The sequence below is a fragment of the Chryseobacterium sp. JJR-5R genome, assembly GCF_034047335.1.
Classification (GTDB): domain Bacteria; phylum Bacteroidota; class Bacteroidia; order Flavobacteriales; family Weeksellaceae; genus Chryseobacterium.
Genome location: NZ_CP139137.1, coordinates 3171082 through 3632454 on the forward strand (window position 1 = coordinate 3171082; position 461373 = coordinate 3632454).

The window sequence follows — 461373 nt, forward strand, 5'->3', positions numbered from 1 at the left end:
GTGATTAGATTAACATTGACCGGTGTAGAAACGACTTTGTGTGATAAATCTGTGAGAAAAACCGTAATGGAAACTTTAATCAAACCTTACAGGTTTTCAAAACCTGCAAGGTTTGGTTTCCTATACTCCGGACGGTAGGTAATATTGAGCATACATTATATAAGAGTATATTATATATAAGAGTGTAATGTATAAAAGCATAATGTCAAACCACCCCGTCAAAAATCCTCTGGATTTTTGACACCCCTCCAAAGGAGGGGAATTTTTATAGCAGGATTATTAACACTGACTCATTAAAATTAAACTGGAATGATAACTCCTGATAACTAAGGATGATTCAATAATAATCCGGTAATAGCTAATGGTAATGGTAATGGCAGATGAGAAGTGTGATAATGAGAGATAAGAAGTGGCGGTTAAGTAATAGCGCGCAGTAAGCAGATTTATAAACTGTTATTCTTGGACAGCCCAAGACCCTAGCCCCGATAGAAACGGCTACCCCGAAACAGCAAACAGGTAAGCGAAGGAAATGCCGTGGCAAGACAAGGCGTGAGGAGTAATAATGGATAGCGGGATATAGCTCCTAAAAAAATCAGAGCTATGTAAAGGGTTTGTTTTGTATCCTTATATATAAGGTATTACTGCTTTATATATGCTCTTATTGTGTAAAAGGTAACCTGACTTTCTTTGTAGAATTGCTTAAGAGCGATTATAATGAATAGTACAATAAAAAAGGATGAAGCAAAAGCCTCATCCTGTTATCTTTATATCTGAATCAATTTTAAGCATATTCAAACTTTCTTACTGCTTCCAGCGTCATATCAATTTCTCTGTCTTTAATCGCATCACTGATGAAATAGGTTTCGTAGCCGCTTGGCGGAAGATAAATTCCGTTTTGCAGCAACTGGTGGAAAAAGTTATTGAATAAGGCATGGTTGGCTTCCTGGGCTTCATCAAAGTTGGAAACCCGGTTGATGTGGAAGAAGACTGACATCATAGAACCTTTTCTGTTGATCTTATGGGCAATGCCTTTTTCATTGAGGAGTTTCCCGATTTCAAAATCCAGAGTTTCTGTGGTTTTTGCAAGCCTGCTGAAGAATTCAGGATCATTTTTAATAAGCTGCAGTGTTTTTAAGCCTGCCCTCATCGCCAGAGGGTTTCCGCTTAATGTTCCGGCCTGATAAACCGCGCCTTTCGGAGCCAGATAATCCATAATTTCGTTTCTTCCTGCAAAAGCGCCTACCGGAAGCCCGCCTCCGATTACTTTTCCGTAGGTCACCAGATCTGCTTTCACGTTGTAAAGTTCCTGGGCACCGCCGAAAGCCAGCCTAAAACCGGTCATTACCTCATCGAATACCAGTAAAGCCCCGTTTTCATCACAGATCTTTCTCAGTTTCTGAAGGAATTCATTTTCGGGGAGCACGCAGCCCATATTTCCGGCGACAGGCTCGATAATAACTGCAGCAATTTCGCCCTGGTTATGCCTGAACAGGTCTTCAACCTGCTCAAAATCATTGTATTTCGCCAGTAAAGTATCTTTTGCCGTTCCCTGGGTCACACCCGGAGAGTTCGGATTCCCGAAGGTTGCGGCACCGCTTCCCGCTTTAATCAGAAATGAGTCCGAATGTCCGTGATAGCAGCCTTCAAATTTTATAATTTTATCTCTTCCCGTAAATCCTCTGGCCAGCCTGATGGCACTCATGCAGGCTTCCGTACCTGAAGAAACCATTCTGATCTGATCGATATTAGGAACATTTTCAACAATGAATTTGGCAATCTCCGTTTCCAGTTCAGTTGGTGCCCCAAAGGAAAACCCTTTTTCTGCCTGAATTTTCAGTTCCTCCAACACTTCAGGATGGGTATGGCCTAAAATAGCCGGACCCCAGGAATTGATGTAATCGATATACGTATTATCATCGGCATCGGTAAGATAGGCTCCTTTTGCAGATTTCATAAAAATCGGTACTCCTCCTACGGATTTGAAGGCACGGACGGGAGAGTTAACCCCTCCAGGAATGTATTGGTAAGCTTCATCAAATAAAGCTGAACTTCTTTGGTATTTCATATGTAATTATTGGTTGACCTCCCGTAACTGATATAAAAGGAACGGTCAACAAAGATTAATTTCTTGGTTTTTTATCAATCAGATAAATCAATTGGCCGGCAGAAGGTTTCTGCCCTTCATCCATCCTGTTTTTTGCGTATAATTTATTTAATCTGATTCCGAACTTCTGGGCGATATCATGCATATCTTCACCAAATTCGGCTTTATAGGTAGGTGTATTGCCGTCAGAATTTTTAGATTCCAGAAAAACGATGTCATTTTTATGCAGCATATCATTTTCAAGTTCGTTCCATTTGATCAGTTTGCTTTCGCTGATCTTGAATTTTTTGGCAATGTACTGGATATTGGTATCTTCAGGAATAATAATGTATTTTAATCCGTCATTCGGATGGCTTTTAATCAGGATGGTATTGAGGACTTCCGCTTTGCTCTTAATCCTTTCTACCCTTTTCTGTTGCTGGGCATAGGAAGTCTGCTTGTAAGGAACTTCAACAGTTACCGGAGTTTTTACTTTCCTGGTGTATTTTTCAGGCTCCAGCTGTGCCATAAATGCCCTGTCCTCCTTAAGATTGGGATACATTTTCAAAACGGCATACATGACCTCTCGGGAACTGGTATTGTCGAATTCATATAATTTATACTTTTCAATTTTACCGATCAGGATGGAAGCATACCGGGGATTGGTAGCATAGCCCGCTTTTTTAAGGCCGTTTGCCCATGCGCGGTAATCTTTCATATCCAGATTAAATAGGTTGGCGTAATACTTTCTTGTCGAAAGAAACACAGAATGGTCTTCATAAGACTGTCTGGGATCATCATATACGCGGAAACACTCATTGGGAGCATCATCTGTGTGCTTCATGGTTTTTCCGGTCCAGTCTTCCTTGCATTTGATCCCGAAATGATTTTTACCTTCCAGTGCCAGACGGCTCTGCCCGCCTCCGGTTTCCAGAAGCCCCTGAGCAAGGGTTATAGAAGCCGGAATCTTATATTTTTCCATCTCTTCTACAGCATACCTTGCAAATTTCTGGATGTACTGATCTTCAGTGGCCCAGTTCTGAGCAGAGAATTTTGATAAAACTAAAAGGCTTAATAATGAGAAAAGTCTTTTCATGTTTTTACTTATATAATTAAACTTCTGTTTTGTTTTTCCAACAGCAGGTTGGCACCTTCAATCCCCTGTAACCCTCCGGTATGGAAGCACAGCACTTTGCTGTTCTCAGGAAAATAGCCATTCTCTATCAGATCAAAAACCTTCTGCATCATCTTTCCTGTATATACCGGTTCCAGCGGAATCCCATAGTGCTTTTTAAAATCATTGATAAAACGGATGTTTTCATCTTTTATTTTACCGTAACCTCCGAAAGCTGAATCTATTAAACTGATATTCTTCCGTGGTGTCAATTCAGATATTCTGTTATCCAGAGCATCATCCTTAACGACTTTAAAGCCTATGACATGCTGGCCTTCCCCGCAATATTTTGAGATTCCGGCCACCGTTCCTCCTGTCCCGACTGCAGTGCAAAGATAATCAAAATCTTTTGTATGCTCATCCAGCATCATTTTTATGCCTGCTACGGCGTCTTCATTGGTTCCGCCTTCGGGAATGATCAAAGCTTCAGGAAATTCCTGCTGCAGAAAAGCGGCTAATTTTTCTTTGTGCCGGTATTCCGTACGGGTAACGAATTTTAAGTTCATCCCGTTTCTTTTTGCGAAAACCAAAGTCGGGTTCTCACGCCATTTTTCCTGCAGCTCCTCTCCTCTTATAATGCCTAAAGTTGGAATCCCGGCTAAGCTGCCGACAGCAGAAACGGCAGCAATATGATTGGAAAATGCACCGCCAAAAGTAATGATGTACGGTTTTGCAGGATTTAAGGCTACATACTGATTAATGTTAAAAAACAGTTTCCAGTATTTGTTACCGGAAATCTGCGGATGGACGAGATCTTCCCTCTTCATAAACAACTGTATGTTGTGATGGACGGGAATTTCCTGGACAGGGATTTTTTGTATCGGAATCGGTAACAGCATTTTTAATTGATTATAAATATTTCCTGAAACTCCATAACTTTCTTTTTTTAAGATAATCAAGGTTATGCTCATTTGCATAAGCTTCCCTTTCAAAGGAAATCCTCCGGTAAGCCTTATCGCTGTCCTTCAGTTTGAAAACCCAGTAATAATATTCCACCACATAAAAAATATAAAAGAAAATAATAAGCATTTCGAGCTGCTGCCTTAAATGTATTTTTTCATGATTGACCAATACCTTATTTTTCTTATCTTCGGGGTTGCAGATCAGGATAAAAGGAAAAAGGGCAATGCCGTTGATTTTTAATCTTTTCAGCGATTTTTGGCATACAATTATCATACTAACAAATATAAAGTTTTTTTGACTTAGCGATTTAACTTATGGCACTTTTTGACATCAAAGAAGGCGAAGACTTTTACTACAATGAGCAGGGATATAAGGTTTTTACGGAAAAGTTTCATCTGAAAAGAGGCCATTGCTGTAAAAGCGGCTGTAAACACTGCCCTTACGGATACGATAAAAAGACTGATACATTCATTAAAAACGATAAAAAAATTAGATAAAATGAAAAAATATATTTTTCTCCTGTTAGCTTCGGCTACCCTGACCCTTACTTCCTGCAGCCCGTTCAATGTACGTTCTGATTATGCGGAGACGGCAAATTTTAATACATACAAAACCTATAAGTTAAGAATTGACGATCTTAAGCTGAACGATATTGATAAAGACCGGGTATTAAATGAACTGTCCAGACAGCTCCAGACAAAAGGACTTCAGCCGGGAGAAAATCCGGATCTGATTGCCAATGTTAAAGCAAACCACAAAAAAGTAACCGATATCAATTCTACTTCCCCTTACGGTATGTGGGGATGGGGCGGATCATTCGGATGGGGAATCGGCATGAACAGAACCTGGACGAGCAATTATAATGAAGGTGCCATTATTGTTGACCTGGTAGATGCAAGAACCAATAAACTGGTATGGCAGGGAATCGGAAGCGGGATTTCCGTGGATTCCCCGAAAGCCAAACAGAGGCAGATTCCTGAGATTGTAGCGGAAATTATGAAAAATTATCCTCCGCAAAGAAAATAAAATGTAATCCGATTAATCACAAGATATAAAGTCAATACAGTTTGTATTGGCTTTTTTATTTAGATACTGTCAATAAATTCAAGTCATTTATACTATTATTTATGAAACTGTAAAATTTAATAATTCCGTAATTTCTTATTCATAAATTTATATTAATCTTACCAGACATATATATTAACATGAAAAAACCATTACTTATCTTAACGTTTGCTTCAATGCTGGCCAATGCACAAGCCCCGGCAGGATATTACAATGCGGCGAACGGATTATCAGGAGCTCCTTTAAAAACCGCCTTAAGCAATATTATCACCAACGGCCATCTCGACAAAGGGTACAACGGACTCTGGACTGCTTATAAAACCACGGATGTTGATAAAAATTATGAAAATGACGGTTCTGTCTTAGACATCTATTCTGAAAAGCCAGCCGGAACAGACCCTTATAAATTTACGTTGATAAACAACCAATGCGGAACGTATTCCGTAGAAGGCAACTGCTACAACCGTGAACATATTGTACCGCAGAGCTTATTCAATGAATCCTCGCCTATGGTTTCTGATATTCATTTTATAAGGGCTACCGACGGGAAAGTGAACGGAATGAGATCCAATTACCCTTTCGGGAAAGTAGCCACCGCTACATTTACGTCCAAGAACGGATCAAAATTGGGGAACTCGGCTTCTTCGGGATATGCGGGAACGGTTTTTGAACCCATTGATGAGTTTAAAGGCGATGTCGCCAGAATGATTTTTTATTTTGTAACACGATACCAGAGTAAACTGTCCGGTTTTTCTTCCGGAAATATGCTCGGAGGCTCGGCATTCCCGGGGTTACAGACCTGGGAGCTGAATGTCCTGCTGTCCTGGCACAATCAGGACCCGGTTTCACAGGCAGAGGTCAACCGGAACAATGCGTCATATGCCTACCAGAAAAACAGGAATCCTTTTATTGACAACCCGAATTACGCCAGTTTAATCTGGGGCTCCGGCTCTTCCACAGGCGGCGGAACAACAACACCTCCTTCTCCTCCGGCTTCAGGCTCGTGTATCAACGAGAATTTTGAAACCATCCCTGCTACAAGCCCGGCATCTTATATGACAAGAACCTGGACAAATAATTCGGTTTCATGGACGGCAACGGATGCCAGAACGGATCAGACGGTTTCGGGGAAAGCCGTTACAGTGAGGGCGGGTTCACTTACGTCAGGGAATTCAGGCAACGGCATCGGATCATTAACGGTAACCACACAGCTTAAGTTTTCAGGAAGCAACGGCACTTTTAATGTTAAAGTAAACGGCACTACGGTAGGAACGGTCCCTTATTCTGCAAATGCAGTGACAACAACCATCAGCAATATCAATATTTCCGGAAATATATCCGTAACCCTTGAAAATACTTCAACAGGCAACAGAGTGGCCCTGGATAATCTGAGCTGGACCTGTTATACGGGAACTTCAAAAACGAACCGGCAGGCCGTTAACGGCTTAAACACGATCCAAAAAGACCTGCAGATCTATCCGAACCCGGTTTCCGGTCAGGAGATTTTTATAAAAGGTAATGTTCAGGATATTAAAAAAGCTGAAATTTATGATCTTCAGGGAAAGGTAATTCAAACCATTGACCAGCCTTTTAAAAATACCGGGAACCTGATCAGGACTAATAACCTTGAGCAGGGAGTTTATATTTTAAAACTGGATGACCAAGCTTTGAAATTTATTGTTAAGTAAATCATCAGTTCTGAACTGCAACAAAAATCCTTCTTTCAATATGAAAGAAGGATTTTTAATTGTAAGGAAATGAAGGAATTACTGTCCCTGCATATCTCTTAATCTTTCCTGAAGCAGCTCAGGGTTTAAAAGTGCATCTGTACCAATGGCAGAAATGATGTAGATGTAATAAATAACCGACAGGATGTTCAGCACAATCCCTATGATACATAAGATCCGTCCTGTCTTCAGGTTACTGTAATTATCATACTGTCCGGGATTCTGGTTATAAAGGGCCATATCCTTATTAGCCAAAACCAAACCGATGATGGCAGCAATAAGGCCTACAATCCCGTAACAGCAGCATGTTACAAGAGAGACAATTCCTAAAATTAAAACGCCTGTTGCGTTAGGTAACTTTTGATTCATAGTTTAATATTTTAAATGTTGTGTTGTGTTGTTTTGTTTTGAATTTAATTATATCAGAGGATGTTTATAAAAATAAGAAACGACCATAATTACCGCATTGATACCGGCAAGCATAACCAGTACATTACCGTAATTCCTTTTTGTATCCACAAAATTTAATACCACAGCTGCAAAAAACAGCAATAAGGTATATATGGCGGGAAACATGTGAAAAGCATCACCAAACCTGCCTTCGAATACCATGACAAGGGCCCTTTGGGTACCGCAGCCGAAACATTCAATTCCTAAGAATTTTTTACTCGGGCAGGTCAGCATGAAATCTTCTATTTTCATTATACTATTTTCCTTTCCAAATATAACAAATTAAGAGGAAATTTTTGCTCTTAAATACTGGTGTGGAAAAAAGCAGTCTTCTTTCATTTCAAATGATCCCTGAATAGCCATATAAGGATTCCGTAAAATCTCCCTTGCGATAAAAATCAAATCAGCATCGCCTTTCTGAAGAATTTCTTCTGCCTGCTCTGTCTTTGTGATCAATCCTACTGCACCGGTTTTTACCTGCACCTCATTTTTCACCTGTGCAGAAAACGGAACCTGGTATCCCTCATATACAGGAATTTTAGCACCGTGGATATTGCCTCCGCTGGAAACATCCACCAGGTCAACCGCATGGTTTTTCAATATTCTTGCCAGTTCTCCACTGTCTTTGATATCCCAGCCATTTTCAGCATATTCGGTTCCGGAAATCCTTACAAATAACGCTGTATTTTCATCCAGCTCTTCATTAACAGCATCTACAATTTCTATCAGAAACCGGATCCTGTTTTCAAAGCTTCCGCCGTATTCATCTGTCCTGATATTGGAAAGCGGCGACAGGAACTGGTGGATCAGGTAACCATGTGCCGCATGGATTTCAATAACATCAAACCCTGCATTTACAGCCCTTGCCGCTGCTGCTCTGAAATACTGAACCTGTTCCTTGATTTCTCCGGATGTTAAAACATGAGGAACCCTTTCATCCGGATGATACGGAACCGGGCTTGGCGCAACGGTTTCCCAGCCTTCTTCAACAGGAATCTGGACGTTGTTCCAGGTAGAGCCTTTTCTTCCGGCATGGGAAAGCTGGATCCCTATTTTACTTTCAGAATTCTGATGCACGAACTGCACAATGCGCTGCAGCTTTTCTGCCTGCTCGTCATTCCAGATTCCCATACAGTGGTTGGTGATTCTTCCGCGCGGCTCCACACCGGAGGCTTCTACAATCAAAAGGCCTGTCCCGCCCTGGGACCTGCTGCCGTAGTGTACAAAATGAAAATCATCGGCAAGACCGTTTTCACAGGAATACATGCACATCGGGGACATGACCCAACGGTTTTTCAGTTCAACGTTTCTGAACTTAATCGGAGTGTATAACATTTTAAATTGAATATTTTAAAAGTGAAATTTTCAAAGACGGGGCCATATTGCCCACCTCATCAAAAAGAAGTAAATTTATCCCCCTTTTTTATTCTACAATATATGAAAAAAGAAACTCAGATCAGTTACGAATATTTTAAGAATAGCAGTGAACTGAACGATATAGAGAAAAAATTATTTGAAAAAGCGAAGGAAGCCCGCGAAAATGCTTACGCTCCTTACTCAAACTTTTTGGTAGGCTGTGCCGTGATGCTGGAAAATAATGAAATCTATTCCGGAAATAACCAGGAAAACGCAGCTTATCCTTCCGGCCTCTGTGCGGAGCGGACTGCACTGTTCTGGATTGCGGCCAATTTCCCGGACGTGAAAATCAAAAAGATTTTTGTAGTCGGAGGCCCGAAAGAACCTCACGGAAAAAACCCTCCCATTCCTCCCTGCGGAGCATGCAGGCAGAGCTTAATGGAATATGAAACGAAACAGAACGAAAATATCGACCTTTATTTTTCCAGTATGAATGAGGAAGTGGTTAAAGTTCATGCCATCAAGGATCTGCTTCCGTTTTATTTTGATGCCACATTCCTTTAGGAAAACTAAACCCTGCTTTTACATTTAAAATCTTAAACCGTTTTAGGATTTTTACGAATTCTGCTTATGCTGATTTCCAGTCTCAGCATGCCTCATGCAAATGAAAATCATATGGCGGATACAATGCATACTTACTGTCTTTTTTAACGATCTGTAAAAAACCCACCTGAAAATTATATAGTTCCCATTGTCCAATCCTAATTAAAACCTTAAATTTGCAGCTGTTCAACAATGGGAATTTGGTGAAAATCCAGAACAGACCCGCTACTGTAAGTAATTCCGCCAAAAGAATTTACAAGTCAGATACCATGTTGAATATACATATTGATGAAGCTTTCGTGGAGTGAAGCACAGTCGGTAACTAACCTCTTTGTAATCAACAAAGTCAGGGGATTTCCTTCTATGTATCATTCAGCAAGCTTTTTTATGGCTGAGTAAAATTGAATGAGAAAATATCTGCCTTTTTTTACAGTTTTCCTGATCAGTGTACCCGCATCCGTTTTTTCACAGAAACGGGAAAAGGACAGCATCGGTACCCGGATGATCCAGGATATTATCATCAACAGGAAGCGCCAGGAAACCGGGGTCATCTCTTCCCAGAAACTTTCCGGAACAGAGCTGGAAAAACTGAACAGTACTTCCGTGGCAGATGCCGTACGGTACTTCTCAGGCGTACAGATCAAGGACTACGGCGGGATCGGCGGGATGAAGACGGTAAATATCCGTGCCATGGGGACCCAGCATGTAGGCGTATTCTATGACGGAATCCCTATTGGCAATGCCCAGAACGGAACCGTGGACCTGGGAAGGTTTTCACTTGACAACCTGGAAGCCATTTCGCTGTACAACGGACAGAAAAGCGAGATTTTCCAGTCGGCACGGGACTTCGGCTCTTCCGGATCCATTTATCTTCAGAGCCGCACACCGATTTTCACTGGAACGAAAAAAAACAATATAAATATCAATTACCGCTCCGGGTCTTTCGGAGTGATCAATCCATCCGTCCTGTTTGAACAGAAAATCAGCAATGCGGTAAGCCTTTCTTTAAATACGGAATACCTTACCGGAAACGGAGAATACAAATACCGACAGAAGGTAGCACTGCCGGACGGCTCTCCGGGCTGGGAAAGCTACGGTACCAGAAAGGGCGGCGATATTGAAGCCCTGCGTGCAGAGGCCGGAATTTCCGGAAAAATAACCAACGGATCGTGGAAACTAAAAACCTACTACTACGATTCGGAAAGGGGAATTCCCGGAGCGGTCGTAAAGAACAGGAATATCGAATCCAGCAGGCAGTGGGACAAAAACTTTTTCGTCCAGGGAAGTTTTCAGAAAGAGATCTCCCCGAAATACCAGTTCCTGGTGAATGCTAAATTTGCTGATGATTACATACACTATTTCAATGACAATCCGGAAGGCACGCCTATTTTCATAGACAATACCTACAAACAGCAGGAAGTTTATGTTTCTACGGCGCACCAGTACTCCCCCTACAAATTCTGGAAGATCAGCCTTTCGGCAGATTACCAGTACAATACACTCGATGCGAACTTGCGGCAGTTTGCCTATCCGCAGCGGAATACGGAGCTTATTGCACTGGCTACCCAGCTCGATCTGAAAAAATTTAAGCTGCAGGGAAGCATTCTCGGAACTTTTGTGCAGGAAAAGATAGAGAACACCACTTTTTCGGTGCCTCAGAACCGTTCTGAGTTTACGCCTACGGTATTTGCATCTTACCAGCCTTTTCAATCAGACTTTAAAATCCATGGTTTTTACAAAAGGATTTTCAGGATGCCTACTTTCAATGATCTTTATTATACGGAACTCGGAAGTTCGCAGCTGAGACCTGAATTCACCAATCAGTATGACCTGGGCTTTACCTTTAATAAAGATTTCGGTTCCGGAATCCTGAAGAACATCAACCTGATTGCGGATGCCTATTACAATAAGGTCCATGATAAGATTATCGCTTACCCTAAAGGACAGCAATTCCGATGGACAATGGAAAACCTGGGCGAAGTGGAAATTAAAGGCGCCGATGTATCCGCGCAGGCCATCTGGCTGATTGCGGAAAACCTGTTATTGAGCAGCCGCTTTACCTACACTTATACACAGGCACTGAATATTACGCAGGCTAACGGCATTACATCCTATTACAGGAACCAGATCCCTTACATAGCAAAAAACAGCGGCAGCATGCTGCTGGGGCTTACTTATAAAGAATGGCAGCTGAACTACAGCTTCATTTATGTAGGCGAACGGTACAACATGTCTGAAAATATTCCAAAAAATTACGAACAGCCCTGGTACACCAGCGATATTTCCGGAACCAGGGAGTTTAACCTGAAAACCTGGAAATTCAGGCTAGGCCTTGAAGTGAATAACCTTCTGAACCAGCATTACAGTGTCATCCAGAATTATCCTATGCCGGGAAGAAATTACCGTGTAAGCCTGAGAATAATGCTTTAACCAAATGAAAAAAATGAAGAAGTTCTGTCTGTTTCTGGTTTTTTCTATAATTCTTACCGTTCAGTCGTGTAGGGAAGATTATGACTACATCAATTACGGCGCTACCAATACCGGCGTACAGGAGCCGGAAGACATTGATATCAAAGGGCTCTACGTACTGAACGAAGGAAATATGGGCAGCAATAAAGCCTCTATTGACTTTTTTGATTATTCCACGGGGGTCTTTACCGAAAACTACTATAACGCACAGAATCCCAATGTGGCCGGAAGCCTTGGCGACGTGGGAAATGATATCAACACCTACAGGGACAAGCTGTATGCCGTGATCAACCTTTCCAATTATGTGGAAGTAATGGATGCCAAAACCGCAAAGCACATCGGTGAAATCAGTGTACAGAACTGCAGGTATATCAGTTTCCATAAAGATTATGCCTACATTACCTCTTATGGAGGTGCCGTAGGAAGCTCACAGCCGGGCTACGTAGTGAAGGTTGATGTCAATACCCTCCAGGTTGTCGGGAAAGTCTTCGTAGGAAAACAGCCCGATCAGATGGAAGTGGTGGGCGACAGACTGTATGTGGCCAATTCCGGCGCCTACAGCGCTCCTGATTATGACAATACGGTTTCTGTCATTGATCTGAACACTTTTACTGAGATAAAGAAGATTGCGGTAGCCGTTAACCTCAGCAAAATCAAGAAAGACGATACCGGGAAACTCTGGATTACCTCCCGCGGGAATTATGGCAGCATTCCTCCCAAAACCTACGTACTGGACCCTGCCACCGACCAGATAATCAAAGAAATCAATATGCCGCTGAGCGATTTCGATATGGTGGAAAACAGGCTGTATTATTTCAGTTATGCATGGACTTCCACAGGAACCGCCAGCAGCTACGGAATCCTGGATACAGATACTTATCAGGTGATCAGCAGCAGCTTCATTACAGACGGCACACAGACCGGGATTGTTATTCCTTACAGCATTGCAGTAAATCCTGTAAACAGTGATGTTTTTATCTGTGATGCCAAAGATTATACTTCTTCCGGAGAACTTTTCTGTTACAGTAAATTCGGGAAGCTGAAATGGAAAGTAAAAACAGGTGATATACCGGGACACCTTACTTTTTTGCGTAAATAAATCAAAACAATAAATTTAAATATATGAAACAGTTTTATTCCAACATGTTAAAAGCAACTTTTGTTGCCGCAGGGTTTGTACTTACATCCGCCCAGTACTCCAACGGATACATCGTATCGAATGAGGGCAATTACGGAAGTCCGACTTCAGAGATTTCCTACATTGACGCCAACAATAACGTCACCAATAACGTTTACGGCTTGGCCAATAACGGTGAGCCTCTGGGGGATATTTTACAGTCCATTTATTTCAATGGGGACAAATCTTATCTGGTTATAAACAACTCCAACAAGGTTGTGGTAGCTAACAGGTCAAGCTTTGTAAAATCAGCTGTCATTACCAGTAATGTCGTTCAGCCAAGGTATACCACTATAGCAAACGGAAAGATATATACAAGCAACTGGGGAACCTCTGCCACACAATACGTTTCGGTACACAATGCAGCTACTCTGGCCTATATTACCAGCATCCCTCTGAATGCAGACCCTGAGGAAATCATCACGGTAAACGGAAAGGTGTATGTAAACAAATCCTCCTACCGTGCAGGAAATAGCATAGAAGTGATTGATCCTGCTACCGATACCATTATTAAAACCATCACTTTAACTGACGGGCTGCAATCTTTAACGGTAAGCGGAAATGATATTTTTGCTTTATGTACAGGGAGCACAGGATCTACGGTTTACAGAATCAGCACTGCTACCGATGCGGTAACAGGAAGCGTATTTAATGCTTCGGTAGTCCCTCCATCCTCTTATGACGCTCTTAAGTTTACATCAGACGGAAATCAGCTTTTTATTGCCGGGTCTACCAGCGTGTATTCTTTGAATACGGATTTGGCTTCATTCAGCAGCACTCCGATCTTTACGACACCTGCAAGTGGAACCTATGGTGATTTTTACGGTTTTGCCACTATCGACGGAAAAATTTTCCAGGGCAATGCCAATGGCTTCACGGCCAATTCCACAGTGAAGGTCTATAACCAAACCGGAACGCTTTTGAACAGTTTTACGACCACCATCGGCGCAAACAATGTATATAAAAATGTTTATTCTTCAGGAGTCCTGGCCGTAGCTGAAAACAGGCAGAGCAAAGGCAAAGATGTTTCTATCTATCCGAATCCGGTATCCGATATCCTTTACGTGAAAAATGCAGATGCATCGCAGTATACAATTTCAGATAGCTCCGGAAGGATTTTAAAATCCGGGGTTTACCAGAATGGCATTATAGTATCTGATCTTCAGAAAGGAACTTACCTGATCCATATTTCGGATAAAAACAGTCAGAAAACCGAAAAATTTATCATTAAATAAGTACTGACAGAAAATCAACTGAATTTATTATGAAAAAATTATCAATAGCTGCTTTTTGTCTGTCCGCCTCTTTTTTAATGGCCCAGAGCTATGCACCGCAGGTTGGAACAGCCGGTACAACTGCCATTTCCAAGGACAGTCCGCTGTTCAAATCGTGGGCCAGCGGCTGTACTGTGGTACGCGGTCTTCAGCAGATCAACGGAACTGCCGGGACCTACGCCAATGCCGGGACCGATGCAAACGGAACAGGAATTGCGAACGGATCTGTGGTGAGCCTCGGAGACGGGGGCACGGGGACCGTTACCTTCTCCAAAGCCATTGTCAACGGCAGCGGGTTCGATTTTGCGATCTTTGAGAACGGTTTTGTTTCCGGTTCTTCAGGCAAAGCCTATCTGGAACTGGCTTTCGTAGAGGTAAGCTCAGACGGAGTGAATTTTTTCCGTTTCCCTTCCCATAACGAATACCCTGCTGATTATATCCAGAATTCCACAGATGCCGGAGGACCCGGATTTGCTACGATGGATGCAAGATACCTGAATAATTTTGCCGGAAAGTACATCGGGAGCTACGGAACCCCTTTTGACCTGAGCGACCTTCCTGACAATCCGCTGCTGGATAAATCGAAAATCACGCATATAAAAATCATTGATGTGGTGGGCACCAATGCTGACGGCTATAAGACCTTTGACAGCTTCGGAAACGTTGCGGTAGATCCTTTCCCTACGCCTTTTGGTTCATCAGGGTTTGACCTTGATGCCGTAGGCGTGATTAACGAAGCTGCGGTATTATCAGCTGCTGAATCTACAGTTTCAGACCGGAAAATAAGTATCTATCCTAATCCGGCTTCCGATTTCATCATTATCAATGCGAAGAAGGAGGTTGCCGTAAAAATTTACAGCATCAGCGGTGCACTGGTAAAACAGGGTAAAACGGTAAATCAGAGAATGAACATTTCCGATCTGCAGAACGGAAACTATATTGTACAGATCGGGTCTGATGGTGAACAGCAGAACCTGAAGCTGATCATAGCGAAATAAGGTGACGTGACGTGACGTATGGCCTGCCGGATTATCTCCGGGGCATCATCCTACAGTCACCGTTTTACATCATTTTTTTTTCATCATTTGTGTTTTTTTCCGGGCGGTTTCGAAGAAACCGCCCGGATTTATTTCAACAAAAAAAGCAACAGATCAATCCATTGCTTTATTATTTATTTTAAACTGTAATTTTATGCTAAAGTCAACCCTAACTTTTCAGCTTCTGCAATTACAAAATGCCTGGCTTTTTCACTGTCGTTTTCTATTTCGCCTTCCAGAATAGCTTCTTTCACTTTTTCCTTTAAAATCCCGATTTCGCGTCCCGGCTTAAGGTTAAACATGGCCATGATTTCCTCTCCGGAAATCGGCGGCTGGAAATTCCTTACCTGGTCTTTTTCTTCAACTTCCTTAATTTTAACGGCCACATATTCAAAGTTCTTCTTGAATTTTTCCTGTTTCCTTGAGTTTTTTGTGGTGATATCTGCTTTGCAGAGCGTAAAGAGGTCTTCCAGGTTTTCACCGGCGTCAAACAGCAGCCTTCTTAATGCGGAATCCGAAGCATCATCGGTAACCAGAGCAATAGGCCGGGAAGACAGCTTCACCATTTTCTGGACATATTTCATATCAGGTCCTAAGGGAAGTTTCAATCTCTGGAAAAGGGTCCTGACCATTTTGGAGCCTAAAAATTCATGTCCGTGGAACGTCCAGCCCGTTCCTTCAACAAATTTTTTCGTCGGGGCTTTTCCGATGTCATGCAGCAGAGCCGACCAGCGCAGCCACAGTTGGTCCGTGTGTTCAGAAATATTATCCACCACTTCTAATGTATGATAGAAATTATCTTTATGCGTCTGCCCTTCTACTTCTTCCACGCCTTTCAGATCAATAAGCTCGGGAATGATCAATTTCATCAGCCCGGTTTCCTCCATCAGTTTTAATCCGGCTGAAGGTTTCTCCGAAAGCATGATTTTATTAAACTCCACCATCACCCGTTCCATGGAAACAATTTTGATCCTTTCCGCTTCCTGTTTAATGGCTTCCAGTGAATTTTCCTCAATCTCAAACTGTAATGTAGAAGCGAAACGTACGGCTCTCATCATTCTCAGAGGATCATCAGAATACGTCCGGGCAGGTTCTAGCGGCGTCTTCAAAATTCCTTTTTCCAAATCATCCATCCCGTTAAAAGGGTCAATCAGTTCTCCGAAATTAACCTGGTTCAAGGAAATAGCCATTGCATTGATCGTGAAATCCCTTCTTTTCTGATCGTCTTCAATGGTTCCGCCCTCCACTTCCGGCTTCCGGCTGTTTTCGGTATAGCTTTCCTTCCGGGCCCCTACAAATTCCAGCTCAAGGTCTTTGTACCTGATCATAGCCGTTCCATAGGTTTTGAAAACGGAAACTTTCATACCGGGATCAATTTCTCTTCCCACATGCTGGGCAAGCTCAATTCCGCTCTGCTCCGTAACAAAATCAATATCGGTGGAAGCTTTCCTTTTCATCAGCAGATCCCTGACATACCCGCCGACAATATATACAGACTGGCTGTTCCGGCCTGCCACTTCAGAAATAAGTTTGAAAAGTTTAAGATTTTTATTCTGATTAAGATTAATGAACATTTTTTTAAAGATGTTAGATATTAGATACCAGATATTAGATTACAATCAGGATTAAATTTATTCCATTGTTAAATATTATCTAATGCAAAACCACTAAGAAATCAGGTGATGGATAGTTTAAAACTAAAAATTCCCGGCTTCTTAATGGTCAATTGATCTGCAAAGATAATTAAAATCTTTTTCTTTACTCCCGGAGAACCTTTATTCTGTTATCGCTCCAGATTTTTATAACGGAAGACCCTGAATACTCAGAAACTTTCTCACGGCCTTCTTCTACGGCATAATCTACCAGCTTGATGATTTCAGACGAAATATCCGAGAACTTTAAAGGGCTTTTATCGCCGCTGAAATTCGCCGAAGTGGAAACCAAGGGCTTATTGAGCTTGGTAATTAACTTTTTACAGAAATCATTTTTTACCAGGCGGATCCCGATGCTCCCGTCTTCTGCCAGCAATTCCTTGGGAAGCCCCCTGGGGTTTTCATAGACAATGGTTACCGGCTTTTCGCTCAGGTCAATAATTTCCCAAGCCATTTCCGGCACATCCACCAGATCCTGCAACCGTTTTTCAGTTTCAACCAAAATGATCATGGATTTATTTTTCTCCCTTTTTTTGATGTCAAATATTTTATTGACGGCTTCAATATTCGTGGCATCGCAGCCAATTCCCCAGATTGTGTCTGTCGGGTAAAGGATGGTTCCTCCGGATTTTAATATGCTAATGATGTTTTCCATGTAATAATGTATGTTTTGATTAAAGTCTTTTAATATTCATTTCTTTACTTCAATGCTTATCTTAATATTCTTTTCAAATCTCTTGCTTTAAAATATTGTGCAAATAAAACAGGCGTATTGAATCTTGTCGTTTCCTTAAGCAAAGTATATAAAACTTTCCCTTCATTGATAAAAATGTAAGTAGTCTGGTCATAGCCGGAAAATCCTTTGAAAGCAGGTTCATTCAAAAAAAACAAATGTTCTGTTGCCTGGTAAAAGGTGTACTTTTTTCTTTTGCTGTAGTTGATCAGCCTTCTTTTAATTTCCTCCGGCCGAATATCTGTAGTGATTTCCTTAAGATTTATCTCAGTAAACTGACAGTATACTCCGCGCAATCCTATAATCATAATTAAAAAGGGGGAAATAAGAGAAAAGGAAACCTCATTAGATACTATATTATCCAGTATCAGAAATAAAGATACAAGAACAAAGCCTGAAAATATAAGATAACTCAATATCCGGTCTGATACATCAGAATTATTTTCATCAAAAATCAGATTTCTGAACTGAATGCTTTTCCGGGAATCTAAATTATTCAGAGTGCGCATCTTTTTTATTTACTATGCGTAAATAACCTGCAGAAAGAGTGATGAACAGGATAGAAGCCAGCCATAAGAAATATCCGGCATCCAAACTGTAAATCCTCGCTATCCGCCCGTTTTCAGCCGCTAAAATTTCTTCAAGAAAGATAAATGACCCTGAAATAACAAAGGCAACTGTCCCTGTTATGAATGAAGCCAAATGGTATTTTTTAAAAACGCAGAAAAGAGAGATCAGGAACCATATGTTTGCCGTCCATACCAAAAATTCTTTTCCCGCGCCTCCTAAAAAGCTGACCGGACCGATTAAAAAAACTTCGAAAGACGTATAATTTTTAATTTTCCCCATATCCTCCACCGTAAAAGCATTAAAGAAGAGAGAAAGTATAAAAATTGACAAACCGACAATAGTTACTTTGTTTTTTGACTGGTTCCTCATAATTGTGGCAGATATCTTTCATTAATCATATTCAAATGATGTTCATTATGCCCCACAATGAGTTTCCCGATGGTTTCAACAGACAGTGGGTTTCCGTTGGCCGTCCCTACATTGTTTGCTACAGAAGGATGTAATGTTTCCAATAAAATCTGAGAGGATTTTCTGACCAGCCGGTATTCTTCTACTAATGATCCTAAGCTTCTTTCGTTGGCAAAGGAATTTTCAGCATAGATTTCCTCGTCAAAACCCGGCAGTTCATTCTGATCACCTCTTGCAAAGGCTAAAATCCTGTACTGGAAAACTCTTTCCGTATCTGATAAATGAAGGAGCAGCTCTTTCAATGTCCATTTTCCTTCCGCATAAGCAAAAAGAGACTGTTCTTCAGTAAGACCGGAATAAAGTTCAATGGTCTTTTCTCCGGTATTCTTCAGTTCCTGCAGCCAGTCTGCTGACGGAATAAGGTCTAAATACCGCTGTATGTATTTTTCAAAATCAGTCATTCTAGAATGGTATTATAAATAATGTGGTATGATGTGATGAGCCATGATGCATTAATGACTGTGAAAATGATCATGAGAAAATGGATATTAAAGATCCATTTTTCTCATGATTTTTATTTTAATTAAATTAAGAAAATGCTTTTTCCAGATCTGCAATCAGATCTTCCGCATCTTCGATCCCTACGCTTAAACGTACGAGATCATCCGTAATCCCAAGTTCAGCACGTTTTTCAGCAGGGATAGAAGCGTGGGTCATCAGCGCCGGGTGATTGGCCAGGGATTCTACGCCTCCCAGTGATTCGGCTAAAGTAAATACTTTTACCTGTTCCAGAAATTTAACGGCATCTTCCTGCTTGCCGGATTTGAACGTGAAGGAAACCATGCCTCCGAAATCTTTCATCTGGGCTTTTGCCAGTTCATATTGCGGATGGGATTCCAGGCCCGGATAAATTACTTTATCAACGGACGGGTGAGATTCCAGGTATCTGGCAACAGCCATTCCGTTTTCAGAATGCCTCTGGACCCTCAGTGCCAACGTTTTGATTCCCCTCAATACCAGATAAGAATCATGAGGCCCTAGAATACCGCCGCTTGCAAACTGGATGAAGTGAAGCTTTTCTCCTAATTCCGCGTCTTTAGCAATTAAAGCACCGGCAATTACATCAGAGTGGCCCCCCAAATATTTCGTGGCAGAATGCATCACGATGTCAGCACCCATATCAATCGGTCTCTGAAGATACGGTGTGGCAAAAGTATTGTCAACGGCAACCAGGATATCTTTTCCTTTGGCAATTTCAACAACTGCTTTGATATCCACCAGTTTCATCAGCGGGTTGGTTGGTGTTTCTACCCAGATCAGCTTAGTTTTATCGGTAATGACATCAGCAATTTTAGAAACATCATCAAAATTCACGAATGTGAATTTCAGCTGGTATTTTTCGAAAAGCCTGGTAAACATCCTGTAGGTTCCTCCGTATAAATCATCAACGGCCACTACTTCATCACCCGGATTAAGTAATTTCAGGACACAGTCGATGGCAGCAAGCCCGGATCCGAATGCCAGTCCTCTCGCTCCGTTTTCAATGCTTGCCAGAGAATCTTCCAGCGCCTGTCTTGTAGGGTTTGCAGCTCTTGAATATTCGTAACCGGAATGAACGCCCGGGCTTGTCTGTGCAAATGTAGAGGTTAAAAATACAGGCACATTTACAGAACCGGTTGCCGGTTCGTGGTGCTGTCCTCCGTGTATCACTTTTGTATTAAAATTCATAATTGTATGCTTTTAGCTTATTGCTTTTGGCATTTAGCCTTACAGCTGGTTCCAAAAGATTTATTATATATGTCTGTTTTTAGCAAAAGCCAATTTTCCGTTGCTAAGTACCAGACGCATCTTACATTTTTATTGCCGACTTAACAGCAAATTCTTCCGCAATTTCTTCCATCCACTGCGCTACATCTTCCTCTCCTGTTGCTCTCTGATAGGTGTTGCCAAGAGAAACCATGATCTGGTGGATAAACATTTTCATCTGGTCAACCGGCATTTCCTTGGTCCAGAGATCAATTCTTAAAGCTTCCATGGCTTTATCATCCCAAACGGAAATCATGGTGGCTTTTGTTTCTTCCTTTTCAATCCCGCCGTCCTGCGCATTCCAGCTGATATGTTCCGGGATATGGTTCTCATCAAGCTCTACATCTATGGTAATCTGAGTTTTTCTCATAACGTTTCTATTTATTTCTAATTTATTTTTTCGGTTAATCCTCACTTTTAACCTTATCTTACTTACACCTTTAACCCTTCCTTTCCTGATCTGTTTATTTCAGTTTCGGCTTATATCCGGACTGGTTAAAGATTATCGTGGCATCCATCTTCAGGAAATCCTGCAGCTTAGTATCCGGTTTTTCATTAAGATAGGCTTTACAGATCTGCCATCCGGTAAAGATCCCGACCTGCGGTGAAGATTCATTGTCTATATCGGTATAAAATTTTGAAAACGGGCCGGGGGCGATAAACCGGTCTTCCAGCCTGTGGTCATCCCCGAAAATGATGTTGTTTTCCACAAAATAGTTCCAGATGTTGGCTTCGTTGGAAGCTGCCCATTCATACTGCTTTCGGGTATAATTCATTTTCAGATATTCAGGATAAGCAGGCAGAAAAGCATCCTTAAGAACCATGATCTTCCCGTTGAGGATCATCATATCAATAAATTTCTGGTGGTCCGGGGATTCCTTTACGAAGCCTTCCGCAAAAATCTGGGCTACTTTCGGGACGATGTTGTTCGGGTTCATGGATTTCTGGAAGTACATTTCCAGCCCTTTATAATTTGGGTTTCCATCTCCCATGAAACCTGTAATATCGATGAACAGAAGATTTCCTTTGGCATCATAGAAAATAGGGTCCTGAACCATCTGTAAAGCTGAAGAAAACAAATATACCTTCGGGCTCTTAAACTGCGGAAAGTAATATTTGATATGCGAAAACAGATCATGAAGATCAGTCTGAAGCCTTTTCTGGTCTATTTTCCCGATGGCTTCCTTATAAATTTTAATTTCCTCGTTATTGGTTCTCCGCTTTCCGAAATCAGCATCGCTCACGGTTCCCTGAAACCACGGAAATTCAGCTTTAAACTGCTCAATCGGAATGTTTTGGTCATAAAATTTGCCTGAAATATCGGTGACTGCCACTTTTTCGGCAGGGGTTTTTATTTCCACGTTCCATTGGTCTCGGGATTCTTCTTTGCAGGCGTTCAAACTCAAAACTAATCCTGAAGAAAGTGCAATAATTCTGAAAATCTTCATATTTTTACATGGAATTTAAGGGTACAAAAATAATGATTTAAAAATAATGTATTGATGAAAAACAAAATATTTCCTACCCTCCTCTTTCTCTCTGCCGTTTCGTATGGCACTGCCCAGAAACTCACTTTTTCAGACAAAATTTTCGAAAAGACTGTTGTAGAAAAATTTGATCTTAATAAAAACGGGGCCATCGACCAGCCTGAAGCGGATAAAGTCATCAACCTTTTTGTCTCCAATAAAATAAAGGTGCGGTCGGCAGATGACATTAATCTGTTTAAAAATGTACAGACGGTTATCCTGGATGGTGCAATCATTATTTCGGTTAACCTGAAAAACCTGGATAAACTCAGCCTGTTTTCCTGTGAAGCCTGCAATATGATAGCTTTTCAGGCAGAAAACCTGAAAAGCTTAACCTCACTGTATCTTAACGGAAATAAACTTTCCCAGGTTTCCCTGAAAAACACTCCCGAAATCTATGAACTGGCGGTTTCATCGAACGGTCTTACTTCTATTGACGTACGTCCGCTGAAAAAACTTATTATACTGAATGTAGAGAACAACCGCATTGCAACCCTGGATGTTTCACAGAATCCTGAACTCCGTACACTGGTTACCAAAAACAATCCTCTGCAGGAAGCCGATATCAAAAGAGCAAAAACCCCTGTCGCTGCCCCTGCAGGATCTTCTGCTCCTATAAAGCCAGGCTATGGAAATTAAAATCGAACGACTGATCTTAAGAGAATCCGGAGAAACCGGTGCTGAACGGCGAAACAAACTTCTCATTGGCTGGAGCAGACTTAAATTCTGTACAGAAGCGAACAGATACAAAAATTTCTGTAATGAAGCTATCGGTTCCTGCCGGAATACGGGCTGAAGGATATGCTGCAGAAGCCTCAAAAGCGTCTGATGAATATAGGATTCAAAGAACTGAACCTGGATATTGTCTATGCAGATTTACGCTATGAAAATATGGCTTCCCATAAGCTAAAGACTTTCGTTTCCGGTACGAAAAACGATGTGAAAATTATCTCTGAAGATTTTTGGAATGTAAATTGGAACTTTATAAAAAGATTAAAATATAAACAATGCAGACACAGAAAATAACAGACCATATTGTCAACTGGCTGAAAAATTATGCCACAAAAGCCAATGCAAAAGGATATGTATTGGGCGTTTCGGGAGGAGTGGATTCCGGAGTGGTTTCTACGCTTTGCGCTATGACAGGCCTTGACGTGCTTCTTCTGGAAATGCCGATCCGCCAGAAAGCAGACCAGATCAGCCGGGCACAGGACCACATAGAAGATCTGAAAAAGAGATTCCCGAATGTAAAAGGGCAAACCGTTAACCTTACTCCGGTTTTCGAAAGCTTTGAAAACATTGTTGCAGAACATTCAGAAGACAATCCCAACAAAAACCTGGCAATGGCCAATACAAGGTCCCGTTTCAGAATGCTGAACCTGTACTATTTCGGACAGCTTCACGGGCTTCTGGTCTGTGGTACAGGAAATAAAGTAGAGGATTTCGGAATCGGGTTTTACACGAAATACGGTGACGGCGGTGTTGATGTTTCGCCTATTGCCGATCTTTATAAAACAGAAGTATATGAACTGGCAAGATCACTGAACCTGATTGAAAGCATACAGAAAGCCATTCCGACAGACGGTCTTTGGGATGCCGAACGGACAGATGAAGACCAGATCGGTGCCACTTATCCTGAACTGGAAAAAATCCAAAAAGAATACGGAACGAAAGCAGCTGCTGATTATGAAGGCCGGGATAAAGAGGTGTTCATGATTTTCGACAGGATGCACAAAGCTGCAAAACATAAGATGGTTCCGATTCCGATCTGTGATGTTCCCGAAGAATGGAGAAAAGGATAAAATTAATATAACAATTTGTCAGTTTAACACTGTAACGATGCGTTGTAAACAATAGAATCGCCATACCAATTAAATTTTAAAATAATGACCGGTAAGACAAGATCTGTATTTTTCATCTGTTTAGGACTTCTTTTCGGGATGTCTGTGATGTATATTTATAAAAATTTCATTGCGGATACACCTTCGGTTTCAAAAGCAAATCCTATTTTTGAATACGGAGCGTCAGGTAAAGATTACGGTCATGGTGTGCAACAGCCGATTGACCGGTTAACGGAAGAAAAAACCGTGATTCGTTATGTAAAGGAAAACCATAAGCTGCCCGGGTATTACATGACGAAAAATGAAGCCGGAAGCCGGGGCTGGGATCCTGCAAAAGGTAACCTTTGTGAGGTACTGCCCGGAAGAGCCATCGGCGGAGACCGTTTCGGCAACAGGGAGAGCAGCCTTCCAAAAGATGAACTGTATTATGAGGCTGATATCAATTACCACTGCGGAAACCGGAACGGTGACCGGATTGTTTTCACAGATAAAGGTGAAGTGTACCTGACCAAAGATCATTACAGGACTTTTGAAAAGCAATAGATTCTTTGTAATTGAACCAAGATATCCGGGCTTTAAATCAGATTTTTCTGAATGTTTTTCCGGACCTGTTAATAAACAAAATAAGAATAAGATTATGAAAACAATATATATAGATTTTACTGATATTGGGGATGATGAAGACTTTTATGCCCGGTTAAAAGAAAAAATTACACTTCCCGCCCATTTCGGAGACAACCTGGATGCTTTATCCGATGTTATTACAGGTGCATTGGAAATGCCGCTCCACCTTGAGTTCGTAAACATGACGGTTGACCAGCTTGAAACTTTTGAGGACCTGCTTACGACACTGGAAGATGCGGAAGAAGAAACGGAAGATTTCACTTTTACTTATTTCCTTGAGCAGTATGATGACGGTGATAATGATGAAGACGATGCAGAAGACAGCAGCAGTGAAGAATAATCCTAAGAGATATGAAGAAGACTGATGTCCGCAGAGAAATCTGCGGATTTTTTTATTCTGTTTTACCTGTGGCTTTGTAAAAAACTCATTAAAACAGGGAGAACTTATCATCGTATTCCCATAACAGCCAATCGCTTTGCTACAGCAGTTTTAAGGCATGTATGTGGTATTTTTTAATTTTTAAACAAGGCGTTATTTTGTTAATTTTAACAAAAATCAATAACTGTTAGCTTATGATCATTTGCGAAAACCTTTTGTTTTCCCATGGCGCTGAACTGCAAAACTATACTTCCGGTGAATATATCTTTGAAGAAGAAAGCACTCCAAAGTATTATTTACAAATAAAATCCGGGACCGTTAAGCTGAGCAGCTTTCTGGAAGATGGTAAAGAGTTTATCCACGGAATACCATTTGATGGTCACTGCATAGCAGAAACCTATCTTTTTCATGACAAAAAATATGCTGTTAACGCGATAGCGATTACGGATTGTGAGATTATAAGACTGGAAAAAAACAAGCTGATAAAGATGCTCCAGAAGAAGCCTGATCTCTTTTTTAATATCTACTCCTATACGGCAGACCGGATGCATTACAGATATATAATTGCCGCTCCGTTTTCTTTTCAGGATCCGCTTGCCAAGCTTAATCTCCTTCTTAATCATATCAAGAATTACTTCGGTTTTAAAGAGAAGTTTTCCTATCCCATTCCTTATACCAGGCAACAGCTGGCTTCGCTTACCGGAATGAGGATAGAAACGGTAATCCGGACCATTAAAAAGATGGAAAAGCAGGATATGCTGAAAATTGACGGCACTAAAATATTTATTTAAATGAAAAACCCTCAACTTATGTCAAGGATTTTTATTCTATTATTCTGAATTGTTTTATTTTTCCGTTACTTCAGTAATCGGGTTTCCGACATTCCCGCTGGGAAACTGGATCTTTAACAAGGATGAAACTGTAGGTGCAATATCGGTCATGTGATAAGGTTTATCGCTTGCGCCGTGCCGAATTCCCCAGCCCATGAAAATCAAGGGAATATGAGAGTCATAAGAGTTCCAGACACTGTGCGTAGTCCCTGTTTTTGCATACGGCGGAAGCATGGAATCATGAGAAATAAGCTGGATATCCCCGCTTCTCTGCCTGTTGATCCCATTGATAATCCGCTGCTTGAGCGGCTCTGGAATTGTAGCTTCCTGCACTTTCGTCACAGAAACGGCATACAGGTCATTGGGGTCATTTTCAATTTCCTGAACGGTAAAATCCCTTACCTCGTCCAATACTAATTTATTTTCTTTCAATAATTTCCTGTCGAAATAAATCTGGTAATTGTCAACGCCGTTAATCAGTTTATCCACCCCGAACTTCTCTTTCAGCTTCAGATTCATAGCAGCTTCTATCCCATCCCCGAAAAAACCGGTTGTTATTTTATGTTCCTGCAGAAATCCTACGGAATGGGCTCCTCCATGGTCTGCCGAAAGGAAAACGGTATATTTGCCCTTCCCCACTTTAGTATCCAGGTAACTGAAAAACTGTGCTAAATCCTGGTCCAGCCTCAGATAAACATCTTCTACCTCAATAGAATTAGGCCCGAATTTATGGCCTGCATAATCTGTGGAAGCCAGGTTGACTGCCAGCATATCCACAACGTCATCGCCTCCCAGCTTTTCACCTTCTACAGCAGCCTCAGCTAATTTCAAAGTCAGTGTATTTCCAAACGGCGTATAACGGATATTGTCTTTTTTTGCCTGATAGTCGGCGGCTAAGTTGCTGTAAGGAAATGTAGGTGTTTTTGCGCTTCCCAGCAATCCTTCCCAAGAAGAATTGTCCGGTGCGCTCTCGGTATACTGACTGATCGGAAGCAGCGTGTTCCAGCCGTTGGCCACTAATTTATCCGGCAGGTTAAGCGCATTGAATGATTTCAGCCACTGCGGGAGGTCGTTCATATACCAGGTGCTGGTAATAAAGTTCCCTGAAGAATCATCAAACCAGTAAGCCCCGTTCGGGGTGTGCCCTGCCGGAAGGATGGATGCCCGGTCTTTCAGGGAAACACCAACCACTTTGCCCTGGAAATTGGTTGCCAGCCTCAGTTCATCCGTAACGGTGGTAGACCATAGATTTTTCGGAGAATGGCTCCCCACTTTTACATTTTGGGTGCCTACCGGCCGTACGCTTTCATCCGTTGTGCAGTATACGTTTTTCCCGGTCTCTTTATCAGTCCAGTCATTTCCCGCAATACCGTGGATTGCCGGTACTGATCCCGTATAGATACAGGCATGCCCCAGAGCCGTAACAGTAGGAATGTAAGGAATATGGACATTATTTAAAGAATAACCCGTATTTAACAATCTTTTGAAACCCTCATTACCGTATTTGTTGTAAAAACGGTACAGGTAATCCCATCTCATCTGATCTACCACTAGACCTACCACTAATTTAGGCCTCTCCAACTGAGAATTTCTGTTCTTCTGCGCATGGGTTGTAATAACGGACAAAAAAGCAGCCGCCACAACCGAAATTTTCCTAAGCATTCCGTAAAATTTTGTTGAAAGCAAATTTACGGGTTTTGGAATTTTCAGGATGTGAAATTTTAATTAATTTACACTTCCGTTTCATTACAAAAAGATAATATTTGCTTCAGTATTTGACATAAAGGTACTCCTCAGCTATTATTTAGGATTTTTTTGACCTATTTTTATCTTACCGGGTTATAATAAGTCTCTTTTTATTACTTTTTTCCGGATGTATTTTTTTACATTTGAAAGAACCGGAATCCGTTTAAATCACGTCTTAATGAAACTTGTCAGACCTTTTCTTTTATTTGTCTCCATTCTGTTGTTCGGATGGCTTTTCATGAGTAATATCAACCTGGTCAATGTAGCCGTAACACCGAATGAAGCTGAAATCAATTCTGAAATCGCCAGCGTAAACGGGTCTACGGACATGAACCAGCTTAAAAAATTCACCATAGGGAAGATCAGCTCTATGGAGGTGATCAGGAAAAGGTTTTCGGAAAATGTAATGATCAGGATGGCCGTTATTTCAATGCTGGTTTTCATACAGATTATCCTGTACAGTACCAAAAGTAATATACTGAATTCAAAATTCACAGATTTTTAACATGATTTTAGGCGTATACTGGTATTACAGGTTTCCTGATAGGCTGTATGATTTTAAATTTTTCAGATTTCTGAAAGGTTTTGGTGGGCATGCCGATAATCCTGCGCGGCTTCAGGCAAGCGTGTATTTAGAAGATGCAGGACATTTTTTATCCAAAATAAAAGAACTGAAATCTGAATATAAAAGAGCCTATTTAAAAGTAAAGACAGACGGAAATCATCTCTTTATAGAAACCGGCGATTATACTTTATTCGATTATCATTTCCAGATGGTTTCAGAGATTGAAGAAGTTTTAAAAGATGAAAACGCTGTCCCCACAGAATATAAAGTTTCCCCTGAAACGGAAACTGCTTATAAGTTTGATGCAGACCATGAAGGAATTTACGGTCAAAGAAAACACGATTTCATACAGTTGACAGGTTCTGACTTCAAAAAACATGATGCGGAAAATTTCTCGATGCGGATCGACTGTCATCTGCCTTTACCCATGAAAACAGCATTCCTGAATGAGCTTACCAAAGTATGCCGTGAGGAAAACATCTCTGTTTTTTATTATTTTGACTTTAAAACAGATGATTTTGTTAACCTGATGCTTTTTTTCACCAACGGTCGTCAGACCAAAGACCATATCCAAATTACTGATCTCATTTCTTTTGGAAACAAAATCCAGAATACTGCTGAAAAATATACTGTACAGTTCGGTCTTAAAAACGGACCGGAGTCCTATCCTGCAAACGGCCCGCATATTGAGCTAATGGCTGATGAAGAATTTATTATCCGTAAAAAACTTTCGTAAAATTATATATTCAATGGAGATCAGAAAACTGCAGAAGTTCACCGATAACTCAATTTTAAACCGCAGCTTAAACGGCTATGAAACCGATACCATCTATGTGGTGTCTGCTATTGAAATGGGAAACGCTTTTGAATTTAGCTTAAGAGAGAAAAAACAGCCGTATATAAAAGCCTGGGCAACTGGGCCGGACGATGTGGACCTACTCAATACAATAATTGAACAGGGACATTCTTTCGGTGCTTTTCATAAAGAGGAACTGATCGGCTGGGTCATCTGCAATTTCAGGACATGGAACAACAGCCTTATCATTGAACATATTGTGGTGAGCGAAGCCTACAGACGACAGAATACAGGAAGGCTGCTCATAAAAGCAGTCAACCGCAAAGCCCGTGAGCTGAACTGCAGGATCGTAGAGCTGGAAACACAGAATACCAATTATTCTGCGATTCAGTTTTACCTGAAATGCGGTTTTATGTTTACCGGTATCCATACAAAAAGGTATGCGGATTCTGTTGAGACTGCTGTGTTTATGAGCTTTGACCTGATGATTTAAGGTAATGCCAAGCAGAGCTTAGCAGAATCAGAATCAGAATTAAAATCAAGCCACACCATGGGATATACAATCTGTATTTTTGAAGACTGTGATCTGGAGTTGACAGGGTTTTGAATGCATTTAAACAGCCGGTTATTCCACAAACTCTCCTTTCCTTTCTACGATCTGATTTCCCCACTTTGTAATAGCTTCAAGAACAGGAATGACGGTCTTACCGAACTCCGTGAGGGCATAGACTACTTTTATAGGTGGCTTTTCTCCGAAAATCGTTCTTGATACCAGACCGTCTTTTTCCAGTTGCCTGAGCTGGATGCTTAAAGTCATTTCCGTAACGGAAAAAAGCTCCTTCCGCAGTTCGCTGTACCTTTTCTCGCTATCTTTCAGATGATAAAGAATAACGGTTTTCCATTTCCCGCCTAACAGATCCATCGCAACACTTACGGAGCAGGGATATACTTTTTCACCGATTTTTACATGGCTGCCTGTGCATTCCTTTTTCATTTTTTATACCTATCCAATTGGATAGGTATTGCAAATGTACACGACTAAAAATAAATTTGCAACTCTAATTTTTATAGTATAAAACATGACATTAATTATTCTCGCACATCCGGACATCGAAAAATCACTGGCGAACAAAACCATTATTGAAAAATTAAAAGACAGCAGCTTAACTGTGGAAATCAGAAATATTTCACAATTGTATCCTGATTTCAACATTAATGTCCGGGATGAACAGGAAGCTCTGCTCAGACACCAGACCATCATATTCCAGTATCCTCTGTACTGGTATAACATGCCTGCCATTTTAAAACACTGGTTCGATCTCGTTTTTGAATACCGGTTTGCTTATGGTTCCCAGGGCGATAAATTAAAAGGAAAGCATTTCATCCCGAGTTTTACCGTCGGCGCACCTGAAAGTGAATACCATACGCTGGGGGAACATCACTTTAAAGTGTATGAATTCTGCAAAAATATGGAACAGACTGCCTATTATGCCCAAATGAAATATGTTGATCCGGTTTATTTTCACGGACTTCCGTTAATGCGGGATATACCAAAGAGGATATTGAAAGAAAAGCATCAGGACAGGCAGAACGCTTAATACAACTGCTGTCAGAATAGTAGTAAATTAATCAGCTGTGGCGAAAACTAACATCTGAAACCTATATTTAAAATTCTTTGTTAAACTACAATATAAGAATTGAAAATTGTTTGGAGTCAGGAAGAATTAGATTGTGGATACTTACAATTAGCGTATAATAAACGAAAATTAAAGAATAAACTACATCAATAAAATGTGATTATGGTTTACCGTAATTAAAAAGTATAAATATTATTTAGTTTTGAGGTATAAATATAATCATGAACATAAAACTAAATCTTCTTGCTTTAACAATTTCATTGATTACTCTAAGCTGTAATAATAAAGAGTCAACAATGAAGTCCAAAGAACTGGACAGCATTTCCTTGTTAAATCCAGAAAATCAACTTACTGAAGGTACCAATGTACAAACAAAAGCAGAATCCGGACATAATAATATTAAATTAATTGACAGTAAAAAAGAGATCAGAGAACTGGATGATAATTTTAATCAAATGACAATTTTTGAGATCGATAAAAATACAGAGTTAAATCAGTTAAAACATTACTGCTCGGCTAATAAGTCTGATTACACTGATGGATATTTTCAGATCTTAGTATTCTTTAATAAGCCCAATAGTGCCAGATTTCCGGATAATCCAATTACGGCCCTGCATAATGAAGAAAAGGACCTAAAAAATATAAAAGCGGTTTATACCATAAACAACATGAATGGATATAGTAAGCTAAGTTACTATGAGAAAAACAAATGGGAAAGTTTAGTGCAAATAGTTGATGTAAATTAATATGAAAAAGTTATTGATTTTAGTGGTTTCGATATATATTTCAAGTTCCTGCAGCCAAAAAAATAATCCAGATTTAGAATGGATGAAAAATGGCACCTTGCATAAGAAATTAATTTTTGAATGGAAAACAGCATCTGATGAAAATAAATTAGCTACATGCGCAGATTTCATAGCCAATCTAAAAAAAGCGGATCATGAAAAATATAAATCAATTGAAGAAATGAAATCCGATGCAGATAATCTAAAAATATGCATAGATGAAGGTATAGCAAATAATAATTATGCTGACAATATGAAAACATCAGAAGTAGCAGTATTATGTTATGTATTAATGAAACCCCATTAATTGCATATGAAACAAATTGTACTTCTACTTATAGCATCTGTATCATTACAATGTACAGATCGTAATAAATCTGAATCAGGCAAAAAGAAAGAAATTGACCTTGCACCGCAACAAAAATCAGATTCATTATTGCTTAATCATAATATAGATTCTGAAACAGATCCTGATCAATTAAAAAGTGAAGTTTCCAGATTAAACGGAGCTACCTCAATAAAGAAAATTAAATCAGAAAACGGAAAATTTATAATTACTTATGTGAAAAATTATAAAGAGTACAAAGAACTGAATCCTCAATCCGGATTGAAAGAAAATGATTTAAAATTATACTGGTCAACAGGCAGTACAATTCAGAAAACACTTGTTGGAAGCCCTGCAAGGTTAATGAAAAAGTTCAATTTTATAAATGAAATAGAAATTATTTTACCTTTCCAAAATAAAATTTATCAAATTGATGTTAAAAGAGCAGAATTAGAAAAGTTTGTCGGTAAAAGTATTTCAGAAATTGAAAATGATTGGATAAACAGTTTTGCTGACCCTTATATTTATGATCAAAAGGGAAGAGAACAGTTTTTGAGAAAATTCGGAACAATTAAAAATAGAAATTAGTTTCTTTGAAAAACATAAATAAGAAAACCGCGTCCTCCGGGCGCGGTTTTCATAATATAAAGTCTGATCAGTTAAAACTTAAGATCGCTGTTTACTTCTCTTACAGCATGGGCTGCTTCAGCGAATTTCAGCTGTTCGTCAGCCGTAAGGGTAACATTTACAATCTGCTCCACTCCGTTTTTCCCGATGATGGCAGGAACACCCAGGCAGATATCATTTTGACCGTATTCGCCTTCCAGCATCAAAGAACAAGGAATCATTTTCTTCTGGTCGCAAGCGATGGCCTGAACCATTACAGAAACCGCTGCACCCGGCGCGTACCAGGCTGAAGTTCCCAACAGTTTGGTAAGCGTTGCCCCGCCTACTTTTGTTTCCTCGATAACATATTTCTGCTTTTCATCATCCAGGAATTCTGTTACAGGAACACCGTTTCTTGTTGCTTTGCTTAGTAAAGGAAGCATTCCGGTATCACTGTGGGCAGCAATGACCATCCCGTCAACGTCAGAAATTGGCGCTTCCAGGGCTTCAGCTAACCTGTACTTGAATCTTGCAGAGTCTAAAGCGCCTCCCATTCCGATGATTTTGTGCTTAGGAAGACCTGAAGTCTTATGTACCAGGTAAGCCATGGTATCCATCGGGTTAGAAACCACAATGATGATTACTTCCGGAGAATTTTTCACTAAGTTTTCAGTTACTTCCTTTACAATACCGGCGTTGATCCCGATCAGCTCTTCTCTGGTCATTCCCGGTTTTCTCGGGATTCCTGATGTGATCACGGCTACATGTGAGCCTGCAGTTTTGCTGTAGTCTCCTGTTGTCCCGGTAATTTTCGTATCGAAACCGTTCAAAGATGCCGTCTGCATCAGATCCATGGCTTTCCCTTCTGCAAAACCTTCTTTAATGTCTACCAAAACCACTTCTGAACAGAAGTTTTTCATAGCGATGTATTCTGCACAGCTTGCGCCTACAGCGCCTGCACCTACTACAGTTACTTTCATAATGTATACTTTTTATTGTTTATTAATGCGTCATCACAGAACCCTGCGGTTTCATGCTGAATTATTTTCTAATTTGAAATTGGAAACGCCCAAATTTAACAATTCCTGAAAAATTGAGCAATTTTTCAGGAATTTTAATTATACTTATTTACATTTATTTGAAAACGACACTTAGAATCTTTTAAAATGGCAAAAATCAACGCCTGCTTTGAAAACAAATTATCAAAAGCCTCACTTTATGGGAATGAAAAAGCCGCCGGAATTTCTTACGGCAGCTTTTGTTATCTGGAGTTGGGATAAATTAATAAATTCCAACCGTTTGTTTAATTAACGTTCAAGAGGAAGGTATATAATTTTCTGGCCCCTGACAGAACCTCATCATACTTTTCTTCGGTTACTTCCCCGTCCAGTACTTCTTTGAAGTTTTTCCACATCGGGCCTGTATTTTCCCGGTAACAGCCGAAAAAGTTAAAGGTTACCTGATCGAAGCCTTCGGTTCTGGAAAGCTGTTTGGCAATCACGTTTCCTCCCAAAGTTGAGCCTTCAATCACATACATGGCTCCCAGCGCTTCATATTCACTGGAAAATTCCAGTTCTTCAGAGGCTGAACGCGGTTTTATGGCCAGGCCGGCCAGGTCTTTTTCAATCAGGGGAAGCTTTCTCCTGCTGCCCAGCTGAAGTTTTTCAGAAAAATTACCGGAAAGGCTCCGGAAAATTTCAGCTTCGGAATTAAGGAGCATCAGGTAATTGGTGCCGATAATTTTTTTATAATCTTCCAGCGTAAAGGTCTTATTAAAAATTTTCCCGGAGTTAAAAAGATTTTCAGCAGCATCATGATATTCTGCCGTATGTTGTTTTAGATATTCAGATACCATCATAAGAATTTAAAATGTTACTCAAGGTGAGGCTTTTTGAATGTTAGAATAAAAGATGTACCTTCCTCGCTGCTTTCATAGCTTACCTCCCCGCCGATTCTTTTCATGATCCGGTACACGATAGACAGCCCCACGCCGTTCCCTTTGAACTTTTTGGCATTGTCCATCCTGTTGAAGATCTTAAACATCTTGTGTTTATTTTCTGCCGGAATCCCGATCCCGTTATCTGAAATTCTGTAGATAACCTGATCTTCCGCTTCAATCCCTTCAATTTCTACTTTAGGGTTTTCCTGTTGGGAAGAATATTTAATGGCGTTATTGATGATATTTAAGAACGCCTGATGCAGCATAGTCTTATCAGCAAGTACCCGCGGGCAGCCTTTAATAATAACTTCAGTCTGCGGACTGTCAAACGTGATCTTTGCATTCTCGGAAATCTTCTCGATGGTACGCTGTGTTTCAAGGTCTTCCAGCTGGATTTCGCTGTGTTTTGCACGGCTCAGCTGTAAGACATCATTCATCATTTCAGCCATACTGTCAATTTCTTCAATAATGGAATTGATCTTGTTCCGGCTTTTCTCAGAGGTATCGGTAACCGTTTTCAGAAGCATCTGGGCATTGAGCTTCATCACCGTTAGAGGCGTCCCGAGATCATGGGAAATGGTGTAGGAAAAGCTGTCCAGCTCCTCATTTACTTTTTTAAGCTCATCATTAAGCCTTTTGATTGTGATATAATTTTTGTGTGAGGTCTCCAAAATCAGGTCGCGTACGGATTGCAGGGCAACCATATTCCTGGAATCCCATCTTCTTGAACTTCCCTTAATATTCTCGGTAAAAAGCTGGAAGGAAGTTCTCGGGGAAACTACTTTCTTTTCTTCCCCGTCCCGGAAAACCACATCCACTTTTTTCTCCGGATTTCCTGCCCAGTTGATATGCTCATCAAATTCTTTACGGAACCAGACCAGAACATTGTTCTTGCTTCTTTCCATAAAATAGATAACGACCCCTGCCGACTTTTCATCCAGCCCCAGTTCTTTACCGTGATCCTTCAGAAAACTCCTGCTCAGGTAAATATTGTCATCCGTATTTTCATGTGCCCACTGAACAATGGCTTGTATGGTATCTACGTCAGGCGCACTTCCTTCGGTAATGATTTTATCCTCTGCTAAAATGGCCAGACCGTCCGCTTCCAGGATATTTTTAATCTCGTCCTTATTTTCAATCAGGGAATTGAAAAGACTGTTATGCTTTAAAAATTCCGATTTTAACCTCGATGTTTTCTCGTTAAGTTCCAGCCGGTAATTCAGTTCATTTTTAGATTTGAAAGATGAATAAGCATTGGAAGCAAGGGCCGTGAAAATCCCTGCCTGTACCCTGTCCTCAAGGTCAATATGCTTGGGTTCGGAATTCTGGCAGGTAACCAGCCCCCAAAGATGATCATCGATAATGATTGAAACACTGAAGCTTGATGAAGCGCCGGAATTTTTAATATACTGCCCGTGGATCGGTGACATGCCGCGTGAGGCAGCATAGGTAAGATCGATTTCACCAGGTTTTTTACTCAGGATAGGAACGGTTTCAGCGTGTACATTGCTGAAGATTCTTTTCCTTTTCTTCATGTAAAGCTCGCGTGCCTGTACCGGGATATCGGATTCGGGATAATGAAGCCCAAGATAGCTCTCCAGATTGTCATTGGTTTTTTCCGCCACTACTTTTCCGGATCCGTCCATCATGAACTTATACACCATCATCCGGTCATAATTCACAATTCTGGACAGCGTATTCAGAAGCTGGTTCCAGATCTCCTGTTCATCATCAATAATATAGAAATTATCATATTTATTGGTAATCCTTTTATTGGGATTAAGTGAAACTTTTTCAAACTCAAGGAAAATATTGCCCTTGCTCCTGAAAGCGGATAAATGGTATTCTTTACCGTCAGTAAAAATTTTATCGAAAAAGGTTTCATTGTCTCTTTTTGTAAAATCAGGAAGCGAAGTATAAATATCAGATTCTATGATGCTTCCAAAAACATCCGGAAAATCAGTTAATTTCCTGTCGAAAAGCTGTTCAGGGTTTTCAACAGGAAAAATATCCTTTATATTTTTGCTAAAAAAAGTGATGGAATGAGACTCTGCATCGATGCCAATCAGATAGCCAAAACTTTGTATGTAGCCCGGAATGTGGATGGGCTCTTCATGACACTCTACAAAATTCATATAATACTTTGATCAATCAAATATAAGTTTTTTTTTACAGATGTGGTATTTTTTGCAAATAAACACATACCACATAAATAACGTCGTTTCAATATCATAAACAGTACATTTACGGTAATAAAACGGATCAATATAAAATCCGCCCGTCACTGTCTGCACCCAGAAACGGCCTATAGCTTAAACTTCCTTCTCGAAATAAAGCATATAATATTTCCCTTTCTCATCCTCTCCCTGGGCCAGTTTCTGCCGGTCTCCATGGATATAGATGTGGAAATTTTTATCCAGTTTGATAATGCTCTTGAAGTGGCGCTGCGTTTTTTTTACGGCCGCTTCGCTGATGGGGAATTCCTCGGCAATATTAATCTGCATGTCCTGTTCGTAATCCGTTTTGAAATTAACGAAGCTTTCAATCACATGCTCGTCCCCCAATACTTCACTGGCAAAATCATCCAGCTTAAACTCTTCTTTCTCCTTGAAGAAATTGATGGATTTATTTAAAAAATCCGCCTGGTCTGCCTTGGATACTTCAAATTCCTGCGGCAGCTGTTTGGTGATATAATCTTTGTATACCATCAAGGCTTCCTGGGTATGGAAATAATCGTCGTCCCGCTGTTTCACCTTCAGGAAATCTTCAAACCAGTAATACATGTCTCCATTCTTGTTATTATCCACCACAGAAAGTACATATCCGGTTTCTTTGTCGTTATTATAAATCAAAGCGGCTTTATCAATTTTAGACAAACCGATTCCCTGGTCTTTTTCAAGGTCAAAATTATCTTCCCGGGAAGAAATTTTCAAGAACGATTCTCTTTTTTCCGTTTTAAAGATCCCTATTTTGTCTACTCTTTCTGTACCTTCCCTTTCGTCTTCAAAATAAACGATGAAAAGTTCCCCGCCCTGGACTCTCGGGTTTTCGGCAGCTTCAAAAAGATGCTTTGCGATATTCTCAGACTCCCAAATGAATTTAGCTTTGTCTTCAAAAATTTCAGATACGGAACTGTATACCGGATTGTTGACCAGATAGGAATCGCTGTAAAAATGAAAAGTCTCCTCAGATTTAAAAGAACCTAAAAAGTAATTTTCAAGCAGCTCTGCCATTCCTTCTTCCAGCTGCAATTCTTCCTGGGAAAGCATCAGAGATTCTCCGTTGATTTTATTTCCTACTCTGTGTACTACGATTTTTGAAAACATGGTCCTGAATATTTTGGAGTGCAAAGATATTAATTAAATCAGACAATCCGCAGAATTTCATTCTGATAAACACCATATCATTTTGAAATGCTATTTTAAGAAAATTTATGGCTGATTTAAAATATATAACTGATTACGAAGCCATTATACCGAGGGCTCTACACAAGGTATAGAATTTGGCATGATGATTATCAATACATCATGTAGCAGTAATGAAATCAGGACATTAACCGCACAATTAACATCCTGGGAATTGATTAGCAAATATCGTATTCCCTGCATCACGATTATGATGAACTTTAATCAATAGTCAAACTTCACAACCAAATACTATTTATATGGATTATTTACAGACTGCCCGGGAAATTACCAATGTAATACCTGAAATAAGGGATGAAATCAAGGAAGTAAGAATACAGAATTCTTATCAGGTGATTGAACTCTTTACGGATAAAATGAAAAAGATGATCCGGCAAAATGAAAGGAACAAACTGTTCAAATGCCTTGAAAAAATGGGAGAAATGTACAGAACCGGAGATACGATGGTAAAAAATGCCATTGAAAATTCCTTCATCTATTCTCTGGACAATTGTACGGCTTTCTGCAGCAAAGAGTACCGGGACTTTATTTTCAGCCATCTTTCACACGACCTGCAGTCAGTTTACACAAAACAGATCTACAGCCACAACATCTAGTTCATTACATATTTAAACCGTTTTATTACATATTTTAAAATTATGAGAAAGAAAATCAGAAAGGAGTATGACTGGAAAGAATGGGAACAGTCCAATTCCAGGGATCAGATCAGGATATGGGCTACCCATATTGCCGTAATTGCAGGGGTATTTGTTTTCGCCGCATGCCTGTGATTTGGTATAGTTTTGGATATAATCAGAGACAATTGAAAAATATTAATATGATGAACGTACCGATGCAAACTATTAATCAGACAATAGCTGTTGAGTATTTAAAATTTTTCTACCCACCGATCCGAAATGAGATTAACCAACTGTCTGTACAGGAAAATTTCCCAGGCGTTATACAGGCCATCGTGAATTACCTGAAAAGGCTGCTGCAGGAATCAAAGATAAACATCATTGCACACCACATTAAATTAATGGACTGGATCTACAGAAAGAGCAATTCTTACGTAAGAACAATGATTGAAAATCTTTTCATCCGTTCTTTTGAGAGTTTTAAGAAACTGACCAAAATCCAAAACTGGAAGCTTCTGTATCAGCATATGTCGATCGAGTTTCAGCAAATTTACCTCAATCAGAATAAACTTGATGAAATCATGTTCAGGAAATAATTCAAGTAAAATAAATAAGACCGCCGGACTTTAGCCCGGCGGTCTTATTTTATACCTAATTGACAAATCATAATCTTTTTTTCGTTCAATGAAATGATGAGATCACGCAAGATGATAAGATCTCCTAATTCTTTTCCTTACCGGGTTTTTGTATAACGTGTGTAATCCTTTCCGTTTTATTTACAGGTTTTGCCCTGTTGGGCTTAAAATAAGTTTCGTAGAGCTTTTTGGGCTTTATAAGATTTATTTTTTCACGGTCCTGCTCCCAAACCCTTACTTTATAATCTTTCCCATTTCCTGAAGCATTAAATAAAGGCGTAAATATCAGATCTCTTTCCCGAATGGTATATTTTTTACTGAGTGCATAGAGGTTATTGATGTCATTGATGTCAGAATAGATGATCTTATCTTTGTACTCCTGAAACTTCCGGGACTTCCAGGATAAGGTATCATTTTTAAACAGGCTCAGGTCCTGCGATATGTCCGGCACTATGGATGACTGGTAACTGAATTTGGCATCAACAATCAGAAGATCCATTTCCGCCATGATCTGGTTGATCAGATTTTTATTTTTGGCAATTTCACCTTTGAATTCAGCGGATTTCTTTATTTCAATTTTTATAAAGCTCCTGAATGATTCCTGAATCCCGGAAAAAACCCGGATCACATCACTTACGGAAGCAGAATGCCCCACAGTTCCTGCAGGCTCTATTTTGAAATGAATCGCTATTTTCCTTAGTTCTTCTAAAATTGGATTTTCCATAGTAAAGGCCAAATATATTACTATTTTTGATTACAAAAAAATCCCCTTGCTTACGCTTGGGGATTTCTGTTTATCAGTTATACCTGATTATTTTTATTTCACTTCTTCAACTTTAAAACAGACCTGAAAGAAGTTTCCATCTTCCATCTTATCTGATATCATAAAATTTCAATACCGGTAAATTATATTATTCAAAATATTGTTCCAGATATTGAATATCTTCAGCATTATTAAGACTACACTCAAGAATAATCATATTTTTATTTTCTAAGCAATCTAGGTTTTTAAATATTTTCTTAAAATTATCAATTAAAAATTCGAAAGATGTTATACTGAAGGCAATGGTACCAATAACAATATTATTTTTTTCTCCGTCTACTAATAATTTGAGGAGAATTATATGCAGTTTACCTAAATTGTCATCAACTCTAATCTCAACCTGATAATTGATTAAATAATTTCATCAATTTATCTCTTTCGTTTTTTCAAATCCTTTATCTAAATTTATGGACATTTGCATAAATCTATTAACAATATTTGGTTTTTTTATACCCTTTAATGTAATCTCTTCTATTAATTTACCACCTTTAGGTCCATATATCTTATTAATACTAGGTCCACCCGGATCACCAATCCTCTCACCGATCATTCCTGTAGGATCTGCATAATTAACCGGGTCATTCCAGGTATAAGCATAAGGGGACATGGTAATTTCTACTAAAGGATCAACAGACAGCCAGAAGCTTCTCTGCGGATCGTAATATCGGGCTCCGTAATAGTAGAGCCCGGTCTGGGAATCCAGTTTTTTACCATCGTATTTGATTTATCTGATTCTCTCTGTTAGAGTTCTACTAAAGGTTCTCCAAAAAGCATATATTCATACTAATTGATGATGCTCTAATCCTGCTACACGATGTAATTTTACAGAAGTTGTAAAAATAAAAGTTTAAACAAGTTTTTAATTGAATCCAGATTGGAGAAGCATTTCCTTCAAAAACTGTTATTGCTTTTCCGTTTTCTAATTTATCAACAACGACACTAATTTTTGTCTTATGTTGTTGTCTTTAAGCTGAAGAACGCCTGCGCTGTTTCTGGCGAAACTTATTTAAATTAGAACAGGAGATTGAAATTGATATCCTAATTATTAATATTATCCAAATTAAGAAGCATTAAGGGTTTGTCCTAGAAAGGTAAAAACCCTATTCAAAGCTTACTTTAAATTTTGGATTTCAAAACCACTCTTGGCAAATTCTTGATAAAAATCATCATAAAAAATATCATTTTCAAAATATTTTTTAAAATTTGAATACCCTTTTATTTTTAAAATAGGCATTTTTTCTCTTTTTTTCATTGACTTATCAATACTACATAAACAATCTATAAATGAATTTATTTCAGTCCCAAAATAGCCATATGAATTAAAAAAAGCTTTTCCGATTTCATAATATACATCCAGATCTGTTTTAGCTTTTGATAAATCAATTGTTATAAAAGAATTCATATTGTCTATGTTTTCCCTAACTCCACTTAACAACATGCATCCTCTTAAATAATAATACTTTTGTTCATTATCTAAATCATACCATTTTATTTTTTCTTTTTTGTCCGTAAGAAGTTTAAAATTATCTATATATCCCTGATTATAAATCCCCAAAGGATCATCAATAATTCCTTTTAAAAGAATTTCCCGAGTTTGGAGTAAGACATCTGAAACATTAAAGAAATAATCATTTTTAAAATCTTTACGTCCTTTAAAATTGACTCTAATTATTAAATCCTGCTTGGAAATTTCAGTAAATAGTAGATTTGCATATCTAATATCATCCCTTTTGATAATAATTTTATCAAAAGCTTTTTTACTTATAAGTTTTATATATTTTGTTCTGAGTAATATTTTTTCTTGTAATACAAATTCTATTTTCATTACTTTAAAAAACGTTATTTTTAATTTTCAATCTTAAAACCAATATTTGTAAATTTTTCGTAAAAAATTTCTGAAAGAATATTATCTGAAAAATTTTTCTTAAAATTCTCATAACCTTTGATTTTTAAAATAAAAATAGTTTTTTCATCTTTAATTGATGTACTAATATTTATTAAACAATCAACGAAAGAATCTAATTCAGTCCCAAAATATCCATATGATTTAAAAAAGGCTTTCCCGAGTTCATAATAAACATCTAAATCTGTTTTGACTTTAGATAAATCGACGGTTATTATAGGTTTTCTATTTTCTATTGTTTTTTTTAATCCTCCTAAAAAATAACATCCTCTTAAGTAATAATATTTCTGTTTTTTATTTAATTCATACCAATTTATTTTTTCTTTATTATCAGTAAGCAATTTGAAATTATCAATATATCCTTGATCATATAGATATGAAGCATCAACAAGTACTCCTATTAAAATAATTTCGTTGGTTTTAAATAGTATATCTGAAATATTAAAAATATAGTTACTTTTAAAACTCTTAAAAGAAATTGTGACATCTAAATCTTTATCTAAAATGTTCCCAAATTGAAAATTGACAGATTTAATATCTTCTTTTTTAACAACTATTCTGACAAAATCTTCTTTAGTAATTAGTTTTATATATTTTGCTGACAATAAAGTCTTTTCTTCAAATAAAAATTCTATTTTCATTTTAATGCTGAGTTTGTAGGTAAGTTTATAATTTTTTTGTAATCGTGGTTAATAATTAATCCCCATCTTCCATCCGGATGCTGAACAATCCGACTGTTATTTAATCCAATACTGCCTGGTATATCTTTTATTTCCCATTCTAATGCTCCTCTCCATTTGAAATTAAATTGTACCGTTTTTTGTATTCCAAGTTCATCAAGTCGTGGTGTTCCTCCTCCCGCCAAAATTTCTATAAAGTCACTTGTAACGGTTTTTGGTGGATTTTGTGGATCAATTCTTAAGGGCCCCGCTCCCCAAATATTAGACATTTCTTCGGCAGAAAGTATATTGAGTTTACCTGATGATGAACTCCCTATATTAGCCACTCCTGCTGTCATTAATCCATCGGCAAACATAACAGCGTTAAATTTAGCATTTAGGCTTTCATCAGCGCCCATGGTATTGCCGTCCCATTTGGTCATTCTAGGTCCCAATCCGGAATAATCCATTCCGCCACCAAAACTATTTCTAATAAAGTTACCAAAGTCCAGTATCTGATTGGAAACTTCTTTTCCAATCAGATTCAGGCCAACAAGTATTATGTGCCAAAATCCCTTTCTCAGAAACATAATAATTATGGTTGCCTTCTACCTCAAAGTTATAGACTTTTACTTTTTCATCCAAGAAATTAATAGATTCTACAAGAGAAATTATTCCTTTTAAAACTATAAAAAGAGTAGCTAATAGCTACTCTTTTTTGTTTATGATTCTATTAATGGAATATCTTCGTAATTGTCGACTTTAAGATTAAGAATGTATTCTATAATATTATCAACATCTCTTTTAGGACATATTTTTTCTTCGTTCCATGCTGGTTCTTCCGGATAAAAAGAAAATCTACATGATCCATCATTATTAAAAAGAATTAGACAGTTGTATTTTACTTTTCTATTCTTAATAGTTAAACCTCCTATGTCACAACGAATACTTAATTTTTCTTCGGAGTAATTTGGATAGCTCCCAGCAAGCACAAATGAGAGAGACTTATAATCTATTTCTGATTCATTTGATTTGAATAAAAAATAATGATATAATGTATATCTGATATCTAATGTCACTAATGAAAGATAACTCATATAATCAATTGCAGAAGGAATATCAGTAAAAAGTTTTAGTGTATTATTTTTATCTAAATATTTTAGTCCTTTAGTTACAAAATGCTCATCAGAATCATAGAATATTGAAATTTCATCATTTGTTGCCTTAATAATAACATTCTTATAATAAATTGTTATACTATCATCAGTTTGAAAGTATCTTCTATAAATATCATAATCGGGAATACTGAATAATGCATACTTTAATTTTTCTATCATCTTATTTCATTTTATTTATTATGACTTTACCATTTCTAATTATTTGAAAACCTCCATCCGCAAACACTTCGGTATAATTCTTTCCTATCTCTCCTGCTTGGTGTATAATTTTAGAATTATTGATTCCTCGTTCAGCATTCTTAGCACCTTCTCCAATTAATTTAATTACTCTATCATCTGTTCTTGTTTTGTCTAAAGCCTTAAAAACACTTTCTAAGTGACTGATTGTTGCATCTTGTGAAGTAAGAGATTTAGTTTCAATATTTGCTGCATATTCCATAAATTTTGCAAGTCTTTCCGGCCAACAAGTATTATGTGCCAAAATCCCTTTCTCAGAAACATAATAATTATGGTTGCCTTCAACCTCAAGTATAGACTTTTACTTTTCTGATTTAATAAAATATTCCCTTATTAAAATAATAAAGGAATATATATTAATGAAATTTTATTGAATAATATTTTCAGATGATTTTAAATCAGGAAGATAAAATGAAAAACCACTTTCATCAGTTTTAATTATTAATTCCTTACTCACAAGGTTATTTATGATCTCTATGAATTTTTCTTGTTCAATATTTTTATATATAATTTTTATGTACTCGTAAATTGTAGAAATAGAAAAAATAGGAATACTTTTATCATCTATTCGAGGAAAATATTCAAAAGAATAATTTATATTATTAAATATAAAAGTTATTCCTGTTCCATGTATTTGATATTCTAATTGCTCACCATTGCCTACTTTTATTTTTTTTTTATTCTCAATAATCCTTAATTTATACGCTCGAAGTGGCAAAACAAAATAATCAGTATTTTCTAATTCATTTTTATTATTTAGGTTAAATTGTGATATTAAAAGATCATTAAACCTAATACAGTTTAAAGCATATTCTTTAATAAGATTATGTAATTTTAAATTTATCATTCTAAAAATTTTATTTACCAAATAAATATATTATTTCTTCAATATTTGAAAAACCAGAATGCAGATGAACATCACTTGCAGGAACTTTCATATATGGAATTACACCCTTGTAACCAGCTTCAATAGCAGCTTTAATTCTATGATGACCATTTAAAATAAATGTTTGTCCTTTGCCCTCAACTACTTTTATTGGCTGTCCGAAAACAAATGGATCATTTTTTGCTAATTTTTCAGTTATTTCCTTTAAAGCTTTCGTTCCTTGCATTCCTGGTTCCGTTGAAGTCCAATTTTTAATCTGGCCTAAATTACCTTCAAGCCATTCACAATTATTATGCACCAAAACCCCTTTCTCGGAAACATAATAGTTATGGTTGCCTTCTACTTCAAAGTTATACACTTTTACCTTTTCATCCAAGAAATTAACAGATTCCACAGGAGAAGCGGTTCCGTCTAAAGTGGTTAAAAGTGCTCCTGGGGTAAGGTCTTTGGCTTCTATCCATTTTCCGTTCACGTAGAACGGGTGTTCCGGGGTACAGGTAATTTCTGTACCGTTGAAAGAGATCTTCACTAATGAAGAAGAAATATTATGAGAAAGGACTACTACTTTTTTCAGTTCTTTTTGACCTGTTTCTTCGTTGTAACTCCATACAAGATCGCCTTCCCGAATGTCTTCAATTTTCTTTTTACCATTTTCTACTTGTATTAATGTTCCTTTGGTAAAACAGATCTCTATCAGCCCTTTTGTCAGCCGCCTAACAGGAGCGCAAACAATTCCTCTAGCGGCACTCAGATATTTGGCAGGTATAAGCTCCGGAATAATAACAAAAGGAGCTTCCTGCATAGCTATTAATGTGGTATAGGCAAGCTGAGATGAAGGATTTGAATACGGATTATCTGCAGGAGAGCCAATGGTAGGTGAATTAAAACCTGCAGCAGAATAATTGGTAATTGTATTAGAAACTTCATTTTGACCTTGCATATCTCCACTGTAAAGACCCCAATTTTGATTATGGCTCATCCCTCCATTTGAAAATGTGGCTTTACTCCCTGTACCATTCCCATAGTTTGTATCTACTGACCAATCACCGTCATTGTGCTTATACATGCTTACATCGTTGCCTCCATATCGCATAGTATTAGCATAACGCTCAGCATTCCTGTGGGCCTTTGTCCATGTCAGTTTATGCCAAAGGCTATCAGGATTTCTTCCACCCGGATCACCAATCCTCTCACCGATCATACCCGTAGGATCTGCATAATTAACCGGGTCATTCCAGGTATAAGCATAAGGGGACATGGTAATTTCTACCAAAGGATCAACAGACAGCCAGAAGCTTCTCTGCGGATCGTAATATCGGGCTCCGTAATAGTAGAGCCCGGTCTGGGAGTCCAGTTCCTTGCCGTTATATTTATACGGATTGTCATAATCTCTGGTTGATAATTCCATTAAAGATTCACCGAAAGGCATATATTCGTACTAATTGATGATACTCCAATCCTGCTACACGATGTAATTTTACAGAAGTTGTAGAAATCAAAGTTTAAACAAGTTTATTAATAGCGAATCCAATCTACATCTTGCTGCTGAAATTTAACTTTTTCTAGTATTTTATAATTATTTGTTAATATTAGATCATACCACTCTACAGGCAAAACAACATTATGATTCAAAACATATTCAGCCAAGTCTTCCGGCCATACCCAAAAACCATCTGTTAATAATAAAAACTCACCTAATTTTTGCTCATTTCTAAATAAATGAGGGAAATTAATTTTACTTGAAACGGCAACGATTCCTCCAGAATTTAAGTAGGGAACCAATTTATTTTTATCGTATAGATTATTAACAACATTATCAATATATAGATTTATTGAAGGATAATCCTCATACTTTTTTCCATATTCTTTCCAAAATCCAAATTCTTTATACATATCTATTTTTTTATTGGCATAAATTTAATCATTTTTCCAGTATTGGCTGAAGATGTTGTCCCAACACTAAATCTTCCGCTTGGGTGAGCCCATAATATATTATTTGGTGCAAATACATTTGTTTTTAATTTATTGGCTAAATTTTGAGCAAACTCTGCTTCTCCAGTACTACAAGAAAGCAATCTGATATCTTGTCCTATAAACTGAGGATTTTGTCTTATTAATTTTGCTAAAACTCTATGGTTGATTAGTTGTTCACCTCCCTCCACTGTAATATTATTAACTTGAAATATATTAGGTCCTCCATGTCCTATTACATCTAATGCGCCTGCTTGAGGTGTCGCTCGAGCAGCAAACCGAGCAAAATTATCTGTTGATTTCATATAATTTATACTACCAGCTTCTGCTCTTGTAGAAATAGCTCCCATTCCGGCTGTCATTAAACCATCAGCAAACATAACAGCGTTAAATTTAGCATTTAGGCTTTCTGTGGCTGACATGGTATTGCCGTCCCATTTGGTCATTCTAGGTCCCAATCCGGAATAATCCATTCCGCCACCAAAACTGTTTCTGATAAAGTTACCAAAGTCCAGTATCTGATTGGAAACTTCTTTTCCAATCATATTCAGGCCAACAGAAGTTCCGTAACCGGGCGTAGGTCCGGAATCTCTATAGTCCTGTATAGCTCCACCAACGGTACCTGGCATTCTATGATCAGGTGCTTGTGAAAATGTTGGCAAATCAGGCTCACGGCTGGAGGTTATAGTTCCAACGGTAACACCATTTTTAGGTTTATGTCCAAATATCCAGTCATATACTCTCTTAAAGATATTAGGTCCACCCGGATCACCAATCCTCTCACCGATCATACCCGTAGGATCTGCATAATTAACCGGGTCATTCCAGGTATAAGCATAAGGCGACATGGTAATTTCTACCAAAGGATCAACAGACAGCCAGAAGCTTCTCTGCGGATCGTAATATCGGGCTCCGTAATAGTAGAGCCCGGTCTGGGAGTCCAGTTCCTTGCCGTTATATTTATACGGATTGTCATAATCCCTGGTTGATAATTCCATTAAAGATTCCCCGAAAGGCATATATTCGTACCAGTTGGTCACTTTAGAGTTGCTGTTGGTGAGTACAGATGAACTTCCCAGGTGATCAGGATGGATCCAATACATTTCAGAATCTGTTATTTCAGGAAGAACCTGGCCGTCCATACAATTCTGAGGATTATTCAAAGTAATATTATCAAGCAGGGAACAAAAACTTGTGCCGCCTGAAAGTGTACTTTCATACATGCTTAAAAACATTTCGTAACAACTTTCTTTGTCCGGGTCTTGCGAAAGGCTTATAAGCAATTGCTCCATTGCATACTCGCAATCTGGTTCATTGCTCAATGTATTGGCAGGTGGTACATAGGTGCCCTGGGAATCTTCATTTTGGAACCATATCACGGGGGGATACTGCGCCTGATCTGAGATATCCATTATCTCTTCTTCAAGTACCGAACGCAGTTCATTGTAGGGTTTGATCTCATTAATTTTAAATCTATGGGAGGGAACCCTGCCGACCCGTGTTGCAATTCTCTGATCCCCTATGTAATAATGCTTACTCATTGTTTTGGCTCCAAGTACCATATACCCGCTTGGATAGTATGTATACGCTCCCATCTGAGTCGTATTGTTAGGATCATTTCCATTAATATACATTTTCTTAGAAATACCGTCACTTTTCAGTACACGCTCACCACCCGCATCATAGACATAATGACTTAATACGCCACGTTCTCCAAGAGCTTTCAAATTATTTCTTTCGGACCAGAACAATTGTCTGTAAAGATCTGGTTTCTCGCCATTAATCAGATAAAATAATTTCAGGTTTCCATTCGGGTCATACGTAAACTGTTCAGAATTGTCTGTAGGAGAGTTGAGCACTGCATTACCACAATCCATAGGGGCATTAAACGGGTAATTTCTTTTGTATTCAATTTTAGAAACGGCATTTGGATGTCCCGGAACAGCATAATAGTATCTGGCTTCATTACCGTGATTTCCGGGATTCTGGCACATCATGCTATTCTGATAAGATTTCAGCCTGTAATTTTTTCTTTCAATATTCCCTGCATTATTATAAGTCATATCCAGCTCATAATATTGGGAATACTCATTCCCTACTGTGTTTATTTTTGAGTTTTTAAGTCTGTTAAACATGTCGTACTGATATGTTTTATGGCTGTAAGCAGTCATAGGATCAAGTGGTAAACTATGTGCCATCGGTGTTGTTCCAAGCGCATTCAGTATGTTACCGTTTCTATCAAATATATACTGATTGTTACGTATTGTGGAACCAGTAGCTATATTGAATAAAGTCAATTCTGATAATTTTCCCCAAGGATCATAATTATAATTACTTTGTGTCTGGTTACCGGCAGTAAAAGAAACCATTTGATCTCTGTTGTCATATTCAATATTACTAACTATCGGAACCAATGGCTGGTTGACAGGAGCTTTGCTGTACATATTATTTAACAGCCCGGTCTCATTATAATTATAAAATACCTCTTCTGAATCCGGATACGTTATTTTATTAATTCTGTTATATACATCATAGACAAAAGAAGTCTTAAATTGTTTAGGTGTGTTGTTAGGAGCCACTAAAATTCTAGTATGTTCCTTTACCTGACCTAATGATGTATACTTAAAGGTCTGCAAGCCTGTCCTATCCGTCTGACTCGTAAGCCGGCCTGCAGAATAATCTGTCGCTCCGGAATCTCCATACTTATATTCTACAAAATCGTCAGGTGCAAACTTAATCGCTGAAATTCTGTTATATTCATATTCATAGGTAACAGACTGGCCTGCTGCTATAAGTTTTGCATTATTTGAACTGACCACTCTGCCGGCTGCATCATATTCATAATTCATTTCCCCTGCATCCGGCTGTACCGTTTTGATATTCCTTCCCCAATCATCATACTGGTAGGTGGTGATATTATTATTGGCATCTTTTACCTGGGTTACCTGGCTAAAAATATCGTATTTATTACTTGTCCATAAATTCTGGGATCCGTCGGTTTGCCTTCCGGATGTAATGCGTCCCCTTTCGTCAGTATAAGAAATTGAAGTATTGCCTAATGGACTTATCGTTGTTGTCATAAACTGTGTAATTCCATCTCTGTCAGGTCCAAATCCATATTTATTTTCAGTAACAAGATTTTCTACTCCGTTATTTGTCTGGGCATTATACTGAGTGGATAATCTTGGGCGGTCAAGTTCATCATAAGTTGTCGTTAGATATACCTGAGCTGACAGGTTTTCGCCGACCGTATATTTATCATAAGTTTTTAATGCATTAATTATGTTTGCTGCTGTTGTTACTGTTGTTACTTTATCTCTTATGATCGTTTTAACCGGGCGCCCTAAGTAATCCTTAACCTGAAAAATATTACTGGCAAAAGAATATTTGTTAAGTTTACGCTTGAACAATTTTTTCGCAGCCAGCTCCTGCCCCCATCGGTTGGTGAATAAACTGCTGAAATAGTTAACGCTTGGTGCATTACCATTAATAACAGGAGCTTTCCTTTCCGTTACAGCCACGGGAACCAGTTCATTAGGATAATAATAGAATTTGATTGTCCAATCGGTATCTACCGGAGATCTGTATTGCGTTACCCTTCCGAAAGAATCATAAGAATAATAAGAACTTACTCCATTCGGATCCGTAATAACAGTTGGTACTCCCAACAAATAGTTAGCGTCATATTGTGTAAAGCTTGCAAGATCATAAGAATCTCTGATTTCCACCGGATAAGTATTATACGTCGATTCATATGTATAGGCTTTTGAAAATCGCTGTCCATTATTAGATGCAGGTTCTGTTATTTTTGTAAGATTTCCATAAATGTCATATTCCATATCCGTTTCTGCAGTCTGCCCACTAATTATTCTTGAGATTTTTGTTATATTGCGGTTTGCATTTACTGTTGAAATTGTTGTTCTTGTAATACTTCCCGCAAGGATATTATGCTCGCTGGGAATACCTACTACATTCTTAGCTCCGGGATCATGATAACCTATTCTCACAATAATATCATCACCCGTATTAGTAAGGGTTGAACCCTTATCTGTATACTTTGAGGGATTCCCATATTGATCATACTGATCTACCGTAGATATTAAAGTTTTACTATGGCTGGTGTTCCCTGCGAATTCAGTAATTGTACTCTCGGTTTTATATAATAATGGAATAATCCTACCAATATCCCTATATTGCGGCTGGGATTGCCCTTCAGATAATTCATAACCAATATTTGATAATTGATCAAAATATCTATAAGTATATTTGGTTTCAGAACGTTTTTTCCCGTTACCATCAATAAGATAAGTCGACCTTATTAACCCTTTTTTATAAAAGTACTGCCGTACTCTTGTATCATTGTAATTTACATAAAAATCACTATCATTAAAATTGGTTTCATATTCGGTAACATGTGTCTGATGTTGAGTAAACGGCTGACCTTCTTCTCCACCATATGTTATCGTCTTAACCAAACCAAATCCTAAAAACGCTCTCTCTCTTCTGTCTTGAACACCGTTTTCGTATTCAAATGTTACTTGTGATTTATTAATCGGTATAGGGATTCCCGGACCATCCGTGCTAATATTTGCCAGATCCGAAATAATGACTTTTGTTAATGCCATTTTAGAAAAAGGCATTTGATATGTACCTCCAATAAGATTTCCAGAATTACTACCATTATGAATATCATATTCAAGCGAGATATTACCCTGAAGCGGATTAGTGATGGTTGAAAGTAAATTTGCCTTTCCTAAATTATTATGATAAACTTTCAAGCTGGCCTCATTGTCAGACATCAGTAAATCAGGCAAACCATCTCCATCAAAATCTCTTAAATCTACGGTTTGCTTACTAACAGATTTATCTTTATTATATCCGAAGCTAACGCAAAGTTTGATTCCAAGACAGGCACAAATTGTAAAATTAAAATTGAATCCAGACGAATTTTGTTTATTTTCCAATTCAAAATCGTGATTCATTATATTATTTTGGAATGCTGTCCCGGTATTGATCAGCATATCATAAGTATTTGCAGATCTTATAATCTTATCTTCCAATCCGTCTCCATTGATATCTAAAAATGCAGTACTTGTATTAGACTTAGACTTAGACAAACCGACTCCTAAAGCAAAACTTCCATTAGGCCAACTAATCCCTCCCCCACCGGACAATGATGAGGAACTATTATTTGAAAGATCGGAAATATCCCAGTTATGGGATTCACTTATAAAAGTATGTCCATTATTAATATATAATGTTCCTTCTGATACAAAATCCAATAACCCATCTCCGTTAATATCGAACCAAACAGCTTTACTTTTTGATCTGGCCGTACCTAATTGGACATTTAATCCAATTCCTACTGCATTAGCTGATGTAGTTGTCTGAGTATTTTTCTCTCCACCCGTTTGAAATCCTCCGTTTGCTGTATTACTAAATTTAGTAGGAACAGGAAGGCCCAGACTTAAACCGTAATTTGTCGTGGTATTATACATTTCTCTTTCAAATGTGTTGGCAGGAATACTCAATTGTCCTAAAAGGTTAGTCTGTTGTATTGAGTGGCTCGAAACCACATCAGGATAACGGTCTCCGTTAAAATCTACAAAATGATCTTTTGTATAATCTCTTGAGCTGCCCGCATTACCTCCAACAATAAATGCACTCCCATAGACATTAAATCCATTCCCTTTGTAATACTTGATAATACCTCTCGGGCTTGGCACAGAATATCCCGGATACTGAGATTCACTGTCGGGATCAGTATAAGTCCCCAAAAGGGCTGGCTGCATATGATATTGATCTATTTCTGCAGATTCTAAAGGTGATGTATAAGTCTCAGCATCAGTTTTTAAATCAATTGGAGTAAAATATCTTGAATTCATCATTTGACTTACATAATTAAACACACAGTCCTGATAGGCTTGTGAATTCGGATCTCCTGAACAAGGTAAAGTCGGATTCAGCAAGCTCATATTAAAACCGCTTAAGCTTGAGTTGAATTCGCCTTCCCTAATTGTTTGCCCCTTATACTTAGAACCATTGTAAGAGAAACCTCCCCAACCTTGATATACTAAACCAGTATTAACATTATAATGAACGTTACCTGATCTCGCTGCAAAATAATCTGCTTTATGCTCTGTATTTGCTAGTGGTCCGGATCCTGAAGTAGGCCCTTGTGATTCATAATTATAATTATAAATATAAGGATCTAATTCTGCTAACTTTTTTGTGACTTCATAATCTGATGAGGTGATCTCAAAATAGAATAAGTGTTGCCATAATTGAGAATATGGTATACCGGGAATACCGGTTACACCAAATATATCACAGAAATTAAATTTTGGAATTTCCATAACATTATCAACTACATTAACTTTATTTTTGAGCAAATAAGCGATATTTCCGCTACCATCTTTCATTTTCAAGGAAAAAGTGACTGTAGTATTATGTAATGTGGGAAGATTTATTGTAAGAGGTTGATAAGGACTGCTGGTAAACTTTGGATATAATAAAAATCTACATTCAGAATACTGGCTGTATTTACTGAAATTTTTAGGAAGATTATCACTGAGTCTTTCACCATAAGGATGATACTCTACCAAAGCATTAATCTGCTGAACCTCAGTCTCAGTAGTAACCTCCATTTTAGGCTTCCATTTGATTTTCTCCCATGAAACGTTTGTATCTGAAGACACATCAAAATTCAATATTGTAATAGTGGAATCGGATACCGCTTGATTAACCAATATATCTGAAATATCAACTCCAGAGATTAGATTACCTGCTGGTGTTAATGTACTTAATGAATTTCCCTTTATTAACTTATGATGATAAATCAAATTTGATGACGACGGCTGTATTACTCCGGTAGTATCTGATTTCGGAACAACAATTTTATAGATTTTAAAGTCAACATCATCAGTAAAATATTGACTGCCCATATTTGCCCAGGAAATGTTGACATGTGCTTTTTCTCCCAGTGGATTCCCTTTTTTGCTAGATGCTAAATAAGAATTGGGTGCATTAAAATGATAATAAAAATTTCCATTTGCATCTTTTGCAGTATCAATTGAATTATCGACAATATAAGCAATCCCAACTTCAGATACAATTTTGTCCTTGATTGGATTTTCCTTAGCACTTGCCACTACAAAAATTCTTTGTCCTTTTTGTACTTCAACAGTTTCATGAATGCTAACCTGCTGCCCTGGAATTGTTAGGGTGACAGGAGATCCGATTACTGCGGAGTTTGCAGGTACATATGACGGATTATCTTCGTTTGCTTTGGTCATTGCCCCTAATTCAAGCCAAAAATCTACACCATCTACTGACTGCTGCTCTAAAGTAGCATTAGCATGGACTATGATTCTACCTGATACAGGTGCTTCCCACATTCTTACAATATTGCCTAAAAGTTGTGGACCTGTTTGTCCTGGCTCAATGATCTGTACTGCAGGAGCACCGTTTAAAATAACATTAGGAGTTGTTTCCGTAACATTAGGCTCATTATCTTTTTGTGATTCAAATTCCGGAACTCCATTTCTAATTCTGCTGTAATATACATCACCATAACTAATCAAGTCTGCTAAACCATCACCATTTACATCTGAAAAGTATACAGGAGTATTATTATTTGACCAGTTAACATTTGCTCCGGCTGCATAATTTTTATACACAAATTCTAATCCCGCAGAACCAATATAAGAACTTGTTTTTGAAAGCGGTGTTCCTGTTGGCCAGTTCACCGAGCTGTTAACACCTCCGAAGCCGGATCCGTAGTTTTTTCTAAACCATAAATTTCCATTCCCTCCGTAAAAAACTTTATCCGGCAAGCCGTTTCCATCAATATCCATCAATTGGCTTTTACCGTATGTCTTATTCTCGCTGTAAGACATATTAAACCCAACTGTATTTTTCTTATTAAAACTTACAAAAAAACATCCGGCACCACTTCCTATATTTAGGGAACCTCTAATTTTATTGATATTATCACTAAAATCTCCATTAATAGCAGAAGGATTTGCACCGTTAAAGGGCCCAACATTACCAACGTCAGTCCCAGTATTATATGTCTGAGGCTGGTCTTCAAAAATTCTTGCCGTTTTATAAGAGAACTTATGCCTGTTAAACTCATTACCGCTGCCATCCTTTTGTATAATTGCGGTTAAAAGCCTTTTATTGAACTGCCCAGCTGTTGTATTGATAAACTGATACTCTCTAATTTTTATATTAGCTCTGTAAACGGCAATTTTATTTAATATTTTAGCATCAGTAAGCTTAACTCCTGATTTATAGCTAAAAGTTCTATCAGCTCTAACCCCAGGTTCATTTTCGAAAGTGACAAATGTATTATTGCTATAGGCAATTCTTGATAAATACTTACCTTTCCCGCCCCCTTCAAAAGAGTCTGTATATTGATAAACTATTGTATTATTATAACGGTCTGTAACTTTTGTTAAATACCATCTGATTCTGTTCCCAGTAGAGTTTGAAGAAGAATTGTCCGTCAGAACTTCATTATATTCTTTCTTTATACCATCTCTATCTAATATTTCCCAGGTATAAGATGAGGGCGTATTACCTTTTCTTGTAATATACAGACCTTCAGTGACCCCTGTTCTGTAGTAAAATCTTGTATCAGAATTACTTCTATTTTCTTGAATTTGAATTTTATTAGGTAAATAATTATCTTTAAATACCAATTGCTCGCCACCTATAGTATAAATTTCACTCTCTTTTGTAGGGTCAAAAACAGGAACTCCCCAACGGGTATCAATTTCTATCGTTCCTACAGAAATGTCCCAGCCAGTTCCAGCCCAGCCGGATTTATTATCACTGTTATAAGTGACAGAAATGCTGGGTTGAAGCCCGCTGATTCCTTTAGGGATTTCTATAGGATATTGCACAACAGCAGATCCTTGTTGATTAGCACTCGGTGGTGAAATCATATTGATTTTAGATGCAGGATTGGCGATTGGGGCGTCATTTAATGCTGTGGGAGCAGAAGCACTGTTTTCAGGACTCTCGGGCTGTTTCATTACGCCGTTTATATAATCGGTTGTATTCCCAAATAATGTCTTAAAAACAACATATTTTTTTTTGGTATTGATACTATCTACAGCTATCGATACCCAAGATTTTTTAGTATAATCAAATTTAAATGCAGTAATATCATTTTCAGTATAACTGTTTGGAAGTTTAGTTTCATCATAGGGAAGATGTACAATCGTTTCTTCCGTAGCTTTTCCTTTAAACCTGAAACCATAATAATCTGCACTCACATTACTGATTGATTGCTCTATAGGAGGAAGGTCAATATTTCTCAGTCCTAATACAATCCCTGTCTCAGATCTATAAACAATATTGTTATTTAATTCTTTATAAGAATTAATTTCAGAAAATGGCTTTTGATTATCTTTTGAAATTAATTCTTCATATGTACTTTTATCTTTATTTGTGAATTTTATACTTATTTCTTTTTTATTCTCTGCCAATGATAAAAATTCAAATTCATTCCCATGCATTTTAATATTTTGTTCTCCAATTTCTATAGATTCTATTGATGGAGAATCAATAAATCCGCGAATATAAAATACTTTGTCTTTGTAAATTTTTGATACGATTTTATATGGCTTTATATTTTTTACTTTATTCTCAGTAATACGTACATTTTTTATAGTATAATAATCCCCTTTATTTAATGCATTAAAAAGCACAAAGTTATTACCCTCTTTTAAAATTGCAGGATCAATTTCCTCACTAACTTCTGTCCATCCTGAATTTTTTTCCTTAATGTAACCGCCTATTGCATAACTTCCATTTATACTTCTGGTAACTGAATTAATATCAGAATAACCATCTATATCATATGATAATTTATAAGAACCGATCTTATTAACATTTGATAATGGAATATTGAATATATTATCTGATGGGTCAGAATCCCACTGTTTTGCATCTCGATCACCAATCTCACCAATGTACCCTGAATTTACCAAAGCTTTATCATTAAAAAACAAATTTACAGGTCGAGCCGATAGTGTTGTATTTCTTATTTTATCATTATCTATGATTGTAGCAGATTTAGAATCTATCGGTAAAGTAGATGTTTCTAATGTGGATCCATACCTTTTTTGTATCGTGGAATTGTAAACTGGCTTTAAAAAGTCACAATTGATTTTAAAAGGATTTGAGTATTGGCTTACAGAAGGACCTTTTTCTGTGTCTTTATGCATAACTTTATACATAGTCCAGCTACACAAAGAAAGGATGATAGGTATAAACACCGGTAATAAATCAATATATTTAATATTGAATAAAATTCTTTTTCTCATGATAAATTATAGGTAATTAGCTTTTTAATAAATAATGAAATTGACTCCTTTTCCTTCTTCAGGAATAAATATTTTTATATTATAATATCCTACAACAGGTGGGATAGACATAGGAATTGTAAATTCTGAAGCAGAATTATACTCACCTTGTTTAACGAGTACACCAAGCCCATTAAATATTTTAATGGTTAAAGGTTTAGAAGACTTTAATTCCACTCTAATACTAATATTTCCATCTCGTGACGGGTTAGGCGACACTGTAATTTTTTTAAATAAAGAATTGTTTTGAAGAGATACATAATCCGTAGAGTTAAGTACTGATAAATTCTTAATAATCTCACATCCTAATTTATTTTTAACTTTCAATTGATAATTACCTATTCCGGTAAGCATGTAAGGAGCAGTGTTTGTTGTCTGTCCATTTGCTGCTATCAAAGTGTAATTGAAGGAGCTGGTATTAAGATCCAACTCAATTGGCATCCCCTGCCAAAGATAATCAGAATCAATATTTTGATTAATAATACCCTGTAAATCGAATGTTCTTACAATACTGTCATAGCCTGGTTTGTTGATGATTACCTTATAGTTGTCTGGAACTAAACTATTGAGTATAATAGGACTAGATGTAGACTGTGTATTATTTACTACTATTTGGTTTGTTGTTAAACTTTGGAGTGAATACTCGAAAGGCAGAAGATTGCTTGGAACAGAAATTTTTACCAAATTATTTCCTAATTCTTCACAGTTACTAATTAATTGAATATTAGCATCACTTTGATCATTATTTAAACTGAAAGTAAAATAATCAATTTCATCATTATCAATATTCCATACAATGTCCTTAAATACATATAGTGTATCACTAATTTTTTTACCCGTAATATCTGTAGATATATCATTTTGAAAATTATTTTCATTTTGAAACAATCGTAATTTAATAGATGTACCTACAGGCTGTACTGGTAAAATAGCATATACATTAGTTTTTAAATATTGATTATTCTCCCTCTTATTTTGAACTTTCCACATTCGGTGCATATCTCGCCTTGGATGCTGTGAAAGCAGATCAACTTCCTTAAACTCCAATCCTTGGTTGTTATCTCCCCATAATAAAAAGTTCTGATTCTCTATTGATCCTGTGTTAAAATTGTTTGTTAACTTCAGACTGTCAATAGAAATAGCAACATTGCCTTTATTAGAATTTTTTGACTGCTTCTGATAAAGTTCAAAGGCATCATCTCTACCAATTCCCGTAATGCGATTATTATAATTTTTATTTTTCTTGGAATCCCATAAGATTTGATCAGTTGAAGAAATATAATTTTTCTCGGAAATATTATTGATCATAATACCATATTTAATAGATAAGAATGTCTCAATTTTTTTTATTTCTATGTCAGAAAGATTTCTATCAAATACTAAAACTTCAGGAATCAGTATTTTTTTATCGGATCTTTTGTTAAAAAACACCATAGAACTAATCTTTTTATTAACATCTTTCTTTGTAAAAGTCAATATTTTAGCATTGATTTCCTGATTGGTAATTTTCAAAGAGTCCATAAAATCAGTAATACCCAATGTACCAATTACAGAGCTTCCAATTTTAGCATATATTTTATTTTCCGTACCTCCAAATTTGTTTCCAACCATGAAAAAGGTAGGCTGGTTTAGACCAATATTTAATTTTTTTAAAACATTTTTATAATTGTCTTTTATTAAATGATAATTCATCAATCTCCCTTCCAGCGTATCTGATACTAAAACAGGGTGCTGTACACTATTCTTTCTGAATGCAAGCCCAGAAATACCTCCTATCATTGATGTTTGCGAAAATAGAAGTAGCTGTAAAAAAACAAAAGATAGAGTTAATATTTTTCTTATAATTTTCATGGAATCGTTTTAAATAAAAAGAAGATATTGCCACATCTTATAAGATATGGTATTGATTAATGATTGGAAAATGGTGTTAGGATATCACAACAGTTACTGTGAGAGAAAAGCTTTTATTATTAGTTTTAGTCTATAGGGTAAAATTTGGCACAAAACTAAACATTTAATATTATACTGCAATACATTTTTTACAAAAATTTAAGATTTATTAACAATGATACTGTAATGATAGTTTTATAAATTGCAAATGAATTGTATTATGTGCACCCTTAAAATACACTCTAAATTATAAACTAGTCTGCTTTTTATATTCATGATCTACAAACAACTTTTGATATCTAATAATAACTTCTTCTTAACTATTTCTTAAAACTATTAGAATAGTCATATCTTAAGAAATCAGCATCTTTCTATGGTATAACAAATTTCTTCACCTAATTTCAGTATATAATTGTAAGTTTTCCACGAACCCTATCATCTTAAAAATTTCATCCTAACGCGTCTGATTTTACTTTATACTTCGGTACTAAACTTAACTAGTTCCATCTAAAAAATCAATAGCTGAATTTTTTTCTTCTCTACAGAAATTATCGATATTAGTATTATAATGTTTATTTTCTTAATAAAAGTATACTATTTGCTAAGCCGGCCGATAATGATTGAATAAGATTGTGTGGTATATTTCCTATTTTCATCAGTAATAACCTAACTTAGATTTAATTTTTCTATGCCGAATTTCAGACTTAACTATAATTTTTTATTCGCTTTCATAAAATGTTACTAAACTGATTTTACAATGATTTTACATATTGTTATCTCAGGATTTGACCATTGCAGAATAAATAAACCGTCTTAGACTAATGCCTAAGACGGTTTATAATATTTAGCTGTTATTACTGTTAATCAGTAATTATTTTACTTCTTCAAAATCTGCATCCTGTACATCATCTGCACCTCCTGCATTATTTCCTCCCGGGTTCTGAGCACCGGCTGCATCTGCACCCGGCTGTTGGCCTGCTGCATACAATTCTTCTGAAGCGGCCATCCATGCTGCATCCAAAGCTTCAGTCTTGGCTTTTACATCATCTCCGTTCTTCGCTTCGAAAGCGGTTTTCAGTTCTGCATGAGCTGATTCAATGGCTGCTTTTTTATCCGCAGACAATTTATCACCAAATTCTTTCAGCTGCTTTTCAGTCTGGAAGATCAGTCCGTCTGCTTTGTTGAAGATTTCAACTTCTTCTTTTTTCTTGGCATCCGCTGCAGAGTTTTCCTGAGCTTCTTTTTTCATTCTTTCGATTTCTTCGTCAGAAAGACCTGAAGATGCCTGAATTTTAATGGTCTGTTCTTTACCGGTTCCTTTATCTTTAGCAGAAACGTTCAGGATACCGTTGGCATCGATATCGAAAGTTACTTCGATCTGAGGAACGCCTCTTGGTGCCGGCGGAATGTCAGCAAGATCAAATCTTCCGATCTCTTTATTGTCATTGAACATCGGTCTTTCTCCCTGTCCTACTCTGATGCTTACTGCAGGCTGGTTATCAGAGGCGGTAGAGAATACTTCAGATTTTTTAGTCGGGATCGTCGTGTTTGCTTCAATCAGTTTAGTGAACACAGAACCCATGGTTTCAATTCCTAAAGAAAGCGGCGTAACGTCAAGAAGCAATACATCTTTCACATCACCTGTCAATACACCTCCCTGGATTGCTGCACCGATGGCTACAACCTCATCCGGGTTAACTCCTTTAGACGGTTTTTTACCGAAGAATTTTTCCACTTCTTCCTGGATGATCGGGATTCTTGTAGAACCTCCCACTAAGATAACTTCGTCAATATCGGAAGTTGACAACCCTGCGTCCTTCAACGCTTTTGCAACAGGGTCCATGGATCTTTTTACCAATTCTGCAGACAACTGCTCGAATTTGGCTTTTGTTAACGTCTTAACGAGGTGCTTAGGGCCTGTAGCCGTAGCGGTAATATAAGGAAGGTTGATTTCAGTCTGCGGGGAAGAAGACAACTCGATTTTTGCTTTTTCAGCAGCTTCTTTCAGCCTCTGTAATGCAATGGCATCGGTTTTAAGCTCTACTCCTTCTTCAGCTTTGAATTCGTCAGCCATCCAGTTGATGATCACATCATCAAAGTCATCACCTCCTAAATGCGTATCTCCGTTGGTAGACAATACTTCAAATACACCGTCTCCCAAATCAAGGATAGAAATATCGAAAGTACCTCCACCAAGGTCATATACTGCAATTTTCTGATCTTTATGAGACTTGTCCAAACCGTAAGCTAAAGCGGCAGCCGTTGGTTCGTTGATAATCCTTTCTACTTTAAGACCGGCGATTTCTCCCGCCTCTTTGGTAGCCTGTCTCTGTGCATCGTTAAAGTAAGCCGGCACTGTAATTACTGCTCTTGTTACTTCCTGGCCAAGGTAATCTTCAGCCGTTTTCTTCATTTTCTGAAGGGTCATGGCAGAAATTTCCTGCGGCGTATATTCTCGGTCGTCAATTTTTACTTTTACCGTATCGTTCGGTCCGGATACTACTTCATAAGGTACTCTGGAGATTTCCTTCGCATCCTCTTTAAAGTGGGTACCGATAAATCTTTTGATAGAATATACGGTTTTCTTAGGGTTGGTTACGGCCTGTCTTTTGGCAGGATCCCCTACTTTTCTTTCTCCGTCTTCTGTAAAGGCTACGATGGAAGGCGTTGTTCTCTTGCCTTCTGCATTAGGGATTACAACAGGGTCTTTTCCCTCCATTACAGCAACGCAAGAGTTGGTTGTTCCTAAGTCAATTCCAATTATTTTACTCATAATATTTTTATTTTTTCTGTTTTAAAATTAATTACATTCTCAATTTCTCAATATTTGTACCATTTAAAAATTTATGACAAAATGACACAATGTCTGGCACCAGGCTTGTATTTCAGATAAAAACAGTCTTATCAGATACCATTAAGACAGTTCTGCATATCCAGGAAGGAATTGAAGAATTAATCAAAGTTTAACCTGGAACATAGGGGCGGAAATGCACCGAATCATTATTTTTGAGAAAATTATAAACTTAAAAATGTCATTACACTTTAATCCGAGAGATATTACATGGCTGGCCTTTAATGAAAGGGTTTTACAGGAAGCAATGGACGAAAAAGTACCTTTGCACCTGAGAATCCGCTTTCTGGGAATTTTCTCCAATAATTTAGATGAATTTTTCAGGGTACGGGTTGCCGGACTGAAAAGGGCGATGGATTTTAAGGAGAAAGTAATTGCAGAATCCTTTTATCAGCCGCCGTCCAAAATCCTTCAGAAAATCAATGATATTGTAATGACCCATCAGGAGAATTTTGACCGTACCTGGCAAAAGATCCAGGATGAAATGGCTGAACAGAAAGTTTTTATCAAAACATCAAAAAACCTGAGCGCAAAACAGAAGGATTTCGTAAGAAGGTATTTTGATGAAGTGGTGGAATCCAATGTGATCCCTATCCTTCTCCATGAAAACACACCAATGCCGTACATGCGGGACAAAAGCCTGTACCTGGGCGTGTCCATGAGAAAAAAAGAATGGCTGTATTCAAGCAATTATGCCATTATTGAAATTCCATCACGGTTTGTGGGACGGTTTGTCCTGATCCCGGCAGAAGACCCGGAAGAAAAAAATGTTATGCTGCTTGAAGACGTGATCACCTTTAATCTGCCGCATATTTTTTCTTACTTCGGATATGACGAATTTTCTGCCAATGCCTTCAAAGTAACCAAAGACGCCGAGCTGGATCTGGACAATGACATCAAGACCAACTTTGCGGAAAAAATAGAGAAGGGATTAAAAAACCGTAGGAAAGGAAAGCCTACCCGTTTTGTTTTTGATAAAGATATGGATAAAGCGCTGCTTGAAATGCTGATCCGGAAATTAAACCTCACCAAGAAAGACAGCATTATCCCGGGAGGGAAGATTCATAATTTTAAGCATTTCATGGATTTTCCTGATGTATTTGAAAAATACGAAAGGCCTGCCGAAAGAAAGTCTTTTACGCATCAGGCTTTTGAGCACGGCGAGCGGGTAACGGATGTTATCCTGAAACAGGATGTCCTGCTGAGCTTTCCGTATCATAAATACAACCCGGTTATTGACCTGCTCCGTGAAGCAGCGATGGATCCGGATGTAAAATCCATTCAGATTACAGCGTACCGTCTGGCAAACAGCTCAAAGATCATCAATGCATTGATTTATGCAGCCAGGAATGGAAAAGAGGTGACTGTGATGCTTGAGCTTCAGGCCAGATTTGATGAAGAATCCAATCTGAATTGGAAAGAAATGCTGGAGCCGGAAGGAATTACTGTATTGATAGGCATTCCCAATAAGAAAGTGCATGCCAAATTGTGCATCATTAAAAAACGGGCCCACAACAAAACATTCCAGTACGGATTTATCAGTACAGGAAACTTCAACGAAAAAACGGCACGGATTTACGGTGACCATCTGATCATGACCGCAGACCGAGGGGTAATGGCAGACATCAATAAAGTATTTAACGTCCTTAAAAAACCGAAAGAAGATTTTCTGTCCGTTTTAAAGACCTGTAAAAACCTGCTGGTGTGCCCGCAGTTCATGCGTGAGAAAATTGTTTACCACATCGATAAGGAAATTGAAGAGGCAAAAGCAGGAAGGCGAGCCGAAATGATCATCAAAGCCAATTCCATGAGTGACCGGGCACTGATAGAGAAACTGTACGAAGCCGCCACAGCGGGTGTTACGATAAGGATGATTGTAAGAGGTATTTACTGCGCCATCAACCAGAAGGAGTTCAAGGAAAAGATAAAAGCCATCAGTATTGTTGATGAATACCTGGAACATGCCCGGGTAATGTATTTTTACCACAAGGGAGCGGAAGATCTTTATATTTCATCCGCAGACTGGATGACGAGGAACCTGGATTACAGGATTGAAGCTGCCGTAAAAATTACGGACAAGGGTTTGAAGAAGGAATTGAAGGATATTCTGGACATACAGTTAAAAGATAACGTAAAAGCCCGTATTTTAGACAAAAAATTGAGCAACGAGTACATCAGCAATGATAAAGAGGAATGCCGTTCTCAGATTGAAACATACCGATATTTAAAAGCCAAAACGAACAAAAAATGAAGATTGCAGCGATAGACATAGGAAGTAATGCCGCCAGACTTTTAATCAACGAAGTAAAAATCAATAATAATAAGCCGGAATTTATCAAACTTAATCTCCTGAGGATCCCTTTACGTTTGGGGATGGACGTTTTTACCCTGGGCAAAATCGGGGAAGAACGGGAAAAAATGGTGATCGATTCCATGAGGATTTTCAGCGACCTGATGAAAATGTACCGCGTAGAACATTACAGGGCGTGTGCCACCAGCGCGATGCGCGATGCGGAAAACGGACGGGACATCATCAACGAGGTAAAGAAAACATCAGGCATCGATATTGAAATTATTTCCGGTGACGAAGAAGCTGCGCTGGTATTTGAAAATCATATTGCAGAAGGCCTGGACAAAGAGTTTGCCTATTTATATATTGACGTGGGAGGCGGTTCTACCGAGCTTACTTTCTATGAGAACAATACGATGATCTACGAAAAGTCGTTCAACATCGGGACCATCCGCCTGCTGAACAATCTGGTAACGCCGGACAACTGGAAGGACATGAAAGAGGAAATCCGGAAAAACATCAACAGCAAGAAACCGATTGTTGCCATCGGCTCGGGAGGGAACATCAATAAGGTTTTTTCCATGAGCAAGACCAAAGACGGCAAACCGATGTCCATTACCCATCTTAAAAAAGTACACCGCGAACTGGACGAGCTCACGGTTGAGGAACGGATGACCAACTACAACCTTCGTGAAGACCGGGCGGATGTTCTGGTGCATGCCCTTAAGATTTTCAACAATATTATGTCCTGGTCAGAGATCAACAGGATTTTTGTCCCGAAAATATCGGTGGCAGATGGGCTGATCCACAATATCTACAATCAGCTTCAGGATAAGAAATAACAAAATATACTGGAAACCGGTCATTGTGATCGGTTTCGTTTTTTTATATCGAAGTCGACTATTCTTTAGCCTGGATTGCAGCGGAAATCCTTTTTGAAAAAAAGATTGCAGCGGAAAGCCGGAAACAGCTCCAAAAAAATATAAATTAATAATGCCATGAAGTTTATCAGCAGGTAGAAAGATGATTCATCATAACCCTGAATACCGAAAGACCTAGTTCACATAAAAATAAGCATAATTTTTGCTTCTGTGTAAAGTAAAAACAGCTCTTGAACGTCAATAGGCATATAATTAAAAAATGAACTCAATTAAAATAATCCTTACAGGAGCAACAGGCATGGTAGGAGAAGGCGTTCTGATGGAATGCCTCGAGAATCCTGATATCTTCCAGGTGATGAGCGTCAGCAGGAAACCTTCCGGGAAAAAACATGCCAAGCTGAAGGAATATATTGTTTCTGATTTCCTGAATATTGACCTGAATGACGAAAATTTCAAAGGCTACGATGCCGTTTTCTTCTGTGCCGGAACCAGCAGTATAGGAATGAGTGAAGAAGACTATACCAAAATTACCTATGATACGACCATGCATTTTGCCAGAGCCGTGCTCAGCCAAAACCCGGATATGGTTTTCAACTACGTTTCCGGGGCATATACCGATAAAACCGAAAGCGGAAAACAGATGTGGGCAAGGGTAAAAGGCAGAACGGAAAATGAATTAAAAAAACTGGGGTTCAGGGCAACATACAGTTTCCGCCCGGGCTTTATGAAACCTGTGGAGGGCCAGGAAAACGTAAAATGGTTTTTCAGACCTTTTATCTGGCTCGTTCCCATAATATTACCGTCAAAATCATTAACTTTACAACAAGTGGGTAAAGCAATGATTAATGCCGTACAGAAAGGATACCCCGTATCAACACTTGAAATCAACGACATTAAAAACCTGGCAATATGAAAGAAATGTTAAAAAGAATTTTTATGGTTGCTTTTATCCTGTTAGTCCTTACGGCAGTTTCAGGATTCTTTTACCTGCAGAAGCATCCGCTGGACGGCAAGAAAGCAACGGGCAAAAACCTGAATTTTTCAGGGCGGGTATCAAAATAACCGGTACTTATCCGCTTGCATACCGTAATTTTCGGCTGCAGGTTTTGTCTTACCGTTATTAATAATACCTATTTATTAATCATTTATTAAGATTACCTTAAAATATTTACAGAGCAGAAGGCTCATTTTTGCATAAACTTAATGTAAGTAAAATGATTAATAACTACTTGTTAAAAGGGTCTGTTGCTGCAGCCTTCCTGCTTCAGGGCGCTTTATCCGCACAGACGTCCCTTGTCCATTACTGGAACTTTAATAACAATGCTTCGGCAGCGGCCATCATTACGCCCACATCAACCTTAACAGGCGGATCGCTGACAGCGGTAACCAGCGGAACCACTGATATCGATTTCACAGGCGGAACAGGGCAAAATTTTAACATCGAAAACCTGAATGCAAGAAACGGTGATGCTTCCGGAACCCATTTAAGATATAATTTCCCGGTTAACGGGAATCTGCAGTTCAACCTGCCGACTACCGGCTATAATAATATCGTGGTGAAATTTACCACCAGAAGATCAGGCTCGGGAGCGGGAACGCAAACATGGTCCTATTCTACGGACGGAACTACTTTCCAGACCTATCAGACGGTAACCCCGCAGGATGCCAATCCGCAGCTGGTTACCTTTGATTTTTCTGCCGTACCCGGTGTTGCCAATAATCCGAATTTTAAGCTGAAAGTACAGTTCGCGGCAGGTTCAGGAGGAAGCGTGGGAAATAACCGTTTCGATAATTTTACTGTTGACGCCACACCTGCGGGCGGTGCAGATACTACTCCACCTACCGTAACATATCTGCCTGTAGACAACACCAGTAATGCTTCCACTTCAATAAACCCTACCCTTTCATTTAATGAAAATGTAAGGCTGGCAGACAATTCTCCGATCAACGATTCCAATGCACAAATGCTTGTTGATTTCCGTCTCGGAAACGCAGCCGGAACACAAATTCCCTTCACGACAACTTTCAGCAGCAATAAAATCACGGTCATCCCTGCTTCAGCACTGGTTCCCGGCCAGACCTATTATCTGGCCTTAAGACCGAATATGGTGGAAGATGCAAGTGATAATGCGGTAACAGCCTCCACCTCTACCGTCTTTACGACTGCCGGGACTTCGGTTTCCTTGGAAAAAAATTTCATCAAAGTAAATGAAAACGCAGGAACGCTGTCATTTAAGATCAATGTCAGCAATCCTTCTGCTTCATCCGTGAATCTAGTTGTAAAACAGGCACCGTTCAGTACTGCGGACAGCAACGATTTCACATTGGCCAGCCAGACCATAAATATTACGCCGTCAGCAACAAGCTATACCGTAAACATCCCGATCACTGATGATACGGTGCAAGAACAGCAGGCAGAATATTTTGTCGTGAGCCTTGAGAATCCTTCCGGGACTGTTATTTCAGGGGACAGCAATGCCACTGTTTATATTGTTGACAACGATACTCCGGCTCCGGTACCTTCCAATCAGATCCAGTTAAACTACATCGGGAGCTTTGATCCTTCGGGAAATAACAACAGCTCTACGGAAATTGTGGTTCATGATCCTTCCACGCAGCGGTTATTTACCATCAGTTCGCTTACGGATGTGTTTGACATCATCAACTTCAGCAATCCGAATGCCCCGACTGTCATCAATACCATCAATATGGCGCCTTACGGAGGAATTACAAGCATCGCCGTAAAAAACGGGATCATTGCAGCAGCTTCCCCCAATACCAATCCTCAACAGAACGGATCGGTAGTTTTCTTCGATATCAACGGAAACTTTTTAAAACAGGTGACGGTAGGCGCATTACCGGATATGATCACGTTCTCTCCGGACGGAACGAAAGTAATGACGGCCAACGAAGGCGAGCCTAATGATGCATATACCGTAGATCCTGAGGGAACGGTGAGCATTATCGATATTTCCGGAGGCATCAATACCCTTACCCAAAGCAATGTAACCACCCTTAATTTTAATGCGTTCGATTCCCAGGTTGCCGCGCTGGCTGCAACGGGCTTAAGAAAAGTAAGAACCAACAATACTCTTTCCCAGGACCTGGAGCCGGAATACATCACCATCAGTCCGGACAGCCAGAAAGCATGGGTAACGCTTCAGGAAAACAATGCGGTGGCAGAGATAAACCTTGTAAGCAAATCCGTTACAAGCATCTGGGGATTAGGTAAAAAAGACATGAGCATTCCCGGGAACGGTTTTGATGCTTCAGACAACAACGGGGAAATTTTAATCGCCAACTGGCCGGTAAAGGCTTATTTTCTGCCGGACGGCACCCAGAACTTCAAAGTGGGAGGAACCAATTATCTGGTAACCGCGAATGAAGGGGATGAAAAAGACCTGTCAGGATTCAGTGAACGCACAACTGTCGGAGCCGCAACATATACTTTGGACCCGACCCTGTTTCTGAACGCATCCATCCTTAAGGCTTCTTATAATTTAGGAAGGCTCAGGGTTTCCAACGCTACGGGAAATACGGACGGAGATGCAGATTTTGAAGAAATTGCAGCCTTGGGCGCACGTTCGTTCTCTATTTTTAATGCTGACACAAAACAGATCGTCTATGACAGCGGTGACCGTTTTGAAAGGTATATCGCCGCCAATTACCCGTTGATTTTTAATGCAGACAACGAATCAAATACCGTAAAAAACAGGAGCCGCGCAAAAGGGCCTGAACCTGAAGGCGTTACTCTGGGCACAGTTAACGGCCAGACCTATGCTTTTATAACCGTGGAAAGAACCGGAGGAGTAATGGTATACAATATCACAGATCCGAATAATCCGACTTTTACCGACTATAAAAATTCCCGTACGACTTCAGCTTACGGTGGCGACAACGGACCGGAAGGGATTATCTATATTGATGCATCGAATACCACCACAGGAAAAGGTTACGTGGTGATTGCCAATGAGATCAGCGGTACTTTATCAATGTATGAAGTAGCGCAGTCCCCGACTTTAGCTACAGGTGAAGTAAAGACTGAAAAAGCGACGTTCAATGTATTCCCTAATCCTGTAATGAAAGGAAGTACGCTTTATTTCAACAGGGCCCAGGATTACGAACTGTATGATATGTCCGGAAAACTGCTTGGAAAAGAGAAAACAGCTTTAACAATAAATACTTCAAAACTTTCTACCGGTATCTATCTTGTGAAGACTTCCGAAGGACACGTGAAGAGGGTTATTGTAAAATAGAATATACTCTATTCAGTTAATTAACAACACAACCCCGGAAAAATTCCGGGGTTGTGTTGTTAATATAGCAATTTCTGCCTGAGAATCACTTATCGTAAAAGAATTTTAAATTACAGATTCTGATAACAGCACTGTAGATTTTACCGTTCAGCTGCTCTGCAAAACTGTTTGAAAAAAATAGGGTTCAACCAATTATCAAACTTATACTAAATAAAAACCGGTAAATTTTGCCGGTTTTTATTTAATGCATATCATCATAAATCCTTACAAGATCCACTACATTTTTCACCTGCAGTTTCTCAAAGATTTTCTTTTTATAGGTACTTATAGTAGACATCTTCAGATTCAGGCTGTTTGAGATTTCAATATTTCCGTTTCCTTCTGCCAAAAGCTTAAAAATCTGGAATTCCCTTTTGGAGAGCCGTTCCACGGAATGACTTTCGGAAGACTGTGAAACCAGTTTTTTCATCATATCTACCGTATAATAGTAGCCTTCTTCAAATATTCCCATTACCGCCGTCAGAATTTCAGATTCCGAAGCACCTTTATTCAGGTAGCCTGCCGCACCTTCCTCTATGTATTGTATTCCGACATTTTCGTCGTAAGTGGCAAAAATTAAAATTTTAAGATGCTTCTGTTTTTTCTTAAGTTCTTTTACCATTGCCTTAAAAATACTATCCGGGATATCAATATCAATGATTAGAAGATCATATATTTTTTCAGAAACTTTTTTCTTTGCTTCAATATAGGTCTCGGCAAAATCTATGCTGCACGGATATTGAAGTTTTGATTCCAGCACCATAGACGTACCTGTGCGTACAACATAATGACCATCTGCAATGAGTATGTTTTTCATAGTATTTAGTTTACATAAAATCTTTCACAAATAAATTAAGATCGGTTTTTTCTCATTTTATTTACACGTTCAATACAAGTTACAGACCAAATTCTGAGCTGTTATATCATAATTCCTTTTATAACAGGGAAGTCCCGGGATTATATGGTATGACATTACAGCTACGGATATCCTAATAAATTATTTCTGTTGCTGCCTGAAATTAGCTTATATGACAGCCTTACACGGACCCTATAAATAATCTTCACAAAAATAACACATATAAAGATTACCGGCATGTAGAATTATGACTATAAAAAAATCATAACTCCCTGATATTGAATACACACTAAATTAATGACAATTGTTGAAATACAATTTATCGTATGATTTCATCTTATTGTGACATTTTAATATTGCAATTAAGATTCAATATCATGAAATTCTCTGAAGGGACCTAATATGATCATTTATTTTAATGCAATTTTAAGGTAATGGTTTGGCAGGCTGCAATTCAGCCGTGAAACCGGTCTGATTTATTTCACAAAACAATCCTTACAGATGGTAGTGATGGTGCAGGTTTCATGTATATATAGAAATATTGAATTTAAAAACCGGCGGAAATAATCCTGAATCAGTTTTCAGAAATTTTCACAGAGTCCAGGACTGAAATTTAAACAGGCACTCATAAAAAAAGACAGGCTTTTAAAATAAAACCTGTCTCAAAAAATATATTTTTTAATCTCTATTCTACGCTTATTACTTTTTCAATTTCCGGCGCATGCTGTTTAATGGTATTCTCTACTCCTAATTTTAAAGTGGAGAAATTCAGGGAGCATCCGGAACAGTTTCCCAAAAGCTTTACATAGACCAGGTTGTCTTTTACATCGATAAGCTCAATATCGCCCCCGTCTTTATTTAAAAACGGACGGATGCTTTCCAGGGCTTCCATTACTCTTGTCACGGTATCTTCGTGAATTATATTTGTTTCCATATTATTCTGTTCTGTTCAATTCGGTTTTTTTCAAATGCTGAAAATAATTACTTTGCTTTCGGCGAGCATCCTGCCATCGTGGTGATTTTTACCGCTTCGGTGGGAGGAAGGCTTTTATTCCGCTCCACTAAGCTTTCTATCATCTTCCGGGCAGTTTCCGTATAGATCTCTGCAATCTCGGATCCTTCCTGTAAAGCAGCCGGCCTTCCGACATCGCCTGCTTCCCTAATGCTCTGGATGAGGGGGATTTCTCCCAATACCGGAATTCCTAAATCTTCTGCCAGATATTGCGCTCCCTGCTTGCCAAAGATATAATATTTATTGCCGGGCAGTTCTTCAGGAGTAAAATAGGCCATATTTTCAATAAGCCCGAGAACCGGAATGCTGATGCTTTCCATCTGGAACATGGCAATCCCTTTTCGCACGTCTGCCAGTGCCACATGCTGAGGCGTACTTACAATTACCGCACCCGTTACCGGAACTTCCTGGATGATGGACAGATGGATATCCCCTGTTCCCGGCGGCAGGTCGATTAGTAAAAAGTCCAGTTCTCCCCAGGCTGCATCCCGGATCATCTGGTTCAATGCTTTGGATGCCATCGGGCCTCTCCAGACTACCGCCTGGTTGGCTCCTGAAAAATATCCTATAGACAGCATTTTCACTCCGTAATTTTCAACAGGCTTCATCAGGCTTTTCCCGTTCACTTCTACAGAAATCGGTTTCTCGCCTTCCGTATCAAACATGGTGGGCACCGAAGGCCCATAAATATCGGCATCCAGCAAACCTACTTTAAAACCCATTTTTGCTAATGTCACTGCTAAATTAGCCGCAACCGTAGACTTACCAACACCTCCTTTCCCGGAAGCAACGGCAATAATATTCTGAATCCCTGCGATCTGTTTCCCCTTAATCTGGCTCTGCTGAATTTCAGCAGGCTCAGGAGAAACTATTTTCAGCTTTAAATGGACTTCTTCCCCGAATTCACTGGCAAAAGCCTGTTTCATGGCAGCTTCCAGCTTCTTCTTCTCGTGCATGGCCGGTGAATGGGCCGTCATATCAATATACACATCATTGCCCATGATCTGAAGGTTGTTCACCAAATCATCAACTTCTATTTCTTTAAGGAAACTATGAACCTTTTCTTTCGTCAACATAAACTAAATAAATTGTTTACAAATTTACGAAAAATTAAGCTATTCAGAATAAGTAAAAGCACTGATAGATACTTTCTTTCACATAAAAATATTCTGAAGTAAAAAGGGAAATTATTGGAGCAATGACTCTTTGCTGTAACAAAATGAATTCAGCCGGCACCTTTGAAAATACACGGTTAACCTATTTTAATGTGCCCTACATGAGGATTTTTCCAATTGATTTCCATTATGCTTTCAGGTACTTTATACCGCTTCAGTCAGTGAAAAATGATTTGTCACTGTAATTACCGGAATTTTGTTAGATTTGTCAGCATCTATATCAAGTAAAAATCACATTAAATAAACTAATGAACGCTAAAAAATTCATCCTGCTTTTATTTTTAACTTCTTTTTTTGCACAGGCCCAGAATTATTCGCAATACGTCAATCCGTTTATCGGGACAGGCGGCCACGGCCATACTTTTCCGGGAGCTATTGTTCCGTTCGGGATGGTACAGCTTTCCCCCGATACCCGTATTGACGGGAGCTGGGACGGCTGCAGCGGCTATCACTATTCAGATTCCGTGATCTACGGTTTTTCACATACCCACCTCAACGGTACAGGCGTTTCAGATTACGGCGATATCATGCTGATGCCCACCATGGGAAATCCAAGCCTGGATAGTAAGGAATATTCTTCAAAATTTTCCCATAAAAATGAAAAAGCATCAGCAGGATTCTATGCGGTGAAACTGGATAAAAACAACATTGATGTGCGGCTGACCACCACCAAAAGAGTCGGCTATCATGAATATACTTTTAATAATGCCGGAAATGCCAATATCATTTTAGACCTCAATCACAGGGATAAACTTCTGGAAGGTGAAGTAAAAATTATTGATGACAAAACCATTGAAGTTTTCAGAAGAAGCGAAGCCTGGGCAACCAACCAGTATATTTATGCCAGGATTGAGTTTTCAAAACCGATGAAAATATCCAGGAAAGTGGCAAAGGGAAAACAGGAAAACAACCTTTTCACAGGCACAAAATTAGCACTGGCATTTTCTGCAAAGATAAAAAAGGGGGAGAAAATCAGTGTCAAAGTTTCAATTTCACCAACCGGTTATGAAGGAGCAGGAAAAAATATGCTTGCTGAAGGCAAATCCAATGATTTTGAATCCATCCGGAAGCAAGCGGCTACAGAATGGGACAATGAACTGTCAAAAATTGAAGTCAGATCTTCTGATAAAGATAAGCTAACTGTTTTCTACACCGCAATGTACCATGTGTTTACACAGCCCAACATCAATATGGATACCGACGGGAAATACAGGGGCCGCGACAATAAATTTTACATGGCAAAAGGCTTTGATTATTATTCGGTTTTTTCGCTTTGGGATACCTTCCGTGGAGCGCACCCTCTGATGACCCTTATTGACAGGAAAAGGACTGCTGATTTCATCAATACCTTCATTAAACAATATGAACAGGGCGGAAAGCTTCCGGTCTGGGAACTGGCTTCCAATGAAACGGAATGCATGATCGGCTATCACTCGGTATCTGTTATAGCAGATGCCATGGCAAAAGGAATTTCAGGATTTGATTACGAAAAAGCGTTTGAAGCATCCAAGCATTCCGCCATGCTGGATATTTTCGGGCTGAATGCTTACAAACAGAATAATTTCATCAGTATTGATGATGAGCACGAAAGTGTTTCTAAAACAGTGGAATATGCATATGATGACTGGTGCATTGCCCAGATGGCAAAAATTTTAGGCAAGAAGGAGGATTACCGGTATTTCATGAAACGCTCCCAGAACTGGAAAAACCTGTACAACCCGAAGAACGGATTCATGCAGCCGAGGAAAAACGGAAACTGGTATGAGCCTTTCGAACCGAGAGAGGTAAACAATAATTATACGGAAGGGAATTCATGGCATTATTCGTATTCTGTACAGCAGGACATCCCGGGCCTGATTGCTGCCCATGGCGGAAAAGAGAAGTTTGAACAGTTTATTGATGCTATTTTTTCTGCTCCTGACACTACAACGGGAAGGGAACAGGTAGACATCACCGGGCTTATGGGGCAATATGCCCAGGGAAATGAGCCGAGCCACCATATCGCCTATCTGTACAACTACGTAGATAAGCCGGAAAAAACAGATGCTAAAATCAAATACATCCTTGACAATTACTATAAAAATGCACCGGACGGACTGATTGGGAACGAAGACTGCGGGCAGATGAGCGCCTGGTATATTTTAAGTTCAATGGGCATCTATTCCGTAACGCCGGGATTGCCGGAATGGCAGACTACAACGCCTTATTTTGATGAGGTTAAAATCCATCTGGAAGACGGGACCACAAGAACCATCACAAAAAATACCGGTCGTGAAGAACTTAAAAAGCTTGGATTTGAAAATGCAAAACCGTTTAAGGATTTTAAATATGATGAATTGACGGCCTCTCCGGTAATTGCCGCAGCCCGGATTTTTGACCTGAATACAAAAGTTGAGATCACAGCCCTGAACCCTGATGATAAAATCTATTACATGACACTGGATGAAGGCGATGCCAATGTAAGAAAGATGTTTGTGCCTTACAAAGGTCCTTTTACCGTCACAAAAACAACGCAGGTTTCTGCCTATGCAGAAAGAAAAGGAGAAAAAAGCTCAGTGGTAACCGCAAATTTTAACAGAAGGCCCAACAATTGGGATATTACAGTCGGTTCAACACCTACCCCACAATATACAGCGAGCGGCAAACTGTCTCTGATTGACGGGATCAACGGGGATGCCAACTGGAGGAAAGGGGAATGGCTGGGCTATCAGGGGCAGACCTTTGAAGCGGTAATCGATATGAAGTCGCCGCAGGACATCACCCGTATTTCATCAACCTATCTCCAGGACAGCAGGGCATGGATCCTGATGCCGAGAAGAGTGGAATATTATGCTTCCAATAACGGAAAAGACTTCATCCTGCTGAAAACAGTCGACAATACGCTTGACCCTAAAAATGAAACCATCCAGGTGAAGGAATTCCAGGCAGAAGTATTGCCTACCCAGGCCCGTTACATTAAAGTAAAAGCCTACCACTTTGGAAAACTTCCGGAATGGCACCAGGGAGCCGGCGGTGAGGCATATATTTTTATAGATGAGATTTCTGTGAAATAAAAATCAATATTCAGGAAATAACAAAACCTCTTTCAATGTGGAAGAGGTTTTGTTATTATGAGTATTTTTAAACATGACTAATTAAGTAATTCTTCACTAGGAACTAGTTAACTTCTAGGCTTAATACTAATAAATACTAAAATTTATTAGTATCAATTCATTCTCTCTGACCAATTCAGTCCTTCAGGCAGTTCCCTGTCAGAGAATTCAATATGGATCACCCTTCTTCGGTTTCCGTTGGTGGTTCTGTTGGACCCATGAAGCAGCAAAGGTTTCATGATCATGATCCCGCCCTTTTGTACGCTGCACATTTCTTCTGTTTCAATGGTCCAGTCGATGGTTTCCGGCCTGTAGATCCCTTTAGCGTGGGATCCCGGCACTACTTTCAAAGCACCGTTATGTTTATCCGTGTCATCCAGATGGATCCGTATCGTATAGATATTCTCGAGAATATCCAATGGCGGCCGAACGGCAAACTGGTTCTGTTTGGTTGTCCAGGGCCCGAAACCTGGCAGTTCAAGCTTCTTATCAACAGAAACAGTCAGGTCCTGATGATAGGCAACATACCAGTTGGAGGTTTCAGGTTTATCAAAATAAATACTTTTTACGGCAGCATATTGTCCCCCGAAAATCTCTTTAATAATAGCTTTTATATGATCATTAAAGATCAAATCCTTAATATCCGGGATTTCCTTTAAAAACTGCCGTATGGCAAACAGGTCTTCCGATTTTCTGAAGGTTTCTTTTGAGGTATCTATATCCTGAATAATTTTACGGATACTTTCAATTTCTTCATCAGAAAAAACAGAATTTATCACCGTGAAGCCGTTTTCCGCAATTGTCTTTTTATAATGTTGTAAATTCAGTAGATCTCCGTTTGATGCTGCCTTATTCATCTTTATCTTTTTATAGCATTGATAATTTCATCAATTTCCTCTTCCGTAAAATTACCGCTGATTTCTACCTTTCCGTCAGGAATCGGATTCATAACGAGAGGTGCTGAAATTAATTTTCTGTTCAGTACAATAGCAATAGGCCTGGCAATATTTTTTTTGGTTAACTTTTTAAATTTCCCGGCACCGGCTTCTGTCAGGACAATATCAATAACATACAGATCAATCTCATTTTTCCTTTTTTTTATGGTTGAAATTTCTCTTGTTGAAATTCCGATATCGGTTGATAAGTTCAAATCTTTTAATGCACTTTTCTGTACATCATAATCAACGACTTCATAAAATCCGTCTTCTCTGTCAGCAAATACAGGTTTTTCTTTAACCTGCGAAAACAGATTCACCGATGTGATAAGAAGTACCATTCGAAGTAATGCTTTCATACAGGATATCTAAAGATTTCCGCCATGGTTGTCCAGCTGCCCTTCCCATTTTGAAACGGCAGACGTGGCGAGGGCATTCCCAAGTACATTGGTCATGCTTCTTCCCATATCACAGAAATGGTCAATCGGTAAAATTAAGGCAATCCCTTCAGGCGGAATCCCGAACATGGAACAGGTGGCTACAATAATCACCAAAGAAGCCCTTGGCACTCCGGCAATCCCTTTTGACGTCAGCATCAATACCAGAAGCATGGTAATCTGCTGTCCTACGGTCATTTCAATGCCGTAAATCTGGGCAATAAATATGGAGGCAAAAGTCATGTACATCATGCTTCCGTCCAGATTGAAAGAATACCCTAAAGGCAAAATGAAAGACACCACCCTGTTATTGCACCCGAACCGCTCCAGTTCTTCAACAAGTTTCGGGAATACCGCTTCGGAACTTGTGGTTGAAAATGCGATCAGTAATGGTTCTTTGATTCTCCTCAACAATTCAAAAAGACGGTTTCCGAGAATAAGATACCCGACCACCAGAAGCACCAGCCACAGCATTGCCAATGCGAAGAAAAAATCCCTGAGGTAAATGGCGTAGACCTTGAAGATCTCAAAACCATTGGTTGCAACAACAGCTGCAATCGCTCCCAAAACACCCAGCGGTGCAAACCACATGATGTATCCTACCATTTTAAGGATTCCGTGTGCAATAATATCAAATAACTTAACCACAGGCTGCGCATATTCGTCTCCCAGATTGGCCAGGGCAATCCCGAACATTATAGAAAACACCACAATCTGAAGCACTTCATTGGTGGCAAAAGCTTCAAAAACACTTTTAGGAATGATATGTTTTACAAAATCTTCCATGGAAAATCCTTTGCTGCTTTTCAGCAGTTCTTCCGCAGTAGCTGCATCCTGGATCGGGAGTTTGGTGACATGCCCCGGTTCAAGCCAGTTTACCAGGATCAGACCGATAAAAAGAGAGACCAGGGAAGCTGAAATAAACCACAGCATAGCTTTTGTCCCTACCCTTCCGATCATTTTGATATCACTCATTTTGGCAATCCCCACCACTAAAGTAGTAAAAACAAGCGGAGCAATGATCATCTGTACCAGACGGATGAAAACCGTTCCTAGCAGTTTTATGTTGTCAGAAAAGGGTGCCGCACTTTCCGGATACTTCACATGTACCAGTCCGCCGATTCCCACTCCCAGGATCAATGCGATGATAATGGCTATAAATAGTTTATTCTGTCCTTTCATATCGTTAATTCAAGTTTCGCAAATATAATATTTTTACAATTGGCGGAGGATTTAGTTTAAAGCTGATGGATGCCATTTTTATCAAAAAGCTAATTTAAAATTAAAGTTCTGATTTTTAAAGTATTGTAATCACTTTTCTAAAGATAAATTCAGTTTTTATTTATTTGGTACGTATTTTATTGTTACATTTACCTGTATTAACAACATTGACAAAATATACGATTATGAAAAAAACGATCGCAATGGCTGCACTGGCTGTAGCCGTATCCTTCGGTTCTGTTTCTTGTAAAAAGAAAGTTTCAGATGCTGACCTTCAGACACAGGCTACCACGGTAGTTACTTCCAATCCGGGTGCTTCCGTAGAAGTGAAAGAAGGTGTAGCCCACCTGAGCGGAACTTTTGAAACCCAGGAAGCAAAAGATGCCATGATCAAACAGCTGAAAGCCATCAACGGTATCAAAGACGTTCACGATATGTCTACCGTAGCTCCTGCAGCAGCTTCAATGCCTGCACCGGTCGAAACACAGTCTGCGGTAGATCCTGCCGTACAGCAAAAAGTGAAGGACGCGGTAAAAGATATCCCGGGAGTAAAAGTGGAAACGGTAAACGGTGAGCTGACGCTTACAGGAAACATATCTTCTTCTGATGCCAGAAAAGTAAAAGAATCGGTAGATGCTTTGAAAGTAGGAAAAGTAAATTATAATTATACCGTAAACACCAAATAATCTAACATGAGTACATTACAGGATAAATATTCAGGTGTGGTTTCTGCCGCACAGTCTGCAGGAATCTCCGGTCTTCAGGTTCAGGAACAGGACGGAATTCTTTATGTTTCAGGAAGCGCTTCCAATACGGCTGCCAAAGATGCAGTCTGGAATGCCCTTGGAGCTATTGATTCTTCATACTCTGCTTCCGACATCAATATTGATGTGCAGGTTTCAGGCCTTACTGCTGGTGCAGCCCTTACCGTAGCCACTGATGAATCCAATCTGAACATCAGACAGGAACCTTCCACAGATGCCGCTGTTGTAGGCAAAGTTGAAAAAGGATCTTCCGTGACGCTGGTAGAACAGACTTCAGACGACTGGTGGAAAGTAAAAACCGACAAAGGCCAGGAAGGATATGCCTACTCAAGGTATCTGAAGGCATAACCAGATTAATATTACATTATTTATATACAGCATCCTGTTTTGGGATGCTTTTTTTGCTCCAGTAGTGGGGGAAAATTAGTAAAATACTCATCAATTAAAGATGTATCCCTCCGGTTTTGAAATAGAATACATTCAATATAAAATACCCCAGAATTAACTGAGGCAGATTGATGTTTTAATGAGAAGTTTAACTGAATTTCTTAATAGCTTCTTCACTTACCGGCGTGAAAAAATTAATTAAATTTCCATCAGGATCGCAAAAGAGAAGCGACCGGTTGCCCCAGGGCATCGTAACAGGTGTCTGGACAATATCATTCGTAATTGTTTTGATCCTCTCGTATTCCTGATCGACATCATCCACAAGAAATTCTATGATGGCACTTTTATAACCGGGCATCTCGGTAAGATTTTCGCTGAACATTTTCATGGTACGGGTGCTTCCTATGGCCAATATAACAGAACCTGCCGGGATCTCAGCAAAATCTTCTGTATACCATTGGGCTTTTATTCCAATGGCCTTCTCGTAAAACTGGACGGACTGCCGGATGTTCCGGGTGATAATTCTTAATGAGGTTAGTTTCATACTGTCTTAATTTAAATAGATCTACAAAAATAAGATGCTGCTGCGACAACAGCATGTCAGTAGCATCAGTGTAGTCACGACTCATTTTTCTGGTGCAGGAAGAGACGGAAGAAAGATTATTTTATATTTTAACACCTATCAGGATATCTGCTTTAAAAATATAATCTGATTTTTTACTTTGTTTTTTCAACAGTACGGGCTCAGCCGCTTAACTTTTGTTAAATTAGCGGTAAATTTTAAATTAATGAAGATTCATTTTTCAATTTTACTGATTCTATGTTTCATTTTTGGGAATTCGCAGGATAAGCAGCAGCCCGATACCTTCGTAAAAGACAATTTTATCAAGAAAGAATTTTATATCCCGATGCGTGACGGCGTAAAACTGTTTACTTCCGTTTATATTCCGAAAGATATTTCCAAAAAGCAGAAATACCCGTTCCTGATGCAGAGAACCTGCTACAGCATTGCGCCGTATGGTGAAAATGAATACAGGACGAAGCTGGGCCCGAACCCGTACCTGATGCAGGATAAATATATTTTCGTATTCCAGGATGTCCGCGGAAGATACATGAGCGAGGGTACTTTTACCAACATGACGCCACAGGTCAACCGTAAAACCAAAAAAGATGTGGATGAAAGTACGGATACCTATGACACGATTGAATATCTTCTGAAAAATATCAAAGACAATAACGGAAAAGTCGGGCAGTACGGTACTTCTTATCCCGGATTTTACACGGCTGTAGGAGTCCTGTCACAGCATCCCGCTTTGGTAGCCTCTTCCCCGCAAGCCCCGATTTCAGATTTCTGGAATGATGACTTCCTTCATAACGGAAAGTTTATGTTAGGCTATTTCAGGACATTTCCGGTTTTCGGGGTTCAGAAGACAAAGCCGGAGAATAAAGCCTGGTACTCAGATTCTATGATCAAAACGACTTCCGAAGACGGCCTGAAATTTTACAGGGACATGGGCACACTGAAAGACGGCTATGAGAAATATTACAAGGATAATTTTTTCATGACCGAGATGATGAACCACACCAATTACGATGAATTCTGGCAGCAGAGAAGCCTTCTTCCCCACCTGAAGAACGTGAACCACGCGGTAATGACAGTTGGAGGATGGTTTGATGCGGAAGATTTATCAGGGCCGTTAAATATTTATAAAGCCATTGAAAAAACAAGCCCCAAAGCTAAAAACACTATTGTTATGGGGCCTTTCTCCCACGGGGCGTGGGCCTATGAGCAGGGAAAACATTTCCATAACCAGATTTATTTCGGGGACAGCATCGCAACTTATTACCAGAAAAATATTGAAACGAAATTTTTTAATCATTATCTGAAAGGAAATACCAGACAGGATGCAGGCTTACCGGAAGCTTTGATGTATGATACCGGTGCCAAACAATGGCGGGAATTTGCCACATACCCTCCGAAGGAAGCTAAAAAAATGAACTTTTATCTATCTGGAAAAACATTGAAAAATTCTGCCGGGCAGGGCTTTTCTGAATATTACAGCGACCCGGACAATCCCGTGTTAAGTTCTGATAACCTGAAAGATTTCAACGGGTTCACGCCCCGAAATTATATGTCCGAAGACCAGAGGTTTGCGGAAGGCCGGCCAGACGTCTTAACGTTTACCACCGATGTCCTGACAGAAGATATGACTTTCGCGGGAGAAATCATGGCTAAGTTAAATATCGCTTCCACTTCCACCGATGCCGATTTTGCCGTAAAATTAATCGATGTTTATCCTGAGGATTTTAAACCTGTTGAGAAAAAAGAAGGCGTTGTGTACGGAAATTACCACCAGATGGTCAGAAGCGAAATCATGCCTGCAAGGTTCAGGAATTCCAGGGAAAAAGCTGAAGCATTGGTCCCGAACCAAAAAACAGCGGTGAACTTCAGGCTACAGGATGTTATGCATACATTTAAAAAAGGACATAAAATCCAGATCCAGATTTCTTCAACCTGGTTTCCGCTTTTCACGATCAATCCGCAGAAATTCATGGACAATCCCAATTTTGCCGCCAAGGAAGATTATACAAAAGCATTCATCAGGATTTTTGAAGACAGTACGATTGAAGCTGAGGTTTTGAAATAAAATAAAAAAGCTGTTCAGATTAACTGAACAGCTTTTTTATTTGCAAGACTTGAGATGTGCGGTCTCTTATTCCGTATGAACCTCAGCAAAATTTTCTAATTTCTAGTAATAAATTCCTACAGAATGACAGGCAGAGCGGTAATCGTTATCCTGAACACGATTCCTCAATTGTTCTGAACGTCAGGTTGATCCTCGGCGTTTTTATCTTTGCCGTGGGTGGAAGCCGGTGCAGCCAATGGTCCTGGGTAATTCCCTTCATCACCAGCAGGCTTCCGTTTTCCAGGAATATTTCTGCTTTTTCCCGGGTTGCTTTATGTTTGAACAAAAATTTCCTTTCCGCCCCGAAGCTCAGGGAAGCAATAGCACCATGTTTTTTCAGGTCCTTTTCAGCATCGCTGTGATAGGCCATTCCCTCGCTGCCGTCATGGTACAAATTCAAAAGGCAGGAATTGTAGGTTTCACCGGTAAGCACTTCGCACTTCTGCTTGAGTTCCAGTAATTCAGAGGTCCAGATTTTGGCCTGTTTCGTCCTTTTGGAATAGGTATATTCAAAGGGTTTTTCCCCGAACCATGCGACTTTTCTTTTGGTTAAAATCAGTTTCCCGAAAATCAGAGCTTCATCATGTTCCCACGGAATCTGATTTAATAGATAATCATAGTACATGCCCAGCTTTTCTTTGGTGAAAACTTTTCCGTAATACAAAGCGGTTCCGTCTTTGGGCAGAATATTTAGAGGGTAATCTGATATATCTTCGAATAAATTTAACATTGCATTATATATTTGAGTCCTAAAAATCAGATTCTGTCTGTATCTTCCCGGAAAGAATCAACGAATTTCATTTCTTTTATTATTTCAAGAAATTTTTTATTTATCATATTATTTAACGGATGTACTTTAATCTCACCGCGATAATGAAGATAAAAAATAATATTTTGTTTTTTATCCATAAAATAATAATCCAAGAATCCTCCGTCACATTTTGTTATCGTATAAAAATGAGGTAAGAATTCTTTCAGATCTTTTAAATCCATTAAAACACCACCATTAAACTTGTTATTTATCTTATGAGATTTAAAATATTCAATGGTTTTTAGTAAGGGTTTTTTATTTCTGTTTGAAATAAATTTCGAAATCCAAGGTTTATTATCGGCACCAAGGAATATCAGATTTTCTAATCTGAGTTTTTCCAAAAGTTTAATCAACTCTGAAATTAGTCTTTTAGAAGATTGTTTTTCAGGCTTTATCCAATAAAAATAGTCATATTCAGGATAATAATATACTTCTGTATCTGTTTCCTTATCATAGGCAATTAATGGAAACTTTCGGTATTCGATAATACAAATATCCCTTTGTATCTTTGTAAGCATATTATTTATTGACCAGTTAAAATAAAAGAGAATTTTCAGAATAAACTTGTGAACTTTCCCATCCGATCATCATCTGTTTCCTTTCGTTTCCCCACCTATATCCCCCAAGATTTCCCGAAGACTGTATTACCCGGTGGCACGGAATCAAAAAGGCTATAGGATTGCTGCCGATGGCTGTTCCGACAGCTCTGGAGGCTTTGGAGTGCCCTATTTTCCCGGCTAAATTACCATAGGTTGACAATTTTCCCATCGGAATGGCCAGCAGGCTTTCCCAGACCTTCAATTGAAAAGCCGTGCCTTTTAAATGGAGCCTGACCGTATTCAGTTCCGTCCAGTCTTTATTAAAAATGGACAGTGCATTTTGCTGAAGATCATCCTGTCCCTCAAAAAAAGAAGCATTGGGAAATCTAAGTTTTAAATTTCCCAATGCCGTTTCCTTATCATCTTCAAAAGCCATGTAACAGATCCCTTTTTCAGTGGAAGCCGTGATTACGTTTCCAAAAGGGCTTTCTGAAAAGCTGTATTGAATACGGAGGTTCTTGCCTCCGTTTTTATATTCTGCCGGAGACATGCCTTCGATTTTGACAAACAGATCATACAGTCTGCTGGTACTCGACAGGCCTGTTTCATAAGCGGCATCAAACAAGCTTGCTTTTTCTTCTTTTAACAAACCCTTCGCATGTTCAATGCTGATGAACTGCAGGAATTTCTTAGGGCTGGTTCCTGCCCAGTCAGAAAACATCTTCTGGAAATGGGCCGGGCTCAGATTAATCTGTTCCGCCACTTCATCCAGGCCCGGCTGCATTTTAAAATTGCTTTGGATATAGGCTATTGCCCTGGAAATTCTGTGATAATCTATCTGGCTCTGTGTAGACATGGGATACGTTTTTGTTTCACAAATTTCCAAAGAATATACGGCAGAAAAAATCCGGATCCTGCGGAATTTTAATTATTGTTATAGATATGATAATAGGCAAGCATTTTATAATACAGCTTTGCCGCCAGGAATGCACTTGGTTTTGCCATTGGCGAATCCATCAGTTCAACAATGTCAAATGCGACTACATTACATTTTTCAAATACTTTCCTTAACAGTTCCAAGGTCGGGTACCATTGTAAACCGCCCGGCTCAGGAGTTCCGGTTGACGGCGCAATGGAAGGGTCAAAAGCATCCAGGTCAATGGTAATATACACGTTTCCTGAAACTTTTTCCAGCACATCATTTACCCAGTTTTCATTATTGGCGATCTCATGGGCGAAAAATACCCTTCCTTCCGGCAGATATTCAGCTTCTTCAACATCCATGGAACGGATTCCCACCTGCACCAGGTTATGTTTCTGATTGGCTTCAAAAACCGCACACGCATGGTTGGAGGTCGACCCGTGGAATTCAGGGCGCAAATCAGTATGGGCATCCAACTGAAGAACCGTCAGGTTATCATATTTCTCCCCTACCGCACGGATGGAACCGATAGATACGGAGTGCTCACCTCCGAAAAGGGTAAACAGTTTGCCGTCATTATCTAAAAGCTCTTTTGTTTTCCGATACACCGCTTCAGTCATGGCTTCAGGCGTCTCATTTTCAGAAATTTCGCCCGCCAGATATACGCCTTCAAGATAAGGCTCAGTCTGGGTCTCGATATCATAAAGCTCCATGTTTTCAGAGGCATCCAGGAAAAGCTGCGGACCTTTGTCTGCTCCTTTTCCCCAGGTTGAGGTTCCGTCATAAGGAACGGTTACCAGCATTACCTTTGCGTTTTCCAATGATGCATTTTCTTCAGGAATTCCTGCGTATGTTTTCATGTTGTATTTAAAATTAAATGATTTCGGCAAAGATACGAAGAAGTTGGGAAAAAGAGGACGGGCAGAAAAACAGAAGCGGTAAGTTCTTTACAACGAGGCATCATTATTTGAACTTCCATAATCCGGCTCTTACGCTGCCCAAAAGGTTATCGTTCTTACCATTGGAAAAAGTCAGGCGGGATCATTTTAACCTCCGGCCTGTTTCTGTGCTTCCATCCAAAATTATTACCTTTGTAAAAAAATCAAAATATGTCATTAAAAGCTGTGCTGTTCGATATGGATGGCGTTATTGTAGATACAGAACCTTTGCACAGAAAAGCTTATTTTAAAACATTTGAGAAACTGGAAATTGCCGTTTCCGAAGGGATGTACACTTCTTTCACCGGTGCTTCCACAAAAAGGGTCTGTGAAACCCTGATTGCTGAATTCAATCTCCACCAGACCTATGAAGATATTGCCGAAATCAAAAGGAATTATTTCAAGGATTATTTTTATAACGATGATGAATTCGATCTGATCCCGGGCGTTAAGGAACTTATTGAACATTACTACGAAAACGGAATTACGCTGATCCTGGCTTCTTCAGCCACCATGACCACCATCAATATGGTTTTTGAAAAATTCGGACTGGAAAAATATTTCAGCGGAAAAATAAGCGGTGCCGATTTAAAGGAATCCAAACCCCATCCTGAGGTTTTCCTGCTGGCGGCTGAAATGGCCGGACAGCCTGTTGAAAACTGTATGGTAATTGAAGATTCTACCAACGGAATCCTGGCAGCGCACCGGGCAAAGATCTTCTGCGCGGCATACCGGAGCCCGCATTCCAAAAACCAGGATTACACGCTGGCGGATACAGTGGTTTCGGATTACCCCGAACTTGAACTCGATAAAATTTCAAAATATTTTTAAAGGCAAAGCTCTCAGAATCTGAAAGCTTTTGCTTTGTATGTTTTGGTTAAAAACCGATTAATCTGATTTTTGTTATTGATGAGATTGCTTCGTCCCTCTCGCTCCTCGCTATGACAATAACCAATATTTATTAATACCCAAGAAGCTTCAATACGTCTTCCGGCTCCTGTTTCTCACGGAAAATTTCATACTGCAGATCCCCGTTTTCATCTTTCTGGATCAGGATGTGCCTCGGCTGAGGCATCAGGCAGTGATGGACCCCGCCGTAACCGCCGATGGTTTCCTGATAGGCTCCGGTATGGAAAAACCCGATATACAAGGGCTTGGTATCACTGAAAACCGGCAGGTAAATCGCATTGGTATGCTGTTCGGAGTTATAATAATCATCGGAATCACACGTCAGACCGCCCAGGAATACCCTTTCATAGGTATCCTCCCAACGGTTCAGCGGAAGCATAATGAAGTGCCTGGAAATCGCCCAGGTATCCGGAAGCGTGGTCATGAAAGAGGAATCGATCATATTCCATTTTTCCCTGTCGTTCTGGCGTTTCTGGGAGATAATCTTATAAATGTTAGCCCCGCTTTCCCCTACTGTAAAACTCCCGAATTCAGTATAGATATTCGGTTCTTCCACCCCTTCTTCCTCACAGAATTTCTTGATCTGGGAAACGATTTCCTCTACCATGTACTGGTAGTCGTAATCAAACTGCAGTGAAGTCTTGATCGGGAAACCGCCGCCGATATTCAGGGAATTGACTTCAGGGGCAATTTTCTTAAGGCGTGCATACACCCGGAGGCATTTGTACAGTTCATTCCAGTAGTAAGCCGTGTCTTTGATCCCGGTATTAATGAAGAAATGGAGCATTTTCAGCCTTGCATTCGGGTGCTCCGCAATCTTCTGGCTGTAATACGGGATGATATCCTTATACCCGATCCCCAGTCTTGAGGTATAAAACTCGAATTTCGGTTCTTCTTCCGAAGCAATCCGGATGCCGATATCGAAAGTGGTGTCGATGCTTTCCGTAAGCTTGTCCAGCTCGCGGTAGTTATCCAGGATCGGCGTGATATTTTCAAAGCCGCTATTGATCATATCTGAAATTTTCGCCAGATAATCATCGGTTTTGAATCCGTTGCAGATCACTTCAATGTTTTTGTCTACTTTCCCTTTCTTATAAAGCGCTTTTACAATATCCATGTCGTACGCAGAAGATGTCTCCATGGAAATATCATTCTTCAGCGCTTCTTCAATAACAAAATTGAAATGGCTGGATTTTGTACAATAGCAGTATGTGTAGTTCTTTTTATATTCGGTCTTTTCAAAAGCTTCTTTAAACCAGCTTTTTGCTTTTTGAATATTCTGAGAAATTTTCGGGAGGTAACTTACCTTTAAAGGGGTTCCAAACTTTTCAACAACATCCATCAGGGGAATATCGTGAAACAACAAATTGTTTTCAGAAACATTGAATTCTTCTGTTGGAAAATACAATGTCTGATCAATAAGTTCCGAGTATTTTATTTTCATTTCTAAACAAGTGAATTAAGAATGCAAAATTGCTAAAAAAGTTTGATTTTTTAGTTTTAAATTTTCTTAAAGTTTTCACAGATTTGAAATTACTCAAATTGTTGCCGTCTATGGAATTTCCGGACTTATTTCCTGCCTATGAATAGAATCAGATCGCCTTTTTCATATTCAATGGATACCTCATCTTCCACAGCAAAATTCCGGGTCCCGATTCTTGAGGTAATGCTCAGATTCCCATGGGTTAGCCCCCAGTTCAGCCCCTGTGTGGTGATGCTTTCAGCGATGGGAAAAGGGTATAAAGAGACGAGTTTACCTTTTGTATTTTTAACCGTAATTTTTCTGGGAAGAAAGTAATATTCAGAAAACTCATCATAAAATTTGATGTCTAAATTTTCCTTAAATACATAAGCCACCGTCAGATTTCCCAAAAAATGATCCTGTTCTCCCCCGCTTCCGCCCAATACATCCACCTGTACAAAACCTTTTTCAGCGATAATTTCCAGGGCTTTCTGGAAATCTGTTTTATCCTGGTCCGGCGTATAGATGAATTTTTCGGCATACACATCTTCATCTTTCCCGGAATGCGAATCAAAATCCCCGGAAATGAAATCAAGCTTATCCAAAGGAAATCCTAAGTTTTTCAGGTAGTGAAAAGCACCGTCCGTACAGGCAATCAAGCCGTAATGTTCCACATCAGGAAAGGATTTCGGAGGATCTCCGTTGATGAACAGCAGTACTTTATCTTTATCTTTCATTCGGGTTCCAGTATTCTTCCGGTTCGCTGTTGATTTTTGAAATGTACCTTGCCAGGACAAACAGATAGTCTGACAGTCGGTTTAAATATTTAATCAGCTCAGGACGCACTTCTTCTGATTCATTTAAGAAGACCAGCGATCGCTCCGCCCTTCTGCAGATGGTTCTGGCAGCGTGTAAAAACGTTGCCGCTTTTCCTCCGCCCGGCAAAATAAAATACTGCAACGGCTCCAGCTGTTCTTCAAAAGCGTCCATCCAGTTTTCCAGTGCTTCAATTTCGGTATCGGAAATGATCAGCGGGAGGCGGGATTTCCCATTGGCCAGCATCAGTTTATCAACGGGTGTGGCAGCCTCGGACCCTACGGTAAATAAATCGAACTGGATTTTCTTAAGTTGTTTCAGTACTTCTTCATCTTCGATGTGGCTTTTGGCAATTCCGATAAATGAATTTAACTCGTCTATATTGCCGTAGCTGTCTACCCTTGCGCTGGCTTTTGAAACCCTCGTCCCGCCATACAGGGCAGTCTGGCCTTTATCTCCTGTCTTTGTATAAATTTTCATACGACTAAAATACTTTTTTATCATAAGGCTGACAAATTATTTTGTTAAAGCCACTTTCATCTGACATTCAGAATAAATCCGTTAATCTTCAAATATCTCTGTGACAATCCACTGCCTGTAAATTATGAGCCTTTCTATTTAGATATTCGGATGAACTGGATAAGAATTATATTGAAATGATTGCTGAATCTGTAAGCCAGGCCGTGAATATTTTTTCATTGCCAGATTTTAACAGCCATCATGTTGTTTTTTGAAAAATACAGAATGAATGACCATCATCTTTTTTTTAGCTGACTGCCTCTTAAATTGAAAAGAGCGGCAAAATCATCAGATCCACCAAACCATTGTGTTTGTTTTTGAATGATTATGTGAAAAGACAATCTGCCTCAGAATTGTAAGCCAAGACGATATGATGTGTCCATAGCTCCGTTTATCGAAGCATGAGCAGATTCCGTATTCATTGCTTCTCCAATAAAAAAGACGGTGTCCTGAACAGGTTCTGAAGCAATTTCACGCGCAGAGCCGATACCTGCAACCGGATAACTGTAGGTCCCTTCAATAAAAGGTTCTTCGGTCCAGTCATAAAAAATCGAGTTCTCCAAAAACAAATCCACCTCCTTGCCGCTGATTTCAGAAAGTTCCCTTAGAATACATTTTGTGTGCTCCTCCTTATTTTTGGTGTAAGAATTCATAAATTCACCCATGATAAGCGATATGACAACATATTGAGCACCCATCTTCTTCTGAATATAATAGGGTGCAAACTTTCGATTGAAAGTGACCTCAGGAAGGATGCTGCTTTTGAAAAACAAAAACATTTTAACTCCATAGCCCATGCCGATTTTTTGAAATGCACTTAATTTTCTCTCCGGCAGCGGAGGATTAAATCTGATTTTATTATTCTTAAGCTGAGAGATCGGAACGCTTATAATAACCTTATTGAACTGGAGTTCCGTAGTTTCTGTTATTACACTAACTTTATTATGCTCATACTCCACTGCAAGCACAGGTGTGGAAAGTAATATGGATTCCCTGGGAATTACGGAAAAGTACTCATGAATAAATTCTGACATTGTTTTGTTTTCAAGTTCATGATGTTCGGTGCTTTCAGAAGAAATCAATTCTTTAAATTTCACCGTTGAAAAAACATGGCATGAAGACCCGTGGTCTGCTATGGAAGAATTTATAAAGTCAAGAAGTACACTGCTTCGGGAAAATTCCGTGACGGTTTTTATAAGAGGCTGATCCGCTTTAAAGTCATTCTCTTTTACATGTTGAATAAACTGTTCAACAATGAAGGGCCTGCCTAGAACCTTTCTGTCTCCGGCTCCCATTTTTGTTATATAAGTATCATCATCATCTATCGAATAAGGTTCTTGGGATTGGTCTATGACCGAAAGCAGAGCGTTTGATGATTCACCTGTTTTATGTATCCAGTGCCCTCCAAGATCTATAACCTGATCTTCCATTATGCCCGTTTTGATTCTGCCGCCGATGCAGTTTTTAGCTTCAAAAACTGTTACCGCATAACCTTTATCCAGTAACAGCTTAGCCATATAAAGGCCTGACACGCCTGCACCTACAACTGCAATTCTTATATTTTTATTCATATTTATGCATTGTTTGGCTGCATCTTAATAGATAAGACAAAATAGGGGCCATGCCTTTGAGAATTATATGATGGCAAATGCCCAGTGATTAAAAATATCTTACATAAACGGAAAATATTATTCAGGTTTTGAACAAAATATTCTGCGGAAACTCTGTGTTCAAATAAAATGCCACTTATTCTACCTATATCTTCATCGTACAGGATGAAAAGCAAGACAACCTCATATGGCTATGCAGATTTTTTCATCATTCAGCGTATAATGAATAAGAACACCAAAGTTCTGATCTGTCTATTTTGCTTTTTTTTTCTTCTTAAAAATTACCATCAGATAATAAGTATAAGGAAAAGCCGGTGAAGCATTTGCTGCAGATCAATAAGAACACCCGGCCGGAACTGAATCAAGCAGGTCAGGCACTGAAACCACCTCAATATCTGTAAACATCCTTAAGTAAGCTTCAATAAATGGTTTATGAGCTGCACCCACTACCAGTAAAGCACGGCCTCCCGCAATCGGAGCGGTTGCTTCCCGTATCGCTACTGCCATTTGTAAATTCTGAGCTTCCCATGCCGCAACACGCTGACGGCCGACACGGCCCATCCTGACGCTTCGAAGCATTGAAAACCACTGCGCATCGGCATCCAGCTCGGCAAAACGGGATGAATTCTTCCATTTGAGCACAGGCATCACCTGGGAAGCGGACCCAAGTTTCATAGTGTCTTCCGGCATGGCGTGAAAGGCCGCTGTATTATGGTTGAATAAGTCTTTAAGACCCGGTTCTGCATTTACGGCATTTTGCATGTCGGTATGATCAGGCAGCACTACATCGCTGGCATGGTCACCTGCTCCATATACACGCTCCAGACGAATATCGGCAGCCAGGCGGGCCGCAATGGATGACAATTCACTGCGAAGCTCGGCAAATCGATTCAGACGCTTAACCAGCGAGGGTGAAATACCGTCCTGGGCTATCCGGTCAGCGGTACCCAGACGCATCCACTGGACAGTGGCAGAGAAAGGTTCGGCAGCAGCTACAAACAAAGCCGCTAAGTATCTCCGCTGAATCGGGTTCAGCTCTTTTTTTTGGGCTAAGCTGTCGGCTTTTACTAACGCCTGAGCTGCACTCATACAAAGTTCTGTCTGGGCTGTCTTTGCCATTTCCAGGGTGGGACCTGCATACTTGCCTGCATCACCGTGGTAGGCTGCATACGCATCAAGTCCCATCACTTGTTCGCCGGGCAATGCTTCAGTGAGAATAACCTGGGGATTATAAGCGCGCAGGCGGCATAAGAGAGGTTCCAGCCAGGCTACCTGGAATTTGCCGGAAGCGGCATCAAGATGAGAAATTCCCAGCACCATCACTTTGGTTTGTGGTAAGCCTAACTGCGGTTTGGCAGCCGCCGGGTTAAATAATTTGTTTTCCTGGGCATACACAAATTCTATGCTGGTGAACATCAAAAAAGCGAATAGGCATAGTTGAAGAATTGCTTTCCTGTAGGGTATAATCGGTTTCGTGTAAAATTTCATTGATAGTAGTATTGGTAATGGATACGGAAGCATGGCTGTTCTATTAAACTCAGGATGTAAATATAAGATAATTTGCCGGTACATGATCCTCTGTTGCAGATCTGCCGAAATTTATCATAGTATCATGCAATCTTCTGAATGAAACCATTCAATATATTAATCAATTGTAATATTAAGCAGCATTTTCCTTTAAGGTCATTTAAAGGATATATCATTTAATTCAGGTTTAAAGAAAGCTGCTTCATTTGAAACGGCTTTGGCTTTTGTTATCTATCATAGTTGATCGTGGATACAGGAACTGAAAATATGTATATAATTTTTTTTCAATCTATCTTTTACTCACCGCCTCTTTTAAAGTATTGATTTATCGTTTTTTGAGATTGTTATTTATTCCAGGCTATCTCTTCTTAAATGAGTGGCTCGTGTATTTTTTCCTTAAATTTTACAGTACAGAATGTTTATTTTTGATTTGCAAATAAATTAAGGCTGTTATAATTACAATTCCACTGAATAACCCCAACCAATAGACTTTTACAAAAGTCTGTGCCCAGCCTATGGCATACCCTCCCACAATGCCGCTGAAATTAATTAATGCCATATAGGCTGTAAATTGTGAGCCCTGCACCTTAAGCCGGCACATATTCATTAATAAAGGAAATGTAGCTACGCTGAACAGGGGATCCGCAAAATTCCACAGTATGAGACCGGAAGTTGTTAAAGCTTTACTATGCCAGAAAGAAAAAAGGCTGTTCATGATAATCAGGTAGCAGCCGATGCCCAACATTACCATGCGCATTAATTTTGAAGATCCTATATAATCAGAAAGGACACCTCCTATAAATATGATCAGCAATGTTAAGATGCTGCCCCAAGCTCCTTGTAATATAGAAACTTCTTTATCTGACCAATGGAGGTCGTGAATAATGTAATATGAATATCCTCCGATAAAAAAACTGATCAGCATATACACTAAAAGAATTATACAGAAAAGGGAGAAATTTTGCCTGGCCGTAACGCCTTTATATAATTCCGTAAACAACAGGCGTAATGACGGATTTGATTCAGAATCTTTAGTACCGATCATTGTATCGCTTTCTTTTTTCTTAAAAGAGGGTAATAACGAATCTTTTTTATCAAGTTTTATTATGTAGGTAACGACAGTTAATACGATTAAAATAAAAGACTGCAGCCCAACTGCTGCATGGTAACCATGCGTATGCATCATCCATGACAGGGCAGCCGATCCCACGGCATAACCTATTAAAAAACCTCCCCTCATAAAAGCATTCACTCTTCCGCGTTCATTCTCAGGGGTAACATCAATTGCGATCGCATCTGCGCTGGCATCCTGTATTGAAGCGAAAACGCTGTGAATAAAAAAAACAATGGTCAGTAAACTTATTTCTTTTATCGGATCATCCACCAACAGAAGAGATAATGATGCCATACCTGCCACTGCCTGCGTAAGGACGAGCCATTGCTTCCGATGTCCAATAACAGAATATTGGTAACGGTCTATAATCGGGCCCCAAATAATCTGAATAATCCAGGGTATCCCCACTATCGCTGCAAAAGTTCCGATAATCTGGGACTGTATTCCTTGTCCGGCAAGATAATTGCAAATTGCCGTTGTCGCAAAACCTGCAGGAATGCCCTGCATCACATACAGATAGAAAAAACTAAAATAGCGCAGCCTGCGGCTCTCATTCAATGGTTTCAAAAACATAAAATATAGTGATGGTTATTACAGCTCAGTATTCATTTTAATTCATGATGAAAAATAATTAAGTCAAACTTATCGAAAATAAAATATTTTACTGCAAATATTATTACTTTATTATGATCTCTGATCCTGAAATAAAAGGCTCAGGCAAATGTACAGATGGTGGCTTATGATTTTTACTAAACTGATCATTGCCCTGGATGAAGGAAAAATTCTTTTGAAATCGATAAAGACACGGAATCCAATACAGCATGCTGACCGCTTCAAAATCGGAAGAAAATAAAAAAACACCTGACTGATCTGCTTAGCAGCCAAAGGATGGGCATTGAGAGATTAAAATCATAAGGTAGTACCGAAAAAAGAAGATTATCGGAAAGCAGTCAGCTTACCTAAAATGAATGTACAGTCGATTGAGAACAGACTATTGGCCAGTGCTTAAAATATTAGAAGATCAGTTTGTAACCGGCTCCTCTGATGCTCATCAGCTCTACCTTCGGGTCATCCTTAAGCATTTTTCGCAGGTGGGACATGAAGACATCCATGCTCCGGGCATTATAGTAGCTGTCATCTCCCCAGATTTTAATCAGGGTTTCCTGTTTGTATAATAAAGTGTTGCGGTGTTCCAGCAGCATTTCCAGAATTGCTGTTTCCTTGTATGAAATCCTGTACTGCCCCTCGGGCGTGATTAATTCCTGGCTTACCGTATCCAGGGTACAGTTCCCGAATATCTTCCGGTTGGATGATGGTGCATACTGTAATGAAGGATTTCCGAAACGCGTCAGTAAAGCTTCCATACGCACCAGTAATTCTCCCATATTAAATGGTTTTTTAAGGTAATCGTTACCTCCGCTTCCAAATCCTTTTATCACATCTTCACTCAAGGATTTTGCGCTCAGAAAAATAATAGGGACTGTACTGTTCAGCCTGCGGATATCTTCTGCAAGGGTGTACCCGTCTTTTACGGGCATCATAATGTCCAGGACACATATATCCGGTGTTCCGGATTCAAAAAGCTGCAGGGCCGTCTGCCCGTCTGAGGCCACTTCAACATCATAGCCGCTGCTTTTAAGGCCGTCGCTGATAATTTCCGCCAGGGTAGGTTCATCCTCGGCATAAAGTACTTTATATTTCATGGTATGCAGGCAAATTAATAATAAATAAACTTCCGGTTCCCGGCTCCCCGGACACCGTGATATTACCCCCGTGTTTCATAATGATCTGTTTCACATAATGAAGACCCAGTCCCGTGCCCTTCACCGTATGGATATCCAGATTTTCGGGAATCCTGAAAAAGCGTTCAAAAATACGGTTATGATACATTTTAGGAATCCCGGGCCCGTTATCCTGAACCGTGACAATGATACGGTCATCGGCCGGCTCGCAGGTAAGTGTGATCAATGCTTCAGGGCCGCTGTATTTGATTCCGTTATCGATCAGATTATAAAAGACATTCGTTAGATGCATAGGGTCTCCATCCACAAAACAGGGTTCTTCAGACGGGAAATAATGAATGATAACATTTTTCGCGGTATTGCGAAGACGCATAGAGGATACTACGCTTTCAAGTCCCTGCTGTACGTCATAGAGCTCAGGCCGCAGGTTAATTTCCCCGTTGTCCAGCTGTTCCAGGTTCAGGACTTTATCAATCATCAGGTTCAGTCGTTTGATTTCAGACTTGCTGATGGTGATGTAATTTTCCAGTTTTACCGGGTCATTCATCAGCTGGTACCGGGTAATGGCATCCAATGCTGCTTCAATGACCGCTACAGGGGTTTTCAACTCATGGGTCATGTTACCGGTAAAGGCGAGCCGTGCATCCGTATACAGCCGCTGGCTCCGCATTACTTTGAAGAGGAACCAAAAGGCCAGCCCTGTAAGCAGGATCATCAGCAGCGAAGAAACCAGATAATACCGCATCCGGTAAAGGACCACTTCGGTAATGGAGGGCACCACGAACTGATACGTATGGATGAAAAAATTAAGGTTATACCCGAAATGCCTGCTTTGATAATCCGCAGTCCGGGCGCGGGCCCAGATTTCCTTAGATTCAGGCTTGCCGGTTTTATAATCGTACAAAAGATGAAAACCTTTTACCTGAATGTTTTGGCGCCGGCATTCCAGCCTGACCAAGCTGTCCATCCGCCGGAGATCTTTTTTGTCAGCCGCCTTGATGGATTCTATGGTTTCCCCATCGTCAAACATGGAGATCACCCTGGCTTTGCTTCGTCCGGACCTTTGATTGGCGATGCGCAAAGTGATACTGATCCGGGTGCTGTCATCCTTAATATCAGATTCAAAACGGCTGGAGATGCCCAGATGATGCATCCCGGTATACGCCTGCTTGAACTGCAGCCATTCCGTTGACAGGAAAAAATTCCGGAAGTTATTCTTGTTTTCGTGCCCGGGGGCGATGCTGAGGTATTCGCTCATCCGCGCAGCATTCTCCACGGCCTGGTCCAGATCCCGTTTTACCTGAACCTGCTGGGCACGGAACAGCTGGATCAGCCATGCCGACTGAAGGCCGATGCTGGCGATGATCGCAAGCGCTACGAGCGGATAGGTATACCGGTTTGAAAGCCATTTCATGATGCTAATTTCATCATAATTATGCATTTAAAATAATTCTGTTTTAAGATTTAACCTTAATTAACCTTGGTTTATGATATTTAACCTCGCTTAACCGGCCTTAACATAGGCTTGCAGTAGGTTTGCGGTATGAAAAATACCATTTTATTTATCCTGATGCTTGTTTCAGGAATTACACAGGCGCAGATCTTATTGAAAGGGAAAGTAAAAGATGCCGAAGGCCACCTGCTGGATGCCGTAACGGTAACTTTATTAAAGGATCATAAACAAGTGGCGTCTGCCTTTTCCGATCTGGGAAATTTCAGTATGAGCCTGCCGGATCCCGGAAGCTATACACTGACAGCAACACTAACGGGATACCAGCCTGTAGAAATGGCTGTACAGGTTCCGGAAGAACAGTTGGTGTTGGTGATCACCATGAAGAAAAGCGAGCATGTATTGCAGGAAGTTACCATCACACAACGAAAACCGCTGATTGAAAGGAAGATCGACCGCGTCAGCTTTAATGTGGAAAACAGCATTACGGCTTCCGGCGGAAGTGCCTGGGAAGCCCTGACCAAAACACCTGGCGTTCAGGTGGGCACGGACAATTCGGTGACTGCCAACCGTAAAAATGTCCGGATTTATCTGGATGGCAAACCGTTACAGCTATCCGGGGACGACCTGTCTCATTATCTCCAGGGAATGCCGTCTGACCAGGTAGCCCAAATTGAGATTTTCTCTAATCCGCCTGCCCGGTTTGATGCGGAAGGGGCTTCGGTAATTAATATCTTAACTAAAAAATCCAAAAAACAAGGCTTTAACCTAAGCCTGAACAGCGGCCTGACTCAGGGCACCTACACCGGCTATACCGGGAATGCCACCTTTAACTATCGCAAAAACAGATGGAATGTTTACGGAAGCTATGGCTTTATCCACCGCCATAATTTTCAGGACCACAATATTTTCATCAATTACGGGAACTCGTTATGGAGCGGCATGAACCGCACTGCTGTTGACTCTGACAACCATGCATACCGTCTGGGTATAGATTATCAGGTTGCCGATAACCAGGTCTTAGGGTTCCTTATCACCGGAAACAACAGGAAAGGCGGATCTGAAGGGCATCCCGTAACCCGGATTACCGATCAGGCCATGAAGCTGGATTCTATTCTGAATACAGACAATTATGCTTCCACATTCGGGAATCAGTATACTTATAATCTCAATTATAACCTGAAGCTTGATTCCGCAAAAAGCAGCCTGAATATCGATGTGGATTACTCACCTTACCGGACCGGCATCAAATCTTTTGCGGATAATGCTTCATTTCTCCCTGACGGAACCCGGACTGCCAATGCCTTCCATATCTATACACCCAGTTCACAGCAGATCGGGATTTTTTCGGGAAAAGCCGATTATCATTTTAAAACCGGCAAAGGCATGGATGTAAGCTCGGGCATCAGGTACAGCAGCACCCAAAGCACCAATATATTTGACTATTTTAACCGTGACGGATCAGTATTCACCGCTGTGGAAGCCAATAATAATCATTTTAAATACCGGGAACATACCGCAGCGGTCTATACCAGCGTATCGGGAACTCTGGGAAAATGGATTCTGCAGGGAGGCCTGCGTGGTGAGCTGACCCGTACCAACGGTTATTCCATCACCCTTAATCAGATGAACAAAAGGAATTATTTTAAACTGTTCCCTACTTTATTCGTTCAGTACAAACTGAATGACGATCATGAGTTCCAGCTTAATTATGCCTACCGTATCGAGCGCCCGGAATACAGCCGCCTGAATCCGGCAAAACGGTTTTCGTCGCCTTACAGTGTGTATGTCGGCAACCCTGCGCTGCAGCCGGCTTTTGTCCACAATGTTGAATTAGGCTATACGTATAAACAGAAATATAATGTGACGGCTTATTATACCCTTACCCATGATGTTTTCACCAATATCAATGTGCAGGATAACCAGACCAAGATCTATTACGGCACGCAGGCCAATCTGGGATTAAGCGTAATCGCAGGCCTCCGTTTATCAGCACCTTTCCAGCCTGCATCGTGGTGGGACATCAATGTATTGGCAGATTTCTATCTGCAAAGGGAAAAGTCTGCATATTTATCCGGATCTTATGATTATCACCTTCCTTCATTTTCCGGTACGCTGAGCCAGTCTTTTACCATTAATAAAGAAAAAGGATTAAAAGCGGAAATCAACGGAACCTACAACGGGCCCGGAATTCAGGGGATTTACAGAGCCCGTTCCAATTCGCAGGTGGATGCAGGGATCAGGATGAATGCTTTCGGCGGAAAGGGTACCCTTCGGCTGGCCGTAAGCGATATCTTCAACACCAATAATAATTTTGTGAAGATCAATTACCAGGACCAGCAAAGCAGCTTCTTCCACCAAGTGGAAAGCCGGTTTGTCACCTTCAGCCTGCTGTACCGCTTGGGTAAAAATGTGGCGGCTTCCAGAACCCGTACCACTGCCAGTGAAGAGGAAAGAAAACGGGCACAATAGTTCGTTTTTATAATCTGAATAAGAAACTCTGGATATTGATGACCTCCAGAGTTGACTGCTTAAGTAAGCGTTGAAATGTTTACATTTTTCGGCGCTTGCTTTTACAAAACGGACATCTGATGAAAATTTGCTGTGTAAATCTCTGTACCTTTTGCAGCCTAAAAATTTATGACAGCCCGGTTAATCTGAACTGACAGAAACTTCATTCTTCCCATTGTTTTAGCAGGGTTTTAAAAGTTGTTCTTGATTTGTGAAATCATCTGTTTGAAGAATTTTACCATCATTATTAAAGGTTACGATTTCATCAAATCTGTAATTTACGTCATTTATATTTTGAGTTCCTATCAATCTGTATCAAACCATGATTATATTCAGGAAAATAGTGGATCTACTAATTTAGCGTCCAGTAAAAGTTAAGCATAAAACCTTAATTTTACTTTATGAAACGAGAGCGAAAAACCTACGATCCTGCTTTTGAGACCAAAGCCGTTCACTTGAGCAATGAGCGGAGTAATATCTCAGAACTCGCACGAGAACTGGGAATCGCAGTCACACTACTTTACAAATGGCGCAAAGAGTACGAAGAATTTGGGGAAGGTAGCTTTCCAGGGAATGTCAATTTAAAACTTACACCCGAACAGGAAAAAATCCACGAACCAGAGATTACATCTTTCATCACCACATTTTCAAGAGTAAGTTCCGCTACGTTTTTTTTGTGTTGAGAAAGTTCCTTTTTAAGTTCTTTCATCTTCGAGAGTTGCCCAACATCCAAACCGCCATATTTGCTCTTCCATTTATAAAATGTGGGTTAGCTGATACCGTGTTCCCGGCAAATCTCGTTCACCGTTTTCCCTTGATTTTGATCAGATAAAATCTTAATGATCTGAACTTCTGAAAATTTACTGTTTTTCATTGTCTTCCAAATTTAAAAACTATATTTTTAAATGATCCGGTTTTTAGGAAAGATTACACTGTACGTGGCGGTATAATATTTTGACAACTGCGTTTTTTATACAGTATTTACTGCATTTTTAGTATAGGGATAATTAGTAATCTATAACCATTTTTATAAAACTTCAATCCTCTATTTTTATTATTTAACGTTGCACTCAGATTGTCTAAATATGGGTCATCCGTCATGACGAAAGAATAAAACGCAGTAATATCAATGAGATCATAAGTACTGTTATCAATACAGGAAGTGGGTTGTGAGAAGTTCGCACAATTTAAAAACATGATGACAAAAATACTTATTGTTATCAGCTTTAACATCCATTATGGGATTTGATTATTTTGATGAATATCAACAAAAGGCGAAACACCTTGATTTTGATTACTTTTGAGGATATTTTTTAAGCCATTCCAGATATTTTTCCTTTAAAAATATATTTCCGTCTTTTCTGTATTCCGGAGTAGATGCTGTAAAATGATCTCCGGGATAGTAAGCAAATTTAAAATTTGAATTCAGTTTTTTCATTTCCGTTTCTAAAGCGTAAACAGATTTATCTAAAAAGAAATTGTCTTGATTACCCACTGCAACCCTTACTTTACCGTCTAAATCATTCTTTAAAGATGTCCAGTTTTCCTTTAAAAAGGCAGCAATATCATATTTTTTCCAGTTTGCAAATACAGACTTATCAATATTTCCTGTGATTGGATCACACAATCTTTCAGGCGATCCATCTCTCCCTTTCTTACTAAAAACAGAATTAAAAGAATTGAGTTGCTCGCCGCGATAAATTACATTTTCGATTTGAAAAATATCTTTCATTTTCATCCAGGGAATATTTCCTGCAACTGAAGATAATAACCTCGGGGTGAGATCATTTTCATAAAACATATTTACATCACTGTATAAATTTATTTTTTGAAAATTTTCGAAATTTACAGGATCTGGCGAACTGGCGAAACAAGCAGCAAATATCTTTGGGTAATGGGTCTGAAGCCATAAGGAAGACCAACCGCCACTGCTATGACCGGTAAGCAGTCTTGCACCATTACATCTATAGCTCTTTTCCAAAATGGGTATAAATTCTTTTACTAAAGCTTCTCCCCAAGGTCCGTTATTATCGCTGTTAGCATACACAGAATGTCCTAATTTGCAATTGCCATCCAGAAAAACTTTTATAACAGGAATATTTTCAAGTGGGGTCGTTGGTAGATTACTTCCGGAAAAGTAATGATAATCTGCTCCATAGCCAAAAATTGTAAATAAAACAGGGAACTTGCTGTTTGGTTCTGTAAAATATTCTACAGGTAAAACCACCGCGGCATCTACTGTCATTGGTGTTCTTTGAAAATTGCTCAGTAAAACAGATGGCACTTTCAGTTCTTTCACATACTGGGTACTGGTAAAAGTTTTTGCCGGAACAATTTCTGTAGCGCTAATTTTAATGATTTCAGAATAATTTTTGGTCAATATTATCTTTCTACTTTTACTAAATAAATTCCCGGCACTTTCTGAAATCTGCCTTCCACCAAGATTTCTGTCCCAAACAATTTGTACATAATACTCTCCGCGCTCAATGTCTGAAAGAGTTTTAGGGTAAGAAACTGCATCATCGCCGATTAGAAAAGAATCTCCAGCTTTTAGATTTTTAACTGATTTTCGAAAACAGGGAAATAGATCAACTCCAATAGCGCCATTTTTTGGTTCTTGATTATATTTCGAGAGGTAAACAATTACATTTCCCGTAAAGTTATCATCATATACTGACGGGGAATAACTTACTTCAAATGTTTGCGCAAAACTTTGTGCGAAGGAAAAGCTAAATAGAAAAATTAGTAATAATTTTTCTTTAGATCCTAGTTTAAAAATTAATTTGATTTTTGGCATAAAACATACATTTTAGTTTATATGATTTAAATTTAAGACAATTATCAAACAGGGATTATTACATCTTATCTATAAAAATTGACTGCAATCTCTCCATTTAGTCTAAATATTTCGCCACGAAATTCGATACCGCTTTTCAATTGAATAAATTATCGTTTTGTGAGATTTTATTTCTTATACCTGGAATGAAAGTCAGGTCTGTCACAATTTCTATACTTTTTTTTTCAGCACATAATTAGCCGGATGCAGTGAGAGTTTTGACAGATCAATATTCCACAAAGGATTACTCTGATTTACAATCATCAAATTTCTATCTGATAAATCAAACTTTTCTACAAAACAGAAATAGAGCAATTTACTCATTACAACCTTAACATATTTTCCTTCATTACTTAATGTACAGGATAGAGAATACGTTCTTTCATTATTTATAATCAATTTTTGGGATAATACTTTTTCCTGCAAAAACATAACCCTTCCTTTTGTAATCCACCCACTTAAGCGTTTTACCCTGCCTTTATTAGATATGACGAATCGAGATTCAAAACCGGGAATTGGAACTGGAACCCAGTACTCTCCAAGAATATCCTTAACTGATAAATTAAAACAAGGCGGTGGATTCTTTTTATCAATCTTGGGCCTGCCGAGCTTCTCCCAAAGATATTTATTAAGTAAACCATTTGAGATATCTGAAGTCCTGACCATGTAAAAATCCTCTTTTCCCGGTAGATTATCACGTAAAAACCATCGAAATGTTCCTGCTGTCAGGTTTTTTTTATTGATAACATCCATAATGCTTTCGCAAGCAATTCCCAATTTTTCTTCTATTGCATATATGCTTTCAAAACTAGCAACAAACGCTCCTTCTACAGTATATTGACTAACGGGCTTCAAGTAATCAATATGCGAGTTTTTTGATCGATCCGTACGAAAGGTAATATGACGTTTCTCTTTGACTGAAATTTTATCCAGATTACTACTATGCTTATTGAATACGTTATTATCTTTATATGAAATCACATAAGAACGATCCTCAATATCAAACTTTTCAACAAAATGATAATAGACCAACCGAGCAACAGATCTTGTATATTTTCGACCATCCAAATATAATCCACAGTTCACATTGTAGACATTCTTTTTAAGATAATTATTATACTGTTTGGTAAAAAGTAACTTCCGGATCTTTTCCGTGACCCAATGTTCTTTTCCTAATGAGATATGAGAAAGACGACTCAAGCTTTTCACCCTTCCATAGTTGGATATTTCGTAATTTTCAAAACCGTCAATCTGCTCCCATTTTTCATCAGGAAGATTTTCTAAGGAATAGTTGTAGAGAACTTCTTTTACATATTCATCCTCCAGTTCATGTGTCAGTTTCATAAAATAAAATTTATAGAGTATCCCGAGATCTTTTCAGGTCATCGTTTTTTGAGATTATTTATGTAGAAAATTCTGCTAAACGCAATAAATATTTATGATTGTTAATTATAAAGTAACATATCTTAAAATGCCCGCTTTTAAAACAATCAATAAAAAATAACCTCTTAAGAGAGGTTTAATTATTATGACATTAACAACAGGTTTTTTAGAAATCATATCCTATTTTAATACTTAAATCAAAAACTGCCCCGGAAGTATTGTAATCATTTCCGAAAGTTGCACCGTATCCTAAACCGGCTTTAAATTAATAATTAAATTTTTCAGCAAAATTTCTTCTAAATCCATAAGTAGGAATAATGTTGATTTGATTTTGATTAGAAAAGTTTTCGTCTTCCGTTTCAGAAATAATAAACCAATTGGGAACATAGCGAACCTGTAATCCAAAATAATTTGCAGAATTATTCTTTATATTTTTTCCCTTTTCGCTTCTCTTCTTAATATTGTAATAATATTTTAGTTGCAAAGTTAAGGCCGGATACAATGCAAATCCTGTTTTTCCGTACGTATCGCCTCCCCAAATTGCAGGAAATAAACTTGCTTCTGCTCTTAAGATTGTTTTTCAGCGAACCTTATTTCATTATAAAGGTCAAGACCAAAAAGTCCTATTTGTACACCGGAAATATTTTTTCAACATTTGTGCTTTGAGCTTTTCCTAAAAATGTTAATAGAGAAAACGCACCTAGTAAAAATTGTTTTTCCATAAAGATTATTACCATATTCTAGTTATTATTTGGTCCAACTCATTACGTTTAATGTCTGTAATAGTAATGCAAATAATTAACTAGTTAGTGAAACAAATATAAAGATTAAAATAAGAGGTATAACTATTTTTCACACTCAATAATTAGACTATCAATTACAATAGGTTATTATGATCATTAAACTGCTTTTAAATAAATAGCTACACTTATTATTAGCGTTTCGGAACTTTGGACTGAAGGGCTTTTATAAAGAAAAAATAGAATATGAATTTCGCCCAATTAATTTTTCATAAAATTAAAATTAAACAGTTAAATTTAACGAAAAAGTTTGACCGGCAAAAAGGAAAGCTTTTTATAATGTTTTTTTTGAGAGTTAAAATCGTCATGCATATTGTTATGGAAATGTTACGGATAGTATCATGACTGTACAATACAATTGTAAATTATTAAAAATGAAATATATTAAAATTCTTTTGTTATTTGTCGTTGTCTCTTCAGTTTCCAGTTCATGCGAGCACGTTTTGGAAGATGTTCGATTAAAAGAAGAGCAGGCAGCACAAACATCATCCTATATGGGAAGATGGATTGGAAGCTATTCGGGAAGTGAAAACGGAAGTCTTATTCTCGATATAAAGAAGAGCGGTTCTGTAGAAGTTATTAGATCGGGAAGTGCTACGCAGGATATTTATTACACCAATGTTTATGGAGGAAATATTCAGAATACTTCATCTCCAAATTCAGGATTCACATTATACGGAAATATGGAAACCCATTCCGGAACCTGGAAAATGGGAAGCAGCAGTGGAACCTGGAGTGTAACTAAACAATAGAAATTATTTAATTTGGAAATAATACCAAGATGTATTAACACTTTACCTACTTAATGAATTAAAGGAAAATATACTATCCATCATATAAGTAATGAGTTTCAATTAATTACAGCAGGATATATTTTCAATAAATTCCGACTCTCACTATAAACAAAATAATACATAAAATTTTATAGCACTATGGAATTTATATCTTCTCAAATGGTAAAACCTCTCCCCTAAAACAGGAAGGATTTATATTTCTGCCTGAACCTGATTAATCGTTTTTTGAGATTTTGCCTGTAGATTCTCCAATATTAATAACATATTTAGAGATTGATTTTTAATTTTTATGCTCTGCAGCTAAGTCTCGTTAGGAACTCCGGAACCGGTGACAATTCCTGGTCTGGCCATCGTCCTGGATATCCCAGGATCCAATCTCCCGGAACTGATCAGCTGGACGCTCTCAAGTCGTACCCCTTTAGGAAATTCTCAGGAATCGATAGTGACAGTGACCCCTGATGCGTCTAGTGTCAAGGGTATCTCTGTAGCAAATATCCGGTCCTAATCAGTTGATTATTTTTGCCTTGGTTAATTTTTACAAGATGTACGTTTTGGAACGATCATTCTTTTCTCAATCCATCCTGATATTCTGATACCTGGCGGTATTAGGGAAGTGCCTCCAGAAGGTTGGAAGAAGCTTCCAGAGAGGCCACGAAACAATAAAATGAGGCTGTCTGAAAATTTCAGACAGCCTCATTTTTATCGATGTTGTTTATGCCGTATACAAAGCATGATTAAATATTCAATGATAAAAAGGTATGTATTAATGAATACTCCTGATTATACGAGGGCAGCCCTTCTAAATAAAGTACCAAAATAGAAAAGCAGAAAAGAAGCGGTTTATTTTTTTATAAGTTTTTTGATACTGATTCCGTCTTTTGTTTTAATGTGCACAAAATAAACGCCCGGAATTAAATTTCCGGTTTTGATAAGCTTATCTGCAGGTGAATCAGCTGAAATTAATTTTCCTGAAGCAGTATAAATACTGACTTGCTTAACTGGACTTTTACTGTTAACATAAAAATGGTCGGTAGCTGGATTAGGATAAATATGCACTTGATCATTTGGGATTGCAGAAACCTCTGAAGTCTCTAAAACACCTGCATTTAATTTGATCAGCCATAAATCATTAACCTGATAAGGGTTGCCGATTACATCTCCGTCGCCGTTAAGGGAAGCTGTAGTCCCAAACGATACAAAGCCTCCGTCATTCGCTTCAACGATTCCTGCCCCGCTGTCTTTTTGAGAACCTCCGAAAGCCCTGTCCCATTCCCGCATACCATTGTTATTAATTTTTAAAACCCACATGTCACCCGGAAGTCCGTTGTGGTAACCCGTCACATATGTACCATTACCGTAGGTCACCCCTGTCATTATATATCCGCCATCCGAGGTCTGTCTGATCTCTTTAGGTACATCCTGATTATTTCCGCCATAGGATTTTTGCCATTGCATATTGCCATTGGTATCCAGTTTTACAACCCAGAAACCTGCATGTATGTTATCCAGCGTAATATCTCCTCCTTTTGACTGTACATAGCCGGCAACAATACATCCGCCATCTGCAGTTTTTGCAACCGAGTTTGCAAAGTCTTCAGCAGGACCTCCATAATATTTGCTCCAGATCATATTTCCTGAAAAATCAATTTTAAAAACCCAATAATCGGAATAAAGAACTCCGCTGCCATTCAAATGATAATTGGCGTTTAAAAGATCTCCGTCTACGGATGAAGAGCGTCCTGCTACAATAAATCCATTATCATCGGCCATGACAGAAGCGGCGTAATCATATAGTGCACCACCGTAATTTTTTACCCATTGAAGATTTCCCTGTTGATCATAAAATACGGCAAAAGCATCGGTAGCGCCCTTATTGGCAGGTATATTTTCATCGGATGAATATGTATAACCCACCATTAAAAATCCTTGCGGCGTTTCAACAACAGAGGAAACGGAATCTTCTGAAGTCCCGCCAAAATGATGTTGCCATTGAATATTACCGGAAGAGTCAAGCTTAACAATCCACGCATCTTTAACCGATACATTTCCGTAATGCCCAGTAAGGTCTCCATTATTGGAGTAGGTATCTGCCACAAAAATGTAACCTCCGTCACTGGTAGACTTTACTGATTTTGCCGACTCCGTTCCTGTGCCGCCAAAACACTTTTTCCATTGTATATTTCCTGTACTGTTGGTTTTAACAACCCATACATCATAAAGGTTGCCATGCAGACCCGTTACATCTCGGTCCAGAGATCTCGTGGTTCCCAACAGAATATACCCTCCATCCGGAGTTTTGTCTATAGAATTCCCGGAGTCTTCATAGCTTCCACCATAGTTCTTCTGCCATTGGATAGAGGCTGTCTGTGCTGAAATTCCCTTTGCGAATAAGATGAAAGCGAATAGCAGAAATGCAGTACATTTTTTCATAATTATAAATTTTCAACAAATATAGCCATTTATAATTTTTAATTTACAAAATCCTTCTGTTTCAGGAAGATAGCAGGTGATGACCAGACATGAATAATATCTGAAAAAATATGCTGTCAATAGCAGGCTGTTGGTTATTGAGTGTATTTTGAATGTGAAAAGTAATTGGTTATATTTATTATATAATCAATATATTTAGTTTTTATAAATTTTAGTTTGATACGGATTATCAAATCTCAAAAACGATTCTAAATGAGTTTTTAGATTTTAATTTGTAAACCTGTTCGCAGATGAAATTCATATTTTCTTTTTTATTTTTATTAAATTGTCTGTGCTTTCAAGCACAGGAAAAAGATTCTGTAGTTAATTCTGAAATTGAGGATGTTGTAATTTTGAAAAATACAAAAATTGAATGTCACAAAATTTATGAGAGAGAAAAAGCTAATTATGAAGTACAGTCCAAAGAGCTAAATAAATTAAATTTTGAAACACTTTTTTACGAAATTTTTAAACTAAAAGAATTACAAATATTAAAGTCTAACAATCGGAAAATACTAATTTTCAACCCCGATTTTAGGACGGTAAATTCTGTATGTGGAAATGATTTTCATTTTAAGTGCAAACACTACGAGAAGGATATTCAAAACAAAGTTTTTAAAAAGGTTTGGAAAAAATTTAACTATCTAATAATTGAAAAATTCTTTGATGATAAAGTAATTATTCCTTTAATGGGACAGCCATTTCTGTCTTTTGAGCAAAATATGAGTGATGAGAATAATTATTTAAAAAGATTTGATATTAAACCTTCCTTTATTGGAATTTATCAGGATTTAAATAATATTAAAAAAGAGTTTCATTACTCTTCTCATCGAAAACATACTGAAAATTTAAAAATTCATCTTCAAAAAGATAGAATGATTGCCGAAGATTTTCTTCAATTGGATATGAGTATATTTCCTGTTGTGAGTGGATATTCTAATGTTTATAATGTGAAAATTATTATCGGGATTGACGGGGAAGAGCTTAATAGAATAGATATTCTATATCAATACAAATATGGTAAATGGAATCTGTTAAAAGAAAATTATCCATAATCTTTAAAATCTCATAAAACCACCAATTAATCTAAAAATTCATCATCTCAAACATTAAATACTTTTAGCAGAAGATGACGAAAGAATCCGCAAATTTCTCTTGAAAAGACTTAACGAAGACGGGGATCAGGTGAGCTTGTCAGAAAAATATTTTTTATATAATTATAACCATGTGTGATATTTTTTGCTATTTTTATAGCAATCAAAAATTTTTATGAAAAAAGCTTTATTGTTTTCATTATTAGGAATGATTTCCTTCACGAATGCCCAAGTAGGGATTAATAATAACATCCCCTCAAGTACGCTCGACATTTCAGGGTCACTGGAAGGCAGCTACCGCGAAATTACTGCCAACAGTTCTTTGTCTGCTGCAGATTACCATGTTTCATTCGCCGGAACATCTGCCTCAACGGTAACTTTGCCGCAAATGTCTACTGCGGATGGTTCTGCATCAGATTTCAGGGGAAGAAAATATTTTGTAAAAAACAACAGCTCTGTTGCCAATCTTACTTTGGCGGCGGCTTCCGGGCAGACCATACGGACTGGAGGAAGCAATGCGGCAAACAATACATATATTTTATCTCCCGGTGTACTGGGGATATTTACCGCCAACGCAACCAACGGCTGGGATCTTGACCTTGCGGTAAATACGATTCCGGATACCAGCTGGAAGATTACGAATAATGCTTTCAACGGCACCCTGAATTCAGCGCAGCCTATAGCCACCGGCAGTACCTACCAGGTCATCAACGGGAGCAGTGTCACGGTTACTGTACCCGCAGGATACAACCAGTCTATTGTAACGCTTAATTTTAACGGATGGGGCCATACCTTCTATTCAGGCGTTTCAATGGGTTCATTGAGATTCCAAATCGCTCAGACCGGAACTTCCTCTGCCACCTATACTTCAACCACGATGACTTCCTGGTTATCCCCTATTAATTCCGGAGGCTACTACCGATATACTTTTCCGGCCGCCTACTCTATTTCCAATTTAGCCCCGGGAACGTATACCTTCAATTTACAGGTTGTAAGAGAAGGGGAAGCGGGTGCCGCTCCGAATGAAGTTGTTGTCTGGGGAATCCGAAGCACCGCGGAAGTATACAGCAGAAATTAAATTTTGCCCTTTGCTATAACCGAACTGTTTCATAAAATAGACAGATTGCCTTATAACCAATCTTTAAAACAATAATTAAAATGAGAAAAAAATTACTACTCCTGCCGTTCTTGGGTATTATTTCCATCACAAATGCACAAGTTGGAATAAATACCAATACCCCTTCAAGCACGCTGGACTTCAGAGGATCATTGGAAGGAAGCTACCGTGAAATCACAGCCAATACCTCTTTGTCCTCTGCAGACTACCATGTGTCATTTGCAGGAACCTCCTCATCAACGCTGAGCCTGCCTCAAATGTCTACTGCGGATGGCTCTGCATCAGATTTCAGGGGAAGAAAATACTTTGTAAAGAACAACAGTTCCACGTCCAATCTTACTTTATCAGCAGCCATCGGCCAGACCATACGGCTGGGGGGAAGCAATACGGCCAACAATACATATATTTTATCTCCCGGCGTACTGGGGATATTTACCGCCAACGCAACCAACGGCTGGGATCTTGATCTTGCGGTAAATACGATTCCGGATACCAGCTGGAAGATTACCAACAATGCTTTTAACGGCACGTTGAATTCTGCGCAGGCCTTAACAGCAGGCACTGCGTATCAGACGGTGAATGGGACCAGCTTAACGGTGACAGTACCTCCGGGATACAATCAGTCTATCGTGACGTTAAATTTTAACGGCTGGGGAGATGTTGACCCAACCGGCGTATCCTTAGGCTCACTAAGATTTCAGATTACACAAAGCGGGACATCGGCCAACACTTACGGTTCTACAACAATGACCTCCTGGTCGGTTCCGGTCAATGGAGGAAGGCCCAGATATACTTTCCCGGCCGCTTATTCTATTTCCAATTTAGCTCCGGGTACGTATACCTTCAATTTACAGGTAGTAAGAGAAGAGGAAGCGGGTTCTGCACCTAACGGAGTAAATATCTGGGGTGTCCAGAGTACGGCGAAAGTATATAATAGAAATTAAAATCTATTACAGCCGGTACGAAAGTTAAAAACGGTTTGTAATATCGTATCATATCATCAAATGAAATTATGACGGATAATTTCATTTGATCGATTCCTGAGTTTTAAATTCTTTCTTGTGCGGATAAGCAGCTGTTATGCTTCTTTGCTTATATCCGGATAATCCACTGCTGCAGTTTAAATCATTGCACGTGCCTTCAGAGGGTTTTAAATGGTTCATCTTACAGATCTGCTTTATTCCGATGATCGTTTATCATTCTTATTTTAAACTGATCAATGAAAATAAAAATTTGAAATCTTATTTTATTATAATATTAAATGTATTAAGCTGGTACACCCTAAACCAGCCATGGCCAGATAACAGAATGTTGTAAACTTCATTTATCCACATCAATGCCCAAAATGCAATTGTCCTTCAATTAATAAGAGGTTTAAACACAACAATTATTTTCATATCTTTAAACATTCCAAATACTCCCGGATTATTTGATTTATAGTACACCAGATCAACTTATTATATGAGCGAAGTTAACAAAGCACAAAATTTTCAAACCGATATAGACCAAATTAACCAGATCCCTGCTGTGGCTAAAATACTTGAAGTTATCTGCAGCACTACAGGAATGGGATTTGCAGCAGTTGTCAGAGTTACAGAAGACCGTTGGATCGCCTGTGCTGTCAATGATAAAATCAATTTCGGACTGGCAGTTGGAGAAGAACTGAAAGTTGAGACCACTTTATGCCAACAGGTGATGAATGAGCGGAAAGAAGTTGCCATCGATCATGTAGCAGAGGACCCGGTTTATGCAGAGCACCATACGCCCAGAATATATGGTCTTCAAAGTTATATTTCAGTCCCTCTTTTTCTGACCAACGGGGATTTTTTCGGAACTTTATGTGCAATCGATCCAAATCCTGCACGGTTAAATAACGAGAAGACAATTGGTATGTTCAGACTGTTTGCTGAATTAATTGCCTTTCATCTGGAATCCCTCCAAAACCTAAGCGAAACCCAGGCGCAGCTGATGGAAGAACAGACAAATGCAGAAATAAGAGAACAGTTTATAGCCATCTTAGGGCATGACCTTCGTAATCCGGTCGGTGCCATCTCAAGCGCAGCGCAGCTTATGTTCCGAACTTCCTTAGATGAAAAAAATTTAAAATTAGCCAAAATTATACAAGATTCCACCATACGTATAAGAGGATTGATTGACAATATGCTTGATTTTGCCAGCGGGCGTTTAGGAGGTGGTATTGTGCTGAATTATGACAACGACAAGGATCTTGAAGAAACGCTTCATCAAATCATTACCGAACTCCGGACGGTTTATCCTGAACGGGAAATTTCAGTCGATTTAAATTTAAATGATCCGGTTGAAGGAGATTATAAACGTATAGCGCAATTGTTTTCAAACCTTCTGGCAAACGCAATTACCCATGGGTCAAAAGGGTCTCCCATCATAGTCAGGGCAAAAAGCGAACCGGCTTTTTTTGAATTAAGTGTAATTAATAAAGGAAATAAAATTTCTCCTGAAACAGAAAAACATTTGTTTAAGCCCTTTTCCAGAGGTAAAATACATCAGGGACAGGAGGGGCTTGGGTTAGGTTTATATATTGCAAGCGAAATAGCAAATGCACACAAAGGCCAGATTTTAGTTAGTTCCAAGGATGAGGAAACTTGTTTCACATTTCAGTTTAATCGATAATTTTGATATTCTTTGCAGTTCTATATTTATAATTGTTTAAGATATATTAATTTTTCGGTCCAAAATTAAGATTCAGTCAAGTTCCCGGTCATCCCAACAATATCATACTCGTCCCTGTGGATTTTCTTCCCCGTCAGATGGCTGTTTGACCTTTGTTTTTTTTGAGACTGATCAATCTTTCCAAGTGATCTGAATGAAGATATCCGCAAGCTGCCATATCAGCAGATACTATGGCAGATCTGATTTTTCCAGCACTTACGGGTTATCAGTAATAGTAAAAGTTATTTTGGGTTGTCTAAATAATAAATCAAACGGCATTCTTTTCTTACAGGTATCGTTTTCGTAACCGGAAACGGTATAATTAATGATCCCGCCTTCTTTTGTAAAGGAAAGTAATCCATCGGCATGATTTCTTTTTTCATGACTGCTGTCACTGGGGAAATCAATGGCAAAGTGGCCATTTTCATTGTTCATAAAAAGGGCTATTTTGCTGAAAGGTTTATTCGTCATGAATAGTCGTAACGCAGGAGCCAAATCTGTTGTATACGTATAATCAGCATGATCATCGATTTCAATATTCAGCTGCGGCCAGTTCACAATAATTTCTGAGTGGAGCAACAATCCTGAATATTCTTTCTTAAAATCAAAAAATTCGGCGAATGAAGAATCATTTAATACGTAACTTTTAAATTCGTCCAGAGAAAAAGCGTTTCCAACGCTAAAAACCCCGAATAACATCGAGATCATCCAGGCATTATCCAGTTTGAAATACCTCAAAGATTCTTCAGGTAAAATATTTTTATGCGGAAACAGATAAAAATACGGAAAATCAATCAGTTTCACCAGGTTTATGATGAAAGCTTTAATCAGTTCCGGGAGTTTTCGTACGCTAAAATCCAATGCGAGATTCAGCGGGCTGTATTCTTCATTCTGCTCTGACATCAACTGACTCAATTTCAACTGGTCTTTCCACTTTTTGATCTCCTGTAAAACTTTGGCATTGGTGGTTACCAATATCCTCCCCAGCTGCCACGCTGCAGCATAGCCCATATCGAGCATTTTCGTTTCTTCGTTATAAAGGATTAATCTTTCAGAATGATCCGGAATAAAATCTCCCAGATCAAAACCTGTCTCAGGAGCAATGCTTAAGCCTTTAAAAGTCATGATATGCTGTCTCCGTACAAAGGGACCCTGATACCAGGAAACCATTTTTCCTCCTGATTTCAAAGTATGCCGCAGAGGGATTTTCCCCATACCGATCAGGCTATTCACCGCAGTATTCCTGGATGCTGCCGGTAAAATGTAATTTATTTCTGAAAATTTCAGCTCCTGAAGCATTCCTTTCAGGGTCTTTCCTTCGTATTTCAGAAGAGAGAGAATTTCATTCTTTTCATCACCATTATCTCCTTTTTCCAATATATCCAGGATTGGCGCATATTGTTTTCTGCTTCGTTTCAGATAGTTTATTAATTTTTCTTCTCCTTCCAGAACAGGATGTTTTGATGTATGTGTTTTAATTGCATGTAAAGATGACAGTCCTCTAAATTTATCTTCATTGTATTGGTATGAGTCATGCTTAAATGATTCAAACGCCCATTGATAAAGAACAATCAGATTGTTTGGCGCATTTTCTTTCTTTGTGCCTGAAAGATTGAATTTTCCTGATTCTTCAACCATATAAGAACAGATGAAAGCATGGTATTTTTTATCCGGGCATACCATTCTTTTTGAAACTACAATAGCTGTTTCATCAGAAATAAATGCCTGATTTCTTTCTTCTCCCTGCTGGATCCTGACATGGGATAAGTATTTCATTTCTAAGTTGTCCGGCAGATTTACTGCAAATTTCTCCGGAATTTCCAGGTATGTGAAGGCCTTGTTTTTTTCATAACACTGTTCTAAGAGCCGTGTATCTGCCTTTTGAACAGACACCTGTGAATCGTCTTTTAAATTGCCGTCAAAATCTATTTCAGATTCTTCAAAAAGGGCAACAAATAAATACGGAGACCTCTCGCCACCGGCCGTTTCATTCAAAAAATCCCAGGGAAGAGAACTTCTTTTAAACTGCACATTCGGGAAAGCCCCGGCGTAATTTCCTCCCCCTGATTTAGGAGGATAAACCGACAGAATTTCATTATCAGGAATCTGATGCATAAAGCCGGAAACCATAAACTCCACTTCCGAAGTGCTGGAAAGCAGGTAATTGACTGATGTTACTTTGATTTTGTATCTGCCAGCCGGTACAGATGAAGCATGTGCCGATTCAATAAAAACAGTATTCTGAGACATGGGTGGTTACGTAATTGAATAGTTAAAAATAGTAAAATCCTTATGGTAGGAATAGGCTTCTACATCGTTCAGAAGGTCGGTATAATCAATTTCCTCATGAGGCAGTATGAAATCAAAATCATTCAGTTCCGATTGTAAATCAATGGTCAGTATGTTTTCTTTTTTGTCATTATTTTTGGGTATCCGCTCCTCTTTTTTACCTGTCTGAAGGTATCGGTAGTCAGTCTCATCGAATATCGCTGCCTTTTCTCCGCCCATCCTGCCTTCCTTCGCCGGTTCAGGAAACCTGATTCTGGCCCCGGTGGTAAGATTTTTAATAAGGCCGTCACCGGCAAGTACGGATGACTGGGTTAATTTTTCCCTGCTCCAGAGTGCTTTTGGTATGTTCTGGTATATGGGTTCTATCTGCCATTCCTGATGCAAACAATCTCCGTTGGTAATCTCTACCTGTATGCTGTGCAGAAAAGGGGTTTCATCATATCCTTCACAGTTTATCCCGAATAATTCATGGGTTGCGATATGGCTTCCGCCACTAAGTTTAATGTCCGATACGGGAACCTGGCTGCTGAATTCAAAAACAAAGCCTACCGGATTTACGATGGGTATTTCTTCATTATATTCCTGACCGGTATTTTTACCTTCCTTGGAAATTTTACCTTCTGTAATGCTCAGCTTCAAATGATCCTGTGGAATAAATTCTTTTCTGAATTCATCTTTGGTCAACTGCCGGCTTCTTGAGCCGGCTTCGCCGAAACGGACGGTAAAATAATATCCTGCCACATCCAAAGAAGCAAGCCCCGCCAGATCAGGTCCCCAAATGCTTAATTTAGCATGTAAACTTACGTTGATGTTGATGGAAAAGAACCAAAAATCTGCAAACAGTTTTACATGAAACAACAATTCCAGATCTGCACTGTAGCTGAAGGGTTTCCAAAACATGATAAAATGAGCCTCCAGCTTAATTTCTACCTCTATGCCGATTTTAAATGTAAATGTTTCGGATCCGATCCAGTAATCAATGGTGGTATTTTCCGACAGATCCATACTGTAATACAGTTTCCCGATAAGGCCCATCATAATGGACTGAGGAGTAATTGTAAAATACATGCCCATACTGGCGGATAAATTTCCTCTCCGCAACGAAAAACCTAGTCTGTTAAGCTCAGCCGCTTCAGGATAGTGTTTCGGAACCTTAAAGTTGGGATGGTAGCCGCCTATCGTAAAAAGAAAATCTCCGCGGCTGTTTCCTGAAAACCATAGGGCGAATACAAAACTTCCCTGAAGCTGAACTTCAGGAAACAGCAGATAACTTTCATCCGCAAGCTCTCCCCGTGCGATGACGGCTCCGGAATTGAAATCAGCCTGCAGGGAAAAAGCAAATTTTATTCTGTAGACATCAGGAAGCTCCATAGTGCTTAATCCTAACATGTTAAATACCAGTCCGTTTTCAATATCCAATGCAACGAGCGCGATGGTATCAATGATTTTGAAAGACTGAAACCTCAACCCGATGATGATCATGTACGAGCCTTCTTTGGCAGGAATGTATTTATTGAGTTTTGAAAAAACATCTTTTAAACTTTCATCAGGCCTCAGCCCGTTGTTCAACACGATCCGGATGAGCGGAAAGTTCCCAACTTCTTTTACCGGAGGCAGAATGAAAGTCCTGTTCAGCCCAAAACCTATGGCCATTCCTTTGATTTCAAAAGCCGGATGCAGCGGAATTGTAATTCCCAGGTAGCCGAATGCAAAGAGCGACGAATAACTGTTCTCTTTTACATAAGATGCCAGGGCGATGATCTCTATTTTTTTTAATTTGATCGTTACAAGACCGTTATATTCTTCGCGGCTGCCGGAAATATCTCTGTAAAACCCTCCATACAGGGAAAAAGCCGGAGAATTGTATTGTAACGAAAGACCCTGTATGGAAAAACCGATCCCTTTCAACAGTTCACCGGCTAATTTTTCTTTATCCCAGCCTTCACCCTTTCTAAAGGCTTTCAGGGTATTCAGGGAATGATTAATATCCAGTGCGATGTGTAAGCCGATGACCTCAAACGAAAATTTGGAAATGGTTAGTTTTGCTGAAAGCAGGATGTATATGAGCTTTTTCCCGTCTTTAAAGTCTGCCCCTACTGAAATTTCACGTATTGAAAAAGATGATTTTGTCTCATCTGCCGACGGAGGGTTTACTGCCTGCTGATTGCCGTCCTGTGTTTTTTGATTTTCCAATATCAGTAAATCATCAGGAAAAGAAATCAGAGTATTCCCGCTTCCCATACTGTATGTGATAAAAACATTTTCTCCTTCCTTTAATTCGATGGAGTTTTGGTTTGCCCGGAATTGTCCTGAATAAGGTAATGAAAGTCCTGAAAAATCCCCGGCAGATAGCGGCAATCCCTCCTTTTTCCTGCTTACATAGACAAATCCTGTTTTACTGACTGCATATTGCCGTGGAATGTATTCGCCAACCAAAGGTAAACCGGCAAAACTAAATGAATTATTCAGCCATAAGCTGAACAGGGTGAATTTTTCAGTTCTGACAATGCTGATATCAGCTGCTCCGCCCCCAAAAGAAGCGGATATGGAAAACAGCGTTTTTTTACCTTCCGGCATGATAAGGCTAAACTCCACATTGTCCGGCAAAATATTTTCAACCAAAGAGAAAACAGCAGCATCTCCAATGATTTCCCTGATGACCGGTTTAACTTCACTGGCTTCTACTGTCAGGATGGTCTTTTTCTGATCTGCAATACCGGTGAATGTAAAGTTTCTCTGACAGATTTCCACATCAAGGGATAAGGATAAGTAAACCGCTCCACGTTCCATATTTATTTTGCCTTTATAATGTAGGTTACCGCATGATACGGAGGCCTGTTTTCATGTGGTTTTCCACCGCCCTCAGACTGCACGGGAGAATTAGAGATTGTCATAAAATATTTCTCTGAGCCGTTATTCCTGTCACTCCCATAGATGCCCCCGATTAAGGATTCCGACCTTGCCCAGCCCATGCCTTTGTCGCTAAATGGTGAATCGTAGCTTTTGACGGCTTTTAGCTGGTGATTATGGGCGGGCATCTGGTCTTTGCCTAAAACCACTTCATCTGCACCGCCTGTCTCACCAAGACTGTATCTGCCTCCTGCACCTGGTAAAAAACGGTTCCTTAAATCCGGAACTTTTTTATTCATATAGGGAAGCAGGTTGTATAATTCAGGGTAAAGTGCTGCATTGATGCTGCTGCCATCACAAAGCAGCCAGCCTTCCGGTATTTTGCTGCTGTAGAAAGCGATAATGCTTCCAACAGGCAGTTCAGGAATCTTAGGAGCCGGAGGGGCTTTTAAATTCAGGCGGAACGGGATAACACCATCGTTATAGTTCTGTACGTTTTCAAACTTAATGAAGAACGGATATTTTCCGGCCGGGAATGATGGTGTTAATTCATTAAATTTCAGCCCTGAAATGCATAATCTGATGATCCCGTCAGGTTTGATCATACTTTTTCCGGTGGCTGAAACAGCTACTTCCTTTGCAGCGGTTTTGTACTGGTAGGCAAATTCAGCCGCCGGCACAAAAATTTTTCTGGATTCATCGAATTTCTGAATGTCAATCTTTATTTTGTCCGAAGAATTCTCTTTAATAAGCTGATTCCAGAAACGGGAATTAAGCTTTAACCTGGATTGGCTGTTCAGCGAAGGGTCATTACTGAAGATAATATCGTTATCTGACGTGTTGATTATATTAATCATGAAAGAATTCGTGTTTTCTGCACCACAGATCATGCCCTGTTCTTCCAGCACCATGATCTCAAACGGAACTGATGATTTCCGGGACAAGTCTGTTGCTGGGATCAGATGATCAACAGTCAGATAATCACAAACCTCAACCGGGTTATTATTTTCAAAGATGGTAACGCCTGATATTTCACACTGGACAAATACCTGAGCCGTGTTGGTTACATTGGTTATTCTAAGGTCAGGCAGCCTGTACTCCAGCTGCCCGTCCGTCATATTCAGCAGTATGTGGATTTCCTCATGGTCTTCCTTTATATTCCAGCTTTCAGAAAAGGGATCAGCCTTATTTAAAAATCCTTTTTTAAACTTTAATGTAATTTTGGAATCTGCATTTCGTTTTGTAAAAGAATAATGGTCGAGGGACAGCCTTAAAACATACCTTTCCCCGTTTCTGTCTATGATATGAATGCCCTTGTATTCCTTATCTTTGTGAAGGGTAAAAATATCAAATCCGATTTTGGCCCTATACGAATACTTTGAAGAAATATTAATTCCTCTTTCAATATAAGGGTTAATTTCTTCCGCATTCATCCCCTCAAAAATATAAAGGTCCGAAATACCCAATTCACCATTATTTTTCTCTTCCCCAAAGGTCAGCGATTGTACTTTAGCCAGTTGAATCGGGGTGTTCAGTTTTTCAGAAAGAAGAAAGCTGTGCTTCCCGCTGGAATCCGTCCCGGGGTCATGAGAATTAAGTATGGCGTGTGTATGAATTACGCTTAATTCGATCTTCCCGGAAGGGCTGATTTCAAGATTGAAATTGTACCAGGAGTCATAACCGGTTTCTATTTCCGTATCCAGAAAGACCGGGCCGGAAACAGCTGAATTGCTTTCCTGTATCGTATATTCCACCCCTATTTTTGCCATTGAACCCTGCTCCGCAGCTTTGAGATGGTACTTTATGACATATTCATCTGCCTGAAATCCGAATAAAATAAATCCGTCCTTGCTTTTATATTTAATAAGATTTGTATTCAGGAAGAAATTGAACGTAAAATTTTTATTCCTGAAAATGAGGTCATTTTCACCTGTTTCCACATTCATCGTGGCAGTATCCTTTATCCTTAAAAATGAACCTTTGAAACGGTCAAAATTAATTAAAGGCAGAACAGGATGACTGATCTTAAGCCTGATATTGCAATTGTTCTTATGATCTGTCCAAGTATTAATGATCTGATCAGAATGGTCAGACTGATCTAATGAGCAGTAAAAAATTTCTTTATTCATGGTTAATTATTAGTAGATTTGATCGATAGCCATCCTTCTCTCATTTCAACTTCAGGTACTTCTGTGGTATAGGTGCTAAAGTCGTTTATAAATGATATTGCATGCTTGTTTTCAACAATGAACTTAAACGTATTATAATGAATATGAAACTTTTGCATAAAATTGCTGTCTTTTGAACCCATAATTTCGTGAAGCTTTGTTCGGACTGACTCTGATCTGATAAGATTTTGATCAGCATTAAAAACCAGGTTTTCAACCCTTTCAAAAAAATCAAGTAAAATCTCCGTCGTTTCTTTACCCTCTGCTGTCATTTCCTTTCTCACAGATTGCAGGTGTCTGATGGTAATGTCCTTAACAGAACCGGCTTCGAAAGCTTTTGAGAAAGTTTCAATTTTGAGCAATTGCCCCCTGCATACCTCATCCGCGTTTGGCAATCTGCCTGTCTGTTCAAGGTTTTCCACGGAAAAGGCATCATTCAGGTAATGCAGATGGTTATATACGGTCTCGAATTCGGAATATTTTTTTTCATTGAGAAAATAGATGTACTCCCCTGTAAAAAAGTCGTCGGTTTCCAGCAGCTCAGATTGCAGATATTCATCAGCACAGAGCGATAAATTTAAATAAGTGAGAAGCTCATCCTCCACATTTACAAGCTTTACATTCTGAATTTTAACTTCTTTCCGTTCTTCGGGATTAACAGGAACCAGATTATTCAACAGAAGGCTATTTTCAGAATCCTGCTGAGCCATGAAATATTTTCCGGTGACAACAACGTATCGGGCATCCTCAAAAATAGGGGTATTGTAGATAAATCCCTGTTCGATAAGCTCTTTTTTAAATCCTGAAATTTTAGATCCTTTGATCCTGCAGATGGGATATTCCGCTCCGAAATTTACATGGAATTTTTGCCAGCGCTTCTCATAGGATTTTAACTCTACATATTCATAAATCATCTTATCGAAAGGATGCTGCAGGTGAACTGTTTCCGGCAGCAGATAGGTTTCCGGATTATTTTTAAGGGAGGGTTTAACATCGGTGATTATTTTTCTTTGTAATAGAAAACTTTTTAAATGATCCGTGGATTCGAAAAAAAACTTAATATTACATTTTTTAAGATCGATGGATTTTGCCTGTGTCAACCTTAATTTGCTGAGAGGGTTTTTTGCGCTGACCGGCTCTTTAGCCTTCTTTTTTTTAAGCTCTATCCAGCTCCACTGATAGCGGCTGTCTTTCAAGAGGGTTATTTCAAAATGATTTACCGGGGTTACAACAGGTCCCGTGTACAGGGTGAGTGCGATCCGCTTCAAAGATTCCTTAATTTCTTTGTACGGGATTTCAAACTTTCTGACCGGCAGGATACCGGATTTAATGAAAAGGTCACCTTCAGGATGCATAAGCATCAAATAGGATTTTGATCTTAACCCGTGCGAAACCGACAAAAAACTATTGCGGTCTTCATGTTTTAATTTTAATCCTTCAGAAAGGGTTACCTCAGATTTCTTTAAATCGTTGGACTTTAACCTGAATGAAGATTCGTAAGGCATAAGAACACCGTTCTCCAGCAGTTTTTTCCAGACTATATTCCCTTCAGTGATGTAATATTTCAGAAATTCATTTTTACTTATAAAAGGTTTATTATGGTCTGAAGCAAGCTTTTCTAGAAATTCGTCCAACATTACAGAAGCTGCATTTACCCTGTAGGTACAGTCTGTCCCGGCAATCAGCTCGTCAATTTTTTTAAGGTTCCTGATTACTGCTTTTTCGGAATAATTAAAATACAGGTTGTCGGAAAGAACAGCGTCTTCACGGTCTTCCGTAGTATCACAATACCAGTAGGCTACACAGCCGTCATTATACTGGCTGTGGTCCCCGACGCTTATCGGGATCCTGACTTCCGAATGTTTAAGATCGTTTCTCTGTCCGCCGCTGTCTGCAAATTTCTTCTGGCTTTCTTTGCTTAAGTCATGAAATACCCTTCCCTTTATAAGGATCTCAACATGAATCATGGTGATTGCCAGCGGCATTGCAGATATGCTTTCCGCCAAAGATGCATTACGGGTGGTCTCCGGCTCAATGTGGTCCAATGTCAGAATAACCTGACGGATGATATCTTCTACCGCTTTTGGGCTGTTGTTCAATTTTGAATACAGCCAGCTCAAGGTTTTCCTCAGGTATATGTTTTCATCTAAAAAATCAAAGTCTTCATCAAAGACGCTGCTGGCCACATGGTATTCAAACGGAGAAAATTCCCATTTTCCTTTATTGTTAAAAGCCCCCAAATAACTTCCCCTGTAGTTGAAAAACTCCAATCTGTTGCTGATTTTATTAATAACCAGCCAGCCTAAGACCGGTGAATCTGTTTTCGGGAGTTTTTCCCATTTACCGGAAATGGCTGCAGGCTGTGCCCATCTGGGCGGTAAGGAAATCCAGTTTTTTTTATCCTGAATTTGCTGGTGGTATCCCGTAGATATCTTATCAATACGGATAATTTTGTCCCTTCCGAAAGTATCGATGAGCCGTAATCGGTCTATTTTAAAAGCACCGTTTCTGAAGGGATTGAACTGGGCGCCTGAATTGGGCGTCAACAGGTTTAATTTCCCCTCATACCTTTTAATCAGCCGTGAAATGGCAGATGCAAGTTCCTTATGGTCTGAAAATCCGTTAGGAATAAGCGGCATGATATTAAGTGCACTTGTTCTTTGGGTGAAGATATAATTAAAGTCACTCAGCGTGATCTCCAATAAGCTGATCCCGTTAAGGTCAGCTTTTATTTTCTCAATATATTCTTTGTTTCCTGAAGCTGATTTTCTGCTGTTTACGGTCTCATTTGTGTTGCCTGTAATCTGGACTTTTGCAATATCCTGGCTCTTTAAAAATGCATTCAGTTTGTTTTCAATGAATCCTTTAACCGTGTCATTGACAAAGGAAGAGCCATAGTACAGGTTCGGGTTTCTGGAATAGGTTAAATTCTGCAGGCGGTCATTTTTTACCAGATCTGCATTCTGGTCATCCAGCATATAGCTGGACGTTAAAAAATCAGGAAGGAAATCAGGGGATGCTTCTGTATTTTTATTTGACAGAAAGAAAGCTTCCCAATCTATTTTATAGGTATTCCAGGAATTTAAGGTACTTTGTTTTTCAAACGGATTTTTAACCGAACGGTATTCGCAGTTGAAAAGGCCATGTTCCACATAAACCTCTTTCTGCGCTTCTTTATAAGAATTCCTCAGGTAATCTATGGAACTGCCCGATGATCTTCTGTTATTATTATTTTCGTAAACAATAACGGAAGGAGCAATCGGTTCGTGATAATGCAGATTATCTTTCAATTCTAAAACAAATTCTTTTTGCAATGAACCGGAAATACTCTTTTTCAGATTTTCAACGCTCCGCTCTAAGATCTTAATTTTACTTTCTGTCTTTGTGATAAAAGGCAATAGCTTTCTCTCAATGATGAGCCTGATGTCTGCACTTGAAACATCTTCTTTTTTATAAACAAGCAGGCTCATAAGATAGGTATGCCAATCTATATAGATACATTCCAGGTCATGGTATAGAATATTTTTTTCGGAATCAAGCTGATCCTGATCGACATTCAGTAATTTCAGTTTTTTTTCAACAGATTGGGATACGGCAGGCTTTTCAGGCTGGCTTTTGTGAGGGTCTGCTGCAACAATTTCCCATCTGCCGGTTGCCCGTATTGACCTGAATTGGTTTTCATGTCTCAGATGGCGTAAGCGGCTCACCCAGTCCAGGTTTTTATCATTGAGTTCACCCCAGTTTAATATGGCTTCGAGCCGTTCTTCCTGAACGAGTTTTTCAACGTTGCCATAGTCTTTCAGAAGAACTGCCGTTAATGCTTCCGGGAGCGTATTGGCAATTGAAACATTAAGAGACTCAGATTTTTCTTCTCTCAGGCTGTTTTCACTGGGTTTATACTCCCATGTGCCGCAGCAGATGGTTTCGATGTCTTTCTCCTGCCTGTACCGGGCATCGAATCCTTTTATTTCACATTCCCGGATACTGACCGTGGATTCCGAAAGATGGACCGCATATTTTTCCGCATGGAAAAAACCGGTATCCATCAGATACCGGAAGGCATGGTCCGTATCGAAAATGAGGGCTTTATCTATTTCGCGGAGGATTTCAAGAGGATCAAAAGTATTTGGAAATTCCTGACTGGTCACAGCCTGCCCGGAAATCTGCCCTTTTCTGAAGAGGTCATCCCGATGCATCTGATCCAAATCCAAACCTTTTGCCCTTTCCTTTAATTTTTTCCGGTTGATCTCCATTAACTTTTTGAAATAGTTATGGTCCTTTTTGTTCCTGCTGTAAAAACCTGTAATGGAATACCTAGCATCCGCCGTTTCATCAAAATTCAGGTCATGGAAGCCAAAGATACTTCTGCAGTTGCCGTAATGCATATCAAATGAAAGGCTACCCCAGCCTAATGCCGTAAGATGGTCAAGATAATTTCCCTGATCCTGCTTTTCTTTTGTCCCGGGATATTTTCTGCCTACATAATCAAATGTAAAACCCTCTTTAAGATTCGAAGCAGCAGGTTCATTTACATTGGGATTGGGATAGGTACAGATTCCGGTACCCGGCAATGCGGGATCATTGATGTCCCAGATATAATCGCTTTCTATGATCCATTCTTCCTTTTTATTTCGCTGCTCCTTAACAATGAGCCATCTGTTGGGTACTTCCGGCAATTGTCCGTTTTCATCAAATGTTTTCAGAAGGGAAGGAAGATTCCAGTGCAGATGCAGTCCTTTGTCCAGCAGGATCATATTGTCATTTGAAAAAGGCCGTGGAATAACCGATTGAGTAACAAACGGCGCAAGCGCATTGATAAAAGCCTCTTTCTCTTTATTGAACCAGGGGATGTTTTCAAATACAATGTCCTGACCGATTACCTGGGTAGGTTCAGTAAGCAAAAGAGATCGGATATTCAAAGGAAGTTTAAATAGCATTTTTAGCAATGATATTAATAAAAGATAGCAGATAGAATGAATCTATCTGCCTGTATAAGTGTAAGGAACTGAATGATGATTGATCTTCAGGTCTATTGTTTTTCAGGATCAGGATTAGGATTAGGATCAGTTGCCACTACTTTCTCTTTCTTAGGGTCAGTTGCTGCTACTTCTTCTTTCTTAAGATCAGCTGCAACTACTTCCTCTTTCTCAGGGTCAGTTGCCACTACTTCCTTTTTCTCATTCTCCAGCCATTTTCTAAAATCAGAGCCGGTTACTTTTGAATCTTTTCCGTATTTCAGATATCCTATTGCAAGCTTCTTAAGTGTAATGTCAAAAGGGACCTCTTCTCCGATTTTAGCATTTTTTAATTTTTCTGCATCTGCCTCAATGTCAATAAAAGCTCTGATGTAACTATTGTTTTCACCATCTGCGGTAAGTGTATTTCCTTTGTACTCCAACCCTATTTTTGCCGTTGTGTCAGGAGAAATAAATTTTTTAAAGAAATCACTCTTTTCCAATAAGCCTTGGGAGCTTGTATCGAATTTAATTTTATTAACTTTAATTCCAGCACCTAAGGTTCTGAGCGCATATAATTTCTCATCTGTATTAATAATCCCTTCGAGTTCCCCTTCCCAAAGGTCAACTTTTGCGTAGGCTATCAGGCTTGAGCCTCCTGTGTTTTCTGTAGTTTCTGGCATTTTTGCTTATTTTTATTATAATTATAAAATGTTAGAGTTATATCACCTTTTATTTAGCTTCTTTATTAATTCGAAGAGTTTGTCAAATTTTTCTGAGTTTTGCATTAAGATTTGTTGGAAGATTTGTCAATTGGTCTGGATCATCTATACATTTTTTTAAATCATCTATAATTTTAGGATCAAATTCTAATTCATTGAAATAATTTTCAAGGTTCTCTAAGGATCGTGTTAGATATCCAATATTTTTATTTTCTGATGAAGTTATTACATGTTCTATCTGTTTAGAACCGACATTCAGTACAACATCAAAACCCCAATGCCAATAATCATTGAAAAAAAATTTATTGTTAATTAGTAAAAAAACAAAAAAATCTATTTTATGTTGTACATCTGTTACAATTTGTGGACAAACTGTACGCTCTTTATCATCCCATCGACCTTTCGGAACAGGATTTATTTCTTCTAAATAAATACCGTAATTAAAACTTGGACTATCATTTATAAATATATTTTTATTTTCATTGTCCGAAGTATAGGAAGATTTACTGTAATATGGAGGGGTTTGACCTTCTCCTCCTTCCCCATCCAAATAAAGTTGTTTTTTAATCTCACACGTTATTTCAACTTCGCCAGTTCCCTTACATTTAATACTTTGACTTGGAACAAATAATTGTACGAGGCCAATTTGTGTTACTGCTTCACCATTTATTTTTGTTTCTTTAATTTTCTTTATAATGTCTGAGGAAATAGTAAATATATAATCTCTATTTTGTTTAATTTCTTTACTTTTAGGTGTATTAGAAAAATAATTATCAGAAGCAATAATATTTTCCGGTTTTACTTCAAAGCCGGATTTGATAATTTTTGTCATATTTTTATTATTTAAGTTTCACAATAGTTATATTACTGCTTCCATCTGTAGATGTCCTTGCTGGGGCATTATTAGATTCACTGCATGCTTTGAAATTAATAAAATCTCCGGCATTAAGGTAGATTATCGTATTGATCTGTGCCAAACCCTTAAGCCAGAAATTAGAAGAACCGGCAGTAATAAAGTTGCTCCATGTATAAGGAAAAACCGTATTGTTGGTCGTACTGTTTATATACGCAGGTGCTGTATTATTACCCGGTGTATTGCCGAAAATATTATTTTTATCTAAAAACATATGGACCAAAATATTATTTGCTGCATTGGTATTGCTGCCAGAAATACCCGCAGCTACCATTTGCACAGCAACCTGATACCATCCTGCACCACTTGTACCTACAGTAAAGGTATTTCCGTTCCAGGCATTTCCTCCGGTAAGAGAGGCATTTGCATCATTACTGCTGGAAAAATTCAACGTTGTAAATGTCGGGGGACTAGCATTTTCGAGATCATTAATCGTTTGGCTGGTTGCGACTTTGGAAAATAACTCTACATTTAGAGTAGTCGCAGTGGAAGTTGGCGCAGACCAGCTCCCATCACCTCTGAGGTATGTCGTGGCACTCGCTGTTCCTGTGGCAGAAATTTTTGCTGTGGTAACTGAGGCATTTGCCAGCTTTCCTGTTGTAACCGCAAGATCATTGATTTTATTGGTGGTGACTGCATTATTGGCAATGGAAGAGATGGCATTGCCTGTTAATGTTACATCACCTGTAACAGTCTGTGGGTTTTGCGGAGCATAGGGAGATGCTGAGCCGGTAAGATAAACCTGCCCGCCGGCTGTTCCGTTGGAAAACCCCTGGCCGTTGCTTCCGTTGCATACATATCTCGTCGCAGTAATTTCGGAAGCATCCAGTGTTCCGTTGCTGTTATTATCCAAACCGGATTCTATTTTGATTCCGCCGCCTGCACAATTAGATCCGGCAGCTTCAGTTGTTGTTTTCACCAAAGCATTCTTACCGTTTGTTGCGCTGCCGCTTCCCCCGAGATTAGAAACTGACGATCCTGAGACCGTACCGTCGTCATTAACGGTAAACAGATTGGTTCCGTCTGAATTTTCAAGTCTGAAACTTTGTGTTGATGATGTATTCCCTTTACTTTTAACATGGAGGGTAGAAGTGGGAGAAGTGGTATTAATCCCAACATTTCCACTTTGTGCCGTCATATAGTGGCAGGTAAATACAATAGCAGCAGCTATAAAGTACTTTTCAGGAAATTTCGATTGCTTTTTCATATGCTTTTATATCAATAATCATTTTAAGTTTTTAAAACATAAAACTTCTTATTCTTTTAAGGCAGGATAAAATATAAAGCAGCTTATGCTATTTTAATTTTTCTATATCCTGATCCTGCCTGTAAAGAAATTTCAATTATTTATTCATCTTGTGTCTTCAGAATCATTTTCTGATGTTTTACCTAAAGAATTATATAATTCTGCTATGCCGTTCCGGGAATGCTGTAGATAAGTTTATCGGGATTTTATTTATTTGGAAAAACTGATTTAAGGTACTGTTTCCATCACTGATCTGATATCCTCTATTTTAAGCGGAAGTCCATTCAGGAAGCAAATCTTAATTGCTTTCCAGAATTTTATTTTAAAAATCAGCATTAATATGTTGTTTTATTCTCTCTGCAAAACAACTTATTTTATTTAAGAATTAAAGCGGCAGCAGGTACGAAAAAAGTACAGTCCTGACATCATACAGGTATGAAAAAAGGATAGTTCAGAAAACTATCCTTTAGGAGGCGTGACATAATAAAAGAAGAAAAAAAACACTAAACACCTATAAATCAAGTATGCTTTTTTGTAAAACTCAATTTATATCTTTTAAATCTTTCCTTGTTTTAATATTCAGGGCTTCATATATGCTTTTTATATGGTATTTGACTGTACTTTCGGTAATATTAAATTCGCACCCGATTTCCTTATTGCTTTTTCCATCCTTCATCATCTCTAACATCAAAAGCTGTTTTTTATTTAATTTTTTGTTTAATTCGATTCCGCGGTTTTTTTCTGCCTGATGATTGACTAATATTTGCTTCATTGACTCGATTTCGTTAAGATATACCATATTATTTTTTTTAGCGGCCAAAGCGTACTTAACAATAAAATATATGATAATACAGAGAACCAAGATGGCTAATAAATAGGATATCGTTATAACGGAAACAGACTTCCTGGCCTCCCTCTCAATCTGCCGTGCTTTAAGATCGCGGTTGAGATGTAGAGACTGAAGGTTTTCCGAAGGTTTATACAGTTTATTTAATGAATCAAACTTCTTAGTGAATTTCAGCACCTTATAAGGATCATTCTTTTCTTTATAAAAATTCATCATTACTTCAGCAAGGTAAATTTCATACTTCAGGATTTTACATTGTTTAGCATTGCCTACTCCCATATGATAATACTGCAGTGCCTTAGCTTCGTCATGTAAAGAAAAGTAAAGCTGTATCTGCTTTCCGTAAACTATAGGTAAATCACAGATACTGTTTTTTTTCATCAATAATGCTGTCCTTCTGTAATAATCTTCGGCTTTTTTAAAATTTTTATCCCTGTAATGGATATATCCCTCCTGCATCAGGATTTTTGCTTTATCGTCAGGAGACAGGTTGCTGTAATTATGACTGGAAATTAACTGCATAATTTTTTCGGCCTTTTTATAATCCTGGGTATCAAAATATGCAAACGCGAACTGTGCATTAATTTCATTATAGGCTTCTGCCAATTTATTTTCTTTTGCTATGGTATTGGCGTTTGACAGATAATATTTCACAGAAGTGTAATCCTGCAGCCGTTTGTAGGTTTGCGAAAGCAAAATATTGATTTCTATTTTATCTCCGGGAGACACCTGGTTATTTTCAAGCAGATTTAAAAGAGTATCCTGTGATTTTTTATATTGAAGATTATTATTGTAATCATAAATCTGTTCGGATAATTTATCAATTTTCAATTCCTGAGCATACATTGACTGGATGAAAAATATTAAAATTGAGAACGAATACAGATTCATTATAGATATTTATTTTTTGCAAAAATAGTGATAAGCAATCACAAATGATCATTGATATAACTTTATTGCTATGATAAAATTAAGGGTATTTTACTGTAAATATATTTAATTATTGCCAGGCTTTATATAGACAGTGAAGAAGCACATCAGTAATTCTAAAGCAACCGTTTTTTTAATCCTTCACTATTTAGAAAAAGTGACCTTATAAAAATCGCTTTTATTAATAAACTCTTTGAGCAAAATAGAAAACAGCCTAAAAGGCTGTCAACACTAAGATGAAAATACTCTATGAATAAAGTGAACTTATTTAAACTTTTTGCCTTTCCTCAATTTGATCACAATGAATGCGATGTAATTTAAAGCTTTCCAACTCATTACTGTAGTGTCATGCCTGTTAAGGATTGATTTGAAGCTATCAAGCCAGGCAGTGGTTCTTTCAATAGAATATCTTTCTTTATAAAGTTGCTGATCGAAATAAATATCATCATCCATTGTTTTGTTCCTTTTATTTCTGGCAAAGTTCGGGATAATGCCGTATTGAAAGCATAATGCTCTGAGCTGACGGCAATCAAAACCCGAATCTGCATTCATAAATAAACCATCTACATTAATTTCTGAATCCTTAAGCACAGAAATCACTTCGTTAAAATGAGTATTGATATCATAAGTATCATGATGACTGCCAGCTTCAGGCCCGCTCATAGCCATGGGAATACCGTTTTGTCTGTCAGGTATAATGAATTCGTTGTTTTTCTTTTTTCCCTGCCCTGATAACTCACTTTTTCTCCGCCTTTAGTGCAGGGCGTATGGCTGCCATCAAAATTAACATGAGACAAATCCATCTTTATCCTCCTGGATTTCATCAGTTCGGTCCATATTTTTTCCCAGACACTCATTTTACTCCATTTTCTGAAATGATAATACACACTACACTGCTCCAGCTGTAATCCAAGTCAGGAATAAGACTTCTTACAGGAAGCATATACCACTGAAGACCGGTTTTAAGTTTATACAGAATAGTATTAACGATCGCAAGAGTAGAGACCCTGGGTTCAAAACCTCTCTTATTTTTCGGAATATATTTTACTATTTCAAATTCTATTATATCTTTGTCAAGTACTTCGTACACAGACTGGGAAATTTAAGTTGTTTTGCAATTACAATATCTTAAATCCCAGCCTTTTTTCCCAATAAAAAGTTTAAATGACTTCATTGTTCTTAATAAGTAAAATCAAATTGTTTTTTCTGAATGTATTAGTTTTTGAACACAAGAAACGTGGATTTGAACACGTGCTATGAATGAAATTCACTGAAATTTGCTTCATCATTAAATGGTAAATTAAGATGAAAATAATTGTGACAGGTTCCTTAGGAAATATCAGCAGGCCGTTGGTGATGCAATTGGTTAACCAAGGACATCAGGTTACCGTGATCAGCAGTTCGGCCGCTAGGAAGGCAGAAATAGAGCAGTTGGGAGCACAAGCTGCTATCGGGGAAGTAGAGGATGGTATTTTTCTAACCAAAATTTTTGAAGGTCATGATGCTGCCTACTGTATGATGCCGCCCTTTAACTTTTTTGGGAAACAGAATCTTGATTATCAGGAACAGGCATTCAACATCAGTACGAATTACGTTCAGGCGATTCAAAAAGCAGGTATCAAAAAAGTAATTCACCTGAGTAGTGTTGGTGCCAAAAAACCAGCCGGGGCAGGGGTCTTGGTTTTTCACTATATTGCAGAAAGTGTTTTTAAACAACTTCCTCCGGACGTAGCGGTTACCCATCTTCGTCCTGGATCTTTCGATTATAATTTGTACGCCTTTATGGAGATGATCAAGGGCAAAGGATTTTTGGAAGGGGTAATCGGTAAATTACTCTACCTTAAGCATTATGGTCTCAAAGGTCTTCTGAAAGGATATTCCGGAATTATATTATCAAATTATGGGGCAACCGATAAAATCGCCTGGGTATCGCCCATAGATATTGCATCCGCCATCGCAGAGGAATTTAATGCTCAACACAAAGGCAAAAGAATAAGATATGTTGCCAGTGAAGAACTCACATGCCAGGAAATAGCCGCTGTTTTGGGAAACGCTATCGGAAAGCCATACCTGAAATGGGTGCTGATCAGCGATGTCCAAATGAAGGACGCCTTTATAAAAATAGGGGCATCAGAAAAAATCGCGATAGAATTTACGGAAATGAATGTGGCGATGCATGATGGTAGTCTTTTTCAGGATTACTTTAAAAACAGACCAGCCCTGTTGGGCAGGGTGAAAATTAAAGATTTTGCGAAAGAATTCGCCTTAAAATATAAAGAGCAATGAGATATCTATTTCTAACCATTCTATTTCTTAATTTTTCAACAATGTTATTTTCACAATCAAAAGCCGATGATATTGTAGGTACTTGGTACAGTCCGGTAAAAGAAGGCAATGTGCAGATATTTAAAAATGGTAAAAACTATTCCGGCAAACTAACCTATTTGAAACATTCTACTGATCATGAAGGAGAACCTCTTTTAGACGTAAATAATCCTGACAAAGAAAAACGGAAAATGCCCCTGGTAGGAATTCTTTTATTAAAAGATATTACATTCGATGATAAAAAGAACAACTGGAAGGGAAAACTTTATGATTACGATGGGAACAAGGGCAATACCTACGATTCTTATCTTACCATTACCAAAAACGGCAGCCTGAATATTAAAGGCTTTTGGGGATTTTCTTTCTTCGGATTAAATCCCGGACTTACTTTAGACAAAGTTGATATGGAATAATCTTATATTTAAATCTTATAAGCAAATAGAATGAATGTGCAGCAGCCCTACAGGATAAAAACCATCAAAGAATATCATAACATACTGGGGATGGGTAATCCCGAACATCCAATGATAAGTGTGGTAGACCTTGCCGGAATAATACCTTACAAAAGTAAGGAAAGGATCAGGGTGATCTTTGATTTTTACATTATTTCACTCAAAAAGGTGGAGGCCGGTCATGTACAATACGGCTATGGGCAGCAAAAATATGATTTCGATGACGGTATTTTGTTCTTTATTTCACCCAAACAGATATTTTCATTTAAGGCGGATGATGATTTTAAGAGTTCAGGAAGTATGTTGCTCATCCATCCGGACTTTTTATGGGGAAATCCATTAGCTAAAACCATTAAAAAATATGAGTTTTTCAATTATGCGATAAACGAAGCGCTGTTTGTTTCCGAAAAAGAACAACTTGTATTGAACAGTTTTATCAAAAATATTGAGCAGGAATATCATTCACACATCGATAAATTCAGTGAGTCGATCATTATTTCTCAGATTGAATCATTCCTTAATTATTCCAATCGGTTTTATACGCGTCAGTTTCTTACACGTAAAATATGGGGAAGTCAGATCCTGGATAAGCTGGAAAAAATCCTTGACGACTATTTTGATGATGAAGACATGATCAATAAAGGATTGCCAACCGTACAATATATTGCCGGGCTTCTCAATTGTTCTCCCAACTATCTGAGTGGTACTTTAAAAACCCTGACCGGTCAGAATACCCAACAGCATATTCACGAGAAGATCATTGAAAAGGCAAAGGAAAAACTTTCGACCACTACGCTTACCATAGGCGAAATTGCTTTTGAACTTGGATTCGAGTATTCACAGTCTTTTAGTAAGTTGTTTAAAAGCAAGACAAATCTTTCCCCAGTTCAATTCCGGGAATCCTTCAATTAATTTTAAATTACTGCTTACCTGATGACCGCTTTTGTAGCATTATTGAAATCAAGAAATGAACACTTATTTTATTTTGGACTCCTGTGTCTATTAAGTGCAGTTTTACTATTGACAATATCAAAATTCAGCGATATACAGATCAATGGTGTGAACGTCTGGTACAAACCATTTAAATTTGCTCTGTCAATGGGAATATTTAGCTTGACTATGGGCTGGTATACAGGTTATCTTTCTTACAAATATATCCACATATACAATTGGTCATTGATTATCTTTCTGGGATTCGAGGTTTTTTACGTTGCACTTCAGGCTTCGCGAGGTCAGTTGTCCCATTATAATGTAAGTTCCACTTTATATACTTCATTGACTGTAGCAATGGCTATTGCAGCAATAGCGGCCACATTATATACAGGCTATATCGGCATCCTGTTTTGTACGGAAAGTTTTACCGGACTTCCAGATTACTATATTTGGGCTATTCGCTTAGGCATTTTTTTATTTGTAACATTTGCTTTGGAAGGAGCCATTATCGGTGCAAACGGTTCGCCCAGAGTTGGTGCCACGGATGGCGGAACAATACCTTTTCTAAACTGGAGTCTTAAATATGGCGATCTGCGTATCGCACACTTCGTAGGGATGCACGCTCTGCAGATATTACCATTGCTTGCTTTTTATTTGCTTAAAGATGTTAGGCTGGTTGTTTTGACAGGAATAATATACGGTTTACTGGCTTTGTTTTGTCTGATACAAGCTCTTAATTCTAAGGCATTATTATCGTTTTTTGAGAATTAAGCTTCAAATAAGTCATGCAATTTTTGTTGCAATAAATTTTTATCCGGAAGTTGAGTTCTATATTCTGAAACCATAGTAGGAGACAATCTTTGAATTGTTTTGAAAAATTTTCAGAATTTTTAATAGTAATTTTTCTTCTAAAATGATCTCCCCGAACCCTGATGAATTTAAAGTATAGGGTATGATTTCCATTTTTGCTCCGGAATTATTCTTGATGCTGTAATTCTACTCAATTGGCTGAACGAACGGCACAGTGATCGCATTTACTGCAGCTGTTCAGTAGTAAGATAGAAAAAAATAGTGCTGTTTTAATTTGATTTGATCTGATAATCATAGGATATGCCGGGTAATAAGTTAATTGACTTGTATAAACACGTCTCCTTCCCTTAGATTTGACATGGGGTTACTGTTTCCACAGGCTTCCCATACCATAGAATTAGCTCCTGAAATTGGATAATTCTGAAGTAAATTTTGTTTTTTTATTATATTTTGAAGTAAAAAAGTGTTACCAAAATAGATTGAAAAATCACCCGTCTCCTGAGGGATGAGCTTAACTTCATAACGAAACAGTTTTGATGTCTCATCTTCCGTTGCTGATGCGTATAAGTAAGAGTTAGGGCAATTTACGTAATTATCAATCTGAAAATCTTTGGATATTACTTTGAACATATTCAGCGCATACTGAAAATTATGAGTTGTTTTATCTTTTACTAATTTAGATACAGAAATCATAAATAGCGGGTTTCCCTGCAATCTGACCGAATCTTGTGAGGCCAAGTTCAGTCCGTTTATAGAAACTCGACCTCGAATTGTTATCGTATCGTTAATATGATATACTTTCGAATTATCTAAATACACTTTTATTTTATTTGGAATTTCCTCAACTTCATTATGAAAACCTGAACAGTCTGTAGACATGAGAAGGTGAAGACTGAAAATAAAAACCAGAACAGAATATATTTTTTTCATTTTTTTTGTTAAAAAACTATAAAAATTAATATGTCGTAATTATTTTTACGCATCTGTTTATTTTTAATGATTGCTAAATCATTGACTGCCTTTGATTCAAATAATTCCAAATAAAGGACTTATTAGCTTTATATTAGGAGACCTAATATGCCATATTTTTTGAATCATCGTTTTTTGAGACCTTACCATCAGGAATCGTTTGATGTTAAATGTAAATTTTCCTTTCCCTGATTTCAAGTTTATTTTGCTTTCAGAGTTTTTTAACGATTCTTATTACTGTTTCTATCCTCAATCCTGTCATAGAAACCAGTTGCTGTCTGGTGAGCAAACCTCCGTAACCTTTTCGGACTTGGCTTCCTGGCCTATATAGGGTTTATCATGTCTCTATTCATTATCTCTCTGGCATTTACACTATACATGAGGAATACCAGACACAGGCAAAAATCGGCATCTTCGTCGCCTCCATTGTGGGTGGTATAGTCGGATATATGATACTCAATAAAAAATCCCTCAAAAATGAGGGATAATTATTAGTTGACTCTAACGTCGCAAGATCTGCTCGTACAATAGCTTCCTGTTTGATGATAGCAGCAAATGTAATCGTTACTGGGACAATGCGATCCTCCACAAGCTGGTCCTGTTGGATCTGTTGGATTTGTTGGCTCTAAACCTACACCTCCCGCTGCAAAAGTTGATTTTAATTTTTCTCTCGTTAATTTTTTCATAGTAATTGTTTTAAATTCGATTTAAAGATAAGAACAATTCTCTAATTAATTATTTAAAATAAAATAAAAACTAAAATATAGTTTTGGATTATCGCCATACGTTCTCCAGATCGTTGTGCTTTTTCAGTACCTTTCTTTTATCCCGTTTCGACTTTATGAAAGTATCTTTTTGTGAGATTATATTAGCTATAAAATCTAAACAACAAGTATAATTAATTTATTTGTTAATTATTGTGATAGTAAGGCATCCTAAACATTCAGTAAATAATTTCTTAGAAATTCAGCACTTTAGCTCTTTCCAATTATCGCTTAATTAATTTTTTTGTGAAAACTTGATTATTTGATGTGTAACCTTTTAATAGATATTCTCCGTGAGCCATTAGTGACAAATCAATAGTTTTTGCTGATGCGATTTTCATGAGTAACTTTCCGTCCACCGAATACACCTCTATCTCTTTAAGTTGTTCAGAGAAATAAACAATATCTCTACTCGGATTGGGATAAACAGAAACTGAGTGAACAACTGCAGATTCTCCAATACTAAGCACTACATTGCTTAATTTATACAGAAGCAGATCATACACATTTTGGCTGTTAGAGGTTGAACTTCCGGCAACAACATACCCATTGCTGACCTCATAGATGTCTGTTGCATTATCTGAATTGATTCCTCCTAGTGATTTTTGCCAGATGATATTCCCAGTTGCATTTACTTTCAGTGTCCAGTAATCATAACCATCACCCCCAAAGTGTTCTGTTACATCGCCATCTGTAGAAGAGCTGTCCCCGGCAATGATATAACCACCATCCAAAGCAGGCTTTGCTGACATGGCAATATCAGATCCAGTTCCGCCATAACTTTTTTCCCATTGAATATTTCCTGAAACATCGGTTTTTACCAACCAAAAATCCGGTGCCGGATAAGGTTGAGTTACCCCAAAGTGAAAACTCACATCACCATCTCCAGAACTGCTTTCTCCGGCTAGAATAAGGCCTCCATCAGGAGTAATTTCTACCGAACCGGCTTTTTCATTATTACTGCCACCTACACTTTTTTGCCATTGAATATTGCCATTTATGTCCGTTTTGACGATCCATATATCTGAAGTGTATATGTCGCCGTGGTGACCGCTTGGTATATCTCCATCATTTGAATAGGAGTCTGCCGCAATAATATATCCTCCATCGGAGGTATGTTTTACATCTTTAATCATGTCATGGCTTCCGCCTCCATAAGACCTGCTCCACAAAACATTTCCGTTTGTATCGATTTTCATCAGCCAACCATCTGTGTAAGATAAGGAACCATGATGTCCACTGAGATCTCCGTCATTAGAATATGAGCTTCCGGCAATCAGATAATTACCGTCTGCTGTAAGAATTACAGCAGAGGTATAATCACTCAGTACACCGCCAAAACTCTTCTTCCACTGTACATTTCCTGAGCTGTCTAATTTTAACACCCAAGAATCCGAGCTGCCCGAAAATCCTTTGTGGTCTGTTACATCCCCATTATTTGACTCCGAGGTGCCTGCCAATATAAAACCGCCGTCAGGTGTCTGCTGTACACTGTAAGCGATATCATGCTCACTTCCTCCGAAACTTTTGGTCCATTGTATGTTTCCGGAACTGTCCGTTTTTAAAATCCAGAAATCAGCACGCGTCGTATTACCGTGATGGTTCATAAAAATGTTGCCGATGTAAAGAGAATATGTCTTTCCTGCAAAAACATATCCTCCGTCGCTGGTTATTTTCATATCATGGATCACTTCATGCTGTGTACCGCCGATATATTTGCTCCACTGGATAGACGGAACTTGACTTTTGTATACTGTAAAACTGATAAATAGGATAAGAATATAGATATGTCTCATAATTAACGACCGGATATTTGCAACCGTAAAAATAATCATTTTCCAACAATTCGAATTTAATTCGTAATATTAATTATTTTCTGCAGATTGTAATTGAATGTTGCTGCTTTGGCAATCTTAAACGTGTTTAGAGATTCGCTTTTAATTTTTATCTGGATCTACTTATTTAGCTTCCAGTAAAAGTTAAGCATAAAACCTTAATTTTACTTTATGAAACGAGAGCGAAAAACTACAATCCTGCTTTTAAGACCAAAGCCGTTCAATTGAGCAATGAGCGGAGTAATATCTCAGAACTCGCACGAGAACTGGGAATCGCAGTCACACTACTTTACAAATGGCGCAAAGAGTACGAAGAATTTGGGGAAGGTAGCTTTCCAGGGAATGGCAATTTAAAACTTACACCCGAACAGGAAAAAATCCACGAACTGGAGAAAAGACTCAAAGATGCAGAGCTGGAGCGTGATATATTAAAAAAAGCAATCGGCATCTTCTCCAAGAGCGGTCGATGAAATATAAATTCATAAAAGATAATGAATGTATATTCCCGATTGAAAAGATGTGCAATGTTTTAAAATTAAGTTCCAGCGGTTATTATAAATGGAAAAACAGACGCAGTAGCAGTAGACTGCTTTTGAAAGAAAAAATAAAAGATCAAATAACTTCAATTTATTTTTCATCAAAACAACGTTATGGAAGCCCTAGAATTACATTTGAGTTGAATTCTTTAGGATACAAAACATCCCGAATTACGGTGGCAAAATATATGAAGGAGTTAGGCTTAAGAAGTAAATTGAGCAGGAAATTTAAAGTTACCACCAACTCAAAACACAATTATCTGTTGGTGGAAAATGTTTTGGATAGGAACTTTACCGTTGCTGCGCCTTCTGAAGTTTGGGTTTCTGACATCACTTATATTCATACCAAAGAAGGATTTTTGTATTTGACAGCAGTTATTGATTTATACGACAGAAAGGTAATCGGATGGAGTTTGAGTGGCGGAATGAGTACCGAGGACACAAGCCTTGCAGCTTGGAAAATGGCTGTCAAAACTAGGAAAATAGTTGATGGATAATTTTTCATAGCGATAGAGGCGTTCAATATGCAAGCAAGAAATTTACAAATACTTTGGAATTTTATGGAATTACAAGAAGTATGAGCCGCAAAGGAAATTGTTGGGATAATGCAGTGGCGGAGAGTTTTTTTAAATCTTTGAAAGCGGAACTCATTTATGACAACAAACTTATTACAAAAGAACAAATGGAGTTGGAAGTTTTCGAATACATCGAAGTCTGGTACAACAAAAAAAAGACGACATGGTATCCTGAATTACCAAACAATAGAAGAATTTAACAATCAAAACAAAATTTATCAAAATGTAGCTTAACTGATACTGGAATTTTTATTAGCATATCCAATCATCCAAATACCGATGAATGGTATAGCTATGGTCAACGCTGAAAACCGATTTCAAACCCAATTCTTTTACAGATAAATACATTTCATCTATTGGATCACTTTCTGTAAGATAATCCCTTCCAATTTCTTCCATCACAGAATTAAAAACACACTCCCAATGTATTTTATTTATCTCATACTTTTCGACGATAAGACTTTTCGGATAGTTTTTAAATCCAGATAATTCTGATGCAAAACTCTTAACTTGTTCTAATTTTTCTAAATCATCGAAAAAGCCGAGAAGTTTACAACCCGTATGTGATTCATCTGTGTATATATGTTCTAAAGTGTATATAAAATACTTCATAATATCAATCTTTCTTTATAAGAGAAAGCCAATCTATAAATCACTTAATAAATAATTCAAGCTTTTTAGCAAGGATAAAGTCAGAATCGTCATCTGACTTTTTGTCGTCAGAAATATCAGGATCAAAACTTAAATAAATACAATCATCAATATGCAACAATTTAACATTTTCAACATTATAAAAATTATAAATATGAGTATAGTAAAATTTGAATTCTATAATATCGCTGAACAATAAGTTTATTTTTGAATAGTCACTCTTTCTAGAAAAGCCGCTAATGGTAATACTTATTTTTAACTCTCCTAACTCATCTTTATTGAGATTTATTTCTTCTATCTTTGTGCTTACTAATGAGTTTTCTTTGATAAAAACATTGCAAGCCGTAGTTGTTATTTCCATTGTATTTATTTTCTTATTCCGAAATCTCTAATTAATTCTCCTTTTTTAGGCGGTCTTCCTGGTTATCTCTCTCCTCTTCCAGTAGGATTATGAGGATTTGGTTTATAATCATGAATATGGTCATCCTGTTCATTTTTAGGATAGTTTTGACCATGTCCTTTATTAAATTCTTTTTGAACATTTCAGGCCCATATTTTTTAGATATTGTGCCTGGATCATTAGTCTCAACAGTATTCAGCTCCCCTTTATCTGGTATTCTATTTTTTCTCATTTTCCCTTCTTCTGGAACCTCCACATCATTTGCATCTGAATCCTCTTCTGCAGCATCCTCAGTTTTCAGATTCCTCATACCAACACCAGGATCAGCAATCGTTGTATGTTCCGGCAAAGGAGTATACCATTCTATTTTGGGTTGGGTAGCCAGTCTATATATTACATAAATACCAATAGCAGCCAAAAAAGCCCATCCGGCAGGATTTTTAGCATTAGCAAAACCTGCTGTAGCCGCAGCTGCCACTGTACCTGGGCTGCTGTTTTTTGACTGTACAAGTATTGAAACTTGAGTAATAACCGAACTGCCATCTTTGAAATCTCGCCACAAACCTCTCTTTGCGTCCCAATAAAACATCCCATCCGTATCTTCCCAAACCTGTCCGTCTTTTGTACCATCATTAATCGGAAAGGCAAACATCTCTCCAAACATGCCTATAGGATCATTATAAGAAATCGGATTATTCCAGACATAACTGTATAATTCATGGGTATACTGGCTTTTGGGGTCTATTGCATTCCATCGCGCAATATCAGGCATATACATCCTCGCTCCATAATCATACATACCGCTTTCAGTCTGCAGTTCCTTTCCGCTGTACTTGTACTGATATGAAGGATTTCCTGCCAGAGAGTTATAGCCTTCATGCTTCAAGCCAAACGGATAATAATTATTTTCTTCAAGAACTTCTGTGCTGTTGCCATTATTGAAATAACTTAACCTAACATTTCCCAGATGGTCCACATACTTGTAAATATACACCAGCGGGGGGATTTTAATGCAAGAAAATCGTATAAGTAAGTTTTGCTTTACTATATAACACAAAACTCACCGAAATTGCGGTGGGTTTTTTATTATTCCTCACGGATTACAAATCCGCGAGATTGAAGTGATTTCTATCTTATTTTATTTCTTTTTCAAACAAAATAGGAGGATCAAATTTTACTTCTTTTATAATTTTATTTTTAACCGTATCAAAAATAACTTCATCTTGTATATACTCATTTTTCCCATCGTGACCAAATGTATATATCGAATAAGGTTCTCCGGTATTATTATAAAAAATCCATGTTCCTCTTCTTAGATATAAATTCTTGTCTTTAAAATAATCACCTTCTCCTTCACTTGCTGTCTTTTTATTTTTATGATAAAATTTTGTTACATAATGATTAGGTTTTTTTGTTAGATAAGAATAAGACCGTGTTTTTCTGTCAGAATAATATTGGTACATTTTAACAATTACACCATTGTCATAAATTAATTCTGTATTCAATATTCCAGATTCGTATGTTTTTGATACAGTTATTTTTCCATGATTGTATATTATTTTTTGTACAATATTTCCTTGCTTCTTCTCTTCTGTAGTATATTCCTCTTTCTTGCAAGAATTTAGAAAAACAATTAAAATTAATAATATTGATATCCTCATTTTATTTTTTTGATTTCATGATACTATCTCGTTTTTCAATCATATTTGGATTGAAATTTTGATTGTAAAAAGATCCATTACGAGGATCATAGTACGTTGCTTTTTCAGATGCCTTCGGAATTTTAACATTTATCATTCTATCTTTACCATCAAGAGGGACTGATAGAGGAACTATAGTATCAGTTGATTTTTTTGAAGAATTTCCGAAAGGATTACCAATACCTTCTACATCAAGACCAAATTGGATAAAAGCATCCATAAAATTTTTATGGTCAAGTTTTGTATTTCTTCCGTAAAAACTAAATATTGTTGCAAACATATCGTTAGTTTCAATCTTATCTCCAGGCAAAACTTTTTTCATAGTATCGGGATCTGTCTCATTTACTCCACCGGTAAAAATTTGGAATGTTTCCTGGGTCCAAGTTGTCCAGGAACCTCCTAAAGACATTGGCAGTGCATCTACATTGCATTCATGGAAGATAGATCATCCGCAGCAAGCTTTGCTATAGAACCACCTTCATTTAATTGTGCATAAGCAGATTCTGCTCCTCCGTCTACACTTACATTTGCAAGAACTGTCCCATTCTTAGCAAACCCGTCTACACCTTTAATTTTTTGAGCTTGTTCAACCGTAGTAACATTGGCATCATATTGCCACTTTCCATCTTTCCTGATCCAATCACTTTCTGATCTTCCATCAGGATCAATAAATCTTATTGGATTATTTATAGCATAATTATAAGGTGTAAACCTTCTATTAATTTCAGCTAAAGGATCCACCACGCCCCATCTTCCAATATCCGGCATATACATCCTTGCCCCATAATCATACATTCCCTTCTCTTGCAGCTCCTTTCCATTGTACTTGTAATTCTTATAAGCCGATGGGCTGAAGAAAGAATTCCCGCTTTTCAGATGGTTCATCCCGAAAGGATAATAATCATTGGCATCTGTAATCTCAAGAACGCCTGCGCTGTTTCTTCCGAAACTAATCCTTGCTGAACTTCGTTCGTAGCCTTCGTAAAAGCTTCTCTTTTACTTGTATATCTAAATGGTCTTTGTATTGATAAATGTAATGATCTTTTTTGTAATCGTAATAGCCTTCTGCCGTCGGGAAAAACTGGAGATCAGCGTTTTTAAGGCTCATGGGTGTTAAGGCAATAGGGTTATTATCTATGGAATACGGCTGTCTTTCAAATGCTCTTGCCAATTCTGAATTTGCCATCAATGATTCAGATCCGCAACTTCCCAGTGGTAAAGGTGGATTTCTGGAGGAAAGATACTGGAAGCCATCTAGATAATCTGAGATCCTGATAGTGGTGATATAGCCTGTATACCAATCACAGTCGTTGCATTGGTTTTGCTGACTTTTACATTATAAGCACGAGCAAGATGCTCGCGTCAGCGTGGGAAGATAAAAATGCAATTTACCATATTATTGACGGGATGCTCACAAATCTAAATTTAAAGACTTCTTTATAAAAACGTAGCCGCTCTTTAAAACATACAAACGCTAACCATAACAGTTAGCGTTTCTATTTATTACCAGTCACGGATTGCAAATCCGCGAGATCGGGGTGCATAGGTTGACATGAAGGCACACAGGGTAAGTGCGCTCGTGTAGAGTTTTTTCATGCTTAGTATAATTTGAGTAATATGTTATCAATTTTTAAAACGCTGCAAAAGTATGGGTTTTAATTCACGATTGAAAGGTCTATACATATATTTAATGTGAATAGTATAAACTTTATTTTAAACAAAATCATAATGGAACAGAAAACTTTCTGTTATTTTTTTATAATACTAGGCAACAGCATCCATGATCGATAATAATAACTATTTGACACATGAATACTCCTATTTTCGAAAAAGCGAATAGGATGTATATAATTTTGATTTTACATGAAGTGATTTTAACAAATTGACCGAAAAGTTTGTTAATTAAGCTGGCTTTATTATGCCAGATCAACAAGCAGATAATTATGAAGAATAAAATTGAAATAGTATGAAACGGGATAAGAAAAGCTGGAGCATTATTAAGGAAGTTCATATATTCATATTTTGGAAATAAGAAACCAACTCAATTTGAGCTGGCTTCTTAATATTGTTTAGATAATAAATATGGATAAGGTTCCTATATAAGACGATTTTATTATGTTATAAACTATTATTTGTCAATTATCTGACGTTATTCACTGGAATTTTATTAACCTCTAATCTGTACCATACTTCCATAAATGTCTTTGAGTCGAAAGTATTAATTATCTGTCTGGACAAGTCTTAATTTATTTTATTATGCAAATATTCTGACTTTTTTCTAAAGTATAATAATGATTATATTTAATTATGGTTGAATCATTTAAAATGTACTCATTAGGAGATTCAACACCATGTTGTATTAAATCACTAACTGGAATTATTTTCAAAGAAGAACTTTTTCCTAATTTAATTTTTTTACAAGAATTAGAGTTATTTTCTTTAAATGCTTCTATAATATCGTTATTGTTTGCCATTAATAAGTATACTTCTTTATTTTCTTTAAAAGAGATTATTTTTCTTGTTATATTAACAGGTTTTGAACTAACAATTATATTGTTTGTCTGACAACTGTAAATACAGAAAAAAAATAATAAAACTATATTTTTCATAAGATTATTTTTTTAGTCCTTTATCATCCGAATAAACTTTATATAAAGGCTGTGTCTGAATTTTTCCGTTAACATCTTTTTTTGCAGCAAAACCTTCATAATATTTTTTTGTCGTTGCCCCAACAGTTTCAAATCTTGTTCTAGCTGATATCATTAAATTATCATATGACATCATGGTTCTTGTTTGATCATGAATTTTATCAAATATTGGACTAGGATTTAATGCTGTCTTTATCGGAATGTCTGTTTTTGTATTTAAAGATTCTTGAGTAATAAGCACATTTTCGACAACCTCATGTGTTATTCCTGTTCCTGTCTGAGTTCCTGTAAAGCTTTCTGCATTTCCCAATACATCTGGATTTGCATACTGAGTTCCTGTGCTAATTCCCGTTGCTGAATTATAATCAGTGCCACCAAAAGATCCTCCAGGCATTAAACCGCCACTTGGCGTTACATTGTTGTTCTCGGCATAAATTCTTGAATCAATATTAGTATTCTTTATACCGTCATATAAAACTTTATCAGTTGCGGAAAGCTTATTATAGTCACTTTTCCCCAAATTTGCAGTGTTTAATTTGCCATTCGAATCCTTTGTCATGGCAAGGCTACTATTTGCATTTAATTGCTCAAGTGCTTTATCAGCTAAATTCCCCAGAAGATGGATATCTTTATTTTCCCTACCATCCGGATCAATAAACCTAATCGGATTATTAAACGCATAATTATATGGACTATGTCTTGTCATCTTTTCGGCCAACGGATCTACGACACTCCATCTTCCAATATCGGGCATATAAAACCTGGCTCCGTAATCATACATCCCGCTTTCTGTCTGTAGTTCCTTGCCATTATACTTGTACTGATACCAAGGGTTTCCCGCCAGTGGATTATAGCCCTCATGCTTTAAGCCAAACGGATAGTAATTGTTTTCTTCAAGAACTTCTGTGCTGCTCCCATTATGGAAATAACTTAAGCGTACATTTCCCAAATGGTCTGCATAGTTGTAAATATACTTATTTTTTACAAAATCATAATACCCTTCTGCTGTCGGCACAAACTGTAAATCCATTGGCAGGGATCCGTCCGGGCTGATCAGTAAATTCTGGTCGGTGCTGTACTGGAAACCATCCAGGTAATCCGTATGCTTCACAGCTCCTAAAGAAGTATTCCCTATAAAATAATTATGCCTTTTGGAAAGCTTCACCCCATCGGCCCGGTACGTATAGTTGGTATTGACGTAATACATTTGCCCCCTCCGGGAAACATATTTGTTAAATTTAAGATAATCGGGAAGATTTAAATAGTTGTATTTGATCTGAAGGATTCCCTTGTCTTCATGGGAGGTCATATTCCCGTTATTATCATAAGGAATGGTAATTCCTGACGTGTCAGGATATCCGTTATATACCGTTGAGGAATCCGTAACGGATTTCAGCCTGTTCCCATCCTGCTCGTATATATAAGTAAGGTTATCAATCAGAAATGCCGGTGCGCCCTGCTGGGATTCTGCCGACCTTTTCAAATGGGCAATATTCCCGTTCAGGTCATAATTGATCTTCTCAAGATATTCCTTTGCTGAAGGATTGCTGTCCGCCTGGTAGAAGCCTGCCGAAAGACGGTTGAGCCTGTCGTATACATAACCGTACCTTCTCAGGTAATCCCCCTGCACGGTACCGGTGCGCCAGTCTACCTCGGCAATGTTCCCGTTATACCTTGGCAGCACTTTTAAACCCGCATCCAGAGCATCGGGCGTTTCAAGACCCTCCACCTGGTTGTATTTGATTTCATAGCCGAACAGCTTCCCGTTCAGGTTCTTCGGATCATTGACCTTAGTCATCCAGCCACGGATGTTGTATCTATAATCAATCATTAAACCTGAAAAAAGTAAATGATGAATAATTATTTTTAAAATTCGCTTAATAACAACGAAGCCAACTCAATTGAATTGGCTTCGTTGTTATGACAGATACGAGCGTGACGCTCGCACCAGCGGGGGTAGAAATCTGTACTTGTGTCTAAGACACCCCAATTATACACTATTTCTTTAAATGCAATCCCTGAAGATTATCAACAAAATATAAGTCATATATTCTTTCTTCTTTACAAATATTTGTTTCTTCATCGAATCTAAAACAATTTACATCCATATAATTTACAGGTTTTAGTTTAATCCCGTTTATTGTAGGAGCCTGAGAAGCTATTGAATGTAAAATAAAATTATAGCTCTTATTTACACTTATTTTTTTATGATTTATTGCATTCTCTTTTTTAGATACTATCTTATACAGGGAATCTCCTTTTTTTGCATACACTAGGTAATAACTGTTTATGGAATCTATTTTATAAACTTCATATTTAGCATTATCTTTATTTTGATCTATATGTTGACTATTACAAGATGTAATTAATGCCAAACTAATTAAAAATATAAAATTTCTCATTGCTTTTTAAGGGTTGGCTTCTTTGTTATTATAGATACGAGCGTGACTCTCGCACCAGCGGGGATTTTGTTTGGCCATTTTTATTTTCTGCACTCTTCTTATCCCCACTGTTTTTATCATCTTCACTATTTAAAACTCCGTTGGCCAATGCTATGCCTACCAGACCGCTAGCCCTGATAATATTATAATTTGTATCCGCAGCACCGGCCCAGAAACGCAATGAGTTTTGAGTATGTCTCTTTAGTTCAGTATATACTGCTGTTCTTGGAGATACCGGTGCAACTGCTCCGGCAGCTGCCGCCCGGCTACCAAAGATGAGCACCTTTTCCAGACCTTCAAGTTCTCAAGCATTAACCACTGCATTTTCAGAGAAATTGTATGGTGACTGATATGCATAATCCTCTGCCAGCGGGTCTACATTAAAGAACCTCCCTGTACTTGGGTCATAATTCCTCCACTTAAAGGAGTTCCAACGGTTTCTTCCTGCTTTTCCTTTATCTAAAAGGTATACAAATATTTCGGAGATACGCTTAAAGAAATATCGTAGTTGCCACCCGAAAATTACAATTCAAAAGTATATTTATGCTTTAAGATAATACAGGTTGTATCAGTATGAATGTTTAATTTATTCTAATTTGATTTGAAAATCTAACAATAAATTTATTCTGATAATAAAATAAATATATGATTCTATATTTTTTATCAAGAGGTATTTCAATACATGCTTTATTTAATTCACTTTGTAAATTCATTATGTTTTTATCATTACCATCCATCTTATATATTATCCTTTCCGAATAATCATCAGGCTTTTGATTATTAGTAATAACTTGTTTATCAAAAATTATTTTTTTGTTAATATTAATTTTTAATTTATCATTAAAATTGTTTTCTATATAAATTATAAAATAATTTTTATCTTTCTCTTTTTTAGATAATAGATACTTTTTTGATTTATCATACTGGATTTCATAAATATCATTACATGAGCTCTGCTTAATACTATTTGTATGGTTTTTACAACTAAATACCATGCAAATTAAAATAAAAAAATATAGTTTCATAATAGCGATTTGTTAAGGTTGTTGATTTTCTATAGTACGATCCATTTTATTAAGTTGTCCAGGAGTCAAACTTGTTCCGTTACTATTTATTTTATAATCTGAATTTGGATTAGCCCCTGAATTTAAAAGGTTATTTTTTATTGTATTTGGTAGGACAGTTGCTGAATTTTGATTAATATCAGACACATGATCTCGGTTTTCCCATGGATGATCTAAGCCTGCAGAATGTGCAGCCTCATGATTAAATGATCTTGTTATGTCACTAGTTTGTCTTTTACTTCCATCAACTGTGGCCGTAACGCCAAATGCATTTGCCTGGGTTTCCCCTAAAGTTGCTGTTACGCCTCCTCTATAAGTTGAAAATTCATCTCCATTATCGTTCGTTATAGTTTGGCTTGTCTGATTTTCTAAACTAACTCTCATAGTTGCATTATCGGAAATTATTAATTGAGCCCTTGCTCCGTCAGCTCCGAATACATTTGAGAAATCTACTTTTATAGAATTCACTAATCTATTATATTGTCTTTCATTAAGTGTAGTGCCATTTGTAATTGATACTGTAAGCTGTCGATTTGTTGTTTGACCTTGAGCATTTTTTGTACTTACCCATTCTAACCCTTCTAGCTCTCTGCCATCAATTACTCTATTCTCAGAAAAGGCATAAATTGAATTATAAGGATATTTTTCCGCCAGCGGATCTATATTAAAGAACCTTCCATATGAAGGGTCATAATTTCTCCATTTAAAGGATACCCAGCCCGTTTCTTCCTGTTTTTCTTGCTCCTGAAAAGTATAAAAATATTTCGGAGATAGCGTTGTTGTGGTATTCAGTCCGCCTCCCCCGAATTCCAATCCAAAAGGATAATAATCCGTTGCACGGTCTATCGCAGCATTTCCGGCATCGTCTTTATAATAAGTAAGCCTTACATTTCCAATCTGGTCTTTGTATTGGTAAAAATACTTATTTTGAACGAAATCATAATAGCCTTCAGCTGTAGGTACAAACTGTAATTGCATCGGGACACTTCCATCCAGCTGAAGGGTTTCATTGACATTGGTATACTGGAACCCGTCCAGGTAATCAGTGTATGATATTGCGCTCTGATTAAGATCCTTAAAATAATTGTGTTCTTTGGAGAGCTTTACGCCGTCTGCTCTGTACGTATAATTGGTATTCACATAATGGATCAGGCCTCTTCTGGAAACGTACTTATTAAACTTTACATATTTGGGTAGGTTAAGGTGGTTATAGTCGATCTGAAGGATGCCTTTGTCAACCTGGCTCTTCATGTTCCCGTTGTCGTCATAGGAAATCAGGCTTCCGGAGGTATCCGGATATCCAAAATAGTTTCCGGAATCATCTGTCACCGTATTTAACCTGTTGCCCATATAAGTATAGGCAAGATTGTCAATACGCTGCTGGCCAATCCCTGAAGCATTACGGAACCTTTGGAGTGTCTGTATATTTCCGTTCAGATCATATGTCAACAGCTCATTGTAATACCCGTTTTCCGGAATCGAGGCACCCGGCTCGGAATAGATGCCGCCTTTCAGTCTTCCCATAGTATCATACCGGTAAGAATACCTTCTTAATCCATTGCTTTCGGGAGAGGCCCAGTCCAGTTCAGCGATATTGCCGTTATAGTAGGGGGATGAAAGAGAAGTATTGACCGGATTATTAAACTTCAGCTCATAGGCAAACAGCTTACTTCCTAAGTTCTGAGGGTTGTTGACCCTGGTCATCCAGCCTTGGATATTGTAGGATTGCTCTATATTCTGAAGCGCAGCAGCAGCACTAGTACCGCCAATTTTCCTATTTACTATTTGTGAAAGCTCGTTGTATACATTCTGGGCGAGTATCTCAACGGGGTTATTGTTTACCTGGTGCTTATGAGCCAGCAGCCTGTTCTGGTGGTCATATTCAAAAGTCTCGGTAATAACATTCTCAGTATCCGTACTAAGCCTTTTATGATATGTTATACTTTTTTCTATCTGCCCTGTAAAATCCAGTTTGAGTTCCTTGTGTGTGTATCCACCCAGATGATTGAATGATTTTGTTGAGATCAGCCTTGCCTCGGAGTCGTAGTAATCATAGTTTGTTGTCCAAAGGTTCCCCTCTATATTTTTTAGGTGATAGGCGGTTCTAAGACTGTTGGTAGATGCATCATTATTCGCATCAAGGGTTTGTGTTAAAGAATGCTGTCCTGATATGGTAGTTGGTACCGCAGGGGCATCACCCGGATAAGTGTCATAGTAATTAACGGTTAATAGGGTTGTACCGGTCGATGGAAAAGCCAGGTTGCGGTAATATAGATTAAGCCCGTTTACGGTACTTGGGTTTGGCACACGCTCTTCGTTACTCGGGGCTGTAGCAGTCAGGCTGTTCAAAGAAGTCTGTACGGCAAGCCTTGACTCTGCGTTCTTATAGAAACCGGTAATAACCACACGCCCGTAGCTGTCGTATTTGGTGTAAATCCAACCCCTGCCCCTAAAGTTGTTATCGGATGTTCTCAGTACAGCATCCTGCGACAAAACCAGGCGGTCCTGCTGATCGTACACAAAGAACTCCCAGCCCTTATTAGGCAGCTTCTTTTCTGCTAACCGCTGCTTTCCGTCATAGTGGTACTGGTAGCATAAAGTATTCAGGATATCATCAGGAACCGTTGTGCCTCCGGCAAGGGCCTTAATACCATCCGCAGCTTTAGGAGGGATAACAAATGCTAAATTGTTATATTCATCATAAATATAATAGGTATCCGCATTTTCAGTAGGGCTAAGCGTCTTGCGGGTAAGCAATAACCGGCCGCTGCCGTCCAGAAACTCATAGGTCACATTGCCGTCTTCATCTGTAATCTTATTTTTATAAAGCTGGTTTTCCTTATAAAACCCGCCCTGTGATCCCGAGTCATCAGCAACCTTAAGCAAAGAATTTGTTATGCCATCAACTGGATTTGTATTGGTAACATACTTTCGGATATCATTCGTTGAATTGGCGGAATAGTCATATTTAACAGGTTTATCCGCCCATGCAGTTCCCACTTTGGTCTGCTCCTGAAGCCGGTCTAAAGGGGAGTTTTCGAGTTTCTTTTCAGCTATAATCCTTTCGTTTCCGTAGATGTCCGATTGGGTGGCGTTAGCCAGAGGAGTAGGGACTATATTCCCGTTAAGCGTACCGGCCTGTGGCACGGGTAAAAATTCTTTCACCTGTCTGCCAAAGGCGTCATATTCAAAATGGGTGACCACATCTTTTCCTGCCGGTGATGCTTTAACATTAACGATCTGTTTAGCCCTGCCGAGGCCGTCAATATATTCTACCGTTATCTCTTTTTTTATACAGTCTGCATCGAGGCATTTTATAGACTGCACATAGTTCTCACTCCCGGACTGGGAATAGGACATCGATGCCAGGGCTATCGCCAGCAGTGCAAATGTTTGTTTTACTATATAGGTTCTCATGTTTGGTTATGGCTTATAGTTGTATTTGTATTCGGCAGCCTTTTTATCCGTATAGGCTCCTGCATTGTCCTTGCTTCTCACTTTGGTTTCCTTGAGCCTGTTCGCGGCATCATAAGTAAACACCTGGCGTATCCCCGATGGCGGAGTAATCGAGGTCACCCCGATCAAAGGGTCATAGGTATAGGTCGTTACTTTTTTATCTGCCAGCTGGCTGTTTTTCCTGAAACTACTTAAAGCATCGAGCAGCAATCCTTCTTTGTTAGGGTCAGCACCATCTTCGTTTGAGGCACCAATAATTGCAGTCGGGGAAGCAAGGGAATTTAGCTGGTCATACGTCATCCCTTCCACCTTGGCAATAGGCTGGGTCTTGTTGTACCCCCAGATAATGGTTACCGGAATACCGTCTTTACCGGTATACTGAAGGACATTGCCTTTCTCGTCATACTTATCGTAAGACACTTCCGTGGACATTACCCCTGTAAGCTGGTCAGATGATTTTGCAGAAAGTGGTAACAAAAGACTGCCGGCCTGCGAAGTCGGATAAGAATTCTGATCAGGATAGACAGTTTCTACTCTTGAAGTTGTTTTTCCAGGATCATTGAGGTCTTGCCTCTCAATAACAAGAGTTTCCAACGGGATACCTGTCATGTTTGCTGAAACTAATTTCTGATTATTTTTTTCTACCGCATATTGATAGGTGGTCTCAATAATTGCTCCTTCAGGTCTTTTAGCAATCTCCCTGGTTACCTGACTATGGGCAGGCATCCCAGAATATTCATAATTAATGGTTGAAATGAGCTTCCTATAGTTGTCTTCAGAGGTGTTCAAGCTGTCTGCCGCAAGGTAATCTCCGTAATTATTGTAGAATGATACAGGAACTTCATCAATATATTCCGTGATTCTTTTTCTTTGAAGCTTAGTATCTACTGTATAATTTTTATAAACAGAAATATAAAAATTAGCAATACGCTGAACACTTGTCGATCCACAGACACCATTTGTAATATCATCAAAAGTTTGAGAAATAAATAAGTTAGGATTTGTACTGATTATATTGTATTTATTTTGAAGTCTCTCTTCTTTAATCTTAACAATACTATTGCCTTTTTTCCTAAAGTACCGTATTTGATTTAAGGTGCCGCTGAATGACAATCGGTTGCCTTTAGCAGAAAAATACATATTGTTAAGCATAGTTCCGAACATGTTTTTTAATCCACCCTGAAGATCCGTAAACCCCATACCGCTTGACGGAGGCCCCGCTGAGTTTCCGGGTGCTGATGCAGGTTGGATTCGTATTAATGGATCATCAGAATCTGTTTTAAAAGATTTCTGATAACCTCCTGCCTCAAAATGATCCCCTCCAACACTACAGGTTACAAATCTATATCTATTCCGTAATTTATTATTATATAATTCTGATGAATTATTTGAACTGTGAAGTGAATAAAAAACGGGACCTGATAATCCATCATGCGTTTCTTTAAAAGCTACATCCTGGGTAGTAGGGAAAGTCATAAAATCAATGGCATTAAGATCTTCTTCTTTCGCATTATATAATTGAATAGGACGATAATAAAATCTTTTGTACTCACTATTCTGTCCGTTTTCGGAATGGGTCACTGCTTTTAATCGTAATCCAAAATCATCAACAGGATCTTTATGGCTATAGGAAAATGTTAAATTGGCTGATCCCCAAGGTTTAAATGAAATGATATACCTTTTATCTTTATATAAGGAAAAATGCCCTGTAATGGAATCACTTGGTGCATAGCCATAGTATTTGTAGTCTGAATGGATCAGTTGATTGCTGTCTAAATCACGTATCTCAAAACTTGCTATATTCATATGGTTTTGACTTTGAGGCCCTGAATAAGTTTTCAATATATAACTGATAAGCTGATCAGACTGAAGATTCTCAATAATTTTTGTTGTGGTTCCCCCTTGTAAGGGTAAAGGAAAAAACTCATCCGGCATTGACACATTGGTGTGAAATAAAGCTCTGGATTTTGGAGATTCATACTCGAATTTTGTTTTTCCCCCTGTAGGGTAAATAACTTCTGTAAGTATACCTTTTGATGCATAAGAGAAGTCTGGCCTACGATCACCTAATATCGATAGGGTATATTGATTATACGATGCACTTGGCGGCATTGGAGTATTGAAAAAGCCCGCTATCAAAGACGGATTTCCTCGTCCGTTGAAGTAGCCAAACATATCCTGGCTGTACGATAGCCTTGAAGGCAGGCTTAGAGGGTCATTATAGCTGAATTGATATTTTTTTTCAAATATATCATTAACGTAAAATTTTATTTGACTAAGATAAAATCTTTCAAGCGTTTGCTTGATCTCAGGATCTTCAAAAAGATAATTAAATAGTATCTTTTTAAACAATACATTATGTACTCGATATTCAATTTCTGACAGGTATTTCTTAAAATCAGAGTCTGTCTTGTCAGAATATATAAAGTTAATAATGTCTCCATTTTCACTATTGCTGATTGTTTTAATTCTTTTCTTATTTCTTGTATAATGCGTTTGTGTATTTAGACGAAGTGTAGGTTCGATATTTGGTATATTCCCGCCATTCATAACACTAGTACATAAATAGAGCGAATGGATTTCACTGATTTTATTAACAGTAAGCAGCGTCTCTTCATAAGAAAAATTAATTTTTTCTCCAGTTAAAGATTGAATTTCTTTTAAAAAAAATGAGGTTACCGCATAATCGCCCGGTGGATTGGCCGGCATTGCTTTTGAGGCGGTGGTTTCCCAAAAGTCTATGCTCCCGCCAAAGATATATTTTACCCCATCGTTTGTCGTTATTTCAAAACCTGTAAATTTTCTGTTATTGGTTTCTCCATTGGGAAGGATATTCTTTATTTTTATATCATCGTCATTTTTCAGAAAGACCGGCAGAAAATTCTGGTCTAGATAAAAAGAGCCGGATATATCTGCGAATCTGAATTCAAAAAGATCACGTTCCGTATCCATTTGAAAAGGAGTATAGCATGCCGACCTAATCTCTTCATCAGCGGCGCAGTCTGAAGCGGTTTTCTGAATAAGTTCCGCTTCACTCTTGTTCATACGCATGGTAGCGAGCTCATCAATCAAGCCATTAACAGTTCTTGTAACAACCCCTCCGGTATTTAATACCCAAGTCATCCCGGACTCATTTGGTAAATCATCAACTTTTACCCCAGCCCCATTATATAGAATACTTATACCGGTACTTAGTTTATTTGCTTTGTAATTAAACAAAGGGATGTTTACATTCGCTGAACCTATATGCTCATTCTCAGAAACCGCATTGGTAGCTTTAATAAAGGAAAACGATTGTGGGCTTGGAGGAATAAAGCCGGATTGCGAGAATATCAATACGGAATAAAGAAGCATTGAAATCAATAATAAGTCGAATTTTATTTTCTTCATGGTCTGGTCTATTTTTATTTCTTAATCAGTTTAGCACTCGCCGTTTTTCCCTCAGCCGTTTTTACACTCACTAAATAAGCCCCCTGAATCAGCGGCTGCGTATTGATCTTGGTCACTTTGTTCTTCGTTTTCACATTTTGAAGCTGTCTTCCGCCCATATCATATAATGTGATATCCGCTTCCTTAAAATCAAATCCAATTTCTACATATGCATAATCACTTACCGGGTTCGGGTAGATCTTAATATCCTGCTTTTCGATCAATTGGTCAATCTGTTTATCCCCAAGCTTTACAATCTTCCAGTTCTCTTTCCCAAGTTCCTCAGCACTGGTGCCGGCCAGGATAATCGAGCCGTCGCGGTTAAGCTTTAAATCTGACAGTCGCTCTTCCCGCTGCCTCTTTTCTCCCTTCACATGCTTTCGCCACTGCTCATTCCCGTTCTGGTCCAGACACAGCATCCAGAACGTCTCATCATCCGTTTCGATCCTTTGCTCAGCCTGGGTATAACCGCCCAATAAAATCCCGGTCGTAATGTCTTGGCTTTTGATTCTTGTATCTTGTGTCTTCGTAATCACACTCATTCCCATTAAAATATCCCGGTTCTTGAAACTGTACGACTTCTGCCAGATCTCTTCGCCTCTTTCATCTAGTGAAATGAGCCACAGATCCGTGCCTTCTTCGATGCCCGTCGTTTTATTCCCGGATCTTTCCGATCTCGATTCCCCGCCGATCAGAAAACCGGTTGAAGTCAGGGCCAGAGTCCTTGGGTGGTCATCGCCCTTGCCACCGAAATTCTTTTCCCATTCTACCCTGCCGTCTTTATTAAGCTTAATGATCCAGTAATCCCCTTCGCCATAGTTCTCTGTTTTCTTTGATCCTCCTGCTGCGCTTCTTGAATAGACTCCCAGTAAAGCACCGCCGTCTTTGGTCGGAACCATTTTCTCCACTTCATCCAGGCCTTTCCCGCCTAAGATCAACTGGGATAATTCCTTCCCGTTTTTATCCAGCCTGATGACCAGAACATCTTTCGAGCCGTAGCCTTTGGCGGCATTCTGTATATTCCCCGCAACAAAGAATCCGAAATCAGTCGTCTGGATCACCGCCCTGGCCTCTTCATCAGAAGCTCCGCCAATGGTCTTTTGCCACAATTCATCCCCGAATTCATTAATCCGGATCAGCCAGATATCAGAGCCGCCTTTGGAATCTTCCTTCTTATCAAGGCCTTTCGGGCTGTAGGAAGTACCTGCTAAAAGGAACCCACCCTCTTGGGTATTAACCGTAGCCGATAAAAAATCGTGGTTCTTCCCGGAGAAATATCTTTCCCAGACTTCTTCGCCCTGCTGGTTTAATTTTATCAGGTGAAAATCGTACCCTTGGTTTTGTTTGTTATCCGAAGAAATTTTATCGGACCGGATGCTGCTTCCGGAAATTAAGTATTGCCCGTCGATGGTGGTGGTGACCTGGGAAAGGAAATCCTGCGTTGAGGATTTGATGTCCTTCTGCCAGAGGACTTCCTGGGCTGAAATGCCCAGAACCGTACACACGGTCAGTGCACTCATGTAGAGTTTTTTCATGTCCTTAGTATTTTAATTATTATTTTTTATAATTCCTGCAAAAATATACTTTTTACCTTATGATTAAGAGATTTATTCCATCAATTTAACATCATAATAACCATTGTCCGGCAAAGCTATTACCGTAAGGCGACAAATCATGTCGTATTAAATTTATTGACATTAATTTTCTTGCTCAACTATAATATCGTTTCAATAAATCACCATTTTTATAAACTAAAATCCAATTAAAAATCTGTATTTTCTTATGAAACTAAAGCCCTTTAACCCATTCTGAGCAAATCCATGTAAACCGGCAGGGTCATAGCGTAAACTTATTCAGGCAATCAGTCTTTTTGGATATCGGATCCGTGATTATGGAAACCGGGCGGAACTGTGCCTTTAAGAAAAGTTCCGGCATAGGGTCCCGAAGAAACCGGCAGTGACCTGAATAAAAATCCTTAAGGAAAAAAATTACCGGTCTGCTCAAATTATTTATATGTATAACCTATAATAGGAGATTGTTTATGAATAGAAAAATCAGGCTGATATTTTAAAGTGAAATAATTTTAAGTATTGAAAATACTGCTGACAAACTGTTGTCACAACATGGCTTTACCTTTGTACCAGCAATAACAAACACTATTAAAATTATGACTGCAACAACTACAACTACAAACACCATGGCACAGTTCCTGACTGCTGAACAATTGCTGAATCATTGGCAGGGACACCGGAATTTAACCCGCAGGATCATCGAAGCCTTTCCGGAAAAGGAATTATTTGAATTTTCAGTTGCCGGGATGAGACCTTTCGCGAAACTGGCCGTTGAGCTGATCAGCGTAGGTGGACCAGGGCTGAAAGGTATTGTCAGCCAACAGACAGAAGCTTATGACGAGGAAGCTTTCAACCCGAAAACCAAGGAAGAACTTCTCAAGAAGTGGGATGAGGAAACGGAAACCATCAACCATTATTTTGTACAGATTCCGGAAGAGCGTTTCCGGGAAAACTTTAATTTATTCGGCCAGTATGAGTTTCCGGTGTATGAAAATATCCTGTATTTCGTAGACAATGAAATCCACCACCGCGGCCAGGGGTATGTTTATTTAAGGGCTCTAGGAATTGATCCTCCTTTTTTCTGGGAAAGATTTTAACCTCAGGATCGCTAAAAAAAAGCTTTCAGAAACAATCTGAAAGCTTTTTTCCGGTTTATTTATTCCGGAAGAATATTTTTAAAGAATTTAATGATATTCCCTTTGAGCTTGGTAAACATATCTGAAGTCCCGAACTCTTTGTTATCATAACCTATAGGAAACCCTTTTTCTACATATTCATTGTTTTTGCTTAATGTAAGAACATTGAAATCTTTATTCACTTCTCCCATGCTTTCGGTATGGATGTCTAAGAATTTCACAGTAGCATTTTTAGAGAAATCCAGCTTTTTCATGTCGATTGTTTTCACTTCTTTTTTAAGATCGGACCGGAACGAGAGGTTCATATGCTTAAGGTCAATCACCGTCTGCCATTCTCCGGCATGGATTGAGTTCAGAATATTCCAGGCATAGGCCACCGGCTTCTGGTCGTATTTGTAGTTATTCAGCATATAATAGGCCCGGTTGTAACGGTCTTCCCATTTCCCCTGATCCGCAAAATTAAATTTTTCCTGACCGCCTAAAAAATCAAATTTCTGAGCGCCGGCCAGATCTTTCTTATACTGGTTGTTGCATAAAAGAGGCATCGGCATATCTTTATCGGTCAGCACTTTATACTTTCCGTCCAGCAATGCAATGGTTGCCGCATTACCGGCTGCATCGCTCAGGAAGAAATGGCTTCCGGCGGCATTCGGCCACCAGTCGATATTCGGGCCTTGATTCAGGTGATCCACAACTTCTTTTACCGATTTGTAATTATCCAGCTGATACTGGATCCACTGTGCCCAGAACATATCCGGCTGTGAAGGGTTTTTTACTTTTGAAGTCTCTTCAAGGTAAAGTTCCACCAGGAAAAGCCCTTTTTCATTTACTCCGTAACACGGGAAGTCATAGCCCAGCAGATTGAAGGTTACGGAACCGTATTTTGAACTCCACTGCTTGGCGTACTTTGAGTTGTCGGTCGTCAGGTTTTCCCAGCTGATGTTTCTTTTCTCAACATCGCGCTTATTGACCACAATCATCCCCGGCATCGTTTTCCAGTTTTCATTGAAGCCGACGACACAGTGGTTTTTCCCTTTCAACAGAAAAGCGGAACATGCAGAAGCAGCTGTTGAATAAACGACGGTACATAATAATAAACAACGTAACAGTAAAAATTTCATAATGAATTTGAATAATAATATTTTAGATTTTTTTTGAAATGTCTGCCATTAATTTTTTAAGGCTTTCTTTAAGAGATTCAGGTTCCAGGATCTCCGCATAATCTGCAAAGGTAATCAACCAGCGCGGAAAACCCTCATCGATCCAGTCGGTTTCGAAAATAAGTTCCGTGTTATCCCCTCTTTCTATCTCTTCGGTAAGGCCGTAATATTTTTTGGAATTGATGATGTGTGCGATGATTTTTTTCTCTACCAGAAGCCTGACCCTGGTTTTATTTCCGTTCGGGGCTTTCCGGTAGTCATTGATCTGCCCATATTCCTGCAGAAACGGATATCCGGTTATGGAAATCTGCAATATCCTGTCAATCCTAAACTGCCGAAAATCATTCCTTAAGGTACAGAATGCCATGATATACCAGAAATTAAATTCGAAAAAAACGCCGACCGCTTCAACAGTCCTTACAGACACTTTATGATCAGCGGTTTTATACTCCATGAGCAACTGCCTTTTTTCGGCGATACTTTCCAGAATAATCGGAATCACATTTTTAATAGGGTCCTCGGTTTTCGGCTGGTAATTGTAGATATCAATCTGTTTTTCAATATTTCCGATCAGATTCCGGTCTGAAAATTTCAATACGGAACGAACTTTCTCCATAGCAGACCGGTAATGGCTGCCCAGGCTTTCGTGCAGAAATTTCTGCATGAGCTTTTCTGCCGTAATGAAGCTCAGAACTTCTTCTTTGGTAAACATAACGGGCGGAAGTTTATACCCTTCCATTAGAGAGTATCCGCTTCCCGCCTCTCCGACAATAGGGATGCCGGCATTTTCCAGGGTTTTAATGTCGCGGTAAATTGTTCTTATGCTCACTTCAAACTTTTGGGCAAGATCCTGTGCGCGTACAACCGGCCTGGACTGCAGCTGAGTGAGGATAGCGGTTACCCGGTCGAGTTTTTTGAGGTAGTGATCATTCATGGAGCGAAACAGAAATTTGAAGTGTAAAGCCAATATACTTTATACTTTAATATCAATTGTCTTTAAAACTATTCACCAGCTTATCAAGGTTCAGGCTCCTTGCGGAAGCATCAAAAATTTCACGGTAGGTTCCGTTGAGCTGTACCAGTTCATCATGGGTGCCGTTTTCCACAACTCTTCCTTTTTTCATTACATAAATGTTGTCGGCATCTAAAATCTGCGATAAGGAATGGGAGATCATAATTACCGTACGGCCTTCTTTTATGGCATCCAGGGAATTTTTAATCTGTTCCGTGGAAATGGCGTCGAGGCTTGCCGTAGGCTCATCCAGGAAAATAACCGGTGGATTTTTCAGGAACAGCCGGGCAATGGCAATCCGCTGCTGTTGTCCGCCGGAAAGCTGGGTTGCATCGTGCCGGTATTGGTCCGGAAGTTCCAGGATCTGCTCATGGAGATAGGCTTTTTTTGCAGCCTCCTCAATTTCCCTGAAATCGGCATTCATATTGCCGTAACGGATGTTATCTTCAATGCTTCCCTGAAAAATATGGTTTTTCTGAAGCACCAGGCCCAGATCACTCCTCAGGAAGGTATTATCAAAATTATTTAAATCCTGATCATCCAGCAAAATCTCTCCTGAATCCGGAAGATAAAATTTACACAACAGATTGATGACGGTAGATTTTCCGGCTCCGCTAAGGCCTACCAAAGCCGTAGTCTTCCCGTTCTCGATTTTCATAGAGACCTCATGCAAAGCGTGGGTCCCGTTAGGATAGGTAAAACTGACATTTTTAAGTTCAAAGTTCCCCTTGATATTTTTTTCTGTAAAAGTTCCGTTGGGCTCTTCTTCGTTATCGGCATTCAGAATATCGAAATATCCTTCGGCATAGATCATTGCATCATTCATATCGTCATAAATCCGGTGCAGCTGGCGAATCGGCGCCGAGACATTGTTGAAGAGCATGAGGTGCAGCATGATGGCCCCGATGGTCATCTGCTGATCCAGGACCAGGTAAACCGTGAGAAGGATAATCAGCACCACGCCGAACTGCTCGATAAAAGTTTTCAGTCCGTCATAAATAAAATTGGTCCGGCGGGTAAACATCTGGCTTCCCATCAGCTGCATCTGCAGGTCGTACTGCTTTTTTCCTTCAAACTTTTCGCGGACAAAACTTTTGATCACCATAATGGAATTGATCAGGTTCAATAATCCAGAGGTTTTCTGCTCCCGCTGGTTCCTTAATGTTCTCCGCACGCCGCCCAGCTTTTTCGCCTGCAAAGAGCTGATGTAAAAATAAATGGGAACAATGATGGTAGAAACCATACCCACATACACATTCTGCATATACATGATCACCAGTGCAATGATTGAATTGGAAAACAGGGGCAGCATATCGATGAAAAAATTCTGCACCAGCCTTGTCAGGCTTTCTATGCCGCGGTCGATCCTGATCTGGAGCTTTCCGGATTCATGGTTTTCATCATTAAAATACGCCACTCTGTAGGTAAGAATCTTATCAATGGCCGACTGTGCCAATACGGAGCTTACATTGATCCTGATTTTTTCGCCGTAAAATTTCTGTCCGAAATTAATAAAGATATTCAACAGTTCTTTTCCGAGTAAAATGACGGAAATCAGCACCAACACATGGATGCCTTCAGACATCGGGTGCGGAAGATGGGTCAGGCTGGTTACCTCATCAACGGTATATTTCAGCACCAGCGGGTTAACCTGCGCAGCAAGCGCCCCTAAAAACGTAAGGAACAGCGTCCCGTAAATCATTAACCTGTACGGCCGGATAAACGGAATAAGCTGTTTATAAATCCCGAATAAAGTAAGTGTTCTGTTGAAAGGCTTTGCCATAAGAATGGGTTTAACGGAAACACGCACCGTTTACTGGAGAAAAGGTACGTTTTATTCTGTTTTAAAGCAAATCTGCCTGTTAATTATCCTTCGTAAATATAGGTGGTAAGGTAGTGAAGCTCAGGTGTACCGGCTGCTTTTGATTCTGCTTCCGCCTGCTCTTTTGAATATTGGGAATTGATTTCCTTTTTCTGCAATACAAAAGAATTATTGGCGTTTTTATCAACCACCTCATTGAAAATATGCTGGATTTCAGATTTTCCGAGCGAGGCAAAACTGATGTCCTCAAACCCGTAGATCAGTCTCAGGTCATCGAACTGCGTAAAATTTTCATCCACAAAATCCTGAAACCGGGCTTTGGAATCAAAGTTCCCGGCCCAGATGTTATAGCCATAGCTTTTCTTTTTCGGCTTGTCCAGGATACTCTGGTATACAAAGTTCTCGCCCAGATAGGCTTCCCTTACCTGAGGGTCATTCGCCAGTTCTTCCGGAAGGCCTTCTTTCAGGATCTTCCCTTCGAACATGATATAGGTTTTATTGGTAATAGCCAGGGTCTGCTGAACATTATGGTCGGTAATTAAAATCCCTATATTTTTATCCACCAGGCTTCTTACGATTTTCTGGATATCTTCCACGGCAATCGGGTCTACCCCGGCAAAAGGCTCATCCAGAAGAATAAAACTCGGATCCGTAGCCAGGCACCGCGCAATTTCCGTTCTCCTCCTTTCTCCTCCCGACAAAAGGTCACCACGGTTTTTGCGGACATGCTGCAAAGAGAATTCTTCTACCAGCTCATCACATTTCATTTGTTGCTCCCGTTTTGAAAGCCTGGTCAGCTGCAGGACTCCCATGATATTTTCTTCCACCGAGAGTTTACGGAATACGGAAGCTTCCTGCGCCAGGTATCCGATTCCTTTCTGTGCCCTGCGGTACATGGCATCGGTAGTAATTTCCTGCTTATCCAGGAAAATTTTTCCGGAAGTCGGCTTAACCAATCCTACAATCATATAAAATGAAGTGGTTTTCCCTGCTCCGTTCGGGCCGAGCAAACCTACTATTTCGCCCTGCTGAACCTGCACAGACACACCCTTTACTACTTTTTTGGGACCGTATTCTTTGATTAAGTTTTCTCCGCGTAAAATCATAACAGCAAAGATAAAAATTTCTTAACAAGTTGATTAAGTTTAATCTATTTATAATGATTAGTTTTGCAAAAAAATTACAATGAGGCATATTTACTTTCTGTTTTTATTTTTAACTTCTTTGTCATTAACATCACAAACTTCCGAAGGCAATGTTTTATACGGAACTGCCGCTTTTGAAAATTTCGGAAAAAGCATAGGCATGGCAAATAATGGAGACCGTATAGCAGTAGGCATCCCGTCCAATAACGAACTGGGAAATCATTCGGGCAATATAAAAATTTATGACTGGATCAACGGCGCATGGGTATTGACAGGAAATATCTACGGTCCTGCAAATTCTTATCTGGGAACAAATGTAAATATATCTGAAAACGGGAAAACGGTAATTGCGACAACAGATTATAATATAGGAACTGCCAGCCAGAATATCTGTGTATATGAACTTCAGAACAGTGCATGGAATATGACGTGGAATCTTATAAATTACGGAAGCAGCAATCTTACTTTCGGCTCATATACAGGAGTTTCGGATGACGGAAATACAATTACCCATTCCAGCGTAAATATCGGCGGTACTTCAAACAGTGCAAACGGCAGAGTTTTTATTTTAAGAAAGATCAATAATGTCTGGACAGAAATCGGCTTGATTCAGGAAATGTCTTTAAATATCGGTAACGGTAATTATTTCGGGCATACTACAAGGCTTTCTCCGGACGGAAATAAGATTTTCATCAGCGCACCGATAAGAGGATCCCTGTATTCCTATCAATATTCAAACGGACAATGGACACAATACGGTGGTGAAATCCTTGAGGCTAACAATGGTTCCCTGCAATTCGGAAAATCTTTTTCTATCAATTCTACTGCTGACATACTTGCTGTCGGAAACACGTCTTACAATAATATGACTACAAAAAACGGAGCAGTAACATTCTATTCGCTTGTTAATGGAAGCTGGACGAAGAAAGGACAGATTACTGGTATGGCAAGCCAGTTTATGGGAACTACCGTAAGCATCTCCGACAATAACCTGGTGGCCATTTCAAACAACACCAATAATCTGAATCAAAATGTTTCCGGAAGTCTAACAGTTTATAAATTTGATCTTACCAATCAGACCTTTACCAAGCTTGGCGCAACTTTAAATGCGGAATACCTTGACTACATGACCATCAACGACATTTCAAAAACATCTAATAAAGTGGTAACAGCAGGATACTATGCCAACAATCCTAACAATATAAGGACCGGGTATGTAAAAACATTCGGATATGACGCTTTTCTGAATACAAAAGATGTTTTTGCTGATAAGAAATCTGTAACCGTTTATCCCAACCCTACCAAAGGAAGAATATATTTCGATGATCTGGAAAATAAGATCAGCTCGGTAAAAGTATTTAATGCGAATCAGCAATTAATTTTAGAAAAGGAGATTAATGCTAACGAGAAAAGTCTGGACCTGCCTTCTGCCGCCACTCTGTGTTTTGTAACTTTTTACCTTAAGGATGCGACAACTCTGACTAAAAAAATCATTGTTCAGTAAAATTTAATTATACACTCACAAAAAGTATTTAATTTCCATAATTTTATAATACCAATCAAAACATCATATTACTATGGAAAACAATCAACAACTTACGGAACTTCTGGCGCTGGACCTGGGCATCGATATTATCAACCGCAGGCCTTGTGCCAAGGAAGTGTTTAAATGGCAGGACATGGATCTGCTTCCGCATTCTTCCACAGACACCATGCTGTGTGAAATTTATGAGTGGAACGGCAGGAACTGGCGCACTACCAACAATAACCTGATCGGCTATCTATTTTCGGGAGCACAGCTGAATACGGTAAAAGAACAGTTAATCAATATCCGGAAGTTTCCTGCCTTAATTCCTGATTTTGAATTCACAAAGGAAAACATGACGGAATTCGGGCTTTCACTGCCTTCGCTGTTCAATATCGGAGTGAACGGGAATATCAACAGTGCCAAAGCTTTTTCGGTACGGGTAAACGGGGTTACCAAATCCAGGATTACCAATATCGATTCGCCGGGTATTGAAATCCTGAGAAGCTATTCCGGATTCACCCAGGACCAGTCCAGATCCTACAGGAAAAACATCAAGTTCAATTATCTGAGTGCCTCCTTATTTTATGCAGACAGTGTTGAAATCTATCTCGAGAAGGAATCCGGAGCGGGGATTGACGTAAGCTTTCAGACCGAAGATGTCGACGTAACGGCTAAAGTGGATACCGACACCAAAAAACATTTTGTTCTGAAATACAAAGGAAATCAGGCACCTTTTGCGGCAAAATTTACAAAGGGAAAGGATTTTAACATCATGTAATTTAAAACATCATTAATATATTTATATCACGTGATAAATTTTCATTACCTTAGACACTGTTAACCAAACACTTGTTTATCATGAAAAAATTAACCAAAAAAGATCTGATGAAGATCGGCGGCGGAAATATCCGTCCGCCGGATGCCAACGGGAACTGCCAGCCGGGATGGTACCTGTGCCCGTCTGGTATCTGCGTCTATGACAAGGGCGGCCAGAATCCTATCGTACCTGGGTCTCCCCATTATAATGCATGTTTCGGATAGGCGCTAAAAACAAATAACACCTCAGGCTGAGGTGTTATTTGTTTTTATTTTTAATTAATTATCTGTTTAAAAGAATAGCCGCTTCTTTGGCAAAGTAAGTAAAGATCATATCTGCACCGGCTCTCTTGAAGCAGGTCAGGCTTTCAATAATCGTTTTGTCATTATCCAGCCAGCCGTTCTGCGCTGCTGCTTTTACCATGGCGTATTCCCCGCTTACATTATATACTGCGATCGGTAGGTCGATTGCCTCACGGACTTTGGAAACAATGTCCAGATACGGGAGCCCCGGTTTGATCATGATAATATCAGCGCCTTCTTCAATGTCTTTAAACACTTCATTAAGTGCTTCGCGTGAGTTATGAAAATCCATCTGATAGGTTTTTTTATCTTTCGGGATTTCCATGTCATCCTTCGGTGCGCTGTCCAGAGCGCTTCTGAACGGACCGTAAAAAGAGCTGGCGTATTTTGCGGCGTAACTTAAAATCCCGACATCGGTAAATCCACTGTCTTCCAGTGCTTCACGGATTGTCTGCACCCTGCCGTCCATCATATCGCTGGGCGCTACAATATCGGCACCGGCTTCTGCATGGGATACTGACATTCTGGCCAAGGCATCATTGGTGGCATCGTTCACAATTTTGCCGTTCTCAATAATTCCGTCGTGCCCGTAGATTGAATACGGGTCTAAAGCAACATCCGGCATTACGATCATTTCCGGAACGGCATCTTTAATAGCCCGGATCGTATTCTGCATCAGCCCGTTCCTGTTCCATGCTTCTTTTCCGGTATTGTCTTTAAGGTCTTCAGACACTTTCATGTACAGGTTAACCGCTTTTACACCTAAGGAAAACAGCTCTTTGCATTCTTTAATGGTAAGATCTAAGCTCCTCCTGAAAATCCCGGGCATTGACGGGATGGGTTCTTCTTTGTTTTCGCCTTCCATGACGAATACAGGCATAACGAAATCGCTTGTGGTAAGGGTGCATTCTCTCACCAGGCTCCTGACGGATTCGTTAACCCTCAGCCTTCTGTTTCTTGAATGTATCATTGTTTGGAATACTTTTTGAATAAAATTTAATACAAATTTACTATAAGTTCTGTAATAAACTATTGCGAGCAATTGCAGAATTGTTTAGTTTTGTTATAATATAGTTACGAAATTTTAATTTGATGAAAAAACTTTTACTTTTATTTATATTTTTAGGCACTTTTGTTGGATTTTCCAGCAATATGAAGGCACAGATCAAAGAGCCCAGTTCGTTTTCTCATAAGTCTGATGACGGGGTATTGGTTGCTTATCCTAATCCTGCCAGGGATTTTCTTATTATAAAAGCCAAAGAACCTAACCTGAAAGTTAAGAGTGTCACCTTCTACTCTATTCTGGGAACACAGGTAGCTAATTACTCCGTAAACATGAATTCCGGAGAAATCAATATCGAAAAACTTAAACCCGGAAAATACCTGATCCGGTATATTTTGAGCGACAACACGATAAAGGTCACTCAGATTGTAAAACAATAATACACATCAAATCCTGATAATCATCAGGATTTTTTCTTTTGGCTCAGTTCTGTTTTAATATTTCCGTAACTTTCGGCACTTTATCTTACTAATAAGAAAAAACAATCTCAATGCTAAAAGCCGAACATATCACAAAGACCTATAACGCAGGTAAAAAAATAGCTCTGGATGATTTCAGTATCCATGTGCCGAAAGCAAGCGTGTACGGCCTTTTGGGTCCTAACGGAGCCGGGAAGACTTCTTTTATCCGCATCATCAACCAGATTACCCAGGCAGATTCCGGTGAGATTACCATCAACGGGCAAAAGCTTAACCCCAACCACATCAAAGACATTGGCTATATGCCGGAAGAAAGAGGCCTGTATAAAAACATGACGGTGGGCGACCAGCTTCTTTATTTCGGTGAACTGAAAGGCATGAGTAAAAACGATGCCCTGACAGAGGCCAAAAAGTGGTTTGACAAGCTTCACATCGATCAGTGGTGGAAGAAAAAGCTGTCTGAGCTCTCAAAAGGGATGGCCCAGAAAATCCAGTTTGTGGTTACGGTTCTCCACAGGCCCCATCTCCTGATTCTTGATGAACCCTTTTCAGGTTTCGACCCTGTTAATGCCAATCTGATCAAAGACCAGATTATTGAACTTAAAAATAACGGCACTACCATTATTCTTTCAACGCACCGCATGGAAAGTGTGGAGGAAATGTGCGATTATGTTGCGCTGATCGACAATTCAAAAAAAATAATTGACGGCAGGGTTTTCGATGTACGGGAGAAATTCAAAAAAAATATTTTCGGGATTACCCTTTCGGAAATTGATGAAAATAATTTCGCTGATTTTAAAAACAAATATGAGCTTTTTAACCTGTCAACGGCTAACAACCTGGTTTCATTCGATGTTAAAAACAACACCAGCACCAATCAGAATCACATTATTTCAGATCTTATCCGGGTAGGGAAAGTACGGTCTTTTGATGAAAAAATCCCGAGTATGAACGAGGTATTTATTAATGCGGTAAGCAACAACTCTTCATTATGAATCATATTTTTTTAATTACAAAAAGGGAATTTCTTACGCAGGTAAAGAAAAAATCCTTTGTTATACTGACGCTTCTGGCTCCTGTTATGCTGATTGCTTTCGGAGCAGTGGTTGGACTGATGTTCAAAGCTAATGAATCCCACAGCATTATCGAGGTAGTGGATAAGAGCGGACTGTTTAAAAACCAGCTTAAATCCGATGACCGGCTGAACTATGTTTTTGTTTCTGCAGCTGATGAAAAATCCAAGATCAGTCATTTAAAAGGCAATGAATCCCTGGACGGGATCCTGATTCTGCCGGAACTGAAGGACCGTAATTTCACTGACCTGCAGCAAAATGCCAGACTCATCGTCAACAGTAAAATAGGGTTTGATACCAAAAAGAAAATTATTGCTGACATTAATGATGCCATTAAGAAAGAGAAGATCAAGCAGCTGGGCCTTGCCGAAAGACAGCTGAATGATCTTGATAAGGATTTCACTTTAAAAACGATCAACGTTTCTGAAAATAACAAGGAGGATTCTGATCTTGGCTTCGGCGTAAAAAGCGGCTTAAGCATCCTGCTCATGTATGTAACATTTATGTTTATTATTATTTATGGGGTCAGGGTCATGCGGAGCGTTCTGGAAGAAAAGAATAACCGTGTGGTGGAAATCATCATTTCTTCCGTAAAGCCTTTTGAACTGATGATGGGTAAAATCTTAGGGGTAACCCTGGTTGCACTGACCCAGTTCCTGGTCTGGATCACCATGTCCGTCATCGGCGCCCTGGTACTGAATACCGGTTTTTCATCGATCCAGAAAAATATTCCCGGCGGGAATGAAGAACTGGCGGATAAGCTTGATGTAGCCCAGATTGCCGCCCAGGTTTCCCACAGCTTACTGGAACTGAATTTCCCCCTGATTATTTTTGTATTCATCGTATTTTTTCTTCTGGGATATATCTTTTACAGCTCAATTTATGCCGCCATTGGTTCTGCGGTAGACAACGAAACCGAGACGCAGCAGTTTACTTTATTTGCCATCCTGCCCCTAATGCTGGGCATGTACGGAAGCTTTTCTTTAATGAATAACCCGGACGGGCCGCTGGGCTTCTGGCTGTCGATTATTCCGTTTACTTCTCCTGTAGCGATGATTGCGAGAATCCCGTTCGGAGTCCCTGCGTGGCAGATTGCCCTTTCGATCGGCCTGTTACTGGGAACCACGGTTTTCATGATTTTCGTGGCCGGAAAAATCTACCGTGTGGGGATTCTGATGTATGGAAATAAAGCTACGCTGAAAGAAATCTGGAAATGGATCAGAGGATAAAAATTTAAATCAACAGATCAACAAAAATCCCGGAACTTATAATTCCGGGATTTCTTTTATGTCTTGAAATGAATCAATCTTTAATTGAAGATATAGCTTAAAGTTACGCTGAGTACCTGTTCAGATTTGCTTTTTTCAGTAGCCTCTGATTTTGTCCAGGATTCCCTGAGATCAGGATAGGTGTCGGAAAGTCCGAAATTATAATTGATCCCCAGTTCCAGCTGTCTTTTGTAACTGTATCCTATCCCTAATCCTATTCCAAAGTTGAATGAACTGGCTTTACCGCTCACGCCCGGATAAGCCGGATTGGTTACATCAGGATCATAATAAGGCCTTGATGAAGGAGCATTCTTTGTTTTCTGACTGATCAGGAAATTAAACCTCGGACCTGCCATGGCAAAGAATTCAGACTCACTTTCTGAAAAATACCCCTTGAAGAAAACAGGAACGCTGAGATAGTCGTTTGCGTACACTGCATTGTATCCGTCTGCCGTTTTCGCATCTTTATCTTTGCCTGTTTCACCGGCTCCGTAATACATTACTTCAGGCTGTAAGAAAAACTGGTTTTCTTTGCCTATAGGAATCAGTGCAAGCACACCTCCCTGGAATGTGTATCTCGGGCCTGAGGGATTGTGGGCATTCTTCACCCTGGAATAGTTGCCTCCCGCTTTGATACCGAATCTGGTACTGCTGAAATCAATCTGTGCGAAAGAAATGGCAGACACGGCCAAAGCAGAGGCCAATAAAAATTTTTTCATGCTATTTATGTTTATATTATCCTAAAACTTTTGCTACGGTAGCACCGATATCAGCAGGAGAATCCACCACGTTGATTCCGTTTTCCCTCATGATCTCCATTTTAGCCTGCGCTGTATCTTCGTCACCGCCAACGATAGCACCTGCGTGCCCCATTGTTCTTCCTTTCGGAGCGGTCTGCCCTGCAATGAAACCGACTACCGGTTTTGTAGAACCGCTGGCTTTGTACCATCTTGCCGCTTCAGCTTCAAGGCCGCCACCGATTTCTCCGATCATGACCACGGCTTCCGTTTCAGGATCATTGATGAATAATTCCAGCGCTTCTTTTGTTGTGGTCCCGATGATCGGGTCTCCGCCGATACCGATTGCCGTAGAAACACCGAAACCGGCTTTTACTACCTGGTCAGCAGCTTCATAGGTAAGGGTTCCTGATTTTGAAACGATTCCTACTTTTCCTTTTTTGAAAACGAAACCTGGCATAATCCCAATTTTAGCTTCTTCAGAAGTAATGATTCCGGGACAGTTCGGGCCGATCAGCCTGCAGTCTCTGTCTGCAATATAAGATTTTACTTTTACCATGTCTGCTACCGGAATCCCTTCAGTAATACATACGATTACTTTAATCCCCGCTTCTGCAGCTTCCATAATCGCATCTGCCGCAAATGCAGGCGGTACGAAAATGATACTTACGTTGGCTCCGGCTTTTGTTACAGCATCAGCAACGGTATTGAACACAGGTTTGCCCAAGTGCTCGCTTCCTCCTTTTCCCGGAGTAACACCACCAACCACGTTGGTTCCGTATTCGATCATCTGGCCTGCGTGGAAAGTACCTTCGTTCCCTGTAAATCCTTGTACAATTACTTTAGAATCTTTGTTTACTAAAATTGACATTTTATTATAATTTTAATTTATTTATTACTTTTTATTAATGCTCACAAATTTACTTATTTTTCTTTGATTTTAAAGTTGAAAAGATAAAAAGATAAGATAAAGTATAAACTTGTTTAAACTTTTATTTTTTGAGAAGCAAAATAAAAAAAGCCACCTCATACAGGTTTATCCATGTGATTATTACAAAGAAAATATGATTGCCTGTCCTGAAGGATTTTATTCTATGGCTGCCGTTCAATTAGACACAGGGAAGATCCAGTTTTATTTTATTAATCTGAAAAGAAAAATTCAGATTCGTTTGATAGAGTTACTGTAATTCCATCTATTGAACTAACTATAGCTTCAATGGGAAATTTTTAAGGAAATTAGGGAATATTTTAAAGAAAATTATTTATATCAACATCTTTAACTAATATGTCAATACAAATTTGCCATTATCATCTATTTTATATTTATATATATTTTTATATTCAATACCATCACAGTAATAATAGTTATTTAATGTAATAATTTTATGTTTATCAATACAAAAATCTCTAAATCCACTACACTCACTACTAAATTTTGAAGCAATTATGAGATTATCTATATTTATTTGCCTATTATTAAAAGTCTGAATTTCTATTCTTGGTTGAATAATTTCTGAATTAAATAAGTATGCATAAAATACAGCATTAACTGTATTACTAACCTTTAATTTTTTAACAGCAAATGCATTTCCATTAAAGGGGTAATGCATAAAGTTCGCTTGTTTATCTGAAACAAAATCTTCTGTCTTCTTATGAAACTTACCATTCAAATTTAAATCATTAGTTTTTGCGATATTGTGACGAAACAAAAACGTATCTAAATTTGTCTCATAGTAATTGCTTTTAGGAAGTGTATCAATTTTCAAACAGAAAGGCTCCAGTACTTTCTTTGTATCTTCATCAATTTTTTCATCTTCAATGTTATTTCTGGATATAGGTATAGTTGATTTCATTACGTTATTTTTATTATCATAATTACATGATAATAAAATAAAAACGAGACTGATTATTAATTTTTTCATTATTCTTTAATTATCCTTACTATTGAATGATCAAAGCCTGTTAGATGTAAATGATGATAATGTCTGTAACCCTTTTTTCCATCTTTTCTCATATGCTTGGTGTGATTCAGCAAATAATTCTTATTTCCGCTATTATTAAAATATTCTGAATACATTTTTTCCAGTTTCCCCCAACCAAAATTGTAAAGAGCATTATTAAATTTATTTTGAGTTGAAATATCAAAATGAGCATCTTGTAAAATAGTAGCTTCTCCTTTTTTATTTTTTGATAAATATCTCAAATCCCCTTTTTCGCCGTTCCTATGAGAACTGCTTCCCCCTGTTGATTTGGCCTCAAAATTACTAAATCCATTAAATCCTAAGTAATTTATATTCATATCTGCCATTGCCCCTAATAATCCGGCATAACAATCCGGGTTTATGTAATATCTTTTACTATCAGTATTTAAAGTCAAAAATTTTATTTTCACTTCAGATGATTCATATCCATCAAATTCTCTAATATCAATTAATTCAATATAATCATTTCCTACAATATTACCTTTATTCATTTCTTTAGTTTTTTTAAAATGAAAGCTCCCTAATTCATGTTCTTTTCCATTTTTATGATAAACATATTTATATTTTTTCCTGTATTCTTCTTTAATCTTTTTTGGGATGTGCTTTTCAATTTTTCCTCCTGAATAAATGTGATAAGTAACAATATTTTTAGTACTAATAGATGTATTATTATCTTTATGATATCTTTGATATATAAAGAATCCCGTTTTCAGTAATTCATAGTTGCTTTTTCTTGCAGCCCAACCATTGGGCATATTCCCCTTTGCCTTATTTCTACCATTTAACAATACTGAAATTAATTCTAAATATTTATCAACATAAATAGCCAATTCATTTAACGATTTTCCAGAAGTTTCTGCTCCCCATTTATCAACAGCAGGAGATGGAGCTTCAGGCATTTTTTTATTCACACTCCATATCCATGCGCCACTGTCTATGCAATAATCAACATTATCAGCTATGATTGATGGATTTTTAACAATATCCTGATTACGTTTGTAATCCGCATAGTTTTTGTAAGGACCTGGATTATCATAAAATTTCTCTCCTTTTTTCTTGACACCAGTGAGTTGTAAAAGACCACGACCTTTGTATATGCTTTGACTTGATAAAAAATCGCTTTTTGTTTCCTCTGACAGTGTAAAAGTTCCAGTTTCCTCACAAGCTTGGGCAAGAAAATGCATTTTTTGTGCACAGGTATTTATATTATATTTTCTGAATGCAGAATTAATCCCTTTCGTAAGTGCAGCGAAAGATTTATCATTAATATGACAAGTTGCTCTTTTGCCTCCTTTTAAAGCCTGCCCTTCCCAGATGGTTTCGCTTCCTTTTAAAAGCTTTACAAATTGCCTGACATCTTTCTCTTCAAAATCTCTATTGCAGAAACATTTTTCTTTTTCCTGTTGATCAGAGGTTTGATTTTTCACTATCGTCACACTTCTCCCGCCCGGGTCCGGCTTTCTAACAGGCTGATCTTTTTTTATCGTACCCGATGTTTCCCACCAATCCCAGAGTTCTTTTGCTTTATCCGCTATCATATCACCAATGCCTCTTTCTTCTTTTTCCGACGGGAATTTAGAAGCTGCCGGAGAACCCTTAGCTTTCGGAATATTGGTAGGTTTTGCCGGGATTTCATGTTTTAAAGGAGGAAAAGGATTTTTCACCTCCACATTGTCTGTAGCATGCTTTTTATGTTTGTAATATTCTACGGTGACATAAAATTCAAGCTGTTTTATATCTGCTTCACCTTCCATCGCTTTTTTCATTAATGCTTTGGTGAGCATAAATTCTGCTGTTGCGAGTCCGTTTCTTTCGACATATGCCTGTTTAGAATCAATCAGAAGATTTCCGGAAGCATGGCCTTTCCCTTTTGCATCATCTTCCCAAAGCATAAAATTCAGCTTCATCCCACGCATATTGACACAGTGCGCTTTCGCCACAAGCTTTTCCGTAAAACTGAATACGTTGCCTTTCGTATTGTCTGAATAATGAAGATCTAGCTTACCGATTTTAGGAACCTCATTAGGCTGTGGATTAATATCAATGGTCATTGCGCCTTTTCCTTCCGGCTTATAAAGATACGCCTCCAGACGATAGGTGTGCTTTTGTGATACTTCCCCGAACGTAAAGCTTCCGTCCCCTTTTTTCTTCAGATTTGTTGTCGTAAATTGCCCGTTGGAACGTCTTTTAAACAGTTCCCAAGTAACAAGTGCAGGATTACGTTTTTCTTCGGGTGTTGCAGGATACCATTCTGCAATAGTGTATATTGTTTTTTCTCCTACTTTCGGAGAAGGATTTCCTGATATTTTTGAAATGCCTTTTCTGGACATAATTCATTCATTTGTGTTAAACCAAATGTATGAATTTATTCAATATCAAATATCAGAAAATCCCCTTTCAAACTGTGGTGAATATGGATTATTCTAGGTTTCTGAGTTTAACTTCCTTTTTCAGGTAGGTTTTAAAATCTTCTGCAAACATTCCGATATATGTGCCTTTTTCAAGATTCCTGTTGACTCCGGTTTTGCCCAAAAGCACGGTTCCGTCTGCAATTGTATTGCCCGAAGCTATACCGACCTGTCCCCATAAGGTAACTTCATTACCGATTACGCAGCATCCTGCAACGCCCACCTGGGAAGCAATCAGGCATTTTTTGCCGACAACGGTATCATGGCCGATCTGGATCTGGTTATCCAGCACGGAACCTTCACCGATTATCGTAGAATCCGTTACGCCCCTGTCGATGGTGCAGCCGTTCCCGATTTCAACATTATCTTCAATGACAACATTCCCTACGGAAATAAGGCGGTCAAAATTCCCGTTTAATTTTCTGTAATAAAAGGCATCGCCTCCTAAAACGGTATTGGACTGAATGATCACATTATCGCCGATCACTGTTCTGTCACCAATTACCACGTTGGGGAAAATAAGGGTGTTTTTCCCGATGGTTATATTGTTCCCGAGTACAGCAGAAGGATGAATTTTTGTTCCTTCCCCGATTTCTACGTCATGGAGCTCCTCTGTAAAGTTATATATTCTGGTAAAGTGCGTATTGATCCTGTTGAAATCCCTGAAAGGATCATCAGAAATCAACAGTGCTTTACCTTCCGGGCAATCCACTTCCTTATCGATCAGGATAATCGTTGCTGCAGAATATAAAGCTTTATCATAATACTTCGGATGGTTTACAAAAACGATGTCGCCGGGTTTTACCCTATGAATTTCATTGGTTCCCAATACTTCGAAGTTTTCGGGTCCAACGAATTTTGCACCGATAAGATCAGCAATGGTTTTCAGTTTTTGAGGCGCATGAAATTTCATAACAATTGAATTTTTTTAATATATATTGGGCTACCCCCAATTTTCATCAGCCATACTTTTCAGGCTGACTATAAAATAAAATTCGGAATGCGTGTGCAAACCGAATCGGTATAAATTTTATATGTAATTTATTCTTTCACTCTTTCCAAGTAAGAGCCGTCTTCGGTACTTACCTTGATCCTGTCTCCCGGCTCAATAAACAAAGGGACCATTACTCTCGCTCCTGTTTCAACAACAGCATTTTTAAGAGCGTTGGTGGCGGTATTTCCTTTTACACCCGGATCAGCTTCAATCACATCAAGATAAACGGACTGCGGAAGTTCTGCAGAAAGAGGCGTTTCATCAGCTTCTTTCATAATGATCGTTACTTCTTCACCTGCCTTCATCAACTGGGCATTTTCAATCATCTCCTTATTAAGGTAAAGCTGGGAAAAATCATCATTATTCATAAAGTGGAATCCGTTCTCATCATCATAAAGATACTGGAACTTTCTTGTGATCACTTTTACCTCATCAATTTTGTGACCTGCAGAAAAAGTATTGTCAAGAACTTTCCCATTGGTTACTGATTTTAGTTTTGTCCTTACGAAAGCAGGGCCTTTTCCCGGTTTTACATGAAGAAACTCGATTACTTTAAAAATGTCATTGCTGAATTCTATGCACAGACCTTTTCTTATATCGTTACTTGTTGCCATTACTATTGTATATGTATTTATTTATTATTTTTATTGTTTACCAAGACTTTCAGTATCATCGGACACATCAGGTTCTGATAAATTTCCTTTTTTACAGCCTGAAAACCATAATAAGATCCAACATCCTTTAATTGCTGATCCTGCGAAAACAGAAACCGGATATCATCAGAACAAAAAAGAAATAAACCTGTTTTTATCCGGATTAATTATTGTCTTTTCCCGTTCCGTACCCTTTTACGATTCCACGCGGTGAGTTCTGGATAAACTGAAGGATTTCATCTCTTTCAGCCGTCGGAAGCATTTCTTTTTCAATGTGCGAAATAGCCTGGGAAACGTTCATTTTCATCTGGAAAATAGCCCTGTAGATTTTCTGGATTTCAAAGATTTTCTCATTGGTAAACCCTCTTCTCCTAAGGCCTACCGAGTTGATCCCTGCATAAGACATCGGTTCCCTCGCTACTTTTACGTAAGGCGGGATATCTTTTCTCACCAGTGTACCGCCGGAAATCATCACATGCTTACCGATTTTACCGAACTGGTGAACAGCCGACAGGCCTCCCATCACGGTATAATCGCCTATTTCCACGTGTCCTGCAATACCGCAACCATTAACGATGATGACATGGTCACCGATAATACAGTCATGGGCAATATGGGTTGTTGCCATGATCAGGCAGTTTTTCCCGATTTTTGTAAAGCCCAGCGCTTTCGTTCCACGGTTTACGGTTACACACTCGCGTATGGTAGTTTCATCGTCTATGATTACCTGGGTATCCTCGCCGTCGAATTTCAGGTCCTGGGGAATTGCTGAAATAACGGTCCCGGGAAAAATCCTGCAGTTCCTGCCGATTCTTGCCCCATCCATAATGGTAACATTGGGACCGATCCATGTGCCTTCTCCGATTTCCACATCCCCTGCAATAGTTGTAAAAGGTTCTACGATTACATTTTTGCTGATTTTCGCACGTTTATCAACGGCTGCTAATTGATGAATCATTTAATCAACTTTATTTTTTGCAACTTGAGCCATGAGCTCTGCTTCCACTGCTATGCTGTCTCCCACATACCCATACCCCTGCATATGTACGATCCCTCTTCTGATAGGCTCGATCAGTTCAATTTTGAAAATAAGGGTATCTCCGGGAACCACTTTCCTCTTGAACTTCACTTTATCAATCTTAATAAAATAGGTAGAGTAGTTTTCAGGATCCGGAACGCTTGCCAACACGAGAATCCCTCCTGTCTGGGCCAGTGCTTCCACCTGCAGAACGCCCGGCATGACCGGTTCTTTCGGAAAATGCCCAACGAAGAAAGGTTCATTCATTGTTACGTTCTTAAGGCCTACCACGTGGGAGTCTGAAAGCTCAAGGATTTTATCAATCAGCAGAAACGGCGGCCTATGAGGCATCAGCTTCATAATTCCGTTGATATCGAAAACCGGCTCTTTTGTTAAATCAAAATCAGGGACGTTTTTCTTTTTTTGAATTTTCCACTGGCGGTTCAGTTTTTTTGCAAACTGGGTATTTACGTAATGGCCCGGTTTATTGGCAATGACTTTGCCTTTTATTTTTACTCCTGCCAAGGCTAGATCACCAATGACATCCAGCAGTTTATGCCTTGCCGCTTCATTGGGGTAATTTAAATTCAGGTTATCAAGAATTCCGTTCGGCCTGATGGACACCTCGTCTTTCCCGAATGCTTTTTTAAGCTTTTCCGTAGTTTCCGGCGTCAGATCTTTATCCACATAGACAATTGCATTGGAAATATCTCCGCCTTTGATCAGTCCGTGGTCCAACAGCATTTCCAGTTCGTGTAGGAAACTGAAGGTTCTTGCAGAGGAAATTTCGTCTTTAAACTCGGAAATATGTTTAAGGGTAGCATTCTGGGTTCCCAAAACTTTGGTCCCGAAATCTACCATGGTAGTTACTTCGTATGTATCAGAAGGGATAATTGTAATTTCGGATCCTGTAGCAGGATCGCTGTAGGTAAGAACTTCCTTGATCACCAGGTATTCCCTGGCAATATTCTGTTCTGCCACGCCCACGCTTTCGATGGCTTCCACGAAATATTTTGAAGACCCGTCCAAGATCGGAGGCTCGGAAGCATCCATTTCCAAAACGGCATTGTCGATATCGCAACCTACCAGTGCAGCCAAAAGATGTTCGCAGGTGGTAATCCTGACGCCTAATTTCTCTAATGTGGTCCCTCTCTCTGTAGCGGTAACATAGTTGACATCAGCTTCAACCTGGGGATGCCCCTCAAGGTCTGTTCTTACGAATACAAAGCCTGTATTTTCTTTGGCGGGTTTTATGGTCAGCTTTACTTCTCTACCAGTATGAAGTCCGATTCCGGAAAGTGTCACTTCCTGCTGAAGTGTTTTTTGCATATCACTCATTAGTTTTATCTTTTGAGTTATTCTCAAGATTATTTATTCTGTTAACAATTTCAGTGAAATTTCTGAAATGGACGTAGTTTCGAAGATAGTCGTTATAACTGATTGCCGGTGAACCATACAGTGTATCCTTATCATTAACGCTGGAATTCACGCCGCTCTGGGCCTGGATTTTCACCTGGTTCCCGATTTTGATATGGCCTACAATCCCCACCTGGCCGCCGATCTGGTTCCAGTCGCCGATGGTGGTTGATCCCGCAATGCCGGCCTGGGCCGCAATAACATTGTTTTTACCGATTTTTACATTGTGTGCAATCTGGATCAGGTTATCAATTTTGGTTCCTTCGCCGATAACGGTAGAGCCTATGGTTGCCCTGTCTATACTGCAGTTGGAACCGATTTCAACATGGTCCTCAATAATTACGTTGCCCAGCTGAGGAATCTTTTTGAATCCTTCCGGAGTAGGCTGGAAACCGAACCCGTCTCCGCCGATAACGGTATTGGCATGAATAACGCAGTGATCGCCAATGATACAATAATCATAAATTCTCGCACCGCTGTCGATTTTGCAGTTTTTACCGATCTTTACCCCTTTGCCGATGTATACCTGCGGATAAATCTGGGAACCTTCGCCTATTTTTGCTTTTTCCGAAACATAGGTAAATGCCCCGATGTATACCTTATCACCGATGACCGCAGTCTCGTGTATAGAAGAGCCGGCTTCAACACCTTCTTTTTTGCCCTGCATTTCCTGATAGAGATTCATCAGGACCTGAAAAGAAAGATAGGCGTCTTTTACCGCAATTACCGTGGGATTGTAATGGTCTTTGGTTAAAAGGTTCTCTGAAACAATGATAACGGAACATCTTGAGCTGTCCAGATACTGTATAAACCGGTCCTGGGCTATAAAAGAAAGATGTCCTGTTTCCCCGCTTTCAATAGGTGAAACTCCTGTAATAAGCGCATTTCCGTCACCTATTATTTTTCCGTCAATAAAACTTGCAATTTGCGAAGCTGTAAATTCCATATTCTGCAAAGATAAGAAATTCTGTAATTCACAAACATTATTTAGTTTTCGGATTTTGAATTTTATTAATCTTTAAGAAATACCGGTTATTCTTCTCTTGGGAAAGTAAGGATGTATCTTGTTGTCTTGTTGACCATCAAGCCGGACAGGAGCCGGTCCTCGGATTCTTCAAGCCTGATCTTTTCACCGTTTTTCTGCAACAGGTAGATTGGCTGTTTCTGGGTGTCGTACGGGAGGAGCTTTCTTTCAATCTCGTGTACCAGTTCGTTTCCGTTACCGATTCCCAGGAGATCATTTGCATACGCTATTTTTGCCGCAACAAATTCAGGATCAAAAGGATGGGATGAAATAATGGTCTTCGGAAGTTTTCTCCGGATAACACACCTGCACCAGTAAGAAAGGATGACGTCATCTGCATTCTGCCAGCCTTTCATGGCCTGGATAATATCATTGTCATCAAGCTTCGTAAATCTTTCAACATCTTCGTCCGTGGCCGCACTTTTTCCTCTGTATAAAAAATAAGTGAGGTTTTCGGTTGCCGGCAGGTTCATTCCCTGAGAAACGAGGTATTTTGCTCTTTCTAAAATTTTGACCAGAAGAAACTCCGCAAGAGCCGATGTTTTATGATAATAGACCTGCCAATACATGAACATTCTGGCGGTAAGGAAATTTTCAATGGAATATACCCCTTTTGCATCGATCACCAGTTCTCCTTCTTCACAGACGTTCATCATGGAAATAATCCGCTGGGTATTGATGCTTCCCTCTGATACACCTGTAAAAAAACTGTCGCGCTTCAGATAATCCAGCCGGTCAACATCAAGCTGGGAAGAGATCAGCTGGTTAAAGAATTTCCGGTGGTATTTCCCCTGGAACATTTCAATAGCACAGGATAATTCGCCGTTAAACTCATCATTTAAGCGGTTCATCAGTAAAAGTGAGAGGTTTTCATGGTGCCAGTCATCCATCAGCATGCATTCCAGTGCATGGGAAAACGGTCCATGGCCGATGTCGTGCATCAAAATGGCCAGCATCGCCCCTTTTTCTTCATCTTCGGAAATCTTTATCCCCTTCTGCTTCAGGGTTTCCAAAGCGGTAAACATCAAATGCATAGCGCCCAGCGCGTGGTGGAACCTAGTATGCATGGCACCGGGAAAAATCAGGTTCAGCAATCCGGTCTGCCCTATCCTCCTCAGCCTCTGGAAATAAGGATGCTCAATAATGTCAAATAAAATTTCATGGGGAATCCTGATAAAACCGTGAACCGGATCATTGATGATTTTTAGCTTATTCTGCATTGGAAAAGTCAGTATTTGCAAACAAATTTAAGGATTTTAAATTTTAACTTAATTATGTGTGAATTAATGTTTTTAAATTATCTTTGGTCCTCAGCAGGGCACCTTTTGCAGCATATTTAATTCCCTATGGCCTTCGTTAAGATGAATGAACTGCAAACATAAAGCCTGTGAAACCGGCCCTGAAAAAAACAGCATCCGATATGAAGATATGCATTGGTCTCCTATTAACTAAGATTTAACTATTAGGCCTCTGTTTTTGGGAAGTTTTAAAGGAAGTTGGTCAGCAATTTGATACAATAATCATGTAAAAAATAAATTATGTCGGAAAAGATATTATGGATAGATGATGAAATAGATTTACTCAAACCTCATATCGTATTCTTAGAAAAAAAGGGCTATCACGTAACTCCTGTGAACAACGTGAACGAAGCACTGGAACTCATGGATTCTGAAAAATTCGCCTTAACGCTGATTGATGAAAACATGCCCGGAATTTCAGGCCTTGAAGCCATCCCGATGATCAAGGATAAAGACAGTTCCCTGAAAATCGTCATGGTGACAAAAAGTGAAGAGGAGCATATTATGGAAGAAGCCATCGGATCCCAGATTGCCGATTACATCCTGAAACCGGTAAATCCGAACCAGATTCTTTTATCATTAAAGAAAAACCTTCAGGAAGATAACCTGGTAGAACAGAAAACAATCCTGCAGTACCAGCAGGAATTCCGGAACCTTTCCATGGAGCTGTCTTATCTGAGGACGTACCAGGAATGGGCTGAATATTATAAAAAGATCGTTAACTGGGAAATTAAATTCGACAAGGTAGCGGACAATGAATTTGCAGACCTGCTGCAGTCGCAGAAAGAGGAAGCGAATATCCAGTTTGCCAAGTTTATCGAGAACAATTATGAAGACTGGCTCCATGATTCTGATAAGCCGATGATGAGCCACACGCTTTTTAAGGAAAAAATCAAGTCTGAGGTAGAAAAAGAAAAAGTCCTGCTTTTAATGGTGGACAATCTCCGTTATGACCAATGGAAAATGATTGAACCACTGTTCACGAAATATTACAACAAGATTTCGGAAGACTATTATTACAGTATTCTTCCTACGGCTACCCAGTATGCAAGAAATTCCTTTTTTGCCGGATTGATGCCGTCTGAGATTGAAAAACGTTTTCCCAATAAGTGGTTTAATGACAACGAGGAAGGAAACAAGAACGAATATGAACGTGATTTCCTTGAAGACCAGATGAAGAGAATCGGCCTGGGATCCAAATCCATGAAGTACCTTAAAGTGCTGAATGCGGATTTTGAAAGGAAGATTTACGATGATTTCAACCAGCATAAGAACAACGACCTGTTGGTAATTGTTTACAATTTTATTGATATCCTTTCCCACGCGAAAACGGATAACCATATCGTAGACCAGCTGATCCGTGATGACAAGACGTTCAGGTCACTGACCCTGAACTGGTTTGAAAATTCATCACTGATCAAAATCATTAAACTTGCTGCTGAAAGCGGCTTCAAGCTGGTGATTACCACAGATCACGGAACGGTGTATGTGAAGAAACCGAGCAAAGTTGTGGGAGACCGTGAAACATCAACCAATATCCGTTATAAAACGGGTAAGAGCCTTACCTATGATTCCAGCGATGTCTGGGCGATCACCAATCCTGAAAAGCTGTTCTTGCCGAAAGGCAATTTAAGCTCAAAGTATATTTTTGCAAAGAACAGTACATTCCTGGCTTATCCGAAGAATTACAATCACTTTGTGAATTATTATAAAGAAACGTATCAGCACGGGGGAATTTCACTGGAGGAGTGTATTATCCCGATCAGCATCCTGGAACCTAAATAGTACCCGGCTGCAGTTAATTTATTCTAAAAAGGATCGGAAAAAATCTATAGATTTTTTCCGATCCTTTTTTAATGTTCATATCTTCGCAGAAATAAGTAAATCATGTTCAGTATTCGTCCTGTTTGCAAAGTTCTGATTCAGACTTCAGCACTCAGGCCGCCGCCTATTTAAAATCATAGGATTTACTCTTTAAATATTATGATCAAATAAATTTATAAACAGCAATGAGACTCATCACATACAATGTAAACGGAATCCGCGCAGCTTTTACCAAGGATTTTTTAGGATGGCTGAAAACTTCTGACCCTGATATCATCTGTATCCAGGAGAGCAAAGCCGGCAATGACCAGATTGATATCGAAAGCCTGGAAAAGCTGGGCTATCACAGCTATTGGCATTCGGCGGTAAAAAAAGGATACAGCGGGGTGGGTATCGCTTCAAAAGTAAAGCCTGACCATGTAGAATTCGGATGCGGGATTGAAAGCTATGATAATGAAGGCCGGATTATCCGTGCAGATTTTGACGGGTTTTCTGTAATCTCGGTATATGTCCCTTCTGCATCCAATATAGAAAGACTGGAATTCAAGATGCAGTTCTGCCGTGATTTCTCAGATTACATCAAAAATTTAAAAAAGGAAATCCCTAATCTTATAATTTCGGGGGATTTCAATATCTGCCATGAGGCAATTGACATTCATAATCCGGTGGGTTTAAAAAACACGTCCGGCTTTCTGCCGATGGAACGGGAATGGATGACCAGTTTCATCAACGAATGCGAGCTGATCGACAGTTTCAGGTTCTTTAATAATGAGCCTGACCATTATACCTGGTGGAGTTACCGGCAGAATGCCAGAGCGAACAATAAGGGCTGGAGACTGGATTACAATTTTGCTTCCTACAGTTTAAAAGACAAGCTGACCAGGGCCGTTATTCTTAAAGAAGCTGCCCATTCAGACCACTGCCCGGCTTTGGTTGAATTTAGCTTATAAAACAATAAAGCCGGCTTTGAGCCGGCTTTATTAATTTAAATCATACGTTTAATTGATAATTTCATATTCCACCGGAATGGTACCGCTACCGGTATTCCCGATTTCATCGAATGCCGCCTTAGACATATCCAAAGCTCTTGATGAATGGTAAGGTCCTCTGTCATTTATCTTCACAATTACCTCTTTACCATTGTTCAGGTTGGTTACCTTAATATTTGTTCCGAATGGAAGCGTCCTGTTTGCTGCGGTAAACTTTGAATTGCTGAAAATTTCTCCGCTGGCTGTTTTCCTACCGTTAAATTTATTGTGGTAGTACGATGCATAACTTGTTTTTTTTGCATCTGTGGCATTAATCTTGAAAGAGTAAATACCGAAGGCTGAAATCATCATTATGATTACAAGAATGAATCTTTTCATCATTTTGAACTTTTATTTGTTTTGACTGGGCAAATGTATCAGGAAAGTTCCTACCGGCCTATTCCAATTGTTAATTACAGTTAACGAAAACTAAATATTTTGTTAATTTTTATTTTAAGTTACTGATATTCAATAGAATATTTACCATTGTTAAAAAGCGTTAAAATATTTATTAAAAAGTTAATAAAATTAACTATCTCTACTATTTTTATATTATTTTACGAACAGTCAATCTTTATAATCAATTGATTTTCAATAATATTATTATATTCACCGTCTGAATAAGTCAATAAAAAAAACCGATGAAAATTCATCGGTTTATATTTTAAAGAAATTTCTTGATCAAGATTTTATGATGTATATTTATTTATTATTGAGCCCTTATGATTCTCAATTATCTGATTATATTACCTCACCAAATATAACAGCTATAATCCTGAAAAGGCTACACCAATTCTCCGTACAGATCAAACTCTTCTGCGGAAGTAATTTTTACCTGGGCAAATTCTCCGATTGAAATGTAGGTATCTTCAGCAGAGACCAAAACGGTATTATCCACATCCGGAGAATCGTATTCCGTTCTTCCGATGAAGTAATTCCCCTCTTTCCTGTCGAATATACACCTGTAGATATTTCCTATTTTTTCCTGATTCTTTTCCCATGAAATCTGCGACTGGATTTCCATGATCTCTTCTACCCTTGATTCTTTGATTTCCTGTGGAATATCATCTTCCAGCACATAGGCCCCGGTATTTTCTTCATGAGAATAGGTAAAGCATCCGAGCCTGTCAAATTTCTGTTCCTTCACCCAGTCTTTCAGTTCCTGGAAAATCTCTTCGGTTTCTCCGGGATAGCCTACAATCAGCGTAGTCCGTACCGCCATATCAGGAACTTTCTCCCTGAACTTGCTGAGCAGGGCGTTTGTTTTTTCATGGGTAGTCCCTCTCTTCATGGATTTAAGCAGCTCTGAATTGATATGCTGAAGCGGAATATCTATGTAATTACAGACTTTAGGTTCTTCACGGATAATATCCAGGACATCTTCCGGGAAGCCGCTCGGGAAAGCATAGTGAAGACGGATCCATTCAATCCCGTCAATCTTAACCAGTTCTTTCAAAAGATCCCCCAATGCGCGCCTTTTATAGATATCAAGACCGTAATAAGTAAGGTCCTGGGCAATTAAAATCAATTCTTTGGTCCCTTTTTTAGCTAATTTCTGAGCTTCAAGCACCAGCTTTTCAATAGGCGTGGAAATGTGTCCTCCTCTCATCAGCGGAATGGCACAGAATGAACATGGCCGGTCGCAGCCTTCAGAAATTTTAAGGTATGCATAATGTTTAGGCGTTGTGGTCATCCTTTCGCCTACCAGCTCATGCTTGTAGTCTGCGCCTAAATGCTTTAATAGAATCGGCAGGTCGCGGGTTCCGAAATACTGGTCCACATCCGGGATCTCCCTGATCAGATCAGGCTTATACCGTTCTGAAAGACATCCTGTTACGAATACCTTTTCCACTTCGCCCCTGTTTTTTGCTTCTACATAATCCAGGATCGTGTTGATGGATTCTTCTTTTGCATTATCAATAAATCCGCAGGTATTGATCACCACAATATCCCCCCGGTCTTCATGAACAACTTCTTTACCGTTGGCTTTAAGCTGGCTCATGAGGACTTCGGAATCATAGACATTCTTGGAGCATCCAAGAGTTACTACATTGATTTTCTTCTTACCTACCGATTTTGTTCGCATCTTTTTGATTTTGAGTTTGCAAAGATACAAAATATTGAAGAGTGCGGACCAAAAAATAAGACCACTTTAAAAGTGATCTTACGTATGCTGTTAAAAATTCCTGTCTTTAAAGCCCGGGGCATTTTCATCTTTTTCAGACAATACGGCCTCATCATTTGCTATTTTCCAATCGATACCGAGATCTTTGTCGTTATATTTAACGCTTCCTTCCGATTCTTTGTTATAAAAATTATCACATTTATAGGCAAATACGGCAGCTTCGCTCAGCACGGAAAAGCCATGCCCGAAACCTCTCGGAATATACAGTTGGACTTTATTTTCTGCGGTAAGCTCCACGCCGAACCATTTTCCGAACGTCGGGGAGTCTTCCCTTAAGTCTACGGCAACGTCCCATACCCTTCCTTCCAGACAGGAAACCAGTTTTGCCTGGGCATGCTCCCCTTTCTGCAGGTGAAGGCCGCGAAGAACGCCGTAAGAAGATCTGGAAACATTGTCCTGAACAAAATGACCGTTCATTCCCGTTAATTCCTCAAACTTTTTTTCATTGAATTTTTCAAAAAAATAACCTCTGTCATCCTCGAAAATCGTTGGTTCGATGATGTAACAGTCTTTTAAAGGGGTTTCTTTTATTTTCATAGTAAATTATTGACCATTATAAATACGTTTTAATGTATAAAAATTTTAAAGACAGTTTTTATTAAAATTTTTATGTCTGTAGAAAACGACATATTTTCCAGATACTGCATACTCATCTGTACTTTATCCGGAAAAATAATCTCGTCATTGTACTGTACCGGATTTTTCTGTGCTTTTAATAAAGCTTCTTCACTGCTGTATTTGATACTGGCTTCAGACGTGATCCCGGGCTTTAAATTTAAAACCTTCCGATCTGCCCCGGCTAACCTGTCATAATAGCCTTCGATATCCGGGCGCGGGCCTACAAAGCTCATTTCCCCCTTTATAATATTAAACAACTGCGGCAGTTCATCAAGCTTCAGCTTCCTGAGCATCAAGCCGGTTGCTGAACTTTCTTTTTCCGGTTCTCTGAGGGTTTTAAACTTATAAATGGTAAAGGTCTTTCCGAACTGCCCCACTCTTCTCTGGCAGAAAATACCGTTAGACCTTGTATCAATGCTCACAATGATGAATAATAAAATCATTAACGGTAAAAAAAGGACAATCAGTACTCCTGACAGAATACCGTCTAAAACTACCTTCCAATACCTGTAATGATTCATTTAACAGAATTATTTTCCAAAAAATGTTTTAATTACATTTGAAATCCTTTCTTTTTCATCTTCTCTGAGATTGGATCCGGAAGGAAGACATAAGCCGTCATTAAATAATTTTTCGGAAGTTCCTCCGCCATAGAACGGTGCATTTTCAAAAACCGGCTGCATGTGCATCGGCTTCCACAATGGTCTCGATTCTATGTTATCTTCAAGAAAGGCCATTCTCAGCGCTTCCCTTGTTTTTCCGGTAACCTGGGGATTAACTACAATTGCAGAAAGCCAGTGATTGGAATAAAAATCTTCTGAAGGCTCTGAAAATACAGTTACCCCATCAATATCTCTGAAAAGGTCTGCGTACAGCGTATGCATGTCCCTCCTTGCTTCCACCCGGCTGTTTAAAACTTCCATCTGCCCTCTCCCGATTCCCGCAACGATATTACTCATCCTGTAATTGAAGCCAATCTGGGAATGCTGGTAATGCGGTGCCTGGTCTCTCGCCTGTGTAGAAAGGAAAACCGTCTGGGTTCTATCTTCGGAAGTCTGGCATACCATCGCGCCGCCGCCTGAAGTGGTAATAATTTTATTACCGTTGAAGCTCAGAATCCCAAACCTTCCGAAAGTCCCGCACATCTGGCCTTTGTAAGCTGATCCCAGTGCTTCTGCTGCGTCTTCAATCACTTCGATATCAAATTCTCTGGCAATAGACATAATTCCGTCCATTTTTGCAGGCATCCCATATAAATGAACTACAATAATTGCCTTAGGCTTTTTCCCTTTTTTGATCCGTTCTCCAACAGCCTGCCTTAACCCTGCAGGACACATATTCCATGTTTCCGGCTCGCTGTCTACAAACACGGGGGTTGCCCCGCAATAGGCGATCGGGTTGGCGGATGCTGAAAAAGTCATAGACTGGCAGATTACCTCGTCACCCGGTCCTACTCCACACTGGATCAAGGCGAGGTGAAGCGCTGCGGTTCCGGCTGATAAGGCGGCTACCTTGACATCTTCTCCCAGGAATTTTTCCAGATCTTCTTCAAATCCGTCTACATTAGGCCCCAAAGGTGCCACCCAGTTTTCAGCAAAAGCCTCATTGATATATTTTTGCTCGTTACCTCCCATATGCGGGGAAGAGAGCCAGATTTTTGAGTTCATATTATTCGTGAAATTTTATAGGTTTTGCCGGAATTCCCACAGCTGTACAGTTTGCCGGAAGACTTTTTGCCACTACGGCTCCAGCCCCCACAACGGTATTTTCTCCTATTTCCAGCAGATTGATAATTTTAGCACCTGTCCCGACATATACGCTTTCATTGATCATCACCTCACCGGAAATATTCACGGTAGGCATGAATGAACTGAAGCTTTTAATTTTGGTATCATGCCCCAATGTACAGGATAAATTCAGGATCACAAAGTCTTCAATTTCAATATCCACCGTTATGATCACTCCGGCACAGATGATATTTCCTTTCCCGAAAGATACATTATCTTTTCCTATGATTACGGAAGGATGGATAAGATTTGGGTATTCAATATTTTGATTGGTTATTTTACCGATAACTTTCTTCTTGGTAAAAGGATCTCCGATTGCAACAGCCAGACATACAGGATCATTTATTTCATTGACATTTTCTACCTGCCCCAAATAAGGTATTCCGTTAATTATTTCTGCGTGCTCTTTGTCATCATAGAAGCCTATGATCTCGTAACCCGGGGTTACTTCATTTATCTGGTCGATCAGCATTTTTACTTCCCGCCCAAAGCCTCCGGCTCCAATAATTGCTATTTTTTTCATATTTAATTATTTCCGTTAAAAGGTTTCATGGTGGCCTGCCCTTCCTGATAAATACCTTCTCTTATAAATACTTTTTTAATGGTCAGAAAAAAAATCTTCAGGTCCAGTGATAAAGAAAGATGGTCAACATACCAGACATCATATTCAAATTTTTTCTGCCATGAAATTGAATTTCTGCCGTTAACCTGTGCCCAGCCTGTAATTCCGGGCCTTACTTCATGGCGCCTCGACTGAAATTCATTGTACAAAGATAAATATTCCGGCAATAAGGGGCGCGGCCCGATAAGTGACATATCTCCTTTCAGCACGTTAATCAGCTGCGGAAGTTCATCCAGCGAGGTTTTTCTTACAAAAGCCCCTACCGGCGTAAGCCGTTGTGCATCGGACAAAAGGTTTCCGTCAGCATCTCTCTTATCATTCATTGTCTTGAACTTTAAGATACTGAAAATTTTTCCGTTTTTGCCGGGCCTCTTCTGGAAGAAAAAGGGTTTTCCGTGATTGGCAAGGAAAAGTCCGGCTGTTGCTAAGATAAAAAAAGGGCTTAAGAGTAAGAAACCTATTAATGCAACAAAAAAATCGATAAGCCTTTTAAAGAAGTTTTTATACATCTTTTATTATTTCTAATATTGTTTCATATGATTTGTCTGCAGAAAGATTTTCGAGACAGAATTTTTTCCCGTTCTGCCCCAATTCATGACATTTGGATTTATCTTCGTACAGTTCCTTAAAAGCAGAAAACAGATCGTCCGGAGCATCTGCATAGGCAAATTTACCCATGCTGTTCTTTTCCAGCAGAATCCCCAGATCATTTCCCCTGTCAATAGATGCCAGCACAGGAATTTCCGCATTTAAATAATCGTTAAGCTTCATCGGCGTGTTGGGAACGGTGAAGTTTTGGTGAAGGCTTATCAAACCGATATTACAATTTGACAAGAGCTGAAAGTATTCTTCTCTGGGAACTTTATCAACAAACTGAAGATTGTGCAATTGCATTTTACCTGCTTCCCTCTTCAGTTCTTCAACTTCTGTACCGGTACCGATAATAAGAAACTTCACATCTTCATAAACGCTGCATTTTTTTGCCAAAGAAAGTACATTCTCAAGCTGCTGAGGCTTTCCCATATTTCCCCCGAAAACCACAATAAATTTATGGCCAAGGTGGTATTTTGTCCGGATATTTTTATCTGACGAAAATTCTAGCAGTTTGGTGCTGTTATATAAAAGTTCTACTTTTTTGTTTTTCAGAAAATCATAATGTTTCAGAAGATAAGCAATGTTTCCGGGGGACGTGCATCCGATATAATCCGCTTCAGATAAAAGCTTTACTTCATTTTTCTTGAAAAAATTATAGGTTAGTCCGTCTTTTTTCATGAGCCCCAGATCAACTGCATTCTGCGGGAAAATATCCTTCTGCATCAAAAGAACTTTAGCTCCGGTATATTTTTTCAGGTATGAAACAAACCCGGCAAACATGACTGAAGGTGTGGCGACAATGATAAGATCTATTTTGTTTTTCTTCCAAAACCTGTTGTAGCCTTTTTTGAACTGATTTGAAAGCAAAATGTTTGCAAATCCTTTTATGAATTTATTTTTACTGAAAACATCCAGCGTTTTTATTCTTAAAACGTCAATCCCTTCTTCCGTGGAAACAAAAGATTTGTTTTCCTGACTATCAGCAGGGGCCATTGGAAAAACCCTGTGTCCGTTTTGGTGAAACACATTGACCATATCACTGTACATTGCGGATTGTGATAAATGTGGTAATGTGAAGAAAACAAATAAAATATTCAAAATCAGTATGTATAAAAATTAGAGAATTCCATCATCCAGTGTTTTTGTTCTTCAAGCATTTCCCTGTAGCCCGGAACCTGATAATCTAAAGTTTTTGATTTTACCAAAGACTTATCTGCCTTTTTCCCGTCATAAGAATTTATCCGTATGTCTTTCCTGTCCCAAACTTCTTTAAATGCCGTAATCAGGTCATATTTATTGATCGGAATACCGTTCGTAAGGTGCACCAGGCCCTGCAACGGGTTTTCTATAAGGAATTCCACTGCTTTGGCCAATTCCAGTGTGGTCACCCCGCTCCAAAGGGCAGAAGTATACCCGTTGACTTCGCCTGACTGATTCATAAACCAGTGAAAAAGGCCGATGCCGTCTTTGTTAAGTTCAGGACCGATAATGGAAGTTCTTACCGTAAGATCCTTATGGTTGGTAATTTCTCCCAAAGCTTTAGACTGGGCATAAAAACCCTCACCGTCCTTAACATCATCTTCTTTATACTGTCCGCGCCTGCCATTGAAAACACAGTCTGTACTGATCTGGATAACCCTGGTTTTCATCTCTTTTGTTACTTCTTCTAAAAAATGCGGGAAATAGCTGTTGAACCAGATTGCTTTTGCGGGATGATCTTCGGCGTCTTTATTCAGGATCCCGATGCAATTTATGATAAAATCAAAGTTATGATCTTCAATGATTTCCTTTAATCTGACAGTATCAGAAACGTCTAAAGAAAATTCCCTCGCGGTTTCACTAATGTTTCTTGCTATACCATATACTTCATGGCTATCATTTTTTTGAAGATAATTATAAAGAACATGGCCCGCCATACCTTTGATGCCTATAACCAGTACTTTTTTTATTTTTTGTCCCATATCACTTTATTTACAATGGCTGTATAGCTCTGGATTGCTTTGACCACCCGGTCTGAAGTATTTTTTACATTATATTCAAATGACAGATCAACAGCAGGGTCAAACAGGCCTTTGGATACTTCAATGGCGTTTAACATCTGGTTTTTAGAAATCCCTCCCAGTACGATTGTTCCGGCATCAATTGCTTCCGGCCTCTCCGTGCTTGTTCTGATACTTACTGCCGGAAAGCCCATCATCGCAGATTCTTCACTAATGGTGCCGCTGTCCGAAAGGACAATAAAAGATTTGCTTTGTAATTTTACATAGTCAAAGAAACCTAATGGGGCCACATTCTGGATTAATGGATGAAATTTAATGTTATTTTTTTCAATCCTGGTTTTTGTCCGCGGATGGGTAGAAAAAATGACAGGCATATTGTATTTTTCAGCAACGGCATTAATGGATTCCACCAGAACTTCAAAATTATCCCCTAGGTCTATATTTTCTTCCCTGTGTGCACTTACTACTATAAATCCGGATTCTTTTAATCCAAGCCTTTCAACAACATCACTTTGCTGAATTTTATCCTGATATTTATCTAAAACTTCTCTTAACGGAGAACCTGTTACAAACACATGGTCTTTGCGGAACCCTTCGCTCAGCAGATACCTTCTGCTGTTTTCTGTATAGGTAAGGTTGATATCACTGATATGGTCTGATATTTTTCTGTTAATCTCTTCAGGAACATTCTGGTCAAAACACCTGTTGCCTGCTTCCATATGAAAGATCGGGATTTTCAGCCTTTTTGCTGCAATCGTGCTTAAGACACTGTTGGTATCTCCCAGAACCAGCAATGCATCCGGTTTTTCTTTCGAAAGGATTTCATAGGATTTGGAAATTACATTGCCAATTGTTTCTCCTAAGTGAGCCCCAACCACATTCAGAAAATAATCAGGCCTGCGAAGGTCCAGGTCTTCAAAGAAAATCTCGTTAAGCTCATAATCATAATTCTGGCCGGTATGGATCAAAATGTGCTCAAAATAATGATCGCATTTCTTGATACATTCTGTCAGACGGATAATCTCAGGCCTTGTCCCTAATATTGTTACTACTTTTAATTTTTTCATTTTATTTCTGTTTCCATTTCTGGGAATCAAATTTATAATTACTTTCTCTTTCTTTGAGCTAATAAAAAATCTAAAAAACTGATTTTAATTTATCTCGAATATATACCGACAGAACATTGCTTTCTCGGTAAAAGTCCGTTAAACGCCCTTAATAAATTATGATTTCTAATTACCCAACGGGTCTTGGAAAAGGTTCAGTTTTTTCAATAAAATTTTCACTCCTTCCACATCTTCTCTTTTTGTATTGTGAGAATTATAATCATGTATTGATTTTTCGATCTGGTTGCCTTCGGAGAAATACTTGGCATAATTCAGGTCACGGTTGTCTGCGGGAATCCTGTAAAAATCTCCCATATCTTCTGCATTCATCATTTCTTCTCTTGTACAGAGCGTCTCATACAGCTTTTCACCATGCCTTGTCCCTATAATTTTGATCTTATTGGAGGCCTGTTTCAATTCCAGAACAGCTTTAGCCAGATCGCCTATGGTTGCGGCAGGTGCCTTATTGACAAATAAGTCTCCGGGATTGGCGTGTTTAAATGCAAATAAAACCAAATCTACGGCTTCATCCAGCGACATTAAAAAGCGTGTCATGTTAGGATCTGTAATGGTTATATCTTCATTATTTTCAATCTGATTTAAAAACAGAGGAATTACAGAGCCTCTTGATGCCATAACGTTTCCGTAACGGGTTAAGCATACTATGGTATCTTTCAGATTCCTAGCTTCGGCAACGGCAACTTTTTCCATCATTGCTTTGGAAATCCCCATGGCATTTATAGGATAAGCGGCTTTATCCGTTGATAGGCAGATGACTTTTTTCACTTTGTTTGATGCCGCCGCACGAATAACGTTCTGGGTTCCTTCAACATTGGTCTTAACGGCCTGCATGGGGAAAAACTCACAGGACGGAACCTGCTTCAGGGCAGCGGCATGAAAAACATAGTCTACCTCTTTCATTGCATAATCCACACTGTTATAATCCCTTACATCTCCGATATAATATTTTATCCTGTCATTTTTGTAGTAGTTACGCATATCATCCTGCTTTTTTTCATCACGTGAAAAAATGCGGATTTCTTTAAAATGATCTGTATGTAAGAATTTTCTTAAAACAGCGGTGCCAAATGAACCTGTGCCGCCGGTAATAAGAAGGGTTTTATTTTGTATTTCCATGTAAAAGTGTAATAAGCTGATTAATATTGTTTGTGATTTTTTTCACAGAGGGTTTTACATCTTCTTTCAAAGATTGTGTCAGGGCATTAACGATGCTTCCTTCATCGTAAGGGTTGAATGTTATTGAAGGCTCGCAGACTTCATAGGTATACGGCAGATCTGCACCGATGATATTACAACCGTTTTCAATAGCTTCCACAAGGCCTAATCCGAAACTTTCTGCAAGAGACGGGAAAATAAGATATTCATGTGACTGATAAATTTCTTTCAGATCCTCACGTTTTATAAAGCCGGTGTTTCTGATAGGATACCCCAAATCCTGTTTTTCTCTGATCAGCCGGCACAGTTCCGTAAAACTTTCTGCTACCGTAATGGTAAGTACGCCTTTTTTATGGTTTTCGTAAAAACGGCAGAAAGCGTCTATCAGTTTAACATGATTCTTATGGGGAGCCGCATTGCTTACAAAAACATAGCTGTGCTTTTCTCTCTTCACTGCGGTCTGAGTTTCCTTAAAAGGAGGGTAAAAAGGCATTAATAAAACCTTCTCCTGTTTTATTTTATATTTTCTGGTAAGCTTTTGCTTTATAAAATCTGACTGTACCAGCCAATACTCTGTATTCCTGCGGTCATAAGACAATATTTTTGTTTTGAGCCAATACATTATTTTCTGTCTGACCGGCATATCATCAGGCAATTCTAAAAATAAAGGCTGATGAAAATAAGTATATGAAGTACAGTTTCTTTGATTAATGGCAGGAGGCAAATTTCCGAAACACAGCAGGGTTGAAAAATGTTCTTTATTTTTTTTATAAAACCTTTTTCTTCCATAATAATCTGCTTTCTGAAAAACGATCCTGCATTTTTCGTTTACGGGTTCATGATTATTTTCTATTCTTTTATCCAACAGGTAAAAAACAGGAACATCAAGCTTATCCAATTCCTGCATCAGATAATCCAAAAGCACTTTTCCGCCACCGTTATTTATGTATAAGGCATCAATAAAAATCATTTTTTTATTATTTGGTGGTATAAGTTAATATATTGCTGTGAGATTTTTTCAGGACTGTATTTCCTGATATTCTCTTTGCCGTTTTTTATCAGCTCTTTTCTTTTTTCTTCGCTGTGGATCAATTTGAGCACGGCATCTCGTATTTCTTTCACCGAAAAAGGATCTACCAGCAGCGCTCCATTGCCGGCAATTTCTTTCATCGGGGAAATACCGGAGGTTATGACACAGCAGTTTTGCGCCTGCGCTTCAAGGATCGGCAACCCAAACCCTTCATATAAGGATGGAAATAACAATATATCTGACTGATGATATTTTTCCGCTAAATCTTCATCAGAAATATTATTAAAATTACTGACATGCAGATTATTCTGCTCTATAAAGATATTATGGGATACTTCCAGTTTTCCGATAATTAATATCTCCGCTTCTATGCCGGTTAACGCCTCTAAAATCCGTTCTACATTTTTATTTGTCCTGGTTCCTACCACCAGCAGTTTCAGCTTCCGCTGAAGACTTATATCATTATGTTCCAGAATAGGAACGGTAACACAGTTAGAAATTACATGAATTTTATTTTCTGCTGACGGAATATATTTTAAAATTTCATTTTTTGTTTTGTCTGAAATTACCGTGATATATTTTAATTTTTTTACAGGAAGATAAACCCATAGCAAGTAATACAGATATCTTTTTAATCCGGTATATTGATGAAGCCCTACCAGATCATGTATAGAAAGTATTGTTTTATGCCTGTCCAAAAGTAAACAGGCCCAGTGAATATCTCCGGTGATATGGTTTACGTCTCCCTGGTTCCTTTTAAAAAACCACATGGCTTTTCCAAGCTGCTTTAACGGAAAAGGATTTTTTATAACCTTAAACTTTATGTTTTGATCTTCCAGCTGCCTGTATAAGACTGAAAAAAGTTTCTCAATACTAATCTGCCCTTCTGTAGGATGTCTTTCAAAAAAATGAATTTCCATAATTTAGAATGTAAAAAATATTGTTTTATACGGCAGGAAAAGCTGTGGGTAGTTCATTATATACTTGACGCAAAGTACAAGAAAAAATGATACTAATCCTGCAATATAAAGATACTTTCTCTCTCTGGTATATATCGTTATCAGCCAAACATAAAAAAGAGCTTCAAAGATATTGAAATAAATACTAATCCGGGATATGATAAACGTAAAATTGAAAGACAGGATTATATAAGCAAAGAGTGAAAAGAACATTATATTCAGAATATACTGTAATCTGGTATGATCTACCAGCTTGTTGAGCTTATTTTTGTTTACAAGCAGTAAGAATACAGGCAACCCACGCCTTAAAATTCCAAAGAAATAGGTTCTCAGATCTATTGTATCAGGCTCTGATAAGGAAAGGTATGCGGTAAATCTGTCTGAATAACTTTCAGGTAAAAGACTGATAAATTTTCCCATTATAAATGCATTAAACCCGCTGATCTGTATTAAAAGTGCAGCTGCAATCATGCAGAGCCAATATTTATACCTGATGTTATGATTAAACACAACAAAGATTAGACAAACAATTATTGTCCTGTGAAACAGCGATGCCAGAAGAATGCAGGCAATAAACGCTACTTTTTTGTTTTCTAGAAAATAAACACTTGCAAAAAACATAATGGAAACAGCCATCAGTTGTCTGGTACTGCCCATCAGCCCGATGGCAAAACAAAAGAAAATGAACAGAAAAAGTATAGAATTTGGTGTAGCCTTCCGGATTGAAAAAAAATAAAGTAAGAATATAACCGAATAGTAAAGTGCATTAAAAACATAAAATGTACACTTCAGATAATCCCTGCAGAACAATACCAGAAGATTATATCCCAGCTCAAATCTGTCTGTGCTTACATGGTTTATACGTAAGCCGTCAAAATTATTATAGTAATTATAAAAATCTGTTCCGCTTTCCCATCTGAAACTTTCCAGGAACCACCACATTACCAAACAGAAAATCAATACTAAAGTCTTTTGTACTGATGAAAATTTTTCATCAAAAAAAGAAAAAAGTAATAAAAGAACTATTAATAACGGTATCATTAAAATTTAATATTTAAACAATTCTAAAGAAATACTTATGATAAAGGATTAATAAAAGTTGAAGCTATTTTACTCTTTTAAAGAAAAATCTGCTAAATATATAATAGACAAATAAATTCTGTATGAGACCTGCTATAAAAAAATAGGTGTCATTTTCAATCGTAACAATACTTATTAAAAAGTTAACGTAAAACATAAAATAAAGAATGGTATTCTTATATTTCGTGTATTGTATGATGTTAATAACAATCAGAAGCATCAGTAAATGACAGAAGACAAAGACAGATCCCCCTTCCAGATAAGCCCATCCGTATAAAGTAGGGGTTATGGAATTATGGGTGGCTGTGATCATTGACTGTAAACGCACCCCGATATCTGATACAGGCTTATCAGGAAGAATTGCCCTGGGCACCATACTGACCGGAAGATAGACAAATCGTTCCATGTTTTTATAGTACTTCCATTCTTTCTCTTTTTCCATAGAAAAAATCAGATAAGGCAGCAAAGAAACTCTTTCTGAATAACTTTTACTGCCGGACGATACATTGTTATTAAAATCCAGCTCCACTGTTTTGGCAATCGCAATTACAAAAGCATCTTTTTTAGATATTCCCGGGATGTTGATCAGGGTATTCCTATAATTGTTATTAAAAGGATACAGGAATAATAAAAAAATAAGTACAGGCACAATCCATTTCTTGGGAAGGCTTCTACCGGATTCTAAATAAGGAATAAGAAAAATCACAATCCCAAAAATTAAAATCCCTTTCATCCCTGCAATCAAGCCGAAACCGAAATACAGTATAATATAAGTATAAAAATAGAAATTGAAATTTCGGGAATCGTATTCGCTTATAAATTTTAAAAAGAAATATATTGTCAGAAACAAAGGTAAAGTCTGGTTGGTAATCTGTAACAGAAAGGAATAGCTTGATAAATTATTTTCTTCGTCTGCACCATATCCTATTACCCCTGAAAATAATAATATAAACTGCAAAATCATGATACAGTAAGAGGATATATAAAAAATTCTCAGATTTTTTAACTTATACTTCCTGCTTATCTCATAAACATTCAGCCGCTGTAATTTATTTTTCGATATGATAAGGAAAATTAAATCTAAAACATTAATCATTACAAGACTGAGGAATATGATCCACATGGCCGGAAATACCAAACTCTGATTAACATACAGCTCTCCGTATATCCCTACGTCTTTTGTCCCTAGTTTATCTGCAATCTGATAATAATTAAGGATAAGATATAAAAATGTAGCGAATTTCAGCCAGTCTGATAAAATAGGCTTGCCTTTTTTGTACCAGTTGTACCCGAAAGGCACCCATACCAGCAGAGACGATAAAAAAGCAACAATCAGCTCCGAAAAAACTTCACGATTTTTTACATTATCATAGATATCAAATGATCTTATCAATAAAACAATTATCAATAAAACAATCATTGAAATATATCCAAAAAAAGAGAGTTTCAGTTTCAAAAGATGGTTTATTTATGAATTAATTTTAACATTTCAGTGAGCCTGACATCGTACGTATGATTTTCTATAAAATGCTGTCTCTGAAGATCACTCAGTGCGTACCTTTCTTCGGGTTTATCCAGGTAATACCTGACTTTTTCAATGGCTTCGTCTATATGCCTGTAGGTAAACTTTTCAACATCAATCTTAGAATACTCTTCCAAGACGGGTTTATAATCGCACAGCTGAAATGCTCCGATTCCTCCTATTTCGAAGAATTTTACGTTGGCAGAATTAACTTCGGCATAATGGAAATTATTAAACACTATTTTGGATCCGCATAAAACTTCTGCTTTTCTCTCACCGGTAATAAACTCATTCCTGAAGTTTTCAGCAATTTCTTTTCTTGCAAATCTTTTATCTGCAATTCCGAACAACACAACATTAATATCCGCCTTTATCAGCTCGCTTACCATTCTTGAACGGTAAGGATACATGGTGCCGAAGGTTACCACATCAATATCTATTTCTTTCTCTAATTGATTTCTGTCTTTTGCCGAAGGCTTGTGTACCCTAGGATTTAAGGCTTCCGGAAAATAGTGTGCATTCAGCCTCATTTTATTCTGCATAAAATCCAGCATATACTTTTCTTTGGTAAACCATGCATCATAATCTGATGCGAAGATCTGCTGGTGCTCCAGAGTGGTCATCTGATCCGGATTGATATGGATCACCTTTGCCTTCAGGTTCTGCTTTATCATTCTGATACAAACAGGATGGATAAAACGATATGTAGCAATGACAAGGTCCGGCTCCTGTTCAATCACTTTTTCTGCGATTTTTTTGAAAATAAGCTCATCATAAGAAGGGAAAAGCTTCGTGGCCCAATAATTATAACGGTAGGGTATCTTTATGACATCTTTGATATCAATATGAAAAACCTGGTGCCCGAGAAACTCCAGGGAATCATGCAAATGATATTCTAAACTATCAAAATCTTTGCTTCCTATAATAGCTACTTTCATACTAATGTTCTTTTTACAGCATTTTCATAATTTTTCCTTTCCTGAGCGGTATACCGGGTATTAAATTTATTAATAAACAGAAAAAACATATCCCAGAGTCTGTATTTGCCGAAATTCCCGGGATCATTTTTTTTCAGAAAGAGGTTTTTACTCGTATGCGTTATAATTCTTTTTTTATTGCTGTAATTTTTTATTTCCTTACCGCTGCCGTCTTCTAAATGGATTATTTTTGTATCCGTATATACATAAGCGTGATAACCGGCTTTTTTCATACGGTATTGCAGGTCACTTTCTTCATAATACATAAAAAAATCCTTGTCAAAACCTCCCATGTCCGTAAAAACACGATTTCTTATCATAAGGTCTGCCCCGATAACGTAATCAATTTCAAAAAATTTTTTTTCCAGAGGAAAAGGAACTTCAGTTTTACCCCGTAACAAATACTTCATCCCGGGGATGATTTTTTTATAATTATCAATTTCTTCTGCACAGGAAGTAAAATGGCTTCCGCAGCCATTATAGTTCATCTCTTTATCCACAAGTACACAGCCTAGACTTCCAATGTTGAGTTCTGCTTCTTTATTTCTAAAAAAACCAAGAAGTTTTTTAACTGAGTTTTCAATCAGCACAGTATCCGAATTTAAAAGAAACAAAAATTCCCCTCTGGCCTTTTCAGCTCCCAGGTTATTAGCTCTTCCGAACCCGATATTTTCAGGAGACTGTATAAATATAATATCTTCCATTTCACTGAAAAAAGCAGGAGAATCATCAGTAGATGCGTTATCTACCAGAATAATTTCATAGTTTATATCTTCCGTGAATTTTTTCACAGATTCAATACAATCATTGGTAATTGTTTTTGTATTGTAATTAACGATAATAATTGAACAATCCATCCTATCTCTTCAATTTAGCTTTAAACATATTGATTACCTCAAAAAAAACTTTTTCTTTGGAAAGATAAAGAATCAGCATAAAAAATACAACAGCGGCACTTATTTCTACAGCAACTTTCAATACCAACGTATGATCTGGAAGCAGTGAAGTTAATAAAAACAGAAGGATTGAAATTGCAATTGAGGCAATAATATAAATGAGTATGCTTCTGTTAAAAAAATTAATTTTCCGCAGCATTGATTTCCCTAAAATAATCATAAATACAACGCCGATAACCTCTGAAAAAACAGCTATTGATGCCGTTGCATTATGCCCGTATCGGTTGACAAAAATTAAGTTCAGAATAATACTGAGTACAGCCGCAATAATTGTTGACACTGTATAAATCCGTTCTTTCCCAAGCGGAAAAAGGATCAGAAACCCTAAAAAATAAGCCAGTCCTACGATAGTTACAATAGGCGATAAGATCTGAGTGGTGAGAATTGATTCCTCAAAACCATCGCCACCCATTAAAAGTGTAAAATCTTTCGCCAGGACCAGGAAACCAAAGGTAGCAGGTATCGAAAAAATCATTATATAATTCAGAGCAGTTTCTACCAGATTATAGAATGCCCTCTTATCGCTTGCCAGCAAATGCGCGAGCCTGGGCAGCATAACGGCACCGATTGTGGTCACCATTGCAATTACAAAGCGGATCAGCTTATTGGCCATTACGTAATATCCTACCGCTTCATCCCCTTTAGCCGTACCAAGAATGGTAATATCCAGCTGTAAATAAATACTGACTGAAATTGAGCCCACAAAAATAGTCATGGCCGGTTTTAAATGCTGTTTTAAGTCTAAGTTTTTAAAAGAAATTCCTTTAAAGTCCAAATATTTCTTCAAGTATAAAACATTGAAAACGTTTGCTCCCGCCGTGCTTAAAACAACGATAGAAGCATACCAGAGATAATCATCCGGGTTTTTGACCAGAACAAACAGCAGGACAAAACTCAAACCCCGGACAACCAGATAACGGATTGTTATAAACATCTGGTCTTCAATACCCTGATAAAACCATTCTGCCCCGAAATTCGTAAACAGTATTGTGGTGCTCAGGATAATGATAAGTTCTTTGTATGAAAAAAAATAAGGAAGATTAAGAATGACCCCGAAAATAACCAGATAGGAGATCAGGGTCGTAATTCCTAAAATCGTCAGCAGCTCAGTTACTAATTTCGTTCTTTTGAAACTGTCGTTTCTTATTTTTGCAACTTCCCGAAGCCCGTACATGGGGATCCCCAACGACGATAATAATAAGAAATAAGTAATAATAGAATTTACGTATTCAACTTTCCCTAAGCTTTCGGCACCTAAAACTTTATTGATATAAGGCATTGTAATAATGCCAAACAAAATACCGGAAACTACTCTCAGTAAATTTAATGCGTAGTTTACTTTAATACTTCGGATTTTCATTAAGAAAAGTAATTGATTTATAAAATTTCTTAAAGAAATTTGATTAAATTTTAAAGAAACATTATAAGATGCAAAGCAATGTTCCTTTTATCTGATGTATCTTCTGATTAGTACTCTGAAAATATTTTAGATATTTTCCAACATTATAATCTTGCGTCTACAGCATCTTTTTCCAAGAATGCTTTAACATCAAATAATACAGATTCATGACTTTTCAGGGAACTGATATCCAAATCCTTGAATTCTTTATGAGATACAGCCAGAATCACAACCTCATATTTTTTGTCAGCCGCAAGGCTTTCCAGTGTTTCCAGATTATATTCAGACTTTACTTCGTGATGGTCTGCCCACGGATCGTAGATGTCTACATTCAGCCCGTATTGCTTCAGTTCTGCGTAAATATCCACCACTTTTGTATTTCGGATATCCGGGCAGTTTTCCTTAAAGGTAACTCCAAGAATCAAAGCGTTTGCATTTTTAACCTGGATTCCTTTCCGGATCATCAGTTTTACCACTTTTCCGGCGATAAATTCCGGCATCATGTCATTTACTCTTCTTCCGCTTAAAATTACCTGCGGATGATATCCCAACTGTACGGCTTTATGCGCTAAATAATACGGATCTACAGAAATACAGTGACCTCCTACCAGGCCCGGGCGGTATTTTAAGAAGTTGAACTTGGTCCCTGCAGCTTCCAGTACATCATGGGTATCAATCCCCACCCTGTCGAATATCAATGCCAGTTCATTTACAAAAGAAATATTAACATCTCTTTGCGCATTTTCAATGGCTTTGGAAGCTTCTGCCACTTTTATGCTCGGTGCCTTGTGAGTTCCCGCTTTAATAATGAGCTTATACAGCTGGTCAATATTCTCGGCAATTTCAGGTGTTGAGCCGGAAGTGACTTTCTTTATTGTTACGAGCGTATTAACTTTGTCTCCGGGTACAATTCTTTCGGGAGAATATCCAACATAGAAACCCTCATTCAGCTGTAACCCTGATTCTTTTTCCAATACAGGAATACATTCTTCTTCCGTACATCCCGGGTAAACGGTGGATTCATAAATAATGATATCGTCCTTCTTTATAATCCCGCCCAACATTTTGCTTGCTTTGATCAGTGAAGTAAGATCCGGAGCATTAAACCTGTCAATCGGGGTAGGCACGGTTACAATGTATACATTGGCATTGGCAATTTCTTCCAGGGAACAGGAAGGCACATAGCCTTTTTTAAAATTGGTTTCGGAAGCTTCATCCAACCGTTTTTGTATTTCATCAGAATCGGCTTCCAATGTATGGTCATCACCATTTCTGAGCTCCTCTATTCGCTTTACATTGATATCAAAACCATAGACCGGTAAGTGTTTTGAGAATTCTAATGCTAACGGAAGACCTACATATCCCTGTCCAATTACTGCAATTTTGTAACTATCAACTGTATTCATTATTGTTATTTAAAAATACTTTTTATTTTATCAAAAAAGTTTTTGTGGTCTGCACCGTATCCGTACCCGTATTTATTGCCATAGGCAAAAAACTCCCTGTTTACGTCATTAAGTACAAAAGCTGTGTTTTTTATTCTCTGGCTTTCAATCTGCTTATTGGCAAAATCAATTAAAGATTTCTCTGTATGCCCAGATCTTGTAACGTATAACGTAACATCTGCCATATCAGCAATCAGTAAAGTATCTGTTACCAGCATCAAAGGAGCCGTATCAACAATAATGTAGTCATACTTCGTTCTGAGCTCTGCCATCAGATCTTCATATCTGCCGTTAGATAGTAATTCCGTAGGATTCGGAGGGATACTTCCTGAATATATTACATCTAAGTGTGGATTAAAAGAACTTTCATGAACAATATCTTTTACTGAAACATGATCATCATAAAGGAATTCCGTAAGGCCCGCCAATCCTTTTCTTGCCGCATTGTATCTCTGCAGCTGAGGATTCCTGATATCTGAACCGATAATAACAATCTTTTTCTTAGGAGTAGCCATCGTCAGGGCAAGATTTACAGATACGTGCGTTTTACCTTCACCCTTGACCGTAGAGGTTATAAAAACGGTCCTTCCCATCTTAAGGCTTTTAGGGAACATAAAATTCATGTTCGTGATAAGAATCCTGAAGGATTCTGCCATTGGTGAAAGATCGTTCATTTTCACAAGCTCATCCTGCCCGCGCTCCATACTTGGAATTTCCCCGATAATGGGTTTTTTGCGGGTCAGTTTTTCCAAATCGTGCTTGGTTCTTACCTTATTGTTGAATAGCTGCTGTAAATAAATAAGCGCTAACGGAAACACCAATCCGAGCACAAGGCCTGATAAAAGGATAACCATTGATTTTGGGGCAATCTGCATGCCTACATAGGCTTCATCAACAATTCTTGCTTTAGGAGCGGTTACGGCCATAGAAATTGCCGTTTCTTCCCTTTTCTGCAGCAAAAGCAGGTATAATGATTCTTTTATCTGCTGCTGTCTCTCAATACTCCTGAAAAGTTTCTCCTGAGCAGGAACTCTGGCAATTTTACCTGAAATATTATTCTGTTCAGATGACAATCCGTTTCTTGCCAGTTGAAGCCCGGTTTTGTTTTTCTGTAAACTCTGGATCACTGAACCCCGGATGTTATTGATCTGTTTGGTAATATCTACAACCAGAGGGTTTTCCGGAGTAGCACTTCCCAGCAACCTGTTTCTTTCCAAAACAAGCTGATTGTACGTACCGATGCTGGATGTGGCACTCGGATTATTCAACCCTACATTACCCGGCAGCGTCTGATAAGAATTCTGGTTGGAAACATATCCCAATAAAGCATCTGTAAGCTCTAACTGAGCATTGATTTCCAGCTCTTTGCTTTTGGCCTCTGCATTGGTCTGCAGCCCCAGTTTGGTTTCAGTTTCTATATCAGAAATTTTATTACTCTGCTTAAAATTTTCCTTTTCATTTTCAACCTGGCCTAGATCTCTTCCTACCTGGGTTATACGGTCATCAATAAATTTTGCGGTATTATTGGATTCTGTATTTTTATCTGCAATCGCATCTTCATTATAAGCCTGAACCAATCTGTTGATAAGGGTTCTTGCCTTCTTCGTCTCACTGTAGTTCATGGCTAACTTGATGACCGTTGCATCTTTATTTACCAGTGATACATTAAGTGCAGCCTGATAAGCAGATGCTTTATCATCTAAACTCGAAATATCCAACAGCAGCTCTTTAACCTTCTTTCCGGAATACTTCTCATTTTTTAATATCATGATATTGGCAAACGGCAAATTAATCACTTTATTAAATGTTGAAGTGATTACAGGAATTCCTTCTGAACTGATCTGCAGCTGTTCCCCGTCTATTTTTAAGTTCATTAAACGGGATACTTTTGCAGAAGTTTCCTTCTCCTGAATAATTCTTACCTTTACAGGAGATGTTTCACTGAAAAGTTCATGTTTTACATCACCTTTAAAAACATCTGTTTCCAAACCCAACACTCTGACCACTTCTTTCATCAGCTTTTTAGATTTGAAGATTTCCATTTCATTCTCCACTCCGTTACTTCCCATCTTTCCTATCCCGGAGATGTCCCGTAAAACAGCAAAATCCTGGTTCCCGCCGCCACTTGGCTTGGAATCTTTGATAAGTACAGTAGAAGCAACTTCAAATACGGCGACCTGTTTCCTTAAATATAGATATGCACATAAAAGCGCAATGATCATACTTGCTGCAAACCAGTACCAGCGTTTTATATAGGGCTGTATTATTTCACGGATATGCAATTCAGAATCCTCTGCTTCCACTACATGGTTGTTCTTTTTCGTCATCTTTCTTTTTAATTCTTAAATAAACCTACTGCTACAGCTATGGCTGTAACCCCTATTGAAATAGCAGATAAAATGAGTGGCGTATTAGGGTTTTGTTTAGACATTGCATCCCTTGTATTATTAGAAGATACTATGATGGCATCACCTTGCTTTAAATTATAGTAAGGCGAATTAATAAGATTGGCATCCTGCAGATTTATTCTTCCATGGGTAATCTGTCCGTTTTCTGTCCTTATTACCAAAACGTCATTTCTTTTACCATACATGGTAAGATCGCCTGCCATGCCCAGAGCATTTAAAATAGTTGCCTGCCCGTTGGCAACCGTATAATCCCCCTGTCTGTTTACTTCACCTAAAACGGTCACTCTGAAATTTGCCAGTCTTATGTTAACGGTAGGATTGGTTACAAATTCCTGCATTTTACTGCTCAGTTCTTCCTTAAACTGGATGAAGGTTTTATTTGAGGTATTAAGCCTTCCCAAAATCGGGAAATCTATATCTCCGTTTACATTTACAATATAAGATGGCCCCGAAATATTCACGGTTCCCTGGCCGGGGGTGTTGCCTCCCGCCAGAGTATTCGTCTGAATGAATTCTGAAGAAGAATAATTCTGATTAAACGGTTTTACAACATCCATATCCTTAGCGGTGACAAGGATGATAAGCTGATCTCCGGGCTGGATGGTGGACTGGGAATTTTTAGCTGAATTTTCTACTGCAACATTTTCTATATTCTGCATATAGTTAAGATCATTATGTGCATTAGGATTAGTTTTACAGGAAACTAAGATGAATACTACAACAACTGCAGCAAATATTTTACCTTTCATCATATTTTAAAATTGTACAAATATACATTTTATATTTTTTTATTTGTCGAGTATTTCGTAAATAGAATTATTACTTCTAAATTCAGGTACGATTATTTTTAAAATCTTAACCACATCCACTTTGTCTTTTCGTAAAGATGCTTTGGTAATGGAATTAACCAGGGTTTCAATTTCTATAAAATTCATGGTCGGGTCTTTTGAAATCATTATTTTCTCATTATGGGTGGGAAGCGTTTTGGCATCGTCACTTAAAAGTTCTTCATATAACTTCTCCCCGGGACGTAAGCCCGTATAAATAATTTTGATGTCGATATTGGGTTCAAATCCTGATAATTTGATCATTCTTCTCGCCAGGTCTAATATCTTCACCGGTTCACCCATATCAAAAACAAAGATTTCACCGCCCTGCCCCATAGTTCCGGCATGCAGTACCAGCTCACAGGCTTCTGGAATCGTCATAAAATACCGTACGATATCAGGATGGGTAATGGTAACCGGCCCGCCGGCTTCTATCTGTTTTTTAAAATGAGGAATTACAGATCCGTTTGATCCTAATACATTCCCAAATCTTGTGGTAATGAATTTTGTGGTGTTTCCGTCGACATCCTGCAAGGCCTGTACAAAAAGTTCTGCCGCTCTCTTTGAAGCACCCATAACATTGGTTGGGTTTACCGCTTTATCGGTGGACACCATTACAAAACGGTTCACATTATATTTACTGGAGAGTGTAGAAATAATTTTTGAGCCTAAGACATTAACTAAAATACCTTCATGCGGGTTTTCTTCTACCAGAGGCACATGCTTGTAAGCCGCAGCATGATACACCATTGAAAAATTATAAGCCTGAAACAGCGGCTCTATCCTGTGCCTGTTGGAAACATCAGCCAGCACAAATTTAAACCTGATATGCGGGAACCTTTCCTTCATTTCAAGCTCAATATCATATAACGGAGTTTCCGCCTGGTCCAGTACCACAATCAGCGAAGGGTTGAATTGTGCAACCTGTCTTACAATTTCACTGCCGATAGATCCTGCACCGCCTGTTACTAAGATTGATTTATTAAAATGCCTGCTTCTGACCTCTTCGTTTTCAATTTTAATAGGTTTCCTGTTAAGCAGATCTTCAATCTGAAGATTTCGGATTGACCCCCCAAGGTCACTGTCCCGCAATTTTTGTACTGAAGGGGCTTTGAAGATATTAAGGTCTTCTTCCAGAAACAGGTTTACCCATGAGTTCATTTCATCTTTAGACATCATTTCTTTTACGATGATGACCCCGTCTACCAGAAGTTCTTCTTTGGTATTTCTTTCTATCTTATCTTTGGAAAATATAGGTTTCCCCAGTAATGAAGCCCTTTTGGAGTCTGTTCTCTGGGTAAGGAAGCCTACCACATGATACGGCAGGCTGGGATTATCCAGGATAGCCCTGGCAATGGCTATGGACTGCTCATCAATGCCCAGCACCAGGATTCTTTTCTTCAGTGTACTTCTCCTGTATTCCCTTACAATATGAAAAAACTCCTTTACATATAATCTGAAAAGAAACAATCCCATAAATGAAATGATAAAATAGAGGATTAAATAAGGGGTGAGGATAAATTTGCCGCCGGTTATCCAAAAGTAAATCATATTGATTGTACCTACCATAAACATGGTACAGAAACAGGAAATCAATAATTTAAAAAGATCTATAAAAGTAGAATGCCTTATAATCCCTGCATAAGTCTTAAAAATATACATGAATACAACATTCATTGCGATAATGCAGACAAAGACATTGGTCTTATCTTCATGGTAAATAAATTCCTGCTGGGTAATTTTCTCAATGATGTAGGTAGAAAGAAACAAGGATACTACCAGAATAATAATATCGATTACGAGTATTATCCATCTGGGAAGGTATCTTACATCTGAGAGGCTGACAACATTATCTCCCCCAAAAAGTCTTTTCCTAAGAGAACCGTACATTGTCTTTATTTGTATTCATATAAATTAAAGTATAAACAGGAATATCATATTTAAGGATATTCCCTGAGTATCCATGCAAAATTAAAATAAAATTTCATCTATAACCTGAATTTAAAAAATAAATTTATTCCGGTTTATGCATAGTTACCTGATTAAACAGAAGGGATATCGATCATTAAAAGATACTTCAAATAAATCATTATAAAGTATTTATTTCAGATAATAATCTGCTTAGGACACTTCCTTGCTTATTCAAGAATATCATTTATTTTCTCATATTCAAAGCCCCGGCTCATCAGATATTTTATGGTCTTTGATTTCCGCTGGTATTCTTTCAGTCCGTTTTGTTTTGAATAATAATCTTCATAGATTTTCCGGATGGTTTTCTCATAATCGCCTTCATCAATTTCATCGAAGCATTTATTAATCAGCTTTTCGGGAACCTGCTTTTGTTTCAGGTTCATTTTGATCTTGGTTTTCCCCCAGTGCTTGATATAGAATTTCCCCCTGATGTAGCTTCGTGTGAACCGTTCTTCATTTAAGTAATTTTCCCTTAAAAGATAAAGCATAATATCTTCTCTCGCTTCATCAATCAGCAGGAATTCTCTCATCTTCTGCTCCACTTCCGCATGGCACCGGTCCTGATAAACGCAGTAGTTTACCAGCTTAAGTTTTATTTCATCAAAAGTATAGGATTTCTTTTCCATATTGATAAAAAAAGAATGAACAAAAATGCCCATTCTTTATATTTTCTGATTGAGGCAGATGTTAATAATTGAATAAGGCCTTCCCTTCCATCAGCTCGTTTACTTTCTTCCGTACAGAAGTTATGCCTTCTTCATTTTTAATATTATCCACCACTTCAGAGATCAATTCTGCAATGGTTTCCATGTCATTTTCCTTCAAGCCTCTTGTAGTGATGGCCGCAGTCCCCAATCGGATCCCCGAAGTAGTGAACGGTGACTTATCATCAAAAGGGACCATGTTTTTGTTACAGGTAATATCGGCAAGCACGAGTGCTTTTTCCGTTTCTTTACCGTTTACCCCTTTATTTCTAAGGTCAACAAGCATCAGGTGGTTATCTGTTCCGCCGCTTACAATATCAAATCCTCTGTTAATCATTGCTTTTGCCAAAGCCTGCGCATTAGACTGAACCTGTTTTGCGTATGTTTCAAACTGAGGGTCTAAAGCTTCACCGAAGGCCACTGCTTTACCTGCGATCACATGTTCCAGCGGGCCGCCCTGGATCCCAGGGAAAACAGCGCTGTCCAGAACCTGGCTCATCATTTTCGTCTCTCCTTTCGGCGTTTTATGCCCATATGTGTTCTCGAAGTCTTTGCCTATCATGATCATTCCTCCTCTCGGGCCTCTTAAAGTCTTATGGGTGGTGGTGGTTACCAGATGGCAGTGTTCAAACGGGTTATTGAGGAGCCCTTTGGCTACCAGGCCGGCAGGATGCGCAATATCTGCCCAAAGCGTTGCACCTATCTCATCGGCAACCTCCCTGAACTTGGCATAATCCAGGTCTCTTGAATAGGCAGAGAAGCCTGCAATCAGCATTTTCGGCCTTTCTCTAAGTGCCACTTCCCTCATCTGGTCATAATCGATCAAGCCTGTTTCCTGCTGAACGCCGTAAGATACCACATCATACTGGATCCCGGAGAAATTCACAGCCGAACCGTGGGTAAGGTGGCCTCCCATAGAAAGATCCATCCCCATGATTTTGTCTCCCGGCTTCAAAACCGCCAGATAAATGGCTGCATTTGCCTGAGATCCGGAATGGGGCTGCACATTTGCATAATCCACGCCGAAAAGTTCTTTTGCCCTGTTGATGGCCAGAGTTTCAACCTCATCTACTACCTCACATCCTCCGTAATATCTTTTTCCGGGATATCCCTCCGCATATTTATTGGTCAGTACGCTTCCCACGGCTTTCATTACATTCTCAGAAACAAAATTTTCTGATGCAATCATTTCAATCCCATGGGTTTGTCTTTGTCTTTCTTTTTCGATAAGGTCAAAAATAATGTCCATTTATTTCTAGATTTAGATTTTGAATGCCAAAAATACGGAATTTCCAAGGATTATTATTATCAATCAGCTTATTAATTTATCATTGATTCATCATTGAAGATTTTATAAGCATTCAGATAAATTTTCTTCGTATAATCTTTGTGAAAAGATCTTTCCAGGACCTTAAAATTTTCAGAATAGGAATAAAATTTGAATAGTCTGAAAACACTATCTATGAAAAATTTATCTTTGCATCAACCTTAAAAAAGAAAATCACCAGAATTATGGGAAAGAAAAAATATAAAAAACAGTTAATAAGCACTTTAAAAAATTTAGAAAGATCGGAACATTATATTCTGGAAAGCATGACCAACCTGATGCTGCTTGGAGAATTAAAGAAAAATAAAATTGAATTTAAAGATGGTGACACTTTCAGCTTCAAGGATAATATCTTTGATTACAGCGAAGACAAAAACATCCGAAAACTGGCTAAGCTCCGCAGAAAAATGCTCGTTACTATGAATAAAATGGTATCTAAAAATAAATTTAAGGATAAGGAAATAAAGTTTCTGAGCTGATTTAAAAATAAGATAAGTCCCGGACTGTTCAGGATTATTTATTGATGCGGCTCACTGATGAACAGTTCACAAGAATTTTAATCAGATATCCGGCAATTCTGAACAGCCGGTTGATTTTCTAAACGACGCGGGAAGCCCTGCCCGGATCTACGGAATCCTGCTAAAAATTTTAATATAATAATAAATAATATTTACATCAATTAAAATCTTTTCACACAGTTCCCCTTTCACCAGTGTTGCCGTTATGTTTCCCTGCGCAACGGCGCTGGCAAAGGATTGCATCACCGCTGCATCGTCCCCGCAGGCAACAACTCCGTCCACATCTATTTTATAGAAATGATCGATTTTAATAAATTCATATTCCGTAAGCTCAATGTCCGGGTTTTCAGTGTTGGTATCCTGTGCAAAAGGTATTTTTACATACAAAGCACCTGGCAGGAGTTATTTTCCGTTTTTTTCGGTACTAACTGTTTCTTCATGCCTGAATAATGGTGTGTGATTTAAGCATGCCCTGTTATGTTATTCAATACAAAATTAAAACAAACAATACTGCTGCTATATGACCGCAATACTATTCTCATACCTGCAGCATGGTGAAAAGAAATACAGTTTTCCGGCAAACGATTCCGGAATGTTCAAAGAAAATCTCAATCGGCAGTTAAAACGGAAATCCATTTGCCGGAAGGTGACCGCCCGGCGGCATTAACGGATTCATTTCCGGACCACAATGAGATATTGAGTTCCCATTCATCAAATCAGTAATAAAATTACAGCCGCCGCCCTAGCCCCGATTGCAGTTAAAATCCTTTTTTGAAAAAAAAGATTGCAGCGGAAAGCGGGAAACAGCTCCCGTTAAAAAATGAAATTCATCCGGATAAGAAAAAAGCCCTGAGAAAATTCCCGGGGCTTCCGCTTGCAGCGTATAATGAAGTTTATTATTTCTTGGATTTGTCTTTCAGTTCTTCTTTATCTTTATCCGAAGGGTTCCAGACTTTGATCTCGGAATTTTTATCAATCGGCGACCCCGGCAGTACCTGAACGTTAATGCCGTCGCTGGCTCCCAGTTTTATATATTGTTTTTTAAACTTGCCGTCTTTCTGTTTTACCTCCACAAACGGGACATCTTTACCGTTTTTCTTTTCGTACTGAACCAGGGATTCATCCAGCAGCAATGCATTTTTCTTGGAGCTCAGCACAATTTCACCGTTGGCAGAAAACCCGGCCCTGATGTATTCATTGTTCGGGTTGTGCACATCGCCTTCTACCGGGAATTTAATGGTCCCGTTGTTGTCTTTTCCTTTCGGCGCAATCATGGTCAGCCTTCCGGGGAATGTTTTGTTCTGAAGGGCTCCGATCACAATATTCATATCCATGCCCTGCTTCAGTTTTCCTGCCTGTGCCTCATCAATTTCCCCCTGGAAGATCAGAGAATTAAGGTCTGCAATGGAACAGATGGTGGTTCCGGCATTGAAGGAATTGGCTTCAATGACCTGGCTTCCTACTTTTACCGGCACTTCCAGCACGGTTCCGGATGCTTTGGAGCGGATCTGCGTGGTCGCCAGGCCCTGCAGTTCAGGGATCGCGCCGGTTTTGGCAATCTGTAATGCTTTCTGTGCCGTTACCAGCTGCTGGTTTGCATTTCTGAGTGCCTGCTGCTGGGAAAATAGCTGCTGCTGGGCGTTCAGGTATTCCTGTCTGGAAATAACGCCCTGCTTGAACAGCCTGTCCTGCATTTCAAACTGCTTGCGCATGTTTTCAACATTCATTTTGGCATTGCTGATCTGCAGCTGGGCATTCTGAACATTCTGCTGGGAATTGTTTACATCGGCAAGATTCGGGACAATCCTTACGGTGGCGATCAACTGCCCGGCATCCACACGGTCTCCTTCTTCCACTAAAATTTTGTCAATGATGCCTGCTATGTTCGGTTTGATTTCAATTTCTTCTTTCGGAACAATTTTCCCTGTTGCCATTACCTTGTCATCCATATTCTGGATGGTCGGTTTACGCGTAAGGAACGCTTCGCTCTCTTTGGAATTGGATTTTACAAGATATCCGATCCCGGAGAATAAGGCCACTGCAAATAAAAGCCCTAAGACGATATAAACGGCTTTTTTCCAAGTGAATTTCTTTTTCATATGTATAGTTTATTTTTTATTTAAAATTTAATTATTTAAAAATGATGCATTACAAAACCCCATAACCGGCAACTCATAACTCATCACTCATAACTCATCACTCATAACTTACTCCGTTCTCAACGCTTCGATCGGCCTTATCTTCACAGCCCGCTGCGCCGGGATCATCCCGATAATCAGTCCTAAAACCACCATTACGGCCATGGCTGCAAAAACATTCCCGTAGTTAACGGTAGGATTGTAAAAAGGAAAGGCATCCTGGCCCTGTGTAACCATATTTAAAATCATCAGCACAAAGATCCCGAACATAAACCCGAGCAGCCCGGATGAAAGCGTGATCACCACACTCTCCAACAGGATCTGATTCCTTACTTCCGAAGGCTTTGCACCCAATGCTCTTCTGATCCCGATTTCTTTTGTCCTTTCCTTTACGGTAATCAAAAGAATATTGGAAATGGCAATTACCCCCGCAAGAATCGTCAGGGTTCCTACGATAATGGTAAGCAGCTGCATGCCGGTTAGAAAGCCTGTCAGTTTTTTAAACTCTTTCCCCAGGTTGAAACTCCCGAAGGCATTGGTATCTTCAGGAGATACTTTATTTTTGGCCTTCAGCTCAAGCTTTACGCTTTCTTCCACGGAATTGACGCTGGCATTGGGCTTGCTCACAATTGCAAACATATCAATCTGGTCTGCGGCGTTATACATTTTGGTATAGGTGGAAAGCGGAATGAACACCGTCTGGTCATTTTCGAAACCACCTCCTTTTTTCACCCTGAACACCCCAACTACGTTGAAGAAAATTCCTTTGATATTGACCGGCTTGCCCAGCGGGTTTTCATTTTTTTTGGCATCGAAAAAGTTTTTATAGATCTCTTCGCCTATTACTGCTACGTTCTTGTTTCCTGAAACATCTGCGTCATTGATGTAACGCCCGAAAATAAGTTTTTTCTCTGAAATCTTATTGCCTACCGGATAATCCCCGGTTAATGAATAGGTCCCGTTTTTACCGTTTCTGGACATGGCTTCCCCCGGTGTGCCGGTAAAGCTCCCTCTTGAATTCTGAGGGGAAATATAATCGATGTCCGGGATTTTTCTCTTCAGCATATCAATATCGGAAAGATGAAGGTGCACCTGCCGGCCTTTCGGGAAACCGTCGTACGGAATGGAGGTATTCTGCGCCCAGAGGAAAATAGAGTTGGTGGCAAAGCCTGAAAACAATTTATCGAAACCGTTCTCCATCCCTTTTGCAGAACCCAGCAGGACAACATATAAAAACATACCCCAGCCCACACCGATCATGGTGAGGAATGTCCGGAGCTTATTATTTTTAAGAGAATAATAAATTTCCTGCCAGGTATCTTTTTTCAGTAATATGTTCACTTTACTTTATTTGATTATCAATAATGGTCTGTAAGTATTTTTTTCAGCGGTTCCGGTGGTGTTATATTACTCGGTCCTCAATGCTTCAATCGGTTTGATTTTTGACGCTCTGTACGCCGGGACGAATCCTGCAATCAATCCGGAAAATACCAGTGCGATGAATGCCGTAAAAATGGTTCCCCAGCCCACACTCGGGCTTTTAATGAAATATTCTTCGAGGCTGTCGCCGATTAAATGTAAAGCCAGCACGCCCAATCCTACGCCTATAAATCCCGATATGACGGTAATTACCACACTTTCCTGAACAATGAGCGCAACAATACTCCGTGGTTTGGCTCCGATTGCTTTTCGTACGCCTATTTCTTTGGTCCTCTCCTTTACGATATACACCATAATATTGCTGATCCCGATGATTCCTGCCAGCAGGGTACCCATCCCGATAAACCCTACAATTGCGGTAAGAACTGCCATAAACATAAAAGTCTCGTTCATATTCTGGGCGTTATTCCAGATCCTTACGCCGTTTTCATCTTCGGGAGATACATTTTTTCTTGATTTCAGCCTTTCCTTCAGTTCATCACCATATTTAATGGCCTGCTGCGGATCCAGTTTTTCATCATAGGCAATGTATACTGTACTTACCGTATCAGATCCTTTTTTCATCTGCTGCAGGGTAGAAATAGGAACCGTAATGTGCCTTTCATCCCAGTCTCCGCCGTCATCAGAGAATACGCCGATTACTTTGAACATGGTTCCGTTGATATTCAGCTCTTTTCCTACCGGGCTCCCGTTCTTGATCAAATCCCTCTGCACCATCCTCCCGATAACGGCAACATTCTGTTTGTTCGCCATATCATTCGGCGAAAGGTAACGACCTTCAAGTATTTTCCGGTTCTCGATATACTGTTCGTCCATATTGGCCCCGTTGATCTGGTAATTCCCGCTTTCCCTGCCGTATTTCACCAGCAGGTTGGAGGTATACCTTGCCGTGGAATTCCCTACTTTCTCTTTATCCACATTAACCAGGAAATCATAATCGTCATTGTTCATGGTAACTACCCGGTCAGACTGCAGCCCGTTGTAGGCTACCGTTGTTTTACCGGTAAAAACGGAGATCAGGTTCTGGGCATCCCGTGCAAAGCCCTGCGTAAACGCATTCTGCAGTCCCGTACCGATCCCGAAAAGCACGATGAAGATAAATAATCCCAACGCTACGGTAAAACCGGAAAGCACCGTCCGCAATACATTGCTGCGGATGGAACTGAATATTTCCTGCCAACGATCTAAGTCGAACATATATTTTAGTTTGAAGCGGAACACTGGTGAGGCGTCTCTCCAATCCTGCCGCTGTTTTTAATTTAATTTATTGCCATGTAATTTTATTTCAGAAGAAAAATAAGGAACAAAGTCTAAAACATACAGTTCATTTAATTACTTCCAAAAATTTCCGGCCTCCGTTTTCCCGCTACAACACAATCTGCTTGATAAATGCATCGCTTTCGATAATCCCGTCACGGAGTATCACGTTTCTTTTGGTCTGTGCGGCTACGTCCGGCTCATGGGTAACCACGATAATGGTTTTCCCTTCATTGTTGATATCCTGAAGAAGCTTCATGATATCGTGGGTCGTCTTGGAATCCAGGGCTCCGGTAGGCTCATCGGCAAGCACCACCTTTGGATCCGTTATCAATGCCCTTGCAATAGCCACCCGCTGTTTCTGCCCGCCTGAAAGCTCATTCGGCAAATGGCCAGCCCATTGTGCCAGCCCTACTTTTTCAAGATACTCCATCGCTTTTCTCTCACGTTCCTTCCGGGGTACATTCTGGTAATACAACGGAAGTGCTACATTATCCAATGCCGTTTTATATCCGATGAGATTAAAAGACTGGAAAATAAAGCCTAAAAACTTACTTCTGTATTCCGCCGCTTTTACTTCGGACAAATGTTCGATCGGAACATTATCCAGTTCATAGGTGCCGGTATCTTTCTCATCAAGGATCCCGATAATATTAAGCAGGGTAGATTTTCCGGAACCGGAACTGCCCATGATCGAAACGAACTCGCCTTCGGAAATATTCAGATTAATTCCTTTCAGCACATGAAGCTTGCTTTTCCCCGTATCGTACGATTTATGTAGGTCCTGAATGATTAGCATTAATGATGGTTGTATGATGTTTATGCCTAATAAGTAGAATATATTCCGGATTTGTTACAACAATAAAATTTTCTTTACCGGAATTAATGTTTAACATTATTCCTGCTTATTCACAGTGGATTATAAAAAATTGTTTAATTCTGATGTGCTGATAATGTATATTTTTTCACAACAATCCTGTGTAAGTCAATACCTAAGCGGTTTTCATGTAAATGTGGAAAACTTTTAAGGTTAAAATTCAGTCATTTAGTGTTTGCCTCTTTCAAATACAGTTCCTGTTGTCTAACTTTGTACCTGTATCTTATGGAAAGATACAGAGTATTCAAGGGTAATGATTTTTATCCGCAATTAACAATAAATCAATCTATTGGATATTGATTAAGCATATTCAATCTGATGAGCATTTTAATTTAAGACCTTCTACATATGGGAATTTTTGACAAAAGAGTAAGTTATAAGCCGTTCGAGTATCCTGAAGTTCTTCAGTTTACAGAAGCCATCAACAAATCATTCTGGGTACATTCGGAGGTGGATTTTACTGCCGATGTTCAGGATTTTCAGTCGCAGCTGGAGCCGCACGAAAAAAACGCGGTAAAAAATGCGCTTTTGGCCATTGCCCAGATTGAAGTTTCGGTAAAGTCATTTTGGGGGAATCTGTACAATCATCTTCCGAAACCTGAACTGAACGGTTTGGGAGCCACTTTTGCAGAATGCGAATTCCGCCATTCGGAGGCGTATTCAAGGCTGCTTGAAGTATTGGGTTACAATGAAGAATTCCTGCATGTGGTGGAAGTTCCCGCCCTGAAAAAGAGGATTCAGTTTTTATCCAATGTCCTTAAGCATGCCAATTCTGCCACGCCGAAAGAGTATGTTTCGTCTTTGCTTTTATTCAGTATCCTGATTGAAAACGTATCCCTGTTTTCACAGTTTGCCATTATCTTATCGTTTACCCGATTTAAAGGGTTCATGAAGAATGTTTCCAATATCATCGCCTGGACTTCTATCGATGAACAGATCCATGCCAATGGCGGTATTTACCTGATCAATAAGATCCGTGAGGAGCAGCCTGATCTTTTAACGGATTCTGATATTGAAGATATCTATACCCTTGTTGATCAGTCTATCGAACTGGAAGGCGAAATTCTTGACTGGATCTTCGAGCTTGGCGAACTGGATAAATTCTCCAAACAGGACCTGATCAACTTTATGAAATACCGTGTGGATGAAAGCCTTGATAAGATCAACATGGAAAAACGCTACAACATCACGGCAGAGCAGTACAGCCCGATGAAATGGTTCGAAGAGGAGGTTTTTGCCAACTCAATGGATGATTTCTTTGCCAAAAGGCCGGTGGACTATACAAAACATGACAAGAGTATTACGGCGAACGATTTGTTTTAAATTAACTGAATAATATTTATTGGGGCGCCTTTTTCCGCCTTCCGTTCCCGCTTTTTTGATATTGCGAACCACTTGAAGCAATCTGTTGAACTCTTTGTGAACCGCAATAACAAAAAGAGCTCCACTCAAGTCGGGGCGCGAGCGAACAAAACAGTTGGTATTAGACCGGTCATGGTAAGCCTGTCGAAGCATCAGATTGGATTGCTTTGTGCCTCACAATGAAGGAAACAGATAATTTGGCGGTTTGGTAAGAAGTAAGGGAAACAAAATGTCATCTTAGCCCTGATTGCAGCGGCATCCTTTTTTTGAGGGGCCGGCAAAGACAAAGGCAAAAAAAGATACAGCGGAAAGCAGGCAAGACCAGTGAGGAGAAAAACAAATTTTCTGCTCCTGAAAAAATTAACAAAACAATGTACCCGGTACATTTTACAATATAAAATCTATGGACGAACAAAACAACAACATATGGTGGCTCAACGAGGAATCTGAGCAAATGCTGAACAGAGGGTACCTGCTGAAAGGGGAAACCGTAGACGGTGCCATTGACAGGATCACCACTGCGGCAGCAAAAAAATTATACAAACCTGAGCTTCAGCCGGCTTTCAAGGAGATGATCATGAAAGGATGGATCAGTTTTTCCTCTCCGGTCTGGGCCAACATGGGAACGCAGAGAGGCCTTCCGATCTCTTGTTTCAACGTGCATATTCCGGACAGCATTGAAGGGATTACCCACAAAATGGGTGAAGTCATCATGCAGACGAAAATCGGGGGCGGAACTTCAGGATATTTCGGGGAGCTTCGTAACCGAGGGACTGCCGTAACCGACAACGGAAAATCTTCCGGTGCCGTGTCATTCATGAAACTGTTTGACACTTCCATGGATGTTGTTTCCCAGGGTGGCGTAAGAAGAGGTGCTTTTGCAGCCTATCTGGATGTTGACCACGGGGATATTGAAGAATTTTTATCCATCAAAGACATCGGGAGCCCGATTCAGAACCTGTTTACCGGAATCTGCGTGCCGGATTACTGGATGCAGGATATGATTGACGGTGATGCCGACAAACGTAAAATCTGGGCCAGGGTTCTGGAAAGCCGCCAGCAGAAAGGCCTTCCTTACATTTTCTTTACCGATAATGTGAACAGGAACAAGCCTCAGGTATATAAAGATCTCGGGTTAACCATCAACGCAAGTAACCTTTGCTCTGAAATTATGCTTCCGTCCACAAGGCAGGAATCTTTCATCTGCTGCCTGTCCTCCATGAACTTAGAATTGTATGACGAGTGGAAGGATACAAACGCAGTACAATTGGCCATTTATTTCCTTGACGCTGTTTTATCTGAATTTATCGAGAAAACGGAAGGAAACTATTACCTTCAGGGAGCAAGAGACTTCGCATTACGCCACAGGGCATTGGGTCTGGGCGTTCTGGGTTACCACTCTTACCTGCAGAAAAACATGATTCCTTTTGAGAGTTTTGAGGCAACGCAGTTTAATGCAAGGGCTTTCAAACACATCAGGACTCAGGCAGATATCGCGTCAAAAGAACTGGCTAACATCTACGGGGAACCGGAACTGCTGAAAGGATACGGAATGAGAAATACAACGGTAATGGCCATCGCCCCTACCACTTCAAGCTCCGCCATTTTAGGGCAGACTTCACCGGGAATCGAGCCGTTTGCCTCCAACTATTACAAAGCCGGACTTGCTAAAGGAAACTTTATGCGAAAGAACAAATACCTGGCGAAACTGCTTGGGGAAAAAGGCCTTGACAATGAAGAAACCTGGAGGACGATCATGCTGAACCACGGTTCCGTACAGCACCTGAACGAATTATCTGACGAAGAGAAAGCCGTATTCAAAACATTCAGGGAGATTTCCCCGATGGAAATTATTTCCCAGGCTGCCCAGAGACAGCAGTATATTGATCAGGCACAGTCGCTGAACCTTCAGATCCCTTCCACAATGCCTGTAAAAGATGTCAACTATCTTTATATTGAAGCATGGAAAAAAGGAGTGAAAACCCTTTATTACCAGAGAAGCTCATCCGTTTCCAAAGAGATGATGGTGAACTTTGTGACCTGCTCTGCATGTGAAGCTTAATTATAAATTTTAAAATGCATATAAAAGCCACAGTATCCGTACTGTGGCTTTTATTTTACTTATAATGTAAAATAAACTTTACATTCCATCCATGATTTTTGTGCAACCTGACCCCTGATGGTCAGCCTGGCTGTATTAAAAAATAAACTACAGAAAATTTCTGTAATTTTGGTTTTATTTTTGTTGAAACAGTTAATCACTAAAGACTTCATATGAAATTCGGAAAACTGGAAGACGCTTCCCATATTAATTTTACGCTGCCCGAAGACCACCCTGATACCAAAGAAGCACTGGGCCGGAATGCAGCCGGGCTGGGCAATGTTTCAATCGGGTGTGCAAAATGGAGCAAGGCCGATCTGAAGGGCTTCTATCCGAAAGGCACGAAGGACGAACTGTCCTATTATGCTACCCAGTTCAATTCCATCGAGCTGAATGCCACGTTCTACGGAATGCCGGCACCGGCGCAGATCATGACCTGGAAAGAGAAAACACCCACACATTTTAAATTTTTCCCGAAAATCCCCAATACCGTTTCCCATTTCAGAAGACTGATTGATGTTACGGATCCCGTAACCCAGTTTGCCACTTCCATCATGAATTTTGAAGAGAAATTAGGGATGGCCTTTCTTCAGCTTCATGACAATTTCAAACCTCAGGATTATGCCAGGCTGGAAAAATTCGTCAGGGAATGGCCGGAAGAAATCCCACTGGCCATAGAGCTCAGAAACATGGAATGGTTTACCGATGAAGATAAGTTCAATACCACCTGCCGGCTTTTCAGGCAGCATCAGATCACCAATATCATTGTGGATACTGCCGGCAGAAGAGATGTGCTCCATATGCGGCTTACCACGCCTGATATCTTTATCCGCTATGTTGCAACCAATACGGAAACCGATTACCGGAGGCTTGACGAATGGGTAGAACGCCTGACGGAATGGAAAGAACAGGGCCTTCGGAATGCAGCCTTTTTCATCCATCAGGATATTGAGGCCGATTCTCCGCTTCTCTTCACCCACTTTATACAGGGACTGAATAAAAAATGGAAAACCAATCTTCAGGTTCCGAGAATGGCAACGGGAAGCATGGGAACCCTGTTTTAAGGATTAATCATTTATTTCGGGATAAAAAAAATTATATATTATCAGCGGCATTGAATCCGGCTTAAATTAATTGACAAAATAAATACTTATTTCTTTTTCCTTACCAGCAGTACCAGGTTCAGAAACAGCAGCAGAAAATCCAGGGCAATCCAGATTCCGACTTTTATATTTTCATAATTGTAGGCCTCCACCTGCTTCTTGGCTAAGTCAGAAAGCTTTACACTCTGATTGATATAGTTCTGAATTTCAATGATCTGGTCGATATTTTTATTCGGGATCGCATGCTGTGAGAAATACACCAGGTTTTTTTTGCCGAGATACCCTACAATCCAGTATTCATCAGACCTGTCCATGCTGAGGTATTCTATTCTGTAATATTCAGGGCGGACTTTCCCGATATGTTTGGTTTCGATGATTTTGCCTGCTTCAGAATCATTTAAAGTCACCACATAAAAATCCAGTGGTTGCGGAAGCTTGTTGATGACCTGCAACGCAACTGAATTCTCCACGATACCTACCACACTTTTCTTCACAAACCAATAGGTAAAAATGGAAATTGAAAAAATAACGGTAACAATGCGGAACAATTTTGCCCATTCAGCAGCTTTTCCCTTTTTTATCTTTGATAAAAGCAGAGAAAAAATTAAGGCCCAGAAGATAATCAGAACAGTGAATACCATGCTGCAAAGATACTTATTTTAAAAGGTTTTCAGCGTTGTGTCAGTCAACATTCCATTCTTTGTAAAACTGGTCAAGGAATTTCAGCATGAAATCATGACGCTCACCGGCAATCTGCTTTCCTTTTTCCGTATTCATCAGGTCTTTTAACAGCAGCAGTTTTTCATAAAAATGGTTGATTGTTGTCCCGTTGGATTTCTTGTATTCTTCTTTGGACATAGTCAGCTTAGGCTCGATATTCGGGTCATACATCAGGTTATTTTTAAAGCCTCCGAAATTAAATGTCCTGGCAATGCCAATCGCCCCGATGGCATCAATCCGGTCGGCATCCTGAACGATTTTCAGTTCTACCGGTAAATTTTCAGGAGCTTCTCCCCTGTTCTTGAACGAAATATTCCGGATGATAAATAGTACCTGTTCAATAATGTCTTCAGAAGCATTCTGGCTTTCCAGGAATTTCCGGGAAACACGCAGTGCCAGTGTTTCATCCCCGTTATGGAATTTAGGGTCTGCAATATCATGCAGAAGGGCAGCCAGTTCCACTACCTCCATATTACAGGGTTCCGTTACGGCAATCTTTTTTGAAAGCTTCCATACCCTTTCTATATGAAACCAGTCATGTCCAGCTTCGGCACCTTCCAGTTTTTTCTTTACAAACTCTACTGTGTTTTCAATCAGATCCTGCATTTATATCAATTCAGTTTAATTTAATTTAATAATTCAATTTAATTCATCTAAAACAATATCCCAGAGCTTCCTGTTATAGCTCCTGAAAAAATTAATGTGCCCGATTATTCTTCTCTCCGATTCGGAGGCCTTAACCAGCCTGTGCTTAGGCTTAAGAAAAGGATAAGTGTCATCCAACAGGCTCTTAACGCCTTTTTCAGTTAACCAGGCATCATCTTCCGCACGGATAACAAAAACTTCCCGGGTTAAGCTTTTAGAATAATCACCCGTTTTCTTCAATAAGGCACCGGTTGATTTTCTGTTTAAAATTAAGGTTCTCCAGTCATATGCACAATTTTTCGGCAGACTTTCTCCCAACCCGAACCAGTGTGCCGGAAAATATCCCAGACATGCAGTGGTCAAAGGCTGTACAATGCCGAAACCCAGGCATGCTTCAATCTTGGTTTTAAGTTTTAAATTTCCCGTGAAAGCATTCTGTGTCCCTACAAAAATAAACTTCTCAAATATTTCACAATCCGGATTCATTCCGATAATCAAAGCTCCGACGGAATGCCCCAGGCAATACTTTCGGTACTCCCTAAAATGAACTTTGATATAATCCGTCACGGCTTTAAAATCTTCGGAACCCCAGCTTCTCATGGATGCTTTAAAGCCTTTAAGGTTTTCAGGTTTTGAAAGCCCGATCCCGCAATAATCATAGGTAACCACAGTAAACCCTTTTTCGGAAAAATACCGGGCAAATGAGAAATAAACCTGCTGCCTTACCCCGGTTGCGGAATTGATCAGCAGAAGCCGGCCGTTGCTTTTTTCAGGATGAAAGATGTGAGCGGTAACCGGGAAATGATACGAAGCCAGTATGAGCTTTTCCATAGATAAAAGAAAAAATTCCACCGTAAAAGTGGAATTTTAAACTGTATTATAAATTATATTTTCAATCTTTCGATATGCAGAAAATAATTAAAGAAAGTCAGATACCCTTGGAAGTCCGGTCTGGGAACCTTTTTTACCGGATACTTTTGCCGAAACTTCGTTTCCGAATTTCACGCATTCCTCAATATCATTGCCGTGGCACAGCGCAATGGAAAAACCGGACGTAAAAGCGTCTCCCATCCCCATCTTATACGCATTTTTGTCATTGTAATTGCTGCTGCAGTATTTCATTTCCGTGCCGTCAAAATAAACAGTGGAGTTGATATCGTCCCTTACAAAAACCTTGTTGAAATATTTTTTAAGGATCACTTCTCTCTGATCTTCGCCGAACACAATATGCAGCTCACTGCTTTTTACTATGATAAAATCAACATTTTCAAGGATTTCATTGCTTAATTTCTGCGCCGGAGAAGCATACAAGCCTACTTTTTTGCCATGTTTCCTGGCCTTCCTGACAGTATATTCAATTACTTTCATTGAAACCTCAAGCTGAAGAAGCACAAGATCTGCGGTATGAAAATATTTATCTGCCGCTTCTACATGTTCAATGCTCAGATAATTATTGGCTGCAGGCACCACAACAATGGCGGCACTTCCGTCAGATGTGGTAACGTAAGCCGTTCCTGTAGCTTCACGGTCAGTTTCAAAAACAAATCCGACATTTACATTCTCGCCAACCATATTCCTCATAATCTGCTGGCCGAGCGGATCCATCCCTACACAGCCGATAAAATACACACTGGCTCCTAATCTGGCTGTGCCGATAGCCTGATTGGCTCCTTTTCCCCCAAAATAGCTCTCTGAATTATGGGCAATTACCGTTTCATTTACGCACGGGACTTTTTCTGTTTCTAAAACAAGGTCAATCGACGAGCTTCCTACAACGATGATTTTTGGCTGTTCTGATGAGAAATTCATTGGTTTTATATTATTTTGGTGTTGACAAGTAACAAATGTACAAGGTGGAAATTACGTTTACAAGATAATTAATATTAATTAACTGATTTCAATAAATTCCGTAACGATCTTTACCGGCACCCGGTTTTTATCATAAGCAATGTAACTTGCATAAAAACCTTCGCCATACCCGGTCTCAAAGGCAAAAATGGTTCCGGGATGGCTGTCTGACGGCTTTAAAAAAGCATACTGGTCAATAGCTCCGTTCTCATCAAAAAAGTGTTCATGGAAAAACTCTTCGTAAATTCCCATAAAATCCACTCCTTTGCTGTGATAAAGCCTTTGTTCCAGCTCATTCAGGACAATCTGTGTATCCGCATCCATGAAGCATCCCATGCCGCTTTCAACAGGATATCCGAAGATCTCGCCTTCCGCTAAGTCTTTCACCAGCTGTCCTTGTGTTGTGGCCAGCTGCCAGTCTGAAATTTCAGAGTTGCTGAAGACAATTTCCGCATAGGCTACACAGTTGCTCTCTCTTTCTTTATGAAGCAAAACAGCAAAATCCCCTTTTGGAAACACCGCAGTAAACGGCTGCATATCATTGGTAATCACCGGATCACAGGCTACCAGCTTGCCGCTTGAAAGATAGATTTTGCCGACTTCGAAACTCTCCAGCAAAGGGCTTTCCACGAAGTCTTTTGAGAATAATTTTTTTATGTTTTGTATGTGTGTCATTTGTTTGTATTCATTTCGATACCGGTACAGAGAGGATTCTTAATCATTATATTCTCTGAGCCTGATATCCAATAAACCGGCCAAGATTACTGCGGATCCGTTATAAGCTTTTCAGTTTTTCTTCCAGAATGGCAATTTTGTCTTGGGCATCTTTCTGCTTTCTGCGCTCCACTTCCACGATTTCAGGCTTTGCATTGGCTACAAACTTTTCATTGGAAAGCTTCTTATCAACGGAAACCAGAAACCCTTTCAGGTATTTTAATTCCTCTTCTGTTTTGATTTTTTCTTCTTCGAGATCCAGGTTTTCACTTAAGGGAATCGAAACCTCGGTTGATCCTACCAGAAATGTAAAGCTCGGCTTGTCTGTTTTTGTCCCGAAATGGATTTCTGAAACATTGGCCAGTTTTTTAATAACTGATTCATTGGTAAATCCGGATGCATTGGTGAAAATCTCCGCTGCTTCTTTCGGGGAAATCCCTTTGGTCTGGCGGTAATTTCTTACCCCCGAAATCACTTCTGCTGCCGTTTCAAAGTTCTTAATGATGTCTTCATTAAAAGCTTCTGCTTTCTTTTGCTGCGCGATGACCAGCGCTTCATCTGTTTTTCTTTCCGAAATCAGCTGCCATATTTCTTCTGACTGGAACGGTAAAAACGGATGCACCAGTTTCATTAATTCTTCAAAAAGAGCAACGGTTTTATTATATACTTCTTTAGAAATCCCTTCACCATAATTCGGCTTGATTGCTTCAAGATAGTAGCCGCAGAAATCATCCCAGATTAATTTATAGATCAAATGCAAGGCATCGGAAATCCTGAACTTCTCAAACTGATCATCAATTTCAATGATTGTCCTGTTCAATTTATTTTCAAACCATTCGATTGCCTGGGTCTCTGCGGAATTTGCAGGTTTATCTTCATGGTTCCACATATTGATCAACCGGAATGCACTCCAGATTTTCGACATGAAATTTCTTCCCTGCAGCATTAAATCTTCATCAAAAAGAAGGTCGTTTCCGGCTGCGGAACTCAATAAAATCCCTACACGAACGCCATCAGCGCCATATTTATCCATCAATTCCAGCGGATCGGGTGAGTTTCCTAAGGATTTTGACATCTTCCTTCTCTGATTGTCCCTTACGATCCCTGTAAAATAGACATTTTTGAACGGGACTTCTTTTCGGTATTCCAAACCGGCCATGATCATCCTGGCTACCCAGAAGAAAATAATATCCGGCCCGGTTACCAGGTCAGAAGTCGGGTAATAGTAACTGATATCTTTATTTCCGGGATCGTTCAGGCCGTCAAATACAGACATTGGCCATAACCATGATGAGAACCAGGTATCCAATGCATCTTCGTCCTGTTTAAGATCGTCTGCCGTTAGCTGTCCGTTACCCGTTTTTTCTTTTGCTAAAACTAAAGCATCTTCTATATTTTCTGCAACCACGAAATCATTTTCTCCGTCTCCGTAATAAAATGCAGGAATCTGCTGCCCCCACCAGAGCTGGCGGGAGATGTTCCAGTCGCGGATGTTTTCCATCCAGTGTTTGTAGGTATTTTTAAACTTTTCAGGATAAAATTTCACCTCATCATCCATCACCACGTCCAGCGCAGGTTTTGCAATTTCAGACATTTTAAGGAACCACTGAACGGAAACTTTAGGTTCGATCACTGCTCCGGTCCTTTCGGAAGTCCCGACTTTATTTACATAGTCTTCTGCCTTCAGTAAAAGATCTTTTTCTTCCAGTTCTTTTGCGATCTGCTTTCTTACGTCAAACCTGTTTTTGCCTGCGTAATGCTGACCGTGATCGTTTAAATTCCCGTCATCATCCAAGGAATCAATCATCTGAAGATTGTGCTTCTGCCCGATCTCATAGTCGTTAACGTCATGGGCCGGCGTAATTTTCAATGCCCCTGTGCCGAATTCGATATCCACATATTCATCCTCAATAACCGGAACTGCCCTGTTTACGATCGGTACGATTACTTTTTTACCTTTCAGGTGAGCATACCTTTCATCATTAGGATTGATACAAACGGCAGTATCCCCGAAAATTGTTTCAGGACGCGTTGTAGCCACCGAAAGGAATTCTTCTGTCCCTTCGATTTTATATTTTAGATAATATAATTTTCCGTTCTGTTCTTTAAAGATGACCTCTTCGTCAGAAATATTGGTTTTTGCTTCAGGATCCCAGTTTACCATCCGGTACCCTCTGTAAATTAAACCTTTGTTATACAGGTCAACAAAGCTTTTAATGACCTGCTGAGAAAGGGATTCTTCCATGGTGAAACGGGTTCTGTCCCAGTCGCATGAACATCCTAATTTCTTTAATTGCTCAAGGATGGTCCCGCCGTATTTGTCTGTCCATTCCCAAGCATGCTTTAAAAATTCTTCACGGGTAATATCAGATTTATTGATTCCTTCAGACTTCAGTTTGGCAACAACCTTCGCTTCTGTAGCAATGGAAGCATGGTCTGTCCCCGGAACCCAGCAGGCATTAAAGCCCTGCATCCTTGCACGGCGTACCAGAACATCCTGAATGGTATTGTTCAGCATGTGCCCCATGTGCAAAATCCCTGTAACATTGGGAGGAGGAATGACAACAGTGTAAGGCGGCTTTTCATTGGGTTCTGAATGGAAGTATTTGTTTTCCAACCAGTAATTGTACCATTTCTGTTCTGTTTCCTGTGGATTGTACTTTTCTGAAATCTGCATAAATTCTAATACTTTACTTTACAATGTGCAAAAATAGTCTAAAGAAAAAAAATTTTGAGTATGAATTAAAATAATTTTTAACTTTGTTTCTTGAAATTTATCTAACAACGTATTTAACATTCAAGAATATGAAAAAATTAATTGCAGGAATTGCATTATTCGGAACATTTGCACTAGCATCTGCACAAACCATCACGTTTGATAAGACCACTTTTGATTATGGTACCATCAAACCAAGTTCAGACGGTACAAGATTTTTCACGGTAACCAATACCGGTGACAAGCCTCTGGTACTTTCTAATGTTAAAGCATCTTGCGGATGTACGACACCTGAATTTAAGACAGACCCTATTATGCCGGGAAAATCTGCTCAGATTAAAGTAGGATACAACACGGCTATCAACGGCGGGTTCAACAAAATGATCGAGGTATTTTCTAACGACCCTGCAAACAGCAGAAGCGTTATCTACATCAAAGGAAATGTAGATGCGAATGCGCCTGAACCAAAGCCAATGACTGCTGCAGAACTGAAAGAAAAAGCAAAAGCTGACAAAAAAGCAGCAAAGCAGGCTAAAAAAGTAGCTGCTGTGAAGTAGTCTCTACTTAAAGAATAAAAAAACCGTCTCTACTGAGGCGGTTTTTTTATTATATTTAAGTAAAATAAGAAGTAAGATATATCAGAACCAGATCTTAGACTTACAGCTTTATGTTTTAAATTTAAAAATAAATTAAATCATCAGATCATTAAATCATTATAATAAACTATTAAAATATGAGTACCGATTTCTCAGACGATTTTTTAATCAAAGGAAAGTTTTCCATAAAAAAAGCATCTACGGCATATAAAGGTAAAATGACTAAAGAAGAAGGAGTACAACTGCTGATCCGGGAGCAGGAAAAACTTCGTAAACTTCAGGAAAAACTGTATGCGGACAGCAGCAAGTCTCTGCTAGTTGTACTTCAGGCTATGGACGCAGCAGGAAAAGACAGTCTGATTGAGCATGTTTTCGGCGGCGTTAATCCGCAGGGATGCAACGTAATGAGCTTCAAAACACCAAGCTCCAAAGAATATGCCCATGATTTTTTGTGGAGACATTACCTGGCCCTGCCCCAGAAAGGGATGATCGGGATCTTCAACCGTTCGCATTATGAAAGCGTCCTAGTATGTAAAGTACACCCTGAGTATAATTTAAGTGAAAAAACCTGGGATTCCGTAAAAGATTTTGATGAAACATTCTGGGAAAACCGGTATGAAAGCATCCGGAATTTTGAAAAGCACCTTACACAAAACGGAACGACGGTTGTTAAAATATTTTTAAATGTCTCCAAAGATGAGCAAAAGAAAAGACTGATTGACAGGATAGACGAGAAGGAAAAAAACTGGAAATTTTCAGCGGCAGACCTTCCGGAACGGGCTTTATTCGATCAATACATGGAATGCTATGAAACGGCCATCAATGAAACGTCAAAAGATAACGCACCCTGGTATGTAATCCCGGCAGACAGCAAATGGTTTGCCCGTGTAGCGGCTATCCAGATTATTATTGATGTGCTGGAAAAGATGGACCTGAAATACCCCAAACTTTCCGAAGAAGACCAGTCAGGTTTACAGGATGCAAAAAAGCAGCTGGAAAACGAATAAATAAAATGAAATAAAGTAAAATGAATTCGGATGGAGGATGGAAGTAAAATTACGGTATTGAAACTTCCCTCTTCCTGCCCTAAATCTGTAGTTTTTTAAAAAATCACGAGAAAATCTGTAAGCCGGATTTTGTATCCTGCCGCAAGCAGCAGGATGCCTGTTATTTATCTGCGTCGTGCATTGCTGCAAAACTTGAGCTGATTACCCCTCGGCTTTCAGAGCGAGCCACTCCTATTTTCATTGCTGAAAAGAACCGATATACTTATCATTGCACCGCAAAGAGTTTACCTGGTTTCACTACAGCCGAACTGTACCTGCTTTCTGTTGCACTTGTCCTACCCTCGCGGGTGACGGATGTTATCCGCTTTGCTGCCCTCCGGTGTCCGGACTTTCCTACCTCCCAAAAAAGGAAATCAACAGGCCGACTTTCTCGTGGCTGCAAAGATACAAATTAGTTATGAGTTGAGCGTGATGAGTGACAGGCTGAATAAATTTGATTTACGTAAATAAATGAATAATGTATTTTTAAATGTAAACCATTACTCATAATTTATAGCTCATAACCATTCATCAGTTAACACTTTATTACTATCTTCGTGCAACAATTACTAAACCGGCATTGGCTTCAAAAGAAAAGGAATTTGCGCAGCTTATTAAGGATAATCAGGGCCTGATTATCAAGGTTTCGCGTCTTTATACCAATTCGCTGGAAGACGAGGAAGACCTGTTTCAGGAAATTGTCCTGCAGCTGTGGAGAAGCTATGACTCTTTTAAAGGAAACTCCAAGATTTCCACATGGATGTACCGTGTTGCGCTTAATACCGCCATTACCCTTTTCAGAAAAAAAAGCAAAAGCCTTCCCACCAACGAGCTGGACATCAACCATGCAGATTTTATAGAGGATGATGATGAAAAACAGCAGCAGGTATCACTTTTGTATACTGTTATAAAAACACTTCCGAATGTGGAAAGAGCAATTGTTATGATGTACCTGGATGACCTGCCTTATAAGGATATTGCAGAAAACCTCGGAATAACAGAAGTGAATGCCCGTGTAAAAATGAACCGATTAAAGAAAACCCTTAAAGAACAGATGGAAAAATATGCCTGAATTTGATTTAGACAGCTTTAAGAAAACATGGCAGGAACAGCCTGTTCAGGAGAAATACGGCAACCAGGACATCCTTCAGATGCTGAACAGAAAATCGCGGAATTACGTAAAGTACATCTTCTGGATCAGTGCAGCGGAATTCCTGTTTTTTACGCTGTTAGGACTGTTCTACATCATTCAGGGGAATGAATCCAATTCGTTCATCAGCATTCTGGGAAAACTGGGGATCCGGAAAACACCGGAAATGGAAACGGATTTTGACCATATTTACCTGACGTTAAAAATCTTAAGTTTATGCGTAACTGCTTATTTTGTTTACAAATTCTATCAGAACTACAAGGATATCAAAATTGAGGAAAACCTGAAAAAATTCATCCTTAAAATCATCCAGTTCAGAAAGACCGTTAATGCGTTTATCTTAATTAATATTGCCCTGTTACTTGCCTTTACATCTATTTTCACCGTCTTTGTTTTTTATATTGTGAACACCCAGAATATACAGATCACAAATTCCATGATCACAGGTTTTACAGCAGGGATCATCATCAGCACAGTTTTCACTGTATTGATTGTCTGGTTGTATTACAGGGTAGTATACGGCATCATTATTAAAAAGCTCGGCCGGAACCTGAAGCAGTTACAGGAAATAGACTCTCAGGAAATGCCGGATTAATTTCCATCCTGATTTCCGGGAATACCAAAAAAAATTATTATTCATCAGACATAAAAAAAGCATTTCAGATTGAAATGCTTTTCTGTATTTAAAGTTCTTTTCTGAGCCTTGCAACCGGAATATTAAGCTGTTCGCGGTATTTGGCGATTGTTCTTCTTGCAATATTATATCCCTGTTCCTTCAGGATAATCACCAGGGCATCATCAGTCAATGGTTTCCTCTTATTTTCCCTGCTGATTACTTCCTGCAGGTGCATTTTGATTTCTTTGGTAGAAACTTCTTCACCGTCATCATTCGTCAGGCTGTCCGAGAACAGGTCTTTCAAATAAATAATCCCGTTTGAAGTGTCTGCATATTTGCTTTTTACTACTCTTGAAATGGTAGAAATATCAAAACCTGTAATATCTGCAATATCTTTCAGGATCATCGGCCTTAGGGATTTCTCATCGCCTGTGATAAAATATTGCTTCTGGAATTTCACAATAGCCGTAATGGTCTGCAGTAAAGTATTCTGGCGCTGGTTAATCGCATCAATATACCATTTTGCAGCATCCAGCTTCTGTTTGATGAATAAAGCAGCCTGCTTGTGCTCAGAAGAATTTTTATCGTGGGAATAGGTAGTCAAAATATCCTTGTATTCTTCGGATACTCTTAAAGTAGGGGCATTTTTGCTGTTCAGCATAGGGATAACCTGCCCGTCTTTTACCTGAATAACGAAATCCGGAATAATTTCCTGGTTGATGGTAATGGTCTGGGTATCAAAATTCCCGCCGACTTTAGGCGATAATTTGGAGATTTCTTCCAATGCATCTTTCAGGTCTTCTTCTTCAATATCGTATTTCTGGATAATTTTGTTGTAATGCTTATTGGTAAGCGCGTCAAACTGGAACCTCAGAATATTGGCAGCCAGAGAAACCGCTTTGTTGGCACTCACTTTCTTCTCAATCTGTAGAAGAAGGCATTCCTGGAGGCCTCTTGCCCCTACTCCGGGCGGATCAAGCTTCTGTACATAATTTTCAAGAATATCTTCAATTTTTTCCTTGGTCGTATAAATTCCCTGAGAGAAGGCAAGGTCATCAACAATTGATTTGATTTCCCTTCTTAAGTAACCGTCCGTATCCAGGTTACCGATGAGGTATTCTGCAATTTTCTCATCCTCACTGCTGATGTTGATCAGGTGGATCTGCTCCAGCAGGTAGTCATAAAGAGACTGCCCTTCCGTTAAAAGGCTTTCGTTATCAAACTCTTCGTCGTCAGGAGAATAGTTGCTGGATGCTGTTTTATAAGTCGGCTCATCGTCATAAAGATACTGGTCAACATCAAAATCAGTTTCAATGCTGTCTGTACCTTCACTTTCATACGGTTCTTCCAGCGAAGCATAATCATCTTCTTTGGATTCTTCTTTTGCAATTTCCAGGGCCGGGTTTTCTTCTAATTCTCTTTCAAGTTCCTCCTCAAACTCAAGGGTGTGAAGCTGGATCAGTTTCATCAGCTGGATTTGTTGAGGAGCCAGCTTTTGTCCTAATTTGAGTTGTAAGTGTTGTTTAAGCATATTTTACTAAATGGTGTTAACATAACATATGCTACGAATTTAATAAATAATTTCGATAAAATAACATTTTAGCACGATTTTTGTACCATGGCTGGGATAATAATGACTCTTTTAGAATAAAAAAAGCCTTACGTATTACAGTAAGGCTTTTTTGTATTTAAAATTCAGCATTTTTGGGAGTCCTCGGAAAAGGAATCACATCCCTGATGTTGGTCATTCCCGTTACAAAAAGCACCAGTCTTTCCAGACCAAGGCCAAACCCTGCGTGCGGCACGGAACCGAATTTGCGGGTATCCATATACCACCAGAGCTCATGCTCGTCAACATGCATTTCTGCCATTTTCTGTTTCAAAACATCCAGTCTCGCTTCTCTTTCCGAACCTCCGATGATCTCGCCGATTCCCGGGAAAAGAACATCCATAGCGGCAACGGTTTTGTTATCATCATTCAGCTTCATATAGAACGCTTTGATCTCTTTCGGGTAATCAAACAGGACAACCGGGCTCTCAAAGTGCTTTTCAACCAGGTATCTTTCATGCTCAGACTGAAGATCCGCCCCCCAGTTTTCAACAGGATACTGGAATTTACCCTTTTTATTTTCTTTTGAATTCAATAAAATTTCAATGGCTTCCGTGTAAGAAACTCTTTTGAAACGCTTGGCCACCACATTTTCAAGCTTTTCAATAAGACCTTCTTTTGCTCTTTCTTTCTCCGGTTTTGTTTTCTGTTCTTCTGCAAAGCGTTTGTCCAAGAAGTCCAGGTCATCTTTACAGTGGTCTAATACATACTGGATAACGTATTTTAAAAAGTCTTCTGCCAGATCAATGTTATCTTCAAGGTTATTGAAAGCCACTTCCGGTTCGATCATCCAGAATTCTGCAAGGTGCCTTGTGGTGTTGGAGTTTTCTGCACGGAATGTAGGCCCGAATGTATAGATTCTTCCCAATCCCATAGCAGCAGTCTCGCCTTCAAGCTGTCCGGAAACCGTCAGGTTGGTTTTTTTACCGAAGAAATCCTGGGCAAAATCAATATCGCCCTGCTCATCTCTCGGAATGTTATTCAGATCAAAATTGGTTACCCCGAACATTTCCCCTGCACCTTCTGCATCAGCACCCGTTACGATCGGCGTATTGATGTAAAAGAACTGGTTCTGGTTAAAGAAAGAGTGGATGGCAAAACTCACCGCGTGGCGCACTCTGAAAACAGCTCCGAATAAATTGGTCCTGAATCTCAAATGGGCCTGATCTCTCAACGTTTCCAATGAGTGTTTTTTGGGCTGAAGAATCGTTTTATCCCTTTCTTCTGTAAAGTTATCCCCTAAAATAATAATTTTTTTAGCGATAATTTCCACGGCCTGTCCGGCTCCCTGGCTTTCAACCACTTCACCAATAACCTTTAGAGAAGCAGCCGTACTTATTTTGTTAATAATCTCTTCGTCGAAATTTTCGAAATCAACAACGATCTGCAAATTATTAATCGTGGAACCATCATTAAGCGCAATGAAGCGATTGGCACGGAACGTTCTTACCCAGCCGTAAACCGTGATATCATGATGTAATACTTTCCTGTAATCCTGTAGGACTTCCTTAATCGTCTGCTTTTTCATGTGTTGATAATAAATTTTTGTATAAAAATTAATGTGCGCAAAGTTACAAAAAAACAGCGCAATATGATGACTGCGCTGTGCTTTTACAAAATCATTTATCAATTATTTAATCAGAAAATCTACTGTAAATAAGGTTTAATTGAAGAAAACCGACTTTTTCCTTTGTTTTCCGCTGCGGATCATCCAGGCATGATAAGAACTGGGAATGTCATACTGCCATTTGGGGAGCATCAAAATAATAAGAATAACATCCAGATGGGAAATAAACCCTAGGCCTACGGCCAGATAAAAAGCCCAGCCCGCCTGTTGGAATCCTATCAGATAAGTAAAAGCAACCAGCAGGCTCAGTCCCCATATTTTTGATAAAAAGGCATGCGTACAGGTTTCTTTTCCGAATTTCAGGAAGCTGACGAGGTAACAAAGCGCTTCCATGGCAAAGATTAAAAGGATGGCCGGCCATTCGTTTTTTATCAGTTCAGGATTCAGAAAATAGGAAGCAAAGCCCAGCGAAAGCCAGAAAATTAAATCGGTCTGGCTGTCCAGTCTCCGCAGTTTTTCCGATGAAATGCCTGCTTTCCGGGCAATGATTCCGTCAAAAATATCGGTAAGCAATCCGGCATACATCAATGTTAAAATTAAAAACCGGGATTCTGTACCATTAAAATAAGCTAAAGCAAGAATAATTGGGGCAAGAATAAATCTCACGGCGATTAAAATATAGGGTATTGTTTTCATGACTAATGTATTTTTTCAAAATCCAAATGGTAATGCAAAGTTTTCCAATCGCTCATAACAATCATAAAACCGTTACAAAAAAAATAGTTTGTCTGCACTTGCAGATTGTTCTTCGTATCCACTGTAAAACGGGATTTCTGAATATTTAATCCTCCCAAAACCAACGGAATTCCCTCCAGCATAAATCTTTTTTCTTTTAAATATAGAAAACCGTCACTTTCCAGCTTTACTCTTAAGTCTTTATCAGCCAATAAGTTTCCGGCATTATAAATTTTTACATTCAGTTTTTTCTGATTTATTATCTTAAGCTGCAGTTTCATATCTTTTCCGTTATATTTATCTTTAAAGGCAAACATCCGTGTATTTCGGTCAACAACATCTGTAAGGTTTCCTACATAGCCTCCGGCATGTGAAATTGAGGCATTACTGTAAATACCATCTAAGAGACCGAGATTATTTTTGTTGAGAACTGCGTTTTTATTATCCACATCCCTGAAACCTGCACAACTGAACAGGAGAAGCAGACCAAAATAATAACTTATATTTTTCATAGCTTATAATGTATGATTCAAAATTACCTGTGGAAAGCCCTATCCTGAATGCGGAAAAAAATTAAAATAAATACCTACATTTGTGAAAATCACAAAATATGCATCAGGAACGTTTACTTAAGGAAATCAGAAAGAAAACAGGCGGTAAATCTTTGAATGATGAAATTGCCAACATTCTCAACATAAGCTATGATGCGGCACACCGGAGAGCTTCACAGAAAGCGAAATTCAGTTTTGAGGAAGCACTGGAGCTGGCAAAATATTATCAGGTTTCCCTGGATCAGTTCATGACTTCGGACCATCAGATCCTGGTGCAGAAAACCCCGGCGGTTACTGAAACAGAAGACCTGCAGTCATTTTTCAAGAACAATCTGAAGGTTTTTGAGAACCTGCCGGGCTCTGAAATGACGGTCTATTATTCTGCGAAGGACATTCCGTTTTTTTATACCCTTTCCGATACGCTGCTTTCCCGTTTCAAGGTATACGTATGGATGAACCTGCTGAATGCAAAACAGGTTTTTATCCCTTTCCTGAAGTTTTCACTTCCCTATTTTGAAACCAACACCAAAGAACTGAGAAAGAAATACGAGGAACAGAATGTTGTGGAACTGTGGAATGAAAATACGATTTCCAGCATCCTTCAACAGGTATTATTTTACAGTGATACGGGACTTTTGCAGAGAAATGAAGCGGAAATTATCCTGAAAGAACTCAGAACGCTGATTGAATACATTGAAAAGAAAACAGAAAGCAACCCGAAATTCCACCTTTATGAGAATGAGCTGATGCATCTTTCCAACGACATTTTCTTCCATCATCCGCAGCAGTCGCTTTTCGCCGTGCCTGTCAACATGTTCGGCTACATCCTGATCAATGATGAGAAAACCTGTGAAGAAACCCGGAATTATTTTGAACACCAGATCAAAAATTCAAAATCGCTAAATACTTCCGGAAACAGGGACCGGAAAATATTTTTTAATAAAATGTACAGGCAGATTGAAAATTTAAATCAAAAACTTTAATATGAAAAATCTTCGTCGTGGCGAGTTCTTCGGGCAGACCGGCGAAATCCTCAATTTTGATGGTATAACCATTACGGATACGGAATACACACTTTCTTTCGTCGACTGGCATTATCATGAAAATCCATACTTCACTTTTCTGCTACAGGGAAATATGACGGAAGGGAATAAGAAAGAAATCTATGATTGCTCAGCAGGAACTTTGCTTTATCATCATTGGGAAGATCCGCATTACAACGTCAAACCAGATATTTTTACCCGAGGTTTGCATATTGAAATCACAGAAGAATGGTTTGAAAAATTTCAGCTTTCAAAGAATAAAATTGAAGGAAGCCTTAACATTAAAAATCCTGCAATAAAGGTATTGATGTATAAAATTTTTAAAGAAACAAAATTAAATGATGATTTTCCTGATCTTTCTGTCCATCAACTTTTATTAAGCCTCTTTAATCAATTATCCAATCAAAAAAGCAATTCAGAAAAGAAGCCTGTATGGGTAAAACAAATTGATGAGATCCTGCATGAGCGTTTCACAGAAAAATTAAGTTTAATTGACCTTTCAAAGATCTTGGATATTCATCCTATGCATTTAAGCAGAGATTTTCAGAAATATTTTCAGTGTAATCTGGGAGAATATCTCAGGAAATTAAGAGTCGAAAAATCGCTGAAAATTTTAACTCATTTTGAGTCTTTATCGGAAGTGGCACTGGAATGCGGATTTTCAGACCAAAGTCATTTTATTCGATGCTTTAAAGAAAATATCGGAATTACACCTTTGAAATATAGAAAGATTTTGGGCTCATCTTTTATATAAAAAATGTTTGCCTTTCCGGTTTATATGAAAAACTGAACGCATACTGATTTACATCCAAAGAAAATCAGAAATGTTAATTTCATTCTATTTTTTCCGAAAATCAAATTCTAATTTTGTCAGATAAAATCAACTCGATGCATAAGCTTTCAAAACAATCTAAACTATTTCTGTCTTTATTTGTATTGATGTTTCATTCCTTTTCTTCCGGACAAAAAACGAATATTGTGAAAACTGAAGGCATAAAAACAGTATTGCAGAGAAATAATATCGGTAAAATATTTTTTACCGATAAGAAAATTGGGGAAGATATTTTGAAGCAGGCAGATTTTCTGGATTCTTATACGTTTACCAACAAGAGTAATCTTTTTTTCGTTGCTTATTTTGACAATTCATTGACCAATCACAAGCATTTTCTGTCGCCGGAAGTTCCGTCAGATTCTTTATTCAAAAGCGGTAACTACCAATTTACCCTGTTTGTGGACGGAAGAGAAATTTATAAGAGTAATCTGCTGCCGGGAGCTCCGCCATCTGAAATCCAGGATAAAGTGACTTCATTATACAGACCTTTTATAGACAATATTAATGGTCAGGGTTCCTGGAGCGAATCTTTCTGGAACCGATTTCTGAATAATGGTGGAGACAAAGCTCTTTCGGATGGCAGCCATACCCTGAAAATGGAAATCCGCCCTTATGTAAGAACCGAAACTGTAAAAACAGGCGAAATAATAGCTTCCGGAAGCCTGGAGCTTAACGTTATAAGAAATCCAAAAATTGATATTTCAAATATTACTTTAAACAGAATAGTTCCTTACAATGGATTTTCTGTTTCCAGAGAAAAATATGATACAGAAAAAATAAAATTACTTAAAGGTTCCATAGATGAAGGAATATTTAAAAAGATAAACAGTGTTGTTGTTATAAAAAACGGCGAAATATTAATGGAGGAATACTTTAATGGAGAAAATAGAGAAACGCTGCACGACCCGCGCTCTGTAGGAAAATCATTTACGTCAACATTGATGGGACAGGCAATTTCGGACGGTTATATCAAAAATGAATCAGAGTCCCTTAAAACTTTTTACCAGCTTAATCAATTTGAAAATTTCAGTGCAGCCAAAGAGCAGATTACAATTAAAGATCTTTTGACAATGAGTTCCGGATTCGACGGAAATGATGAAGATTATAACAGTCCAGGAAATGAAGAGAATATGTATCCGACTTCCGATTGGGTAAAGTTTACGCTGGATTTGCCTTTTCAGGAAAAGCTTGATCATACATGGCATTATTTTACAGCAGGAGTCGTTTTATTAGGTGATATTATCAATAAATCGGTACCGAACGGTTTAGAAAGATATGCTGATGAAAAACTACTCAAGCCACTCGGTATCAATCACTATGAATGGCAGTATACCCCGCAGGGCATTCCAAATACAGCAGGCAGTATCAGGATGAATGCTTTGGATTTTGCAAAGTATGGCCAACTCTATAAAAATAATGGGGTCTGGAACAAAAAACAAATTCTCTCAAAGACTTGGGTAAACCGTACTTTTACAAAACAAAAACAAATATCCGGCAGGGAAGATGAATATTATGGTTATCTGTTCTGGAACAAAAGCTACAAATCAAAAGGTACATTATATGAAGCTTTTTATTGTGCGGGAAATGGAGGAAACTATATTTTGGTCTTTAAAGATCAGCCATTAGTAATGGTTATTACAGCAAGTGCCTATGGGCAACCTTATGCCCATTCCCAGATTGATAAAATTATACAGGATTATTTATTGCCCGCAATGTATGAGTAATGAGAGTGGGTAATAAGCAATAAAATACGGTGAAGAAATGCAAATGGTTAAAAGTGAATTTGCTTTCTCAGCTCATTTTCCTTTTACCAAAAAGAAATTATTCGTCTTTCTTGGAAGGAACGAGAAAAACATCGATAAGACCTTCGGGAAGCTGTATTTTGATGAATCTTTCATCTCTGTTCACTTCGATAATCCAGTCTTTGATCATGGGGATCACTACTTCTTTACCATCCAGATTGGTCACGAAATAGACCTGGGCGGTCTGATCATTTACTGAACGGATGACGCCGCAGTCCCGATCGTTTTCATCCAGGATGCTGTACCCGATGATTTCATGGTAATAAAACTGTTTGCCGGAAAGTTTCGGTAATGTAGACAGCGGCAAATATACGTCTTTACCCAGGGATTGGTCTACGAGTGCTTCATTGGAATTTTTAAAAGCGATGTTCAGGGCATCCAATTTGCTCCAGGATGATTTTTCAATAAAAAAAGGAACCAATAATCCGTTGATTTCAACGAATATTGATTCCAGTTTATTGTAAAGCTCGGGCTGATCGGTATCCAGTTTAAGGATAACGTTGCCCGCAAGTCCGTGTCTGCGTGTGATTTTTCCTAATAAATAGCAATCTTCTTTACGCATATGGGATTGTCTTAAGCTTCAGTGTTTTCTTCAGTAGACTCGGCAGCAGGTGCTTCTCCTTCAGTAGTTTCTTCAGCAGCAGGTGCGTTTGCAGCTTCTTCAGCAGCTTTGGCATCCGCATCAGCCTGTGTTGCAGCAGCAATTCTGGCTTCATTCACTTTAGCTTCAGCATCTAAAGCAGCTTTCTTAGCGTCAGCCTGAGCTTTCGTTAAACCTTCTACTTTACCTTGTACTTTTGAATCTTTGGCTTCTACCCATGCATTGAATCTTTTTTCAGCTTCAGCCTCATCAAAAGCACCTTTGGCAACACCACCTTGTAAGTGTTTTTTGTAAAGGGCACCTTTGTAAGAAAGGATCGCTCTTGCAGTATCAGTCGGTTGAGCACCGTTGTTTAACCACTTTACAGCAGAATCAACGTTCAAATCAATAGTTGCAGGGTTAGTAATTGGGTTGTAAGTTCCAAGTTTTTCGATGAATCTACCATCTCTTCTTGCTCTGGAATCTGCTACCACGATGTGGAAAAAAGGCTTACCTTTTTTACCGTGTCTTTGTAATCTGATTTTTACTGACATAATGTTTGAATTTTACGGGAACTCGTCCCAGTTAAATATTTTAAGAGTGCAAAGATAGTAAAAAACTTTAAAGTAAAAACACCCAGGTAAAAAGTTTTACAAATTCAGATTTTTTCCGGAAGCCGGGAACCTGCTCTCGCTACTCGCTTTTTTCTTCTGCAAAGAAAAAGAGCTCAGACAGGCCGCTCAATCAGGGCTATCTATTCCAGGTTACCCATGTAAAATAATCCCAGGCATTTCTGGTTTTCCTCAATGACCAGAGCATTTTTTAACTGATCAACAATTTTCGGGGAGCTCCAGTAACACCCGATTCCGTTTGCAGTACAGGTAAGGTACATGTTCTGGACAGCCATGGAAACGGCTGCGATTTCTTCCCACTCGGGAACCATTCCGCTGAAATTAACCACAATGGAAACAACGGTATCTGCTTTGTTGATCTTGAAGCCTATATCATTGTACTTTTTTTCCAGAAAAAGATGTTCGGGCTGGGAAGCTTTATAGATGGCCTGCATTTCCGAAGCCAGTGCTGCTTTCTCTTCATTTTTAAATACTTTAAAACGCCATGGCTTGGTGCGTTTGTGATTAGGTGCATAGGTTCCCGAACTCAGAATCCCATCAATAATATCCTCAGAAATTCCTGTTTCCGTATAATCTTTCGGGAAGATACTTCTTCTCTGCTCTATAATCTCTTTTAAAACGTCTGCTTTATTCATGAGCACAAATTTACGGTATGTAATTCATATATCATGCAGGGCATGTACGGCCTGTTAAACATCAGGTATGAAATTTTATAAGCTTTTACATCTGATTGACTCTACGTACCAGATTGTATCTTCATTTTAAATCTGATGAAACCTTAAATCTGCGGTAAATTATTTAAAACAGATTCTAAGCGTCCATTATTAATTTCCTGCTCTTGTATGCCCTGTAATTGCTTACTGTAAAATTCATGAGAACTCCTGAAACCAATATCCCTGAAAGCCATTGTGCATATATATTGTCTTTGATAACTCCTAAAAGGCAGATGGCTGTAAAACAGACCGCGTATACTATTCCGGCATTGATCCACTTACGTGCAGGATCGGGAAACTTATCCATTCCTGGTGGTGTATTATAATTGATAATCGGAAGCAGTTTATGTTTGTCCCAGATCAAAAGTATTATTACGGCAAACATCATCAGGGAAGTGATGATCCAGGTTCCGTTAAATGACATGCTGAGGGTGATGATCCAGATGTTGGAAATGATCGCAAAGAACATCAGTGCGCCTAAAGTAGCGTAACGCTGGGTAATCAGCAGTATTCCGGCAATGACCTGTACCCAGCCCAGGAAATTCCAGTACATGCCCGACTGATATAAAGCCTCAAAGAAATAGCCCACCGGATTGTCCGTCTCAATAGTAGTAAACCTGTGGCCCATTACTTTTACCAATCCGGAAGGAATAAAGGCAAACCCGATTAAGTACCGAAGATGAATAATAATCCACTGATTAATTCTGTTTGTCCGAAGCCGTTGAAAATCCATATATTAGTATTTTGCATTGCAAGGTACCAAATAAAAACAAAACTCCAAATAAATTTGAAGTTTATGATGATAAAATTTATAAGACCTCTATGATTTTCTGGTAAATATTATTGAGGGTAAACTCGTCACCGGGCCTCATTCCCATCATTTTTTTTGCCATCGGGCTTTCGGGCGAAATTGCATAAAACCGGTCGCCTTCAAAAAAAAACTCACCCAAAGAAACGGAAATATAGAAGCGGGCTTTATTGGTAATGACCAGTGATCCCAGCTGCACTCTTTCGGTTGAGTTGTTCAGTACTTTGGCCATATTGCTCTTCAGATCATTCAGGGCTCCCAGCTGCCGCTGCATCTGGTAAATTTCTTCCTGCATTTCTTCACGCATGCTGTCATATTTCGGAGTCTTCTTGATATCACGGCTTGCTTCCAGGGTAAATTCCATGAAATTTTTAAGTTTCTGAATTTTTTCGGCAATGGCGGCCTTTACATAGTTTCTTATATTATTTTTTTCAAATACGATCTTCTCCATGAATCTATTCTTTATATAAAGATAATATTTTTTAAATAATATGTATTTGGCCCGGCATAAAATAATGCTTCAAAATCTCTCTCATAGACAGTATAAATTTTAGCATTGAAACCCTGAAAAAACTTTTAATGCTGAATGTTCAGCAGGTTTTAATGCATCTGAAAACCTGTATAATCTCTGTTAGCTGCGGTAATTATTCAGTGAAATGAATTTTATAGGAGGTTCTAAAATTTCAAAATATTTTTTACATTTGCCGCTCATTAAAAACTAACCCATGTTTAAAAACCCGTTTTCATTTGAAGGAAGGATAAGAAGAACAGAGTATGGATTATCATACTTAATTTATTTAGCGTTTTACCTTCCTTTTAACATGTATCTGAGGACCAATGATAATCCTTCAGAAATCCTGATGATCTTATTCCTTATTTTACTGATCCCTTTGATATGGTTCAATCTGGCACAGGCAGCAAAAAGATGCCATGACCGGGGAAACTCCGGATGGTTCCAGATTATTCCTTTTTATGGCCTCTGGATGCTGTTTGGAGACAGCGATTACGGGCCGAATACATACGGGCCTAATCCTAAAGGAGAAGGAAACTACAGTTCAATCAACGAGATCGGCGAAAAACACTAAGCTTAATCAGCCCTGTATGCGTACAGGGCTTTGTTATTTTCCAACCAGTACTTTCGGGTTACTTAGGCTTTCTCCGTAATATTTTCCCATCTGGCAGTCCATCAGCGGGCGCATTATTTTCATCTTGGCGTCCTGCTCGGTATCCATAGTTCGGGCTACTTTTGCAGCATTCCCCTGCGGAAATAAAATAATTTCAGAAACAGCTTCTCTTTCAAAGGGTCTTATAAAGGTCATTCCTGTTTTCTGCCTTTCATTGAAAACCAGTTCCTTAATCCCCTGGCAGATTGCTCAGGCATCGTCATTTTTACTGTCCCAGCAGTACTTATCGCCCACCTGCCCGGAATTTCCGGTATATGTAATGTTCATTTATATCCTTATCCAGTTTTATCCAGGGATTCCATCGGTTAAAAGCTTTCATTGAGCTTACCTTCGGCCAGACTTTATCTTCAGGAGCATTCAACACCACAGATTTTCATAATGATAATCATTGCTGAAAGTCAGCATAGCTGTTACAGCATACGCAACAATTAACAGAATAAGGCACCAAGGATTTTGAAGACTGTATTCATAGATTGTATTGTTTTTGGGTTAAATTCTGATGACGGGACTTTAGTTTTCCGCCTGTTGCCAAAATTAATTATTGAAGCATAACTTTACTTTCTTTTTCTTATGACAGGATTTACCATGATACATCATTTTGTCACATCTGCCGGCATGGGCATTATTTTTGAGCTATTAAGCTGTAGAAACATCCCTATGTATTACATTTACAATAATTAAAAATTATCATATGAATATTTTAACTGAAAAATTCAACACACCATATCATGCTGCGCCATTCAACGCGATAAAAAATGAAGATTACCTTCCTGCCTTTAAGGAATTGATTCAAAAGTCTGAGGAAGAAATCGATACAATTATCAATAATCCGGAGGAGCCAACCTTTGAAAACACCATCGAAGCACTGGCCTATTCAGGAGAGCAGCTGGACCGGGCGTCCAATGTCTTCTTTAACCTGAATTCGGCAGAGACCAGTGACGAGCTTCAGCAGATTGCCCAGGAAGTATCTCCGGTTTTAACGGAATATTCTTCAAAAATCTCCCAGAACGAGGCCCTTTTCAATAAGATCAAAAAAGTTTATGACCGCAAAGATCAGTATGACCTGAACGAAGAACAGCAGATGCTCTTAAATGAAACATACAAAGGCTTTGTGAGAAGCGGTGCTCTGCTGAATGAAGAGGATAAAGAAAAATTAAAGAAAATCAGTATGGATCTGTCTTTAAAGTCGCTTCAGTTCGGGCAGAATGTACTGGCTTCAACCAATAGTTATTTCAAGCACATTACCGATAAAGAAGAGCTGGCAGGAATTCCCGAAGCTATTCTGGAACAGTATGCCGAGGAAGCAAAAGAAAGAAACCTGGAAGGCTGGGTTGTAACGTTGCAGTACCCAAGCTACATCCCTTTTATGACCTATGCGGAAAACCGGGAACTGAGAAAGGAGCTTGCACTGGCCAACGGCAGAAAATCTTTTGACGGCGGCGAATTCGACAATCAGAGCCTCATCAAAGAACTGCTTCAGCTGAAACAGCAGAAAGCTGAATTGTTAAGATATAAAAACTATGCAGACTATGTTCTGGAGGAAAGAATGGCCAAGTCTCCTGCCAAAGTGATCGATTTTTTAAATGAATTGTTAACCAAAGCAAAACCTTACGCCGAAAAAGAGATCGAGGAATTGAAATCTCTGGCAAAATCCGACGGTATTGATGAAATGCAGGGATATGACCATGCTTTTTACGCCGAAAAGCTCCGTAAAGCAAAGTATGACCTGAATGACGAGGAATTAAAACCTTATTTCCCTCTGAACCAGGTTCAGGATGCAGTCTTCGGTTTGGCAGATACCTTATTCGGGTTAACTTTTGAGGAAAGAAACGATATTCCGAAATACCATGAAGAGGTAAAGGTGTATGAGGTTTTTGAAATAGGAACCGGGAAACCGGAGGATGGAAGTGACCACTCTGAAAAAACCTTCAAGTCTTTACTGTACGTGGATTATTTCCCGAGAAAAGGCAAAAGAGCAGGCGCATGGATGACGAGCTATAAAAGCCAGTATATAACGGCAGGCGAAAATTCCAGGCCGCATATTTCCATTGTCTGTAATTTCAGCAAACCAACCAAAGATACACCGAGCTTACTAACATTTCAAGAGGTGACTACCCTGTTCCATGAATTTGGCCACGCGCTCCACGGCATGCTTGCAGATACACAGTACCCTACCCTTTCCGGAACTTCCGTGAAATGGGATTTTGTGGAACTGCCTTCGCAATTCCTGGAAAACTTCTGTTACGAGCCGGAATTCCTGAAAACATTTGCCCGGCATTATAAAACCGGGGAAGTTTTACCGGACGAGAAAATTGAGAAAATCGCACAGTCCAAAAACTTTATGGAAGGATACCAAACCTTAAGGCAGATCGGTTTCGGATTGCTGGACATGAATTACCATACCAAGGTTGAAGAACTGGAGAATAAGACGGTGAAAGAGTTTGAAGATGATTATACCAGAGCTACACAATTATACCCTGCCAATGCCGAAACAGCCATGAGCCCGAGTTTTTCCCATATTTTCCAGGGCGGATATTCTGCAGGATACTATTCTTATAAATGGGCAGAGGTTCTGGATGCCGATGCGTTCCAGTATTTTAAGGAAAACGGAATTTTCAATGCTGAAATTGCGACAAAATATAAAGTCCTTCTTTCTTCCGGCGGCACCAAAGACCCGATGGAACTGTATAAGAGCTTCAGGGGAAGCGAGCCTAAAGTAGAGAGCCTGCTGAAGAGGGCATTTGGGTAAAAATTAATCAGCTTCCGGATTTTCCGGAAGCTTTTTTATTATCAATGGATCAGAGGATTCATTTTTGCATTAAATAATTTCATGATTAATCTTAAATTTATTCAATGGTTAAAAAAATTATTCTTTTTGTGCTGATCTATGCAGCGTTGATTACGATAATTACGCTTACCGTGCCTCAGGACAGCAACACTTACCTGATTGTAATTACGGTCTCAGGCTTGCTTCTGGGTGTTCTGGTTATGCGCGAAGTATACAAAAAATACTTTACCGCTTTCCCGAAGAACCAGAATATCGTATACGGCAGTTCAAACCATGAAAGCCTGAATAAGATTTCACAAAGGCCGTTTTTGTTCGGTCTTGAAAAAAAGATCATTTCTGAGGATGATTTTTACTTTGACGATCAATTTTTTTATGCCATTAACAAAAATAACCAGGCCGCAAAATTCAGCCTGACAGACATTACGGAACTCGGCAAAACATCATACCAGATCAACAACAGCAGGATCTGGCAGGTTAAAATTAATAACCACGGTGAGGAGTTGCTTTTTAAATTTGCACACAATTATTCTGTCTGGAACAGGAACTTCCTCCTTTTTTACGATAAATTAAAAGAAATCAATCCGTCTGCAATCCGGTCAGAATGGAATTCCTGGAGCATGTAAGAAATGACTCTAAAAATACGTAGCTTTATAAGGTTTATAGACTTATAACTTATTTTTTGCCTGATGTGAGAATAATTCGTTAATACAAATTAGTTTAGAGCTTTTTATCCGGTTTAACGGTAATTTATCCTTAAACAATTGAAGAGAGTCCAGAGTAAATCATGACCATAACCGATGATTAAAAAAATTAAAAAGTTTTCAGATGCTTTCTTTACGTTCCTGGGAGTTATAGTAGTTGCTGCGCTTTTGGTATTTTATATATTCATAGAAAACCCGGTAATCTATTTTTTGTATGCTTTTATAATCGCGGCGGCTGTTAATTTTAAAAGATTAAGATCCATAAGAGTTGATTTCAGGAACATAATCAGAGATTTTTCAGTCATTCTAGGTATTGTTTACCTGGTAATTATTACCATCATGTCCCTTTCTCCCTTTCTCACGATTCAGGAATTTAAAATTTCCCACTGGAACTGGAAGACTGTAGATGCCGGAGAAATAAAAGCACTTCCTTCCTGGGACAGCGGCTACAAAAGGATGGGAAATGCTTATGCTGATGTTTATTATACCTATCAGTCCGGCAGAACATTATATAAAAAGACGGAATCTGAAGCTTTAAAAAGATATTACCCGTTCTGGAACAGCCAGGAACCTGATGAGCTTGTCACAGCGTTTTCCCGGTACATTTCAGAGAAGATAAAACAGGAAGAATTTTCCGTTTTTTACAGTCCGGAAAATCCCAGGAAAAGCAAACTGTTCCTGTCCACAGATCTTTTTTACTTTCAGGGCTCTTTATTTTACAATTTCATAACAAGCTTCGTTACGATGATCATTGGCATTATGGGATTAATAACCGCAATTATTTTATTTTCAAACAGGAATACATTGGGAAAATTCCGTTAAGCCTGAATATAAGTATTTACAATTTCGTAATTTTACATCATGAATACCATTACCCAGCGATTAAAAAACGTAAAAAAACTCCAGGCCAAAAGATGGGACAATGAAGACCACTGGGACCAGATCAATGATCTTCTGATTAAAGAACTGGATGAAATTCTGCTTATTGAGCCTCAGAATACTTCAGCCCTAGTTAGTATCGGGGCAGTTTACTCGGATATGGGAGAAAATGAAACGGCACTAAGCTATTTGGAAAAGGCACTTAAACTTGGATCTGAAGATAAAAACCTGTTTATCAACCTGTCCATTGTCATGGTGTATATGGAAAAGCACCCGGAAGAGTACCATGAATATCTTGAGACCGCCGAAGACAAAGCTGAAGACCCTCTGACTTTCAAAGCCTATTTTGACCCTCAATCACATTAGGAAATTGATTACAATGATTCAATTGAATGTAAAGTATTGAAAAGTGTAGAATGAAATGCGGTTTTTATATGGATACCATTTAATTTTCTATACTGACTTATTTAAAAAGCATCCTGCAATGTAATAATAGTCCTTTATGTCAATTTTTTTGCTAACTTAGTATGGAAAACATCAACAACCGAGGCTTTCACAATACTATGGCAGAAAAGCTTTACTTCATAAAAATCAATCCTGTTGCCGCAAAGATCAATCTGTACAACAGGCTCTGCCGTGAAGAGGATCATCAGGTACTGGATTTTCTTGGAGAAGATAAAAAGACAAGCCTGGAGCTTATCCGGAAAAAAGTCCGGGAAAATGCTGAAGGCCTTTCAGGAGAAGAGCTTCTGGGGATTGTTAACTGGTTCAGTACGCAACATGCTTCAGATCCTGAAGAAATGAAAACCCAGCTTTTCGTACACGGAATCGACCTTTTTTATGAAATTACCTCCTCGGTTCATACAGAACATTTCCTGCAGGTTCTTTCGGATTATGAAAAAAATTCACAGATCACGATCAGCCATTTTACGGATTCTGAAAACTTCAACCGGTTCTTAGTGTATGGAATCTTTTTTACCGGTCTGGTGAACAAAGAAAAAACTGAAAATGATTACCTGTTTGAAACGCTGAAATCCGAACATGCAAAAATATATTCCCTTGCTGAAAATGAATATCATGCCAAGAACCCGGCACAAACTGTTCCTGAAGACCTGTATGACTATTTCAAGAATTTATTTGACAGCACCCGGTTCTATAAAGGTGGTGTGATTAAACTTCACAGCGATACATAAACAGATTCTTTTCAGTTCACATTGTCATTAGGTATTGCTAAAATTGTACGCCTGACGAATTCTTACTGATAATATGAATTTACCTCCGCCATCGCAAAGATCTCTAGATTACCGATTTTATTTAATGATCTGGCCCTTGTAATATTTTTCAAGAAAAAATGCCAGGTCTGCACGGTAACCGATTCCGGAAGCCTCAAATTTCCAGCTCCCGTTCTTTTTATATAACCTCCCGAATTCCACGCCTGTTTCAATGGAAAAATCTTCATCGAGCTCATATTTTGCAATTTCCTGATGGCTCATATGGTCTATAATTCTGATGTATGAATTTCTCACCTGCCCGAAATTCTGCTTTCTTCTCTCGTAATCTTCAATGGTTACCACGAAAAGGATTTCAGTTACCCTGTCATCTACTTTATCAAGATCCACAATAATGGCTTCATCGTCATCGCCGTCGCTGTTTTTGCCGCTCGGGTCGTCACCGGTATGGGTAAGTGCTCCGTCCGGAGAATTCAGGTTATTATAGAAAACAAAATAGTCTTCACTTACCAGCTTTCGGTCTCCGTCAATCATAATTGCAGAAGCATCAAGGTCAAAATCATAGCCCATCCCTTCATTCGGATCCCAGCCGAGGCCGATGGTCATTTTTGTAAACCCGATTTCTATTCTTTGCCCTTTCTGTAAATTAATTGCCATAATAATGTGGTGTAATGTGTTGCTTCATCTAAGTTAGGGCTGTTTTATAAATTTTCCAACACATTTTATCCGGAATAATGATATAAATTGTAATAACGGAACAAAAAATATTGATGATCAGTTACAGAATTTCAGTCATAAAAAATCCCGGCCATGGATGGCCGGATATCATTATAAGATATTCAATTAAGACTCTTTTTATCGATCTGTTCTTCTGAAACCCTGTTGTTCCTTGCTTTCGCCAGCATAGGGATAGAAATCAGGCCCATGGTAAGCATGATGATAATCTGTAACGGCAAAGAAATGAAAGAATAGGTAAGTCCTGTTTCACCTCCCAGTTCACCGCTTTTCCCCATGGAAATAAACAGGGCCATAAAACCGTATTTCATGGCCAGGTTAAAAGCTCCGATGCCACCGCTGGCAGGAACAATCATCCCTAAAGTCCCGACCACAAGGATAAGAAAGCCGTCATCAAACGTAAAACCTGAAGTCTCAGGCAGCGCAAAGCATACCAGATAAGCTGCAAAATAATAGGAAATCCAGATTCCTGCTGTATACAGGATGAATTTTGCCTTCTGCTTTAATTTGAATATGGATGTCAGACCCTGAAGGATCCCGTCAATAAAACTGATGATTTTATCCAGAACCGGTACTTTAGCCAGCTTTTTCTTAAATGAGAAAAATAAAACAGTGCAGGCCATTAAAACCAAAAGAACAACGAGGATTTTATTCGTATTAAAATTGATTCCGGAATTTTTATAAAAAGAATAAATGACTTCTCCTTTAAAAATAATGGTCAGTCCCAAAAAAACAACCATACACATCAAATCCACCACCCTTTCCAGGATAATAGTCCCGAAAGACTGGTCGACAGGCACTTTCTCTACGCCGTATAAGGCCGTTGCCCGTGCCACTTCCCCGCTTCTGGGGATGGTGAGGTTCATTAAATATCCGAAAGAAATGGACCACAGAGAATTGGAATTGGAAATCCGGTGTCCCATCGGTTCCAGCATCAGGTTCCATCGGATGGCCCTGAACCAGTAGGCTGAAATACCGAAACAGGCAGCCAGCAACACCCACCAGTAATTTGCTTTTGATATGGATTTCTTAAAAGATGCATAATCAAAATCCTTAAGCGCAAGCCATAAAAAAAAGCCTGCAAAAGCAAGCGATATTACTATTGTAAGAATCTGTTTTAAGGGGTTATTTTTTTTCTTCTCCATTGAATTATGTCAGAAGATTGGTTCTTTCGTCCGGAAAGACGATCTTAGGCTGAAAGTTCTGCGCTTCCTCAGGGGTCATCTGGGCATACGCAATTACGATAATAATGTCATCCCTCTGTACTTTTCTGGCAGCCGGCCCGTTCAGGCAGACTTCCCCGGATTTTCTTTTTCCTTTGATCACATAGGTATCAAAGCGCTCTCCGTTATTTACATTCACGATGTACACCCGCTCTCCCACTACCAGACCGGCAGCATCAATCAGGTCTTCATCTATCGTTATACTTCCGATATAATTAAGGTCAGAAGCCGTAACTCTCACCCTGTGAATCTTAGACTTGAAAACTTCTATTAACATGGTGCAAATTTATTAATAAAAATTTACAAAACAGACTTTTGCCATAAATTTAAAACCAGCAGAAACACAGCTGTTTAATTACCTTAAACCCAATATTTAAAGACTTTGATTACTAAATTTATAATATATTGCGATAACCATTAATAAATAATACAAAATTCAGGATTTAATAAATGTAAAAAATAATTTATACTTATTGCTAAAGTCAATAAACATAAGCATTTGGCATGATTTTAGTGACCGGTAACGTAGATTTTTCGCTAAATTTTAAATTATCAAATTTTAACCAATTCGGCTAAAAAACGAAAAAATTATTTATTTTTTTTCATAAAAATTGCACATTTACAAAATAGTATTATATTTGCTATAATTACGAACTAACTTTAATATTTAAAAAAATTATGAACAAGTCTGAATTAATCGATGCAATCGCTAAAGATGCAGGAATATCTAAAGTTGCAGCCAAAGCTGCTTTGGAATCATTTATTGATAACGTAATGACTACGTTAAAAAAGAAAGACGGAAAAGTATCTTTAGTAGGATTCGGTACTTTCTCGGTAGCGGAGAGGGCTGCAAGACAGGGTATCAATCCTGCCACTAAAAAGCCTATTAATATCGAAGCTAAAACTGTTGCCAAATTCAAGGCAGGTGCAGATCTTTCCGCTGCCGTTGCTACAGCGAATGCTCCCGCAGCTGCTGCCGGAAAAAAGAAAAAATAATCACTTAAAAAGATTATAAAAAGGCTGTTTCAATGAAACAGCCTTTTTTATGCACTATTAAATGATACTCGTATTCTTTCTTTTATGATAATCAAGGAGCCAGCCGGGAAATTTTCCAGTCGATCCCGTTTTCCAGCTGATAGACAATCCTGTCATGAAGCCGGTTTGGTCTTCCCTGCCAAAATTCGATTTCATAAGGTTTTGCAATATATCCGCCCCAGTCTGCAGGCCTCGGCACCTCGGCATTTGTGTACTGCTCTTCCATCTGTTTAAGCTTTTTTTCCAAAAACTCCCTGTCGGGGATCTCCCTGCTTTGCGGGGAAACTGCCGCACCCAACTGGCTGCCCTTCGGCCTGGAATGGAAATAGCCGTCACTCAGATTTTCAGCAATACGTTCGAGATTGGCCTTGATGATAATCTGCCGCTCTAGGTTCGGCCAGAAAAAATGAAGGCATGCCGTATGTGTTTTTTCTATTGATCTTCCTTTTTTGCTTGTATAATTGGTGTAAAAGATAAATCCTTCATAAGTATAGGCTTTAAGCAGCACCATCCTTGTACGCGGGCAGCCGTCTTCCTCTACCGTGGAAACCGACATGGCATTGGCTTCATAAATATCAGGATTTCCACCGGCCTCCATAAACCAGTCGCGGAACTGCTCAATCGGATTTTGTTTTATCTCACTTTCAATAAGTTGGGATTTATCATACACTTTTCTCTTGTCGTGCAGGTTTTCCATAAATATTTTTTATTAAATTTGAGTATGAATTACTCATACAAAGGTAAAATATTAATTTCCACACCTGACATTTCCGGTGATATTTTTTCCCGATCGGTTGTATTGGTTGTTGAGCATAATGAACAGGGTGCATTTGGTTTAATATTAAATAAAAAAAACAGCCAGATGAGTAGCAAGTTCAAAGATTTTTTCGATTTCAAAATCGAGGTGTATGATGGCGGACCTGTAGAAAACGACAAGGTTTTCTTTATTGTCAAAGGAAAAAAAGTAACCGAAGCATTTACCGAAATCAACAAGGAATTTTATCTTACGGAAGATATTGAAAATATCATCAGTGCCGTGCTGAGCGGGGAACTGGATATCAATGATGTGAAAATCTTCTCAGGGTATTCCGGATGGTCACCTTTACAGCTGGATGATGAAATTCAGAAAAAAGTGTGGACTGTAGTGGACGTATATAATCTGGATTACACGCTGCCCAATGACCAGACCTTATGGAAATCAATCATGCAGAACCTGGGCGGAGAATACCTGCTCTGGGCCAATTCCCCTGAGGATATTTCCCTAAATTAAACAGGCTGTGAAGCGTCAGCGATTTGTAAGATTGCATTGCCTTAATTTAATTTAACGCAATTCCCTGATAAAGCCTGATAAAAGATTTTAAAAATCTTCTTTGCTGGGTTTACCTATTTTATGAAAAACTATTTCTCCAGTTATCTGTCAGTTCAGTGAAACGAATGTTCCCGAACGTTTTGTTTCTTATTTTGCCTACAGGGAAAATTCCTTTTTCATCAGAAACCAGCATAATTTCTTCTGCTTTCTGGGATTCAAAGGCTATGATTTCATGTTCCTGTATATCGGCAAGGTTATTTTTGTGCAGGAATGTAACGAAATTCTCCAGCAGTGGCGAAATATAGGCCCCTTCAGACTGTTTCGGCACTTTAATGACATCCCCTTCCAGGAACAGTAAGTTACCGGATGTAGCACGGGCAATTCTTTTATTGGGATTCAGGAGGATCACATCGTCCAGGTCATTTTCCTGCGCATAAATTCCGCCATAGATATTTTCAGGGCTGTGCACACGGATATTGTTCAGAAGATTGTTGTTTATATTGATTTCCTTAATCAGATCCAGTTCCAACGGCCTATGGTGCATAGCCAGAACATCCTGCATTTCTGTTACTTCATAAAAATAGGACACCGAAGATTTTGCTAACGTAATCCCGTCTGTATTACGCATGACCTGAAAATTGACAATCCCGTCGGTAATTCCTTTCCTTTCGATTATTTCCTGCGTGAAAAGCGTCTGAAAAAATTCCAGTGTATAGGATAGCGGAATATTCATTCTCATTTTTCTCATGGAGGCCATCAGGAAGAAATAACATTCTTCGTCCATGATCAGTTTGGCATTCCTGATAAAAAAGGAAACTTTTACGGCATCGCCCAGGAGAAAAGCCCGGTTTCTTACATGTATGTCGTCTGATGTGAAATATTGATTTTCCAATGTGAGCGCGATTTATTTATAAAAAAATAATGAACGATAAATCGTTCATCAGTTTTATCATTCAGCACAGCTTACGTTTAAGCGGCACCTAATTTTATTCTAAGATTTTCAATAAGATTTTCCCAATACAGGGCATTTTCCTCTTCATCTCCTTCTTCACAGAAATCTGTAATATTCAGTGCCAGATCTTCCGTAATATCATCGATTATGATGGTCATTTCAAAAAAATTCTTGGTCCCTTCATCTTCTTCCCATCTGAAACGCACGAAACCTTCAGGCTTATACCTAATCAAAGTCGCTTTCTCGGCAGGGCCGCCTCCCCAGCTGAAAAAGAAATCATCTCCTTTCTCTGTTACATCATCCGCAAACCATTCAGACAATCCTTCCGCAGTAGCCAGATATTCATATAAAATCTCTGATAAACAGTGCATTGGAAACTCGTAATGGACTTTATGTTTCGCCATATAATCTTTGTTTTATCGTCCCGCAATATATAAATTAATTTTTTTATTACACAAAATTGTATTTATTTTTTTAGATAATCTTTATGATATTTATCAGAGATTTTTAAATATGTGTTTAGTATAATTTTCCGGAACAACAGGATACAAACAAGCAGAAAAACGCTTTCAAAGTGAAGCGTTATCATCTTTAATACAGACTATAAATTTTAAAAAACGGAAATTCAGCTTTATACCCTATTCTTCCGAAACCCATTTTGCTCCATCCTGTTTTATTGTAATCTGAATAGCGGAAGAAACAATCTGCTCCGTAATAAAAATTCCATTTTCCGTATCGTTTCAGGTTTCTGTCAATCCCCAGTGTAACATTGAGTATAAATGAATTCTGAAAGAGCTCCGTCATTCATTTTATTCAACTTATTATACAAATCGTCAGTACATTTTTTTGTTTCCTACAAATCATTAAGTACCTCAAGAATAATTTTACATCCCTCGGTAATCTCGTCCTTTGAAATGGTAAGCGGAGGGGAAATTCTCATGTATTCATTTCTGTACAGCTGCCAGAAAACAATCAGCCCTTTTTCCATACATCTTTTTGCCACTTCCAGGGTATATTCCGATGTACCGAGATTGACCGCCAGCATCAGCCCTTTACCGTTGATATTCTTGATCCTGGGATGAACCAGCAGTTCACGGAAGAGTTTTTCTTTTTCATCCACCTCACCCATCAGGCCGCTTTCCAGAACTTCTTTCAGGGTAGCATAACTGGAAGCTGCAATTAGCGGATTGCCTCCGAAAGTGGTAATATGGCCCAGCTTAGGGGAATGTGCCAGGGTTTCCATAATTTTCTTTGAGCTCATAAAAGCGCCTACGGGAACGCCGCCGCCCATTCCTTTCCCCATCACCAGGATATCAGGAACTATCCCGAAATGCTCAAAAGAGAAAAGCTTTCCGGTTCTCCCGAATCCGGGCTGAATCTCATCCAGGATTAATAAAGCCCCTACTTCCTCACATCTCTTTTTTAATCTGATCAAATAATCATCCACCGGTACTAAAAACCCTGCCGCGCCTTGAATGGTCTCAAGAATAACACAGGCTGTCTTCTCCGTAATTTTATCAAAATCCTTTTCATTATTGAATTCAATAAAAGACACCATAGGCAGCAGCGGGCGGAATTCTCTTTTATGGTTTTCATTTCCTGAAACGCTTAGTGCCCCGTGCGTATTTCCGTGATAAGAATTTTTAAAAGAAACAATCTCTTCTCGTCCGGTATATCTTTTGGCAAGCTTCAGGCTTCCGTCAACCGCTTCCGCTCCGCTGTTTACCAGATAAGTAATTTCCAAAGGATCGGGAGTAGCTTCAGCCAGCAGCTTACATAAGGCTACCGGTTTTTCCTGCGCATATTCTCCGTACACCATTACATGGAGGTATTTTTCTGCCTGTTCCTTAATCGCACTGACGATTTTGGGATGGGAATGGCCCAAGGTATTGGCCGAAACACCTGCCACGAAATCCAGATATTTCCTTCCGTCAGTCCCATAGATATAACTTCCCTCTGCCCTTTCCACCTCAAATCCTGCAGCGAACCGGGTAGTCTGTGCCTGATATATAAAAAAATCCTTTTGCATGTCCTGTTTTCTTTGAAAATTTCAGCAAAACTAAAAAACATTAATCAAATCCCGAAATTAAACCGATAGAATAAAAAAATCGCTTACAGTAAACCTGTAAGCGACACCACCAAATCACAAAATATTAATATAATTTCAATTGAATTACGCTGTAAATATATATAAAAAACTGAATTAAAATACACATTCATTAAAAATTATCATTTTATCATAACAATAACACAAAGCAATTCAACAAACGTTGAATATTTATCTTATTAAAAGCCTAATTGTGATAAGGATTGTACATTCACTGTATTTTGAATAAATTTTCCAAAAAAATTTTTCCTGTTTTATAAAAAATGCCCAAAACGGCAGTTATAAAAACGATTTTATAAAATAACTCACCATTTTCCGTACAGAAAATGGTGAGTGGTTTACTTGCTTTAAGATTTTATATAAAAAAAGAATTACCTTCTTACTCTTTTTGGTTTTTTGGCTTCTTCTTTGGCCTTTTCTTTTTCTACAATTTCCTTGGCTTTATCATACAGCGTGTTATCGGATTCATACTGTATTTCCGGATAATTCGGGGTATCAACCAGGATGTCCTGCCATTTCAGGATCCTGTCTTTTGTATTCCAGTTAAAATCCGGGAATTTCCGCCTTTCAGGTTCAATTTTGCTCATCGGATAGGTATCTGAAGTAGCGCCGATATTGCAGGCTACAATATACAGGGCTTTCTCTTCAAAAAGCGCATCGATAATCCCGCAGGACGTCAGCGAAATCCCGATCCTTTCTTTCTTTTTGGTCTGTGTATTTACATCGTCAGAATACGTAATGGACTGCGCATTTCCAATGACCTTTGCTTCTTTGATGTTGTTGTCTTCACCATAATACACGGTCATAAGTTTTCCTTTAATCTGGTTGAATTCATCTTTCATATCAAGGGAATCCACTTTGCTGATGGCAAAAGCATTTCCTATGACTTTGAGAGAATCGATGCTTTCCGTCCGGGTGTTAAAATAGGCTTCCACTTTGTCACCGGTTACCTGTTTTCCGTTGCTCCAGAGAATAGGGTCGGTATACATATGGAGCACCCCGTCTGTTTCATTGAACGCAATGGAGTCTGCCCTTCCCTGTGCATTGGATTTGTAAAACCTCCCTTTCCTGAAAGCCCGGAGAAAACTTTTCTTTACGGTAATGTCTGCAGGGTCTGTTTTCTGGAAAGAAATAATCCTGTCTGCCGCAAAATACATCGAGTCTTTTTCCAGAGCTTTTACCGCATACGGATTTTTGGTCATCATCGCAGAGTCTTTCTTCTCGAAAATCTCTCCGTATCCGCCTTTCATCCATCTGTTTTCCTTCGGGTCATCCAGTGTAACGTTTCCTGTAGCTTTCCCGAAGCCGGACAGCTGGTTATAATACATTTCATCACCGGTAAGGATTTTATCATTGTAATGAACCTTTGAATTCTTGTAAAGAAAAGCTTCCTTGGAATTCATATTGTAATTCCCTTTTTCGGTAAAGATATAATTCTTCGGGTTCTTCCTGTTGGTAATGGTTGTCGGCCCATTGATGTCGACAATATTGGTATTCTGGTTCTGGATTACATTCCTGCCTTCCAGGGTATAATCTTTATCCTCGATTTTCACATTTCCGGTAAGGTCTACGGTCCGTGTCGTGAGAAAATAGGTAGCGGACTTTGCATAAGTTGTGCTTTTACCGTCATTAATGGTTCCTCCAGTATTATAATAGGCCTGATTGGAAACCCTGTCATAATACATGGTTTCAGTCTTAATAACCGTTCCCTTCGGATCGGTAAGCACTACATTTTTTCTGGCGATTCCCCGTTGTGTATTGCCGTCATATTCCATTTCCTGCGCTGTGATCACGGAACCATCCGAATTCTGGAGCTTTACGTTCCCTACAGCCTTTACGAAGTTCTGGCCTTCATAAACAATGACGAGATCAGCATTCAGCAGTGAACCCTGATGCTCGAACTGGACATTCCCTGAAAAGTAATTGTTGCCGTCATACTTTTCATCTTTCCGCAGCTCATCAGAATGGATATGCTTTACTTTTTCTGCAGGCGGAGCATTCTTTTTAGGAACTGCCGTGGGCGTAAAGTACGGATCTTTCTGCAGAGGTTTTTGGCTGTCCTGTGCAAAAGCAAACGTAGAAATAAAGACCAATAAAACAAAGACCAGTCTTACAGATGATCGGTTAGTCATTCTTTGTGCCATAAAAATACAGCGAATGGGAATCTATTTTTACACCGAATGCCTCTTCAATGGCTTCTTTAATTCCCTGGATCCTCGGATCACAAAATTCAATGATCTCTTCTATTTCCTTATCCGAGTCTTTCTTGTAAATCACCAGGTGGTCATGCTGTTTATCAAAATAAGATTTCTCATAAGATGAGGAAGTAAGGGTTTTTTCACCGAACTGATGCTTACGGATCAGCCCTGCATCAAGAAAAATCTCAATGGTATTGTAAATGGTAGCCTTTGAAACATGGTATTTTTTCTGCAGCATCAGCAGGTACAGATCATCAACGTTAAAGTGGTGATCCATACTGTAAATCTCTTCCAGTATCGTATATCGTTCGGGCGTATTCCGGAAACCTTTTTCCAATAAGTAGTTTCTTAAAACGTCCTTTATCAGTGTAATATTCTTTTCTTTTTGTATCGTATCCATCAAAAAAATTATCTACAAATTTATTGATTTTTATTTACATACGTATTGTAACGCAGTGTTAAAGAATTTAACTGTTATGACGGATGTATTCACACTGCTGGATCTTGGATTTCCCTACGCAATCTTCCGTCATAGGCGCAGATTCCACCACTACATTATGGGAAGTGATTCCCCATGCCTTGAAGTCATCACTGCCTACATATTTAACAAAGTTATAGATATTAAGGATAATTTTCTCTTTTACGGTAAGAAGTATATCGTTAATATAGGTATTATCGATAATAACATACTTCAGGTCGGGCGGAATATTATGGGCTCTTAAAGAAGGATGGCTGCTGCGTGAAGGGATTACGCCGTCTGCCATTAAATCCCTCAATACCATATCAAAATAGTCATTGATCCTTCTGTCCATCTTGAATCCCAGCATGAAATTAATCTTGTAAATTGTGCCCGGGAGCACTTCATCCACCGAATATTTAAAGGTGTAGGGATCTTCCTGATTGGTAATACTCAGAATAAAATAATGATCCGCTCTTTTCGGCTGTTTCTTAATAATGGAATAGATAATTTTTGATTCTATTTCATCGTTTCTTTTTGCCCTGCTCAGATAAGCGAGGTTGGTGGCATATTTAGGAATGGTTTCATCAAGCTTCATGTCCTTTATAATCGGGATATAATTTTCCAGTTTAATGAATTTGATGAATTTTGTTTTAATGGATCTTCCGTTGTACCAGGCATACATGCAGACTCCTATAAAGCCGGCTAAGATAACCGTGATCCAGCCTCCTTCAAAGAATTTAATGATATTGGCACTGAAGAACCCAAGCTCAATGGCCATATAGATCAATGCAAAGAAGAGAATAATCAATTTGTTAACCCTGCGTTTCAACAGCCAGAAAACCAGAAGAATGGTTGTCATCAGCATGGTTACGGTTATGGAGAGGCCGTAGGCCGCTTCCATTTTACCAGACTCCTTGAAATGGAGAACCACCACGATACAGAACAGCAAAAGCCCCCAGTTGATTCTCGGGATATACATCTGCCCCTTTACCCCTGATGGATAATCAATTTTCTGATTCGGCCATAAGTTAAGCGACATGGCTTCAGAGAAAATGGTGAACGAACCGGTAATCAAGGCCTGGCTGGCAATGACCGCTGCTGCAGTTGCCAGGATAACGCCCGGAATAACCATCCATTCTTCCATGATCCCAAAGAAAGGATTGACCACAGAAAAACCGGGTTTGTTGTAATTCGTCAACAGCCACGCTCCCTGTCCAAGGTAGTTTAAAATCAGCATGATTTTAACAAATGCCCAACTCAGCCTGATGTTTTTGGCGCCACAATGGCCCAGGTCAGAATACAATGCCTCCGCCCCTGTCGTACAAAGGAACACAGCGCCCAGGATAACAATAGCACTGGGTGAATGGGCAATCAGCTTATAGCCGTAATAAGGATTAAAAGACCTTAGGATCTCAATATTTTCACTTAGATGCGACAGTCCCAAACCGCCTAAAACCAGAAACCAGATCACCATTACCGGGCCGAAGAACTTCCCGATAAAACTGGTCCCGAATTGCTGGATTACGAAAATTACAATTAAGATCGCAATGGTAATAGGAACTACAGGCGTATGGGGATTGTATATTTCCAGGCCTTCAATGGCGGACATTACCGTAAGCGAAGGCGTAATAACTCCATCTGCAACCAGTGCTGCCGCTCCCACGATCGCGATAAGGTACAGCCATCCTTTTTTCAGGTTCTTGACTAAAGAAAACAGTGCTAAAATCCCGCCTTCTCCTTTGTTATCTGCCCTAAGGGCAATAATAACATATTTGATGGTGGTCTGGAGCGTCAGTGTCCATATAATACAGGACAGTGCTCCCTCTATATATTCATTGAAAGGCATCGTGCTTCCGCTTTCTCTGGCGTTGACGATTGCTTTCATTACATAAAGCGGTGAAGTACCAATATCTCCGAAAACAATCCCAAGAGAAACCAAAATTCCAATGAAAGAAAGCTTCTTAATGTCAAAATGATGACCGCCTTCTATACCTTCTGCCATATAGCTAATTTTATTTTTAAAAGCGCAAATTTAAATCAAATTTACATCCCCGTGAATTTTTATTCATGAATATAATAAATGAAAAAACTTCCTTTCGGAAGTTTTTCTCTATAATCATTGCAATTACTTTACGTACATTGCTTTTTTAATCTCTTCTTTTACTTTTTCAAGTTTAGGGAACCATTCTGCAAACAAAGCTGCGGAGTACGGTGCAGGCGCATCAGGAGTAGTGATCCTCTTGATTGGGGCATCCAGATAATCGAATGCTTTCTGCTGTACCATATACGTGATTTCTGAAGATACTGAACCAAACGGCCATGCTTCTTCCAGAATAACCAGCCTGTTTGTTTTCTTTACTGATGCCAATACGGTATCGAAATCTAAAGGACGAACGGTTCTAAGGTCGATCACCTCAACAGAGATCCCTTCTTTTTCCATATCTTCGGCTGCCTGAATCGCCAGCTTCATAATTTTCCCGAAAGAAACCAAAGTAACATCGGTTCCTTCTTTCTTGATATCTGCCTTTCCGATCGGTAAGTAATATTCTTCTTCGGGAATTTCCATTTTATCACCGTACATCTGCTCAGACTCCATGAAAATAACCGGATCATTATCCTGAATCGCTGTCTTTAACAATCCTTTTGCGTCATACGGATTGGACGGAACCACCACTTTAAGGCCCGGAACATTGGCAAACCAGTTTTCAAAAGCCTGAGAGTGTGTTGCCCCCAATTGGCCTGCCGAAGCGGTAGGACCACGGAAAACGATAGGACAGTTCCACTGTCCGCCGCTCATCTGGCGGATTTTAGCCGCGTTGTTGATAATCTGATCAATCCCCACAAGAGAGAAATTGAATGTCATATACTCTACAATAGGCCTGTTACCGTTCATCGCAGCACCTACGGCAATCCCTGTAAAACCAAGTTCAGCAATAGGTGTATCGATTATTCTTTTAGGGCCAAACTCATCCAGCATTCCTTTTGAAGCCTTATATGCACCATTGTATTCTGCTACTTCCTCCCCCATTAAAAAAATGGATTCGTCTTTACGCATTTCCTCGCTCATTGCCTGTGCAATTACCTCACGAAAAGTATATTCTGCCATATTTATTTGAAAAATTTAGAGTACAAAAATAGTGTTTTTTTATGATGTACATATAAAAACGGCATCTCATTTAATGAAATGCCGCTGATTAATTTTATTTAATGTTAATTAATTAACTTTCTGCCATGTCTGTGATCTTCCAAACATAGAAACGCCTACATATCCTCTTACATTCAGTTTGTCACCGCTTTTTGTAATGGTACATTTATATGTTTTGCCAGACTTAGGGTCGGTAATCGTTCCTCCGGTAAATTCATCACTTTCTTTTTTGAGTCCTCTGATAATCTCAAGCCCTAAGATCGGCTTCCCTTTTCTGTCATCTTTACATTCCGTACAGGTAGAACTTGCAGGCTTTATCAGCAGCTGAGAAATCTTGCCATAGTACTGGTCTCCCTTCTTATAGATTTCCACAATAGACTTAGCCTGTTTGGTTTCGTCATCTATGGTCTTCCATTTCCCTTCAATCTGAGCAAACGACATTACGCCAAACAAAGACAGAACGAATGTCAATAATAATTTTTTCATATTCTTTACCGTTTTAATTTCAATAATAAATTTCTGTTGTCAATTTACCGCTAAAAATATAAATTAAATTCAAATAAACAAAAAAATTTATTATCCGGAACATAGATGCCGGAGATTACAAGGTATTGTGAGGATATTTATAAGTGAAGCCACGGAAAATAAGTTCACTACTTTTAATACATGATATCCTGATGATCACCTTAATACATTTTCCTGTTCATGACCCTGTCCATATAATCCTGGTACCAGGCTTTGGCGACCTGTTTTCCTTTTCGGGCTTCGGGGCTGTTTTTAAGCTGATCTGAAAGGTTTTTTTCCAGGCCTAAATCTGTCCTGTCGAAAATCCCCAGCACTTCTTTCCCGTCAAAACGGTAGATATAATTCCCGATGATGAACTGTTCCACAGTACCGTCCGAATTGGCAATAACCGGAGCATATTTCTTTTCGCTTACCAGGCTTCTTCCCCAGCTCCTTATCTTTTTGTTGTACCCGATCAGGTCTGCAAGGGTAGGATATATATCAATCTGCTGAGCAGGCTCATGGTCAACGCCTTTCAGACGGTATTCAGGATTCGGGGAATAAAATATAAGAGGGACAGCAAAACGGTTCATTATTTTCTCATATTCAGGATAATATACTTCATTGGTGTGGTCGCCTGTAAAGACAAAAACCGTATTATGGAACCAGGGCTGCTTCCTGGCCGTTTCAAAATACTTTTTGATCGCATAATCGGTATACTGGATCGGTTCATGCATCTGGTTTTTCCCTTTTTTAAACTTTCCGCTGTACTGTTCGGGGATTTTGAAAGGATGGTGCGATGAAGCTGTGAAAACCGCAGCCATGAAAGGCTGTGTTTTGCCAGTATTCTTCGAGAAATACTGTAAAAAAGGCTCGTCCCAGATGGCCCACATCCCGTCAAAATCTTTATCGTTGTTGTATTCGGTTTTCCCGAAATAATGTTTGAAACCCAGAATATTCCCAAAGCCCAGAAAGCCCATCGAACCATTCGGAGCACCATGATAGAAAGAGGTATCGTAGCCCATTTCGTTACAAACTGAAACAATAGACTGTATTTTCTGGTTGGAGTAAGGCGAGCTGGTAAATGCATCCGTTAAACTCGGGATTCCGGCCAGAACAGAGCTCATCCCGTGAATTGACTGCCTTCCGTTAGCAAAGGTATTGGGGAAAATCAGGCTTTCACTCGCTAAGCTGTCGATGAACGGCGTATAAGATACATAGTCCTTGATATGCTTATCTTTATTGAAAGCCCCTGAGTATTCCCTGCTGAATGATTCCACAATAAAAATCACGATATTGGGTCTGGAAGTTACTTTTCTTTCGTAAATTTTATACGGATGGATATGGTCATTGATAAATTTTTCATCTACAAAATGAACTTCCTTAAAATTGTTCGTATTCAGTGTCCGGAAAAAAGAAAATGTACTGTTCAGTACCATATTTCCCTGAGCGGGAAGTTTTACGAAACGGTTGGCATCTACCAGGTTAATCGGCCTGGTGCTGTGTTTAAAATCTCCACGGATCCCTCCGATTGCCAATACTGCCGTCAGGCAAAGCGCAATGGCCGACCAAATAAAATACGGCACCCATTTTACAGGTTTCCTTTCCGGTATTTTTACTTTCCTGTAAAGAAAGACCCAAAGCCACATCAGTGCGGCAAACCATAATAAAACATACGGATTCTGCATGATGGAAACGGCGAACACTTTGAAAATATTATCTTCATGCCGGGCTACCTGAAGTGCTGCAGAAGTCAGCCTCATCTGGGAAAACCTGAAATAGACCATATCCCCGAAATTCATCGCATAGGCAATTCCGTTGGTGATAAAATACAGCCGGAAAAGGAATTTCTGGTACCTTTTTTGGGTATTGACAATTGCAGGAATAATACTTAACAGGATAAACAGGGCATTGACATATAAGATAGCTGTAGTATCAAATGCAGTTCCGTGCCAGGAAAGAATGAAATAATCAGAGACGGAATCAACCTTTATCAGGTCTCTGTTGAAGTACCAAAACAGAAAACGGGCAGCCTGATAGAAAAAATAAGCTAAAAAAATCCTGTACAGCAGTACCAGAATTTCCTGCGCCCTGCTTTCTTTAAACAATTTCATGGCGCAAATTTACATCAAATTCAAATTAATTTAACAATTTGAAAATCCGGAAATCAAAGCAGGACAATGGGATTAGTAATGAGCAATGCTTAAAAATGATAAATGATAATGGCTTACATTGCAAATTGGTATATTGCTGCATTGATATATTGTTTTAATTTTGCGGCTATGAACTTTATAAAAAATAATCTTGCCAATGCCATCACCTTAGGAAACCTGTTTTCCGGCTGTGTAGGCGCCATCCATCTTATTCTGGGTAACTATGAAACAACGGCGGTCTGCCTTATTTTTTCCCTGGTCTTAGATTTCTTTGACGGTTTTGTGGCAAGAGCATTAAAAGCAAACTCCAATTTAGGGGTCCAGCTGGATTCCTTGGCTGATATGGTAAGCTTCGGAGTGGTTCCGGGACTGACGATGTTTAAGATCTTGGAACCGTTCGGGAGTGACATTTCAGGAGTTCATCTGCCTTTTGAAATTAAATATTTCGGGTTGTTGATCACTCTGTTTTCTTGCCTCAGGCTGGCTATCTTCAATCTGGACGAGGACCAGAAATATTATTTCAAAGGACTGAATACTCCCTCCAATACGATTCTTATTTTCGGGTTATATTATGCTTTTAAAGAAAACGGAAGCTTTGAATTTCTGTTATCCAGTGAAATTTTACTTGTTTTGCTAACGGTTATTTCCTCATGGCTCCTGATCAGTCCCATAAAAATGATCGCGATGAAGTTCAGATCAATGAAGCTGCAGGATAATTATCCTAAACTGGCTTTACTGGCAGGTTCTGTTATTATCTTACTTATTTTTAAAGCTGCCGGGATCCCGGTGGTGATTATTTATTATATCTTTATTTCAATGGCCTTTCATAAACAGCTCCGTTAAACCGGAAGACACGTAAAGACAGATATTCTTTATGGACATTTTCAAATTATCAAATTAACATATTTTCAAATTTAAATAATGAACTTAAAATTATATAAACCTCTTTGTATTTTTGACTTAGAAACCACAGGAACGAATATCGGGAAAGACCGGATCGTAGAAATCTGTATCTTAAAGGTGAATCCCGATGCTTCCCGCGAAAGCAAAACATGGAAAGTCAATCCTGAAATGCCGATCCCGAAAGAAAGCAGCGAGATCCACGGAATTTATGATGAAGACGTAAAAGATGCGCCTACTTTCCGGGAAATTGCTTCAAAAGTTTTGGAAATGATCACCGGTGCAGATTTAGGAGGTTATAACTCCAACCGGTTTGACGTCCCGCTACTGGCCGAAGAACTGCTGCGTGCTGACTATGATTTTGATTTGAGCAAATTCAAATTGGTAGACGCACAGACGATTTTCTTTAAGAAAGAGCCGAGAAACTTAGGCGCTGCCTATCAGTTTTATTGTGGAAAAGCCTTGGAAAATGCCCATTCTGCAGAGGCTGACGTGATGGCGACCTTTGAAGTTCTGGATGCCCAGGTTGGAAAATATGATGATGTTCCAAAAGAAATTACAGATCTGAGCGAATTTTCAACCCAGAATAAATTTGCAGACCTGGCAGGCATGATTCATTTCAATGAAAAAAATGAAGAAATTTTTGCGTTCGGGAAGTACAAAGGCCAGAGTGTGAAATCCGTTTTCAAAAAAGATATCGGCTATTACGGATGGCTTCAGAACGCCGATTTTCCTTTATATACCAAGAAAGTGTTTACAAAAATCCAGTTATCCAGTAAATTTTAGAGATGAGCGAGCTTGTTAAATTCAGATTTTACGAAACGGCCCTTCAGGCGAACAGGGACAAACAGATCCTGGCTGAAAGCGGCATCAACAGCTTCATTGCGAATGAACAGCTGATCCAGTCGGACTGGCTGCTTTCCCAAGCCGTGGGCGGCATTCAGCTTCAGGTTTTTGAAGATGACCTTGAAAAAGCGCAGCAGGTATTACAGGATTATAAGGAAAACGAAGAATTTCCGCTGGAAGTAGAGCATACGATCGGGGATCCGGCATTTGATTTTGTATGTCCGAAATGCGGCTCCAACCATATCTACAGAGACGACAGCGCCACGAGCTTCTTCGGGATTTCGATTTTAACGAGCCATAAGTTTGTCTGCTATTACTGTGGAAACGGGTTTGAACATTAGATAAAATGAGGAGAAATGCTTTGGCAGGCTAAGTATGACATTTCTGACACTTGCAGTTAAAGGTTTTCATCCTGTTTGTCATACCTGAGGAATCTGAGCAAAGTTCCAGAGAGTGATCCGAAATTCATGCCCGGATTCTGCGGAATGACAGAAATGGCAGTTATTTTGAGACGTTGAAAAAAATTAATACAGCCTTAGCCCCGATTGCAGCGGCATCCTTTTGTGCAGCGCCGCGGAACAAAAGATACAGCGGAAAGCGGGAAACAGCTCCTGAAAAAATTAAGCAATAAACAGTAAGTAATAAAATAACATTATGAAAATAATCTGTATCGGAAGAAATTACGGTGAACACGCCAAAGAATTAGGAAACGAGATCCCTGACAAACCGGTCATTTTCATGAAGCCGGACACGGCGGTCCTGAAAGGCAACGATTTTTATATTCCGGAATTTTCGGATGATGTTCATTATGAACTGGAAGTGGTTGTGAAGATTTCGAAAGGGGGAAAATACATCCTGAAAGAGTCTGCCCACAAACATTATGAAGAAGTCGGTCTGGGAATTGACTTTACGGCACGCGACCTTCAGAGCGACCTGAAATCCAAAGGCCTTCCGTGGGAACTCGCCAAAGGTTTTGACGGCTCTGCAGTAGTAGGCAATTTCTTTAAAAAAGGGGATTACAGCCTTGAATCCCTGAATTTCAGCCTGCTGAAAAACAAAGAAAAAGTACAGGACGGAAATACAAAAGATATGATATTTACCGTTGACGATATTATCGCATTTGTGTCCCAGTACTTTACTTTAAGGGTAGGCGACCTGATTTTTACAGGAACCCCGAAAGGAGTCGGAAAAGTTGAGGAAAATGACATTCTTGAAGCTTATCTGGAAGACCAAAAAATTCTTGATATCCGGATATTGTAAGGAATTCATCATCTGTTCTGGCATAATTTTCTTATCTTTAGTACACAAATTAAAGGTCATGGTAAATATTGTATTACCCGTAGATTTTGGGGACAGAACAGAAGAGCTTGTCAATGGAGCGGTAAAATTTGCAAAACAGGTGAACGGAAGGATTTTTCTGATTCATGTTGCGCCTTCGGACATCGGTTTTGCCATCGGTGATATGGGATTCCAGTATTTCCCTGAGGTGGAAGAGAATGAAATCCGGGAAGAACTGGTACAGCTGAATGTGATACAGCAGAGAATCCTGGCTGATGGTGTGGATTGTGAGCATCTTCTGAAACAGGGCATTGCAAAAGACATTATCCTTGAATATGCCCAGACGAAGAATGCGGACTTCATTGTAATGGGCTCCCACGGAAGAAGCGGGATCTACGATGTATTTGTAGGAAGCCTTACCAAAGGGATTACCAGGGATTCTGATATCCCGGTCCTGGTGCTTCCGATACACGATCATAAATAAATCAAACTGATTATAACCCCATTAAAAAAGCCGGACAAATAAATTATCTGACCGGCTTTTTACTATATAACCAATTAATTAACCTTCTTTTTTATAGATATTCGGATCGTAGTAAGGATTCTTACCCTCCGTTGGAGAATAATAGTCTTTATCTTTATCTCCACCTAAGGTAGCTACCAGAACGTAGCACCAGTACGTAAATAATACGCAGCAAACAATAAACAGAATCCAGTTTAGCACATTACCGAAAGTATCAAAGAAACCGAAAGACCATTTGAAAACTTTGCTCAAGAATAGAAAGAAAGACGTCATTATTTTCCTTTTTTAAATTAACTTTGTACAAATTTATAAAAAATGTTTAGATTACTTTCAAAAGAAAGCAATATTTTTTCAATCCCGGTCTATATTGGTTTTCTTCTGTTAATAGTAATATCTTTTAACTTTCTGAATTTCAACACTTATGAAGCAGTAATCGCAGGCATTACTTTTCTGGGCATTGCTTTGGGGTATTTCTGTTTTCACAGCATTGCGCTGAATTACCAGACCCATCTGCCTCTATTTCTGTATACATTTTTTATTTTCGGGCTTTATCCCGGTAAAATAGATGTTGGGCTTGCCGTTGCCCTGCTTACGAATTCTTTTCTTTTGCTGCTTCTGACCAGTACCAATGAGGACATCCGCAAGAAGTCTTACGTTCTGGTAGGATCTATTGTAGCCCTTAATTTTATTTTTCTGCCTACAACATGGCCGATGGCGGTTTTCGTGATGATCCACGTGGTGGCTACTTCGGAAAGGATCGGGCTGAATATTTTCAGGTTCTTTCTGGGGATTATCTTAATTGCCTTCAGTTATTTTTCTGTCATGTTCTTTATAAATTTCACTTCCTGGAACCAGGATTATTTCCCCTTCGGAAAGATAAAAATGGTGACAGACTATGAAGAACTGATCCCTTTGGCCCTGATTGCCTGTATGCTGGTGTATGCGGTATACGACCATTTTAAGAATTACAATAAAAAGAGCCCGGTCAGCAGGTACAAATATACCTTCCTGCTGGTTTTCTCTATAGCACAGCTTATTACGATTATTCTTTACATGAATAAAAGTTATGAATATTTACTGCTTCTTGCCTTTCCTTCCACGATTATCATCAGCAGAATGCTGAAGTTTTTACCCAGATACTGGATGCAGGAAGTAAGCTTATGGGTAATTATTTTCAGCTTAATCGGTTTTAAGGCCGGAACTTATTTTGATTTATTTTAAAGATTATGATTCAGATAGACGATAAATTGATCTCCGAAGATATTTTTTCTGAAGAGTTTGTATGTAACCTTACGAAATGTAAAGGCGCGTGCTGCGTAGAGGGAGATGTAGGTGCTCCGCTTGACAAGGATGAATTGGTGATTTTAGATCATATTTTTGATAAAGTAAAACCTTATCTTACCCAGGACGGCATCAAAGCACTGGAGGAACAGGGAACCTGGACCACTGACCCGATGGACGGAATGTATGTAACGCCTATGGTGGAAGATGCGGAGTGCGCATACGTAACCTTCGACGAAAGGGGAATTACCAAATGCGGCATCGAGAAAGCTTACGAAGACGGGGCCATAGACTGGCAGAAACCCATTTCCTGCCATTTATACCCGATCCGGGTGACGGAATACTCTTCTTTTACCGCACTGAACTACCACGAGTGGAGCGTCTGTAGTGATGCATGCACCTTGGGAAGGGAATTGCAGGTTCCGGTTTATAAATTCCTGAAAACCCCTCTGATCCGCAAGTACGGTGTAGATTTTTATGATGTAATGTGTGAAGCGGCTGAAGAATGGAAGCAAGAGTACGGTTCATAAATTAACCTGTTTTACATACTGGATCATAATATGATTATTAATCCTTACGTTTTTAAAATGCCTGTTTCATCTATTACAGATGCAGGTTAATGTCATATAACGATGATGATACAGAAAAAGCCTTTTCTTCAGTATCATGTGATTTGAAATAAAATAATAAATCCGCCCCGTAAAATTTACGGGGCGGATTTTATCAATTGAAAAGCCGCTTAATTTGCAGCTCCTGTTGTTACGGTAACGGCTCCCGTTTTTTCAGGATCTTCTTTTTTGGCATTCTCCCATCCGTCTTCCGGCATCAGGGTTGCTACGATCCTTCCTTTGGTCAGGTATTTTTTACCGACATCCTGAAGGTCCTTCACCGTTAAAGCTTTTACCTTTTCTTCATGGTTCAGGATTTCATATTTATCGCTTCCGTCCATCTGGTTTTTCGTCAGGGCATTCATCCAGAACATATTGTCTTTCATGCTTGTTTTAAGATCATTGTATTCTCCTTCTTTATATTTGTCGAGATCCTTTTGTTCCGGGCCTTTGTCTACCAGCTTCTGGAGTTCGGCCATAGCGCTTTTGGTCAGTTTTTCAGCATTTTCAGGACCGCAGGGAAAACTGATGCTGAAATTGTAATTGCTGTATGGCACTCTGTAGATTCCGCCTCTGGCACCGCCTCCGTAGATTCCGCTTTCCTCTTCTCTCAGCTTTTCAATCACTTTAATAGTGGCTACTTCGCCTAACGCTTCCAGTGCCAATGCTTCTTTTTCGTTATAAGGAGTTTCCCCGATATAAGAAATGGTCACCATGCTTTTAGGATCTTTTCCTTTTTTATAAGTCCTGGTAAAATCTCCCGTCATCTGCCGGTAACCGGTATCTCTGAAATTGGCAGGTTTTCCCGATGATGGAAGACTGGCAATATACTGCAGCACTTCATTCTTAAAAGCAGGTTCATCAATATTCCCTACGAAATAGAAATGGAAGTTCCCTGCATTGGCAAAACGTTCTTTATAAATACCATATGCTTTTTTATAATCTGTATTAGCCCAGTCTTTCTCCATAGGAATGATCCCGATAAACCTCGGGTTCTTCTGGTTCATAAACTTTGCATGCTCGCTGGAAAAGTAAAACTGCGGGTTAGACAGCAGGTTGTCCAGCATAGCCGACTGCTTGGTTTTATAGGCATTGAATGCATCAGGATTGTAATTTAATCCCGTGAAATAAGCATACATCAGCTCAAGGGCTGTCCCAAGGTCTTTCTGTGTGGTTCTCCCGGAAATGCCTTCATATAAAGGTCCTACGGAAGGATTTACATTTACCTGTTTCCCGGCCAGGTAATTGGTGAGTTCGGCTTTTGAGAATCCGTTAACTCCGGCTTCCGTCAGAGCAGGGAAAGCGAACTGGGTTTTATTGTAATCCGTGTCATTGATTAAAGAGCTTCCGCCCATACTTCTTGCAGAGAAAACAATTTCATCATCCTTGAAATCGGTCTTTTTGAATGTTACTTTTGCGCCGTTGTTCAATGTCCAGGTCGTGGTTCCCAATTTTGCATCGGTTTCTGTTTTGGCAATTTTCCCTTCAGATTTGAAAGGCTTTACCAGGCTTTTGATGGTTGCTTTTTCCTGATATGGCTTAAGGTCTGCCATTTTAATGCTCTCAAACGTATTCAGTACCATTGCTTCCGTCGGCATGGCTACATTATCTTTTTTAGGGCCGGTAATCACCACTACCCTGCTGTCGTCTTTTACAAACTTCTTAATGACTTCATTGGTCTGGGCCAATGTTACGGAAGGCAAGAACTTTTTGGTGTCTTCATATTCCCATGCAATTCCCGGCATCGGTTCCTGCTCAAGGAAATTCCTTACATATTCATCTACCAGGATATTGCTTTCCGTTTTGTCCCGGTTGTTGTATGTTCTTTCCATACCGGATAAAACCTGAGCTTTTGCCCGGTCTAATTCCGTCTGCGTAAACCCGAATCTTTTGGCTCTTTCCGTTTCTTCCAGAAGAACTTTCAGTGCGTTCAGCTGGTTGCCTTCTTTTACCATCGCAAACCCCTGAAATCCTTCCTTGCTTCGGGCATAAGTGCCGCCGTGATATACAGAACCGTAGGTAAAAGGAGGATTGGTGGAATTCACCAGCTCGCTTAACCGGTTGTTCAGCATGGTGGACGTAAGGCTTTCAATGATGCTCTGGTTGTACTGTTCAACGGTTACATCCGGCTCATAAGCTTCCGTGTCTTTCATGACAAACTGTACCATTGAACTGGTAGCATCCGGATCGGTTTCAACTGCCACCAGTGTTTCTTTATGGTTCGGCAGATCGAATGCTTTTCTTTCTTTTGTTTTTGAAGGGTTTTTATACTTGCTGAAATTATCTTTGATTTTCTTTTCAACATCATCCACATTGATATCGCCCACCACTACAAGCGCCATCAGGTCCGGCCTGTACCAGTCTGTATGGAACTGACGGATCACTTCAGGCTTAAAGTTTTCCAGCACCTCTTTTTTACCAATCGGCAGCCTGTTGGCATACTGTGATTTATATAATAGTTTCGGAAGATATTTGTCTGACATTCTTTTATCAGCCCCTAATCCCAATCTTAACTCTTCCAGAACAACGCCTCTTTCTTTATTGATCTGTTCATCCGAAAGCGTTGCATTGAACGCCCAGTCTTCCATCACCTTCAGGCCGGCATCCAGATTTCCCGGTTTATCCAAAGGAACGGGAAGCATATACACGGTCTCATCAAAACCCGTATAGGCATTAAGGTGCTGCCCGAACTTTACCCCGATTGACTGCAGGAAGTCTACCAGCTTGTTATCCGGAAAATTTTTTGTCCCGTTAAAGTTCATGTGTTCCATAAAATGGGCAAGGCCTCTCTGGTTTTCATCCTCCAGGATAGATCCTGCGTTGATGGCCAGCCTGAAATCAACCTTTTTTTCAGGAAGCGTGTTTTTTCTGATGTAGTACTTCATCCCGTTCGGAAGCGTACCGATTCTTACAGAAGGATCTGCAGGAATGTTTTGTGCAAAGCCACTGGCAGACATTAAAACAACTGCTGCCAGTGAAGAAAACATTTTTCTCATATCGTTTTTGATTATTAAGTTTTTAAATTTAAAGGTACTGATTATTCACCATTAAAGGACATTTCAAGCAAAAAAAATGACTGAATCTTAACGGTACAGTACGTAAAAATCTAACAAACAGCACAATAGAGATTCAGTTACTGAAGAACCCATTCTTTTTCGTTATTTTGTTTTGTGTCCCTTGTGGACAAAATTATCAATTCCCGTTTTATCCGGATTATCTTTTTTAGTTAAACTTAAGTTAAAAATGGGCATCAAAAAACCGGGAAAAACCCGGTTATATAATGTTAAATTTAACTGTTTATTGAAAATCTGCTTCTGTAACCCCTGAATTCATGATCACTTTTACGGTTTTGATGGTCACTTTCTGTCCGTTCCCTTCTGCATCAATTTCCTGTGGAAATTTTATACCGTCAACGGTCATATAACTTTTTATTAAGGCACTTCCTTCTGCTGCAGAAGACTTGTATAATAATCCCGTAGAAGCATCAAAATAGAATTTCCCTTTGTCTGAACTCAGGACATTGTACTCTTTCCCGTCCAATTTTTCAATGGTTACATTGGTATAATTAGACGGATTATAAGCCAGTGCATCAATCACCATGCTTTTCTTCAATTCTGCAATTTTATCCGCGGGAATTGCATTTTTGGTTCCCATCTGGTCAAAATAGCCTTTTTCCCCATCAAAAGACTGAACCATTTTCTGGCCCATTACAGATTGTTCGGATTTGAATTTGTTACCCATTTTTTTAGTCACCATGGTCACCTCAGCAGGCATTCCCGGTACGGTAAGGGTGTTTTCAATAACCGTTGTTTTAACAGCCTGCAGCTTATCCTTTCCTCCTAGCGCCTTCAGGTAATTATCAATGACTTCTTTAGAAGATAATTTAGATTTTACGGCTTCTGTTTTAGCAGGAGCGGCAGTAGTCTGCTGTGCAGCCATGGGAGCAGCAAAAAGCACAGCACAGAAAAACGGGATGATGATTTTTTTCATATAGTAAGTTTAGAGCGTAAATATAGGAATATTGAATGATAAACATTTAATGATTCACTAATAAAAAACCACCGGATGGCCGGTGGTTTTTCAAATATTTATAATAAAATAAGATTACTTCTTAAGTTCTTCAAGAAACTCGTCGTGAGAAATGGCCGTTTCTTTCTTCGTTGCTTTTTCAAGGATAACGTCTTTCAGCTTTGTCATGGCTACTTCAGAAGAGATCTGTCTTACCTGCTCCTGGTCTTTCAGCATTTCAACCGCATATTTCTGGATTTCCTCATCACCTAAGTGGTGGATTCCGTAGATGGCCAGCTGGTTTCTTACCAACTGCTCTGCCTGACCTAAAACATCTGCATAATCTAACTGGATGTTGTTATCCGTCATCAGTTTTCCTTCGATGATCTGATGCTTCAGCTGGTTTTTCTCAGATTCAAGGATTTCTTTAGCCTGGTCTTCGGACTGGATATTCTGGTTAGAGAACAGCAACCATTTTACTAGGAATTCTTCAGGAAGCTTTACCTCTTCTTTTTCAGAAACCTGCTCCAATACTTTGTTCACAAAATGAACATCTGCATTCTGCTGGAAATATTCGTCCAATTCTGATTTTACTTTTTCTTTAAGCTCTTCTTCAGACTTGATGTTCCCTTCGCCGTATACTTTATCGAAAAGATCCTGGTTAAGCTCACCAAGGTTCAGAGAATAAAAATCTTTTACTTTTACCTCTACTTCATTGTGGTGTAAGTGCTCAGCTTCTTCTTTGGAGAATCCTAATTCCTTAGCCAATTCTTCATTACCGGCAAGCGTCTCTTTGCTTACTTTTACAGAACCGTCCATTTTCAGGTCTTTCACCAATTGGAAAGCTTCTTTGTTTTCAGCAGTAACGGTAACGTTTTTCGGCTGGTGGTGGTGCTCTCCTTCAGCATTTTCTTCAACAACCTGAGAAACTTCCAAAGCGATATAAGACTCATCGGTAATTTCTTCCTGAGGAACCTGCTCCGCGAAACGCTTCTGCATGTTTTCAATACTCTTGTTGATTTCTTTTTCAGAAGCTTCCACTTTGTAGTGAGGGGCTTCGTATTTAGCTAAATCTATAGTGAATTCAGGCTCATATCCTACTTCGAAAGCAACTTCCAGCTGATCTGCATTGTAATCGAACTCATTCACTGGCTGAGGAACCGGCTGACCAACCAATCTTAGTTTGTTGTCATTAACATAGCCGTTCAGAGCATCAGAAACCTGCTTGTTGATTTCCTCGAATGCAATACCTGCTTCATATTGTTTTCTAACCATACTCAAAGGCACTTTCCCCTTTCTGAAACCGGGAACCTGTGCGTTCTTAGCATAATTAATCAATTGCTTTTCTACTTTATCTTTGTAGTCAGATTTCTCCAATGTTACTGTAAGCAATGCACTTACATCATCATGGTTTTTTGCGGTAACCTTCATTATTGATTAAAATTTTAGGTTGCAAAAATAGGAAATTTTTATCAAAATCACCCATTTAAACTCAACTTAAAAGCTAAATAGTGTTAAATAAAAACCCATTGAAACAATCCAATGGGTTTTTGCTAACAAGATTAAGGATAATATATTAATTGGTAATATTATAATTTGCCTGTGCATCTGTTTCTCCTCCGGTGTGAGCTCCGTATACCACGCCGTTTCCGCTTACTGAAGAAGCTTCGGAAACCGTTACGGGTTCATGGAACAAGGTAAGTACCAGCTGGGCCGGCGCAGAAGCATTTTTTACCGCTTTATTTACCACCCATTTTGTTTTGAGGCCTACTCTGATTCCGCCTTCTCTGGTAGAGCTTGCATCATCCGTACGGGTCAGGGTAATATCAGAATTCGGGAAATTATAGACTAAAAAGTGTTCGTCTTTTGCATCTTTGATTTCCTGTGTGGCATCTTCATTCCCGTTCTTGAAAATAACTTCTACATTATACGTATGCCCGTTCGTTACCTGAACATTAGGATTGGTTGTACTGTTTACCTGATAATCATAAACCACAGAAGTTCCTGTAGCTTCATCCGTTACCTTCAAAAGAACATCGGAAAGTTCTTCCTGAGGAAGGTCATCTGCTTCATCATCGCTTCTGTTACAAGAGGTTATGCTAAAAGAAGCTGATAATAACAAAAGTCCTGCGATCAATGTTGTATTTTTAAAAATATTTTTCATTTTTTTTGATTTAAGTAATTAAAATTGATATTTAAGCGTTAAAATAAAGTTTCTTCCCATTTCATCGGAAAAGAAACGAAGCCTGTTCAGATAGTCTCTGTACGACTTGTTAAAGACATTACGGACTGAAAAATCAATTCCGAAATTTTTAGACAGACCTACTCCGGCCTGAAGGTTCCAGAGCGAGTATCCGCCCGGAGGCGTGGAAATATCCACTTCCTGGTTATAGGCATTTCCATCAGAATCAAACAACCTGATCGGAACATTGTAAACAGGAAACCGGGTTTGCTTCAGATACGTATTGTTACTTATATTGAAATAAAAGTTCTTCCATTCCTTTTCACTGAATTCCAATGCATTATTAAAATTCGGCGGCATCATCATAATCAGAGGCACATCATGCGTAAGATCCTGTCCGTATACATAAGATGCACTTCCTTTGTATCCTAAATGATCCATGATTTTAAGCTGGACATCAAGGTCCACCCCATACATCTTTGCATCAATCTGTTCATATTTATACACTACAAAAGCGCCTCCCCACTGCGTATTCTGGTAGCCTGAAGGAATTTCATTAATAAAATTTCTGGTGTAAAATAAATATGGATTTACGGAAACGTTCAGCCCTTTCAAGAAATCGGCTCTCACGTCAGCCACCAAATTAAACTGGTTCCCCGTTTCACTTTTAATCCTCAGGTCTCCCCTTTCAATGATCGCTGCCGAATGGTGAAGGCCGTCTGCAAAAAGTTCAGCTACATTAGGAGACCTCGAAACCCTTGCATAGTTGAATTTCAAGTCAAAATACGGAGAAGGACGGTAAACGATCCCTGCATTTGCCGAAACGTTATTGTAACTTAACGACGGTTTTGTAAGAATCCGGTTCTGGTTTACCCTTACTAAAAAGTCTGAATAATCTGAAGCATAAAGCCTGTTCCAATCGCTCAGGTCATACCATTTCGTGACTTCATAATGGTCAAAATCATACCTTCCTCCCAATTCCAGGTCTAATGTTGGAACAATCTTATATTTCAATACAGAATAAATCCCGGCATAATACCTGTCATAATTCGGTACGAGGCGGCGCGCTTCAGTCTGTGTATTGGAATAATTATTCTGATACCCTGCATTGACTCCTGATTCCAGGTTCCATTTCCCCCGCTCTATGATATGATCAATATTCAGATCATTGGTAATCAGCTCCAGATCCAATGCCGGTTTTTTACTGAGTTCTTCTCCCCTGCGGATATCGAATTCTTTTCTGTGATTATACTGGAGGCTGTATGTGGCCGTAATCTTTCCGAAATCCTTAAACCTCTGATAAGCGGAAATTTTAGCAATATGATGTTCAATATCCTGCCTAGGGTTATCAATATCATAACTGAAATCCCTCTGATAAATCGGCGCCGGCGAGGTAAGAGCCAGCCGAAGGTCTTCGGAATTTCCGACATGGGAGCTTCTCAGAATCCCTACCGAACTTTTTGTCAGATAGTAATCAAAAGAAAAACCTTTATTGAAAGTCATCTTCTGAACCCCGAAATTAAACCCGGAACTTTCAAGCCCTGTGTTCATCAAGCCGTAATCAGGAGCCTCAAGATCACCGAGTTTCTTAAAACTTCCGTTTGTTTTAACCGCCCAGCCGTTCGCCCAGGTCTTTGCTACTTTCACGTTCAGGTCTCCGCCCTTTCCGTTGGAAATCCCGGAAAGAGAAACAAGCCCCATAATGGTGTCTTTCTTAGGCAGGACCTGTGGCTGCAAAACCACAACGCCGCCTACAGCCCCGCTTCCGTACTTCAAAGCAGATGCTCCTTTGATCACATCGATATGTTCAAAATTATTGACATCTACATTCGGTGCATGTTCCACGCCCCATTCCTGTTCTGCCAGCTTAACGCCGTTGTTAAGAATAGCCACCCGGCTTCCGTAAAGGCCGTGGATAATGGGTTTTGCAATATTATTTCCTGTTTTAAGAACATTTACGCCGGAAATATGGGTGAGCAGGTTGCCCAGGTTTTCTGTAACATTCCGTGAAATGGCAGACTGGTCAATCGTCTTTACGACCATGCTCCCGTTATTCCTGTGGCTTCCATGTACAGTTACCGTTTCAATATCCTCAATATGGTGTTCAAGGGTAATCTTCAGATGCATGTCCTGTGTAACTCCTATATTTTCAGTATAATCATTACAGTCAGCATGCTTGGCGATAAGTACATATTTCCCTGCAGGAATTTTTCCGAATGAAAACTTACCGTTTTTATCAGTCCGTACAGAGAAATCCCCGATTTTCACCACGGCATTTTCCAGCATGGTTTTATCGTGAAAATCCTGTACAGTCCCTTCCACAGCATAGGCCTGCTGTGCATTTGTCAATGCAAACCCGCAAAGGATAAGCATAAAACTATAGATCAATTTCATTGTTAAATAGATTGATGGTGTACTTTATAAAGTACTTTTCCGTAAAAAATTATTGAATGGATTATTTTCTGCACAGCATAATACACCGTGTATCATTGTAATGGGCGATGGTAAGAAAACCAGTGCTCAAAACATCAGTATAATCCGAAGAATCTGTAAATTACGAAATAGCGGGAGGACCCCGGAGCTGAAAGGTGAATTTGGTCTGTGACCAGACTTTTTCCTGAACTGTAATGATCTGTTTTACTTCATGCGTATCGCTTTCAAAGGTAAAACTGAACTCTTCAGGAACCAGAGTATGCCCTGTGGCCAGGAAATGACAGGCCAGACAGTCTCCGGCTTTTTCTTTTGCTGTATTTTTCACCATTGTGCTTTCCGTTTTTTTCAGGTTGAAACCTTTAAAAGTATCGGTTGAATCGTGGTGGTGAAAACTTTGGGAAAACAGCGCCAGAAAGTATATTCCAAACAGGAGTTTGGAAATAAAACTTTTCAGATTTCTGCTTTCTTTAAAAACCATGGATCAAAATTATAAAAATAATTTAAAAAAGCACATTAAAGTTTGCTTAAATGCGCTTTTAAATTATTTGCAGTATGTTGTAGAAGTAAATTTCTTTTTAAAGGATTCGACAATAAACAGTTCACAATCAGAAAATTAAATAATCTGGGTCCCCAAGTATTCCCATTCCTGTAAGGCCACATCCAGCTCTTCTTTTGCTTTATTGTAGGATTCCAGGGTTTCATCAGACGGGTTTTCTTTGGTAAATGAGGCTTCCATCTGTTCTATCTTTATTTCAAGCTCAGAAATCTGTTCTTCTACTTTTTTAATCTTATTCTGGATGTTTTTCTGCTCCTTGCTTACGATTACTGAAGACTGGCTGTTGTTTTCTGCAGGTTTTTCCGCTTTTTTAACCTCAGCTTTAGGTTCATCACCGCGAAGTTTCGCTTTTTCCGCAGAGATTTCCCTGATGCTCTCTTTCTGCCTGAACTCAAGATATTCATTGATATCACCCAGGAATTCTTTCATATGCCCGTCACGGAATTCATAAATCTTGTCACAGAGGCCCTGCAGAAATTCCCTGTCGTGAGAAATGACAATTAGCGTACCTTCAAATTTCTGAAGTGCCAGCTTAATGATTTCCTTAGACTGAATATCCAGGTGATTGGTAGGCTCATCCATAATCAGCGTATTGAACGGGCGCAAAAGCAGTTTACACAGTGCCAGACGGTTTCTTTCCCCTCCGGAAAGCACTTTTGTCTTCTTGTTGACCGCTTCCCCCTGGAAAAGGAAAGATCCTAACAGATCCCTTACTCTGGGCCTTGTTTCTTCGGTTGCCGCATCTTCGGCTTCTTCCTGGACGGTTTTATTGGGCGTTAAAACTTCCTCCTGATTCTGTGCAAAGTAACCGATATTTACGTTGTGGCCTAAATTCCAGGTCCCGGAATGGTCTTTAATATCGCCGGCAAGAATTTTCGCCAGCGTTGTTTTACCTTGTCCGTTCTGTCCTAAAAGAGCAATCCTGTCGCCACGCTGGACGATGAAGTCTACATCATCAAAAATCTGCTTCTGCCCGTACGCTTTCCCCAGGTTTTCAGCCTCGAAGATTACTTTTCCGGGAACTACAGACTGAACGAAACGGATATTGAATTTTGACACATCTTCATTATCCACTTCAATACGATCTATCTTATCCAGTTTTTTGATCAATGACTGGGCAAAAGATGCTTTGGTAGCACTGGCACGGAACTTATTGATATTGTCTTCCATCTGCTTGATTTCCGCATCCTGGTTCTTTTTTGCCTGGATCAGTTTTTCACGGCGGTCTTCGCGCATTACCAGATATTTGGAATAATTGGCCTTGTAATCATCCACTTTTCTGTTATTCACATCAAAAGTCCGGTTGCAGACAGCGGTCATAAACTGTTTATCGTGACTTACCAGAAGGATCGCTCCGGGATAATCTTTCAGAAAGTTCTCCAGCCAGATAATGGATTCCATATCCAGGTGATTGGTAGGCTCATCGAGAAGCATTAAATCATTTTTCTGAAGAAGCAGTTTAGCCAGTTCGATCCTCATTCTCCACCCGCCGGAAAATTCGTCGGTTATTTTATGGAAATCATCTGCTTTAAAACCTAAACCGAACAATACTTTTTCGATATCACCTTCCAGATTATAGGCATCATGATGCATGAGAAGGTCATTCAGATCGGTCATTCTGTTAATCAGATCTGTATAAGCATCGCTTTCATAGTCGGTTCTTACCGTCATCTGATGATTTATTTCTTCCAGTTCTTCTTTCCATGCATTGATCTGTTCAAAGGCCTGCATGGTTTCATTCCAAACCGTTCTTCCCTTCACGAAATCAAGATCCTGCTTTAAAAAGCCGATGGTAATGTTTCCTTCGGGGACCACATTTCCTTCGTAGAATGTAATTTCTCCGGAAAGTATCTTTAACAAAGTGGATTTACCGGCACCGTTTTTACCGACCAATCCAATTTTATCATCTTTTTTGATTGTGAAATTCACATTTTGAAACAGATAATTTCCTGAGTGATGTAATCCTAAACCTTGAACCGAAAGCATGTGTAAATGAATAATTAAAAGTGAATAATGTCTATTGAATATTTCAAGGCGCAAAAATACGCAAAAAGAAATGAATCGCAGGCATTAAGATCAGGGATCGGCTTAGAATTAATATTAAGAATAAAAAGAGCTGCCCGTTAAAGACAGCTCCACACCTAAATTTAAAACTGAAAAAGTACTAACATTTGTTATAAAGGTTTTCTTTAATCAATATCGTACGACTCCAATTATCGTTATTCGGAGTATTCATGCCGTATGCATAATCTACTACAGAATTTTCCACATGATGTATTTCTGAGCGTAATTTCAACTGGTTTGCACTGAACTGGTCGTCAGAATGTGTAGGCACATTCAGTCCGTTATTAATAAATTCTGCATGGGCCCCTTCTTTTGAATGAATCAGACCGGCATGGAACAACCCGAAATTAGCCGAAATATGGGTGTAATCCACCAGTTTTTCGTAACTGTACTCCGGTTTCAGTTCCGCAGAAAGATTTTCTGCATAAGCCTCCAATGCGCAGTAAAGTTCTGCCAGATACGGATGCTTTTTTTCGTCTATCAGAAAATCGGATTCACTAAAATCATCGATAAAGACCTGATGATCAAGGTTGGATTCTTTCACCATTAATCTCCCGTAGATCCTGGAAATCTCACTGTATACGAGATCTCTTTCAAGATATGCCTGGGAAAAAAAATCTCTCCGCTCTATGTTTACCTGCTCTAAAAGATGATCCCAGATGCTTTTCCCGGCTGTACCGGCTGATGTTTCCCTGATGTTTTCCACATAGGAAACAAGTTCATTGCTGCTGACAAAATCAGGAGAGATATATACGGATTCTGAACCTTCCAAATAACCTCCGCCAACGTCCGCATGGGCTCCGGGAACAAAAATTTCCTTCCACACAGCATTTTTCCTTTCATATTTTGTGTCTGCCAGTTCCCGGGATTCTTCAAAAAATCCGGTTAGCGGGAAAAAATACCGGCATTCATTCAGAGAACAAAGGTGAAGTGCTTTTTCTATCAAAGGTAAAAGGGTAACATTATATTCACTGAAGGCAGAAGACTCCACGGTATCAAAAACCCCCAGAAACTTTACTGTAATATCCGCCTGCATGGCTGGCTCCGGCTTCAGCAGCTCGTGGCAGAAATGCCTGGCCAGCATAGCACCCCTGCTGAATCCGTAAACGTACAATGCATAGCTCCTGTTTTTGTCAGCCGTTAAGTTTTTGATAAAAGAAAAGGCCTTTTCAAGCTTATCATCGGAAGAATAACCCTGGGATTTCCCGGGATTGCGGCAGGTAGCCATTGCAAAATCGCTGTCTTCCTGATCCGTTACCGTCCCTATTCCTTCAATATATATTTTCTCATCACCATCAAAAAGCCCAAACATCTTATAGATATTGGTTGCATTGCCGTAATAACTTTCATTATTAGACTGAGGCTTCCGGGAAGCTGTTGCGTTGATCCCGTTGTTTCCGGTTCCGTCGAAAAAAATTCCGACAGTGATGATATTATTTTTCATCTACTTTGTGGCTTTATCTTTAATTTTCATTAACAGTTTAATGCTTATTAAATGAATTCCTCAAAGTAACGGTGAAAAAGAGCAGGATTATAGCGTATAAAGTACCAAATAAAAAATTCCGTATTTCTACGGAATCAGATTTTATCTAAGGAGTATATATTATTAATAATGGCATAGATTACAATTCCGACGGTATTTTTAGCCCCTATCTTTTCGACAATCCGCTGCCTGTGGCTTTCTACGGTTCTCGGGCTTATAAATAATTTCTCGGCAATCTCGTTGTTGGTGTATTCCTGGCAGATCAGCTTTACAACATCCTTTTCACGGTCTGAAAGTTCGTCATCCATATCAAAAAGCGTCCTTTTTTTGGTAGGGCTGTTCATGTAGGAAAAGATCATCTGATGGTCTTCGGGCGTGAAGAAAATCCCGTTTTTATACACCATGGTGATTGCTTCTATAAAAGCGTTTCTGTTTGAGTTTTTAGGCAGGAAGGCCGATACTCCAAGTTTCACCATATATCCCAGAATGGTTGTTTTATAGTGTGAGGAAAGGATGATGATCTTGAGGTCCGGATACTTTTCTTTCAGGATCTCGACCAGTTCAAAACCGTTCATGGGCTGCATCTGAACATCCACCAAAGCAATATCGGGGAAATCTTCCTTTGAAACGTTCTCTAAAATCTGTAAAAAATCCGGCCCGTTGTTGGATGTGAAGCCGACAGTAATATTCTGCTCGGATGACAGTAACATCTTTACGCCTTCAACGATCAGCTGTTCGTCATCAATCAGTGCTATTTTGATCTGGAAATTCATTGTTGTATGGAATTTTAATAATTAAACGGCTGCCTTCATTTAAAACATTTTTCCATTTGTAGGCCGCATTCATGGATTTTATTCTGGATTCGATGTTCTTTATTCCCATTCCTTTTTTCACTTCTTCATATTCAAAACTCTGGCCGTTGTCTGAAATAACCACCCCGAGGTAATCTTTATAATCCTTAATATAAATCCGGACTTTTGATGCTTCCGAATGCTTCAGGACATTGGTGGTAAATTCCTGGATGATCCTGTACAGCTGTACTTCTATAAATATATTTTTCTTCTGGAATTTCGGGCTTACAGTCAGCGAAATATTGATTCTCCCGGACAGGTTGGCAATCAGTTCCTCTATGTACAATACCAGCCCTACGGCCTCCAGGTTGACGGGATACAGGGAATGCGAAATGCTTCTTGCGGAATCGATCAGGGAAGACATCTGTGTTGTGATATTTTTCTTGATCAGCTCATCTCCTTTCGTATCCAGGTTGTTCAGCCATAAGGAAAGGATGTTCAGGCGGTTCCCTATGTCATCATGAATCATTACGGCAATCCTTTTTCTTTCGGATTCCTGAGCCTTGATATTTTCCAGGGCCAGTTTTTTCTGATGCTGAACTTCCGCTTCATACTGTGCTTTTTTTTCCCTGATAATTCTTTGGATAAAGCTTCTGTACGCCAGGAGAATAAAAGACATGATGATTACCAGTACGGCAATCAGTGCAATGAAAAAGGTGATATTTAATGTTATTTCTTTAATTTTAAAAAGGTATAAATCATGGATATATAAAGAAACGCACAAAGAATATTATTAATACTCCAGATAAGTTCGACCTGTTCCGTAGTAAATTTGGGCAGCTGACGAATGAGGAAAAAAAGGAAAACCGATAATCCGTAATAAAGAAAAATCAGGCTGTCTGCCGGAATAAACCGGTCATCATTCCTGGTGTTCTTAATTTCCATCAGCAGGGCATAACCGGCAAAGCAGATGATGATGATGTTGGAAATTACTTTTTTTACTTCATTTGGAATAATCCCCAGATCCAGCAGGAAAAAGCCTGCCAGCAAAGCAACCGGGATATAGCAGATCCGGGATAAGCCCAGTTTTTTGATGAAGAGGATTCCCAGAACCAAAAAGTCCCCGGCAACATAATAAGGAAACAGGAAGCCTAAATCATTTACATTAAATAACTTAATAGAAATCTTGGCTGCAGCTTCTATTAAAAAAAGAAAAATGATATAATATAGATACCATTTTTCTGTATTTTTAAAAGATCTGTACTTTAAAAGCCCGATAAAAGCACAAATTACAAGTAAGCTATTATTGAGATAAAGTATTATCTGATAAACATCCACAATATTTTAGGTTAAAAATTACATATACTTACATATCGGAGGACATGGCTCCGACCAGTCATAGGTATTGGAGATTCTTTCAATGCTTCCCGTATTCTGAAGATCCTGATAAAAGGAAATAAAAATAAGGGTAGGCAGGATTCTCTGGTATACATCAGAAAATTTAAGCCCGAATGAACAGACGATGTTCGTAAGCCCCGGTTTTGAAGGAATCAGGTCATTTGAAGGCACATAGAACCTTTTGAAAATCCTGTTTCCGCCAAACTCATCGCACTCTCTGAAGAACCAGCTAATCCCGTCGTTTCTCCAGGATTCTATTGCTGCTACTGCTTTGTCCTGATCCATCATCGGCTTACCGGACACCGGGAAGTACATATCGGAATTACCGTCTACTTTTCTAAGGTCTTTAGAAAGAACGGCATTTTTTACAACCGTATACGCTTCGGTCTCCACCAGCCTCAAATCCCTATCCAGTTCATTGAGCGTGCTGTAAGCATAATTATCTGCATAGATTTTTCTTCCGTCTACATCCATCGGATAAAGAATAGCCACCATCTTGTTTTCATAAATTCCTATCTGCGTACAAAAGTCGCTGTTTTTATTCAGCTTCTTCATCCAGTCAACTTCATCAGCATCAAAATTAAAAACATAATTGGTAGGAATCAGATTTTTTATCATTTCAAAATTCCTACAGCAGTTAGTCCATTCGGCAATCGCTATTTCACATTGTTCCCTGTTCAGTGTATTCATATTTCACGGTTTTTGTGGCATAAAAATATGTAAACTAAATTATCTGTGCAAGTATATCACGCGCAATTGAAAACCTGTTAGTAATTTCTTACGGTTATATGGAAGCAGCTTTGCTGTTTTTCTTTGATATAATAAATCTTTCCGGCATCGGCATAATATTTCAAAACCTTTTCCAAAGCTGTTTCCAGCTTAGCATTATACTTTAAAACATCATTAAACCGGACGTATGAAATATCGAATGAGTTGCCGTAATTATGTGAGCTGATCCCCAGGGAAGCATTGGTATTAACTTTTCTTAACCTGCACTGGTCTTCCAGAGTCCTGGTAACGGAAGAAACGGTAAATGCATTCCCTTTAGTTTCTTTATTGAAGCGCTTCCCTATTTTTTCCAGCATCAGCTTCGCTTTGGCTACCATCCACGGCCGGCTGTAATCAAGTTTATAAATACGGTAGCCTTTCCCCGAGTTTTTTACTTTATGAAGTTTTCCGTTGTTGATATATTTCGTTACTGTTTTCGGGTTTTCAAGAAGTTTGACTCCGAATTTTTTCGAAGCATCCAGGTGGGGTTTATACAGGGAGGTAGGTGTCACCTTTAAAACTTCTGTCAAATCATAGCATGGCAGTGATTTTCTGGAAACCTGACTGCAAAAAACATGATAAAAAAAGAATGGGATGATGTACAGAAGCTTGTTCATTAAAGATCCTTTTTGAATTTAACGTAAAAATACATTTTTATGCCTAAAAAATCATCCACACCATACCATAATATTTTATAATTAACTATTTCACAAATAAAATGAACATTAAACAGATGTTCTGTATCAGAAAAGAAAAAAACAGGTAAAATAATTATTCATCAGTAATCACAGTAGCAGACAGCATTACAGGTGTGATCTTCCTGAGATACCTTCATATTCGGCTTAAGTGCAATTGCTAAGGCTTACGATACCGTTAGTCACATTTCAGGATGGCTGCATCAATCCTTCTGTTTTACCGGCAATGGAATGAATGGCTGCAGCCGGAATACTGTACGTAATCTTTATCAATCACCTAGGTACAGTACCGAACTCTTATCTGGTATATCGTTTAATTTTGTCTGAATTTTTGGTTGGGGCCGTTTTTTTCGACAGGATTTTTATTTTAATTTTTTGAGATCGAAAGGATTTATGAAAATCAGTTCTTCATGTTTACCTTTGATTTCCAGTTTCCTCTGCAGTAAGTTCAGCGCCATTTTCCGGATGAAGAAATCTTTGTCAACCAGCTTCCAGTAAGAATCTTCATGTACGCGTTTCGGAGCGCGGATCGTATAAAATTCCGTAACCCAGGAATCTGCATTGTGGTAAAATTCAATAATTCCGCAATGATCAGGGATCAGCGAATGGTCTACCATTCCCATCGGAAGCAGGAAACTGAACGCATTGCAGATGTAATCTCCGCAGCATATTTTATCATGTTTCAAAAACTTTTCTCCCGTATTGACATTGGTGTAGGATTTTTTAAAATCATTTTTAAAATCGCTTTTTGAAAGCTTGATCTCAATCTCATGGCTGAAACCTTCGGCATCAACAATAAGTATATCCGCTTCCCAATCGGCATGGAAATGATTGGTCAATACAATTTCCTTCTCAAAATTGCAGTGAGAATGCATAAATGCATGAACTAATTCTTCAATTTTCACTTTCATAAATACTAAATCTGGACGTTAGGAATTACCTGAATTATGAAACCAAAAGGCTGCACCCGCGGATATCGGAATGATCAATCCTGCCCAATACCTGGAATTTATTTCCCGTGATTTTCCCTAGATCCTGTGTTGCAATAAACGAACAGGAATGGATATTGGCCAGATCAATGATATTGATCGCTCCGGTCCTTCCCTCTTTTTCATAGCCCAGCGGATCTTCGGCATTTCTTACCATAATTTTCATCCATGACGGGCACTCATATTCGTTATTCCCTAAAGAATACGCCTGTGAAAGTAGTTCCGTCATGGAATATTCTGAATAGATCTTATCTGTTTTAAACCCATACTGTAGGATTTTCAACAGTTCATCCTTCGTCATTTCCTCTTTCCTTCCTTTCATGCCGCCTGTTTCGATCACTGTTAAATTTTCAAGGAGGCTGAGGGGCTCCGCGTTTTTTTCAGAGTGGCAATAATCCAGGAAATCCAGTAATGCAAATGATACTCCGAAAAGAATTACTTTTTTATTTCCTAAGATATTCAGCAGGTTAAATAAATCCGAATGGTTGTAAAGGAAATATCCGTTTTCCGGCTGAGCGGATTTTTTCATCAGGTAGTCCACCATATAAATGAGGGAAGAATTCTGTCTTTCCAGATAACTGGGCAGCAATCCCAGGAAAATAAAATCTTCGGGTCTCCCTATAAACTGCTCAAAACTTTTATAAATACTTTCTTCATAGGTTTTTTCATCAGCAATCCAATGTCTGGACAGGTTCATTTTTGTAGTTCCGGAACTCTGGAAGAATAGATCTGCTGTTTTATTCCTGTCTAAAATCTGATGGTTTTTAAACATCTCAATCGGCAGAAAAGGGATTGTTTCCAGACTGTTGACCGTTTCAGGGCTGATCTTTAAATAGTCTACGAACTTTCTGTAGATTTCTACATGGTCATACTGGTACCGGAATGTCTCCAGTGAAGCTTTTAAAAAATCCTGTTCTGTCTTTATACTGAATATATTTTCCACTTAAATAGTCATTTTTGCGGTTGCATTTTCGTTATCAATCAGTTAATATGCCACCTTTTATCTTTGATCTTTTTTTACTTTAAAAATTAAATTTCAGTCAGATTATTGTAATGATACATCGGAATATGGATTAAATAAAGGTGAATTTTTTTCCGATGAATTATTTTATGGGTAATTTTCTATGCGTTCTCCAAGCCAAAAGTTTTCAGCTCAAATTCGTGTTCAAATACCCCATAGGTAAAGTAGGCAATCCAGTCTCCGAGGTTGATGTATTTTGCATTCTGACCCAGATCAAGGACCATGGGAAGGTGCCGGTGCCCGTAAATAAAATAATCAATCTTTTGGGTCTTCAGCTTTTCTTTGGAATAAATAATCAGAAATTCTTTGTCTTCCCCTAAAAACGCTTTGTCTTCATCACCAGAAATCATTTTGTTCTTCTGAGACATATACAGGGCGATCTTCATCGCCACATCGGGATGAAGCCATTTGAAAAACCATTGCGCCACAGGGTTCGTAAAGACTTTTTTCATTCTTTTATAACCTTTGTCTCCAGGTCCGAGGCCGTCTCCATGGGCCAGTAAAAACTGCTTTCCACCCATTTCAAAGTACTGTTTTTTATAGAAAACCGTACACCCGATTTCTTCTTCCAGATAATCCTTCATCCAAAGGTCATGGTTCCCTACGAAAAAATAAATATGGATCCCACGGTCTTTGAGTTCCGCAATTTTCCCTAAGACCCGCACGTACCCTTTCGGGATCACGTGTTTCCATTCATGCCAGAAATCAAAAAGGTCACCCATTAAAAACAGTACCTGTGCATCATGCTTGATCTCATCCATCCATCGGATAAAAAGCGCCTCCCGCACCTTACTTTCTTTTGGCGTAGGAGCACCGAAATGCTGATCTGAAGCAAAGTATACTTTTTTCCCGGGCTCTAAGTTAATGGTTGTCTTTAACACCTTTTATATTTTTGCTGAACATCATTACTGGTTATCTTCCGCAAACCATTCCCCGTAAGAGTTTTCGGTTTCATGAAGTTTCAGGTAAGCCAGGGAAACCCCTTCCGGAAGGCTTCGTTTTATTTTTGAGGCAATGGCATACAGCATATTTTCGCAGGTCGGCTGAAAGCTGCAGTAAATTACTTTATGCCCCTTATTTTCAAGATCTTCGCCCAATTCCCGGTGCGGCGTCAGCGCGTTGATTAACACGGCATGGTCCCAGACATCTACAATCTCAGATTTTACGATACTTTTGATATCACTAAAATCCACCACCATCCCGTTTTTCGGGCTATCCAAATCATTAACAGGCTTTCCTTTCACCGTTACAAACAGCTTATAGGAGTGTCCGTGCATATTTTTACATTTCCCGTCATAATTATACAGCACGTGAGCCGTCTCGAATGTAAAAATTTTTGTAATACATATCATAATGCAAAGATAAGGAATTTGGTTCGTTTCGCTGATCTATTTCCGCGGAGTGAGAAATCTGATCTGCAGTAATTGGAGCGGAAAAAATTCTGAAATTCTGAATAAATAATCAGAGCCTATCCAGCCAGGCACTTTCCAGTCTTTTAATTCTCTGCGTTTCTTTGTCAATAAAAACCCATAGCGTCAGCGAGTCCACCACCAGTTCACCATTACGGTAAAACTCAACTTTTCTTGGCTGGCGGATTCCTTCGGGAGGTTTGGGATAGGTTTTAACGGTAATAATATCCCCTAAATAGACCTGTTTTTTGTACCGGATATGATGATCAATGAGCATCCAGATGTCATTAGGATACCCCAGTTGATGTTTCACGGAATCCCAGTGCTCACCGGCAATCTCTTCAACCCAATGGACATACTGAACATTGTTCACATGGTTATTCCCGTCAATATGCTGCCCGGTTACCTGTATTTTCTTTTCATAAATCAAACCCATCATCAAATATAAAACTTTTAAATTTTATGTTTTCCCATTATTTCGATTTCATTACTCATTCGGAAGCAATCAACAGAAATAATTATGCAGGGTATTTTTTGCTTAATTAAGTAAAATACTTAATTTTAATTATTAAATACACACAAATGATTTTAGACCTGCTCTTCCCGAACCGCTGTCTTGAATGCAACCGGATTATTGACGGAGACTTACTTGTTTGTAATCTTTGTTTCGGGCACCTCCATTTTACCCACCAGGCATATGCTGATATTACGTACATGCAAGAAAGATGTAAACTGCTGTTCCCTGTAGAACACGCTTTTGCCCTGATGAAATTTGAAAATGAAAATGTCAGCAGGAAAATAATCCACGAACTAAAATATAAAAGCAGGAAAAAAGCCGGGAAAATTATTGCAGGCTGGACCGCAGAACGGCTGGATTTTCCAGAGAAAAAGCCGGACGTTTTGGTAACGGTGCCGCTGCATCCGAAAAAGTTAAAGGAAAGAGGATACAATCAGCTGCATTTATTTACGGAAACCCTATCGGAATTCTACAATATTCCTTTTGACCATGGTCTGCTTAAGAGAAACCATTATTCAAAAGCGCAGGCATTAAAAAACAAGCAGCACCGCCTGGAAACTGAAAATACATTTTCCGTTACAAAAGATATTTCAGGAAAGCATATTCTACTGATTGACGATGTATTTACCACCGGAAATACGGTAGCCAACATAGCATGGGAAATCATAAAAGCTGGAAATAATAAAGTAAGCGTTCTGGTCATGGCTGTAGATATTTAAATTCCTGTTTGAAAGGAATTATCCGAAACTTTCAATTGATAATCTTTTATATCAGATATAATCAAGTGTTTAGATGTAAATTTCTTCCAGATTAGGGTGACCACGCAGATTTTTTGCCTGCTATATCTAAAAAGCAGTGAAAATAGAGTTAAAGTAATCTTCAATGCTAAAGCTTGACTTGACCTGTAATATAAAACCTTTGGAGTTATATCATTTATTATCTCTGAAGCTTTTCTCCGTAACTTAAGTCGCCTGCATCACCCAATCCCGGGGAAATATACCCTTTTGACGTCAGGTTTTCATCAATGGCACCTACCCATATTTTTGCATCGGGATAAGCTTTTTCGATGGTTTCAACGCCCTGTCTTGAAGCAATGGCAGCAACTACATGAAGCTGATCAGGAATCCCGTTGGTCAGCAGGTCTTTAATGGCTTCAATTAGAGAAGCACCTGTTGCCAGCATCGGGTCTGCCACTATCAAAGGCCTTCCGTTGATATCCGGGCAGGTTAAATAATCCTGTTTGATCGAGAAATAATCATTGGCATCGTGCTTTCTGTAGGCTGCCACAAAACCGCAGTCTGCTTTATCAAAATAGTTCAGGATCCCTTCAAATAAAGGAACTCCGGCCCTCAGAATGGTTGTAATAACCGGCTGAACAGCAATTTCTATTGTTTTGATGGTATCCAAAGGAGTCCGGATCTCTATTTCTTTATACTTCAACGTCTTACTGATCTCAAAAGCAGCAATTTCCCCGATCCTTTCCATATTTCTGCGGAACCTCATCCGGTCATGCTGGATCTCCACGTTCCTGAGTTCATTGATCCAGGAGTTCACAAGTGAAAATTGTTCTGATAATACCATGGTATTCATTATTGAAAGCTTTGTTTAAATTTATAAAAATTTAAGTAAGAATAAAATCCCTTTCAGAAAAATCTGAAAGGGATGGTAAATTATTTCTGTCTGAAATAGACTTCAATCGGAACACCGGTAAACCCGAATTCTTTTCTCAGCTGGTTTTCAGTAAATCTTTTATAAGGTTCCTTTACATACTGCGGAAGGTTACAGAAGAACACAAACTGCGGTGACGGCGTAGGGAGCTGCACACAGTATTTGATCTTGATGTATTTCCCTTTGTTTGCCGGCGGCGGCATGGCTTCGAAAATCGGCAGCATTACTTCATTCAGTTTGGAAGTCTTGATTTTCTTTTTACGGGCTTCATACACTTCCATTGCCAACTCAACGGCTTTCAGGATTCTCTGCTTGGTCAGCGCTGAAATGAATAAGATCGGAATGTCATTGAACTGGCCGATTTTATCTTTGATCTGGTTTTCGAAATCACGGATGGTATTGGTCTTTTTATCTTCAATAAGGTCCCATTTGTTAACCAGTATAACAATCCCTTTTCTGTTTTTCTGGGCCAGGCCGAAGATATTCATATCCTGGGATTCCCAGCCCTGTGTGGCATCTACCATGATGATTACCACATCAGAATACTCAATGGAACGGATGGAACGCATCACGGAATAGAATTCCAGGTCTTCGGAAACCTTGGATTTCCTTCTCATCCCGGCGGTATCCACCAATACAAACTCGTGCCCGAATTTGTTGTAAAGGGTCTGGATACTGTCTCTGGTCGTTCCTGCAACATCGGTTACAATATTTCTTTCCGCATCCAGCAAGGCATTCGTTAACGTGGATTTCCCCACATTCGGGCGGCCGGCAATGGTAATTTTCGGCAGTCCCTCAAACGGGTCTTTATATTCTGTAGTCGGGAAATCTTTAACGATATCATCCAGGACCTCACCGGTTCCGGAACCCGTTGCAGAAGACAGGGTGTAATATTTTTCAATGCCCAGCTGATAAAATTCCGTTGCAGCAACCTCTTCTTTTGAAGAATCCACTTTGTTAATCACAATGTAAACAGGCTTGTTGGACCTTCTCAACATCTCATGGATTTCATAATCCGTATCGGTAAGGCCTTCTTCCACGTTCAGCATGAAAATAATGGAAGTAGCTTCATCAATAGCCAGCTGCACCTGCTTGGAGATTTCCCCCTGGAATACGTCATCATTATTTACATCATACCCTCCGGTATCAATAACTGTGAAATCTACTCCGTTCCAGTCGGATTTCCCGTAATGGCGGTCTCTGGTAACACCGGCTGTAGAATCTACGATGGCTTCTCTTCTTTCCAGTAAACGATTAAAAAGTGTGGATTTTCCTACGTTGGGGCGCCCAACGATTGCGACAATATTCGACATAAAAATGTTTAATAATCCCTCGACTCAGCTCAGGATGGGTTATTAATGGGTTTCTCCAACTTTTGGAGCCCAATTTTTTGCAAAGATAGGATTTTTATTTCAATTGATTTTCAATGACAAAGGGAAATTGCCGGCCCGATGAAACCATCGTATCATAGATCACTCACTCTGTTATAACCAAACCCTGCTCCATAAATCGTTGTTTTGATTTTGAAAACTTTCTTTAAAATAATGATTTGACTATCAATAAATAACACTGAAAGCACTCTTTTTCCACGACCGATCTGGATTTTTAATTTTTATATGTAAAATAATTTCTATAATTTCGCATCATCAAAAGAGAGACCCATGGTGTAACGGTAGCACTCTGGTTTTTGGTACCATCAGTTGGGGTTCGAATCCCTGTGGGTCTACGAAAGCCATCTTTGAAAAGGATGGCTTTTTTAGTTAAAGCTAGTAAGAATCGATAAAATTGATCCTAAATTGAAATTGCAAATAAAGCAGCCATTACTGACCGCTTCCTGTTCCTAACTCATCGATACTTTCCAATCTTTCATCAGATCAATAAGTTCCTGTAATGGCATTTTAAAGCTTTGGTTCGCTTTGTCTTCAGCTAAAAAATATGCGGTATCATTTTCTATATCTAAATTCCCATTACCATAAGCAATATCCCAGTTATTCCCCAGAGGAGCAATAATTTCTTCCCACGTTTTTGCCCCGCTTTTTACATTTTCCAAATCATCTATCACTTCCTGTATATCGTCTAAAAAGCGGAATTGACCAACGAAAAGGCTTAATAATATATATTTATCATCCGTAGCTACCGGTCCCGTAATTTCTTCTCCGTCTAACAGACTTTTTGTTTTAAAATTTATTTTATTCATTTTAATAATTTTTATTTAAAATAGATAAACGCTGTAGTTATTTCTCTACTTTTTGCATCAATGTAAAATTTATATTCAAGTCTGGTTATAAAGTTTCCATAAATGCCTACATTTAATGTTTTCTGCCGGAAGCCATCAATTTTAGGTTTCAGACCAAGATTTTCTAAAGCCTCTGCCGTTTCTCTGCTGAAGCCCAATTCTAAGAAGTCTTTGGGTTTGGAAAGTTTATATCTTGCTTTTAAAAACCAAATCTGTTACGGGAATTTTTTAAAATAAAAGCAGCCATTGCTGACTGCTTTCTGTTCTAACTCATAAATACTTTCCAATCTTCCAATAGGTCGATAAGTTCTTGTAACGGCATTTCTAAATTTTGAAAAGGAGTAGAACTATCTGCAATAAAATAGGCTTTCTCTTTATCACATTTAAAATCACCTGCATCGTTAATTTGCAAAAACATCCAAGGATTTATAATTTCCTTCCAGGTTTTATTACCATTTTTTACAGAGTTTAGCATATCTATAATTTCTTGAATATTATCCGGAAATCTATACTGTCCTATGAAAAGGCTTAATAATATATATTTATCGTCCGTAGATTTTACAACTCTGAAATCTACATCGACTTTTTTAAATTCTATTTTCTCCATAATTTTAATGTCTAAATACTATATGCTTTTTGGAAAGTTTATATTGTATGCTTAAAAAACTGTTTTATATAAAAGTCTCAAAATTTTTTATATCTGTTTTAAATAGAAAAAAAGCAGTTCGAAGACTGCTAAAAATTAATTTTCTATAATTTTTTTTATATCCTCTAAGATACTTCCTTGATATTCTTCTATGGAATTATAATTCGTATCACAGATTATCATTATTTCTTTTGCTTCTTCAAAAGTTATTTGAGGAAAATCCTTTCTCATTTTCTTCATAGATTCTAAAGGAGACAAAGTTTTTTTATATTCTAAATAGATTTCAAAAACGTTTTTCCAATTTGCTGATAATAATTTTTTATGTTTCATAGGGGGATTCAAGTGATAATTCAAGTTTTTTAAATAGATATCTATTTTCTACTTATCTAAATAATATTAAACTCATCTTTAATCTTTTCAATTAAAAAAGGTAAATCAGCGATTGCTTTATCATTAATCATTTTATCAAAAGTATTGAGTTTTTTTATATCAAGATTCTTCAAAATTCTTTCTTCATAAAAATATTTAGGGACAATTATATAATTTTTGCTGTTGTCTGAACTCTCCATTACCCAATCAATATTTCTAACAAATTTGTTTATTATATTTTGAAGTGTTTTGTACACAATATCTTCCTTTGAAGTATCTTTAAACCTAAAAATTAACCTAAAAACTCTACTATACTTATCATCTACATTATGTGTTGATGCAAAAGCGGATTCTATTGGTTTTATTTTTTCTAAAGTTTCAAATAGTGATGTATTTGTAATCATATTAATTTTTTTTATAGATCTATTTTTTTTATATTCAACCCTTTCGGATTTATCTTATTTATTTCTTCTAAATATTTCGATAATGAAACTGGAATTTCAGAGAACCAAGGATCAAAGACCATATTGTCTTTTGTATAAATTTGGTGATAAACCCAATCGTCAATTACTCCATTTTCATATCCTTTCATCCACCTACCTTCCTTTGGCGTTAACTCTATAATTTCTCCAGATTTAAATTCCTTTAATATTTCTTCGGCTATTTCTGAACAATCTAGTAAATCATTTTTAGCTATACTCCTAGCTGTCTTAAATATTAACAATTCATCCAAATATTTGTCAGCAGCTTGATTGCCCATATTTTTCAGTTTTTCAGCAAGGACTTCTACTTCTTTTTTACTCCCTTCAAATACGGTAACTCCTTTATATTCCAATCGTGTTATAAAGTTTCCATACGAAACATTTATTGGGGCTGCCGTCGATTGAAAACCAAGCTTAGGTTTCAGACCAAGATTTCATAAGGTCTCTGCCGTTTCCCTGCTGAATCCCAATCCTAAAAATTCTTTAGCTTTGGAAAGTTTATATCTTGCTTTTAAAAACCATTTTTGCAGCTCGTTCCAAACCTGCTGCAGGAATTTTTAAAAATTTAGTCATTTTACAATAAAAGCAGCCATTGTTGGCTGCTTTCTTATCTAACTCATAAATACTTTCCAATCTGTCATTAGGTCAAACATTAACTGTTTGTTTATGACATAAGCATTTAGTCTTTAATGTATTTATTATTAGAAGTCTTTTAGGCTGACTTCATATGAACATCATCTGATTTTCTTAGACTTTTTTTTAATCCAACCTATTCTATCGAAAGATACATTGGTTTATTTTCAGACAAACATTCTTTTGCAATAGTTACGATTTTGTAGAAATCCTGAATATTTCTGCTTTTTGGACTAATGAGACTAAGATTCATATCATACGATTTACCTTTCCATTCGAAGGTCAGGCTTTTGTATCTCCTTCCTTCTACGGGTTCGATTAAAGGAAGGTTTTGATCTATCTGCTCTTCAAAAACATTCTTTATCTGTTCTGTTTGTTCTTTGCTTAATGCAAAATCTTTAAAAGTTCCTTCTACTTTATTGCCCAAAATTTCCCTTAATTTTCCCAAATAAAAGGAACCTAAAAATCCTGTTATATCATAGACAGAAAAAAATTTATATTTATCTTGATATGAAAAAGTTTTGATATAATCTTTGTCAAAAAAACTATAGTTACTTAATATTATACTTTTCATTATACCCTATTTTATTAATTTTATTATTGTTTTATCTCTCTGTACGTCGCCATCATTTCTCCAAATAGCTTTTTTGAATCCTTTTGCTTTTGCCCATTTTCCTGTGAAAGTTTCATAGGCCGCTTTTTCATAAGGCATTCCATTATCTACAGCTTCCCAAAAAGCTTTAAGATTCACCGATTGCCCACCATAAGGATTATATACTCCATCTGCTTTCCAGAAACCAAGTATTCCGTCTGCTTCACCTATTTCTTTATTTTTCTTCATAAATTCATAAGTGTCATCCAATATCACTTTACCTATTTCTGCAAATTTATCGGTAACTTCTTTACTGATATTAATATCCCCGTAAATAATTTTTTCTCCTGCATTTATAGGTAAGTTATGCAGTGCCGCTTCCTCTGGTGACATAATCTGTAAATAACCTGAGTGTTCCCCATTTATAAAATAATCGATGTAAATTTCTTTACCTTCCTTAGTTACTTTACGGACCATTTTTAAAATTGCTTCGCCAAATTTATCTACTAATGATAACTCTATTTCCGCAGCCTGCTCACCTAATCTTTCTATATCATCAATATAAAGAATTTTTCTACCCTTACGTTCGATTCCCGCTAACTCATTTAAATATTTAGTTGCAGCTTCTTCACCCATTTCATCCAGCTCTTTCGCGAATTTAGCAACCGCTTTTTTACTTCCAGTAAAAACCGTAAACCCTTTATATTCCAATCGTGTTATAAAGTTTCCATACGGAGCATTTATTGGGGCTGCCGTTGATTGAAAACCAAGCTTAGGTTTCAGTCCAAGATTTCCTAAAGTCTCTGCCGTTTCCCTGCTGAAGCCCAATCCTAAAAATTCTTTGGTTTTGGAAAGTTTATATCTTGCTTTTAAAAACCATTTTTGAAGCTCATTCCAAACCTGTTGCAGGAATTTTTTCAACCCGATACCTCCTTTTGAGAAAAGTTCCAGTAAAGCAGACATTGCCCTGTAAGCCTGATCCTTTCCATACTTTGCAGCGGCTGAGATCGCTGCTCCGACTTCTTTGTTTACCGCTTCAACGATTTCTGCAATTTTGCCCAATTTGGCAACTTTCAGAACCTGCGTAAAAGGTATAAAAAAACTGGCTATAAAAGCAACTCCGCTCCCGGCAATATAAGCAACCCTGACCCAATCATAATCTTCTTTATTGTGAGTTTTACAAAAATCCAGCATTTTATGATACATTTCTGAAACCGTAGTTCCCAGGTTTTCCCAAAAATGTCCGTCAAATAAGAAATCACAAATAGTATCCAGCGTTTCCATAGCCCCCTGAAAATCCTGAGCTGCATTAAACGGAGCTTCTAAAATACTTCCTATAAACTTAAACAGTGAGGATATAAAATCCACCAACCCATTCCATAATCCGCAATAGTAAGCTACCCACAACTGCATTTTCCCCGCCAGAAATTCTCCCAAACCAGTATCAGCAAGCTTATAAATAGATTCTACCTCCTTTGTAATAAAATCATTGTAATACCGGATAAATTCTTTTATGGCATCTGAGTATTTTTTGATGTAAGTATCAAGAATGTTCGGTGTTAAATCGTGAAGATCCAATCCTCTTTTGTCGGCAAAAAGCTTATCAATGCTGTTTACCAGTTCATCCGATACAGTAATTTTCTCAAGCAGATTATTTTTGTCAAAAAAATAATCTTCACTTTGGGTATCCCAGAAATCGTCGGATACTTTCAGATGGTCAAGGCCATCTCCTATTTTATTACAGATCCATCCCGTTGCTTTTGAAATGGCAAAAAAATTAAGAAACCCCTGTTTAAGGGCATTTAACAGATTTTCTATATTTACGTTATCTTTTTCAATATTGCCTTTCTCCAGAAGTTCCTTTATAATATTTATTTCCAACCCGGTTTCTTTGGCAAGCGTACGCATCGTTGAAGGATTGAAAAACCTTTCATCCAATTCTCCTTCTTTATTATAGAACTGTTTTTTTACCGATGGAGATATCTTAGCATAAAGTTTTTTAGAGGAGAAAAAATCCTCATCGCCTTCAATAAAGAAATAGATATCATTTTCTCCCAATCTTGCTGTTTTATAAGCCTCCCGGACTTTATTTCCGTCATCCGAAAAGAAAAAGTAAACGGTAAACAATAACTTCTCATCAGGATCCCGTACGCCGTTGAGATTTTTATCAAAGAAAACATCCAGAGAAGTATACAGATAGCCGTCCTTCGCTGTTTTTTTCAAGTCATTAACGATATTCAGATTTCCTTTTTTTTCTTTCTGTGCATCAACAAAATAAGTCTTCTTTAAAAAATCTGCATTTTTACTATTATCTGCCGGCTTCATTATCACCAATGGACTCACATGGCTCATGCCTCTCACAGTTTCTCCAAGTCGTATAGGTTGAGGCATGCCATTGTTGGTATTAAGGAAATCCTGAAAATTCTTATTGTTTTGTTGCATGACAGTAGAAAAATTCAAAAAATTTCCGTTTTGAAAATCTTCTAAAAGCTCCCTTTGTGATGCATCATCAAAATCCTGTATCTCATTTAAATAATCCTGAAAATTCATAAGTCCAGATATTTGTTAGACAATCTTTTTGCTGTTTTTTCCCAACAACAAGGAAAAGTGTATAATTTTAATTGTAGATTGATTTTTTTCATAAGTAATTTTTGTAATATTTTGTCTTTTAATATTTTGTAGTTTTAATACTGAATTTTATTTTCTGTATCTCTATGTGCAAATATCCATAGGGAATACGTCAAAACTCGTCGTATTAAATTTTTTATTATTTTTTTTCAAAATGTATAGGCAGCACGAATTATTTCACAATAAAAATCCGTATCCCATCGTGGCAATACGGATTTTTAACGATAAGGATTTAAAATTTTTAAGTTGAGATCATTTTTATTTATGGTAAATAACTGGAGGTAAGATTGTGAACAGAAAAAAGCAGCCCAAAGGCTGCCTCCATCACTTAACACTATATAAATATTACTTTATATCAAACCGGTCCAGATTCATGACTTTCACCCAGGCAGCCACGAAATCATTAATAAATTTCTGACGGGCATCTGCGCTGGCGTAAACCTCGGCAACAGCCCTCAGTTCGGAACTGGATCCGAAAACCAGGTCTGCGCGGGTGGCCGTCCATCTTTTCTCCCCTGTTTTCCTGTCGGTTCCTTCATACAGTTCATTATCATCGGAAGCTGATTTCCATTGCGTGTTCATATCCAGAAGATTGATGAAGAAATCATTGCTCAATACTCCAGGATTCTGAGTGAAAATCCCATGTGCAGAACCGTCGAAGTTAGCATTCAATGACCGCATCCCACCAATCAGCACGGTAAGTTCCGGTGCGGTCAGCGTTAACAATTGGGCTTTATCAAGTAGTAAAGACTCCGTAGAGACCGAGAATTTTTTCTTCAGGTAATTTCTGAATCCGTCCGCCGCAGGCTCGAGGTATTTCATCGATTCCACATCCGTCTGCTCTTGGGAAGCATCCATCCTTCCCGGCACGAAAGATACGATGACGTTATGTCCCGCATCTTTGGCTGCTTTTTCTACCGCTGCACTTCCGGCGAGAACAATCAGATCCGCCAGTGAAATTTTTTTGCCGCCGGTCTGGCTTTCATTGAATTCCTTCTGAATATTTTCCAGAACACCCAATACTTTCTGCAGCTGGGCAGGATTGTTCACTTCCCAGTCTTTCTGCGGAGCCAGGCGGATCCTTGCACCGTTTGCGCCTCCTCTTTTATCGCTTCCCCTGAAAGTAGAGGCTGATGCCCATGCCGTAGAAACCAGTTCGGAAACACTTAGTCCTGAATCCAGGATTTTTGATTTTAAGGCTTCAATATCTGAAGTATTGATTAACGCGTGATCCACTTCAGGGACAGGGTCCTGCCAGATCAGTTCTTCCGCAGGGACATCCGGTCCCAGATAACGGGCTTTAGGCCCCATATCCCTGTGCGTAAGCTTATACCAGGCTCTGGCAAAAGCATCGGCAAATTCTTCCGGATTTTCATAGAAACGCCTTGAGATTTTTTCATATTCAGGATCTATTCTCAGCGAAAGATCCGTTGTCAGCATGGTTGGCCTGTGTTTTTTTGCAGGGTCAAAGGCATCCGGGATAATGGCTTCTGCATCCTTAGCGACCCATTGGTGCGCTCCTGCAGGGCTTTTGGTAAGCTCCCATTCGTTTTCAAAAAGGTTTTTGAAGAAATAATTGCTCCATTCCGTAGGCGTTTCCGTCCAGGTCACTTCCAGGCCGCTGGTAATGGCATCCGGGCCTTTCCCTGAATTATAGGTGCTGTTCCATCCGAATCCCTGCGCTTCGATTCCGGCTGCTTCGGGTTCTTTGCCTACATGATCTGCCGGGCCGGCACCATGTGTTTTCCCAAACGTATGCCCGCCGGCAATAAGGGCCACGGTTTCTTCGTCGTTCATAGCCATCCTGCCGAAAGTATCGCGGATGTCTTTTGCAGCGGCAACAGGATCAGGATTTCCGTCCGGTCCTTCAGGATTTACATAAATCAGTCCCATTTGTACGGCAGCCAGCGGCTTTTCAAGATCACGGGTATGAATTTTGCCGTCTGCATCATCATCTGCAGAAAGGACACCGTGGTTCTCCACTACCCCTTCAGAACCTTGGGAATACCGGAGGTCTCCACCCAGCCAGGTTTTTTCTGCACCCCAGTAGACATCCATATCCGGTTCCCAGACATCTTCCCGCCCTCCTGCAAAACCGAAAGTTTTAAAGCCCATCGACTCAAGCGCAATATTTCCCGTAAGAATTATTAGGTCTGCCCACGAAATTTTCTTTCCGTATTTCTGTTTGATCGGCCACAGCAGCCTTCTGGCTTTATCAAGGCTCACATTGTCCGGCCAGCTGTTCAAAGGAGCGAAACGCTGCTGCCCGGTTCCTGCGCCTCCTCTTCCGTCCCCTACCCGGTATGTTCCTGCACTGTGCCAGGCCATACGGATAAACAAAGGACCGTAATGTCCGAAATCGGCCGGCCACCAGTCCTGAGAGTCTGTCATCAGTTCATGAAGATCTTTTTTTACGGCTTCAAGGTCAAGGCTTCTGAAGGCTTCCGCATAATCAAAACCCTCATCCATAGGGTTGGAAAGTCGAGAATGCTGCCGAAGAATATCTACCCGCAGCTGATCCGGCCACCAGTCTTTGTTTTGGGTGCCGCCACCGGCCACATTTTCTTTCTTCATGCTCCCGTTGTGAAAAGGACATTTACTAATGTCTCCTGAGGTATTTTCCATATTATTTTATTTTTAATGTTGATAAACAGTTTTCTTTTTTTAATAAAGCAAATGTAGCTTTGCAAATCCATAAATACAATCTATCAAAAATATTTTTACAATAGCTAAAAACAATAATAAGAATATTTTGAAGCAACAATCTGCATTTATTAAATTACCCCATTAAATTAGGAAATTTAATATCAATTTAAATATTAAATACCCATATTTATAACAATTCAATATAATCTCAGAGCATATTTTTAAGAAATGATCATTTTTTATGGCAGATTTTACTTTTTATATTAACCAGAAATCCTCAGATTGATCGGGTTCAGTAGATTTTCCTCACATTTAAACCTGCGTAATCCTCATAATTTGTGATAAATTATATTTTTCTGCCAAATTTAAATATGCTTCTACGGTTTCTTTACTTGTTGCTGTTTTTGTTAGAAAAATTTAGTTAACTTTATATAACTGGAATATATTTTAAATATATGTACAGAAGAAAATTTAAAGGCCAATTATAAACAATCATCATTGGTATCTAATTAAAATGTATTAAAATAATAACCTGATAATCAATCTTAAACTTTATTTCCAGGATTTAATTATGAAAAAAATATTGACTGTTATTCTTGTTGCATTTATCATCATCCAGTTTTTCCCGATCGATAAGAAAAATCCTGCCCCGACACCGGGAATGGATTTCATAAAAATAAAAAATACCCCTCCTGAAGTGGCAGCAATCATTAACCGCTCCTGTTATGATTGCCACTCCAATGAAACCCGTTATCCATGGTATTCCAACATTGCCCCTTCCTCATGGATTTTGAAAAACCATATAGATGAGGGGCGTAAAGAACTGAATTTTTCCACATTTGCCGTCTATGAACCGAAGATACAGGCACATAAATTGCAGGAATGTATAGAAATGGTAGAGAAAAAGGAAATGCCGCTGGAATCTTATTTTATCGGTCATCAGGACGCAAAACTGACTGATGCTCAAAGAAAGGTTTTAACGGATTATTTCAAAAGGGAGAAACAGGAGACAGAACGCAAAATGTCACTTTAAAAACAATATTATGGAAGGGAACTGGCAGGATAAGCATGTGGTATTTTTTGATGGAGATTGCGGGGTCTGTAATTTTTGGGTACAGTGGATTCTGGAGAGGGATAAAAATGACCAGTTCATGTTCGCATCGCTTCAGTCAGATTTCGGACAGAAGTTTTTATCTGAACGGGGTCTGGATACCAAGGTTTTTAATACCATGTATGTATGGAAGCCCGATCAGTATTATCTGGAAAAATCCCAGGCGATTTTGAAAATTGCCAATTTACTGGGCGGGGTTTATAAACTTTCAGCAATCGGAAAAATTATCCCGCGTTTTTTAAGCGATAAAATGTATGATACCGTTTCTGAAAACAGAATGAAACTCGCTAATCAGAAATGCTATCTGCCTACGCCTCATCAGAGGACAAAATTTATTGAAGTCTGAATTCCGCAGCTTATTTAATTATCAGATTTAATTTGTACAAGCATAATAAAAAGACTGTTTCAGTTGTTGAAACAGTCTTTTTTATGATAGAAATTACTGACCTATATTCTTCGGGGCAATAAACTAAACTACATCATCAGTTACTGGTTTAAAGACCATACGGAATAAGAATTCGGGGCGCACTGTATCTTTACCCATTTGTCATTCTGGGTGGTAGGATACCAGCCTGAGCTTCCTGTAAAATCCTTAATCTGCTGGCTGGTCCAGTTGGTCTGCACCCATCTTTCCTGCCAGCTTGAAGAATTATTAATGTATACCACCACTCCCGGATTTCCATTGTAGCCATTCCTTCTCGCAACATATTCGTCATTGTCGGTATACAGGATTGAAGTGGTGCCTGTTGCTTTATTGTTATGGATCCAGATCAGGTTGTTTAAACGTTCTTTGTTCAGCCATTCTTCATAATCCCGGTAAAAAACGGTGGGATACCCTTCGTGGGTAAGAATATAAGCATACGCCAGCATTTTCTTACCGATAACATCTGTGTCATGGTTGGAGACAAATGTTACGGCTTTATAAGGATTTCTTTTCCACATCATATCATCATTCAGAAGGTTCAGGTTACCGTTATCAAAAGCTTCGTCCATTTTATAATACGCTGCAAAATCAAAGACGGAACTATTGGCATTATTGGCCCACGATTCTAACGTATTGACATTGGAATCCCATAGTTCCCCTACAGAAAAGCCGCCGACATTCGAGTTCCAGTTATTTACTACCCAGGCTCCGAACCCTTTGACATAATCAAACCGCCAGCCGTCAAACTTCATGGTATTTCTGTAATATTTCCCAACGGAATCATCCCTTCCCCAAAGCCAGTCCTGAACGTACGGATTGGCATGGCACAGATCCGGAAAGCCTCCGAAAGCACCCTCATCATTGGTTCCGTAAGCATTTTTATAAAAATCATTGTAGTTTCTGGGGAATTTTCCTGAGGCCACCCCTGAAAAATTCGTCCACGTATTGGATCCTGCATAGGGATTGTATTCAGACTGTCCGCCGCTGTTGTGGTTAATGACAATATCCGCATACACCTGCATGTTTTCTGCATGGGCTTTTGTGATTAATGCTTCCAGCTCCGCTCTTGAGCCGAAACGGGTTTCAACGCTTCCGTTCTGGTTATAATTCCCGAAATCATAATAATCCGTAGGATCATATCCCATTGAATACGCTCCGTTCTGTGCTTTGGAAGCGGGAGGCAGCCAAACAGCACCGATACCGGCATTGGACCAGTCGGTAAGTTTTCCTTTCACGGTATTCCACCAGTTTCCTCCATCCGGGACATCCCAGTAGAAGCCCTGCATGAGTACGCTTCCTCCGGGTCCGGCAACAAATTTTGAATTTGAATAGGCAGATGCCCCTGTACTGAAAGGCCTGCCGTCATGATGGGTAACATTTACTGTTTTGTCATGAACTTCAGGCCGGTTCATGGTTTCGGCCATCATTTCGTCATTGCTGCTGCATGAGGTGATAAAAGCTGCAGCCAGCAAGGAAAGAAGATAATACGGTTTATTCATATCTAAAGTTTTAACTGTTAAACGATTACCTAAATTACAAATTTATCAGACAAGTTCTTATCTGGGTGAAATATTTTTTTTATTTTTAAAAGATGCCCGGCAAAATGACGGTTTGAAATATTCATTAAAAAATCATAAACTTTAAAGATTTTCGGTACAATTTTTCCATTATTGCATATATTTGCATACTATGGAATACAATACCCAAAAAACCCAGCTTCAATTGCCTGAATACGGCAGAATTATACAACAGTTGGTTGAACGTTGCAAAGAGCTATCTTCGAAAGAGGAAAGAAATGAAATGGCGATGGCAATAATTGATTTTATGGGTCAGAGAAACCCGCAGCTGCGCGACGAAGACAATTATAAACATAAACTTTGGGACCATCTTTTTATTCTGGCTGAATATGATCTGGATGTTGATTCTCCTTATCCGTTCCCTACCATGGAGCAGCTTGCCGAAAAACCGAAAAGAATGGAATACCCCAAGCTTCAGGGCGACTTTAAATTCTACGGGAAAAGTATTCTTCAATTAATAGAAAAAGCCATCGAACTGCAGGAAGGTGATGAAAAAGAAGCCCTGATCGAGGTGATTGCCAATAATATGAAGAAGTCTTACAACGTATATAATAAAGAACATGTAACAGATGATGTAATTTTCCGCCATCTGAAAGAACTTTCGGAAAACAGGCTGGACCTTACCGGGATAGATAGCCTGGAGAAAAGCAAGATTTATTATTCCAGCAACACCAACCGAAGCAATAGCAGCAATACCAATAACCGGAGTAACAGCAACCGGAATAACCAAGCCAATAACAAAAGAAGACATAACAATAATAATAACACCAACAGCAATTATAAAAACAGAAAGTAGACATGAGTGGAACATTTCAGATAAGAGGAGGAAAAAGACTGCAAGGTGAAATCACTCCACAGGGAGCAAAAAATGAAGCTTTGCAAATCCTTTGTGCCGTTTTATTAACTGACGAAGAAGTCAGAATCAAAAATATTCCGGATATCCACGATGTAAACAGGCTGATTGAGATTCTAGGCGATTTTGGTGTAAAAATCAATAAAAACAGCCAGGGTGATTATACGTTTAAAGCTGATAAAGTCAATTTTGATTATATTAAATCTGACGAGTTTAAAAAAGACGGAGCCAAACTGAGAGGCTCGATTATGCTGATGGGGCCCATGCTGGCAAGATACGGTGAAGCATACATGCCGACACCCGGCGGCGACAAAATAGGAAGAAGAAGATTAGATACGCACTTCCAGGGACTTGTAGAACTGGGAGCAGAATTTAATTATGATGAAGAGGAATATTTTTACTCATTAAAAGCTACTGAACTAAACGGTAAATTCATTCTGCTGGAAGAAGCATCCGTTACGGGAACTGCCAATATTGTAATGGCCGCCGCTTTGGCTAAAGGCAAAACAAGAATTTACAATGCAGCCTGTGAGCCTTATCTTCAGCAGTTGTGTAAGATGCTGAATAGAATGGGAGCACAGATTTCAGGGATTGGCTCTAATTTACTGACAATTGAGGGTGTGGAATATCTTAATGGCACAGAGCACACCATGCTTCCGGATATGGTGGAAATCGGATCATGGATCGGTCTTGCTGCCATGACAAAATCTGAAATCACCATTAAAAACGTAAATTGGAACCAACTCGGCGTTATCCCGAATACATTCAGGAAATTAGGGATTGCGCTTGAACAGAGCAATGACGATATTTATATTCCGGCTCAGGAAAATTACAAGATCCAGAAATTTATAGACGGGTCAATCCTTACTATTTCTGATGCGCCCTGGCCCGGATTTACCCCTGACCTCTTGTCCATTATCCTGGTAGTGGCTACTCAGGCAAAAGGAAGCATCCTGATCCACCAGAAAATGTTTGAATCCAGATTATTCTTTGTGGATAAGCTGATTGACATGGGAGCTCAGATCATTCTCTGCGACCCGCACAGAGCAACTGTGATCGGACTTAACCAGGAAAATCCTTTAAGAGGGACTACGATGGTTTCACCGGACATCAGAGCAGGAAATGCCCTTCTTATTGCTGCCCTTTCCGCAGAAGGAAAATCAATTATCCATAATATCGAACAGATTGACAGAGGATACGAAAATATTGACGGCAGACTAAAAGCAATTGGCGCTGATATTGAACGGATCTAATCTTATCATACAAAAACCACCTTTTCAGGTGGTTTAATTTTTTACTTGAATTAAAAAAGGGCTGTCATCATAAATTGACAGCTCTTATTACTATTAAACGATATAAATTCCGGTTACAGATACTTTCTGCAGACATATTCTATGGTTGTGCTCAAAAGTTTGTTTTTATAGAGGTAATATTCCAGCTGTTCAAAATCATCTGAACTGACATTAATATAAAGCTGGACAGATCCGAAGCTTCTCCCGTTGATGTATTCAACATTGACGGACAACACCCTGTGGCAAATTCCCAATTGGCCGTAAATAGCATTCATGAGATGCTCAAACTTCACTTTCCCGTTCAGTTCAATTTCCAGGATCCATTCTTTCCTGGGCTGGTTTATGCCGTTTTGTAAAACCTGGACATTAGGATAAGGTGTTGGTGTTGTCATAAAATTCTTTTTAGGTTAAATACTGCTGCTGCTCACTGATCTGTCTTATTAAATCTCTGACAAAAATAGGAAAAATTATTAGTCTACCAAACTAGTAGGGTATTAATTTATAGCTGAGCCTGATAATTTTTTGCCGGCTTCATCTTATGTCATATTTATTAAAGCTATTCAACAGCAAAAGCGGACTAAAATCCGCTTTCACTATATTAAATCTAACAGTTAGTTGTATTATTTCAGCTCCCCTATCCTATCAAGCTTACCGGAGGCGGCTAAACCATTGGGGTTGCATCCCGGCTCCCCTTCAGGGATTTCCAGATTTTTCTTCTGATAAAATTCCTGCCAGAAAGCATTGGTTGTGCCGGTTTTTGGGTCAATGAACGTCATGGGTTCCAGTTTAAAGATATGATCTTCTCTGAAAGCTCTTTCGATGAAGTCTGAACAGTAATATGAATTTTCATCCAGAATGTAATTAAAATTGTAAGGCTTTCCCAGCATAGATTCTGCTTTCCGAATAGCTGCGGGAACAGCATTCTGATATTGCGGTTTCAGCCGGTAGATCATTACTTTCCGGTCTTCATCAGAATGTTCTTTTATAAATTCTTTTACACTTTGTTTCTGGGATCCTCCTTTCGGTGCAGCATGAAGGACAAAAACCCCTTCCCTGTTCTTTTCCACAATCCCGATATGATCGAAAGATGCATTTTCCTGTTTTTTAGTAACATTGTTAATCGCTCCTGAAAGCCCGGTATCTTTTGCGGTTACAAAAAGCAGATCGCCGTTATCCAACCCTGAAAGCTGTGCACTTTTACAGGCCAGTATGCAGCTTACCATAAAAATAACGAAAAAAAATTTCATCATTATATTACTTTTTAAAATTGCTTTCATAAGTTTCAATCCATTCTTCAACAGTCATTTTTTCACTTAGCCTGGCCAGTAATTCCAGAGGGATATCATCCATTTTTTTGAAACGGATACAGGATTTCCCCATATCCGGTTTCCGTTTGGAATATTTTGGGAATTCTTCGGTAAACCAGTTCAGTAACTCGGGCCTTGCATAGATCCCCATGTGATATAAAGCAATGAAATTCTTCTGGGATGCCAATGCCATAAACGGCAGCGGTGCACCCGGCGTACAGTGGTAACCGGCAGGATACCTCTCCAGCGGGACGCCCCAACCGATCATTCCGGAGCTTATGCTCTGTGAAAAACCTTCCGGCAAATGGTCATTAACGGTATCAAATACTTTTCTGAAAACCTCCTGTCTTTCTTCAGGAACTTTTAACAGGTAATCTTCTATGGAAATGGCCTGGATCTGCATTTTTAGGCTTTTTATAATTGCTCAAATTAACAAAATTTAATTGATAATTCATTACATCCTTCTTCACCATTTACCGGAAAACATATCCGGATGCTTTTCTTACCTCCTTTATTTTAATATTGGGAAATTAAATCTTATTTTTGTCATACAAATTTTTCAACAATGCCGAATATTTCAAACAGAGCACAACATATGCCGCCGTCGCCGGTAAGGAAACTGGTTCCTTTTGCAATCAATGCCAAACAGAGAGGGATAAAAGTATATCACCTGAATATCGGGCAGCCTGATATCGAAACTCCGGAAACGGCTCTTAATGCTTTAAAGAATATCGATTTAAAAGTATTGGAATATGCGCTTTCTGAAGGGAATTTAGACTACAGGCAGGCACTTACGGACTATTACCATTCATTGGATTTCACAGATCTTACACCGGATCATTTTATCGTGACCAACGGAGGCTCCGAAGCATTGAACTTTGCCATTTCCACTTTGTGTGACGATGGTGACGAGGTAATTATCCCTGAACCGTATTATGCCAACTATAACGGTTTCACCAGTACTTTTAACGTAAATGTGGTTGCAGTACCTTCTACAATCGATACTGGTTTTGCCCTTCCTCCGATTGAAGAATTTGAGAATAAAATTACAGAAAAAACAAGAGCCATTGTAATCTGCAACCCCGGAAACCCTACCGGATACCTTTATACCCGTGAAGAACTTCAGAAACTGGCAGAAATTGCTTTAAAATATGACATCGTTATCATTTCTGATGAAGTATACAGGGAATATGTATATGACGGAAAACAGCAGATTTCCATGCTTGCATTTCCTGAGCTGGCAGAAAACTGCATCATTATTGATTCCGAATCCAAGCGGTACTCCATGTGCGGCGTAAGAATAGGATGCCTGATTACCCGTTCCAAAAAAATTCATGATGCAGCCATGCTTTTTGCACAGGCCAGGCTGAGCCCGGTACTTTTAGGGCAGATTGCCGCTACTGCCGCGCACCAGAATGACGGCGCTTATATCAGGGCCGTAAGAGAAGAATACACACACAGAAGAAATGTTTTGGTAGATGCGCTGAATGCCATTCCCGGCGTGATCTGCCCGAAGCCGAAAGGCGCTTTTTACTGTGTGGCCGAACTTCCTGTTGATGACACCGAAAAGTTTGCCCAGTGGCTGCTGGAAAGCTATTCAAACCAAAATGAAACCATTATGGTAGCTCCCGCCGGAGGATTTTACAGCAATCCTGAACTGGGTAAAAAACAGGTAAGGATCGCCTATGTTTTGAAAGAAGAAGATTTAAAAAGGAGTGCCGCTATTTTAAAGGATGCCCTTGAAAAATACAGACTGGAATTCACCCATTAATTAAAATAAGCAAAGGATCTATGTCAGCAATAAAAAAATCCGGATTGAAAACGCTCATTCCTGTTGTTTTATTGCTGATATTTTTTTCCTGTGATCCTAAAAAAGGGGAAAACAGTCCGTCCGGTAATTCCGATGAGATCATTTCCATAGATTATTCGGATATTGGCGGAGAGGCCGGTAATTACACCATTGTTAAAATCACAAAAGACTCTGCCCGCCTGGAAACCGGAGTTACCCAAAAGAAAATCCATAAAGAATGGAAATCTGCCATTACTCCAAAGGCCTGGCAAAACCTTACCTCTGCTATTGATGCAACCACCCTGGATAAGATCAGGAGCTCGCCCAGCAAACAGCCGGTAGACGGGTTTGATGAAACATTCCAGATCAGGACCCGGAAGAAATACCATGCGTATGTGAATGCATATGCAGACACCGTTCATTACAGACAACTTGAAAAGCTGAAAGCCCGGATCCAAAACATGATTCCGCAGGAATACAAATAAATGATGCACGAAAATTTTTCACTTAAGCCGTATAATACATTCGGCATCGATGCGAAAGCACGCTATTTTACCGAAGTCCATTCTACAGAAGAATTACTGGAAGCGCTGAACAATCCGGCCACCCAATCCCTTCCCCTTTTGTTTTTAGGCGGAGGAAGTAATATTCTGTTAACCCGGGATTTTGAAGGGCTTGCCGTTCAGTTAAACTTAAAAGGCATCCATGAAGACATCATTGGTGAAAATGAAGTTCTGGTTACTGTAAAAGCGGGAGAAAACTGGCATGAATTCGTTTTATTCTGCCTGGAAAAAAATTACGGCGGCATGGAGAATCTTTCACTGATTCCGGGAAATGTAGGAACTTCACCGATGCAGAATATAGGGGCGTACGGAGTGGAAATCAAAGATGCTTTTGTAAGCTGTACAGTCCTGAATTTAGAAAACCTCCAGCTGGAAACCTTCAATAAAGAGCAATGCAGATTTGGCTACAGGGATTCTGTTTTCAAGCAGGAAGGAAAAGGGAAATATGTGATTACTGAGGTATCATTTACCTTAACCCGAAAAGACCATCAGCTTAAAACATCATACGGCGCAATACAGGCAGAACTGGAAAAATCAGGCATTGAAAACCCTACGATTCAGGATATTTCAAAGGCTGTAATCAACATCAGGCAGAGCAAGCTGCCTGATCCTAAAAAGACCGGGAATGCGGGGAGCTTTTTTAAAAACCCAACCATTCCGCTCACTCAGTTTGAAGAACTGCAGCAACAATTTGCAGATATCCCGGGCTACCCGAACGGAGATTTCGTAAAAGTTCCGGCCGGCTGGCTGATCGAACAGGCCGGCTGGAAAGGGAAGCAGACCGGAAATGTGGCAACCCACAGGCTGCAGGCACTGGTGATCATCAATGCCACCGGAAATGCTACCGGAAGAGAAATTTTTGATTTCTCTGCGGAAATCATTGATTCCGTACAGAAAAAATACGGAATTGAACTGGAACGGGAGGTGAATATTATTTGATATATTTAAGCATAATTAAATTTCAGATGCTTCGACTTCGCTCGGCATCACACTTCTAATACTAATATTTCTATCATTAACGTAGCTTTAATGTAATTACTTTAGCAACGTAATCTGAGGCTCCTGAAGGATCTTTAAACCAATAAAAGCAGATATAAAATATGAAAATCGCAATTCTCGGAGCCGGAAACATGGGTTTATCTTTTTCAAAGTCATTTTTGAAATATGAATTGATAAAACCTGAAAATCTGCATTTGATCACAAGAAACCAATCTAAATTTTCAAAAATATCTGAAGAATTTCCAAAATCTAAAATTTCCACTTTCGACGAAACAATAGAATTTAATGCGGATTTAATCATTATTGCCGTAAAGCCTCAGGATTTCCAACATGTTGCCGAAAATTTTCAGTTTCAGTTAAAAGAAAATCAAATGGTATTATCGATCATGGCGGGAATTAAAATAGAGAAAATTCAAAAATTACTCAATCATCCATTGGTCGTCAGAGCCATGCCGAATTCTCCTACGCTTTTAGGGATGGGAATCACAGGGTATACCGCTGCACAAGGTATTTCTTTTAGTCAATTAATCAATATTGAACGTTTGCTGAACTCAACCGGAAGATCGGTATATTTGGAAAACGAGGAATTACTGGACGGCGTGACAGCACTTTCCGGAAGCGGACCGGCATATTTTTATTACATTCTTGATGCCATGATTAAAGCCGGTGTTGAAATGGGAATTGATGAAAATTTATCCAAGCTTTTTGTACAGCAAACCATGCTGGGAGCCTATCATCTTATTAATAATTCTGATAAAAATCTGGAAGAATTAATTCAGGACGTTGCTTCAAAAGGCGGAACAACCGAAGCTGCCCTGAAAACTTTTAACGAAAATAATTTAAAAGAAATTATAAAACATGGAATTCTTAATGCTGAAAAACGTGCAAAGGAATTAAATAATTAATTTTCTAAACATTTTCTCTACAAAATTCCGGATCAGGAACCCGAGGTAGACACCAAACGTATTCAGGATGATGTCATCCACTTCAAAAATACCCATTCTGGTAAAATACTTAAGCCCTTCAACAATCGTAATGGCTGGAATAAAAGCAAAAAGCAGGGTTTTCATGTCATTAAATCTGGTGAAGATCCATCCCAGGAAACCGAAAGGGATGAACATCACGATATTCCCAATGACAATTCTGATCACCTATTTTAGGGAAGCGGCTCCTTTGATAAAATTAATCGTTGCCAGTACAGGCTCTAAAGTCAGCAGATTGTCTTCATACTGCCTCCTTCCCATTCCCAGAAACATGAGGTATAACAAAAACAAGGTATAGGGAACAATTATAATTTTGTACAATTTCTTTATCATCACTTGCCGGTTTATTCGCATCAAAAATAGTAAATTTGTATCTTAAATAAATGTAATGAAATACATATTGCTTGCGCTCATTTCGGCAATGCTGTTATCCATATCCTGGCCTACATACGGCGTTCCGTTTTTTATATTTTTCGCTCTGGTTCCGCTTTTAATGATGGAACACGGCATTTCGAAATTTTCAGAATACAGCCGGAAAAGCTGGGTGGTTTTCGGGCTGTCCTACCTGTGTTTTGTAATCTGGAATATCGTGACTACTGGCTGGCTGTACGGGTCTAAGAATCCTGACGGCAGCCATTCCATGATGGCCGTGGTATTTCCGGTTCTGGTTAATTCCTTTCTGTACTCACTGGTGTTCCAGTGTTACCACTGGTACAAGAATGCACAGGGAACCTATTGGGGCCTGGCTTTTTTCATCGCAATCTGGATGAGTTTTGAAAAATTCCATTTAGGCTGGCAGTTGACCTGGCCGTGGCTGAACCTGGGAAATGTGTTTTCCGATTATCCTAAAGTAATCCAATGGTATGATACACTGGGGGCTACCGGAGGAAGCTTCTGGATTCTCCTGGTTAATATTCTGATATTTTATACTGTAAGGACCTGGGAGGCAGGCAGAAAAAGAAAAGACCTGATTAAAAATTCCGCTATCGTAGCGGCTTTAATTGTCATTCCAATGATTATTTCGGCCGTTCAGTATAACAATTTTGATGAAAAACCTGTCGGCACGGTCAATATTCTGATGCTGCAGCCTGATCTTGATCCGTATGCTGAAAAATATTCCCAAGACAGCATGGTCATCCAGAATGATTTGCTGAACCTTGCCGAAAGCAACTCAAAAGGAAAAATAGATTATTATATTGCCCCGGAAACCGCTCTTCCCGGAAGAGGTTCCATTTCTGAAAACGCTTTTGAAAAAAGTATTATCCTGAATAACCTTAAAACATTTTTATCCGGACATCCCGGGTCTGTTTTTGCAACAGGCATATCTTCACACCGGATGTATACCAGCCCGGAAAACCTGCCGGAAGAAGCGTATCAGCTGAACCAGGGGCTCTGGGTGGAAAGCTTTAATTCCGCCGTTCAGGTGATCCCGAACCATAAAGTGGAAGTTTACCATAAAGGAAAACTGGTTCCCGGCGTGGAAATCTTCCCTTACATGAACTATTTAAAACCGGTTTTAGGGGATGCCATGATCAATCTGGGCGGAACAGTTGCTTCCCTGGGAACGGATAAAGAACGGGTTGCCTTTTCAAACCCGTTCAACAAAGGAAAAATTGCCCCGATTATCTGTTATGAAAGCATTTACGGGGAATTTACCGGTGATTATGTGAAGAAAGGGGCCAACTTTCTTGCCATCATGACCAACGACTCCTGGTGGGGTGTTACAGAAGGCCACAAGCAGCTGTTATCCTATGCCAGGTTAAGAGCTATCGAAACCAGAAGAGAAATTGCCAGGGCTGCCAACAGCGGTATTTCTGCACATATTGATGCCAGAGGTGAAATAGCGGCGGATACTTTTTACGGAGATAAAACCACTCTTTTTGCCAAAGTAAACCTTTACGATCAGATGACATTTTATACAAGAGCAGGAGATCTTCTCTCAAGATTTTCAATATTTGCTTTGGGGTTCCTGTTGTTTTATTTTCTGATCAAAAAGTTCCAGAACAGAATAAAAAAGAGCTAGGCATCAGTAAGCTGTAAAAGCTGATAAGAGTAATACAATTTCTTCTTTGAAAGATAAATTTTGGATAAACCAGGGTTATCGGTCTATGATTTCAGTGATATTTCAGTGTCATAATTAAACCTGAATAACCATTTGCATTGCAGGAATGAATTATTTTTTCTGAAAATGAATTTAATATTTACGGATTTGATACTTTCGCGGTCTGGCTGTATTGTAACCGCGAAATCGCTGTTACGGATCAATAAATTATTGCAAATAATTTCTTAAAAGATTTGTCTATCTGAAAAATTCTTCGTTATTTTGCACTCTCAAATATTATAGTACAAATAAGAACATCGAGATATGTCAAGAATTTGCCAAATAACAGGAAAGCGTGCAATGGTTGGTAACAACGTTTCTCACGCTAATAACAAAACGAAGCGTCGTTTTGAAATTAACTTATTAGAGAAGAAATTTTACCTTCCGGAGCAAGATAAGCACGTAACACTGAAAGTATCAGCTCATGGATTGAGAGTGATTAACAAAATTGGAATCGAAGAAGCTATTGAAAGAGCGACTAGAAACGGATTGATTAAAAAGAACTAAATCATGGCAAAAAAAGGAAACAGAGTTCAAGTAATCCTTGAATGTACAGAGCATAAAGAAAGCGGTATGCCGGGAATGTCCAGATACATTTCTACAAAAAATAAAAAGAATACAACTGAAAGATTAGAATTGAAAAAATACAATTCTGTTCTTAAGAAAGTTACAGTTCATAAAGAAATCAAGTAATTTATAAAATATAATTTACCATGGCAAAGAAAGTAGTAGCAACCCTACAAAGCGGACAGTCAAAAAAAATGACTAAAGTTGTTAAATTGGTTAAGTCTTCTAAATCAGGAGCTTACATTTTTGACGAAAAAGTAATGAATGCAGACGAAGTAGACGGTTATTTGAAGAAATAATCTCCGCTTTATTTACAATATAGAAACTACTCATCTTTTGGGTAGTTTTTTTGTTATCTTTGCTTTTGGATTAATATTGGGTTATGCATCAAATGATAAACAGTCAGGCGGAACAATAACTCAGAACCCGTAATTTAAATTCCGTAATTCATAAGATGAGCTGGTTTAAAAAGATTTTTAAAAAAGAAGAAAAAGAAACGTTAGATAAAGGATTGGAAAAATCCAGCCAGGGTTTCTTTGAGAAAATGACAAAAGCCGTAGTCGGCAAAAGCAAAGTAGATGATGAAGTCCTGGATAACCTTGAGGAAATCTTAATTGCCTCCGACGTGGGCGCATCTACCACCATCAAAATCATCGAAAGAATTGAGGAGCGTGTTGCCAGAGATAAATATGTCAGTGTAAATGAACTGGATAAAATCCTCCGGGAGGAAATTTCTGGGCTCCTGCTGGAAAATCCCCACGCCGGAACAGGGAACATTGATACTTCTAAAAAGCCTTATGTTATCATGGTAGTCGGCGTAAACGGTGTCGGGAAAACAACAACCATCGGTAAGCTGGCCCACCAGTTTAAATCAGAAGGCAAAAAAGTAGTTTTAGGCGCTGCCGATACCTTCAGGGCTGCAGCCGTTGATCAGCTGGTGATCTGGAGCCAGCGGGTAGGCGTTACCATAATAAAACAGGAAATGGGTTCTGACCCTGCTTCCGTGGCGTTTGATACCGTTCAGAGTGCCGTTGCCCAGGATGCTGATGTGGTGATCATTGATACTGCAGGAAGGCTCCATAATAAAGTCAATCTGATGAATGAGCTGTCCAAAATCAAAAGGGTGATGCAAAAGGTGATTCCTGATGCGCCGCACGAAGTCCTGCTGGTTCTTGACGGCTCTACAGGACAGAATGCTTTTGAGCAGGCAAAACAGTTCACAGCGGCAACGGAAGTGAATGCTTTGGCCGTGACAAAACTTGACGGTACTGCAAAAGGAGGCGTGGTGATCGGTATCTCGGATCAGTTCCAGATTCCGGTAAAATATATCGGGGTCGGAGAAAAGATGCAGGACCTGCAATTATTCAATGGTACGGAATTTGTTGACTCGTTCTTCAAGAAGAGATGATGAGAGTCATCCCTGTCTAAATTCAAATAATTAAATCACAACATTAACATTAAAAATTTACGACTATGGGAATTTTAACTTGGATCATATTTGGTCTTATCGCGGGTGCTATTGCAAAAATGATTATGCCCGGAAATCAGGGCGGCGGATGGATCATCACCATTATTCTGGGAATTGTGGGAGCTTTTATCGGAGGGGCAATAGGTGTTTATGTTCTTCACTGGGGAGATGTTGATTCTTTCTGGAATTTCAGAAGCTGGATCCTGGCCATCGGAGGTGCATTGATTCTTCTCTGGATCTACGGAATGGCAACAAGGAGGAATGCCTGATCCATATAATTGATTATTTCACTAAAAAATAAAACGGCGGATTTGAAATTTCAAATCCGCCGTTTCTTTGTACAATATAATTTAGTTTAGTCAATCTTAATCTGATAAGGCATTTCCATTTTTACTTCAGACTGCAGTTTCCTTTCTTCCATAACATGCTGCATGATTTCATAATTGGCTTTCCCGATTTTATTTTTAATCAGCCTTGCCGAAATTTCATCTTCATTAAGATCTTTGAAGATCTGTTCAAAAGGAGACATTCTTTTTGGGTATGATGATAGGACGTAAGATTTCAGTCCGGCTTTACCTGCTGCATATTTTACTGCATCATTCAGTGTTCCCAGTTCGTCTACAAGACCAATCTGCTTGGCTCTGGTCCCGCTCCACACTCTTCCGCCTCCTACACTGTCAATCTGCTCAAACGTCTGCTTCCTGTTCTGGGTAACAAAATGCACGAACCTTTTATAAGTACCTTCAACACTTCTTGTAATCATGCTTACTCCATAAGGGCTTACCCCGTTTAATGAAGAATAATACTGGGAATTGGCATTCGTAGCCACAATATCAGCACGTATGCCGTTTTTGTTGGCGATATCTTTGAAATAAGGAATAACGCCGAAAACACCAATGGATCCCGTAAGTGTATTGGGCTCAGAGTAAATTTTATCTGCAGCCATGGCAATATAATACCCTCCTGAAGCGGCATAATCCCCGAACGAAACAACAAGCGGCTTTTTCTTTTTCAGCTGCTGAAGTTCAAACAGAATTTCATCTGAAGCATTGGCACTGCCACCCGGAGAATTGATCCTGAAAACAACAGCTTTCACTTTATCATTTTCCTGAAGCTCCTTGATGTATTTGATATATTTTTCCGAATGGATGTCATTATACTCATCTCCGCTGTTGATAGATCCTGATGCGTAAAGCACCGCTACCCTGTCCCCGGATTTTTCATCATCCGAATAAGAAGCAATGTATTTACCTAAAGAAATCTTATTTAATTTTTCATCCTTCTTTACTCCTAATTTTGATTTGATCAGATCGTCATACTGGGTTTTCTGAATCAGCTGATCCGCCAACCGGTATTTCACTCCCAATTCAGGAATCATCCCGTAAAGGCTGTCGATCACCGTTCTGAACTGAGCCGTATCAATTTTTCTGGAAACCGCCATTTTGGATGAGGTGTTTCTCCAGATATCATTCAGAAGCGTACCAAGCTGTTCTTTATTTTCAGGGGAAATATCGTTACGCAGGAAAGGTTCCACTGCAGATTTAAATTTACCATGACGGATCACTTCAATCCCTATTCCGTATTTATCTGCGAAATCTTTAAAGAAAGCAACTTCCGTGGCAAGGCCTTTAAGTTCAATCATGCCCGCAGGATTCAGGTAATACCGGTCTGCCACAGACCCTAAATAATAAGAAGACTGAGAAACGGCATTGCCATAGGCATAGACAAATTTCCCGCTCTTTTTAAAATCTTCTATCGCGCTCCTGAGATCATCAATCTGGGTGATCCCTGCACTCAGCTGATCTGCTTCAATGCTTATTCCTTTGATATTATCATCTGTTTTGGCTTTCCTGATGGCTTCAACCGCATCATAAATCAAAATACTTTTGTTCTGGTCGCTGATATCAAACAATCCTTTTCTTTCTTCAGTCGGGCTGTCTATTATATTGGTTTTCAAGTTAATGGCAAGTACGGAATTCTTTTTCACCACCGCAGTTTTTTCATTCCCCATAGCACTGAAAACCAGCATTACGATGAAAAAGAAGAAAAATACGACACATAATAGGACAATAGCCACTATATTTGCCAGTACATTTTTTAAAAAGCTTTTCATAAATCAATCATTTTACAATATGTCGCAGCATAAAGCAGTTTTGTTACTCGGAAGTAACCTCGGGGATCAAAAAAAAAATGTGGAGACTGCCCTGGAAAAGATCAAAGAAGGGGGAAACGAAATATTACATATAAGTGAATTTCTGACATCAGAGCCCGTAGAATTTGCCAGTTCCAATATTTTTTGTAATATTGCAACGATAATATCGACACATCTTTCGCCCATCCAACTGCTTGATTTTGTTAAGAGTATCGAAATAGAAATGGGGAGGTTAAACGATTCCCTGGCAAGCGGAGGATATGTAGATAGAATAATAGATATTGATATCGTTACCTATAATGGACTGATATTTGCATCAGAGAGGTTGAAAATACCTCACCATAAGCATCTTTATGAAAGAGCTTTTTCAAATAAACTATTAAAAGATTTTTATTCAAATCAAAACATAAAACATACTGTATGAAACTAGGTTTATTATTATTGGCCACACTTCCTATTGCTGCTTATGCACAGGATAGTATTGCTGTTACTTCAAATGATATGTATCCGAATACATTCTCTTCAGGTTCTGCCAATGTTCAGCCTTTCAATAGCAAGGCCAAAAGATTCAACGACTGGTCAATTTCAGTTGGAGGAGGTGCTGCTTTTATGGTGCATTCGGACCTTACATCATTTTATGATAAGAAAGTGAACTGGGGATACAACAGCTACGTAAGCTTAGACAAACAGATTACCCATGTATTTGGAATGAGCCTTATCTATCAGAGAGGAGAAACTACACAGAAAGCACAGCTTGAAGGCGCAGCCGGTGTTGCCGGTGGCGTTGCCGAAGCCAATACAAAATTCAATCAGATCGGTTTATTAGGAGATGTTAACTTCTCAAACTTGTTGAGAAGAGTAGACAACCACTCGCCTTTCAGATGGGCATTACACGGATACGCAGGTTTCGGATTCATGAATTTCGATACGTCACTGCATGATAACAACGAGTTCAGATGGAGCACTTCTCCTGCAAGAATCCCTTTATTTATTAAGCAAAAACTTGAATTTAACTCACTGTACTTTCAATTTGGTACCGGTGTGAAATATAATGTTTCGAAACTTATTGATATTGAGGCAAGAGCCATGTATATCATAAGTGGCGATGATGAATTTGACGGCGGCGGATACGCGGGTCCTGATGATTATAATCCTGCTTCAAAAGTATCCAAGTACAATATGATCAGCAAAAAAAGATCTGACAATGCACTGACAGTTAACCTAGGCGTGTCTTTCAAACTTGGCAAGCACTTATCTCACCTTGCATGGCATGATCCTTTACAGGAAGCATATTACAGAATGAATGTTCTTGAGAACAAAGAAGCTGATTTCGTAGTATGTGAAAAAGGCGATCTTGATAATGACGGTGTCTGCGATGACTGGGACAGACAGCTTGATACACCTGCAGGTGCAAGGGTAGACGGAGCCGGAGTTGCTCTGGATATGGATCTTGACGGCGTTATCGATTTATACGATAAATGTGTAACCGTTCCGGGACCTGTTGAAAACAACGGATGCCCTACCAACTAAATAATAACTAAATCATTTAATTAACTAAATAAAAAATACACTATGAAATTAAGTTTAGCAATTGTTGCATTTGCACTGGCTGTACCTACAGCGGGCTTTGCACAAGACTCAACTGCAGTAGTTTCAAACGGGGAATATCCAAATACATTCTCTTCAGGCTCTGCTAACGTTTCTCCGTTTACCAATAAATCAAAGAGATTTAATGACTGGGCGATTTCAGTTGGAGCCGGTGTACCATTAATCCAATCTGCAGACTTAACGTCTATAAAGAACGGTAACGGTAAAAACCTTTTCGGGTATTCAGCGTATATCAGTATTGATAAAGCAATTACCCATGCTTTCGGTATTAACTTACAGTATGACAGAGGGGAAACAAGACAGGGATGGTTCAATACAAAAGATCCTGCTCCAACCAATTCCGTAGCTTATCAGCAGGTAGGTGCAAGAACCCAGTATGATGCGATCTCATTATTAGGGGATGTCAACTTTTCAAACCTATTGAGAAGAGTAGATAACCATTCTCCTTACAGATGGGCACTACACGGATACGGAGGTGTCGGTACCATTGCTTACAAGGCTTATCAGAAGGACAACATGGGACAAAGAATGGTAACGGAAATCAAGCCGTTTAAGTTAGGATCTATGTTTGCTCAGGCTGGTGCCGGAGTTAAATACAAGGTAAACAGAAGACTTGATATCGAAGCCAGAGCAATGTATGTGATTACAGGTGATGATGAATTCGATGGCGGAGGAGACAAATACAGCGCTATCAATCAACGTGAAGAGCAGGTTTCCGATAACTTCTTCAATGCGACTTTAGGTATTTCTTTAAAATTAGGAAAACACGAGTCTCACTTAATGTGGCATGACCCGCTTCAGGAAATCTATTACAAACTGGATGTACTGGCTAATAAAAACCAGGATATTGAAGTTTGTAAAAAAGGAGATCTTGATAATGACGGTGTTTGCGACGATTGGGACAGACAGCTTGACACGCCTGCAGGCGCAAGGGTTGACGGTGCCGGTGTTGCTCTTGATACCGATTTAGACGGAGTAATTGACCTTTACGATAAGTGTGTAACCGTTCCGGGTCCTGTAGAGAACCAGGGATGCCCTACCACTGCACCTGCAGCAGGTGGGCCTGTAGAGGAAAAAGAAACGAAATTAGACGGTATTGAATTTGATCTGAACTCAGACAGAATTCTTCCTTCTAACACACCTATCCTTAACAATGCGGTTAACTATATTAATTCTTCAACAGGAACTTATACTGTAGTGGGAGCTACCGATACGAGAGCTTCTGAAGCATACAACCAGAAACTGTCTGAAAGAAGAGCAAACAATGTTAAAGATTATCTGATGAAGAACGGTGTTCAGTCCGGAAAGCTGAATGCAGAGGGAAGAGGTGAAAAAGACCTTAAATATCCTGAATGCGAGCCTGCAACCAAATGTCCTGAATGGAAAAACAGAGCAAACAGAAGGGTTTACTTCGAAGCTAAATAATACATTTAATCTGATCAGTAAATATATTAAAGTCACGCCCCGCGTGACTTTTTTTGTTGGCATACTTTCATTATTTTTATCCCATGATTTCTCAGCAAGATTTTCAAGAACTAAAATTTAAGACCCTAAAGTATTTTTGGGGGTATGACCACTTCCGCGATTCCCAGGAAGACATTATTGATTCGGTAGTCAATGAAAAGGATACCCTTGTGCTGCTGCCTACCGGAGCCGGCAAATCACTCTGCTACCAGCTGCCGGCCTTATTAAAAGAAGGGACCTGCCTGATTATTTCCCCGCTGCTGGCGCTGATGAAAGACCAGGTAAACCAATTGAAATCAAGAGGAGTGGAAGCTGAATACCTGTCTTCCGAACTGGATGAATATGATGCGGAAGGCATTTATAACCGCTGTAAGGATGGATTGACAAAGATGCTCTATGTTTCACCGGAACGGCTGACCAACAAACAGTTTTTACAAAACATTGAAGAAATCCAGCTTTCATTTATTGCGGTAGATGAAGCGCACTGTATTTCAGAATGGGGCCAGGATTTCCGTCCCAGTTATCAGAACATAAAAAATTTCAGGACAAACAACCCGAAAATCCCCTGCCTTGCCCTAACGGCAACTGCTACCCCGAAAGTCTTGGAAGAAATCAAGCTGAAACTTGAGCTTAAGGAACCCAAAGTTTTTCAGAAAAGTTTTAAAAGAGAAAACATCCGGATTTTCACCGAAGAAGTTTCTGACAAGTTCCAGCGTATTTACGATATTTTAAAATTCACGGAAGAAGCGGGAATCATTTATGTAAGGACAAGAAAAGAAGCTGAACAGCTTACCGAATTTCTGCTTAAGAAACAGATGACCAATGTAGATTTCTTTCATGCCGGCCTTACAACCAAAGAAAAAAATGCCAAACAGACGATCTGGAATAACAGTGACCGGAATGTTCTTGTTTCCACCAATGCTTTCGGGATGGGGATTGACAAAGACAATGTGCGGTTTGTTATTCACTACTCGCCTTCGCCTTCCATTGAAAATTACTACCAGGAAATCGGGAGGTCCGGCAGAGACGGCCGGGACAGCTTTGCTTTTTTACTCTGGGATAAACAGGAGATCAGCAATTTTGACCAGATCTTAAAAAACCAGATTCCCAATAAAGCCGAATTTTTAAAAATCATTACTTACCTCTACTCTGTTTTTCAGGTAGCGGAATTTGAAATGCCGGACAAAGTCTTTCAGCTCAATACAGCCGGAATCCAGAATTTTACCCGGTTATCAAATGCAAAGATCAAAAATGTTCTGAATTTTCTCCACAACCAGGAGATTATTTATTTTAACGATCATAAAAGCCTTTCCTCATTACAGCTTTTAATGCAGGCCCATGAGATTGACCAGCTGCCTCACAAAGATGCCTATTTCATTGAGCTGATGCTCCGTTCGGTTTCAGGGATTACCACGCACAAAGTGATGTTCAGCGAACAGCAGGTAAGCAATAAAATCGGTGTAAGCATCCATCTGATTAAAGAACGATTAAAAGAGCTTCAGAAAAAAGGCTATATAGAGTATGTTGACGGTGCTTTATCAAGTATTAAATTTTTAAAGCCGAGGGACGAAAGGGTTAATAATGCCGCCTACTGGAAACTATTTGAGCATATCCAGAAAAATAAAATCCAGAAATGGGAAGAAATGAAATTTTATGTTGAAGACAGCCAGTACTGTAAAATGAAACTGATCCTGGCTTACTTCGGAGAGAAAAAATCCAAGAACTGCGGACAGTGTTCGGTATGTGAAAAAAACAAGCAGTCTATTTTCGGAAAGAATATTTCAAACCAGATTATCGGCTTACTGGCAAAAAGGCCTTCGTCCATTGAGGAACTTTCTATCCAGCTGAGTTACCATTCCAAAGAAAATATCCTGGAAAACCTTATATTCCTGCTGGATTCGGGAAAAGTAAAAATGCTGAATTTCAGAACGTACTCACTAGCCTAGAACAATTTTGCGGTATGCTGCGGGCAAAGCCGCCGCCATAATTTATCACTTATAACCCAAAGACCCTATCTTTGTATTATGAAATCATTAAAAGTCGTATTTTTAGGAACTCCGGAATTTGCCAAAAATTCACTGGAGGCTATCCACCGGTCTCACCATCAGGTCGCAGGCGTGGTAACCGTTGCCGATAAGGCAAGCGGACGCGGGCAGAAGATCAATCAGTCACCGGTAAAAATTTTTGCAACGGAAAACAACCTACCTGTTTTTCAGCCTGAGAAACTGAGAAACCCTGAATTTTTAGAAGACTTACGGAAACTGGATGCTGATGTTTTTGTAGTCGTTGCTTTCAGAATGATGCCCAAAGTCCTTTTTGATATGCCTAAAATGGGAACTTTTAACCTTCACGCTTCCCTTCTTCCTGATTACAGAGGAGCTGCCCCGATTAATTATGCCGTAATCAACGGTGAAGAAAAAACAGGAGCCACAACGTTCTTTATCAATGAAAAAATAGATGAAGGAAATATTCTGTTACAGGAGGAATTAGCCATTCTGCCTGACGAAAATGCCGGAAGCCTCCATGACCGGCTCATGGAAATGGGTGCCGGGCTGGTAGTAAAAACATTAAATGGGCTGGCCGAAAATTCAATCACTGAAAAACCTCAGCCGAATGTTGCGCACCCTAAGAATGCTTTTAAGATTTTTAAGGAAGACACGAGAATCGACTGGACGAAAACGTCAAAAGAAGTTCACCAGTTTATTCTGGGCATGTCGCCTTATCCTGCCGCTTTCACCACTTTAAAAATAGGGAAAGAAGAAAAAGGACTGAAAATCTTCGGAGGAAGATTTGAAACTGCTGATCATGGAAAGCCGGCAGGAAGCCTGGACATTTCAAAGAATGATTTTAAAATCTATACGCATGACGGGATTTATTATCCTTCAGAACTGCAGCTGGAAGGTAAAAAAAGAATGGATACCAAAGATTTCCTGAACGGATTCAGGAATTTTGACGAAATAAAAATGGCCTGAGTACATCAGGCCATTTTATATGAATTTTCAATAATGATCCGCTTTATAATCAGATTTATATAATCTGAATCCTCAGCAAATTCATTTCTATTTTATAGCTGTACCATCTCCGTTACCTCAACATCATAACCGCCTACCTGAGGCTTGATGTCCGGGTTTTGGGTGATTACTTTAAACTTATTGATTCCCAAATTCTTCAGGATCTGTGTCCCGATCCCGTAGTCCCTGTAATTGAAAGCGGCCGTAGGGTGTTTCTGCTGTCCGTCCTGATAGTTCAGAAACTGCTGCAGCTTTCTCAGTGTATTTTCAGAATTGGAAACGTTATTGATAAAAATAATTGCACCTTTTCCGGCTTCATTTACCATGCGGGTCACTTTTTCCAGTAATGGCTTTTCACCGTTGTTCAGCCTCGTTAACACATCAAAATAAGAATCGGAAGACTGAACCCTGACCAGGACAGGCTCGTCAACAGCCCACGTTCCTTTCGTCAGTGCAAAATGGATCTGGTCATTGGAAGTTTCCCTAAATGCCAGAAAATCATAATCACCATAAGCAGTTTTTACTTTTCTTTCTTCAATCCGCTCGATAAGGTTCCCTTTTTTCAGCTGATAATGAATCAGGTCTTCAATGGAAACGATTTTCATATCATGTTTTTGTGCAAAAGCGTACAAGTCAGGTAAACGGGACATGGTACCGTCTTCGTTCATGATTTCACAGATCACGCCGCCCTCTTTTAAACCTGCCAGACAGGTAAGGTCAATGGCTGCCTCCGTATGGCCCGCTCTTTTCAGAACCCCTCCTTTTCTTGCACGAAGCGGGAAAATATGGCCCGGGCGCATAAAATCAGTCGGCTTGGAATTTTCATCCATCAAAGCAAGAATTGTTTTGGCCCTGTCTCCCGCAGAAATCCCTGTAGATGTACCGTTGCCGAGCAGGTCAACAGATACCGTAAAAGCAGTTTCCTTAGGATCGCTGCTGCGGCTTACCATTACATCAAGTCCCAGTTCGTCACATCTTTTTTCAGGAAGCGGCATGCAGATCAGGCCTCTTCCGTGAACGGCCATAAAATTGATCAGTTCAGGAGTCGTCAGTTCAGCTGCACACAGGAAATCCCCTTCATTTTCCCTGTCTTCATCGTCTACCACTATGATTATTTTACCATTTTTAAGGTCTTCGATAGCCTCCGGAATAGTATTTAATTTAATATCGGACATTTTTACTTTAAATTTCGGCAAAGATACTTATAAAAAAAGCATCTCCCAATTTATATAAACGGTTTGTTACACGGTAACTAGAGAGTCTTTTGCATTTCTGAAAATATGATAAGACTCCAGCCTTTTCTGATGATCGTAAATATGGGAATTGATCATCAGTTCATCCACATTGAATTCTGCCTGAAAGTTTTCCAGCTTTTCTGCAATTTCTGCCTGGTCCCCGATAAAAGTATACCTCAGCTTCTGCAGCACCATTGATTTCTCCATGGGCGACCAGATGCCGTCCATATCGTCAACTGGCTGTGCAAAAGGCTTCCTGTCATTTCTTACGATATTGATAAAAGCCTGAAACAAAGTGGTCGATAATTTATGGGCTTCTTCTGACGTTTCTGCTGCTATTCCGTTTACGCAGGCCATAATATAAGGCTGGTCTGCATATTTTGAAGGCTCGAAATTCTGTCTGTAAATATTGAATGCCATTTCCATCTGTTCCGGAGCAAAATGCCCTGCAAAAGCATACGGAAGCCCCAATTCTGCAGCCAGGAAAGCACTGTCTGTACTGGAACCGAGAATGTACAGCGGAATATCCAGCCCTTCCCCGGGAATAGCGCGCACTAAGGCATCTGCATTATCTTTTGAAAAATAAGTCTGCAGTTCCAGAATCTGCCTTGGAAACTGCTGGTTAATGATGGCCGGGTTCCGGCCCAGTGCCTGAGCCGTAAGGCCGTCGGTTCCGGGGGCTCTTCCGAGGCCAAGGTCGATCCTGCCCGGAAAAAGGGATTCCAAAGTCCCGAACTGTTCGGCAATAACCAGTGAACTGTGGTTCGGAAGCATGATCCCGCCCGATCCTACTCGTATTTTTTTGGTTCCGTTGGCAATAAAGCCGATCAGAACGGATGTGGCAGAACTGGCAATGCTTTCCATATTATGGTGTTCGGCAAGCCAGAATCTTTTATAGTCTAAATTCTCCGCATGGTTTGCTAAAGACAGACTGTCCTGAAAAGTATCGTGAATGGTTTTGTTCTGTTTTACAGGCGCAAGATCCAGTACCGATATTTCAAAATTCTTCATTTATAATTATTTGGAAAGAAAAAGATAAAACTAATAAACTTCATTAGTTACTTTTTGTAATTGATAGGATTGATTGGTCTGGTGAGAGAAAAACTATTGGAATAAAATTGCTGTTTAATAATTAGCTTTACACTCCGAACGACTTTCTATATTTAAAACTTATATCCTTTTTTAAGATGAGCGTATTAATATTAAATATATGTCCAGTTAAATAAAGTCATGGAATAAAGTCTTAATATTGCTGAGCGAATTTCACATTATGGAATCAAAAATAATGTATATTGAAAATAAATCTTACGGTCATCACGGACCGGCATGGATTGGTTTTGCAGCATTCTCAAAATCAGGACAAACAGTTTACTTCAACGGAAAAGCATTAAAAAAACTTAAAAATCCAGGAATTAATGCAAATCATTTTGATATAGAAACCGGTGAAGCGTATTGGATTTCCGGCGTCAAAAAAAATGGAAAAGACCGTCATCAGTCCGGCAGCGGAAAAATTATGATTGATAAAAATTCGGTTGATGAATATTTGAAACTGGTTGATTTTAATAGTTTTGACGAAAAAAAATTCATCATAATTGAATTTACTGAAACCGACAAAAGCAGATTTAATCAAATTGAAAATAAAGAAACTGAATTCAGAGATAAAAACCGGTATGCTACTTTTTGGGATAACAACAGACGAAAACTAATCTTAGATAATTAAATTGAAATGAAAAAAATCTATTTTCTATTCATCGCTTTACTTTTAATAAGCTGCAACTTTAATCAATTTTATAAAGATCGGGAATCCGATAAAAAAGATGGCGAAAAAATCCCGCAGAAATTTTATTAGGAGCTTAGATATGGAGCTAATCAGGAGGATATTTATAAATTGTTTGGTGAAAAATTTTTCGCAGTTACCAACAAAGACAAACTTATAGAACTCATTAATGTTACTCAAAATAAAATTGGTCCGGTTCAGGAATATAATCTTATAAAATGGGAGACCATGATTATAAAAGGAAGCAATGCCCGCAGTGAATATCTTTTTACATACGATGTAAAAAGAGGTACAGAAAATACCGAAGAAACCTTTACCATGGAAAAGAACAAGGATGGAGATATAAAAATCATAGGGTATAGGGTCAATCAGAATTTATTGAATAAATAAAAAAAGGTTTAGTAATTGTCAATTATTAAACCTTTTTCAACTATTTTACTTTCTCCTTCTGGTAATTAAAATGATTAATTAAAATCCGGATTTCATTAAACTCAAAATCATTGGGCAATGCATTTTTCCATTCGGTCAAGGTCTCTTTAGGATCCTTATGAAACAGTTCTTCAAAAGCTTTGATTTTATCCGAAGTAATAACTCGTGAAATGTCCAGTAAGCCCTGTTCTGCGAATTTTGCCAGATGGCCGATGACCGTTTCTTTTACGAGGCCTCTTTCCAGTGCAATTTCGGAAATGGTTTTCCCCTGCTCAAACAGCTGAAACGTAAGCACCTGGGACGGCACTTTTGCAATTTTCATGCTCACTTCCTTATCGTTTTTTTCCTCCAGAAGCCGGGTTTCCAGCAGATGAATTTCCTTCAGGCTGTTCAGGTATTCTTCAATATCTTCAAGCCATACCCGGAATTCCTCATTGTATTGCTTTAAGCCTTTGGTCCCTTTGATCTCTGCATAAAATTCCTTTAGCGGACCGAATACTTTATCCCTGACTTCGGTAAAAAAGAAATTAACGGCACCTTTGGATTTATTTTCAATATCAGACCATTCTTCCTTTTTCTCAATAAAAAGATTTACCTTTTGGGAAATGACCCTTTCCAGTTTTTCAAAGATTTTTCCGAGGTTTACAATCTCAGGTTTCAGCTGAACATACAACTGCTTTGTTTTTAGATGATCAATACTTTTTGTAGCAAGAGAAAGGCTGTTCCATTCTTCCACTTCTTTTAAAAGCCATTGGGAATCTACGGTACGAAGCACTTTCCTGATGCTGTAGTCGTATTTTTCCTGATTTAAAATAGATTCCACGTTATCATTGGCATGGGTTTCTCCCTGGAATTTTAAGATCCGGTTGTCTTTGAATATCACTTCAGGCGTTATTTTGGATTTTAAAACAATTCCTTCCAGAGTCCGGCAGCGTGACAGTGCTACATATACCTGGCCTGCCGTAAAGCTTTTTCCGGCATCAATAATTACCCGGTCGAATGTCAGACCCTGGCTTTTATGAATAGTGACAGCCCAGGCGAGCTTAATGGGAAACTGCTCAAAACTTCCGAGTACTTCCTCTTTGATATTTTTGTCCGTATCCAGGAAATATTTTTTCTGTTCCCAGACTTCCCGTTTGACCGTGATTTCCTTTTCGCTTCCGTCGAGGATTACCTTGATCTCATTTTCATCCAAAGCAGAAATTTCTCCCAGCTTTCCGTTAAAATATCTTTTTTCCCCTGAAATATCATTCCGGATAAACATAATCTGAGCCCCGGTTTTCAGGTCCAGGAACTGCTCGTTCGGAAACTGGTTTTCCCTGAACTCACCGAAAAGCTTGGCTTCATAGGTCTTAGCATTCACTTTAATCTGATCCAGCTTTTCCTGGTTGATATCGTCTGCCATCTTATTGTGAGAGCACAGATAAACATAGGGCTCATCCTTGGAATTAAAATCAGGATCGTATCTTTCATTTAAATGATCAAAATTAATATTGGCAATATCCCCGTCACGGATGGCATTCAATATTGCCAAAAAGTTTTCATCAGACTGCCGATAGACTTTTGTCAGCTCAATTGTAATCAATGGGATTTCCTTGATGGCATGGCTGTCAAAAAAGAACGGAGAGTTGTAATACATTCTTAGAATATGCTCGTCCCTCACCACCGGCGGCAGCTGGTACAGATCCCCGATAAAAAGCATCTGGACCCCTCCGAACCGCTGGTTGTTCCTCCGTATGAACCGCAGTGAAAAATCCATCATATCCAGAACGTCGGCCCGCAGCATCGAAACCTCATCAATGATCACCACTTCCACTTCACGGAGAAGCTTGAGCTTGTCTTTCCGGTATTTGAAATGCGGCATCAGGTCAGCGATGTTATTGGCCATGCTGGTGTCTATCCTTTCCGTAGTCGGCAGAAATGTACGCAGCGGCAGCCCAAACATGGAATGGATGGTAACGCCTCCCGCATTGATGGCGGCAATTCCTGTCGGGGCTACAACAATGTGTTTTTTCCTGGTCCGTTTTACAAAATCATTCAGGAATGTTGTTTTTCCCGTTCCTGCTTTTCCCGTCAAAAATATACTCCGGTTCGTGTGCTCTATTAAGTCAAAAAAATGATTGTTCATCGTCGTCAAAAATACGAAAATGAAATGTAAATTTTTGCCTTGGCATACGTTTTGAAAATACTTCTGCGTAATAAAAGAAAAAATACGATATGAAAATCCCTGTACTGGCCGTATGTCTGGCCCTTTTTACGGCTTCGTGCACTTCAACAAAAAATATGGACGCCCATCTTCCGAAAGATGTTTCAGAAAGGCCTCTTGACGAAAACAGCCAGAAATATGAGCAGGCGCAGCTGGACCAGATGAAAAGTTCAATTCAGTCTGAAATTTCAAAAGAGAAATGCAACGACGCCAATGAATGGACTTTTGCCCCGATGGGAGCCAAAGCCTGCGGCGGGCCTCAGCTCTATATTGCCTATCCTAAAAAAATGGAAACAGCCATTCTTGCCAGAATCAATGATTACACGGAAAAAGTAAAAGCTTTCAACCAGAAATACGGACTTGTTTCTGACTGTATGATGATTGTGCCTCCCACTTCTGTCAAATGTGTTAACGGAAAGGCAGAACTGGTAAATTCTTAATGCAATATGAATTGATTCATCTGATTTTCATGATATAAAAATACCGCTTCGTCATAACTTGATGAAGCGGTATTTTTGAATTTGGCCGGTAATGGGCAAATTAATATTTTAACCTTCAACATGTTTTACATGTTCTTTATACCATGAAGAATATTTTACATAATTATCGGCAATCCTGTTCACTTCCCCTTCAAGCAGCTGCGCATTGATATCCTTAAGCTTTCTTGCCGGCACGCCGCCCCAGACTTCCCCGGATTTGATGTGCGTACCCTGGGTTACCACCGAACCGGCTCCTACAATGGAGTTTTCCTCCACCAGGCAGTCGTCCATCACGATGGCTCCCATCCCGATCAGAACATTATCATGGATGGTGCATCCATGGACAATCGCGTTATGGCCGATCGATACATTATTCCCGATATTCAGCGGGTGTTTCTGATACGTACAGTGCAGCATGGCATTATCCTGGACATTAACCTTATTCCCCATTTTAATATAATGCACGTCCCCTCTTATGACCGCATTGTACCAGATGCTGCAGTCTCTTCCCATTGTGACATCCCCAATTACAGTTGCCGTTTCAGCCAAAAATGTATTTTCCCCGATCTGCGGTGCTTTCCCTAAAAGTTCTTTTATCAGTGCCATAATTCTTGATTTGATGATTTCAAATGAGCCGTTAAAAAAATTAAATTCTGCTTCACCGTTTTTAAATGATACCGATAGCAAAAATCTAACTTCGATCTTCGGACTCCTAATTTCTAATTGCGTATTTTTGTAACTCAAATTTAAAGAAAAAAATGCGTACGATACTTATAGAGCCAACCGAAAACCCGAAAGTGATGAAATTTGTCGCGGATTACAATTTAATCCCGGGATCTTTGGAGCTGGACAGAAATTCAGACATTTCAGAAATCCCTATGGCACAGGAGCTTTTCAATTATCCTTTTGTGGAAAGAGTTTTCATTACGGCTAATTTTGTAGCGGTTGCCAAACAGGACACGATAGAATGGGAACATGTGGCAGACAGCCTAAAAAACGTGATTGAAGACGAATTGCTGGCCAACCCCAGGATTTACCTTCAGAAGAAAAAAGAAATGTATGAGATCTACTCGGAAATGACCCCGAACCCGAATGTAATGAAGTTTGTTTCCAATAAACTGCTTCTTGAAGGTTTTGTGGAAGTAAAATCAAGAGAGCAGGCAGACGGCGTTCCTTTGGCTCAGGCTATTTTCAAAGAGTTTGATTTCGTGAAGGAAGTATTTATTTCCGATAATTTTGTAGCGGTAACGAAAGACCCGTCTGTAGAATGGCATCAGGTCATGATGACCGTTCGTGCACTGATTGCAGACTATCTGCAGAACGGAGGCGAAATTTCCACCGTTGAATCCCAGAAGCACGAAAACCCGGTAGAAAAAATCATCAACAGGGACTATACGGATGACGAGCAGAAGATTTCCGATATTTTAAATGAATACGTTGCCCCCGCTGTGGAAAATGACGGCGGAAAGATTTCTCTGATGGAATATGACCAGGAGAGCAAAACTGCCAGGATGCTTCTTCAGGGAGCCTGTTCAGGATGCCCGAGCTCAACCGCCACCCTTAAAAACGGGATTGAAAATATTTTAAAACAATTCGTTCCTGACCTGGTAGAAAGAGTGGAAGCCGTTAACGGATAATATAATATCAGCAACATTTCAATTAATGAAAACAGTTCTTCTTTTATTATTGGGTTTAAGCCTGTTTTCCTGTAAAAAGGAACCTCAGCTGAATGATGTGATCCATGATGACCTTGCTGAAATGGGTGTTGCAAAGGACAGCCTTAAGAAAATGGATGCGGTGCTGGAAAAACTAAACCGGAAAAACACTGCTTTCCTCGATTATTATTTTCATAACTATTATGAACTGGATAAAGAAATCCATGATGAGATCAGGAAAATGAAAGGAGAACAGTTCATTTATGATGCTGATGACGAATATCAAAAACTATTCACAAAACTAGCCATTGAAAAAGGTGACCGGTACAGAAAATCTTTGGGCATGACCGAAAAGGATAAACAATTGGCGCTTGAACTCTATATTCTGCGCTTAAAGAAAAAATACGGTCCCACTATTGATGAAAGAGTAAGAAATCTTAATTAAATTATGAAGGGAATCCTATTAGTAAACCTGGGGTCGCCAAGATCTACAGCCGTTAATGATGTAAAAGAATATCTGGATGAATTTCTGATGGATGAAAAGGTCATCGATTACCGGTGGATTTTCCGTGCGCTTCTGGTACGCGGAATTATCCTGAACACAAGGCCCGCAAAATCTGCTGCCGCTTACCGGACGGTCTGGACTGATGAAGGTTCTCCCCTGATTGTGATCACAGAAAAAATTCAGAAAAAGCTGCAGAAACGGGTAGATGTTCCTGTAGAAATAGGAATGCGGTATGCACAGCCCAGTATAGAAGCCGGAATCCGGAAGCTTGTTGATCAGGGCGTTACAGAAATCGTACTCTTCCCGCTGTATCCGCAATATGCGATGAGTACCACGGAAACCGTTATTGAAAAAGCGGAAGAAGTGAGAAAAGAAAAATTCCCGGAGGTAAAAATCAATTACATACAGCCTTTCTATAACCGTGAGATCTATATTAATTGTCTTGCGGAAAGCATCAGGGAAAAACTGCCGGAACATTTTGATGCCCTGCAGTTCTCTTATCACGGAGTTCCGGAGCGGCATATTTATAAAACCGACCCTACCAAAACCTGTAATTTAAATGACTGCTGTACACGGGACGAAAACCCGAGCCACCAGTTTTGCTATCGCCACCAGTGTTTCAAAACCACTGAAACGGTGATTGAAAAGCTTAATTTACCTAAAGAAAAGGTGATCGTTTCTTTTCAGTCGAGACTGGGAAAAGACAAATGGATCGAGCCTTATACGGATGAAACCTTTGAAACCATTCCTAAAAAAGGAATTAAAAACCTCGCAGTGGTCTGCCCGGCCTTCGTTTCCGACTGCCTGGAAACCCTGGAAGAGATTTCTGTTGAAGGAAAACACCAGTTTACGCACGCAGGAGGAGAAAATTTCCATTACATTCCTTGTCTGAATGATGAAGACCGGTGGATTGAAGTGGTGAAGACCCTCTGTGAGGAAAAACTCAATGAGTTTTATCTGGTTTAAAATATACATGGCCTTCGTTTTACGAAGGTCTTTTTTTCGTCAACAAATTTATTTTCCGGCTGTGAGATATCTTTACATTTTAATTAAAAATCAATTCCACCCCCCTCAATTATACCAATTAAAAACTCAAATAATCAATAAATTTAAACACCACCCCTATTAATTTTAAAATAAATTCATAAATATTTATATTTTTCATATCTTTACCCCATCAAACAGCCCCAGTAACTTTAAAATTTTAAAATGATGAATGCAACAGCCGAACTTTTAAAAACCAAGATTGAGAATTTCAGTCCGGAAACCCTGGAAGCATTTGCCAGAATAGTAGAAAGCTTTGAGGAAACAAGCCAGCCGGCAATTCCTCAGTTCCAGCTGGATGAGATTTTATACAGGATTCAGTTTCATCACGAAAACCCGATGACAAAACTGGATTTTTACGATAACATTTCCGAGCTTCAAAAGAGCTGTGCCTAACGATGAAGATTCTTCTTTCTTCCATTGCAAAAAATGACATCAGGCTGCTGATGCGGGTCTTTAATGCTGAACATGAGAAAAAAGGAATTAATTTCCTGGAAGATTTAAAAAGATCGATCGGTGAGATTATGCTGCATACCGGAACCCATAGATTAAAAGAACTGACCGTAAAACCCATGGGAGCTTTTCCGGTGAATATTCACTATATCTTTGAAGACGAAGAACACCTGCTGGTGACGGCGGTTTTTAAAGCCTGAATTCATAAGAACTTCCAGACTATTTTATATTGAAACCTTGCAGAACACTTTTCTGTAAGGTTTTTGCTTGAATACAGGTGCTAAAATTATCTTACCGGTGTCCTCAGTTCCCCGTATCCCATAAGCCCGTCATAGTTCCTTCCGAAAGGCGCATAATACAGAAATGCCTGATAGAGGTTTTCCGTCTGCCAGAAATTTCCGTTTACCTCGCCGAAGTTAAGGCTGCCGTCAGGATTTTTTGTGGCTAAAATATAGTTATAAAAGCCCTGCTTTAAGTAGATTTTCGCTACATACTTTTTTGTTTCCGCATCATACTGCATCTGGTTTTCCTTGCCAGGCTTAAAATTATTAAATCCTCCCAGCACATAGATTTCCTTTTCGGCAGGATCGGAATCCAGCGAGAAATACACCCACGAATAATCAGCTTCCCTTTCCGCATCCCTTTCCCTGCCCAGGTCATTCCTCCTGTAATACCAGGCTCCGTTTACGTCCGGCTGATACTGGTAATTCAGCGGGAAAGCCCAGACCGGGTGAAGATAGGTGTTGTTAATGCCTTCTTTTACTTCTGTAGCACGCACCATATCGGCCGCCATATTCATGTTCTTATTATCGAAATAATAAAATTCGTTATTGCCGGGAAAAACAAGGGACATCTGCTGGAAAAGCAGCTGGTTCCCCATTGTTGTGCTTGCTTTTAGGTTATTCACCGTGACATTGGGGTTGTTGTTCTGCATTACGTTCAGGGTCATAGAATTGACATTGGATGACAGATCCCCTCCTTTTGAAACAGCCTTCACTTCTACCCGCTGGTTTGCATCCGGTTTTCTGGCATCGGCAAATCTTGAAGCCCCGACAGCCAGCGTTGCCGCATCTTCCACCAGGTAAAACCTTCGTTTAAACAACGGTTTATCTGCCGAGTCTTTATACACGATGATTTCAAAATTCCCTGAAATCTTAGGCTGTATTTTTTCGTTCGGAAAGGTCAGCTTATAATGGGTATACGCCTGCAGCGTATTGAAGGAATACTGAAATTTATCCAGTAAGGCGTTCATGCTTCCGTTGGCAATTTCCGTAAAGAAAAGGTTGTCGTCTTCCCAGTTTCTGTTATAATGCTTGATGGTATACCGGTAAATCTCACTGGAATTGGTGAGGTCGTCAAAGCTCAGTACCAGCTGCTGATTAAAATTAATAACCGGAGTCTCGTCATTCGTCTGTGGATTGAACAGCTGGATGCTCTGGATGTTCTGCCCGAAAGCCAGTCCGCTTAAAGAAAGTAAAAGTATTCGCAAGGTTTTCATTATGACGAAGATAACGAAAAATCAATTTTAAACCATAAAAATAGAGATAAGTTTCCGGAGCTTAATCTTTCCATTTGTATAGTTAATCAAAATATTTAAGCTAAAAATAAGAACGGACGGTATGAACATAATTTTTTGTCGTTAAATTTGCTTTCATAAAAAATTATCCAGAATATGCTTCATATACAGACTTTCGTATTCAATTTTGCAAGCGAAAACACCTACGTCCTTTATAGTGATAATAAAAAGGCATGGCTTATTGATCCGGGAAACGCGAACGACCAGGAAACACAGTCAATTAAAAATTTCATTGCAGAAAAGGACCTGCACATTGAAAAAATCCTTCTCACCCATGCGCACATTGACCATGTTTTAGGTTTACAATGGGCTTCCGATACGTATAAGGTCCCGGTTGTTATGCACCGGGATGACAAAGAAGTCCTGGATATGTTCCAGATCAGCGGCATGAGGTTCGGGATGACGCTTGACCACATTACTGCGGACATCGAATATATCAGCGAAGGCGATGAAATACGGCTTGACGGAGAACGGTTCAAAATCTACCATGTCCCGGGACATTCTCCGGGCAGTGTAGTGTACCATAATGAAAACCGCAAATTCATGATTTCAGGTGATGTCCTGTTTGAAGGCAGCATCGGAAGAACCGATCTTTATAAAGGAAATTACGAACAGCTCATAGAAGGAATTAAAACCAAACTGTTCATCCTGGATGAAGAGACCCGTGTATTTTCAGGGCACGGAAATCCTACGAGCATCGGGTTTGAGAAACAGTACAATCCTTTTTTTAAATAAGTAGAGTTTAAACCTTTATAAGGATTAAACATAACTCTTAGTGTCTGCTTACTAATTTAATAATTTATCTATTTGTGGTAAACCGTAAGGATAGTCAGTTAGTATATTTTATTTTCGTAACAATATTTTACAAACAATTTAAAATTACAAAATTATGGCAATTAAAATTAAATGTATTAACAAAGACAACGGTTACCACGAAAATCCAAACTTAGCAATTACACATTTAGGCTGGATAAATGAACAGACTAATGAATCAGGAAAAAATACCCGATTAGAAATATACGATTGGATAAAGAATGAGCAAGGTGAAGCCTACGTTAAAGATGTTTATGGAAATAAGGCAAAAGTTATTATTGCAGAAACTTATAATGGTACTAAATACTTAAAGACTGAGGCAGACAATTCAACAAGAAACAACCTATTGTCACTTCCTGAATGTAAATAAATTATTATTCACGCATCACTTCATTAAAAAGCAGAAGCCATCATGAAAATGACGGCTTCTGTTTTTTATCACTTAAGGCTTATTTCCATTTGATATTGCATCCCATGCTTGGTCTCTGGATTTCTTCCTGCGGCTCGCCCAGCAGCAGGTTTTCAAAAGCAATGATCAGGTCTTCGCCGGTTACGTCTTTATGATTCCCCGGTCTGGAATCATCCATCTGACCTCTGTAAATCAGGTCCAGTTTTTCATCGAAGAAAAAGAAATCCGGGGTACAGGCCGCATCGTAAGCTTTGGCAATGGCCTGGCTTTCGTCATACAGATACGGAAAATCAAAATTCCTTTCAATCTGGAACTCGATCATTTTCTCCGGAGCATCTGCAGGATATTTTTCCACATCGTTAGCATTGATGGCGATAAATTCAATCCCTCTTTCATTATAATCTTCATACAGCTCGTTCAATTTATCAATCACGTGCAGTACAAACGGGCAATGGTTGCACATAAAGATCACCAAAGTCCCTTTCTCTCCTTTCAGGTCACCCAGTGATTGGATTTCATTGCTTTTTGACGGGTTGGGAAGTTCAAAAAACGGCGCTTTTGTACCTAAACCGATCATGTTTGAGGGCGTATTCATAACTTTTTTATTTAGGTACAAAGATAGAAATTTCTTTTATTAATAGCCGGTGTGAGATTTTATAAACTTCCATTAAATGTTAAATATTAAAATAGGTTTGCAAGTTATGGTTAAAAGTTTGTAGTTTTGCTAACACTGTTAGTTAAACAATATCATGGGCCTACACGAACGCCGTCAACGAGAAAAAGAATCCATCCGTGCCAATATTCTGGACGCGGCATTTTCTCTGGCTAAAACGGAAGGCTGGGCTTCCCTTTCAATCCGGAAGATTGCCGATGCTATTGAGTACAGTGCTCCCGTGGTATATGATTATTTTGAGAACAAGGAAGCCATCCTGTTTGAAATTTCACTGAACGGTTTCCACCAGCTGCACATTGAACTGCTGAAAGCCCAGAAAAAACATGAAAGCCCGGAAGACCAGCTTGTGGCTATTGTAGATGCTTACTGGAAGTTTGCCTTTAACAATAAAGAATATTATCAGCTGATGTTCGGTTTGGGGATGCAGTGCAGCGGGAAAGGGATGATGAAAGAAGAATTCTCATCTTTTCAGGATATGCTGTATGACTGTACCTATGAAATTATTAAAAAGAAAGGTTCAAACCCGGATAATGCATGCCACTCTTCCCATGCGCTGTTTTCCGCTGTGCATGGCCTGATATCCATTATGATGATGCGCAATGATGACATTCCTTCAACCATGAACAAGACCACGCTGGATGAGACCGTTTCTGCTTTCATTAAATCTTTATAATTTTTTTTTGAACAAAAAATTAACACCGTTAGGAAATATAACACTCAATTAACTAATCCGTTATATTAATAAAAGCCTTTATAATTTATTATTAACACCGTTAGAAAAGTTAACGTATCAACAATATCATATTCAGTATCCTAAATTAAAATTAATTCTCCAACATTATGAAAACAACAATCTGACAGCATTTGCATCCCACTCTTTTACCATACAATTAACACTGTTAGTAAAATTAACGGAACATTAATTAAAAACATCATTATCTGATTTAACACATTACTTACTTCATTAAAAACTTGAACTTACAATGAAAATATCCGGAAAAATAAGGTTTATCGTACTGATTTCCAGTATAATCCTTTTACAGAACTGCACTAAGGCCGCAGAAGGCGCAAATATGGCGCCGCCTATCCCTGAGCTTCCTGTTTACACCGTCATTACGTCTCCCGCTACAACATATCAGGAATTCCCTACTGCCTTGGAAGGGAAAAACAATGTGGAAATAAGATCCCAGGTAGATGGCTACCTGGACCGGATCTATGTGGAAGAAGGGGCTTACGTAAGAGCCGGCCAGCCTTTATTCAAAATAGATTCCAGGGCATACGGCGAGCAGATGAACATGGCACAAGCGAATTTACAGGTGGCCAATGCCAACATCCAGAAAGCAAAGGTTGAGGTCGACAGGCTGCAGCCCCTGGTTGCTGCAAAAGTAGTCTCTGACGTACAGCTGAGAACGGCAAAAGCCAATTACGCAGCCGCAGTTGCCGCCGCTTCACAGGCAAAAGCCTCGGTTGGCGGAGCAAGAATCAATGTAGGATTTACGACCATTACTGCACCGGTAAGCGGATATATCGGAAGAATCCCCTACAAGAAAGGAAGCCTGATTTCACGAACAGACCCAAATCCACTTACTTTACTTTCAGACATCAGTGAAATTTATGCTTACTTTTCTTTAAGCGAACTTGATTTTATTGCTTTCCAGAACAAATACCAGGGTGCTACTTTAGAAGAAAAACTGAAAGATATGCCGATGGTGGAACTGGTGATCGCAGACAACAGTGTCTATCCGCAAAAGGGCAAAATGACCATTGTTGACGGGCAATTTGACAAAACAACAGGAGCCATCAGTGTCCGTGCGGTTTTCCCTAATGCCAACGGAACATTGAGAACAGGAAACACGGGGCGCGTACGCATGCCTCAGCTTTTCTCCAATGCCCTTGTGGTTCCACAGGAATCTACGTTTGAAATTCAGGATAAGACTTACGTTTACGTGGTCGGAAAAGATCACAAGGTAAGCAGCAGGCCTGTCAAAACTTCAGGGAAAACCGAAAACTATTACTTTATTTCCGAAGGTTTACAGCCGGGAGAAAAAATCGTGTATGTAGGGTTGGGCAGCCTAAAAGACGGTGCTTCCATCAAAGCAAAACCTATTTCCTCTGACAGCCTCCTGAGAGCGAAGCCGCTGTAACTGTTTAAACTTAAATCCATTAATTACAAAACTTTCAAACACTTTAACCGGATCGGATTATCAATATTCTTCCTACTGAGAATTTAAGTACACCTGACGACCATTTCAAACCGAAGGAAACTAAGTGTTTACAATTAAGCTAAAAGTTTAAGCAACATTAAAAATAAACTTCTTATGTTAAAACAATTTATAGAAAGACCGGTACTTTCAACGGTTATCTCCATCATACTCTTATTACTGGGGGCTTTGTCCCTCTTTAATTTACCCATTGCCCTCTTTCCTGATATTGCGCCGCCGAGTGTTCAGGTGACTGCATTTTATCCGGGAGCAAACGCGGAAGTGGTAGCCCGTTCGGTAGCCACACCGATTGAAGAAGCCGTAAACGGTGTTGAGAACATGACCTACATGACCTCAAACTCCAGTAATGACGGAACCATGACCCTGAGCGTATTTTTCAAACAGGGATCCGATGCAGATAATGCAGCCGTAAATGTTCAGAACCGCGTATCCAAAGCGATGAGCCAGCTTCCGCAGGAAGTGGTACAGGCGGGAATCTCGACGCAGAAAGTCCAGAACAGCATGATTATGTTCATGGGATTGTCAAGTGATGACCCGAAACAATACGATGAACTTTTCTTACAGAATTATTTAAAAATCAATGTCATTCCTCAAATCCAGCGTATTCCGGGTGTTGCTCAGGCACAGGTTTTCGGAACAAGGGATTATTCCATGAGGCTCTGGCTTAAACCGGACCGATTGGCTGCCAACAACCTTTCTCCGCAGGAAGTATTGAACGCAGTGAAAGACCACAACCTGGAAGCTGCCCCGGGACGTCTCGGACAGGGAAGCAAGGAAACGTATGAATATATTTTAAAGTACAAAGGCAAATTAAACAAAAACGAGGATTATGAAAATATTGCCATCAAAGCGAACAGCGACGGTTCTTTCTTAAGGCTGAAAGACGTGGCAAGGGTAGAATTCGGTTCCTACACGTATACGGCAGCCAACAGGGTGGACGGCAAACCTGTGGCCGGATTTGCCATCCTTCAGACTGCAGGTTCAAACGCCAATGAGATTTTAACGGAAATTGAAAGCCAGGTTGAAGAACTGAAAACAAACCTTCCGAAAGGGGTTGAACCGATCATCATGTACAATTCCAAGGACTTCCTGGATGCGTCGATCCATCAGGTAGTGGAAACGTTGGTTATTGCATTTGTGCTTGTATTTCTTGTGGTGTATATTTTCCTTCAGGATTTCAGGTCGACACTTATTCCTGCAATTGCCGTTCCGGTGGCGATTATAGGTACATTCTTCTTCCTTCAGCTGTTTGGATTCAGTATTAATATGCTGACCTTGTTCGCCTTGGTTCTCGCCATCGGTATTGTGGTGGATGATGCCATTGTTGTGGTTGAAGCGGTCCATTCCAAAATGGAGCATACGGGAATGCCGGTAGAACAGGCCACCGTACATTCAATGAGTGAAATTTCCGGGGCGATTATTTCCATTACCCTGGTGATGTGTGCCGTGTTTATCCCGGTTGGCTTCATGCAGGGGCCGGCGGGCGTTTTCTACAGGCAGTTTGCCTTTACCCTGGCCATTGCGATTATGATTTCTGCCGTTAACGCGTTGACATTAAGCCCGGCCTTATGTGCTATGTTCCTCAATGATCCCCAGGGAGCACACGGTGAACATGGGAAGAAAACAGGTTTCGGAGCAAGGTTTTTCAACGCCTTCAATGCGAGCTTCGATAACATGACCAGGAAATATATTTACAGCCTTAAATTTTTAATCAAAAATAAATGGGTTGCCATCAGCGGTCTGGTGGTCCTGATTGCAGCCAGTGTTTTCTTAATCAACAGAGCGCCGTCAGGATTTATCCCGACAGAAGATCAGGGATTCGTTCTGTATGCGGTGAACACACCTCCGGGAAGTTCACTGGAAAGAACACACAAAGCTACCGAACAGATTGATAAAATCATCAACAGCGAAAAAGCCAAAAACCACCTTTGGGTAGCCGACGGCATGAACTTCATCAGTAACTCCAACGCTTCTCCCTACGCGGCAGGATTCATTAAACTGAAAGATTACGGAGACCGCGGCGAAATGAAAGACCCTGATCAGATCGCAGCGGCACTCACAGGAAAAGTAGCGCAGGTGAAAGATGCCAATGCTTTCTTTTTCAACTTCCCTACGGTTCAGGGATTCGGTAACGTTTCCGGTTTTGAGTTTATGCTTCAGGACAAGACCAACGGTTCATTCGAGCAGCTGGGAACCACCACCCAGGCATTTATCGGAGAACTGATGAAGCGGCCGGAAATTGCGTTTGCCTTTACCACGTATGCAGCAGGGAATCCTCAGTATACGATTGATGTAGATTCTGATAAGGCCAATCAATTAGGGGTTTCCATCACGGAACTGATGCAGACGATGCAGATTTATTACGGAAGCAGCTTCGTGTCAGATTTCAACAGGTTCGGGAAATATTACAGAGTGATGGCACAGGCGGATATTCCTTACCGTACCGATGCCAATTCCCTGGAAGGGATTTATGTTAAAAATAAAACAGGCGAAATGGTTCCTGTAAAAACACTGGTGACTTTAAAAAGAACTTTCGGGCCTGAAACGGTGACCAGAAACAACTTATTCAATGCTGTTACCATCAACGGAACGCCAAAGCCCGGCTACAGTACCGGTGATGCGATCAAAGCTGTGGAAGAAACTGCCCAGAAATCACTGCCGAGAGGTTTCGGATACGAGTGGACAGGGATTACCCGCGAGGAAATCAAAACGGGCGGGCAGACCACTTTCATCTTTGCATTAAGTATCCTGTTCGTGTATTTCTTACTGGCAGCACAATATGAAAGCTACATCCTTCCGTTTGCGGTTATTTTAACGATACCAACGGGGATTTTCGGGGTATTTGCCTTCACGGGATTAGCCGGAATCGACAATAACATTTATGTTCAGGTCGGATTGATCATGCTCGTCGGGCTGTTGGCGAAAAATGCCATTTTGATTGTAGAATTTGCAGTGCAGAGAAGGAAAGCAGGAAGGTCATTGATCGAATCCGCGCTCCAGGCTTCAAGGCTGCGTCTAAGGCCGATCCTGATGACTTCATTCGCATTCATTGTTGGGATGCTTCCGCTGGTCTGGTCTCAGGGCGCGGCGGCAAAAGGCAACCACTCAATCGGGATCAGTACTGTAGGAGGCATGTTTACCGGGGTTGTATTCGGGATTTTCATTATTCCGGTGATGTTTGTGATCTTTCAGTATTTACATGAAAAAATGCCGAGCAGAAAAAAGAAAAGACTTCAGAAACAGAAACCTGATGCAGAACTTTTAGCAGCCGCCCATTAATAAAAAGGATTTATAAACTTTGAGAATTCTAAACCATTAAGATGTTACCAAGAGGTTAAGAATATTAAGATGAGTTTCGTTTAAAGAACAATTCTTAAGAATCTATTTGATTTCTCTTAACGCTTAAATGTTCAATAAAGCAATACAATTTCTATTGTCAAAGAGCTGTTTGCCTGAATTTTCTCAAAGTTTGTATTCAGTTAAAAGTCATCGTAAGAATTATACAATCGATTTGATTGAAATATAAGTCCAATGAAGATATCGTGATTGCATAATGACCTTTAAAACCATAAATATCAACCTATGAAAAGAATAAAAAATATCATCATCGCATTTTCGCTGGCTTTAGGCTCGGTTTCCTGTGTGTCTAAACTGGCATTCAAAGAACCTGAACTTGAGCTTCCGGAAACCTTTAAATATACCGCAACTGCCGATACCGCGAGTGTTGCCAACCTGGAATGGAGGCAGTTTTTCAGTGACCCAATGCTGCAGAATTTAATCGAAAAAGGGATTAAAAACAATTACGATCTGCAGATTGCTTTAAAACAGGTGGCTTCTTCACAGGAAAGGCTGAAACAGGCGAAATACCTTCAGTACCCGGATGTCGGTTTCGGGGTTTCTGCGCAGATTTCAAGGCCTTCCAAAAACAGCATGAACGGGCAAAGCCTCAATTTATTTTTAGGACAGAGCCACGTGGAAGATTACAATGCAGCATTTAACCTTTCCTGGGAAGCAGACATCTGGGGAAAGATTAAAAACCAGCAGGAAGTTTCGAGGATGCAGTATTTGCAGACTTATGAAGCCACAAAAGCCATCCAGACCCAGGTAGTGGCAGCCATTGCCCAGGGATACTATAATCTGCTGATGCTGGACAAACAGCTGCAGATTGCAAAATCCAATCTGGAACTCAGCACCAACACCCTTTCTCTTACAGAAAAATTATGGCAGAGCGGCGATACCACTTCTTTGGGGGTCCAGCAGGCTACGGCACAAAAGCAGTCGACAGAACTTCTGATTACCCAGCTGGAACAGAACATTGCGATTCAGGAAAATGCATTGAGTATTCTGGTAGGCGAAAATCCGAATCAAGTCAACCGAACGATTGAAATGTCGGACACTTCTTTACCACAGGATATTTCTGCGGGGCTTCCGGCAGCCATGGTAAGCCGCCGTCCCGATGTCCGTCAGCAGGAACTGGTTTTGCTGGAATCCAATGCGGCAGTAGGGATTGCCCAGGCCAGCATGTATCCGGCACTGAGAATTACAGCCAATGGCGGGGTCAACTCATTTAAAATCGATAACTGGTTCCAGATCCCAGCATCCTTATTCGGGTCTGTTCTCGGAGGCCTGACCCAGCCTGTTTTCCAGAAAAGACAATTAAAAACGGACCTCAATGTGGCTAAGATCCAGAGGGAGAAAAACGTATTGGCCTTCCGTCAGTCGGTTTTAAATGCAGTAGGTGAAGTTTCTGATGCGCTAGTGTCCAATGAAAGCCTGAAAGTTCAGGAACAAAAAGCCACAGAACAGGTAACGACTTTGAAAAACGGAATTAAAAGTGCCGAAATGCTGTACAAAGGCGGTATGGCCAATTACCTGGAAGTGATTACGGCTCAGGGGAATTCCCTGCAGGCTGAACTGAATCTGGCGTCCGTAAAAAGACAGCGGCTCAGCAGCATTGTAGATCTGTACCGGGCTTTAGGCGGCGGCTGGAAGTAGTCAGTTTAATTATATTGTTTGAAGTGCGGTCTCTCGGGACCGCATTTTTTTTTACCTGAAGCTTTCGTAACATTCGAATTGTTGTTAAAACAAAGTGAAGCTTGAAATCTAACCTAATAATTCAAAAATTAATGAAATAACATTTAGACATCCTTCATTGAAAAAGACTTCTTATCAAACCATAATTTAAATAACTATACAAACTATTATTTTAAAGCCTGCTGATTAATATATCCAATCAATCGGTTAAAATCCTCTTCAGAATAGCCCAGCTGCAGATAATAAATATCATCCGCCTTACGGTACCAGGTCAATTGGCGTTTTGCATACCTCCGGCTGTTCTTTTTAATCTCGGAAACGGCAAAATCCAGGTCCCACTCGCCATCAAAATATTTGAACAATTCAGCGTAGCCCACTGTTTTCAGCGCCGTCAGGTCTTTAAACGGTTCAAGATTTCTCGCTTCTTCCAACAGTCCTCTTTCCATCATAAGATCCACTCTCCTGTTGATCCGGTCGTACAATTCCTCCCTCGGGGCTTCAATCCCGATACGGATCACATTGAAATCCCGGGCATCCTGCGAAACGGCAATCTGTTCAGAATATTTCTTATCCGTCTGCCACATCACGTCAATTGCCCGCAAAAGCCTCCGGTGGTTATGGATATCCACCACTTCAAAATATTCGGGATCGAGCTCTTTCAATACTTCCTGAAGCTTTTCCAGACCTTCATTTTCGAGGATATCCTGCAGTTTTTTCTGGTTTTCTTCATCCGCTTCCGGCAGATCATTCAGGCCTTCAATCACCGCTTTTTCATACATCATACTTCCCCCTGCCAGAATAACGGTATCGTATTTTTTAAAAAGTCCGTTGAGTTTCCGTAAGGCATCTTCTTCATACTGTCCGATGGAATAGTATTCCTGAACCGAAAGATGGCCGATGAAATGATGCGGCGCTCCTGCCAGTTCTTCTTCAGAAGGCGCTGCAGTACCGATTTCCATCCCTTTAAAAAATTGCCGGGAGTCACAGGAAACAATCTCTGTACTGAAATGTTTGGCCAGGTCTATGGCCAGCCGTGTCTTTCCTATTCCGGTGGGCCCGACAACAGAAATCAGATTTTTCTTTTTCACTGCGCTAATTTACGAAATTGAGATAATTTGAACTTATTTTTTAAAATGCCAAAGAAAATGTTAATCTGCTAGAAGAGGCAAGTTTCGAGATGGAAGTTTAGATTCGTCAAAATATCGCCTGCAGTCATCATAGGATGGGATGAAGATATTTGTATTCTTTTGTATCTGTTACCCGCTTCCCGTTTCCTGTCTCCGGCTTCCACATTAGTTAAACTATAGACTTAAATGTTTATCTTTGTAAAACAATAAAAAACTATGATTTTATCAATGACCGGATTCGGCAGGGCCGAAGATGTTTTTGAAGGCAAAAAGATTACCATCGATATCAAGTCACTGAACTCTAAGAGCTTTGATTTAAATATTAAAATACCTTTACGCTATAAAGAAAAAGAATTCGAGATCAGAAAAATTCTCAATGACAGGATTATCCGCGGAAAAGTGGACTGTTATGTCAACATAGAAAATCTGGAAGAGACCAACGATGTGAAAATCAATAAAAGCTTGATTGATTCCTATATCAATGAACTTCGGAGCATCGCATCAGATGCTCCTGATTTTGAATACCTTAAAATGGCGGTACGTCTTCCGGACGCTATTACGTCAAGACCGGACGAACTGTCTGAAGGCGAATGGGAATCTCTGGCAAAAATTGTGCATGCTGCGGTAAACCGTTTTGAGGAATTCAGGAAAACGGAAGGAAAAATCCTGCATGAGGAACTGGAAAGAAACCTTCAGAATATTGATAAGAATCTTAGCGCGGTTATCCCTTTTGAAGAAGTAAGGATTCAGAGCGTAAAAGAACGTTATCAGAAGTCCTTAAAAGAATTCGAGAACGTGGATGAGACCCGTTTTTATCAGGAAATGGCCTATTTCACAGAAAAACTGGATATTTCCGAGGAAAAAGTAAGGCTTGCCCAGCATCTGAAATACTACAAGGAAGTTATGGACCATGAAGACTTCAACGGGAAAAAACTCGGCTTCATTTCTCAGGAAATCGGAAGGGAGATCAATACGCTGGGATCAAAAGCCAACCATGCCGAAATACAGAAACTGGTAGTGATGATGAAGGATGATCTGGAAAAAATTAAAGAACAAACGTTAAACGTTTTATAAAGTGATAAGTTATTAATGATGAGTTAAAAATCGCTTTGCGGATTTTGAAGCTCATCATTTAAAACGCATAATTCATAACTAAAAAAATGAATAAGGTGATCATATTTTCGGCACCGTCCGGAAGCGGAAAAACCACACTGGTAAAACATGCCCTGGAGGCATTCAGTGAACTTCAGTTTTCCATTTCATGCACAACAAGACCGCCGAGAGGCAGCGAGCAGCATACAGTGGACTATCATTTTTTAACCCCTGAAGAATTCAGGCAGAAAATCACAGAAGATGCTTTTGTGGAATTTGAAGAGGTATATACTGATAAATATTACGGAACCTTAAAATCTGAAGTCGAAAAAATCTGGGAACAGGGAAAAGTGGTGATTTTTGATGTGGACGTCAAAGGCGGGATTTCTTTAAAAAAGTATTTCGGGGATCAAGCCATGTCGGTTTTCATCGAACCGCCTTCTGTTGAAGAACTGGAACGGAGATTGATCTTAAGGAATACGGATGATGCGGAAACCATCAGGACCCGTGTGGAAAAAGCGGAAGAAGAAATCTCTTATGCCGGAAAATTTGACAAAATCGTCGTTAATACGGACCTGGACGAAGCCAAACAGGAAATAGAAAGTTTAATACAAAAATTTATAGAAAGTTAAAGGCCGGATGATGGAAGTTGGAGGCTTGGCGTTTAATAATTTACGTCAGAATTTTAATTTCTGAAATCTAACTTCTATAATCAAAAAATATTGGGGTTGATATGAGTACCGAAACATTAGAAAAAGCAAAATCTGCAATTCCTGTAAGGGGATTTCTGGATATAAAAGATCTTATTATTCCTGAAGGGGAAGAACTGGTAAAAGCAATTCTTCAGCTGAAAGAAGAAAAAAACGCCGTCATTCTGGCACATTATTATCAGCCCGGAGAGATCCAGGATATTGCCGATTTCCTGGGAGATTCGCTCCAGTTGGCCAGGCAGGCAAAAGATACCAATGCAGATATGATTGTATTCTGCGGTGTCCATTTTATGGCAGAGGCCGCAAAAATCCTGAATCCTACGAAAAAAGTAGTCCTTCCCGATACGATGGCCGGATGTTCTCTGGCAGACGGATGCTCAGGTGAGGGCCTGAGGAAAATGCGTGAGCAGCACCCGAATGCACTTATTGCAACATATATCAACTGCAATGCTGAAACCAAAGCGGAAAGTGACATCATTGTTACCAGTTCCAATGCTGAAACAGTGATTGAAGCACTGCCTAAAGACCGCCCGATTATTTTCGCTCCGGATAAGAATTTAGGAAGATATTTATCTCAAAAAACAGGTCGTGATATGATCCTGTGGGACGGAAGCTGTATCGTACATGAGGCATTTTCGATGGAGAGAATCGCGAAACAGCTGGCTGATAATCCGGATGCAAAACTGATTGCTCACCCCGAAAGTGAAGAGGCCGTTTTAAAGCTGGCCCATTTTATCGGTTCTACCTCTGCCCTGCTGAATTTTGTGGAACAGGATGACTGCCGGAAATTCATTATCGCAACTGAGGAAGGGATCCTTCACGAAATGAGAAAACGCGCCCCGCACAAAGAACTGATCCCGGCTCTGGTTTTTGATGAAAGCTGCAACTGTTCGGAATGTTTCTATATGAAGCGCAACACAATGGAAAAACTGTACTTGTGCATGAAGTATGAACTTCCGGAAATCCTTATCGATGAAGAATTGCGACTGAGGGCCCTGAAACCGATTGAAGCCATGCTTGATCTTTCGAAAAGCATAAAATAAATGAAAGGCTATCTGTTACGGATAGCCTTTTGATTTGATTGCTGATCAACTTTTTGTTTGCTTTTAAAAAAACTACTGCGGATCAGAGTTAATGCAGAGGCTGCTTACAAAGACACAGTTTTTACAGCGGCTTGGCAGCACGTTATAATCTTCACAGGAATGATCAAAACCATTGGATGAACCTCCCGGACCATAACCTCCCGCAGGGCAACCGCCGCAGGTAAGTGCCGCTCCGTTTATTTGGCATAGGTCTCCTCTTTTTAATTTTTTCAGATTTTTCATAAAAATTTAATTTTTGTTTGACCTGTTAAATATATTACTTTTGTTATATACAATCAGCTTATGAGTAAGATATTTCTTGAAGAGGTGAAAATTTATGCCTGCCACGGTGTCCTTCCGGAAGAGAACAGCATCGGGACATATTATATCCTTGATGTTGAACTTCACACCGATCTGTGGAAAGCCGCAGCATCAGACGATCTGACCGATACGATAAGTTATGCAGACGTCAACGATATTATCCACAGCGAAATGAAGATCAACTCCAGGCTGCTGGAGCATGTGGCCGGAAGAATCATTCATAAAATTCACGAAAATTTTTCAGGGATTTCTTATATTAAACTGAAAATCACCAAAACAGCACCGCCTATGAAAGGGGAGATGAAGGGTGCCGCAATTGAGCTGGAAAAAAGTTTTAAGCCTGTAAATTAATTGATTACTTTTGTTTAAATGACACTGTTGAGAATCCTGACCTTATTTTTTCTGGCTGCTTCTGTGTATGTTTTCGGACAGACCGCAACGGGCAGCGAGCCCGGCTCCTATAATTTCCCAAAATTAAAATCCAGCATTACCATGCCGGTTATCATCCCGCTTTCGGAGATCGGCAATATGGTCAATGCTTCTGTAAAAGACCTGGTCTATCAGGATGACTCGTATACTGATAACAACAACGACCAATTTAAGGTAAAGGTCTGGAAAACCCGCCCGATACGGCTTGTAGGAGGTACCAGCCAGAACCTGCTGATTGAAGTGCCTTTAAAGATCCAGGCAGAAAAAGGTATCGGTACTTTGGGGATCTATACGTACCAGAGCACGACTTTTGAAACGGTCATGTCCTTTAACACCACCCTTAATTTTAAAAATGACTGGACGGTTACCACAGCGACTAAGCCGAACGGCTTCAGATGGGTTATCAAACCGACCCTGGACTTCGGCAAAATACACATCCCGATTACGCCTCTGGTTGAAAAAAGCTTAAAAGAACAGCAGGAGAAATTCTGTAAAACCATTGATCAGCAAATGGCATCCCAGCTTAATTTCCAGCAGTATGCTGTGATGGCCCTGAATGCTTTTTCCAATCCGTTTCCCATTTCAGAAGAATACAATACGTGGCTGAAAGTTACGCCGCTCAGCGTACATGTGACCCCGTTAAAATTCTACGGGAACCAGATTGATACTTACCTGGGGATTGATGTGTATTCCGAGACTTTTACCGGAACCAGGCCGCCATCTTCACCTGTTGTAAAAACCGCTCCTGATTTTACCTTTGTTCCTGTTCCGGCAGACCAGTTCCTGGTCCAGACCACCGCGAATATCCCGTTTTCGGAAGCCACGCTTATTGCCCGGAATCTGTTTTTAAATAAAGCATATGACGTAAGAGGATCTGCCGTAAAAATAAAAGATATAAAAGTGTACGGCGCTGATGACCGGGTGATGATTGAAGCGGAAACGGAAGGGTACATTACCGGGCGCGCTTTCATTTCAGGGATTCCGGTTTATGATGAATCTAAAAAGAAAATTGTTCTTTCCAATACGAAGTTTAATTTAAAAACTTCAAATATATTACAGAAAACGGCTACGCTGCTGTTTCGCGGGAAGATTGTGAAAACCATTGAAGATGAGTACGGAATTCCGACAGTGGATCTGGAAAATACATCAAAGAAAAGCATAGAAGAAGCTTTTAACAAAGAATATTACAAAGGCCTTAAAATGAACGGAAAGGTTTTCAGCCTTAAACCGGGCACTATTTTTATGAACCCGTCCGGAATTACTGCTGTCATTGATACCAAAGCCAATCTGCGCCTTACCCTTAACGGAATTTGAAACTAACTAAAAACCATAATTTAAAGCATGAGAAAATATTTACGGATTGTCGACCGCAACAGAGCCACGAAATGGACCAGATTGGCCAATTTTATTATTGACCGGGTTATTTTTAACCTGTCTTTTATGATTATAGGATTTATAGGCGTATTCATAGACAAGCTTCTGGGATCTTATTATATTTCTGCCTTTTTTCTGAAGCTGTCTGAAGTCAACCGCCTTGTTGACATCGTGATTACTTCCCTTCTGTTTTTTGTCTATACTTTTTTAATGGAGTACTTTACCAAAGGAAGGACGATCGCAAAGTACATAACCGGAACCAAAGTGATTACTACGGACGGACAAACCCCTACCCTGAATGAATTTTTTATCAGAAACATTTCAAGGCTGGTACCTTTCGATGCTCTTTCTTTTTTGGGAGAAAACGGCTGGCACGACAGCTGGAGCGATACACGCGTTATCAGCATTAAAAATTATGAGTCTGAAAGACAGGCAAAAAGCGAAATAGAAGACATCGGCACGAAAGAAATTGCCTGAAAATTTTTATCGGATCATATATTTTGCTATATTTGCACACCTGAAAATGGTAAAGACATGGTACTTTGGCCGAGCGGCTAGGCAGTGGTCTGCAACACCATCCACAGCGGTTCGAATCCGCTAGGTACCTCATAAAATCCCTACTCTATTAATTTAGCTTAGGGATTTTTTTATTGCCGGTTCTGACTATAATTTTGAAATAAAGAACCTGGATCTGAAACTTTTCTGTCTGAGTGAACTTCCGTAAAAAAATAAATTTCAAAAATCTTAGAGCCTGTCCAAGAATAGTAATTTTACATTTCTTATAATGGATTTTACCTATTATATTAAATATAAACTCACAGATTGAGCTGATTCAATAGATTTTTCATTGTATTTAAATCCGCGTAACTACCATAATTTACAGTAAGTTATACTCTTCAGCCAAATTTAAACAGACTTTAATTGAATTACAAGTAATTTTACCTGTCTACATCAAATCAGAGCATCATATGGGTATACAAATGTCCTATTCCACTAAAGCTACAGCTGTTAAGATGTTGTTCCTTAAATACTTTAGATAAATAAGCAGTCAAATTTCTTCATGAAATTATAGAGTTTAAGCCTGATTACGAAGCAGATTGATGACTATTATTTTACAATCTTTTCAATTCGGGCCTTGGCACAATGGAAAGCTTCTTCAGCTTCTTCATAGAAAATTTTCAAAGATATTTCAAACCCGCTGGCCATAAAATAGGTCACATGGCCTTCCAGGTTAAAGCTCAGGAATCCAATATGGTCTGCGTTGATAACTAATGGCTTGCCCAGAACCTTGGCACCTTCAATTGAGTTGGGTCTCCTTACATGAATTACATGAGATGCCTTTAGATAGATCAACCCACCAGATGTTGTTTTAACTATATATGACACAGATAATTTTTTGTAAAGATACAATTTTATCCAAGCACAAAAAACCCCCGGCCAAAGCAGAGGATTAAATGAAAAAATTAATATGTAAGTGATGGTGTTTTGTTTAAAAATATTCCCTGATAATTCTGAGAATATACAAGAGTAAAAACTCCCTATGGTGATCTTTAACAGTTGTGATGGATTATTCAAGTATGATGCCAGGAATAGTAAAATCCCTGTCTTTCCTATCAATAAAAGCATAAAATTTCAGGACAGAAAGGCATACCGTGTTTTCAGATAAAAAAACCCCTCATAAGAGGGGTTAAACTACTGAGATATTTCTAACATTTATATGTTATTGTCATAAAATTATAAATTAAGTCAGCACAAACTTATGATTTCAGTCAATAAAAAATCCCCACATTGCTGTGAGGATAAAATTAATAACCATGAAAACTCAATTAAGATTGAGAATCACTGCAAAGTTATTGAATTATTTTCATTAAACCCTATAATTCAGGCCTATAAAATTAGCACAGCCATATTTTTTTATTCACACAATATTGATTAAATTTGCAAAAACTAATCAATCATGACATTCAGCGAAGCATTAAAGTACAAAAAAAGCATCTTGAAAAATTTAAGTCCCTTTACAAAGACCCTCTATGATTATGTTATTATTCCGGATTTAGAAGAAGAAGGACAGAAATACTTAGACGACTTCCGGAAGTCACCTTCCCTTTTTCTTGATGAAAGCTGTAAGCGGTACAGCAGTAATTCTCAATTCAGGGTGTGCCTTCATACTAAAGATAATGATTCATCAGTAATAGGTCAGAGTCAGGATCAGTAAGCACTGACAGCAATGTGATCCTTTTGCGGCTACTCCAAAAAAAATCCCTGTATTGCTACAGGGATTAAAAACTAATAACCATGAAAACTCAAATTAAACATGAGTGACTACAAATGTATAAAATATCCTGTTTTCTATATGTGCAATACAGTTGCTAAACTGGTAAGTTAACAATTTTTATCAGAGATTAAAAAAGCATTAAGACAGTCATTAAAAACTTACATAAGTAAAAAACAGATATTAGAAACTGTTTTTCAAAAGTTTACCGTCTAAATATAAATCAAAGACAATTTCTGACATTATCAAAAATTTCGTTAAAAAAATAAGCCTTCATTGCTGAAGACTTATTTTATAAATGATTATCAATCCATTATTATTCTTTGATGAACTTTTTCTGGGCAGCGCCCTGAACATCATCAATATCAATTACATACACTCCGCTAATCAGGGTATGTACATCAACCTTATTATTTAAAATAATGCCTGATGATATAATCTGTCCGGTAGCATTATAAATCTTATAATTAGCCTTTCTGCTGATATTCTTCACATTCAGTACAGTTTTTACAGGATTCGGATATATTAAGATTTCATCCTGTTTAACGGGATTCTGGATTGCAGGCTTGGAGATCCTCACCGTATAATCTTCCACTTCACCGTCCGGGAAGCTGGTACAGTTTACAGGAATTCCGTCTTTCTGCATTGCTATCCTCATCACTACATATTTGAAATCGGTCATGCTGATAAAGGCATCAGCAGGCACAGAGAATGTTCCGCTTACCGTCTGGCTGTTATTTGGACCCGAAACCAATACCCTTTCATTAATATCAAAATATCCATTTCTGTTGAAATCAATCCATACGGCAACTCCGGCGTTGGTATTGCCTGATAATTTCTTTTCTATCGTAATCTTATTATTTGAAGAACCTTGGATCAATTCAATGAACTTATTGGTCACACCTGTATAATCCGTGTAATTTGAGCCTAAGGACTGATTCTGCATTTCCGGCTTTCCGTCCGGAGTTACTGTTACTTTTGAAATATAGTCAACCGTTGAACCGGTTGAGCCCATCTGGCAGTATGTAATAGTAGGGTTTGTAAACAGATACGGCGGGGTGTATGTTCCTGGTGTCCCGCTGCAGACATTTGCCACCTGCATTTCATACTGTGTTAATTCCGTTAAGCCGGTTAAAGTAACCGTATTGGCAGCAGAAGCAACTGACGTCCAGCTCGGGATACCTACTTTTCTGTATCTTAAGATATAAGTAGCCCCTGGAAACGGTTCCCATGTTATGGTTGCCGTGGTTGTGGTAAGACCTGTAATTGTGAGTCCCGGAGGCGCAATATCACATGTTCTTTCGGTAGTAAAGACTTTAGGGTTAGACCATGTATTTAATGTACTTTCATTATCACACATATTCGCAACCTGAACTTCATAGGCTGTATACACGTTCAGCCCGCTAATCGTATATGTATTGGCTGGAGCAAGAGGCAAAGGAATATTCGCACTCCATCCTGCAGCACCGCTTCCTACAATTCTGTATCTTAAGAAGTAGCTGGAGCTTGCAGCCAGCGGCGCCCATGTAATCAGCGCTGAAGTCGGCGTAATGTTACTGACCGTCACATTCGGCGGCGTTGGGTCGCATCTTGTTAAAAAGGTGTTGTGAGAATACGCCCCTGCAGTTCCGTTACAGATGGCCGCTACTTCAACTTCATACTGTGTAGCTGATAAAAGTCCTGTTAATGTCGTGGTATTAGTTGTTGCAGGCGAAGCCGCAGCTCCTACGCTTACCGTCTGCCATGTTGCAGTGCCTACGGGCCTGTAACGTACTGTATAGGTGGCACCGCCAATATCCTGGTTCCATGTTAACACCACTGAATTATAGGTAGGCGTACCTACCGTCACTATCGGAGTTGCATTGCTGCAGACACGCAGGATGATGTTATCAACGGCAGCCGGCGGCTGCGTCCCCGCACTTCCGTCATTCCTCCATTCAAATACAAGACGCATGGTCTGCCCTGCGAAGCTGCTGATATTCAGGGCAGGATTAAGAACAGTCTGCCATGCAGTCTGCTGGTTATAGTTGGTGCCGATCTGAATCCTTCCGGCTCCGGCAGTTATCTGTGTACCTGCAACCGGCGTAAAGGCAGCCGGAACAAGCCATACCCTCAAATAATCAAATGTACTTTCGCCCGCTGCCTTCCAGTCAAAAGAGAATGCAGCAACTGTAGTTCCTGCAGGGATGGCAATATCCCTGTAGGCATGAACCACACTTGTGGAACTTACGTTATAGGCATTTGTGGTCCCGCTGGTATTGGAAATATATACCGAGTTACCGGTATTTCCCGCAGCATTTCCATAAGTCCATTTGTTTACCTGGGTTCCTGCCGTAAAGCCTAAATCATTTCCGGTATTGAAATTCTGGATATACGGAAGGTTAGCCGGAACCTGGGTAGTTGTGAATCCGGGACCTGCTACCCAGAAACTTCTGTCCGGCCCTACACAAACCGAACGTACCCAGATATAATAAGTTGTGTTGGCTGCCAACAGCGTTAAGTTAAGGGTAGTGGTTGCAGATGAACCGGTGGGTACGGTTGCTCCGGTAGGCGCAACATTTGTTGTGGACAGATAATACTGGTAGCCACCAACCGGTGCAGGAGTTGGTGCCGTCCAGGTTGCAGTAGCCGTGGTGGTTCCAACTGTTGTTATGGTTATATTGGACGGTACTTTACAGGTAGGAATACTCAGGTTGATGTTATCAATAGCTGCAGGAGGCTGCGTCCCGCCGCTTCCGTCATTTCTCCATTCGAATACCAGGCGCATGGTCTGTGCCGAAAAAGAGCTTAAATTCACTGCTGTATTAAAGTAATTCTGCCATGAAGTCTGCTGATTAAAGTTCCCTCCGATCTGGATCCTTCCTGCCCCGGCTGTAATCTGGGTACCGGCTACAGGATTAAAGGAAGCAGGAACAAGCCATACCCTTAAATAATCAAAAGAACTTTCCCCGTCACACTTCCAGTCAAAAGACAAAGTAGCATCCGTAGACCCTGCAGGAACGATGATATCCCTGAAAGCATGGACCACACTGGTAGAAGAAACGTTATATGCATTTGCAGTCCCGTTGTTTGAAATATAAAGTGAACTGGCAGGATTTCCTGTTGCAGAACCATATACCCATTTATTGGCCATAGCCCCGTTAGTAAACTGCAGGTCATTTCCTGACGTGAAATTCTGTGTATAAGGAATAACAGCAGGCACCTGGGTTGTGGAAAAGGACGGACCGGCTATCCATACACTCTTATCAGTAACGCTGCACACGGAACGCACCCACCAGAAGTAAGTTGTACTGGCAGTAAGCCCTGTGGCCGTTGCAGAGGTTCCGGCATTTGCCGTTCCTGCTGTTGCAGCGGCAGGTGCTGTATTAACAGTACTTACGTAATATTCATATCCGTTTCCGGGAACAGCAGATGGAGCAGTCCATGATAAATTTGCTGAAACTGTAGTTACTGCTGATACGGCAGGCGCGGCAGGCGCAAGGCAGGTAGGAATACTCAGGTTGATATTATCAATTGCGCCAGGTGGCTGGTTCCCGACGCTTCCGTCATTTTTCCATTCAAATACCAATCTCATGGTACTTCCCGCATAAGCACTGATATTCAGGTTTATGGTGCTGAAATTCTGCCATGTGGTTTCCTGGTTGAACTGGCCAATCTGAACCCTTCCCGTTCCTGCTGTTATCTGAGTTCCTGCTGCAGGCGTAAATGTGGCAGGAACTGCCCAGACTCTCAAATAATCAAATGTACTTTCTCCGTCGCCTTTCCAGTCAAAAGAAAAATTAGCAGTTGCTGATCCCGCAGGAATGGTAAAATCCCTGTAGGCCTGTACGGTGCTGGATGAAGTTATTGTATAGGCATTGTCAACCCCATTATTGTTTGAGATATAAAGGGAGCTGCCTGTATTACCCGTCACGGCACCGTAAAACCACTTATTGGTCTGAGTTCCGTTAAGCAACGTGAAATCATTGGCGGTAGTAAAGTTTTGTGAATACGGCAATGTAGCAGGTGCCTGTCCATAAGCATCCGGCAGGGCACCTAAATTTAGCAGACACAGAAGAAGTACTAGAAAATTAGAAATTTTCTTCATAAGTTATCATTTAATATTAATCGTTGCAAATCTAAAATGTTTTTTAATAATATAAAGTATAAAGCAGGATGTATTTGTATATATACTGAATAATTGTGAAATAATTGTAGAATTATAAAGGTCCGTATGTAAAATAAACGTTCATTCTTTTATTTTATTATACCTGAAAAAATTCCAATAACTGAAACCGTTCCTTCATTGATATAATTCGCCGCGTAGTCAGGTAAAGGAAACTTAATACTTAAAAAGCTTATTTAATTATTAGACAGTAATGTGAAAATCTAATCCCGCTTTTTCCGAACTCAGAGATCAGCCTGTTTTTGTGTATTTTTGTATTGCCTCCTGATTCTTACTGGTTAAAAAAGTTTCTATTCAATATACTGATATAATTACGAATCGATAAAAAAAGGCCTCCTAATAAAAGAAGACCTAAAAACACAAATGATGAAAAAAATTTTGTAGTATCAATTAATTTAATTGTTTATAAAAATAATCTTAAAGTATATGGAATTTTATGAGTCAGATCATGTAATTCATGATTTCTACAAATTTATAGAATAAATTCTGTATTTTACGAAATTTTATTTAAACTTTATCAAATCAGAATTACTATTTTATCTTTAAAATATTTAAAATCAGCTATTTAATATTAAGCTAAATTGATAATTTTTATTTTTATCATCGAAATAATTCTATAATATAAAAAACTAATCCATTAATTAAATGATTTAGATCATAAGATTTTCACAGTAATTTACGTATATTTGTATTATATTAAATCAATAAAATGTGATTAAAATATCTATCCTGATTGCAAACTATAATAACGGAAAATATTTTAGTGAGTGTTACGAATCAATTATCTCACAGGGTTATGAAAATTGGGAAGTTATTATTGTAGACGACTGCTCAACGGATGATTCCACAGAAATTATTACCGGGCTTATAAAAGATGATCCCCGTTTCAGATTTTATCAGAATAACAAAAACAGAGGCTGCGGCTATACCAAAGGGAAATGCATAGATCTTTCCGAAGGAGAGCTTTGTGCATTTCTGGATCCTGATGATGCCTTATATTCCTATGCACTTGAACGCTCAGCAGACGAATTCAGAAAATCCGGGAATAATACCATTGCCGTGTATTCACAATTGATGTTCTGTGATGAAAAACTTAATCCGAGAGAAGTTTTTACGAAAATAAAACAGGTACGTAACCATAAACTTTTTTTTAATGCACCTATCCAGATTTCAGCATTTTTTATGTTTAAAAAGAATGCCTATCTTAAAACATCCGGCATCAACCCTACTCTTAAAAATGCGGTAGACCAGGATCTTTACCTTAAGCTTCTGGAAATCGGCGATGCCAGATTTATCAGTGAGGTTCTGTACAAATACAGACTCCACAGCAACGGAATTTCCCAGCAGACTTCCAAACAGAGTGCTAAAGAATCGTTTGCAAAGGTTATTCATGAATCCATGAAGAGAAGAAAGATTACTGCAATCCAGAATGTAAATGTTCCGGAAACCTTTACCACATCAGAAGAAATTTACGGCCTGCTAAATTATCAGACAAAGATGCCTTACCGCATTCTGACAAAAATAAGGACGAGCTTGCATATATAATTCTGCTCTCTTTCATCATATCTTATTAAAAAGCAAAACTCCTCATTTCTGAGGAGTTTTCTAATAAGGGTATAGGAGTCTAAAAAGCGTCCTTTTTTTATCTTGTCGTACCGCTTCCTGTACCTGTTGTACCTGTACCGGTAGTTGTATTGCCCGTACCTGTAGTACCTGTACCTGATGTAGTTCCGGTACCGGTTGTTCCCGTTCCTGTAGTTCCGGTTCCTGAAGAATTCTGCATACCGCTTCCGGTATTAGATCCGTTGGTATTCGGCATAGTCTGGTTAGTTGTTCCTGAACCTGTACCAGTTCCCTGGTTCATTGCGCTGTCACGAACACTTGCTGTTGTGTCCATTGCCGTTCCCGTGCCAGACATATCACCAGACATTGTGCCTGAAGTGGAAGCAGAATCACTCATCGTGTCATTTGCATTTTGTGTTTCCTGCTTTTTACAACTTACGGCAAAAAGGCTTAATCCTAGCGTTAATAGCATTACTTTTTTCATATAAAAATTTTTGATGGTCTTATTGTTTTCAAAATTAGAGACTTAGAATAAAGAATTATATGAGCCTGATCATAATATACTAAAAATAATTCTTTAAGTACAAAGCCTCCAAAAAGGAGGCCATAAAATGTAAATCCGGAAGCCCGGCTAAACTTTCATAAAATAAATCAACCTGATGTGCTATTTTTGAACCAGACAGTACACACTGAGTTTATTCTTCCCATGCAATAGGAACATAAACCGTAATGTAGCCGTCCTGATCTATCTGTACATCAGAAACAACTCCGGTCACAGAGCCGTATCCTACCCAGCCGCCCTGCCCTTGTGTGGCTGTAAATATATAGGTGCCGGCAGGAACCCCTTCACTGTATTTCGGCAGCGACTGCAATCCGCTTCCGGCATAAGTTTCAAAAGATTCTCCGGTAACCGTATTCGTAGCCACAAAGCTGCCGATGTCATAACTGCCGGAAAGTACCGGTGTTCCGTTCTGGGAAAGAAGCCCGTAACGGATGGTATAGGTTTTTGATTTTGAAGCCTCTTTTGACGCAGCCTGACTTGGAATATCAGGGTTCAGAAGATCTTCATTGGACGAACATCCGGTAAGAATACCTGCCAGCCCTGCCACAAACAGGATCCTGGAAATCGAATTTTTCATAATGATGTAATTTGGTATTCCTAAATTAATTAATTTATATACACCCTACAAAAAGCACATATTAAATAAAAGTTACAAATTGCTTTTGCATTGTCTGCATTTTCTATGATAACACTTTTTATATTAATGAATTTAATATCATTTAGACCGTTCATTTAATATCAATTCTGCAATCTTTTTTGACATTTAACATTACTTAACTGCATTTTGGCTTTATTATTGAAATAACCCTATATCAGAGTTATGCTTTTAGCATCTATTAAATTAAAATTTGAATTATGAAAAGTATAGTGGTGACAGGCTTGTTGTCGGTTTTTTTACTGACTGCCTGTAAAAAAGATGATCAGGTTGCCGAAAGGTCCCTGGAACAGCAGAAGATGGAATTTCAGATGAGGCAGCTTGAAATTGAAAAGCAGAAATTAGCTATAGAAAAAGAAAAAATGGCTTATGAAGCTCAGAAGAAAGCAGACAGCATTACTGAAGTTCAGAAAGCAAGAACAGTAGCTGCCAATGCAAAACCTCAGGTGATAAGAGAAACGCGCACGGTATACAGAGACAGACCGAGTTCAAGCAGCAATAACGGAACATATGCAAATAACGGGACAAGTTCTTCCCAAGGAACTACCACCCAGAAAAAGGGCATGAGTAAAGCGGCAAAAGGTACCATCATCGGTACAGTGGGCGGTGCGGCAGCCGGAGCTATTATTTCCAAGAAAAACAGAGGGCTTGGAGCAGTTATAGGCGGTGTCGTAGGTGGTGCAACAGGATATACTATCGGTAGGTCAGGTGACAGAAAAGACGGCAGGGTACAGCCCAGATAAAATATAATTTAACGTTAACATAGAAAGATTGCTTATTTTTAGGCAATCTTTTTTATGGTCGTAATTCTGCTTTCTACAATATTCATTCTTCCTATCCTCATGGGCTGGGGCGATCTGTTTCAGAAATTTACAGGCTCTTTTATCCAGGGGATTTCCGGGAAGGCACTTTTGGGGATTCTTGGAATCAGCTTATTTTGGACAATCCTTGCTTTTTTTATTCCTCTGAATATTTATGCAGAGATCCCTGTTATTCTGGCAGGCTTGTTCTTCTTTTTCAGGAACAGTGTATTTCGGCAACTGCACCTGTTTAAAGCCGGAGACTATCAGCTACTCTTATTCATTGCACTCATTATTTCCTTTTGCGGGTCATTTTACCCATATGTTCTGGATCATTTCGGGTATTATGTGCCGACGATAAAATGGCTGACGGAATTCGGGCTTGTCAGGGGGATTTCAAATGTAGACCTTACTTTGGGACAGATGTCAGTCTGGCATATCTTCCAGTCCGGATTTTCTAATTTTTCGGATCCGTTTCTGAGGATGAATTCAGTTCTGCTTATTGTTTATGCTTTATATATCACAGAAAATAAAAGCTGGATCCATCTGTGCTTCATTCCGGTGTTACTATTATTTTCCCAGTCGCCAAGCCCGGATTTACCGGTAATTGTTTTTTCGCTGATTCTTTTAAATGAAATTTTAACCCAAAATAAAAATACCGCAGTACTCTTTGCTTTCTCGGTTTTTGTATTTACCATCAAGCCAACGATGATATGGCTGCCGGTGCTGGGCCTGCTTTACGCTGTTTTTATTATCAGATCAGATTTAAAAACCTTAATTCCGGGTATTTTAATCGGATTATTGTTTTTCATTAAGAATATTTATACTTTCGGATATCCTGTTTTTCCGGTTGCCTTAGGAGATTTAGGAATAAGCTGGCAGCCTGCCCACGAAGTTTTACAGATGTCTTCGCAATATGCAATCCAGAAGACCTATGATATGCAGTATTCCTATCAGGAAATTCAGTCTTTTCCCTTTTGGGATTATATCAGGAACTGGCTGTTTTTAGAAGGAATAAAATCTAAGATCAACATTTTTTTTATCATAAGCCTCGGAGCTTTTACCGTATATTCCCTTAAAAAAAAGAGAAGGATTTATACTTTTATCTTAGTCTCAATACTCATTAAAAGTATTCTCGTACTGATGTTTTCTGCCCAGTACCGGTTTTTTCTTGATGTCTTTTTCGTGATCTTTTTTATCGTTTTCATTGATTGTTTCAACCGGAAAAAATCAGTTGCCGTATGTGCTGTTTTGAGTTCGGTTTTTATTGCATTCCTGACTGCGCCCACTATCCTTCAGACCTATGTCCCCAGTTTTAATCTGGGAAACTTTATGGGTAAATTTGAAAAAGAACAGCTGTACAGGCCTTCCACATATCACTATAATTCATTTCAGTCATACAGAATAGGAAATTTTAAATTCAATGTTTCCAAAAAATACCCTTACAGTTTTGACACACCGTTGCCGGCTGTTTCAGAAAGCTATCTTTCTGATCATATTAAAGCCGGAATTTTTCCACAAATGACAGACAAAAAGGATCTCAGCAAAGGATTTATCTGGAAAAAGCTGAACGCAAAGGAAAAAAAGGAAGCGGAACGGGTAATCCGTTCTGTTAAAAATGCATATCAATAGAACAAATCAGGCAATACTTTACATCTGAAGAAAAAGCTGTAAATTTACCTCATGTTAAATACCTTAGGCAATTTACTCAGCCTTACAACATTCGGAGAAAGCCACGGCCTGGCGTATGGCGGGATTATCAATAATTTCCCGGCAGGCCTGGCGGTTGATCTCGAAGCTGTCCAAAATGAACTGGACCGCCGGAAACCCGGCCAGTCTGCTATTGTAACCCAAAGAAAAGAAAGCGATACGGTAAAATTTCTTTCAGGCATTTTTGAAGGCACAACAACCGGAACGCCTATCGGATTTATCATAGAAAATGAAAACCAGAAATCCGGGGACTATGACCATATTGCGGAATCATACCGTCCGAGCCATGCCGATTTTACCTATGACCGGAAATTCGGAGTGAGGGATTTCCGGGGCGGCGGAAAATCTTCAGCCAGGGAAACCATCAACTGGGTAGTTGCAGGCGCTTTGGCAAAACAACTGTTATCAGATATAGAAATCAATGCTTATGTGTCTTCCGTAGGGGAAATTTTCTGCGAAAAACCTTATCAGGCACTTGATTTCTCAAAAACCGAAAGCAATGAAGTCCGCTGCCCGGATGCGGAAACTGCTGAAAAAATGATTGCCAGGATCAAAGAGATCAAAAAAGAAGGAAATACCATCGGCGGAACCATTACCTGCGTGATTAAAAACGTCCCTGCAGGAATCGGCGAACCCGTTTTTTCAAAACTCCAGGCAGAACTGGGCAAAGCGATGCTCAACATCAATGCGGCAAAAGGCTTTGAATACGGAAGCGGTTTCTGCGGAGCAAAGATGACCGGAAAAGAACACAACGATCTGTTCAATGAAGATTTTACTACGAAATCCAATCTTTCAGGAGGAACCCAGGGTGGCATTTCAAACGGAATGGATATTTATTTCCGCGTAGCCTTCAAACCTGTGGCAACGGTCCTGAGGCCTCAGGAAAGTGTGGATAAATACGGGAATCCCGTTATTGTGGAAGGAAAAGGGCGCCATGACCCCTGTGTGCTTCCGAGAGCAGTGCCCGTTGTGGAAAGCCTGGCCGCTTTTGTGCTGGCAGATTTATTCCTGATCAACAAAACAAGAAATATCAATAATTTTTAAATATAAATATTTTAGAAATGAAAAATTACTGGGAAAAAAGCATCTCTTTTGAGGAGTATGTGGAAACCGGAAAACAGAGACTGGCCTATCCTGCAACGCAACAGGAAACCGATTACAAGCAATACTACCAGCTCGGCCTCCAGAGAATTGAAAGAACGTTAAAAAAATACGTTCCGGACGAAAACCAGCTGAAAGAACTTGAAGCCAAAGGTTTTGACGGAAAAATCCTGATTGTTTCAGAAGTATGGTGCGGCGATGCAAGCGCAACCGTTCCTGCATTGGTTAAATTTTTTGAAGGTAAAAATGAAGTCAGGATCTTTCTCAGGGACAGTGACAAAAGCTTAATCAGTCAGTTCCTTACCAACGGAACTGAATCTATCCCGAAAGTCATTATCCTGGATAATGATTTTACCGTGAAAAATTCCTGGGGACCGCGTTCGCAATATGGAAAAGAACTGCTGATGAAACATAAGGCAGACCCTGAAAATTATACGAAAGACCTTTTTTATAATGAGCTGCAGCTATACTATGCCAAAAACAGAGGTAAAGATGCAGTTCAGGAAATCCTGGAACTGCTGTAATTCTTATTAAAAGTTAAAATGAAAAAAAACATCATTTATCTTGTATTGATTGCCATTATCGGAGTAATTGCTTTTGTTCCGGGCGTGAAAGAAAAATTACAGGACGCCTTCTTTCCGGTTGCCGCCATTGAAAATGCCGTTCATGTAGGCGATGAAGATTATGATATTGAACTTCAGGGGATCAACACGCCCAGCACCAATCTTAAAAAATTTAAGAACCGGGCCGTTTTCCTGAATTTCTGGGGAACCTGGTGCCCTCCGTGCAGAAAAGAATGGCCTTCTATCCAGAAATTATATGAGACGAGAAAAGATCATGTGGATTTCGTATTAATCGCGATGAACGACGAAGAGGCAGCCGTAAGAAAATTCCTTAAGGAAAACAACTATGATGTCCCGGTATATATCGCCCAGAGCCCGATCTCCGAAAAAATCCTGCCGAAAGTTTTCCCTACAACTTACCTGCTGGATAAAAACGGCAGGATCATCATTAAGGAAGATGCTTCAAGAGACTGGAATACGGAATCCGTACACCAGTTTATCGATAATATTATTAAATAATCTTTTAACTAACATTATAATAAGTTGGTACAGAATTTGAGAAATATACAGTTCTGAAAAATTATTTAATCAAACACCAAAAATGAAGTATTCAAAACTGAATCTGGCGAAAGAAGCGATTAGCCACAGGGGGTTTATCAGAAAGATTCCTGATATTTTCAGGATGGTAAAGATGTGGAAAAAAGGGCAATACCCGGTAAGATCCATTGATATCATTCTGCCTATGTTGGGACTGCTATATGTCATCTCTCCTATTGACCTCCTTCCGGATTTCGCCTTACCGGTTTTAGGAATTATGGATGACCTTGCCGTACTGTCGCTGGTTATCCCGAAGCTGGTAAAAGAAGTGGATAAGTTCCTGATGTGGGAAACCGAGAAAAAGTACAGTTCAGCCGGTGCAAAAGTAATCGACGCTGAAATCGTAAAATAATGAAACCATCCTCAGGGATGGTTTTTTGTGAATATAAAAGACCTGAACTCTTTCTTTTTAATTTAACATCTGTTTTAATTCACTATTTACCTGTAAAGTAAGCCTACAATTGACACCTGAACCTTTCAGTCTTCATATCAAATCCTTAAATTTGCAACATCTAATAAAAAATTAATGGAAAGTAAAAAAGAATTTTTCCTGGAGTGCTATAAACTGGGCATTATCAAATTCGGGAGATTTATCCTGAAAAGCGGCATTGAAAGTCCGTTTTATGTAGACTTACGGCCTTTGGCATCAGATCCTAAAATCCTGAAAAACCTGGCTAATTATTTGCTGGAAATGCTTCCTCTGGATAATTTTGATCTGATCTGCGGGGTTCCCTATGCAGCCCTTCCAATGGCTACTGCCATGTCTCTGGAAAGTTACATTCCGTTAATTATTAAAAGAAAAGAAGCCAAAAACTACGGCACCAAAAAGCTGATTGAAGGCATCTACCAGAAAGGGCAGAACTGTTTATTGGTGGAAGATGTGATTACCTCAGGGAAATCTTTGATCGAAACCATTGCCGAAGTAGAGCAGGAAGATCTTAAAGTAGCTGACATTGTGGTGGTTTTAGACAGGGAGCAGGGCGGAAAACAGCTTCTTGAAAGCAGAGGCTACCGCGTTCATACCCTTTTCAATATTTCGGAGGTCTGCACGATTCTTAAAGAAACAGGAGAACTGTCAGATGACGAAGTGAAAAGAATCCAGGACTTTTTAAAGGGCAACCATATCAATTTTGAAGAGAAGACAAGATGCTCCTATGAACAGAAACTGGATACCGCACAGCATTCCGTTTCTAAAAAACTGCTGGAAACCGCTCTAGCCAAACAGTCTAACCTGATTGCTTCCGCAGACGTAACCACGACCCGGGAATTGCTGGATCTTGCTGAAAAGGTAGGCCCTCATATCATTGCCCTGAAAACCCATGTTGATATCATCTCTGATTTTGAATATGAAAAAACCATTACGCCGTTAAAAGAACTGGCCGCAAAACACAATTTCCTCCTGATGGAAGACCGTAAGTTTGCAGATATCGGGAACACCCAGGAGCTTCAGTTTACAAGCGGAATTTTCAACATCACGGATTGGGCAGATTTTGTGACTTCCCAAGTAATCGGAGGTTTTGAATCGCTGGACTGCTTCAGGAATGTAGGCGTTGTAGCCATTATCGGGATGTCTTCAAAAGGAGCATTAACCACTTCCAGTTACCGGGAAGAAGCATTGAAAGTAGCTTCGTCCCATCCTAACGTAATCGGAGGTGTTTCACAAAACCCGCTTCCTGAAGAAATGCTGCTTTTTACTCCGGGAGTGAATCTGGCGGACTCAGGTGACGGGAAAGGTCAGCAGTACAATACCCCTGAACATGTTTTTAAAATGCTCCATACAGATTTCATCATCGTGGGGAGAGGAATTTATAAATCTGAAAACCCTGCTGAAGCTGCAGTTACATACAAAAATGAAGGCTGGAAAGCTTACTTGGATTCTTTAGAAAAAAAATCAATCCAAAACTAAATACTCCGGATTAAATATCTTAAAAATAAGTTATATTTGATGTTTTATCAGGAATATTGAAAAAGATTAGCATTTGTCTTATTTTATTTGTGGGTGTTGCAGAAGTTTCTGCACAGAAAGACAGCATTTATATTGAAGCCAGATTGTCTTCAGATAAAAGGATGCTTGATGTAAATGAAGAACTGGCCTATCACAACCATTCCGGAAAGGATTTACAGACGGTAAAACTTTTGAACTGGGTTTCTGCCTATAACAGAAGAGAGACTTCGCTGGTCTACAGAAAACTGGAAGACCGGAATACGGATCTCCATTTTGCAGAGCAGCACGAGCTTGGAAAGTTAATAAGCTTACAGGTAAAAAATGCTGATCAGGAAATACCTGTTAACGAAATTTCTGATGAAAACCTTATGCTTCCTTTAAAAGAAGCACTGGCACCCGGAGCGCAAATAAAGTTTCAGCTGCACTATCGGATCCAGCTTCCCGACCGGAAATTTACCGGCTACGGAACTTCTGATACCCAGGTGGCCTTAAAATACTTCTTTATTGTTCCGGATCACTTTGATCCGGACAATATTTCCACTAGGAAATATGTGGATATTGAGGAAGCTGTAAACTTCAACACCTACTGGACCGTAAATTTTGACCTTCCGGTTAATTATTTTATTGAAAGCAACCTGCAGCAGGTCCAGATGAATTCCTTTAAGGGTTATCTTGACTCAGATCCGGAATTTCTGATTTCCCAGAATGAATATCCGTCCATAAGAGTCAATACTGACGGTACGGATACCGAAATAAAATTCGGCTACAATCTGAAGCCGGAGGAAAAGCAGAACCTTGAATTTTACCTTCCTCTGCAGTTAAAATTTATCAAGGAAAAAACCGGTCTCGTTCCGGAAAGGCTTTTTATTTCTGAAAAGTTCAGGTCTAAAGAAGACTTTTTCGGGAATAATGACATTTCCTTCTGGAAGTTCAGGTTCAAGCTTTTTACTGATGCGGAAAAAGCTGATCTGGATTACTTCGGGATCATTGCCAAGAAAATTCTGGATGAAAGTATCATTACGGACAAACAGAATAACCACTGGTTTAAAAACGGTTTAAAATCTTACCTTGAAATCCAGTATTTAAAAAAATTCTATCCGGATACCAAACTGCTGGGGGCACTGCCCGAAACCAAAATTTTCGGGATAAAACCCTTAAAGCTGTTTCATGCCTCGAACGTAAAGCTTACCGAGCGCTACGGCCTGACCTATCAGTACATCATGTCCCAGAATCTGGATCAGAAAATTGATGAGAAATATGCTGTCCTGAGCAATTTCAATGATATGGCGATCAGTAACTTTGAAACCGGGACTTTATTCAGTTACGCAGCAGATAAAATGGGCTATGAAAATTTTGATGATCTGGTACAGGAGTTCATTTCTAAAAATACAGACAAACAAACAGATCCGAGGGAATTTCTAAAAGAACTGGCTGAAAAAGATAAGCGGAATGCCTATCTCCAGGATTTTATACAGCACAAAAATAGAGTAAATTTCAAGCTCAAAAGATTTAAAAAGGAAGGAGATTCCCTAAACGTTAAAATCAGTAAAAACACACTGGAAGAAATTTCTGTGAAACTGCAGACAGAAACAAGAGAGGGCGAAAAAAAGGAATACTGGATTGATACTGCCGGTGAGGATAAGACAAAAACGGTTTCCATTCCTGCCCTGGATGTCTATAAGATTACCCTGAATGATGACTACATCTTTCCGGAAGCCAATTACAGGGATAATTTCCTGTACGCGAAAGGCCTGTTTTCAAACATGAGGAAGGTCAAACTAAAGCTCATCAAAGATATCCCGAATCCTGAATTTAATGAAATCTATATAAACCCGAGGATACGTTTCAGTAATACCTATGACAAATTCCTGATCGGGTTCAACTTTAAGAACCAGTCGCTTTTCGATCAGAAATTCCTGTACTCCGTTACGCCTACCTACAGTACCGGAACGGGTAAACTGGTAGGTTCAGGAGCGGTAGCCTATTCTTTCCTGCCCGCAGAGAGCATGATCAGAAGCTTAACCTTCGGAGTTTCAGGCTCCCGGTTCCATTATGATTATGACCTGGCCTATAAAAAAGCATCAGTTTACTCCAATATCAGTTTCAGGAAAAACCCGAGGAGTACCGTAAGCCGAGGCATCAGTATTTCCTACAATTATTTTGAGCGTGACCTTAATGCCGAAATGATCCTCAGAAATGATTATGACCGGTACAACCTGTGGAGTTTAGGATATGGGTATTCTGATAACCAGAGCATCCATGAAAAGAGCTTAAGTGTAAATACCCAGCTCATGAAAGATTTTAACAAAGTGACCGCCGAAGGCTTCTACCGTTGGGAATTTGCCCCGAGACAGAAATTAAGCGTGCGGCTTTTTGCAGGGTATTTCATCAAAAACAATACACGGAACAATACTTTCAACTATGGTATTTCCAGGGTTTCAGATTATTCTTTTTCCTATAATCTCCTGGGGCAGAGTGCTACAGGCGGTATTTTGTCTCAGCAGTACATCCTGGCGGACGGAGGTTTTAAATCATTCATTCCGGGAACTGTAAATAAATGGATCACTTCCGTCAATGTAGACACAAGCGTCTGGAAAATCTTTCATATTTACGCAGATGCGGGTGTATACCAGAACAGCAGCCGGCCTACTCAATTTATCTGGGACAGTGGCGTAAAAGTAAGGGTAATTCCGGATTTCCTTGAAATTTATTTCCCGGTACAGTCTTCTTTAGGTTTCGAGCCAGGCTTCAAAGATTATGCAAGACGCATAAGATATACCCTTATTCTCAATCTGGGTTCCGTTATCAACGCAGCCAGAAGGGGCTGGTATTAGAAACAGGATCAATCCCTGACAATTCTTTGGGAAACCGGTGAATTATTGATCATCCCGTTTACGGTATATTTCCCTTTCGGTAATTCGGTAAGGTTAAGTCCGTAGGAAGTTTTCGTCGGCGACTGCATGACCACCTGCCCGAATTCATCATATATTTTTACGTTCTGCACTTCACCGCCAAAAACGATGTCATTGTTATCTTTAACAAAAGGATTAACGATAAAATTGAATTTTGAATAATTAAAATCCACATCAGCCAATGCCTGGGTTCCGGCTGTGGAATTAACGGGATTTACAGGAGCTATGATAAAATCAGCAGTATTGGTATTGGTGCCGGCTGTATTATCAAGTACTCTTTTAAATGCGGTAGCCGCTGTAGGGGAAAGGCCTGCCGTTGTTCCTGCAAACTGAACAGATGTTCCATAAGCGGCAAAATCTATTACGTGGGCATCATCAGTATTGGTAACCTGCAATGTATTTCCGGCCAATGCTATTTTACCTGATGCCATATTGAGGTTCAGTCCTGCAGAAGCATTTTGGCCTTGGGAACCATAAAAATACAAAATATTACCGGCTATAAAATCCGGAGCCGGAAGGCTGCTGACTCCTCCCCCACCTGATCCTTCCTGAATAAGATAACTCTGTCCTGAAGACAACGTAATATCAGGCAGAATATGATATTGGTCGAAAGTTCCGTCTGCATCTGCATACTGCAGCGTTGCGCCGCGTAAAGAAACGGTTTCAGCACCTGTATTTTTCAGAATAACATAATCATTTATTAAGGTAGATCCCGCATCACCGCCGCCGCCGTAGATTTCACTGATGACAATCTGTGCATGAGCTGATGCCGCTATTGATACGATGCCTAAAAGAATAGATATTTTTTTCATAATGATGTGTATTGGTACCCTCTGGAAATTACAAAAACGATACCATGTTGACAGAATACATATAAGGTATGGCCCAAAACTGCTTAACTTTCAGATAAATAAAAACAGCCGCTTCAAAGAAACGGCTGTTATGTGTGGTATCTGAAAACTTAGATTAGTCTTTCAGAATTTTCTGAGAAACAGGCTTGCTGTTTACTGTACCCGTTATGATATAGTTCCCTTTCTGTAATTCGGCAACATTCATAGATTCATTTTCTCTTACAGAAGCTGTTTTTACGATCTGGCCTGTCATGTTATACACTTTTACATCTTTAGCCTCGGCACCGAAAGTGATTTCGTTGGTTTTAACGAAAGTGTTTTTCACGAAAGTTCCTTTTGCTTTTGATAAATCGGTAACTGCTAAGCTTCCTGAAGCAGAGTTTTGAGGTGTTGGAGTTCCTGCAACAAAGTCAGAAGCATTATTATTTGAATCTCCTGATGTTCTTGCAATTGAATTGACATTAGATGGAGCCGGAGCCGGTCCTGTCCCTTCAAATTGATTAGCAGTTGTTCCAAAACCAACAAAATCAATTACACTTGCAGCAGTAGGGCTGGTAATTGAGGTAGCACTGGAAGTTAAAGCAACCTTACCGGCTGTTCCTGATAAATTTATACTTCCAGATGCATCAGTGGTAGGAAGATCTGCACCATTAGCTCCTCCAGCTTCTGCGATCAGATATGTTTTTCCCGGTGCTAAAGTAATATCAGGTAAAGAATGAGTGTTTGTTCCTCCATTAAATGTTCCTGCGGCAGAAGCATACTGAATAAATGCGCCTGTTAATGTAACAGTACTGCTCCCAACATTTTTTAATTCAATAAAATCATTTTTATATGAAGCACCTGAATTACCTCCGCCTCCATACACTTCATTTATTACAATTTGCGCATTCGCAGCAGTTGAAATAGCAACAATACTTAAAACTGTAAAGACTTTTTTCATAACGTAAAATTTTAATTATTAATAATTTGTAGGGCAAAATTAAGTCATTTTTTTAATTTAAGACAATAAAGAGATTAATTTTTTGTTAATAATACTAAAACCCTTTCCGTTAAGTATTTTTAGTTATTTTTACGGATTATTTTAAGAAGCTTGCGAAATTGTATCCTGATATTCGTTTTGTTTTTGATAGGCATATTTTCAGGAAATGCCCAGGTATTTACATGGAAAAATCCCAACCTTCCGCAGGACAGCCTTAAGCAGGATACCATTTACCAGGACAGCATCCTGGCGGCCAGGTTTGAGCAGGACATTTTCGCAAAAGACACCCTCGACTTTGTAAAAAACAGCAATAAGATCATTGTTGATGAAGCGGTTCTTGCCAGAAATGATAAAAAAAGATTTCTAGGGGAACTCAATTCCAAAGGATCGATTATCCGCGGGATTACTTTCGGGAACAATCAGGGGCAGTCGGTGCAGAGTTCAATGGACCTGCAGATTTCCGGAAGGCTTTCAAAGGACGTTACCATCCTGGCCAGTATTTCAGACCACAACCTGCCGATCCAGGCAGACGGATATACCCAGACGCTGGAGGAATTCGACAAAATTTACATGCAGCTTAATATCAAGGATAAATCCATCCTCAGGGCAGGGCACCTGGATCTGATCGAAGCCAAAAACTATTTTGCCAAATACCAGAGACGGAGCATGGGCCTGGAATTCCAGACAGAATTCGGGAAAGAGAACAAAACTTTTGTAGATGTCTCCATGGGCGTGGCAAGAAGTGAATTCCACAGGATCCGTTTCCAGGGAGTGGAAGGCAACCAGGGACCTTACCGTTTAACGGGTAAAAACGGTGAACAGTTTATCACCCTGATCTCCGGTTCCGAGCAGGTTTTTATTGACGGGATTTTAATGAAACGCGGAGAAAACCAGGATTATATCATTAATTACAATACGGGTGAAGTAACTTTTACCAGCTTCCGCCCTATTTTCCAGCAGAATTTTATTACCATTTCCTATAATTATACCAACAGGAACTACTCCAGATATCTGTTTACCGGGAAACTTGAGCATAAACGGGAAAAATTAAAGCTCGGGCTCAACTGGTTCATGGAAAATGACAATAAAAATGCACCGCTTGCTTTAAATCTCTCCGCAGAAGACCAGCAGATCCTTGCCGAAGCCGGAAATAACCCTAACCTGATGTATGCGCCTTCAGGAGTTATAGCGGAATATGACGTAAATAAAATCCTTTACAGGCTTGTGCAGAGCCCGGCAGGAAATTATTACGAATTTTCAACGGATGCCACCCAGACATTATATACGGTTTCCTATACTTATTTCGGAGCAAATCTCGGAGAATATAAAATTACCCAGACCACCAATAACGGACGTGTTTTCCAGTACGTAGGCCCGAATATGGGTGATTACCGGGCGGTAAGAAAACTGCCTTCACCGGAAAAATCACAGGTCTACTCGATGAATTCTGAGTACCTGCTGAAAGACGGAAAGATCGGGGCTGATATTTCCCTGAGCAATTATGATGTAAACCAGTTTTCATCAAAAGATTCGGACCAGAACATAGGCTATGCCTGGAGGGTTTTCGGGAACAAAACATTTACCCGGAATAACTGGAAAGGAACCCCGAATTTTGAATACCAGTATATCGACAGGCAGTTCCATATCTTGGACAGGATCAACGACGTGGAATTCTCCAGGGATTTCAACCTGGCCCAGGAATTCAGCGGAAGGACCCAAAACAGGCTCATTTTCAGTTTCCTCAATAAATGGAACAATAAATCAACACTGAACTACAGAATCAATTACCTTGATGAAGAAGACACGTATAAAGGGATTAAAAACGACCTTGATTTCGGATGGATCAGCGGTAAGTTATTTACGAAAGGAAGCTTATCTTACCTGAATACCAATGCCACCCTTCAGGATACCAAATTCATCAGAGGAGGTGTTTCAACTGAGTATACCGGCAAAAAAGGAAGCTGGGCCTTAGGCGGAAGCATGGAGCATAATGAAAAGAAATACAATGACACACAGCTGATGGATGTCACCAGTTTCAGCTGGAAAGAAGTTTTTGTGCAGAAGAAAATCGGTGACAGCACAAGAACCAAACTGCTGGCCAAAGTTTATATGCGTGACAATGACTCGGTCCGTGACAACAGGCTTCAGAGCATGAACAATATTTTAGGTTTTATGGCAGAAAGCCAGCTGATCAAAACTGAAAAAACAACTTTAAATGCGCTGTTGCACTATCGGAAATTCTTTTATCAGAACCAGGATGCCGACGTGTCCAGAAACAATGATTTTGTAGTCGGGAACATTCTTTACAACCAGCAGCTGTTCAGGAACGGGATGCGCCTCCAGGCTTTTTATGAACTTGGAAACGGACAGGAAGCTCAGCGTGAATTCCAGTATATTAAAGTGACGGACGGACAAGGGATTTACAAATGGACGGATTATAACGGCGACGGCGTTCAGCAGCTTGACGAGTTTGAAATCGCAGAATATTCGGATCTGGCACAATACATCAGGGTCTACACCAATTCCGTGAGGTATATCGCTTCCAATAAAAATAAAATCCAGCTCGCCTTATTTGTAAACCCTTCTATTGTATTCAATTCTGAGAATAAGTTTTTAAAGCGTTGGAATTTTAACGTCTCACTCAATTCCCAGAACTCTTTCTATAAAAAAGACAAGGTACTGGTATTGAATCCTTTTGAAAAAAGTGCTGACCAGATCCTTAAAAACCAGAATATTTTAGCATCGGTTCAGTTCAGTCCTACCGATAAGTCCGGATGGAACGGGAACTACCGTTTTATCTCGAATGATAACCTCATCAATGCCAATTTCAGCAATGAAGAGCGCGAGCAGGTATCGCATTTCTTAAATGTCGGTTACTGGTTTAATAAAGAATTCAGGATCGACTGGGAAAACTCAGTTCATGATATCCGGAATTCGTCCCAATTGTTTGTAACGAGGGATTACCGTTTAAACAATCTCGAAACCAAGCCGAAGGCTACCTATAAATTCACGGATGCCATCCAGGCTGAGCTTTCATCGGCCTTCAGGCAGAAAGACCGTGTGGACGGCGAAGAATTGTTAAAAGCTTTTGATGTTACCGGTACCATCCAGTGGGAACGAAGAAAAACATCCATCAGGGGGAACTTTTCATTCATCAACAATAATTTTAACGGTAATAATTTCAGTATTGTCGGAAACCAGATGCTGGACGGGCTGAAGCCCGGAAAAAACCAGGTATGGAGCGTTTTTATCCAGCAGGCCATTAATTCTTTCCTGCAGCTGAATTTAAATTACGAAGGAAGAAGTTCCGGGGAACGAACGATCCATATCGGAAGCATGCAGGTAAAAGCAAGCTTCTAATGCCATCTGCCTGAACAGCTTTGACTGCAAATTTCTGCTTTCAGGTTCATCCATCACATTAATAGACATTATCATATCTTCAAAGTTTAGAATTTTGTAAATTTGCACCATGATAAAAATTGGCAATATAGAACTGCCGGAATTTCCGCTTTTACTGGCACCAATGGAAGATGTAAGTGATCCGCCGTTCAGGAGATTATGTAAAATGCATGGTGCAGATATGATGTATTCGGAGTTTATCTCTTCCGAAGGCCTGATTCGTGATGCCATGAAAAGCAGGAAAAAACTTGATATTTTTGATTATGAAAGGCCTGTAGGCATCCAGATTTTCGGAGGTGACGAGGAAGCCATGGCTATGTCCGCAAGAATTGTGGAAACCGTGAATCCTGACCTTGTTGATATCAACTTCGGATGCCCTGTAAAAAAAGTGGTCTGCAAAGGCGCCGGCGCCGGAGTACTGAAAGATATTGATTTAATGGTCCGTCTGACAAAAGCAGTGGTAAGCTCAACGAGCCTGCCGGTAACCGTAAAAACCCGTCTGGGCTGGGACAGCACTTCCATCAACATTGATGAAGTGGCGGAACGTCTCCAGGAAACGGGAATCAAAGCACTGACCATCCATGCGAGAACCCGTGCCCAGATGTACAAAGGGGAAGCTGACTGGGAACATATTTCAAGGATTAAGCAGAACCCAAATATTGAAATTCCGATTTTCGGAAACGGCGATATCGATTCTCCTGAAAAAGCATTGGAATACAAACAGAAATACGCCTGTGACGGTATTATGATCGGGCGCGCTGCTATCGGTTATCCGTGGATTTTTAACGAGATTAAGCATTTCTTTAAAACAGGTGGGCACCTGCCTGCGCCAAAAATTGAAGACCGCCTTCTGGCCGTAAGGCAACATGCAGAATGGAGCGCGGAATGGAAAGGCGAAAAATTAGGCCTGATTGAAATGAGGCAGCATTACAGCAATTATTTCCGTGGGGTACCACACTTTAAAGATTTCAGGAAAAAATTCCTGGAGGTTTTTACTTTAGAGGAAATGGATGCCTTAATCAATGAAACCCAGGCGTTTTATTCAGATTATTTAGCCCGGCAAGAGGCATAAAAAATAAACCATCAGATGATCTGATGGTTTTGTTTTTTTCTTATTGCCATTTATTTCAATACCCTTCCGTTCCGGACTGATCTTTTATGAGAGCCAGTGCGGAGGAAGTCCCTATCCTTTTCACGCCCATACTGATCATTTTTTCTGCATCTTCAGGCGTTCTTACGCCTCCTGCTGCTTTTACAGAAAGTTTTCCGGCGTGGTCAAGCATAATTTTTATGCCTTCAAATGTTGCTCCGTTCGGCTTGCCGCCCTCTGTTTCATAAAAGCCCGTTGAGGATTTTATGAAAATTTCCGGCAGGTCATTTTCATTGAAGTCTGCCTCTGCCCAATCTGAAATATTCCGGGTGAGGTCAGCGATCTGTTCATCTGTAAGTGCAGCGATCTCAATGATCCATTTGGCCACTTTATGATGCTGTATACATAGTTGCGTGCACTGTATAAATTCTTCTTTTACCGTATGCAGGTCCCCGTTAAGATAAGCCGGATAATTGATGACAAAGTCCAGTTCATCTGCGCCGTCGGCAATGGCTCCGGAAGCTTCTGCAAGTTTGTCCTCCACAGAATAGGTTCCTTCATGAAAACCGATCACCGTTCCTACGATAACGTCAGCATTTTTCTCACGGATATATTCTTTAATTTCAGCCACGTAATCCGGACGGATCATTACGGCAAGAATTCCGTTATCAATAGCTTCCTGTGCTAATTCTTTATTTTTCTGTAGTGTTTCCTGATTTGAAAGCCCCGACTGTTGAGGTGTTTTCAAATAGGTTGAATCTAAATACTGAGCAATGTTCATACTGTTTGTTATACTTTCAGTTGTCTGTAAATTCCCTGTTCCAAAGATATGAAAGTTTCCGTTCTGGTCACGCCTTTCAGCTTCTGAAGTTTACTCAGGATCTGCATCAGGTGATCATTGTCTTTACAGAGTACTTTTAAAAAAATGGTATAATTTCCTGTGGTATAATGTGCTTCCACTACTTCATTAATGTCTTTTAGAGATTTTACCATATCCGGGTAATGACTTGGCTTATCAAGGAAAACACCTATGTAAGAAATAACTTTATATCCTATTTTTTTGGGGTTCAGAAATGAAATTGAATTTTCAATGACTCCTGCGTGTTCAAGCTTTTTAATTCTCTGATGCACTGCAGTGGTGGATATTCCGATATTTTTAGAGATATGGGCTAAAGATGTTTTGGCATTATCCATCAGCATGTAAATAATTTCCTTGTCAATGGAGTCTAGCTGATAGCTTGTGTCATCTGAATTTTTCATACTTTGTTTATGTTTTTTTTGTATTTATTATAAGTTTCTGAATCTCACAAAAACCGGAAAATGATCACTATAGCCTCCCAGGTACCGTGTGCCTGAATACGTCCGGAAAGGCCGACCTTCAAATTTCCTGTCCCTGCTGCTGATTTTTCCGGAGCTGAACACTTCAGCATCCTGAAAAGAAAGTGTTTTAACATTATTGAAAAATGACTTTGACAACATAATCTGGTCAAAGAGCAGTCCGGACCTGTAATGAAAAGCAGAATATTTCTTTTCTGAAAACAGCTGCTGGAAAGGATTCTCCAAAACCCTGTTATTCAGGTCATCATAGAGTATTTTCTTTACATTTTCATCATCCGGATTTTCATTGAAATCACCACACAGAATTACACTTATCTCATCATTGTCCATGATCTTCAAAATCCTTTTCCGCAATTCAGTAAGTATAAAGGCTCTTTTGGGAGCATTCATATCTTTTTCGCGCTGAGAAGGAAGGTGCGCAATAAAAATATCAATTTCCTTTTCTTTATATTTTACTTTTGAGTAAAGTACATCTCTGGTCGTTTCATGGTTTTGTATGCTTTTGTCCTCAGCTCCAAATAAAAAGGTAATGGCTTCTGAATGAATGATCTCAATCTTATTCCTGTCATACAGCAATGCCACATCTACATTCCTTCGATCCCGGGAGCTGTAATGTACGATTCCGTATTCAGAATTGAAAGGTTTCCGCTGCACAAGATCTTCCAGTACTTTCTTTCCGGAAACTTCGGAAAGCCCTATCATGAACGGCAGCATCCCATTATCTTCTTTTATTAACTGAAAAACATGTGCTATCCTGGAAAGTTTATTCTGATATTTTCTTTCATCCCAATTTCTCAAACCCGAATAGGTCGGATCTGATTTATGTTTCGGTTTGGGATCTGGTAAAAATAAATTTTCAACATTGTAAAAACTGAATAGCTCCATCAACAAGCTTTTCTAAAATTCATTAAAAATGATCATTTGATTCAGGATGTAAATTTATTATTTTATTTTATTCCCGATTAATATTTTCATAAAATTTTCAGGTTAATTTTATATTTACAGCGGTTGATTTGAAAGAAAATTTTAAGCCCTACCAAATATAAACGATTAACTTTTTTCACTTCATTAAAATAACGGAATTAAAACAAAAATAAACAATAATACAGATTGCTGTTTTTATAGAAATAACATATGTGAATCTACGTTTTTTTATGATATTTTTAAGTATAATTTAAAGTTAAAAAATTATTATCCCGATTTTGAATTATCATGGAAAATAAGTGTGTAAAATAGGGATAATAAGTACCATATATTGTTTTCTACAGGAGATCAGGACGCTTTTCCTGAGTAATCCTGACGGCTTCATCATGACGCCATTCCTCTATTTTCGGGAAGTTTCCGCTTAAAAGAATTCTGGGAACTTCAAGTCCCTTGTATACTTCCGGCCGGGTAAAAATCGGTGGTGAAAGAAGGTCATCCTGGAAACTGTCTGTTAAAGCGCTCTGCTCATCATTCAGAACGCCGGGAAGCAGCCGGATTACAGAATCTGCCAATACACATGCCGCCAGTTCACCTCCGGTAAGAACATAATCCCCGATGGAAATTTCCCTGGTAATATGCAGGTCCCTCACACGCTGGTCAATCCCTTTATAATGTCCGCAGAGGAAGATCAGATTATTTTTGATGGAAAGCGTATTGGCTATCTTTTGATTTAAGGTTACGCCATCCGGTGTCAGATAAATAACCTCGTCATATTCCCTTTGGGATTTCAGCCCGGTAATGCATTTATCTATGGGCTCTACCATCATTACCATTCCGGCCCCGCCGCCGTAAGGCTCATCATCAATCTGCCTGTGTTTGTTGACTGCCCAATCCCTAAGCTGGTGAAAATGCACTTCTGCCAGTCCCTTATCCATGGCTCTTTTTAAAATAGAAGTCCTGAACGGGCTCTCCATAAGCTCGGGAAGCACACTTATAATATCAATTCTCATTGTAATGTTTCGTTTTTCTTATTAGGCAAAATAATTAACCGCAGAGAGGAATCTTTATTGAAATAGCTCCACATCCAGTTAAAAAAGACAGCCAGCTTATTTCTTACACTTAAGATCAGCATTAAGTGGAGGAACATCCAGAAATACCATGCAAAAAGCCCCTGGAATTTAACAAATGGTAAATCTACTACCGCCCTGTGCTTACCGATGGTTGCCAGGGAACCCCTGTCTTCATATTCATATTCCTCCCAGCTATCGCTGCTTTTCTTTAAAATATTTTTACCTAATTTTTTCGCCTGGTTGATGGCTACATTGGCCACCTGCGGATGCCCCTGCGGATATTTAGGGGTTTCCATATAGGCAATATCCCCGATGGCAAAAACATTGTCATAGCCTTTTACCCTGTTGTACCGGTCTGTTATGTACCTGTTCCTGATCAGCTTTTCCTGAGGAAATCCCTCTACCACATTCCCCGTTACTCCGGCTGCCCAGATTACATTGTTGGAAGGGATGGTTTTTCCGCTCTTCATAAATACCTTATCGCCGTCATAATCCGTTACATATTCCTGACTGAGGAAAACAACGCCTAAATCTTTCAGGTACTGCTCAGATTTTTCCTGGGATTCCTTGCTCATTACGGCCAGCGGCTTTTCTGTAGAGCTTATGAGAATAATCTGAAGATGCTCAAAATTCATGTAGGGGTAATCTCTCGGAAGGATTTCTTTTTTCATTTCAGAAAAAGCCCCTGCCAGTTCTACGCCTGTCGGTCCGCTTCCTACGATTACGATATTCCAGTTGCCGTCGTCACTCCTGCTTTTCTCAATAATAAGCTTTTCAAAGGTCATCAGGACATGGTTTCTGATGCTGATGGCTTCCTGTGTATTCTTCATTGCGAAAGCACGGCTTTCAAGATCTTTGTTTCCGAAGAAATTGGTTTTACATCCGGTGGCGATGATCAGCTTGTCATAACTGAATTCTGCCTCATCTGTGATTACTTTATTACCGGCCGTATCAATGGATCTCACTTCCGTAAGGCGGAACTGGGTATTCCGGGAACGCTGAAAAATTTTCCTGAACGGAAAAGAAATATTGGAAGGCTCAATCCTTCCGCACGCTACCTGATAGAAAAGAGGCTGAAACATATGATGGTTTACCCGGTCTAAAACAAGTACTTTCTTGTTTTTATTATTCAGTGATTTCGCAAGCTGCAGCCCCGCAAAACCTCCTCCTATAATGATGATCTTTTCGCGTGTTTCCATAGTATACAAATTTACAGATTTTATTTAGCATTTGGCAGTGAAAAAAGTTAGTTTTGCAAAACTTTATGCCGCAGAAAAAGTACAGCAGGAAAACCGCCAGAAAGATTCATCAGAACCGCCGGAAAACTTACTTTTTCCGACGCAGCGTGATACTGGCTGTTCTTATGGTTGCACTCATCGGCACCGGGTTGTATCTGAAGCAGTCCGTAAGCTATTATTACGCACTGTACTTTAATCAATTCACCCACAAAAAGCTCAGCAACAGCGAGAATGAAACCCTAAGGATCCAGAAAATCCTGTCAGGCAACCTCGATAAAGCATACGGCTTTGATATTTCCCACTATCAGAATACGGAAGACATCAGCTGGGACAGCCTGAGCATAGGAAACAAAACCATTCCCCTGGAATTTGTCATCATGCGTGCCACAATGGGAAACCGGAATGCCGACAAACATTTCAGCGAATTCTGGCAACAGGCGAAAAAGCATGAGCTGATCCGCGGTGCCTATCATTTCTACCGGGCTGACGAAGATCCCGTTATCCAGGCCAATAATTTTCTGGAAAACGTAAAACTGGAAAGCGGAGACCTGCCTCCGATTCTGGATATTGAAAAAGTGCCGAAACGGAAAACTAATCAGAAATTAATTGAAGACCTGAAAATCTGGTGCCGTATAATAGAAGAAACCTATGGCAAAAAGCCGGTTATCTACACCTACTACCATTACTACAAAGATTTCCTGAAAGGCGAATTTGATGATTACCCGCTCTGGCTGGCCAATTATAATGATGTGCCGGCTCCTTCCCCCGAGGACAGCTGGAAATTCTGGCAGTTTACAGAAAACGGAATCGTTCACGGAATCAATACCAAAGTTGACCTGGATGTCTATAACGGGAGTGCATGGTCTTTACACAGGCTCACGCTGGATTAACTTCGAAGATCCGGACAGCAGTCAGCATTTGGTTATTATTTAAAAGGTTTTCTCTGAATCCACTCTGTTGTAGGAGCGACAGAGGAGAATATATGCTTCATAAAATAATTGATCAGGGGATTGCGGTGTCTCATCAGTCCGAAAATTTCAGTGGGTTCCGCTCCGATCGTTGATTTGATTTCCAAAGCGGTCCTTCCGAAAATGATCCTTGAAAAGCGGTTGCTGATGCCGAATTCCACCATATCCAGAAGCATATTCAGATACAGCTGATTTTCCTTCTGGCAGTTTTTGTCATAGCCTAAAAAATAGGTATCAATATCATCATTATTTAAGATCAATGTATAAAAGCCAATCAGCTTTTCACCTGAAAAGTATCCGAAGAACCTGAAGTTCTCCTCCAGGTTCTCCTTCATGCTTTCAAAATGGCCTTCTCCTAAGAAAAACGTATTGAAGGATGCGTTTTCAGCCACATTCTGATACAGAAGATGGATCTGTTTCCGGTAAACCTTTATTTGGTTAAGAGTTAATTCAGCTTTCTCAATACCGGACATCTTTTTCTTCGCCGACCTGGCCCTGGCCCTGTATTTTTTAGAAAAACTGTCCATATAATCCTCAAAGCCCGTCCAGCTTTCCCTAAGCTTAAGCATCATATTCGGCTGTACAGAAAACCTAAGGTATTTTCTGTAATTCTTACCCTGAAAATACGCCACAGAATTCGGTTGGTAATCTTTATAGATAATCAGAGAAGTTTTCCTGATTTCCTTCTGCATTTTCAACACGGCTTTATGGAGGAGGGGCATAATTTCTTCTACCGCCATCACGGAAGCATCAAAATAAAACCCGTTCTGTCCCGTCAGCATGTTATTCCCTAAAATCATCAGATCTTTACTGAACAGGCGCGCAAAGAAATTCCTGATATTATATAATGCTTCGTTTTTCTGAAAAGTCTGGTGACTGATAAAATTCAGGTATTGAAATAAGGCTCCGCCCACAAGCTGTCCGTCCCGGAAAAAAGCCATGAAATAACATTCCATGTTTTGAGGGCCGGAAGCATCTAAAACCTTAAAGTATTCTTCGGAAAGCATAATGTTATGGTTTCCTATCACAGAATTCCAGTTTTCCGGCAGATCAGAGGATGCAAGGTATATTTGTAAATGGTATGACATAAAGGGTACGCAAAAATAGCTTTATCTCGCGGATCTTTAAAATTATTTAACGCACGGAATGATCACAATGACAATCTTAAGATTTTTTCTTGCTACATTTTCGTACTTTTGCAGCTCAATTTAAGTTTCAAATCAAATCATTAAATTTCAATGAATTACGTTTCTGCAGAAAATCTCACCAAATCTTACGGCATCAAAGTTTTGTTTAAAAATATTTCCTTTCATGTGAATGAAGGCGATAAAATTGCCATCGTTGCCAAAAACGGGAGCGGAAAATCTACGCTCCTGAAAATTTTAATGGGAAAAGAAATTGCAGACAGCGGAACCGTGACTATCAATAAAGATATTCAGGTGGTATTATTCGATCAGGAAATTGATTTTGAATCTGACCTGACCATTGAAGAATTTATGATGACTTTAGATTCTGCCCCGATCAGGGCACTGAAAAACTATCATAAATCCCTGTTGTCAGACGATCATGATTTTATGGAACAGGCTTTGGCTGAAATGGAAATTCATAAAGCATGGGATCTTGAAAACGAGATGACCCAAATACTCTCTCAGCTGAAAATTACAGATCTTGATGCGAAAATGGGAATGCTTTCCGGCGGACAGATCAAACGTGTAGCCCTGGCAAAACTGCTAACGGAAACCAGAGCGGAACACCGCCACACTTTGCTCATTATGGATGAGCCTACCAACCACCTTGATGTGGAAATGGTAGAATGGCTTGAAAATTATCTGAATAAAGCTAAAATCACACTTCTTCTTGTAACACACGACCGTTATTTCCTGGATGCAGTTTGTGGAATTATATGGGAGATGGAAGATCAGAACCTGTATTTTCATAACGGGTCTTACGCAACGTATCTTGAAAACAAGATGATCCGTGAAGACAATATGAATTCGACGATCGATAAAGCCAACAACCTCTACAGAAAGGAACTGGAATGGATGCGGAGACAGCCCAAGGCAAGGACCACCAAATCAAAATCCAGGCAGGAGGACTTTTACGAAACTGAAAAAATAGCCAAAACCGACACCCGGAAAGAATCTCTTGAGCTTGATTTTGAAATGAAGAGGCTGGGCAACAAAATTCTTGAGCTGAAAGACATTTCTAAAAGTTATGGAGATAAATTATTGCTTAAAGATTTCAGTTATTCATTTCAACGGGGTGAGAAAGTAGGCATTGTAGGGAAAAACGGGGCAGGAAAATCAACTTTACTGAATATCATTCAAGGATTTGAACCGAAAGATTCCGGAGAAATTGAAACGGGAGAAACCATCAAATTCGGGTATTTTTCTCAGAAAGGACTTAAATACAAGGAAGATGAAAGAGTAATTGATTTCATCAAAGAAATTTCTGAAAACTTCCCTCTGGCCAACGGCAGAACCATTTCTGCATCACAGTTTTTAAGGTTATTCTTATTCGACGACCAAACGCAGTATTCTCCGATTTCTAAACTTTCGGGTGGCGAAAAAAGAAGGCTGCATCTGATGTACATCTTATACCAGAACCCAAACTTTCTGATTTTTGATGAGCCTACGAATGATTTGGACCTTCCGACATTGACGGTTCTGGAAAATTTTTTACTGAACTTTCAAGGAAGCCTGATTATCGTATCCCACGACAGGTATTTTATGGACCGGATTGTTGATCATATTCTGGCATTTGAAGGCGAAGGGAAAATCAAAGATTTTGTAGGGAATTTTTCGGAATACCGCGAAAATCTGAAGCTGGAAGAAAAGAATCCAAAACCTGCAGCCGTGCAAAAAGCTGAAATACCTGTTGCTGTTACTGATGCACCCATCGCAAAGCTACAGGATCCAAAGAAAAAGCTTTCTTTCAAGGAACAGCGTGAACTGGAAACGATTGAAAAACAAATCCCTGAATTTGAAGAAAAAAGAGCAGCCATATTAGAGCAGCTGAACAATGAAACTGATTACGATAAAATTTCAAAACTTTCTGCAGAACTTGAAACGCTTTCCGGAACACTGGAAAACCATGAGCTGAGATGGCTGGAGCTGCAGGAACTTATGGGATAAAAATTTATAAGTTATGAGTTATAAGTTGTAATTTCAGCAACTTATAACTTATAACTCTAAGCTTATAGCTTATAACTTCTTATATTACAGTTCAGGAAACTCAATGATCCGTCCTTGTCTTGCACTTTCCATGGCCGCATCAATAATCCTCATATTTTTGATGATTTCTTCTGCGGGAGAAGGCAGTGCATATCCGAAGACCATAAATTCGTACACCTGCTGATAATAGTTCATATAATTTCCGGGCTCGCTTGCAGTAAGCATGCGTTCTGTTTCTTTCTGATCGTTTAGAAAATTAAGGACCCCATCTGTTTCTTTTAACGGCAAAGTCCAGTCCTGACCGTATACAGGAACAGTGCCGGAAACCAGTTCGTTTTCCTGATTATCTGTCCTTTCCTGAAGGAAGCTTCCCTTTTCCCCGTGAACAGCATATGCGTAATGTGCCTCTTTGGTAAAAACAGAAGATTTTAAGCGTACCCTGAGGCTGTCGGGATAATATAAAATAATTTCAAAATAGTCATTGGCAAATTCCTGTCCCTTCATGGAAAATACATCGGCAAAAAGTTTTTCCGGAAACCCGAAGTACTGTACCGCCTGGTCTACCAGATGCGAACCCAGGTCATGCAGAGACCCTGAGCCTGCGGCTTCAGGATTTTCTTTATGGTCTTTTCCGCTGGGCTCTGTCCGGAACCTGTCAAAACGGATTTCCGCTTCCTTAAGCATGCCCAGATAGCCTTCGCTCATGATTTTCTGGACCTGCAGATAATCCCGGTCAAACCTCCTGTTTTGGTAAACACTGAGGAACAGCCCTTTTTCTTCGGCAAGCTGTACCAGTTCTTCCGCTTCGGATACATTGACGGTAAAAGGTTTTTCAACAATAACATTCTTTCCGGCTTCAAGTGCCATTCTGGTATACTGGAAATGGGTCTGAACCGGTGTATTGACTACCACCAGGTCGATATCTGCATTTTCCAGCATATCTTCTACCGAGCGGTAAATAACTGCATCCGGATATTTTTCTTTAGAATCCTCCCTGCTTCTTTCCACAATGGATGATAAAAAAAATCCCGGATGTTCTTTCAGGAATGGAGCGTGAAAAATCTTTCCGCTCATGCCAAAGGCGCAAAGCCCTGTTTTGATCAGTTGCATACAATTATTTTTAACAAAGTTATTGATAAAAGCCTGCAATCCATTCACCAAAGGCAAAGTAAAATTTCACAGCAGATGATAAATATCATTTATTAATTTTTATTAGTTCTAAATAATAATATACTTTTGTGCTTTATTTAAAACCACTCTAAATAACATGCACGAATGAAAAAAAATCTAATAGCCTTAGGATTGTTATTCACAGCCGTTTCTGTAGGTGCACAGATGAAAAACACTGATTCTGACACCATTAAGATCCAGACGATTGAAGATGTCAACCTTCACAAAACCGGCAACCCCAACAAAGCAAAGCCGTTATCTACAAAATCCAACCTTACGGTGATGGAAACACCGCAGCCCATAGCAATTGTTACCCATGAAATTATTGAGCAGCAGCAGGCCAAGCAGCTGAGTGATGTTTTGCAGAATGTGAATGGTATGTATGTTACTTCATCAAGGGGCAATTCCCAGGACAGCTTTGGAGGACGGGGTTTTATTTTAGGAAATGATAATATTTTCAAAAACGGATCAAGGGTTAACAGCGGTGTTTTTCCGGAGGTGACCGGACTGGAAAGAGTGGAAGTCCTGAAAGGTGCCAATGCCATGCTTTACGGAAATACTGCGGCAGGAGGTGTAATTAATATGATTACCAAAAAGCCCCGTTTCAACTTCGGAGGGAGCGTGGGGATGAATGCAGGCAGCTGGAACTCATACAAACCGACAGTGGATTTTTATGGTCCGTTATCTAAAAGCGTTGCATTCAGGGTAAACGGCACTTATGAATATGCCGAAAGTTTCAGAGATGTGGTACAGTCTGAAAAATATTACTTCAACCCGTCATTCGTCTTTAATTTAGGTCCGAAATCCCAATTGATCGTAGAGGCAGATTACCTTAAAAACAATTTTACCCCGGACTTTGGAATCGGGGCCATTACAAAAGAGGACGGCCTGACTTATGAACTCAATAAGCTTCTTCCGAGAAATGCCTATTTAGGAACGGACTGGCAGTTCCAGGATGTGGAACAAGTAACCACAAATGTTACGTTCAATCATCAGATTAATGATAAATGGACCCTGAATGCCACTGCATCCTATCAGAATTATACAAAAGATTATTTTTCTACAGAGCGTGTACAGTGGGGATATGATAAAAAGTTCCCTACCCGACTTTCATGGAACAGGCCGCTGAACAGAACCTATAACGAGCAGAACTATACTTCGGCACAGGTAAACCTTAACGGAGAATTCAATACAGGGAAAATCAACCATAAAGTATTAATCGGGACCGATGCCGATTACGGTGTGGCAGACGGTTATACCTATTATAACCCCGCTGACAATAAAACCTTCGGCAACGCCTATTTTTACGGAACCAACGGAGGTTCAGGCCTCCTATATCTTGATGATCCTTCTACCTGGGCCGGCGGGGCAATGCCTGATGCAGAAAAGCTGGAAAAAAACAGGGTCAATACAAGAAGAATCGGGGTGTATGCACAGGATTTTGTGAGCCTTACCAAAGAATTCAAAGTGATTGCCGGCTTACGTTGGTCATATATCGAAAATATGCCGACCATAAGGACAACTTTTAAAACTGTTGCAGCAGGAAAAGTTGATCCTAATTCTGTAACCAACAAAAAACTGGTAGACAATTCTTCATCATCAGACCAGGCTGTTTCGCCAAAAGTAGGCCTGGTGTATATGCCTGATGATAATTTCTCTGCCTTCGCCACCTATACCAATTCATTTGTCGCAAATGTCGGAAGACTGAGGGGCAGTGATGAAGGCCTGACACCTACAAATATTGACCAGTATGAAGTAGGTATTAAGAAAAACCTGTGGAACAGTGCTCTGGCCATCAATGTGACAGCATATCAGATCCTTTATAGGAATTATTACCAGAATGCCTTGGATGACAAAGGAAACCTTCTAGATACTACCGGCCTGATCAAAGATTTTGCAGGAAAAATGAGGAGCCGCGGAGTGGAACTTGATATTACAGGAAACCCGACGGAAAACTTATCCGTTATCGGAGGGTTCTCCTATAATAATTCCGTATATCTGGATACCCCTGAAAATTTCGGGTATGTAGAGGAACAGAGGCTTGTAAGGACACCTGCCACTACGGCCAATGCATCGGTATTCTATAAATTCACGAAATATGTTCCCGGATTAAAAGTGGGAGCCGGAGCTTATTTTATCGGAAAAAGATTAGCCGGATGGAATGATACCAAAACGGGAGCCAACAGTTTACAGGCCAGAAAAGGGGTAAGCAGGATTTTTGAACTGGAAGATTACACCACTGTTACCCTATCGGTAGGTTACGAATGGAAAAAATTCATGATCCAGGCAAGAGTAGGAAACTTATTTGATACGGAAAACTACAATGTTCATGAGAATTATTCCGTAAACCCGATTACGCCGCGAAATTATTACGTTACGCTGACTTACAAGCTGTAAAAAATTTAATATCAAAAATTTCTATAATCAAAGTGGGAATTGCATTTTTGCAGTTTCCACTTTTGAAATTTAAACAAACAACAACGATACGATATGGACAAGATCAAAGACACGAGAAGCTTTATGAGAATCACACACCGCTACCTGGGGTATTTCCTGGCAGGGATTATGGCCGTTTATGCTGTAAGCGGTGTTTTGCTGGTGTACCGGGATACCGATTTCCTGAAAAAAGAGAAAAAATATGAAAAGACAATCGGCAGAAACCTTTCTGAAAAAGAATTGGGAAAGGAACTGAAAATAAAAAATTTAGAAGTTGAGAAAACGGACGGATCTGTCCTGAAATTCAAGCAGGGAACATACAATGCTGCTACAGGAGAAGCTAAATATGCCAAGAAAGAGCTTCCGTTTGTATTGGATAAAATGACGAAGCTACATAAATCCCAGTCAAAAGATACGCTTTCCCCCTTAAATACTTTTTTTGGCGTTGCCCTTTTCTTTTTCGTGATTTCAAGTTTCTGGATGTTTAATCCTAAAACCAAAGCCTTTAAGCGCGGAATGATATTTACTGCTGCCGGGCTCGTAGCAGCGCTGATTATGCTTTTTATATAAAATCCTCTGCTGTGGGCTACCACAAAATTTCAGATAATAAGCATTGTTATTAGGTTCCTTCTTTTAAATTTCACTGTGGATGGAACATTCTGGCACATTTATTGTTTTTCTGATAGCACAAATAATTAAGCATTAAATATTAAATTATAAATTATGAAAAAGTTAATTTTATCAGGAATATTAGCCGTTGCAGGCTTAGCGACAACTGCTAATGCTCAAATCCAAAGAGGCAACTGGATGGTAGGAAGCAGCCTTTTATCCAGTAACTTCGGATTAAACACAGGTGGTGGATATAATATCGCAATCCAGCCGAAAGCAGCATATTTTATTGAAGATAACGTAGCTGTCGGAGGTTATGTAAATTTAGGAGTGAGCAAAGTAACCAACGGAAGCCCTACAAGATTTGACTATGCAGTAGGAGGCTTAGGCCGTTATTATCTTTCACCAGGTGAAAAAGGTGTGGATAACTTGTTAAACCACGGACGTTGGTTCTTCGAAGGAAATTTAGGTGTTGGAGGATCTTCTGTTGAAAACGGAAACTCTACCAGCGGTCTTGATTTCGGTGTTGGTCCTGGATATTCTTACTTTATTACGCCTAACATCGGTGTAGAAGGTTTGGTTAAATATGTAGGTCAGGCAGGATTCGGAAGCGAGGGTCTGAACTCTAATATTACATTCAACGTAGGTTTCAGTATCTTTATTCCTACTTCTAAAGGAAGAGATGTTGTAAACGACGTAAAACAATAAATCACTTCACACACATCATATCACGTATTACATTACATTAAAATCGCCGCAGAATTTCTGCGGCGATTTTCAAATTAAAACTAAACTATAAAAAATCAAATAATCTCATAATCATGTATTCGGCTGGGGTGTATACCTCAGGTACGGCTTTATTTCCGTAACCCCTTTAGGAAATATTCCCTTGGCATCTTCTGTAGAAATGGTAGGCGGCACAATAACATCATCGCCGTTTTCCCAGTTAGCGGGGGTTGCTACTTTATAGGAGTCGGCTAACTGAAGCGCATCCAGCACCCGCAGGATTTCATTAAAGTTTCTTCCGGTAGAAGCAGGATAAGTAATGATCAGCCTTACTTTTTTATCAGGGTCAATAATCAGGAGAGAGCGGACGGTTGCGGTTGCAGAAGCATTGGGATGAATAAAATCATACAGCTCAGAAACTTTCCTGTCTTTATCTGCAATGATAGGAAACTTCACTTCAGTATCCTGGGTTTCATTAATATCACGGATCCAGTTCTGATGGTCTTCTACCCCGTCTACACTTAAGGCTAAGACTTTCGTCCCTCTTTTATCAAATTCTGCGGTGAGCTTTGAAGTGTACCCCAGTTCGGTAGTGCACACCGGCGTATAGTCTGCAGGGTGTGAAAAGAGGATCCCCCAGGAATCTCCCAGGTAATCATAAAAACGGAGGTCTCCCAAAGACGTTTCTGCTTTGAAATCCGGTGCTGTATCTCCTAGTTTGATTGACATAATATTTTGTTCTTATTAGTCTACAAATTTAGTAGAGTTTTTGGAACTGGCAAAATTTTTGCTGAAAAATTATACCTTTCATTTAAAATTTATATTTATGGAGAAAAAAGGCCTAAGCTATATTGATGTTGTGTACAATGTCCTGGAGAACTGGTATGTGAAATTTGCACAAATTACCCCGAAACTGATTGTCGGCATTGCCGTATTTTCTTTGTTCCTGTTTACCAGCAAGTATTTGAGCCTTTTTGCCGTTAAGCTCTTTCATAAATTTTTCCCCAAAAGCAAAAAGGAAAGCTCTTTGGTTACCCTGATCAGTGTTTTCAGGTTCCTCATCATGATTATGGGGAGCTTTATTGCGCTTGAGATTATGGGATTCAGCGGATTTCTCTGGAAATTCATCGGAAGTCTGGGCGTGGCGGGGGTCATTGCCGGGGTTGCCCTGAAAGATCTGGTATCAAGTATATTTTCAGGGATGCTGATCGGGATTGATAAGGCATTTAAAGTCGGGGATTACATTTCGATCGGAAATAATTCCGGGACGGTCATGGAAATCGGTTTCTTGACGACAAAAATAATTACGGATGACGGGAAAAAAGTGTACATCCCGAACCAGGTTATTTTTAACGCTCCGTTTTCAAACATTACAGCCTCGCCACAACGGAAGATTTTTTTAAATTTCGAAATCCCTGCTGATGAGAACATCAGCAAAGCCCGTGAAGGTGTGATGGATGTCCTTAAAGATCTGGATCATGTAGACAAGCTGGATACTGCTGAGGTTATCTTCACCGATTTAAAACAGGGGGTATTTAATCTTCAGGTAAAATTCTGGATGGAACCGGGCGCCAACATGGGGTTCCTGAAGAATGACGCTTTCCTCAAAATAAAAGAACGTCTGGACAAAGATGGGATTCAGCTGGTCACCCCTACCAGCATAAGCATTGCCGGCGGAAATGCCGATGCACTTTTAAACAACAACCAGAATAATTAAAAATAAAAAATCAGCCTCATAACACGAGGCTGATTTTATTCAGGGTATAGCGGGTTTCTATTTTTTAATCATCAGTTTTTCAGAAAAACGTTCTCCGTTGTCAAGAACCACTGAAATAATATAGTTTCCGTTCAGCAGTCCGTTAACTTTTATCTTTGTTTCACCTGTGAAGTTCCCGTTTGTGATTAATCTTCCTGAAGCATCAAACAAGGTATAACCTGCTTTTTGCGAAGCATTCTTTAATACAATATTCACTGTATCATGAGACGGATTCGGATAGATTGAAAAACTCTTCACATTTGTTTCAGCAGTTGCGAGTACCACCTGTGTAATTGCAAAACCTGAAGAGTTAAGTGCATAATAAATATTATCCGCAGCTTTTACCATAATTCTTGCAGAAGCCACATTTTCATTCGGAAGTGTTACAGTAGCCGATCCGGTATTAGGAACACTTGCTGCCAGAACCGTAGGGAATGTAAGTCCGCCGTCTTTAGACAGTAAAACCGTTACATTCTGTGTATTGACAGGCGGTACATTGGTCCCGGCAACATTCCAGGTTACCGGTACAGCGGAACCGCCGTTCAGTACAGCTCCGCCTGCTGCCTGTGATGTTACTGTAAAAGGCCCGTCATCGGTAACATTTACCACCATCGCATCTCTTGCAGCCTGATTGCCGGTTGCTTTATTATCATTAACAACAAGAGAGAAATTCAGTGTTCTTGCCACAGCCGGGGTTACTTCCCATTTCGGAACCAGATTGTTCGCTACTACAGAACTCAGCATCGGGAAATACCTTGACGGAGAAGCTGTCGGAGTGAATGAGCGGTAAACAGGCCCGGCTGTGGCTGTGGAAAGCGGAGGCTGTGTACTGTTGGTATTATCATACTGCTCCCATAAATAGGTCAGCGAATCCCCGTCCGGATCGGTACCGGTCCCTGTCAGGACAAAAGCAGTACCTTTCGGGATGCTGTAGTCCGGTCCCGCATCTGCTGCAGGCACTGAATTACCATTACTGTTTTTAACAGAACAGTCATTCGCTCTTTTCAGGACATTGTACATTTCTATCACGCTGGCTGCATGAAAATAAGCATCACTTGTGTTTTTCACATTATTATTGGCTCCGCAGATCCCTGCATACGCCATAATGGTGCTTCCGCTGCCGGGCTCAAAAGCTGTATTGTTATTGGCATTGCCCTGACAGGAAGATGTGGCCGCCCTGAAGGTATGGTTGGCTCCGAACTGGTGCCCGATTTCATGGGCAACGTAATCGATATCAAAAGGATCTCCCACAGGGGCACCGGAACCGGTTACTCCCCTGGCTTTGCTGCCGGAAATACAAACCACGCCTAATCCCGCCAGTCCGCCGCTGTTGGTTCCGAAAACGTGACCGATATCGTAGTTGGCAGATCCGATAATTGAGGTAACACTGGTCTGGTTCTCATTGATCATCGCTCCCGGATTTCCGTTAGTGAAAGGGTCTGAAGCAGCATTTACATGAACGAGAAGGTTATTGTTGGCCACCATGACCATGGTTGTGGAGATTGTTTTTTCATAAATTCCGTTAACCCGCGCCATGGTAGTAGCCATTGCAGCCATCGCCCCAGCTACGGTTCCGCCGTGAAAAGAAGTATACTCTCCTGTCGCAGACAGTGCCAGCCTGTAGGTCCTGAATAATCCGTCTGAAACCAACGGTGCTTTGCCTGCCTCACCGCTATTTTTCATCTGATCCAGGGCGTCTTCTATATGGCACTCAAAAAGCCTGTTGTTTTCCGGCAGGTCTTTTCTCTTGTAGATCATGAAAGATGAGTTGTCTTTGGCATAACGGTCAAGATAGCTTACTTCCCACTGATCAAAATACATAATGCTGATCCCGTTTTCCGGGGTAATGCTGAAACGGATGGTATTTTCCGGATGCCCTTTCTGCCAGCCTGTATACGAACGGATTTCCGAGAATTTTGCCTGCAGTTCCGGCTCCATCACAGATGCTTCCTGAATAATATAATTTCTTATATTCCCGTCTGCATCAGGAAATTTAATGACCAGGCTTTCGTCCGTGGAAAAACGCTGCGGAGCATTTTTAAGGTCAGCTTTAATTTTTTCCAGATCCAGTTGGTACAGGGAAAAAGTTTTTGGAACCGTCCATCTTGGCTGAAGGTTTTCTTTTACGGTCCTGTCGTCTTTCAGTTTAGACCAGTAGTTTTGCTGGCCGAAGCCGTGGGCTGCCATGAGCAGGCACGAGAGAATAAATGTTTTTGTTTTCATGAAATTATTTATCGTTAATATATTGTGATGACGTTTTTAAAATTAACATGACCTGTCAGTTTCAGGAAAATATTAGGCGGGACCCGGCTGTCCCTGTCAAAATCCGGATTATCAAATGCCGATATTTTTATGTAGAGGGTATCATGATCTATGCTTACCGAATCAACGGAAACATCATTGGAATTTTTCAGTTCAGGCTTTATGATGAGGTAAGTCTCATTTTCGCTGACTGCAGGAATCGGAGAAAACCTGTTCCCGACATTTTTCTTATGAATCAGATTAAAAACCTCATCCATCGTTTTCTGGGAACTGATGATCAGGAATTCTTTCCGGGTTAAGTTAAAAGGATAATGGTATTTGTCTTCAAATGGAATTTCTTTACCCGCAGGCATGGTTTTGCTGCCGGCAACCTGAGACTGGCAATTAAGGAGTATCAACAGAAAAAAATACAGTATGCCTCTCATTTAAAATCCCTTTTTGTAAAAATAGGGAATTTTAAAATGCATCAGTTTTTTTTAACATAAAACATACCCGGTTTTGAAACAGCTATCTTTTTAATGACGATATTTCACGGCATTGCTTTCCGGTTTGCAAATTTCAGCTATGGAATCATTTTCAGGCATTACCATCTCGCCCATTACAAAATTTTGATTTTCAATCTGATCTGTCTCTGTCTCTGTCTCTGTCTCTGTTTCCGTTACCTTAACACTTCCGGTGGTTGCACAGGCTTCTTTCTGCTTTGAACAGCCTGTAAAAAAAATCAATAATAAAATAACTGCTGTTATTCTGTTACTCCGGAAATTTTCAGGAATACCGGCGAGAAACCGTGCTTCTAACTGCTCAGACTTATCACGACTATGCAATTGATGGATATGGAATCTTCCGCAGATGGTTTCATTCTCATTTCTTTTTTCAATGAAATCTGCTGAATTTCCTCCGGGTGTTTGTCACTAAAGTCTATGACACATTTGCTGCAGGCAGAGCAAAACCTTCCTTTTTCCTGAAGAGACATTATTCTCCAGTTTTCTGAACACGCATTCGGGATCTGAATATTTTTCATCGGCTGTTATTTATAGTTCCGTTTAAATTTTGTGGTGTTCGCAAGCTTATTACCTAATTATTTAAAGATACAGGATTCGGTCTTATCTGAGTTTATAAAGAATTTAATTTAAAAATTATTTATGTCTAAAACAAAAAACCGTCTCAAAAAATGAAACGGTTTAAATATAGATCAGGTTTTAGTCTTAGGCTAAAACTTCTTTTACTTTGTTGGCTGCTTCTTCTAAAGTAATGGCAGAATGTACAGGAAGACCTGACTCGTCAATTAATCTTTTAGCCTCAACAGCATTGGTTCCCTGTAGTCTTACGATCAACGGAACCGGAAGGCTTCCCATTGCTTTGTAAGCGTCTACAACCCCTTGTGCTACCCTGTCACATCTTACGATACCTCCGAAGATATTGATCAGGATTGCTTTTACGTTAGGATCTCTCAGGATAATCCCGAAAGCAGTCTGTACTCTTGCAGCATCGGCAGTACCACCAACGTCCAGGAAGTTCGCCGGGTTACCACCGGATAATTTGATGATATCCATGGTTGCCATTGCAAGACCGGCACCGTTTACCATACAGGCAACGTTACCGTCTAATTTAACGAAGTTAAGACCTGCATCGCCCGCTTCTACATCCATAGGATCTTCTTCTCTCGTATCCCTTAATTCAGCCAGGTCTTTGTGACGGAACAATGAATTGTCATCCAGTGTTACTTTGGCATCAACGGCAATGATTTTATTATCTGAAGTCTTCAATACAGGATTGATCTCAAAAAGAGAAGCATCAATGCCTGTATAAGCGTTATATAAAGAGACAATGAATTTTGTAAATTCTTTAAAAGCGTTTCCTTCAAGACCCAGGTTGAAAGCGATTTTTCTTGCCTGGAACCCCTGAAGGCCTAAAGCAGGATCAATGATTTCCTTATGGATCAAATGAGGGGTTACCTCAGCAACATGCTCAATATCCATACCGCCTTCCGTAGAATATACGATGGTATTTTTACCTTCAGCTCTGTCTAAAAGAATAGAAACGTAAAATTCTTTAGTTTCAGTTTCTCCCGGATAATATACATCCTCTGCAACCAATACGGAATTTACCAGTTTACCTTCAGCAGAAGTCTGTGGAGTGATCAGCTGCATCCCGATAATGTTCTGAGCGTTTTCTTTAAGCTTATCCATATTCGGGGAGAACTTTACACCGCCGCCTTTACCACGGCCACCTGCGTGGATCTGTGCCTTTACCACCCATCCCTGAGCTCCTGTTTCAGCAGTCAGTCTTTCAGCAGCCGCTACAGCTTCGTCTACGTTGTTTGCTACGAAACCGCGTTGGATAGCCACTCCGTACTTTGATAAAATCTCTTTTGATTGATACTCGTGAAGATTCATATTATTTTTATTATTTTATTTTAATCGTTAAAGGTTGACAAATTTACTAAAAATGAATAAGGTTAAAAAGAAATTGTCAAACTTTTAACGGATTCAGCCTGTTTAATTCCAATCTTACTCCGGTATGCACCGGTGGATACAGACCTATTACCGGTATCGTCTGAATTATCCGATGTCAAACGGGTATTATTTCTAATCATATTTTAATGGGATTCTAATCTGCCGGATTTTTATTAGTATATTCCACCCACTATCTTTGCATCATAAAACCACAAAAATAATTCACTGAATCTAAGTAAAATAAAGCTTATGGAATAGTCATTGCTAAGCAGACCTAAAACCCATTGGTTTGCTCATCATAAAACCCTTAATAAAAACACAGTCTTAACAAAAATGAAGGAAATGGAAATAACGGCCGGTGAACAGGGCAAAAGGCTCATCCGCTACATTACAAAAGAAAAAAAAGATGTTACCAATATTTATTTTTATGCTATTCTTAACGGCCTGGTGCAGCTGAGTGTTCCATTAGGGATACAGTCTATCGTAAGTTTCGTTATGGGGGCAACAATGGCCACATCCATTTACATACTTATCTTCTTTGTGGTGATCGGTACCTGGCTTGTGGGTTACTTCAGGCTGAAGATTATACAGATCATTGAAAAGATACAGCAGAAGATCTATGTTGAGTTCTCCATGGCCATTGCAGAAAAAATTCCCAAAATAGACCTTTCCTATGCAAGGAAATATTACCTTCCGGAGCTGGTTAACCGTTTCTTCGATATCCAGAACCTTCAGAAAGGAATATCTAAAATCCTGCTGGAAATCCCTACGGCGCTTATCCAGATTTTTTTCGGGATTCTCCTGCTTTCCTTTTACCATCCGTGGTTTCTGGCCTTCGGAGCACTGGTCATCATCTGTGTGGTGCTCATTTTTGCTTATACCATGGAAAGCGGTATAAAATCCAGTATTGAAGAAAGTGACAGAAAATACAATACCGCTGCCTGGCTTGAAGATGTTGCCGGTTCGGTAAAAACATTTAAGATGCACGCCGGAAGCGAAGGCCATCTGAAAGGCACCGATGACAGGGTGGTTGAATATCTGGACCACAGGACTTCGCATTTCAGGGTCTTGGTTTTTCAATATAAGACCATTATCGCATTTAAGGTAATCATCACGCTTGCCATGCTGGTGATAGGAACTTACCTGTTGATTAACCAGCAGCTTAATATCGGGGCATTTATTGCAACGGAAATTGTCGTACTGAGCATTATGGCGGCCGTTGAAAAGCTTATCGTGAGCCTTGAAAGCTATTATGACATTATTGCTTCTTTTGCGAAACTGTCTAAAATCACCGATCTTAAGGAAGAAAATAACGGCGACATTGTATTTTCACAGAAAGATAAAGGTGCCGAAATCGAGTTTAAGGAAGTAAACTTTGCATTTAACGACAGCATTCCTATCCTCTCCGACCTCAACTTTAAAATACAGCATAACAGCATCAATGTGATCACCGGAAAACTGGGAGCCGGCAAATCACTGCTCCTCAATATGGTTGCCGGTTTTTATGAACCTACTTCCGGGACCATTCTGTTTGATAAAATCCCGCTGAAAAACATTGATAAGATGCAGATGAGGAATACCATCGGGCTTTACCTTGAAAATATGAGGATCGTCCAGGGAACCGTGCAGGACAATATCCTGCTGGGAAATACTACGAATAATACGGAAGACATCCTGGAACTTTCCGAAAGCATAGGGCTGGAAAACATACCAAGCCTCTTCAGCAAGGGATTTTTTACCGAAATCAGTGAGACTGACCCTGAAATAAGCTTTAGCTCCAAGAAGAAGATCCTTCTCCTGCGTGCACTGTTAGGAGACAAAAGGCTGATCATTCTGGAAGATCCTTTTTCCGGCATGAATGCAGAATTTAAGGTTAAGATGATGCACTACCTGCAGCAGATCAGGGAAAAATCGACGGTTATTATTGTTTCCCATGACCAGGACATCCTGCAGGCGGCAGACCAGCAGATCCTTATGGAAGGCGGCACATCAAGAATCGTATTATAAAAATTCAACACAATGACAATGAAACTGAAATCATTTGATAAAATATATCATATCCATAAAAAATCCAGTGTAAAAAAATGGTTTCTGATCTTTTTGGCAGGAGGGCTCATTACTCTGTTTCTACCGTGGACACAGAACATCAAGGTAAGAGGAAACGTTACGTCCTTGTATCAGGAACAGCGCCCGCAACAGCTGAACTCCCCTATCCCGGGACGGATCATCAAATGGAATGTGAAAACAGGAGATTATGTAAAGAAAGGAGATACGCTCCTCCAGCTTTCGGAAATCAAAGATGATTACTTAGATCCGCTTTTGGTACAGCGAACCGAGGAACAGGTGGAAGCCAAGAGAGGCGTACGGGATTATTATGAAGCGAAGGTGGGAACAACAAGGAGCCAACTGCAGGCACTGAATGCATCAAGGGATCTTAAACTGAGCCAGCTGAAAATAAAAATCAGCCAGCTCAATAACAAGCTTTCCGGTGAAGAAGCCGAACTGGCAGCTGCAAAAAATGAGCTCAGCCTTTCCGAAGACCAGTTTGCAAGACAGAAAAAAATGTACGACGAAGGGCTCGTTTCGCTTACCCAGTTCCAGCAGCGAAGCATTTCTTACCAGAATGCTGTGGCTAAAAAAACCGCTTACGAAAATAAAGTGGCCCAGACCCGCCAGGAAATCATGAACACTGGCATCGAACAAAGCTCCGTCATTCAGGATTATACCGAGAAACTGAGCAAAACCGAGGGAGAAAGATTCCAGAGTATGGGACAGATCGAAGGAAGCGAAGGAGATATTGCCAAGCTGGAGAACCAGATGGCGAACTACAAAGCAAGACAGGGCCTGTATTTTATCCTGGCTTCACAGGACGGACAGGTCGTTCAGCTCAATAAGGCAGGAATCGGGGAAGTCCTGAAAGAGGGCGAAAATATTGGAACCATTGTTCCGACTACGGTGGATTATGCCGTGGAAATGTACATCAAGCCGGTAGACCTCCCGCTGATAAAAGAAGGGCAGCGCATGATGTGTATTTTCGACGGGTTTCCGGCAATTGTATTTTCCGGATGGCCCAATTCCAGCTATGGGACATTTGCCGGCAAAGTGGTGGCCGTGGAAAGCAACATCAGCATGAACGGACTGTTTAAGGCCCTGATCATAGAAGATAAAAATGAAAAAAAGTGGCCGCCAAAAATTAAAATGGGAACCGGTGTACAGGGAATCGCCATCCTGAACGATGTACCGATCTGGTATGAACTGTGGAGGAACATCAACGGGTTCCCGCCGGATTACTATGAGGTAAAAAATGAAAAAGCAGGCAAAGATGAAAAAGCAAAATAAAATTATTTTTATGCTCGTCTTCTTTTTTTTTCAATACGGTTTTTCGCAGGATTCGCTTAGGATTTCGGCTCAGGAATTCATTTCGGTAGTCAGGAATTTCCATCCTTTAGCCTTGAAATACAGGCTTCAGAACAAAATTGCCGAATCGGAAATTACCCGGGCAAGAGGAAACTTCGATCCTGTACTGGCAGGAAAGCTAGGCGAAAAAAACATAGACGGGACAAAATATTATGAACAGAAAAATATTGAGTTGGGAATCCCCACATGGTATGGGATTGATCTTACGACGAGCTACAATTACCTCGACGGTGAAAAACTGAACCCGAGTGATACCAGAGGCGGGCTCTACCAGTTTGGGATTACTGTTCCCCTCGCCAAAAACCTTTTATACGACAGGCGGAGGGCTGTGCTGGACCAGGCAAAGTTTGCCCTGAAAATGACGGAAGCGGAACAGGCTGTGCTGACCAACGACCTTCTTCTGGAGGCGGAAAATACCTATTGGGAATGGGTACAGAGCTTTGAAGTTTATCAGCTGCAGGCAAAAGCGGTGAAAATCAACAGAAACCGTCTGGACCTTACCCGTAAAACCCTCGAATACGGCGAAAGACCTGCCATCGATACGGTAGAAGCCTTATCCCAGCTGCAGAGCTTTGAGCTCCAGCAGCAGGAAGCATACCTGACTTTTGTAAAGAATACCCAGCAGCTGCAGATGTATTTATGGAACGACAATCAGGAATTTTACGAAATTTCCCGGCTTATTTTCCCTGCTGACCGGCTGACCGACCATCCGGCATATTCCGAATTCGAATTCCTGATCCGGGATGTTGAAAACAGGAGGACCGATAACCATTTTTCCATCCTGTATTACAACCAGAAAAACAATATCCTGGAAAGCGAGCGCCGCCTGAAATGGCAGAGCTTCCTGCCGAAACTGGATTTTACCTATAATTTCTTCAACAAGGAAAATTACCGGGCAGACTACCTCCCGCTGTTCGACAATAATTTCCAGTATGGCTTAAAGCTTGAAATCCCGCTGTTCCAACGGGAAGCCCGTGCGGGCTATGAAATTGCCAAGATCAAAATCAGCCAGAACCGGCTGGATACCCGGCTGAAGATCCGCGAGATCGATACCAAGATCGAAACCTATAAGAATGAAATCCTGAACTATTATACCCAGATCAATTTTTCAGAAAACAACCTTTTGAATTACCGGAAGCTCCTTAATGCAGAAGAAACGCGGTATAATAATGGAGAAAGTTCCCTTTTCCTGATCAATACCCGGGAAAATAAAGTGATTGATGCACAGGAAAAACTGATTTCCACCAGGGCAAAATTCCTTAAGAGCTTCAATAAGCTGAAATGGATGAAAGAAAATTTCTCTTTTTAAAAACGGTTAAGATACTGTAGTATCTGAAATACCCAGACCAAACCCTTGTTGGTTTTTCTTGGTTTTCCATAACAAGTCTGTTTTGTGTAAACTTATTTTAGGACAGGACAAGCTTAATAAAAAAGTTCAGGAAGATATCCTGAACTTTTATTTTATTTAAACCTGTTCTTCTTCAGCAAATATTCTGATTGAGAGCCTGTAAAAGTAATCTCTGGAGCCGCCTTAATGGTTCAGTTTTCCGGAATTGAAATCCAGCAGACTGAATAATTGAGGACTAAATCCTGTTTTTGGCAAAATAGAAAATCAGCATTCCCCAGCTCAGGATCATAAACAGACCTCCAAGCGGAGTAAGTGGGCCTAAAAATTTCAGGTTCATTCCAAAATAATCCTGCAGGCTCAATCCGTAAATGCTGAACGAGAACAGCATGGTTCCGACAATCATCAAAATAGAAATCCATTTTTGCGACGAGGTATCAAATTTTAAAATATACCCGACGATCAGCAAAAAGAAAGCGGCATACATCTGATATCTTACGCCTGTTTCAAAGCTTTCCAGCCTCTCCACAGACAGAATTTTCTTTAAAGCATGCGCGCCGAACGCACCCAAAATAACGGACAGCATTCCGTATACGGCACCAAAAATTAGCGTAATTGTTTTCATTGTATTTAATTATAATTTTCAAATTACGAATTACGCAGCTGTAATAAAGGCTCAAATTATGATTGATATAACCAGCACTTTCCTTTCGTAATTTATTTTAATATTCCTAATTTTATTTTAAGTGTTTTCTGAATAAGACCGATGATTCCTGGCAGTGACACCAGCGCAGTTCAACAAACAATCTGTTTTGATTTTTCTAAACAAGAAAAGGCTTTAAGCATTTTATCCGGTAAATTGTTTCACGCATCTCTCTATATGAAACGGTTATTTTCATGATCAGAATGCTTTGACTGAAAAACATGATCCTTTTCATTTTTAAAGCGTAATTCGTAATTTCTGATTGATTATTAATTATTAATTACTTCCTCTCAAACGGTTAAACTCACTGATCACCTCGTGATGCGTTACCGTTTTATCTTTAAAGTATGTTACAAAATGCTGTTTCTCTTCTTCGGTGGCACCCATCTGGTTTAAAATATTCAGCAGGTGCATTTTCATGTGCCCTTTCTGGATTCCGGTAGTCACCAGGGAACGCAGGGCCCCGAAATTCTGGGCAAGGCCGGAAACCGCAAGGATACTCATAAGTTCCTGGGCAGAAGGCTTTCCGAGAAGTGCCAGAGAGAATTTTACCAAAGGATGCAGGTTCGTCAGCCCGCCCACTACCCCTACGGAAATAGGAAGGTCAATCCAGAACCTGAAAATACCGTTATCCGTAGTACAGTGCGACAAAGAGCTATATTTCCCGTCTCTCGCGGCATACGCATGGGCACAGGCTTCAGTTGCCCTGAAATCATTTCCTGTAGCGATAACCACAGCATCCACCCCGTTCATAATTCCCTTATTATGAGTAGTTGCGCGGAATGGCTCAATCTCGGCGATGTCTACCGCCTGTTTGAACTTCCATGCAAATTCTTCATTGGAAATCCCGCTGTCATCTTTTAAATCTTCAATCTTACAGGAAACCTCAGCCCTTACGATGCAATCGGGCGTAAAGTTGGAAAGGATATTCATGACAATCTGCAAAGAGTTCTTTTCTTCCTGCGTAAAATCTCCGGTAACGGCCACTTCCTGTTTCAGGGTTTTTCCAAACTGCTCCAGACAGGAATTAATAAAGTTTGCGCCCATGGAATCTACCGTGTCAAAACTGGCTTTAAGCTGGTAATAGTTCGGCATCTCGGAAGTTTTATCCACCAATTTAATATCTAAAATCCCTCCGCCGCGGTTTCTCATGTTGGTGGTGATGGCTTCCGTAGCTTCCAGTAATTTTTTCTTCAGTTTAAAATTGAAAAAGTGGAGCAGCTTATGGGCTTCGACATTAAAAATAAAATGGGTATGCCCCAGTTTTTCATTGTTGATGATGGTGGTCTTAAAACCTCCTTTATCGATCCAGAATTTCGCAGCTTTTGAAGCAGCAGCCACCACGGAGCTCTCTTCCACGGCCATAGGAAGGGCAAATAACTTCCCGTCAATCAGAAAATTAGGGGCAATCCCGTAAGGCATATAGAAGTTGGAAATGGTGTTTTCTGAAAATTCATCATGGAGTTTCTGAAGTTCAGGGTTTCCGTTCCTGTACTGGTTTAAAATGTGCTGATATTCGGTATTTCCTTCAAGGTATTCGGCAACAAGCCAGTTGATTTTCCCCTGTTTATCGAGCTTGGAAAAACCTTCAATCGGTTGGTGATTCATAGTATAACTTTAATGAATCGTAAATATAGTGATTTTATGACTTTCAGTTGTTGATAACTTCAATCAAAAAAGATTGATTTTTATCAATTTTGGGCTTACATTTGAATAGTTTCTAAGATCTAAAATTAACATTTTCAATTCCATCATATGAATTTTGACCGCCTCAAAGAAAAACTCGAAATCCTTGCTGATGCAGCGAAATATGATGTTTCCTGCTCATCCAGCGGAGGCACGAGAAAAAGTAAAAAAGGCGCATTGGGAGACAGTTCTGCAAGCGGAATCTGTCATACCTACACGGAAGACGGGCGGTGTGTCTCGCTTCTCAAAATCCTGTTGACCAACCACTGTATTTATGACTGTGCCTATTGTGTTTCAAGAAGTTCGAATGATATCAAGAGAGCAGCGTTTACGGTGGAAGAGGTAGTTGATGTAACCATTAATTTTTACCGCAGAAATTATATCGAAGGCCTGTTTTTAAGCTCAGGGATTTTTAAAAATGCCGATACCACGATGGAACGCCTGGTAAGAGTGGCAAAAAAACTACGGCTGGAAGAAAACTTCAACGGATATATCCATTTAAAATCAATTCCGGGTGCCAGCGATGAACTGATGCAGGAAGCAGCGCTGTATGCAGACAGGCTGTCAATCAACATTGAAATCCCTACGGAAAGCGGACTGAAACTTCTGGCTCCTGAAAAAAACCGACAGGACATGCTCAATCCCATGAAATATATCCAGAACGGGATTGCCCAATACAAGGATGAAAAGAAAATTTTCAGGAAAGTCCCGAAATTTGCTCCGGCAGGACAGTCTACCCAGATGATCGTAGGTGCCACCAATGAAAATGATTTACAGATAATAAAAGTTGCTGATCATTTCTATAAAAATTTCAATTTAAAAAGAGTTTATTATTCCGGTTATGTTCCTGTTCTGGAAGATAAGAGGCTGCCTTCATTAACAACTGAAGTCCCGATGCTCCGTGAAAACAGGCTATACCAGTCAGACTGGCTGATGAGGTTTTACGGTTTTAAAGCAGAAGAAATCCTTGATCCGAATATGCCGTTCCTTGACCTGGAAGTGGATCCTAAAATGAGCTGGGCTTTAAGGCACCTTGACCAGTTCCCTGTTAATCTGCAGACGGCAGACTACCAGATGATTTTAAGAATTCCGGGTATTGGTGTGAAAACAGCCAAAAAGATTGTCGGCGCAAGACGTTTCCAGGTACTCACCATGGATCATCTGACAAAATTAGGAGCTGCAGTAAACCGGGCCAAATATTTTATTGACTTTAATGCAGGCAACGCTTACCTGAGGTATTTAACGGATAAAAATTTCAGAAAACTGATCATCGGGGGAAGCTCTTCCAAATTCCATAACCAGTTTTCCCAGCAGCTCACCTTATTTTAATTTAATCGTGAAAACAAAAAAAGCGTTTAGATACAGTGAACAAAAAATAAGGGATACTGATAAAGCTCTTTTGAAATTTTCCCAAAAATTTATGTCGAATTCAAAATGGATCAGATTAATTGAAGCTATCATTGAGAATTCCCAGGAATTTAAGAAAATTCTGTTTAAGAAAATTCAAAATGAAAAAATTGGAGTACTGTATCTTGATGAAAATAGTATTTTTGAATTTGATTATTGGAAGACTGCTTTTGAAGGAAACAATTCTGTTAATGACTGGCTCGAATACAGAGAAATTGAATACCTTATTTTTCAGAAGACTGCCGATTCCAGGACAAATCAGGATGTGGAAAAAATTTCAGCCGTTATAAAAAGTGCTGGTGAATTTTATTTGGAATCAGATGAGCATGAATTAAAGCTTATTTGTTATAAAGAATGATTTCAATAACAGATTTATCATTCCTGAATAAGAAGAGTAATTAACTAATTTTCAAATCATATCACTTTCAAATTAAACTCATGACCACCCTACTCTATGACGGAAGCTTCGACGGACTTTTCACTGCGGTATTCGAAGTTTTTGAATACCGTTATAAAGAGGCGGAAATTATCAGCAGGGAACGCTTCCACCAGGAAAATATTTTTGCAGAAATACATGATGTGATTACGCAGAATGATAAATCCGAACGCGTATTGAATAAACTGGAACAGAACATCGGCAAATCCGGGATTCATGAACTGCTGAAAGTGTATTTATCGGAAGAACCGGATTCAGAGCAGCTTATTTTATCGACAGTACAGCAATCAGTCAAACATCCGGATAAAAATATCCTACAGAATTATGCCGACAGTGATATTTTAAAAATTTCCAAGATCTGCAAATCCGTAAACCGGGAACGGCACCGGATGACCGCTTTTGTAAGGTTTGAAAAAATGCAGGATGAAGTTTTCTTTGCAAAGATCGATCCCGATTTCAATGTACTCCCTCTGATCCGGAAGCATTTCAAAGACCGTTACCAGGACCAGAAATGGATGATTTATGACCTTAAAAGAAACTATGGAATTCTTTATGACCTGGAAACCTGCGATTTCTTTTATCCGGACGAAAAATTAGACTTAAACAAGTATCAGCAAAAGTTCCATGATGAAGAAACGCAATATCAGACGCTCTGGCAGCGCTATTTTACGAAAACCAATATTGTGGAAAGGAAAAACCTGAAACTGCATATCCAGCATGTGCCGAGAAGGTACTGGAAGTATCTGACAGAGAAATGGTAGCGGTTAATTTTATCTGTAATAAAGTGAAATTTTACGGTCTGGGAAACTTTTGGTGAAAATTAAAGCTAATTCCCAAAACTTGTGCGAATTTGCCGTTTGTTGTTCGGTATTAAATGGGTCTCGTGCTTTGGGCTGTAGGAATTTTTAATACGTTAAATTTCATTTTTTTTAACGTCCCATTGGAAACTTTTATATCTTTCAATAAGATTAAAGCCACATGAAAAGAATTATTTGGGTAGTGATTTTTATTGCTGTCGTAAGCTGCAACGGTGACAAAATCCCATCAAAATCCCATATTGAAAATAAAAGTTCCGAGACTTCCGGTCCACAGGATATAATTCAGATTAACAAAGATAAAAATACCATCCGGGAAAGATTTTCTCCTCCTGAAGGCTATAAATGGGTGGAAGAAAAGCCAGGTTCTTTCGGCTATTTTATTGAGAACTTTAAGCTGAAACCGTATGGGAGCCGGATTTTAAAATATGACGGAACTCCGATTACTGTCCAGCATCTCCATGAAGCTGTTTTCGATATTGATACCGGAACGAAGGACCTGCAGCAGTGTGCCGATGCCGTGATCCGCCTGAGAGCAGAATATTTGTGGGCAGCCGGGGAATCTGATAAGGTCATCTTTCATTTTACCAGCGGTGACCCGGTTTCATGGAATGATTATAAAAGCGGGAAAAGGGCTTTTGTAAATGGCAACTCTGTTAGTTTCAGGAAAACATCCGGATTTGATGATTCATATGAAAATTTCAGGAATTATCTGGATCTGATTTTTAATTATGCAGGAACCATTTCATTGAACAAAGAAACAAAACCGGTTATTAAAAACACTGACCTTAAAACGGGAGACCTCCTGATTACACCGGGAAGTCCGGGACATGTGGTCTTTATTTCAGGCGTATGCCGCAATCAAAAAGGGGAAAGGCTCTTTTTACTGAGTGAAGGCTTTACCCCTGCACAATCCGTGCATGTTGTTTCCAATCCTTTCAACCGGGGAATTTCACCGTGGTATAATCTGGATGTTGACCGTCCGGAGACCAAAACGGCAAGATACATTTTCAAACCTGCCAATTTTAGGCAGTTTTAATGATTTGTATTTAAAACTCTTGTTAAGTTACTGCCTGTATCTGAACTTGTTTTTGTAAATTTGTGTTTGAAATTTTTTACCAGATGAAAGAAAGTGCTGTAAAAAAAATTGCGGTTCTTACCTCAGGAGGCGATTCTCCGGGTATGAATGCAGCATTAAGAGCGGTCGTAAGAACCGCCAATTATTATCATGTTGAATGTTACGGAGTACGTGAAGGCTATAACGGCCTTATCAACGGTGATTTCCTGAAAATGGGTCCCCGTTCCGTAAAAAATATAATCAACCAGGGCGGAACGATTCTGAAATCTGCCAGATCCATGGAGTTTAAAACTGCAGAAGGCAGGAAGAAAGCTTATGACAATTGTGTAGCGCTCGGTATTGACGGACTGGTCTGTATCGGCGGAGACGGGACATTTACAGGAGCCAAAATCTTTAACGAGGAATTCGGAATCCGGGTTATCGGCGTTCCGGGGACTATCGATAATGATATTTTCGGGACTGACAATACCATCGGCTATGACACGGCACTGAATACGGCCATGGAAGCCATTGACAAGATCCGTGATACAGCTACTTCGCATAACCGGGTTTTCTTTGTGGAAGTAATGGGCCGTGATGCAGGGTTTATCGCTTTAAACAGCGGATTGGCAGCCGGAGCTTTGGACATTTTGATCCCGGAAAGGAAAGACAGTATTGATGAACTGTTCGCCAATTTCAGGAATGCGGAAAAGACCGGAAAAGCATCAAGCATTGTTGTAGTAGCTGAAGGTGAAAAATTAGCCAACATCTACGAACTGGCAGAAAAAACAAAAAAGGAATTCCCGGATTATGACATCCGCGTGGCAATTCTGGGCCATATCCAGAGAGGCGGTTCCCCAAGCTGCGCAGACCGGGTGCTGGCGAGCAGGCTAGGCTACGGCGCAGTAACCGGATTAATGGAAGGACAAACCAATGTAATGGCCGGCATGCGATCCAACGACCTGGTTTATACACCGATTGAGGAAGCCATTAAAAAACACAACGAAATCAACAAGGATCTTTTGCTGATTTCGGAAATTTTAGCAATCTAATATTTTTTAATATAATTTAAAACAAACTATTATGTCAACAATCAAAGTAGGTATCAACGGGTTTGGTAGAATCGGACGTCTTGTATTCAGAGCAATGACTGAAAGAGATAATATCGAAGTAGTAGGAATCAATGACCTGATTAATGCAGAATATATGGCGTATATGCTTAAATATGATTCTGTACACGGTGTTTTTCCGGGAGAAGTTTCTGTAGAAGGAAACGATCTTGTGGTAAACGGAAAAAAAATCAGGGTAACTGCTGAAAGAGACCCGAATAACCTGAAGTGGAATGAAATCGGAGCTGATTATATCGTTGAATCTACAGGTTTATTCTTAGATAAAGAAAACGCTGCAAAGCACATTAACGCCGGTGCCAAAAAGGTAATCCTTTCCGCTCCGTCCAAAGATGACACACCGATGTTCGTAATGGGAGTAAACCACAATGAGCTTACCGACGATATCAAAATTTTATCCAATGCTTCCTGTACCACCAACTGTTTAGCTCCGCTGGCAAAAGTAATCCATGATAACTTCGGGATTGAAGAAGGCCTTATGACAACGGTACACGCCACAACGGCAACCCAGAAAACGGTTGACGGTCCTTCAATGAAAGACTGGAGAGGAGGAAGAGCGGCACTGAACAACATCATCCCTTCTTCTACAGGTGCTGCCAAAGCGGTAGGAAAAGTAATCCCTGCACTGAACGGAAAACTGACAGGTATGTCTTTCAGAGTGCCTACGGTTGATGTTTCTGTAGTAGATTTAACGGTAAGGTTAGAAAAGGAGACTTCTTACGAAGAAATCTGTGCTGCCATCAAATCTGCTTCTGAAGGGGAATTAAAAGGTATTTTAGGCTACACTGAAGATGCAGTGGTTTCCCAGGATTTTGTAGGGGATAAGAGAACTTCCATCTTCGATAAGGATGCAGGTATCATGCTGTCTCCTAAATTCGTAAAGCTTGTTTCATGGTATGACAACGAGATGGGATATTCCAACAAATTAGTTGATATGCTGATCCATGCTGCTTCTTTAACCAAATAATAAGTAACGGCAATCCATCATACAAACCTTCCGGATCCGGAAGGTTTTTTTTGTATCATTAAATTTGTTATTTTTGATACAGATATGGATTCAGGAATATTTCAGGAAAAATCAGGCTTTCCAAAGGCCTTTGCCATTCTTCTCATCTTTCAGGCTGTAGTGGGGAGCTTTATCCTTATGAAGCATAAGGAATCGCCTTTAATCGTCATCCTCATCACGATTCCGCTAACTTTACTGTTCTTATTTTCTGTTTTAAAATTAAACCTTAACCCGCAGTATTTTGAATATTATTTTTTCCCTTTTGCATTTAGACCGAAAAAAATCAGATGGGATGAAATTAAAGAAATACAATTCGTTCATACAGATCCTGTTTCAGATTTCGGGGGATGGGGTGTCAGGCTGTCGAGGAAATATGGAAAAGCCTTTATCACAGGCAGCCGGGAGATCATCTTCCTCAAGCTGAAAGACGGAAAAAAGAGGTCTTTCTCCATAAAAGATAAGGAAAAGCTGGCGGCATTTTTAGAGAAAAACAACATCCCGTATCAATAAACGATTGAAGATCCATTCGAGTTGAATAATCTCATGATTAAGTTTATCATCCAGTTTAAAGTTGCTTTATAGTTCAACTGATAAATTTCACGGCTCCGTTTCGGCGTAAAACTTGTAATTTTATCTTTAATGGAGAAAAAGATAATGCAACCGCGATTTAAAGATTCACCTCATTTTAAGAATTTCTGGACGAAAGGCAACGGCAGACAGCTGATTGAGTTTTCCGGTGCGGAAGTCGGATTTGCAGATTTTGAAAAGTTTGCCCCTTACTTTTACCATGTAGACGAAACAGGTGATCAGGTGGTAAGGGATATCTATTTCACCAAAAATTTTCATGAAGCCTCCCGGGAAACCGAACAGTATATCCGTAACGGAGTTAATGAAAGCGATCTTGTCCCGGACAGTGTAAAAAAAATGTTTCTCCAGACCCAGAAAATCCCCGATTGGCTGGATGACAACCTACTCAGAAGCGGTGCAGAACTGTGTATGAGAAGCAATCTGGATGCGCTTATTTCACTTCGGGATTACTGCCTGATGGGCGGTTATGATTATGCTTACCTCAACAAACCGCTGATTATTACAGAAGCCTTAAAAAAAGGGGCCGTTAAAAGACTTTCGGAAACACTTGATTTCTGGGTAAACGCAACACGGTATAATGCACTGGAAGTTCATAAAAAGGGATATGAATTTGCTGTGAAAACCCGGCTGATCCATTCTTATGCAAGGCTGTCCATTAAAAAACATTATAAACAATGGAACACTGAAAACTGGGGCGAACCGATCAATTCCTGGGATATGATGGCCACTTACACCGGTTTCAGCCTGGTGTTTCTCCACAGCCTGCACAAGCTGGGAAATACGTTTTCAGACGATGAGGAAAAAGGGCTTTTCCACCTCTGGAAATATGTAGGGTATCTGCTGGGAATGCCTGAAAATCTTTTACCGGACAATAAGAAGGAGGCTACCGAATATTTTTACCTCTGGACTTCCATTCAGCCGCCGGCAGACAAGGATTCTGCCCTGCTTGCCTGTTCCCTATTAGATGAATCTCTTGAAAACCCTATTCTGAAGTATCAATTCCAGAGAAGAAACCTCCGTTACCTCCATATCTGCTGTACATGGTTCCTGCTTGATGATGAAGTGTGCAGAAGGCTTCAGATTCCGGAAGTCACCTATAGAAATGCCTTTCCCGAAATAAAAAGGGCCGTTAATAAAGTATATGACCGTATTGTCAGCCGCAAAGCCCGGATTAAAAAGGGAAATAAAGACCAGATGAAAGTCCTGCGTGATTATCTGAGGATTACGCAAAATTCAAATTTTCATTAATATTTCAGTAAAACGATTGACTGCTTTGCAGGAGGTGATTGTTAGCTTGGCAACTGTATTAAAAAACCTTAAGCAAAATCCTGCCGTTCTGGTTTTTAAAAGCAAAAAACATAAGAATATGAAATCGTTGAAATATACTGTTTTCTCCAGAGCAAAATCAATAATTGCATGGGTTATGTGAGTGTGAGTCATATACTTTACCGGATTATGAATATATTAAAAATTTATACTTTTTTTAACTATCAAAACAGCTTTTAATGGTATATAATATTAGTTTTTAAGTGTATTTTTTCGTAAATTTGATTATTAATTAAAAGACAGATGAGTAACATTGAAGATAAGAAAAAAGCACTTTCGCTGGTGCTTGACAAGTTAGATAAAACATACGGAAAAGGAACGGTAATGACATTAGGTGACAGTACCATTGACACGACCATTGAAGTTATCCCTTCCGGATCTCTGGGACTGGACATCGCTCTTGGAGTGGGTGGCTATCCGAGAGGAAGAATCATCGAAATTTACGGGCCTGAATCTTCGGGTAAGACAACATTGACACTCCATGCCATTGCAGAAGCCCAGAAAGCAGGCGGAATCGCTGCCTTTATCGATGCAGAGCATGCTTTTGACAGAGGTTACGCAGGAAAATTGGGAATCGATCTTGAAAACCTGATCATTTCCCAACCGGACAACGGTGAACAGGCTCTGGAAATCGCAGACAACCTGATCCGTTCAGGAGCAATCGATATCGTAGTGATCGACTCCGTTGCCGCACTGACTCCTAAAGCAGAGATTGAAGGTGAAATGGGAGATTCCAAAATGGGTCTTCATGCAAGGCTGATGTCCCAGGCTTTAAGAAAATTAACGGCTACGATTTCAAGGACAAAGTGTACGGTAATTTTCATCAACCAGCTTAGGGAAAAAATCGGTGTCATGTTCGGGAACCCGGAAACAACAACCGGTGGTAATGCATTGAAATTCTACGCTTCGGTGAGAGTGGATATCAGAAAGGCAAGTGCGCCGATTAAAAACGGTGATGAGGCGATAGGAAGCCGCGTAAAAGTGAAAATTGTGAAGAATAAAGTAGCTCCGCCTTTCAAAATGGCCGAATTTGACATTATGTATGGTGAAGGAGTTTCTAAAACCGGAGAAATCCTGGATCAGGCGGTAGAACAAGGAATCGTTAAAAAAAGCGGATCATGGTTCAGTTATGAGGAAACCAAACTCGGACAGGGACGTGACGCCGTGAAAGATGTTCTGAAAGACAACCCTGAGCTTGCGGAAGAACTGGAAAACAAGATCAAAGATGAATTGAAGAATAAGGTAAAATAAGTTTTTCAGAAATTATAACGAAGGCAGCTTTAGAGCTGTCTTTTTTTTGTAGGAAATGATCTGTGGATCACAGCAATACAATTCAAATAATCATTGATCACATCAACCTGGCAACAATCCATCAGCTGAATTTCAAAACAATAGACCAATCATTAAATTACTTCCATAACCTGCTGACCCTAAAGTTACTTATGAAAGACTATTCTTTACACTTTATACAAATAATGTCAAATTGTCACATTATGGAGATCGGTATTTTTTTTGAGAAGGTTAAGAAAATTAAAAACAAAAATTATTATGACTAAAGGAAATATCAATGTATCTGTGGAAAATATTTTTCCGCTTATCAAAAAATTTCTTTACAGTGACCACGAAATCTTTTTAAGAGAACTGATCTCCAATGCAACGGATGCTACTTTAAAATTAAAGCACCTGACAGGCATCGGGGAAGCAAAAACGGAGTACGGAAACCCGAAGATTGAAGTTAAGATAGATCAGGAAAATAAAACGCTTCGCATCATTGACCAGGGAATCGGGATGACGGCTGAAGAGGTTGAAAAATACATCAATCAGGTAGCATTTTCGGGTGCTGAAGAATTCCTGGAAAAATATAAAGATACGGCTAAAGATTCAGGAATTATCGGGCATTTCGGGCTTGGATTCTATTCTGCCTTCATGGTTGCAGAAAAAGTGGAAATCGTAACAAAATCTTATAAAGATGCACCGGCTGTTCGCTGGATCTGCGACGGCAGCCCGGAATTTACGCTGGAAGAAACAGCGGATAAAACGGAAAGAGGAACTGAAATTATCCTTTACATTGCAGAAGATTCCACAGAGTTCCTGGAAGAAGGAAAGATCCGTGAGCTGTTACTGAAATACAACAAATTCATGCCGGTTCCGATCAAATTCGGAACTAAAACCCACACGCTGCCATTGCCGGAAGATGCTGCCGAAGATGCAGTAGCAGAAACGGAGGAAGTAGACAATATCATCAACAACCCTACTCCGGCATGGACAATTGCTCCGAGTGAGCTTACGACTGAGGATTATATGAAGTTCTACCATGAGTTGTACCCAATGCAGTTTGAGGAGCCTTTGTTCAATATCCATCTGAATGTTGACTATCCTTTTAACTTAACCGGGGTATTATTCTTCCCGAAACTGAACAACAGCCTCAACATTGAAAAAGACAAAATCCAGCTGTACCAAAACCAGGTTTTCGTAACGGATGAAGTAAAAGGTATCGTTCCGGATTTCTTAATGCTTCTTCGCGGTGTAATCGATTCTCCGGATATTCCGCTGAATGTTTCCCGTTCGTATCTACAGGCAGATGGTGCGGTTAAGAAAATTTCTTCTTACATCACCAAGAAAGTGGCCGACAAAATGTCTTCCCTGATCAATGAAAACCGTGAGGACTATGAACAGAAATGGAATGATATTAAAGTGGTCATCGAATACGGCATTATCACCGAAGAAAAGTTTGCGGAAAAAGCCGATAAATTTACGCTTTACCCGACTACTGACGGAAAATATTTCCTATGGAACGAGTTAGAGGAAAAGATCAAGCCTAGCCAGACGGATAAGGACGGTAAGCTGGTTATTCTTTACGCTTCCAATGCTGACGAACAGCACAGTTATATCCAGTCGGCAAAGGATAAAGGCTATGAAGTACTGCTTTTTGATTCCCCGATTATCCCGCACGTTATCCAGAAACTGGAAAGTTCAAAAGACAACGTTTCATTTGTAAGAGTTGATGCAGACCACATCAATAACCTGATTAAAAAAGACGAGCCTGTTATTTCCAAATTAACGGAAACGGAAAAAGAATCCCTGAAAAAGAATGTGGAAGAAGCGGTAAATGATAAAAAGTTCACCGTTCAGCTGGAAGACCTTGACAGCACGGATGCCCCGTTTACCATCACCCAACCCGAATTTATGAGAAGGATGAAGGATATGCAGGCTACCGGAGGCGGAGGCGGTATGTTCGGCATGGGCGGTTTCCCTGAGATGTATAATCTGGTAGTGAACTCCAACAGTGAATTTGCGGATCAGATTCTGAAAACCGAAAATGCAGAAGAAAAAGAAAGCCTGATTAAATATGCCGTAGACCTGGCTAAACTTTCCCAGAATTTACTGAAAGGTAAAGATCTGACGGATTTTATCCAGAGAAGCTACCAGAAGCTTAAATAAGTTTTTAAAGGTATTTTTTGGTTTCGGCGGGGCTTTCAGCCCCGCCGAAACTTTTTATTGCCATCCGAAAGTTAATAATAATGTAAAATGAACAAATATGATCATTCCTTTTTAGCAATACTAATCTTATCTTACTCTGTATGCTGGGCTTTAAATTGTTTATTCGGGTTTAGCCTATTACAATTCATCCATCGGATTCCAGAACAATTTCTTAAAATCCTTAATCCTGAAATTCTCCACAATAATTCCTTCTGCTTCCAGCCTTTCCTGAAATTCGGGGACCGATAAAGTTCCGGAACCCGAAATCACCCGGTGGGCAGGCACATCTTGCGGGCAGCCTCCCATTGCTTTTCCTACGTGACGGGAATGATTCGGATAACCGACCGCTTTCGCAATGGCTCCGTAACTTGTAACTCTTCCTTCGGGTACCAGCCTGGTAATTTCCCATACCTGCCGTTTAAATATTTCGTTCATACTGACTCTTTTGCTTCTCTATTACTGGGAGAATAATCTAATCTCTATTTTTATCCTTCCGAATTTGACAATGGACCAGAATTCAGTTCTTCTTATGGTTTTGCACTGTTTTTGAATGAAATCTTATACTTCCATTAAAACATAAAGTTATGAAAAAATCAGTTTTCAGACTTCTGAATAAGATCAATAAAGCAGTACTGCCTAAATTAAGCGGTAAAGATCCTGCCAAACTGACCAAACTGCAGAAAGGGATTCTCGCATATCGTTATTTTGTGCTTATCAATTCCATGGACTGAATCGCGTGAGGGATATGCAGAGTGCAGGCGCAGCGGCAGTCCTGTTGCTCCTGCAACAAGGACCGGAACGAAGTGGAGCCCGGAGAAGCCCGGCCTGAACGAGCGAATGGAGCAAAGCGGAATGAACGAGTGAAGGACACGCCCCAATACATTCTGCTTATACATTTTATTCAACAGAACATAAATAAAAAAGCGCCCGACACTACCGTACCGGACGCTTCTTTATCTAAAGCTTTATTTAGCAGCTAATTAATTTTCCAGAATATATGAGAACATCAAGGGTGCACAGATAGTCGCATCACTTTCAACGATAAACTTCGGTGTAGTGATATCCAGTTTGCCCCAGGTAATTTTCTCATTCGGCACAGCACCTGAGTAAGAACCGTAAGAGGTAGTAGAATCTGAAATCTGGCAGAAATACGACCAGAAAGGAATGTCATGCATTTCCATATCCTGATACAGCATTGGCACCACACAGATTGGGAAATCTCCTGCAATTCCTCCGCCAATCTGGAAGAAACCAACTCCTTTTCCTGCTGAATTTTTGGTATACCAGTCTGCAAGATAAGTCATGTATTCAATTCCTGATTTCATTGTTGTAGCGGTCAGTTCGCCTTTGATACAATAAGAAGCGAAAATATTCCCCATCGTAGAATCTTCCCAGCCCGGAACCACAATCGGAAGGTTTTTCTCAGCGGCTGCAATCATCCATGAATTTTCTCTCGGAATTTCATAATACTGTTCCAGAACACCGGAAAGAATCATCTTGTACATAAATTCATGCGGAAAATACCGTTCTCCTTTAGACTCAGCATCTTTCCAGATTTCAACGATATGTTTCTGCAGCCTTCTGAAAGCTTCTTCTTCAGGAATACAGGTATCGGTTACCCTGTTCAGGCCTCTTTCAAGCAAGTCCCACTCGTCCTGTGCGGTTAAGTCCCTGTAATGAGGAACCCTTTCGTAATGTGAATGTGCTACCAGATTCATCAGATCTTCCTCAAGATTCGCACCTGTACAGGAAATAAAATCCACTTTATCCTGGCGGATCATCTCTGCAAGGATTTTTCCCAACTCGGCTGTAGACATGGCACCTGCCAAAGTGATCATCATTTTCCCGCCTTCTTTAAGATGGGCAACATATCCTTTGGAAGCATCTACCAGAGCTGCTGCATTGAAGTGGAGATAATATTTTTCTATGAATTCTGTAATCGGTTTGTTCATTATGATAATTTTTTGCAAAGATAAAACTTAAAAACGGAATGTAAACGCTGCGCTCAAAGAAACTCGGGTTAAACCTTCTTTCTCTTACTCCCCGAACTCATAGATCTGGCCATTGATGTCCATCTGCGATAAAGTTCCATCTTTAATCCGAGTTTCGGACCAATCAGAATATTTTAAGTTACGGCATACTGATAGGCAAAATTGGCTTCCAGTACTAAGTTAGTGCCTTTCCCTATTACCGGCCCTGTAACTGATTTATAAGAAATTGCCCCTATCCCGAAATCCGTAAAAAGCCCATATGATTACGTAAAACCTTTCAAATAAATTTTAAAATGGGCTCTGAAACCAGGTGACTAAGGATAAGAAACAGAGGAAACACTGAATACATGTTGCTAATATTTAAACTTCCTGTTTTCCTTTTTTTCAGAAATTTTCTTCTTGGTATCCAGTCTTTTCTGTTTCTGGCCTTTTGAAGGTTTTGTGGAAATCCTTTTCTTAGGAATAAACAGAGCTTTATCTACAAGCTCAAGAATTTTTTCAACCGCCTTATTTTTATTGGCCAGCTGTGTCCTGGTTTCGGAAACATTTAAAAAGAGAAAACCTTCAGCATTGATCCTGTTTTTTAATTTATTCCGGATCAGATCTTTCTGTTCTTCACGAAAGAGCTCAGACTCAGCAATATTCCAGAGCACAGTCACCAAAGTTTCAACCTTGTTCACATTCTGCCCTCCTGCCCCGCTGCTGCGGGAAGTTTTAAAGCTGAGCTCTTTTGAAAAATCTTTCATTAGGGTTTAAGAGTAATAAATTACGGGTAAAGATAAATACTTATATCATTTTTTTCAATTCAATCCTGCTTATTTTTCCATTCGGCGTCCTTGGAATTTTCTCAATAAAAATAATGTCTTTAGGCCTGTGAAAGTTTTTCTCAAACTGTATTTCTGAAATCTTTTTAATGATGTCCTGAGATTCCGTACCTTCAACAATAAGTATAATCTTTTGTCCCAATGTATCATCTTCCTGCCCCAAGAATACGGCTTCATTCGGAATCTTTTTCTTAACCAGGGCTTCAAGCTGCTCAGGAAAAATTTTTGCCCCGCCGGAATTGATGACATGATCAATCCTCCCTAAAAACCTGAACTGTTTTTCATTGATTACTTCAACTAAATCATTAGTATGCAAAACCTCATCATTCAGATTGGGCGCATAAATTTTCAGGCATCCTCTTTCATCCTCCGAAATTTCAACAGAATCAAACACCGTAAAATAATCTTCCGCCTGAGGAAAAATCTGTTTGAGGCCGATATGGGAAAGGGTTTCGGACATTCCGTAGGTTTCAAAAATACGGTTATCCTGCGGCAGGCCTTTTTCAGCAATCATCTTTTTTAAAGATTCGGATACGGCTGCCCCGCCGATGATTAGGTTCTCAATCAGGTATAATCTGTCAAGGGAATTCTCCACCTGAAGCGGTGTCATGGCACAGAAATCTATTTTTTCAGTCAATTGTTTCAAGGGGCTGACGGACGGTTCAGCAATAATCAGTTTCAGTTTCCTGGCTACAGACCGTACCACCATCATTTTCCCGGAAATATATTCCACAGGAAGACATATCAGGGCGGTATTTTCTTCTTTCAGCCCCAGAAAATCACAGGTCATTTCTGCAGAACTGATCATTTTCCTTTTCTCGATATCAAAAATTTTCGGGATCCCGGTAGAGCCGGAAGTCTGCACTTTTACGGTTTCAGAATCTGACCACCATTCTTTCAGGAAAAAAAACACTTTTTTTTCAAATTCCGTCTGAGGACATAAATTATTAATTTCGAGATTATTGAAGTTGAGCTGCATATTTCCTGCCATTAAATTGTAATGTAAATTTAAATAAAATTTAAAAATGATTTGCAGATAAAGAAAAAAGCTTTAAATTTGCATCACTAAAACAAACAGACCCATGGTGTAACGGTAGCACTCTGGTTTTTGGTACCATCAGTTGGGGTTCGAATCCCTGTGGGTCTACAAACCATCCTTTTCTGAGGATGGTTTTTGTTTTCTATCATGTTAAGAAAATTTTTAAATTTCCTGAATATTTTTTTGACGGTAAATAAAAAATAGATACATTTGCATCACTAAAATAAACAGACCCATGGTGTAACGGTAGCACTCTGGTTTTTGGTACCATCAGTTGGGGTTCGAATCCCTGTGGGTCTACAAACCATCCTTTTTAAGGATGGTTTTTGTTTTTGTAATGAACAGGAAAAAGATGCAGGAAAATCCTGCACCTTTTTAAAAATCTGAAATAATCTAATCTACAATCGGCTTAACTTACAGCCTAGCAACAGTCTTTTAATTCAATCAACCTTTTTTACTGCTGCTGCTATTTTATCGTTGCTTTTAACTGCTCGATTTCCTTATGCTGAGAAATTGCATATAATGTCAGTTCTTCAATTTTCTGCAATAATTTCATTTGGAAGCCGCCTAAATCTGCTCTGTCCCTGAATCATTTTATTTATTGAAAGAACCCAGGAAGATATATGTTTATAAATTTAAAAAATAAATACTTAAATAGATCTTTTAAAATACAGTATGAAAAAATAATAATTACAAGAGCTCCTTCGGAACCTCAATCCCGCTCTTCTTCATATATTCCACCAGGTCGTGGTACTTGTCTTCAAAATCGTTGCCGCATTTGTGGGAGATGCTGCAGATTTCGGAAGGCCTGATTTCTAAAATAGCGGAGATTTTCGTCAGGATGTCAAGGTTGATTTTTACCTTGGAATTTTCAATATCAGAATAGGCTTTCTGGGAAATGCCCATTTCAAAAGCCATGTATTCCTGGGTGAGATCTTTGCTCCTCCTGATTTTCCTGATATTCTGACCGCAAATTTTCATCCCTTTTCTTTAGTAGTTTTCGGTATATTTTAGAAGTATACCTATTAGCGTTCCACAAAGTTAGTAAATACCTTTGTCAAAACATTACCACGCTACATGATATTTATTTTTAACGGAATTTCAGGCTGATTATTCAAATAAGAACTTCTTTTTCAGGGCAAATATCACTTCAGTACAATACATTGGAATTATGGAGACGCAACAATTTAGTTATGACAACAGCATTGTCAGGGCATTCCTCTATGCGACCATCGCATTCGGCCTCGTCGGTTTTTTACTCGGACTTACGGCTGCCCTCATGCTTTTCTATCCGGAGCTACCGGAATTTCTGTTCGGAACGGATGACACCACAATTAAAAGTCTTTCATCAGGAAATATCCAGGGGCTGATCAATACCCAGGGTGCCTTGGGATTCGGAAGGATCAGGATGCTGCATACCAGTGCCGTTATTTTCGCGTTTGTCTGCAATTCCTTTTTCTGCGGGGCCTATTACAGCCTACAGCGGCTGTTGAAAACCCGGATGTACAGCGATACTTTATCCTGGATCCACTTCTGGACGTGGCAGATCATGATCATCAGCGTAGTGATTACCTTCCTGATGGGAATCAACACCTCGAAAGAATACGCTGAGCACGAATGGCCGATTGATATTTTAATTACCGTTTCATGGGTGATCTTCGGGATCAATATGTTCGGGACCATTGCCAAAAGACGGGTACGGCATTTATATGTAGCCATCTGGTTCTATATGGGAACCTGGATTGCAGTGGCCATGCTTCATATCTTCAATAATCTGGAAGTTCCTTTATCATTCACCACATGGAAATCCTATTCAATTTATGCCGGCACAAAAGATGCGTTGGTGCAGTGGTGGTACGGACACAATGCGGTTGCATTCGTACTGACGACTCCGGTTCTTGGCCTGATGTATTATTTCCTGCCAAAAGCTGCCGACAGGCCTGTCTTTTCTTATAAATTATCCATTATCCACTTCTGGTCACTGATCTTCGTCTACCTTTGGGCAGGTCCTCACCACCTTCAGTATACGGCTTTACCGGCTTGGGCCCAGGCAGTGGGAACAGGTTTCTCCATTATGCTGATCGCTCCGTCATGGGGAGGGATGCTTAATGGTCTTCTTACCTTAAGGGGAGCGTGGGATAAAGTCCGGGAAAACCCGATCCTGAAATTCTTCGTGGTAGCCGTTACCTGTTACGGAATGGCCACTTTTGAAGGGCCGCTGCTCGCCACCAAATCCTTAAATAAAATCGGGCATTATACCGACTGGGTCATCGGGCATGTACACATCGGAGCATTGGGCTGGAACGGTTTTATGGCATTCGGCATCGTCTACTATCTGATCCCAGTGATGTGGAGAACACCGATGTGGTCTAAAAAACTGGCCAACTGGCATTTCTGGCTGGGAACATTAGGAATCATCTTTTATGCGGTTCCGATGTATATCTCAGGATTTACCCAGGGATTGATGTGGAAGCAGTTTAACCCGGACGGAACCCTGGTTTGGAAAAACTGGCTGGATACGGTTACGGCTATTATCCCTTATTACAAAATGAGATTCTTCGGAGGTTTCCTTTATCTGTCAGGAGCCATCTTAATGGTGATAAATGTTATCAAAACCATCAAAGCCGGATCATTCCAGAAAAATGTTCCTGCAGTAGCACCCGCTTTGGCGCATGTAGGAAACGGAAGGAAAGAAGGCGAAGGCGTTCACCTGTGGATCGAAAGAACACCAAGGCTCATGGCCATATTGGCTTTGATCACCATCGCCATCGGAGGCCTGGTAGAAATCATCCCGACTTTGACTTTAAAGCAAAGCGTTCCGACCATTACCGCCGTAAAACCTTACTCTCCACTGGAACTGGAAGGAAGAGACTTATACATCCGGGAAGGCTGTAATGCCTGCCATTCCCAGATGATCAGGCCGTTCCGTGACGAGATAGTAAGGTTTGAAGGGAAGAACGGACAGTATTCCAAAGCAGGAGAATTCATCTATGACCGGCCATTCCTCTGGGGATCAAAAAGAACAGGCCCGGATCTTCAGAGAGAAGGCGGGAGGAACCCGGACTCCTGGCACTTCAAGCATATGTACAACCCGAGGATTACCTCTGCCGGATCTATCATGCCGCGTTTCCCATGGCTGATCACAAATAAACTGGATAAAGAGCAGATGGTAAATAAAATGAAGCTCATGAAAAATTATTTTGATGTCCCGTATACAAAAGCCCAGATCGATTCTGCCAACCAATGGGCAGGCCACCAGGCAGAAGGCATTGTAAAAAGAATTTATGCCGAAGCCACGGATGTGAAGCAGCAGGTACAAACAGATAAGGCTGCAAAAGGCAGTGCATTCGTACCGCTTGAGCAGAGAGAAATTATCGCCATGATTGCCTATCTGCAAAGACTGGGAACTGATATTAAGACTACACAGATCCGGACTGCGAGTGCAGAATAATTTAAATCCATTCATTCATATGAAAACAAGAACTCCCGTTTCCGTATACATCCTGGTCACTGTTGGTTTAACCATTATGGCGTTTGAAATGTTCGCGCCCGGTTCAGGGTATTTTTATTCTCCTTTTTTCTGGGGGCTGATGGCCATTGCCGTAATCCTGCTTCTCATTGTAAATGCTATCGGAGACCTGATTGAGAACCACAACTTCACCCGTTTATCAGATGAAGAAAAAGCACGGTATATCAAAGACAAGAGCACGCCGTATTTTCAGAAACTCTGGAACTCGGCGTTTAAGAAACAGCCGGCTACGGAAGAAAAAGATATCCTGATTGACCATGGTTTTGACGGAATTACGGAACTTGATAATTCCTTGCCAAAATGGTGGGTCGGCCTGTTCTACTTCGGATTTATTTTCTGTGCAGTGTATATGGCGGCATTTGCGTTCACAGATTATGCCCATCCTGAAGCTGAACTGAACGATGAAACCAAAGTCATGCTGGCTTCCATTGAAGAATTTGAAAAAACCGCGCCTCAGGTCACCCTGGAATCTGCAAAATACAATGCAGACTATATATCCGAAGGTCAGGAGCTTTTTAAAACCAATTGTGTCACCTGCCACGGAGAAGGGGCAAAAGGAGGAATCGGGCCGAACCTGACGGATATCCATTGGATCAACATCAAGGAAAAAAGCCTATTTAAAAATGTCTTCTGGATGCTGGAAAACGGTTCACAGAATAACCCTGCCATGCGTCCCATGATCAGGGAAGGGACCATTACAGGAAGGGATGCGGAAAAAATAGCTGCCTATATTTACCACATCAACCAGGAAACCGAACCTGTTACCCCTGCCCAGGGCGGTGCCGTTCCGCAGGGAGAACCTGTACGGTGGGAAAACGGAAATTAACAAATTATTATTTCAGCATATTTTAAATTGTGCCATACCCCCTTTTAAACACTGAACTTATATTGAATTTTCATTTTTGCTAAAACCTTTTCAACATAGATAAAAATGATAAAAGGGGGTTTTTAAACAACTCAAATCCGGTCTTTGGCTGTCTTCATCAACTCATTCACTAAATAGTTATTCAACTAAATTCCATAACAGGCAGCCAAGGCAGGATTTTTGCACTCACAAAGGGTACCACAACAGATCATTAGTAAAATTAGTATTATATTTGTTCTAAACCCAATCACTCTTGAAACTGAAATTTAACAAAAGAAAATTCTTTAAGCGTTTTGCAATAACCATTGTATCCATTCTGGTTTTTCTTACGCTGCTTATCCTTAGTTTAAGACTTCCGGTCGTCCAGAATTTTGTCAAAGACAGGCTGGTAGTATATCTGGAGAAAAAAATCAAAACAAAAGTAAGCCTGGAACGGGTTTACATAGCATTCCCTAACAGCCTTGTTATGGAAAACCTGTATTTAAAAGGCCAGAATATCGATACGCTTTTAGCTGTTAAAAAGCTGGATGTAGGGCTAAACATGATGAAGCTGATCAGCTCAACGGCAGACATCACATCAGTGGACCTGGAAGGTGCCAGGGCAAATGTGGTAAGAAAACCTGACGGGACTTTCAATTTTGATTATATCCTGGATGCTTTTGCAACGAGTGATAAAGAAGAGAGTACATCAAAGCCTTTTATTATTTCCCTGGATAAAATCAATCTGAAAGACATCGGTATTACTTTCAATGATCAGCAGTCAAGAAATGACATCAATCTTTACTTCAAGTCTTTTGATACAAGGGTAAAAACTTTTGATCTCCAGAACAATGCCTATGCAGTGGGTGACATCAATCTCGACGGGCTGAAACTAAAGCTGAAGCAGGACCTTATAGAGGAAGTTTCAAAAAAAGTAGAGAAAAAAGTAGATTCCCTGAATAACAAAAAGCCCATGCAGCTTGGTTTAAGAGGGATTAAACTGACCAATTTCAATATCGACTACGGAGATGACAATACCAAGACCTTTGCTAAAGTCCTGTTTAAAGAACTGAGTACGAAAGTAAATAAGCTGGATCTGGAAAATAATGCCTACAGTGTAGAGCATGTGGTTCTTTCAGGCGCTGATATCAATGCCAATCTTTACTTGCCGGCCCAGAATGCCAACCCGCAAGAAAATAAAGAGCCAGAAGTTTCCAAGAATTCCGATCAGCAGAAGGCCTTAAGTTTACTGCTCGGGAAACTGGTTTTCAATGACGTAAAGGTAGCCTACAACAATACAGCAGTTGCTCTGACCCGCCAGGGAATGGATTTCAACCACCTGAATTTTTCTAAAATGAATATTGAGGTAAAGGGCTTTAAAATGCAGAACAACACCTTTGCAGGAACGGTAAATTCAGCTGAAATCCAGGAAGCCAGAGGCCTGGATATCCAGAAATTTAATACCGATTTTGTATACAACGAAAAGGAAGCTTATCTGAAAGACCTTTATCTTCAGACCCCGAAAACGGTTTTGCGCGATGAAGTAGTCCTGAACTATAATTCTATTGAACAGCTCAGCTCAAACCTGGGCGCGGTAAAAATTTCAGCGGATATCAAAGATTCAAAAATAGGATTCTCTGATATTCTGAACCTGGTTCCTACCCTGCGCAATACAGCCCCTTTCAACAAATACCCGAATGCTGTGCTGAATGTAAATGCCAATGTAAAAGGGAATGTTAATGACCTTCTGATCAATAATCTTAAAGTTTCGGGATTAGATCAACTGAGGGTCGCTGCTTCAGGAAGGATCAGGAATGCCATGAACCCGGATAATCTCTATTATGACCTGAAAATTGCAGAATTATCTTCATCCGCCAGAACAATCTTTAATCTGGTTCCGAAGAATACCATCCCTTCCAATATTTCACTTCCTTCCAATATGAGTATTAAAGGAACGGCAAAAGGCACCACGAAAGTAGTGGATGCCAATCTGAACCTCTACTCTACCCTCGGCAACGCAGCTGTTATTGCCAAGCTGGATATGCGGAGAAAAAACCGTGAACTGTACGAGGTGAAAGCAAACCTTCAGGGATTACAGATCGGGAAAATTATTCAGAACAAAGATATCGGAACCGTTTCCGTACAGATTTATGCGAAAGGAGAAAGCTTTGATTTTAAAAATGCCAATGCTGATCTGAGAGGCCATGTTGCTTCCGCCGTTTATAAAGGATACCGGTACCAGAACATGAATTTAACCGGAAAAATAAGAAGCGGCAACTACCATGTTATATTGAACTCTAAAGATCCGAATGCCAATTTACAGTTAACAGCTTCCGGAGTTTACAATGAAAAGAATCCTACCGTAAAAGTTAACGGTAATATCAATAAATTAGATCTTAACAGGCTCGGGTTCTATAAAGACCCAATGATCCTTGCCGGAAAAATAGACGGTGATTTTACCAGCCTGGATCCTGATAACCTGAACGGATACCTGAACCTGAAAGACTTTGCTTTTTCGGACAGCAAAGAAGTATACCCGATACAGGAAGTCAACCTTAAAGCTTCTTCCACCAATGATTCCACAAATATCATTTTCAATTCTCAGATTGCAGATGTGGAGCTGAGAGGCAAATATAAGCTGACCCAGATTTTCGGAGCGCTGTCACAAACAATTAATCAGTATTACCAGTTCCAGAAGCCTGCGAAAAGCCAGAAAATACAGGCTGGACAGTTTTTCACCTTTAATGCCAAAATTAAAAATGATGACCTGATCCGGAAATTCGTACCGGAACTGAAAAGTTTTGAGACCATTAATCTTACCGGAAATTATGATGCGGATTCACAGAAAATAGAAATTGACGGACAGATCCCACGGGTGATGTATGGCGAAAATTCCGTTGAAAACGCTGCGATCAGGGTAACCAATGAGAACCAGGCCTTACAGTATAATCTGAATGTAGCCGCATTGAAAAGTGCAAGTTTTGCGTTAAATAAAGTGAATATCGGCGGAGATGTTGCGAACAATATCATCAATTACAACATTACGACCAAAGATGAAAAAGATGAAACACAATTCCTGATTGCCGGGAATGCAAAATCGCTGAACGACATCACGGAAATTTCATTGAATCCGGACGGACTGAAATTAAACTATACGGACTGGACTGTTGGAGAAGGCAATAAAATCCAGATCAGCAGCAAAGGAATCCTGGCGGATAATTTCAGGATTTCAAACGCAGGCAGTGAGATCCTCCTGCAGTCTGAAACCCAGTCGCCGAATGCGCCACTTAATGTATCACTGAAAGATTTCAAAATCGAAACCATCACGGAACTGATTAAAAAAGACACCGTGCTGGCAAGAGGTACCATCAACGGAACCGCACAGCTGCGTGACCTGACGAAAAAAATGACCTTTACGTCTGACCTGAATATCTCCGACTTAATTGTCTACGGAAGCCCTGTAGGGAACCTTGCCGTAAAAGTAAACAATACATCATCTAATCTCTTAAATGCAGATATTACGTTATCCGGAAACAACAATGATGTAAAGATCCTGGGAGATTACAATACTTCATCAAGCACCTTCGACCTGAATATGGCTATTAACCAGCTGCAGATGAAATCTGTACAGGGCTTCTCCATGAATGCCATTACCAATACGGAAGGATACATTTCCGGAAACCTGAAAATTACCGGTACTACCACGCAGCCTAACATTTTAGGTAAAGTGAAATTCAATGATGTAGGACTGGAAATTGCCAAAACCGGAAGCGATTTCAGGAAACTGAACGACGATATTGATTTTACCAGCCGCGGAATTGAATTTGATGATTTCAAAATCAATGACAAAGACGGGAATTCCCTGGTAATCGACGGACAGGTACTGACACAGACCTACAGGGATTTTGGATTCAATCTTGATCTCAATGCCAAAAATTTCAAAGTGGTAAATTCTGAAAAATCAAATGATGCCATGATGTACGGAATCCTTGCGATCGATGCCGGATTACGCATCAGAGGAAATCTTGATTTGCCGAAAGTAGACGGCAGGCTTGCTGTTACCGACAATACGGATTTTACATTTGTGCTTCCCCAGTCTTCCCCCACTTTACAGGAAAGAGAAGGGATTGTTGAGTTTATCGACCAGGACCAGATTGCCCTGACTAAAACGGTAAAAGCAGACTCTTTAAACAGCCAGACCCAGATTAAGGGGATGGACGTAAGTGTAAACATAGAATTAAGCAAAGAAGCCAAACTTTCTTTACTGATTGATAAAGCCAGCGGGGATTTTGTGAAACTTCAGGGGGAAGCGGAACTGACAGGCGGAATTGATCCATCCGGAAAAACGACATTGGTAGGGGTTTATGAAGTGGAATCGGGAAGCTATGAAATGACGGTAAGCGTATTAAAACGTAAATTCGATATTGAGAAAGGAAGCACCATTACCTGGACCGGAGAACCGACTACTGCGAACCTTAACATTACCGCAGTGTATAAAACCGAAACTGCACCATTTGATCTTGTCGAGCAGCAGATAAGCGGGGAAAGTTCAGGAATACTCAATCAGTTTAAGCAGAGAATCCCTTTCAATACATTATTGAAAATGAACGGCGAACTGCTGAAACCGGTAATTACCTTTGATATTACCACCGATGAAAAGAACAATGCCGTTTCTTCCACCGTTACAGATATCGTAGATCAGAAACTGTCTCAGCTGAGAACCCAGGAGTCTGAAATGAACAAACAGGTGTTTGCCCTATTGTTGTTAAACAGGTTCATCGGGGAGAATCCGTTCCAGTCCGGAGCCGGACTTTCCGGAGAGATGATGGCAAGGCAGAGTGTGAGCAAAATTCTTTCCCAGCAATTGAACAATCTGGCTTCTGACCTGATTAAGGGAGTTGATCTTAACTTTGATCTGGAATCTTCAGAAGATTATTCTACAGGAACACAGAATACGAGAACTGATCTTAATGTGGACATCAGCAAAAAGCTGCTGAATGACCGACTTAAAGTTTCAGTAGGAAGTAATTTCGGCCTGGAAGGTGAATCCCGCCAGAATGAAAGCACGACCAATATTGCGGGCGACGTAACGGTAGATTACAGCCTTTCCAAAGATGAACGGTATATGCTCCGCGCCTACCGTAAAAATGAATACCAGGTTGCCCTGCAGGGCCAGATCGTAGAAACAGGGCTTGGATTTATCATCACCTTGGATTATGATAAGTTCCGTGATATCTTCCGGAAATCTAAAAATAACAAGCAGAAAGAACCTAAAAAGAACAAGCAAAACCAAGTTGTAGAATTTAAATAATGAGAAAAAATTATCAGACATACTTCAGATATATACTTACATGCGGGATGGCTTCGGTAACGCTTTCGTGCAGCAACACAAAATACCTGCAGGAGGGACAGATGCTGTATACCGGGGCAAAAATCAAGATTGAAAATGACACCCTTTCCAAAAATGAAAAGAAAGATCTGCAGGCTGCCCTGGAAGCCAATCTTACCCCTAAGCCCAATTCATCTTTCTTAGGATTAAGACCAAAGCTGTTCTTTTACAATATTGCCAAAGAGCCTAAAAAAGAAAAAGGCTTCAATTACTGGCTCAAATATAAAATAGGTGAAAAGCCTGTTCTGTTAGGTGATGTAGACCGCGAGTTTAACAAGGAGATTATTGAAAATTATTCTGAGAACAAAGGTTATTTCAATGCAGCGGCTACCTATGATACGGTATCAAAAAACAAAAGGGCACAGGTTATTTATACGGTCAGGCCGGGCGCAAGATACCTGATCAGCAATGTAAAATTCCAGAAAGATTCTTCTGTAGTAAATCAGGAAATCCAGAATATTACGGATAAAACCTTTCTGAAAAGAGGAAATCCGTTTGATCTTGATGTCATTAAATCCGAACGGCAGAGAATTGACAACAGCTTAAAGGAAAAAGGGTTCTATTATTTTCATCCTGATAATCTTATCATTCAGGCCGACAGTACGGTGAGCAAAAACCACAAAGTAGAGCTTAATGTAAAACTAAAAGATAATACGCCTGACCTTTCTACCCAGCAGTTCAGTATTGATAAAGTGGTGGTTTTTCCTAATTACAACATCCAGGATGTAAGGCAGGGGAAATACAGCGTCCCGATGGATCCGGATTCGCTTCAGAAATATGCCCATAATGATATTTATGTAATTGACCCGCAGCATAAATTCAAGCCGAAAATTTTCGACAGGGCGCTATACTTTAAAAGAGGGGACCTTTACAACAGGACCAACCATAACCTTACCCTGAACCGGCTGATCAGTTTAGGGGTTTTCAAATTCGTGAAAAATGAATTTGTGGTTTCAGATTCCCTGCAGCATAAATTTGATGCTTATTACCTGTTAACGCCGCGGGAGCTTCAGTCTCTCCGCCTGGAAGCCCTGGGAAGAACCAACTCTGCAAATTATGCAGGAAGCGAACTGAACCTCAACTGGACCCACAGGAATTTTTTCAGAGGTGCGGAACAGTTTAAGGCTTCTGTGTACGGAGCTTTTGATGTACAGATCGGCGGGCCGGAAAATGCCAAAAATATATTCAGGGCCGGAACCAATGTCCAGCTTTCCATTCCGAGAATTGTAGCACCGTTCCGATTCAATTCTTCAAGTGCATTTGTACCGAGGACCAATATTACATTAGGTTATGAATTCCAGAACCGTACAGAATATTATACGCTGAATACATTCAGCGGTTCATTCGGCTATGTATGGAAAGAAAATGTAAGGAAGGAACATGACCTTAAGATTCTTGATATTACGTATGTTTCTCCGGCTAATATCACGCCGCTGTATGATTCTCTTTCCCGGAAGAGCGATGCGATGCGAAGAGTGGTGGAACGCCAGCTGATCTTCGGGCCTACCTATTCTTACACGTATACCAATACCATGCTGTCGAAACCTACGACCATGTATTATAAAGGGACTCTGGATCTCGCCGGAAACCTTACCGGGTTGATTACCGGTGCCAATGTAAAAAAGGACAAAGAGAAAAATATTTTCGGGGTTCCGTTCAGCCAGTATGCCAAAATAGAAAATGATGTCAGGCTGTATCATAAATTCACTGAAAAGACATCTCTAGCCTCCCGGCTTATTGCCGGTGTGGCATATCCGTACGGGAATTCGGAGCATATTCCTTTTTCGAGGCAGTTTTTCTCGGGAGGAAGTAACAGTGTAAGGGCTTTCAGGGCAAGGACGCTGGGGCCGGGAAGTTTTGATCCGCGGACGATCCAGGAAGGGTATTATTTTGATCAGTCGGGAGATATCAAACTGGAGTTAAATGCTGAATACCGGGCCAATCTTTATAAGTTTTTAAATGTTGCAGTGTTTGCTGATGCCGGGAACGTGTGGCTCGTTAATGAAGATGCTGAAAGGCCGGGTGCGAAATTTTCAAAAGAATTTTTGAGTGAAGTGGCTGTGGGAGCGGGAGTCGGCCTGAGACTTGATTTCTCTATCTTAATTTTAAGGCTTGATCTGGCAATGCCTCTTCGTGTACCCTATTATCAAAGAGGCGACCGGTGGGCTTTCGATAAAATCAATTTCGGGGATTCCAGCTGGAGAAGAGACAATCTTATTCTGAATATTGCCATCGGCTATCCTTTCTAAAATTGAATACATGGTAAAAAGTGCAAAATTTTTCTGGGAAACATTAAAGGAAACCTACACGCAATGGAATAAATCCTCAGCATCCAATGACTCTGCAAGCCTGGCATACTATGCTATCTTCTCAATTCCCGGACTACTGATCATCATTATCTGGATCGCCGGCAATTTCTTTGGTCAGGAAGCCATCAGTGGAGAAATCAGCAAGCAGATCAGAGGGATTATGGGCGAAGAAGCCTCAAAAAGTGTCGAAGCTATGATTGCCGGCGCTTTGATTGATAAAGAGAATATTATCATGAAGATTATCGGTATCGGCTCATTGGTATTCGGTTCCACTACGCTGTTCTTTCAGCTTCAACGGAGTTTAAACAGCCTTTGGGACGTACAGGCAGCACCTAAGAAAGCACTGACTAAATTTTTAATGGACAGGGCCAATTCATTGGGAATGATTCTTATTTTAGGATTTTTGCTGATGGTAACGATGATTCTTTCTAATGTCATAAGCTTTTTCAATAACTGGATTACTTCATATTTCGGGTTCGAAACCTATCTGCTGATAGAGTTAATTAATTATGTCATTGGATTTGGAATCGTGATGCTCCTCTTTGCTTTAATGTTTAAAGTACTGCCGGATGTAGAGATTAAATGGAAGCCTGTCTGGAGCGGTGCTTTCCTGACAGCCATTCTGTTTACCCTGGGAAAATTTCTGTTAGGCCTTTACTTCGGAACGGCGCAGCCTACTTCTACTTTCGGCGCTGCCGGAACAGTGATTCTGATTATGATGTGGATTAACTATTCCTGTATGCTGGTGTTCTTCGGCGCAGAATATACGAAGGTCTATGCCCTGAGAAAAGGATATAGAATTATTCCTTCAAAACATGCCAAATGGAGTGAAGCCAAGCTGTATGAAGACAGCATGAAAACCGAAAATAATGAAATGGTCAAGAAAAATTCATAATTTTCAGTATATGCTAAAAGATAAAAAAGCCTTCAGAAATTCTGAAGGCTTTTGTTTTACATTCTGTCTACCGTACCTATTCCTAATAGACGCAGTGACTTTTTTATCGTTTTAGCCGTAAGGTCTGATAAGTTCAGCCTTGCCTGTTTCAGGTTTTCATCCTCAAGCTTCAGGATCGGATTGCTCTGATAAAAGAAATTATAGGACTTAACCAGGTCATATACGTAATTGGCTACCAATGCCGGGCTTAAAGCTTCTGCAGCCTTTTCAACCACTGCTTTGAAGTTGGCAATGTGCATAATCAGTTCTTTTTCAGACTGGCTTAATTCAACAGCTGCGATTTCTTTCCGTTGAAAATTCCCCTTAGCCAGCAGAGACTGAATCCGCGCATACGTATACTGAATAAAGGGTCCTGTATTTCCATTAAAATCAATACTTTCTTCGGGATTGAAAAGCATTTTCTTCTTCGGGTCGACTTTAAGCATAAAATATTTCAAAGCGCCGATTCCTATATTTTCGTAATTATGCTGTTTTTCCTCTTCGGTAAAGCTTTCTAATTTTCCCAGTTCTTCAGACTTGGATTTTGCCATATCATACATTTCCTGCATCAGGTCGTCGGCATCCACCACGGTTCCTTCGCGGGATTTCATTTTACCGTTCGGCAATTCCACCATTCCGTAAGACAGGTGGTACAGCTGGTCTGCCCATCCATATCCCAGTTTTCCAAGAATTTTAAACAATACCTGGAAATGGTAATCCTGCTCATTGCCCACAGTATAGATCAGCTTTTTAATATCGTTTTCTTTAAAACGCTCTACGGCAGTCCCCAAATCCTGGGTCATGTACACGGAAGTTCCGTCCGAACGCAGCAGTAATTTCTGATCCAGTCCTTCATCGGTAAGATCACACCATACCGAACCGTCTTCTTTTCGGTATAGCACTCCCTTATCCAGGCCTTCCTGTATCAGGTCTTTCCCTAAAATATAGGTATTGCTTTCATATTGGACCTGGTCAAAATTCACACCTAATCTTGTATAGGTTTCTTTAAAACCTTCATAAACCCAGGCATTCATTTCATTCCACAGATTTCTTACTTTTTCATCACCATTCTCCCACTCCAACAGCATGTTCTGGGCTTCTTTAATCAGAGGGGCTTCTTTTTTCGCCTGCTCTTCAGAAATCCCCTGACTGATTAATTCAGTAATTTCCTTTTTATATTCCCGATCAAACTTTACGTAGTAATTCCCAACGAATTTATCACCTTTCGTTCCTGTTGCATCCGGTGTTTCTCCTTTTCCGAATTTTTCCCATGCTAACATTGATTTACAGATATGGATCCCCCGGTCATTGATGATCTGCGTCTTGATCACGTCATATCCTGCTTCCTTCAAAATCTGAGCTACGGAGAAACCTAATAAATTATTTCTGATATGGCCCAGGTGAAGCGGTTTATTGGTATTCGGTGAAGAATATTCAATCATTACCGTAGTATTTTTCTTTTCTATGGTGTCAAACTGATCGGCTACCGAGGCAAAATTATCTATAAAAAACTGATTTTTTATTTTAACATTCAAAAAGCCTTTTACCACATTGAAACTTTCCACCAGCTCGGTCTGCTCAGTCAGAGCCTGCCCTAATTCCATTCCGATCGTTTCCGGATTCTTCTTCAGCTGCTTCACCAAAGGGAAAGTGACAACGGTGAAATCGCCTTCAAATTCCGTTTTATTCTCCTGAACCTCCAGATGAATGTCTTTCAGCTGATAGACATTGATGATAACCTCTGAAAGTTTTTCCTCTATTATATTTTTAATATTCATGAGCTGTTATTTTATAAGAGCGTAATGATTGTTTTGTTTAAATTTTTGAAGTACAAATATACGGAAATAAAAAAACCGCCCGAAGGCGGTTTGAATATTAAAATTTGCTTAGCAAAAATTAGTTTTGGTTCCAGAAAGGCGTGTATTGGTTTTTTACAAAAACATCATTACTTGAAATGTTAGGTACATTTGATGAATTACCAACATATTCTGATGTAGGATAAATTAATCTCAATGGCTTGTTTGGCCTTGTAGCGGTAGTAGCTAAAGGAGAAGCTGGATATTTTTGTCCTAATCTATTAAATTCTATATACATTTCTGTTGGATTGCTCTGAGTCAGAAGGATCCACTTTTGCGTCATAATCGCTTCATACTTTTGTTCTGTAGAACCTACCCAACCTAAACCTGGTCGAGTTGAAATTTGCGCAATATAGGTTGCCATATTAATAGCTGTCGTATTACCATTCATAGTTAAACCAGATTGAGTAATAGCACTATTAAATAGTGATTGTCCATCAAAAGAAGGAAAAATTCCTGGATATCTTAAAGCTGCTTCAGCTTTCAAAAGATTCAATTCTGCTAAAGACATCAACAATCCGCCTCTAGCATTACTTTGTGAAATAATAGTTCCAGCGGCAGTAGAATTTGCACCTACCGTATATGGTGACAAACTTGAAACTACATTACTATCATTAGGTGCACCCGGTTGACCAGGAGTTGCTCCTTGTCTTACACCTCTCACAACACCCCCTACAGTAAGAAACAGTCTGACTCTTCTAGGGTCTACAATACCATTATACTTTTGATAATATGTATCCGGAAGACTTAAATTATTACCATTTAACGCAGTTGCTAAATTCTCTGATGCCGTAATTAAAAGATTACGTTGAGGAATATTTCCTGCTGAATTAGTAAAGTATGTAAGAGTAGTAGGATGTAAAGCCGCATCACTTGTGCCTGCATACCCTGGTTTTTCAAATACATCAGCAGAAATAAAGCTCGCAGTGGATAATGTTGCTAATTGCTGATTTCTATATGTAGCCAAATCACCAGTCACATTTGACATTCTCATTAAAAGTTTAAATTTAATAGTATTGGCAAAATTAGTCCAATTTGACATGTTCCCTGCAAATACTATATCAGCTGTACCCATTGCTAAAGCGTTAGCTGGAGCAGCTGTTATCAAAGCTTTAGCAGCATCCATATCTTCAATAAGAGATTTATAAATAGCTGCATCGTCATCATACCTTGGTGTGAGATTTTTCTGACCTTGAAATGCTTCACTATATGGAACATCACCATATAAGTCAACCAAATATTGCATATAGTATGCTTTCATTATTTTTGCTGCTGCAATATAATTATTTTGTCTCTTATCAGAATTTGGATAACTTTCAATATAAGCGAAATTAGCCAAATTTGGATAAATACCATCCCATATACCGCTGTAGAAACTGCTATTTACACTCGATAAAGTATATTCATTGGTAAATGGTCCTCCAAAAGCATAAGAATTACCCGCCCAGCTATTCATCATTATATTACCAAACTCTAACATTGTTGTACCTTGAGTTCTATATGTTTGAGTAATTGCACCCGGGAAAATTAATTGTGGTGTTAGATCTTCCTGATGTACACTGTTAGGATTTTCATTGATATCTAAATAGTCATTACATGAGTTTAATAATACTCCACATGCTATTACAGAAACTAAAAATTTTATCTTTTTCATTTTTTTTATTTAATTAATTATTAAAAAGAAGCATTCAAGCTGAATCCAAATGTTCTTGTAGTCGGATATTGACTTGTGACAGCAATACCTCCAACTCCACCATTTGAAGTTTCAGGATCTGCAAAATTACGATTAGATTTTGCATACCATGCAAAAGCATTTCTTGCATATACTCCAACTGATAAAGATCTTACAAAAGTACTGCCTAATACAGATTTAGGTATCTGATAAGCTAACGAAATTTCTCTAATCTTAAGAGCTGTACCATCTACTACAAATTCTTCACCGACACTAGTTTGATATGCACCTGAAAAATAATTTGCAGTTCCTGCATAAGATGGATCATCTCCCACAGTTGTTGTATTAGGTGTATAAATAGGATTAGTTGCCGTTCCTGTATTTTGTACAGATCCTGGAATAACATATCCTTGAGCGCGATCAAACTCAACTGTTTTTTCTAATGCACCTGCAAAACCTAATAAGCTTTTTGTATCTGAAATAAAGCTATTTCCAGTCCTGTAATCAGCAGTTACTGCTAAAGTTAAACCTTTATATCTAACATTAGTTGAAAACCCTAAAATATAATCTGGAGTAACTTTACCTAAAATTTGATATTTTGAATTAGTTACAGGTAAACCAGTTTGATCTACTATGATATTACCATTAGGGTCTCTCTCATATTTAATACCTTTTATAACAGGGAACCTCTCACCTTTAACAGCAAAAACACCTGCAGGAATTCCATATGCGTCTTGAGTCAAACCAACCTCATCAACACCTGGACCTAAATCTTTAACTAATGATTCATATTTTGAATATGAGCCTCTTAACGACCATTCAAAGTTTTCTGATTTAAAAGGAGTAATACCTAAATCAACCTCAAAACCAGAATTTCTAATATTTCCGATATTGTTAGTTAAAGATACAATTCCTGTGGTAGCAGAAGTAGTACTACCAGTAATTAGATCATCAGTATCAGTTTGGAATGCAGAACCTTCAATAGTTATCCTATCTTTTAAGAATCCCAAAAATATATTTCCCTCCAGAGTTTTATTTGCTTCTGGTTTAATAAATTGATTAGTAGGATTTTTGTTAAGCAAAAAAGATGAATTTAATAATGGATACCCTGTAGGGAAAACTCCTACTTCATCATTATCATAGGCACCAATTACAGCATTACCAGTTACAGTGTAACTTCCACTTATTTTCAGGTAATTTAATACACTATTATCTTTTAACCCATCAAATGCTTTTGTCGGAATGAAGGATACACCACCTGAATAATAAGGAATTCCCTTATTTGAAAAATCAGTAGTTCCCGTTGGTCTTGCACTTAATCTGGAAGATTGCTCAATTCTTCCCGTTAAGTTAACAAATAAATAATCTTTTAATCCTAAATCTACGTTGGCAAAAAATGCATATTGTCTTGAACGTATATATGTATTATTTAAATTATAAGCTGGAGTAGGATTAACGACATTCGAAATATTGTAGAAATATGGAATTCTTAAATTTGTTCCTCCTGCAGACGTAGTAGATGAAAAGTTATCTGTTATATTATTTCCAATATTTGCAGAAAAATTTATATCATTTGTTAAGTCGTACTTAAAATTTAAAATTAAATCTCCATAAAAATTTCTAACCCTAGAACTTTGCTTATTGTAGGCTGATGTAATTGCAGCTACTCCTAATTGTCTTAAAGTTGCACCATCAATACCTGTACCTGGCGCATTAATTATTATTTCATTTGAATTAAATGCATCTGTATGATTTTCAACCTCTTGTCCTGCCATATACAAACTACCATTATAAGTAAGACTAATATGATCATTAAATTCATAACCTAATGATATAATACCAGTTGAAGAAGTAAGTCTACTATCTCCTCTTGAAATATCTCTTAAAGCATAGGGATTATATGCAAAAGAAGTATAGTTACCCGCAAATCCAGAATTTCTAAAATCTCTAATATCTACGTTGGTAGGTGTCTGTAAAAGCTGCGCGTAAAGATTACCATTGGTTTGATGTGTAGATTGGTCAATTATACTGACATTTCCATCCATTCTGAACTTTCCAATCTTCTTACCTCCTTTAAAGAATACTGTATTCCTTTTTAGTTTATCTCCTGGAACAATAAATTCATTTTCTAATCTATCATACGATAAAAAAGTATACGAATCTGCACCTCCTGTGCTTACATTGAATCCGTTTTTAAACTGTATCCCTGTATCAAAAAAGTTTCTAATATTATCTCCTTTTTTAGCACTATAAGTAGTTCTAAGAAATTCACCATTAGCTTGTGGTAATCCTACTTCAATCAACTGACCTCCAATATTTGGATCATTAAAAGCTGGTCCCCAAGCAGTATTTTCATATGGTACCCAATTTGTCCCACCATAATCAACATCAGAATAATCAGCCTCACCAGGATACCCTTGGCCAAATAGTCTTTGTCTAATTGGTAACTTATATGAATTGGTAAATTCTACAGATGAACTTAAGTTTACAGAAATACGCTCAGACCTAGTACCTCTTTTTGTAGTAACAACCAAAACCCCATTACTACCTAATGAACCATATAGTGCAGCACCTTGTTGACCTTTAATAACGTTAATATTTTCAACAATGTCAGGAGGTAATTGATTAAAGACATTCATAGTTGCCACAACACCATCAATTACTACTAACGGATTAGTATCACCACTTATTGATCTAAAGCCCCTTAATATAATTTTTGTAGTAGGGTTTACACCGCTATTTGTAGTATTAATTTGTAAACCAGAAACCTTACTAATAAGAGCTTGACTTATACTTTGACTGGCTGCTTGGTTTAATTCTTTGTCTCCTACAACTTTGTTACTTGAAACGACAGCATCTTGTCTTTTTTTAATACCAAGAGCTCCCGTAACAACAACCTCACGAATATCTTGAGTTCTCAAAGTGTCACTTTGTGTTTGTTGTGCGCTTACTATCCCAAAAGACGCAGTAAGAACTACAGCTAACACACTTGTAGTTAATTTCTTCATATTTAAATTGATTATTTTTTTATTATCTGCAAATATGTAAAACTTTCTTAAAGTAACCAAATTTTTTGTTAAAAATATTTAATTTTACATGTTTTTATATTTTTATATATACCATAATTATGGATTTGTTAAAAAAATGGTCAAATTTTTACGTTGAAGCAGGGTGTGATGAGGTAGGCAGGGGGTGTTTATGCGGGCCTGTGGTAGCTGCTGCCGTGATACTTGATGACAATTTTAACCAAAATTTGGTTAATGATTCAAAAAAACTGAATTTTAAAACCAGACTGAGTATTGACCAATATATTAAAGACCATGTTAAAGATTATGCTATTGCTGAACTGCCTCCCTGTTTTATTGATCAGCATAATATCCTCAATGCCAGCATTCATGCAATGCATCAGGCGCTTGATAAACTAACCATAAGGCCTGAACTGATTTTAGTAGACGGTAACAGATTCCATCCTTATAATTATATTCCTTATGAATGTATTATTAAAGGAGATGCAAAAGTCCTATCGATTGCAGCTGCTTCCATATTGGCGAAAAACTACAGGGACAGGTTGATGATTGAACTCCATGATGAGCACCCGGAATACGGGTGGGATACCAACTTTGGTTACGCCACTAAAAAACATCAGGAAGCGCTCATAAAATTCGGACCTACAAAACACCACCGCCAGTCTTTCAGGTTAAAATATGATTAACAAAAAGGAAAGAAATTATTAATTATATTGAAAGTTCATTTAAATGCAGCTGAAAAGATACGTTTTCACAGACCAAGGCGATTGCGCAGATCCGAATATAATGAAACCGGCTAATCTGCGAGCACATTCCAGAATAAGATTTAAATCTGCTTCAGAAATGTAAAAGTATAATTCCTAAACAGGCTCTACATACCTTGTTAAAGCTACAAATAAAAAGAGAAGCTGTGAGGCTTCTCTTTATGTTTTATGATAAAACTAATTATTATTTTTTCTTTTTCTGCTCCTGGTATTTCTGCTGTTCCTGAGCTTTCTCCATCATCTCCCTCATGCGTTTCTGAAATTTACCTTCAGTCTTTGGCTTTTCCTTATTGGCCTGAATCTGGGCATGAATTTTCTTCTCATCAAGAATGACATATTTAATGACTAGAATAATCAGAATATTAATCGCATTGGATACAAAATAATACCATGATAATCCGGATGCGGAAGTGTTCAGGAAGAACAGGAACGTAACCGGGAAAATATACATCAGTACCTTCATGTTCGGCATGCCTTCCTGCTGGGGCTGCTGCATATTTCCGGAAGTCATGATGGTATAAATTAAAATAACAATGGTACATGCAATAGCGAACACACTTAAATGATCTCCTAAGAAAGGAACTTTGAACGGCAGTTTAATCAGGTCGTCATAAGCCGTCAGATCCTTTGCAAACCAGAAGCCCTGCCCTCTCAAATCGATAAAATTCGGGAAGAAACGGAACAAGGCGTAGAAAATAGGAATCTGTACCAGTGCTGGTAAACACCCTGCCATCTGGTTGACGCCGGCTTTTCTGTAGATTTCCATAGTAGCCTGCTGCTTTTTCATCGCATCAGCATCTTTTAATTTAGCATTGGCTTCATCAATTTCAGGACGGATCACCCTCATCATCGCACTCAACTTATGTTGCTTGTACATGATCGGTGATAAGATCAATTTAACCAGAATGGTCAATAAGAAAATCGCCCAGCCGGCTGTTACACCCCATGAGGAAATGAAGTTATAAATAGGAATAAAGAATCCCCTGTTCATCCATCCGATGAAAGACCAGCCCAATGGCAATATTTCGTCAAAGTTTTTATCGTACGATTTTAGTAACGGTAAATCCAGCGGCATAAAATACCAGGTAAAATCCTGATTCAGTTCATTTCCGGTCATCTGAACAAAACCTTCATAATTCAGCTTTTTCAGATATTCTCCCTCTTCAATATTTTCCTGGTTTCCCTTACTTTGGGTAAATCCGCTTTTAGCCTCGATAACAGAAGTAAAGAACTGCTGTTTTACACCGATCCAGTTCAATGTCTCTTTTTCTTCCTCCATGGTAGTCCTTCCGTCATAATCATAATCCTTGTAATTATTGAAGGCATAAGAAAATTCTGAGTGAGACTGTTCCTGAGCCCTTCCCTTTTCCAGGTTTCTTACATTATAGTTCCAGATAAAGTCAGCCTTGGTATCAGCGGTTACTTTTGCAAGCCCCTGTGTTCTTACTTTGAAATCCAGTCTGTATTTATCCAGCAATGTATATACAAACTGAATGACAGCTCCGTTATAATCAGCAGTCATTGTTACTGCATTGCCGTTAACAGCCGGAGCAAAAACCAAATCTTTGGTATTGATTACTTTTCCTGTTTTATCTTTAAACTGGAACCCGTAGTCGGAATTGTTTTTAGTGATCAGTAAAAGCGGAAGGTCTGCTTTATCTGTTTTATGATCGTATGCTTTGTATTCTGCAAGTTCCACTTTGGAAACCTGGCCACCTAAACCGGCAAACTCAATGTTCAGTTCTTTATTGGAAAGACGAGCGGTCTGGATCGCACCGGGGGTTACATTTGGATTGATATTGCTTGCCTGAGTTGGTTTTACAGGATTTTTAGCCTGTTCGGTTTTCTGTTGCTGAGCTTTTACCTCTTCTTCTTTCGATTGCTTGTTCTGAAAATAAAACATGAAACCAAAAAGAACCAAACATAAAACCGCAAAACTAATCATTTGACTTTTATCGAGTCCGTTGTTCTGTTGCATTTTATCTTAATTAAAATTTTACCTGTTAAATAATATATAACAAACATATGGTTATATATTTTGAGTCGACAAAAATACTGTTTTTTTATCAAAACTCTATACTATAATCTGTTACTATATAATAAACCCAGACTGATCATGATCAGCCTGAGTATATTATATATAACGCTGTAATCTTACAATTACTTTACTTCTTTCCCGCATGCTTTGATAAAAGCCCTGAACAGCGGATGCGGTGTTGCTACCGTACTCTTGTATTCCGGGTGATACTGAACCCCGACATAGAACGGATGGTTCGGCATTTCCAATGCTTCTACCAAACCTGTTTCCGGATTAGTTCCTGTTGCCAGGAAGCCGTTCATTTCAAATTCACCCATATAATCACTGTTGAATTCATACCGGTGACGGTGCCTTTCCGTAATATTTTTGCTTCCGTAGATATCATTCAGTGCAGAACCGTTTTTCAGGGAACATTTCCATGCCCCGAGACGCATGGTACCGCCTTTGTCCACTACGTTTTTCTGTTCTTCCATCAATGAAATTACCGGATGTTCCGTAGAAGTATCGAATTCCATGGAGTTGGCTTTTGAATACCCTAAAACATTTCTGGCAAATTCAATCGTCATAATCTGCATTCCCAGGCAGATCCCAAGCATCGGAACCTTATTTTCCCTTGCATATTGGGCCGTAAGGATCTTTCCTTCAATCCCCCGATCTCCAAAGCCCGGAGCCACTAGAATCCCGTTTACGCCTGCTAAAGTTTCTTTGATATTTTCACTGGTTAAGTCGCCGCTGTATACCCATCTGATCTTTACTTCAGTCTCCAGGTCGGCTCCGGCATGTTTGAAAGCCTCCGCAATGGAAATATAGGAATCCTGAAGGGAAATATATTTTCCTACCAATGCGATTTCTATCGTTCGTTTCGGGTTCTGGAATTTTTTAAGGAATGTTTTCCAGTCTTTAAGATCAGCTTCCTTATCACTTTTCAGATCCAGTTCCTTTAAAACCACATCATCGAAGTTCTGCTTCTGAAGATACATCGGAACTTCATAAATTGTTTCAAGGTCCTTACATTCAATAACATTGTCTAAAGAAACGTTACAAAACTGGGCAAGTTTCGCCCGCTGGTCTTTCGGGATTTTGTGTTCTGTTCTGCATACCAGAACATCTGCCATAATTCCGCTTTCCATCAGCTGGCGGACAGAGTGCTGTGAAGGTTTTGTCTTTAATTCCCCGCTTGAAGCAAGGTAAGGTAATAAGGTAAGGTGGATCACCATAGAATTCTTCTCACCCAGCTCCCATTTCAGCTGTCGGACCGTTTCGATGTAAGGCAGAGATTCAATGTCCCCTACCGTTCCGCCGATTTCAGTAATGATGATATCGTAGTTCTGTTTGGACAGGATTTTAATTCTCCTTTTAATTTCATTGGTAATATGAGGAATAACCTGAACGGTTTTCCCGAGGAAGTCTCCTTTTCTTTCTTTTTCAATAACCGTCTGGTAAATTTTCCCTGTGGTAACATTGTTGTTTTGGGAGGTGGGGGCGTCAAGGTAACGCTCATAATGGCCTAAATCCAGATCTGTTTCCGCACCATCTTCGGTTACATAGCATTCTCCGTGTTCATAAGGGTTCAGTGTTCCCGGGTCAATATTAATATAAGGATCCAATTTCTGGATCGTTACGTTAAAGCCGCGTGATTTTAGCAGAAGTCCCAGAGAAGCAGAAACGATTCCTTTCCCCAAAGATGAAGTTACACCTCCTGTCACAAAGATGTACTTTGTATTCTTTTTACTCATTAGATTAGGTTTGTGCAAAGTTATGGGAAAAAGAAAGACAAAGCAATTTTTTAGATTTATCAATTTGATAAATAGCAATTCTTTCCTGAATATAAAGAAACTTTTTACCTCTGTTTGATTTTACCAAAACGCAAAAAACCAGGATAATTTAAGGCCAGGTTAACCGCTGCTGCCCGATCCTGTAACATTAATTTTTTACAAAAAATAAATTTACGGCCTGTCAGGTTACCGTCTGCTTTATTCTACTGCGCGCGGAGCCCTGAACCTTTTGTGATTTCCCTAACTGCAATCGATCCAGGTTATTAAATAAAAAACCATTTTTAACTGGCACAAAAATTATTTCAAAGGCGATTAAATGACAAAAAATTAATTATTTTCGCTGCGAAAATAAAAGAGATAATGAAATCAGTCAGGTCTTCCCTCTTTATTTCTAAATATCATTATATCAAGAAATGCGAATGAATGAAAAACAATTAAAAATCCGGCAGCAGGCATTTGCATTAACACTCTGCACCATTGTCTTCATGGCTGTTTACAATTTTGCTGCCTGGTATGCTTCTTCTTTGGACCATGTGCCGTCATTCACCTTTGATTTTGAAAAATCTATTCCATTCGTGCCTTTGTCGATTATTCCGTACATGGCAGGCGGGCTTTTTTTCTGCACCGTATTTTTTTCATGTAAAAATAAAAATCAATTAAAAATATTAACATGGAGGATGCTTTTCGTAAGTATTACAGCCGGAATACTTTTTATTGCCGTTCCTTTACGGTTTTCATTTGCAAAACCTGAAGTTTCCAGTGTTATTTTGGGACTGCCTTTTTCGTTTTTAAAAACATTTGACTCACCTTTCAACCAATCCCCGTCGCTGCATATTGCTTTTGCCTTTATATTCTGGTCCGTGTTTAAAGATCTTTCAAAGTGGCGGCGCAGTTTCCTGATGGTCTGGCTGATTCTTCTGGGAGTTTCGACATTGACCACTTATCAGCATCATCTGATTGATATTTTAACCGGAGCCATTCTTGCACACATCAGCTTTATTATCATTCCTTACTACAAAAATGATCCTGAATACCGGAATTCCCGGATGGCCAATTATTATTTTTTATCAGGGTGGATTTTCCTTTCGGCTGCCTTATTACTCAGCAAATACATCGGAAATGCAGGGTTGATACTTTTCTTACCTGCATTGGCAATGATTATTGTGGGTTACTATTATCAGAAAAAGAATGGAGGGATTTCAATAAAATAGCAGCCCCATCATTTCTGCTTATAACAAAAAAAGGTTTCCAAAATATTGAAAACCTTTACCAAACCAAATTATATATGAAAATTCCTATTGCTTGATCAGCTCAAAATATACATTAACATCAACATCTTTAGCTACGCCTGCACCCGTAGGATCATATTTGATATTATAATCCAGACGGTTTACTTTAAATACAGCCTGGAAGCCCATTACTTCTTTTCCCTGCTGGTTCTTTGTTACCCCGCCAAAAGTTACCGGAACACTTACTTCTTTAGAAACATCTTTAATCGTCAGTTTCCCTTTTAAGGTATACATATTATTTTTACCCTTTGTTAAAGAACTGGATTCGAATGTCATGGTCGGAAACTTTTCACTGTCAAAAAAATCTGCACTTTTCAAATGCTTATCCCTCATTTCAACAGCTGTGTTGACGGAGTTTACATCCACGACGAAAGAAAGCTGTGCGTTGTCAAGAGTATTGGCTTTCGTTACGGCTTTTCCTTCAAATTTATCAAAGCTTCCCTGGACAAAGCTGATCCCCATATGCTTGATATTGAAATTTATGGAAGAATGCATCGTGTCTGTCTGCCAGATGGTCTGTGCAAAACCAACAATACTTAAAAGTGCAAATACAAAAGTTAAGAATACTTTTTTCATTGTATATATTTTTTAAATTAATCTTAGACAAAGGTATACTGATTATAATGACTGGGCATTGACCTATGGTAGTTTTATCATTTATTTAAATTCTTTGATGCTGAGTTTTTTCATAATTTTACAGTATGGCAAAATTAAGAACTGCATATTTCTGTCAGAACTGCGGAACCCAGTACTCCCAGTGGATGGGACAATGCAAGAACTGTGGAGAATGGAATACCTTGGTGGAAGAAGTCGTTGAAAAGACCTCATCCAAAACACCGCCGTTTTCAAAATTAAAACAAAACGTAATCAACATCATTGAGGTTGAAACCAGTGAAGAACCGAGAATCAAAACCCCTTCCGAGGAACTGAACCGGGTACTGGGAGGCGGAATTGTATTAGGTTCCGTTACCTTAATCGGCGGCGAGCCGGGAATCGGTAAATCAACTTTGCTTCTTCAGTTAGCCCTGAAAATGAAGAAAAAAATCTTCTATGTTTCCGGGGAAGAAAGTGCCTCGCAAATCAAGATGAGAGCCGACCGGTTGACGGATATCCAGAACCCTAACTGCTTTCTTTTTACGGAAACTTCGCTGGAAAAAATCCTTCACGAAGCGAAAAAGCTGGAGCCGGACTTCGTCATCATCGATTCTATACAAACCCTGCAGTCACAGCTGATTGAGAGCTCACCGGGAACCGTTTCCCAGATCAGGGAATGTTCCAATGAAATCATCAAATACGCCAAAGAAAACAATGTCCCGGTCTTTCTGGTCGGCCATATCACCAAAGACGGACAGATTGCCGGACCGAAAGTCCTGGAACACATGGTGGATGTTGTACTGAACTTTGATGGCGACAGGAACCACCTTTTCCGTTTATTAAGAGCCAACAAGAACCGTTTCGGGTCTACTGCCGAAATCGGGATCTATGAAATGGTTTCCCAGGGTTTAAAGGAAATTAAAAACCCTTCCGAAATCTTAATTACTAAAAAATTCGAGGAACTTTCCGGAAACTCCGTTGCCGTTACTTTGGAAGGCAACCGGCCGATGCTTTTGGAAATCCAGGCACTGGTGAGTACGGCCGTCTATGGTACGCCACAAAGAAGCTCTACAGGATTTGATGCAAAAAGGCTGAATATGCTTTTGGCAGTCCTGGAAAAAAGAGCAGGTTTCCAATTGGGTGCAAAAGATGTTTTCTTAAATATCACCGGGGGAATTAAAACCGATGACCCGGCACTGGACCTGGCCGTAGTGGCCTCTATCCTTTCTTCCAATGAAGACATTGCCATTTCCGAGCATTACTGTTTTGCAGGGGAAATCGGGCTGAGCGGTGAAATCAGGCCGATCGCACAGGCCGAACAGCGGATTACCGAAGCGGAAAAGTTAGGCTATGAAAAGATTTTTATTTCCAATCTAAATAAACTTCCGAAGAAGAAATTCGGGATCAAGATTGAAGAAGTGAGCAAAATTGAGGATTTTCACGAAAGGCTTTTTTAACAAACACACAAATGTACCATAATGAAAACCGGTATTCTGGATTATTACAACAACCTTGCGAAAACGTATGATGAAAACCGGTTTGGGAATTCCTACGGTCAATATATCGATCGGCAGGAAAAAAATTTCCTGATGTCTTTTTTCAAAGATAAAAAATATTCAAAAGTTCTTGATCTGGGATGCGGTACTGGCCGCTTGCTGGATTTTGCAACCCATGGAGCAGATTTCAGTGAAGAAATGCTGGATATGGCCAGGAAAAAGCATTCCGGAAAAATTTTATTAAAAGGTAAAATTTCAAAAATTCCCTTTGCAGATGAATTTAACTGTATTTTCTGTTTTCATGTAATCATGCATCAAAACATAAAAGAAACGGAAGCTTTTCTAAATGAATGTTATTCGAAACTGAATAAAAAAGGAACTTTAATTTTCGATTATCCAACTAAAAGAAGGCAGAAAGTTGTTTCTCCGCAGGAAGATTGGCATGCAAGTAACTGCTTTACACCAAAAGAGATTTCTGAAATATCCGAAAAAAGATGGAAAATAGAAAATACGACCGGAATTTTACTGTTCCCGATTCACAGAATTCCTAAAAGCCTTAGAAAATTTTTTCTTCCTCTGGATATTTTATTGTGTAAAACATTTCTAAAAAACTGGGCTTCTTATCACATTGCTATTTTGGAAAAGAGATGAAACATCAGTTAAGAAAATGGCTCCCCTATCATTGGAAAATGCAGTTGAAACTATTGCAAAGATATTTTGATGAAAGAAAAAACCAATATTGTTACTCGAAAAATTACAACCTGGATAAAATTGGAAAACATGAGATTGAACTTCGCCAAATTATTAAAAAAAGTGAGTTTCATGAGAATAAAATTCATAATTTAAAAATTGTCGGAGAAAAAATAAACAATCTTATTATTAATCCCAATGAAGTTTTTTCTTTCTGGAAGTTGATTGGAAGACCTACTGAAAACAATGGCTTTAAAGAAGGAAGAAATTTGATTAACAACAATATTTCAAGTGATTTCGGAGGCGGAATCTGTCAGTTTTCTTCCATTTTATATTTTCTTGCTTTACAGTCTGGTTTAAAAATCATTGAGAGATTTAATCATTCCATTGATATTTATAAAGAGTATGAGCGTTTTACTCCTTTAGGATCGGACTGTACGGTTGTCTATGGCTATAAAGACCTGCAGATACAGAATCCGTTTTCATTTCCTGTTCAATTAAAATGTCTGGTTAGTAATAATGAACTTACGATTAGCTTGATCTCTTCAGAAGAAATCTTTAAAATACCCATTGATTTTAAATATTCAGAAACGGGAAGAGGAGTTTGGGTAGAAACACTTGGTAACAATAGGATTCTGACTAAAAATTTCTATATTCGTTTATGAATTATTTAGCCCATTCCTTTTTATCTTTCACTGACGGGCAGATTGTCGGGCAGTTCCTCGAAGATTTTATCCGGAACAAAGACCGGTATTCTTTCCCGAAAGATATCCAGGACGGAATCATTCTGCACCGGGCCGTTGACACGTTCACAGATTCCCATTCGGCGATCCATGAAGCCAAAAAAGCATTTGCACCGCTGGTAAGGTTATATGCCGGAGCATTCGTAGATGTAGCAATGGATTATTTTGTAGCCAATGATTTACATTTAAACTCACTGAAAGGCTGGAAAGACCATTCACGGAAAGTCTACCGCGTCCTGAATGAACATTATGAATTTCTCCCTGAAAATTTCCGAAGGATGCTTGAAAAAATGGAACAGGACGACTGGCTTTACCATTACCGTTACGACCAGAATATCAAATTCAGCATGCGGAATGTACTGAACAAGGCAAAATATTTAGATAAAGATATTCCTGTATTTGAGGCTTTCCTGGACCATAAAGATATGCTCCAAAAATGCTATGACGATTTTTTTCCTGATCTGCTGGAACATGCCAAAGGAATCAATGCACTTTTACAGCTGGAAAACTAAAATTGTTGGAATAAATAACGGTTTGGATACGTCAGTCTTTCACTTTTTCTTTCTCCGTTGACAATGATGTGGACAATATTCATCTGGTCGTCAAACAGGTTATAGAGAATGCTTACGGCTGCTTCCACCTTTTTGGGGCTGTCAATTTTTTCAGATTCCAGATAAATATTTACCGATTCATGGTCTTCTTCATAACCGATGAAGTTTACTTTGAGAAATGTATTGTTGGATTTAAGCTTAAAGTATTCAGCAGCATAATTTTTAAATACCTCCTGAAGCGGTGCCTTAAATTTCGGATCATTAAAATGAAGTGATTTCCCGTATTTTTCATTCAGTCCGTTCTCAAGGTCGTCCAGAAAAAAACGTCCTGTTACTTCAAAAGTTTTGGACTTCGGGTTATAGTTAATCTCCACTGATCCTACATGATAAGGATGTTTTGCTTTCGTAAAAGAGCAAAGCAGTAGTAAGGGAAATAACAGGAAAAATATTTTTTTCATTATAGTAAATCAATTATTTTTTGCGGATCCTGTCTCATGTCAAAGAAAAGCAGAACAATGATCCTTTCTTTGGCTTCTGTTCTGAAGAACATTCTTACATGTTTTTTACCGATTAAAACACTTCGCGTATTTTTTGTCGATTTTTGAAATTGCTGATAATACCCTTTCTCTAAATCGGTTACGATTCTCTGTACATCTTCAAGAAAAATTCTGATCTCCCGGTAAGTCCAGGTAATTTCTAGAAAAGCGATATGATCCGATAAAGTTTCCCTTGCTATTTTTGAGAATTCAACCTGCATATTTCCCCGTCAATATATTTAAAAAACGCTTCTTTTGAAATAAGGTCTTCATCCTTTAAACTCGCTCCATATTCTTCAATCCTTTCAAAAACATGTACAGGTAGCCCTTCTACAGTTTCATATTCTGCATTGATAATTTTTACTCCTTTTAAACTTTCCAGAAGCTTTTTAATAAAGGGGTAATCATCCTGGTTTTCTATTTCTATTGTAAGGTTCATCAATTTGATTTTATACAAAGTTAAAATAAATTTTGTATCATCGCATTTCGAAAAATAATTTAACAATGCAGGACTTTTTATTTTACCTCAACCTGGGCTGGGAACATATTATTTCGCTGGATGCACTGGACCATCAGCTGTTTGTACTGGCTTTAATTGCCGTATATTCCTTTAATGACCTGAAGAAAATCTTGATTCTGGTTACGGCTTTTACCATCGGGCATTCCATTACCCTCGCACTGAGTATTTTTGATATCGTCAGGATCAATTCCGCTTGGGTGGAATTCCTGATTCCGCTGACCATTGTCATTACCTCACTGGATAACATCCTGATGAAAAATAAAAAGCAGACGCTGATGAAAGCCAATTATTACCTGGCCCTGGTTTTCGGGCTGATCCACGGGATGGGCTTTGCCAATACCGCCAGGGTGATGATTGCCAAGAGCCAGGGTATTGCCGTTCCGCTTCTGGGCTTCAATATCGGACTGGAATTAGGGCAGATTGCCATTGTTTTCGGTATTTTAATCCTGCTGTTTATCCTGCTTAAGGTTTTTAAAGTCAACCAGAAAGACTGGGTACTTTTTGTTTCTTCAGGGGTCTTTGCCTTATCATTAAAAATGACGCTGGAAAGAATTCCTTTTTAAGGCTGAAACTTTTCCGGCTTTTCAGCTACTTATTATTATATTTGAAAATCCTTAAAACAATTTCGGTTATGAAATTAAAAGTTGCCATACTTTCCCTTTCTGTATTTGCGTATACAGGTTTCACCGCACAAAATATTCAGAACAATCCGGGGAGCAACCACGGAAACAGGTTTGAACAGCTGGGCACCATCCTTCCTACGCCAAATATTTACAGAACCGCTTCGGGAGCACCGGGCCACGGCTACTGGCAGAACAGAGCCGATTACAATATTACGGCATATCTTGATGAAGATAAAAGAAACCTTAAAGGTTCTGAAACCATCACTTACTATAACAATTCCCCGGATGAGCTGGATTACATCTGGCTCCAGCTGGACGAAAACCAGCAGTCGACGGTAAAAAAAGCGGATTTCCCTTCCTCCTCTACCCTTCCGAAAGCATCCAACGATCAGCAGCTGCGCCCGACAGAATTGCCCCTTTCAGATAACGGATACGGCGTGAACCTTGAAAAAGTAACGGATGCTTCCGGAACGCCTCTGAAATATACCGTCAATAAAACCATGATGCGTATTGACCTGCCTAAAGTCCTGAAAAAGGGAGATAAGCTTGTTTTTAAAATCGACTGGAACTACAATATCCCGAACCGGATAAAAATGGGCGGCCGAGGCGGATATGAAAACTTTGCTGAAGACGGAAACGACCTGTATACCATGACCCAGTGGTATCCGAGAATGTGCGTGTACAGCGATTTCCACGGATGGCAGAACCACCAGTTTACCGGACGCGGGGAATTTGCCCTGGTTTTCGGGAACTTTAAAGTTTCCATGAACGTTCCTGCAGACCATGTGGTAGGCGGAACCGGCGAATGTAAAAACTACGATCAGGTATTGACACCTGACCAGCTGGCGAGATATAATAAATCCAGAACAGCAGCAGAGCCGGTTGAGATTGTGACGCTGGATGAAGCCAGAAAAGCGGAAAAAAACCATTCAAAACAGAGAAAAACCTGGAATTTCGAAGCCAATGACGTACGGGACTTTGCATGGACGTCTTCGAGAAAATTCGTATGGGACGGAATGGGCGTTACCATTCCTGAAAACAACAATAAGGTAATGGCCATGAGCTTTTATCCAAAAGAAGCGTATAACTTATACCGTAAATATTCAACAAAAGCCGTAGCGCACACCATCAAAACCTATTCGGAATTTACAATTCCGTACCCTTACCCGGTTGCCCAATCGGTAGAAGCAGCCAACGGCATGGAATATCCGATGATCTGCTTCAACTACGGAAGAACGGAAAAAGACGGAACCTATTCCGAAGGCATCAAAAACGGGATGCTGGGCGTGGTGATCCACGAAGTAGGACACAACTTCTTCCCGATGATCATCAACTCAGACGAAAGGCAGTGGAGCTGGATGGATGAAGGCCTGAATACATTTGTGGAATACCTTACGGAAGAACGCTGGGACAATAAATTCCCATCCAAAAGAGGACCGGCCTGGACGATTACAGACTATATGAAGCTTCCGAAAGACCAGTTGGAACCCATCATGTCAAACTCGGAAAACATTATTCAGTTCGGCCCGAATGCCTATTCAAAACCGGCAACAGGGTTAAATATCCTCCGTGAAACCATTATGGGGCGCGAACTTTTTGATAAAGCATTTAAAACCTATGCCAAAAGGTGGGCATTCAGGCATCCTGAACCTGCTGATTTCTTCCGCACCATGGAAGACGCAAGCGGTGAAGACCTGGACTGGTTCTGGAGAGGCTGGTTCTACGGGACGGATCCTGTAGACATCGCTATTGACAAAGTAACCATTGCAGCCCCTGATTTAAATACCGCCCCGAGGGAAACTAAAGAGATAAAATATAAAGTAGACAAACCTGCCCAGAATGATTTTGAAGACATCTCTAAAATCAGGAACAGAACGGATAAAAACATTACCTTCTACGTAGATAAAGACAAAGAAGCCCAGGATTTTTATTACCGGTATGACAGAGGCCAGGAAAAAGTAGACAATACCAAGGAATACATCTTCAAATCTGAGGGTACCGAACCGTTAACGCAAAAGGAAAAGGATAAATTTAAAAACCTTACGGCCTATCAGATTGACTTTACCAATAAAGGCGGGCTGGTAATGCCGGTGATCCTTGAGTTCACCTTTGAGGACGGAACCAAATCAACGGATAAGTCCTCTGCACAGATCTGGAGACTGAATGAGCAGAAGGCATCCAAGACCTATTATTTCGACAAAAAACTGAAATCCATCCAGCTGGATCCGATGAGGGAAACCGCTGATATTGACACTTCAAACAATTTCTGGAGCAGCGACGGCGGAAATACCCAGGTTTCTAAATTCGATCTCTTTAAGCAGAAAGAAGCCGGAAGCACAAGAGGTGCCTCCAGCGGCAGGGTCAACCCGATGCAGGCGGCAGGGAAGAAAAATTAATAAAAAAAACGGCTCATTGATTTCAATGGCCGTTTTTTATTTTTAAAGAATAGAGAACGTTGCGATAATGGTACTTTTCTCATCCAGTGAATTAGGGTTGGTTACCGTAATTCCGTATTCTCCCGGAGGCTTGTCCTTTAAAGTGATTAGGTATGAGCTCTCCCCGTATTTTTTTCCTGTGAAAGCAAGATAATGCAGCTTATTCGTTTTCGTAGTTCCAAAAGTATTAACGGAAGCCATCTCCGCTCTTCTGAATTTTTTGTTGGAATCGAACTCAAAAATTTTGATGATTGCCATCGGATCCGTGTTGTTGTCTACAGCCCTTACGATGAACTGGATGTCATCTCCTGACTTTACTTTTGTAGCAGAACAGCAGCCGTCGATCTGCAGTTTGGATCTTATACTTCCAAAACCGGTAATCACCATTCCCGCATTCATGGCAGAACGGGTTTGTGTGGCATGTTTTTCCAACAGCACCGTACTGTGATCCGGCTTCAGCATTAAGCATTCGCCGATAAATTCCGGTTCTTCCATATTCTGGGCATACACAGCGGTACCGCAGAAGCTGATTGCAGCTAATAGTAAAATTTTTCTCATTTAACTCAGTTTTCTTAATTATTCTGCAAAAATATCATTTAATTCCAAATAAAAAAGGCCTTTGCATCAATTTATTTCAATTCCCGGATCAAACAAATATCTGCCAAAATTTCACATTAGCCTGTAAAAATTCTGCCATTTCAGACAAAGACCGGTGATGGCATACATTTAGCCAATTACAAGACAGAATAATTAAAACATTAAACATATTATGTCAGTAAACTTTAAACCATTAGCAGACAGAGTTTTGATCGAGCCGATCGCTGCAGAAACTAAAACCGCTTCAGGTATTATTATTCCGGACACGGCAAAAGAAAAACCACAGGAAGGCACCGTGGTAGCAGCGGGTCCCGGTAAAAAAGACGAGCCTACGACGGTACAGGTAGGTGACAAAGTTCTTTACGGTAAATATTCAGGTTCTGAATTAAAACTGGACGGAAAAGATTATTTAATTGTGAAAGAAAGTGATCTTTTAGGAATTATTGGGTAAAGGGCAGTAGGCAGTAGGCTATAAGCAATAGGCTATGAGAGACTATAAAAGATATGATACCTGGAAAATTTCCCATGAACTTGTAAAGGAAATTTATCTCATTTCTGAAAACTTTCCAAAATCAGAACTTTTTGGATTGACTTCTCAAATCAGGAGAGCATCAATCTCTATTCCCACAAACATTGCTGAAGGCTGCGGAAGATCTACGGACAAAGAATTTGCAAGATTTTTAGAAATAAGTATTGGTTCAACAAATGAAACCGAATATTTACTTTTACTTGCTTATGATTTAGGTTTCACTTCCGAAGACCAGCTGGCCAGCCTTAATCCTAAACTGAACTTGATCAGACAAAAACTTATACAACTTAGAAAAAAATTATTAAATAATAATTAACAGCTTGCGGGCAAAGCTTACTGCTTACCGCCTAAAGCTTAAAGCTAAAAATTATGGCAAAAGAAATAAAATTCGATATCGAGTCTAGAGACGCTTTAAAAAGAGGGGTTGATGCATTGGCAAATGCAGTAAAAGTTACGTTAGGCCCAAAAGGGAGAAACGTAGTGATTGAAAAATCTTTCGGGGCTCCCCACGTAACTAAGGATGGGGTTTCCGTAGCAAAAGAAATCGAACTTGAAGACCGTGTGGAAAACATGGGAGCGCAGATGGTAAAAGAAGTAGCTTCCAAAACCAATGATATCGCAGGAGACGGTACCACTACCGCTACCGTTCTGGCACAGGCTATCGTAAGAGAAGGCCTTAAGAACGTTGCAGCAGGGGCAAACCCAATGGATCTGAAAAGAGGGATCGACAAAGCGGTAACGGCAGTGGTGGCTAATCTTAAAGAGCAGTCTAAAGAAGTAGGAGATTCTACGGAAATGGTGAAGCAGGTAGCTTCCGTCTCTGCAAACAACGACGAAACCATCGGATCTTTGATCGCTGAAGCGTTCGGGAAAGTAGGTAAAGAAGGGGTAATCACGGTAGAAGAAGCAAAAGGAATCGATACAACGGTAGACGTTGTAGAAGGGATGCAGTTTGACAGAGGGTACCAGTCGCCTTATTTCGTGACAAATCCTGAGAAAATGGTGGCTGAGGTAGAAAACCCGTACATCCTTTTGGTAGAGAAAAAAATCTCTTCCATGAAAGAATTGCTTCCGGTTCTTGAACCGATTGCACAGGGAGGAAAATCTTTATTGATCATCTCTGAAGAAGTGGAAGGCGAAGCTTTGGCTACTTTGGTGGTAAATAAATTAAGAGGTTCTCTTAAAATTGCTGCGGTAAAAGCTCCTGGATTCGGGGACAGAAGAAAAGCGATGCTTGAAGATATCGCGATCTTAACAGGCGGTACCGTAGTTTCTGAAGAACAGGGCTTCACCATGGAAAACATTACCATGGATATGCTGGGAACGGCTGAAAAAGTAACCATTGACAAAGATAACACCACTATTGTAAACGGTGGCGGTGAAGAAAGCAAGATCAAAGGCCGAGTAAGCCAGATCAAAGCGCAGATGGAAACCACGACTTCTGATTACGACAGAGAGAAACTTCAGGAAAGACTGGCTAAATTAGCCGGCGGTGTTGCCGTATTGTACGTAGGTGCAGCTTCTGAAGTGGAAATGAAAGAGAAAAAAGACAGAGTGGATGATGCATTAAATGCAACAAGAGCTGCCGTTGAGGAAGGTATTGTTGCCGGTGGCGGTGTTGCTTTGGTAAGAGCCATCGATGCTTTAACCAATCTTCAAGGGATTAATGCAGACGAAACAACAGGGATCAAAATCGTAAAAAGAGCGATCGAAGAGCCGTTGAGACAAATCGTTGCCAACGCAGGCGGTGAGGGTTCCGTAATCGTAGCGAAAGTAGCGGAAGGAACTGCTGATTTCGGGTACAATGCAAAAACCGACGAGTATGTCAACATGCTTGAAGCAGGAATCATCGACCCTACAAAAGTAACCAGAGTTGCCCTTGAAAATGCAGCTTCCGTTTCAGGAATGCTTCTTACTACGGAATGTGTAATCACTGAAGTGAAGAAAGACGAACCAGCCATGCCAATGGGTGGCGGAATGCCGGGAATGATGTAGTCTTAACCGATACAGATAAATTTAAAACCGTTCTGCTTTTTGTAGAGCGGTTTTTGTTATATTTGAGTACTAACTATAATAACATGAAAGAAGAAAAAACTATTTATAATTTACTCGAAATTTTTACCCCTAGTCAACCTGCTGATATAACATTTGTTGAAAGAAATGAGATCAATAGAAGATTGGAAAGAGCTTTAAAAACTCCTGGAAAACAGATAATTTTATATGGATATTCAGGTGTTGGTAAAACTACTCTTTTAACAAACAAGCTCAAAGAATCTCAGATAAAATATATCAAAACTAATTGTATAACTGGAATGACCATAAATGATATCATATTAGATGCATTTAATCAATTAGATGTTTATTATCCAATTGAAAAAAGTAAAAGCAAATCTGATAGTGGTAGCTTTGATTTAAATATCTCTTTTTGGTTAATTAAAGCTGGTATAAAGGATGAAAGTAAGTCTGAGACGAAAATATCACATAAACGTGCAGTAGAATTACCAATAACTCCTCAAAATTTAGCTAAGTACATAGGTGCTAAGAATTTATGCTGGGTTATAGAGGATTTTCACAAAATTGAGGAAAGTCATAAAAAACAAATGGCTCAAATCATGAAAGTTTTTATGGATTCTTCGACTGATTATAATAAATTGAAAATTGTTGCTTTAGGGGCAGTAAATTCTGCAAGAGAAGTAGTTCAGTATGATCCTGAAATGCGAAATAGAATTGCAGAATTAGAAGTACCATTAATGGATATTCAAAATTTGAAAAGAATAATCTCTAATGGCGAAAAATATTTAAATATTGAATTTGACGATGCTATTAAAAATAGAATTAGTACATATTCTAGTGGTCTACCAGCTGTTACACATAATTTATGTTTACTTATGTGTGAATTAAATAATATAAAAGAAACTCAGTCAATTAAAAAAAGTATTTTATCAAATACTTTTAATGAAGCAATGGAAGAATTCTTAGAAGAAAGTTCTGATTCATTTAAAATTATTTATGAACATGCTACTAAAATTATTCATAAAAGAAAAAATGAAAACCCATTAGATTTATTAAATGCAATCATTCAGGTTGACAAAGAAAATTTTTCAATTTTAGAAGTTAAAGAAATTATTCAAGTAATAGATCCTTCTTATATTGGAAATAATTTAAAAAAATATATGGATGAATTCTGTTCTCCTTTAAGATCAGAAGTTTTACGATTCAATGAAAATTCAAATAGATATTATTTTTCAAATCCATTTATAAAAGCTTATATACAATGTGTTCTTAAAAAAGATGTTAATATTACTAATAGTAGCTTTAAATCAGAAGATTTTAGAGAAGAATTTAAAAATATCTTAAAAATTGAACTGAATTTAGCTAAAAAAGCTTTCATATTAGATTTTGGTGATGAATTTAGCGATATTGAAGATTTTTAGATTTTATATGAATTCCCCATGCTAGTGCGAGCGTCCCGCTCGTGCCTTTCAAAAAAAACAAATACCTTATAAACCTGACGTGAGCACAAATAAAAATATTATTGCTTGTTTATTACAAACAAACCGGAATATTTTACCTCAACCGCAGATTTTTTATCCTTCAACTTTTACCTATATTTGTTTTTGTTAAAACACACAAATATGCAAGACAAAAAAATACATCAGGGCAGGAACATCAAGCGTTTCCGGGAAATGCTGGGCATTAAGCAGGATGCTTTGGCTTTCGATCTGGGAGAAGACTGGAACCAGAAGAAGATTTCGATTTTGGAGCAGAAGGAAATGATAGCAGATCCTTTGTTGAAAAAAATTTCTGAGGTATTGAAAATTCCAGTGGAAGCATTTCAGAATTTTGATGAGGAAGAGGCTGTAAATGTAATTGCAAATACTTTTGGAGATCATGGTATTGGCTATCAGAAAAATGATAATCCTATTTTTAATCCTATTGAGCAGGTACTAAAATTACACGAAGAAAAAATTACCCTGTATGAAAGAATGCTGAAGGAAAAAGACGACATGGTGGCAAAACTGGAGCAATACTTGCAGAAACCATGATCCGTATTTTCCTGGCGGTACTTTCAGGTCTTCTTCTGTTCAACTGTTCCAAAAGTAAAAAAGCGGAAAACACTGAACTCAACTACATTCTGCATGCAGTCCTGAAAGATGAATCTTCCCGCAGGGGATCAGGTCATCATCAATATGTAATAAACCCCCAACTTCAACCATTAACGGTATATGTTCCATCGGTAAAATAAATTTCAGGAGAATACGTGGAAGCACCTTCATTTTCCAGCAAAAATATTGTCAGTATTCTTGATTTAAATCACAGCCGGCCGGAAGAGAGAAGATCGGATTCTTTACATCTTTTAAAACAGAAACGGTACATTTTTGATTCCATCCTGCTGGACAAAACCATCAATTCAAACATCAGGCTAGCCGGCAAAAAAGAAGCGAAACAGCGGAATAGGATTTACCGATTTTCAGATCCCCTTTATCTCAACGACCGTACCGTGTATATAGAATCGATGTTCTTGGATTCTTCTTTCGGAATCGGCTTCGGTTACCTGCTGGTAAAAGAGAAAGACGGAAAATGGATTATGAAGAAAATGATAAATACTTTTATTACCTAAAAAATGCAGGATGTATTCTATAAACGTAAACGCCTTGCTAAAAGAAAATATTTATCTGTAATCAATTAACTTTTCAGTATAATTGTTTTTATTATTCAAAGCTTAATTTAAAATATATCCCTATGATCGATGTAGATTATGCCCAGCAAATCATCGAAAAAGAAATAAGTCCCGATTTTAAAATCTCCAGATATTTTGACACCGAAGATATGGTGATCTATTTTTGGACGCACAAAGAATATGATCCCGATGACGAAAGAGGACATATTATTGGTTCCGGCTCTGTAGTTTATGATAAGAAGACAAAAGAGTATAGGGTAATGGGTTCCAGGGAATGGTTTAGTGAAGAAATCTGCCAGCTGTTCGAAACTGAAGAAGGAAAAGAACGTATGCGTGAACATGACTATCTGATGAGCCTGTTTGAAAACGGCGAAGAAAATCCGGACTATATCCATTCACTTATCGAAAAAATCAAAGCAAATATTCTTCGCAGGAAATATGTAAATTCTGAAGACGTAGATTTTCTGTCAATTCTTACAGGCGCCAGAAGAATAGATAAGGAATTTGATTTAATTGGCAAACCGCAATGGAAATTTGAAAAACATATTGTTGTTGTCTCAGATGATAGTTTTGCACAGGAAAAATTAATCAAGATTTGGAAAGAAATTGATTTTGACTATAAATTACTGTCTAAAAATGAATTGCTGTTATTTCGAAAAAAATTAATCTTATGATTAGTTTTTGAGGAAGGATTCCCTCTGCTGGCGCGAGCTTCCAGGCTCGTGCTCATCTTAAAATTAAATGTAACCCATCACTTCAGATCCACCAACTCAATCTCGCGGATTTGCAATCCGTGAGAAATAACATATCAAGAAAAATTCACCAGCTCCGGCAAAGAAACTTCCAAAGCATTAGCCAGTTCAAGCAAGGTATAAAGTGTAGGATTCACTTTTTCGTTTTCCAGTTTTTCAATAGCCTGACGGTCTTTATTACATGCACGGGCAAGATCAGACTGGCTCCAGCCCTTTTGCTCACGCAGCATGACAATACGTTTCCCTAGTTTTATCTTTAACTGATCTTTAGTCATGAATAAAATAACTTCTGATTAGTCGGCCTATCAATTACTTGTTGACACCAATAATTCCCGAATATCCACTTTCAGAAATTTAGATATTTCATAAAGCGTTTCAACAGAAGGCTGAACTTCATTGGTACACCAACGCGAAATAGTTGATTCGGTCTTCCCTAAATGACTAGCTAAATCCTTACTGGTTTTATTTTTTTCGGCTAAGACAGATTTTATTCTATTTAAATTGATTTTCGACACAGTGGTTAATTATTACTTCTGCCGCAAATATCGTAAAATTCTAAATACCTGAAAATCATCCCAAAACTATTAATAATTATAATTTAATGCGTTTTTATTTGCACAATATTAGTATTAATTATACTTTTACATCAATAAATTATCATGATGGAGCAAGAAAAAAAATTTCGACATAAGAAAGACCGGCATTTGAAAGTGTATGGAAAATACGCTGATCGTGTTAATTCCTGGCGTCCTGACATACTTCCTGAAATAAGGTTATGCGGCAAATGGCTGAAGGATATCGGCTTTGAGCACGGACAGACCATTAAAGTGCAGCAGAGAAAAAATAAAATAACCATTACTCTTGATCATCAGAAAAAAGAGTAACTGATTTTATCGGCATCTGGATTTATTAATCATTTCATGACAAACAGGGTTGTTTTTAACTTCCGGAGCCCTCTGGTGGTCTCAAACAACCTGCGGGGAACTTCCGGAGGAGTCATTTGATTACAAACAGCGTTGTTTCTAACTTCCGGAGCCCTCCGGTGGTCTTAAACAACCTGCAGGGAACTTCCGGAGGAGTCATTTGATTACAAACAGTATTGTTTGTAACTTCCGGAGCTCTCCGGTGGTCTCAAACAACCTGCGCAAGACTTCCTGCAATTGCATTTAATTACAAACACATCTGTTTGTAACTTCCTGCAACTGCATTTAATCATAAACATACCTGTTTGTAATCTCCTGCAATTGCGTTTAATCATAAACACACCTGTTTGTAACTTCCTGCAACTGCGTTTGGTCATAAACATGCCTGTTGGTAACTTCCAAACCCTCCGGGTACAACTGTAGATATCAGAAACCTTATTTTTTTAATTTAGTCCGGGATCAGCAAATATAATCTACCGCCGCTCTGCGTTGGTAGAGCGGCTTTTTATTTTTCAGGAAAAACCGGCCATCACATATTTAATTGTGGTGAAACACTACAAAACAGAACCGTTTTCATTATTTTTACCCTACAAAAAAACAACGCATGAAGAATTTAGAAGCGAAAATAGACGAAGCATTTCAGGAAACCATTCTTTTTCCCAGAGAAAAAACAGTCACTGATTTCCTGGTTAAGGTTTTGAATTCAACCGGTACGTTCAGGGAAGATGACAGGAAAGTGGAAGTGATCGGGTTGTATTATTACGCCGCCAGCCCTTTGAGCTTCCTTTTCGCCATGCCGAATTATGAATATTATGCCCCCGATAAAACGGTTCATATCGCAGAACTGCACCTGAAAGAGCATGGTTTCGGGGATTACAGTCTTGCAGACCTTCAGGATCTCTGCAGGAAAGTTCTGGATGAAAATGATGTTTATTATGAAGGGCACCTCAATGCAGACAACAGGCTGGATACCACCGGTTACTGGGAAAACCAATCCGGGCTGGAACATGAATTCCTGAGGCAGTGCTGGAAAAAAGCGAAAGAAGAAACCCGGTCAAAAATCCTGGGATTCCTGGAAGCTTCGGATTCAAGCAGCGCGGTCTATGACCTGGAGAATGGCTATTACCTTCCGTTTGAAGTGGAACTGGACGAATATCTGCAGGCACAGGGTTTCCGTTTTGAGAAGGAAATGTAGGCTTGGTATATCCGGAAATCCTTAATTTTAAAAATAAAATATGAACCCGACAGCAGAACAGTATATAACCGGACTGAAAAAAGCTTACTTTGAAAATCAGGGAAAAGAGATCTGGGAACATTTTGAAAAAATAAAGCACGGCCTTACCGGAGAAAATATTCAGAAACTCAGGGAAATCTATCCGGAGGTTCCTGATGCCTTACTTGATCTTCTCAAATATGTGGACGGAACCTACTGGCGTGAATACGAAGGCGAAAAGATGGCTTTTTATTTTCTCGGTTCCGATATGGAGGAATATCCTTACTATCTCCTGTCTTCAGGGGAAATGATTGAAAACCATGATGTGGCCGTCAAATATTATTCGGATTATATCGAGCGGGAATATGAGGAAGTGGAGATCGACAAAAAAATCACCGATACGGCAAAAGACCTGAAGTGGCTCCACTTTTCAGACTGCATGAACAACGGCGGAACCTCGCAGCTGTTTATTGATTTCAGTCCGTCAGAGAAAGGCACCAAAGGCCAGGTTGTACGGTTTCTGCATGATCCGGATGAATTCAGCGTGATTGCAGACAGCTTTGAAGACTACCTGAAAATGCTGATCGATAAAAAGTATGACTTTATCAATGAAGATCTGCTGGAATAAATTTAAAGCATACCTGGCAGAATAATCAGAATCTGAAAATCTGAAACAGGATTGCTTTATCACAGGATGCAAACACAGACACAGAATGGATTTTAA

411 protein-coding genes, 4 tRNA genes, 1 other RNA gene, 7 pseudogenes and 1 riboswitch (1 of these 424 only partly in view) are annotated in these 461373 nt (G+C 39.4%); of the genes and pseudogenes, 182 read left to right on the forward strand and 241 right to left on the reverse strand.

Annotation, left to right across the window (positions count from 1 at the left end):
- Nucleotides 1-781 precede the first annotated feature (781 nt).
- From hemL to SD427_RS13925, 4 genes are read right to left on the reverse strand one after another with little or no spacing between them, the layout of a single operon-like run.
- Nucleotides 782-2065, reverse strand: a complete 1284-nt coding sequence (gene hemL, locus SD427_RS13910) for a glutamate-1-semialdehyde 2,1-aminomutase (protein ID WP_320558403.1) — start codon at nt 2063-2065, stop codon at nt 782-784.
- A 55-nt stretch (nt 2066-2120) separates the two neighbouring features.
- On the reverse strand, nt 2121-3179 hold the full coding sequence (locus SD427_RS13915) for a glucosaminidase domain-containing protein (RefSeq protein WP_320558404.1): 1059 nt from the start codon (nt 3177-3179) through the stop codon (nt 2121-2123).
- Between the two features lie 8 nt (nt 3180-3187).
- Nucleotides 3188-4096: a 1-aminocyclopropane-1-carboxylate deaminase/D-cysteine desulfhydrase gene (locus SD427_RS13920; protein ID WP_320558405.1), complete on the reverse strand. Its 909-nt coding sequence runs from the start codon at nt 4094-4096 to the stop codon at nt 3188-3190.
- A gap of 10 nt (nt 4097-4106) precedes the next feature.
- On the reverse strand, nt 4107-4433 hold the full coding sequence (locus SD427_RS13925; protein ID WP_320558406.1) for a hypothetical protein: 327 nt from the start codon (nt 4431-4433) through the stop codon (nt 4107-4109).
- A 41-nt stretch (nt 4434-4474) separates the two neighbouring features.
- On the opposite strand from SD427_RS13925, the gene SD427_RS13930 reads away from it, so the two are divergent.
- The 3 genes from SD427_RS13930 to SD427_RS13940 all read left to right on the forward strand — a co-directional run bounded on the left by SD427_RS13930 (nt 4475) and on the right by SD427_RS13940 (nt 6913).
- Nucleotides 4475-4657 carry a DUF5522 domain-containing protein gene (locus SD427_RS13930; protein ID WP_320558407.1) on the forward strand — a complete coding sequence of 61 codons (183 nt, stop codon included), beginning with the start codon at nt 4475-4477 and terminating at the stop codon, nt 4655-4657.
- A 1-nt stretch (nt 4658) separates the two neighbouring features.
- Nucleotides 4659-5186 (forward strand): DUF4136 domain-containing protein, encoded by a 528-nt coding sequence (locus SD427_RS13935; RefSeq protein ID WP_320558408.1) that lies wholly within the window; start codon nt 4659-4661, stop codon nt 5184-5186.
- Nucleotides 5187-5365: 179 nt separating this feature from the next.
- Nucleotides 5366-6913 (forward strand): endonuclease, encoded by a 1548-nt coding sequence (locus tag SD427_RS13940; protein WP_320558409.1) that lies wholly within the window; start codon nt 5366-5368, stop codon nt 6911-6913.
- 78 nt (nt 6914-6991) lie between these two features.
- On the opposite strand, the gene SD427_RS13945 is transcribed toward SD427_RS13940, so the two are convergent.
- From SD427_RS13945 to SD427_RS13955, 3 genes are read right to left on the reverse strand one after another with little or no spacing between them, the layout of a single operon-like run.
- Nucleotides 6992-7321 (reverse strand): CCC motif membrane protein, encoded by a 330-nt coding sequence (locus SD427_RS13945; protein ID WP_320558410.1) that lies wholly within the window; start codon nt 7319-7321, stop codon nt 6992-6994.
- Between the two features lie 48 nt (nt 7322-7369).
- Nucleotides 7370-7654 carry a DUF2752 domain-containing protein gene (locus tag SD427_RS13950; RefSeq protein ID WP_320558411.1) on the reverse strand — a complete coding sequence of 95 codons (285 nt, stop codon included), beginning with the start codon at nt 7652-7654 and terminating at the stop codon, nt 7370-7372.
- Nucleotides 7655-7684: 30 nt separating this feature from the next.
- Complete coding sequence (locus tag SD427_RS13955; protein ID WP_320558412.1) at nt 7685-8737, reverse strand: NADH:flavin oxidoreductase/NADH oxidase; 1053 nt, start codon at nt 8735-8737, stop codon at nt 7685-7687.
- A 102-nt stretch (nt 8738-8839) separates the two neighbouring features.
- Here SD427_RS13955 and cdd point away from each other — a divergent pair, with 102 nt between their 5' ends.
- From cdd to SD427_RS13980, 5 genes are all read left to right on the forward strand, one after another.
- Entirely contained in the window at nt 8840-9322 is a 483-nt protein-coding gene (cdd, locus tag SD427_RS13960) for a cytidine deaminase (protein ID WP_320558413.1), read from the forward strand.
- 194 nt (nt 9323-9516) lie between these two features.
- Nucleotides 9517-9652, forward strand: a riboswitch (cobalamin riboswitch).
- A 114-nt stretch (nt 9653-9766) separates the two neighbouring features.
- On the forward strand, nt 9767-11791 hold the full coding sequence (locus tag SD427_RS13965) for a TonB-dependent receptor (protein ID WP_320558414.1): 2025 nt from the start codon (nt 9767-9769) through the stop codon (nt 11789-11791).
- 13 nt (nt 11792-11804) lie between these two features.
- Nucleotides 11805-12929, forward strand: coding sequence for a YncE family protein (locus SD427_RS13970; RefSeq protein ID WP_320558415.1), 1125 nt, complete (start codon nt 11805-11807; stop codon nt 12927-12929).
- 23 nt (nt 12930-12952) lie between these two features.
- Nucleotides 12953-14242 carry a DUF5074 domain-containing protein gene (locus SD427_RS13975; RefSeq protein ID WP_320558416.1) on the forward strand — a complete coding sequence of 430 codons (1290 nt, stop codon included), beginning with the start codon at nt 12953-12955 and terminating at the stop codon, nt 14240-14242.
- A gap of 29 nt (nt 14243-14271) precedes the next feature.
- Nucleotides 14272-15279: a T9SS type A sorting domain-containing protein gene (locus tag SD427_RS13980; RefSeq protein ID WP_320558417.1), complete on the forward strand. Its 1008-nt coding sequence runs from the start codon at nt 14272-14274 to the stop codon at nt 15277-15279.
- Between the two features lie 191 nt (nt 15280-15470).
- On the opposite strand, the gene SD427_RS13985 is transcribed toward SD427_RS13980, so the two are convergent.
- The 8 genes from SD427_RS13985 to SD427_RS14020 form a co-directional block, all read right to left on the reverse strand.
- A complete protein-coding gene (locus SD427_RS13985) occupies nt 15471-16892 on the reverse strand; it encodes a CCA tRNA nucleotidyltransferase (RefSeq protein ID WP_320558418.1) in 1422 nt (473 codons plus the stop codon).
- 184 nt (nt 16893-17076) lie between these two features.
- Nucleotides 17077-17625, reverse strand: coding sequence for an L-threonylcarbamoyladenylate synthase (locus SD427_RS13990; RefSeq protein ID WP_320558419.1), 549 nt, complete (start codon nt 17623-17625; stop codon nt 17077-17079).
- A 56-nt stretch (nt 17626-17681) separates the two neighbouring features.
- Entirely contained in the window at nt 17682-18011 is a 330-nt protein-coding gene (locus SD427_RS13995; protein WP_320558420.1) for a hypothetical protein, read from the reverse strand.
- Between the two features lie 184 nt (nt 18012-18195).
- Nucleotides 18196-18642, reverse strand: a complete 447-nt coding sequence (locus SD427_RS14000; RefSeq protein ID WP_320558421.1) for a hypothetical protein — start codon at nt 18640-18642, stop codon at nt 18196-18198.
- Complete coding sequence (locus SD427_RS14005) at nt 18639-19142, reverse strand: DinB family protein (protein WP_320558422.1); 504 nt, start codon at nt 19140-19142, stop codon at nt 18639-18641. The genes SD427_RS14000 and SD427_RS14005 overlap by 4 nt, the downstream gene beginning before the upstream one ends.
- A 127-nt stretch (nt 19143-19269) precedes the next feature.
- Nucleotides 19270-20409 carry a cystathionine gamma-synthase gene (locus SD427_RS14010; RefSeq protein WP_320558423.1) on the reverse strand — a complete coding sequence of 380 codons (1140 nt, stop codon included), beginning with the start codon at nt 20407-20409 and terminating at the stop codon, nt 19270-19272.
- A gap of 121 nt (nt 20410-20530) precedes the next feature.
- A complete protein-coding gene (gene gldC / locus SD427_RS14015) occupies nt 20531-20857 on the reverse strand; it encodes a gliding motility protein GldC (RefSeq protein ID WP_320558424.1) in 327 nt (108 codons plus the stop codon).
- Nucleotides 20858-20951: 94 nt separating this feature from the next.
- Complete coding sequence (locus SD427_RS14020; RefSeq protein WP_320558425.1) at nt 20952-21935, reverse strand: gliding motility protein GldB; 984 nt, start codon at nt 21933-21935, stop codon at nt 20952-20954.
- A 54-nt stretch (nt 21936-21989) separates the two neighbouring features.
- Here SD427_RS14020 and SD427_RS14025 point away from each other — a divergent pair, with 54 nt between their 5' ends.
- The 7 genes from SD427_RS14025 to SD427_RS14055 all read left to right on the forward strand — a co-directional run bounded on the left by SD427_RS14025 (nt 21990) and on the right by SD427_RS14055 (nt 25648).
- Nucleotides 21990-22652 (forward strand): leucine-rich repeat domain-containing protein, encoded by a 663-nt coding sequence (locus tag SD427_RS14025; protein ID WP_320558426.1) that lies wholly within the window; start codon nt 21990-21992, stop codon nt 22650-22652.
- Nucleotides 22642-22809, forward strand: a complete 168-nt coding sequence (locus SD427_RS14030; RefSeq protein WP_320558427.1) for a hypothetical protein — start codon at nt 22642-22644, stop codon at nt 22807-22809. The genes SD427_RS14025 and SD427_RS14030 overlap by 11 nt, the downstream gene beginning before the upstream one ends.
- Nucleotides 22810-22841: 32 nt before the next feature.
- Nucleotides 22842-23039, forward strand: a complete 198-nt coding sequence (locus tag SD427_RS14035) for a hypothetical protein (RefSeq protein WP_320558428.1) — start codon at nt 22842-22844, stop codon at nt 23037-23039.
- Nucleotides 23021-23815: an NAD(+) synthase gene (gene nadE, locus SD427_RS14040; RefSeq protein WP_320558429.1), complete on the forward strand. Its 795-nt coding sequence runs from the start codon at nt 23021-23023 to the stop codon at nt 23813-23815. The genes SD427_RS14035 and nadE overlap by 19 nt, the downstream gene beginning before the upstream one ends.
- An 84-nt stretch (nt 23816-23899) precedes the next feature.
- Nucleotides 23900-24397 carry a ribonuclease domain-containing protein gene (locus SD427_RS14045; protein ID WP_320558430.1) on the forward strand — a complete coding sequence of 166 codons (498 nt, stop codon included), beginning with the start codon at nt 23900-23902 and terminating at the stop codon, nt 24395-24397.
- A gap of 94 nt (nt 24398-24491) precedes the next feature.
- Nucleotides 24492-24818, forward strand: coding sequence for a barstar family protein (locus SD427_RS14050; RefSeq protein ID WP_320558431.1), 327 nt, complete (start codon nt 24492-24494; stop codon nt 24816-24818).
- A 233-nt stretch (nt 24819-25051) separates the two neighbouring features.
- Nucleotides 25052-25648: a Crp/Fnr family transcriptional regulator gene (locus SD427_RS14055; protein ID WP_320558432.1), complete on the forward strand. Its 597-nt coding sequence runs from the start codon at nt 25052-25054 to the stop codon at nt 25646-25648.
- A gap of 54 nt (nt 25649-25702) precedes the next feature.
- Here the strand turns inward: SD427_RS14055 and pafA are convergent, their stop codons facing one another.
- Nucleotides 25703-27349 carry an alkaline phosphatase PafA gene (gene pafA, locus SD427_RS14060; RefSeq protein ID WP_320558433.1) on the reverse strand — a complete coding sequence of 549 codons (1647 nt, stop codon included), beginning with the start codon at nt 27347-27349 and terminating at the stop codon, nt 25703-25705.
- A gap of 262 nt (nt 27350-27611) precedes the next feature.
- Between pafA and SD427_RS14065 the strand changes: the two genes are divergently transcribed.
- The 3 genes from SD427_RS14065 to SD427_RS14075 are packed head-to-tail and all read left to right on the forward strand — an operon-like array spanning nt 27612 to nt 29287.
- Nucleotides 27612-27938, forward strand: coding sequence for a hypothetical protein (locus tag SD427_RS14065; RefSeq protein ID WP_320558434.1), 327 nt, complete (start codon nt 27612-27614; stop codon nt 27936-27938).
- Nucleotide 27939: 1 nt separating this feature from the next.
- Nucleotides 27940-28734 carry a hypothetical protein gene (locus tag SD427_RS14070; protein ID WP_320558435.1) on the forward strand — a complete coding sequence of 265 codons (795 nt, stop codon included), beginning with the start codon at nt 27940-27942 and terminating at the stop codon, nt 28732-28734.
- A gap of 13 nt (nt 28735-28747) precedes the next feature.
- Nucleotides 28748-29287: a GNAT family N-acetyltransferase gene (locus tag SD427_RS14075; RefSeq protein WP_320558436.1), complete on the forward strand. Its 540-nt coding sequence runs from the start codon at nt 28748-28750 to the stop codon at nt 29285-29287.
- A 132-nt stretch (nt 29288-29419) separates the two neighbouring features.
- Here SD427_RS14075 and SD427_RS14080 read toward each other — a convergent pair whose 3' ends face one another.
- Complete coding sequence (locus SD427_RS14080; protein WP_320558437.1) at nt 29420-29788, reverse strand: helix-turn-helix domain-containing protein; 369 nt, start codon at nt 29786-29788, stop codon at nt 29420-29422.
- Between the two features lie 85 nt (nt 29789-29873).
- Between SD427_RS14080 and SD427_RS14085 the strand changes: the two are divergent.
- The 4 genes and pseudogenes from SD427_RS14085 to SD427_RS14100 all read left to right on the forward strand — a co-directional run bounded on the left by SD427_RS14085 (nt 29874) and on the right by SD427_RS14100 (nt 32129).
- Nucleotides 29874-30412 (forward strand): annotated as a pseudogene (locus SD427_RS14085) (NAD(P)H-dependent oxidoreductase).
- A gap of 240 nt (nt 30413-30652) precedes the next feature.
- The gene (locus SD427_RS14090) at nt 30653-31177 is read left to right on the forward strand and encodes a hypothetical protein (RefSeq protein ID WP_320558438.1); all 525 of its coding nucleotides are present in this window, start codon (nt 30653-30655) and stop codon (nt 31175-31177) included.
- Nucleotide 31178: 1 nt separating this feature from the next.
- Entirely contained in the window at nt 31179-31523 is a 345-nt protein-coding gene (locus SD427_RS14095; RefSeq protein WP_320558439.1) for a hypothetical protein, read from the forward strand.
- Nucleotides 31524-31529: 6 nt separating this feature from the next.
- Nucleotides 31530-32129, forward strand: a complete 600-nt coding sequence (locus SD427_RS14100; RefSeq protein WP_320558440.1) for a hypothetical protein — start codon at nt 31530-31532, stop codon at nt 32127-32129.
- Nucleotides 32130-32200: 71 nt separating this feature from the next.
- Here the strand turns inward: SD427_RS14100 and SD427_RS14105 are convergent, their stop codons facing one another.
- The 4 genes from SD427_RS14105 to SD427_RS14120 all read right to left on the reverse strand — a co-directional run bounded on the left by SD427_RS14105 (nt 32201) and on the right by SD427_RS14120 (nt 37412).
- On the reverse strand, nt 32201-33127 hold the full coding sequence (locus tag SD427_RS14105; RefSeq protein ID WP_320558441.1) for a malate dehydrogenase: 927 nt from the start codon (nt 33125-33127) through the stop codon (nt 32201-32203).
- A 323-nt stretch (nt 33128-33450) separates the two neighbouring features.
- Nucleotides 33451-34005 carry a biliverdin-producing heme oxygenase gene (locus SD427_RS14110; protein ID WP_320558442.1) on the reverse strand — a complete coding sequence of 185 codons (555 nt, stop codon included), beginning with the start codon at nt 34003-34005 and terminating at the stop codon, nt 33451-33453.
- A gap of 14 nt (nt 34006-34019) precedes the next feature.
- On the reverse strand, nt 34020-36221 hold the full coding sequence (locus SD427_RS14115; protein WP_320558443.1) for an ATP-binding protein: 2202 nt from the start codon (nt 36219-36221) through the stop codon (nt 34020-34022).
- 177 nt (nt 36222-36398) lie between these two features.
- Nucleotides 36399-37412 carry a nucleoid-associated protein gene (locus SD427_RS14120; RefSeq protein ID WP_320558444.1) on the reverse strand — a complete coding sequence of 338 codons (1014 nt, stop codon included), beginning with the start codon at nt 37410-37412 and terminating at the stop codon, nt 36399-36401.
- Between the two features lie 338 nt (nt 37413-37750).
- Between SD427_RS14120 and SD427_RS14125 the strand changes: the two genes are divergently transcribed.
- From SD427_RS14125 to SD427_RS14135, 3 genes are read left to right on the forward strand one after another with little or no spacing between them, the layout of a single operon-like run.
- Complete coding sequence (locus SD427_RS14125; RefSeq protein WP_320558445.1) at nt 37751-38107, forward strand: hypothetical protein; 357 nt, start codon at nt 37751-37753, stop codon at nt 38105-38107.
- A 42-nt stretch (nt 38108-38149) separates the two neighbouring features.
- Nucleotides 38150-38281 (forward strand): hypothetical protein, encoded by a 132-nt coding sequence (locus SD427_RS14130; protein WP_320558446.1) that lies wholly within the window; start codon nt 38150-38152, stop codon nt 38279-38281.
- Nucleotides 38282-38313: 32 nt separating this feature from the next.
- Nucleotides 38314-38724 (forward strand): hypothetical protein, encoded by a 411-nt coding sequence (locus tag SD427_RS14135; RefSeq protein WP_320558447.1) that lies wholly within the window; start codon nt 38314-38316, stop codon nt 38722-38724.
- 124 nt (nt 38725-38848) lie between these two features.
- Here the strand turns inward: SD427_RS14135 and SD427_RS14140 are convergent, their stop codons facing one another.
- The 15 genes and pseudogenes from SD427_RS14140 to dnaK form a co-directional block, all read right to left on the reverse strand.
- Nucleotides 38849-39487, reverse strand: a complete 639-nt coding sequence (locus SD427_RS14140; protein WP_320558448.1) for a hypothetical protein — start codon at nt 39485-39487, stop codon at nt 38849-38851.
- Nucleotides 39488-39950: 463 nt separating this feature from the next.
- Nucleotides 39951-40193, reverse strand: coding sequence for a hypothetical protein (locus tag SD427_RS14145; RefSeq protein WP_320558449.1), 243 nt, complete (start codon nt 40191-40193; stop codon nt 39951-39953).
- Nucleotides 40194-40310, reverse strand: a pseudogene (locus tag SD427_RS14150) (RHS repeat-associated core domain-containing protein); the annotation flags it as partial.
- Between the two features lie 387 nt (nt 40311-40697).
- Nucleotides 40698-41411, reverse strand: a complete 714-nt coding sequence (locus SD427_RS14155) for a barstar family protein (protein ID WP_320558450.1) — start codon at nt 41409-41411, stop codon at nt 40698-40700.
- Between the two features lie 20 nt (nt 41412-41431).
- Complete coding sequence (locus tag SD427_RS14160; RefSeq protein WP_320558451.1) at nt 41432-42130, reverse strand: barstar family protein; 699 nt, start codon at nt 42128-42130, stop codon at nt 41432-41434.
- Nucleotides 42127-42738 carry a hypothetical protein gene (locus SD427_RS14165; RefSeq protein ID WP_320558452.1) on the reverse strand — a complete coding sequence of 204 codons (612 nt, stop codon included), beginning with the start codon at nt 42736-42738 and terminating at the stop codon, nt 42127-42129. Before SD427_RS14165 ends, SD427_RS14160 begins: the two co-directional genes overlap by 4 nt.
- Nucleotides 42737-42793: pseudogene (locus tag SD427_RS19095) on the reverse strand (hypothetical protein); the annotation flags it as partial. The gene SD427_RS14165 and the pseudogene SD427_RS19095, both read right to left, overlap by 2 nt.
- 77 nt (nt 42794-42870) lie before the next feature.
- Nucleotides 42871-43485, reverse strand: coding sequence for a hypothetical protein (locus SD427_RS14170; protein WP_320558453.1), 615 nt, complete (start codon nt 43483-43485; stop codon nt 42871-42873).
- Between the two features lies 1 nt (nt 43486).
- Complete coding sequence (locus SD427_RS14175) at nt 43487-43765, reverse strand: hypothetical protein (RefSeq protein WP_320558454.1); 279 nt, start codon at nt 43763-43765, stop codon at nt 43487-43489.
- A 165-nt stretch (nt 43766-43930) separates the two neighbouring features.
- Nucleotides 43931-44410, reverse strand: coding sequence for a DUF6896 domain-containing protein (locus SD427_RS14180; RefSeq protein ID WP_320558455.1), 480 nt, complete (start codon nt 44408-44410; stop codon nt 43931-43933).
- 10 nt (nt 44411-44420) lie between these two features.
- A complete protein-coding gene (locus SD427_RS14185; protein WP_320558456.1) occupies nt 44421-45878 on the reverse strand; it encodes a polymorphic toxin-type HINT domain-containing protein in 1458 nt (485 codons plus the stop codon).
- Between the two features lie 86 nt (nt 45879-45964).
- Nucleotides 45965-46342 carry a hypothetical protein gene (locus tag SD427_RS14190; protein ID WP_320558457.1) on the reverse strand — a complete coding sequence of 126 codons (378 nt, stop codon included), beginning with the start codon at nt 46340-46342 and terminating at the stop codon, nt 45965-45967.
- A 2-nt stretch (nt 46343-46344) separates the two neighbouring features.
- A complete protein-coding gene (locus SD427_RS14195; RefSeq protein WP_320558458.1) occupies nt 46345-56757 on the reverse strand; it encodes an RHS repeat-associated core domain-containing protein in 10413 nt (3470 codons plus the stop codon).
- 24 nt (nt 56758-56781) lie between these two features.
- On the reverse strand, nt 56782-58647 hold the full coding sequence (locus tag SD427_RS14200; RefSeq protein WP_320558459.1) for a hypothetical protein: 1866 nt from the start codon (nt 58645-58647) through the stop codon (nt 56782-56784).
- 910 nt (nt 58648-59557) lie between these two features.
- Entirely contained in the window at nt 59558-61459 is a 1902-nt protein-coding gene (dnaK, locus tag SD427_RS14205; RefSeq protein ID WP_027385758.1) for a molecular chaperone DnaK, read from the reverse strand.
- A gap of 256 nt (nt 61460-61715) precedes the next feature.
- Here dnaK and ppk1 point away from each other — a divergent pair, with 256 nt between their 5' ends.
- The 5 genes from ppk1 (at nt 61716) to SD427_RS14230 (ending at nt 68964) form a co-directional block, all read left to right on the forward strand.
- Entirely contained in the window at nt 61716-63788 is a 2073-nt protein-coding gene (gene ppk1, locus SD427_RS14210; RefSeq protein WP_320558460.1) for a polyphosphate kinase 1, read from the forward strand.
- Entirely contained in the window at nt 63785-64669 is an 885-nt protein-coding gene (locus SD427_RS14215; RefSeq protein WP_320558461.1) for an exopolyphosphatase, read from the forward strand. Before ppk1 ends, SD427_RS14215 begins: the two co-directional genes overlap by 4 nt.
- A 298-nt stretch (nt 64670-64967) precedes the next feature.
- Complete coding sequence (locus tag SD427_RS14220; protein WP_320558462.1) at nt 64968-65621, forward strand: NAD-dependent epimerase/dehydratase family protein; 654 nt, start codon at nt 64968-64970, stop codon at nt 65619-65621.
- Complete coding sequence (locus SD427_RS14225) at nt 65618-65770, forward strand: hypothetical protein (protein WP_320558463.1); 153 nt, start codon at nt 65618-65620, stop codon at nt 65768-65770. The genes SD427_RS14220 and SD427_RS14225 overlap by 4 nt, the downstream gene beginning before the upstream one ends.
- Nucleotides 65771-65922: 152 nt before the next feature.
- Nucleotides 65923-68964: a choice-of-anchor I family protein gene (locus SD427_RS14230; RefSeq protein WP_320558464.1), complete on the forward strand. Its 3042-nt coding sequence runs from the start codon at nt 65923-65925 to the stop codon at nt 68962-68964.
- A 241-nt stretch (nt 68965-69205) separates the two neighbouring features.
- On the opposite strand, the gene SD427_RS14235 is transcribed toward SD427_RS14230, so the two are convergent.
- From SD427_RS14235 to SD427_RS14245, 3 genes are all read right to left on the reverse strand, one after another.
- Nucleotides 69206-69820 (reverse strand): response regulator transcription factor, encoded by a 615-nt coding sequence (locus SD427_RS14235; protein ID WP_320558465.1) that lies wholly within the window; start codon nt 69818-69820, stop codon nt 69206-69208.
- A 724-nt stretch (nt 69821-70544) separates the two neighbouring features.
- A complete protein-coding gene (locus SD427_RS14240) occupies nt 70545-70793 on the reverse strand; it encodes a NifU family protein (protein ID WP_320558466.1) in 249 nt (82 codons plus the stop codon).
- A 47-nt stretch (nt 70794-70840) separates the two neighbouring features.
- A complete protein-coding gene (locus tag SD427_RS14245; protein WP_320558467.1) occupies nt 70841-71947 on the reverse strand; it encodes an Mrp/NBP35 family ATP-binding protein in 1107 nt (368 codons plus the stop codon).
- 347 nt (nt 71948-72294) lie between these two features.
- On the opposite strand from SD427_RS14245, the gene SD427_RS14250 reads away from it, so the two are divergent.
- A complete protein-coding gene (locus tag SD427_RS14250) occupies nt 72295-75099 on the forward strand; it encodes a GH92 family glycosyl hydrolase (RefSeq protein WP_320558468.1) in 2805 nt (934 codons plus the stop codon).
- A gap of 152 nt (nt 75100-75251) precedes the next feature.
- On the opposite strand, the gene SD427_RS14255 is transcribed toward SD427_RS14250, so the two are convergent.
- The 3 genes from SD427_RS14255 to SD427_RS14265 are packed head-to-tail and all read right to left on the reverse strand — an operon-like array spanning nt 75252 to nt 77692.
- Nucleotides 75252-75995, reverse strand: coding sequence for a phytanoyl-CoA dioxygenase family protein (locus SD427_RS14255; RefSeq protein WP_320558469.1), 744 nt, complete (start codon nt 75993-75995; stop codon nt 75252-75254).
- A 2-nt stretch (nt 75996-75997) separates the two neighbouring features.
- On the reverse strand, nt 75998-76432 hold the full coding sequence (locus tag SD427_RS14260; RefSeq protein WP_320558470.1) for a SecDF P1 head subdomain-containing protein: 435 nt from the start codon (nt 76430-76432) through the stop codon (nt 75998-76000).
- Nucleotides 76433-76441: 9 nt separating this feature from the next.
- Nucleotides 76442-77692 (reverse strand): dicarboxylate/amino acid:cation symporter, encoded by a 1251-nt coding sequence (locus tag SD427_RS14265; protein ID WP_320558471.1) that lies wholly within the window; start codon nt 77690-77692, stop codon nt 76442-76444.
- Nucleotides 77693-77916: 224 nt separating this feature from the next.
- Here SD427_RS14265 and SD427_RS14270 point away from each other — a divergent pair, with 224 nt between their 5' ends.
- Both SD427_RS14270 and SD427_RS14275 read left to right on the forward strand, forming a co-directional pair.
- Entirely contained in the window at nt 77917-78417 is a 501-nt protein-coding gene (locus SD427_RS14270; protein WP_320558472.1) for a BON domain-containing protein, read from the forward strand.
- A 6-nt stretch (nt 78418-78423) separates the two neighbouring features.
- Nucleotides 78424-78843, forward strand: a complete 420-nt coding sequence (locus SD427_RS14275) for an SH3 domain-containing protein (protein WP_320558473.1) — start codon at nt 78424-78426, stop codon at nt 78841-78843.
- A gap of 187 nt (nt 78844-79030) precedes the next feature.
- Here SD427_RS14275 and SD427_RS14280 read toward each other — a convergent pair whose 3' ends face one another.
- A complete protein-coding gene (locus SD427_RS14280) occupies nt 79031-79426 on the reverse strand; it encodes a VOC family protein (protein ID WP_320558474.1) in 396 nt (131 codons plus the stop codon).
- A gap of 244 nt (nt 79427-79670) precedes the next feature.
- Between SD427_RS14280 and SD427_RS14285 the strand changes: the two genes are divergently transcribed.
- Nucleotides 79671-81530 carry a CocE/NonD family hydrolase gene (locus tag SD427_RS14285; RefSeq protein WP_320558475.1) on the forward strand — a complete coding sequence of 620 codons (1860 nt, stop codon included), beginning with the start codon at nt 79671-79673 and terminating at the stop codon, nt 81528-81530.
- A gap of 145 nt (nt 81531-81675) precedes the next feature.
- Here the strand turns inward: SD427_RS14285 and SD427_RS14290 are convergent, their stop codons facing one another.
- The 4 genes from SD427_RS14290 to speB form a co-directional block, all read right to left on the reverse strand.
- A complete protein-coding gene (locus tag SD427_RS14290; RefSeq protein ID WP_320558476.1) occupies nt 81676-82299 on the reverse strand; it encodes an alpha-ketoglutarate-dependent dioxygenase AlkB family protein in 624 nt (207 codons plus the stop codon).
- A gap of 26 nt (nt 82300-82325) precedes the next feature.
- On the reverse strand, nt 82326-82898 hold the full coding sequence (locus SD427_RS14295; protein ID WP_320558477.1) for a hypothetical protein: 573 nt from the start codon (nt 82896-82898) through the stop codon (nt 82326-82328).
- A gap of 16 nt (nt 82899-82914) precedes the next feature.
- The gene (locus tag SD427_RS14300) at nt 82915-83775 is read right to left on the reverse strand and encodes a methylated-DNA--[protein]-cysteine S-methyltransferase (protein WP_320558478.1); all 861 of its coding nucleotides are present in this window, start codon (nt 83773-83775) and stop codon (nt 82915-82917) included.
- A 68-nt stretch (nt 83776-83843) separates the two neighbouring features.
- Nucleotides 83844-84701 (reverse strand): agmatinase, encoded by an 858-nt coding sequence (gene speB / locus SD427_RS14305; protein WP_320558479.1) that lies wholly within the window; start codon nt 84699-84701, stop codon nt 83844-83846.
- A gap of 249 nt (nt 84702-84950) precedes the next feature.
- Here speB and SD427_RS14310 point away from each other — a divergent pair, with 249 nt between their 5' ends.
- A complete protein-coding gene (locus SD427_RS14310) occupies nt 84951-85610 on the forward strand; it encodes an HAD family phosphatase (protein ID WP_320558480.1) in 660 nt (219 codons plus the stop codon).
- A gap of 130 nt (nt 85611-85740) precedes the next feature.
- Here SD427_RS14310 and SD427_RS14315 read toward each other — a convergent pair whose 3' ends face one another.
- From SD427_RS14315 to SD427_RS14350, 8 genes are all read right to left on the reverse strand, one after another.
- Nucleotides 85741-87132, reverse strand: a complete 1392-nt coding sequence (locus tag SD427_RS14315) for an arginine decarboxylase (protein WP_056218970.1) — start codon at nt 87130-87132, stop codon at nt 85741-85743.
- Nucleotides 87133-87257: 125 nt separating this feature from the next.
- Entirely contained in the window at nt 87258-87887 is a 630-nt protein-coding gene (locus tag SD427_RS14320; protein WP_320558482.1) for a thiamine diphosphokinase, read from the reverse strand.
- A complete protein-coding gene (locus SD427_RS14325; protein WP_320558483.1) occupies nt 87877-88446 on the reverse strand; it encodes a cob(I)yrinic acid a,c-diamide adenosyltransferase in 570 nt (189 codons plus the stop codon). The genes SD427_RS14320 and SD427_RS14325 overlap by 11 nt, the downstream gene beginning before the upstream one ends.
- 386 nt (nt 88447-88832) lie before the next feature.
- Nucleotides 88833-90056 carry an NAD(P)/FAD-dependent oxidoreductase gene (locus tag SD427_RS14330; RefSeq protein ID WP_320558484.1) on the reverse strand — a complete coding sequence of 408 codons (1224 nt, stop codon included), beginning with the start codon at nt 90054-90056 and terminating at the stop codon, nt 88833-88835.
- Between the two features lie 372 nt (nt 90057-90428).
- Nucleotides 90429-91583, reverse strand: coding sequence for a DUF5694 domain-containing protein (locus SD427_RS14335; protein ID WP_320558485.1), 1155 nt, complete (start codon nt 91581-91583; stop codon nt 90429-90431).
- A gap of 442 nt (nt 91584-92025) precedes the next feature.
- A complete protein-coding gene (locus SD427_RS14340; RefSeq protein WP_320558486.1) occupies nt 92026-93303 on the reverse strand; it encodes an MFS transporter in 1278 nt (425 codons plus the stop codon).
- Between the two features lie 446 nt (nt 93304-93749).
- Complete coding sequence (locus SD427_RS14345) at nt 93750-94439, reverse strand: response regulator transcription factor (protein ID WP_320558487.1); 690 nt, start codon at nt 94437-94439, stop codon at nt 93750-93752.
- Nucleotides 94429-95892, reverse strand: a complete 1464-nt coding sequence (locus SD427_RS14350; protein WP_320558488.1) for a HAMP domain-containing sensor histidine kinase — start codon at nt 95890-95892, stop codon at nt 94429-94431. The genes SD427_RS14345 and SD427_RS14350 overlap by 11 nt, the downstream gene beginning before the upstream one ends.
- A gap of 129 nt (nt 95893-96021) precedes the next feature.
- Between SD427_RS14350 and SD427_RS14355 the strand changes: the two genes are divergently transcribed.
- Entirely contained in the window at nt 96022-98400 is a 2379-nt protein-coding gene (locus tag SD427_RS14355; RefSeq protein WP_320558489.1) for an outer membrane beta-barrel family protein, read from the forward strand.
- Nucleotides 98401-98840: 440 nt separating this feature from the next.
- Nucleotides 98841-99122 carry a transposase gene (locus tag SD427_RS14360; protein WP_320558490.1) on the forward strand — a complete coding sequence of 94 codons (282 nt, stop codon included), beginning with the start codon at nt 98841-98843 and terminating at the stop codon, nt 99120-99122.
- A gap of 86 nt (nt 99123-99208) precedes the next feature.
- Here SD427_RS14360 and SD427_RS19100 read toward each other — a convergent pair whose 3' ends face one another.
- The 3 genes from SD427_RS19100 to SD427_RS14370 form a co-directional block, all read right to left on the reverse strand.
- Nucleotides 99209-99313 carry a transposase gene (locus SD427_RS19100; protein ID WP_414017692.1) on the reverse strand — a complete coding sequence of 35 codons (105 nt, stop codon included), beginning with the start codon at nt 99311-99313 and terminating at the stop codon, nt 99209-99211.
- 420 nt (nt 99314-99733) lie between these two features.
- Complete coding sequence (locus SD427_RS14365) at nt 99734-101236, reverse strand: alpha/beta hydrolase-fold protein (protein ID WP_320558491.1); 1503 nt, start codon at nt 101234-101236, stop codon at nt 99734-99736.
- Between the two features lie 210 nt (nt 101237-101446).
- The gene (locus SD427_RS14370; protein ID WP_320558492.1) at nt 101447-102619 is read right to left on the reverse strand and encodes an NUMOD4 domain-containing protein; all 1173 of its coding nucleotides are present in this window, start codon (nt 102617-102619) and stop codon (nt 101447-101449) included.
- Between the two features lie 1213 nt (nt 102620-103832).
- Here SD427_RS14370 and SD427_RS14375 point away from each other — a divergent pair.
- On the forward strand, nt 103833-104210 hold the full coding sequence (locus SD427_RS14375; protein WP_320558493.1) for a hypothetical protein: 378 nt from the start codon (nt 103833-103835) through the stop codon (nt 104208-104210).
- 882 nt (nt 104211-105092) lie between these two features.
- On the opposite strand, the gene SD427_RS14380 is transcribed toward SD427_RS14375, so the two are convergent.
- Nucleotides 105093-106682 carry a T9SS type A sorting domain-containing protein gene (locus SD427_RS14380; protein WP_320558494.1) on the reverse strand — a complete coding sequence of 530 codons (1590 nt, stop codon included), beginning with the start codon at nt 106680-106682 and terminating at the stop codon, nt 105093-105095.
- Nucleotides 106683-106972: 290 nt separating this feature from the next.
- Between SD427_RS14380 and SD427_RS14385 the strand changes: the two genes are divergently transcribed.
- The 4 genes from SD427_RS14385 to SD427_RS14400 all read left to right on the forward strand — a co-directional run bounded on the left by SD427_RS14385 (nt 106973) and on the right by SD427_RS14400 (nt 111581).
- Nucleotides 106973-107776 (forward strand): hypothetical protein, encoded by an 804-nt coding sequence (locus SD427_RS14385; RefSeq protein WP_320558495.1) that lies wholly within the window; start codon nt 106973-106975, stop codon nt 107774-107776.
- Nucleotides 107777-107990: 214 nt separating this feature from the next.
- Entirely contained in the window at nt 107991-108893 is a 903-nt protein-coding gene (locus SD427_RS14390) for a hypothetical protein (protein WP_320558496.1), read from the forward strand.
- Between the two features lie 80 nt (nt 108894-108973).
- Nucleotides 108974-109876 carry a hypothetical protein gene (locus SD427_RS14395; protein WP_320558497.1) on the forward strand — a complete coding sequence of 301 codons (903 nt, stop codon included), beginning with the start codon at nt 108974-108976 and terminating at the stop codon, nt 109874-109876.
- A 517-nt stretch (nt 109877-110393) separates the two neighbouring features.
- A complete protein-coding gene (locus tag SD427_RS14400; RefSeq protein WP_320558498.1) occupies nt 110394-111581 on the forward strand; it encodes a GAF domain-containing sensor histidine kinase in 1188 nt (395 codons plus the stop codon).
- A gap of 255 nt (nt 111582-111836) precedes the next feature.
- Here the strand turns inward: SD427_RS14400 and SD427_RS14405 are convergent, their stop codons facing one another.
- From SD427_RS14405 to SD427_RS14445, 9 genes and pseudogenes are all read right to left on the reverse strand, one after another.
- A complete protein-coding gene (locus SD427_RS14405) occupies nt 111837-113870 on the reverse strand; it encodes a hypothetical protein (protein WP_320558499.1) in 2034 nt (677 codons plus the stop codon).
- Between the two features lie 6 nt (nt 113871-113876).
- Complete coding sequence (locus SD427_RS14410; RefSeq protein WP_320558500.1) at nt 113877-116699, reverse strand: DUF6603 domain-containing protein; 2823 nt, start codon at nt 116697-116699, stop codon at nt 113877-113879.
- A gap of 2 nt (nt 116700-116701) precedes the next feature.
- Complete coding sequence (locus tag SD427_RS14415) at nt 116702-118888, reverse strand: phage tail protein (protein WP_320558501.1); 2187 nt, start codon at nt 118886-118888, stop codon at nt 116702-116704.
- A gap of 2 nt (nt 118889-118890) precedes the next feature.
- Entirely contained in the window at nt 118891-123864 is a 4974-nt protein-coding gene (locus SD427_RS14420) for a hypothetical protein (RefSeq protein ID WP_320558502.1), read from the reverse strand.
- 92 nt (nt 123865-123956) lie between these two features.
- Nucleotides 123957-124565: a hypothetical protein gene (locus SD427_RS14425; protein WP_320558503.1), complete on the reverse strand. Its 609-nt coding sequence runs from the start codon at nt 124563-124565 to the stop codon at nt 123957-123959.
- A gap of 82 nt (nt 124566-124647) precedes the next feature.
- Complete coding sequence (locus SD427_RS14430) at nt 124648-125436, reverse strand: hypothetical protein (protein WP_320558504.1); 789 nt, start codon at nt 125434-125436, stop codon at nt 124648-124650.
- A 7-nt stretch (nt 125437-125443) separates the two neighbouring features.
- Nucleotides 125444-126724: a hypothetical protein gene (locus SD427_RS14435; protein ID WP_320558505.1), complete on the reverse strand. Its 1281-nt coding sequence runs from the start codon at nt 126722-126724 to the stop codon at nt 125444-125446.
- Between the two features lie 580 nt (nt 126725-127304).
- Nucleotides 127305-128501 carry a helix-turn-helix transcriptional regulator gene (locus SD427_RS14440; RefSeq protein WP_320558506.1) on the reverse strand — a complete coding sequence of 399 codons (1197 nt, stop codon included), beginning with the start codon at nt 128499-128501 and terminating at the stop codon, nt 127305-127307.
- A gap of 303 nt (nt 128502-128804) precedes the next feature.
- Nucleotides 128805-129642, reverse strand: a pseudogene (locus SD427_RS14445) (IS5 family transposase).
- 203 nt (nt 129643-129845) lie between these two features.
- Here SD427_RS14445 and SD427_RS14450 point away from each other — a divergent pair.
- Genes SD427_RS14450 through SD427_RS14465 form a run of 4 tightly spaced genes read left to right on the forward strand, consistent with a single transcriptional unit; the run spans nt 129846 to nt 133021 of the window.
- Nucleotides 129846-130826, forward strand: a complete 981-nt coding sequence (locus tag SD427_RS14450) for an NAD(P)H-binding protein (protein ID WP_320558507.1) — start codon at nt 129846-129848, stop codon at nt 130824-130826.
- A gap of 41 nt (nt 130827-130867) precedes the next feature.
- Nucleotides 130868-131278, forward strand: a complete 411-nt coding sequence (locus SD427_RS14455) for a DUF2147 domain-containing protein (RefSeq protein WP_320558508.1) — start codon at nt 130868-130870, stop codon at nt 131276-131278.
- Between the two features lie 30 nt (nt 131279-131308).
- The gene (locus SD427_RS14460; RefSeq protein WP_320558509.1) at nt 131309-132229 is read left to right on the forward strand and encodes a helix-turn-helix transcriptional regulator; all 921 of its coding nucleotides are present in this window, start codon (nt 131309-131311) and stop codon (nt 132227-132229) included.
- Nucleotides 132230-132250: 21 nt separating this feature from the next.
- Complete coding sequence (locus SD427_RS14465) at nt 132251-133021, forward strand: hypothetical protein (RefSeq protein WP_320558510.1); 771 nt, start codon at nt 132251-132253, stop codon at nt 133019-133021.
- Between the two features lie 354 nt (nt 133022-133375).
- Here SD427_RS14465 and SD427_RS14470 read toward each other — a convergent pair whose 3' ends face one another.
- Complete coding sequence (locus SD427_RS14470) at nt 133376-133990, reverse strand: hypothetical protein (RefSeq protein ID WP_320558511.1); 615 nt, start codon at nt 133988-133990, stop codon at nt 133376-133378.
- Between the two features lie 366 nt (nt 133991-134356).
- Between SD427_RS14470 and SD427_RS19105 the strand changes: the two genes are divergently transcribed.
- Complete coding sequence (locus SD427_RS19105; RefSeq protein WP_414017728.1) at nt 134357-134470, forward strand: hypothetical protein; 114 nt, start codon at nt 134357-134359, stop codon at nt 134468-134470.
- Between the two features lie 547 nt (nt 134471-135017).
- On the opposite strand, the gene SD427_RS14480 is transcribed toward SD427_RS19105, so the two are convergent.
- Entirely contained in the window at nt 135018-136589 is a 1572-nt protein-coding gene (locus tag SD427_RS14480; RefSeq protein WP_320558512.1) for a T9SS type A sorting domain-containing protein, read from the reverse strand.
- A gap of 200 nt (nt 136590-136789) precedes the next feature.
- Between SD427_RS14480 and SD427_RS14485 the strand changes: the two are divergent.
- A pseudogene (locus SD427_RS14485) lies at nt 136790-137973 on the forward strand (IS3 family transposase).
- 18 nt (nt 137974-137991) lie between these two features.
- Here SD427_RS14485 and SD427_RS14490 read toward each other — a convergent pair.
- The 14 genes and pseudogenes from SD427_RS14490 to SD427_RS14555 form a co-directional block, all read right to left on the reverse strand.
- Complete coding sequence (locus SD427_RS14490) at nt 137992-138351, reverse strand: hypothetical protein (RefSeq protein WP_320558513.1); 360 nt, start codon at nt 138349-138351, stop codon at nt 137992-137994.
- Between the two features lie 40 nt (nt 138352-138391).
- Nucleotides 138392-138751 carry a hypothetical protein gene (locus SD427_RS14495; protein WP_320558514.1) on the reverse strand — a complete coding sequence of 120 codons (360 nt, stop codon included), beginning with the start codon at nt 138749-138751 and terminating at the stop codon, nt 138392-138394.
- Nucleotides 138752-138782: 31 nt separating this feature from the next.
- Nucleotides 138783-139784 (reverse strand): RHS repeat-associated core domain-containing protein, encoded by a 1002-nt coding sequence (locus SD427_RS14500; protein WP_320558515.1) that lies wholly within the window; start codon nt 139782-139784, stop codon nt 138783-138785.
- 139 nt (nt 139785-139923) lie between these two features.
- Nucleotides 139924-140451 (reverse strand): hypothetical protein, encoded by a 528-nt coding sequence (locus SD427_RS14505; RefSeq protein ID WP_320558516.1) that lies wholly within the window; start codon nt 140449-140451, stop codon nt 139924-139926.
- Nucleotide 140452: 1 nt separating this feature from the next.
- Nucleotides 140453-140899 carry a hypothetical protein gene (locus SD427_RS14510; RefSeq protein WP_320558517.1) on the reverse strand — a complete coding sequence of 149 codons (447 nt, stop codon included), beginning with the start codon at nt 140897-140899 and terminating at the stop codon, nt 140453-140455.
- An 11-nt stretch (nt 140900-140910) separates the two neighbouring features.
- Nucleotides 140911-141375, reverse strand: coding sequence for an RHS repeat-associated core domain-containing protein (locus SD427_RS14515; protein WP_320558518.1), 465 nt, complete (start codon nt 141373-141375; stop codon nt 140911-140913).
- 64 nt (nt 141376-141439) lie between these two features.
- Nucleotides 141440-141676: a hypothetical protein gene (locus SD427_RS14520; protein WP_320558519.1), complete on the reverse strand. Its 237-nt coding sequence runs from the start codon at nt 141674-141676 to the stop codon at nt 141440-141442.
- 1060 nt (nt 141677-142736) lie between these two features.
- Entirely contained in the window at nt 142737-143099 is a 363-nt protein-coding gene (locus SD427_RS14525) for a hypothetical protein (protein WP_320558520.1), read from the reverse strand.
- Between the two features lie 4 nt (nt 143100-143103).
- Nucleotides 143104-144966, reverse strand: a pseudogene (locus SD427_RS14530) (RHS repeat domain-containing protein); the annotation flags it as partial.
- A gap of 169 nt (nt 144967-145135) precedes the next feature.
- Entirely contained in the window at nt 145136-145540 is a 405-nt protein-coding gene (locus SD427_RS14535) for a hypothetical protein (protein WP_320558521.1), read from the reverse strand.
- A gap of 620 nt (nt 145541-146160) precedes the next feature.
- Nucleotides 146161-146604, reverse strand: coding sequence for a hypothetical protein (locus SD427_RS14540; RefSeq protein ID WP_320558522.1), 444 nt, complete (start codon nt 146602-146604; stop codon nt 146161-146163).
- A 12-nt stretch (nt 146605-146616) separates the two neighbouring features.
- Nucleotides 146617-150060 (reverse strand): DUF6443 domain-containing protein, encoded by a 3444-nt coding sequence (locus SD427_RS14545; RefSeq protein ID WP_320558523.1) that lies wholly within the window; start codon nt 150058-150060, stop codon nt 146617-146619.
- Between the two features lie 6 nt (nt 150061-150066).
- The gene (locus tag SD427_RS14550) at nt 150067-153489 is read right to left on the reverse strand and encodes a hypothetical protein (protein ID WP_320558524.1); all 3423 of its coding nucleotides are present in this window, start codon (nt 153487-153489) and stop codon (nt 150067-150069) included.
- Between the two features lie 14 nt (nt 153490-153503).
- Nucleotides 153504-155063, reverse strand: coding sequence for a T9SS type A sorting domain-containing protein (locus SD427_RS14555; protein WP_320558525.1), 1560 nt, complete (start codon nt 155061-155063; stop codon nt 153504-153506).
- 632 nt (nt 155064-155695) lie between these two features.
- Here SD427_RS14555 and SD427_RS14560 point away from each other — a divergent pair.
- The gene (locus SD427_RS14560; RefSeq protein WP_320558526.1) at nt 155696-156196 is read left to right on the forward strand and encodes a DinB family protein; all 501 of its coding nucleotides are present in this window, start codon (nt 155696-155698) and stop codon (nt 156194-156196) included.
- Between the two features lie 59 nt (nt 156197-156255).
- Here SD427_RS14560 and SD427_RS14565 read toward each other — a convergent pair whose 3' ends face one another.
- The 4 genes and pseudogenes from SD427_RS14565 to lptB all read right to left on the reverse strand — a co-directional run.
- Nucleotides 156256-157356 (reverse strand): linear amide C-N hydrolase, encoded by a 1101-nt coding sequence (locus SD427_RS14565; protein WP_320558527.1) that lies wholly within the window; start codon nt 157354-157356, stop codon nt 156256-156258.
- 22 nt (nt 157357-157378) lie between these two features.
- Nucleotides 157379-158329 carry a YafY family protein gene (locus tag SD427_RS14570; protein WP_320558528.1) on the reverse strand — a complete coding sequence of 317 codons (951 nt, stop codon included), beginning with the start codon at nt 158327-158329 and terminating at the stop codon, nt 157379-157381.
- A gap of 52 nt (nt 158330-158381) precedes the next feature.
- Nucleotides 158382-160109, reverse strand: a complete 1728-nt coding sequence (locus SD427_RS14575; RefSeq protein ID WP_320561047.1) for an ABC transporter ATP-binding protein — start codon at nt 160107-160109, stop codon at nt 158382-158384.
- A 500-nt stretch (nt 160110-160609) separates the two neighbouring features.
- Nucleotides 160610-161335, reverse strand: a pseudogene (gene lptB / locus SD427_RS14580) (LPS export ABC transporter ATP-binding protein); the annotation flags it as partial.
- A 79-nt stretch (nt 161336-161414) separates the two neighbouring features.
- Here lptB and SD427_RS14585 point away from each other — a divergent pair.
- From SD427_RS14585 to SD427_RS14595, 3 genes are all read left to right on the forward strand, one after another.
- Complete coding sequence (locus SD427_RS14585; RefSeq protein WP_320558529.1) at nt 161415-162878, forward strand: hypothetical protein; 1464 nt, start codon at nt 161415-161417, stop codon at nt 162876-162878.
- A gap of 73 nt (nt 162879-162951) precedes the next feature.
- Nucleotides 162952-163680: a hypothetical protein gene (locus tag SD427_RS14590; protein WP_320558530.1), complete on the forward strand. Its 729-nt coding sequence runs from the start codon at nt 162952-162954 to the stop codon at nt 163678-163680.
- Between the two features lie 80 nt (nt 163681-163760).
- Nucleotides 163761-163943, forward strand: a complete 183-nt coding sequence (locus SD427_RS14595; protein ID WP_320558531.1) for a hypothetical protein — start codon at nt 163761-163763, stop codon at nt 163941-163943.
- A gap of 58 nt (nt 163944-164001) precedes the next feature.
- On the opposite strand, the gene hemB is transcribed toward SD427_RS14595, so the two are convergent.
- Complete coding sequence (hemB, locus tag SD427_RS14600) at nt 164002-164991, reverse strand: porphobilinogen synthase (protein ID WP_320558532.1); 990 nt, start codon at nt 164989-164991, stop codon at nt 164002-164004.
- A gap of 122 nt (nt 164992-165113) precedes the next feature.
- Between hemB and SD427_RS14605 the strand changes: the two genes are divergently transcribed.
- The 3 genes from SD427_RS14605 to SD427_RS14615 all read left to right on the forward strand — a co-directional run bounded on the left by SD427_RS14605 (nt 165114) and on the right by SD427_RS14615 (nt 167805).
- Nucleotides 165114-165464 carry a T9SS type A sorting domain-containing protein gene (locus tag SD427_RS14605; RefSeq protein WP_320558533.1) on the forward strand — a complete coding sequence of 117 codons (351 nt, stop codon included), beginning with the start codon at nt 165114-165116 and terminating at the stop codon, nt 165462-165464.
- A gap of 110 nt (nt 165465-165574) precedes the next feature.
- A complete protein-coding gene (locus tag SD427_RS14610) occupies nt 165575-166498 on the forward strand; it encodes an ATP-binding cassette domain-containing protein (RefSeq protein WP_320558534.1) in 924 nt (307 codons plus the stop codon).
- Nucleotides 166495-167805 carry an ABC transporter permease gene (locus SD427_RS14615; protein WP_320558535.1) on the forward strand — a complete coding sequence of 437 codons (1311 nt, stop codon included), beginning with the start codon at nt 166495-166497 and terminating at the stop codon, nt 167803-167805. The genes SD427_RS14610 and SD427_RS14615 overlap by 4 nt, the downstream gene beginning before the upstream one ends.
- An 80-nt stretch (nt 167806-167885) precedes the next feature.
- Here SD427_RS14615 and SD427_RS14620 read toward each other — a convergent pair whose 3' ends face one another.
- From SD427_RS14620 to SD427_RS14665, 10 genes are all read right to left on the reverse strand, one after another.
- On the reverse strand, nt 167886-168563 hold the full coding sequence (locus SD427_RS14620; protein ID WP_320558536.1) for a porin family protein: 678 nt from the start codon (nt 168561-168563) through the stop codon (nt 167886-167888).
- A gap of 16 nt (nt 168564-168579) precedes the next feature.
- Entirely contained in the window at nt 168580-169452 is an 873-nt protein-coding gene (gene sucD, locus SD427_RS14625) for a succinate--CoA ligase subunit alpha (protein ID WP_320558537.1), read from the reverse strand.
- 409 nt (nt 169453-169861) lie between these two features.
- Nucleotides 169862-170434, reverse strand: a complete 573-nt coding sequence (locus SD427_RS14630) for a hypothetical protein (RefSeq protein WP_320558538.1) — start codon at nt 170432-170434, stop codon at nt 169862-169864.
- Nucleotides 170435-170502: 68 nt separating this feature from the next.
- Complete coding sequence (locus tag SD427_RS14635; RefSeq protein WP_320558539.1) at nt 170503-172893, reverse strand: hypothetical protein; 2391 nt, start codon at nt 172891-172893, stop codon at nt 170503-170505.
- An 88-nt stretch (nt 172894-172981) separates the two neighbouring features.
- A complete protein-coding gene (locus SD427_RS14640) occupies nt 172982-173884 on the reverse strand; it encodes an LpxD N-terminal domain-containing protein (RefSeq protein ID WP_320558540.1) in 903 nt (300 codons plus the stop codon).
- Between the two features lie 128 nt (nt 173885-174012).
- Entirely contained in the window at nt 174013-174579 is a 567-nt protein-coding gene (gene efp / locus SD427_RS14645; RefSeq protein ID WP_320558541.1) for an elongation factor P, read from the reverse strand.
- 202 nt (nt 174580-174781) lie between these two features.
- Complete coding sequence (gene lpxA / locus SD427_RS14650; protein ID WP_320558542.1) at nt 174782-175576, reverse strand: acyl-ACP--UDP-N-acetylglucosamine O-acyltransferase; 795 nt, start codon at nt 175574-175576, stop codon at nt 174782-174784.
- A complete protein-coding gene (locus SD427_RS14655; protein WP_320558543.1) occupies nt 175577-176974 on the reverse strand; it encodes a bifunctional UDP-3-O-[3-hydroxymyristoyl] N-acetylglucosamine deacetylase/3-hydroxyacyl-ACP dehydratase in 1398 nt (465 codons plus the stop codon).
- The gene (gene lpxD / locus SD427_RS14660; protein WP_320558544.1) at nt 176967-177998 is read right to left on the reverse strand and encodes a UDP-3-O-(3-hydroxymyristoyl)glucosamine N-acyltransferase; all 1032 of its coding nucleotides are present in this window, start codon (nt 177996-177998) and stop codon (nt 176967-176969) included. Before lpxD ends, SD427_RS14655 begins: the two co-directional genes overlap by 8 nt.
- An 86-nt stretch (nt 177999-178084) precedes the next feature.
- The gene (locus tag SD427_RS14665; RefSeq protein ID WP_320558545.1) at nt 178085-179296 is read right to left on the reverse strand and encodes an HD domain-containing protein; all 1212 of its coding nucleotides are present in this window, start codon (nt 179294-179296) and stop codon (nt 178085-178087) included.
- A 318-nt stretch (nt 179297-179614) separates the two neighbouring features.
- Between SD427_RS14665 and SD427_RS14670 the strand changes: the two genes are divergently transcribed.
- Together SD427_RS14670 and SD427_RS14675 are read left to right on the forward strand one after the other, a co-directional pair.
- On the forward strand, nt 179615-181159 hold the full coding sequence (locus SD427_RS14670) for a bifunctional response regulator/alkaline phosphatase family protein (protein ID WP_320558546.1): 1545 nt from the start codon (nt 179615-179617) through the stop codon (nt 181157-181159).
- A 224-nt stretch (nt 181160-181383) separates the two neighbouring features.
- Nucleotides 181384-182148 (forward strand): exodeoxyribonuclease III, encoded by a 765-nt coding sequence (locus tag SD427_RS14675; RefSeq protein ID WP_320558547.1) that lies wholly within the window; start codon nt 181384-181386, stop codon nt 182146-182148.
- 48 nt (nt 182149-182196) lie between these two features.
- Here SD427_RS14675 and SD427_RS14680 read toward each other — a convergent pair whose 3' ends face one another.
- The 24 genes from SD427_RS14680 to glyA form a co-directional block, all read right to left on the reverse strand.
- Nucleotides 182197-182568, reverse strand: coding sequence for a septal ring lytic transglycosylase RlpA family protein (locus SD427_RS14680; RefSeq protein ID WP_320558548.1), 372 nt, complete (start codon nt 182566-182568; stop codon nt 182197-182199).
- Between the two features lie 442 nt (nt 182569-183010).
- Nucleotides 183011-184312 (reverse strand): 30S ribosomal protein S12 methylthiotransferase RimO, encoded by a 1302-nt coding sequence (gene rimO, locus SD427_RS14685; RefSeq protein WP_320558549.1) that lies wholly within the window; start codon nt 184310-184312, stop codon nt 183011-183013.
- 90 nt (nt 184313-184402) lie between these two features.
- Nucleotides 184403-184948, reverse strand: a complete 546-nt coding sequence (gene rfbC, locus SD427_RS14690; RefSeq protein WP_320558550.1) for a dTDP-4-dehydrorhamnose 3,5-epimerase — start codon at nt 184946-184948, stop codon at nt 184403-184405.
- 29 nt (nt 184949-184977) lie between these two features.
- Complete coding sequence (locus SD427_RS14695; RefSeq protein ID WP_320558551.1) at nt 184978-185550, reverse strand: sugar transferase; 573 nt, start codon at nt 185548-185550, stop codon at nt 184978-184980.
- A gap of 9 nt (nt 185551-185559) precedes the next feature.
- A complete protein-coding gene (locus SD427_RS14700; RefSeq protein WP_320558552.1) occupies nt 185560-186696 on the reverse strand; it encodes an aminotransferase class I/II-fold pyridoxal phosphate-dependent enzyme in 1137 nt (378 codons plus the stop codon).
- A gap of 1 nt (nt 186697) precedes the next feature.
- Nucleotides 186698-187339, reverse strand: coding sequence for an acetyltransferase (locus SD427_RS14705; protein ID WP_320558553.1), 642 nt, complete (start codon nt 187337-187339; stop codon nt 186698-186700).
- A 2-nt stretch (nt 187340-187341) separates the two neighbouring features.
- Nucleotides 187342-187947, reverse strand: a complete 606-nt coding sequence (locus tag SD427_RS14710; protein WP_320558554.1) for a sugar transferase — start codon at nt 187945-187947, stop codon at nt 187342-187344.
- Entirely contained in the window at nt 187940-189079 is a 1140-nt protein-coding gene (locus SD427_RS14715; RefSeq protein WP_320558555.1) for a glycosyltransferase family 4 protein, read from the reverse strand. Before SD427_RS14715 ends, SD427_RS14710 begins: the two co-directional genes overlap by 8 nt.
- 53 nt (nt 189080-189132) lie before the next feature.
- Complete coding sequence (locus SD427_RS14720; protein ID WP_320558556.1) at nt 189133-189993, reverse strand: SDR family oxidoreductase; 861 nt, start codon at nt 189991-189993, stop codon at nt 189133-189135.
- Entirely contained in the window at nt 189978-191099 is a 1122-nt protein-coding gene (wecB, locus tag SD427_RS14725; protein ID WP_320558557.1) for a non-hydrolyzing UDP-N-acetylglucosamine 2-epimerase, read from the reverse strand. The genes SD427_RS14720 and wecB overlap by 16 nt, the downstream gene beginning before the upstream one ends.
- Before the next feature lie 165 nt (nt 191100-191264).
- Nucleotides 191265-192275 carry a polysaccharide biosynthesis protein gene (locus tag SD427_RS14730; protein ID WP_320558558.1) on the reverse strand — a complete coding sequence of 337 codons (1011 nt, stop codon included), beginning with the start codon at nt 192273-192275 and terminating at the stop codon, nt 191265-191267.
- Nucleotides 192259-193284, reverse strand: a complete 1026-nt coding sequence (locus tag SD427_RS14735; RefSeq protein WP_320558559.1) for a glycosyltransferase — start codon at nt 193282-193284, stop codon at nt 192259-192261. The genes SD427_RS14730 and SD427_RS14735 overlap by 17 nt, the downstream gene beginning before the upstream one ends.
- Nucleotides 193281-194264: a glycosyltransferase family 1 protein gene (locus SD427_RS14740; RefSeq protein ID WP_320558560.1), complete on the reverse strand. Its 984-nt coding sequence runs from the start codon at nt 194262-194264 to the stop codon at nt 193281-193283. Before SD427_RS14740 ends, SD427_RS14735 begins: the two co-directional genes overlap by 4 nt.
- Before the next feature lie 3 nt (nt 194265-194267).
- Nucleotides 194268-195344, reverse strand: a complete 1077-nt coding sequence (locus SD427_RS19110) for an EpsG family protein (protein ID WP_414017693.1) — start codon at nt 195342-195344, stop codon at nt 194268-194270.
- A gap of 64 nt (nt 195345-195408) precedes the next feature.
- Nucleotides 195409-196776: a hypothetical protein gene (locus tag SD427_RS14745; RefSeq protein ID WP_320558561.1), complete on the reverse strand. Its 1368-nt coding sequence runs from the start codon at nt 196774-196776 to the stop codon at nt 195409-195411.
- Between the two features lie 71 nt (nt 196777-196847).
- Complete coding sequence (locus SD427_RS14750; protein WP_320558562.1) at nt 196848-197843, reverse strand: glycosyltransferase; 996 nt, start codon at nt 197841-197843, stop codon at nt 196848-196850.
- The gene (locus tag SD427_RS14755; protein ID WP_320558563.1) at nt 197840-198739 is read right to left on the reverse strand and encodes a glycosyltransferase family 2 protein; all 900 of its coding nucleotides are present in this window, start codon (nt 198737-198739) and stop codon (nt 197840-197842) included. Before SD427_RS14755 ends, SD427_RS14750 begins: the two co-directional genes overlap by 4 nt.
- Before the next feature lies 1 nt (nt 198740).
- A complete protein-coding gene (locus SD427_RS14760; protein ID WP_320558564.1) occupies nt 198741-200198 on the reverse strand; it encodes a flippase in 1458 nt (485 codons plus the stop codon).
- 143 nt (nt 200199-200341) lie between these two features.
- Nucleotides 200342-201643, reverse strand: coding sequence for a nucleotide sugar dehydrogenase (locus SD427_RS14765; protein ID WP_320558565.1), 1302 nt, complete (start codon nt 201641-201643; stop codon nt 200342-200344).
- A 5-nt stretch (nt 201644-201648) separates the two neighbouring features.
- Nucleotides 201649-204009, reverse strand: a complete 2361-nt coding sequence (locus SD427_RS14770; RefSeq protein WP_320558566.1) for a polysaccharide biosynthesis tyrosine autokinase — start codon at nt 204007-204009, stop codon at nt 201649-201651.
- An 8-nt stretch (nt 204010-204017) separates the two neighbouring features.
- Nucleotides 204018-204842: a polysaccharide biosynthesis/export family protein gene (locus SD427_RS14775; RefSeq protein ID WP_320558567.1), complete on the reverse strand. Its 825-nt coding sequence runs from the start codon at nt 204840-204842 to the stop codon at nt 204018-204020.
- Nucleotides 204843-204878: 36 nt separating this feature from the next.
- Nucleotides 204879-206807 carry a nucleoside-diphosphate sugar epimerase/dehydratase gene (locus SD427_RS14780; protein WP_320558568.1) on the reverse strand — a complete coding sequence of 643 codons (1929 nt, stop codon included), beginning with the start codon at nt 206805-206807 and terminating at the stop codon, nt 204879-204881.
- Nucleotides 206808-207055: 248 nt separating this feature from the next.
- Nucleotides 207056-207514 carry a regulatory protein RecX gene (locus tag SD427_RS14785; RefSeq protein ID WP_320561048.1) on the reverse strand — a complete coding sequence of 153 codons (459 nt, stop codon included), beginning with the start codon at nt 207512-207514 and terminating at the stop codon, nt 207056-207058.
- A gap of 61 nt (nt 207515-207575) precedes the next feature.
- The gene (gene glyA / locus SD427_RS14790; RefSeq protein ID WP_320558569.1) at nt 207576-208841 is read right to left on the reverse strand and encodes a serine hydroxymethyltransferase; all 1266 of its coding nucleotides are present in this window, start codon (nt 208839-208841) and stop codon (nt 207576-207578) included.
- Nucleotides 208842-209104: 263 nt separating this feature from the next.
- On the opposite strand from glyA, the gene SD427_RS14795 reads away from it, so the two are divergent.
- The gene (locus SD427_RS14795; RefSeq protein WP_320558570.1) at nt 209105-209398 is read left to right on the forward strand and encodes a hypothetical protein; all 294 of its coding nucleotides are present in this window, start codon (nt 209105-209107) and stop codon (nt 209396-209398) included.
- Nucleotides 209399-209545: 147 nt separating this feature from the next.
- Here the strand turns inward: SD427_RS14795 and SD427_RS14800 are convergent, their stop codons facing one another.
- The 5 genes from SD427_RS14800 to SD427_RS14820 all read right to left on the reverse strand — a co-directional run bounded on the left by SD427_RS14800 (nt 209546) and on the right by SD427_RS14820 (nt 215071).
- Nucleotides 209546-209824 (reverse strand): hypothetical protein, encoded by a 279-nt coding sequence (locus tag SD427_RS14800; RefSeq protein ID WP_320558571.1) that lies wholly within the window; start codon nt 209822-209824, stop codon nt 209546-209548.
- A 509-nt stretch (nt 209825-210333) separates the two neighbouring features.
- Nucleotides 210334-211536, reverse strand: coding sequence for an efflux RND transporter periplasmic adaptor subunit (locus SD427_RS14805; RefSeq protein ID WP_320558572.1), 1203 nt, complete (start codon nt 211534-211536; stop codon nt 210334-210336).
- Nucleotides 211537-211644: 108 nt separating this feature from the next.
- On the reverse strand, nt 211645-212916 hold the full coding sequence (locus SD427_RS14810) for an ABC transporter permease (RefSeq protein ID WP_320558573.1): 1272 nt from the start codon (nt 212914-212916) through the stop codon (nt 211645-211647).
- A gap of 66 nt (nt 212917-212982) precedes the next feature.
- Entirely contained in the window at nt 212983-214212 is a 1230-nt protein-coding gene (locus SD427_RS14815) for an ABC transporter permease (protein ID WP_320558574.1), read from the reverse strand.
- Nucleotides 214213-214381: 169 nt separating this feature from the next.
- Nucleotides 214382-215071 (reverse strand): ABC transporter ATP-binding protein, encoded by a 690-nt coding sequence (locus tag SD427_RS14820; protein ID WP_320558575.1) that lies wholly within the window; start codon nt 215069-215071, stop codon nt 214382-214384.
- A 426-nt stretch (nt 215072-215497) separates the two neighbouring features.
- On the opposite strand from SD427_RS14820, the gene SD427_RS14825 reads away from it, so the two are divergent.
- The 3 genes from SD427_RS14825 to SD427_RS14835 all read left to right on the forward strand — a co-directional run bounded on the left by SD427_RS14825 (nt 215498) and on the right by SD427_RS14835 (nt 219676).
- Nucleotides 215498-216472: a ribonucleotide-diphosphate reductase subunit beta gene (locus SD427_RS14825; protein WP_056220574.1), complete on the forward strand. Its 975-nt coding sequence runs from the start codon at nt 215498-215500 to the stop codon at nt 216470-216472.
- Between the two features lie 442 nt (nt 216473-216914).
- Complete coding sequence (locus tag SD427_RS14830; protein ID WP_056220577.1) at nt 216915-218573, forward strand: ribonucleoside-diphosphate reductase subunit alpha; 1659 nt, start codon at nt 216915-216917, stop codon at nt 218571-218573.
- Between the two features lie 212 nt (nt 218574-218785).
- A complete protein-coding gene (locus SD427_RS14835) occupies nt 218786-219676 on the forward strand; it encodes a DUF72 domain-containing protein (protein WP_320558576.1) in 891 nt (296 codons plus the stop codon).
- A gap of 86 nt (nt 219677-219762) precedes the next feature.
- Here the strand turns inward: SD427_RS14835 and SD427_RS14840 are convergent, their stop codons facing one another.
- The 6 genes from SD427_RS14840 to SD427_RS14865 all read right to left on the reverse strand — a co-directional run bounded on the left by SD427_RS14840 (nt 219763) and on the right by SD427_RS14865 (nt 226319).
- Nucleotides 219763-220263: a hypothetical protein gene (locus tag SD427_RS14840; RefSeq protein ID WP_320558577.1), complete on the reverse strand. Its 501-nt coding sequence runs from the start codon at nt 220261-220263 to the stop codon at nt 219763-219765.
- A 133-nt stretch (nt 220264-220396) separates the two neighbouring features.
- On the reverse strand, nt 220397-221041 hold the full coding sequence (locus SD427_RS14845) for an HD domain-containing protein (protein ID WP_320558578.1): 645 nt from the start codon (nt 221039-221041) through the stop codon (nt 220397-220399).
- 33 nt (nt 221042-221074) lie between these two features.
- On the reverse strand, nt 221075-221911 hold the full coding sequence (locus SD427_RS14850) for a serine aminopeptidase domain-containing protein (RefSeq protein WP_320558579.1): 837 nt from the start codon (nt 221909-221911) through the stop codon (nt 221075-221077).
- Between the two features lie 87 nt (nt 221912-221998).
- Entirely contained in the window at nt 221999-222889 is an 891-nt protein-coding gene (locus SD427_RS14855) for a ribokinase (RefSeq protein ID WP_320558580.1), read from the reverse strand.
- A 78-nt stretch (nt 222890-222967) separates the two neighbouring features.
- Nucleotides 222968-223603: a DUF4241 domain-containing protein gene (locus SD427_RS14860; RefSeq protein ID WP_320558581.1), complete on the reverse strand. Its 636-nt coding sequence runs from the start codon at nt 223601-223603 to the stop codon at nt 222968-222970.
- Nucleotides 223604-223703: 100 nt separating this feature from the next.
- Nucleotides 223704-226319, reverse strand: a complete 2616-nt coding sequence (locus SD427_RS14865; protein WP_320558582.1) for a valine--tRNA ligase — start codon at nt 226317-226319, stop codon at nt 223704-223706.
- A gap of 128 nt (nt 226320-226447) precedes the next feature.
- Between SD427_RS14865 and SD427_RS14870 the strand changes: the two genes are divergently transcribed.
- Both SD427_RS14870 and SD427_RS14875 read left to right on the forward strand, forming a co-directional pair.
- The gene (locus SD427_RS14870) at nt 226448-226915 is read left to right on the forward strand and encodes a DUF1573 domain-containing protein (protein WP_320558583.1); all 468 of its coding nucleotides are present in this window, start codon (nt 226448-226450) and stop codon (nt 226913-226915) included.
- Nucleotides 226916-227091: 176 nt separating this feature from the next.
- The gene (locus SD427_RS14875) at nt 227092-227961 is read left to right on the forward strand and encodes a polyphosphate kinase 2 family protein (protein ID WP_320558584.1); all 870 of its coding nucleotides are present in this window, start codon (nt 227092-227094) and stop codon (nt 227959-227961) included.
- Nucleotides 227962-228063: 102 nt separating this feature from the next.
- On the opposite strand, the gene rnpB is transcribed toward SD427_RS14875, so the two are convergent.
- Nucleotides 228064-228394, reverse strand: an RNA gene (gene rnpB, locus SD427_RS14880) — RNase P RNA component class A.
- 186 nt (nt 228395-228580) lie between these two features.
- Here rnpB and SD427_RS14885 point away from each other — a divergent pair.
- On the forward strand, nt 228581-229072 hold the full coding sequence (locus SD427_RS14885; RefSeq protein ID WP_072954385.1) for an RNA polymerase sigma factor: 492 nt from the start codon (nt 228581-228583) through the stop codon (nt 229070-229072).
- A complete protein-coding gene (locus tag SD427_RS14890) occupies nt 229065-229745 on the forward strand; it encodes a beta-carotene 15,15'-monooxygenase (RefSeq protein WP_320558585.1) in 681 nt (226 codons plus the stop codon). The genes SD427_RS14885 and SD427_RS14890 overlap by 8 nt, the downstream gene beginning before the upstream one ends.
- An 88-nt stretch (nt 229746-229833) precedes the next feature.
- Here SD427_RS14890 and rpoN read toward each other — a convergent pair whose 3' ends face one another.
- The 4 genes from rpoN to SD427_RS14910 all read right to left on the reverse strand — a co-directional run bounded on the left by rpoN (nt 229834) and on the right by SD427_RS14910 (nt 234189).
- Nucleotides 229834-231297, reverse strand: coding sequence for an RNA polymerase factor sigma-54 (rpoN, locus tag SD427_RS14895; protein ID WP_320558586.1), 1464 nt, complete (start codon nt 231295-231297; stop codon nt 229834-229836).
- Nucleotides 231298-231454: 157 nt separating this feature from the next.
- Complete coding sequence (asnS, locus tag SD427_RS14900; RefSeq protein ID WP_320558587.1) at nt 231455-232903, reverse strand: asparagine--tRNA ligase; 1449 nt, start codon at nt 232901-232903, stop codon at nt 231455-231457.
- A gap of 135 nt (nt 232904-233038) precedes the next feature.
- Complete coding sequence (locus SD427_RS14905; protein ID WP_320558588.1) at nt 233039-233638, reverse strand: CDP-alcohol phosphatidyltransferase family protein; 600 nt, start codon at nt 233636-233638, stop codon at nt 233039-233041.
- A 2-nt stretch (nt 233639-233640) separates the two neighbouring features.
- Nucleotides 233641-234189 (reverse strand): hypothetical protein, encoded by a 549-nt coding sequence (locus SD427_RS14910; RefSeq protein ID WP_320558589.1) that lies wholly within the window; start codon nt 234187-234189, stop codon nt 233641-233643.
- Nucleotides 234190-234287: 98 nt separating this feature from the next.
- On the opposite strand from SD427_RS14910, the gene SD427_RS14915 reads away from it, so the two are divergent.
- The 3 genes from SD427_RS14915 (at nt 234288) to SD427_RS14925 (ending at nt 237827) form a co-directional block, all read left to right on the forward strand.
- Nucleotides 234288-235211, forward strand: coding sequence for a helix-turn-helix transcriptional regulator (locus SD427_RS14915; protein WP_320558590.1), 924 nt, complete (start codon nt 234288-234290; stop codon nt 235209-235211).
- A 154-nt stretch (nt 235212-235365) separates the two neighbouring features.
- Nucleotides 235366-236025 (forward strand): AraC family transcriptional regulator, encoded by a 660-nt coding sequence (locus SD427_RS14920; protein ID WP_320558591.1) that lies wholly within the window; start codon nt 235366-235368, stop codon nt 236023-236025.
- 224 nt (nt 236026-236249) lie between these two features.
- A complete protein-coding gene (locus tag SD427_RS14925; RefSeq protein ID WP_320558592.1) occupies nt 236250-237827 on the forward strand; it encodes a serine hydrolase in 1578 nt (525 codons plus the stop codon).
- 97 nt (nt 237828-237924) lie between these two features.
- Here the strand turns inward: SD427_RS14925 and rimM are convergent, their stop codons facing one another.
- From rimM to SD427_RS14950, 5 genes are all read right to left on the reverse strand, one after another.
- Entirely contained in the window at nt 237925-238467 is a 543-nt protein-coding gene (rimM, locus tag SD427_RS14930) for a ribosome maturation factor RimM (RefSeq protein WP_320558593.1), read from the reverse strand.
- Between the two features lie 11 nt (nt 238468-238478).
- Nucleotides 238479-239039, reverse strand: coding sequence for a 30S ribosomal protein S16 (locus tag SD427_RS14935; protein WP_320558594.1), 561 nt, complete (start codon nt 239037-239039; stop codon nt 238479-238481).
- 200 nt (nt 239040-239239) lie between these two features.
- The gene (locus tag SD427_RS14940; protein WP_320558595.1) at nt 239240-239752 is read right to left on the reverse strand and encodes a nitroreductase; all 513 of its coding nucleotides are present in this window, start codon (nt 239750-239752) and stop codon (nt 239240-239242) included.
- A gap of 175 nt (nt 239753-239927) precedes the next feature.
- Nucleotides 239928-240563, reverse strand: coding sequence for a DoxX family protein (locus tag SD427_RS14945; protein WP_320558596.1), 636 nt, complete (start codon nt 240561-240563; stop codon nt 239928-239930).
- Between the two features lie 76 nt (nt 240564-240639).
- Nucleotides 240640-241089: a hypothetical protein gene (locus SD427_RS14950; RefSeq protein ID WP_320558597.1), complete on the reverse strand. Its 450-nt coding sequence runs from the start codon at nt 241087-241089 to the stop codon at nt 240640-240642.
- 274 nt (nt 241090-241363) lie between these two features.
- Between SD427_RS14950 and SD427_RS14955 the strand changes: the two genes are divergently transcribed.
- A complete protein-coding gene (locus tag SD427_RS14955) occupies nt 241364-241723 on the forward strand; it encodes a DUF805 domain-containing protein (protein WP_320558598.1) in 360 nt (119 codons plus the stop codon).
- Between the two features lie 33 nt (nt 241724-241756).
- Here SD427_RS14955 and SD427_RS14960 read toward each other — a convergent pair whose 3' ends face one another.
- A complete protein-coding gene (locus SD427_RS14960) occupies nt 241757-241957 on the reverse strand; it encodes a hypothetical protein (RefSeq protein ID WP_320558599.1) in 201 nt (66 codons plus the stop codon).
- A gap of 556 nt (nt 241958-242513) precedes the next feature.
- On the opposite strand from SD427_RS14960, the gene SD427_RS14965 reads away from it, so the two are divergent.
- The 5 genes from SD427_RS14965 to SD427_RS14985 all read left to right on the forward strand — a co-directional run bounded on the left by SD427_RS14965 (nt 242514) and on the right by SD427_RS14985 (nt 247383).
- Nucleotides 242514-244571, forward strand: coding sequence for a M3 family metallopeptidase (locus SD427_RS14965; RefSeq protein ID WP_320558600.1), 2058 nt, complete (start codon nt 242514-242516; stop codon nt 244569-244571).
- A gap of 104 nt (nt 244572-244675) precedes the next feature.
- Nucleotides 244676-245233 (forward strand): hypothetical protein, encoded by a 558-nt coding sequence (locus SD427_RS14970; protein WP_320558601.1) that lies wholly within the window; start codon nt 244676-244678, stop codon nt 245231-245233.
- Between the two features lie 174 nt (nt 245234-245407).
- Nucleotides 245408-246133, forward strand: coding sequence for a hypothetical protein (locus SD427_RS14975; RefSeq protein WP_320558602.1), 726 nt, complete (start codon nt 245408-245410; stop codon nt 246131-246133).
- A 39-nt stretch (nt 246134-246172) separates the two neighbouring features.
- A complete protein-coding gene (locus SD427_RS14980) occupies nt 246173-246556 on the forward strand; it encodes a hypothetical protein (protein WP_320558603.1) in 384 nt (127 codons plus the stop codon).
- Between the two features lie 161 nt (nt 246557-246717).
- A complete protein-coding gene (locus SD427_RS14985; protein ID WP_320558604.1) occupies nt 246718-247383 on the forward strand; it encodes a hypothetical protein in 666 nt (221 codons plus the stop codon).
- 117 nt (nt 247384-247500) lie between these two features.
- On the opposite strand, the gene SD427_RS14990 is transcribed toward SD427_RS14985, so the two are convergent.
- From SD427_RS14990 to panD, 3 genes are all read right to left on the reverse strand, one after another.
- On the reverse strand, nt 247501-248076 hold the full coding sequence (locus tag SD427_RS14990) for a TerD family protein (protein ID WP_320558605.1): 576 nt from the start codon (nt 248074-248076) through the stop codon (nt 247501-247503).
- A 182-nt stretch (nt 248077-248258) separates the two neighbouring features.
- A complete protein-coding gene (locus SD427_RS14995) occupies nt 248259-249299 on the reverse strand; it encodes a lysylphosphatidylglycerol synthase transmembrane domain-containing protein (protein WP_320558606.1) in 1041 nt (346 codons plus the stop codon).
- 4 nt (nt 249300-249303) lie between these two features.
- Complete coding sequence (gene panD, locus SD427_RS15000; RefSeq protein ID WP_056217906.1) at nt 249304-249654, reverse strand: aspartate 1-decarboxylase; 351 nt, start codon at nt 249652-249654, stop codon at nt 249304-249306.
- Nucleotides 249655-250055: 401 nt separating this feature from the next.
- Between panD and SD427_RS15005 the strand changes: the two genes are divergently transcribed.
- Nucleotides 250056-250373 carry an HU family DNA-binding protein gene (locus tag SD427_RS15005; protein ID WP_320558607.1) on the forward strand — a complete coding sequence of 106 codons (318 nt, stop codon included), beginning with the start codon at nt 250056-250058 and terminating at the stop codon, nt 250371-250373.
- A 91-nt stretch (nt 250374-250464) separates the two neighbouring features.
- Here SD427_RS15005 and pdxH read toward each other — a convergent pair whose 3' ends face one another.
- A complete protein-coding gene (pdxH, locus tag SD427_RS15010) occupies nt 250465-251109 on the reverse strand; it encodes a pyridoxamine 5'-phosphate oxidase (RefSeq protein WP_320558608.1) in 645 nt (214 codons plus the stop codon).
- A 24-nt stretch (nt 251110-251133) separates the two neighbouring features.
- Between pdxH and SD427_RS15015 the strand changes: the two genes are divergently transcribed.
- Nucleotides 251134-251682 (forward strand): YqgE/AlgH family protein, encoded by a 549-nt coding sequence (locus tag SD427_RS15015; RefSeq protein WP_320558609.1) that lies wholly within the window; start codon nt 251134-251136, stop codon nt 251680-251682.
- 118 nt (nt 251683-251800) lie between these two features.
- Here SD427_RS15015 and SD427_RS15020 read toward each other — a convergent pair whose 3' ends face one another.
- From SD427_RS15020 to SD427_RS15065, 10 genes are all read right to left on the reverse strand, one after another.
- Complete coding sequence (locus SD427_RS15020; protein WP_320558610.1) at nt 251801-252613, reverse strand: aminotransferase class IV; 813 nt, start codon at nt 252611-252613, stop codon at nt 251801-251803.
- 77 nt (nt 252614-252690) lie between these two features.
- Nucleotides 252691-253077: an START-like domain-containing protein gene (locus SD427_RS15025; RefSeq protein WP_056217893.1), complete on the reverse strand. Its 387-nt coding sequence runs from the start codon at nt 253075-253077 to the stop codon at nt 252691-252693.
- 187 nt (nt 253078-253264) lie between these two features.
- Entirely contained in the window at nt 253265-253477 is a 213-nt protein-coding gene (locus SD427_RS15030; protein ID WP_320558611.1) for a hypothetical protein, read from the reverse strand.
- A 49-nt stretch (nt 253478-253526) separates the two neighbouring features.
- The gene (locus tag SD427_RS15035) at nt 253527-254702 is read right to left on the reverse strand and encodes an aspartate aminotransferase family protein (RefSeq protein WP_320558612.1); all 1176 of its coding nucleotides are present in this window, start codon (nt 254700-254702) and stop codon (nt 253527-253529) included.
- Between the two features lie 449 nt (nt 254703-255151).
- Nucleotides 255152-256912 (reverse strand): OstA-like protein, encoded by a 1761-nt coding sequence (locus tag SD427_RS15040; protein WP_320558613.1) that lies wholly within the window; start codon nt 256910-256912, stop codon nt 255152-255154.
- The gene (locus SD427_RS15045) at nt 256905-257378 is read right to left on the reverse strand and encodes a Fur family transcriptional regulator (protein WP_056217878.1); all 474 of its coding nucleotides are present in this window, start codon (nt 257376-257378) and stop codon (nt 256905-256907) included. Before SD427_RS15045 ends, SD427_RS15040 begins: the two co-directional genes overlap by 8 nt.
- A gap of 67 nt (nt 257379-257445) precedes the next feature.
- Nucleotides 257446-259440: a KUP/HAK/KT family potassium transporter gene (locus SD427_RS15050; RefSeq protein WP_320558614.1), complete on the reverse strand. Its 1995-nt coding sequence runs from the start codon at nt 259438-259440 to the stop codon at nt 257446-257448.
- A gap of 123 nt (nt 259441-259563) precedes the next feature.
- Nucleotides 259564-260544: a pyruvate dehydrogenase complex E1 component subunit beta gene (locus SD427_RS15055; protein WP_056217872.1), complete on the reverse strand. Its 981-nt coding sequence runs from the start codon at nt 260542-260544 to the stop codon at nt 259564-259566.
- 108 nt (nt 260545-260652) lie between these two features.
- Entirely contained in the window at nt 260653-261069 is a 417-nt protein-coding gene (locus SD427_RS15060; protein WP_320558615.1) for a DUF2147 domain-containing protein, read from the reverse strand.
- 200 nt (nt 261070-261269) lie between these two features.
- Nucleotides 261270-263201, reverse strand: coding sequence for an LTA synthase family protein (locus tag SD427_RS15065; RefSeq protein ID WP_320558616.1), 1932 nt, complete (start codon nt 263199-263201; stop codon nt 261270-261272).
- 168 nt (nt 263202-263369) lie between these two features.
- Here SD427_RS15065 and SD427_RS15070 point away from each other — a divergent pair, with 168 nt between their 5' ends.
- The 5 genes from SD427_RS15070 to SD427_RS15090 all read left to right on the forward strand — a co-directional run bounded on the left by SD427_RS15070 (nt 263370) and on the right by SD427_RS15090 (nt 266748).
- Nucleotides 263370-264083: a CDP-alcohol phosphatidyltransferase family protein gene (locus SD427_RS15070; protein WP_320558617.1), complete on the forward strand. Its 714-nt coding sequence runs from the start codon at nt 263370-263372 to the stop codon at nt 264081-264083.
- A gap of 78 nt (nt 264084-264161) precedes the next feature.
- Complete coding sequence (locus SD427_RS15075) at nt 264162-264926, forward strand: 3'-5' exonuclease (RefSeq protein ID WP_320558618.1); 765 nt, start codon at nt 264162-264164, stop codon at nt 264924-264926.
- A gap of 2 nt (nt 264927-264928) precedes the next feature.
- A complete protein-coding gene (locus SD427_RS15080) occupies nt 264929-265327 on the forward strand; it encodes a putative signal transducing protein (RefSeq protein WP_320558619.1) in 399 nt (132 codons plus the stop codon).
- Nucleotides 265328-265640: 313 nt separating this feature from the next.
- Nucleotides 265641-266246 carry a fumarylacetoacetate hydrolase family protein gene (locus tag SD427_RS15085; protein WP_320558621.1) on the forward strand — a complete coding sequence of 202 codons (606 nt, stop codon included), beginning with the start codon at nt 265641-265643 and terminating at the stop codon, nt 266244-266246.
- Nucleotides 266247-266304: 58 nt separating this feature from the next.
- The gene (locus tag SD427_RS15090) at nt 266305-266748 is read left to right on the forward strand and encodes a universal stress protein (RefSeq protein WP_320558622.1); all 444 of its coding nucleotides are present in this window, start codon (nt 266305-266307) and stop codon (nt 266746-266748) included.
- Nucleotides 266749-266826: 78 nt separating this feature from the next.
- On the opposite strand, the gene SD427_RS15095 is transcribed toward SD427_RS15090, so the two are convergent.
- On the reverse strand, nt 266827-267060 hold the full coding sequence (locus SD427_RS15095; RefSeq protein WP_320558623.1) for a DUF6341 family protein: 234 nt from the start codon (nt 267058-267060) through the stop codon (nt 266827-266829).
- A 42-nt stretch (nt 267061-267102) separates the two neighbouring features.
- Between SD427_RS15095 and SD427_RS15100 the strand changes: the two genes are divergently transcribed.
- On the forward strand, nt 267103-268008 hold the full coding sequence (locus tag SD427_RS15100; RefSeq protein WP_320558624.1) for a DUF6427 family protein: 906 nt from the start codon (nt 267103-267105) through the stop codon (nt 268006-268008).
- 5 nt (nt 268009-268013) lie between these two features.
- Nucleotides 268014-268598: a DUF3109 family protein gene (locus tag SD427_RS15105; RefSeq protein ID WP_320558625.1), complete on the forward strand. Its 585-nt coding sequence runs from the start codon at nt 268014-268016 to the stop codon at nt 268596-268598.
- Between the two features lie 209 nt (nt 268599-268807).
- On the opposite strand, the gene SD427_RS15110 is transcribed toward SD427_RS15105, so the two are convergent.
- From SD427_RS15110 to SD427_RS15195, 18 genes are all read right to left on the reverse strand, one after another.
- Nucleotides 268808-271672 (reverse strand): insulinase family protein, encoded by a 2865-nt coding sequence (locus SD427_RS15110; RefSeq protein WP_320558626.1) that lies wholly within the window; start codon nt 271670-271672, stop codon nt 268808-268810.
- 301 nt (nt 271673-271973) lie between these two features.
- Nucleotides 271974-272666, reverse strand: a complete 693-nt coding sequence (locus SD427_RS15115) for a hypothetical protein (RefSeq protein ID WP_320558627.1) — start codon at nt 272664-272666, stop codon at nt 271974-271976.
- Nucleotides 272667-272780: 114 nt separating this feature from the next.
- On the reverse strand, nt 272781-274115 hold the full coding sequence (locus SD427_RS15120; protein ID WP_320558628.1) for a trigger factor: 1335 nt from the start codon (nt 274113-274115) through the stop codon (nt 272781-272783).
- 145 nt (nt 274116-274260) lie between these two features.
- Nucleotides 274261-274848: a hypothetical protein gene (locus SD427_RS15125; RefSeq protein WP_320558629.1), complete on the reverse strand. Its 588-nt coding sequence runs from the start codon at nt 274846-274848 to the stop codon at nt 274261-274263.
- Nucleotides 274849-274866: 18 nt separating this feature from the next.
- A complete protein-coding gene (locus tag SD427_RS15130; protein WP_320558630.1) occupies nt 274867-277260 on the reverse strand; it encodes a TonB-dependent receptor in 2394 nt (797 codons plus the stop codon).
- 160 nt (nt 277261-277420) lie between these two features.
- Entirely contained in the window at nt 277421-277777 is a 357-nt protein-coding gene (locus SD427_RS15135; protein ID WP_320558631.1) for a hypothetical protein, read from the reverse strand.
- Between the two features lie 135 nt (nt 277778-277912).
- Nucleotides 277913-279841 carry an ABC-F family ATP-binding cassette domain-containing protein gene (locus SD427_RS15140; protein ID WP_320558632.1) on the reverse strand — a complete coding sequence of 643 codons (1929 nt, stop codon included), beginning with the start codon at nt 279839-279841 and terminating at the stop codon, nt 277913-277915.
- 178 nt (nt 279842-280019) lie between these two features.
- The gene (locus SD427_RS15145) at nt 280020-281363 is read right to left on the reverse strand and encodes a DUF2235 domain-containing protein (RefSeq protein WP_320558633.1); all 1344 of its coding nucleotides are present in this window, start codon (nt 281361-281363) and stop codon (nt 280020-280022) included.
- 134 nt (nt 281364-281497) lie between these two features.
- Nucleotides 281498-282175, reverse strand: a complete 678-nt coding sequence (locus SD427_RS15150) for a response regulator transcription factor (protein WP_320558634.1) — start codon at nt 282173-282175, stop codon at nt 281498-281500.
- Nucleotides 282144-282977 (reverse strand): sensor histidine kinase, encoded by an 834-nt coding sequence (locus tag SD427_RS15155; RefSeq protein ID WP_320558635.1) that lies wholly within the window; start codon nt 282975-282977, stop codon nt 282144-282146. The genes SD427_RS15150 and SD427_RS15155 overlap by 32 nt, the downstream gene beginning before the upstream one ends.
- Nucleotides 282923-283531: a hypothetical protein gene (locus tag SD427_RS15160; protein ID WP_320558636.1), complete on the reverse strand. Its 609-nt coding sequence runs from the start codon at nt 283529-283531 to the stop codon at nt 282923-282925. The genes SD427_RS15155 and SD427_RS15160 overlap by 55 nt, the downstream gene beginning before the upstream one ends.
- An 18-nt stretch (nt 283532-283549) precedes the next feature.
- Complete coding sequence (locus tag SD427_RS15165) at nt 283550-284281, reverse strand: hypothetical protein (protein WP_320558637.1); 732 nt, start codon at nt 284279-284281, stop codon at nt 283550-283552.
- Between the two features lie 77 nt (nt 284282-284358).
- A complete protein-coding gene (locus SD427_RS15170) occupies nt 284359-284976 on the reverse strand; it encodes a DUF5715 family protein (RefSeq protein ID WP_320558638.1) in 618 nt (205 codons plus the stop codon).
- Nucleotides 284977-285416: 440 nt separating this feature from the next.
- On the reverse strand, nt 285417-285965 hold the full coding sequence (locus SD427_RS15175) for a hypothetical protein (RefSeq protein WP_320558639.1): 549 nt from the start codon (nt 285963-285965) through the stop codon (nt 285417-285419).
- Nucleotides 285966-285999: 34 nt separating this feature from the next.
- Nucleotides 286000-286986: an acyl transferase gene (locus SD427_RS15180; RefSeq protein WP_320558640.1), complete on the reverse strand. Its 987-nt coding sequence runs from the start codon at nt 286984-286986 to the stop codon at nt 286000-286002.
- 179 nt (nt 286987-287165) lie between these two features.
- The gene (locus SD427_RS15185) at nt 287166-287945 is read right to left on the reverse strand and encodes a UDP-2,3-diacylglucosamine diphosphatase (protein WP_320558641.1); all 780 of its coding nucleotides are present in this window, start codon (nt 287943-287945) and stop codon (nt 287166-287168) included.
- A 24-nt stretch (nt 287946-287969) separates the two neighbouring features.
- The gene (locus SD427_RS15190) at nt 287970-288416 is read right to left on the reverse strand and encodes a 6-carboxytetrahydropterin synthase (RefSeq protein WP_320558642.1); all 447 of its coding nucleotides are present in this window, start codon (nt 288414-288416) and stop codon (nt 287970-287972) included.
- Nucleotides 288417-288525: 109 nt separating this feature from the next.
- Nucleotides 288526-288912: a thioesterase family protein gene (locus SD427_RS15195; RefSeq protein ID WP_320558643.1), complete on the reverse strand. Its 387-nt coding sequence runs from the start codon at nt 288910-288912 to the stop codon at nt 288526-288528.
- Between the two features lie 143 nt (nt 288913-289055).
- Between SD427_RS15195 and SD427_RS15200 the strand changes: the two genes are divergently transcribed.
- Nucleotides 289056-289709, forward strand: a complete 654-nt coding sequence (locus SD427_RS15200) for a ComF family protein (RefSeq protein ID WP_320558644.1) — start codon at nt 289056-289058, stop codon at nt 289707-289709.
- 217 nt (nt 289710-289926) lie between these two features.
- Here the strand turns inward: SD427_RS15200 and upp are convergent, their stop codons facing one another.
- Nucleotides 289927-290580: a uracil phosphoribosyltransferase gene (gene upp, locus SD427_RS15205; protein ID WP_320558645.1), complete on the reverse strand. Its 654-nt coding sequence runs from the start codon at nt 290578-290580 to the stop codon at nt 289927-289929.
- Between the two features lie 80 nt (nt 290581-290660).
- Nucleotides 290661-291971 (reverse strand): ribosome biogenesis GTPase Der, encoded by a 1311-nt coding sequence (der, locus tag SD427_RS15210; RefSeq protein WP_056216121.1) that lies wholly within the window; start codon nt 291969-291971, stop codon nt 290661-290663.
- Nucleotides 291972-292313: 342 nt separating this feature from the next.
- On the opposite strand from der, the gene SD427_RS15215 reads away from it, so the two are divergent.
- A tRNA-Gln gene (locus SD427_RS15215) sits at nt 292314-292384 on the forward strand.
- A gap of 114 nt (nt 292385-292498) precedes the next feature.
- Here SD427_RS15215 and SD427_RS15220 read toward each other — a convergent pair.
- From SD427_RS15220 to katG, 8 genes are all read right to left on the reverse strand, one after another.
- Nucleotides 292499-292855, reverse strand: a complete 357-nt coding sequence (locus SD427_RS15220) for a hypothetical protein (protein WP_320558646.1) — start codon at nt 292853-292855, stop codon at nt 292499-292501.
- A 304-nt stretch (nt 292856-293159) separates the two neighbouring features.
- Nucleotides 293160-293501: a hypothetical protein gene (locus tag SD427_RS15225; protein ID WP_320558647.1), complete on the reverse strand. Its 342-nt coding sequence runs from the start codon at nt 293499-293501 to the stop codon at nt 293160-293162.
- A 135-nt stretch (nt 293502-293636) separates the two neighbouring features.
- Nucleotides 293637-293870: a hypothetical protein gene (locus SD427_RS15230; RefSeq protein WP_320558648.1), complete on the reverse strand. Its 234-nt coding sequence runs from the start codon at nt 293868-293870 to the stop codon at nt 293637-293639.
- A 56-nt stretch (nt 293871-293926) separates the two neighbouring features.
- Nucleotides 293927-294313 carry a hypothetical protein gene (locus tag SD427_RS15235; protein ID WP_320558649.1) on the reverse strand — a complete coding sequence of 129 codons (387 nt, stop codon included), beginning with the start codon at nt 294311-294313 and terminating at the stop codon, nt 293927-293929.
- A gap of 11 nt (nt 294314-294324) precedes the next feature.
- A complete protein-coding gene (locus tag SD427_RS15240; protein WP_320558651.1) occupies nt 294325-294744 on the reverse strand; it encodes a hypothetical protein in 420 nt (139 codons plus the stop codon).
- Between the two features lie 416 nt (nt 294745-295160).
- Nucleotides 295161-295598: a hypothetical protein gene (locus tag SD427_RS15245; RefSeq protein WP_320558652.1), complete on the reverse strand. Its 438-nt coding sequence runs from the start codon at nt 295596-295598 to the stop codon at nt 295161-295163.
- 6 nt (nt 295599-295604) lie between these two features.
- On the reverse strand, nt 295605-298166 hold the full coding sequence (locus SD427_RS15250; protein WP_320558653.1) for a hypothetical protein: 2562 nt from the start codon (nt 298164-298166) through the stop codon (nt 295605-295607).
- Nucleotides 298167-298589: 423 nt separating this feature from the next.
- Nucleotides 298590-300869 carry a catalase/peroxidase HPI gene (gene katG / locus SD427_RS15255; protein ID WP_320558654.1) on the reverse strand — a complete coding sequence of 760 codons (2280 nt, stop codon included), beginning with the start codon at nt 300867-300869 and terminating at the stop codon, nt 298590-298592.
- A gap of 592 nt (nt 300870-301461) precedes the next feature.
- On the opposite strand from katG, the gene SD427_RS15260 reads away from it, so the two are divergent.
- Together SD427_RS15260 and SD427_RS15265 are read left to right on the forward strand one after the other, a co-directional pair.
- Nucleotides 301462-301923, forward strand: a complete 462-nt coding sequence (locus tag SD427_RS15260) for a heme-binding domain-containing protein (RefSeq protein ID WP_320558655.1) — start codon at nt 301462-301464, stop codon at nt 301921-301923.
- Between the two features lie 10 nt (nt 301924-301933).
- Nucleotides 301934-302347, forward strand: coding sequence for a thiol-disulfide oxidoreductase DCC family protein (locus tag SD427_RS15265; protein ID WP_320558656.1), 414 nt, complete (start codon nt 301934-301936; stop codon nt 302345-302347).
- A gap of 140 nt (nt 302348-302487) precedes the next feature.
- Here the strand turns inward: SD427_RS15265 and SD427_RS15270 are convergent, their stop codons facing one another.
- Nucleotides 302488-303924 carry an alpha-amylase gene (locus tag SD427_RS15270; RefSeq protein ID WP_320558657.1) on the reverse strand — a complete coding sequence of 479 codons (1437 nt, stop codon included), beginning with the start codon at nt 303922-303924 and terminating at the stop codon, nt 302488-302490.
- Between the two features lie 190 nt (nt 303925-304114).
- On the opposite strand from SD427_RS15270, the gene SD427_RS15275 reads away from it, so the two are divergent.
- Nucleotides 304115-304798, forward strand: a complete 684-nt coding sequence (locus tag SD427_RS15275) for a DUF4290 domain-containing protein (protein WP_320558658.1) — start codon at nt 304115-304117, stop codon at nt 304796-304798.
- 2 nt (nt 304799-304800) lie between these two features.
- Nucleotides 304801-306108 carry a UDP-N-acetylglucosamine 1-carboxyvinyltransferase gene (murA, locus tag SD427_RS15280; protein ID WP_320558659.1) on the forward strand — a complete coding sequence of 436 codons (1308 nt, stop codon included), beginning with the start codon at nt 304801-304803 and terminating at the stop codon, nt 306106-306108.
- 113 nt (nt 306109-306221) lie between these two features.
- Here the strand turns inward: murA and SD427_RS15285 are convergent, their stop codons facing one another.
- The 3 genes from SD427_RS15285 to SD427_RS15295 all read right to left on the reverse strand — a co-directional run bounded on the left by SD427_RS15285 (nt 306222) and on the right by SD427_RS15295 (nt 307857).
- The gene (locus tag SD427_RS15285; protein WP_320558660.1) at nt 306222-306539 is read right to left on the reverse strand and encodes a cysteine methyltransferase; all 318 of its coding nucleotides are present in this window, start codon (nt 306537-306539) and stop codon (nt 306222-306224) included.
- Between the two features lie 228 nt (nt 306540-306767).
- Nucleotides 306768-307397 carry a YiiX/YebB-like N1pC/P60 family cysteine hydrolase gene (locus tag SD427_RS15290; RefSeq protein ID WP_320558661.1) on the reverse strand — a complete coding sequence of 210 codons (630 nt, stop codon included), beginning with the start codon at nt 307395-307397 and terminating at the stop codon, nt 306768-306770.
- Nucleotides 307398-307401: 4 nt separating this feature from the next.
- Entirely contained in the window at nt 307402-307857 is a 456-nt protein-coding gene (locus tag SD427_RS15295) for a DUF1801 domain-containing protein (protein ID WP_320558662.1), read from the reverse strand.
- Between the two features lie 162 nt (nt 307858-308019).
- Between SD427_RS15295 and SD427_RS15300 the strand changes: the two genes are divergently transcribed.
- From SD427_RS15300 to proC, 4 genes are all read left to right on the forward strand, one after another.
- Nucleotides 308020-309225 carry a pyridoxal phosphate-dependent aminotransferase gene (locus SD427_RS15300; RefSeq protein ID WP_320558663.1) on the forward strand — a complete coding sequence of 402 codons (1206 nt, stop codon included), beginning with the start codon at nt 308020-308022 and terminating at the stop codon, nt 309223-309225.
- 20 nt (nt 309226-309245) lie between these two features.
- Nucleotides 309246-309728, forward strand: a complete 483-nt coding sequence (locus SD427_RS15305) for a hypothetical protein (RefSeq protein ID WP_320558664.1) — start codon at nt 309246-309248, stop codon at nt 309726-309728.
- A 3-nt stretch (nt 309729-309731) separates the two neighbouring features.
- A complete protein-coding gene (gene murB, locus SD427_RS15310) occupies nt 309732-310745 on the forward strand; it encodes a UDP-N-acetylmuramate dehydrogenase (protein WP_320561049.1) in 1014 nt (337 codons plus the stop codon).
- Between the two features lie 161 nt (nt 310746-310906).
- A complete protein-coding gene (gene proC / locus SD427_RS15315) occupies nt 310907-311710 on the forward strand; it encodes a pyrroline-5-carboxylate reductase (RefSeq protein WP_320558665.1) in 804 nt (267 codons plus the stop codon).
- Here proC and SD427_RS15320 read toward each other — a convergent pair.
- Nucleotides 311699-311956: a VanZ family protein gene (locus tag SD427_RS15320; protein ID WP_320558666.1), complete on the reverse strand. Its 258-nt coding sequence runs from the start codon at nt 311954-311956 to the stop codon at nt 311699-311701. The genes proC and SD427_RS15320 overlap by 12 nt on opposite strands.
- Complete coding sequence (locus SD427_RS15325; protein WP_320558667.1) at nt 311957-312121, reverse strand: hypothetical protein; 165 nt, start codon at nt 312119-312121, stop codon at nt 311957-311959. It lies immediately after the preceding gene.
- Between the two features lie 55 nt (nt 312122-312176).
- On the opposite strand from SD427_RS15325, the gene lnt reads away from it, so the two are divergent.
- The 6 genes from lnt (at nt 312177) to SD427_RS15355 (ending at nt 316193) form a co-directional block, all read left to right on the forward strand.
- A complete protein-coding gene (gene lnt / locus SD427_RS15330) occupies nt 312177-313811 on the forward strand; it encodes an apolipoprotein N-acyltransferase (RefSeq protein WP_320558668.1) in 1635 nt (544 codons plus the stop codon).
- A gap of 342 nt (nt 313812-314153) precedes the next feature.
- A complete protein-coding gene (rpmB, locus tag SD427_RS15335; RefSeq protein WP_002976757.1) occupies nt 314154-314396 on the forward strand; it encodes a 50S ribosomal protein L28 in 243 nt (80 codons plus the stop codon).
- Nucleotides 314397-314399: 3 nt separating this feature from the next.
- Nucleotides 314400-314582: a 50S ribosomal protein L33 gene (rpmG, locus tag SD427_RS15340; RefSeq protein WP_056216154.1), complete on the forward strand. Its 183-nt coding sequence runs from the start codon at nt 314400-314402 to the stop codon at nt 314580-314582.
- Between the two features lie 20 nt (nt 314583-314602).
- On the forward strand, nt 314603-314755 hold the full coding sequence (locus SD427_RS15345) for a DUF4295 domain-containing protein (RefSeq protein WP_320558669.1): 153 nt from the start codon (nt 314603-314605) through the stop codon (nt 314753-314755).
- Nucleotides 314756-314910: 155 nt separating this feature from the next.
- Nucleotides 314911-315864, forward strand: coding sequence for a signal recognition particle-docking protein FtsY (gene ftsY, locus SD427_RS15350; RefSeq protein ID WP_320558670.1), 954 nt, complete (start codon nt 314911-314913; stop codon nt 315862-315864).
- A 65-nt stretch (nt 315865-315929) separates the two neighbouring features.
- Entirely contained in the window at nt 315930-316193 is a 264-nt protein-coding gene (locus tag SD427_RS15355; RefSeq protein ID WP_320558671.1) for a GlsB/YeaQ/YmgE family stress response membrane protein, read from the forward strand.
- A gap of 86 nt (nt 316194-316279) precedes the next feature.
- Here the strand turns inward: SD427_RS15355 and sppA are convergent, their stop codons facing one another.
- On the reverse strand, nt 316280-318037 hold the full coding sequence (gene sppA, locus SD427_RS15360) for a signal peptide peptidase SppA (protein ID WP_320558672.1): 1758 nt from the start codon (nt 318035-318037) through the stop codon (nt 316280-316282).
- A gap of 19 nt (nt 318038-318056) precedes the next feature.
- Between sppA and folK the strand changes: the two genes are divergently transcribed.
- The 5 genes from folK to fmt all read left to right on the forward strand — a co-directional run bounded on the left by folK (nt 318057) and on the right by fmt (nt 324120).
- Nucleotides 318057-318500: a 2-amino-4-hydroxy-6-hydroxymethyldihydropteridine diphosphokinase gene (folK, locus tag SD427_RS15365; RefSeq protein WP_320558673.1), complete on the forward strand. Its 444-nt coding sequence runs from the start codon at nt 318057-318059 to the stop codon at nt 318498-318500.
- Complete coding sequence (locus tag SD427_RS15370; protein WP_320558674.1) at nt 318497-319606, forward strand: OmpA family protein; 1110 nt, start codon at nt 318497-318499, stop codon at nt 319604-319606. Before folK ends, SD427_RS15370 begins: the two co-directional genes overlap by 4 nt.
- 42 nt (nt 319607-319648) lie before the next feature.
- The gene (locus SD427_RS15375; RefSeq protein ID WP_320558675.1) at nt 319649-321109 is read left to right on the forward strand and encodes an OmpA family protein; all 1461 of its coding nucleotides are present in this window, start codon (nt 319649-319651) and stop codon (nt 321107-321109) included.
- 83 nt (nt 321110-321192) lie between these two features.
- Nucleotides 321193-323094, forward strand: a complete 1902-nt coding sequence (locus SD427_RS15380; RefSeq protein ID WP_320558676.1) for an ATP-dependent DNA helicase RecQ — start codon at nt 321193-321195, stop codon at nt 323092-323094.
- A 78-nt stretch (nt 323095-323172) separates the two neighbouring features.
- The gene (gene fmt / locus SD427_RS15385) at nt 323173-324120 is read left to right on the forward strand and encodes a methionyl-tRNA formyltransferase (protein WP_320558677.1); all 948 of its coding nucleotides are present in this window, start codon (nt 323173-323175) and stop codon (nt 324118-324120) included.
- A gap of 92 nt (nt 324121-324212) precedes the next feature.
- Here the strand turns inward: fmt and ribB are convergent, their stop codons facing one another.
- Both ribB and SD427_RS15395 read right to left on the reverse strand, forming a co-directional pair.
- Nucleotides 324213-325334 carry a 3,4-dihydroxy-2-butanone-4-phosphate synthase gene (ribB, locus tag SD427_RS15390; RefSeq protein WP_320558678.1) on the reverse strand — a complete coding sequence of 374 codons (1122 nt, stop codon included), beginning with the start codon at nt 325332-325334 and terminating at the stop codon, nt 324213-324215.
- A gap of 66 nt (nt 325335-325400) precedes the next feature.
- On the reverse strand, nt 325401-326405 hold the full coding sequence (locus SD427_RS15395) for an LLM class flavin-dependent oxidoreductase (RefSeq protein WP_320558679.1): 1005 nt from the start codon (nt 326403-326405) through the stop codon (nt 325401-325403).
- 274 nt (nt 326406-326679) lie between these two features.
- Between SD427_RS15395 and SD427_RS15400 the strand changes: the two genes are divergently transcribed.
- Both SD427_RS15400 and SD427_RS15405 read left to right on the forward strand, forming a co-directional pair.
- Entirely contained in the window at nt 326680-327114 is a 435-nt protein-coding gene (locus SD427_RS15400; protein ID WP_320558680.1) for a hypothetical protein, read from the forward strand.
- A 285-nt stretch (nt 327115-327399) separates the two neighbouring features.
- Entirely contained in the window at nt 327400-327561 is a 162-nt protein-coding gene (locus tag SD427_RS15405; protein ID WP_320558681.1) for a hypothetical protein, read from the forward strand.
- Nucleotides 327562-327601: 40 nt separating this feature from the next.
- Here the strand turns inward: SD427_RS15405 and SD427_RS15410 are convergent, their stop codons facing one another.
- Entirely contained in the window at nt 327602-329728 is a 2127-nt protein-coding gene (locus SD427_RS15410) for a helix-turn-helix domain-containing protein (RefSeq protein ID WP_320558682.1), read from the reverse strand.
- Nucleotides 329729-329817: 89 nt separating this feature from the next.
- On the opposite strand from SD427_RS15410, the gene SD427_RS15415 reads away from it, so the two are divergent.
- A complete protein-coding gene (locus SD427_RS15415) occupies nt 329818-330246 on the forward strand; it encodes a hypothetical protein (RefSeq protein ID WP_320558683.1) in 429 nt (142 codons plus the stop codon).
- A 108-nt stretch (nt 330247-330354) separates the two neighbouring features.
- Here the strand turns inward: SD427_RS15415 and SD427_RS15420 are convergent, their stop codons facing one another.
- On the reverse strand, nt 330355-330891 hold the full coding sequence (locus tag SD427_RS15420) for a gamma carbonic anhydrase family protein (RefSeq protein ID WP_320558684.1): 537 nt from the start codon (nt 330889-330891) through the stop codon (nt 330355-330357).
- A 152-nt stretch (nt 330892-331043) separates the two neighbouring features.
- Here SD427_RS15420 and SD427_RS15425 point away from each other — a divergent pair, with 152 nt between their 5' ends.
- The 5 genes from SD427_RS15425 (at nt 331044) to SD427_RS15445 (ending at nt 334142) form a co-directional block, all read left to right on the forward strand.
- Nucleotides 331044-331922, forward strand: coding sequence for a NifU family protein (locus SD427_RS15425; protein WP_320558685.1), 879 nt, complete (start codon nt 331044-331046; stop codon nt 331920-331922).
- A 25-nt stretch (nt 331923-331947) separates the two neighbouring features.
- Entirely contained in the window at nt 331948-332385 is a 438-nt protein-coding gene (locus SD427_RS15430; RefSeq protein ID WP_320558686.1) for a hypothetical protein, read from the forward strand.
- 3 nt (nt 332386-332388) lie between these two features.
- The gene (gene hemH / locus SD427_RS15435; RefSeq protein WP_320558687.1) at nt 332389-333411 is read left to right on the forward strand and encodes a ferrochelatase; all 1023 of its coding nucleotides are present in this window, start codon (nt 332389-332391) and stop codon (nt 333409-333411) included.
- Between the two features lie 243 nt (nt 333412-333654).
- Nucleotides 333655-333885, forward strand: a complete 231-nt coding sequence (locus SD427_RS15440) for a hypothetical protein (protein ID WP_320558688.1) — start codon at nt 333655-333657, stop codon at nt 333883-333885.
- Nucleotides 333886-333887: 2 nt separating this feature from the next.
- The gene (locus SD427_RS15445) at nt 333888-334142 is read left to right on the forward strand and encodes a hypothetical protein (protein WP_320558689.1); all 255 of its coding nucleotides are present in this window, start codon (nt 333888-333890) and stop codon (nt 334140-334142) included.
- A gap of 86 nt (nt 334143-334228) precedes the next feature.
- On the opposite strand, the gene SD427_RS15450 is transcribed toward SD427_RS15445, so the two are convergent.
- The gene (locus tag SD427_RS15450; RefSeq protein WP_320558690.1) at nt 334229-335440 is read right to left on the reverse strand and encodes a type IX secretion system plug protein domain-containing protein; all 1212 of its coding nucleotides are present in this window, start codon (nt 335438-335440) and stop codon (nt 334229-334231) included.
- A 174-nt stretch (nt 335441-335614) separates the two neighbouring features.
- Here SD427_RS15450 and SD427_RS15455 point away from each other — a divergent pair, with 174 nt between their 5' ends.
- Nucleotides 335615-336253 carry an MBL fold metallo-hydrolase gene (locus SD427_RS15455; protein WP_320558691.1) on the forward strand — a complete coding sequence of 213 codons (639 nt, stop codon included), beginning with the start codon at nt 335615-335617 and terminating at the stop codon, nt 336251-336253.
- A gap of 154 nt (nt 336254-336407) precedes the next feature.
- Nucleotides 336408-336701, forward strand: a complete 294-nt coding sequence (locus SD427_RS15460) for a DUF3892 domain-containing protein (protein ID WP_320558692.1) — start codon at nt 336408-336410, stop codon at nt 336699-336701.
- 79 nt (nt 336702-336780) lie between these two features.
- Here SD427_RS15460 and SD427_RS15465 read toward each other — a convergent pair whose 3' ends face one another.
- Nucleotides 336781-337335, reverse strand: coding sequence for a thioredoxin family protein (locus SD427_RS15465; RefSeq protein WP_320558693.1), 555 nt, complete (start codon nt 337333-337335; stop codon nt 336781-336783).
- Between the two features lie 154 nt (nt 337336-337489).
- Here SD427_RS15465 and SD427_RS15470 point away from each other — a divergent pair, with 154 nt between their 5' ends.
- The 4 genes from SD427_RS15470 to SD427_RS15485 all read left to right on the forward strand — a co-directional run bounded on the left by SD427_RS15470 (nt 337490) and on the right by SD427_RS15485 (nt 344630).
- The gene (locus tag SD427_RS15470) at nt 337490-338086 is read left to right on the forward strand and encodes a TetR/AcrR family transcriptional regulator (RefSeq protein WP_320558694.1); all 597 of its coding nucleotides are present in this window, start codon (nt 337490-337492) and stop codon (nt 338084-338086) included.
- A 310-nt stretch (nt 338087-338396) separates the two neighbouring features.
- A complete protein-coding gene (locus tag SD427_RS15475) occupies nt 338397-339557 on the forward strand; it encodes an efflux RND transporter periplasmic adaptor subunit (RefSeq protein WP_320558695.1) in 1161 nt (386 codons plus the stop codon).
- Between the two features lie 174 nt (nt 339558-339731).
- Entirely contained in the window at nt 339732-342914 is a 3183-nt protein-coding gene (locus SD427_RS15480; RefSeq protein ID WP_320558696.1) for an efflux RND transporter permease subunit, read from the forward strand.
- 303 nt (nt 342915-343217) lie between these two features.
- The gene (locus SD427_RS15485; protein ID WP_320558697.1) at nt 343218-344630 is read left to right on the forward strand and encodes an efflux transporter outer membrane subunit; all 1413 of its coding nucleotides are present in this window, start codon (nt 343218-343220) and stop codon (nt 344628-344630) included.
- A 206-nt stretch (nt 344631-344836) separates the two neighbouring features.
- On the opposite strand, the gene miaA is transcribed toward SD427_RS15485, so the two are convergent.
- Nucleotides 344837-345757, reverse strand: a complete 921-nt coding sequence (gene miaA / locus SD427_RS15490) for a tRNA (adenosine(37)-N6)-dimethylallyltransferase MiaA (RefSeq protein WP_320558698.1) — start codon at nt 345755-345757, stop codon at nt 344837-344839.
- Nucleotides 345758-346012: 255 nt separating this feature from the next.
- Here miaA and SD427_RS15495 point away from each other — a divergent pair, with 255 nt between their 5' ends.
- The 3 genes from SD427_RS15495 (at nt 346013) to nadA (ending at nt 348641) form a co-directional block, all read left to right on the forward strand.
- Nucleotides 346013-346870 (forward strand): YicC family protein, encoded by an 858-nt coding sequence (locus SD427_RS15495; RefSeq protein WP_320558699.1) that lies wholly within the window; start codon nt 346013-346015, stop codon nt 346868-346870.
- Between the two features lie 86 nt (nt 346871-346956).
- Entirely contained in the window at nt 346957-347520 is a 564-nt protein-coding gene (gene gmk, locus SD427_RS15500; protein WP_320558700.1) for a guanylate kinase, read from the forward strand.
- A 101-nt stretch (nt 347521-347621) separates the two neighbouring features.
- On the forward strand, nt 347622-348641 hold the full coding sequence (nadA, locus tag SD427_RS15505) for a quinolinate synthase NadA (protein ID WP_320558701.1): 1020 nt from the start codon (nt 347622-347624) through the stop codon (nt 348639-348641).
- Nucleotides 348642-348713: 72 nt separating this feature from the next.
- On the opposite strand, the gene SD427_RS15510 is transcribed toward nadA, so the two are convergent.
- Nucleotides 348714-348923, reverse strand: coding sequence for a hypothetical protein (locus SD427_RS15510; RefSeq protein ID WP_320558702.1), 210 nt, complete (start codon nt 348921-348923; stop codon nt 348714-348716).
- Between the two features lie 60 nt (nt 348924-348983).
- Between SD427_RS15510 and folB the strand changes: the two genes are divergently transcribed.
- The 4 genes from folB (at nt 348984) to SD427_RS15530 (ending at nt 351411) form a co-directional block, all read left to right on the forward strand.
- The gene (gene folB, locus SD427_RS15515) at nt 348984-349352 is read left to right on the forward strand and encodes a dihydroneopterin aldolase (protein WP_320558703.1); all 369 of its coding nucleotides are present in this window, start codon (nt 348984-348986) and stop codon (nt 349350-349352) included.
- Nucleotides 349353-349370: 18 nt separating this feature from the next.
- The gene (locus SD427_RS15520) at nt 349371-350744 is read left to right on the forward strand and encodes a DUF4403 family protein (protein ID WP_320558704.1); all 1374 of its coding nucleotides are present in this window, start codon (nt 349371-349373) and stop codon (nt 350742-350744) included.
- 27 nt (nt 350745-350771) lie between these two features.
- Nucleotides 350772-351281: an RDD family protein gene (locus tag SD427_RS15525; protein ID WP_320558705.1), complete on the forward strand. Its 510-nt coding sequence runs from the start codon at nt 350772-350774 to the stop codon at nt 351279-351281.
- Nucleotides 351282-351340: 59 nt separating this feature from the next.
- Nucleotides 351341-351411, forward strand: a tRNA-Cys gene (locus SD427_RS15530).
- 500 nt (nt 351412-351911) lie between these two features.
- Here the strand turns inward: SD427_RS15530 and SD427_RS15535 are convergent.
- Nucleotides 351912-352190 carry a hypothetical protein gene (locus tag SD427_RS15535; protein ID WP_320558706.1) on the reverse strand — a complete coding sequence of 93 codons (279 nt, stop codon included), beginning with the start codon at nt 352188-352190 and terminating at the stop codon, nt 351912-351914.
- A 1202-nt stretch (nt 352191-353392) separates the two neighbouring features.
- Nucleotides 353393-357163, reverse strand: coding sequence for a fibronectin type III domain-containing protein (locus SD427_RS15540; protein WP_320558707.1), 3771 nt, complete (start codon nt 357161-357163; stop codon nt 353393-353395).
- A gap of 789 nt (nt 357164-357952) precedes the next feature.
- On the opposite strand from SD427_RS15540, the gene SD427_RS15545 reads away from it, so the two are divergent.
- Nucleotides 357953-358786, forward strand: coding sequence for a glycosyltransferase family A protein (locus SD427_RS15545; RefSeq protein WP_320558708.1), 834 nt, complete (start codon nt 357953-357955; stop codon nt 358784-358786).
- Between the two features lie 97 nt (nt 358787-358883).
- On the opposite strand, the gene SD427_RS15550 is transcribed toward SD427_RS15545, so the two are convergent.
- Together SD427_RS15550 and SD427_RS15555 are read right to left on the reverse strand one after the other, a co-directional pair.
- Nucleotides 358884-359288 (reverse strand): hypothetical protein, encoded by a 405-nt coding sequence (locus SD427_RS15550; RefSeq protein WP_320558709.1) that lies wholly within the window; start codon nt 359286-359288, stop codon nt 358884-358886.
- A 211-nt stretch (nt 359289-359499) separates the two neighbouring features.
- Entirely contained in the window at nt 359500-359943 is a 444-nt protein-coding gene (locus SD427_RS15555; protein WP_320558710.1) for a hypothetical protein, read from the reverse strand.
- Nucleotides 359944-360221: 278 nt separating this feature from the next.
- Here SD427_RS15555 and SD427_RS15560 point away from each other — a divergent pair, with 278 nt between their 5' ends.
- The 8 genes from SD427_RS15560 (at nt 360222) to SD427_RS15595 (ending at nt 369571) form a co-directional block, all read left to right on the forward strand.
- Complete coding sequence (locus SD427_RS15560; RefSeq protein ID WP_320558711.1) at nt 360222-360764, forward strand: YMGG-like glycine zipper-containing protein; 543 nt, start codon at nt 360222-360224, stop codon at nt 360762-360764.
- A 54-nt stretch (nt 360765-360818) separates the two neighbouring features.
- Nucleotides 360819-362453, forward strand: coding sequence for an LIC_10190 family membrane protein (locus tag SD427_RS15565; RefSeq protein ID WP_320558712.1), 1635 nt, complete (start codon nt 360819-360821; stop codon nt 362451-362453).
- Nucleotides 362454-362504: 51 nt separating this feature from the next.
- Complete coding sequence (gene aroC / locus SD427_RS15570; protein ID WP_320558713.1) at nt 362505-363575, forward strand: chorismate synthase; 1071 nt, start codon at nt 362505-362507, stop codon at nt 363573-363575.
- A gap of 17 nt (nt 363576-363592) precedes the next feature.
- Nucleotides 363593-364156 carry a thioredoxin family protein gene (locus SD427_RS15575; RefSeq protein ID WP_320558714.1) on the forward strand — a complete coding sequence of 188 codons (564 nt, stop codon included), beginning with the start codon at nt 363593-363595 and terminating at the stop codon, nt 364154-364156.
- An 18-nt stretch (nt 364157-364174) separates the two neighbouring features.
- Nucleotides 364175-364714, forward strand: a complete 540-nt coding sequence (locus SD427_RS15580; RefSeq protein WP_320558715.1) for a TlpA disulfide reductase family protein — start codon at nt 364175-364177, stop codon at nt 364712-364714.
- Between the two features lie 82 nt (nt 364715-364796).
- Entirely contained in the window at nt 364797-365144 is a 348-nt protein-coding gene (locus SD427_RS15585) for a YkvA family protein (RefSeq protein ID WP_320558716.1), read from the forward strand.
- Nucleotides 365145-365318: 174 nt separating this feature from the next.
- Entirely contained in the window at nt 365319-366698 is a 1380-nt protein-coding gene (gene pyrF, locus SD427_RS15590; RefSeq protein WP_320558717.1) for an orotidine-5'-phosphate decarboxylase, read from the forward strand.
- Nucleotides 366699-366754: 56 nt separating this feature from the next.
- Entirely contained in the window at nt 366755-369571 is a 2817-nt protein-coding gene (locus tag SD427_RS15595) for an aminopeptidase (protein WP_320558718.1), read from the forward strand.
- Nucleotides 369572-369579: 8 nt separating this feature from the next.
- Here the strand turns inward: SD427_RS15595 and SD427_RS15600 are convergent, their stop codons facing one another.
- Both SD427_RS15600 and SD427_RS15605 read right to left on the reverse strand, forming a co-directional pair.
- Nucleotides 369580-370461 carry a lamin tail domain-containing protein gene (locus tag SD427_RS15600; RefSeq protein WP_320558719.1) on the reverse strand — a complete coding sequence of 294 codons (882 nt, stop codon included), beginning with the start codon at nt 370459-370461 and terminating at the stop codon, nt 369580-369582.
- Between the two features lie 154 nt (nt 370462-370615).
- Complete coding sequence (locus SD427_RS15605) at nt 370616-371440, reverse strand: lamin tail domain-containing protein (protein WP_320558720.1); 825 nt, start codon at nt 371438-371440, stop codon at nt 370616-370618.
- 186 nt (nt 371441-371626) lie between these two features.
- On the opposite strand from SD427_RS15605, the gene SD427_RS15610 reads away from it, so the two are divergent.
- Together SD427_RS15610 and dusB are read left to right on the forward strand one after the other, a co-directional pair.
- On the forward strand, nt 371627-374839 hold the full coding sequence (locus SD427_RS15610) for a hypothetical protein (RefSeq protein WP_320561050.1): 3213 nt from the start codon (nt 371627-371629) through the stop codon (nt 374837-374839).
- Between the two features lie 109 nt (nt 374840-374948).
- Nucleotides 374949-375950: a tRNA dihydrouridine synthase DusB gene (dusB, locus tag SD427_RS15615; RefSeq protein WP_320558721.1), complete on the forward strand. Its 1002-nt coding sequence runs from the start codon at nt 374949-374951 to the stop codon at nt 375948-375950.
- Between the two features lie 55 nt (nt 375951-376005).
- On the opposite strand, the gene deoC is transcribed toward dusB, so the two are convergent.
- The 5 genes from deoC to SD427_RS15640 form a co-directional block, all read right to left on the reverse strand.
- Entirely contained in the window at nt 376006-376749 is a 744-nt protein-coding gene (gene deoC, locus SD427_RS15620) for a deoxyribose-phosphate aldolase (protein WP_320558722.1), read from the reverse strand.
- An 8-nt stretch (nt 376750-376757) separates the two neighbouring features.
- Nucleotides 376758-377228, reverse strand: a complete 471-nt coding sequence (locus SD427_RS15625; RefSeq protein ID WP_320558723.1) for an Lrp/AsnC ligand binding domain-containing protein — start codon at nt 377226-377228, stop codon at nt 376758-376760.
- A 27-nt stretch (nt 377229-377255) separates the two neighbouring features.
- Nucleotides 377256-378191 (reverse strand): endonuclease, encoded by a 936-nt coding sequence (locus tag SD427_RS15630; protein WP_320558724.1) that lies wholly within the window; start codon nt 378189-378191, stop codon nt 377256-377258.
- A gap of 377 nt (nt 378192-378568) precedes the next feature.
- Complete coding sequence (gene trmD, locus SD427_RS15635; RefSeq protein ID WP_320558725.1) at nt 378569-379240, reverse strand: tRNA (guanosine(37)-N1)-methyltransferase TrmD; 672 nt, start codon at nt 379238-379240, stop codon at nt 378569-378571.
- Nucleotides 379237-380499 (reverse strand): NAD(P)/FAD-dependent oxidoreductase, encoded by a 1263-nt coding sequence (locus SD427_RS15640; protein ID WP_320558726.1) that lies wholly within the window; start codon nt 380497-380499, stop codon nt 379237-379239. Before SD427_RS15640 ends, trmD begins: the two co-directional genes overlap by 4 nt.
- A 65-nt stretch (nt 380500-380564) precedes the next feature.
- Between SD427_RS15640 and SD427_RS15645 the strand changes: the two genes are divergently transcribed.
- Entirely contained in the window at nt 380565-381428 is an 864-nt protein-coding gene (locus SD427_RS15645; RefSeq protein ID WP_320558727.1) for a glycoside hydrolase family 25 protein, read from the forward strand.
- Nucleotides 381429-381463: 35 nt separating this feature from the next.
- Here SD427_RS15645 and SD427_RS15650 read toward each other — a convergent pair whose 3' ends face one another.
- A complete protein-coding gene (locus SD427_RS15650; RefSeq protein WP_320558728.1) occupies nt 381464-382534 on the reverse strand; it encodes an 8-amino-7-oxononanoate synthase in 1071 nt (356 codons plus the stop codon).
- 210 nt (nt 382535-382744) lie between these two features.
- On the opposite strand from SD427_RS15650, the gene SD427_RS15655 reads away from it, so the two are divergent.
- Nucleotides 382745-384640 (forward strand): ABC-F family ATP-binding cassette domain-containing protein, encoded by a 1896-nt coding sequence (locus SD427_RS15655; RefSeq protein WP_320558729.1) that lies wholly within the window; start codon nt 382745-382747, stop codon nt 384638-384640.
- Between the two features lie 84 nt (nt 384641-384724).
- On the opposite strand, the gene SD427_RS15660 is transcribed toward SD427_RS15655, so the two are convergent.
- Nucleotides 384725-385789 (reverse strand): Gfo/Idh/MocA family oxidoreductase, encoded by a 1065-nt coding sequence (locus SD427_RS15660; protein ID WP_320558730.1) that lies wholly within the window; start codon nt 385787-385789, stop codon nt 384725-384727.
- Between the two features lie 165 nt (nt 385790-385954).
- Here SD427_RS15660 and SD427_RS15665 point away from each other — a divergent pair, with 165 nt between their 5' ends.
- The 3 genes from SD427_RS15665 to SD427_RS15675 all read left to right on the forward strand — a co-directional run bounded on the left by SD427_RS15665 (nt 385955) and on the right by SD427_RS15675 (nt 389602).
- Nucleotides 385955-388246 (forward strand): TonB-dependent receptor, encoded by a 2292-nt coding sequence (locus SD427_RS15665; protein ID WP_320558731.1) that lies wholly within the window; start codon nt 385955-385957, stop codon nt 388244-388246.
- 93 nt (nt 388247-388339) lie between these two features.
- Nucleotides 388340-388855 carry a PepSY domain-containing protein gene (locus tag SD427_RS15670; protein ID WP_320558732.1) on the forward strand — a complete coding sequence of 172 codons (516 nt, stop codon included), beginning with the start codon at nt 388340-388342 and terminating at the stop codon, nt 388853-388855.
- A gap of 153 nt (nt 388856-389008) precedes the next feature.
- A complete protein-coding gene (locus tag SD427_RS15675; protein WP_320558733.1) occupies nt 389009-389602 on the forward strand; it encodes a hypothetical protein in 594 nt (197 codons plus the stop codon).
- A 111-nt stretch (nt 389603-389713) separates the two neighbouring features.
- On the opposite strand, the gene SD427_RS15680 is transcribed toward SD427_RS15675, so the two are convergent.
- Nucleotides 389714-390349 (reverse strand): peroxiredoxin, encoded by a 636-nt coding sequence (locus SD427_RS15680; protein ID WP_320558734.1) that lies wholly within the window; start codon nt 390347-390349, stop codon nt 389714-389716.
- A gap of 97 nt (nt 390350-390446) precedes the next feature.
- Here SD427_RS15680 and SD427_RS15685 point away from each other — a divergent pair, with 97 nt between their 5' ends.
- A complete protein-coding gene (locus SD427_RS15685; protein WP_320558735.1) occupies nt 390447-391337 on the forward strand; it encodes a mechanosensitive ion channel family protein in 891 nt (296 codons plus the stop codon).
- 57 nt (nt 391338-391394) lie between these two features.
- Here SD427_RS15685 and SD427_RS15690 read toward each other — a convergent pair whose 3' ends face one another.
- From SD427_RS15690 to sucC, 5 genes are all read right to left on the reverse strand, one after another.
- Complete coding sequence (locus SD427_RS15690; protein WP_320558736.1) at nt 391395-393599, reverse strand: reprolysin-like metallopeptidase; 2205 nt, start codon at nt 393597-393599, stop codon at nt 391395-391397.
- Nucleotides 393600-393613: 14 nt separating this feature from the next.
- Entirely contained in the window at nt 393614-394063 is a 450-nt protein-coding gene (locus tag SD427_RS15695; protein ID WP_320558737.1) for a hypothetical protein, read from the reverse strand.
- A gap of 90 nt (nt 394064-394153) precedes the next feature.
- Nucleotides 394154-394363: a hypothetical protein gene (locus SD427_RS15700; RefSeq protein ID WP_320558738.1), complete on the reverse strand. Its 210-nt coding sequence runs from the start codon at nt 394361-394363 to the stop codon at nt 394154-394156.
- A gap of 68 nt (nt 394364-394431) precedes the next feature.
- Nucleotides 394432-394659: a hypothetical protein gene (locus SD427_RS15705; RefSeq protein ID WP_320558739.1), complete on the reverse strand. Its 228-nt coding sequence runs from the start codon at nt 394657-394659 to the stop codon at nt 394432-394434.
- Nucleotides 394660-394843: 184 nt separating this feature from the next.
- Nucleotides 394844-396034 carry an ADP-forming succinate--CoA ligase subunit beta gene (sucC, locus tag SD427_RS15710; protein WP_320558740.1) on the reverse strand — a complete coding sequence of 397 codons (1191 nt, stop codon included), beginning with the start codon at nt 396032-396034 and terminating at the stop codon, nt 394844-394846.
- 402 nt (nt 396035-396436) lie between these two features.
- Between sucC and SD427_RS15715 the strand changes: the two genes are divergently transcribed.
- Genes SD427_RS15715 through SD427_RS15725 form a run of 3 tightly spaced genes read left to right on the forward strand, consistent with a single transcriptional unit; the run spans nt 396437 to nt 400820 of the window.
- Nucleotides 396437-398101: a peptidase domain-containing ABC transporter gene (locus SD427_RS15715; RefSeq protein WP_320558741.1), complete on the forward strand. Its 1665-nt coding sequence runs from the start codon at nt 396437-396439 to the stop codon at nt 398099-398101.
- 12 nt (nt 398102-398113) lie between these two features.
- A complete protein-coding gene (locus SD427_RS15720; RefSeq protein WP_320558742.1) occupies nt 398114-399433 on the forward strand; it encodes an HlyD family secretion protein in 1320 nt (439 codons plus the stop codon).
- Entirely contained in the window at nt 399417-400820 is a 1404-nt protein-coding gene (locus SD427_RS15725; protein WP_320558743.1) for a TolC family protein, read from the forward strand. The genes SD427_RS15720 and SD427_RS15725 overlap by 17 nt, the downstream gene beginning before the upstream one ends.
- Nucleotides 400821-401094: 274 nt before the next feature.
- Here SD427_RS15725 and SD427_RS15730 read toward each other — a convergent pair whose 3' ends face one another.
- Nucleotides 401095-401481 (reverse strand): DUF423 domain-containing protein, encoded by a 387-nt coding sequence (locus SD427_RS15730; RefSeq protein WP_320558744.1) that lies wholly within the window; start codon nt 401479-401481, stop codon nt 401095-401097.
- A gap of 354 nt (nt 401482-401835) precedes the next feature.
- Nucleotides 401836-403167 (reverse strand): hydroxymethylglutaryl-CoA reductase, degradative, encoded by a 1332-nt coding sequence (locus tag SD427_RS15735; RefSeq protein ID WP_320558745.1) that lies wholly within the window; start codon nt 403165-403167, stop codon nt 401836-401838.
- Between the two features lie 147 nt (nt 403168-403314).
- Here SD427_RS15735 and SD427_RS15740 point away from each other — a divergent pair, with 147 nt between their 5' ends.
- From SD427_RS15740 to htpG, 10 genes are all read left to right on the forward strand, one after another.
- Nucleotides 403315-404574: a putative DNA modification/repair radical SAM protein gene (locus SD427_RS15740; RefSeq protein ID WP_320558746.1), complete on the forward strand. Its 1260-nt coding sequence runs from the start codon at nt 403315-403317 to the stop codon at nt 404572-404574.
- Between the two features lie 7 nt (nt 404575-404581).
- On the forward strand, nt 404582-405010 hold the full coding sequence (locus SD427_RS15745; RefSeq protein ID WP_320558747.1) for a hypothetical protein: 429 nt from the start codon (nt 404582-404584) through the stop codon (nt 405008-405010).
- A gap of 80 nt (nt 405011-405090) precedes the next feature.
- Nucleotides 405091-405849 carry a TIGR03915 family putative DNA repair protein gene (locus tag SD427_RS15750; RefSeq protein WP_320558748.1) on the forward strand — a complete coding sequence of 253 codons (759 nt, stop codon included), beginning with the start codon at nt 405091-405093 and terminating at the stop codon, nt 405847-405849.
- 217 nt (nt 405850-406066) lie between these two features.
- Nucleotides 406067-406942, forward strand: a complete 876-nt coding sequence (locus SD427_RS15755; RefSeq protein ID WP_320558749.1) for a DUF4846 domain-containing protein — start codon at nt 406067-406069, stop codon at nt 406940-406942.
- A gap of 83 nt (nt 406943-407025) precedes the next feature.
- Entirely contained in the window at nt 407026-408012 is a 987-nt protein-coding gene (pfkA, locus tag SD427_RS15760; protein WP_320558750.1) for a 6-phosphofructokinase, read from the forward strand.
- Between the two features lie 31 nt (nt 408013-408043).
- Nucleotides 408044-409054: a type I glyceraldehyde-3-phosphate dehydrogenase gene (gene gap / locus SD427_RS15765; protein WP_320558751.1), complete on the forward strand. Its 1011-nt coding sequence runs from the start codon at nt 408044-408046 to the stop codon at nt 409052-409054.
- An 84-nt stretch (nt 409055-409138) separates the two neighbouring features.
- Nucleotides 409139-409603, forward strand: a complete 465-nt coding sequence (locus SD427_RS15770) for a hypothetical protein (protein ID WP_320558752.1) — start codon at nt 409139-409141, stop codon at nt 409601-409603.
- A 144-nt stretch (nt 409604-409747) separates the two neighbouring features.
- Complete coding sequence (locus SD427_RS15775) at nt 409748-410929, forward strand: oxygenase MpaB family protein (RefSeq protein ID WP_320558753.1); 1182 nt, start codon at nt 409748-409750, stop codon at nt 410927-410929.
- 321 nt (nt 410930-411250) lie between these two features.
- Nucleotides 411251-412258 carry a recombinase RecA gene (recA, locus tag SD427_RS15780; protein ID WP_320558754.1) on the forward strand — a complete coding sequence of 336 codons (1008 nt, stop codon included), beginning with the start codon at nt 411251-411253 and terminating at the stop codon, nt 412256-412258.
- Between the two features lie 297 nt (nt 412259-412555).
- Nucleotides 412556-414448, forward strand: a complete 1893-nt coding sequence (gene htpG / locus SD427_RS15785) for a molecular chaperone HtpG (RefSeq protein ID WP_320558755.1) — start codon at nt 412556-412558, stop codon at nt 414446-414448.
- A gap of 177 nt (nt 414449-414625) precedes the next feature.
- On the opposite strand, the gene SD427_RS15790 is transcribed toward htpG, so the two are convergent.
- Nucleotides 414626-414922 carry an MGMT family protein gene (locus tag SD427_RS15790; protein WP_320558756.1) on the reverse strand — a complete coding sequence of 99 codons (297 nt, stop codon included), beginning with the start codon at nt 414920-414922 and terminating at the stop codon, nt 414626-414628.
- 149 nt (nt 414923-415071) lie between these two features.
- Between SD427_RS15790 and SD427_RS15795 the strand changes: the two genes are divergently transcribed.
- Nucleotides 415072-415218, forward strand: coding sequence for a hypothetical protein (locus SD427_RS15795; RefSeq protein ID WP_320558757.1), 147 nt, complete (start codon nt 415072-415074; stop codon nt 415216-415218).
- A gap of 249 nt (nt 415219-415467) precedes the next feature.
- Here SD427_RS15795 and SD427_RS15800 read toward each other — a convergent pair whose 3' ends face one another.
- From SD427_RS15800 to SD427_RS15810, 3 genes are all read right to left on the reverse strand, one after another.
- The gene (locus SD427_RS15800; protein ID WP_320558758.1) at nt 415468-416439 is read right to left on the reverse strand and encodes a deoxyhypusine synthase family protein; all 972 of its coding nucleotides are present in this window, start codon (nt 416437-416439) and stop codon (nt 415468-415470) included.
- A gap of 392 nt (nt 416440-416831) precedes the next feature.
- Nucleotides 416832-417224 (reverse strand): alternative ribosome rescue aminoacyl-tRNA hydrolase ArfB, encoded by a 393-nt coding sequence (arfB, locus tag SD427_RS15805; RefSeq protein WP_320558759.1) that lies wholly within the window; start codon nt 417222-417224, stop codon nt 416832-416834.
- Between the two features lie 40 nt (nt 417225-417264).
- On the reverse strand, nt 417265-418281 hold the full coding sequence (locus SD427_RS15810; RefSeq protein ID WP_320561051.1) for an AMP-binding protein: 1017 nt from the start codon (nt 418279-418281) through the stop codon (nt 417265-417267).
- A 97-nt stretch (nt 418282-418378) separates the two neighbouring features.
- Between SD427_RS15810 and SD427_RS15815 the strand changes: the two genes are divergently transcribed.
- Nucleotides 418379-418449, forward strand: a tRNA-Gln gene (locus tag SD427_RS15815).
- Between the two features lie 121 nt (nt 418450-418570).
- Nucleotides 418571-418641, forward strand: a tRNA-Gln gene (locus tag SD427_RS15820).
- 390 nt (nt 418642-419031) lie between these two features.
- Here SD427_RS15820 and SD427_RS15825 read toward each other — a convergent pair.
- Nucleotides 419032-419322: a helix-turn-helix transcriptional regulator gene (locus SD427_RS15825; protein WP_320558760.1), complete on the reverse strand. Its 291-nt coding sequence runs from the start codon at nt 419320-419322 to the stop codon at nt 419032-419034.
- 190 nt (nt 419323-419512) lie between these two features.
- On the opposite strand from SD427_RS15825, the gene ccoN reads away from it, so the two are divergent.
- The 5 genes from ccoN to SD427_RS15850 all read left to right on the forward strand — a co-directional run bounded on the left by ccoN (nt 419513) and on the right by SD427_RS15850 (nt 431307).
- Nucleotides 419513-421792, forward strand: a complete 2280-nt coding sequence (ccoN, locus tag SD427_RS15830) for a cytochrome-c oxidase, cbb3-type subunit I (protein ID WP_320558761.1) — start codon at nt 419513-419515, stop codon at nt 421790-421792.
- A 19-nt stretch (nt 421793-421811) separates the two neighbouring features.
- Complete coding sequence (locus SD427_RS15835) at nt 421812-422696, forward strand: cbb3-type cytochrome c oxidase N-terminal domain-containing protein (RefSeq protein WP_320558762.1); 885 nt, start codon at nt 421812-421814, stop codon at nt 422694-422696.
- Nucleotides 422697-422988: 292 nt separating this feature from the next.
- Nucleotides 422989-428025, forward strand: coding sequence for a translocation/assembly module TamB domain-containing protein (locus tag SD427_RS15840; RefSeq protein ID WP_320558763.1), 5037 nt, complete (start codon nt 422989-422991; stop codon nt 428023-428025).
- Nucleotides 428025-430352 carry a BamA/TamA family outer membrane protein gene (locus tag SD427_RS15845; protein ID WP_320558764.1) on the forward strand — a complete coding sequence of 776 codons (2328 nt, stop codon included), beginning with the start codon at nt 428025-428027 and terminating at the stop codon, nt 430350-430352. The genes SD427_RS15840 and SD427_RS15845 overlap by 1 nt, the downstream gene beginning before the upstream one ends.
- A 10-nt stretch (nt 430353-430362) precedes the next feature.
- The gene (locus tag SD427_RS15850) at nt 430363-431307 is read left to right on the forward strand and encodes a YihY/virulence factor BrkB family protein (RefSeq protein WP_320558766.1); all 945 of its coding nucleotides are present in this window, start codon (nt 430363-430365) and stop codon (nt 431305-431307) included.
- A gap of 56 nt (nt 431308-431363) precedes the next feature.
- On the opposite strand, the gene argS is transcribed toward SD427_RS15850, so the two are convergent.
- The 3 genes from argS to SD427_RS15865 form a co-directional block, all read right to left on the reverse strand.
- Nucleotides 431364-433124 carry an arginine--tRNA ligase gene (gene argS, locus SD427_RS15855; RefSeq protein ID WP_320558767.1) on the reverse strand — a complete coding sequence of 587 codons (1761 nt, stop codon included), beginning with the start codon at nt 433122-433124 and terminating at the stop codon, nt 431364-431366.
- A 118-nt stretch (nt 433125-433242) separates the two neighbouring features.
- Entirely contained in the window at nt 433243-434856 is a 1614-nt protein-coding gene (locus SD427_RS15860; protein ID WP_320558768.1) for a SusD/RagB family nutrient-binding outer membrane lipoprotein, read from the reverse strand.
- A 20-nt stretch (nt 434857-434876) separates the two neighbouring features.
- Entirely contained in the window at nt 434877-437882 is a 3006-nt protein-coding gene (locus tag SD427_RS15865; RefSeq protein ID WP_320558769.1) for a SusC/RagA family TonB-linked outer membrane protein, read from the reverse strand.
- Between the two features lie 119 nt (nt 437883-438001).
- Between SD427_RS15865 and SD427_RS15870 the strand changes: the two genes are divergently transcribed.
- The gene (locus SD427_RS15870; RefSeq protein ID WP_320558770.1) at nt 438002-438586 is read left to right on the forward strand and encodes a ribonuclease HII; all 585 of its coding nucleotides are present in this window, start codon (nt 438002-438004) and stop codon (nt 438584-438586) included.
- Nucleotides 438587-438848: 262 nt separating this feature from the next.
- Here the strand turns inward: SD427_RS15870 and yidC are convergent, their stop codons facing one another.
- Complete coding sequence (gene yidC, locus SD427_RS15875; protein WP_320558771.1) at nt 438849-440642, reverse strand: membrane protein insertase YidC; 1794 nt, start codon at nt 440640-440642, stop codon at nt 438849-438851.
- 182 nt (nt 440643-440824) lie between these two features.
- A complete protein-coding gene (locus tag SD427_RS15880) occupies nt 440825-442438 on the reverse strand; it encodes a CTP synthase (protein ID WP_320558772.1) in 1614 nt (537 codons plus the stop codon).
- 458 nt (nt 442439-442896) lie between these two features.
- Between SD427_RS15880 and SD427_RS15885 the strand changes: the two genes are divergently transcribed.
- Nucleotides 442897-443688, forward strand: a complete 792-nt coding sequence (locus SD427_RS15885) for a phosphatase PAP2 family protein (protein ID WP_320558773.1) — start codon at nt 442897-442899, stop codon at nt 443686-443688.
- A gap of 84 nt (nt 443689-443772) precedes the next feature.
- Here the strand turns inward: SD427_RS15885 and SD427_RS15890 are convergent, their stop codons facing one another.
- Nucleotides 443773-444342, reverse strand: a complete 570-nt coding sequence (locus SD427_RS15890) for a YceI family protein (protein ID WP_320558774.1) — start codon at nt 444340-444342, stop codon at nt 443773-443775.
- Nucleotides 444343-444467: 125 nt separating this feature from the next.
- Here SD427_RS15890 and radA point away from each other — a divergent pair, with 125 nt between their 5' ends.
- Genes radA through SD427_RS15910 form a run of 4 tightly spaced genes read left to right on the forward strand, consistent with a single transcriptional unit; the run spans nt 444468 to nt 447801 of the window.
- Complete coding sequence (gene radA / locus SD427_RS15895) at nt 444468-445817, forward strand: DNA repair protein RadA (RefSeq protein WP_320558775.1); 1350 nt, start codon at nt 444468-444470, stop codon at nt 445815-445817.
- A 21-nt stretch (nt 445818-445838) separates the two neighbouring features.
- On the forward strand, nt 445839-446507 hold the full coding sequence (locus tag SD427_RS15900) for a class I SAM-dependent DNA methyltransferase (RefSeq protein ID WP_320558776.1): 669 nt from the start codon (nt 445839-445841) through the stop codon (nt 446505-446507).
- Complete coding sequence (locus tag SD427_RS15905) at nt 446504-447211, forward strand: VanW family protein (RefSeq protein WP_320558777.1); 708 nt, start codon at nt 446504-446506, stop codon at nt 447209-447211. The genes SD427_RS15900 and SD427_RS15905 overlap by 4 nt, the downstream gene beginning before the upstream one ends.
- Entirely contained in the window at nt 447208-447801 is a 594-nt protein-coding gene (locus SD427_RS15910; protein WP_320558778.1) for an ACP phosphodiesterase, read from the forward strand. The genes SD427_RS15905 and SD427_RS15910 overlap by 4 nt, the downstream gene beginning before the upstream one ends.
- Here SD427_RS15910 and SD427_RS15915 read toward each other — a convergent pair.
- The 3 genes from SD427_RS15915 to SD427_RS15925 are packed head-to-tail and all read right to left on the reverse strand — an operon-like array spanning nt 447798 to nt 448815.
- Nucleotides 447798-448298 (reverse strand): DUF6702 family protein, encoded by a 501-nt coding sequence (locus SD427_RS15915; protein ID WP_320558779.1) that lies wholly within the window; start codon nt 448296-448298, stop codon nt 447798-447800. The two genes, SD427_RS15910 and SD427_RS15915, sit on opposite strands and share 4 nt — an antisense overlap.
- On the reverse strand, nt 448298-448597 hold the full coding sequence (locus SD427_RS15920) for a hypothetical protein (protein WP_320558780.1): 300 nt from the start codon (nt 448595-448597) through the stop codon (nt 448298-448300). Before SD427_RS15920 ends, SD427_RS15915 begins: the two co-directional genes overlap by 1 nt.
- On the reverse strand, nt 448573-448815 hold the full coding sequence (locus tag SD427_RS15925; RefSeq protein ID WP_320558781.1) for a hypothetical protein: 243 nt from the start codon (nt 448813-448815) through the stop codon (nt 448573-448575). The genes SD427_RS15920 and SD427_RS15925 overlap by 25 nt, the downstream gene beginning before the upstream one ends.
- A 65-nt stretch (nt 448816-448880) precedes the next feature.
- Between SD427_RS15925 and SD427_RS15930 the strand changes: the two genes are divergently transcribed.
- Nucleotides 448881-449459 (forward strand): HupE/UreJ family protein, encoded by a 579-nt coding sequence (locus SD427_RS15930; protein ID WP_320558782.1) that lies wholly within the window; start codon nt 448881-448883, stop codon nt 449457-449459.
- 68 nt (nt 449460-449527) lie between these two features.
- The gene (locus tag SD427_RS15935) at nt 449528-451915 is read left to right on the forward strand and encodes a M1 family metallopeptidase (protein WP_320558783.1); all 2388 of its coding nucleotides are present in this window, start codon (nt 449528-449530) and stop codon (nt 451913-451915) included.
- Between the two features lie 42 nt (nt 451916-451957).
- On the opposite strand, the gene SD427_RS15940 is transcribed toward SD427_RS15935, so the two are convergent.
- Entirely contained in the window at nt 451958-452512 is a 555-nt protein-coding gene (locus SD427_RS15940) for a hypothetical protein (RefSeq protein ID WP_320558784.1), read from the reverse strand.
- 211 nt (nt 452513-452723) lie between these two features.
- On the opposite strand from SD427_RS15940, the gene groES reads away from it, so the two are divergent.
- From groES to SD427_RS15975, 7 genes are all read left to right on the forward strand, one after another.
- Nucleotides 452724-453002 (forward strand): co-chaperone GroES, encoded by a 279-nt coding sequence (gene groES / locus SD427_RS15945; protein WP_320558785.1) that lies wholly within the window; start codon nt 452724-452726, stop codon nt 453000-453002.
- A 34-nt stretch (nt 453003-453036) separates the two neighbouring features.
- A complete protein-coding gene (locus SD427_RS15950; RefSeq protein WP_320558786.1) occupies nt 453037-453396 on the forward strand; it encodes a four helix bundle protein in 360 nt (119 codons plus the stop codon).
- 53 nt (nt 453397-453449) lie between these two features.
- Nucleotides 453450-455075 (forward strand): chaperonin GroEL, encoded by a 1626-nt coding sequence (gene groL / locus SD427_RS15955; RefSeq protein ID WP_320558787.1) that lies wholly within the window; start codon nt 453450-453452, stop codon nt 455073-455075.
- An 83-nt stretch (nt 455076-455158) separates the two neighbouring features.
- Nucleotides 455159-456514, forward strand: a complete 1356-nt coding sequence (locus SD427_RS15960) for a EutP/PduV family microcompartment system protein (RefSeq protein WP_320558788.1) — start codon at nt 455159-455161, stop codon at nt 456512-456514.
- A gap of 201 nt (nt 456515-456715) precedes the next feature.
- Nucleotides 456716-457126 (forward strand): helix-turn-helix transcriptional regulator, encoded by a 411-nt coding sequence (locus SD427_RS15965; RefSeq protein WP_320558789.1) that lies wholly within the window; start codon nt 456716-456718, stop codon nt 457124-457126.
- A gap of 215 nt (nt 457127-457341) precedes the next feature.
- Entirely contained in the window at nt 457342-457701 is a 360-nt protein-coding gene (locus SD427_RS15970) for a hypothetical protein (protein ID WP_320558790.1), read from the forward strand.
- A 122-nt stretch (nt 457702-457823) separates the two neighbouring features.
- Nucleotides 457824-458435, forward strand: coding sequence for a hypothetical protein (locus SD427_RS15975; protein WP_320558791.1), 612 nt, complete (start codon nt 457824-457826; stop codon nt 458433-458435).
- A 134-nt stretch (nt 458436-458569) separates the two neighbouring features.
- Here SD427_RS15975 and SD427_RS15980 read toward each other — a convergent pair whose 3' ends face one another.
- Both SD427_RS15980 and SD427_RS15985 read right to left on the reverse strand, forming a co-directional pair.
- Nucleotides 458570-458788 (reverse strand): helix-turn-helix transcriptional regulator, encoded by a 219-nt coding sequence (locus SD427_RS15980; RefSeq protein WP_320558792.1) that lies wholly within the window; start codon nt 458786-458788, stop codon nt 458570-458572.
- Nucleotides 458789-458818: 30 nt separating this feature from the next.
- Entirely contained in the window at nt 458819-459028 is a 210-nt protein-coding gene (locus SD427_RS15985; RefSeq protein WP_320558793.1) for a helix-turn-helix transcriptional regulator, read from the reverse strand.
- 144 nt (nt 459029-459172) lie between these two features.
- Between SD427_RS15985 and SD427_RS15990 the strand changes: the two genes are divergently transcribed.
- From SD427_RS15990 to SD427_RS16005, 4 genes are all read left to right on the forward strand, one after another.
- Nucleotides 459173-459397, forward strand: a complete 225-nt coding sequence (locus SD427_RS15990) for a SymE family type I addiction module toxin (protein WP_320558794.1) — start codon at nt 459173-459175, stop codon at nt 459395-459397.
- Between the two features lie 643 nt (nt 459398-460040).
- Nucleotides 460041-460631, forward strand: coding sequence for a hypothetical protein (locus SD427_RS15995; protein WP_320558795.1), 591 nt, complete (start codon nt 460041-460043; stop codon nt 460629-460631).
- A 40-nt stretch (nt 460632-460671) separates the two neighbouring features.
- Nucleotides 460672-461277, forward strand: coding sequence for an SMI1/KNR4 family protein (locus SD427_RS16000; RefSeq protein WP_320558796.1), 606 nt, complete (start codon nt 460672-460674; stop codon nt 461275-461277).
- A gap of 85 nt (nt 461278-461362) precedes the next feature.
- Nucleotides 461363-461373: the 5' portion of a DUF6624 domain-containing protein gene (locus tag SD427_RS16005; RefSeq protein WP_320558797.1), read on the forward strand. Its footprint extends 589 nt past the window's final position; the window shows 11 of its 600 coding nt (coding positions 1-11); it begins with the start codon at nt 461363-461365; the stop codon falls past the right edge of the window.

Bases quoted from the DNA above. Each gene is read 5' to 3' on its own strand.
- hemL (WP_320558403.1), bottom strand. From the start codon at position 2,065: ATGAAATACCAAAGAAGTTCAGCTTTATTTGATGAAGCTTACCAATAC.
- SD427_RS13915 (WP_320558404.1), bottom strand. From the start codon at position 3,179: ATGAAAAGACTTTTCTCATTATTAAGCCTTTTAGTTTTATCAAAATTC.
- SD427_RS13920 (WP_320558405.1), bottom strand. From the start codon at position 4,096: ATGCTGTTACCGATTCCGATACAAAAAATCCCTGTCCAGGAAATTCCC.
- SD427_RS13925 (WP_320558406.1), bottom strand. From the start codon at position 4,433: ATGATAATTGTATGCCAAAAATCGCTGAAAAGATTAAAAATCAACGGC.
- SD427_RS13930 (WP_320558407.1), top strand. From the start codon at position 4,475: ATGGCACTTTTTGACATCAAAGAAGGCGAAGACTTTTACTACAATGAG.
- SD427_RS13935 (WP_320558408.1), top strand. From the start codon at position 4,659: ATGAAAAAATATATTTTTCTCCTGTTAGCTTCGGCTACCCTGACCCTT.
- SD427_RS13940 (WP_320558409.1), top strand. From the start codon at position 5,366: ATGAAAAAACCATTACTTATCTTAACGTTTGCTTCAATGCTGGCCAAT.
- SD427_RS13945 (WP_320558410.1), bottom strand. From the start codon at position 7,321: ATGAATCAAAAGTTACCTAACGCAACAGGCGTTTTAATTTTAGGAATT.
- SD427_RS13950 (WP_320558411.1), bottom strand. From the start codon at position 7,654: ATGAAAATAGAAGATTTCATGCTGACCTGCCCGAGTAAAAAATTCTTA.
- SD427_RS13955 (WP_320558412.1), bottom strand. From the start codon at position 8,737: ATGTTATACACTCCGATTAAGTTCAGAAACGTTGAACTGAAAAACCGT.
- cdd (WP_320558413.1), top strand. From the start codon at position 8,840: ATGAAAAAAGAAACTCAGATCAGTTACGAATATTTTAAGAATAGCAGT.
- SD427_RS13965 (WP_320558414.1), top strand. From the start codon at position 9,767: ATGAGAAAATATCTGCCTTTTTTTACAGTTTTCCTGATCAGTGTACCC.
- SD427_RS13970 (WP_320558415.1), top strand. From the start codon at position 11,805: ATGAAGAAGTTCTGTCTGTTTCTGGTTTTTTCTATAATTCTTACCGTT.
- SD427_RS13975 (WP_320558416.1), top strand. From the start codon at position 12,953: ATGAAACAGTTTTATTCCAACATGTTAAAAGCAACTTTTGTTGCCGCA.
- SD427_RS13980 (WP_320558417.1), top strand. From the start codon at position 14,272: ATGAAAAAATTATCAATAGCTGCTTTTTGTCTGTCCGCCTCTTTTTTA.
- SD427_RS13985 (WP_320558418.1), bottom strand. From the start codon at position 16,892: ATGTTCATTAATCTTAATCAGAATAAAAATCTTAAACTTTTCAAACTT.
- SD427_RS13990 (WP_320558419.1), bottom strand. From the start codon at position 17,625: ATGGAAAACATCATTAGCATATTAAAATCCGGAGGAACCATCCTTTAC.
- SD427_RS13995 (WP_320558420.1), bottom strand. From the start codon at position 18,011: ATGATTATAGGATTGCGCGGAGTATACTGTCAGTTTACTGAGATAAAT.
- SD427_RS14000 (WP_320558421.1), bottom strand. From the start codon at position 18,642: ATGAGGAACCAGTCAAAAAACAAAGTAACTATTGTCGGTTTGTCAATT.
- SD427_RS14005 (WP_320558422.1), bottom strand. From the start codon at position 19,142: ATGACTGATTTTGAAAAATACATACAGCGGTATTTAGACCTTATTCCG.
- SD427_RS14010 (WP_320558423.1), bottom strand. From the start codon at position 20,409: ATGAATTTTAATACAAAAGTGATACACGGAGGACAGCACCACGAACCG.
- gldC (WP_320558424.1), bottom strand. From the start codon at position 20,857: ATGAGAAAAACTCAGATTACCATAGATGTAGAGCTTGATGAGAACCAT.
- SD427_RS14020 (WP_320558425.1), bottom strand. From the start codon at position 21,935: ATGAAGATTTTCAGAATTATTGCACTTTCTTCAGGATTAGTTTTGAGT.
- SD427_RS14025 (WP_320558426.1), top strand. From the start codon at position 21,990: ATGAAAAACAAAATATTTCCTACCCTCCTCTTTCTCTCTGCCGTTTCG.
- SD427_RS14030 (WP_320558427.1), top strand. From the start codon at position 22,642: ATGGAAATTAAAATCGAACGACTGATCTTAAGAGAATCCGGAGAAACC.
- SD427_RS14035 (WP_320558428.1), top strand. From the start codon at position 22,842: ATGAATATAGGATTCAAAGAACTGAACCTGGATATTGTCTATGCAGAT.
- nadE (WP_320558429.1), top strand. From the start codon at position 23,021: ATGCAGACACAGAAAATAACAGACCATATTGTCAACTGGCTGAAAAAT.
- SD427_RS14045 (WP_320558430.1), top strand. From the start codon at position 23,900: ATGACCGGTAAGACAAGATCTGTATTTTTCATCTGTTTAGGACTTCTT.
- SD427_RS14050 (WP_320558431.1), top strand. From the start codon at position 24,492: ATGAAAACAATATATATAGATTTTACTGATATTGGGGATGATGAAGAC.
- SD427_RS14055 (WP_320558432.1), top strand. From the start codon at position 25,052: ATGATCATTTGCGAAAACCTTTTGTTTTCCCATGGCGCTGAACTGCAA.
- pafA (WP_320558433.1), bottom strand. From the start codon at position 27,349: ATGCTTAGGAAAATTTCGGTTGTGGCGGCTGCTTTTTTGTCCGTTATT.
- SD427_RS14065 (WP_320558434.1), top strand. From the start codon at position 27,612: ATGAAACTTGTCAGACCTTTTCTTTTATTTGTCTCCATTCTGTTGTTC.
- SD427_RS14070 (WP_320558435.1), top strand. From the start codon at position 27,940: ATGATTTTAGGCGTATACTGGTATTACAGGTTTCCTGATAGGCTGTAT.
- SD427_RS14075 (WP_320558436.1), top strand. From the start codon at position 28,748: ATGGAGATCAGAAAACTGCAGAAGTTCACCGATAACTCAATTTTAAAC.
- SD427_RS14080 (WP_320558437.1), bottom strand. From the start codon at position 29,788: ATGAAAAAGGAATGCACAGGCAGCCATGTAAAAATCGGTGAAAAAGTA.
- SD427_RS14090 (WP_320558438.1), top strand. From the start codon at position 30,653: ATGAACATAAAACTAAATCTTCTTGCTTTAACAATTTCATTGATTACT.
- SD427_RS14095 (WP_320558439.1), top strand. From the start codon at position 31,179: ATGAAAAAGTTATTGATTTTAGTGGTTTCGATATATATTTCAAGTTCC.
- SD427_RS14100 (WP_320558440.1), top strand. From the start codon at position 31,530: ATGAAACAAATTGTACTTCTACTTATAGCATCTGTATCATTACAATGT.
- SD427_RS14105 (WP_320558441.1), bottom strand. From the start codon at position 33,127: ATGAAAGTAACTGTAGTAGGTGCAGGCGCTGTAGGCGCAAGCTGTGCA.
- SD427_RS14110 (WP_320558442.1), bottom strand. From the start codon at position 34,005: ATGATGGTATCTGAATATCTAAAACAACATACGGCAGAATATCATGAT.
- SD427_RS14115 (WP_320558443.1), bottom strand. From the start codon at position 36,221: ATGAATTTTGTAGAGTGTCATGAAGAGCCCATCCACATTCCGGGCTAC.
- SD427_RS14120 (WP_320558444.1), bottom strand. From the start codon at position 37,412: ATGTTTTCAAAAATCGTAGTACACAGAGTAGGAAATAAAATCAACGGA.
- SD427_RS14125 (WP_320558445.1), top strand. From the start codon at position 37,751: ATGGATTATTTACAGACTGCCCGGGAAATTACCAATGTAATACCTGAA.
- SD427_RS14130 (WP_320558446.1), top strand. From the start codon at position 38,150: ATGAGAAAGAAAATCAGAAAGGAGTATGACTGGAAAGAATGGGAACAG.
- SD427_RS14140 (WP_320558448.1), bottom strand. From the start codon at position 39,487: ATGGAAAATCCAATTTTAGAAGAACTAAGGAAAATAGCGATTCATTTC.
- SD427_RS14145 (WP_320558449.1), bottom strand. From the start codon at position 40,193: ATGTCCCCTTATGCTTATACCTGGAATGACCCGGTTAATTATGCAGAT.
- SD427_RS14155 (WP_320558450.1), bottom strand. From the start codon at position 41,411: ATGAAAATAGAATTTGTATTACAAGAAAAAATATTACTCAGAACAAAA.
- SD427_RS14160 (WP_320558451.1), bottom strand. From the start codon at position 42,130: ATGAAAATAGAATTTTTATTTGAAGAAAAGACTTTATTGTCAGCAAAA.
- SD427_RS14165 (WP_320558452.1), bottom strand. From the start codon at position 42,738: ATGTTTCTGAGAAAGGGATTTTGGCACATAATACTTGTTGGCCTGAAT.
- SD427_RS14170 (WP_320558453.1), bottom strand. From the start codon at position 43,485: ATGATAGAAAAATTAAAGTATGCATTATTCAGTATTCCCGATTATGAT.
- SD427_RS14175 (WP_320558454.1), bottom strand. From the start codon at position 43,765: ATGGAATATGCAGCAAATATTGAAACTAAATCTCTTACTTCACAAGAT.
- SD427_RS14180 (WP_320558455.1), bottom strand. From the start codon at position 44,410: ATGATAAATTTAAAATTACATAATCTTATTAAAGAATATGCTTTAAAC.
- SD427_RS14185 (WP_320558456.1), bottom strand. From the start codon at position 45,878: ATGCCTTTCGGTGAATCTTTAATGGAATTATCAACCAGAGATTATGAC.
- SD427_RS14190 (WP_320558457.1), bottom strand. From the start codon at position 46,342: ATGTATAAAGAATTTGGATTTTGGAAAGAATATGGAAAAAAGTATGAG.
- SD427_RS14195 (WP_320558458.1), bottom strand. From the start codon at position 56,757: ATGAGAAAAAGAATTTTATTCAATATTAAATATATTGATTTATTACCG.
- SD427_RS14200 (WP_320558459.1), bottom strand. From the start codon at position 58,647: ATGAAAATTATAAGAAAAATATTAACTCTATCTTTTGTTTTTTTACAG.
- dnaK (WP_027385758.1), bottom strand. From the start codon at position 61,459: ATGAGTAAAATAATTGGAATTGACTTAGGAACAACCAACTCTTGCGTT.
- ppk1 (WP_320558460.1), top strand. From the start codon at position 61,716: ATGTCATTACACTTTAATCCGAGAGATATTACATGGCTGGCCTTTAAT.
- SD427_RS14215 (WP_320558461.1), top strand. From the start codon at position 63,785: ATGAAGATTGCAGCGATAGACATAGGAAGTAATGCCGCCAGACTTTTA.
- SD427_RS14220 (WP_320558462.1), top strand. From the start codon at position 64,968: ATGAACTCAATTAAAATAATCCTTACAGGAGCAACAGGCATGGTAGGA.
- SD427_RS14225 (WP_320558463.1), top strand. From the start codon at position 65,618: ATGAAAGAAATGTTAAAAAGAATTTTTATGGTTGCTTTTATCCTGTTA.
- SD427_RS14230 (WP_320558464.1), top strand. From the start codon at position 65,923: ATGATTAATAACTACTTGTTAAAAGGGTCTGTTGCTGCAGCCTTCCTG.
- SD427_RS14235 (WP_320558465.1), bottom strand. From the start codon at position 69,820: ATGAAAAACATACTCATTGCAGATGGTCATTATGTTGTACGCACAGGT.
- SD427_RS14240 (WP_320558466.1), bottom strand. From the start codon at position 70,793: ATGGAAACAAATATAATTCACGAAGATACCGTGACAAGAGTAATGGAA.
- SD427_RS14245 (WP_320558467.1), bottom strand. From the start codon at position 71,947: ATGTTGACGAAAGAAAAGGTTCATAGTTTCCTTAAAGAAATAGAAGTT.
- SD427_RS14250 (WP_320558468.1), top strand. From the start codon at position 72,295: ATGAACGCTAAAAAATTCATCCTGCTTTTATTTTTAACTTCTTTTTTT.
- SD427_RS14255 (WP_320558469.1), bottom strand. From the start codon at position 75,995: ATGAATAAGGCAGCATCAAACGGAGATCTACTGAATTTACAACATTAT.
- SD427_RS14260 (WP_320558470.1), bottom strand. From the start codon at position 76,432: ATGAAAGCATTACTTCGAATGGTACTTCTTATCACATCGGTGAATCTG.
- SD427_RS14265 (WP_320558471.1), bottom strand. From the start codon at position 77,692: ATGAAAGGACAGAATAAACTATTTATAGCCATTATCATCGCATTGATC.
- SD427_RS14270 (WP_320558472.1), top strand. From the start codon at position 77,917: ATGAAAAAAACGATCGCAATGGCTGCACTGGCTGTAGCCGTATCCTTC.
- SD427_RS14275 (WP_320558473.1), top strand. From the start codon at position 78,424: ATGAGTACATTACAGGATAAATATTCAGGTGTGGTTTCTGCCGCACAG.
- SD427_RS14280 (WP_320558474.1), bottom strand. From the start codon at position 79,426: ATGAAACTAACCTCATTAAGAATTATCACCCGGAACATCCGGCAGTCC.
- SD427_RS14285 (WP_320558475.1), top strand. From the start codon at position 79,671: ATGAAGATTCATTTTTCAATTTTACTGATTCTATGTTTCATTTTTGGG.
- SD427_RS14290 (WP_320558476.1), bottom strand. From the start codon at position 82,299: ATGTTAAATTTATTCGAAGATATATCAGATTACCCTCTAAATATTCTG.
- SD427_RS14295 (WP_320558477.1), bottom strand. From the start codon at position 82,898: ATGCTTACAAAGATACAAAGGGATATTTGTATTATCGAATACCGAAAG.
- SD427_RS14300 (WP_320558478.1), bottom strand. From the start codon at position 83,775: ATGTCTACACAGAGCCAGATAGATTATCACAGAATTTCCAGGGCAATA.
- speB (WP_320558479.1), bottom strand. From the start codon at position 84,701: ATGAAAACATACGCAGGAATTCCTGAAGAAAATGCATCATTGGAAAAC.
- SD427_RS14310 (WP_320558480.1), top strand. From the start codon at position 84,951: ATGTCATTAAAAGCTGTGCTGTTCGATATGGATGGCGTTATTGTAGAT.
- SD427_RS14315 (WP_056218970.1), bottom strand. From the start codon at position 87,132: ATGAAAATAAAATACTCGGAACTTATTGATCAGACATTGTATTTTCCA.
- SD427_RS14320 (WP_320558482.1), bottom strand. From the start codon at position 87,887: ATGAAAGATAAAGATAAAGTACTGCTGTTCATCAACGGAGATCCTCCG.
- SD427_RS14325 (WP_320558483.1), bottom strand. From the start codon at position 88,446: ATGAAAATTTATACAAAGACAGGAGATAAAGGCCAGACTGCCCTGTAT.
- SD427_RS14330 (WP_320558484.1), bottom strand. From the start codon at position 90,056: ATGAATAAAAATATAAGAATTGCAGTTGTAGGTGCAGGCGTGTCAGGC.
- SD427_RS14335 (WP_320558485.1), bottom strand. From the start codon at position 91,583: ATGAAATTTTACACGAAACCGATTATACCCTACAGGAAAGCAATTCTT.
- SD427_RS14345 (WP_320558487.1), bottom strand. From the start codon at position 94,439: ATGAAATATAAAGTACTTTATGCCGAGGATGAACCTACCCTGGCGGAA.
- SD427_RS14350 (WP_320558488.1), bottom strand. From the start codon at position 95,892: ATGAAATGGCTTTCAAACCGGTATACCTATCCGCTCGTAGCGCTTGCG.
- SD427_RS14355 (WP_320558489.1), top strand. From the start codon at position 96,022: ATGAAAAATACCATTTTATTTATCCTGATGCTTGTTTCAGGAATTACA.
- SD427_RS14360 (WP_320558490.1), top strand. From the start codon at position 98,841: ATGAAACGAGAGCGAAAAACCTACGATCCTGCTTTTGAGACCAAAGCC.
- SD427_RS19100 (WP_414017692.1), bottom strand. From the start codon at position 99,313: ATGAAAAACAGTAAATTTTCAGAAGTTCAGATCATTAAGATTTTATCT.
- SD427_RS14365 (WP_320558491.1), bottom strand. From the start codon at position 101,236: ATGCCAAAAATCAAATTAATTTTTAAACTAGGATCTAAAGAAAAATTA.
- SD427_RS14370 (WP_320558492.1), bottom strand. From the start codon at position 102,619: ATGAAACTGACACATGAACTGGAGGATGAATATGTAAAAGAAGTTCTC.
- SD427_RS14375 (WP_320558493.1), top strand. From the start codon at position 103,833: ATGAAATATATTAAAATTCTTTTGTTATTTGTCGTTGTCTCTTCAGTT.
- SD427_RS14380 (WP_320558494.1), bottom strand. From the start codon at position 106,682: ATGAAAAAATGTACTGCATTTCTGCTATTCGCTTTCATCTTATTCGCA.
- SD427_RS14385 (WP_320558495.1), top strand. From the start codon at position 106,973: ATGAAATTCATATTTTCTTTTTTATTTTTATTAAATTGTCTGTGCTTT.
- SD427_RS14390 (WP_320558496.1), top strand. From the start codon at position 107,991: ATGAAAAAAGCTTTATTGTTTTCATTATTAGGAATGATTTCCTTCACG.
- SD427_RS14395 (WP_320558497.1), top strand. From the start codon at position 108,974: ATGAGAAAAAAATTACTACTCCTGCCGTTCTTGGGTATTATTTCCATC.
- SD427_RS14400 (WP_320558498.1), top strand. From the start codon at position 110,394: ATGAGCGAAGTTAACAAAGCACAAAATTTTCAAACCGATATAGACCAA.
- SD427_RS14405 (WP_320558499.1), bottom strand. From the start codon at position 113,870: ATGTCTCAGAATACTGTTTTTATTGAATCGGCACATGCTTCATCTGTA.
- SD427_RS14410 (WP_320558500.1), bottom strand. From the start codon at position 116,699: ATGGAACGTGGAGCGGTTTACTTATCCTTATCCCTTGATGTGGAAATC.
- SD427_RS14415 (WP_320558501.1), bottom strand. From the start codon at position 118,888: ATGAATAAAGAAATTTTTTACTGCTCATTAGATCAGTCTGACCATTCT.
- SD427_RS14420 (WP_320558502.1), bottom strand. From the start codon at position 123,864: ATGCTATTTAAACTTCCTTTGAATATCCGATCTCTTTTGCTTACTGAA.
- SD427_RS14425 (WP_320558503.1), bottom strand. From the start codon at position 124,565: ATGCCAGAAACTACAGAAAACACAGGAGGCTCAAGCCTGATAGCCTAC.
- SD427_RS14430 (WP_320558504.1), bottom strand. From the start codon at position 125,436: ATGACAAAAATTATCAAATCCGGCTTTGAAGTAAAACCGGAAAATATT.
- SD427_RS14435 (WP_320558505.1), bottom strand. From the start codon at position 126,724: ATGAAAAAGCAATCGAAATTTCCTGAAAAGTACTTTATAGCTGCTGCT.
- SD427_RS14440 (WP_320558506.1), bottom strand. From the start codon at position 128,501: ATGAATCTGTATTCGTTCTCAATTTTAATATTTTTCATCCAGTCAATG.
- SD427_RS14450 (WP_320558507.1), top strand. From the start codon at position 129,846: ATGAAAATAATTGTGACAGGTTCCTTAGGAAATATCAGCAGGCCGTTG.
- SD427_RS14455 (WP_320558508.1), top strand. From the start codon at position 130,868: ATGTTATTTTCACAATCAAAAGCCGATGATATTGTAGGTACTTGGTAC.
- SD427_RS14460 (WP_320558509.1), top strand. From the start codon at position 131,309: ATGAATGTGCAGCAGCCCTACAGGATAAAAACCATCAAAGAATATCAT.
- SD427_RS14465 (WP_320558510.1), top strand. From the start codon at position 132,251: ATGACCGCTTTTGTAGCATTATTGAAATCAAGAAATGAACACTTATTT.
- SD427_RS14470 (WP_320558511.1), bottom strand. From the start codon at position 133,990: ATGAAAAAAATATATTCTGTTCTGGTTTTTATTTTCAGTCTTCACCTT.
- SD427_RS14480 (WP_320558512.1), bottom strand. From the start codon at position 136,589: ATGAGACATATCTATATTCTTATCCTATTTATCAGTTTTACAGTATAC.
- SD427_RS14490 (WP_320558513.1), bottom strand. From the start codon at position 138,351: ATGAAGTATTTTATATACACTTTAGAACATATATACACAGATGAATCA.
- SD427_RS14495 (WP_320558514.1), bottom strand. From the start codon at position 138,751: ATGGAAATAACAACTACGGCTTGCAATGTTTTTATCAAAGAAAACTCA.
- SD427_RS14505 (WP_320558516.1), bottom strand. From the start codon at position 140,451: ATGAGGATATCAATATTATTAATTTTAATTGTTTTTCTAAATTCTTGC.
- SD427_RS14510 (WP_320558517.1), bottom strand. From the start codon at position 140,899: ATGTCTTTAGGAGGTTCCTGGACAACTTGGACCCAGGAAACATTCCAA.
- SD427_RS14515 (WP_320558518.1), bottom strand. From the start codon at position 141,375: ATGAACCATCTGAAAAGCGGGAATTCTTTCTTCAGCCCATCGGCTTAT.
- SD427_RS14520 (WP_320558519.1), bottom strand. From the start codon at position 141,676: ATGGCAAATTCAGAATTGGCAAGAGCATTTGAAAGACAGCCGTATTCC.
- SD427_RS14525 (WP_320558520.1), bottom strand. From the start codon at position 143,099: ATGAAAAATATAGTTTTATTATTTTTTTTCTGTATTTACAGTTGTCAG.
- SD427_RS14535 (WP_320558521.1), bottom strand. From the start codon at position 145,540: ATGAGAAATTTTATATTTTTAATTAGTTTGGCATTAATTACATCTTGT.
- SD427_RS14540 (WP_320558522.1), bottom strand. From the start codon at position 146,604: ATGAAACTATATTTTTTTATTTTAATTTGCATGGTATTTAGTTGTAAA.
- SD427_RS14545 (WP_320558523.1), bottom strand. From the start codon at position 150,060: ATGAGAACCTATATAGTAAAACAAACATTTGCACTGCTGGCGATAGCC.
- SD427_RS14550 (WP_320558524.1), bottom strand. From the start codon at position 153,489: ATGAAGAAAATAAAATTCGACTTATTATTGATTTCAATGCTTCTTTAT.
- SD427_RS14555 (WP_320558525.1), bottom strand. From the start codon at position 155,063: ATGAAAAAACTCTACATGAGTGCACTGACCGTGTGTACGGTTCTGGGC.
- SD427_RS14560 (WP_320558526.1), top strand. From the start codon at position 155,696: ATGACTGCAACAACTACAACTACAAACACCATGGCACAGTTCCTGACT.
- SD427_RS14565 (WP_320558527.1), bottom strand. From the start codon at position 157,356: ATGAAATTTTTACTGTTACGTTGTTTATTATTATGTACCGTCGTTTAT.
- SD427_RS14570 (WP_320558528.1), bottom strand. From the start codon at position 158,329: ATGAATGATCACTACCTCAAAAAACTCGACCGGGTAACCGCTATCCTC.
- SD427_RS14575 (WP_320561047.1), bottom strand. From the start codon at position 160,109: ATGATTTACGGGACGCTGTTCCTTACGTTTTTAGGGGCGCTTGCTGCG.
- SD427_RS14585 (WP_320558529.1), top strand. From the start codon at position 161,415: ATGAGGCATATTTACTTTCTGTTTTTATTTTTAACTTCTTTGTCATTA.
- SD427_RS14590 (WP_320558530.1), top strand. From the start codon at position 162,952: ATGGAAAACAATCAACAACTTACGGAACTTCTGGCGCTGGACCTGGGC.
- SD427_RS14595 (WP_320558531.1), top strand. From the start codon at position 163,761: ATGAAAAAATTAACCAAAAAAGATCTGATGAAGATCGGCGGCGGAAAT.
- hemB (WP_320558532.1), bottom strand. From the start codon at position 164,991: ATGATACATTCAAGAAACAGAAGGCTGAGGGTTAACGAATCCGTCAGG.
- SD427_RS14605 (WP_320558533.1), top strand. From the start codon at position 165,114: ATGAAAAAACTTTTACTTTTATTTATATTTTTAGGCACTTTTGTTGGA.
- SD427_RS14610 (WP_320558534.1), top strand. From the start codon at position 165,575: ATGCTAAAAGCCGAACATATCACAAAGACCTATAACGCAGGTAAAAAA.
- SD427_RS14615 (WP_320558535.1), top strand. From the start codon at position 166,495: ATGAATCATATTTTTTTAATTACAAAAAGGGAATTTCTTACGCAGGTA.
- SD427_RS14620 (WP_320558536.1), bottom strand. From the start codon at position 168,563: ATGAAAAAATTTTTATTGGCCTCTGCTTTGGCCGTGTCTGCCATTTCT.
- sucD (WP_320558537.1), bottom strand. From the start codon at position 169,452: ATGTCAATTTTAGTAAACAAAGATTCTAAAGTAATTGTACAAGGATTT.
- SD427_RS14630 (WP_320558538.1), bottom strand. From the start codon at position 170,434: ATGAAATCAACTATACCTATATCCAGAAATAACATTGAAGATGAAAAA.
- SD427_RS14635 (WP_320558539.1), bottom strand. From the start codon at position 172,893: ATGTCCAGAAAAGGCATTTCAAAAATATCAGGAAATCCTTCTCCGAAA.
- SD427_RS14640 (WP_320558540.1), bottom strand. From the start codon at position 173,884: ATGAAATTTCATGCGCCTCAAAAACTGAAAACCATTGCTGATCTTATC.
- efp (WP_320558541.1), bottom strand. From the start codon at position 174,579: ATGGCAACAAGTAACGATATAAGAAAAGGTCTGTGCATAGAATTCAGC.
- lpxA (WP_320558542.1), bottom strand. From the start codon at position 175,576: ATGATTCATCAATTAGCAGCCGTTGATAAACGTGCGAAAATCAGCAAA.
- SD427_RS14655 (WP_320558543.1), bottom strand. From the start codon at position 176,974: ATGAGTGATATGCAAAAAACACTTCAGCAGGAAGTGACACTTTCCGGA.
- lpxD (WP_320558544.1), bottom strand. From the start codon at position 177,998: ATGGAATTTACAGCTTCGCAAATTGCAAGTTTTATTGACGGAAAAATA.
- SD427_RS14665 (WP_320558545.1), bottom strand. From the start codon at position 179,296: ATGCAGAATAAGCTAAAAATCATCAATGATCCGGTTCACGGTTTTATC.
- SD427_RS14670 (WP_320558546.1), top strand. From the start codon at position 179,615: ATGTCGGAAAAGATATTATGGATAGATGATGAAATAGATTTACTCAAA.
- SD427_RS14675 (WP_320558547.1), top strand. From the start codon at position 181,384: ATGAGACTCATCACATACAATGTAAACGGAATCCGCGCAGCTTTTACC.
- SD427_RS14680 (WP_320558548.1), bottom strand. From the start codon at position 182,568: ATGATGAAAAGATTCATTCTTGTAATCATAATGATGATTTCAGCCTTC.
- rimO (WP_320558549.1), bottom strand. From the start codon at position 184,312: ATGCGAACAAAATCGGTAGGTAAGAAGAAAATCAATGTAGTAACTCTT.
- rfbC (WP_320558550.1), bottom strand. From the start codon at position 184,948: ATGAAAATAAAAGAAACCCCTTTAAAAGACTGTTACATCATCGAACCA.
- SD427_RS14695 (WP_320558551.1), bottom strand. From the start codon at position 185,550: ATGAATCATTACAGGTATTGGAAGGTAGTTTTAGACGGTATTCTGTCA.
- SD427_RS14700 (WP_320558552.1), bottom strand. From the start codon at position 186,696: ATGAACTCAAAAATCTGGCTCTCTTCCCCGCATATGGGAGGTAACGAG.
- SD427_RS14705 (WP_320558553.1), bottom strand. From the start codon at position 187,339: ATGAAAAAAATAGCAATTATTGGAGCCGGAGGCTTTGGGCGGGAAGTA.
- SD427_RS14710 (WP_320558554.1), bottom strand. From the start codon at position 187,947: ATGTATAAAAACTTCTTTAAAAGGCTTATCGATTTTTTTGTTGCATTA.
- SD427_RS14715 (WP_320558555.1), bottom strand. From the start codon at position 189,079: ATGTACAGTGATATGGTCAATGTGTTTCACCAAAACGGACACAGGGTT.
- SD427_RS14720 (WP_320558556.1), bottom strand. From the start codon at position 189,993: ATGGGACAAAAAATAAAAAAAGTACTGGTTATAGGCATCAAAGGTATG.
- wecB (WP_320558557.1), bottom strand. From the start codon at position 191,099: ATGAAAAAATTAAAAGTAGTAACAATATTAGGGACAAGGCCTGAGATT.
- SD427_RS14730 (WP_320558558.1), bottom strand. From the start codon at position 192,275: ATGGAAATACAAAATAAAACCCTTCTTATTACCGGCGGCACAGGTTCA.
- SD427_RS14735 (WP_320558559.1), bottom strand. From the start codon at position 193,284: ATGATTTTTATTGATGCCTTATACATAAATAACGGTGGCGGAAAAGTG.
- SD427_RS14740 (WP_320558560.1), bottom strand. From the start codon at position 194,264: ATGGAAATTCATTTTTTTGAAAGACATCCTACAGAAGGGCAGATTAGT.
- SD427_RS19110 (WP_414017693.1), bottom strand. From the start codon at position 195,344: ATGATACCGTTATTAATAGTTCTTTTATTACTTTTTTCTTTTTTTGAT.
- SD427_RS14750 (WP_320558562.1), bottom strand. From the start codon at position 197,843: ATGAAAGTAGCTATTATAGGAAGCAAAGATTTTGATAGTTTAGAATAT.
- SD427_RS14755 (WP_320558563.1), bottom strand. From the start codon at position 198,739: ATGGATTGTTCAATTATTATCGTTAATTACAATACAAAAACAATTACC.
- SD427_RS14760 (WP_320558564.1), bottom strand. From the start codon at position 200,198: ATGAAAATCCGAAGTATTAAAGTAAACTACGCATTAAATTTACTGAGA.
- SD427_RS14765 (WP_320558565.1), bottom strand. From the start codon at position 201,643: ATGAATACAGTTGATAGTTACAAAATTGCAGTAATTGGACAGGGATAT.
- SD427_RS14770 (WP_320558566.1), bottom strand. From the start codon at position 204,009: ATGACGAAAAAGAACAACCATGTAGTGGAAGCAGAGGATTCTGAATTG.
- SD427_RS14775 (WP_320558567.1), bottom strand. From the start codon at position 204,842: ATGATGAAAGGTAAAATATTTGCTGCAGTTGTTGTAGTATTCATCTTA.
- SD427_RS14780 (WP_320558568.1), bottom strand. From the start codon at position 206,807: ATGTACGGTTCTCTTAGGAAAAGACTTTTTGGGGGAGATAATGTTGTC.
- SD427_RS14785 (WP_320561048.1), bottom strand. From the start codon at position 207,514: ATGGAAAAGAAATCCTATACTTTTGATGAAATAAAACTTAAGCTGGTA.
- glyA (WP_320558569.1), bottom strand. From the start codon at position 208,841: ATGGACATTATTTTTGACCTTATCGAAAAAGAAAGACAAAGACAAACC.
- SD427_RS14795 (WP_320558570.1), top strand. From the start codon at position 209,105: ATGGGAAAGAAAAAATATAAAAAACAGTTAATAAGCACTTTAAAAAAT.
- SD427_RS14805 (WP_320558572.1), bottom strand. From the start codon at position 211,536: ATGAAAAAGAAATTCACTTGGAAAAAAGCCGTTTATATCGTCTTAGGG.
- SD427_RS14815 (WP_320558574.1), bottom strand. From the start codon at position 214,212: ATGTTCGACTTAGATCGTTGGCAGGAAATATTCAGTTCCATCCGCAGC.
- SD427_RS14820 (WP_320558575.1), bottom strand. From the start codon at position 215,071: ATGCTAATCATTCAGGACCTACATAAATCGTACGATACGGGGAAAAGC.
- SD427_RS14825 (WP_056220574.1), top strand. From the start codon at position 215,498: ATGGGAATTTTTGACAAAAGAGTAAGTTATAAGCCGTTCGAGTATCCT.
- SD427_RS14830 (WP_056220577.1), top strand. From the start codon at position 216,915: ATGGACGAACAAAACAACAACATATGGTGGCTCAACGAGGAATCTGAG.
- SD427_RS14835 (WP_320558576.1), top strand. From the start codon at position 218,786: ATGAAATTCGGAAAACTGGAAGACGCTTCCCATATTAATTTTACGCTG.
- SD427_RS14845 (WP_320558578.1), bottom strand. From the start codon at position 221,041: ATGCAGGATCTGATTGAAAACACAGTAGAGTTTGTAAAGAAAAAACTG.
- SD427_RS14850 (WP_320558579.1), bottom strand. From the start codon at position 221,911: ATGGAAAAGCTCATACTGGCTTCGTATCATTTCCCGGTTACCGCTCAC.
- SD427_RS14855 (WP_320558580.1), bottom strand. From the start codon at position 222,889: ATGAATTTCTCATCAGAACAGCCAAAAATCATCGTTGTAGGAAGCTCG.
- SD427_RS14860 (WP_320558581.1), bottom strand. From the start codon at position 223,603: ATGACACACATACAAAACATAAAAAAATTATTCTCAAAAGACTTCGTG.
- SD427_RS14865 (WP_320558582.1), bottom strand. From the start codon at position 226,319: ATGCAGATTTCAGAAAAGTACAATCCACAGGAAACAGAACAGAAATGG.
- SD427_RS14870 (WP_320558583.1), top strand. From the start codon at position 226,448: ATGAAAAAATTAATTGCAGGAATTGCATTATTCGGAACATTTGCACTA.
- SD427_RS14875 (WP_320558584.1), top strand. From the start codon at position 227,092: ATGAGTACCGATTTCTCAGACGATTTTTTAATCAAAGGAAAGTTTTCC.
- SD427_RS14890 (WP_320558585.1), top strand. From the start codon at position 229,065: ATGCCTGAATTTGATTTAGACAGCTTTAAGAAAACATGGCAGGAACAG.
- rpoN (WP_320558586.1), bottom strand. From the start codon at position 231,297: ATGCTTAAACAACACTTACAACTCAAATTAGGACAAAAGCTGGCTCCT.
- asnS (WP_320558587.1), bottom strand. From the start codon at position 232,903: ATGAAAAAGCAGACGATTAAGGAAGTCCTACAGGATTACAGGAAAGTA.
- SD427_RS14905 (WP_320558588.1), bottom strand. From the start codon at position 233,638: ATGAAAACAATACCCTATATTTTAATCGCCGTGAGATTTATTCTTGCC.
- SD427_RS14910 (WP_320558589.1), bottom strand. From the start codon at position 234,189: ATGAAAAATATAAGTTATTATTTTGGTCTGCTTCTCCTGTTCAGTTGT.
- SD427_RS14915 (WP_320558590.1), top strand. From the start codon at position 234,288: ATGCATCAGGAACGTTTACTTAAGGAAATCAGAAAGAAAACAGGCGGT.
- SD427_RS14920 (WP_320558591.1), top strand. From the start codon at position 235,366: ATGACGGAAGGGAATAAGAAAGAAATCTATGATTGCTCAGCAGGAACT.
- rimM (WP_320558593.1), bottom strand. From the start codon at position 238,467: ATGCGTAAAGAAGATTGCTATTTATTAGGAAAAATCACACGCAGACAC.
- SD427_RS14935 (WP_320558594.1), bottom strand. From the start codon at position 239,039: ATGTCAGTAAAAATCAGATTACAAAGACACGGTAAAAAAGGTAAGCCT.
- SD427_RS14940 (WP_320558595.1), bottom strand. From the start codon at position 239,752: ATGAATAAAGCAGACGTTTTAAAAGAGATTATAGAGCAGAGAAGAAGT.
- SD427_RS14945 (WP_320558596.1), bottom strand. From the start codon at position 240,563: ATGGATTTTCAACGGCTTCGGACAAACAGAATTAATCAGTGGATTATT.
- SD427_RS14950 (WP_320558597.1), bottom strand. From the start codon at position 241,089: ATGGAGAAGATCGTATTTGAAAAAAATAATATAAGAAACTATGTAAAG.
- SD427_RS14955 (WP_320558598.1), top strand. From the start codon at position 241,364: ATGTTTAAAAACCCGTTTTCATTTGAAGGAAGGATAAGAAGAACAGAG.
- SD427_RS14960 (WP_320558599.1), bottom strand. From the start codon at position 241,957: ATGACCTTTATAAGACCCTTTGAAAGAGAAGCTGTTTCTGAAATTATT.
- SD427_RS14965 (WP_320558600.1), top strand. From the start codon at position 242,514: ATGAATATTTTAACTGAAAAATTCAACACACCATATCATGCTGCGCCA.
- SD427_RS14970 (WP_320558601.1), top strand. From the start codon at position 244,676: ATGGTTAAAAAAATTATTCTTTTTGTGCTGATCTATGCAGCGTTGATT.
- SD427_RS14975 (WP_320558602.1), top strand. From the start codon at position 245,408: ATGATTAAAAAAATTAAAAAGTTTTCAGATGCTTTCTTTACGTTCCTG.
- SD427_RS14980 (WP_320558603.1), top strand. From the start codon at position 246,173: ATGAATACCATTACCCAGCGATTAAAAAACGTAAAAAAACTCCAGGCC.
- SD427_RS14985 (WP_320558604.1), top strand. From the start codon at position 246,718: ATGGAAAACATCAACAACCGAGGCTTTCACAATACTATGGCAGAAAAG.
- SD427_RS14990 (WP_320558605.1), bottom strand. From the start codon at position 248,076: ATGGCAATTAATTTACAGAAAGGGCAAAGAATAGAAATCGGGTTTACA.
- SD427_RS14995 (WP_320558606.1), bottom strand. From the start codon at position 249,299: ATGGAGAAGAAAAAAAATAACCCCTTAAAACAGATTCTTACAATAGTA.
- panD (WP_056217906.1), bottom strand. From the start codon at position 249,654: ATGTTAATAGAAGTTTTCAAGTCTAAGATTCACAGGGTGAGAGTTACG.
- SD427_RS15005 (WP_320558607.1), top strand. From the start codon at position 250,056: ATGAACAAGTCTGAATTAATCGATGCAATCGCTAAAGATGCAGGAATA.
- pdxH (WP_320558608.1), bottom strand. From the start codon at position 251,109: ATGGAAAACCTGCACGACAAGAGAAAAGTGTATGATAAATCCCAACTT.
- SD427_RS15015 (WP_320558609.1), top strand. From the start codon at position 251,134: ATGAATTACTCATACAAAGGTAAAATATTAATTTCCACACCTGACATT.
- SD427_RS15025 (WP_056217893.1), bottom strand. From the start codon at position 253,077: ATGGCGAAACATAAAGTCCATTACGAGTTTCCAATGCACTGTTTATCA.
- SD427_RS15030 (WP_320558611.1), bottom strand. From the start codon at position 253,477: ATGACGGAGCTCTTTCAGAATTCATTTATACTCAATGTTACACTGGGG.
- SD427_RS15035 (WP_320558612.1), bottom strand. From the start codon at position 254,702: ATGCAAAAGGATTTTTTTATATATCAGGCACAGACTACCCGGTTCGCT.
- SD427_RS15040 (WP_320558613.1), bottom strand. From the start codon at position 256,912: ATGACTAACCGATCATCTGTAAGACTGGTCTTTGTTTTATTGGTCTTT.
- SD427_RS15045 (WP_056217878.1), bottom strand. From the start codon at position 257,378: ATGGATACGATACAAAAAGAAAAGAATATTACACTGATAAAGGACGTT.
- SD427_RS15050 (WP_320558614.1), bottom strand. From the start codon at position 259,440: ATGGCAGAAGGTATAGAAGGCGGTCATCATTTTGACATTAAGAAGCTT.
- SD427_RS15055 (WP_056217872.1), bottom strand. From the start codon at position 260,544: ATGGCAGAATATACTTTTCGTGAGGTAATTGCACAGGCAATGAGCGAG.
- SD427_RS15060 (WP_320558615.1), bottom strand. From the start codon at position 261,069: ATGAAAAAATTATTATTGACATTCGTTCTGTCTTTGTTTGGCGTAATG.
- SD427_RS15065 (WP_320558616.1), bottom strand. From the start codon at position 263,201: ATGAAATTGTTTAAAGAAAGCAGGGCGCAGGAAATTCTGGTACTGCTG.
- SD427_RS15070 (WP_320558617.1), top strand. From the start codon at position 263,370: ATGAACTTTATAAAAAATAATCTTGCCAATGCCATCACCTTAGGAAAC.
- SD427_RS15075 (WP_320558618.1), top strand. From the start codon at position 264,162: ATGAACTTAAAATTATATAAACCTCTTTGTATTTTTGACTTAGAAACC.
- SD427_RS15080 (WP_320558619.1), top strand. From the start codon at position 264,929: ATGAGCGAGCTTGTTAAATTCAGATTTTACGAAACGGCCCTTCAGGCG.
- SD427_RS15085 (WP_320558621.1), top strand. From the start codon at position 265,641: ATGAAAATAATCTGTATCGGAAGAAATTACGGTGAACACGCCAAAGAA.
- SD427_RS15090 (WP_320558622.1), top strand. From the start codon at position 266,305: ATGGTAAATATTGTATTACCCGTAGATTTTGGGGACAGAACAGAAGAG.
- SD427_RS15095 (WP_320558623.1), bottom strand. From the start codon at position 267,060: ATGACGTCTTTCTTTCTATTCTTGAGCAAAGTTTTCAAATGGTCTTTC.
- SD427_RS15100 (WP_320558624.1), top strand. From the start codon at position 267,103: ATGTTTAGATTACTTTCAAAAGAAAGCAATATTTTTTCAATCCCGGTC.
- SD427_RS15105 (WP_320558625.1), top strand. From the start codon at position 268,014: ATGATTCAGATAGACGATAAATTGATCTCCGAAGATATTTTTTCTGAA.
- SD427_RS15110 (WP_320558626.1), bottom strand. From the start codon at position 271,672: ATGAGAAAAATGTTTTCTTCACTGGCAGCAGTTGTTTTAATGTCTGCC.
- SD427_RS15115 (WP_320558627.1), bottom strand. From the start codon at position 272,666: ATGAAAAAAATCATCATCCCGTTTTTCTGTGCTGTGCTTTTTGCTGCT.
- SD427_RS15120 (WP_320558628.1), bottom strand. From the start codon at position 274,115: ATGAAGGTTACCGCAAAAAACCATGATGATGTAAGTGCATTGCTTACA.
- SD427_RS15125 (WP_320558629.1), bottom strand. From the start codon at position 274,848: ATGAAAAATATTTTTAAAAATACAACATTGATCGCAGGACTTTTGTTA.
- SD427_RS15130 (WP_320558630.1), bottom strand. From the start codon at position 277,260: ATGAAATTGATCTATAGTTTTATGCTTATCCTTTGCGGGTTTGCATTG.
- SD427_RS15135 (WP_320558631.1), bottom strand. From the start codon at position 277,777: ATGGTTTTTAAAGAAAGCAGAAATCTGAAAAGTTTTATTTCCAAACTC.
- SD427_RS15140 (WP_320558632.1), bottom strand. From the start codon at position 279,841: ATGCTTTCGGTTCAAGGTTTAGGATTACATCACTCAGGAAATTATCTG.
- SD427_RS15145 (WP_320558633.1), bottom strand. From the start codon at position 281,363: ATGAAAAATAATATCATCACTGTCGGAATTTTTTTCGACGGAACCGGA.
- SD427_RS15150 (WP_320558634.1), bottom strand. From the start codon at position 282,175: ATGAATTTCCAGATCAAAATAGCACTGATTGATGACGAACAGCTGATC.
- SD427_RS15165 (WP_320558637.1), bottom strand. From the start codon at position 284,281: ATGAATACACTGAACAGGGAACAATGTGAAATAGCGATTGCCGAATGG.
- SD427_RS15170 (WP_320558638.1), bottom strand. From the start codon at position 284,976: ATGAACAAGCTTCTGTACATCATCCCATTCTTTTTTTATCATGTTTTT.
- SD427_RS15175 (WP_320558639.1), bottom strand. From the start codon at position 285,965: ATGAAAGTGAAAATTGAAGAATTAGTTCATGCATTTATGCATTCTCAC.
- SD427_RS15190 (WP_320558642.1), bottom strand. From the start codon at position 288,416: ATGATATGTATTACAAAAATTTTTACATTCGAGACGGCTCACGTGCTG.
- SD427_RS15195 (WP_320558643.1), bottom strand. From the start codon at position 288,912: ATGATGGGTTTGATTTATGAAAAGAAAATACAGGTAACCGGGCAGCAT.
- SD427_RS15200 (WP_320558644.1), top strand. From the start codon at position 289,056: ATGATTTTAGACCTGCTCTTCCCGAACCGCTGTCTTGAATGCAACCGG.
- upp (WP_320558645.1), bottom strand. From the start codon at position 290,580: ATGAATACCATGGTATTATCAGAACAATTTTCACTTGTGAACTCCTGG.
- der (WP_056216121.1), bottom strand. From the start codon at position 291,971: ATGTCGAATATTGTCGCAATCGTTGGGCGCCCCAACGTAGGAAAATCC.
- SD427_RS15220 (WP_320558646.1), bottom strand. From the start codon at position 292,855: ATGAATAAAATAAATTTTAAAACAAAAAGTCTGTTAGACGGAGAAGAA.
- SD427_RS15225 (WP_320558647.1), bottom strand. From the start codon at position 293,501: ATGGAGAAAATAGAATTTAAAAAAGTCGATGTAGATTTCAGAGTTGTA.
- SD427_RS15230 (WP_320558648.1), bottom strand. From the start codon at position 293,870: ATGAAACATAAAAAATTATTATCAGCAAATTGGAAAAACGTTTTTGAA.
- SD427_RS15235 (WP_320558649.1), bottom strand. From the start codon at position 294,313: ATGATTACAAATACATCACTATTTGAAACTTTAGAAAAAATAAAACCA.
- SD427_RS15245 (WP_320558652.1), bottom strand. From the start codon at position 295,598: ATGAAAAGTATAATATTAAGTAACTATAGTTTTTTTGACAAAGATTAT.
- SD427_RS15250 (WP_320558653.1), bottom strand. From the start codon at position 298,166: ATGAATTTTCAGGATTATTTAAATGAGATACAGGATTTTGATGATGCA.
- katG (WP_320558654.1), bottom strand. From the start codon at position 300,869: ATGGAAAATACCTCAGGAGACATTAGTAAATGTCCTTTTCACAACGGG.
- SD427_RS15260 (WP_320558655.1), top strand. From the start codon at position 301,462: ATGAAAAAAATATTGACTGTTATTCTTGTTGCATTTATCATCATCCAG.
- SD427_RS15265 (WP_320558656.1), top strand. From the start codon at position 301,934: ATGGAAGGGAACTGGCAGGATAAGCATGTGGTATTTTTTGATGGAGAT.
- SD427_RS15270 (WP_320558657.1), bottom strand. From the start codon at position 303,924: ATGAATAAACCGTATTATCTTCTTTCCTTGCTGGCTGCAGCTTTTATC.
- SD427_RS15275 (WP_320558658.1), top strand. From the start codon at position 304,115: ATGGAATACAATACCCAAAAAACCCAGCTTCAATTGCCTGAATACGGC.
- murA (WP_320558659.1), top strand. From the start codon at position 304,801: ATGAGTGGAACATTTCAGATAAGAGGAGGAAAAAGACTGCAAGGTGAA.
- SD427_RS15285 (WP_320558660.1), bottom strand. From the start codon at position 306,539: ATGACAACACCAACACCTTATCCTAATGTCCAGGTTTTACAAAACGGC.
- SD427_RS15290 (WP_320558661.1), bottom strand. From the start codon at position 307,397: ATGATGAAATTTTTTTTCGTTATTTTTATGGTAAGCTGCATACTGGCC.
- SD427_RS15295 (WP_320558662.1), bottom strand. From the start codon at position 307,857: ATGCAGATCCAGGCCATTTCCATAGAAGATTACCTGTTAAAAGTTCCT.
- SD427_RS15300 (WP_320558663.1), top strand. From the start codon at position 308,020: ATGCCGAATATTTCAAACAGAGCACAACATATGCCGCCGTCGCCGGTA.
- SD427_RS15305 (WP_320558664.1), top strand. From the start codon at position 309,246: ATGTCAGCAATAAAAAAATCCGGATTGAAAACGCTCATTCCTGTTGTT.
- murB (WP_320561049.1), top strand. From the start codon at position 309,732: ATGCACGAAAATTTTTCACTTAAGCCGTATAATACATTCGGCATCGAT.
- proC (WP_320558665.1), top strand. From the start codon at position 310,907: ATGAAAATCGCAATTCTCGGAGCCGGAAACATGGGTTTATCTTTTTCA.
- SD427_RS15325 (WP_320558667.1), bottom strand. From the start codon at position 312,121: ATGATAAAGAAATTGTACAAAATTATAATTGTTCCCTATACCTTGTTT.
- lnt (WP_320558668.1), top strand. From the start codon at position 312,177: ATGAAATACATATTGCTTGCGCTCATTTCGGCAATGCTGTTATCCATA.
- rpmB (WP_002976757.1), top strand. From the start codon at position 314,154: ATGTCAAGAATTTGCCAAATAACAGGAAAGCGTGCAATGGTTGGTAAC.
- rpmG (WP_056216154.1), top strand. From the start codon at position 314,400: ATGGCAAAAAAAGGAAACAGAGTTCAAGTAATCCTTGAATGTACAGAG.
- SD427_RS15345 (WP_320558669.1), top strand. From the start codon at position 314,603: ATGGCAAAGAAAGTAGTAGCAACCCTACAAAGCGGACAGTCAAAAAAA.
- ftsY (WP_320558670.1), top strand. From the start codon at position 314,911: ATGAGCTGGTTTAAAAAGATTTTTAAAAAAGAAGAAAAAGAAACGTTA.
- SD427_RS15355 (WP_320558671.1), top strand. From the start codon at position 315,930: ATGGGAATTTTAACTTGGATCATATTTGGTCTTATCGCGGGTGCTATT.
- sppA (WP_320558672.1), bottom strand. From the start codon at position 318,037: ATGAAAAGCTTTTTAAAAAATGTACTGGCAAATATAGTGGCTATTGTC.
- folK (WP_320558673.1), top strand. From the start codon at position 318,057: ATGTCGCAGCATAAAGCAGTTTTGTTACTCGGAAGTAACCTCGGGGAT.
- SD427_RS15370 (WP_320558674.1), top strand. From the start codon at position 318,497: ATGAAACTAGGTTTATTATTATTGGCCACACTTCCTATTGCTGCTTAT.
- SD427_RS15375 (WP_320558675.1), top strand. From the start codon at position 319,649: ATGAAATTAAGTTTAGCAATTGTTGCATTTGCACTGGCTGTACCTACA.
- SD427_RS15380 (WP_320558676.1), top strand. From the start codon at position 321,193: ATGATTTCTCAGCAAGATTTTCAAGAACTAAAATTTAAGACCCTAAAG.
- fmt (WP_320558677.1), top strand. From the start codon at position 323,173: ATGAAATCATTAAAAGTCGTATTTTTAGGAACTCCGGAATTTGCCAAA.
- ribB (WP_320558678.1), bottom strand. From the start codon at position 325,334: ATGTCCGATATTAAATTAAATACTATTCCGGAGGCTATCGAAGACCTT.
- SD427_RS15395 (WP_320558679.1), bottom strand. From the start codon at position 326,405: ATGAAGAATTTTGAAATATCGGTACTGGATCTTGCGCCTGTAAAACAG.
- SD427_RS15400 (WP_320558680.1), top strand. From the start codon at position 326,680: ATGTATATTGAAAATAAATCTTACGGTCATCACGGACCGGCATGGATT.
- SD427_RS15405 (WP_320558681.1), top strand. From the start codon at position 327,400: ATGATTATAAAAGGAAGCAATGCCCGCAGTGAATATCTTTTTACATAC.
- SD427_RS15410 (WP_320558682.1), bottom strand. From the start codon at position 329,728: ATGAACAATCATTTTTTTGACTTAATAGAGCACACGAACCGGAGTATA.
- SD427_RS15415 (WP_320558683.1), top strand. From the start codon at position 329,818: ATGAAAATCCCTGTACTGGCCGTATGTCTGGCCCTTTTTACGGCTTCG.
- SD427_RS15420 (WP_320558684.1), bottom strand. From the start codon at position 330,891: ATGGCACTGATAAAAGAACTTTTAGGGAAAGCACCGCAGATCGGGGAA.
- SD427_RS15425 (WP_320558685.1), top strand. From the start codon at position 331,044: ATGCGTACGATACTTATAGAGCCAACCGAAAACCCGAAAGTGATGAAA.
- SD427_RS15430 (WP_320558686.1), top strand. From the start codon at position 331,948: ATGAAAACAGTTCTTCTTTTATTATTGGGTTTAAGCCTGTTTTCCTGT.
- hemH (WP_320558687.1), top strand. From the start codon at position 332,389: ATGAAGGGAATCCTATTAGTAAACCTGGGGTCGCCAAGATCTACAGCC.
- SD427_RS15440 (WP_320558688.1), top strand. From the start codon at position 333,655: ATGATGAATGCAACAGCCGAACTTTTAAAAACCAAGATTGAGAATTTC.
- SD427_RS15445 (WP_320558689.1), top strand. From the start codon at position 333,888: ATGAAGATTCTTCTTTCTTCCATTGCAAAAAATGACATCAGGCTGCTG.
- SD427_RS15450 (WP_320558690.1), bottom strand. From the start codon at position 335,440: ATGAAAACCTTGCGAATACTTTTACTTTCTTTAAGCGGACTGGCTTTC.
- SD427_RS15455 (WP_320558691.1), top strand. From the start codon at position 335,615: ATGCTTCATATACAGACTTTCGTATTCAATTTTGCAAGCGAAAACACC.
- SD427_RS15460 (WP_320558692.1), top strand. From the start codon at position 336,408: ATGGCAATTAAAATTAAATGTATTAACAAAGACAACGGTTACCACGAA.
- SD427_RS15465 (WP_320558693.1), bottom strand. From the start codon at position 337,335: ATGAATACGCCCTCAAACATGATCGGTTTAGGTACAAAAGCGCCGTTT.
- SD427_RS15470 (WP_320558694.1), top strand. From the start codon at position 337,490: ATGGGCCTACACGAACGCCGTCAACGAGAAAAAGAATCCATCCGTGCC.
- SD427_RS15475 (WP_320558695.1), top strand. From the start codon at position 338,397: ATGAAAATATCCGGAAAAATAAGGTTTATCGTACTGATTTCCAGTATA.
- SD427_RS15480 (WP_320558696.1), top strand. From the start codon at position 339,732: ATGTTAAAACAATTTATAGAAAGACCGGTACTTTCAACGGTTATCTCC.
- SD427_RS15485 (WP_320558697.1), top strand. From the start codon at position 343,218: ATGAAAAGAATAAAAAATATCATCATCGCATTTTCGCTGGCTTTAGGC.
- SD427_RS15495 (WP_320558699.1), top strand. From the start codon at position 346,013: ATGATTTTATCAATGACCGGATTCGGCAGGGCCGAAGATGTTTTTGAA.
- gmk (WP_320558700.1), top strand. From the start codon at position 346,957: ATGAATAAGGTGATCATATTTTCGGCACCGTCCGGAAGCGGAAAAACC.
- nadA (WP_320558701.1), top strand. From the start codon at position 347,622: ATGAGTACCGAAACATTAGAAAAAGCAAAATCTGCAATTCCTGTAAGG.
- SD427_RS15510 (WP_320558702.1), bottom strand. From the start codon at position 348,923: ATGAAAAATCTGAAAAAATTAAAAAGAGGAGACCTATGCCAAATAAAC.
- folB (WP_320558703.1), top strand. From the start codon at position 348,984: ATGAGTAAGATATTTCTTGAAGAGGTGAAAATTTATGCCTGCCACGGT.
- SD427_RS15520 (WP_320558704.1), top strand. From the start codon at position 349,371: ATGACACTGTTGAGAATCCTGACCTTATTTTTTCTGGCTGCTTCTGTG.
- SD427_RS15525 (WP_320558705.1), top strand. From the start codon at position 350,772: ATGAGAAAATATTTACGGATTGTCGACCGCAACAGAGCCACGAAATGG.
- SD427_RS15540 (WP_320558707.1), bottom strand. From the start codon at position 357,163: ATGAAGAAAATTTCTAATTTTCTAGTACTTCTTCTGTGTCTGCTAAAT.
- SD427_RS15550 (WP_320558709.1), bottom strand. From the start codon at position 359,288: ATGAAAAAAGTAATGCTATTAACGCTAGGATTAAGCCTTTTTGCCGTA.
- SD427_RS15555 (WP_320558710.1), bottom strand. From the start codon at position 359,943: ATGAAAAATTCGATTTCCAGGATCCTGTTTGTGGCAGGGCTGGCAGGT.
- SD427_RS15560 (WP_320558711.1), top strand. From the start codon at position 360,222: ATGAAAAGTATAGTGGTGACAGGCTTGTTGTCGGTTTTTTTACTGACT.
- SD427_RS15565 (WP_320558712.1), top strand. From the start codon at position 360,819: ATGGTCGTAATTCTGCTTTCTACAATATTCATTCTTCCTATCCTCATG.
- aroC (WP_320558713.1), top strand. From the start codon at position 362,505: ATGTTAAATACCTTAGGCAATTTACTCAGCCTTACAACATTCGGAGAA.
- SD427_RS15575 (WP_320558714.1), top strand. From the start codon at position 363,593: ATGAAAAATTACTGGGAAAAAAGCATCTCTTTTGAGGAGTATGTGGAA.
- SD427_RS15580 (WP_320558715.1), top strand. From the start codon at position 364,175: ATGAAAAAAAACATCATTTATCTTGTATTGATTGCCATTATCGGAGTA.
- SD427_RS15585 (WP_320558716.1), top strand. From the start codon at position 364,797: ATGAAGTATTCAAAACTGAATCTGGCGAAAGAAGCGATTAGCCACAGG.
- pyrF (WP_320558717.1), top strand. From the start codon at position 365,319: ATGGAAAGTAAAAAAGAATTTTTCCTGGAGTGCTATAAACTGGGCATT.
- SD427_RS15600 (WP_320558719.1), bottom strand. From the start codon at position 370,461: ATGAAAAAAATATCTATTCTTTTAGGCATCGTATCAATAGCGGCATCA.
- SD427_RS15605 (WP_320558720.1), bottom strand. From the start codon at position 371,440: ATGAAAAAAGTCTTTACAGTTTTAAGTATTGTTGCTATTTCAACTGCT.
- dusB (WP_320558721.1), top strand. From the start codon at position 374,949: ATGATAAAAATTGGCAATATAGAACTGCCGGAATTTCCGCTTTTACTG.
- deoC (WP_320558722.1), bottom strand. From the start codon at position 376,749: ATGAACATTGCTCAGTATTTAGATTCAACCTATTTGAAAACACCTCAA.
- SD427_RS15625 (WP_320558723.1), bottom strand. From the start codon at position 377,228: ATGAAAAATTCAGATGACACAAGCTATCAGCTAGACTCCATTGACAAG.
- SD427_RS15630 (WP_320558724.1), bottom strand. From the start codon at position 378,191: ATGGAGCTATTCAGTTTTTACAATGTTGAAAATTTATTTTTACCAGAT.
- trmD (WP_320558725.1), bottom strand. From the start codon at position 379,240: ATGAGAATTGATATTATAAGTGTGCTTCCCGAGCTTATGGAGAGCCCG.
- SD427_RS15640 (WP_320558726.1), bottom strand. From the start codon at position 380,499: ATGGAAACACGCGAAAAGATCATCATTATAGGAGGAGGTTTTGCGGGG.
- SD427_RS15645 (WP_320558727.1), top strand. From the start codon at position 380,565: ATGCCGCAGAAAAAGTACAGCAGGAAAACCGCCAGAAAGATTCATCAG.
- SD427_RS15655 (WP_320558729.1), top strand. From the start codon at position 382,745: ATGAATTACGTTTCTGCAGAAAATCTCACCAAATCTTACGGCATCAAA.
- SD427_RS15660 (WP_320558730.1), bottom strand. From the start codon at position 385,789: ATGCAACTGATCAAAACAGGGCTTTGCGCCTTTGGCATGAGCGGAAAG.
- SD427_RS15665 (WP_320558731.1), top strand. From the start codon at position 385,955: ATGAAAAAAAATCTAATAGCCTTAGGATTGTTATTCACAGCCGTTTCT.
- SD427_RS15670 (WP_320558732.1), top strand. From the start codon at position 388,340: ATGGACAAGATCAAAGACACGAGAAGCTTTATGAGAATCACACACCGC.
- SD427_RS15675 (WP_320558733.1), top strand. From the start codon at position 389,009: ATGAAAAAGTTAATTTTATCAGGAATATTAGCCGTTGCAGGCTTAGCG.
- SD427_RS15680 (WP_320558734.1), bottom strand. From the start codon at position 390,349: ATGTCAATCAAACTAGGAGATACAGCACCGGATTTCAAAGCAGAAACG.
- SD427_RS15685 (WP_320558735.1), top strand. From the start codon at position 390,447: ATGGAGAAAAAAGGCCTAAGCTATATTGATGTTGTGTACAATGTCCTG.
- SD427_RS15690 (WP_320558736.1), bottom strand. From the start codon at position 393,599: ATGAAAACAAAAACATTTATTCTCTCGTGCCTGCTCATGGCAGCCCAC.
- SD427_RS15695 (WP_320558737.1), bottom strand. From the start codon at position 394,063: ATGAGAGGCATACTGTATTTTTTTCTGTTGATACTCCTTAATTGCCAG.
- SD427_RS15705 (WP_320558739.1), bottom strand. From the start codon at position 394,659: ATGAAAAATATTCAGATCCCGAATGCGTGTTCAGAAAACTGGAGAATA.
- sucC (WP_320558740.1), bottom strand. From the start codon at position 396,034: ATGAATCTTCACGAGTATCAATCAAAAGAGATTTTATCAAAGTACGGA.
- SD427_RS15715 (WP_320558741.1), top strand. From the start codon at position 396,437: ATGGAAATAACGGCCGGTGAACAGGGCAAAAGGCTCATCCGCTACATT.
- SD427_RS15720 (WP_320558742.1), top strand. From the start codon at position 398,114: ATGACAATGAAACTGAAATCATTTGATAAAATATATCATATCCATAAA.
- SD427_RS15725 (WP_320558743.1), top strand. From the start codon at position 399,417: ATGAAAAAGCAAAATAAAATTATTTTTATGCTCGTCTTCTTTTTTTTT.
- SD427_RS15730 (WP_320558744.1), bottom strand. From the start codon at position 401,481: ATGAAAACAATTACGCTAATTTTTGGTGCCGTATACGGAATGCTGTCC.
- SD427_RS15735 (WP_320558745.1), bottom strand. From the start codon at position 403,167: ATGAATCACCAACCGATTGAAGGTTTTTCCAAGCTCGATAAACAGGGG.
- SD427_RS15740 (WP_320558746.1), top strand. From the start codon at position 403,315: ATGAATTTTGACCGCCTCAAAGAAAAACTCGAAATCCTTGCTGATGCA.
- SD427_RS15750 (WP_320558748.1), top strand. From the start codon at position 405,091: ATGACCACCCTACTCTATGACGGAAGCTTCGACGGACTTTTCACTGCG.
- SD427_RS15755 (WP_320558749.1), top strand. From the start codon at position 406,067: ATGAAAAGAATTATTTGGGTAGTGATTTTTATTGCTGTCGTAAGCTGC.
- pfkA (WP_320558750.1), top strand. From the start codon at position 407,026: ATGAAAGAAAGTGCTGTAAAAAAAATTGCGGTTCTTACCTCAGGAGGC.
- gap (WP_320558751.1), top strand. From the start codon at position 408,044: ATGTCAACAATCAAAGTAGGTATCAACGGGTTTGGTAGAATCGGACGT.
- SD427_RS15770 (WP_320558752.1), top strand. From the start codon at position 409,139: ATGGATTCAGGAATATTTCAGGAAAAATCAGGCTTTCCAAAGGCCTTT.
- SD427_RS15775 (WP_320558753.1), top strand. From the start codon at position 409,748: ATGCAACCGCGATTTAAAGATTCACCTCATTTTAAGAATTTCTGGACG.
- recA (WP_320558754.1), top strand. From the start codon at position 411,251: ATGAGTAACATTGAAGATAAGAAAAAAGCACTTTCGCTGGTGCTTGAC.
- htpG (WP_320558755.1), top strand. From the start codon at position 412,556: ATGACTAAAGGAAATATCAATGTATCTGTGGAAAATATTTTTCCGCTT.
- SD427_RS15790 (WP_320558756.1), bottom strand. From the start codon at position 414,922: ATGAACGAAATATTTAAACGGCAGGTATGGGAAATTACCAGGCTGGTA.
- SD427_RS15795 (WP_320558757.1), top strand. From the start codon at position 415,072: ATGAAAAAATCAGTTTTCAGACTTCTGAATAAGATCAATAAAGCAGTA.
- SD427_RS15800 (WP_320558758.1), bottom strand. From the start codon at position 416,439: ATGAACAAACCGATTACAGAATTCATAGAAAAATATTATCTCCACTTC.
- arfB (WP_320558759.1), bottom strand. From the start codon at position 417,224: ATGAAAGATTTTTCAAAAGAGCTCAGCTTTAAAACTTCCCGCAGCAGC.
- SD427_RS15810 (WP_320561051.1), bottom strand. From the start codon at position 418,281: ATGCAGCTCAACTTCAATAATCTCGAAATTAATAATTTATGTCCTCAG.
- SD427_RS15825 (WP_320558760.1), bottom strand. From the start codon at position 419,322: ATGAAAATTTGCGGTCAGAATATCAGGAAAATCAGGAGGAGCAAAGAT.
- ccoN (WP_320558761.1), top strand. From the start codon at position 419,513: ATGGAGACGCAACAATTTAGTTATGACAACAGCATTGTCAGGGCATTC.
- SD427_RS15835 (WP_320558762.1), top strand. From the start codon at position 421,812: ATGAAAACAAGAACTCCCGTTTCCGTATACATCCTGGTCACTGTTGGT.
- SD427_RS15845 (WP_320558764.1), top strand. From the start codon at position 428,025: ATGAGAAAAAATTATCAGACATACTTCAGATATATACTTACATGCGGG.
- SD427_RS15850 (WP_320558766.1), top strand. From the start codon at position 430,363: ATGGTAAAAAGTGCAAAATTTTTCTGGGAAACATTAAAGGAAACCTAC.
- argS (WP_320558767.1), bottom strand. From the start codon at position 433,124: ATGAATATTAAAAATATAATAGAGGAAAAACTTTCAGAGGTTATCATC.
- SD427_RS15860 (WP_320558768.1), bottom strand. From the start codon at position 434,856: ATGAAAAAGATAAAATTTTTAGTTTCTGTAATAGCATGTGGAGTATTA.
- SD427_RS15865 (WP_320558769.1), bottom strand. From the start codon at position 437,882: ATGAAGAAATTAACTACAAGTGTGTTAGCTGTAGTTCTTACTGCGTCT.
- SD427_RS15870 (WP_320558770.1), top strand. From the start codon at position 438,002: ATGGATTTGTTAAAAAAATGGTCAAATTTTTACGTTGAAGCAGGGTGT.
- yidC (WP_320558771.1), bottom strand. From the start codon at position 440,642: ATGCAACAGAACAACGGACTCGATAAAAGTCAAATGATTAGTTTTGCG.
- SD427_RS15880 (WP_320558772.1), bottom strand. From the start codon at position 442,438: ATGAGTAAAAAGAATACAAAGTACATCTTTGTGACAGGAGGTGTAACT.
- SD427_RS15885 (WP_320558773.1), top strand. From the start codon at position 442,897: ATGAATGAAAAACAATTAAAAATCCGGCAGCAGGCATTTGCATTAACA.
- SD427_RS15890 (WP_320558774.1), bottom strand. From the start codon at position 444,342: ATGAAAAAAGTATTCTTAACTTTTGTATTTGCACTTTTAAGTATTGTT.
- radA (WP_320558775.1), top strand. From the start codon at position 444,468: ATGGCAAAATTAAGAACTGCATATTTCTGTCAGAACTGCGGAACCCAG.
- SD427_RS15900 (WP_320558776.1), top strand. From the start codon at position 445,839: ATGAAAACCGGTATTCTGGATTATTACAACAACCTTGCGAAAACGTAT.
- SD427_RS15905 (WP_320558777.1), top strand. From the start codon at position 446,504: ATGAAACATCAGTTAAGAAAATGGCTCCCCTATCATTGGAAAATGCAG.
- SD427_RS15910 (WP_320558778.1), top strand. From the start codon at position 447,208: ATGAATTATTTAGCCCATTCCTTTTTATCTTTCACTGACGGGCAGATT.
- SD427_RS15915 (WP_320558779.1), bottom strand. From the start codon at position 448,298: ATGAAAAAAATATTTTTCCTGTTATTTCCCTTACTACTGCTTTGCTCT.
- SD427_RS15920 (WP_320558780.1), bottom strand. From the start codon at position 448,597: ATGCAGGTTGAATTCTCAAAAATAGCAAGGGAAACTTTATCGGATCAT.
- SD427_RS15925 (WP_320558781.1), bottom strand. From the start codon at position 448,815: ATGAACCTTACAATAGAAATAGAAAACCAGGATGATTACCCCTTTATT.
- SD427_RS15930 (WP_320558782.1), top strand. From the start codon at position 448,881: ATGCAGGACTTTTTATTTTACCTCAACCTGGGCTGGGAACATATTATT.
- SD427_RS15935 (WP_320558783.1), top strand. From the start codon at position 449,528: ATGAAATTAAAAGTTGCCATACTTTCCCTTTCTGTATTTGCGTATACA.
- SD427_RS15940 (WP_320558784.1), bottom strand. From the start codon at position 452,512: ATGAGAAAAATTTTACTATTAGCTGCAATCAGCTTCTGCGGTACCGCT.
- groES (WP_320558785.1), top strand. From the start codon at position 452,724: ATGTCAGTAAACTTTAAACCATTAGCAGACAGAGTTTTGATCGAGCCG.
- SD427_RS15950 (WP_320558786.1), top strand. From the start codon at position 453,037: ATGAGAGACTATAAAAGATATGATACCTGGAAAATTTCCCATGAACTT.
- groL (WP_320558787.1), top strand. From the start codon at position 453,450: ATGGCAAAAGAAATAAAATTCGATATCGAGTCTAGAGACGCTTTAAAA.
- SD427_RS15960 (WP_320558788.1), top strand. From the start codon at position 455,159: ATGAAAGAAGAAAAAACTATTTATAATTTACTCGAAATTTTTACCCCT.
- SD427_RS15965 (WP_320558789.1), top strand. From the start codon at position 456,716: ATGCAAGACAAAAAAATACATCAGGGCAGGAACATCAAGCGTTTCCGG.
- SD427_RS15975 (WP_320558791.1), top strand. From the start codon at position 457,824: ATGATCGATGTAGATTATGCCCAGCAAATCATCGAAAAAGAAATAAGT.
- SD427_RS15980 (WP_320558792.1), bottom strand. From the start codon at position 458,788: ATGACTAAAGATCAGTTAAAGATAAAACTAGGGAAACGTATTGTCATG.
- SD427_RS15990 (WP_320558794.1), top strand. From the start codon at position 459,173: ATGATGGAGCAAGAAAAAAAATTTCGACATAAGAAAGACCGGCATTTG.
- SD427_RS15995 (WP_320558795.1), top strand. From the start codon at position 460,041: ATGAAGAATTTAGAAGCGAAAATAGACGAAGCATTTCAGGAAACCATT.
- SD427_RS16000 (WP_320558796.1), top strand. From the start codon at position 460,672: ATGAACCCGACAGCAGAACAGTATATAACCGGACTGAAAAAAGCTTAC.